Source organism: Methylobacterium sp. Leaf125, assembly GCF_001423085.1.
Classification (GTDB): domain Bacteria; phylum Pseudomonadota; class Alphaproteobacteria; order Rhizobiales; family Beijerinckiaceae; genus Methylobacterium.
Window position 1 is genome coordinate 452,970 of the sequence record NZ_LMNU01000001.1, and the last position, 447,999, is coordinate 900,968.

Here is a 447,999-nt window from a genome sequence, read left to right on the forward strand (position 1 = left end):
ACGCCCTCAGCGGAGGCCGCGACCATGCCGGCCTCGAATCCGCGGCGCGCAGTCTCGCCGGCCGGTCCGCGACGAAGCTCTGAGCGATCGTCGCGCCGGTCCGGCGTCGGCATCGTCCGGCGCATCGACCTCCTGGTCGATGCGAGACGGCCAAGCCTGATCGTTCCCTCGTCCAGCATTTTCCGAGGGTCTGAAGGAAACATCCAAGGCGATTTCGTCAGCGTTCAGACGAACCGTGCCATAGGCCTGTTGTATAGAAGCCCTATACTCCAGTGGCACCTGCTCTGTGCTGACCTCTGACGTCGAGACGCCGATGGCCCGCCTGTTCCAGACACTGATGTTCCTCGTCGCCCTACCGGCCGGGATCGCTCCGATCTCGGTTCTGGCGGAGGAGACTGCGCAGAAACCGACCTCGGCCCCCGCCGTCGGTGCCACGCCCCTGACACCCGGCAAGGCAGCCCGGGTCCCCTACCTGTCCGACGCGCAGGCGCCCGACACCGTGGCGATCCTCGGGGCCCCGCCACGGGGTCAGTCGGCAGCCGAGGCGGCGGACAAGGCCGCGTTCGTCGCCACCCGGTCCCTCAAGGGAACGCCGCGCTGGACCCTAGCTACCACCGATGTCGCCGATGGTGCCTCGGCGATCCTCGACGATTTCGCCTGCGTCATCGGCCAGCGCATCGAGCAATCTCGGGCGCCTGCCCTGATGACCCTTCTGGAACGCGCGCGTCTCGACATTGCTCAGGCCACGCGCGGTCCGAAGCTGCATTACCGCCGCTTGCGTCCCTTCGTCGGCAACGATGCGGAGATCTGCGTCGTGCGGACCTCTGAGCTGGGCAATGCCTTCAGCTTCCCCTCGAGCCATGCGACCCAGGCCTGGACCTACGCAGCGATCATGGCGGCGCTGATGCCGGAGAAGACGACGCAGTTCTTCGTCCGTGCCCGCTCGTACGGCGAGAGCCGTGTCGTCTGCGGTTTGCATTGGGCCAGCGATATCGAGGCCGGGCGCACGGCCGCCAGCGCCGTCTTTGCCGCCTTGCAGGGCGATGCCGGCTTCCGAGCCGACCTCGACAAAGCGCGCATCGAGCTCGGCAAGCTCAGGACGGCCGGTGGTCAGGCTCCCGACCAAGCCGTCTGCGCCCGTGAGGAGGCCGCAGCCCGCGAGCCGATCCTGTAGGCAGTCCCTTCGCCAGCCCGTTCAATCTCCCACCGGACGGGTCGGCCGCACGTTGTCCTGCGCTAACTCCGACCCTACGCTGGCCCCGACATCGAGGGAGGAGACTTGGTCTCCTGGGAGAAGCGTGTGATCCGCCTTTGAGGAATGGCCATTTCGGCGACCCGCGGAACGCCTGCGACAACGAAGTAGCTGCGGCCCGGCCGATCGCCCGGTCGGACCGCGTCGAGAGTTTTCCCGTGAAACGTTAACGATGTTTCCTCAGGATTTCGTCACCGTTCCGGTCTGGGTACGCCTCCGGCGCCCGGCCAGCATGTTCAGCCCCTCGACGCCCGCCGAGAAAGCCATGGCGGTGTAGATGTAGCCCTTCGGCACGTGAGCACCGAAGCCCTCGGCGATCAGTGTCATGCCGATCATGATGAGGAAGCCCAGCGCCAGCATCACCACCGTTGGGTTGACGGCGATGAACCGCGACAGTGGATCGGCGGCCAGCAGCATCACGGTCACGGCGGTGACGACGGCGATCACCATGATGGGCACGTGCTCCGTCATGCCGACCGCCGTGATGATGCTGTCGATGGAGAAGACGAGGTCGAGGACGAGGATCTGGCCGATAGCCGCGGCGAAGCCGAGCCGCACGGCGCTGCTCCCGGGCGTTTCCGGCTCCGGATCGACGGTGTGGTGGATCTCCTTCGTAGCCTTCCACAACAGGAAGAGGCCACCGGCGATGAGAATGAGATCGCGCCAGGAGAAGCCCTTGCCGAACACCTCGAAGACCGGCTGCGTCAGGGCGACGATGTACGCGATGGTGGCGAGCAGGCCGAGGCGCAGGATCAGCGCGAGGCCGATGCCGATGCGTCGCGCCTTCTGCTGGTGCTCGGGCGGAAGCTTGTTGGTCAGGATCGAGATGAAGATGAGGTTGTCGATGCCGAGCACGACCTCCATCACCACCAGGGTGGCGAGGGCCGCCCAGGCGGTCGGGTCGCTGGCGAGTTGAAGCAGGCTGTCCACAGTGGCCTCGTCGAGTCAGTCAGGGCCGCTCCCCCCGAACGGCGTCGCGCCGGGAGCAGGGATGAAGAGGGACGGGGCCGGTCCGGCCCCGGATTCGGCTCGGTCAGGCCGTCAGGCCAGGGCTGCTCGCGGCAACACCCGGCCGGTCGGCCGGCGCCGGGCTGAAGATCCGCACCGCCTTCGGCACCACCTTGAAATGGGCCGGCGTGTAGGTCGACAATTCGCCGTCGGTGTTCACGGGGCGCGGCTTCTTGGTCTTCACCACGATCTCGGTGGTGCTGAAGGCTCGCACGTCGGCCGCCTTGCCCTGGGTGCCTCTGCGCAGGGACGGCAGGAGCATCAGCAGCCGCCACCAATGGGCGACCTCCAGGCTGTAGAAGTCGAGCTTGCCGTCGTCGACGGTGGCCGTCTCCTCCACGGTCATGCCACCGCCGTAGTGACGCCCATTGCCCACCGACACCTGGATGGTGCGTACCGTTTCGGTCTGACCATCATGCTCGATGTAGACGGTGAAGGGCCGCATTCGCCGCAGCACGCGAACCGCTGCGATGCCGTAGCCGAGGGTGCCCCAGGTCTTCTTCGATTCTGCCGTGAGGTCACCGGCCAGATCCGCCGAGAAGCCGATGCTGGCGACGTTGAAGTAGTAGTGTCCGTTGACACAGCCGAGATCGGCCGGACGCGCCTCCGCGCTGGTGATGAGGCGAGCGGCCTCCACCGGGTCGACCGGGAGACCGAGGGAGCGGGCGAGGTCGTTCGCCGTGCCGAGGGGCAGGATGCCCAGGGGCAATCCTGTCTCGACCAGAGCAGGAGCGGCTGCGTTGAGGGTGCCGTCGCCGCCGCCGAGGATGACGAGATCGCAACCCTGCGCGTGGCGCTTGATGACGGCAGTGCAGTCGGCGTCACCTGGCGGCTCGAAGGGTTCGATCCCCCCGGCACGCAGGACGTCACGAACTTCGTCGAGGGAGAAGCTGCCGTTGCGGGCCTTCGGATTGACGAGGAGGAGCGCCTTGCGGGAATGCGTGCTCATCGGAAGCCTCCGATTCGGCGCGCATCAGGCTGGCGATGAGAGAACGGGAGACAACGAGGGACCATGAGGTTCGACACCCTCCGGTGCGTTCGCGCCGCGTCAGCGCAAAAGCATGGAAGGGTCCGACATCACGGTCAACGCCTCGACCGCCAGAGGGGCCCGGACCCGATCCACAAGGTGGGTTCAGGCTTGGCAATGACAAGAGCCGTTCGGCACAAGAGTCCGTGCTGCGGCCCATGCGTCCGTGCCGTGGTGCGTCCCCGCAATCCTCGCACTCGTCCACACTTCGGAATCCGCGCCGAACCGTTGCGCGCGTATTCAGGGAAACTTAGCGGGCACGCCCGACGTTTCACTCCGGTCGATCGGTCCCGCACGTGCTTTTCCGAAACCCCGGCCGCGACCCCGGTGATGATGCCATGCACCACGGTCCAAGCTCCAACGGAACCGGTCTTGTCCGACTTGGCTTCGCGTCGTCCGTCGCGTTGATGAGCGTTGCTCTGTCCCTCGGAACGGCGCAGGCTCAGACACGCCCGGGGTGGGTCGACCCGCCGGCTCGACAGACCCTGAAGCCCGGCACGGACAAGGTCGTCGGCGAGACGCCGTCGCTCGAGAAATCCGCCTCTGAGAAGCCGGAGGCCGAGAAGCCCATGGCGGAGACGCCCGCGACGGCCAAGGCGCAGGCGGACGGTCAGGCGGCTCAGGACGCGGCGCGTGCCGAGCGGACGCCGATGGCCTCGCACCGGCGTCGCGTGGCGGGATCCGGCGACGGCCGCCGTCCGGCGACCCGCGAGGGACGCGCTGCACCGGAGCGCCTGCATATCCGCCCACGCCTGGCCGACACCCCGATGGCCTCACCGGCGGCAGCGGACGCTCGCTTTCCCGAATGGGCCGCCGCCGCAACGCGCCTGACCGACCGCTACCTCGACACGGTCTCGGCCTCCGGGGAGGCGATGGTGGCTGCCGCGCCGCGGTTCTATGCCGAGCGGGTACGTTTCCACGGTCGCATCCTGTCACTGGCGGCCCTCATCGCCGAGAAACGCCGCTTCGTCCGGCGCTGGCCCGAGCGGCGCTACGAAGCGCAGGGTGGAGCGACCCGAACGGCCTGCAATGCGGTCAGCGCAACCTGCATCGTCCACACCACCTTCGACTTCCGCGCCGACAATCCGGCGCGTGGCGTGCGTTCGCAGGGCGTGTCCGAACTCACCCTCACCATCAGCTTCGCCGGAGAGCGCCCGCTGATCGTCGCCGAGTCGAGCCGCGTGCTGCGCCGCTATGGTGCAGGGCCGCAGAGCGCTATAGCGAATGCGCAGCGCGGTGCCTGAGGTCGGCCCGTCGCGATCGGTGCGTCATACCCGGAGTTGTGCGCGTCTTGGATGATCGAAATCCACCCTCGCCGGTACCGGGTGACGCGCGACGGGACGGGACGGCCTCGGAGCGTGAGGCCTTGCGCCTGCGCATCGCTCAAGCGGTCGCGCAGGCGGGTACCTACCCGGTGGCCGAGCGCACGCTCGCCCTCCTGGCGGAGGCGGCCCTCGTGCCGAGCGCGGAGTCTCCTGGGTACCGTGTCATCGACCGGACGGGCGCACCACGTCACGTCAGCGAGGCGGACGGGACCCTCGTCCCGATGGATCTGTCGGCCTTGCTCGCGGAATTCCGCGACCGGCACCCCGCCCTGTTCCGGCCGATCCCTGAACCGGACCCTGCGCCCGCGCCGGAACCCGTTCCAGCGGAGGATTTCCGAACGGCAACGGCACGATTCGTCGAGTCGCAGTCGGTCCTGGCGCGGTCCCTGGTCGCGCGCTCGGCCACCCGCAGCCGTGCCCTCGCCACCGCCCTGTCCGGCCGCCTCGCGACACTCCGGCGCAACGGCGTCGCGTCTTCGTTGCCAGAGCCGCCCGCGCCGGGGTCCGCGGCCGCCCCTGCCGAGCCGAGCCGGGCCGGTCTCGTCGCGGGCCGCGTCCGAGAGGGAGCGCAACGCGTCGGCGGTTATGCCCGCGGCCGCCTCGCCGACAGCGCCTCGCGGCTCGGCGAAGTCGCCCGTGATCGCAATGTGATGCGCGATGCCCTATCCCGGCGCGCCCTCCCGATCGGGCTCGGAGCCGCGGCACTCGTGGCTCTCCTCGCCGTCTTCGGAGGGCGGACGCCGCAGGAGGCCGCTTCGCCGGACGCCGGGGGAGCGGCTCAATCCCCGTCGCAGGCCGCGTCCACCGCGGCGCCGCCGAGCGCACCCGACATGAGTCCGGCCCCGCCGGAGGAAGCGCCACCGAAACAGGCCGTGGCCAACGAGATCAGCGGTCCGGTGGAGGTCATCGACACCGCGACCCTGCGTGTCGGCGGCAAGCTGATACGTCTCTTCGGTGTGGAGTGGGTGCGCGGCGGACAGGCCGACGAACTCACCCGCTACCTCGCCGGCCGTACCGTCACCTGCCAGCCGGTGGCCGGCAGCGAGGCCCGCCTGTGCGCGGTGGATGGGCGCGATCTCTCCGAGGTGGTGCTGTTCAACGGCGGAGGCCGCGCCTCACCCGAGGCGACGCCCGACCTCGTGGCCGCCGAGGACCATGCCCGCGCCGAGCGCCTCGGGGTCTGGGCACGCTGATACCCTGAGCTCGGTCATTTCGGCGCCGCAGGAGGCACCGAACACCCTTGCGTCGCATCATCCGGCCGGTCTCAATGCCGGCGGGATCGCCGGGGGAACGAGGCATGGATTTCTCTGTGGGCGTGAGCGTCGCGGCGGTGGTGCTCGTGGTACTCGTCGTCGTGACCCTCGGGATCGGCATCAACATCGTGCCGCAGGGGCACGTCTACACCGTGGAGCGGTTCGGCAAGTATCACCGCAGCCTGGAATCCGGCCTGGGCCTCATCGCTCCCTATGTCGAGCGCATCGGCCGGCGGGTGAACGTGATGGAACAGGTCATCGACGTTCCGAGCCAGGAGGCCTTCACCCGCGACAATGCCGGTGTGCGGATCGATGCCGTTGTCTTCTACCAGGTCCTCGATGCGGCTAGGGCTTCCTACGAGGTCTCCGACCTCGAGGTCGCGATGATGACCCTGACCATGACCAACATCCGCACGGTGGTCGGCTCCATGGACCTCGACCAACTCCTGTCGCACCGCGACGAGATCAATGAGCGCCTGCTGCGGGTGATGGATGCCGCGGCCTCGCCCTGGGGCGTGAAGATGACGCGTATCGAGATCAAGGACATCGTGCCGCCCGCCGACCTCGCCGGCGCGATGGCGCGCCAGATGAAGGCCGAGCGCGAGAAGCGCGCCTCCGTGCTGGAGGCGGAGGGGCACCGGCAGGCCGAGATCCTGCGCGCGGAGGGGCGCAAGCAATCGGCGATCCTGGAGGCGGAAGGGCGCAAGGAGGCAGCCTTTCGCGACGCGGAGGCGCGCGAGCGCGGGGCGGAGGCCGAGGCGCGGGCGACCCGACTCGTCAGCGAAGCCATCGCCAAGGGCGACCTTGCGGCAGCGAATTTCCTCGTGGCGGAGAAGTATGTCGATGCGGTGAAGGCCATTGCCACCGCGCCGAACCAGCGCGTGGTGGTGGTGCCGATCGAGGCGGCAGCCCTGGCCGGCACCCTGGGCGGCATCGCCGAGATCACCCGCAGCGTCTTCGGCGAGGGGGCTCCTGCCCGGAAGAGCGGGGGCCTGCCCCCGAATGTCGACGGGTCGGGGCGATGATCGCATCGTTCGTCGACGCGATCGGCCCGGCCTGGACCTGGATCCTCGTCGGCCTCGTGCTGATGGGAACCGAACTCGTCGCCTCGGGGGTGTTCCTGCTCTGGCTCGGTCTCGCAGCCGTGGTCACGGGGCTTCAGATTCTCCTCGTCCCAATGCCCTGGCAGGGACAGCTGCTGCTGTTCGCCGTCCTATCGGTCACCTTCGCGGTGGTCGCGAGCCGCCGGGCCAAGGCCGGTCCGAACGCCCTGAATCAGGGCGCACGGGGTCTTGTCGGGCGGGACTATCCCCTGGTGGCACCGATCGTCGCCGGGGAGGGACGTATCCGCGTCAACGACACCCTCTGGCGCGTCACCGGCCCCGATGCGCCGCTGGGTGCCCGGGTGCGGGTGACGGGTGTGGAGGGCACGCTGCTCACGGTCGTGTCGGTATAGGCACCGTCCGCCCCAAGGGGATCGCACTGCTGGCCTTCACGAATCGGCGCGCAATTGAGACAGGGAACCGCTTCTCCGAGAAGCAGCTCTGCTGTCTTGCCGGTGCTGCGCCGCAAGCCTGTAATCGGAGCTTTCATGAGTAACTTGAAGTTTGGGACGAGCGGATTGCGGGGGCTGGTCACCGACCTGGTGGGCTGGCCGAGCTACGCCTATGCGAGCGCCTTCTTCCGCTCCGTCGCCGAGACGACCAGCACCGATCGCACCGTCCTGATCGGGCGGGACCTGCGCGACAGCAGCCCCGGCATCGCGGCCACGGTGGCGGCCGCCGCGGCGGGCGCGGGCTTCACGGCCATCGACTGCGACGCGCTACCGACCCCGGCCCTGGCTCTGGAAGCGCTTCGGCGCGGCGTCTGTGCCGTGATGGTCACCGGCAGCCACATTCCGGAGGACCGGAACGGCCTGAAATTCTATCGGCCCGACGGTGAAATCACCAAGACCGATGAGGCTGCGATCCTGGCGGCCCTCGGCGACATCTCGACGGAAGGCACCATGGCGGCGGCCGATCCCGCTGTGCCGGAGTCCGGCGCGGTGGACCACTACCGGCGGCGTTATTGCGAGGCCTTCGCAACCGACATCCTGGCTGGCCTCAGGATCGCGGTCTACCAGCAGAGTTCCGTGGCGCGCGACCTGCTCGTCGAACTGCTGACGGCGCTGGGCGCGGACGTCACCCCGATCGGGCGCGCGGACCGCTTCGTTCCGATCGACACGGAGGCCCATCGACCAGAAGATATCGCCTTCATCCGCGATGCCATGGCGTCCGGCGACTTCGACGCCCTGGTGACGACCGATGGCGACGCGGACCGGCCGCTGGTCGCGGATGCCGCCGGACGAATCCTGCGGGGGGATGTCCTCGGGCTGATCACGGCGCGATATCTCGGCGTCGACACCGTCGTCGTGCCCGTCACGGCCGGCTCGGCCATCGAGCACGCAGGCGGATTCCGGCGGGTGCTGCGCACCAGGGTCGGCTCGCCCTACGTCATCGCCGGTATGGCCCAAGCGGAGACGGAGGGCGCCGACGCCGTCGTCGGCTTCGAGGCCAATGGCGGCTTCCTGCTCGGTTCGGACGTGACCCTCGATGGCCGAACCCTGCCCGCGCTGCCGACACGTGATGCGATGCTGCCGATCCTGGCAACTCTGGCGGCGGCGCGCAAAGCCGGGATGTCGCTCGCGGACCTCGTCGTGTCCCTCTGCGTGGGCGAGACGGCGAGCGACCGCCTGCCCAACACGCCGGCCGAGAAGAGCGGTGCCTTCCTGCAGCAGCTCAGCGAAGCGGCGTATCGGCGGGAGTTCGTCCGGCCGATCGGTGAGCCGCGCGCCATCGACGCTCAGGATGGCGTCAGGATGGAGCTGGATGGTGGACGGACCATCCACTTCCGCGCGTCCGGCAATGCGCCTGAGCTGCGCTGCTACGCCGAGGCGGGAACGGCCGGAGAGGCTGAGGATCTGGTCCGCTGGGGATTGGCGGCTGCGGCGGCCGCGATGAAGATGGACGTGCCGGGCTCGGATCCAACGTCGCCCTGAGCGGCGTTCGGACCCTGAAGGTGAGGAGCCGCCGGTGCGACCCGACGGCGTCGGTGCGCCGGGGCCGCGAGCCTCGGCCTCATCCGAACGCGCCCACCTCGTGCTGGATCATGCCCGAGATCTCGCGCACCCGCTGGAAGCTGCGCCGGATCGGCTCGAACAGCGTCTTGTGCTCGGCCTCGTAGGTGCCGACGTCGCGCGGCCCTGCCGGCTCGCCGAAGTTCAGGCCGAGGGTCGGATCCGGGGTGATCGGGAAGATGTCCTCCAGCAGCGTGAGGCAGCCGTCGATATCGAGGCGCAGGAAGCGCTCGATCAGCGCCTCGCGGCTCACGCCCGATTGCGGGCGGAAACCCGGGATGTGCACGGCCAGGAACCAGATCCGGTGGATCAGCGCGAGGCGGATCGCGTGCAGCAGGGTCAAGCGGGCGGACATCCGGCCGAGGTCGGGAGCGGCGACCTGCAGGTTGAGCCAGTCGCAGGTGAAGCGGCCGAAGAGGTGGCGCAGGTCGGGGGCGAGCCGCAGCCGATCGAGGGCGTTGGCGATCACCACGAGTTCCTCGCGCCGGCCGTCGCGCTGGGTGCGCCGGGCCCGCTCCAGCCACACCGCCGGGTCGAGCGTGTCGATATACGCGCGCAACACGTCGAGGTCGGAGACGCTGGCTGCGTGCTGCACCAGGCGGAAGGCCCGGGAGAAGCGCACGGAATCCCGGCGCATGTCGCGGAACAGGTCTGGGGTCCGGCCCGCCGCACGGCCGACGCCGTGCAGGGAATTGGCCAGGAAGCCGAGCTGCTGCAGGATCGCGTTGTTGGGGATCGCCCGCATCTGGCGCGGGTGGGTGATCATGGTCGGGCCGCCGCCGTCGGTCTGGCGGGCGACGGGCCGGGAGCCCGTGCGGTCGAGGAGGCTCGGGCCGAAGGTCCCGAGCAGGGCGGCGTAGCCGGGATCGTCGACCAGTGCCTCCATGTCCTGGCGCACCACGGTGAAGAACTCGGCGGCGAAATCCGCTTCGGCGTAGATCGGGTCGTCGGTCTCGTCGGCCCCGCTGGCGGGATCGGAGAGGACATAGTCGGCGAAGCTGTCGTCGTCGGCGACATCGAAGGCGAAGACGTGCTCGGCGATGCGCTCCACCGTGGCCTCGGCCAGGGGCAGGGTCCCGAACATCAGGTAGCCGTCCGAGCCCTGGAAGCTCGATTCGAGGCGGACCCGGATCCCGGCATTCCGGTTGCGTCGACGCGAATCCTCCGGGGCGAGATAGGCCAAGCGGTCGCGCAGAGAGCTGGGATGCGCGCCCCGGCCGATGGATTCGCCGTGTGTGTCGAAGATCGCGAGCTCCACGCCCGTGAGATCGTTCTGCACCATCAGCTCGGTGATGCGCAGGCGCAGGCGCTCGATCCAGAAGCTCGCCGCGAGCTGACCGACATAGCGCCCGGAATCGGAGTACCCGAACTGCACGGTCAGGCGTCCGATGCGCTTGAGATATTGCCGCCAATGCGGGTTGCGGAGCGCATCGTCGAGGACCCGGATGCCCTGTTCGAGGGCGCTGGCCGTCTCGAACAGCGGCGTGATCTCGACCCTGTCGGCGATGCCGTAGTGGCGCGCCAGCCAGAGGGCGGCGAGCAGGGTGTAGCCGGTCTCGGTCTCGGCGATCAGGAAGCGGACCGGGTGGGTGCCGTCCACGTGCTTGAGAATCTGGGTGATCGTCATCATCAGCCGGGCGGCCGAGGCCCGCTCGGCGGCGAGCGCACCGAAATCCACGTCCACCGCCTGCACGTCGTTGAGCAACGCGTGGATGGTGGCGAGGTGCGAACGGCGCTGGGCGGCGTCCGTGGGCTCGCCCTCGAGATCGATGACGCGCCGCACCGCGTTGTGGATCTGGCTGGCGTTCAGCCGGAAATGCGGCAGGGCGTTCGAGAGACCGTGGGTGGCGATGCCGGACCGCAGCAGGGCGATGCTGCGCTGGTCCGCCTCGGATTCGGTCGCCCCGAGGGCCCCCGCGAGCCCGGCCAGGATCGCGCTGGAATCGGTCTGAGCCCGTTCGCGCTCGATGATCAGGGCGAGGGCGAAGCGGTGCACCGCTTCCAGGGACGGCTTGGTTCCGAGTCGGGGCGCGACGGCGAGCTGGCGGTTCACGGCGGCGAGGGCACTCCCAGTGAGGTCGCGCACCACCTGGGTCGCGGGAACCTGAGGTAGGTGCCGCATGACCCGGTCGAGCTGCATCCGCTTCGATTCCAGGCGATAGCGCAGGGTGTCCCACCAGCCGATATCGGTGCGCCCGTCGGTGTCGCACCCGACCCAGCTCGCGATCGCGAAGGGTTTCGGGACGAGCTCCGTCCAGCGGTCGGGCCAGCGCGCCCGTGCCGCATCGAGGAGTGCGGCGTTGAAGCCGTCGACGGCGGTACGGCCGTGATTGGCCGCGATGCAGGCCTGTTCGAATTCGTCGTCGAGGCTGATGTTCGGGTCGGGGCGGGTCGAAAGGGCGGCCGCGCGCGCGAGCAGCGGCTCGCGGGCGGTGCCCTCGGCCTGACTCGCCGCCTGTGCGATCAGGGCGGCGACGGCGCGCGGCATCCCGAAGGTCGGATGGGCGGTGAAGACCACGGCGAAGCCCGTGCGGCCGACGAGGTCCCGGAAGGTCTCGAAATCACCCTGGCGCGCGGGCACCGCCGCCACGAGACGGGCGGCCATCCGGCTGTCGGGCGCCGACACCGCATCCCGGTCCAGACCCACATAGGCGCGCAGGCGCTCGGCGCGGGACGCCAGGGACTGGGATCGCAGCCGCGGAAACAGCGCGTCGAGGTCGTCCTCGCCGATCTCGCCCCGGTCGAAGCGCCGGGTGATGGCGAGCGTCACCGCGAGCACGGGATTGCGGAACGGATCCTCCGCCGCCTGCTCGCGGGATTCCTCGATCAGCCGCAGCAGGTCGCGCTCCAGGCTCTCCGCCCCCTGCTGATCATGGCCGGGGTCGTGGGCGGCATCGGCCGGATTGAGGTCATGCATGCGCATTGATCGACCTTGTGGTTCGGGAGCGGGCTATGGCGTCATAAGCTATGCGGACGACGCCGATGCGTCGGACTTGCGCGGAATCCCCGGCCATCGACACGGAAAGAGGGCCATGCCCGGAGTCACATGGTCCATCTCTGCACCGGTCATGCCTCCACCGGTCATGCCTGAACAGGTCACGCCTGCCCGGCTCATGTCTGACCTCCCCGGCCCTGGGGATATCCCGCCGCGTTCGAGCCGTTACTTCTGACATCGTCCCTCGACGACGCAAGGACCGTTCCGACGCGGCGTGGCGGTTCGCGAAAGCGCCGGGGGAGGATGCAACGCGGCGCGTCCTGGGCTAACGCTGGACCCGGCATGGAAACACTCCTGATCCTGGGGGCCCTGGGCGTCCTCCTGTTCTCCGGCTTCCTCGTGGCCCTTCAGCTCAGGCGGGGGCGCCGGCCCGAACTGCGCATGGCGCGCGAGGAAGACCTCGTGGACGAGGCTGACGGCGAGGATCTGCTGATCCGCAGCCTCGAGCCGCTGCGCCCCAGTCCCATCGACCGCAGCGCGACCGTCCTGGACATCGAGCCGGAGCGGCCGCTCGCGGTTTCGGATGAGGATCCGGCCCGTGGGTTGCCGTCGCCCGCCCGTCCAGATCCGCATCGAGAACGAGAGCTCCGCTGATGGTGTGCTCCCGCACGCGCCGCTGGCAGACCCTGCAGCCCATGGCGTCCCTGTCCCTCCTGGCGCTGATCGTCGCCGGCCCGGTTCAGGCTCAGGTGTCCGAGGTGGCTCCTGAGTCCGAGGAACCGGCCGGAGTGCCGTCCCCGCGCCGGGTCGCCCCGAAGCCCAAGCCCAGATCTGAGCTCAAGCCTCGATCTGAGCCCAAGTCCAAGCCAAAACTTAAGGCCAGTCCCGAGCCCACACCTGCGGCGCAACCGGCGGCCGAGGCGCCCACGACCGTTCCCACCGCTCCGGAGCCTGCCCCCGTCGCCGCTCCGATGCCGGCCGCTAACCTGCCCGGCCTGACCGTACAGTGCGAGGTTCGGGCGGCGGTCTACGAGGGACCGAAGGACTTCGTGGTCTGGGTGACCCGCACGGGGGCGGTCGTCGTCGAGAATCCGCTCCGCCCGCTCACGCCGGAGACGACCCGGGTCCTCGAGGTCGTCATCGCCGGCAAGGCCGCCACGGCGTACGGCCCCGACCTGTTCGCCCTGCGGCGCGGCGGCAGCCCGGCGGCTCTGGGGGCCCTGCTCGGCGCCCCGGTCCGCTGGGATCCCGCGCCGGCGCCCCTGCCCGACACGCTCAACATCGTCTCGGACGCCGGAAAGAGCTTGGCGCAACTCGGGTTTCGGGAGTGCGGGGAAGCCCCTGCCGTGAAGAGCGCGCCGGTGTCCGCCGGGACCGAGGCGGCCAAGCCGGGCAAGGCCGCGGCGAAGCCGAAGGCCCGTCCGAAGGTGACCAAGGAGTCGGGAAGCGGATCATCGGGCGCCAAGGCGCCTCCCGGCCTCAGCCTGCCGCAGGGGGCCATCGAGTGACGCCATCTGCAGGAGTGCGCCCATGAGTGCCGGATCCCAGGGACCGACCGCCGCCGAAGTGATCGCCCGCCTCGGCCTCGCGCCGCACCCGGAAGGCGGCCATTACCGCGAGACCTTCCGGGACCCCCGCAGCATCGACGGGCGCTCGGTGGGCAGCGCGATCTACTACCTCCTCGATCTCGGGGAGGTCTCCGAGTGGCACCGGGTGGATGCGGCCGAGATCTGGCACTGGCACGCGGGCGCCCCCCTCGTCCTGACGATGAGCCCCAATGGTCACGATGCCAGTGCGGCCTATCTCGGTCCCGACCTCGCGCGGGGGCAGCAGCCGCAGATCGTCGTCCCGGCCGGGCATTGGCAGACGGCCACCAGTCTCGGCGCCTGGACGCTGGTGGGCTGCACGGTCTCACCGGCCTTCGAATTCGCCGGCTTCGAGATGGCGCCGCCGGACTGGCGCCCGATGCCCAGATCCTGATGTCTGGTCCGTGAGGGTTCGGACGCGATGCGCGGGCGCTAGGACGCCCCGGCGCGGGATGCCCGCACCGCAACCCCGGCGCCGAGGACGATGAGAAGGCAGGCGAGCGCCAGGGCCGGACTCGGCTCGGCATAGCCGGCCAGCACCAGGGTCAGGGTCGACAGGATCGGGGCCGCGTAGGCCGCGACCCCGAGAAGGCGCAGGTCGCCCCGCTTCACGCCGATGTCCCAGAGATAGAACGCGGCGCCCACCGGCCCCAGGCCGAGCGCGACGACTGCCCCCCACTGCCCCGCGCCCGCCGGCCACAGCGTCGTCTCGAAGGCGCGGTGGCAGGCGAGGCTGAGGGCGGCGGTGGCGAGGCAGAAGCCCGCCACCGCATCGGTCGGCACCGCGCCGACCCGGGACGAGAGCACGGAATAGCCCGACCAGACGAAGGCGGCCGCCAGGGCCGCCAGGTAGCCGGGCAGGGCTCCGGCGGCGAAGTCGATCCGGCCGCGGCCGGCGAACAGCACCACGACGCCGGCGAGCCCGAGGGCAGCCCCGCCGAGATGGCCGGCGCGCAGGCCCGCCGCTCCGGGAAGCCGGGCCGACAGCAGCACGATGAGGAGTGGCCAGAGATAATTGAGCAGGCCCGCCTCCGCCGGAGGGGCGAGGCGCAGGGCTGCGAAGTACAGGGCGTGATATCCGAACAGTCCGCCGACGCCGAGGAGCCAGACCGGCCAGGGCTGGCGCAGGGCCCGGATACCCGCGGGGCGTACGATCCAGCTGGCGCAGCCGACGAGCCCGCCGAGCGCGAAGGTCATCGCGGCGAGCTGGAACGGTGGTACCGCCCCCGACAGGGCCGTGAGCAGGGCGAGCAGCGACCAGAGCAGGATGGCGCCGAAGCCGAGCAGGGTCGCGGAGGGCATGGGAAACCGGAGGTCCGAGGCGGGAGGCGCCGCTGTCCCATGCCGGGGCCGCCCCGGGCAAGGCGAAGATGGTCCGGGGACGCTGCCTTCATCGACGGGTCACGGGCAGGCTCTACCTCCGTGGAGGCGGCGATCGGCGCGGAGGCGGAGCTATGGGCACGGCATCTCTTGGATCGGGTTGGGCCCGGGGCACGCGGGTCGTGGGGATAGCCCTCGTCCTCGCCGCAGGCCCGGCAGGCGCCGGGGAACGGGCTCAGCTTGGGCCGCGACCCTTCTACCTCGTGGACAGCATGAAGCCCGGCCCCCTGAAGGAGCGCCTGCAGGCCTGCGGGGCGGACAGGCCCTACACCGCCCGCCGCTTCTCGATCTCGCACCGGGGCGCGCCGCTGCAGTTTCCCGAGCACACGCGGGAGGGGGTGCTGGCGGCCGCCCGCATGGGCGCCGGCGTGATCGAGTGCGATGTCGCCTTCACGCGGGACCGGCAGCTGGTCTGCCGGCACGCGCAGTGCGACCTGCACGCCACCACCGACATCCTCGCCCGCCCGGACCTGGCGGCCAAGTGCAGCCAAGACTTCCAGCCCGCCGATCCGGCCACCGGGCGCAAGGCCTCGGCCCGCTGCTGCACCAGCGACCTGACCCTGGCCGAGTTCATGAGCCTCAACGGCAAGATGGACGCGAGCGACCCCCAGGCCACGACCCGGGAAGCCTACGCGCATGCGACTCCGCGCTGGCGCACCGATCTCTACGCCACCACCGGCACGCTGATGACCCATGACGCGTACATCGCCCTGGTCAAAACTCTGGGACGCCGCTTCACCCCCGAGCTGAAAGCCCCCGAAGTGCCGATGCCCTTCCAGGGCTACAGCCAGGACCAGTATACCCAGGCGATGATCGAGGCCTACAAGCGGGCGGGCATCCCGGCCTCCGAGGTCCGTCCGCAGAGCTTCCAGCTTCGGGACATCCTGTACTGGCTGAAGGCGGAGCCCGAATTCGGGCGGCAGGCCCTGTGGCTCGACAACCGCGACGAGACCGATCCGGGCTTCGATCCCGAGAAACCGGAGAGCTGGAAGCCCGGCATGGCGGAGCTGGCTGCCCTGGGCCTGCGCACCCTGGCGCCGCCCCTCTGGATGCTGGTCCGCGTCGGGCCGAACGGGACGATCGTACCCTCGGCTTACGCGCGCGCGGCGCGGTCCGCCGGCCTCGACCTGATCACCTGGTCGCTCGAGCGCTCGGGGCCGCTGAAGGATGGGGGAGGGTACTACTACAAATCGATCCGTCCGCTGATCGACCGGGACGGGGACACCTTCGCGCTCCTCGACGTGCTGTACCGCGACGTCGGGGTGAAGGGGGTCTTCTCGGACTGGCCGGCGACGGCGACGTTCTATGCCAATTGCATGGACATCGAGTGAGGGGCGCGGCTCCCGCGAAGGGAGCCGCGCGAACGACTATCCGGCGATGTACTGGGCGCCGTTGATGGTCAGGGTCGAGCCGGTGATGAAGCCGGAATCGTCGGCGGCGAGGTACTCCACCGCGCGGGCGATCTCCTCGGCCTCGCCGAGGCGGCCCACCGGGATCGTCGAGATGATCTTGTTGCGCACGTCCTCCGGCACCGCCATGACCATGTCGGTGGCGATGTAGCCCGGCGCGATCACGTTGACGGTGATGCCCTTCGAGGCGCTTTCCTGGGCCAGGGCCTTGGCGAAGCCGATCACGCCGGCCTTGGCGGCCGAGTAGTTGGCCTGGCCGATCTGGCCCTTCTGTCCGTTGATCGAGGAAATCAGGATGATGCGACCAAAGCCCCGGTTGCGCATGCCCTCGATCACCGGGCGGGTCACCGTGAAGGCGGAGTCGAGGTTGGTCTTGATGACCGCCTGCCACTTCTCGAAGGTCATCTTGTGGAACAGGCCGTCACGGGTGATGCCGGCATTGTTGACCAGGATGTCGACCGGGCCGACCTCGGCCTCGACCGCCTTGATGCCGGCCTCGCAGGCCGCGTAGTCGCCGACGTCGAACTTGAAGACCGGAATGCCGGTCTCGTTCTTGAAGGCGTTGGCCGCCTCGTCGTTGCCGCCGTAATTGGCCGCGACCTTGTAGCCCTTGGCCTTCAGGCCCTTCGAGATGGCGGCGCCGATGCCGCGGGTACCGCCGGTGACGAGTGCGACGCGTTCCTGAGCCATGGTTTCCTCCGAAAGCTGGTTTCTTGTGATTATGTTTGGCCGGTCGCGCTTTAGCGGAGGGTCCACGTCGAGCGCGACCGATTTAAATTTGCGGCGCCGTCAAGAATTCATGCGGCGCCGGTCGGAGCGCGGGCTCAGACGCGCTCGACGCAGAGGGCGACGCCCATGCCGCCGCCGATGCAGAGGGTGGCGAGGCCGCGCTTGGCGTCCCGGCGCTTCAGCTCGTGCAGCAGGGTGACGAGGACGCGGGCACCGGAGGCTCCGATCGGGTGGCCGATGGCGATGGCGCCGCCATTGACGTTCACCTTGTCGGTGTCCCAGCCCATGTCCTTGTTCACGGCGAGCGCCTGGGCGGCGAAGGCCTCGTTGGCCTCGATCAGGTCGAGGTCGGAGGCCTTCCAGCCGGCCTTGTCCAGGGCCTTGCGCGAGGCCGGGATCGGGCCGGTGCCCATCACCTTCGGGTCGACGCCGGCCGTGGCCCAGGAGACGATCCGGGCCAGGGGCTTGATGCCCCGGCGTTCGGCCTCGGAGGCCGACATCAGCACGATGGCGGCCGCGCCGTCGTTGAGCCCCGAGGCGTTGGCGGCGGTGACGGTACCGTCCTTGGTGAAGGCCGGCTTGAGCTTCGCCATGGCCTCGACGGTCGCGCCGTCGCGGATGTACTCGTCGGTGTCGACCACGACGTCGCCCTTGCGGCCCGGCACGGTGACGGGGGCGATCTCCTCCTTGAAGCGCCCCTCCTTGCGGGCGGCTTCGGCCTTGTTCTGCGAGGCGGTGGCGAACTGGTCCTGCTGCTCGCGGGTCAGCTGGAAGGCCTGCGCCACGTTCTCGGCCGTCTGGCCCATGTGGTAGCCGTTGAAGGCGTCCCAGAGGCCGTCCTTGATCATGGTGTCGACGAGCTTGACGTCGCCCATCTTCTGGCCGCCGCGCAGGTACTGCGCGTGCGGGGAGAGCGACATCGATTCCTGGCCGCCAGCCACGATCACGGTGGCGTCGCCGTTGGCGATCTGCTGCATGCCGATGGCGACCGTGCGCAGGCCCGAGCCACAGACCTGATTGACACCCCAGGCGGTGGCCTTCTCGGGGATGCCGGCCTTGATGGCGGCCTGGCGGGCGGGGTTCTGACCGGCGCCGGCGGTGAGCACCTGGCCGAAGATCACCTCGTCCACGTCGTCGGCCGGGACGCCGGCGCGCTCGAGGGCGGCCTTGATCGCCACGGCGCCGAGGTCGTGCGCGGGGACGGTGTTGAAGACGCCGCCGAACGAGCCCACCGCGGTGCGCGCCGCGCCGACGATGACGATTTCTTCTGCTGCCATGGTGACGTTCTCCTCATCCCGGCGGGCGCTCCCTTGACGCTCTGAATGCAATCGAGCGTGGGCGCCTTTGTGCCGTTCTCTCGGATGAAAGCCGTCGACCCTGCGAAGTCAAGGCATCCGAAGGTTGTTTGCAGCTCCGCCCGTGACAGGAAACGCTTCGTTGCGTGGTATTCCGCGGGATGGGCGATAAATTGCTGTTTTCGTCGGCACGGGAACGTCTTAAGGTGCACTTGTGCGGCGCGGGATCGAGCAGCGGTCCTCGGCGCCGCCGTAAGAAGATCGCGCGGCTACGAACGCGCCGGGAGAGGCCCCCAGAAATGGCGGATAACGGTAAGTCCACCCACACCGTCATCAAGAAATACGCTAACCGGCGCCTCTATCACACCGGGACGTCGACCTACGTCACCCTCGAGGACTTGGCGACGATGGTGCAGAACGGCGAGGACTTCCTCGTCTACGATGCACGCTCGGGCGACGACATCACCCGGTCGGTGCTGACGCAGATCATCTTCGAGCAGGAGAACAAGGCCGGCGAGGACAACCTGCTGCCGGTGGCCTTCCTGCGGCAGTTGATCCGCTTCTACGGCGACAGCATGCGCACCATGGTTCCGAGCTTCCTGGAATTCTCCATGGCGAATTTCGCCCGGGACCAGGAGGGTTTGCGCGAGAAGATGGCGCAGAGCTTCGCGCCCACCGCGTTCCAGAGTGCGATGGAGGAGCAGGTCCGGGCGAATATGAGCTTCTTCGGCGACGCAATGAAGATGTTCACCACCTTCGGCACCGGCCCGCTCTCCGGCATGGGCGCCCATCCCTCCTCGGCAGGCAAGTCCGCGGGCGTTCCCGCCCCGACCCAGCACGGCTCGGCCGGGAACGACCTCGACGACCTCAAACGCCAGATGGCCGAGATGCAGTCCCGTCTCGAGGACCTCGCCAAGAAGTGAGCGCGGGCCGCAGGAGTCGCGGGTCGCAGGAATCGTCCGAGACCCTCAACCGGTAACCTTGCTGCGCGGCAGGCGCCGGATCAAAGGTTGACGAACCGTTAACGCGGGCCAATTCTGTTCCCACGGGCCATGCGGGCCCGGGGAGCGAGGGCCATGGCGCGTACCGAGACGGCGCGGGACGACCTGGCAGGCGCGCTGCCCGAATCGGACTCCCTCCCGCGTCGTGACCTCGTGGTGATCTCCGGCGGCGCGGCGCCCGGGTTTCGACCGATCCCGGCTCGTCCCCTGTCGGGCTTCTTGGCCCAGCTCATCGTCAGCGTCGAGCCGACCCTGAGGCCGTCCCGCCTCGAGCGCACACGCTCGGCCGCCGCGCGCTACGCAGAGGCGGCGCGCCGCGCCTGACAGACCCTGACGTCGCCCCCGGCGGTAGGGATCGGCCAACGAAAAAAAGCCGGGCCCTTGCGGGGCCACGGCTCGGGAATCTCGGATCTGCGGTGCAGTCCGGGGCAGCCGTACGGCGCCCCCGCGAGGCTCAAGCCTCGGTCGACTTCACCTTGAGGACCTGGCGGCCCCGGTACATGCCGGTCTTGAGATCGATGTGGTGGGGACGACGCAGCTCGCCCGAATCCTTGTCGGTGACGTAGGTCGGGGCCTTGAGGGCGTCGGCGGAGCGGCGCATGCCGCGACGCGAGGGAGAGGTCTTTCGCTTCGGAACGGCCATCGGAAGAGTCCTGTTACGGCAAAAAAGGCACCGTGGGCGCGACTTCCAGGGGAAGGCCGCCTCGGTACCGTGGTCAAACGGAGATTCGCTGGCGGCTCTATAACGCCACCCGCAGGTTCTGGCTAGAGTGTCCCGCGCAGGAGGCCGGAACAGACGGTGCCGCCAGGTGCGGCGCGGATCGGACCGCCACGCGGCGAAGGTCCCTGCGGAGGATTTCCTCCACCGCCGCGCTGGAAAGACCTCCGCTCTGAACCCGCAGAGGATTCGCCCGCGTGATACGCCGAAGATCCCGGCGAAGATCCTGGCACGGAAACGTGCGAGGACTTTAATCTGCGGTTCAAGTTGGAGCTTCTACTCAGGGGACAGGCTCGCTGCCGCATCGCGCGGAGGGCGATGCTTTCGGGAGACATCCATGTCCTCATCCCTGCTGCGTACCCTCGCCGTTCTGACCTGCCTCACCGCGGGGCCCGCCCTGGCCCAGGCGCCGAGCCCGGCCACCCCCATGCCCACGACGGCTCCCAAGACCGTGGCGCCCACCGCGCCTGCGGCGCCCAAGGTGCCGACGGTCGAGCCGACCGCGAAGACGACCCTGGTCGACATCAATAGCGCCACCGCTGCCGAGCTCGACGCGCTGCCGGGCATCGGCGCCGCCCGCTCCGCCGCGATCATCAAGGGGCGCCCCTATCGTGGCAAGGACGAGCTTCTGTCCAAGAAGATCATCCCCCAGAACGCCTATGACGGCATCAAGGACAAGGTCATCGCGAAGCAGAAATGAGGCTGGTCAAACAGACCCAGGGCCTGATGCGGCGCGCGGGGTGCTCCCGCGCGCCGCGCAGTCCGCCACCCTTGCGGGGGTCGGGGCCCGATGATAGGCGCCGGGGATCACACGAGAAACGCCGTTCGTGGCCCGTCGTCGATCCCAGCGCGGAAATTCCCCGTCCATGCCGCCGCATCCTGCCATTCGCCTGCATCGCGGCGACCTGCCTGCCGATTACGTCGCCGGCCCGGCCATTGCCATCGACACCGAGACCCTCGGGCTCAACCCGCATCGCGACCGGCTCTGCGTCGTACAGATCTCGCGCGGCGACGGCACGGCTGACGTGGTCCAGATCATCCCCGGCGGTCCGGCGCCCGAGACGCTGATGCGCGTGCTGGCCGATCCGGCCACCCTGAAGATCTTCCACTTCGCACGCTTCGATCTCGCGGTGCTGTTCCGGGGCCTCGGGGTCATGCCGGCGCCGGTCTACTGCACCAAAGTGGCCTCGAAGCTGGCTCGCACCTATACCGACCGGCATGGGCTGAAGGACGTGGTCCGCGAACTCGTGGGCGTCGACCTGTCCAAGCAGCAGCAATCCTCGGATTGGGGCGCCGATACCCTGAGCCAGGCCCAGGTCGATTACGCCGCCTCCGACGTCCTCTACCTGCACGCCGCGCGCGCGCGCCTCGACGCGATGCTGGAGCGGGAGGGCCGCACGGATCTCGCGCGGAACTGCTTCGACTTCCTGCCGACCCGCGCCCGCCTCGATCTCGCCGGCTGGCCGGACACCGACATCTTCGCGCATACCTGACGGCGGCCTCCGCCGCACAGGCGCCGTCGCGCCGACGTCCCTGCGCGCCCGTCTCCGTGCGCCGTCGCACATCCCCGCCCGCGCGCCTGCGCCATTCCGCCCTCGGGTGAACCGGAGGCTTGATGCTTTCTAAAGCTTCCCGTCATAACTTCGCCACTGCCCCCGGTCATCCGGCGGTCGACCCAGCCGTGGCGCGCTCCTCGCGCGTGCCGACGCCGCCGGGGCACGATGTTGGAAAGATCATGCACCTGGGCGCGGCGATCGAGACGGGGCAGACGAGCGACGGCCGCGTCGATGCGCGCCGGACCCGCGCCCATGCGCGGGCGCGCAACCACAGCAGCCACGTGCGCGCCCTGCGCCGGCTGATTCCCCTCGCCGCCGGAACCGCCGTCCTCGCGCTCGCGGTCGTCACCTTGTTCAATCCCTTCGGGGCCGGCCTGCCCGATGTGTCGGTCGGCCAGCTCAGCCTGTCGGGCAGCAAGGTGAAGATGGAGAATCCTCGCCTGTCCGGCTTCCGGAAGGGCGACCGGGGCTACGAGGTCACCGCCACCGCCGCTTTCCAGGACGTTCGCAAGCCGAGCGTGATCGAATTGCAGGCGATGAAGGGCCAGCTCAACACCGACGACAAGGGCGGCCTCGTGCACCTCGAAGCGGCCTCCGGCGTGTTCGATTCCACGCGCGAATCCCTGAACCTCGACCGGGACATCCGGCTCTGGACGGACAAGGGCGAGGAGGTCCGCCTGAAGACGGCGGCCGTCGACTTCAAGGCCGGCAGCGTGCGGTCGAGCGAGACCGTCGCCGTCTCGATGCCCAGCGGCACCATCGTGGCCGACACCCTGGAGGTGATCGACAGTGGCCACGTCATCTCTTTCGTCGGCAACGTCCATACGGTCCTGCACGGTCGGGATCCGCAGGACAAGTCCGAAGCCCAGGCCGACAAGGCTCAGGTCGCCGGTCTGACCGACAAGCCGGCGCGTATCCGGACCACGGCGGCCGAGCCCGAGGACGGGGAGCGCCGCCCGTGACGCGGCCCACGGGGATGGACATCGGTCCGCATCGGCTCCGGACGGCCCTTGCGCTCGCGCTGGTGGCCGTGATCGCGGCCGGACCCGTCGCGGCACAGACGGCGCCTGCGGCCCCGCGCAAGGAGAAGTCCGCTTCGCCCCTGGGCAACCTCGGGGGCAGCGGCAAGGAACCGATCAAGATCGACGCCGACCGTCTCGACGTGTTCGACCGCGAGAACAAGGCGATCTTCGCCGGCAACGTCGTCGCCGTGCAGGGCGACAGCACGATCCGCTGCTCCAGCATGACGGTGCGCTACAAGCGCGGCAAGGACAAGAAGGAAGCGACGGCGCCGGGCGGCGAGCCGGCCAGCCAGGCCGAGCGGGCCGCCGGCCTGAACGAGAACGGCATCCAGCGCGTAGAATGCGCCGGCCCGGTCACCGTGGTGCAGAAGGACCAGATCGCCACCGGCGACAACGCCGTGTTCGATCAGGAGGCCAAGCGCATCGTGGTCACCGGCAACGTCATCCTGAGCCAGTGCCAGAACGTCACCCGCGGCTCCCGCCTCGTCTACGACATGAACACCGGCCGGGCCAATATGGACCCGGTGGCAGGCGGGCGCGTCTCCGCCCTCCTGGTGCCGCAGAAGGAGGACGGGGCCAAGGGCAAGGGCTGCACGCCGGCCCCCATCGCCGGACGCGCGACCAGGCCGCCGGCCGACAAGCCCGCGGCCGACAAGCCCACCGAAGCCTCCGCCGAGAAGCCTGCCGGCAAGACCCGGGCCCAGACGAATTGAGTGCCGCGGCGCCGGCGCCCGCCCTGGCGGAGCGCTCCTCCGACCGTGCCGGCGCGCCGCCGGCACCCTCCCTGCTCCGGCGGTTGTTCGGCGGTCGCGCCCGTCGTCGCGCGGCCGAGGCGGCTGCCATCGTCGAGGAGGGCGGCGGACCGGGCATCCTCTGCGTGCGTGGCCTGCGCAAGAGCTATGGCGCCCGCACCGTGGTGCACGAGGCCGGTCTTACCGTGCGCAACGGCGAGGCGGTCGGACTGCTCGGCCCCAACGGCGCCGGCAAGACCACCATCTTCTACATGATCACCGGCCTCGTCACGGCCGATCGCGGGACCATCACCCTGGACGGCCTGCCGATCACCCAATTGCCGATGTACCAGCGGGCCCGCCTCGGCATCGGCTACCTGCCGCAGGAAGCCTCGATCTTCCGCGGCTTGACCGTGGAGGACAACATCCGCGCGGTGCTCGAGGTGGCCGAGCCCGACCGGAAAGAGCGCGCCCGCAAGCTCGAATCGCTGCTCGAGGAGTTCGATATCGCGCGCCTGCGCAAGTCGCCGTCGATCGCCCTCTCCGGAGGCGAGCGCCGCCGCTGCGAAATCGCCCGGGCGCTCGCGTCCTCGCCGAGCTTCATGCTGCTCGACGAGCCCTTCGCGGGTATCGACCCCATCGCGGTCGGCGATATCCAGGACTTGGTGAAGCACCTGAAGCAGCGTGGGATCGGCGTGCTCATCACCGACCACAACGTGCGCGAGACCCTTGGGCTGATCGATCGGGCCTACATCGCCCATTCGGGCCGTATCCTCACCGAGGGGACGCCCGAGGAGATCGTGGCCAATCCGGAGGCCCGCCGCCTCTATCTCGGCGAGGATTTCCGCCTGTAGGGGCCAGTCCCGTCCGGATGCTACAGGGGCCGCCCTGCATCCGGATCGCAGCCCGCAGGTTTTTCAGCCGGCGTCCGACAGGCCTCAAGCCGCCCATCCTCGGTGCAGTGCGGGAATTTCCATTGATCTCACAAGCTATTGTTAGCGTCGGCGATGCGAGGCTCAGACTTCCACGAGCGCGCGTATCCCCATGCCGTTTTCATAGCCTGCCCAATTTGCGTGCAAATCTAATCCGCCACGCTTTGACGTGGGATCGGGTTGGCGCTAGACCTGGGAACAGACGACAGGAAGCAAGATTTGTGCCGAGGTTCGGCTCACGGCGACGTGTGCCGCCGATCTGAGGTGCGACTCACCCGGGGCGACAACGATGAGTCTGCTGCAACGGCTGGAAATGCGCCAGGGCCAAGCCCTGGTGATGACGCCTCAGCTTCTCCAGGCGATCAAGCTGCTCCAACTCTCCCAGCTCGACCTTGCCGCCTACGTCGATGCCGAACTCGAGCGCAATCCCTTGCTGGAGCGCGCCGACGGTGAGAGCGAGGGCGAACGCCCGCCGGCCGAGACACCCTCCGAATCCTCGGTCGATCGCGACGGGGACGGTGAGGGCGGCGACTATGACGGAGGCGACGAGCCCTGGATCGCCACCACGCTGACGGCGAGCGGCGCCGACATGGAGAGCGCCCTCGACACCCGCCTCGACAACGTGTTCTCGGACGAGAACCCGACCCATGCCCGTGAAGCGGCGTCCGGCGACATGCTCTCCCTGACGCCGGCGCCCTACGGCAATACCGGCGGCAGCTTCGACGGCGAGGCCCCGGATTTCGAGGCGAGCCTCACCGCCGAAATCTCCCTGCGCGAGCATCTCGGCGCCCAGCTCGACCTTGCCACCCGCGATCCCATGGACCGGTTGATCGGCGGCTTCCTGATCGATGCCGTCGACGATGCCGGTTACCTGCGCGAATCCATCGATGCGGTGGCCGAGCGCCTTGGCGCGTCCCTCGACCGGGTCGCCCGGGTGCTGAAGCTCGTCCAGAGTTTCGAGCCTGCCGGCATCGCCGCGCGCGACCTCGCCGAGTGCCTCGCCCTGCAACTGCGCGACCGCGACCGGTTCGATCCGGCCATGCAGGCCCTGGTGTCGCGCCTCGACCTCGTGGCGAAGCGCGACTTCGCGGCGCTTCGTCGGCTCTGCGGCGTCGACGACGAGGACCTCGTCGACATGCTGGCCGAGCTGCGCCGGCTCGATCCGAAGCCCGGTCGCGCCTTCGGAAGCCGGGCCGTCGAGGTGTTGATCCCCGACGTGTTCGTGCGTGCCGCGCCCGACGGCTCCTGGCTGGTGGAGCTCAACGCCGAGGCCCTGCCGCGGGTGCTGGTCAACCAGAGTTACTATGCCCGGGTCTCGCGCGGTGCAGCGGCCGAGGGTGACAAGGCCTTCCTGTCGGAATGCCTGCAGACCGCCAACTGGCTCACCCGCAGCCTGGAGCAGCGGGCCCGCACCATCCTCAAGGTCGCCTCCGAGATCGTGCGCCAGCAGGACGCGTTCTTCCTGCACGGCGTCGCGCACCTGCGCCCGCTCAACCTGAAGACGGTGGCCGAGGCGATCGGCATGCACGAATCCACCGTCTCGCGGGTCACCTCGAACAAGTCGATCGGCACCAGCCGCGGCACGCTGGAGATGAAATACTTCTTCACCGCCGCGATCCCGGGCGCCGCCGGCACCGCCGCGCATTCGTCCGAGGCCGTCCGCCACCGCATCAAGCAGCTCGTCGACGGCGAGGCGCCGAGCGACGTGCTCTCCGACGACGCCCTGGTGCAGCGCCTGCGTGACGAGGGCATCGACATCGCCCGCCGCACCGTCGCCAAGTACCGGGAATCCCTGCGCATCCCCTCCTCGATCGAGCGCCGCCGCGAGCATTTCGCTTACGCGGGGCGGTGAAGCGACCGCCGCGGCATCCCCTTCGGCGACGGACGGATCGGATCGGCGAGGTCCGCCTTGCGCGGGCCCGACGGCTCGCGCACGGCCGAGGCCCGGGCCGCGAATGACGGATCGAAGGCCGGCACAAGGCCCGGGCCCGACCTCGCGTTGACTTCTCCGAGAGAGGCTCCTTAACTCAGGTTGCGCCTCACCCAGGGCGTGTCCACAACGAAAATCGGAGGGATCATGGGGTCATTGCGCGTGACGGGCCACGGCCTGGACCTTGGCGAAGCCCTTCGGGGGCGGGTCGAGGAGCGAATGGCTGCCACCCTCTCGAAGTATCTCGACAGCCACATGAGCGGGACCTGCTCCGGCCACGTCACCCTGCGGCGGGACGGAACCGCCTACCGCACCGATTGCGTGCTCCACCTCGTTTCCGGCCTGACCCTGGAAGCCTCCGGCGCCGCCCACGACGCCCATGCGAGCTTCGAGCAGACGGCGGACCGCCTGGAAAAGCGCCTGCGGCGCTACAAGCACAAGCTGAAGGACCATGGCGCGGCCGGCCATGACGGCGCGACCGTGCAGGCGGCCTACGCGGTGTTCGCGGCTCCGAGCGAAGCCGAGGCCATCGACCTCGACGAGGATGGCGACGACGGGGAAGCGGCGCACCCGCCCGTGGTGGCGGAGAGCACCAAGACCCTGAAGCGCCACTCGGTCAGCGAGGCGGTCACCGCCCTCGACCTCACGGGCGCGCCGGTGATCGTGTTCGTTCACGCTGGCACCGGACGCATCAACGTCGTATACCGCCGCACGGACGGGGCCATCGGCTGGGTCGATCCGGCCGAGGCAGCCTCGTAGGCGCGGGTCGGGAACAGAGCCTGAACCCGTTCGATTGAGTCCAAGGGCCGCCCCGGGCGGCCCGACCTTTCATGGAGTGGCGGCCGGGTCTCGGCCGCCGCCGACGGGGCGACGGTCCTTCATGCCAGTGCTGGAATTCCTCTCTCCGGATTCCGTGGTGCCGTCCCTGCGCGTCCGCGCCAAGAAGTCGATGCTGCAGGAGCTCAGCGCTCACGCGGTCCGTCAGCTTCCGGCCCTGGACGAGCGCGAGGTGTTCGAGACCCTGCTGCAGCGCGAGCGCCTGGGCTCCACCGGCATCGGCGACGGCGTCGCCATCCCGCACGGCAAGCTGCCCGGCCTCGACCGGCTGTTCGGCCTCGTCGCCCGGCTGGAGAAGCCGGTGGATTTCGATGCCCTCGACGGCCAGCCCGTCGACATCGCCTTCCTGCTCCTGGCTCCCGAGGGGGCCGGCGCCGACCACCTGAAGGCTCTGGCCCAGGTCGCCCGCCTCCTGCGCGAGCCGGGTATCCTCGAGCGCATCCGCGCCGCCCGCGACGCCAGTGCCCTCTACGCGCTGCTCACCCACACCTCGGCCTCGCAGGCCGCTTGATCATGCGGATCCTGCCCTGCGGGCCAACTCTGGTTGCCCTCCTGCTCGTCGCCGCGCCGGCCCACGCGCAGCAGCGCGGCGTCACCGATACCGCCTGCGCCCGCGACGTCCTCGTGGCGAACTCGATGCAGCGCCAGGCGATCGACCAGCTCGAACAGGCCGGCAGCGAGGCGGCCGACCAGTGTCGCGTCTGGCGTCGGCACGTGGAGACCATGCGCCGGGTGGCGAGCGTCTATGGCCGCTGCCTCTCGGGGGTCGAGCGCACCGACCGCCTGAACCAAGTCCAGACGTCCGAGAAGGAATTCGCCGGGATGATCCGGAGCCAGTGCAAGGGGCTGTGAAGCCTCGGGCTCCGAGCGGGATTCGGCCTATTCCTGCCCGCGCAGCAGCAGCGGTTCGGCGACCATCTTGATCGGCTTGCCGCGTCCGATCAGGATAGCGGCCCGTGAGCGCTCCGGATCATGCTCGAAGCGGGTCCGGACCCAGGCCACGAGGAATTTCAGGTATTCCGAAGCCAGCAACTTGGCGGAGGCGGGGTGATGCCACCAACGGTCGGCATCGAAGCCCTCCGCGATCACCGGATGGGGCACGACGCGATCGGCTCCCACCAGTGCGTGGTCGAGTTCCACCATGGTGCGGGGCATGTGGTAGTTCGAGGTCACCACCGTCACGGTGCTGAAACGGTGCTGGCGCATCCAGCGACGGGTCTCGATGGCGTTGCCGATGGTGTTGCGCGCCCGATAGTCGAGGTCGACGCAGCAATCGATCCAATGCCGCTGCGTCGGGTTGAGACGGGCGATCTCATCGCGACTGGTGCGCTCGTTGACACCCGTGATCAGCAGGCGTCGGCCGTAGCCGTTGGCGAGAAGGTCGATGGCGTCGCCGATCCGCTGCGCCCCGCCCGTGAGCGCCACGATGCCGTCGGCCCGGCCCTGCGGCACGCGCTCGTCCCGCTCCAGGCAGGCCACGAAGGTCAGGAAGCCGCAGAAGAGCGCGACGGCACCGGTGGCCGCGAGGCCGAGGGTGGCCTTGGCGGTCGGCCCGAGACCACTTCGCGCCGTGGATCCAGGGCCGGACGCATCCGGTTGCCGGCGCGCCGGGGCAGGCGCGCGGGATGCGGCGTCGGTCCAGGCCCATCCGAAAGCCTCGGAGGGCCTCATGGTGCCGCTGGCTGACATCCGCCTCGTCATTCCCCCAGAAAGTAGCCCCGATTGGGGCGTTCACGAGGCAAGTATCTCCGCCCCGAAAGGTTCATGAAGGGTTAACGGGATCGCCCGCTTCCGTGACAGGGCGCGCGCCGCTGTCGCGGGCCCCCGTTCCTCAGGCCAGGAACCGTCGCACGGTGAGGCGCGAGACGATGCCGGTGACCACCGACGCGATCACGCCGATGAGGAGCACGGCGGCGTAGCCGCGCCAGCCGATGTGGAAGGTGCCGAACAGGGCCTCGATTTCCTCCCCGGCCGGGCCGGAGCGCCAGTTGCGCGACACCAGCCCGGCCAGCGCGAAGGCCGCGATGGCCGCGCCCGAGCCGATGATGCCGCCGCGCAGGCCGAGGCCGAAGAACCGGCGCTGGAAGGCCCGGGCGATGAAGTCGTCGTTGGCGCCGACGAAGTGCAGGACCTCCACCACCTCCCGGTTGCCCGCCATGGCGCCGCGGGTCGCGAAGACCACCGCGAGGCCCGTCGCCACCAGCACCAGAAGGACGATGCCGACCCCGACGCCCACGAAGGTGTTGGCCGCCGTGGAGAGCCGACGCAGCCAGAGGGCGTGGTCGTCGAGGCTCGCCACCCCGGGCAGCGCCTCGCTGAGGGAACTGCGCAGGGGCTTGAGGTCCGGGGCCGTCTCGGCGAGCTTCAGGGTCACGAGCCGCGGCACCGGCAGGTCCGAGAGGTCGAGGCCGCTGCCGAGCCAGGGCTCGAGCAGGCGCTCGGCCTCGGCCTTCGAGAACACCCGCACGGCGGCGATGCCGGGTGTGGCCTTGGCCAGGCCCTCGGCCCGGGCGACGTCGGCATCGATGTCGCGGCCGGGGCTCGGACGCACCTGGATCGTCACTTCCTGGGCCACCGTGTCCTGCCACTGAACGGCGCTGGAGGCCACGATCTCGGCCGCGCCCGCGCAGAGCGCGGCGAGGAAGGTCAGGATCGCGATGACGGCGGCCAGGGCCCGGCTGGCCGCCGAGTCGGTCGGGACCAGGGGGGCGTTGCGGCGCAGGGTCGGGGGCAGCGGGGCCGCGCGCGACTCCGGCGGCGCCGGAGGCTTCACCGGTGGCCGGTCGTCGGTGCGGGGCGGCGGATGGTGTGCCGGCGCGGCGGATGGCGTGTCGGTCTCGTCCATCATGCCTCGACCGTCAGGCGTCCATCGCCGAGGACGAAGCGCCGGGCATCGACGAGGTCCATCAGGGCGAAGTCGTGGGTGGCGATGAGGACCGAGGTGCCCAGCCGGTTGAGTTCGATGAACAGGCGCAGCAGGCGGCGGCCGAGGCCGGGGTCGACATTGCCGGTGGGTTCGTCGGCCAGGAGCAGTTCCGGCCGGGCGATGAGCGCCCGGGCGATGGCGGCGCGCTGCTTCTCTCCGCCCGAGAGAAGGGGCGGCAGCACGTGCATGCGCTCGCCGAGGCCGACCCAGCGCAGGAGTTCGACGACCTCGGCCCGGTAGCTCGTTTCCGACCGCCCCTGGACACGCAGGGGCAGCGCGACGTTCTCGTAGGTGGTGAGGTGGTCGAGCAGGCGGAAATCCTGGAAGACCACGCCCATGCGCCGCCGCAGGCCGGTCAGCGCTTCGCTGGAGATGTCACTGACTTCCTCGCCGAAGACCGACACGAGGCCGCGGGTGGGGCGCACCGACAGCAGAATCAGGCGCAGCAGGGTGGTCTTGCCCGCACCGGACGGTCCCGTGAGGAACTGGAACGAGCGCGGTGCGATCTGGAAGCTGACATCGCTCAGCACCTCCGGCCCGAGACCGTAGCGCATGCCGACGCTCTCGAACTGGACCACCGGCTCCTCGGCTCCGGAGAGGAGCGACTGCGTGTTCACCCGATCCGCCACGATCCCCCCAAGGTCCTGCCCAACCACGCCTGCCCGACCAAGACTGCTCTACCAGGACTGCCCTCGTGCGACGGCCCTCGTGCGACGGTCCCGCGCATCCCGGTTATAGGCCGCCCGCTTCACGGACGGTTAACCGTGTTGGCGGAGAACCGTTTGAGTCTTTTTGCCCCCGTCGGCAACCGTCCATCGAGATCCGAGGTCCACGGACGCCATGCTGATCGTCTGCCCGTCCTGTACCAGCGCGTACGAGATCGACGTGGACCGCGTCGGCGCGGACGGGCGCTCGGTGCGCTGCGCGGCCTGCCGCGAGACCTGGTTCATCTCCCCCGACGACGTCTCCGCCGCCCTTGAGGCCGAGATGACCGCGGCCATGATGGCCGCCTCCGAGCTCGGTCCCGACGCGGCGCAGAGCCGCGCCTCGGCCCAGGCCGATCTCGATGCCTGGGAGTCGGCCCTGGCCGCCGAACCCGAGCCCGATCCTTCGCCCCCAGAGACACCGCGTCCGCGGGCCCGGACCAAGCCCGCGAAGCCGAAGCGCAACGGCTTCTCCCTGGCCTCGCCCGGGGCCGCCCTCGGGCTCGCCGTGCTCGGCGGGCTCGGTCTCGCCGTTCTCGGACGGGCCACGGTGGTGCGGGCGATGCCGCAGAGCGCCGGCCTCTATACCCGGGTCGGATTTCCGGTGAACCTGCGTGGCGTCGAGTTCCGCGACGTCGTGGCATTCCAGAGCCCGGGGGAGGGCGCGCAGGGCCAGCTCGTGGTGGAGGGGGATCTCGTCGGCGTCGCCGCTGAGGCCGCGGTACCGCCGATCGAGGTGGAGGTCCGGGACGGGCGCGACCAGGCGCTCTATCGCTGGCGCATCGCGCCCCCGCGCGCCGCCCTCGAGAAGAGCGAGACCGCGCGCTTCCGCGCGAGCCTGTCGGCGCCGCCGGCGCAGGGCCGCTCGGTCCGCGTGCATTTTGCCGCCGCCGAGGCGGGCGAGACCATGCCGAAGGCCGATGCCAGCGCCCCGGCCCCGTGATAAGGAACGCGGATGACCAGTGCTTCCCGACGCGTCCGCGTCCTCTTCGACGAAACCGCCATCGCCCGGCGCACCGAGGAACTCGCAGCGGCCATCGCCGCCGCCAATCCCGAGAACCTGCTCGTGGTGGCGGTGCTCAAGGGCAGCTTCATGTTCGCCGCCGACCTCCTGCGCGCCCTGCACCGGGTCGGGCTGGAGCCGCAGGCCGAGTTCGTCCACCTATCGAGCTACCGCACCGCCACGGTCTCCTCGGGGCAGGTCGAGATCCTGCGCGACGTGGAGAGCGAGGTGCGCGGACGCGACGTCCTCCTGGTGGACGACATCCTCGAATCCGGCCGCACCATCGTGTTCGCCAAGGACCTGCTGATGGCGCGGGGCGCCAAGCGGGTGCTCACCGCCGTGCTCCTGGAAAAGCCCGGCAAGCGCGCCGTGACCATCGATGCGGATTTCGTCGGCTTCACCTGCCCGGACGTGTTCGTGGTCGGCTACGGCATGGATGTCGCCCATGCCTACCGCCAGCTGCCCTTCGTCGGCCTCGTCGATTACGAGAGCCGGGAGCCCGACCTGTTCGGCGGCACCTGAGACGCACCCGCTCACGATCCGCAGAATTTGCCGCGCGCGCGGAATTCGTCGTGCGTGCCGGAGAATATGAAACGATCTGGCTCTTAAAGAGCTTGCTGTGTCCGACGATCCCTTGACAGGGCGCGTCGGCGCTTGCGTGACTGAGCGCTCGGATCCGAGAGAGATACAGACGCACGATGGCCCGCATCCTCCTGGTGGATGACGAAGAGACGGTGCGGGGCTTCCTCAAGCGGGGCCTCGAGATCGACGGTCACGCCGTGGTCACGGCCACGGACGGCAGCGACGGCCTCGACCGGCTGACCGAGGCGGACGGCGCGTTCGACCTCATGCTCACCGACATCCGCATGCCGCTGATGGATGGGATCGCCCTGGCGCTCGCGGCCAAGCGCGACTTTCCCAATCTCACCATCCTGCTGATGACCGGCTTCGCCGACCAGCGCGAGCGCGCGCGGGGCCTCGATGCCATCGTGACCGACGTCCTGACGAAGCCGTTCTCCCTGGCCGACCTGCGCTCCACGGTGAATCGGGCGCTCGCCGCCTGAGACGCGCCGGGTCCGCCGCCTCGTACCCGGAATCCCGCGCATGATCCTCCATTCCGACCGTCACCTGCCCGACCGTCCTCTGCCCGACATCCTCTCGGCCATCGGCGCCACGCCCCTGATCCGCCTGGCGCGCGCCTCCGAGGAGACCGGCTGCACCATCCTGGGCAAGGCAGAATTCCTGAATCCCGGCCTCTCGGTGAAGGACCGGGCGGCGCTCTCCATCGTGCGCGACGCCGAGGCAAGGGGCGCCATCCGGCCCGGCGGCACCATCGTGGAGGGCACGGCCGGCAATACCGGCATCGGTCTGGCACTCGTGGCCTCGGTGCGCGGCTACCGCACGGTCATCGTGATCCCGGAGACGCAGTCGGCCGAGAAAAAGGAAACCCTGCGCCTGGCCGGCGCCCGCCTGGTGGAAGTGCCGGCGGTGCCGTTCGCCAACCCCAACAACTACGTTCACGCCGCCCGCCGGCTCGCCGAGCGCTTGGCCGAGACCGAACCGGCCGGAGCCTTCTTCGCCGACCAGTTCGACAACGTCGCCAACCGGCAGGCCCACGTGGAGACGACGGGTCCGGAGATCCTGGCGGCGACCGGTGGGGCGGTCGACGGCTTCATCTGTGCGGCCGGAACCGGCGGCACCCTCGCGGGGACCGCCGAGGCCCTGCGCGCCGCGCGCCCCGACGTGCGGATCGGCCTCGCCGACCCGGAGGGGTCCGCGCTGTACGCCCACTACACCACCGGCACCCTGAAGGCGGAGGGCTCGTCGATCACGGAGGGCATCGGCCAGGGACGGATCACCCGCAACCTCGCGGGCTTCGCCCCGGACGTCTCCTTTCGGATTCCCGATGCCGAGGCCCTCGAGATCGTCTTCCGGCTGATGCGGGAGGAGGGCCTGAGCCTCGGCGGCTCGTCGGGCATCAACGTCGCCGGGGCGATCCGGCTCGCCCGGGAACTCGGGCCGGGCCACACCGTCGTGACCATCCTGTGCGACGGCGCGGCGCGCTACGCCTCGAAGCTGTTCAACCCCGCTTTCCTGGCCGAGCGGGGCTTGCCGGTGCCGGATTGGCTGGGACCCGCATCGAATTCGCTGCCCGATTGGCGGGCCTGAAGTCGATCGGAGGAAAAACTCTGCCTTTGTGGGATTATGCCGCACGGACCGTTGAACGGAATCGCCACGGCGACGTTTGTACGGTCAAGCTCAAGCAATTCTGGTTGGGCGCGTGACGGAGTTCCCATCCATGACCCTGACGACCATTCTCCTCATCCTCCTGATCCTGATCGTGCTTGGCGGCGGTAACTTCCTCGGCGGCGGTGCTTACCGTGGACCGAGCTTCGGACTTGGCGGCCTGCTCGTCATCATCCTGATCGTCCTCCTCGTCACCGGGCGCATCTGACGATTCCGCTCACGGCTGGCACGTGACGGCCACCACCGCGCCCGCCAGGGCTGCGGCGGCTGCGCCCAGCGTGCCGGCCTCTTGGGGGCCGGCCCCGCTCGCGCCGGTTTCGCGCGGCGACGGGCCCCCGACGCCAGCTGCACCGAGAAAGGTCGCCAGCGCGGCCCCGGTCACGAGGCCGTAGCGCGCCGGCGGCACCACGCCCGCCACCTGCCGAGGCTGTGCCGAGACCGTCTGGACGAGGCCGACCACTGCGCCCGCGCGATCCAGGATCGGAGCGCCCCCCGCACCGGGTTGGAGCGGTGCCGTGATCCGTGCGCTCCCCACCGCCCCTCCTGTTCCCGCCTGATCCATGCCTGCCTGTCCCGGCGCCACCGCGACGCCGCCCTCGCCATCGATGACGAGGGCCGCCACGGCCTCGCCCTCGGTCAGGCCGCGTCCGCGGACCGGCGGTGTGATCGCGGTCCGGCCCGCGAGGGGCCCCGTTTCCAAGAGGATCAGATCGGCCGTGGCGCCGGCGCCGACGCGCGCCGCTTGGCCCGCGACCAGGGGCACCCGGCATCCGGCCAGGGCTACCGCGCTCGTCAGCACGTGCCCTGGCGCCACGAGGAGGCCGGTCGCAAGCGGCGCCGGACGGGTCCCGGGCAGGGGCGGCGGCGCGGGAGCCGGAACGGCGGTTGCCACCGGCGCCGCGACGGCGGCCGGAGCCGCATCGGGGAAGGGCACGAAGCTGTTGGCGATGGCGATGGCGAGGCGGTCGACCTCGCCGGCCAGGGCCTTGTCGTAGCCGAGGGTGAGGCCGCGCAGGCCCGCTTCGCCGGCGGCGTAGCGGATGTAGGACTTCCCCGTCGCGGTCTCGGCGGTTACCACCAGGAAGTCGGGACGCAGGAGCTTGTAGGTCACTCGCCGGTCGGGGCTCGGCGCCGTAACGCGTGCGAAGACCGCCTCGAGCCCTGTCTCGCCGGCGGGAGAGGACTTCGTCTCCAGGGTGATTCGTCCGTCGGCGCTCTGCCAGCGGGTGCCGCCCGGCTGCGCCGCGCGCTTCGGCAGCACGCGTTCGGGCACGCCGAGCACCACGCCGCTGGCCGGGTCCGGCTTGACGACGAAGCGGGCGGCTGCGCGCGCCGCCGCGCCCTCCCTCAGCAGCGCGGCGCGTCCGGTCGCGTCCGGCAGGCCGGTCCCGCCGCTGCGCTTCGCATAGGCCTGGAGCGCCTCGAAGCTGCGCCGCCCGAAGGTGCCGTTGACCACGCTGTTGTAGTCGCCGGTCCAGACCAGGGCGTCCTGCAGGCCCTTGCGCTCGCCTTCCGGCAAGGCCTCGAACGCGGTCCGCGCCGCCTCGAAGGCCGGATCGGGCGTGGCCGGCTTCGTCCGCCCGGGGGCGGGTGCGGAGGGCGGGGGAGTGGATGGCGGGGGAGCGGCGGGCCCCTGGGCCGAAGCGACCCCCGCCATCATCCCCAGCATGAAACCGGTTGCGCTCCAGATGGACCGATCGCGTCGCGTCATGGTCGGGTCGCGCCTCTCCGCGAGAACCTGTCCGGTGTGGCAGAGCCCGTGCCCGAATTCCAGGCCGTTGCGGGCCATGCGCGAAGTGCTACGGTTCCATCGGGCGCGCCGCATCGGCGTCCGGACGACGGGGTGGAAGCATGTCGGGATCAACCGGACACGGGCGCTCGCCCCGATCCGCGATCGGCGTCTCGGGCATTCTGCAGGCCCTCGCGCTCGCCGGGCTGCTGGCGTTCCCCGCCTCCGTCCAGGCGCAGGCTCCCGCCCCCCGTGCCGCGGCCAAGGTTGTGCCTACGCCCTCCGCTTCCAAGGCGGGCGCTCCTAAGACGTCCGCTCCCAAGACCTTCGTGCGCGAGGACCTCGCCAGCGACGGCGTGCGCCTCGAGGCCACTCTGAAGAGCGAGGCCGGCGCGGCGAAGCCCGACGCGAAAGTCGCCGCCAAGGCCCGCGCCGAGGGCGAGGCCTTGATCGAGGCCGAGAAGCCGGCCGACGCCCTCAAGCCCCTCGGCCTCGCCGTGGCGGGCGAGCCCGGCGAGCCGGCCAACTGGCTCGCCTATGCCCGGGCGGCGAATACGGTCGGCAACGACGGTCGGACGGGCGACTATGCCAACCGCCTGCGCCTGCGCCTGCGCCGCAACGCCCGGGCCGCCGCCTACCAAGGCTACCTGCGGGCGGGCGCTGCGGCGGCCGAGGCCGCGGCGCTCGCCGTCCTCGGCGAAGTCTATGCGGCCGAGTCGGAGTGGCGCCCGTCGCTGGAGGCCTACCGCGCCAGCCTCGCCCTGGCCGACGACACGGAGGTGCGCGAGACCTATGAATCCCTGCGGGCCGAGCACGGCTTCCGCATCCTCAACTACACCGTCGATTCGGATGCCGCGGCCCCGCGCATCTGCTTCCAGTTCTCCGAAGGCATCGCGGCCAAGACCGATTTCACGCCCTACATCGCGGTCTCGGGTGCGGCCAACGCCGCCGTCACCGCCACCGGCCAGCAGGTCTGCGTCGATGGCCTCAAGCACGGTGAGCGCTATGCCTTCGTGGTGCGCTCCGGCCTCCCCTCGGCGGCCGGCGAGGGCCTGCTGAAATCGGCCGATTACGAGGTCTACGTCCGGGACCGCTCCCCCCAGGTCCGCTTCACGGGGCGCAACTACGTCCTGCCCCGCACGGGCCAAGCCGGCGTGCCCCTGGTCTCGGTGAACGCGGCCAAGATCGACGTCGAGGTGCTTCGGGTCGGCGACCGCGGCCTCCTGCCGTCCCTGCGGGCCGAGGACTTCCTGTCCCAGCTCACCGGCGCCACCGCCCGCACCATCGCCGACCAGAAAGGCCAGCGCGTCTGGAAGGGCGTGCTCGACACGGCCAAGGCCGAGCTGAACCAGGAGGCCGTCACCGCCTTCCCGGTCCTTCAGGCGGTCGGCAGGCTCGAACCCGGCATCTACATCATGCTGGCCCAGGCCAGCGGGGCTTCCGCCGCGTCCGCCGACGAGGAGGGCGGCTACGAGACCCAGGCCACGCAATGGTTCGTGGTCTCGGATCTCGGCCTCACCGCCTTCAAGGGCCGCGACGGCGTCCACGTCTTCGCCCGCTCCCTGGCCTCGGCCGAGACCGTGCCCGGCGCCGAGATTCGGCTTGTGGCGCGCAACAACGAGGTCCTGGCCACGGCAAAGACCGACGGCCAAGGCCACGCCGCCTTCGCGTCGGGCCTCGCCCGCGGGGAGGGGGGCGCCGCACCGGGCCTCGTGGTGGCGCAGATCGGCGACGATTACGGCTTTCTCGATCTCGGCCAATCGGCCTTCGACCTCACGGATCGCGGCGTGAGGGGCCGGCCCCAGCCCGGGGCCGTCGAGGCCTACGTGTTTCCCGAGCGCGGGGTCTACCGCTCGGGCGAGACCGTGAACCTCACCGGGCTCCTGCGCGACGCCACCGGCCTCGCGGTGCCGGAGATTCCGCTCACCCTGGTGGTGAAGCGCCCGGACGGCGTCGAGTACCGGCGCGCCCAGCTGCCCGATGCGGGCCTCGGCGGGCGCGCCCTGGCGCTCCCCCTCCTGACCGGCGCGCAGCACGGCACCTGGCGGGTGGCGGCCTATACCGACCCCAAGGCGCCCGCCATCGGCGAAGCGAGCTTCCTCGTGGAGGACTACGTCCCCGAGCGCCTGGAGGTGACCCTGGAGAGTGCGACGCCGAGCCTGACCCGGGGCGCGCCCGCCACCATCGACGTGGCCGCGCGCTACCTCTACGGCGCGCCGGGAGCCGGGCTCGAGGTCTCCGGCACCGTCCTGGTGCAGCAGGCCTCCGGCAGCGGCATCAAGGGGCTCGCGGGCTACTCCGTCGGCCTCGACGACGAGCGGGTGGAGGCCGCCTCGGCGGAGATCGACGCCCGTGCCACCACCGATGCGGCCGGCAAGGCCCGGCTCGTGGTGCCCATGCAGGCGCTCGCCGCCCCGCGCCCCACCGAGGCGAAGATCACCCTGCAGGTCGGCGAGCCCGGCGGGCGGGCGCTGAGCCGCAGCCTGACCCTGCCGATCCTGCCCGAAGGGCCGGTGCTCGCCATCCGCAAGGGGTTCGGCGGCGATCTGACCGAGGGCAGCGTCGCCGGCTTCGACGTGGTCATGGCCGCGCCCGACGGCCGACGCCTGTCGCAGGGGAACGTCGCCTGGACGCTCCAGCGCGTCGAGAAGACCTATCAATGGTACCGCGAGGGTGGGCGCTGGTCCTACGAGCCGGTCACCAGCACCCGCCGCATCGCCGACGGCCGCCTCGACCTGACGCCCGACGCGCCGGGCCGCGTCAGCGCCACGGTCAGCTACGGCACCTACCGGCTGGAGGCGAGCGTGCCGGGCCGCCCGGCCGCTACGGCGAGCGTGACCTTCACGGTGGGCTGGAGCGGTGGCGAGACCGCGGACGTGCCCGATCTCCTCGACCTGCGCCTGGACAAGGCGGCCTACGCCACCGGCGAGACCCTGCACGCGCGCCTGCAGCCGAAGTTCAAGGGACAGGCGACGCTGGCCGTCGTCAGCGACAAGCTGCACGCGCTCCTCACCGTCGACGTGCCGGCGGCCGGCGCCACCGTCGACATTCCGGTGAAGGCCGAGTGGGGCTCCGGCGCCTACCTCGTGGCCACCGCCTACCGGCCCCTGGACCAGGCGGCCAAGCGTCTGCCGGGCCGGGCGCTCGGCGTCGCATGGTTCGGGGTCGACCGGGACAGCCGCACCCTCGGGGTCACCCTGGAGGCGCCGGCCAAGACCCGCCCGCGCGAGACCCTGACCCTGCCGATCCAGCTCGCCGGCCTCAAATCCGGCGAGGAGGCCCGGGTCAGCGTGGCCCTCGTCGATGTCGGCATCCTCAACCTGACCCGCTACGAGGCGCCCAACCCCTTCGGCTACTTCTTCGGCCAGAAGGCGCTCGGCCCCGAGATCCGCGACCTCTACGGATACCTGATCGACGGCATGCAGGGGACGCTCGGCGCCATCCGCTCCGGCGGCGACGGCGGCGCGGCCGAACTCGCCGATTCGCCCCCGACCCAGGCACCGCTGGCGCTCTATTCCGGACCCGTCACGGTGGGCCGCGACGGCCGGGCCAGCGTCAGCTTTCCCCTGCCGGCCTTCAACGGCACGGCCCGGGTGATGGTGACCGCCTGGAGCCGTGCGAAGGTGGGGGCGGCCCAGGCCGACGTCGTCATCCGCGATCCCGTCGTGCTCACCGGCACCCTGCCGCGCTTCCTCAATGTCGGCGACCGCTCGCGCGTCCACGTCGCCCTCGACAACGTCGAGGGACAGGCGGGCGATTACACGGTGGACCTCGACCTGGCCGGTTCCGTCCTGGTCGGCGCCGAGGCGATGCACCGGACCCTGCGGCTGGAGACCGGGGCCAAGAGCGCCCTCGTCATTCCCATCACCGCCGCCGGGCCGGGCCTGTCACGGATCGACCTGACCCTGCGGGGGCCCGGCCTGCCCGAGGGCGTCGGTCAGAGCTTTGCCCTCACCATCGGTCCCGGCACGGGGGCGCTCGCCCGCCGCTCCCTGCAGGCGCTGGGTCCCGGCGCGAGCCTGAAGCTCTCGGACGAACTCCTGGCCGACATCCTGCCCGGTACCGGCACGGTCTCGCTCTCCGCCTCGAATCTCGCCGGCATCGACGTCCCGGCGCTGCTCCAATCCCTCGACCGCTATCCCTACGGCTGCTCCGAGCAGACGGTGAGCCGGGCGATGCCGCTCCTCTACGTCAACCGCCTTGCCGCCCTCGACAAGCTGGGTCTCGACGACAAGGCCGACGAGCGCGTGCGGCAGGCCATCGAGCGGGTGCTCGGGCGCCAGAACGCGGCGGGCGATTTCGGCCTGTGGTCCACGGATTCCGCGAGCGACACCTGGCTCAACGCCTACGTGACCGACTTCCTGACCCGGGCCCGGGAGCGCGGGTTCGCCGTACCCCAGACCGCCTTCGCCAATGCTCTCGACCGCCTGCGCAACGCGGTCGCCAACACCACCGAGGTTGGTGAGGGCGGCATGGACATCGCCTACGCCGCCTACGTGCTCGCCCGGAACGGCCGGCCCGTGATGGGCGACCTGCGCTACCTCGCCGACACCAAGCTCGCGGCCTTCGCCACCCCGCTCGCGCGGGGCCAGATCGCGGCCGCCCTGGCGCTCCTCGGCGACCGTGGTCGGGCGGCGAAGGCCTTCGACGCTGCGATGGCCAGCGTCCGGGAGACGGCCGCGAGCCCGGCCTACCGGCCGGATTACGGCTCGCGCCTGCGCGACGGCGCGGGCCTCCTGGCGCTGGCCGCCGAGACGGGGCTCGCCCGCGACAGCATCCAGCCACTCGGCGCCCTCATCGCGGCCGAGCGGGCCGGCGGCCGGCCGACCAGCACCCAGGAAGAGGCCTGGATGGTGCTCGCCGCGGAGGGCCTGAGCGCGGACTCCGACAACCTCCGCTTCACCCTCGACGGCCAGCCCGTGAGCGGCGCCGTGGCGCGCAGCTACCGGGCTGGCGCCCTGGAGGCCCGGCCCGTCACCCTGGTCAATGCGGGCAGCCAGCCCGTGCAGGCCGTGGTCAGTGTCAGCGGCAATCCGATCGCGCCGGAGCCGGCCGAGGCGCGCGGCTACACGATCGAGCGGCGCTACCACCGCCTCGACGGCACCCCGGTCGACCTCGCACAAGGGGTCCGCCAGAACGATCGCCTCGTGGTGGTGCTCACGGTGACCGAGGCCAAGGCCAGCGCCGGGCGTCTCCTCCTCGTCGACCGCCTGCCCGCCGGCCTGGAGATCGACAACCCGAAGCTCCTCGACGCCGACGCGCTCAGCGGGCTCGCCTTCGCCAAGTCGGAGGTGGCCCCCGTCCATACCGAGTTCCGCGATGACCGCTTCGTGGCGGCCTACGAGCGCAGCCCCGAGCAGTCGGCTTTCTTCCGGGTCGCCTACACGGTGCGGGCGGTCTCCCCCGGCACCTACGTCCACCCGGCCGCCACCATCGAGGACATGTATCGGCCGGAGCGCTTCGGTCGCACCGGCTTCGGTTCGATGACGGTGAGCGCGAAGTAGGATGGATCGTCCACGCGCTTCGCTGCCCCCCTCGGCGGAAGCGGGCGACCCGCGTCGCGGGTCGGGCGAGGGGACAACTGCTCCGGAGCCGGCGCAGACCGCCCCGGCCCGCGCCGCAGGGACCCGCTGCCGCAGGTGGGGGAGGGGGCTTGCCGGCCTTGTCCTGCTCCTCCTCGCCGCCCCGGTCGTTGCCCTCTGGCGCTTCGTCGACGCCCTGCCACCCCTCGACCTCGCTCCGGCCGGGCTCCGCTCGACGGTGGTGCTGGACCGGGACGGGCGGCTGCTGCGCCCCTTCGCCACCGCCGACGGGCGCTGGCGCCTGCCGGTGACCGGGGCCCAGGTCGATCCGCGCTTCCGCGCCATGCTCATGGCCTACGAGGACCGGCGCTTCGCGCGTCATCCCGGCATCGATCCGGTGGCGACCCTTCGGGCCGCGGGGCAGTGGCTGGCGGCGGGCCGCATCGTCTCGGGCGGCTCGACCCTGTCGATGCAGGTGGCCCGCCTCGTCGAGCCGCGGGCCGAACGCTCGCTCGCCGCCAAGCTGCGCCAGATGGTGCGGGCAGTGCAGCTGGAGCAGCGGCTCGGCAAGGACGGTGTGCTCGACCTCTACCTGGCGCTCGCCCCCTATGGCGGCCCGGTGGAGGGTCTGCGGGCCGCCAGCCTTGCGTATTTCGGCCGCGAGCCGGCCCGGCTCTCCTTCGCCGAGAGCGCGCTCCTCGTAGCCTTGCCGCAGGCGCCGGAAGCCCGGCGGCCCGACCGCTTCCCCGAGACGGCCCGGCGCGCCCGCGACCGGGTCCTCGCCATCGCCACCGCACAGGGCGTCGTCACCGCGGCCGAAGCGGAGGCCGCCCGGACCGCGCCCGTGCCGTCGGCGCGAAAGCCCTTCCCGATGCTGGCCGCCCACGCGGCGGAGGCGGCCCACGCCGCCGACCCGGGCGCCCAGGCGATCCGCCTCACCCTCGACGGCCGCCTGCAGGCGAGTCTCGAAACCCTGGCCGCCGAGCGCGCGGCCGCCCAGGGCCCCGGGATCTCGGCCGCCCTCCTGGCACTCGACAACCGCACCGGCGCGGTTCTGGCCCAGGTCGGCAGCCCCGGCTACCTCGATGCGAGTCGCGCCGGCGCCATCGACATGACGGGCGCGATCCGCTCGCCGGGCTCCGCCCTCAAGCCCTTCATCTACGCGCTGGCCTTCGAGACCGGCCTCGCCCATCCCGAGACGCAGCTCGACGACCGGCCGGTGCGCTTTGCCGGAGCCTACGCCCCGGAGAATTTCGACCTGGGCTACCAGGGCAGCGTGACGGCGCGGCGCGCCCTCCAGCTCTCCCTGAACGTGCCGGCGGTGGATCTGCTGGAGGGGGTCGGCCCCGCCCGCCTCATCGCGCGCCTGCGGGCCGCCGGCGCCCGCATCGACCTGCCCCGCGACACCGCGCCGGGGCTGCCCGTGGCGCTGGGCGGCCTCGGGATCACCCTCACGGACCTCGCCCGCCTGTTCGCCGGCCTCGCCCGGCAAGGACTCGTGCCGAACCTCACCCGCCGCGTGGGCGAGGCGTCGGGCGGAGTATCGGGCGAGGGGACGGGCGCGCCGCCGCAGGAGGCCCGCATCACGGAGGCCGTCGCCGCCTGGTACGTCGCCGACATCCTTCGGGGAGCGCCGCCGCCCGAGAACGCCATGGCGGGCCGGATCGCCTACAAGACGGGCACCTCCTACGGCTACCGGGATGCCCTCGCGGTGGGGTTCGACCGGCGCGTCACCCTCGCGGTCTGGGTCGGGCGGCCGGACGGCAATGCGGTGCCGGGCCTCGTCGGTCGGGTGGTGGCGGCCCCGATCCTGTTCGATGCCTTCGCCCGCTTCGGCGGCGAGCCCGACCCCGTGCCGATGCCCCACGACGCCCTGGTGACCACCACGGCCGGCCTGCCGCCGCCCCTGCGCCATATCCGGCGCGACATCCCCAAGACCCTGTCGGCGGCACTGGGAGGCGCGCTCAAGATCGCCTACCCGCCCGACGGCGCCCGCATCGATCTGGGCCTGTCGGAGCCCGAACCCGCTCCGGCGCCGAGCCTCGCCCTGAAGGCGCTCGGCGGCGTGCCGCCCCTGACCTGGATGGTCGACGGACTGCCGGTGGCGGGGGGCGCGCGCCGGCAATCGGCCTGGGCTCCGGACGGTGCCGGCTTCGCGCGGATCTCCGTGATGGATGCCACGGGCGCCAGCGACAGCGTCATGGTACGCCTCGAGTGACGCCCCCGCCCGGGGTTCAAGCCGGAGAGCGGCCGGGCCCCTGGTCGGGCGGGCGGCCGCCCCTACCTGCGAGCGGCAGAGCGAACCTTTGCCGTTGTCGGAGAACCTGCCCGTGGTCCACGAGGAATCCCGTTCGGGACGGCCGGCCCTGCGCCCGGCGGTGATGCTGGGCGCCCTCGGTATCGTCTACGGTGATATCGGCACCTCGCCCCTCTACGCCTTCAAGGAGGCGGTCCGCGCCGCGAGCGCCGGCGCCCCGCCGACCCCGGTCGCCGTCACGGGCGCCGTCTCGCTCATCCTTTGGTCGCTGATCCTGATCGTCTCCATCAAGTACGCCGTGCTGATCCTGCGCGCCGACAACCGCGGCGAGGGCGGCATCGTCGCCATGCTGGCGCTGCTCGGAGCCCGGAACGCCAAGCCCGGCTCCTGGGCCGGCATTCTTCTCGTGGTCGGCCTCGTGGGCGCCGCCCTCCTCTACGGCGACGGCGCGATCACGCCGGCGATCTCGGTGCTCAGTGCCGTGGAGGGCCTGAAGGTCGAGGCACCGGCCCTGTCACGCTTCGTCGTGCCGATCACGGTGGTGATCCTGGTCGGGCTGTTCTTGGTCCAGAGCCGGGGTGTGGCCTTCATCGGCCGCATCTTCGGCCCGGTGATGTTCGTCTGGTTCATCGTGCTGGCGCTGCTCGGTCTCGGCGGCATCTGGCACGCGCCGCAGATTCTCGCTGCGCTCAACCCGCTCAAGGCCGTCGAATTCCTGACGCATGCCGGATGGCACGTCAGCTTCGCCATGCTGGGCGCGGCCTTCCTCGCGGTCACCGGCGGCGAGGCGATGTATGCCGATCTCGGGCATTTCGGGGCCGGGCCGATCCGCGCCTCCTGGTTCGGCCTCGTGCTGCCGGCCCTGGTGATCCACTATTTCGGACAGGGCGCGCTGCTGCTGGTCGAGCCCGACGCCATCGAGAACCCGTTCTATCGCCTGAGTCCCGACTGGGCGCATTATCCGCTGATCGGCCTCGCCACGGTCGCCACCGTGATCGCCTCGCAATCGATCATCTCGGGTGCGTTCTCGCTCACCCAGCAATCGATCCAGCTCGGCTTCCTGCCGCCGATGCGGGTGGTCCACACCGCCCGGCACGAGCGCGGACAGATCTACGTGCCGATGGTGAACTGGCTGCTCGCCGCCGCGACCCTGAGCGCCGTCCTGGTCTTCGGCTCCTCGGATGCCCTGGCCGGCGCCTACGGAATCGCCGTCGCCTCCCTGATGGCGATCACCACCCTGCTCGCCGCCCTGGTGGCGCTGAAATGGGGCTACAACCCCGTGGCCGTGCTGGCGGTGAACGGGTTCTTCCTCCTCATCGACTTCGTGTTCCTCGGCGCCAACACGGTGAAGCTGTTCGAGGGCGGCTGGTTTCCCCTCATGCTGGCAGCCCTCGTGGCGTTCCTGATGCTCACCTGGCGCAAGGGCAACCAGCTCGTCGAGTCGGCCCGGGTCGCCCTGCGCCAGCCCGAGGTCGAATTCCTCGAGCAGCTCCGGCGCGATCCGCCGATCGTCCTGCCGGGCAACGCCGCCTTCCTGTCCTCGGCCACCAGCGCCATTCCCCTGCACCTGTCCCGCTTCGTCGCGCGCAGCCATGCCCTCCACAAGCGCATCCTCATCGTCACCGCCCGCTACGAGGAGGAGCCGACCGTCACCCGCGACCAGCGCGCCGAGGTCATCGTGATCACGCCCGACATCACCCGCGTGATCCTGCGCTACGGCTTCATGGAGGATGCCTCGGTGCCCGACGGCCTGCGCTGCGCCGTGGAGGCCAAGCGCCTGCCGGCCGAATGCCTCGAGGATCTCACGATCTTCATCGGGCACGAGACCATCATCCCGAAGAGCGACCAGCGCGGCATGGCGACGTGGCGGGAGGAGATCTACGCGTTCCTCCTGCGCAACGCGGAGCGCACCGGCGCGCATTTCTGCGTGCCGACGCGGCAACTGGTCGAGGTCGGCACCGAGATCGAGATCTGAGCCGGGCGCCGGCCATCAACTCTCGCGCAGACCGTGCCGTATGGCCTTGCGGGCAGCGCTCCGGGTGTCGCACAAGGAGGCCACGCGGGCGGGCGGCCCGGCCGCGCCGAATCCGGGACGTGTAGCGTAGCGATGACCGAACTGGCGCCGAAGGCCCTGGCAATCCGCCTGCGGCAGCAGGCGATCCTCTCCGATTTCGGGGTCGAGGCCCTGCGGGCCACCGAGCTGCTGCCCCTGCTCCAGCGCGCCACCGAACTCTGCGCCGAGGGCATGGAGGCGCAGTTCTGCAAGGCCCTGGAATACAAGCCCCACCAGGACTGCCTCCTCGTCTGCGCCGGTGTGGGCTGGGCCGAGGACGCCGTGGGCACCACCATCATCGGCGCCGACCTCGCCTCGCCGGCGGGGTATGCCCTGAAGACCGGCCGGCCCGTGATCTCGAACCACCTCGAGAACGAGACGCGCTTCCGCACCCCGAAGCTGATGGCCGACCACGGCATCCGCCGGGCGATCAACGTGCTCATCGCCAACCGCGACGGCAATTACGGCGTGCTGGAGGTGGACGACACCCGCGAGGGCCAGTTCGAGGAGGCCGACATCGCCTTCATGCAGGGGTTCGCCAACCTCGTCGGCGGCGCCATCGAGCGCCAGCGGGCCGAAGCACGGCTGAAGGCAGCCCTGGAGCGCCAGGAGCTCCTGTCCCGGGAGATGAGCCACCGGGTGAAGAACAGCCTCGCGGTGGTGGCGGGCTTCCTGGGTCTGCAGGCCCGGGGCTCCGACAACGACGACGTGAAGAGTGCCCTCGCCGATGCCCGCACCCGGGTCGAGGCGGTGGCCCAGGTGCACGACCAGCTCTGGCGCCAGCCGAGCCTCGAAGCGATCGACGTCGCGGGCTTCCTCGAGGCTCTCTGCGCCAAGCTGCAGGAGAGCGCACCGCGCCACCGCCTCGTCTGCCGCGCGGCCCGGATGAACATCCCCGCCGACCTCGCGATCCCCCTCGGCCTCTTCGTCAACGAGCTCGTCACCAACGCGATCAAGTACGCCTACGCGGACGGTGAGGGCGAGATCCGGGTCGAGGCCCGTCCCGACGATGCGGGCGGCCTGATCCTCGCGGTGGAGGATGACGGTGCCGGGCTGCCGGACGGGTTCGATCCCACGGCGGCGCGCAGTGCCAGCCTCGGCATGCGCATCATCAACAGTCTCGCCCGCCAGCTCGGGGGCGCCCTCGCGGTCGCCCCGGATGTGCAGGGCGCGCACTTCTCCCTGCGGGTGGGACCCGTGGCGTGAGGCGGTGCGCCCGAGAAGGGACTTCCCCGTCCGCGCCTCAGGTCTCGGCCCGCGGCGTCGCGTTCATCTCGGCCCAGTCGAACTCCTCCTCCAGCACGTAGTAGGCGTCGTCGCCGATATCGCCCGAGCGGCGCAGGGCCAGCACCCGGTCGCGGGCCGCCTCGATGGCGCGCCGGCGGGCGGCATCGGCGGGCAGCGTCTCGGAGGCGAAGCCGGTGTCGCGGGCCTCGGCCTGCTCCAGAGCGATGCGGAACTCCTCGCGCAGGGCCTCGGAGGGGGCATCCTCGGCATCCTCCAGGGTCTTCAGGGCGGCCCGGTAGGCTTCGGTCCGGCCGTGCCCGACCTCGCGCCCAACGGGGTCGTTGTCCTCCAAGCCGAGCCGGCCGAGCAGCAGGCGCAGGGTCAGGCCCTGCACCGTCAGCGTGCCGATGATGACGCAGAAGGCGGTGAGCACGATGAGGTCGCGATAGGGAAAGCCCGGATCGCCATCGGGCAGGGCCAGGGCCGTCGCGATGGTGACGATTCCCCGCATGCCCGCCCAGGATACCGCGATTCCGGCCGAGAGGCCGCGGTCGCGGGTCTCGGTCCCGTCGGCTCCCAGGCGGGCGAGGTGGGCCGTGGGCAGGACCCAGAGGAAGCGCACCACCACCACGGTGAGGAACACCGCCGCGCCGACCAGCGCGTAGGAGATCTGCTGCTCCCGGGTCAGGCGCTCCAGGATCGGACCGATCTGCAGGCCGATCAGCACGAAGGCGAGCACGTTGAGCACGAACACCGCCGTATCCCAGACCGCGTAGGAGACGATGCGGGTCCGCGGTGGGGTGTGGCCCGGGGCGATCCGCGCCACCGTGATGGCAAAGGTGACCACGGTGAGCACCCCGGACAGGTGGACGTGCTCCGCCCCGATCCAGATGCCGAAGGCGGCCACGAACTGCAGCACGATGACGCTCGGCGCGTCGGCCACCGGGCGCGTCGCGGCGCTGTAGAGGAGGGCGAGGACCGGCCCGGCGACGAGGCTGCCGAGGATGCCGACGACGAAGGTCGGCCCGATCTCGGCGGCCGAGAAGGTGCCGGACACCGCGGCCGTGACCCCGAGGCGGTAGATCAGCAGGGAGCCCGCATCGTTGAGGAGGCTCTCGCCGCGCAGGATCGTGGTGAGGCGGTGCGGCAGGGAGACGTGGCGCAGCACCGAGAGGGCCGCCACGGCGTCGGGGGGCGCCACCACCGCGCCGAGGACGATACAGGCGGCCCAGGGCATGTCCGGCACGAGCCACTTCACCACCACGGCCACGGCTGCCGTGGTCGCCACCACCGCCCCGAAGGCGAGGCCGGCGATCGGGCGCCAGTGGGTCCGCAGGTCCCGCACCGAGGTGTCGTAGCCGGCATCGAGGAGGACGGGCGCCAGGAACAGGGCCAGCGCCAGCTCCGGGTCGAGCACGAGGTTCGGCACGGCCGGGATGAAGGCGAGGCCGATCCCACCCAGCGCCAGGAAGACCGGATAGGGGGCCCCCACCCGGCGGGCGAGCCCGGCCAGGAGCACGGCGCCGAGAAGGACGCCGACCGTCCATTGGAAGATCATCATGTCGAGGGGAACGCACCATCACGGCGCCGGGATCAATCGCCCCGGCACGAAACCCGGCGCAGCCGGTCAGCCCTGCGCGAGGGTGACGGCCAGCTCCGGCTTGTGGTTCAGGGTCTGGAACACGACGCAGTAGCGTTCGGTCAGCTTCAGGAGCTGGTCGAGCTTGTCCTGGGGGGCGTCGGTGTCGAGGGCGAAGGCGAGGCGGATCGCGCGGAAGCCTACGGGCGCCGCCTTGTCGACCCCCAGGGTGCCGCGGAAGTCCAGGTCGCCCTCGGCGCTCACCGTGCCGGACCGGAGCTCGACGCCGATCGCGGTGGCCACCGCCTTCAGGGTGACGCCGGCGCAGGCCACCAGGGCTTCGAGCAGCATGTCCCCCGAGCACAGCTCGGCGCCGGAGCCGCCGGTGGCCGGGTGCAGGCCCGCCACCGCCAGGGCGCGTCCGGTCTCGACCTTGCAGGCGATCGCCGTGTCGTCGAGGCTGCCCCGGGCCCGCAGGGTCACCACGGCCGAGTCCGGGGCGTTGCGGTAGCGGTCCTTGATCGGGGCCTGGAGCGAGCGCAGGGTATCGGCGTCCATGGGCGTTTCCTTCTCCCGTCTTCCGGTTCTTCTTCTCCGGTCCTATCTAGGGCGCCCCGTCTGCGCGGCGAATGCGGACGGGGGTGAACGAACCTCGCGCCGGTCCGCGGGGTGCCCTATCTGAGGGCGTCGGCCGGGCCCTCGTCCTCCGGCCCCGTCCTGTCAGGAGAGTCCATGCGTCGTCCCAGCGTGAGTGCAGCCGCCCTGAGGGCGCGGATGGCCTTCCCCGGCATCGCCGTCGGTCTCGTCCTGTTCGCGACCGGAGCGGGGGCCGCCACGCCGATCACCCTCGCCAACCACCGGGCCGTCTACGACCTCTCCCTCGCCGAGAGCAGCGGCACGCGGGCGGTGGAGAGCGCGCGGGGGCGCATCGTCATCGATTTCACCGGGGATGCCTGCAAGGGCTACACGATGCAGACCCGCCAGGTGACGGTGCTGGAGAGCGGCGAGACCGGCAGCCGCACCTCGGACCTGCGCAACAGCACCTTCGAGAGCGGGGACGGGCGCAGCTACCGCTTCAAGACCAGCACGGTGCTCAACGGCACGCCCGGCCAGGCGGTCGACGGCACCGCCGAGTCAGGCGCCGACCTGCTGAAGGTCAAGCTGAAGGAGCCCAAGCGCGACCAATTCCAGGACGCGGGCGATGTCCTCTTTCCCACGGTGCACATGCGGCGCCTGATCCAGGCGGCCCGCGACGGACAGACCACCGTCTCCGTCAAGGTGTTCGACGGCTCCGACGATGGGCACAAGGTTTATGACACCCTCGCGGTCATCGGCCGTCAGGTTCCGGCACCGGCGGCCTCCGACAAGGCGGCCGAGCGCGACAAGCCCCTGCGGGACGGGCCGATGGCGACCGTGCCGCGCTGGCCGGTCACATTGAGCTACTACATTCCCGGCGAGGGCGAGCGCACGCCGATCTACGTCCTCAGCTTCGACCTCTACGAGAACGGCGTCAGCGGCGCGCTGCGGCTCAACTACGGCGAATTCGCCGTGGTCGGCGACCTCACCCGCCTCGACACCCTGCCGTCGAGCACCGACTGCCATCCCTAGCCCATCCGACCGGGTCTGCGGCGGGTCCGCACCGATGCGGCGGGCAAGATGTCCGAGCACGGACTTCTGCACGGAAATTGTGCATCCCGGGCCTTCCGGGGAGCCGTTGAATCAAATTCTCGACGTTCGGGTAAAGGAATGTCGGGAAGCGCCCGGTTTTATGACATCCGCAACCTCAGGATGGTCATGGGCGAATCCCTCACAGCAACGCAGACGAGACTGATCCTGCCTGCGCTCTGCTGGAGCCGGTACCGCGCCGATTTCTATGCCGTCACCGCCGATCTCTCCGTCACGGGGCTTCGCTTCCGTTCGTCCGTTGTGCCGTCTCTGGGCGAAATCCTGTCCTGCAGCATTCGGCATGCGGGCTCGATGGAGGCCCAGGTCATCGAGGGCGGCAAGGAGCAGTTCGTCACGCGGGTGATCCGCGCCGAGGCCCCGCTGCCCGTCATCGTGCGTCGCCTGCTCGACCTCGCCGCCGAGCAGAACGGCGCCGAGGTGCCCCAGCGCGTCCATCCGCGCTTCGTGCCGGATTCGCCCGACATCCTCGTCACGATGTCCTGCGGCACCCGGATCCCGGCCCGCCTCCTCAACGTCTCGGCCTCGGGCGCGGCCGTGCGGATCGACATCCGCTTGGAGCCCGGCACGCAGATCACCCTGGGTCGAACGCCGGCAACGGTCGCGCGCTGCTTCGACGACGGCATCGGTGCGGCGTTCCTCCAGCCCCTGCCGGCGGAGGATCTCGGACCCCACGTCCTGTTGTGACGGGGTAGGTCGCTCGCGGGATGCGGGATCTCTCCGGTCTGTCCGAGGGCGGTCCGGTTCCTCCCGCGATCCGAGGAGGCGACGAGCTGGGCGGGGATATCCATAAGGCGCAATCGCGGCGGAACCGCCCGCAAGGCTACAATTAAGTTTCTATCAAATGATCAGGACTAGCCTACGGCCTCGCCCTCCAGTCGGAGACTTGACGATGCGGTACGCGGACGATGCGACCATCCCGGTTCCGTCGGGTCCTGTCCCATCGAGTCGATCCGGCAGGTTTCCACTGCTGGCGATATCCTGAAGATCGCCTCGCTGATGCCGCGTCCGCCCGATCCTGTCCTCGCCGGCCCTTCCCACCTGTCCGGATCGCGAGCGCCCGAAGCGACGTGGGGACGCCGGGCGGGGGATCGCGTGCGCGCCTCGGCACCGAGCAGCCCGGAGCCGGCGTCGGAGGGGGCGCCGGCCCACGCTGCCGGCCGCAACACGAACCGCTACGATCTGGAGGCCCGGGCCGGCCATCTCGACGAGGTGCTGCAATTCGCGCCCTACCTGGCCCTGACCCATACGCTGGTCGTCGGGGTCGTGCTGCTGCTCTTCTGGAGCGAGGCGCACCGAACCTACCTGCTGGTCCTGTTCGCCAGCGTCGCCGGTCCCATCACCCTCGCGGCCATCGGGGCGCAGCGCTACCGTCGCCGGCGCCTGGGAGCGCGCGAGATCGTCACCGGGCATCGGCTCGCGGCCTTGTTCTCGCTGATTCTGGGGTTGGCCTGGGCCAGCATGCCCCTGGCCATCCTCCCGCCCGCAGGCACCCAGGACCAGACCTTCGTGGTGGCCATCGGGGTCGGCCTGATGGCCACCACCTACACCTTCGGGTCGCTCGCGCATCTCGGTCTGGTCTATTCCGCGCCGATCGCCCTAGGCAGCCTCGCGGCCCTGTTCCTCGTCGGCGGCCCCGCCAACTGGTGGCTGGCGATGCTGATGGGCATCTATTCGGCCTTCGTCGCCTTCACCGCCGGGCGGATGGGCCGCCTCTCGGAACAGCGGATCATCGATCGCGTCCGGGTCGGCGAGCAGAACGAGACGATCAGCCTGCTGCTCCACGACTTCGAGGCGAGCACCAGCGACTGGCTCTGGGAGACCGACCCGCTGGGACGGCTCCAGCACGTCTCCGAGCGCATCGGCCAAGTGTCGGGAGAGGACCCGGCGGTCCTGCACGAGGCGCCGTTCGCGGCCCTCTTCCTCGGCGTTCGCAAGCCCCGTCCGATGACCCCGGAACTCGCCGAGATCCTGGCCCTCGTCGCCGAGCGCAAAGCTTTTCGCGAGCGCGTCGTCGAGGTCACCATCGACGGACTCACGCGCTGGTGGCGCCTCAGCGGCAGGCCCATCACCGACGGCGCCGAGACCTTCCTGGGCTTTCGCGGGGTCGGCTCGGACATCACCGATACCCGGCAGTCCGAAGCGCGGATCGCCTATCTGGCGAGCTACGACCCGCTGACGGGCCTGGCCAACCGAACCCAGTTCCAGGGCGTGGCGACCCAGCTCTGTGCCCGGGCACAGACCGGGGGCGAGGCCTGCGCGCTGCTCTACCTCGACCTCGACGGCTTCAAGTTCGTCAACGACACCTTCGGCCATGCCCTGGGCGATGTCCTGCTGGTCCGGGTGGCCCAGCGCCTGACCGGCACGGTCCCGCCCCAGGGGCTGGTCTCGCGCCTCGGCGGCGACGAGTTCGCCATTCTCCTGCCCGGCGGCGACGAGGACGCCCTGATCGGCCTGGCCCGGCGCCTCATCGCAGCCCTGAGCATACCCTACACCCTCGACGGGGTTCAGGTGGAGATCGGCGCCAGCGTCGGCCTCGCCCTGGCGCCGCGCGATGCCCACACCCCCGAAGGCCTCCTCAGCAAGGCCGATCTCGCCCTCTACCGGGCCAAGGCCACCGGCCGCGGCAACGTTCGGGTGTTCTCGCCCGACCTCGAGGCGACGATGCGCCTGCGGCGCGAACTCGAGGTCGATCTCAAGCGGGCGGTGGCGCAGGGCGAATTCAGCCTGCACTACCAACCCCTGGTGAGCCTGGAGGACGGTCGGGTCCGCACCTTCGAGGCCCTGCTGCGCTGGACCCGGGGCTCCGGCGGCCCGGTCTCCCCCGCGGATTTCGTCCCCGTCGCCGAGGCCTCGGGCCTGATCACCGAGATCGGCCGCTGGGTCCTGATGCAGGCCTGCCGAGAGGCCGCGCGCTGGCCCGACGACATCCGGCTGGCGGTGAACCTCTCGCCGATCCAGTTCCGGAACACCGACCTCGTCGCCGACGTGACCCAGGCGCTGGAGGCCAGCGGGCTGAGGCCGGAGAGGCTGGAGATCGAGGTCACCGAGTCGGTGTTCTTCGAGATGAATGCGACGACCATCGCCAATCTCAACGAGTTACGCGCCCTGGGCATCCGCGTGGCGCTCGACGATTTCGGCACCGGCTACTCGTCGCTGAGCTACCTGATCCGGTTCCCGGTGGACAAGATCAAGATCGACCGCTCCTTCATCAAGGACATGGGCAGCCGGCCCGAATGCCTGGCGATCATCGAGGCGATCCTGACCCTCGCGCGCAAGCTCTCGATCACCGTCACCGCGGAGGGCGTCGAGACGATGGAGCAGGCGCAGATGCTCAGGGCGAGCCGCTGCGACGACATCCAGGGCTTCCTCTTCAGCCCGGCCCGACCGGCCGACGAGATCCCCCGTCTCATCGCGTCCCTGCCGGTGCGCTTCGGCGAGATTTTCCCCCTCCTGCCGCTCACGTTCCGCCGCGCGCCGGCGTGACGAGGCCGTCCGAGCCGCACAGGCGCTCGGCCACCGCGGCGGCGGCCCGCGTACCCTCCTCGTAGGCGCCCCCCGCCGTGCCCCATTGCAGGCGCGACAGGGCCTCGCCGGCGAACCAGACCCGGTCTGCCACGGGCGCCTGCAGGCGGGCCCGGGCGCCGGCATGGCCCGGCGGCACCACGGCCCAGGATCCGCGCGCCCAGGGGTCGTGGCGCCACGCGCTCACCGCCGGGATGCTCAGGTCATGCAGGGCGCGGGCGCCGAAATGTGCGGCGAGCGCCGTCCGCACTAGGCGGCGGACCCCGTCCGGCCCGGCCCCGCGGGCGTCGAGGGCGGCGGCCATCGGCGCATCGAGCTCGAAGAAGTGAAACGGGGTGCCGTCGATCCGGGTGAGGAGGCCCGGACTCGGCTCGCGACCGCCGACCAGGCTCGCGAGCCGGTCCGCTCCGCGGAACGGGCAGGAAGGCCAGTGCAGCACCGCGTGCTCGTAGATGCCGGTGGCGAACCCCGTGATCGCGTCCGCGACCTCCGGGGGGAGGGCGGGGGTGAAGAGCGGCGCGGCGCGAAGCACCATGGTGGGAATCGTGACGATGACGGCCCGGGCCGTGAAGCTCCGGGGACCCGCCTGCACCCGCACGGCCGGGCCCGACCAGTCGATGCCGGTGACCGGCGTCCCGAGGGCGATGGGCAGCCCCTGGGCGAGGCGGGCGAGATAACCGCCGTAGCCACCGGCGATGAAGCGGTTGTCGCCGTACTCCATGCTCGGAAAATCCTGGAGCGAAACGCGGTCCAGCGACTGCCCGGAGACCAGGCCGTGGACGCGCTCGACCCGCCGGCCCCAGGGCCCGAGGCCCGGCGGCAGGGCGGTGGCGGCCGGCCGGTCGGGCCCCGCCCAGCCCGCCTGGGTGCTCATGGCCCGGTCGGCCACCGCGAAGGCCCGGCCGAGGGCCGCCGCCTCTGCCGGCCGGCCGCGCCGGCGCCCGACCCAGAGATGGCTCTCCTGCGCCGCCACCCGCAGGGGCTCCCCCCGCTGGGTGCCGAGCCGCACCAGCGGGTTGATCGGCCCCGCATGCAGCCAGTGCCCGCCGAGGTCGACGGGATGGCCCCGCAGGGCGACGGTGACGAGGCGGCCGCCGACCCGATCGCGCGCCTCCAGGACCGCCACCCGGACGCCCCGGGCCGCGAGGCCGCGCGCCGCCGCCACGCCGGCGGCGCCCGCCCCGACGACGATGACCTCCGGATCGTCGGGCAGGGGGGCCAGGCGCGGCGCGACGCTCGGGCGCCAGCGTTCGTGGTCGGGGCGGGACGTCCTCATGGATGACGGTCTCGTTCCTGTCGGCGAAGGGTGGCGACGGGCCTAGCAGAGGGCGGTGCCGGGCGACACCGCGCCTCCGGTCGCAATCCGGTCACACGCCAGAAAACTCCGGTGTCCAGGATCGGTGCCGCGAATCGCCCATCTGCCGCCCGGCGGGACGGGTGGTGCAGCGATGGTCCGCACTTGCGCCGGCGCATCGCCATAGCCAGAACCTCGGGACACGGCGCGCGCGGGGGCGACGCAGGCCGGGTCCTCGCGAACGGATCGATCCACGACCACGGGATTCCCAGGTATGCTCATCCAGGCCGCCTTCGCCGCCGTCCGGCAGGTGTTCTCAGCCCCCTTGCGCGCGATCCTGTGGAAGTCCCTCGGACTGACCGTGGGTATCCTCGTCGTCGTCTGGCTCGGGCTGACGCGAGCGATCAACTGGTTCCTGTCCCAGCACCATCTCTCCGTGGACTATCCCTTCCTCGATACCCTGGCGGTGTTCTTCGCCGGGGCCGGCCTGTTCGTGGGCCTCGCCTACGTCATGCCGGCCGTATCGATCCTGGTGGCTGGCTACTTCCTCGACGACGCGGCCGAGATCGTCGAGCGCACGGATTTTCCGGACGAGCCGCCCGGTCTCGCCCTGCCGCTCGGCACTGCGATGTTCTACGCCGTCCGCTTCGCCGGCCTCGCCCTGCTGGTGAACCTCGTGGCGCTGATCCTGTTCTTCGTGCCGGGGGTGAATCTGGTCGCGTTCTTCGGGGCCAATGCCTACCTGCTGTCGCGGGAGTATTTCGAACTGGCCGCCGGGCGCTTTCGGCCGATGGCGGAGGCCGGCGCCATGCGCCGCCACTACGGCGGCACCACGCTCCTCGCCGGCGTGCTCCTCGCCGGGCTGATGGTGGTGCCGGTGCTCAATCTCGTCACCCCGCTCTTCGGCATCGCCCTGATGGTGCACGTTCACAAGGGCCTCAGCCGGCGTACCCCGGTCGCCGGCCCGCAGCCCCAGCCGCGCCTGCGCTAAGGCCATCGGAACAGCCGGGTCCGAATTTCACCAGGCGGCCTCCCGTCTGGCCTGGAAGTGGTCTAGATACGCTGCACCTGGCTCAAGGACCGGCGCCGATCCATGCCCCGCAAGGGGCCGGACGGGCGCGGGCGCCGCTTTTCGAGACGCACGAGCGATGACCGGCTTCGAGACCCTCCCCCTGACCCGCCCCGCCGCGCAGCTCGTCACCGTGTTCGGCGGATCGGGCTTCCTCGGGCGCCACGTGGTGCGGGCGCTGGCCAAGCGCGGCTACCGGATCCGGGTGGCCGTGCGCCGGCCCGATCTCGCCCTGTTCCTGCAGCCCCTCGGCAAGGTCGGCCAGATCGTCGCCGTGCAGGCCAACCTGCGCTACCCGGAGTCCATCGCCCGCGCGGTCCAGGGGGCCGACATCGTCGTGAACCTCGTGGGCATCCTGCAGGAGACCGGCAAGCAGAGCTTCTCGCAGCTCCAGGCCGAGGGCGCGGGCGAGATCGCCCGGGCGGCGGCCGCCGTCGGCGCGCCCCTGGTCCATGTCTCGGCCATCGGCGCCGACGCGAACTCGCCCTCACACTACGCCCGCACCAAGGCCGTCGGCGAGGCCCGGGTTGCCGAGGCCGGCGGTCCGCACGTGATCCTGCGGCCCTCGCTGGTGTTCGGCCCCGGCGACAGCTTCTTCAACCGCTTCGCCGCCCTGGCCCGCGCCCTGCCGGTGCTGCCGCTGGCCGGCGCCGCGTCGCGCTTCCAGCCCGTCTACGTCGCCGACGTGGCCGAGGCGGTGGCTCGCGCCGTGGAGGGCCACGTGCCCGCCGGAAAGGTCTACGAGCTCGGCGGCCCCGAGGTGGAGACCCTCGAGGCGCTGGTGCGTTACATGCTCAAGGTGACGATGCGCAAGCGCGTGGTCCTGGGCCTGCCCCAGCCCGCGGCGCTGCTCCAGGCCCGCGCCCTGGAGGTGGTCGACACCCTCACGCTCGGCCTCCTGCCGGACAGCCTCAAGCTGACCCGCGACCAGGTCATCCTGCTCCAGAACGACAACGTCGTCTCCGAGGCGGCCAAGGCGGAGGGGCGCACCCTGGAGGGCATCGGCCTGCAGCCCACCGCCATGGAGGCCGTGGTGCCGGGTTACCTCTGGCGCTTCCGCAAGGCGGGCCAGTTCGCCAAGATGCAGGAGCACGAGAGCGCCATCCCCGAGACCTTGGCCCCGAAGCCCTTCGTGCCCCGCAGCGGCAGCGGTCCGGCCCTGGGGCCGGATTCCAACGCTCCGAGCCGGATGGGCGTCCGCTGGGGTACCCGGGGCTGACGCATCCGCGCGTCACCGGAGTCCTCAGGCCCGTCGAAATGGGCTAGAGGGCGACCATGACCCAAGCCTCTCCACCCGAAGTCGCGTCGCCTGAAGTCGCGTCGCCTGAAGCCGGCGCACCCCTGGTGCGCTTCGCGCCCTCGCCCACCGGCTACCTGCATATCGGCAATGCCCGGCCGGCGCTCCTCAACGCGCTCTTCGCCCGGGCGCGAGGCGGGCGCTTCCTGCTGCGCCTCGACGACACCGACCGGGAGCGCTCGACCGCGGAATTCGCCGCCGCCGTCTCCGAGGACCTCGCCTGGCTCGGGATCGTGCCGGACCTGTTCGCCCGGCAATCCGACCGGGTGGCGATCCACGACGCGGCCGCCGCCCGGCTGAAGGCGATGGGGCGTCTCTATCCCTGCTACGAGACGCCGGAGGAGTTGGAGCGTCGACGCCGACGCCAGCTCGGGCGCGGCCAGCCGCCGATCTACGACCGGGCCGCCCTGACCCTGACGGAGGCCGAGCGGGCCGCCCTGGAGGCGGAGGGGCGCAAGCCGCACTGGCGCTTCAAGCTCGAGGCCCGCACGGTGGCCTGGGACGACCTGGTGCGGGGCGAGGCCCACGTGGATTGCGCCTCGCTCTCCGATCCGGTGCTGATCCGCGCCGACGGCAGCTATCTCTACACCCTGCCCTCCGTGGTCGACGACGCCGAGATGGGCATCACCCATGTCATCCGCGGCGAGGACCACGTCACCAACACGGGCGTGCAGGTTCAGATCTTCGAAGCCCTGGGCAGCGCGATCCCGGTCTTCGGCCATCACAACCTCCTGACCACCGTGGACGGGGAGGGGCTCTCGAAGCGCCTCGGCCACCTCTCGCTCCGAGGGCTGCGCGAGGCCGGCTACGAGCCGGGGGCGGTGCGCTCCCTCGCCGTCCTCACCGGCTCGGCGGAATCCGTCCGGGCCGTGGCGGGTCTCGACGAACTCGCCGGCCTCGTGGATCTGGCGCAGATCTCGCGGGCGCCGGCGAAGTTCGATCCGCACGAGCTCGACGGGCTCAACGCCCGCCTCGTCCATGCCATGGAGTATGTCGAAGTCGCGGACCGCCTCGCGGCGCAAGGGGTCGCGTCCGAGCGCGCGGCGGCGTTCTGGGAGGCGGTGCGGCCCAACCTCGCCAAGGTGTCGGAGGCGGGAGACTGGTGGCGCGTGGTCACCGGGCCCGTGGCCCCGGTCATCGCCGATCCGGCCTTCACCGGGGCCGCCGCCGCGCTCCTCCCGGCCGAGCCCTGGGACGCAGAGACCTGGAAGGCCTGGACGGGCGCCGTGAAGGCGGCCACGGGTGCCAAGGGCAAGGCGCTGTTCATGCCGCTGCGCCTCGCGCTGACGGGCCTGGAGCACGGGCCGGACCTTGCCGGCCTGCTGCCGCTGATCGGGCGGGACGTCGTCCTGCGCCGGCTGGCGGGAGAGGGCTGACGCCGGGTCCCTGCGGTGCATGCAGGCCCGACCCACCGGCACGGGTGACTGTCCCTGGCCGGGTGGCACGCCTATATGCGGGCCCGACGCCGTTTTCATCCCGAGCCCCAGATCCGAATGAGCACCGATCCCGCCCCGGCGGCACCGGCCGTGGCCGCGCCGCCCGCGCGCCCCGGCCTCGTCGCCACCTATCGCCGCCTCTGGCCCTATCTCTGGCCCCACGGCCGGCCCGACCTGCAGCGGCGCGTCTTCCTCGCCTTCGGCCTGCTGATCGTCGCCAAGTTCGTGACGATGGTGACGCCCTTCACCTTCAAGTGGGCCACCGACGCCCTGGTGGCGATGACGGATCCCAAGGCGGCCAGCGGCGTGCCGGGCGCGGCCGTGCCCACCGGCCTGCTCGCCGCCCCGATGCTGCTCATCGGCCTCTACGGCCTCTCGCGCATCCTGATGGCGGGGCTGACGCAGGTGCGTGACGGGCTGTTCGCCAAGGTGGCGATGCATGCGGTGCGCCGCCTCGCGCTCCAGACCTTCGAGCACATGCACCGGCTCTCCCTGCGCTTCCACCTGGAGCGCAAGACCGGTGGCCTGACCCGCGTGCTGGAGCGTGGGCGCGGCGGCATCGAGGAGCTCTCGCGCCTGATGGTGCTCACCCTGGTGCCGACCATCGTCGAGTTCCTGCTCGTGATCGGCGTCCTCGCCTACGAGTTCGACTGGATCTACTCGGTGGTCGTGTTCGTGATGGTGGCGGCCTACCTCGCCTTCACCTGGAAGGCGACGCAGTGGCGCATCGAGATCCGCCGGCGGATGAACAATTCCGACACCGATGCGAACACCAAAGCGGTGGACTCGCTGCTGAACTTCGAAACGGTGAAGTATTTCGGTGCCGAGTTGCGCGAGGCCGAGCGCTACGACGTCTCGATGGCCAAGTACGAGAAGGCCTCGACGCAGACCTACGTCTCTCTCGCGGTCCTCAACGCCGGTCAGGCGGTGATCTTCACGATCGGCATGACCGTCGTGATGTGGTTGGCCGCGCGCGACATCATGGCCGGGCGCACCACCCTCGGGGGCTTCGTGCTGGTCAACACGATGCTGGTGCAGCTCTCCATGCCGCTCAACTTCATGGGCATGATCTACCGCGAGATCAAACAGGCGCTGATCGACATCGACGACATGTTCCAGATCCTGCACCGCAACCCCGAGATCGCCGACCGGCCGGATGCGCTGCCCCTCGCCGTCTCGGACGGCGTGGTGCGCTTCGAGGACGTACGCTTCGCCTACGACCCGGCCCGGCCCATCCTCAAGGGCGTCAGCTTCGAGGTCCCGGCGGGCAGGACGGTCGCCATCGTGGGGCCCTCGGGGGCGGGCAAGTCGACCCTGTCACGCCTCCTCTTCCGGTTCTACGAGCCGCAGGGCGGCCGTATCCTCATCGACGGCCAGGACATTTCGCGGGTCCGGCAGGCCAGTCTGCGGGCGGCCATCGGCATGGTTCCGCAGGATACGGTGCTGTTCAACGACACCATCGGCTACAACATCCGCTACGGCCGCTGGGACGCCACCCCGGCCGAGGTGCGCGCCGCCGCCGCCCTGGCGCAGATCGACCGCTTCATCTCCGCTTTGCCGGAGGGCTACGACACCCCCGTGGGCGAGCGTGGCCTGAAGCTCTCGGGCGGCGAGAAGCAGCGCGTCGCCATCGCCCGGACCATCCTGAAGGGACCGCCGATCCTCGTCCTCGACGAGGCGACCTCGGCCCTCGATTCCTTCACCGAGCGCGAGATCCAGGACGCCCTCGACACGGTGAGCCAGGGCCGCACCACCCTGGTCATCGCTCACCGCCTCTCCACGGTGGTCAATGCGGATGAGATCATCGTCCTCGACAAGGGCGTCATCGTCGAGCGCGGCGACCACGCCACCCTGCTGGAGCGAAACGGCGTCTATGCCTCCCTGTGGAGCCGTCAGCGCGAAGCCGATGCCGCTCTGGAGATCCTCCAGCGCAGCGAGGCGGCGCTGCCGTTGCCCAAGGAGCGACCGGCCCTCGTGCCGGAGCCGGTTCCCGCCGCGTAGGGGCCGCGCCGTCAGCCCCGCTTGTCGGGCTGCGGCACCGCCGCGGTCCCGTCGGTGGGCAGGACGAAGATCTGGCCCGGGTAGATCAGGTCGGGATTGCGGATCTGCGGCTGGTTGGCGTCGAAGATCACCGTGTAGCGCGTGCCCTTGCCGTAGATGCGCCGACTGATCTGCCACAGGCTGTCGCCCCGGATGATCGTCGCGGTCCCGATCTCCGGGACGAAGACCGTGGAGCTCCGCTCCGCCAGAGCCGGGGCCTGCATCCGGGCGGGTGTCTGGGCCGTCTCCGGACCAGGGCTTCGCGGCCCGGGCGCCTCGGCCTGGACGGGGGCGAGCGGCGTGATCGAAGCGGGGCGCGGTAGGGCCGGCGGCGTCGGCTGCTGCGACGAAGGCTGTCGCGAGGGAGATTCTCGTGAGGAAAGGGTTTGTGACGGAAGGTCTTGCGACGGAAGTCCTTGCGACGGAAGTCCTTGCGACGTCCGTGCTTGCTGCCCCGGCGTGAGGGTGGGGGCCGGCGTCGGGGCCTGTGGCAGTCCGGCCTCCGAATTCGCAGGGGGGAGCGCGGCTGGCGCCTTAGGGGCCGCTGCCCGGGGCCCGGCCGCCGGGGGCAGCGTGGCCGGGTTCTCCGGCGTTCCCAGGCGTGCGACCGGGCCCGGCACCGAGGCCGCCGGCGGTGGATTGCCTTGCTGTGCGACGGGGGCCGCGCCCTCGGACGACCGGCCCGTCCCCGATGCCGCCGGCTTGGTCACGGCCGCGGGCACGTTGAAGGCGACCTCGGAGCGGGTCTTCACCTTGCCGGAGACGGGATCGACCTGATCCACCCGGACCTTGTAGTCACCCGGCCGGACGCCGCGCCCGATGGTGAAGGCCACGCGCCCGTCCGCGCCGGCACTGCCGGGTGCCACCAGGGCGTCGTTCAGATAGAGCCGCACGGTGGCCCCGGGCGGGGCCTGACTCGTGACGTAGAGCCGTCCACCCTCTTCCGCCTCGACGCTGACGATCTTCACCGGCCCGGTGCGGTCCGCGTCGGCCTTGGCGGGGCCGGCCTCCGCCGTCGGGACCGGATTCTGGGGAGCGTGGTCGTCGGGCATGGTCGTTGCGAGGCCGCCATCGGCCTTGCCGGTCCGGCCGGCCTCGGCTGGGAGCTTCCTGCCCGAGACACCTTTGCTCGGGGCAACCTTGTCTGGATCGGTCTTGCTGGGGTCCGTCTTGCCGGCGTTCGTCTTGCCAGCGTCCGACTTGCCGGCTTCCGTCTTGCCGGGTTCGATGTTGCCTGAGGCGGGTTTTCCCGCCCCGCTCCTGCCCGCATCGGCAAGGGTGGTCCCGGGCGGCGTCGGAGTCGGATCCGGCTGCGACAGCACGATGGTGGGCTTGCCGGGGGAGGTCAGGGCGATGAGGGGCTTGGCATTGCGATGGGGCGAGACCACGACCGCCACGCTGTCGCGCGAGATCCGGGCCTGACCGTCGGCGCCGAGCACCCGCAGGGTGATCTCACTGTTGCCGGTGGGCAGGGCCGGCGGCACGATGGCGAACTGGCCGGAGGGATCGACGAGCGCACGGGCAATCGGCTCGTTGTCGCGCAGAAGCTCGACGGTGGTGTTGGGCGCGGCCCGCCCGGCGATCACCGCTTCGCCATTCGGCTCGATCCGGATGATGTCGAAGGTTGGCGCCTCGCTGACCGGCGGGGTGCCGGAGGCCTGCCCCGGCGGTTGGCCCGGCTCCAGGGCCGCCAGGGGCTTTCCCGTCGGCGCCGCCCCCTCCCCGGGGTTCGCATCCCGCCGCACCGGCGGATTTGGCTCGGCCGCGCCATCCGTCCGGGCGGGGGGCTTGCCGGCGGGAGCAGCGCTCTCCTCGGTGGCACCGGAGCCCGCCGGGGACCCGAGGCCGCGCTTGAACAGGGTGCCTGCGCCGTAGAGGGTGACCACGAGGGCAAAGCCCGCCAGAAGCCCCACGCAGGCGAGGAAGATGCTCCGTCGCAACTCCGCCCTCATGACACGCCACTCCTTCGTCCACCGGCACGGCGGCCGAAATTCCATCGCCGCGGGATCGGGCCCGTCGACAAACCGGCGATTGATGGCGACATATTAGCGAACATGACCGGATCACCAAATCACACCCGCCGGATCGCGGCCGGATCCTCCGTAAAATCAGCAGTTTGGCGCGTGGACCGCGGCGTACGGGTCCTGTCCGCGGCGCATCAGGGAGGTCCGGCATGGCTCCGGTAAGGACGGTCTGCGTCTATTGCGGCTCGGGCTTCGGCGGCGATCCGGCCTTCACGGCCGCGGCCGTGACCCTCGGCAAGGCCCTGGCGGAGGCCGGGATTGGCCTCGTCTATGGCGGCGGCAATGTCGGCCTGATGGGCACCGTCGCCCGGGCGGTCCTCGAGAACGGCGGCCACGTCACCGGCATCATCCCCGACTTCCTGAAATCGCGCGAGCGCATGCTCGACGAGATCCAGGAGACCATCGTGGTGGAGGACATGCACACCCGCAAGCGGCTGATGTTCGAGCGCTCCGACGCCTTCGTGGCCCTGCCCGGCGGCATCGGCACCCTGGAGGAGCTGGTGGAACAGCTCACCTGGGCGCAGCTCGGCCAGCACAACAAGCCGATCCTGCTGCTCTCGGTAGCGGATTTCTGGACGCCCCTCCTGACGCTCCTCGACCACATGCGGGGCCAGGGTTTCATCCGCGAAGGGCTCGACCTGAGCTACCTCGTGGCCAGCGAGGCGGCCGACGTGGTCGGCCTCCTGCGCGACGCGGCCGGATCGGTCGCGCCGGCGCCCGCCGCCGAGGCCCTGGTGGCGGAGCGGTTCTGACGCGGAGCCCGACCGGTGGCGGCCGCCCGATTCAGGTCGCCACGCTCCAGGTCGTCCCGTCCTTGCCGTCCTTCAGGGCGACGCCCATCGCCAGCAACTCGTCGCGGATCCGGTCCGAGGCGGCCCAGTCCTTGGCGGTCCGGGCCGCGCGCCGGTCCGCGATCAGCGCCTCCACCCGGGCGACGTCGACGCCGGCCGCCCGGATGGTACCCTGGTCGCGCGCCGACTTCGTCTGGGTGAGCAGGCCGAGGAGGTTCGCGCCCGCCTTCAGCGCTGCCGGCTCGTCGAGGCGGTGCAGCTCGGCGAGCGCCGCGGCGGTGTTGAGGTCGTCGAGGAGCGGCTCGCGCACGCCCTCCGGGATCGCCTCGGCCGCGGCCACGTCGCCAACGACCCCGTACCAGCGGTCGAGCATCCGGGCCGCCTCCTCGAGGCCACGCAGGGTCCAGTCGATCGGCTGGCGGTAATGGGTCTTCAGCATGGCGAGGCGTGCGACCTCGCCGGGCCAATCCTTCAGCACGTCCCGGATGGTGATGAAGTTGCCGAGCGACTTCGACATCTTCTCCCCCTCCACCTGGAGGAAGCCGTTGTGGAGCCAGACGTCGGCCATCACGTCGGTGCCGAAGCAGCAGCGTGACTGCGCGACCTCGTTCTCGTGGTGGGGGAAGATGAGGTCGATGCCGCCGGCATGGATGTCGAAGCGCTCGCCGAGATGCTTCCACGACATCGCCGAGCACTCGATGTGCCAGCCCGGCCGGCCCGGTTCCGCGATTCCGCAGGGGGAGGGCCAGGACGGCTCGCCGGCCTTCGAGGGTTTCCACAGCACGAAGTCGAGGGGCGAGCGCTTGTAGGGCGCGACCTCGACGCGAGCTCCGGCCTCCATCTCGTCGAGGGGGCGCTTCGAGAGGGCGCCGTAATCGGGCATCGACGGCACGTCGAACAGCACGTGGCCGTCCGCCACGTAGGCGTGGCCGCGCGTCACCAGGCCGGCGATGATGATGTGCATCTCGGCGATGTGGTCGGTGGCCCGCGGTTCGACGAAGCGCGGGCGCTCGCCCGGCACATTGACGTCTTCGGGCATCAGCACGCCGAGTTCGCGAATGTCGGCGTGGAAGGCTTTCAGGGTGCCGTCGGTGAGTTCGCGGATGCTGATGCCGCGCTCGGCGGCCCGGGCGTTGATCTTGTCGTCCACGTCCGTGACGTTGCGGGCATAGGTGACGTGGGGCGCGCCGTAGAGCTGGCGCAGCAGGCGGAACAGCAGGTCGAAGACGATGATCGGCCGGGCGTTACCGATATGGGCCGCGTCGTAGACGGTGGGGCCGCAGGCATACATCCGCACGTTCGTCGGATCGATCGGCGTGAAGGCGGCCTTCTCGCGGGTCAGCGTGTTGTAGAGCCGCAACATCGAGGCCATGAAACTTTCCTTACGTCCCGGGCCCCCATCCGGACCCGTCCGTCCCTGAAACACCGCAGCGCATTGGTTTCGCGCGGCTTTTGCCGCAGCGCACCCAACCGCCCGCCACACCGTCGCCGCGTTCCGCCCGGGGCCCTGTTGCGCGAAGGCGACGGCCGGGCCGCCCGTCCTGCGCTACCTCAAAACCATGAGCAATTCGAGAACGCCGCCAGACCGGCACGCCTCGGAAACGGCTGCCTCGAAAAGCACGACGCGGCGAAAGGGTTTGTTAACCCGGTGCCGTGAAATTTTCGCCCCATACGCTTCCGACATCAGCAAGGTTCTGCCCATGCGCCGCGCGGCCGCCAGTATCGGCGCTCTTCTCGCCCTCGCCCTCACCGCCCACGGCGTCCTGGCCTCCGACGGCGAGAGCCCGGCCAAGGCCCCCAGCACCGTCGAGAAGACGTTCCTGATCCCGTCGAGCGAGGGGTACGGCGTCGGCGACTGCCTCACCAACGGCGAGAGCGCCTGCGGCCAGGTTGTGGCCAATGCCTGGTGCGAGGCGCAGGGCTTCGCCTCCGCCGGCTCCTTCGGCGTCGCCGCGCAGGACGAATATACCGGCGCGATCCCGCCGGCCCCGGTGGCGAAGCCCGCCGAGCGCCCGATCCGAATCACCTGCCAGGACTGATCCGCAGGCCGGGCCGCCCCGTCGCACGACGACCCGGTCTTCCGGCCTACTTCTCCATGAACGCGTCGCAGCGCGGCGGCGCTTCGGTGCCCCAGGGCATCAGCGGCACGGCCGAGGTGGAGTTCTTGGGCGAACCCTGGATCACCTTGTCCGAATAGACCATGTAGATCAGCGTGTTGCGCTTGGTATCGCAGCCGCGCACGATCTGCATCGACTTGAAGATCAGCGACCGGCGCTCGCTGAAGACCACTTCGCCCTGCTTGAATTTCCCCTTGAACTGCACCGGGCCGACCTGGCGGCAGGCGAGGGAGATGTCGGAGACATCCTCCGCGAGGCCGAGGGTGCCCTTGATGCCGCCCTTCTCCGGCTGCGTGTACCAGCAGGCGACCCCTGCCACCGACGGGTCGTCGATCCCGTAGACCACGAGCTTGTCGTTGGGGGTCAGCGGCCGCCACACGGTCGACTTGTCGAAGATGCGGTCCGCATCGTCCGCCCGCGCCGGTTGTGCGGCAAGGCCGAGCCCCAGCGCCAGCGCACAGCCTGTGAGACCCCGAAGCCACATCATCGTATCATTCCCCTCAGTTTGTTCCGGCCGGATGTGGGAAGGGTGTCGCGGTCGTGCGAGGGGCGCTAATAAACTTGTGTTGAGCCCGTTCGCCTCCGCTTCGTTGACGTTCCCTTCGGGGGACCTCGCGCGGCGGCGTCCCGCCATCCATTGCAATCAGGCCATGCCGCTGATCCCCTCCCAGATCCGCACGCTCGTCCGAGGGCTCGCCGGCGTCCTCGCCGTCACCACCCTGACGGGTATCGCCGAGGCGCAGACCTCCGCCTGCCTGCGCTATCGCTCCGAACTCGCCGGCCTCAGCGACGGGGCCAGCACCGCGCGGGCTCTGCAGAACGAGATCGGCCGCCTCAATGCCTATTATCGAACCCTGAACTGCGAGGGGGGGCGTTTCCTCTTCTTCGATTCGCGCCCCCCGCAATGTGGCGCGGTGGAGCAGCGCATCCGCGCGCTCAACGCCGGCTACGGTGCCGAGAACGGTGAGGTGACCGCCGCTCGTCGGCAGCAGCTCACCGAGGCGATCGCCGCGGCCTGCACGGATCCGGCGAGCCGCAGCTTGATCAAGGCGGACGGGATTCCGGGCGAGGCGCGGGCGCGCGGCGGCGCGCAGGTGATCTGCGTGCGCAGCTGCGACGGCGCCTACTTCCCGATGACCAACCTGCCCGATGGCCGCGAGGGTGCCGACGAGCTCTGCCAGGCCCTCTGCCCCGGCGCGGAAGCGGCGGCCTATTCGATGCCGCACGGCGACGAAGCCCTGAAACAGGCCGCCACCGTGAAGGGAAGCCGCGCCTACACGGCCCTGCCGAACGCCTTCAAGTTCCGCACGTCCTTCACGCCGAACTGCTCGTGCAAGCGCGAGGGGCAGAGCTGGGCCCAGTCCCTGGTCAAGGCCGAGAGCATGCTGGTGCGGCACAAGGGCGACATCTTCGTCACGCCGATGCAGGCCGAGGCCCTGTCGCGCCCGCCGAAGGTCCGCCTGACCCTGGTGGGCCGGGCCGACAAGACGGCCGCGGGCCTCGCCGCCGACGCCGCCACGCGCCATGCCGCCGTCGCCTCCGATGCGCCTGCGCAGCCGGAGCCGGCCGTCGCCGCCGCAGCGCCGGGAGCGGGCGAAGAGCGCCAGCCGGTGCGCATCATCGCTCCGAACCTGTTCTCGACCGCCGCGCGGCCGGGGAATCCCTGAGCGGACAGCCGGCGTCGCGCGGCCGGAAACGGGAACCATCCCGCTCGCATTCTGTTCCGAAGGCCTCATCAACGACGTGAGTGACCTTCGATGCGGAGCATCCGCCACCTCCTCCTGACCGGCACGGTCCTGCCTGTCCTGATCCTCTCCGGCCCGAGCCTGGCCCGGCAGGATTCCGCGTCGGGCGGCACCATCCTGCTGGCCCAAGCCGGGCCCGGCGAGGGACCCCGGGGTGGAGGGGCCGAAGGTCCGCGGGGCGGGCCGCCCGGCGGCGGACGCGAGCGTCCCGAGCCGCGTCAGGAACGCCCCGAGCCCCGCCAGGAACGACCGGCACCCCGCCCCGAGCCACGTCAGGAGCGGCCGGAGCCGCGCCAGGAACGCCCCGAGCCCCGTCCGGAACGACCGGCACCCCGCCCCGAGCCGCGCCAGGAGCGGCCGGAGCCGCGTCAGGAGCGCCCAGAGCCGCGCCAGGAACGACCGGTCCCCCGCCCCGAGCCGCGCCAGGAGAGGCCGGAACCCCGTCAGGAGCCGCGTCAGGAGCGCCAGGAACGTGCGCCGGCCGCGCCGGCCGAGCGTCCTGCCGCTCGCCCGGAGCCGCGCCAAGAGCGTCCCGCCCGCGATGAGCGCCCCGCCCGCGAAGAGCGCGGCCCCGGTGCGGACCGGGATCAAGCGCCGCAGCGCCGCGCCCCCGGGGCCGATGCGCCCGGGGAGCGTCCGTCGCCTCCGCCGGCCGCACGCGAGCGTACCCCCGACCGGCCGAACACGCCCGAGCGCCCCGCCGCGCCCGAGCCAAGCCGTCCGGCGCCCGCGCTGCCACGCCAGGCGCCGGCTCCGGCGCAAGCTCCTGCTCCGGCGCAAGCCCCGACGCCGAACGCGCCCGAGATCCGCAATCCCGCCACCCCGAATGTGCCGGGCGCAGCCCAGCCAAGCCGTCCCAATGCCCCCGGCGAGCCGCGTGCCCCGGGCCAGCCGGCTCCGCCGGCTCCGCAGCCCGGCCAGCCCGGTGCCGCGGCACCCAATACCCGTCCCGGCGTCCCGGGACGTCCGTTCGTCCCCCCCGGCGCCCCGAATCCGGACACGCAGCGTTCCGACGGACGTCCGGGCGTGGGTCCCAACCCGGTCGATGCCCGGCCGGATCGGGATGGGCCGGTCCCGGGCGGCCGGGATCCGCGAGATCCGGCCGCCCGGGATTCCGGGACCCGGGACCTGCGGCGCGACGGACCCGATCGGAACGGACTCGATCGGAACGGCCCCGACCGGCCCGGCCTCGGCCGCGACGACGCGGGCCGGCCCGATCTCCGGCCCGGCGACGCCCGCCGCGACGATCGGAGCATCGATGATCGTCGCGAGGATCGCGAGCGGCGGGACGCTTTCGAGCGCCGCGACGCGCGCAGTGGCTTCAACGCGCCGGGGCGGCCGGGCTACGTGCCGGGCGGCTTCCGGGACGACGACGATGTGCGCGATTACGATCAGGTGCGCCGCGACCGGCGCGAGTTCTCGGAAGGGGGCCGGACCTATATCCGCGAGCCCGGCCGCATCATCGTGCGCGACCGCGACACCTACTTCATCCGCCACGACGAGAACGAGCGCTTCCGCGATCTCGACCGGCGCGCCTATCGCAGCGAGCGCCGCGGCGGCGATACCATCACGTATCTCGACCGGCCCGGTGGCGAGCAGATCGTCACCATCGTGGACGACGACGGCCGCCTCGTGCGCCGGTCCCGTCGCTTCCGCGACGGGCGCGAGGTCGTCATCATCGACAACAGCTTCGGTGGCGGCGTCGCGCGGCCGATCTACGAGGACGTCGTCGAGTTGCCGCCGCCGGATATCCGCATCCCGCGGGATCGCTACGTCGTCGACTACGACGGCGCCGACGAGCGCACCGTCTACGAGGCCCTGTCGGCCCCGCCGGTGGTGGCGGTGGACCGGCGCTACACCCTCGATCAGGTGCGCTACAGCCCGCAGCTGCGGGCGCGCATGCGGAGTGTGGACATCGATACGATCAACTTCGACACCGGGTCGTTCACGGTGACGCCGGATCAGGCCGCGCGCCTCTCGACCATCGCGGCAGCCATGAACCGGGCGATCAAGGCCAATCCGCAGGAGGTGTTCCTGATCGAGGGCTACACCGACGCCGTGGGCGCCGACATCGACAACCTCTCGCTCTCCGACCGCCGGGCGCAGTCGGTGGCCACCGTCCTGACCCAGAACTTCCAGGTGCCCCCCGAGAACCTGACCACCCAGGGCTACGGAGAGCAGAACCTGAAGGTGAACACCCAGAATGCTTCGCGCGAGAACCGCCGGGTCACCGTCCGGCGCATCACCCCGCTGATCCAGCAGCAGGCCGAAGCCCCGCCGCGCTGACGGCGCCGTCCGACGAACCGGATCCCGGTTCGTCGGACGCACGGCTCCCGGCCGGTGACGCAACGTAACACCGGTGCGCTCCTGCCCCCGCACAGGTGCGGAGACGGTTGGCGCGGGATCACACCCGTCTTCGGCCGATCACCCCGAACCTCGCACCGGACCACGATTCTCTTCAGAGCGGCGTTTATCGCTTTTTTAATCGCTGAGTCTATCAATATAGGCCGTCTCTCAAGGCCTGTTGTGCTCTGCCCGCAGCAGATATGACAGTATCTCTAGCGCGCCGACTTGACAATGAACATCAGGCTCAAGTGGATATTGATCGCAATAATTGGTTCGATCGTTGCAGCTCTCTGTCTACAAGGTGTCATTGCGGTCAGTGGTCTGAGAAACGTCCGATCTGCTGCGACGGATATTTCAGGATCTTGGCTTCCAAGCGTAAGGAGCTTGGGAGAGATCAGGTTTGCAATGACGAACTTGCAACTGCTCAATGCGCGCTACGCCCTTGGCAGGGAACCGCTCGCAGCGCTCGACATCCTGAACGCACAACGTTCGAAGGCGGTCGAAACCGCGCTCCAATCCTATCAACCCTTCGTCACGTCTCCTGAGGAACGGGTGCTCGCCGATGATATCCTCAGGCGCTTTTCGGCTTACAACGGGCTGCGCGCCGACTTCCGGAACCGGTTCACGACCGGGGATCAGGCCGCGCTGGTCGCGGGCTACGAGGCCGTCCGGTCCGATTACCAAGGCGTGATGAAGGTCATCGATGACGACGTCGCGCTGAACAATCGCGGGGCTGTCGCTGCGGACGTCGCCGCGCAGGCCAGCTACGACGAGGCCCTCCGGCTCACGGTCGCGGTCAGCCTCATCTCCGTCCTGATCGGCCTGGGTGGCGCGCTGTTCGTCCTCTCCGGCGTGACGCGCCCGATCACGCGGATCACCGGCGCGATGCAGGCCGTCGCGGCCGGAGACCTGGCGGTGGAGATCCCGTTCGCGGCCCGCCGCAACGAACTCGGCGCGATGGCGTCGGCCCTGTCGGTCTTCCGCGACAACCTGCGGGAGACCGCGCACCTGCGCGAGCAGCAACGGACGCGCGAACTCGCCGCGGAGGACCTGCGTCGGCAGGGAATGCACCGGATGGCGGACGGCTTCGAGACCGCCGTAAGCGATATCATCACCATGGTGACGTCGGCGGCGACGGAGCTTCACACGACGGCCCAGAGCATGTCGGGGACGGCCGCCGAGACCGCCAGCCAATCCACCACGGTGGCGGCGGCGGCGGAAGAGGCGGCCTCGAACGTCAGTACCGTGGCGGCGGCGGCCGACGAACTCGGCTCCTCCGTGCAGGAGATCGGGCGTCAGGTCGACGGCTCGGCCCAGCTCGCCCAGCGCGCCGTGGTCGAGGCGGAGCGCACGGTGACCCTGGTCCAGGATCTCAGCACCGCGGCGACCAAGATCGGCGACGTCGTCGCCATGATCTCCATGATCGCGGGGCAGACGAACCTCCTGGCCCTCAACGCGACGATCGAGGCGGCGCGCGCCGGCGAGGCGGGCCGCGGCTTTGCGGTCGTGGCGGCCGAGGTCAAGGAACTCGCCAACCAGACCGCCCGGGCCACGGAGGAGATCGGGACCCAGATCGGTCAGATCCAGGGCTCGACCGGACAGGCGGTCACCGCCATCGACAGCATCACCCACCGCATCCGGGAGATCAGCGGGGTGTCGACCACCATCGCGGCCGCGGTGGAGGAGCAGGGCGCCGCGACCCAGGAGATCGTGCGCAACGTCTCGCAGGCGGCGGTCGGCACCGAGCGGGTGACCGCCAACATCGCGGGGGTGGCGGGCACCGCCGAAGAGACCGGCGCCGCGGCCGCCCAGGTGCTGTCCTCCGCGAGCGAACTCTCGCGCCAGTCCGAGCATCTCGGTGCCGAGGTCGCCCGCTTCCTCGCCACCGTGCGGGCAGCCTGAGCGGCCCATCCGGCGCCGGACAGGCTCCGCGACATACGGCATTTCCCGTCACGGCGCGCGCCGATGCGGTTTCCCCGCCGTCGGCCCGGCCTATATACCCGGCTCGGCAGCGCAAACCCTTGGGGATCCGGTGCCGTCCGGCCCCGTTCGCGCGGGCCGGTGGCCGGGCGAGATCATCCGCTGCGGCGTGTCACGGCCTCCGGGCCGACTCCGCAGGAGCATCCATGGACGAGGCGAGCGAGCGGTTGATCGAGGCCGGAACCCCGGCCTTCCGCCGCACCGCCATCGCGCTGGGGGCCGCCGGGTTCTCGACCTTCGCGGTGCTCTACGGCGTGCAGCCGCTGCTGCCCGTCTTCGCCGACGACTTCGCAGTCTCTCCGGCCGAGAGCAGTCTCGCCCTGTCGCTGCCCTGCGCCATGCTGGCGATCGCGCTCCTCGTGGTCAGTCCCCTCTCGGAGGTCTGGGGCCGCAAGCCGATCATGGTGGCCTCGCTGTTCGCCTCGGCACTTCTCACCATCGTCGCGGTGCTGGTGCCGAGCTGGCACGGCTTCCTCGCCCTGCGCGCGCTCACGGGGCTCGCCGCCTCCGGCCTGCCGGCCGTGGCGATGGCCTATCTCGGCGAGGAGATGCACGGGCGCGCCATCGGCCTCTCGATGGGCCTGCTGATCGGCGGGAACGCGGCGGGCGGCATGGTCGGCCGCCTGCTCGCCGGCATCATCGCCGACCATGCCTCCTGGCGCTGGGGCCTCGGCACCATCGGCGTGCTGGCGCTCCTCGCCGCCATCGCCTTCGTCTACCTGCTGCCGGATTCGCGCCGCTTCCGGGCGAACCGGATGCGCTGGCGCGAGGTGCCGGGCACCTTCGGTCAGCACTTCCGCGATCCCGGTCTGCCCTGGCTGTTCGCGGAGGCGTTCCTGCTGATGGGCGGCTTCGTCTGCATCTACAACTACATCGGCTTTCGCCTGCTCGATCCGCCCTTCTCCCTCAGCCAGAGCGCCATCGGGGCGATCTTCGTCGTCTACCTGTTCGGGACCGTCTCCTCGGCGCTGACGGGCGAGATCGCGAGCCGGCTCGGGCGGCGCAAGGTGCTGTGGCTCGCCATCCTCCTGGGCCTCGCGGGCGTGACCCTGACGCTGTCCGCGCATCTCGGGCTGATCATCCTCGGCATCGTCCTCGTCACCGTAGGCTTCTTCGGCGCGCATTCCGTGGCCAGCAGCTGGGTCGGGCGCCGGGCCTTGCGCGACCGGGCCCAGGCCTCGTCGATCTACCTGTGCCTGTACTATCTCGGCTCCTCGGTGCTCGGCACCGCCGGCGGCTGGTTCTTCGCCCATTCGGGCTGGATCGGCGTGGTGACGTTCTTCGCGACCCTCTACGGCCTCGCGCTGGCGATCGCCCTGCGGCTGGCCCGCCTGCCGCCCCTCGTCCAGGCCGATGGCTGACCCCCATCCCCGGTCCCTTGGAGGGGCCTCGCGCGTCCACGTCCTGAAACCGCGCTGGGAGGCCTCGCGCGTCCCTGATCCGAAACCGCGCTGGGAGGCCTCGCGCGTCCCTGATCCGAAACCGCGCTGGGAGGCCTCGCCGTATGACGGACGCCGCTCCGTGCCTTATGAGGGGGCCCCTGCCCAGGGAGCCTTCCGGGGGCGCCCATCAGACGAAAGCAGTCCGAAACACCCATGACCGATCTCCTCGAGACGATTCGCCGGACGCTCGTGCCGATTCACAAGGAGGGCTATCCCTTCATCGTCATCGGCATCGTGCTGACGGTGATCGGCGCTTACTTCGCGCAGTTCCTCGGCTGGGTCTTCCTGATCCTGACCCTGTGGGTCTGCTACTTCTTCCGCGACCCCGAGCGCATCACTCCCGTGGGCGACGGCCTCGTGGTCTCGCCGGCGGACGGACGGGTGAACCTCATCTCGACGGTGCTGCCCCCGCCGGAGCTCGACCTGCCACAGGAGCCGATGCTGCGCATCTCGGTCTTCATGAACGTGTTCGACTGCCACGTGAACCGCGTGCCGGTGACGGGCCGGATCGGGCAGATCCACTACACGCCGGGCCTGTTCCTCAACGCCGAGCTCGACAAGGCCAGCGACGACAACGAGCGCAACGGCCTCGTCATGGAGACGACCCACAGGGGGCAGCCCCTGCGCATCGGCGTGGTGCAGATCGCCGGGCTGGTGGCGCGCCGCATCGTCGGCTGGGTCCACGCCAACGACACCCTGAACGTCGGCGAGCGCTTCGGCCTGATCCGCTTCGGCTCGCGGGTCGACGTCTACCTTCCGGTCGGCACCCGCGTGCTCGTCGGCCTCGGTCAGAAGGCGGTGGCGGGCGAGACCGTGCTCGCCGATCTCGGCGGCGGGCCCGAGCGCATGTTCCGGCGCATCTGAGGGGTTCCCATGGACGACCTGTTCCCCCCCTTCGCCCCCGACGCCAACGAGCCCCGGCCGCGCCGCTTCAAGCCGGTGCCGTTCCGGATGATCGCGCCGAACATGATCACCCTGATGGCGCTCTGCCTCGGGCTGACGGCGATCCGGCTGGCCTTCGAGGGCAAGTTCGAGCCCGCGGTGATCTCCATCGTGGCCGCCGCCTTCCTCGACGGCATCGACGGACGCGTGGCCCGGATGCTCAAGGGAACCTCGCGCTTCGGGGCGGAGCTCGACTCCCTGGCGGACTTCGTCAATTTTGGCTGTGCGCCGGCGTTGATCCTGTACGGGTTCGCCTTGAAGGAGTTGCGCTCGGTCGGCTGGATCGTCGCGCTGATCTTCGCCATCGCCATGGCCCTGCGGCTGGCCCGCTTCAACGCGATGCTGGACGATCCCAACCGCCCGGCCTGGAAGAAGGACTTCTTCGTCGGCATGCCGGCGCCCGCGGGCGCCCTGACGGCCATGCTGCCCCTCTACCTCAACTTCCTCGGGCTGCCGATGGAGCATTGGGCGGCCCCCGTGGTGCTCGGCTACATGCTCTGCATCGCCCTGCTGGTGGTCTCCACCGTGCCGACCTTCTCGGGCAAGACCATGGGCAAGCGCGTGCCTCGGGACTGGGTCCTGCCGATCTTCCTCGTGGTGGTGGCGGCCTTCGGCCTGTTCATCAGCTTTCCGTTCGAGGCGATGGTGGCGCTGGCGCTCGGCTACCTCATCACCCTGCCGATCGGGGCGGCGCAGTATCGCCGCCGGGCCAGGGCCGAGGGGCAGGGCTCCGCCGGGATCGGCGCGGCCGACGATCTCCCCGAACCGGCGCAGCCCGCCCACGATCGGGCCGTGGACATCTGACGCGCGGCGCTGTCGCTCGCTGGTTGTCTTCGTCTAAGCTGATCGCCGCCCGAGCGTTCCGTTCGGGCACGACGCATGCGGGGGCGGGTCGATGCTCGAGGAGTTCAAGAAGTTCGCGTTGCGCGGCAACGTCGTCGACCTCGCCGTCGGCGTGATCATCGGTGCTGCCTTCGGAGCCATCGTGACTTCGGCGGTGCAAGACCTGTTCATGCCGATGATCGGGGCGATCACTGGCGGGCTCGACTTCTCGAACTACTACATCGCGCTGTCGTCGAGCGTTCAGAAGGGCGCAGCCTATGCCGACGCGAAGAAGCAGGGCGCCGTGATCGGCTACGGTCAGTTCATCACCGTGGCGCTGAACTTCATCATCGTGGCCTTCGTGCTGTTCCTCGTGATCCGGGCGATGAACCGCCTCGTGAGCAAGGAGGAAGCCAAGCCCGAGGCCGTGGCCGAGGTGCCAGCCGACGTGAAGCTGCTTTCCGAGATCCGCGATATCCTGGCGACGAAGCCGACGGTCTAGCGGTTGTCCCGGATAAGCAGGACTCGGTTATCCCCAAACGACAAACGTCGAGACAGGAATGTATGGTCTGGCTGGCTCACGATGAGCCTGACAAGACCCTAGCTAGCGGGCTCCATCGGGCTTCGGGGCTGCCCCGAGGTCGCCCAGCAGGCCCTCCAGGGCCTGCTCCACCGCCACCGTGCCTTCCTCGTGGGTCTTCAGCCGCACCTCGAGCCGCTTGAGCTGGGGGGCGAAAGCCTCCGGCGCAGCCGGAGCGCCGAGATAGTCCGGGACCGTCTCACCGGTGGTGAACACCGTCCGCAACTGCTGGCCCAGGTGATCGCGGACCGGCTCGGGGAGGGCGGGGTCGAGCGGGAAATCGTCTGCCATTGTCTGGGTATCCCTCGCGTCCATCGACAAATTCGTACCCACGCAATGCGTGCCGGGAAGAGTAACGGCCGAGATCGTCAAGTGTTGCACCGTTCAGTGCCCGCAGGCTCCCCGGGGATCGAGGGGATGAACAGTTCCGGACAGAAAAAGGCCTCCGGCGAGGGCATCGCCGGAGGCCTCGATCCGTCACCGCGCCTGGGGCGCGGTGGGGCGTCTTAGTCGATCACTTCGACGATGCGGTGGCTGCGGTCGACCAGCACCGGGCGCTCGTTGACGATGGTGTAGCGGGCGCCGCGGGCGTTGTACTCGGCGGGGACATCGTAATAGCTCACGCCGGAGCTCGGCAGTACGGCGCCCACGCGGACGTCGCCGTTGTAGTCGTAGGACGAGCGACGCTCGCGGGTGACGTACTGACGGAAGCGGGGACGGTCATCGACGCCGAGGATGCCGCCGACCGTGCCGGTGGCTGCACCGACGGCGCCCCCGACGATCGCGCCGACCGGGCCGGCCGCGTCCGCACCCTCTTGGGCGCCACGCTCGGCACCGCGGACCAGGCCCTGCGCCTGGGCGGCCATGGGTAGGCTGAGGGCGATCGCGGAGGCGGCGAGAAGGGTCTTGAAGTTCATCGTGAAGCTCCTGAACGAGTATCCCGCGACGCTGTGAAGCGCTGCCGGGTTCAGGGCAGTAACGTCCAACTCCCGGAAGGGATGCGTCGAAACTTCCGGGACCGGAGAGAGCGGACGGCATCGTCCGCCGCGCCCGCGGGCGCGGCCGGACCCTTCACGGGCCGGCAGCCGCGGGCATGCGGGATCCGGCCTCCCGGGGTGGGATCAGGCGTCCTTGGGCATGGCCGACTGGATCAGCCGGTCCGAGCTCAGGTCCTCCTCGTCGTAGCCCAGGAGCTCGGCGAGGCGCCCGCGGGCCCGGCTGACGCGGCTCTTCACGGTGCCGACCTTGCAGCCCATGATGGCGGCCGCCTCCTCGTAGGAGACGCCCTCGGCGCCGACGAGCACCAGCGCCTCGCGCTGGTCCGGCGGCAGCTTGCCCAGGGCCGTCTGCAGGTCCTCGACGTCGAGGCGGTCACCCTGGTGCGGAGCGGTGGCGAGGCGGGCGGCGTAGGAGCCGTCCTGGTCCTCGACCTCGCGCACGCGCTTGCGGTGGTCCGAGTAGAAGATGTTGCGCAGGATCGTGAACAGCCAGGCGTTCAGGTTCGTGCCCGGCTGGAAGCGGGCGCGGTGCTGCCAGCCCTTCAGCAGGGTGTCCTGAACCAGGTCGTCGGAGCGGGCCGGGTTGCTCGTCAGCGACAGGGCGAAGGCCCTCAGGGACGGCACGGCGGCGAGCAGGCCGTTGCGGAACTCCGGCTCGATCGCCTCGCCGCGCGCTTTCAGGGCGGCTTCCAGCTGCGCGATGAGTTCGGCGAAGCGGGTGGGCTGCTCGTCCGGCGCCAGGCGCTCGTAGATCGTGCGCAGGTGCTCGCCGAGATGGCTGCGGATGTTCGAGGACAGGTTCGGCCGGCCGTCGGCGGAGGCCGACAGGGCGTCGAGGTCGGTGTCGGTCACGTCGCGTGTCATGGCTCGTCGTAATCTGGGGCGGTCAGGTTTCGTGTCGGCCCGAGGCGTCCGAGAGCACCCGCGTGGTCAACTGATATCGCGCGTTGTAGCGCATCTGGGCCGGCCACGCATCCCGCCGGACAACCGTGGCGGTTATGTGCCGTGCCGCATCAACAGCCGCAGGAGGACGGGACCCGGTCCGGGCGCGGGATCGCCGGAGCGGCGGCCGCTTTGGAGGGGCCTCCCCGGGCCTTGGCCGGCTTGAGGATGCGCACGGCGCCGTCGCGCAGGGAGAGCACGTGGCCGCGCTCCACGTCGATCCAGCACTCGTCGCGGGTGAGGGCCTTCGTCGCGATCACCGTGACGACATCCTGCGCGCCGGTCTCCTGCGCGAAATCGACCCGCCAGTCCTCGTCCACCAAGGTCGCGGTGCCGAAGGGGGCGCAGCGGGTCAGGTAGCACAGGCGCTTGCCGCAATGGGCGTAGAGGGTGCGGCTGTCCGACAGAAGCATGTTGAACACGCCGAGGCCGTGCAGCGCGGCGCAGAGGTCGGCCACGGCCCGGTCGATGCGCGCCGGGCTCGGCAGGTCGGGCCAGCGCTGCTGCAGCTGGTCGAGCATCCAGCAGAAGGCATGCTCGCTGTCGGTGGAGCCCACCGGCTTGAACCCCGTCAGCGGCCACTTCTTCACGCCCTTGAGCTGGCCGTTATGCGCGAAGGTCCAGCGCCGGCCCCACAATTCGCGGCTGAAGGGATGGGTGTTCTCGAGGTTCACCCGCCCCCGATTGGCCTTGCGCACGTGGGCGATGACGATGCGGCTCTTGATCGGCGTCCTGCGCAGGAGCTTGGCGAGCTCCGACTGCGCGCTCGGCTCCGGCTCGTGGAAGGCGCGGGCGCCGCGTCCCTCGTAGAAGCTGATGCCCCAGCCGTCGGCATGCGGGCCGGTCTCGCCCCCGCGCCGCGCCAGGGCGGCGAAGGAGAAGCGGATATCCGTGGGCACGTTCGCGCTCATGCCGAGCAGTTCGCACATGGAGGTTCGGGGGACTTCGCGTGGGACGGAGGGAGGACGGTGCGGGGCGGCGAACTCCTCCGAGGGCGCCGGGCGACTCACTCTAGAGGATTTTCCCGCCCGCGGGAGCCGCTAATCCGCCGGAAGCGCCCCGCTCCGCGCACGGGAGCCCCGGACGGCTCCCGAACCGCGTGCCGCCTCGAACCTCGCACGGGTCCCGATGCGCGAACGCCGCCGGACCCGTGGGGTCCGGCGGGGCGTGTTCCCGCGCCGGTGCGTCGGATCGGCTCAGAACCGATAGGTGAAGTTGCCCTTGACGGCGTGGTCCTGGGCGCGTGCGCCGACCTGGCCGGTATAGGCCACGCCCAGGGTGGTGTCGCGCGCCACCCGCAGGTCGAGCCCGGCCTCGGCCACCAGCGCGTCCCGGCTGATCGGCGTGCCGGCCACCAGGAAGCCCGGGCCCGTGCCGAAGCTCAGGAGCGCCTTGGGCACCACGTCCCCGTAGGCCCGGCGGTAGCCCACCAGCCCGTGCAGCGAGACCGGCGCGGCGACCCCCCAGTCCAGGCTCGCCTGCCCGCGCAGGCCCAGCGTCGAGGTCGCCACCGCATTGGTCTGCGCCGCCCCCGTCAGCGCCGCCGGCCCGCCCGTCTCGGCGAAGCGGTCGCGCCCGATCGACACGTAGGCCCCACCCACGAAGGGCTCGAGATAGGCCGGCTGCATCGGAACCGCGGCGAGCGCTCCGAGGGCCAGCGGCCCGGGCTGCTGCCCTCCCAGGACGATCCGGTAGCCGAGCTCGCCGAAGCCCTGCACGGTGGCGCCGCCATAGCGGGCCGCGGCGCTGTCGGCGAACCCGGCGAAGCGCACGGCCCGGCGCAGGCGGCTCGCCTGGTCGGCATAGACCGCGCCGAGGCGCAGGCTCACGGGCCCCTGCTCCAAGCCGCCGTAGACGCCCCCGAAACCGCTCTCGATCGTGCCCGAGGCGCGCTGCCCGGCGCTGTCGAGGCTGGTGGCGGTGTAGCCGCCCGCCACGCCCAGGCGAAAGCCCGTCTCCAGGCGCGCATCCGCCCCGAGCACGAAGCCGGAGGTCTGTCGCGCCAGGGACGCGGCGTTGCCGTCGCTCCGGGCCTGGCCGAAGCTGCCGAAGCCCTGGCCCCAGAGCCCGAACACCCGTGGGTCGAGGACCCGTACCGGCACCGGCGCGGCGGGGGCGGCCCGGCCGGGGAGGTCGGCGCTGTAGGCCACCGGCAGGGCGCCGTCATCGGCGCGCTCGGCCGCGCCCGGGCTGGCACCCCAGCGCAGGCGGTCGAGGACGGCCTCGCGCACGAAGAAGGCGGTCTCGAACTGGGCTCCGGCGGCGCTGGCGTGGATGTCGCCGGTGAGCGCCCCGAAGGCGGCGCGCGCCTCGGGCGTGGTCAAGCCGACGGTGCGCCCGTAGAGGGCGGCCCCCGCCCCGGCGGCCTGGACGGCGTCGGCGACGCTGGCCTGGTTGCGGCTCTGGGCGATGCTGGCGAAGGCGATGTCGTTGCGCGTGAGCGTCAGGTCGACGGCGCCGGGGGCGTAGCGCAGGGTGGGGGTGAGGAAGGCGAAGTTGGCGCTGACGCCGGCGAACCGGCCCTGCACGCCGCCGCCGGCGGTGAGGACGGTGTAGCGGGTGCGCGGATCATAGGTCCCGGCCGCAGCCTGGACCTGGACGGTGCCGCCGGTGAGAGTGGCGGTGCCGGCCACCGCGAGGCGGTCGGCCTGGCCGGCGGCGTCGGTCTCCACCTGGAAGGTCGCGCCCGGGGCGAAGCTGGCATTGCCCGCGACCGAGAGGGTGCCGATGGAGTTGCCCGGCGCCACCACCGCCCCGGACTGGGCCGCCAAGCCGCCCACCGTGCCGGTGCCGCCGAGGCTGGCGCCGGAACCGACCGTCACCACCGAGCCGGCGAGGCTGCCGTTCACGGCGAGACGGCCCTGCGCCACGCCCGTGGCGCCGCTGAAGCTGCTGGTGCCGGTCAGGCTGAGGCTGCCCGCGCCGGCCTTGGTCAGGAGCCCGCTGCCCGCGATGGGATTGGCCAGCGTACCGTCGCTGGCCTGGTCCAGGATCAGGCTGGCATTGTCGACGATGGCGCCCGAGCCGAGGCCGGCGGCGGAGGCCACGAGGGTGCCGCCCACGATCGTGGTGCCCCCCGAATAGGTGTTCGTGCCGGTGAGCCCCAGGGTGCCGCTGCCCGCCTTCGTCAGGGACCCCGTGCCGCCGATGTCGTTGCGCCACGCGTCGCTGGCGTCGTACCCGCCCTTCGCGGCATCCATCGTCACCGTGACGGCGCCGTTGAACGCGCCGTAGCCGTCCACACCCGAGACCAGGTTCAGGCGGCCCCAGCCGTCGTAGGTGTTGCCGCTGAGCAGCGGATAGCCCGCAGGCAGCCCCGTCGTCGCCAGGACCTCGCGGCGCTGCGCGTCGCTGAGGTAGGGGAAGCGGGTGAGGAGGAGCACCTGCGCCTGGATCGGGACCTCCGCGGCCGTGAGCGGCGTGCCGGGTCCGGTCGGCTGGAAGCCGTAGGTCATCCGGGCGGTGTAGTCCGCCTTGTTCTGCGCGGCCCTGCCGAAGGGATCGGCGGTCCCGTCGGGCGCGGTTCCGGCGAGGCAGCCCGCCACGGTTCCGGCCGCGCAACTCGCGGCGAGGTAGGCCTTCGTCTGCTGGTAGGCCTGATAGACCGCGTAGGCGCCCGCATTGGCCGGATTGGTCCAGTCGATCCGGTTGCCCGCGGCGTCGTAGAGGCTGGCGTAGATGTTGGTGGCGGCGATCGCCGTCGCCTGCATCCGGCCGCCCATCACGTCGAGGGGCGAGTGCATGCCGGCCAGGATGCGGTTGTTGCCGAGTTCGGAGGCGCGGGTCAGGAGCGCCTGCATCCGCTGCGGGACGAGGAAGCCGACGCCCAGGCTCTGCAGGTAGCCGGAATTGGTGTGGCCGCTCGGATAGCCGCCATCCGCGTAGGCGTTCGTGGTGTTCTTGCGCGGATTCAGCAGCGCCGGCGTGACGACGTCGGTGGTGACGCGGTAGGGGCGGGGCGCCGTCCCGATGCCCGGAACGTAGGCGCCGACCCCGAAGGTCGCCGCGGTGAAGACGCCGGCCGCGTTGTAGGACCCGACATCGGGCGCCGTCAGGGGGCGCCCGCCATTGGCGTCGATCATCGCCTGGGTGACGGTGAAGCCCTTCACCCAGCGCTCCGTCGTCCCGTAGACGGCCGGCGCAGGGAAGTTGGAGAGGTAGCTCGGGACGGCGAACGCCGCCGTGTCGGCGGCGGACAGCGCCGTCTTGTTCGTGGTGGCGCTGTAGTCGTTGAACCGCGCGGCCAGGGGATCGATGGCCGGATTCGGGCCCTGGTAGCGTCCGAAGACGCGCTTTGCCGGCTCCGTCGAGGCATTGCCCCGGACCGTGTCGTCGATGAAGCGGACGGCGGCCGCCAGGGGCGTCGCCGTGCCGTTGCTGAAGGTCGTGGCGCCCGCATTCGCGTTCGCGCCGGTGTTGAGGTTGGCGGCGTAGTCCGCGAGCGTCGTCGTGGCATAGGAGGTCGGCACCTGGCTCGCCGGCCGGGTGCCGGTGAACGAGGCCCCGGCCCCCGTGAGGTAGGCCGAGGTGAGGGACCCGAGCCCGTTGAGGATGCTGTAGGCCTGCCCGGTGCGGTCGTCATGGATCGCCGCGAGGGTCTGGTCCGCGGTCCGGCCCTGCGTCAGGCGCACCACCGTCTGGTAGTTCTGGGTCATGACGGCGGGATTGGCCGTCATCAGGCCGACGTAGCTGTCGAGGATGCGCGGGACGACCGTTCCGGGACTGACCGCGGTGCTGTTGTTGAACCCGACCCCTGGCGCGGTCGGGATCTGCTGCGCCGCCGCGCCGACAGGCAGGAGGCAGGTGGCGGCGAGCAGGGCGGTCTTGAGATGTCCGGACACGAATCCTCGCACGGAAGCAGGCAGGCGCGGTGTTGCGAGGCAGCGCTAGCTTGGCCGTAAGACGCGTCCGTGACGGATCCGGCTCCCGCGCCCTCTTCGGCGGGAGGGCCGGTTCGCGCGTGGCGGGTGTGGCCGGATTGCCGCAACCGGATCGCCGGTTGCCGCGCGGAAGCGGACCGATGGTCCGCCGAGGTGCGCCCCCGCGCTTTCGCCGCCGGAGACGATCCTCTAAGCCGCTCCCCGGGCCCCGTTCCGGGGCATCGTGGACAGGGTGCCGATGGACCGCGATCCGATCGCCTTCACCTGGCGGACCGCGCGGCGGGAGCATGCCGCGGCGATCGGGCTGGCGCTCGGTCTCGGCGGACCCCTCGCGCTGCTCGCGCTCCTGTGCCTGCGGGATCTCGTCGGCGTGCAGGTGCACGACACCGATCCCACGAGGCCGTTCCTGCGGATCGCCGCGGCCCTGCCCTGGCGTCCCGATGCCGAGGGGCCCTTCGTGGCCTTCGCCGGCTGGATCCTGCCACACGGCGAACTCGTGCGCGCGGCCTTCCTCGGCCTCGCGGCGGCGGCCCTCGCCTCGGCCGGGCTCGGCTGGGCCGTGGCGCGCCTCTGCTTCCATGCCCAGACCCGGACGGTGGCGGCCCTGCAGGGTCGGGTCACCGAGGCGATCCTGCGCGCGCCGCCCGGCGCCCGCGACGAGGCCCGCGCCCTGGCCCAGGCCATGGGAGACCTCCTCGCCCGCCTCGACACGCTGTTCGGCCTGGCGATCCTGGTGCCGGCGCTGGCGGTCGGCGGCACCGTCCTCGCCCTCGTCCTCGCCGGCCTCGCCGCGCCGCGCCTCGTGCCCACGGTCGCCGCCGGGCTCCTGGCCGCCGGCCTCGCCCGGGCGCTGATCCAGCGACGGATGCAGGATCGGGCCGCCCTGCGCCTCCGGGCCGGTGGCGCCGCCGGGCGGGCCCTGTCCGACCTGATCCGCCGCATGCCGGCGGTGCGGGCGCACGGGGCCGCGGCCTTCGAGCGAGGGCGTCTCGCGGCCAAGGGCGCCAGCACGCGCGACGCCCTCGCGGCCTCGGAATCCGCCCTGGCCTATGCCCGTGCGCCCTCCATGGCGCTGGCGATCCTGCTGCCCGCGATCGTCGTCGCGGTGGCGCTGTGGCGCGGCCATGACGGCACCACCGAGCCGGTGGAGCCCGGGGCGCTGCTGGCCGCCGCCGGTGGCTTCGCCCTCGCGGTGGTGGCCCTCACCGTGACCCTGCGGATGGCGAGCCTGCACCGCACCCTCGCCGGCCCGTTCCGCGACGTCGCCGTCGCGGTTCCGGCCCTGGAGGGCCGTGCCCCCGCCCGCCCCGGCACGGTGACGGCCCTGCCGGAGGCGGGCGCCCTGGTGGCGCAGGGGGTCGGAGCCTACGATCCCACCACCGGCGAGCGGCTGGCCGGCGTCGACGCCACCTTGCCGATGCCCGGCCACGTCGCCATCCTGGGCGAGCGCGGCAGCGGCAGCCGGGTGCTCGCCGCGATCCTGGCCGGGCAGCTCGAACCCTCCGCCGGCGCGGTCACCTATGGCGGCATCGACCTGCGGGCCTTCGAGCCGGAGGCGCGGGCCCGGCGCATCGCCCTGGCGGGGGCCGAGGCCATCCTCATCGAGGGATCCCTGCGCCAGAACATCCTCTACGGCGCCTCCGGGACGCCCGATCCCGACGACCTCATCGCCACCCTGCGGATCACCGGCCTCGATGCCTTCGCGTATGCGCGCGGCCTGGAGGGCACGGTCGACCCGGCGGCCGAGCCCGAGATCGCCCGCGCCGTGGTGGCCGCCCGCCACGCGGTCCGCGAGGCGCTCGCCGCCGACAAGGCCGGCCGCCTGGTCGAGCCCTTCGATCCGGCCCGCTACAACCACCAGGCCACGGTGGGCGAGAACATCCTGTTCGGCGAGGCGGTGGGGCCGGCCTTCGCCCCCGACCACATCGCCGCGCACCCGTATCTCCGCGCCGTGCTGGAGGCGGAGGGCCTCAGCCGTCCCCTCACGGAGATCGGGCTCCAGGTCGCCCGCAGCCTCGTCGAGATCTTCGCCGACCTGCCCGACGATCATCCCCTGTTCGAGACGTTCTCGCTGTTCCCGGCCGCCGAGCGGGGCTTCTTCGAGGATCTCGTCGGTCGCCAGCCCGAGGCCAAGGGCTGGCGCCGTGGTCCGGCCGGCCAGCGCGACCGCAAGCGCCTGATCGGCCTCGCCCTGCGCTACAGCGAGACGCGGCACCGCTTCGGCCTCATCGACGCCGCCTTCGAGGAGCGGCTGGTGGATGCCCGCCGCTCCTTCGCGCGCCTGATGCCGGCCAACCTGCGGGGAACGGTCGAGTTCTACGATCCGGACCGGCTCACCGCCGCCGCGAGCCTGGAGGAGAACATCCTGTTCGGCCGTATCAACGGCGAGGAGGCCGGCGCCGAGGCGCGGGTGCGGGCCCTGGTGCGTCGGGTGCTCGCCGACGAGGGCCTGGAGCCGGCCGTCTACCGCCTCGGCCTCGCGAGCCGGGTCGAGCCCGGCCTCGCGGGGGGCGGATCCAGCCTCGGCGAGAACGCCATCGGCCCGCGCGAGCGCATCGCCATCGACCTCGCCCGCTGCCTCGTGCGCCGGCCGGACATCGTCGTCATCGCCATCGCCCTGGAGGACCGGAAGGGCGACGAGATCCGCGCGCGCCTCGCGGCCCTGCGGGCCGCCCGGGCCGGCTGCGGCCTCATCGTCTGCCTGCCCGATGCGGAGGTTCTGGCCGGGGTCGCGCCCTTCGACGCGGTGCTGCGCATCGAGCGCAACACGGTGCTGGCCGCCTGATCGCGGGTGAGAACCGGGCCTTCCCCGGCTTTCGTGGGCCTTCCCCTATTGCCGCCCCATTGGGATGCGATAGGCAGAGCGGTGTGCATCGTGCACGGGCGTCCGCCCGCCAGCGGACGGGTCGCTCTTCAGGACCCCGCATGGTCTTCCTGTCCCGGGGTCCGCTCCGCCGCGCGGCGTCGGCCCTTCTCGCTCTCGCGACGCCGATCCTCGCCCTCGGCGCCGTGATCGCGGCGTCACCCGCCTCCGCCGAGCCGTCCAAGGCCTTCGCCCCGATTCCGGCCGCCACCCTGGCGCTGATGCAGGCCCGCGGTACCACTGCGGCGGCCCCGGTGCTGTTCCGGGCCTACAAGAAGGAATCCGAGATCGAGGTCTGGAAGCGGGCCGGCACCGGCCGCTTCGTCCACGTGAAGACCTTCCCGATCTGCCGCTGGTCGGGCCAGCTCGGCCCCAAGCGCAAGAGCGGCGACCGCCAGACCCCCGAGGGGTTCTACACGGTGCCCCAGCGCCAGATGAACCCGAACTCGCGCTACTATCTCTCCTTCGACGTCGGCTACCCCAATGCCTATGACCGGGCCCACGGCTCCACCGGCTCGGCCGTGATGGTGCACGGGGTCTGCTCGTCGATGGGCTGCTTTGCCATGACGGACCAGGTGGTGGGCGAGATCTACGCCATCGCCCGGGAGGCCTTCGCCGGCGGACAATCCGCCTTCCAGTTCCAGTCTTTCCCGTTCCGGATGACGGCCGCGAACATGGCCCGGCACCGGACCGATGCGAACATGGATTTCTGGCGCCAGCTCAAGGAGGGCGCCGACCGGTTCGACGCCATCGGCGAAGAGCCGGCCGTCACCGTGGCCGGCGGTCGCTACGCCTTCGCGCCCGCGAAGGATCCGGTCAAGGAGGCCCAGGTCGTGGCCTATCACCGGGCCGAGGAGGCGCGCATCGCCACCCTGGTGGAGGAGGGGAGTGCGGCCGTGCGCACCACCTATTCCGACGGGGCGCAACATCCGTTCTGGGCGGCGCTCGCGGCCAGGGGGACCTCCCTCGGCGACGTGAGCCGGCCGGAAGCCCTCGCGTATGCGGGCCAGGAGGTGGTGGTCATCGCGGCCCGGCCGCGCCCGGTCCAGGTGGCCGAAGCGGTCTGGTCGCGCTGGGTCGCGCCGGACTCGCCGCTCTCGCGCACCCGGATGCCCGGCTTCGTGCCCGCCTATGAGCGCAAGGCCATGCTCTTCGCGCCCCTGGCCACGGCCGCTCCCGGGGCGGAGGCCTATCCCGTCGCCTGGCCGCGCCTGGTGCGCCTCAGCCTCTCGGGCCACCTGCCGGCGCCCGGTCCGACCCGGGGCGCCATCGACGTCCTGGCGCAGCGGTGAGCGGGCCGGTGGCCGGGTCGACACAGTTCGCCGGTGAAGTTCCGGGCCGACGGGCTCCTCACCCAGCCATGTGCGGGCTCGCACATCGGGGGGGCAGGCGGCTTACTACCTCAGAGCAGTTCCACTTCGATCCCGGCACCCGCTTATCGCCGACCAGCGAGGATTGGATCGCGCCGGTGCGACGAAGGGCACCCGATCCGCGTTGGGATCGGGGCATATGGTAATCGAACGATGACCTTCTCCTCCCGTCCCTTCGCGGATGACGGCCTCACCCTGACCTTCTGGGGTGTACGCGGTTCGACGCCCGTCAGCGGCCCGGATTACATCGAGTTCGGCGGCAGCACGCCCTGTCTCGAGATCCGGTGCGGCGAGCGGCTGTTCCTGCTCGATGCGGGCTCGGGGCTGAACGCCTGCGGCCGCCATCACCGCGATGCGATGCCCAAGGAGATCGATCTCCTCTTCAGCCACCTGCACCTCGACCACACCGCCGGTCTGCCGTTCTTCAAGCCCGTCGTGCTCGACCCGGAGCGCACCCTCAACACCTATTGCGGCAATCTCGACGGAGAGAGCGCCGCCGTGGCCCTGGACCGGCTGTTCTCGCCGCCGCTGTTTCCCGTCACCCTCGACATCATTCCCTGTCGGCTGGCCCATCACGGCTTCAAGGCCGGCGAGCGGCTGACCTTCCCGGACGGCGCCACCGTCGACACGATCCTGCTCAACCATCCGCAGGGCTCGGTGGGCTACCGCTTCGAGCATGCGGGCCGGCGGCTCTGCGTAATCAGCGACATCGAGCACAGCGATCCGTGGCCGGACACGGCCCTGATGGACTTCGTGCGCGACGCCGACCTCGTGGTCTATGACGGCATGTTCACCGAGGGCGAATACCCGGTCTGCCGGGGCTGGGGCCACTCGACCTGGCAGAAGGGCGTGGAACTGGCGCAGGCCGCCGGGGTGAAGGCCCTCGCCATCATCCATCTGCATCCCTGCCACACCGACGCGATGCTGCGCAGCGTCGAGGCCGACATGCAGGCGGCGATGCCCACCGCCTTCATCGCCCGCGAGCGCCAGACCGTGGCGGTGGGCGAGCCGGTGCGCAGCGCACCCACCCTGGCCCTGGCGCGCACCGCCTGAGGCGCGCGGTCCCTCGCCCGGACGGGGAGGGACCTTTCGGCGCGATCAGGCCGCTTCCTCGCGCCCGATGCGGCTGTGGCGCCGGCTCCAGCCGAAGTAGATCACCAGCCCGATGGCGAGCCAGACGACCAGCCGCAGCCAGGTCTCCCCGTCGAGGGACACCATCATGGCGAAGCAGCTGACGATGCCGAGGATCGGCACCAGCGGCACCAGCGGCGCGCGGTAGTCGCGGCGCGCGTCCGGCTGGGTTCGGCGCAGGATGATGACGCCGACGCAGACCAGGATGAAGGCCAGGAGCGTGCCGATACTGGTCATGTGGCCGAGTTCGGAAATCGGCAGGAATCCGGCGAAGGCGCTGGTGAACACCATGAAGAACAGGTTCGAGCGGTAGGGCGTCTTCCAGGTCGGGTGGATCTTGGAGAAGAAGCCCGGCAGCAGGCCGTCCTGGCTCATGGAGTAGAACACCCGGCTCTGGCCGAGCAGCAGCACCAGGATCACGGTGGAGAAGCCCGCGATCACGCCGAGCGTCACGAGGCTGCGCAGCCATGGGAACGGCGTCTGGCCGATGGCGGTGTTCACCGGGGCGGCGTCGCCCTTCATCTGGTCGTAATGCACGAGGCCGGTGAGCACGCCCGCGAAGGCGATGTAGATCACCGTGCAGATGGCGAGCGACCCGAGGATGCCGATCATCATGTTGCGCTGGGGGTTCTTGGCCTCCTGCGCCGCCGTCGAGACCGCGTCGAAGCCCACATAGGCGAAGAACACCACGCCGGCGCCCCGCATGATCCCGCTCCAGCCGTACTCGCCGAAGGTGCCGGTGTTCTCGGGGATGAACGGCACGTAGTTCTGCGCCTTGATGTAGAACAGGCCGACCCCGATCACGACCGCCACCACCGCGAGCTTGATCAGCACCACCACGGCGTTGACCCGGGCCGATTCCCGGATGCCGATCATCAGGAGCGCCGAGGCCGCCACGATGATGAAGATCGCCGGCAGGTTGACGAGGCCGTGCGCCAGGGTGCCGTCGGGAAGCGCATAGGTCTCGAACGGGGAGCGGATCAGGCTCGGGGGCAGGTTGATGCCCAGGGTGTCGTGCAGGAAGCGCGTGACGTAGCTCGACCAGCTCACCGAGACGGTGGCGGCGCCCACCGCGTATTCCAGCACGAGGTCCCAGCCGATGATCCAGGCCACGAACTCGCCCATGGTGGCGTAGGAATAGGTGTAGGCCGAGCCCGCCACCGGGATCATACCGGCGAGTTCGCTGTAGCACATGCCGGCGAAGGCGCAGCCGATGGCGGCGATGGCGAAGGAGATCACCACCGCCGGGCCGGCATACTCGGCCGCCGCGATGCCGGTGAGCGAGAACAGTCCGGCCCCGATCACCGCGCCGATGCCGAGGGCGATCAGGCTCCAGGGACCGAGGGTGCGGGCGAGCTTGTTCTCGCCGCCTTCCGCGTCGCGGTTCAGCCGGTCCAGCGATTTCGTGCGGGTGAGGTCGCCCGCGAAGCCTGCCGCCATGGGTGTGTCCTATCCTGGTTGGGAGCGAAGATCCGCGCGAGGCCGCGCCGATCGGGAATGCGATGATCGGGTGGGAACCGTCTTGCGCGAGGCCTCCGTATGCCCGACTTCTGCGATCTCGGCGCCTGCCCGCCTGAGTGGTATGCGCCCGGGTCCGCACCTGCAGATTTCGGGCCGGACCCCCGTCACGGGCTCGCGGACATCGCCGCTGCCGCCGCGTCCGATCCGGCGATGAGCGGGCCGAGGATCGCCCGCGCCCGGTCGGTGATGGCCGGGCCGGCCGTCTCGGGCGTTCCGGCCGCGAACGGCGGCGCCGGGGCGTACTCGGCCACGAGCTGGCTCGTGCGGGCCGCATCCGCACCGGCGAGGCGCGCGGAGAGCGCCAGGGCGAAGTCGAGCCCCGCCGAGATGCCGGCCGCCGTCACGCGGTTGCGGTCGAAGACGACGCGCTCATTCACCGGGATGGCGCCGAGGCGCGGCAGCACCCGGTCCCGCACGCACCAGTGCGAGGTGGCGCGATAGCCCTGCAGGAGGCCGGCCGCCCCGAGGATCAGCGAGCCGGTGCAGACGCTGGTGATCCAGCCGGCCCGCGCCGCCCGGTCGCGCAGGAAGGCCAGGGTTTCGGGATCGCGCATCTGCGCGGGCGTGCCGTCGCCTCCCGGGACGAACAGCACGTCGAGGTCGCGCGGGCAGGTCTCGAAGCTGTCCCCGGCCAGGAGGGCCAGACCGGTATCCGACGCGACGGGGCCCGCCATGCGCGCCACGAGGTGCAGCCCGCCCCCGGCGATGCCGGCGAGGAAGGCCTGCGGGCCGACGAGATCGAGGGCGGTCATGCCCGGATAGAGCAGCATCGCGATGCGCAGCGTCGGGGCCTGCGCGGGCTCCGCATCGGACGCCCCGGCCGCGGACGCGCCGACGGCGGTCAGCGCGGCACCCGCGAGCCCGGCGACCGCGACCACGCGGCGGGTGGGACCGGGGGGCTGGCTCACGCGTTCGGCCTGACCTCGAAGGATTCGATGGCCTTGATCAGCGTCGCCGCCCGGTAGGGCTTGGTGAAGAACACGCTGCCCTCGATCAGGCGGGGCGGCGTCTGCGAGAATCCCGTCGCGTAGATGACCGGCAGGTCGGGACGCAGGGTCCGGGCGGCCTCGGCGAGCTGCCATCCGTCCATCAGGCCAGGCAGCCGGATATCGGTGAACAGGATGTCGACGGACGCTTCCACCTTGAGGATGTTCAGGGCGATCTCGGCGGTCGCCGCCTGGAAGACGGCGAAGCCGGCATCCTCGAGATCGGCCGTGATGACTTCCAGCAGCAGAGACTCGTCCTCCACCATGAGGATTCGTGGTTTGGCCGAGCCGCTCATCGTCGTGGCGTTCCGTCAGGCGTAGCCCAGGCGTGGTGCGCGACCGAGTCGGGACGCCTCACCACTCGGATAAGGGGACGATAACTCGGTTCGATCGCGAGGCAAGTAGATCCAGACTGTCGTGCCCCGGCCCGGTTCGCTTTGAATCTCGACATGCCCATCGGATTGCTTGGCAAAACCGAACACCTGGCTCAGGCCGAGGCCGGTGCCCTCACCCACCGCCTTGGTGGTGAAGAACGGCTCGAAGGCACGGGCGAGCACCTCCGGGCTCATGCCCTGGCCGCGATCCGCGATCTCGATGGCCACGTGATCGAGGGGGCGCAGGGCGGGAATCTGCTCGGCCTCCGCTGCGGGAACGTTGCGCGTGCGGATCACCACGCGCCCGCCCGTCTCGGTCGCATCCCGGGCGTTCACCGCGAGGTTCAGCAGCGCGTTCTCCAACTGATTGGCGTCGACGCATACGGGCCAGACCTGGGGCGCGAGGGTCATCTCCGGGCCCTCCACCGCGCCGAGGGCTCCGCGCAGGAGTTCGGACAGGTCGCGGATCAGCCGGTTCGGGTCGACCCGCGCCGGCTGGAGGGGCTGGCGCCGGGCGAAGGCGAGCATCTTCTGCACCAGGGCCGCGGCGCGCTCGGCGCCCGTGAGTGCGCCGTTCAGGGAGCGGCGGGCCCCGCTCTCCGGAGGCAGGAAGCGCTCGATCCGGTCGAGGTTGCTGATGACGACGCCGAGCAGGTTGTTGAAGTCGTGGGCGACGCCCCCCGTGAGGGCGCCGATGGCCTCCATCTTCTGGCTCTGGCGCAGCATCGCCTCGGCCCGGTCGCGCTCGGCATGAGCGTCCTGCAGGGCGGCCAGTGCCGCGTCGCGCTCGCCGATCCGCGCCAGCAGCTCGGCATTCGCCCTGCGCAACTGTTCGGGCGAGGGCAGGGCGAGGGCCCGCGGCAGCAGGACCCAGAGCAGGATCGCCGTCACGATCGAGGCGGCGGCCGTGACCGCCTTGATCGCGGCCTCGGCCGCGTAGTCCGGCACCCACAGGGTCCAGATGCCGAAGAGGTGGGTGGTGCCGCAGGCGAGGATGAACAGGGCGAAGGCCCAGAACATCCACCCGAAGGCGATGTCGCGCCGCCGGGTCACGAAGACCCCGAGCGCGACCGGGATGGTGAAGTAGGCGAAGGCGATGATCGCGTCCGAGACGACATGCGTCCAGATCAGCTCCGGGCGCCACAGCAGGCAGATCCCGTGCGGTGCCAGGCTGGTGCGGTCGAGGAAGCCGCTCAGGATCGTGAGCATGTCAGGTCTCGGAGGCTCCGGGTTCTGCCGCTTCCGACCGGGCAGGTTCGGTGGGCATGATCTGCGCCGGATTATAGCCTGAACGACGCTTGACGTCCCAGACAAAAGCGCATGTTGACTTTGAGCTATTAAGGGTCACGACTAGGGCGAGCGCTGATTTATTATGGCTCCGCGCATGGGAATTGCGGCGCTGCGCGGGTTTGGCACGAGGTCTTGGCCCGCGTGTGCTGGCCATCATGTCGCGTCGGCCTCTTGGCGTCTCGGTCGAGGCGGAGGATCCGATGGTCCGCGGCAGGCCGAAACTCCCGACAGGGGCACGGCGGGCGCCGGCGGCCGATCGCTCCACTGCGATGGCTGAGGCCCGAAGGCGGCGGGCGAAATCGGAGCGCGGAATCCTGCCCCGGAATCCTGCCCCGCACGGCCGGGCCCCGACCGGCGCCGTACTCCGATCGCCTCTCGCCGCGCCCGTCGCGCGGTGCACCTTTCGCCCGACGCGTCTATTCCACCACGACCTTGTAGGTCTGGCCCGTCCGCAGGGTGGCGCCGCGCTCCAGGCCGTTCAGCACGAGGAAGCGCTCCACCGGCTTGTCCGGAACCACCATGCGCTGTGGCAGGGACTCGACGGTCTCGCCGGCGCCGGCCGTCACCACCACGAGGCGCAGGGGCCGCAGGGTCCGGGCCTCGGCCGGATCGATCGCGGACAGGCTCTCGGTCCAGCGCCGGAAAGCGCCGTCCGGGTCGGTGCTGCCCTTGGCCGCCATGATCATCCGGAAGGTGGTCTCGCCGACCCGGATCACGGCGAGGCGGAAGGTCCAGTCCTTGCCGCGGGACAGGGCCGTGGCCGCCGGGTAGCCGGCGACCATCCGGTTCTCCAGGGAGCCCGGCTCGACGACATCGTTCCAGGTCGCCTTCAGCACCTCGTCGAGGCTCTGGCCCGGATTGCTCTCGACCTGATCGAAGAGCAGGCGCCGGCTGCCCTCTCCGGTGGTGCCCAGGACCGCGTTCCGGGTGTTCTCGATGGAGAAGCCCTCCGGCACCTCGAAGGCGATGCCGAGGGCGGGATGGAGGAACCTGCGCCCGCGCACGACGCCGTCGCCCGGATTGTCGCCGTAGGCGATGCCGTCGATGGCCGCGAGGTAGCGGGCGCGCTCGTCGACGCCGAGGCCGGGGGCACCGATCAGGCGGGCGGCGCGGGTCACCAGGGTGATGCGCTCGGTGGTGCCCGGATGGGTCGCCAGCATGTCGGGTTCTCCGGCCATGCCGGTGCCGGTCTTCAGGGCCGTGGTCCGGCTCAGGGCCGTGAGGAACCGGCCGGCGCCGAAGGGATCGTAGCCGGCGCGTGCCAGGGTGCGCACCCCGACGCTGTCGGCCTCCAGTTCCTGGTCGCGGGAGAACCGCGCCAGGGCGAACTTCGACTGGCTCTGGAGCTGGGCGCCCGTCACGGGATCGTTGAGCACGTCGGCCACGACCTTGCTGACCAGCTGCGAGCGCAGCGCCAGCTCGGTGCGCGCCGTGGCGTGGCGCAGGGTGACGTGGGCGATCTCGTGGGCGAGGACGGCGGCCACCTCCGAGGTGTCGCTCGCCAGCGCCAGCAGCCCGCGGGTGACGTAGAGCCGGCCGCTCGGCAGCGCGAAGGCGTTGATGACGGGCGAATCGAGCAGGGTGACCGCGTAGGTCTCCTCCGGGCGCTCGGTCGCCTTGACGAGGCGGTCGGTCACGTCGCTGACGAGACGGAGCGTCGCCGGGGACCGGTACTCGCCGCCGAAGGAGGCCACGAGCTTGGCGTGGTCGGCGTCCGAGGCGGTGCGCTCGCGCCCCGTCGTGCGCGGAGCCTCGCGGGGCACGGCCAGCGCCGCCTTCTGCACGACGGCCCCGGTCTGGTCGCCGATGCAGCCCGTGAGCAGCAGCCCGAGGAGCGGCCAGGCTGCGGCCTGCCGGCCGAGCCGGAGCCGGGCCGCCGGCGAAGGAGCGGCCATCGCGCGCATCGTGAGGCGGAGGATCGAACCCATGCCGTTCAGCGCCGCTGCGCCTGCTCCCCGTCCAGAATTTCGATCATGTCGGCACTCGCGATGTCGAGGGTCGGGCCGCGCCACGCCTCGACCATCCCCCGGACCCGGACCTGCCGCCCGCGCAGGGAGGCCGCACTCAAACCACGTTCCTGCAAGACGCGCCAAGTGCGTTTCGACACGGTCACGGTCAGCCCCTCCTCGCCTCGGCTTGCGAAGTCGAGATAGGTCCGGCGCGGGCGCTCGCCGACCCACCGCACCGCCCCCTGCAGCACGAGGAAGTGACCCAGTCTGGCGCGCAGGGCCGGGCCGTCCTGGACGTCCGGACCGGCCTGGCGCCAGAGGCCGATGCCGCGTCGTCGCGCCCCGGCCTCGACCGCCAGGAGGGCCGGCCGGCACAGGGTGTCCCGCTCGCCCGCATCGACCGCCACGAGGCCGAGGGCCACCAGCCCGGCCGCGAGGTCGGGCGTCGCCGCCTCGGGGTCGGTCTCGGCCACCGTGGCGTCGACGTGGGACCGGCCCCAGCGATCGCTCTCGCCCCGGGCGACCAGCGTCAGGGAGCGCCCGTTCCGGGCAAGCAGCCAGGCACGGGCCTCCGACGCCAGAGCCGCGTCTTCAGGCCAGCGCACACCGTCCAGCACGGCCCGCTGGCCCGAGGCGAGGATCAGCTCGCCCCGCGCGTCGAGACCGGCGAGACGCTCCGCCCGAGCCGGCGCCTCACGGCACTCGGGCGCCACCGCGCCGGCCGGGCTCGGCAGCGCGAGGACCGCGCCGACGGCCAGGCCGAGACGCCGTGCTTCCCGCAGGCGGGGCGATCGTCGCTGTGCGATCGTCACGAAAACCGACTCCCCGGCGATGGTGTCCGACGATGGTGCGAATCCCTCGCCATTGTCGCCCCGTACGGGGCGGAGACAAGGAAGAGCGTCGGGGCAGAGGACGGTTCATGCCGCATTGCGGCAAGATGGCCACAGCGCCATGACCGCAGCGGGAAGGTCCCAGGGGGCAGGACGGTCTGCCGGGGAGGGGCCGATGGGCCGAGCCTCGCGGCGGACTGGTGACGGCATGCATCCCCGGTTGGCGGGTCCGGACGATGATGCTAGGAACGCCCCCGGTGAGTCTCCGTAGCTCAGCTGGACAGAGCACAGGTTTCCTAGATCACAATTGGGCGTCGCGAGGGGAAACCGCGCGGCGGATCCGCTCAAATTCGGGGAACGCTCAACGTGTGCTCCTGGCGCACGCAGCCAATCCCGAGCCAAGCCCGGTACCCGCATCCGCGGGTTTCGGGACGGTGTAGAGACTAGACGGGCGGCACCTAAGGGGTTCGGCGACGAAGCCTACGGTGAAGGGATAGTCCAGACCACGAACGGGCGTCTCCGGGCGCGCGGCGGCGGAAGCCGAAGTGGGATGAAACCTGGGGTCGCAGGTTCGAGACCTGCCGGGGACGCCACCACATACGCGCCGTGTCCGACTTGCGGAGGCGGTGACGCCACGCAAGAACTCGAAGGCCGCGCGAAGGCCTGGGCCGCTGCGCCGCCCTCACCCATCTCCGCCATGGCAAGACCCGACCCGTACGGGTCCGCCTGTCGGGGAGCGCGCCAGCGAAACGCGCGTTGAACCGGCGAACAAGGTGGGCGGGCGGGAAAGCTTCGGCCCGATCTCCTGAGGCGCGATCTCTTGAGGGACGCGCGGTTCGGAGGGGCTGCCCTAGGGCTTGCGGCTTCGCGCGTCTTCCTCGATGGCCGCCTGATGATACCAGCTGTCGTGGTAGGCCACCGGCGACGGGCGCTGCCCCTTGGTCGCGCCGTCCGTCTTGCCGATCGCGGGTACGCCCTGTGCCGCGGAGACCCGTGGGTTGCGGAAGGGCAGGATCGTGGCCGTCTGTTGATGATGTCCCATAGTCATGGAGGGAGAGGTCCTTTCATGCGCTGCCTTCGCAGCGCCGTTGGACGAGAGTATAGGTCTGTCTGATACGTTTTGCATCACAAGGACCCGGTGAAATCCTTCAGATGCGAGAAATATAGGCTTGCCGCATATTCTTTCAGGATTGGTCAAGGTCTCTGACCGTTCGCGGCGCGAAATCGGGCATGACCGCTTCTTGACCTGGCGTTTCTTCACGCGCCGCACCAAAGGGTGCGATCGTGCCGTCTACCCCGGGGCTCGACCGCGCCTCTTGCCTGGGCGTGGTCGCGGTGCGGGAAATGTGGGGTCTGCGGCTTGTCCACATGATCGCTCGGCCGCCCGGTCCCCGGGGTGGCGGTTCGGTTTGACGCCTGCGGGAGGGGGCCATACCGTCCCGCCGGGCGAACGGAAGGCAGGTCGTCTCCGCAGCGAAGCCTGCGCTGAGGGCGACGGATCCGGACGTGGTCAGGCCCTGGCGCTGCAAGGGCTCGCAGCAGAGCGTGGGACGGGCGAGATGGCTGGGCAGAAGACCGACGCACGGGATGTTCATGTGGGGCAGCGCATCGCGGAGCAGCGCAAGAGGGCGTCCCTGACCCAGAAGCGCGTCGCCCAGAGCTTCGGGATGTCGGCCGCCCAGTTGCAGAAGTACGAGAAGGGCACCAACCGCATCAGCGCCCTCCATCTCGACACCTTCAGCCGGCTGACCGGGGTGCCGATCGCCTACTTCTTCGACGGGCTGGAGCACGAGGGCGCGGTGCCGTCCGGCGGCGAAGCGGGGCCCGGGTTCTCCGAGGCGTCCCAGCAGGCCTACGCGGCCGACAATCCCTGGCTGGGCCTGACGGATGTCGTGGTGCAGCACGTGAACGCCCATTTTCCCGAACCCGAGCGCCGGCGATTCGCCGCGATCCTGCAGGCCATCGGGCGCAAGCTCGACGGCTGATCTATCGTCCGATTCGTTCGCTTTGGCGGATTTATCCGCTCTTCCGGCTTGACCCTGCGGGGCCGTCCTGCCAGACACTCGCGCCTGATCAATCGGGAACGGCGCCGCGACAGCCTGGGCGCCCGGAGCATCGGGGGCCTCAATGCCGCGTTCAAACTACCTGTTCACGAGCGAGTCCGTCTCGGAAGGCCATCCCGACAAGGTCTGCGACCGGATCTCCGACACCGTCGTGGACGCCTATCTCGCGGCCATGCCGGAGGCCCGCCTCGGCGTCGAGACCCTGGCCACCACCAACCGCATCGTCATCGCGGGCGAGGTGCGCGGTCCCGATTCCGTGACCTTCGACCATCTCACCGAGCTGACCCGCGCAGCGGTCAAGGACATCGGCTACGAGCAGTCGGGCTTCCACTGGAAGAACAACGACATCGCCATCTACCTGCATGCCCAGTCCGCCGACATCGCCCAGGGCGTGGACTCGTCCGGTAATAAGGACGAGGGCGCGGGAGACCAGGGCATCATGTTCGGCTACGCCTCCGACGAGACGCCCGAGCTGATGCCGGCGCCGATCTACTACGCCCACAAGATCCTCAAGGACCTCGCCGACGCCCGCAAGGCCCGCCAGGGCGACGCCGCCAAGCTCGGCCCCGACGCCAAGAGCCAGGTCACCGTCCGCTACGAGAATGGCCGTCCGGTCGGCGTCACGCAGATCGTGCTCTCGACCCAGCACCTCGACGAGTCGCTCGACTCCGCCGACGTGCGCGCCATCGTCGAGCCCTACATCCTGGCCGCCCTGCCGCAGAACTGGGTCTCCGAGGAGACCGCCTGGCACGTGAACCCGACCGGCAAGTTCGTGATCGGCGGCCCCGACGGCGATGCCGGCCTCACCGGCCGCAAGATCATCGTCGACACCTACGGCGGCGCGGCGCCCCACGGCGGCGGCGCCTTCTCGGGCAAGGATCCGACGAAGGTCGACCGCTCGGCCGCCTACGCGGCGCGCTACCTCGCCAAGAACGTGGTGGCGGCCGGTCTCGCCACCCGCGCGACGATCCAGCTCGCCTACGCCATCGGCGTCGCCAAGCCGCTGTCGATCTATGTCGACCTCCACGGGACCGGCCAGGTCGACGAGGCCCGGCTCGAGGACGTGCTGATGAACGCCTTCGACCTGTCGCCCCGCGGCATCCGGACGAAGCTCGGCCTTAACAAGCCGATCTACGCCCGCACCTCCGCCTATGGCCATTTCGGCCGTGCCCCGGAGGCCGATGGCGGCTTCTCGTGGGAGCGCACCGACCTGGCCGACAGCCTCAAGTCGGCCCTGGCCTGACCCCATGAACCTGGGGCGGGACCAATTCCCGCCCCAGACGGGCGGGCACGAGCCACCGGAGGGCGCCGACCGGGCCTTCTACGGCCGTCGCAAGGGCAAGCGCCTGCGGGCCGGCCAGGAGCAGCGCCTGTCGGAGCTGCTGCCGACCCTTCGGCTGACCCTGCCACCGGCCGGCGAACGGCTCGATCCGCCGCGCCTGTTTCCCGTCCCGGTGGACGAGGTCTGGCTCGAGATCGGCTTCGGCGGCGGCGAGCATCTCGCCGCCCAGGCGGCCGCCTACCCCCGCACCGGCATCATCGGCGCCGAGCCCTTCGTCAACGGCGTGGTCAAGCTCCTGCGCGCGGTGGACGAGGCGGCCCTCCGCAACGTCCGGATCTGGGACGAGGACGCGACCGCCCTGCTGGCGGCCCTGCCCGATGCCAGCCTGGCCCGGGTCTACCTGCTCTATCCCGATCCCTGGCCCAAGCGCCGGCAGCGCAAGCGCCGCTTCGTCTCGGACGGCGCCCTCGCGGAGATCGCCCGCGTGCTCCGGCCCGACGGCGTGTTCCGCTTTGCCAGCGACATCGACGACTACGCCGGCTGGACCCTGGTGCGCGCCGCGCGCTGTCCGGATCTCGCCTGGACCGCCGAGGCGGCCCGGGACTGGACGCAGCCCTGGTCGGGTTGGCCGGGCACCCGCTACGAGGCCAAGGCCCTCGCCGCCGGCCGGCCGCCGAGCTACCTCGAGTTCCGCCGGGTCGGACCGGCCTGAGCGCGCGGGACTGAGCGCGCGGGACTGAGCGCGCGGGACTGAGCGCGTCGGCGTAACCCGGTTTGCCGACATCCTTGTGATGGGGTTGTTCGGGAAACACGCATCCCCATCTCAGCCCGGCCTTGTTCCGCCCGGTCTTCGGTTGTCTGATAGGCACCGATGACGCGCGAGCCTTCCGGTGGAGCGCGGCCGCGCGTCGGTGACATGAGGCCGGACGCGCCGAGCGAGGATCTGGCGTGCACGACGCTTCGGACAAGTCTTCCATGGGCACGTCTTCCATCGCGGGCGCCGGGACGGACTTGGCCCCGAATCCCGCTCCGGGACCGGAGGCCGGGCCAGGGCCCGACCTGCACGGGACGGCCTTCGCGCAGGCGCCGATCGGCATCCTGGTGGTCGATGGGGCCGGCCTCATCCGCGACGCCAACCCCCATCTCTGCGAACTCCTCGGCTATGAGCCGGGGACGCTCAACGGGCGGGCCCTCTCGGTCCTCGGCGCCGTGGCGCAGCGCGCCTGCATCCGGCGCTGGCTCCGGGCGGACGGCACCGGCCTCGACATGCGCATCCGTCCGTCGAAGCGGCGCGACGACCTGCAGATCCTCGTGGTCGAGGCCGTCGATCCCGACGAGGTCGTGCGGGCCGAGGAAAACCGCGCCGCCCTGACGGCGGCGGGCCTGGGCGAGTGGCGCTACGACTTCGCCGACGGCCGGGTCGTCCTGTCGCGCCGGGCCGCGCATCTCCTCGGCTATGCCGCCGACGATCCGGTCACCTGGGACCGCCTGCAGGCCGCGATGGACGGCGGCGAGGTCGTCCGCATCCGCGCCCAGGTCCGCGCCTCCTTGCGGGACGGCGCGCCCTTCGCCTTCGAATGCCGCCTGCGCCGTGCGCCGGACGGCACCACGATCGACGTCGGTGTCCGGGGCCAGGCCATCCCGGCGGGGGAGGGCGGCCGGCCCACGGCCCTGGTCGGCGTGGTCGAGGACGTGACCACCCACGTGGAGGCCCGCAATGCCCTGCGGGACGGCGAGCAGCGCCTGCGCATCGCCACCTCCCTGGCGGCCCTGGGGATCTTCGAGTGGCACATGCTCGACGACCAGGCCATCTGGGAGAACGAGCGCATGTTCGCGATCTTCGGGCGCAGCGCCTCCGACGGCGCCCTGGGCAAGCGCGAATTCCTCGAGACCGTGCTGCACCCGGACGACCGCCCGGCCTTCCGCGCCGCCATCACGCAGGCCCTGCGCGAGGACAGCACCCTGGCGGTCTCGGGGCGCATCCGCCGCCGCAGCGACGGGGCGTGGCGCACCCTCGACTTCGCCGGGCGCTTCGAGCGCGACGCGCCCGACCGCCTGCCCCGGCGCCTGATCGGGGTCGTGGCCGACGTGACCGAGCGCCGGCTCGCCGAGGAGCGCCAGACGCTCCTGATCCGCGAGCTGCACCACCGGGTGAAGAACACCCTGGCCACGGTCCAGGCCATCGTCGGATCGACCGCCCGCACCGCCTCCAGCATCGAGAACTTCTACGAAGCCTTCGTCGGCCGGATCATGTCGCTGGCCCACACCCACTCGGTCCTGACCGAGGACACTTGGCAGACGGCGTCCCTGCGCACCCTGCTGGCCAACGAGCTGAAGCCCTACGCGGAGGGCTCCCTGAACGGCGCGGAGGAGCGGGACGCCCGCATTCAGCTCTCCGGGCCCCCCGTCGACATGGCGTCCGAGGTCGCGGTGCCGATCGGCATGGCGATCCACGAGCTCACCACGAACGCCGCCAAGTACGGGGCCCTGTCGACCCGGGACGGCCGGGTGGCGATCACCTGGGCGCTCGAGCCCGGCGGTCCGGCCGGGACGCTGCACTTCACCTGGGTCGAGAGCGGCGGTCCACCGGTCGCGCCGCCCAAGCGGCAGGGCTTCGGCTCGCGCCTGCTGCAGCGGGTGTTGACGGCCCAGGTGCGGGCCGAGGTCTCCATGGATTATCCGCCGAAGGGGTTCACCCTGACGATGCGGGCCCCCCTGCCGGTCCGCAACGCGGCGCTGAATCCCCTGGCCTGAGGGCGCGCCCGCGCCCGGGGCCTGCGATCAGGCGGCGCCGCGGCTGTCGGTCTCCCCGCCCGCCTCGACGAAGGCCTTGAGTTCGTCGAGGGAGCCGAAGGTGAAGCGGCCGCGCGGCGTGTCCGCCTCGATCACGCCGGTGGAATACATCACGTAGGTGTTCCCCCCCGAGGCATAGGTGCCGACCACCAGCGGTTCCTCCGCGGCGGGAGGCGTGGGCTCGGGGGCCGGCGGCTCCGGGGACGCTTCGGGCTTGTCCTCGGGAGCCACGAACCCGGCCGTCTCGACGGGGGACGGGGGCGGGGGAACGAGGTCGGGCACGCTGTGGGGCACCGCCTCGGCCTCCACGAAGCGAGGGGCGCTCTCGGGGGCGGGCGCCGGCTCGGGCTCGGCTGCCCGCGCGCGAACGGATCCGTCGAACAGGTCGTCGGCCGTGACCCGGATCTCGGGCTCCGGCGCAGCGTCGGCGATGGGCGGCTCCGGACGGTCGTGGGGCGCGTCGGCCGGCAGCAGGTTCGGCAGCAGAGGCTCGGCGGCCGAGGGCTCCGGGGATGGCGGGGCAGGATCGAAGAAGCTCGGTTCCAGGCCGGGGCGGGTGGAGGCGGCGCCTCCCAGGCCGGCGCCGGTGCCCACGCCCGCGCCCAAGCCCGTGTCCAAGCCCGCCCCGAGGCTTGCGGCGGTGGCGGCGAGGCTCGGCCGGGCCCGCTGGGAGGCGCTCAGGTCTGCTGGCCCGCCGGGGGCCAACTCGGTGTCCGCCAGAGAAGGCTGGATTGCCGGCCGCGCCTCGCGAAAGGCGCGCTCCAGGCCGCGCAGGCGGCCTGCCACGACGGCCAATCCCAGCACCACGGCCCCGGCCGACGCCGTGGTGGCGCCCGCGATGGTCATGGCGAGACCGCTCTCCAGCCGGACGAAGGGGAAACCCTGGATGACCGATACGATTCCGCCGACGATCATGACGGCGGCCAGCGCGAACAGCGCGATATTCATGGATGTCTCGACAAACGCCTGCACCTTCAGGTGCGGCGCGCACACTAAAGGCCTGGGGGGCATTTGCAAAACGCACAATCGTGCGTCGGGCGCGGCCGCACACCGCGCGGGCGCCCGGATCGTCGCCACCCGGGGCATGAAGGTCCCCCGGGCATCGACTTCACCCGGGCATCGACTTACGTAACGGCACGTTGGTGACAGTGTCGCGCGCCGGTCGCGCGATGCCTTGCGTCCAATGTCTCACGAGCCGGAGAGTTGCCCATGACCTTCACCCTGCCCGAACTGCCCTACGCCTACGACGCGCTCGGCCCCTACATGTCGAAGGAAACCCTCGAGTTTCATCACGACAAGCACCACAAGGCCTATGTCGACACGGGCAACAAGCTGCTCGAGGGCACGGGGCTCGAGGGCAAGAGCGTCGAGGAGGTCCTGACCTCGGCCTACGGCAACAACCAGCCGCTCTTCAACAATGCCGGCCAGCACTACAACCACATCCACTTCTGGCAGTGGATGAAGCCCAATGGCGGTGGTGCTGCCCCGGGCGCGCTCGCCAAGAAGATCGACGAGGATCTCGGCGGCTTCGAGAAGTTCAAGGCCGACTTCATCCAGGCCGGTGTCGGCCAGTTCGGCTCGGGCTGGGCCTGGCTCGCGGTCAAGGACGGCAAGCTCGCGATCATGAAGACCCCGAACGGTGAGAATCCGCTCGTGCACGGCGCCAAGCCGATCCTCGGCGTCGACGTCTGGGAGCACTCCTACTACATCGACTACCGCAATCGCCGCCCCGACTACCTCAAGGCGTTCATCGAGAACCTGGTGAACTGGGAGCACGTCGAGAAGATGTACGGCGAGGCCACCGCGTAAGGCCCCACGATCTTACGACCGCGTCGCGAGGCTCGGGACAGGCTCTTCCGCGCGAAGGACAGGCTCTTCCGCACGAAGGACAGGGGCTGTCGCTGACGGAGACCGGCCGACCGGGGTTCGCCAGCGGCCCGCCGTCATCGCGGAGCCGCGCAGCGGCGTCCGGGATCCAGGAACGCAGGGGGTGCGAGGGTTCGCACGATCGGCGGCCCTGGATTCCGGGCTCGCCTCCGGCGACCCGGAATGACGGCGTGATGTCCTGGGCGATGGCCCCGTCGAAGGCGCGGGGACCCGCTTCGCAGGGGCGGATCGGCCCGGTCCGGCGAGCGCCGACCGCGGACCGTTCGTCGCGGCGAGGCGCAAGGTGGCAGTCCATCGAACGGTTCCGCGTTTGCGCCACGCGCGGCGGCATGGTCTAGGGCTCGCCCGACACTCCCAGCCCCCCGTCCCGGCAGTCCTGATCCATGATCCGCAGCATCCTCTCCGTCGGCGGCTGGACGCTGGTCTCCCGCGTCACCGGCTTCGCCCGCGACGTGGTGATGGCGGCGATCCTGGGGGCCGGTCCACTCGCCGACGCCTTCGTGGTGGCGTTCCGCCTGCCGAACCACTTCCGGGCGATCTTCGGCGAGGGCGCCTTCAACACCGCCTTCGTGCCGAGCTATGCGGGCCTGTCGGAAACGGAGAAGGCCGCGGCGGGCGCGGCGCGGCGCTTCGCCGATCGCATCTTCACCCTGATGCTCCTCGTGCAGATCGCCTTCCTGGCGCTCGCCATGCCGGCGATGCCCTGGGTCGTGCGCGCCCTGGCGCCAGGGTTCTCGGAGGACCCGGAGCGGTTCGCGCTGGCCGTCTCGCTGACCCGGATCACCTTCCCCTACCTCCTGTTCATGACGCTGGTGACCCTGTTCTCCGGCATCCTCAACGCCCATCGGCGCTTCGCGGTGGCGGCCGGCGCACCGGTGCTGCTCAACCTGTCGATGCTGGTCGCCCTGAGCCTCGCCGCGCTCTTCCCCAACGCCGCCTACGCCGCCGCCTGGGGCGTCACCGTCTCGGGCGTGCTGCAATTCGCCCTGGTCTGGTGGGCGTGTCGGCGGGCGGGCATCGCCCCGACCCTGACGACCCCGACCCTGGGCGACCCGGCCATGCGGCGATTCTTCAAGGTGCTGGGGCCGGCGGTGATCGGCTCGGCCGGCTTCCAGATCGCCTCCTTCGCCGACACCATCATCGCGAGCTTCCTGCCGACGGGCGCGGTCTCGGCCCTCTATTACGCCGACCGGCTCTATCAGCTGCCCTTCGGCGTCATCGCCATCGCGGCGGGCACGGTGCTCCTGCCGGAGATGAGCCGGCGCATCGCCGCCGGCGACGTCGCCGGGGCGCACGCGGCCCAGAACCGGGCGGCGGGCTTCTCCCTCGCCCTGTCGGCGCCCTTCACGGTGGCCTTCCTCACCCTGCCGGCCCTGATCATGACGGCGCTGTTCCAGCGCGGCGCCTTCGGGGCCGAGGATGCGGCGCGCGCGGCCTCGGTGCTCGCCGCCTACGGCCTGGCGCTGCCCGCCGTGGTGCTCCTGCGCAGCGCCCTGGCGAGCTTCTATGCCCGGCAGGACACGCTGACCCCGCTCATCGCCTCCCTCACCGCCATCGCCATCAACGTCGCCCTCAAGGTGGTGCTGACCGGGCCCTACGGCGTCACCGGCCTCGCGATGGCCACCGCCATCGGCCAGTGGGTCAACCTCGGCATCCTCGTGGCCCTGGCCTGGCGACGGGGCTGGATGGCGCCGGGGCGCACCCTCGGGGCCACCGTCGTCGGGGTGGTGGTGGCCTGCATCGCCCTCGCGGCCACCGCCCGTTACGGCCTGCCCCTGGCCGACGCCCTGGTGCCGGCCCTGCCGCGCCTGCGCGAGATGGCGGTGCTGGGCCTGCTCGGGATCGCCGGAACGCTGGTCTACGCCGTGCTGTTGTTGGGGACGCTGCGCCTGTTCGGGCTTCGCCTGCGGCGCGCCTGATCCCGCCGCCCGACCGCAGCGGCGCGGGATCCGCCGCGCCGGCGCGGCGCGGCGCCCGCTTCCGCCGTCCCGGAGGGGTCGACCGGATCCGACACGAGGAGCCCGCATGTCCGAATCCCCCCGCATCGCCGTCTTCGACGCCTACGGCACCCTGTTCGATGTCCACGCGGCGGTGGCGCGCCACGCGGACGCGATCGGGCCGGACGCGGCGGCCCTGTCCGAGACCTGGCGCGCCAAGCAGCTCGAATATTCCTGGGTGCTCGGCCTGATGGGGCGCCATGCCCCGTTCTGGGGCCTGACCGAGCAGGCCCTGGATTATGCCCTGGCCCGGTACCCGGCGGTGGACCGGGCGCTGCGGCCCCGGCTCCTCGACGCCTATCGCGACCTCGACGCCTATCCGGAGGTGCCGGGCACGCTCCGAGCCCTGCGCGCCGCGGGATGGCGGACCGCGATCCTCTCCAACGGCGACGCGGCGATGCTGGAGCGCGCGGTGGCCTCGGCGGGGCTGGCGGACCACCTCGACGCGGTGCTCTCGGTGGAGGCCGCGCGAACCTTCAAGACCGCGCCGGCCGCCTACCGCATCGCCACGGACCGCTTCGGCGTCGGACCCGAGGCGGTGCTGTTCTGCTCCTCGAACCGCTGGGACGTGGCCGGGGCGGCCGCGTTCGGCTTCCGGTCCGTCTGGGTCAACCGCAAGGGGCTGCCGGACGAGTATGCCGATCAGCCCCCCGAGCGGGTGATCGAGAGCCTCGACGCCCTGCTCTGAGGGCGGGGCTCGGGCTACCTGACCAGCGAAGCCTCAGGCCGCGCCCGCGATGCGGCGGTCAGGCCGCCCGGGATGCGGCGGTCAGGCCGCCCGGATGGTGGCGAGGAACTGCGAGACCTGACCGCCGAGATGCTCGGACTGGCGCGACAGCGCCGAGGCCGAGGCCAGCACCTGGGCGGCGGCCGCACCGGTCTCCTCGGCGGCGCCCGCGACGCCCGAGACGTTCTGCGTGACTTCGCCGGTGCCGATCGAGGCCTGGGCCACGTTGCGCACGATCTCCTGGGTCGCCGCCCCCTGCTCCTCCACCGCCGCCGCGATCGAGGCCGCGACGTCGCTGATCTCGCGGATGCGCCCCGTGATGGCGCCGATCGCCGCCACCGCCTGGCCCGTCGAGCCCTGGATGCGGGCGATCTGGCCGGTGATCTCGTCCGTGGCCCGGGCGGTCTGGTTGGCGAGTTCCTTGACCTCGGCGGCCACCACCGCGAAGCCCCGACCCGCCTCGCCGGCCCGCGCCGCCTCGATCGTCGCGTTGAGGGCGAGAAGGTTGGTCTGGCCCGCGATGGTCGAGATCATCGCCACCACGTCGCCGATGCGCTGGGCCGCCTCGCTGAGGTCGCGCACGAAGGTGGCGGTCTGGCCGGCCTCCGTCACCGCCTCGCGGGAGAGCTGGGCGGAGCCCTGGACCTGACGGCCGATCTCGTCGACCGAGGAGCCGAGCTCCTCGGCCGCGGCCGCCACCGTGGTGACGTTCGCCGAGGCCTGGTCGGCAGCGGCGGCCACGGAGACGGAGCGCTGCGCCGTCTCGCTGGCATTGGCCGACATGCTGCGGGCCGTGTCCTGCAGCTGCGCCGCGGCCGTGCCGACCTGCGCCACGACGCCGCCCACCGCGGCCTCGAACTGATCGGCCAGGCCCCGCAGGGTCTCCCGGCGCAGGGCCTCGGCCCCGGCCCGGGCCGCCTCGGTCTCGGCCTCCAGGGCGCGGGTGCGAAGGATGTTGTCCTTGAAGACCAGGACGGCGTCCGCCATCGCGCCGATCTCGTCCCGCCGCTCGGCGCCCGGCACGGCGACGGCCGTGTCGCCGGTGGCGAGCCGCCGCATCGCCTCGGTCATCCGGTGCAGGGGGCGGCTGACGCCGAGGGCGAGGGCGACGGCCGCGCCCGCCGCGATCAGCATCCCGAGGCCCACGAGGAGGGCGGTGGTCAGGACGGCGGTGTCGTAGGTGTCCTGGGCGAGGGCGCCGCTGGCGCGGGCGCTGCCCTCCTCGAGGTCGACGAGCTTTTGCAGGGCGCCGAGGACGGCGTTGATGCGCGTCGACATGTCGGTGTTGTAGGTGCGCTGGGCGCCCGCGAGGTCTCCGGCCTGCGCCTGGGTGACGATCCCCTCCTGCAGGGTCCGGTAGGCGGACCATTCCGTCTCGAACGTGCGGTAGAGGGCCTGCGACTCCGGGCTGGCTCGCAGCGCCGCGTAGGCGGCCTGCGCGGCGCGCATCTCGGCCTCCCGCTTGGCCAGGGCGGCCGAGACGTCGGTGCGGGCCGCCGCCGTATCGGCGGTGATCAGGCGACCGCCATTGACCCGCTGGCGCAGGACCAGGACCTGGATCTTGCCCAGGAGCTGCACGTTCGGGAGGCGCTCGTCGCGCATCTCCCGCGCCACCGCGTTGACGGCGCGCAGCTGCATCAGGGCCGACCCGCCGATCACCGCCATGAGACCGAAGACGAGACCGAAGCCGAGAAACAGCTTGGTGCGGATCGACAGGGCGGGAAAGGACATGCAGCGAGGAGCCCAATGGGAGGGGAGGCCCCGCATCATTCGCGACAGGCGTTAAAAATTCCCACGGGTCTTCATGTCGAGGGACGAAGCTTGTCGCGGATGATCATCATCTATCGTCGCCCGTGATTGAATAATCAGGGTGAGAGCTTCCAGTTCGACTGGTGAATGACCAGCGTCATTCCGCGCCCGTCCGGGCTCTTCACCGACTGGCTCGTATAATCCGCCGTGCCCGACATCCCGGCGTATTTGCCGGTTCCGCCGACGAAGACATGCGTGCCCTTGGCGCCCTTGGCCTCGTAGGTGGAAAAGATCTGGTCGCCATCGGCGTCGCTGTCGATGCAGGAGCCGCGGTTGAGCGCCTCGCCGCCGACGACCTCGCGCATCCCGAGGCAGCGCGTGCCCATGTTGTTGAACATCGGGCCGCCGGACTCGTTGCGGGTGATTCCGGAGCTGTCGTAGGTCGTCACGGTGCGCTCCCCGAGCTTCATCGTGACGAAGGCGGCGGTGACGTAGGTGGTGGAGTAGCTGTCGGTGCCGCTGCGGGGCAGTTCGGCGGCCCGCGCAAGGGGCGCGGCCAGAACGGCCGCCGAGAGAAAGACCCAACGTCGTGACATGATGATCAGGCCTCCGTCTGAGAACAGGCGCAGAGACATTCGCATCGATTCGATGTCGATCGATCATGAGCGCGACGCGCCTGCCTGACAACTGTCGGGTCTGCCATTTCCACTAACGAAAAGGTTTATCTCCCTGTCGGTGACTGCAAATGACCGTGCGGCGGGTGTTCTGTCCTAGCGGCAATCCTGGCGCGATCCGCCCGGGGGGGCGGTTCCCCGCGCGGGTCAGGATCGCCCGAGGGCGGCCGCGATCAGCCTAACGCCGTCGGGGCTGTCCCACTCGGCCGGTCCCTTCATCACCCCGAGGGTGCAGCCGGCGCCGTCGACCAGCAGGGTGGTGGGCAGGCCGAGGGAGCCGGTGGCCTTCTGGATCGCCGGCAGGACCCGGCCGCCCGGATCGGCATAGTAGGCCAGCCGCGCGATGCCGTTCTGCTTGAGCCAGGCGGGCGGCGCCTCGAGGTTGCGGGTGTCGACGTTGATCGCCACGACGCGGAAATCCGGGCCCCCGAGCCGGGCCTGGAGCCGGTCGAGGGCCGGCATCTCGGCCTTGCAGGGCGCGCACCAGGTCGCCCACAGGTTCACGAGGCGCAGGCCCGTCACGCCGTCCAGGGTGGCGTCGGTTCCCTCCGGCCGCTTGAAGGCCAGGGCCGGCGCGGGCACCGGCGCGGTCGCGACCTGGAGGGCGGCGACCTCGCCCCGGGCCAGGGGGGCGATGCGGGCCGCCGCCGCGGCCGAGCCGGCGCAGGGGCCGGCGGAGTTGCCGCCGGTCGAGCCCGTCCCGTATACGGCAAGCCCCGCACCGAGTGCGGCGACGAGGACGGCCCCGGCGATCAGCGCAGATCTGCGGCCGGGCATCATCGTTGCGTCCGGGGGCGGGCGGGCAGGGCGGCTGGAAGGACGATTGAGAACATGAGCAACCGGATGTGGGGCGGGCGCTTCGCGAGCGGCCCCGCCGAGATCATGGAGGAGATCAACGCCTCCATCGGGTTCGACAAGCGCCTCGCGCCCCAGGACATCCGCGGCTCGCTGGCGCATGTGGCGATGCTGGGTGCGGCCGGCATCCTGCCATCCGCCGATGTGGCCGCGATTCAAGACGGCCTCAAGGCCGTGCGCGACGAAATCGAGGCGGGCGGCTTCGTGTTCAAGCGCGAGCTCGAAGACATACACATGTCCGTCGAGAGCCGGCTCACCGAGATCGTCGGCCCGGCGGCCGGGCGCCTGCACACCGCGCGCTCGCGCAACGACCAGGTCGCCACCGACATGAAGCTGTGGGTGCGCGACACCCTGGACAGCCTCGACGGGCAGGCCGCCGACCTGCAGCGGGCGCTGGCCGAGAAGGCGCTCGCCCATGCCGGCACGGTGATGCCGGGCTTCACCCACCTGCAATCGGCCCAGCCCGTCACCTTCGGGCACCATTGCCTCGCCTACGTGGAGATGCTGGCCCGCGACCGGGGCCGGTTCCGCGATGCCCGGGCGCGCCTGAACGAGTGCCCCCTCGGCGCCGCGGCGCTCGCCGGCACCTCCTTCCCCATCGACCGGCACGCCACGGCCGCGGCGCTCGGCTTCGACCGGCCGACGGCGAACTCCCTCGACTCGGTGGCCGATCGCGACTTCGCCCTGGAGTCGCTCGCCGCCGCCTCGATCTGCGCGGTCCACCTCTCGCGCTTCGCCGAGGAGCTGGTGGTCTGGACCTCGGCGCAGTTCAACTTCGTCCGGCTGTCCGACGGCTACACCACCGGCTCGTCGATCATGCCGCAGAAGCGCAACCCGGACGCGGCGGAGCTGGTGCGCGCCAAGTCCGGCCGCGTCATCGGTGCCCTCACGGGCCTGCTCATCGTGATGAAGGGCCTGCCGCTCGCCTATTCGAAGGACATGCAGGAGGACAAGGAGGGCACCTTCGACGCCCTCCAGGCGCTCTCCCTGTGCCTGGCCGCCATGACCGGGATGGTGCGCGACCTCGAGCCCAACGCCCCGGTCCTGGCCCGTGCCGCCGGCTCCGGCTACGCCACCGCGACCGACCTCGCCGACTGGCTGGTGCGCGAGCTCGGCCTGCCGTTCCGCGAGGCCCACCACGTCACCGGGCGCCTCGTCGGCGCCGCCTCCGCCCGCAACGTCGGGCTGGAGGAGCTCTCCCTGGCCGAGATGCAGGCCGCCGAGCCGCGGATCACGCAAGCGGTCTACGCCGTGCTCGGCGTCGAGAACTCGGTTTCGAGCCGCACCAGCTACGGGGGGACCGCGCCGGACAACGTACGGTCGCAGGCGAACCGCTGGCTCGCGGCACTCGCGCAGGCGTGAGGCGAAAAGAACCGGACTCGGGGCAGGTGCGTTCACGGCTCAGCTATGTGATGCTGTGTAGGACCCTGTCCCGAGCCCCTCGGAGATCTTCTCATGCCCGCTGAAAGCTGGATTGCGCCGGATGACGTCCCCGCCCTCGCGGTTGAGGCCACAGCGCTGATCGACGCCACCTTGCGCCGCCTGCCCGAGGCCGACCGGGTCGCCTTCTGGGCCTCGGTGCGCAAGTGCTACAACACGCCCTACAACGATCCGAAGCCCCGCGCGCTGCCGCGCGTGCGGATGCCCGAGTCCTCCAAGTTCTCCGAGTCCTCCGAGCCCTCCGAGGCGACGGGCCCGGCCCCCACGGAATCCACCACCCTGTCGGCCCTGGCCGCGCCCGCCCTCGCGAGCGTGATGGCGGCGCTGCCGGGCGTGTTCTCCGCCGAGCCCCACGCCGCCTGAGGGCTGCGGGACGCGCACTCCTGAAACCGGCGCCACGCGGCGCCGCATATCCGGACGGTCGGCCGGGTCTTCCGGTCCGGCGACGTCCCGAAGGGTCTTCCATGGTTCCTGTTCTGCGACGCGGCCTCCGGCTCGGGGCCGCCATCCTCGTCCTGTCCGTTCCCGCCGCCCTGGTCGGCATCTCCCATCCCCTGGCGGTCGGCCCCGCTCAGGCCCAGGAGGCCGCCCCCGAGGAGGCGGAGGCCCCGAGCCGCAAGAGGTCCCGCCGCGGACGCGAGCGGGCCCCGAAGGCCGCCATGACGGCCCCCGGCATGCAGCAGGCCACCCCGGTGGCGATCTTCGGCGACTGGAACGTCTTCGCCAACGGCCAGGGCAAGACCCGTGTCTGCTACGCCATCGCCCAGCCGCAGGCGCGCTCGCCCAAGACCCTGAAGCGCGACACGGCCTACCTCTTCGTCACCGTGCGCAAGGCCGAGAACGTGGCCAACGAGGTCGCGGTGATGCTCGGCTTCCCGGCCAAGCCCGCGAGCAGCCAGGCCAAGGCCAATGCCGGCCCGGCGCCCACCGACCCGACCCTGAATCTCGGGGCCACGCGCTACGGTCTCGTCACCAAGGACAACAACGCCTGGCTCCAGAACCCGGCGGAGGAGACCCGGGTGGTCACCGAGATGGCCCGCACCCCGAAGCTGCAGATCAAGACCACCTCGCTGCGCGGCAATCCCACCAGCGACGATTACGCCCTGGCGGGGTTCGGCGACGCGATGAAGCGCGCCCGCGAGGAGTGCAAGTAAAGGAACCAGTAGGGGAAGCGGGGGGCCAGGGCTACGTCACCGCCCGGGCCGCCTCTGCCCGGATCGCCGCCAGGGTGAGATGGGCCGCCGGACCGTCGCCCGTGAGGTTGAGCCCGTCGGCGCCGGTGGCGAGCAGGAGGGCCAGGGCCTCCCGCAGGGACGCCCCGGCCGCGATCGCGGGGGCGTCCGGCAGGGGTCCGGGGCTCGCCAGGCGCTCGGCGGCGATCAGGGCGAGGCGGCGCAGCGCCCGGTCCTGCCCGACGAAACTCGCGACGAAGGGATCGGCCGGCGCGGCCAGGAGGCGCTCGGGCGGATCGGCCTGGACGATGCGGCCGTCCCGCATCAGCACGACGCGGTCGCCCATCCGCATCGCCTCGTCGATGTCGTGGGTGACAATGAGCACGGTCTTGCCCAGGCGCCGGAGAATGGCGCCGATCTCGGCCTGCAGGCGGTCGCGGGCGACGGGGTCCACCGCGCCGAAGGGCTCGTCCATGAGCAGCACCGGGGGATCGGCGGCCAGGGCCCGGGCGACGCCGACGCGCTGGCGCTGGCCGCCGGAGAGCTCGTGCGGGCGGCGCGCCCGGTACTGCACCGGGTCGAGGCCGACGAGGTCGAGCATCGCGTCGACCCGGTCGGCGATCCGGGCCCGCGTCCAGCCCAGCAGGCCCGGCACGGTGCCGATGTTGTCGGCCACGCTGCGGTGGGGAAACAGGCCGACGCCCTGGAGCACGTAGCCGATGCGCCGGCGCAGGGCGACGGGATCGGTCCGCATCACGTCCGTGCCGGCCACCAGCACGCGGCCGGCATCCGGCTCGACCAGGCGGTTGACCATGCGCAGCGTGGTGGACTTGCCGCAGCCGGACGGGCCGATCAGGGCGCAGACGCTGCCCTCGGCGACGACGAGGTCGAGGGCATCGACGGCCGGGCGTTCGGCCCCGGGGAACCGCTTGCCGACGCCTTCCAGGCGGATCATGGGGCCCGGGCCGGCGCGCGGTTTGGCCGCCTGCGCCTCAGCAGCCCTTGCAGATCGAGCCCATGGTGGTGCGCATCTTGGTGTCCCAGGCCTTGTCGCGGGCGGCCGAGGCGCGCTGGGCCTTGGCCATGTCGGCCTCGGTGGAGGCGCGGGTATAGGGCGCCTTGCCCGCATCCGCGCGGCCCGGCGGCTTGGTCACCCCGGTGGGAGCGACGTTGCGCGGGGGGGCGCCCGAGGACGGCTGCGCCAGGACCGGCGCGGCGCCGAGGAGGAGGGCCAGGGTGGAGGCGGCGGCGAGGCGGGACAGGAGGGCGCGGGACATGAGGACGACGGATCCCTGACAGGTGACGAGGCGTCGGGACGATCGGACGTGAACGACGTCGCGCCCCGATGATCCCGTTCATCTACGATGGGGACCGTTCAGGATTATGGCACCTCGGCCGGATGGCGCGAAGGTGGCGGGCGGCAGGGCGTGCGAAATGGCACCCGGTTCGGCGCGCGCGGCTCCGAACCGCCTTCAGGGCCCGCTGAGGAAGCCGATCCGCTCCCGCGCCGGCTGTCCGAGCCAGAGCAGGACGGCCCCGATCACGAGCCCGATCAGGGCGGCGGGCGCCAGGGTCAGGGGCAGGACCAGGATCTTCCACAGCCAGGGGGCGATGCTCTCCACCGTGCCCTGGAGGGCGTTCGCCCGGTCCTTGAACAGGGTGAAGGCGAGGTCGCTGACGCTGGTGACACGCAGGGTGTTGTTCGCGACGGAGCGGGCCCCGTCGTAGACGAGGCAGACGAAGCCCGCCGCCAGGAAGACGAGGCCGAGGAAGCGGCTGAGGAAACGGACCATCGCACCCGATCGCACCCGCCGGCATCCGCGCCGGCCCTGAGGCTGAGTAGGAGGGCGCGCCGACGGGCGCAAGCCACCGATGCCGCGGCCGCGGGCGCCCCGGGACCCGCGCAGGCGGGCCGCGCGGTTTGCGCCGGATCGCGTTCGCGCCATATGCGGGCTGGGGCCGCGCGGCAGGCGGGGCCCGGCCGCAACCCGAGACCCGACCCAAACCCATGCGCGACGCCTCCCCCCTCCTCCCCCCGGTGCCCGCGCCCGGCGAGACGGCCCCACCCCTCGCGCTGGTGATCTTCGATTGCGACGGGGTGCTCGTGGACAGCGAGCCGATCAGCCTGGCGCGCCTCACCGCCGGGCTCAACCGCATCGGCGTGCCCATCGACGTCGAGACCGTGCGGGCGCGCTTCGCCGGCACCTCGATGGTCTCGATCATGGGTCACATCGCGCAGGATTACGGGATCACGGCGCCGGAGGGCTTCGTCGAGGCCGTGAAGGCGGACACGCTGCGCGCCTTCGACACGGAGTTGCGGGCGGTCGCGGGCGTCGCCGCGGCGGTCGCCGCCCTCGGGCTGCCGTCCTGCGTCGCGTCCAGCAGCGACCCCGTGCGCCTGCGCCACTCCCTGGGTCTGACGGGGCTGCTGCCGCTGTTCGAGGGGCGGATCTTCTCCTCGACCCTGGTGGCGCGGGGCAAGCCGGCGCCGGACCTGTTCCTCCACGCCGCCGCCGCGATGGGCTTCGCCCCCGAGGCCTGCCTCGTCATCGAGGACAGCGTGCCCGGCGTCACGGCGGCCCGCGCCGCCGGCATGCGCGTCGTCGGCTTCAGCGGCGGCGGGCACTGGCACCACGACCCGGCGGCGGCGGACCTGACCCGCGCCGGCGCGTCCCGGATCTTCCGCGATTACCGGGACCTCGCCGCCGTCATCGCCGCCGCCTGACCCGGGCTTGCGGAGGCAGCGCGCGCGCCGGGCACCGGGCGGGGCCGTTTCTGCCACGGAGTGTGTTGCATTCGGAAGATCGATCCGTTGACGAACCGCAACGGGATGAGCATCTTCGAGAGGTTCGGCGACGCCCCTGGGTGTCGTCGCACCGCGGTGATTTGAAGTGTGTAGCTTGCGCCGCGTCACCAAACGCTAAAGCACCGCGATGCGCTCGCGCCTCGTGGTCCTTCTTGGAAAGGATGACTTGCCGTGACTGTCTGCTTCCAGCGGGGCGATGCCCCGAGTCTCCGGTCCCAACACGGCTGCTGTCGACGCTGACCATCCCGTCGCGTCCCACCGTTCGTCTTGTGCCGGCCCAGCGCCGGCCCCCGGAGTCCTTGTCATGCCACTTCTTCAGATCGAGGCCGAGCGGGCGCTGAATCGCCTGCCCGCGGCTCCCAGCCTCGCGGAGCATCGGGCGGAGCGCGCCCGCAACCCCCTCCAGGCCGAGCCCGCCCCGCCGCGGATCATCGAGATCGGCGAGATCACCGCCGGCATCGCCGTTCCGGAACCCGGCGGCGTGCGCTTCTTCGCGTCGAGCCGCGACTTCGCCCCCCTCGACGGGACGGTCTACCGCAGCGTCGAGCAGGCGGCCCGCGCCGCCCGGGACCGGTTCCGCAACCGGACCCGTCCCGGCACCGGCGCGCGGGCGCCCCGGCTTCAGGCGATCTGACGGGTTCGGTCCCTCCCTCAGACCGGCCAGGCCGCCCCGCGATAGGCCCCGTCCCAGAACAGGTATTCGAGGCGGGTGGCCTGGGTGTAGGCGCGGTGCATCCGGGCCCGGACCTCCGGCGAGGCGCCCTGGGCCGCCTCGTCGGTCGCCGCGATCATGGCGGCGACCGCCTGCGCGAAGTCCTCGCCCGCATAGGTGTCGATCCAGGCCCGGTAGGGATTGTCGGCCTGCGCCCGGGAAAAGATGTCCCGGCCGATCTCGGCATAGATCCAGAAGCAGGGCAGCAGCGCGCCGAGCACCACCTCGTAGGGCTCCGCATAAGCGGTGGAGACGAGGTAGGAGACGTAGTGGTCGCAGGGCGGCGAGAGCGGGGTCCCGGCGAAGGTCGCGGCGTCGATGCCGTAATCGCGGAAGAAGCCGCCGTGGAGGGAGCGCTCCACCACGATGGCGGTCTCGGCCGCCCGGGCGAACTGCACCATCCGGTCGGGGTTCGGCGCCTTGGCGGCGGCCAGCGCCAGGGCGCGGCCGAAGCCCACGAGGTAGTGGGCGTCCTGCACGATGTAGTGGATGAAGCGCGCCTGCGCGAGACTGCCGGCGGCGAGCTCGGCATTGAACGGCATGGTGCGGATGGCCTCGTAGGCCTCCGCGTTGCGCGCCCAGGCCTGTACCGAGAAAGCCTCCACCGAAAAAGCCTCCGTCATGCCCGGCTCTCCCGCTCGAACGACAGGGTGACCCCGTGGCGCGCGCGGCCCCCCGGTGCCAGCAGGCGCTGGGAATCCCGGTCCGTGAGGTCGCCCGCGAAGCCGGCCCAGTCGGCGTGGCCGGTCCAGCACTCCAGCGACAGGAAGGGGGCCGTCGGCTTGGTCCAGACCGCGAGGTGGGGGAAGTCCGACACCGCCAGGCGGATCGCCGCGCCGTCGGGCCCGGTGAAGCGCATCCAGCGGCTCGCCGCATCCCGGAAGACCAGGGCCTCGGTGAACAGGTCCGGATCGAGGGGGAGGGTGTCGCCCTCCAGGGGAATCGGCCGCTCGTCGCGCAGGAGCAGGCCGCCCGCCCCGACCTCGGGGGCGAAGGGGCGCTCCGGGTGCGCGAACCGGACGGCGTAGCCGCCCCCGGCCGCGCGGGTGCCGCCCGCGAAGGGCCAGGGGAAGGCCGGGTGGAAGCCGAGTCCGTAGGGCAGGGGCACGGTGTCGGTGTTCTCGATCCAGATCTCGAGATCGAGGCGTCCGGGGCCGACCCGGGCGGTGATGTCGAGGCGGAAGGCGTAGGGGTAGTGCACCCGCGTCTCGGCGCTGTCGGCGAGGCGCAGCGCGACGCTGTCGCCGGACCGCTCGATCACGGTGAACGGCAGGTCGCGGGCAAAGCCGTGCTGCGGCATCGGGTAGGCCGCGTCGCCGACATGGACCGTGCCGTCGGTGGAGGCGCCGACCACCGGGAAGAGCCACGGGGCGTGCCGGTTCCAGTGCGCGGGATCGCCGCTCCAGAGATACTCGCGTCCGCCCACCTGCCAGGAGACGGGCTCCGCCCCGTCGGCGTCGATGACCGCCTGCGTGCCGTCGCCGGCCGTGATCGTGATCCGTTCGCCCATCGGTGTCCTGTCGTCCGGCTGGCCGCCCCCGCGGTGGGGGCGGCGGGAGAGGTCCTCAGCGCGCCTTCAGCACCGCCCGGCAGGCGGCGGGAAGGGCCGCCATCGTCATCGGCGGCTTCGGGCGCGGCGGCTTCGTCGCGGGCTTCGGATTCATGATCGCGTCGCTGAACCAGTAGGCCAGCTCCTCGCCGCAGCCGTCGCCGGCGGGCGGGGGGGCCTGGTCGCCGCACTGGTCCTGGCCCGCCGGGCAGGAGAGCCGGATGTGATAGTGATAGTTGTGCCCGTACATCGGCCGCACCTTCGAGAGCCAGGCGCGGTCGCCGCCGGCCTCGCGGCACAGGGCCTTCTTGATCGCCGGGTTGACGAAGATGCGCGCCACCTCGCGCTCCTGCGCCGTCATCCGGATCAGCTTGAGGTGCTCGGGGGTCCAGACCTGCGGGTCGATGTCGAGGCGGTCGGGGCGGACCACGTTGGTGGCGGAGGTCTCCTCGCGCTCGACCCGGCTCATGCGGTGGTCCGGCATCGGGGTCAGCCAGATGTCGGCGTCGAGGCCGAGCTGGTGCGAGGCGTGGCCGGTGAGCATCGGGCCGCCGCGGGGCTGGGACATGTCGCCGACGAGGAGGCCGTTCCAGCCGATGCGGGGCGCCTTGGCGGCCAGGCGCTCCAGGAACTCGACGAGGGGCGGGGTGCCCCACATCCGGTTGCGCGACAGGCGCATCACCTGCCAGTTCGGCCCGTCGACGGCCAGCGCCTCGCCGCCCGAGAAGCAGCCCTTGGCATAGGAGCCGTAGGCATGGGCGGGGCCGGAGGCCGGGGTGGTGGCACGGCCGAACAGGGCTTTCGCCGGCGTGTCCGGCGCGTCCGGGTTGGCCAGCGGCGGCAGGGGCTTCGGGTTGACGGTGCCCCGGTCCTGGGCCGCAGCGGGCAGGCCGAGACAGGAGCCGAGGAGCAGGAACGTCGCGAGGCGGAGGCGAAGGGTCAGCGGAGGGCTCCCGGGATCGCGTCCCCGCCGGGCGGGGCGCCGAGGATCGTCTGAGGCGAAGGTTCTGGGTCTCGCGCCCACGCTAGTCCATCGGGGATCGCCCCGTCGAGGGTCCGCGGTGCCGCCCTATTCCACCGGCGCCACGGCGATCCGGATCGTGTCGGCGGGCGCACCGCTGACCAGGAGGGTGATCGGCGCGGTGCCGAGCTGGAACCGCACGCTCTTGGCGAGCATCGGGCAACCGGAGCGCATCGTGCTGGCGGTCGGTGGCCGCGGGGTCTTGCCGTCCTGGCTCACGTCGATCCAGGCCCGGTCCGACAGGGTGACCTGGTAGGCGCCCGGGGCCAGGGGCGCCTCGAGGTGCAGCACGCCGCCATAGGAGCCGGGCTTCGGCTCCCGCGAGGGCGCGAAGGGCGGGGCGACCGCGTCCTGCAGCTTCAGGACGAGGATCGCGGCCGGCATCGCGGCCGCGAGGGTGCCGCCAGAGTCCAGCCGCGGCAGGCTCGCGGCCGAGAACCAGGCCTGCTCGCGCAGGAGCGACCAGTCGAACTGCGTGCAGGCCGCCGGGTCCGCGGCCGGCGACGCGCCGGACTCGCGGGCGGGCTGCGCCTGCCCCCCTTCGGCGGACAGCGCCAGGAGAGAGGCGGAGAGCGCGATCGCGGCGAGCCGGCGCATCGTCCTCAATCCACCGCGACCAGGACGTCGGAAGACTTCACCACGGCATAAGCCTCGCCGCCCACGGTCAACTTCAGGCTGTCGACGGATTCGTTGGTGATCGAGGCGGTGACCAGCTGGCCGCCGGCGATCTCGATCTTCACGTGGGCCGTGGTGGCCCCCTTCTCGACCGAGACGACCTTGCCCTTGAGGACGTTGCGTGCGCTGATCTTCATGACGATGGGTTCCCTCCACTTGGCCCGGCCCGGACGAATGAGCCGGCGCGGCGGGACGATGCCGTTCGCGCCGGCGCGGTGCAACCCGTCCGGATGCAACCCAGTACCCGAGCCCACGCGACCGTGATCGGGCTCACGGGGCTTCGTCCGCCTCCTCCTCGTCCGGCGCGGTCTCCTCCTCCGAGACCCGGCGGCGCGAGCCCCACGCCGCGAGGGCGGCGTTGAGGTCGTCGCGGATGAAGTGGCGGGCGCTGTCGCGGTCGTAGCCGTCCGCCAGCAGGTCGTCGTACTCGGTGAAGACGTGGCGGGCATAGGCCACGAGGGCGAGCCAGGCCGCGTTGTCCGGGCGCGCGTTGCGCAGGCCCGGGCTCGCCAGGGCGCGATCGATCACCGCCTCGGTCTCGAATTCGGGCAGGCGCGGAGCCACCTGCGCCAGGGCCGCCGCCACCGCCTCGCGCCGGTTCATCGCCCGTCCTCCGTCATCGCCGCCCTCCGCCCGCATCCGAGTCGGGCCGGCACGAGGTGCGCGACCGCGGCGCAAAAGTCCACGACCGACGCCCGGCCGCCGGCGCGCCGGCGATCCACCCGCCCCACGTCGTCGCAGGCGCCAACGGTCGCATGAACCTCCGCCCGGGGCGACGGCATCGAGAGGTTGACAAGCTCTCGGTGCGCTCGCGTTGCCTGATCTGTGCCGGAATGGGATTTTGTCTGCGCCGACACCGGTCGCTCATCCGCAGAGACCACGTAGAGGAAGCGCCACGACTGCCTGATGCTTTGTCGTGAATTGTTCGATAATGTTTTGCTGTCAAATGTTGAGGGTCGGGCTCGGATGCCGGACCGCGCACCAGGTTGACGGACCCGCTCGTGACCCAGGACAATTCCGTTCTCATCGTTTCGGACAGGCCGCAGCTGGCGGCCCTGCTCTGCCGCGCGGTCGAGAACGTGGTCACCTGCCGCTGCATCGAGCCCCGCGAGGCCCTGCCGGCGGTGCTGCCCCTCGTCGCCGTGGTCGACATCAGCGGCGACGCGCGCTTGGCCGCCGCCTGGATCGCCCGGCTCCACGGCTCCCGGGTCGCGAGCCTGCAGCTCACCAACCAGCCCCCCGCCGCGCGCGGCCGGTCCGCCGTCGCCACCCGAACCCTGCCGGCGGATGCGCCCCGCACGGCGGTCCTCGCCACCCTCTTCGCCCTCGTGGACACCTGGCAGGCCGCCCGCCGGAGCGCCGTCGCCGCTCCCGCCCGCAAGGTCCGGGACATCGCGGAGCGGGCGCGGGCCGCCGTCAGCCTGGTGGCGGGCGCCTTCGAGGCGGCCGAGGCCGGCCGTCCCGTGAGTGCGGAGGGCGTCGACGCCGGCACCGAGCTGATCCTGGCGGCCGTCTCCGAGTCCGGCATCCGCACCTGGCTCGAGATCATCCAGAGCCACGACCAGCAGCTCTACCAGCACTCCCTCAGCGTCGCCGGCTACGCCGCCGCCTTCGGGGCCGGCCTGCGGCTCGCCCGCGCCGACCAGAAGCGCCTGGCGCGCGCCGCCCTCCTGCACGATGTCGGCAAGGCGAAGATCCCCCTGGCGATCCTGAACAAGCCCGGCCGCCTCACCGCGGAAGAGATGGCGGTGATGCGCACCCATCCGGCCATCGGCGCCGACCTCCTCGCCGCCCAGGGCGGGTTCGACGCCGCGACCCTCGCGGTGGTGCGCTCGCACCACGAGATGCTCGACGGCAGCGGCTATCCCGACCGCCTCGCGGGGGCGGCGATCCCGGACCTCGTGCGCCTCGTGACCATCTGCGACATCCACTCGGCCCTGACCGAGCGGCGCCCCTATCGCGATCCGCTGCCCCACGGGGACGCCCATGCCCTGATGCAGGGCATGCTGCCCAAGCTCGATGCCGACCTCCTGGCGGCGTTCCGCCGGGTCGTGCTGCAGGGCACGCTCGACGACGCGGTCGTCTGAGGCGCGAGCCCGGGCGCCGTCCGGCCGGACGAGGCCCGGCGGCGTCCGGCACGCGGAATCGCGGCACGATAATGCCTGTCGAACGGGATCATCTCCCGGCGGCGCGCACCCCGGAGAGATCCTCTCCGCGGTGACGCGCATTCAAAAGAACGTTTCATTGATTCCCGTGCGGGCAACGGGCACGTTTTCGTCAGAACGACGTCACGGAAAACCCGTGGCAACGCCCGTTTACCAGAGCAAAGATCTCTAGAACTGCCAGTGTTGACCGACGCTCGTCTTGGGCGATGGCGCAGTCACGTCTGGAGATCTTGGCGCATACGAAAGTCACCCTATGTCGCTGCCCCGCATCGTCGGTTTCACCGCCAATCTCCAGCGCCCCTCGAAGACCCGGGCGCTGGCCGAGTCCCTGGCCGAGGCGGTGGGCACGCACCTGCGGGCCGAGATCCGCCTGTTCGACATGGTGGATGCCGGCCCGGGGCTCGGCGCCGCCTGGTCGCGGGACCTGCTGCCGCTGCCGGCCCGCCGCATCGTCGAGGCCATCGAGGGCGCCGACGCGCTCATCGTCGGCTCGCCGGTCTACAAGGGGGCCTATACGGGCCTGTTCAAGCACCTGTTCGACTTCGTCGATCCGGCGGCCCTCGTGGGCAAGCCCGTGATCCTCTCGGCCACCGGCGGCGGCCCGCGCCACGCCCTGGTGGTCGAGCATGCCCTGCGTCCGCTCTTCGGGTTCTTCAGCGCCCACACCATCCCCAGCGCGGTCTACGGCTCGGACGGGGATTTTCGCGACGGCGTCCTCGTCGACCCGGGCGTGAAGGCGCGCATCGCCGACGCGGCGAGCCAGCTCGCGGAGCTGCTCCAGGCCCGGGCCGCCCGGATCGCCGCACCGGAGGTCGCGGCTCCGGTCGCCGCCTTCGCCAGCGCCGGCTGAGGGCGCCCCGCCGATGCTGTCCCGACGCACCCTCCTGGCCGGCGCCCTGGCGGCCGGCCTGCCCATCCCAATCCTGCCCGGAAAGGCCCTGGCCGGGGAGGCCGGCACCTTCCGGATCGGCTACCAGAAGAACGGCATCCTCGTCGTCGCCAAGCAGCAGGGCACCATCGAGCGGGCGCTGAAGCCCCTGGGCGTGGCCGTGCGCTGGACCGAGTTCTCGTTCGGTCCCCCCGTCCTCGAAGCCCTCGGCGTCGGCGCCATCGATTTCGGCCAGACCGGCGCGCCGCCCCCCGTCTTCGCCCAGGCCGCCGGCAACACCCTGCTCTACGTGGCGGCCCAGGATGCGGGGGGCTCCGGCGAGGCGATCCTCGTGCCGCAGGGCTCGCCCCTGACGACGCTCGCCGACCTCAAGGGCAAGCGCGTCGCCTTCGCCAAGGGATCGAGCGCCCATTACCTCGTCGTCCGCGCCCTGGAGAAGGCGGGGCTGGCCTATACGGACATCGAGCCCGTGACCCTGGCGCCCGCCGATGCGGCGGCGGCCTTCGCGCGGGGCGCCGTCGACGCCTGGGCGATCTGGGACCCGTACTTCGCCATCGCCGAGCGCCAGCCCGGCACCCGCATCCTGGCCAGCGCCGTCGAGATCGAGAAACCCACCAACTTCTTCCTCGGCAACCGCGACTTCACGAACGCCAACGCCCCCGTGGTGCAGGCGGCGATCGGCGCCCTGGCCGAGGTGGCCGCCTGGTGCGAGGCCCATCGCCCGGAGGTGGCCGCCCTGCTCGCGAAGGGCACCGGCGTGCCCCTCGACGCGACCCGGCGCGCCGTCGACCGCAGCGTCTACGTCATCGCGCCGCTCACCGAGGCGGTCATCGCCGGCCAGCAGCGCGTGGCCGACCGCTTCCAGGCGCTGGGCCTGATCGCCAACCCCATCCGCATCCGCGAGGCCGTGTGGACGCCGCCCGCGCCGCCGGCGAGCAAGGGCTGACACCCGATGATCCCATCCGTCCGCACCCGCATCCTCGAGCGCCTGACGCCCTGGCTCGTGCCCGCCGCGATCCTGCTCGGCTGGCAGGCCGCCGCGTCGACGGGCCTCGTCTCCACCCGGTTCATGCCCGCCCCCTCGGGGGTCGTCGCGGCCGGCTGGCAGGCGGCCCGCAGCGGCGAGCTCTGGAGCAACCTCTCGATCAGCTTCGCCCGGGCGGCCGTCGGCTTCCTGATCGGCGGCGGCATCGGCTTCGCCCTCGGCCTCGCCAACGGCCTGTCGCGGCTCTCCGAGCGCCTCACCGACACCACGCTGCAGATGATCCGCAACATCCCGCACCTGTCGCTGATCCCCCTGGTGATCCTGTGGTTCGGCATCGACGAGGGGGCCAAGCTCTTCCTCGTGGCCATCGGGGTGTTCTTCCCCGTCTACGCCAACACGCTGCACGGCATCCGCTCGGTGGACCCGCAGCTCGTCGAGATGGGCCGGGTCTACGGCATGTCGCCCGCCACCCTGTTCCGGCGCGTGGTCCTGCCGGGTGCGCTGCCCTCGATCTTCGTGGGCCTGCGCTACGCCCTCGGCATCATGTGGCTGACGCTCATCGTGGCCGAGACGATCTCGGCCTCCTCCGGCCTCGGCTACATGGCGATGCAGGCCCGCGAGTTCATGCTGGTGGACGTCGTGGTGCTGGCGATCGTGATCTATGCCGGCCTTGGCAAGGCCGCCGACGCCGTGACCCGGCTGCTGGAGCGCCGGTTCCTGGCCTGGAACCCGGCCTACCGGAACGCCTGACGCCGCCCTTCGACGGGCGCCGGCACGGGGCCAGCCCGGCGGCGCTCGCACCGATTCCCCTCTTCCCTCCGACGGTCCGTCCCATGCTCGCCACCGCCCTTCGCGTCCCCGAGGACGCCCAGACCCGCGACCCGAAACCGCGCGAGGTCGCCGCCCCCAGGGCACAGGCCCGCGCCGCGCCGCCCTCCGCCACGGGCATCGGCGTCACCCTGCGCGACCTGCGCAAGGACTTCGACGGCCACACGGTGATCGAGGGCCTCGACCTGCACATCCCGGCCGGGCAGTTCGTGGCCGTGGTCGGGCGCTCGGGCTGCGGCAAGAGCACCCTGCTGCGCCTGATCCTTGGCCTGGAGCAGGCGAGCGCCGGCCGGATCGCCCTCGAAACCCGGGCGGTGCGGACCCCGCCGAAGCGGATCATGTTCCAGGAGCCGCGCCTGCTGCCCTGGGCCCGGGTCGTCGACAACGTGGCGGTGGGCCTCGGCGAGGGCGGCTCCCGGGCGGAGCGCCGCGCCCGGGCCGAGGCGGCGCTGGCCGAGGTCGGCCTCTCCGAGAAGGCCGGAAACTGGCCCGCGACCCTGTCGGGCGGCCAGCGCCAGCGGGTGGCGCTGGCCCGCGCCCTCGTCAGCCGCCCCGGGCTGCTCGCCCTCGACGAGCCGCTCGGCGCCCTCGACGCCCTGACCCGCATCGACATGCAGGCGATGATCGAGCGGATCTGGCGGGCGCAGGGGTTCACCGCGATCCTCGTCACCCACGACGTCGCCGAAGCCGTGGCGATGGCCGACCGCATCCTCGTGGTGGAGGCCGGCCGCATCGCCCTCGACGTCGCCGTGGACGTGCCGCGCCCGCGCCGGCGGGGCGATGCCGACCTCGCGGCCCTGGAAGGCCGCATCCTCGACCACCTGTTGTCCGAGCGCGCGCCGTCCTGAGCGCCGCTTGCCACTTCAAGAAAGAGTTCCCATGACCGGACAGACCGACGTTCTCTGGTTCCTCCCCACCCACGGCGACGGCCGCTACCTCGGCGCCCAGGACGGCGCCCGCGACGTCTCGCTCGCCTATCTGCGCCAGATCGCCCAGGCCGCGGACGCGCTCGGCTACTACGGCGTGCTCCTGCCCACGGGACGCTCCTGCGAGGATTCCTGGGTGGTGGCCTCGGCGCTGGCGCCCCTGACGAAGCGCCTGCGCTTCCTCGTGGCCGTCCGCCCCGGCCTGCAGGAGCCCGCCGTGGCGGCCCGCATGGCCGCGACCCTCGACCGGATCTCGGACGGGCGCCTGCTCATCAACGTCGTCACGGGCGGCGACCCGGTGGAGCTGCGCGGCGACGGCGTCTTCCTCGACCACGACGAGCGCTACGTCGTGACGGACGAGTTCCTGCACATCTGGCGCGGGCTGATGTCGGGCGAGACGGTCAGCTACGAAGGCAAGCACCTCCGGGTGGAGGAGGGCCGGGTGATCTTCCCGCCCGTGCAGGCCCCCTATCCGCCGCTGTATTTCGGCGGCTCCTCGCCGGCCGGCATCGACGTCGCCGCCGAGCATTGCGAGGTCTACCTGACCTGGGGCGAGCCCCCGGCCGGGGTCGCCGAGAAGATCGCGCGCGCCAGGGAAGCCGCCGACCGCAAGGGCAAGACGTTCTCCTACGGCATCCGCCTGCACGTCATCGTGCGCGAGACGGAAGGGGAGGCCTGGGCGGCCGCCGAGTCCCTGATCTCGCGCCTCGACGACGCGACCATCGCCAAGGCGCAGGCCACCCTGAAGCGCCAGGATTCCGTCGGCCAGAGCCGCATGATGGCCCTGCACGGGGGCGACCGCACCAAGCTCGAGGTCTCGCCGAACCTCTGGGCCGGGGTCGGCCTGGTGCGCGGCGGCGCCGGCACCGCCCTGGTCGGCTCGGCAGACCAGGTTGCCGACCGGATGAAGGAGTACATCGACCTCGGCATCGACCGCTTCATCCTCTCGGGCTACCCGCACCTGGAGGAGGCCTACCGCTTCGCCGAGCTGGTCTTCCCCAAGCTCCCCTTGCGCGCCACCACCGGCGTGGCGGCCACGAACGCCCGCAACGACGGCCCGTTCGGCGAGGTCATCGCCAACGACATCGTCCCGAGCCGCCGCATCGCGGCGCATTGAGGGGGCGACGTCCCCGGGCGACGAGAGCCCGGCGGACACGAGAGCCACCGTGATTCCGGGGCGCCGCGGGCGAGCCCGGACCCGAAGGGGCGCGCCGGAGGCGTGCAATCCAGAGCCGCGACAGCGTCGAATGCTGCGCCATCCGTGTTTCTCGATCCCGGGCTCCGCTGGGCGGCCCCGGGATGACGGGGCGCGGAGGGACGCCGAGCGGCTGGGTTCATTCATCGAAGATCGCGCCAGAGCATCCCCGCCCGAAGGAGTCCCCCATGCCCGCCGCCACCCGCGCCCACGCCCTCCGCACCGACGCCACCCGCCGCGCCTGGGTCCTGCTCAGCGCCGCCCTGGCGCTGCTGACCTTCGGCATCCTGCACGCCCGCGCGGACGAGCGGGTGATCCGGATCGGCTACCAGAAATACGGCACCCTGGTCCTCCTCAAGGGCAAGGGCCTGCTGGAGCAGCGCCTGAAGCCCCTGGGCTACCGCGTCGCCTGGGCCGAGTTCCCCTCGGGGCCGCCCCTGATGGAGGCGCTGAACGCCGGGGCGGTCGATCTCGGCTCGGCCGGCGAGGCCCCCCCGATCTTCGCCCAGGCCGCCAACCCGGACCTGCTCTATGTCGGCCACGAGCCGGCCGCGCCGAAGGGCGAGGCGATCCTGGTGGCCGAGGACGGCCCGATTCGCACGGTCGCGGACCTGCGCGGCAGGAAGATCGCCCTGAACAAGGGCTCGAACGTCCACTACTTCCTGGTCCGGGCCCTGGAGCAGGCGGGCGTGCCCTACGCGGCGGTGACGCCGACCTTCCTGGCGCCGGCCGACGGCGCCGCCGCCTTCGCGCGGGGCGCCGTGGACGCCTGGGCGATCTGGGACCCCTACCTCGCCTCGGGCGAGCGCAGCACCGGCGGCCGCATCCTCGTCGACGGCACCGACCTCGTGCCCAACCGCCAGTTCTACCTCTCGACCCGCGCCTTCGCCGCCGCCAACGGCCCCGCCCTCGACGCGACGCTGGCGGCGATCGGCGCGATCGACGCTTGGGCCAAGGACAACACCGACGCGGTGGCAGCCGAACTCGCCCCCTCCGTCGGCATCCCGGCGCCGATCCTCACGGTGGCCCTGCGCCGCCTCACCTACGGGGTCACGCCCCTGAACGCCGAGACCACCGCCGACCAGCAGCGAGTCGCCGACACCTTCCACCGCCTCGGCCTGCTGCCGAAGCCCGTGGACGTGGCCGCGGCGGTGCGCAAGCCCGGCAGCTGAGGCCGAGTCAGCCCGGCAAGGGTCAGCCCGGCAAGGGTCAGCCCGGCAAGGGTCAGCCCAACAAGGGTCAGCCCGGCAGCACCGGCGCCTTGACCCCCGGCAGGCGGTCGAGATCCGCCGCGCTGAGATGGGTGTGCGCGGCCACCAGGGCGTGCGGGGTGAGGGCGAGCCACTGGCGCAGGGAGATGTCGGCGTAGGTCGGGCTGCGGAACATCTCCAGGAAGCTCAGGGGCGTCGTGCCGGTGTTCTCGATGTAGTGGCCCATGGCGAAGGGCACGTAGCCGACGTCGCCGGCCTGGTAGTCGAAGGTGCGGGCCTTCGATTCCGAGCCGAACACCGTCATGCGGCCCTGGCCCGCGATGTAGAACTGCCACTCGTCGCCGTTCGGGTGCCAGTGCAGCTCGCGGATGGCCCCGGGCTGCAGCTCCACCAGGGCGGCCGCGATGGTCTTCGAGGCCTTGAACACCGAGGAATCGGTGATGCGCACGGTGCCGCCCGGCAGGCTCAGGGGGGCCTGGGCCAGCATCCGGTGGCTGAAGGGCTCCGGCACCGGGCCGGCGCCGCCCATCCGGTCCGCGTCCAGGGGGCCGGGCGTCGGCCCCGGGAAAATGTAGAGCTCCTTCTCCGGCACGCCCGCGAAGGCGCTCTCCGGCAGGCCGAAGTTCTTGGCCAGGATCTCCTTGGGCGTATGCGCCAGCCAGTCGGTGAGCAGGAAGGTGGAATCCTCCGAGAATCCGCCGTCGTCGAAGACCAGCAGGAACTCGCAGCCGTCGACGCCGTCGGCGGACAGGCCCTGGATCGCGTGCGGGATGCCCGAGGGGAAGTACCAGAGGTCGCCCTCGCCGACATCGTCCGCGAAGGTCCGCCCCTGCGCATCCACCGCGGTGATCCGGGCCCGGCCCTTCAGCATGTAGGCCCACTCGGCCTCCTTGTGCCAATGCATCTCGCGCACCACCCCGGCGCCGAGCCGCATGTTCACCCCCGCCATCGCCTTCGACACCGGGAGTTCGCGGATCGTCGTCTGCCGGGCCCAGCCGCCCTCCTCGAGGCGCATGTGGCTGTCGGCGAAGGACCATTTCAGGTTCGGCATCGTGCCGTGGTCGGTCCGGGGCGGGCGCAGGGTGAAGGGGTCCTCCGCCTCCCGGGCCGGGTTGCGGGGCCCCAGGATCGAAGCGCCGTCCTTGCCCCGGATCGGGCTCTGCGCCGCGGGCGCCGCGGGCTGGCCCTGCGCGCCCGCCACGGTGAGGAGGGATCCCCCGGCGGCCGTGGCGGCCAGGAGGCTTCGGCGGGACAGGTCGGTCATGGGCAGCGGGTCTCGGGCATTCAGGTCTCGGGTGGCATCCGGGGGCGCCGCTGGGCGCCCCCTTGCCTCCGGTCAATCGGCCCCCGGCGACGGCCGTTCCGTGCCTCACGCCCTCGTGCGCGCGCTTCTCAGGCCGCCGCGGCCGTAACGGCCGGCGCCGGTCGCTCGCCCTGCGCCCGAAGCCGCTCCAGGAAGGCGGCGGCGAGGCGCCCGCGCGTCGCCGGATCCTCGCTGCCCTGGCGCAGGAGCACGCGGTTGTCCTTGCGCACGATGTGGGCATGGACCGGAACCTGCAGCGGCGGCGCGCTCGGCCGCAGGTCGGCGGCCAGCCCCTGCGGTCCGCCGCTGAGGCGGTGGATGCCCAGCCCCAGGCAGCCGACCCGGAGCCGGGCCAGGGCGATCAGGTCCTCGAACGGGGCGGGCGGCGGGCCGAAGCGGTCCACCACCTCGCTGCGCAGGGCCTCCACCTCCTCGGGGTTCGTGAGGCGCAGGAGACGGGTGTAGAGGCTGAGCCGCACCTCGGGCTCGGGCACGTAGTCGGCCGGCACGGCACCCGAGAGGCCGAGGCGGATCTCCGGGTTCCAGTCCTCGGCCGGCTCGCCCTTGGCCGCGCGCAGGGCCAGGTGCAGCAGGTGCTGGTAGAGCCCGAGCCCGATGAGCTTGACGTGGCCGGCCTGGTTCTCGCCGACGAGATCGCCGGCCCCGCGCAGGTCGAGGTCCCGGGCGCTGATCGCGAAGCCCGCGCCGAGGCGGTCGAGGGCTTCCAGCGTCCGCAGGCGCTTCTCGGTGGCGGGCGTCAGCGGCCGGTCGGGGCGGCTGAGGAGGTAGACCACGCCGCGGCGCTGGCCGCGCCCGACCCGGCCGCGCAGCTGGTGCAGCTGCGACAGGCCGAAGCGCTCCGCATCCCAGACCAGCATGGTGTTGGCGCGCGGCACGTCGAGCCCGCTCTCGATGATGCTGGTGGCCAGCAGCACGTCGCCCTCGCCGTCGGCGAAGCGCACCATCACGTCGTCCATCTCGGCGGCGTTGAGCTCGCCATGGGCCACCCGGGTCTGCAGGTCCGGCACCAGCTTGGCGAGGCGCGCGGCCATCGGGGCGATGTCCTCGATGCGCGGGCAGACGACGAAGCTCTGGCCGCCGCGCCGGTGCTCGCGCAGCAGGGCGTCGCGCATCGCCTCGTCCTCGAAGGGCGCGATCACGGTGCGGATGGGCTGGCGCACGGACGGCGGCGTGGCGATGACGCTGAGGCTCTGGAGCCCCACCAGCGCGCTCTGCAGGGTGCGGGGGATCGGGGTCGCCGTGAGCGTGAGCACGTGGCCGTCGCCCGCCGCCTCCCGCAGCCCCTGCTTGATCCGGGCGCCGAAGCGCTGCTCCTCGTCGATGACCATCAGGCCGAGATCGGCGAAGCCCACGCCCTTGGCCGCGAGGCAGTGCGTGCCGACCACCAGGCGGATCGTGCCATCGGCCAGCCCCGCCTTCACCCGCTTGGCCTCGGCGGCCGAGACGAGGCGGGACAGGTGGGCGACCGCGATGCCGAAGCGGGCGAAGCGCCGGGTGAAGGTCTGCACGTGCTGGCGCGCCAGCACCGTGGTCGGGGCGACGATCGCCACCTGCTTGCCGGCGAACACCGCGGCGGCCGCGGCGCGCAGGGCCACCTCGGTCTTGCCGAAGCCGACATCGCCGCAGACGAGGCGGTCCATCGGCCGGCCCGAGGCGAGGTCGGCGGCCACGCCGCTCACCGCCGCCGCCTGGTCGGCGGTCAGGGCGAAGCCGAAGCCGGCGGCGAAGCGCTCCAACTCCCGGTCCGGCGGCACCAGCACCGGCGCCCGGATTTCCCGGCGCTTCTCGGCATCCGCCAGCATCACCCGGGCGGCCCGGGCCATGCAGGCCTCCGCCTCCAAGCGACGGCGTCCCCAGGATCCTTTGGCCCAGCTTCCGCCCTCCAGCTTGTCGAGGGTCACGGCCTCGGCCTCGGAGCCGTAGCGCCAGATCCGGTCGGCCTGCGAGACCGGCACCATCAGGATGCCGTCGCCGGCAAAGCGCAGGCGCAGGGCGTCCTCGCTTCCGCCGTCGCCGGTGCTCACCGCCTCCAGGCCCTCGAACACGCAGAGCCCGTTGTCGCGGTCGACGGCGACGTCGCCGATGCGCAGCTCGACCTCGCCGATGGGCAGGATGGCGCTCGGGCCCCCGGCCGCGACCGTTGCGGCGCGGGCGCCGAACAGGTCGGCGGCGGCCACCACCGCCATCCCCGCGCCGGGCACCCGGAAGCCCGCCTCGATCGGGGCCTCCAGGCTGAGGAGCGCGCCGGGCTTGGCCGCGACGGCCTCGGCCCAGTCCCGCACCGTCCGGGCCTTGCGGCCCAGCGCCCGCTCGGCGATGCGCACCAGCCGCGCCAGGGGCTCGGCCGGCCCCGTGAGGAGGATGCGGTCGCCCGCCTTCAGGCGCTCGCGCAGGGTCTCGGCCAAGGCCGTGTTCGGCCGGGCCTTGCGCACGAAGGCCGGCATCGTGAGATCCTCGGCCCCCTGAGCCCCTTGAGTCTCTTGGGCCTCGGCGACCCGGCGTGCCGCGAGCTGGGCCGCCCAGTCCTCGGGACCGAGGTAGAGGCCGCCGTCATCGGCCCCGCCGCGCCGGGACCGGGCCGCGGCCTCGCGGCCCTCGGCGATCTGCTCGAAGAAGGCCTGCGCCCGCTCCTCAGCCCCGTCCTCGACCACGAGGCGCGCCTCGGGCACCTGGTCGAGGACGGTGACGAGGGACGGGTAGAACCGGGCGAGGCCGTGTTCCTGGCCGGTGAAGGGCGCGAGCCGGCTCTCCGAGCCCTCGGGCAGGACGATCTCCGTGGCGGGGTCGATCACGAGCAGGTCGGCATCGGCCAGCGAGCGCTGCGAGACCGGATCGTAGGAGCGGATCGCGGTGACCCGGCCCGCCTCGTACTCGATGCGGCAGGGGCGGTCGGCGGCGGCCGGGAAGACGTCCACGGTCCGGCCCCAGACCGCGACCTCGCCGGGCTCGTCGACCCGGTCGTCCAGGATGTAGCCGAGGCGCTGCAGGAAGGCCGAGACGGCGCACGGATCGAGGGCATCGCCGACCCGGACCTCCAGGCGCGCCTGCGCCCAGGTCTCGGCCGGGGGCACGCGCTGGATCAGGGCGGGAGCGGTGGTGAGGACGATGTCGGGCAGGGCGGCCGTGTCGGTGAGCCAGCGCAGCACGCCGGTGCGCGCGCCCATCACCCCGCGCGAGGGCGATGCCCGGTCGTAGGGCAGGCAGTCCCATTCCGGGTAGATCGCGACGCTGCGCTCCGGCGACAGCGCCCGCAGGATCTTCGCGATGACGTCGAGCCGGTGGCTCTCGCGGGCCATGTGGACCAGGGGCTTGCCCGTCCGGGTCAGGTCTAGGAGGGCGACGGCCAGGGCGCCGGTGGGCACCAGCGGAGCCACGATCTCGGGGCCGGCCGGGGCGGCCTGGGCGGCTGCCGGGCGGTCCGTTCCGGGTTCCTTGCCGGCGGCTTTGCCCGGTGCCTTGCTGGTTTCCGGGCTCGAGTCCGGGCCGGATGCCTCCCGGGACACCGGCTCGGCCGCCGTCCCCGCAGCCTTGCGGGAGGCGGATTTCGGGGCCGCCTTGGCGCGGGGCGCCCTGGTCGCCGCTCTGCTCGGTACTTGGCTCGATTCCCGGCTCGGTACTTGGCTTGATTCCTGGCTCGGTACTTGGCCCGATTCCTGGCTCGGTTCCTGGGAAGTCACGGTCGAAGCGGGAGACGACGCGGTCCTGCGTTTTGCCATCTGGGGTGTGCGCTGCCCGGCTCGAGGAGAGGTCTCGGGAAACGCGTCCGGAGGGCCCCCGGCTCCGTGCTTTCGCCCGCCGTCCCCAGTTTGTCGCAGGCCTGTGGATTACATCTCCGGGTCGGGGGCTGCCTCCAGGCGGCCCTGCGCGATGGCCGCCTGGAAGGCGGCGAAGTCGGCCTCGTTCTGGTCGCCATAGGCGAAGGCCCAGTCGGCCAGGGCCTCGCGCAGGTCGCAGTGCCGGTCCCGTCCGCAATAGCCCGCGATGGCGGCGGCATCCCCCGTGCGGGCATGCGCCCGCGCCAGCAGGGCGCCGTAGGCCCAGGAGAAGTAGATCAGCGGCTGGCCGGTGAGGCCGGCCACGGGGATGTCGCCCTTCATGTTCTTCATCTGGCGCACGTAGAACGGCCGGCCCTCGATCGTGGTCCAGCCCAGCAGCGGGTCGCCCACGGCCTGGAGCAGGCGCTGGCCGTAGATCACCCGCTCGCCCTCGTGGTCGCCATAGGCGTCCGGCATGCCCGCGAGGTAGGGGGCATGGGCCGGCGTCACCGCCTCCTTGACCTGGAGGAAGAGGACGTCCTGGTCGGAATTGCCGCACAGGAGGGCGACGTAGGCCCGGGTGCCGACGCTGCCGACCCCGACGACCCGGTGGGCCACGTCCACCACGTGGTAGCGGCTCAGCATGAACCGGCGTTCCCGCGGCAGGGTCTCGGCATAGTGCTCCAGCCCGCCGATCACCGCCTCGCGCGTCTCCGCATCGACGCCCGTGAGGATCGGGGGCTCCTCCTTGAAGCGCCAGCCGCCGTCGGTGCGGCGCTCGCCGACCCGGGCGAGCAGGCTCTTGTTGTGCTTCTTGCGCGCCTTCTCCACCGCCTTGGTGATCACCGCCTCGGAATGGGCGTCGATGGTGAGGCCGGCGAAGTCGAGCTGGTCGGCCCGGGCCGCCTGGTGCCAGACGTCGAGGGGCCCCTGCGGCGCCAGCTCGGTCATGGTGTGCTGGTAGCCCGCCACCGCCGCGAGGGTGGCCTCGCGGCGCTCGGCCTTCGCGACTCCGTCGGTGCGCGCCGCCACCTCGATGCTGGCGACGAGGCGCTTCAGGTCCCATTCCCAGGGGCCGATCGTGACCTCGTCGAAGTCGTTGAGGTCGAGGACGATATCGCGCTGGGGCGTGCCGAACAGGCCGAAATTCGCCAGGTGGGCGTCGCCGTTCATCACCACCGCGATGCCGCTGCGCGGGGTGTGGGCGAGGTCCCAGGCCATGACGTGGGCGGCCCCGCGCAGGAACGCGAAGGGCGAACTCGCCATGCGGGCGACCCGCAGGGGAATCAGGTGCTCCTGGCGGCCGCGATGGGCGGTCTCGATCAGCGAGACGGGGTCCGGCCGGTTGTCCGGCGGGGTCCAGGTCGCGTGGGCGGCATGGGGCACGACCTCGCGCAGGGCCTTGCCGGCGTGCCGGCGCTTGTCCCACGGCTCGCCGGCCTCGCGCAGGTTGATGCGGGGGATGTCGGCCAGGGGCGCCAGCAGGATGTCCTCGGCCTCCTGCTGGATCGCCTCCTGCTGCAGGCCCTCTCGCTGGAGGCCCTCTCGCTGCAGGCCCTCTTGCGGGAGACCGGTCGCGCTCGACCCGTCAGCGCGGAGGCTGACATCCTGGGGGCATTCCATACACGGTCCTCACACGCGACTTCGTGAAGGACAAATCTTGACCGTTTGCGATCGTTCCCGGGGCAACACGTCTCAGGACCGGGATTCATCCCGGGGCGGAGGCACGGCCGGGACGACCGCCGGGACGATGGGATGCAGGTGAGCGTTGCGCCGGCCTGCGTTCGAGCCCGGTCGTCCGCCCGGATCGGGAGGATGAGGATCGACGACGCGCCGTCACGGCGCGGACGTGCAGGCTGGAGGCCGGGGTCCGGATTTGAACCGGACGTACGAATCCTTGCGGGGATCCTGGCTCGACACTCACCCACCTGGCCGAGATCCAAGAAGCATGGATTTCGCGGCGCGACAAGTCGAATGTGCTTTGAGGAGAGCGGCGTTGTTAGCGAATTCTTAAGAGCATCCCGGTCTTCGCCGGTTCCTTCATCTTGCCTGTCCGCCCGCCATCGGCGCGATGCTTGCCTGGACGGCCGGCGCCCCTGCGAGCCCGCGCCGATTGACCCGCAGCGGCAAACCGCGTTCTTGAGCGCGGCGATTCAGGAGTGCTTGAACGATGTCCGTAACGTCCGTCCCGACGACGCCCTATGACGACCAGAAGCCGGGCACGTCCGGCCTGCGCAAGAAGGTCCCGGTCTTCCAGCAGGCGCACTACGTCGAGAACTTCGTCCAGGCGATCATCGACTGCATTCCCGACCGGGCGGGCGCGACCCTGGTGCTCGGCGGCGACGGGCGCTTCCTGAACCGCCAGGTGGTGCAGACCACCCTGAAGATCGCGGCCGCCAACGGCTTCGCCCGCGTGCTGGTGGGCCAGGGCGGCCTGCTCTCGACCCCGGCCGCGTCCTGCGTCATCCGCAAGCACGGCGCCATCGGCGGCATCATCCTGTCGGCGAGCCACAACCCGGGCGGGCCCGACGGCGATTTCGGCATCAAGTTCAACACCGCCAACGGCGGCCCGGCCCCCGAGACCGTCACGGCGGCGATCCACGCGCGCACCCAGGCGCTGAGCGCGTACCGCATCGTCGAGGGACCCGACCTCGACCTCGACACGATCGGCGAGACCCGGCTCGGCGACATGACCGTCGCGGTGATCGACCCCGTCGCCGACTACCTCGCGCTGATGCGCGAACTCATCGACTTCGACGCGATCACGCGCCTGTTCGCCGGCGGCTTCCGCATGCGCTTCGACGCCATGAGCGCGGTCACGGGCCCCTACGCCCACGCCATCCTGGAGGGCGTGTTCGGGGCCGAGCCCGGCACCGTCCTCAACGGTACGCCGCGGGAGGATTTCGGCGGCCACCATCCGGACCCGAACCCCGTCCACGCCCACGACCTCTACGCGCTGATGCTGAGCCCCGCGGCGCCGAACCTCGGCGCGGCCTCGGACGGCGACGGCGACCGCAACATGATCGTGGCCCCGGGCCTGTTCGTGACGCCGAGCGACAGCCTGGCGATCCTGGCCGCCCAGGCCCACCTCGCCCCCGGCTACGCGCGAGGCCTGGCGGGCGTCGCCCGCTCCATGCCGACGAGCCGGGCCCTCGACCGGGTCGCGGCGTCGCTGGGCATCCCCGCCTACGAGACCCCCACCGGCTGGAAGTTCTTCGGCAACCTGCTCGATGCCGGCCTGATCACCCTTTGCGGCGAGGAGAGCGCCGGCACCGGCTCGAACCACGTCCGCGAGAAGGACGGGCTCTGGGCCGTGCTGATCTGGCTCAACATCCTGGCGGTGACGGGCAAGCCGGCCCAGGACGTGGTGCGGGGCCACTGGGCCCGGTTCGGGCGCGACTACTACACCCGGCACGATTACGAGGAGATCGATTCCGAGGCCGCCAAGCGCCTGATGGAGGGCCTGCGCGCCAAGCTCGCCACCCTGCCGGGCACGACGTTCGGCACCCTCACGGTCGCGGCGGCGGACGACTTCCGCTACGTCGATCCCGTCGACGGCTCGGTCACCGCGCAGCAGGGCGTGCGCGTCACCTTCGCGGAGGATGCCCGGGTGGTCTACCGCCTCTCCGGCACCGGCACGGCGGGGGCGACCCTGCGGGTCTACATCGAGCGCTACGAATCCGCCCCCGACCGGCTCGAATTGCCGGTGGCGGAGGTGCTGGCCCCGGTGGTGGCGGTGGCCAACGAGCTCGCCGACATCGCCGCGCTCACCGGCCGCTCCGAGCCGAGCGTCATCACCTGAGGCCCAGGGTCTCCCATCGGGGCCCGTGATCCGGCGTCGCGGGCCGGAACAGGTCCGGGCGCCGGTCCCTTGTCCCCGCATCGATTCGAACGGTGCGAGGAGACGGGCTGACATGACGCTGCAAGGCAAACGCGCGCTGATCACGGGCGCGGATTCGGGCATCGGGCAGGCGACGGCCGAGCTGTTCGCCCGCCAGGGCGCCGACGTGGCGATCACCTACAACACCGACGCGGACGGTGCCCGCGAGACCGCGCGCCGGGTCGAGGCGGCGGGCCGCCGCTGCCTCGTGATCCAGAACGACGTCGGCGACCCGGCCTCGGTGGAGGCGACCTTCGCGCAGGTGGCCCAAGAGCTCGGCGTCCTCGACATCCTGGTGAACAATGCCGGCCAGGCCATGAGCGGCATGCCGGTGGCCGAGATGGACGACGGCAAGCTGGAGCAGATCCTGCGCGTCAACCTGATGGCCCCGGTCTTCTGCGCCCGGGCCTTCATCAAGGTTCGCCGGGCCCAGGGCGGGCGCGGCAAGATCGTCATCGTCTCCTCGGTGGCCCAGCACCTGCCCACCCCGGAGAGCGCCCCCTACGGCATGTCCAAGGCGGGCGTCGGCTCCCTCTGCCGCAGCCTGGCGCGGGAGCTGGCCGAGGACCGGATCAACGTCAACAACGTGGCACCCGGCCTGATCGAGACGCCGATGACCCGCGACCGCTTCGAGAACCCGGACAAGCTCGCCCAGTCCCTGGAGCGCATCCCGTGGCACCGGGCCGGCCAGCCGGACGAGATCGCCAAGGCGATCCTCTACCTCGCCTCGGACGATGCCGACTACGTCACCGGCCACACCCTGGTGGTCGATGGCGGCCTGACCATGCAGTGGGGCGGCGCCTGAGGCGCCCGGCGCGGCGGCCGGGCGCAGGCCACGCGGCGCGTCAGGCGGCCGCGATCGCGGCCGCACGGTCGCGATAGGTCCGCAGGGGGCGGCCCAGGAGCGCGGTGAGGCGCGCGACGTCGCCGGGCTCCGGGACCATGCCGTCGGTGAGGAAGCGCTCGGCCATCAGGCGCATGTCGTAGGCCATCCAGCCCGGCATGAACGCCTGCAGGGTCCGCTCGAACCCGACGGTGTCGTCGCCGCCATAGGCGACCGGGCGGCCCAGCACCTCCGACCAGATCCTGGCCACCGCCTCGCCCGTCAGGGTCTCGGGGCCGACGACGTTGATCCGCTCGCACGGAATTGGACCCTCGGCCTGCGCGCGGCGCAGCAGCGCCAGGGCGGCCACCTCGGCGAGGTCGCGCTCGTCGACCATGGCGAGTCCCTTGGCGCCGATCGGCATCGGGTAGATGCCGTGCTGGAGGACGACGTCCTTGATCGTGTGCTCGTTGCTCATGAAGTAGGCGGGCCGCAGGATGGTAGCCTCGAAGCCCATCGCCTCGATCATCCGCTCGACTCCGAACTTGCCCGCGAAGTGCGGGACGTTCACGTAGACGTCGCTGTGGATCACCGACAGGTAGACCACCCGCCGGATCCCGGCCTCCTTCGCGACGTTGAGCGCGATCAGCGCCTGGGTGACTTCGTCCGCCGCCACCGCGTTGAGCAGGAACAGGGTGGAGGCGCCCGCGAAGGCGCGGCGCAGGGACTCCACGTCGAGCAGGTCGCCCGGGACGACGGCGACGCCGGCCGGGAGGGCGGCCTTGGCCGGATCGCGCACCAGGGCGCGCACGTCGGCGCCCCGTCGAACGAGCTGGTCGACGACCGCGCGACCGATGGTGCCGGTGGCGCCTGTGACGAGGATGGTGCCTGTGGTGCGGTTGGGCATGGGGATTCTCCGGCTTGCCGTGGTGACGGTCCCAGAGATGCGTGATCCACACAGACGCCGAAAGCCGCTCAATCTAGACGGTCCGTCTCGCATGTGGAACGCTGGGTCGGGGAACACGGGGCGGGGGAACACAGGTGGCGGACCGCATGGATCTCCTCGCCCTCGCCGACTTCAATCTCGTCGCCCGCCACGGCGGGTTCGGGCGCGCCGCCCGGGCGGCCGGACGTCCGAAGGCGACCCTGTCGCGCCGGGTCTCGGAGCTGGAGGCCGCCCTCGACCTGCGCCTGTTCGAGCGCGGCGGCCGCACGCTGACGCTCACCGAGGAAGGGCGCGCCCTCCACGCGCGGACGGGGGTGTTGCTGGCCGAGCTCGACGAGACCGCGGCGGCCATCGCCTCGGGCAGCGCGACGCCGCGTGGCCGTCTGCGGATCAGTGCGCCGCTCCTGTTCTCCCAGGTCGCCATGGGGAAGCTGGCGGCTGCGTTCGCGATGACCCACCCGGAGGTCCGGCTCGAAGTCACCACGGAGGACCGGGCCGTCGACATGGTCGAGGAGGGCTACGACCTCGCCATCCGGGTCGATCCCGAGGCCGATGCGAGCTTGGTCGGGCGCATCGTCCTGCGCGACCACCTGGTCGTCGTGGCGAGCCCGAACCTCGCCCGGCCAACCGGCGACCGGCCCGTGCCGGCCGTGGTTCGCGGCTCGGGCGGCGGCGATGCCTGGTCCATGCGCACCCCCGGCGGACCGTCGCCCCTCGCCTTCGAGCCCGTGCTGCGCCTGTCGTCGCTCATCATGGTGCGCGATGCGATCCGGGCCGGCATCGGCGCGGGCCGGCTGCCGATCTCGCTGGTCAGCCGAGACCTGGCTGCCGGCACCCTGGTGCGGTGGGGCGACATCGACGGCCCCGACATCGCGCTCTGGGCGCTCTATCCCTCGCGCCGGCTGCTCAGCGCGCGGGTCGCGGCCTTCCTCGATCACCTGAAGCGGGCCTTTCCCCACGGCACGCCGGAGGAGCTGGCCGCCTATGTGGGGCCTGAGTCAGAGGTGTGAGGTCGGGGGCGTGAGGTCGGGGCGCGGCTGCCGCCGTGCCCGTCCGTGAATCGCCCCGCGACCGACCGGGCGCGCAGGGCCCGCCGCTGCGGACGCGGCTAGCGCGGGTTCTGCCAGGTGGTCGCGGCGGGCGCGATGAGGACCGGGGTCAGGCTGCCGGTGGCGGCCGGGGCAGCGGGGCGGACCGGCGCGGCGCGCTCCTCGGCCACCCGCAGCTTGCGCGGGGCGACCGCGGCCCGCCGGGCGGCGCGCACCCGGCGACGGCGCGGGCGGGGGCTCTCGGAGGTCGCGCCGATATAGCCGCCGACGATGCCGCCCACGACCGCACCCACCGGTCCGCCGACCAGGGCGCCCGCCACCGCGCCGGTGCCCACGCCCACCGTGGTCTTGCTCGCGGCCATCGCGGCCTGCGGCGCCGCGAGGGCGCCGATGAGCAGCAGTGCGGAGGTCAATGCCTTCATGGTCCCCGTAACCCCTTGAATCCGGCTGCGGTCCCTGGCGGGCCACCGTGACCAAATCGGGGCCGCACCGTGCCGGGGCGCGGTTTCGGCCCCTCGACGCCGACGCCCGGCCGGGCCTGTGCTTTCCGCACATCAGTCGTCGCGGCCGGCGCCCGCGGTCTCGGTCGGGAGAAGGGCGAGAAGATCGGAGAACGCCGGGCGCGCGCCGAGATCGGGCCCCGTGCAGGCCCGCTCCAGATCGCGCCAGGGGCCGGATTCGAGGCCCGCAAGGGTGAGGAGTTCGCCCAGGAGCAGTCCCCAGGCCCGGACTTCGATCCGGCGCAGGGCCGTGCCGGCGGGGCCCTCGGGCAGGGTCGAGGCGGCGCCGAAATCGCTGACCACGGCGGCGCCGTCCGTGCCGTCCCACAGGATGTTGTGGCCGTAGAGGTCGCCGTGCAGGATCCGGCGGGCGTGGAGATGGGCGCAGGCCTCCGCCGCGCCCCGGGCGATGCGCAGGGCCACCGCCGGCGTCAGAGCGAAGCCGGGCGCGTAGACGTCGCGGCTGCAGCTCTCCAGGCTCGGGGGCCCGGCGAGCACCCGCCACGCCGCCGGCAGCAGCGGCATCAGCAGCCCCTCCGCCCCCGCCGGGTGATCGACGATGCGCCCCAGGGCGCCGGTAAGGTGCGGGTGCGCGCCGGCTGCGAGGCAGGCCGCCATCTCGCGCTCGGGCAGGCCGTCGCTGGTCATGGTGCCCTTGAACAGCTTCAGCGCGACGGCCTCGGCCGGGGCTCCGTCGCGGCGCCAGAGCGCCCGGTAGACGCGGCCCGAGGCGCCCTCGCCGAGGAGGTCGCCGGGTTCGAGCGCGTGCCAGGGCACGCCCGGCACGTCGCGGCACCCGGGCGCGTCGTCGACGGGATTGCCCGCGAAGGAGGTCCAGGCCAGGGCCGGCAGGGTGGTCAGCCAGGGCGGCAGCGCCTCCAGGCGGTTGGCGGCCAGGCGCACCAGTTCGAGGTTCGGCGCCCCCGCCAGGCTCTCGGGCAGCGCCGTCAGGGCATTGCCCGAGAGCATGAGCTTCTGCAGCCGCGGGCGCTGCCCGAGGGCGTCCGGCAGGGTGGCGATCCGGTTGTCCGTGAGGGTGAGCCAGCGCAGGGCGGGGGGCAGGGCCTCGCCCGGCACCTCCACCAGCCCGGTGCCGCGAAAGCCGACCTGGCTCAGGGCCGGGCATTCCCCCAGGACCGGCGGCAGGCGGGTGAAGCGGCTGCCCGAGCAGAACAGCACGCGCAGGTGCCGCAGGCGGCCGAACTCCGCCGGCAGCGCCGCGAGGTGGCTGCCGCTGAGATCCAGCAGCTCGAGGGTGTCGGCGAGCCCGAAGATCTCGGGCGGGAATTCGGTGAGGCCGGGGGGGAAGCGCAGGGCCCGGGCCCCGGCGCAGTCGCCCCGGCGCAGGGCCGTCAGCAGATCCTGGGTCATGTCGGGGACGCGGGGAGGGGGAGCCGGATCATGCCCCCGGTTCTAGCGCGGGCGCGGGGCCGGGCGCACGGCTTTTCACGCGCAGGGCCGCGGCCCGGCCGGCACCGGCGCGCGGATGGGCGGCGTCGAAGGCCTCCATCAGGCGGGCGGCGTCGATCTTGGTGTAGAGCTGCGTCGTGGCGAGCGAGGCGTGGCCGAGCAGCTCCTGGATCGCCCGCAGCTCGCCCTGGCGCGCCAGGAGGTGGGTGGCGAAGGAGTGGCGCAGGGCGTGCGGCGTCGCGCTCGGGGGCAGGCCGAGCCCGCCGCGCATCGCCGCCACGGCGTACTGGATGACCCGCGGCGAGAGCGGGCCGCCCTTGGCGCCGACGAAGAGCGGGCCGTCCGGCGCCAGGGCGTAGGGGCAGGCCGCGACATAGGCCGCCACCGCCGCGGCGACCACCGGCAGCACCGGCACCATCCGCATCTTGCCGCCCTTGCCCAGCACCGTGACGGCGTCGACCCCCGGCACCTGCGCGTCCCGGGCGGTCAGCCCGAGGGCTTCCGAGATGCGCAGGCCCGAGCCGTAGAGCAGGGCCAGCACGGCCGCGTCGCGGGCCAGGATCCAGGGCTCGCGGGTCTCGCCGGCCCGCAGTTCCGGCCCGGTCATCGCCCGGGCGGCGTCGATGGGGATCGGGCGCGGCAGGCGCCGCTCCACCTTGGGCGAGCGCACGGCGCCCAGAGCCGCCACGGTGCCGTGGCCCTGGCGCTCGAGGTGGCGGGCGAAGGAGCGCAGGCCCGCCAGCGCCCGCATCAGCGAGCGTCCGCCGACCCCGTCCGCCCGGCGCGCGGCCATGAAGGCGCGCACGTCCCGGGGCTTGAGCGCGACGAGCTGGGCGATGCCGGGGCGGCCGTGCCGCCCGGCGCAATGGGCCAGGAACTGGCGCAGGTCCCTTGCATAGGCCTCGACGGTGTTGGGCGACAGGCGGCGCTCGCGGGCGAGCTCGTCCTGCCAGGCCCGGGCCTCGGCGAGCAGGCCCGCATCCCCCGGAAACGCCAGGGCGTCGGCGGGCAGGGGGGACGGGTCGGGTGCGGAGGAGGCCATCCCGCCACTGAAGCCCGAGAGGCGTTGACGCTCCGTTGCCGAAGGGCCGCGCGGGCGGGGCGGGACGGACCGTCCGGGAGACCGGGCGGGCGATCGCACGGCGTTACGCCGCTCCCCGCAAGGCCTCCGGTGCCGGCTCCGCGATCGCACCGGATTGCAGGACGGTGGCCAGCAGACTGCCCATCTCGGCGAGGGGGCGAGGCTTGCTGAAAAGGTAGCCCTGCAGCTCGTCGCAGCCCTCGACGCGCAGCATCTCCCTCTGCTCGTTCGTCTCGACACCTTCCGCGAGGACTTTGATGTTGAGCGCTCGACCCAGACCGATGACCGCGCGGATGATCTCGATACTGCCTTCGTCCTTCGCCATGCCCTGGACGAAGGAGCGATCGATCTTGATCTTGTCGAAGGGAAACAGGCGAAGGTAGCTCAGGGACGAGTACCCCGTCCCGAAGTCGTCCATCGAGATCCGGATGCCACGGGCGCGCATCGTGTGCAGGGTGTCGAGCGTGGCCTCACCGTCCTGCATCAGCACGGACTCGGTGATTTCGAGCTCCAGCCGCTGGGCGGCGAGACCGGAGGCATCGAGGGCGCTCCAGACATGGTCGAGAAGGGTGCTTCGGGTGAACTGGACCGGCGAGAGATTCACCGCCACCCTGAGCTCCGGCGCCCAGCCCATGGCATCCGTACACGCCTGCTTCAACACCCAGGCGCCGATCTCGTGGATGAGGCCGATTTCCTCGGCGATCGGGATGAAGGCGGCCGGTGGCACCATCCCCCGCACGGGATGTTTCCAGCGCAGGAGCGCCTCGAAGCCCACCAGGCCGCCCGCACCGGCCTCGAGGAGGGGCTGATAGAAGACCTCGAATTGCTGCTTGGCGAGCCCCGCGCGAAGATCGCGCTCCAAGGCCAGGCGCGCGAGGCGCTCGCCATCCATCTCCGGGCTGAACAGCTCCCAGGTTCCACGCTGGCGGACTTTGGCGCGGTAGAGCGCGATGTCGGCGTTGTGCAGCAGCGTCTCCGCGCTTTCTTCGGCATCGGTCGTCAGCGCGATGCCGATGCTGGCGCCCACGTGAACGGTCCGGCCCTCCAGCTCGAAAGGGTGCTGCAGGGTGGCGATCAGCCGCTCCGCGAGAGCCGCGGCGTGTTCCGGTCGTTCGCCGCCGCAGGCGACGACGGCAAACTCATCGCCGCTGAGCCGCGCCGCGAAGATCGACGCGCCGGCGGCGGCCGAGAGCCTTTTTCCGACGCCCTTGAGCAACGCGTCGCCGCAGGCATGACCGAAGCTGTCGTTCACGGCTTTGAAGCCGTCCAGATCGAGGTACAGCAGCGCGACGGCGCCGGGCCGATGGCTCCGCTCCAGGACCTGTCGGAGATGCTTGCCGAACATCAGCCGGTTCGGAAGTCCGGTGAGCAGATCGCGCTCGGCCAGGAACAAGGCGTGCCGGCGCTCGTCGTCGAGTTCGCGGGTCCGCTCGGTGACGCGCTGCTCCAGGTTCGCGTTCAGCTGCGCCAGGGAGCGGTTCAGCTCATGAAGCGCCAGGCTCTTGCTCTCCAGCAGGGTCTCCGCCTGCTCCCGGGCACTCGTCTGACGCGCGAGGCGTCGTTCCAGGCGTCGGACTTGATCGAGCAGGACCGCCGTCGGCGCGTCGGTGGCGAGGGACATGTCAGGAGTCCAGGAGGGTGATCGTGATGCGCGTGTAGGCGCCGCGGGCGTTGGTTGCGGGCTCGCACGCCATGTGGACCGGCTGCTGGACGTGAGCGGCCGCGCCCTTGATCACGCCGACGGCGAGCGCCGACAGCGGCTTGCAGCTGTAATAGCCCAGGGTGAGCTGACGTTCGGTCCGCTGCTCCGACAGGAAAGAGGGGAGCTCAGCGTCTGGATAGAGCTTCCGCACCTCCGTTTCGTGGAAGTCGTCGATGCCCTCGAGGATGTCGAACAGCCCGCGCTGCTGCGTGAAGAAGTGCGGAGCGTAGTTGACCCAGCGCTCGAAGCAGTGGGTGCCAAAGGCGTCGAGGGTGTCTGGCAGCGATTTGCCCGTGGCGCGCGTCAGCGCCACCAGCAGCGCCACCGCCTCCTGGAAGGGATAGCTTCCGATGCTGGTATAGCCGCCATCATGCGGCAGCTGGGCGGCCTCGATGATGTCATCCACCATGTTGGCGCCATGCAGGGCTTCGACATGGCGGAACAACTCCGTGAAGACCAAGCCCTTCATATGCCTAACCCGTATTGACGTTCTCGTTTCCGCTTTGCATAGACGCGAGACTCTTAACGTCGTGTAATGACGGTATTCATCGCGGCTCTTGGCAAGTTCGGCGCCGGCGAAAGCGTCGTTAATAAATTGAGATCGGGTTCAGTCGGGTGACGACGCGGCGCGTATCCCGGGTCAATGCTGCATATCCACCGGCATGCGCCGCCGCGACGTCCCGGAACCCCGCGTCTCGGCGCAGCGCCAGGCCCCGCCAGGCCCCGCCAAGCCCCGCCGACCCTCGTCGAGGCCTCAGCGTCAGCGGCACGCCCCGGACGGAAACGGACGGGCCGAAAGCCCCCTTCCCGGACGGACAGGCCCGGGCCCGGCTCCTCTCCGAAGCGACGCCCCGCAGCGCCTCCGAGCCGCACGGAGGCTGGCGGCGCTGGGTCCGGAGCGCGCCCCGCTCCCGGGCCTTCACCCCCGCCCCATCCGCGCTGCCAGAAATTCCCAGATCCGCGCCTCGGCCCGGCGGGATTCCGGCAGGCCGAGGAGGGGGTAGACGTGCATCAGGCCGGGCTCCTCGTGATAGGCGAGGGGGACCTCCTCCGCCCGGGCGCGGGCGGCGAGGCGGCGGGCATCGGCCACCAGGATGTCGTGGGTGCCGCAGACGAGTGCGATCGGCGGCAGGCCCCGCAGGGTGCCGAAGAGGGGGCTGACCCGCTCGTCCGTGGGGTCCCAGGCGCCCGCGTACCAGCGCCCGAGGGTCCGCACGCCCGGGCGCATCAGCATCACGTCCCGGGGTTCGATCCGGGCCTGGGACGGGTCCGAGGTGGTGACGTCGAGCCAGGGCGCGATCAGCACGAGGCCGGCGGGGCCGGGGAGACCGGCGGGGCCGGCCTCACGGACCTGCATCGCCAGGGACAGGGCGAGGCCGCCCCCGGCGGAATCGCCCATCAGGACGATCGGCGCCTCGGGGTCGGCCTCGGCGCAGGCCCGGTAGACCGCCATCACGAAGGCGCTCGCCTACGCGCAGGCATGCTCCGGCGTCAGCGGGTAGAGCGGCACCGTGACGGTGAGGCCCGTGGCCGAGACCAGCCGGGCGATGAAGCGCCAGTGGATGCGGGTGATCGGGCTCGTATAGGCGCCCCCGTGCAGGTAGATCACCCGGCCCGCGCGGGCTCCCGGGCTGGGGCCCCCCGTGCGCGGCGCCCGCGCCCCCGTGCGCGGCGCCCGTGCCCCCGTGCGCGGCGCGAGGGTGTAGACCTCGAAGCCGTCGCGGGTCTCCCAGGTCACCGCCAGGGTTCGGCGCATGGCCGGCGTCGGCCGGGCCGGGCGCGGGCGCCGGGCCACCGCCGCCTCGGGGTCGCGGTCCGCCTCGGCGAGGTCGCGCCGTCGCCCGGTGAAGCGGATCGCCAGGGCCAGCAGGCGCGCGGCGAGGCTGGTCACAGCCGGGCCGCGATGGTGTCGCCCACCCGCAGGGCGTTGGCGATGATCGTCAGGGTCGGGTTCACGGCCCCGATCGAGGGGAAGAAGCTCGCATCGGTGACGTAGAGGTTGTCGAGGCCGTGGGCCCGGCAGTCGAGGTCGAGCACGGAGGTGGCCGGGTCCGCGCCGAAGCGCAGCGTCCCGGCCTGGTGCGCGGTGCCGCCGATGGGCGTGTCCTTGCCGAGGTAGAGCGAACGGTCGAACAGGTGCGGGTGCACGTCGAGCTTGCCGCAGAGGTCGCGCAGCTTCGCCTTGAGGCGGAGATGCCCTTCCATGTTGCTCTCGGTGAGGTCGAGGCGGACCCGTCCGCCTTCGTAGAAGATCCGGTTCTCCGGCCGGGGCAGGTCTTCCGAGGTCAGCCAGAAGTCGAGGGAATGCTTCGCGATCCAGTCGAAGGGCTTCTCGGGAAACCATTGCAGGAAGCCCGGCAGGCCCTCGCCGTGGATCTGCGTGCCGTCGGACTTGCCGACCATCTGGATGTGGCCCAGCGGGAAGTCCCAGTCGTCCGAGCCGAAGTAGAAGTCGTTCAGCCCGAGGGTCTTCTGGAACTTCGTCGGGTTCGGGGTGCGCGAGACCGCCAGCACGGTGGCGTTGTTGTGGCGCATGTAGTTGCGCCCGACCTGGCCGGAGGCGTTGGCGAGCCCCTGCGGGTGCGCGTCGTTGGCCGAGCGCAGCATCAGCAGCGCCGAGGAGAGGGCGCCGCAGGCGACCACCACGACGTCGCCCGTCACCGTGCGGCGCTGCCCCGCGCGCACGAGCTCGACCCCGGTGATCGCACGCCCGCTCGGGCCGGTGAGGAGGCGCTCCACGTAGGCGCCGGTCCAGAGGGTCAGGTTCGGGTACTGGGCGAGCGCCGGGTCGACGCAGATGATCTGCGCATCGGCCTTGCCGTTGGTCAGGCAGGGATAGCCGTCGAAGGCGTCGCAGCGGATGCAGGCCGAGTGCGGTAGGGCCTGGCCGTCGCGCTCGTCGAGCAGCACGCCCACCGGCAGGTGGAAGGGCCGGTGGCCCTCGCGCTTCAGCCCGTCGAAGAGCTCCTGGATGCGCGGCTCGTGGGAGACCGGCGGGTAGGCGTAGGGCTTGGCCGCCGGGGGCTCGGTGGGGTCCTCGCCGCGCAGGCCGTGCACGTGGAAGAGCTCCTCCGCGGCCTGGTAGTAGGGCGCGAAGGTATCGTACTTCACCGGCCATTCGGGTGCGTCGCCGTCGGGGTGGTGCACCACATCGAAGTCCTGGCTTCGCAGGCGGAGCAGCACCGAGCCGTAGACCTTGCTGTTGCCGCCCACGTAGTAGTGCAGGCCCGGGTGGAAGCTGCGCCCGTCGGCGCCGTACCAGGTCTCGGGCGCCTGGTAGCGCGCATCCACGAACACGGCCTGGCTGTCCCAGTTCTCGCGCTCGCGCGGCAGGTAGCCGCCGCGCTCCAGCAGCAGCACGCGCTTGCCGGTCTGGGCGAGGCGCCAGGCCATGGTGCCGCCGCCGGGGCCCGAGCCCACGATGACCACGTCGTAATGCTCGTCGCTCATGGGTGTCCTTCGCTCATGGGGAGGCCTTCCGCTCGTTGGGTCCTTCGCGGGGCTGAGCCTCGGGCGGATCGGGCCATCGATGCCAGCGCCGTGCCGGCCCGCCGGCGGGGTCGCGCCGACGTGAGGCATCCGACGCTTCGAACGTTTGAACCGGGGCGCGGGTGCCGCGTTCAACCGCCGATGGCATCACGTTCGCTTGGGGACGCCGGCGCTCGGAGCCGGCGTCCGCCCCGGGGCGTCGTCGCCGTCGCCGGGGCCATCCCGGCATCGCCCGGGGTTCGCGCGCGCGCCCGTCACAGGTCTGGACCGCTCCTTGCTCACCCTCAGCCTCGTCGTCGCCTTCGCGGTCCGGCTCCTCCTGGTGCTGCTGTTCCTGCCCTTCAGCGCCCTGGACAAGGTCCTGAACTTCCGGGGCGCGGTGGGCCAGGCCCGCGAGCGGGTCTCCAGCACCGGCCTCGCCCGCGCGCTCATCCTCGCGGGGCTGTTCGTCGAGGTGGTGATGTCGGCGGGCATCCTCACCGGCATCGCCGACCGGGCCGCGGCCTTCGTGCTCGCCGGCTATTGCGGCGTCACCGCCCTCCTGTGGAAGCAGTTCTGGCGCCCGGGCGATTTCTGGGCCGGCAGCGACAGCAAGGGCCGGGGCCTGTTCTGGGATTTCCTGAAGAACTTCGCCCTGGCCGGCGGGTTTCTGCTCATCACCTTCGGCACCGGGGCGGACACCGTGCGGCTCTTCCTCGCCGATCCGCTGGCCTCGTCGCAGCCCTACCGCACCACCCCCGTCTCCGAGCCCGCCCGGGCGATTCCCTGAGAGATTCTGGAGGAAGTCCATGAGCGACGCGACCGCCCCCGAGAAGCCCCGCGTGCCGTACTGGCACCTCTGGACCGACGCGGAGGGCGTCAGCCACCAGACCCGCTGCGCGCTGACCGATTTCGACATGAAGTCGATGCAGCCGCCCGCCGATCCGCAATGGCAGGGCAGCAAGACCCATGACGGCGCCACCGTGATGGTCACGGTGCAGCCGGTGGGCTGGACCGGCGCCTGGCACGAGAACCCGAAGCCGCAATGGATCATCCCGCTCTCCGGCCGCTGGTTCGTCGAATCCATGGACGGCACCCGGGTCGAGATGGGACCTGGCGAGATCTCCTTCGGGGAGGACCAGAACACCAAGGCCGTCGACGGGCGCCAGGGGCATCTCTCCGGCACCGTCGGGCCTGAGCCCGCCGTGCTGATGGTGGTGCAGTTCGATCGCCCGCCGACCGTCGCCACCCCGTGCCGGTTCCGGTAGCCCCGTGGCCGGTTCCGTTGGCCCCATGACCGGTTCCGGTAGCCCCGTGGCGTCCAGGCGCGAAAACCCGGGCTTCGAGGTCGTCGATCCGCGCTTTGCCGGGTACATGCTCGGCAATGCCGAACTCGAGGAGATCGCCACGGGCTTCCGCTGGATCGAGGGGCCGGTCTGGTTCGGGGATGCCGACTGCCTGCTGTTCCAGGACCTGCCCCGCGACCGCACCATGCGCTGGAGCGAGGCCGAGGGCCTGTCGGTCTACCGGTCGCCCTCGCACTTCGCCAACGGCCAGACCCGCGACCGCCAGGGCCGCCTGATCGCCTGCTCGCACCGGAACCGCTGCCTGACCCGGACCGAGTACGACGGCGCCGTCACCACCCTGGTCACCCACCATGCCGGGCGCCGCCTCAACGCCCCCAACGACGTCGTGGTGGCCTCCGACGGCGGGATCTGGTTCACCGACCCGGTCTACGGCATCGCCAACGACTACGAGGGCGGCCGCCAGACCTCCGAGCAGCCGCCGGCGCTCTACCGCCTGGATCCGGGCTCGGGCGAGGTCCGCGCCATGGCCACCGATTTCGACGGCCCGAACGGGCTCGCCTTCTCCCCCGACGAGCGCCGGCTCTACGTGGCCGAGACCGGCGACCAGAGCCGGCCGAACCCGCGCCAGGTCATCCGCGTCTTCGACGTCGGGCCGGACTTCGCCCTTTCGGGCGGCGGGGACTTCCACACCGTCTCGCCGGGCTACTGCGACGGGATGCGGGTCGACGAGGACGGCAACGTCTGGAGCAGCGCCGCCGACGGCGTCCACTGCATCGACCCGGCCGGCCACCTCTTGGGCAAGATCTTCGTGCCCCACCGGGTCTCGAACCTCACCTTCGGCGGCCGGATGAAGAACCGCCTGTTCATCGGCGGCTCGCACACCCTCTACGCGATCTTCCTCAACCGGCGCGGCGCGCAGACGCCGTGAGCGCCGATCCGCTCCGCCTCAGCCGCATCCGCCTTGTCAGTGCCGATCCCGAGGCCCTGGCGGTGTTCTTCACCACGGCACTCGGGTTTTCCCGCGTGACCTCGACACGACCTCTGGTCGACCAGCGAACCACTTCGGGTGAAACGCGCGTGTCCCTCCGGCTCGGCGCGCAGGCCGTCGACCTCGTGGGATTCGCCCGGGCGGGCCGGCCCTATCCCGACGCTGTGCCGGGCTGGAGCCCCCTGTTCCAGCACATCGCCCTCGTGGTCTCGGACATGGCCGCCGCCTATGCACGCCTCGTCGCCTGCCCGGGCTGGTGCCCGATCTCCACGGCCGGGCCGGAGCGCCTGCCCGCGGCCTCGGGCGGGGTGACCGCCTTCAAGTTCCGCGACCCCGAGGGGCATCCCCTTGAATTCCTTGCGTTTCCCCCCGGTGGTATACCCGCGGCCTGGCGCCGGGCGGGGCCGGAACCCTGCCTCGGCATCGACCACTCGGCGCTGTCGGTGGCGGAGACCGCGGCCAGCCTCGCCTTCTACGCGGGTCTCGGCTTCTCGGTGGCGTCGCGCTCCACCAATGTCGGCCCGGCGCAGGCCCGCCTCGATGGCGTGCCCGACCCGCACGTCACCGTGACGGGCCTGAGCCCGCCGGGAGCCCCGACGCCGCACGTCGAACTCCTTGCCTATGCAGGCGAATTTCCCCGGGGTGGGTACGTCTGCGGTGACCATGACATCGCCGCCACCGTGCTGGTCTTCGCCGGCGCCGAGGGCGCGCCCCGCCGGCTCCGCGACCCCGACGGCCATCGGCTCTGGCTGACCTGAGACCCGCGCCCGGAACAGCCCGCCCGCAGGTCCGGTTGGCGAATCCGACGCCGTCGCGCGCGCTAGCTGGACCGCTGTCCCGCCTGCGTGGTGATCCAAGCCAGCGCGTCCGTCAGATCGAGGAAAGGCGCAGGCCTCGGATAACCAAGGTTGCCGAAACCCACCTCGAGGAACCAGTGTCCGGCCTCCGCGCCATGGTCTGCCGAGAGTTGGATCAGGATCGCCACGAGGAGGCCCTCGGCCATGACCAGCTGGCCTTCCTCATCGCTGCTCTCTGTCCGGATCCGGACGGGCTGGAGGCTCAGAGTCATGGGCCGGGTGGCCTCTTCTGATGCAAGTAGGCGGGATCGAATTCCGCACGGTTCGTGAGCGCATCCCAGTCGTGGATGACGAGGCGCTGCCCCTGGAGGGTCAGCAGCCCCTGACCGCGCAATTCCTGCAGCACACGGTTGACGTGAACGTTCGAGACGCCGATCGCGTCGGCGATGTCACCCTGGGTGAGGGGCATCTCGCAGCCGAAGTCCCGCGCCAGTCCCATGGCGTGCAGCTTCAGGTAGATCTCGCAGAACAGGTGGGTGATCCGGCCGAGCGTCGAGCGCCGTCCGATATTGGTCATCCACTCCCGGAAGATCGCCGCATCCACGAGGGTATCCCGCCAAAGGGCGGCCGTGATGCCGGGATGGTTGCGGGTGAGGTCGAGCATCGCCTCGTGCGGGATGAAGGCCAGGGTGCAGGCCGTCAGGGTGCTGAGGCTATGGTCCATCACCGGCAGGTGCAGGCTCTGCAGATCGGGGATGTCGCCCGGGATGTGAACCGACAGGATCTGGCGCTTGCCCTCGTCGAGGAGCTTGTAGCGGAAGGCCCACCCTTCGAGCAGGAGGCAGCACTGCTTGGGATGGTCGCCGTCGCGCACGATGTCCTGATGGGCGCTCAATTGACGGCGCGTGACCGGCAGGCGTTCGATCGCCTGACGCTCGACGTCCGAGACGGTAATGATCGTCTCCAGTTTTCGAATGAGCAGGCTAAGATCGGTGCCGGCGGCAAGGCTCATTGCGAAAGTGCCTTTCTCGGGCAGGTTTGGCGTGGGCAGAAATGACGCATCGGAACTCCGTGAATCGACCGGTCCGCGTAATCCTTACCTCTTAACATGGAAGCAGGACGGGGAGGTGCGCGCCTTGGCTGAGTCTGCCCGTCTGGATCGACCCCCGCGTCCTGCGAGGAGGTCAGTTCCCCAATGGGCCTGCATTAACAATGCGGAAACGTGCGCATTAACAAATGGCAGTGACAGAGCCGCCTCTACGGGGCAGTCTGAAATTATCACGCGGATGTGAATTGGTTTTTGGCCAATGGAAGTGATCCCCGATCTTATCGGAGAACGGGGCCGGAGCATGGAAAACCTCCGACAGGACTTGGTACGCAACCATCTCCTGGCGACAATGAAACCCGGTGATTTCGCTCGCCTCCAGCCCGATCTCGTCCGGGTTCGGACGCACCTGGACCAGACCCTCATCGTCCCGAACGAACCGGTGCTGCGGGCGTATTTTCCCGAAACTGGCTATGCCTCGGTCGTCGCTGGTACGGATCGGAGCCGGATCGAAGTCGGCGTCATCGGACCCGAGGGGCTGATCGGCGCCACGCCGGTCCTGCTGGGAAGCGACCGAACCCCACACCGCACCTTCGTCCAGGTCCCGGGGGAAATGCTGGCGGTCGACACCGCTCGTCTCGGGGCCGCAGTGGAGGTGTCGTTCTCGCTCCGCACGTGCCTGCTCCGCTTCGTTCAGACCCATCTTATCCAGATCGGCCAGACCGCCTATGGGCATGCGATGCTGCCCCTTCAAATCCGGCTGGCCCGTTGGATTCTCATGTCGCATGACCGGGTGGGCGGGGATGAGATGCCCGTCACCCACGCGTTTCTGGCCCAGACCCTGGGATCCCAACGTTCCGGCGCGACCCTCAGTGTGCAGGCGCTCGAGGCACGGCGACTGATCACGGCCCGGCGCGGTCGGATCACGGTTCGGGATCGCAAGGCACTCGAGGCGCTCGCCGCCAGCAGCTACGGACTGCCCGAGGACGAATATCATCGGCTCATTCCGCAGGGGCCAGACCCAGAGCGCGGCGCAGGAATCTGACCCACTGTGTCCCCTCGGATGTGCGTGGCCCTTCCGGGTCCCAAAGGTGGGGTTTGGGGGCGGCTGTGGAGGCTCGAGCCGTCCCGCCCCTATCGGAGCGCTGAACTTCCGAAGAAGCCCTTCGATCGGAAGATGGAGAATCTGTCTCCTCACTCACCGGGATCATCCATGATTGCGGCGCGCCGGGTAATGTCCACGGGACGAATCCTGAAATTCCGAGCCAACCCAGGCGCCTTCAGCCAGACATTCAGCATCTCGGTCTGATGGGCAGGATTCGAGTGCTTCGAAGTTCTTTCGGGAGGACCGGACTTTTCCCGAAATTCAGCTCTCATTGATGGCGAAGTCCGATGTAAATTCTCTGATTTCTGTCAATCTGACGGTTGATGATGATGAATATTATCATAGTATTAAGAAAATATAGAAAGATTGCTAGATAGTCTGTCGAGGGTGAGTTCGAGCAATCCCGGGCCAGGACGCGACCCGCATGCGGTTTGTCGTGAGAAATCCCTGTGGACTTGGTCGACCACGCCACCGTACAACTATTCCAAAGACGGAGCCGCCGCCGCGGACATCTGGCGGAGCACGACTCACGACTGGGCAACACGGCAGGAAACGCATGATCCGTTTGAATGTGAACGGTGCCATCCGAGAGGTCGAGGCTGAGCCCGATACGCCGCTCCTATGGGTCATCCGCGAGCAGGCCGGCCTCACCGGCACCAAGTACGGCTGCGGCATTGCGCAGTGCGGCGCCTGCACGGTGCATATCGACGGCACGGCGGTGCGCTCCTGTTCGATGCCGGTCTCCAGCGTCACGCCTGACCAGAAAATCGTGACGATCGAGGGCCTGTCCAAGGATCGCTCGCACCCGGTGCAGAAGGCATGGGCCGAACTCGACGTGCCGCAATGCGGCTTCTGTCAGTCCGGAATGATCATGGCGTCGGCGGCGCTGCTGGCGCAGAACCCGCACCCGAGCGAGGCGCAGATCCGATCCGAGATCACAAACATTTGCCGCTGCGGCACCTACAACCGCGTCTTGGCCGGCATCAAGCTCGCCGCCGATGGCGGCCAGGCCGGTTGAGGAGAGAGCCATGAACGCCCTCGCGAACAAGCCTTCTCGACGTGCCTTCGTAGCCGGCGCGGTTGCCGCCGCCGGAGGCCTCAGCCTCGGATTCCATGTGCCCTTCCCCGGGGCCACCGCGCAGGGGGCTTCGCCGACTCTGGCGCCCGAGGTCAATGCCTGGGTGGTGATCAAGCCGGACGAGACCGTGGTGATCCGCATCGCCCGATCCGAGATGGGCCAGGGCACTCTCACGGGCCTCGCCCAGCTCGTCGCCGAGGAACTCGGCTGCGACTGGAGCAAGGTCGTCACCGAGTATCCTACGCCGGGCCAGAACGTCGCCCGCGGCCGGGTCTGGGGTGATTTCGGCACTGGTGGCAGCCGCGGCATTCGCGAGTCCCAGGACTACGTCCGCAAAGGGGGAGCCGCCGCCCGCATCATGCTGGTCGAAGCGGCGGCCCAGGGTTGGGGCGTCGCTCCCTCGGAGTGCCGGGTCGAGAAGGGTGTGATCAGCCATGTCGGCTCCAGCCGCACCACCACCTTCGGTGCGGTGGCCATGGCGGCGGCCAAGGTGACGCCTCCCAAGGACATCATCCTCAAGGATCCTCAGGACTGGACCATCGCCGGCAAGCCGGTGAAGCGCCTGGATACCGTCGAGAAGACCGACGGCAGCCAGGTCTACGGCATCGACCTCAACATGCCCGGCCTGCTGAACGCGGCGATCCGCGACTGCCCCGTCTTCGGCGGTACCGTGAAGAGTTTCGACGCCAAGGCCGTCGAAGGCATGCCCGGGGTCAAGAAGGTCGTCGCGATGGGCGATTCCGGCGTGGCAGTCATCGCCGACACGTTCTGGCGTGCCAAGACCGCTGTGGAGGCCCTGCCGATCATCTGGGATGAGGGGCCGAACGGGCTGGTTTCCAGCGAGACCATCGCGGCAACCCTGCGCGAGGGCCTCGAGGCCGAGGACGCCTATGTGGGCAACAAGGGCGGCGACGTCGCGGCCGCCCTGAAGGGCGCGGCCCGGGTCGTGGAGGCGACCTACGGCGTGCCGTTCCAGAACCACGCCACCATGGAGCCAATGAACGCTACGGTGCGCTGGACCCCGGAGCGTTGCGAGGCCTGGGCACCGACCCAGAACGGAGAGGCGGCGCTCGCTGCCGTGGCCGAGGCTGCCGGCCTCTCGGCGAAACAGTGCGACGTCTACAAGCTCCCGCTCGGCGGCGGCTTCGGCCGGCGTGGTGCGACCCACGACTGGCTGCGTCAGGCCGTCCTCATCGCGAAGGAGATGCCCGGGACCCCGATCAAGCTGATCTGGACCCGCGAGGAGGACATGACCCACGGGCGCTACCACCCGATCACCCAGTGTCGGATGCGCGCCGGGCTGGACGAAGCCGGCAATGTCACCGGGCTGCACATGCGCATCTCGGGGCAGTCGATCCTGGTCTCGGTGGCGCCAAACCGGATGGTGGACGGCAAGGATCCGGTGGTGTTCCAGGGGCTCAATGCCGGGGGCGCGGAGGCTGCGATCGGCTACGCGATCCCGAACATCCTGGTCGACCACGCCATGCGCAACCCGCACATCCCGCCGGGCTTCTGGCGCGGCGTGAACATGAACCCGAATGCCATCTATCTCGAATGCTTCATGGACGAGCTTGCTCACGCGGCCGGACAGGATCCCTTGGCCTTCCGGCTGAAGCTGATGGAGAAGCACCCGAAGCATCGGGCGGTGCTGCAGGCGGTGGCGGACAAGGCCGGCTGGGGCTCGAAGCCTCCCGCTGGCGTCCACCGGGGCCTCGCCCAGATGATGGGGTTCGGCTCCTACGTGGCAGCGGTGGCCGAGGTCTCCGTCGACGACGACGGGACGGTCAAGGTCCACCGCATTGTCGCAGCCACCGATCCGGGCCATGCCCTCAATCCGCAGCAGATCGACGCCCAGATCGCGGGCTCCTTCGTCTATGGCCTGTCCGCAGCCCTTTACCAGGAATGCACCGTCAAGGATGGTCGCATCGAGCAGACGAATTTCGACACCTACCCGGTGATGCGGCTCCAGGAAATGCCGGTGGTCGAGACGATCGTGATGCCGTCGGGCGGCTTCTGGGGCGGGGTCGGCGAGCCCACCATCGCGGTGGCAGCCCCCGCTGTGTTGAATGCCATCTATGCGGCCACCGGCAAGCGCGTGCGCCAGATGCCGGTGAAGAACACGGACCTGCGCCGGGCGTGATGCGCTTGGCTGTGGTCTCGGCCTGGTTGCTTGCTGGACCGGTCGGGCTTGCCCTGGCGACGGAGCGCCCGCCGCCGGGGGCGTCCTCCTGCGCCGGGTGTCACGTCGAGGGGGCCGCGATGGGGGCGATCGACGGTCGTCCGGCGGCCGAGATCGCGGCGGCGTTGGCCGAGTATCGTTCGGGTGTGCGCCCCGCGAGCGTGATGAGCCGCATCGCCAAGGGGTTCTCCGAGGAGGAATCCCGGGCGATCGCCGCCTACCTGTCGCGGCAGCGTCCGCCCGGTCCCGAGCCGAGCCAGGAGCGACCATGAGCCCGACCCGCCGCGCGCTCCTCGCCACTGGGGCAGCCTTCGCTTGGGCGCGGCCGGCTCCGGCTCGGGCCGCAGCGAAGGTCGTGGTGATCGGCGGCGGCTTCGGTGGCGCCACCGCCGCGCGCGCGCTCCACTCGGGCGGCCTCGATGTGACCCTGGTCGAGGTAAATTCGACTTACGTCTCCTGTCCGTTCAGCAACGAAGTCATCGCGGGGCTCCAGCCAATGGCGGCCCAGCGGTTCGGCTACGAGGGCCTCGCCCGTGCCGGCATCCGCCTCGTACACGCCGCTGCCATCGGCATCGACGCGGATGCCCGACGGGTGACGCTCTCAGACGGGACTGCTCTCGCCTATGACCGTCTCGTGCTCTCGCCGGGGATCGATCTGCGCTTCGACGCCATTCCTGGCTACGACGCGGCGGCGGCCGAGCGCATGCCCCATGCTTGGAAGGCGGGCGAGCAGACGCTGCTCCTCGCCAGGCAACTCGCCGCGATGCCCGAGGGCGGTACCGTGGTGCTGGCGGTGCCGGGCAATCCCTATCGCTGCCCGCCCGGCCCGTACGAGCGGGCGAGCCTGATCGCCCATGTGCTCAAGACCACCAAGCCCCGCGCGAAGCTGATCCTCCTCGACGCCAAGGACACGTTCTCGAAACAGCGCCTGTTCCAGTCGGCCTGGAAGGCACTCTACCCGACGCAACTCGAATACGTCCCTCTGGCAGAGGGCGGACAGGTCAGTGCCGTCGACACGGACGCCATGATCGTCCGTACCGACTTCTCGGACTACAAGGCGGACGTGGCGTGTATCATCCCGCCCCAGCGGGCGGGGCGGATCGCCGCCGTCGCTGGCGTCGCCGATCGCAGCGGCTGGTGCCCGATCGATCCCATGACCTTCGAATCCCGGCTGGTGCCCGGCATCCATGTCATCGGCGACGCGGCCATCGCCGGGGCGATGCCGAAATCCGCGTTCTCGGCCAACGCCCAGGCCAAGGTCTGCGCCGATGCGGTGATCGACCTCCTGGCCGGGCGCGCGCCCGGGACGCCGAAGCTGATCAACACCTGCTACAGCCTGGTGGCGCCCGGCTACGGCATTTCGATCGCGGGCGTCTACCACCCGGCGGGTGGCGTCCTCGCCGACGTGGAGGGCGCCGGCGGCATCAGCCCCGTCGACGCGCCGATGGCCCTGCGCGAGCAGGAAGCCCTCTACGCTGCCGACTGGTACCGCACGATCACCCGGCAGGTCTTCGGATGAGGCGGGTGCCCGGATGGGTGTGGATCGGCTGCACGATCCTGGCCGCTCGGGCGGAGGCAGGGGCAGAACCGGGTGCGGAGCCCCTGCGGCCCGTCGCCGTCGTCGACCGCGAAATCCCCGCGAGCCTGACCGGAGTGCCCGGCGATCCCGTGCGGGGCCGGGCCCTCGTGGTCGACCGCACCAAGGGGCTCTGCCTGCTCTGCCACGCAGGTCCATTTCCCGAAGAACGCTTCCCCGGCAATCTCGGTCCCGACCTCGCGGGCGTCGGTGATCGGCTCGCGCCCGGTGCCCTGCGCCTGCGCCTCGTGGACGGTCGGGTCTTGAACCCGGACACCATCATGCCTTCCTATTACAGCCTTGCAGGCACCAGGCGGGTCGGCGCGGCCTGGCGCGACCGGCCGGTGCTGGCACCTCAAGAGATCGAGGACGTCGTCGCCTTCCTGGCGACGCTACGCGAAACCCCTTCGGAGAGGCCGGCGCCGTGAGCCCGCAGACCCCCCACCGCCCGAGCCGACGCGGCCTCCTCGCCCTCGGGCCCGGCCTCGCCGCGAGCGTGGCCCTGCGCCCGGTGGCGGCCGGGGCCGCGATCCGCACCGAGAGCACGGCCGAGGCCATCCGGCGCTTCGCGGGCGAGGCCGAGATCCACCCGGGGCGCGTCCGCCTCGACCTGCCGCCGCTGGTCGAGAACGGCAATGCGGTGACGATCACCGTGACGGTGGACAGCCCGATGACGCCGGAGGATCACGTCCGCCGCATCGCGGTGTTCAACGACAAGAATCCGCAGCCGAACGTCATCACCGTATACCTAGGGTCGTGTCGAGGTCGCGCCACGATCGCGACCCGGATCCGCCTCGCCGACACGCAACGCATCACCGCCATCGCGGAGACCAGCGACGGCCGCTACTGGTCGACCACGGCCGACGCCATCGTCACCCTCGCCGCCTGCCTGGAGGGCTGAGCCGCCATGGCCCGCACCCTGATCAACGTGCCCAAGACCGCCCAGGCCGGCGAGGTCGTCACGATCAAGACCCTGATCTCGCACCCGATGGAGACCGGCTTCCGGCCGGGGGCCGACGGGCGCATCCGCCCCCGGGACATCATCACGGAGTTCACCTGCCTGTACGACGGCGAGACGGTGTTCCGGGCCGAGCTGTTTCCGGCGACGGCCGCCAACCCCTACCTGACCTTCACCCTGCGGGCGACGCAGACGGGCACGCTCACCTTCACCTGGCGCGGCGACAACGGTTTTTCGCAGACCGAGACCGCGACCCTGACGGTGACGTGAGGCGGCTCGCGCTCCTGATGCTCGCAGCCCTGGCGGCGGGGCCGGTGTGGGCGGAGGGGATCCCCGCGGCCGAGCGGCGCTCGGGCTTCGACACCATGAGCCCCGACATCCAGGCGATGCAGCGCGACGGGATGGCCAACCCGGCCCTGCTCTGGCTCGCGGACGGCGCCGAGCTCTGGGGCCGGGCGCCGGCCCCGGGCCGACCCGCCTGCGCCGGCTGCCACGGCGAGGCCGGGACCACGATGCGGGGCGTCGCCGCCCGCTATCCGGCCTGGGATGCCGAGACCGCGGCCCCCATCGATCTCGCGGGCCGGATCCAGGCCTGCCGGCGCCGCCACCAGGGCGCGGAGCCCTATGCCGACGAGAGCCGCGAGCTCCTCGGCCTCGCCACCTACGTCGCCGCCCAGTCCGCGGGCTTGCCGATCACGGTCCCGGACGATCCCCGCCTCGGCCCTGCCCGGGCGGCCGGCAAGGCGCTGTTCACGCAGCGCATGGGCCAGCTCGGCCTGTCCTGCGCCGCCTGCCACGACGACAACCACGGGCGCCGCCTCGGCGCGGCCCTGATCCCGCAGGGCCACCCCACCGGCTATCCGCTCTACCGCCTCGAATGGCAGGGGGTCGGCTCGGTGCAGCGGCGCCTGCGCAACTGCATGACGGGGATGCGGGCCGAGCCCTTCGCCTACGGCGCACCGGAGTTCGTCGCCCTGGAGCGCTACCTCATGGATCGGGCCGCGCCCCTGCCGGTGGAGACCCCGGCGGTGCGCCCGTGAGGGTCAGCGGAGTGAAGGTCAGCGGAGCTGGGCCAGCACGAGCCCGCCGGCCGCGGTGAGGAGGACGACGATCCAGGGGGGCGCCCGCCCCGCGGTGAGCAGCACGAAGGCCAGGACCGCGAGGGCGAAGTCGCGGGCATCGCCCACCGCGCTGACCCAGACGGGATCGTAGAGGGCGGCACCCAGGATGCCGACCACGGCGGCGTTGGTGCCGCGCATCGCCGCCTGGGCGCGGGGGCGGGCGCGCAGGCCGTCCCAGTAGGGCAGGGCGCCGTAGACCAGGAGCAGGCCCGGCAGGAAGATCGCCACCAGGGCGATGGCCGCCCCGGGCAGGCCGTTCGGCACCGGGCCGACCGCCGCGCCGAGATAGGCGGCCACGGTGAAGAGCGGCCCCGGCACGGCCTGGGCGGCGCCGTAGCCGGCGAGGAACCGGGCCGGATCGATCCAGCCGGGGCCGACCACCTCCGCCTGCAGCAGCGGCAGCACGACGTGGCCGCCGCCGAACACCAGGGCACCCGCGCGGTAGAAGGCATCGAACAGGGCGAGCCCCTGGCCCGCCGGACCCGCGCCGCCGCTCGGTGCGGGCAGGGCCGGTGCCAGGAAGGTCGGCCCCACCAGCAGCCCCGCGAACAGGATCAGCGCCACCGCGCCGGCCCGGCGCGAGACCGGCACCGCGAGGCGGCCGCCGGTGGCGGCGGGCGCATCCCGGCACAGGAGCAGCCCGGCCGCGGCCCCGAAGGCGATCGCCAGCACCTGTCCGACGGCGCCGGGCAGGAAGACGACCCCCATCAGCGCCGCGACGGCGATCCCGGCGCGGGGCCGGTCGGGGGTGAGCGCGCGGGCCATGCCCCAGACGGCCTGGGCCACCACCGCCACGGCCACGAGCTTGAGGCCGTGCAGCACGGCCTCCGCCCAGGGGCCCGTCAGGGCGCCCGCCCCGAGGGCGAAGGCGAGGAGGACCAGCGCGGAGGGCAGCGTGAAGGCCGTCCAGGCGGCGAGCCCGCCGAGGAGCCCGCCGGCCCGCAGCAGCCCGAGGGAGAAGCCGACCTGGCTGGAAGCCGGTCCGGGCAGGAACTGGCACAGGGCGACGAGGTCGGCGTAGCCCGCCTCGTCGATCCAGCGCCGGCGATGCACCAGCTCGTCCCGGAAGTAGCCGAGATGCGCGATCGGACCGCCGAAGGAGGTCAGGCCGAGCTTGAGGAACACCCCGAACACCTCGGCGGTCCGGCCGGCGGTCGGGCCGGGCCGGATGGCCGATGTCGGGGACTGAGCCTGTGGATTCACCCGTCGCTCCTGGTTGGCGGTCCGTCGAGCGGACGCCGTGCTGCGGGCCCTACATGCACCGGATCGGAGGCCGGAGGCCATCGCGGACACGGCTCGCGGGCCGCGGGTCGGCGAGGGCTCGGGCGCAGCGTCTCGGCCGGGATGCGCCGCCGGTGCGCCGATGCGGGCCCGACGTCCCCGGCGGAGGGCCGGAACGCCGGAGCGGAGCCGCGGTTGACGCGGCGCGGGACGTCGCGGGCGCGCCAGCGAAACCGGCGCGTCCGGGGCGGACACCCCACCCGGTGTGTGATGAAGACGGATCGAGGCCGAGCCCGTTCCCGGCAGAACGAAGAAGGGCCTCGGATGACAGCGCCAGGACAGAACTGGATCGAGACGCTCCGGGCGTTCGACGCCCGCATTCTCGCCGCGGAGGCGGCGGTCAGGGAGCAGGCCACGCGCGTCATGGAGGCCCTCGAAGAGCGCCACGACATCGCGGCGGCGAAGGCGCGCTTCACGGTTCTCCGGGAGGCCCTCGGCCAGCTCCGGCGGGAGCGGGATGCCTGGCGCGACGCGCTGGCGCCCCAGGACTGAGCGGCGCTTCGCTCGCGAGGCCCGCGCGATTCCAAGACCTGCGCGCTTTCAAGACCTGCGCGCTTCCAAGGCCCGCGCGATGCCATGGGGGCCTCGATGCCATGGCCCGCTTCGCCTCGGACGCCCGGGACGCGGCGTGCGGCGCAGTCTCAGGACGATCGTGGACGGATCGGCCGCCGGCGGGCCGGTGCTCCCTTCGGATGAGAGCGAAGACGCACGAAAGCAGAATTTCGAAAAACGGATTCATACATTGTGAATTGCTGGCCCGTATGCCGGTAGCACGTAAGCTTTCAAAAGCGGACCGTATGCAACGCCTAGGCTATAGAGTTCGTATCACAGAAAATTGTCCCGATGCGGTTCGATCAGAAAATCTCTCAAAAGATGGTTTTGAATCGTACAGGGCAAGTCCGCCAGCCTGAGACGACAAGGAAAGCCCTCGGCCTTCGGACCTCCCGTCCCTTCAGGTTGGTCGATCGATTCCGCTCGGACAGTCGCGGCGCGACGGCGGTCGAATTCGGGCTGGTCGCAATTCCGTTTTTCACGATGCTTGCGGCGATCATACAGATATCGTTCCAGGTCTGGGCAGCGCAGAACCTCGACTATGCCGTTCAGAAGGCGAGCCGATCGATTCTGACCGGATCGTTTCAGGTGGCCAATAGCGGGCAGCGGGACCCGGCCATTCTCCTGGGACGTCTGCGGGACAATCTCTGCAATTCCGGCGCGCTGATGCCGGCCTTCGACTGCCAGTCGATCAAGCTCGACGTCACGCTCAGCGCCTCCTACGGCAACGGCAGCGTGCCGAGCCCCTTCGACTCGAGCGCGGGCGGCTGGTCCCGCACGGCCGGGACGCAGTTCAACTGTCCGCAGCCGGGCTCCATCGTCATCGTTTCCGCGGCGGCCAAGTTTCCGGTGTTCTTCTCCTTCCTGAAGTTGAGCCCGAATACCTTCGCCGATGGATCCCAGCTGATGCAGTCGACGGCCGTGTTCCGGACGGAGCCCTACCAGACGACGTCAACCACCGGTTGCAACACCTGAGATGGGTTCGCCAGGCTCCTTCGCGTCACCCGCCCGGGTCGTCCACGCCATCCGGATCCGTGTCCGTTCGTTCGGGCGCGCGACCGGCGGCGTCTCGGCGGTGGAGTTCGCGCTGATCTTCCCGATCATGCTCCTGCTGCTGGTCGGCATCATCGAATTGTCGAATGGGGTCGACAACTGGCGCAAGGTGACCCTCCTGTCGCGCGCCGTCGCGGATCTCACGTCGCAGGGGGACAAGCAGAACCCGATGACGGATGCGGCGATGGCCGACATCCTGCGGTCGGCGAAGCTCATTCTGCGTCCCTTCGACACCACGAACGTCAAGATCGTGGTGAGCGCGCTGGGGGTCGACCTGAAGGGCTTCTCCCTGAGGCCCGTCGTCTGTTCGAGCGCCGCCACGGACAACGCCCAGGCGCGCGCCACCGGGCCCGCCTCCGACCTGAGCGTTCCGCAGGGATTCCAGGTCACCGGCACCCGCTACATCCTCGCGGAGGTGACGATGCCCTACGCGCCGATGCTGGGCAGCGCCCTGGTGAACCAGCTCGGCGGGACCAACGGTCGGATCACCCTGACCGTCAACACGCCCTGGCCGACCCGCGGCGGCCAGCCCTACGGGGTGAACCCCTACAGCGAGGTGGTCCTGCCCAAGGGAGCGCCATGCCCCGCCCCGGTGACCTGAATGCGACGGGCTGAGGAGATGATCGTGCGTCGTCCCGGATGGATCCAACGCTTCCTCGTCGATCGCCGCGGGAACGTCGCGGTGATCTTCGCGCTCGCGAGCCTGCCCCTGCTCGCCTTCGCGGGGGCCGCCCTCGATTACGGGACCGCCACGCGGATGCAGGCCAAGCTCCAGGCGGCCACCGACGCGACGGCCCTGAGCCTGTGCCAGACCCCGAGCACGACGACCACGGCGCAGATGCAGACCCAGGCGCAGGTCATGATGGCCGGCTACATGGGAGCCGCCGGCTTGACGGTCGACCCCATCAGCGTGACCACGAACCCGCGCAAGATCGTCCTGGCGACCCATATGAGCTCGCCGGCCCTGTTCGGCCAGCTCACCAAGACGCTGGACCTGAACCCCATCGCCTCCGCGCAATGCGCGACGCCGCTTCCGAAGACGTTCGAGATCGCCCTCGTGCTGGACACCACCGGCTCGATGAGTTCGAGCGGCGGCAGCATGACGAAGATGCAGGCCGCCCAGCAGGCGGCGAACAACTTCATCGACTACGTCCACAACAACCCCGCCTTCACGTCGGATACGCGGATCTCGATCGTTCCCTTCGCGGCGTCCGTCGCGGTCAACCCGGTCACGTACCGGAATGCGACCTGGATCGATAAGCTCGGCAAATCCTCCTACCACTGGACCAACGTGAGCGGCGCCACGGCGGCCGGGTTCACCAGTCGGTTCGGGATCTTCGATTCCCTCAAGACCGTCTCGTCCAGCTGGGGCTGGGGCGGCTGCCTGGAAACCCTGCCCTACCCGCTGAACGTCCAGGACGGGCAACCGGGGGCGAGCGCCGATTCCCTCTACGTCCCGATGTTCGCCCCCGATGAGCCGGGCCAGGGGACGACGTCCTACACGACGTATGCGGGGAACTACACGTTCAACAGCTACCTGAACGACGCGACGGGATCGAATTCCTGCAAAGCGGACAGCAGCCTGAGCTTCGCCGCGACCGAGTCGCGGGCGTGCAAGTACGTCAATCCCCAGGGGGCGGCGCCCACCGACAGCTCCTACCTCGCGTTGCCGAACGGCCCCAATTTCGGCTGCACCAGTCAGCCCCTGCAGCGGCTGACCAACGATGTCACGATCCTCAAGTCCCTGGTCTCGAGCCTGAAGCCGCAGGGCGCGACCAACATCCTCGAAGGCCTGATGTGGGGATGGCGCACGGTGTCGCCCAACAGCGTCTTCGGCGATGGCGGCTCCTACGCCTCGGCGAGCGTCAACAAGATCATCATCCTGATGACGGACGGGGCGAACAGCTGGAGCGACAACCCGTACGCGAACTACAACCAGACGTTCTTCTTCTCGATGGGGTATTTCAAGAACGCGGACGGCTCGACGCCGAACGGGCGCCTGCCGCCCAGCTATCAGAATCTCACGAGCACGACCCAGGCGCGCAACGCCCTGGACGCCCTGACCCAGACGGCCTGCACCAATGCCAAGACGGCCGGCATCCAGCTCTACACGATCGGCTTCAGCACCTCGGGGGATCCGATCGACAGCCAGGGCCTGAGCCTGCTGAACGGCTGCGCGAGTTCGCAGAGCCAGGCCTTCATCGCCAACACCTCGGACGCCCTGATCGCGGCCTTCGACCAGATCGGGAAGAGCATCGGAACGCTGCGCCTGACCCAGTGAGGACAGGCCGCCCGGGCCTCACGGACGGGGGGCCTTCGTCCCAGCTCTGTACTCTCACAGGCCCGCGCCGTTCGCGCCCCGGCGGCTCAGCAGGTCCTTGCGGAACTTGGCGTCAAGGCGCTGCATGAAGTGCTCGGCGCAGCACATGTGGTCGTGCATCTCGCGCCGGACGGCCTCGGCATCCTCGGCGCGGTAGGCGGCCACGAGGGCGCGGTGGCTGGCGAGGTTGTGGGCGCCGAAGGCCTCGTGCTCGGTGAGGCTGTCGCTGCGGAACTCCACGAGGTCGCGCAGCAGGCTGTTGAGGAACCGGCACATGAAGGCGAGGAGCGGGTTGTCGCTGGCGTCACACAGGATGTCGTGGAAATCGACCTCGACCACCCGGCCGACCCCGCGCTGGTCGCCGGCATTGGCGGCCTCGCAGGCGGCCATGTTCTCCTCCAGGCGGCGGAACTCCGCCGCGCCGAGGCGGCCGACCACGCTGACGCCGAGCGTCACCTCCAGGCTGCGGCGCAGGGCGTAGACCTGGGCGAAATCGAGCTCCTGGAAGTGCAGGAAGCGGCGCAGCTGCTGGGCGGCGGCGTCCACCGAGATGGGCCGGATCTCGGGGCCGCCGTTGGGGCCGGACTGCATCGTCACCAGACCCTGGACCTCCAGGGCCTTCAGGGCCTCGCGGATCGTGCCCTTGGCGCAGCCGTAATGCTGCATCAGGGCGCGCTCGTTCGGCAGGCGGTCGCCGGGGGCCAGGCGTTCGCGGGCGATCCGGTTGCAGAGATCCTCCGCGATCTGGTCCGACAGCTTGATCCGCCGCAGGGGCGCGGGCGGGCCGTCCGCCTCGGGCGTGGTCATCGCGGGATCCGGCTCATCGCGGGACCCGGCTCATCGGGGCGGCCAGGCCGCGTCGGCGTCGAGGGGGAAGATCGGACGGGCGAGCTTGGCGAACGGGAACAGCCCGTAATCGGAGCTGGTGACGCCCCGGCTCGCGCATTCCACCACCGCCCGGGCGATGGGCTCGAAGACCGGCCGGCAATACATCCGCGACTTCAGGATCAGCACCCGGGCCGCGGCCGGGTCGAGGCCCGAGCCCGTGAACACGCCGAGGTCCCAGGGCTCGTGCGGCTCCTCCGTGACGAGGATGCGGGCCGCACCCGTGTCGAGCACGGCCGCCCGGCCCATGCGGCAGCTCTGGCCCGTATAGGTCGGTCCGGTGATCACGTATTCCCCGGTGCCCAGGGCCGCCACCGTCCCGCTGACGGGGAGGGGGGCCTGGCGCGGGAAGCCCGGCAGGGGCACGCGGTTGCCGAGGCCGCATGCCACCGATGCGCCGACGCCCGCGGCGTGCAGGGCCGCCACGGCCTCCGGATCGCAGATCGGGCCGGCGAGGATGCCGTCCATCCCGGCCGCTAGGGCGGCGGCGAGGACGTCCATCACGTCGCAGGTGCCGCCCGACATGCAGTTGTCGCCGTGGTCGAGGAGGAGCACCGGGCCCTCCCCGGGGCCGGCCAGCGCCGCCTGCGCCGCCGCGATGGAGTCCGCCAGCGGGGCCTCCGCGTAGACGAAGTCCTCCCGGGCTTTCCAGAGCCCGGCCGCGAGGTCGCGGGCCGCCGCGTCGGCGGCAGCTTGCGTCTCCGCCGTGACCGTGACGGAGACGCCGGCCTCGGACAGGTCGGCCAGGGAGAAGCCGCCGAAGATCGTGGCGGCGAGGACGCCGGGACGGGCCTCCGCCGCCCGGGCGGCGGCGACGGCCGCCTGCATCGGGCCGGGCACGCGGGTGTCCATGCGCAGGGTGTGGGCGAGCATCGGCGGGTGCACCCAGGCCCGGCACGGGGCCAGGCCCCCGTCGAGCATCCGCCCGACGATGTCGGCGACGCGGGCGCCCGTCTCGGCCATGTCCACGTGCGGATAGGTCTTGAAGCCGGCGATCGCGTCGCAGTTGTCCACCATGCGGCCGGTGATGTTGCCGTGGAGGTCGAGGGCGACGCCGAGCGGGACGCCGGGCGCCAGGGCGCGGATCCGGGCCAGGAGCTCGCCCTCGCCGTCGTCGTGGCTCTCCGTCACCATCGCCCCGTGCAGGTCGAGCAGGATGGCGTCGCAGCCGGGGCGGACCGCGTCGAGGATCGCCGCGGCGAGCGCCGCGAAGGCCGCGTCCGCCACCGGCCCGCTCGGGTTGGCATGGGCCGAGACCGGCACCACGACGGTGGCGCCCCGCGCCTCCCCGAAGCGGATGAAGGCGCCCAGCGCCGTGGTGCTGTCGCGCCCCGCCGCCAGGGCGGCGTCGCCCCAGAGCGGGTTGAACGCCGCCAGCGGCGTCGCCAGCGGCGAGAAGGTGTTGGTCTCGTGGTTCACCCGGGCGGTGACGATACGCATCAGGGTCGCGCCTTGCTGGACATCGGGAATCAGGCCACGGGGGCGTGACGGGCGTCGTAGTCGAGCACCGCGTCGAGCAGGACCTGCGCGCCGGCGGCGCACTCGGACGGGGCGGTGGATTCGGCCGGGTTGTGGCTGAGGCCGCCGGCGCTCGGCACGAACACCATGGTGGTGGGCACCAGCCCGGCGACGTGAGCGGCGTCGTGGCCGGCGCCCGAGACCATGTCGCGGGTGGCGTGGCCGCCCTTCTCCGCCGCGCGCCGGACGCAGGCGATGCAGTCGGGGTCGAAGGCGACGGGGGCCGTCCGGGCGATGACCTGCAGGCGGGTCTCGAGGCCGACCGCCTCGGCGATGCGGGCCACGGCCGCTTCCAGGGCCGCCTCCATGGCGTCGAGCACCGCGTCCTGCGGGTGGCGCAGGTCCACGGTGAGGAAGACGTGGCCCGGAATGACGTTGTTGGAGTTCGGCGTCACCGTGAGGTGGCCGACGGTGCCCACCGCGTCGGGGGCATGCGCCTGGGCGACGGCGTCCACCGCCTCCACCAGACGGGCGGCGCCCAGGAGGGCGTTGCGCCGCATCGGCATCGGGGTCGAGCCCGTATGGGCGGACCGGCCCTCCAGGGTGACCTCGTACCAGCGCATGCCCTGCACGCCCTGCACCACGCCGATGGTGGCCCCCTGCGCCTCCAGGATCGGGCCCTGCTCGATGTGCAGCTCGAACATCGCGCCGAATGGCACGGAGCCCGCGGGCGCGGCGCCACGGTAGCCGATGGCGTCGAGGGCCGCGCCGAAGCGGGTGCCGGCGCTGTCCTGGCGGGCCTCGGCCCAGTCGCCGGCATAGATGCCCGCATAGACGCCGGAGCCCAGCATGGCGGGGGCGAAGCGCGCGCCCTCCTCGTTGGTCCAGTTCACCAGCAGCAGCGGCGCCTCGGTGACGTAGCCGGCCCCATCCAGGGTGCGCAGCACCTCGAGCCCGGCCAGCACGCCCAGCACCCCGTCGAACTTGCCGCCGGTGGGCTGGGTGTCGAGGTGGCTGCCCAGGGCGATGGGCTTCAGGTCGGGGTTCCGGCCGGGGCGCAGGGCGAACATGTTGCCCACCGCGTCCACCGTCAGGGTGCAGCCCAGGGCCTCGACCTGGGTCCGCAGCCAGTCGCGCACCCGGCGGTCCTCGTCGCTCAGGGTCAGGCGGGCGATGCCGCCGTCGGGGGTGGCGCCGATGGCGGCGGTCTCGGTCAGGGTGTCCCAGAGACGCTCGGCGTTGATGGTGAGGTTCGACATGGGTGTCCCGGAGTCCCTTCTGCTCACGCCGCCTTCACGCCGAGGAAGCGGTCGCGCGCCGCCTCGTCGGCGACGAAGTCGGCATTGCCGGCCGCGTAGGCGACGCGGCCGAGTTCGAGGATGTAGTGGCGGTCGGCCAGGCTCGTGCAGACCGCCAGGTTCTGCTCCACCAGCAGGATCGGGACCCCGGCGTCGCGGATGGCCCGGATCTGGGCGACGATCTCCTCGACGATGACGGGGGCGAGGCCCTCCACCGGCTCGTCGAGCATGAGGAGCTTCGGCCCGGAGAGGAGGGCGCGGGCGATCGAGAGCATCTGCTGCTCGCCGCCCGAGAGCTGCGCGCCCCCGTTGCGGCGGCGCTCCTCCAGGCGCGGGAACATCGCGTAGATGTCCCGCAGGCCCCAGGGCGAACCCTTGCGCACGGCGATGGCGAGGTTCTCCGCGACGCTGAGCAGGCTGAAGATGCCCCGGTCCTCCGGCACGAGGGTGAGGCCGGCCCGGGCGATGCGGTGGGCGGGCCAGCCCGCCACGTCGGTGCCGTGGAAGTGCACCCGGCCGCCGCGGGGGGGCAGGAGGCCGCTGATCGCCTTGAGCGTCGAGGTCTTGCCGGCGCCGTTGCGCCCGAGGAGGCAGACGATCTCGCCGTCGCGCACCTCCAGGCTGACGCCCTGGAGGATGTGGCTCTTGCCGTAGAAGCCCTGGACCCCGTCCAGGCTGAGGGCGACGGGGCCGCTCACGAGACGTGCGCCCGGGCCGGCGTGAGGTCGCCCGTGATCATGTTGCCGAGATAGGCCCGCCGCACCTCCGGGTCGTCGCGGACCCGGGCCGGCGGACCCTCCACCAGCACGCGGCCGGCGCGCATCACCGTCACGGTGTCGGAGATGTTCATGACGATGCCCATGTTGTGCTCGATGAACAGGACGGTGTGGTCGCGGCCGAGATCGCGGATCAGCGCCGTCATGGCGGCGATGTCGTCGATGCCCATGCCGGAGGTCGGCTCGTCGAGGAGGATGACCTTCGGCGCCGCCGCCATCGCCATCCCGACCTCCAGGCGCCGCTGCTGGCCGTGCGAGAGCGCGCCGGCGGCGCGCAGGGCCACCCGGGTGAGGTCGAGGCGCTCCAGCATCGTCTCGGCCATGGCCAGCGCCGGCCGGTTGGCCTCGGCTCGGCGCCAGGGGGCGAGGGCCTGCCAGGGCGTCTTGCCCTGCGCGGCCAGCCGCAGGTTTTCGCGGACGCTGAGCGTCGGGAAGAGGCTGGTGACCTGAAACGAGCGGGCGAGGCCGAGGCGCACGCGCTCGTGGTCGGCCGTGCGGGTGATGTCCCGGCCCGCCAGGGCGATGCGCCCGGCCGAGGGCGCGATCCGGCCGGTCAGCGCGTGGAACAGGGTCGTCTTGCCGGCGCCGTTCGGGCCGATGATCGAGTGGACGCTGTTCTCGGCGATGCGCAGGGTCACGTCCTGGAGGGCGACGAAGCTGCCGTAGCGGACGCCCAGGGCGTCGGTGGCGAGGATCGGTGCGCTCATCGGGCGACCTCCGGTGCCCGGCCGGCGTCGGACGCGGGGAGAGCCTCCGCCACGGGAGCGACCGCGGGATCGGTCACCACGGGCCGGTCCGGCGCCGGGCCGTCGGGCGGCGGCGCCCGCGTCACGAGGGCGACGGCGTGCTCGATCAGGCCCCAGAGGCCGCGCTGCAGGAACAGCGTGATGACGATGAGGAGGAGCCCCAGGAGGAGGAGCCAGCGTGGCCAGATCGCCGAGAGGGCATCGGCGGCGAGCAGGTAGGCGCCGGCCCCGAGGAGCGAGGCGAACAGGTTCGCGCTGCCGCCGACGATCGTCATGATCAGCAGGGTCTCGCTGGTGTGGTAGTCGATGTTCGAGAGGGGCGCGACGCCGATCAGCATGGCGTGGAGCGCGCCCGCGAAGGCCGTCACCGCCCCGGAGATCGCGAAGGCCGCGACCTTGAAGGCCCGAACCGGATAGCCGATCGCCCCGGCCCGGCCCTCGTTGTCGCGGATGGCGAGCAGGGTGCGCCCGAAGGTCGAGAGCGCGACCCGCTGCAGGGCGGCGAAGAGTCCGAGGAAGAGCACGGCCACGAAGGCGTAGTAGGTCCAGGGATCGGACAGGACCGTGCCGGCGAGGCGCGGGCGCGGGATGTCGAGCAGGCCGTTGTCGCCGCCCGTGAGGCCGCTGAAGGTGTAGGCCAGGAAGTAGAACATCTGCGAGAAGGCCAGGGTCAGCATCACGAAGTAGACGCCCTGGCGCCGGATCGAGACCCAGCCCACGGCGGCCGCCACCAGCGCCCCCAGGGCCAGCGACAGCAGCAGCATGACGGGGGCGGGCAGGCCGGCCCGGACGAGGCCGAGCCCGGCGACGTAGCTGCCGAGGCCGAAGAAGATGCCCTGGCCGAAGGAGAGCAGGCCGGTATAGCCCAGCAGCAGATTGCAGGCGGCGACCGCCAGCCCGTAGATCAGGATCTCGCTGGCCAGCGTGCCGGAGCGCATCACGAGGGGCAGGATCAGCACGGCGGCCAGCGCGAGGCCGAACTGCACCAGGGGCCTGTCGAGCAGGGGAATCATCGCGAGCGCCTCCTCAGGCCCGGCCGAACAGGCCGCGCGGCATCGCCATGATGATGCCGGCCATGCCGAGATAGATGACGAGGCGCGCCCCCTCCGGCCACAGGGTGGCCATCAGGCTCTGGGCGATGCCGACGAGGATGCCGGCGGCGAGCGCCCCGGCGTAGCTGCCCATTCCGCCGATCACCACCACCACGAAGGCGATGCCCAGGGCCTCGACGCCCATGAAGGGCTCGACGCCGCGGATGGGGGCGGCCAGCGCCCCGGCCAGGCCCGCCAGCCCGGCGCCCAGGGCGAAGACGGCGGTGTTGATGCGCAGGGTATCGTAGCCGAGGAGCGCCATGTTGGCGGGCGATTCCGACCCGGCCCGCACGATGGCGCCGAGCCGCGTCCGGTCGAGGAGCCACCACAGGCCGGCCGCCAGGATCGCCGTGAAGCCGATCACGAAGAGCCGGTACTCCGGATAGACGAAATCCCCGAGGATCATCACGCCGCTCAGCGCCTCCGGCGGAGCGACATTCCCGCCGATGGGCCCCCAGATGATGATGACGAGCTCCTGCACCACCAGGGCGAGGCCGACGGTGACGAGGATGTGGAAGGTGTGGGGCAGCTTGTAGACCCGGCGCAGGAGCAGCCGCTCGGTCAGGGCGGCCAGCCCCGCGACGACGAGGGCGGCCAGCGGCATCGCCACCCAGAAGCTCAGACCCCGCTCGACGCCCTCGTAGGCGAGGTAGGCCCCCAGCAGGTAGAACGCCCCGTGGGCGAAGTTCACGAACTGCAGCAGCCCGAAGATGATGCTCAGGCCCACCGCCAGCAGGAAGTAGAGCATCCCGAGTCCGAGGCCGTTCAGGATCTGGAACAGGTAGGTCACGGGGTCTCCAGGATCAGGTCAAGCCTTGGATCACGTCAAACCTCGGCTGGCGTCGAACCTCGACTGGCGGGCCACGCCGATCCGAGCGCGACCCGTGATTCCGGGGCCGCGACGCGGAAGCCGGACTCCGGAAAGACAGGGGGCGCCTTGCCCGGCTCTGGATCCCGGGCTCGCCCGCGGCGCCCCGGAACGACGCAGCGCTCGAGCGACGACCGATCCCGCGTGGAACCTCGGCGCCGCTTCGCCCTTACGCCAACCTTCGTCACGCCATCTTCGTCACGTCATCTTGCAGCCGGCGGCCTCGGGCGAGAGGAACGACTTGCCGGACTGGATCACCTCGGCGAAGTCGTCCTTGTCCTTCATGGCGGACTTCGCCTTGCCCTTGAGCAGGTAGTAATCCTTGATGACCTGGTGGTCGGCGGCGCGGATCTCCTCCTCGCCGGTCAGGCCGGAATAGCGCATCCCTTCGAGCGCCTTGATCACGGCGGGGCCGTCCGCACGGCCGGCCTTGGCGGCGGCGTCGAGGAGCAGCTTGGTGATCTGGTACGAGCCGGCGAAGGAGTAGTTCGGCGTCATCTTGGCGGTCTCGCGGACCTTGGTCACCAGCGCCTTGTTCAGGGGCGAGTCGATGCCGTGCCAGTACTGCGCGCCGAAGTAGACGCCCTCGCAGAGGTCGGCGCCTAGGGCCTCGAACTGCTCCAGGCCCGAGGCCCAGGCGAGCACGATGGTCATGCGCTTCTTGAGGCCGAAGCTCACCGCCTGGCGCAGCGCATCCGAGGATTGCGAGCCGAAGTTGAGGAGCAGCAGCACGTCGGGCTTGGCCGCGATCGCGTTGGTCAGGTAGCCGCTGAACTCCTTCTCGGCCAGCGAGTGGTAGCTGTTGCCGACATGCTCGATGCCCTTCTCCTGGAAGACCGCCTTGGCGGCACTGAGGAGGCCCTCGCCGAACACGTATTGCGGGGTGATCGTGTACCAGCGCTTGGCGTTGGGCATCTGCGCGATGAGGGGACGGACCGTCTGCGCGATGGCGCCGAAGGTCGGCACCGTCCAGCGGAAGGTGCCGCGGTTGCAGTCCGAGCCGGTGATCTCGTCCGCCCCCGCCGTGGTGATGAAGACGCCGTCGGATTTCGCCGCTTCCTTGCCCATCACCAGGGCCTCGGAGGAGAGGATGCCGCCGGCGAAGAGCCGCGTGCCCTGCGCCATCGCCTCCTGCACCTTGCGGGCGGCCGGTGCCGGCTTGCCCTCGGTGTCGATGTCCGCGACCGTGACGGTGCGGCCGAGGATCTTGCCGGCCTCCTGCGCCGCGAAGGCGGCGCCGAGCGACGCATACTTGCCGTTGGCCGCGAAGGCGCCGGAGATCGGCAGCGGGGCGCCGATGACGAGGGGCCCGTCCGCCGCACGGGCACCGCGCAGGATGCCGGACAGCGGGAGACCGGAGGCCCCCAGGGCGGCCGCCGTCAGCGAGGTTTTCAGAAATGCACGACGATCACGCATGGCACCGCTCCTCGCGCTCGCACCGGGCGAACTATCCAAACTATACGCATAGAATATGCGCGTGTTCGTTCCGTCAAGCGCTCGTCGATGTTGCACTGCACTTGCGCAATTGCTGGCCGTAAGCCGCGAATTCAGGCAGCCGATGCCCGTTATCGCTGCAGGATCGGCAGGGCATTGGCGCGCTTGACCTGGCCAAGGGCGAAGCTCGATTCGATCGAGGCGACGCCGTCGAGGCGGGTGAGCTTGTCCTTGAGGAAGCGTTCATAGGCTTCGAGGTCCTCGACCACGATCCGGAGCAGGTAATCCCGCTGCCCCGTCATCAGGTAGCAGTCGACCACCTCGGGCCAGCGGGTGACGGCCACGGCGAAGCGGTCGAGTTCCTCCTCCCGCTGGCGCTCGAGTTTCACCGAGGCGAAGACGCTGACCGGCAGGCCGACCGCGACCTGGTCGACGACGGCGACGTAGCCCTTGATCACCCCCGCCGCCTCCAGCAGGCGCACCCGCCGGGCGCAGGGCGAGGCGGAGAGGCCGACCCGGTCGCCGATCTGCTGCACCGTCAGGCGGGCATCCTCCTGCAGCGCGGCGAGGATCCGGCGATCGATGGCGTCGAGAACAGGTTTTGGCACGAAATGATCTCGCGAGGCATCCGACAGCGCATCTGAGCCAAGGACTTGCCGCACCACAAGGTCGTTTGGCCAGTTTTGCTGGTCCGGCGCGGCTAGGATCATGTCATGAGCGATCCGCGACTGCCCTACCTCGCCGCCCTGGCCCGGAAGAGCCTCTGGCTCTCGACCTGGACCATCCACAACGCCAACCACCTGCGCCCGTCGGCCGACGGGCTGAAGGTGGGCGGGCACCAGGCCTCGTCGGCCTCCCTCTGCGCGATCATGACGGCGCTCTACGGCGCGGTGCTGCGCCCCGAGGACCGGGTCGCGGTGAAGCCCCATGCGAGCCCGATCTTCCACGCGCTGCAATACCTGTTCGGTCACCAGACCTGCGAGAAGCTGGCGGCCTTCCGCGCCTTCGGCGGCGCCCAGTCCTATCCCTCGCGGACCAAGGACACCGACGACGTCGATTTCTCCACGGGCTCGGTCGGGCTCGGCGTGGCGCAGACGCTGTTCGCGTCGCTGACCCAGGACTACGTGCGGGCGAAGGGCTGGGGCGGCGACCGGCCCGAGGGCAAGATGGTGGCGCTCATCGGCGACGCCGAGATGGACGAGGGCAACATCTTCGAGGCCCTGCTGGAGGGCTGGAAGCACGGCCTGCGCAACACCTGGTGGATCGTCGACTACAACCGCCAGAGCCTCGACGCGGTGGTGCGCGAGGGGCTGTGGGCGAAGTTCGAAGCGATGTTCCGCAACTTCGGCTGGGACGTGGTCGTGCTGCGCCACGGCACGCTCCAGCGTGCCGCCTTCGCGGAACCGGGCGGGGCGCGCCTCAAGGCCTGGATCGAGGCCTGCCCGAACCAGACCTACTCGGCGCTGGCCTTCCAGGGCGGCGCGGCCTGGCGCCGGCGCCTGACGGAGGAGCTCGGCGATCAGGGCGACGTCTCGGCCCTGATCGACCGGCGCTCCGATGCGGAGCTCGCCGCCCTGATGGGCAATCTCGGCGGCCACGACCTGCCGATGCTGCTGGAGGCCTTCGAGGCGGCCCGCGCCCACGACCGCCCGGTCTGCTTCATCGCCTACACGATCAAGGGCCACGGCCTGCCGCTCGCCGGCCACAAGGACAACCATGCGGGCCTGCTGACGCCGACCCAGGTCGAGGCCTTCCGGGCCGAGATGGCGATCCGGCCGGGTCACGAGTGGGAGCCCTTCGAGGGGCTCGAGGTCGCCCCCGACGCGATGCGCCGCTTCCTCGCCGCAGTGCCCTTCGTGCAGCGCGGGCGCCGCCGCTACACGGCGCCGGCGATCCCGGTCCCCGAGCGCTTCGCGGCCCCGACCCAGGCCACGCTCTCGACGCAGGCCGGGTTCGGGCTGCTGATGCACGAGATCGCCAAGTCCGACTCGGCCTTCGCCGATCGCATCGTCACCACCTCGCCCGACGTCACCGTCTCCACCAACCTCGGCGCCTGGGTGAACCGGCGCGGCCTCTTCGCCAAGGAGGCGATGGCCGACGTCTTCCGCAAGGAGCGGATTCCCTCAACCTTCAACTGGACCTTCGCGCCCTCCGGCCAGCACCTCGAGCTCGGCATCGCCGAGTCGAACCTCTTCACCGCGCTCGCGGCCCTCGGCCTGTCGCATGCGATCTTCGGCGAGCGCCTGCTGCCGGTGGGCACGCTCTACGATCCCTTCATCGAGCGCGGCCTCGATGCCCTGAACTACGCCTGCTACCAGGATGCGCGCTTCCTCCTGGTGGCGACGCCGGCGGGCGTCACCCTCGCGCCGGAGGGCGGGGCGCACCAGTCGATCAAGACGCCGCTGATCGGCCTGGGCCAGGACGGGCTCGCCGCCTTCGAGCCGGCCTTCGTCGACGAGCTCGCGGTGCTGCTGCGCTTCGCCTTCGCGCACCTGCAGGGCAGCGGCCCGTCCGAACCGGACCCGGTGACCTGCCTGGCCGATGCGGCGGGCGGCTCCGCCTATTTCCGGCTCTCGACCCGCAGCCTGGAGCAGCCGGTGCGGGCGATCGGCCCGGCGCTGGCCGCCGACATGGTCGCGGGCGCCTACTGGCTGCGCCGGCCCGGTCCGAACGCCGAGGTGGTGGTCGCCTACCAGGGGGCCGTCGCCCCCGAGGCGATCGCCGCCATCGGGCTGATGGCCGAGGACCGGCGCGACGTCGGCCTCCTCGCGGTCACCTCGGCGGATCGACTGCAGGCCGGCTGGACGGCGGCGCAGGGCCTGCGCGAGCAGGGCCGTCCGGAGGCGTCGAGCCATGTCGAACGCCTGCTCGCCGACGTGCCCGCCCAGTGCGGCCTCGTCACCGTCCTCGACGGCCATCCGGCCACCCTCGGCTGGCTCGGATCGGTGCACGGGCATCGCACCCGCGCGCTGGGTGTCGCGCAGTTCGGTCAGACCGGCACGATCGCCGACCTCTACCGTCACTTCGGCATCGACGCGCGCGGCATCGCCACGGCGGCCCAGGCGATCGCCCCCGGCCGGGGGATCCGCCACCTGCGCCTTGCCTGACTCAGCACGGCCGCGAGACCGATCCGCGGGACCGCGTCCCGGAATGTGTCGCCCACGGAGCCCGGATCGCCGATCCGACCCGCAGGGGAGGCCGGATCAGACCCCGATCGCGCCGTTGTGCAGGGCGCGCAGCTCGACGTAGCTCATGGTCTCGCTGCTCCAGCTCGGGCCGTCGCAATCGTGCAGCCGCTTGGGGAGGGGCTTGTGCTTGTCGCCCTGGTAGAACCCCATCACGACGGTCTGGCCGTCGGTATCGTCGCGCTCGATCCGGTAGGCCGGCTGAACGCCCGATCCGAGACGGCTGATCCGAACCCGCAAGCTCGGATTGCGGGCCTGGTCGGGGACCATGTTGCGGTAGACGCCCCTCAGGTATTCGAGGCGGTCGGCGTTCCGGCCCGCGAGATCAGCGATGGAGACGTTCTCGGCGAGCATGGCGGTGGAAGTCATAGATGTCGGCTTTCGGTTAGAGGCAGGGGCGCTTGGCAGCGCCGGTCAGGCGACGGCCGGGGCTTCCTCGGTCGTCACCACGAATCGGGTCAGGGTGTTGGGCCCGAAAGTCAGCGTGAGCGGCACGTCGGCCGCATCCCGGCCGTAGGCGATCAGGATGCGGCCGATCCGCGACGCGTTGTTGCGCGGATCGAAGGTGTGCCAGCGGCCATCGAGGAAAACCTCCATCCAGGCCGCGAAGTCGCCCGGCGCGTGCGGGAGCGGCAGGCCGATGTCGCTGACGTAGCCGTTGCAGTAGCGCGTCGGGATGTTGAGGCAGCGGCAGAAGGCGATGGCGAGGTGCGCGTAGTCGCGACAGACGCCGCGCTGCTCCTCGAACACCTCGAAGGCGGTCCGGGTAGCGCGGGCATGCTCGTAGCCGAAGGTGATCCGGTCGTGGACGTAGTCGCAGATCGCCTGGACGCGGCTCCAGCCCGGCGGCAGGTGGCCGAACAGGTCCCAGGCGATCTGCGAGAGGCGGTCGGTCTCGCAGTAGCGGCTGCCCAGGAGGAACAGGAGGCTGTCGGTCGGGAGCGTTGCGATGGGCGTCTCCGCCGCCGTCGGGTGCGGATGGTCCCCGCGGCCCGCGTCGCGCACGATCGTCTCGGTCTTCAGCGTGAACGTGCCGGCCGGGGCCGTCATCCGCTGGCACCAGTTGCCGAAGCTGTCGCGATAGCCCTCCAGCGGCACCGCGGGGTGCGTGACGAGGTGGTCCGGGCGCTCCAGGTCCGAGACCCGCGAGGCATGGACGTTGAGGGTCGCGATGACCGGGGTGGGCTGGGGGAAGGTGTAGGTCATCTCGCAGCCGACGAGGATGCGCATGGGGCTCTCCGGAATTGTCGTCGCGCGCGGGATGGGGCCGCCGGGCCGAGAGGGGATGTTTTCGAGGGCCGGGGGCGGGGGCCGCCTCAGTGCAGGGTCGGCGGCGGCTCCAGGAACGCGCGCATGCCGCCACCCGCCTCGACGGCCTCCGTGAACGCGTCGAGGGCGTCCTCGTCGCAAGCGAAGGTGGTGTCCCAGAGGGTCGACCATCCCGCCGGATCGATGACCTCCAGGATCCAGGGATCCTGGGAGCCGGCGAATCGGTAGACGTTCACCGTGACCGTGATGCCGTCCTGGGTCGCCTGTCCGGTCAGGTCCGAGAACTCCATCATCGGTTTCTCGTAGGGCATGCGGTGTCTTTCTCGATGGACGAGGTCACCGCAGGAACCCGGACGGGTCCCCATCACATGAGCCGAATGACAGGTCTTAGCAGAGTTCGGGCCGTCGCGGTTCGAAAATCGCGATCCACCGCAACGACGTGTCGTCCCTCCGATCTTGCGCGCTTGGATTCTGTACTTGTCGAGGCGGGACGGAGCGACCCTTTCGATCCCCGGAAAGTCTGATCCGCTCGCAGGGCTGCATCGGGAAACCGATGCGTCTCCGAACGCGGGGCGGCGTGGTCCGGGCCTCGGGTTCCCGGCACGCAAGGCACGGTTCCGAGGCGTCGACCCGAGACACGGGGCCCGACCCGGTCTGGGCCGAAAGCGATCTGGGTTTGGCCGAGCCTTATCCGGTCTCGGCCAGCGATTAGCCGGTCTTGGCCAGCAGAAAGAGCGCGGTGCCGATGGCCAGCAGGGTGCGGGAGACCCAGGAGAAGGCGAGGGCGCCCACGCCGTCCTCCAGGGTTCGCAGATGGGCGACCTGGGCGAACAGCGCGGCCCAATAGGCGGCCCAGAGACCCAGGACGGCGATCACCCGGAGCGCCCCGGTGGGCTAGATGTCCACCCGGCGCTCGTGCCGCCACAGCGCGATGGCGTGCCGGCGCGCCTCGTAGGCCCGCCGCATGGGTGTGTCGGCGGCACCTTGCGCCTCGGGGCGGTAGCCGAAGCGGAGAACGCCGTCCGAGCCGTAGAGACGCGTCATCTCGGAACGCCACACCTGATCCGTGCGGGTGAGAACCGCCTCGGTCTCGGCCAATCGGTTCATGGGCATCGGAGCTCGCTGATGTGACGGGATCTTCACCATAACGCGCGCCGACGCCAGAGGCTCCGGAACGCGTTCAGGGCTTTCGCGCGCCATCCCGCTCCCTGGCCGGCCGTCGAACGCCCCGCCGGCCGCCTGGCGCCGTGCTCAGGCGTCAGGCCTCGCCTTCGGAAAGGGGGCGCGCGGCGTGGATGAAGGCCCTGCCACGGACCACGTCGGCCCCGTGCCGACGACGGCCGGGACCTCTCCGGACCCTCCCGCCCGGAGCGGCACCGGCGCGGCCCGAGATCACCCGGAACCGAGCCGGGCGTAGCCATTGTCAGGTATCCGACCTGGCCCCTGGAGGTAATCCCCTTGGCGGAATTACTTTATCCGATCCACAGAGTATGGTTCGTGACATCAGGGTTTCGTTAACAATCTGACAGTTGTCGCCGTCGTCACGATTGCTGTGGGATGACGTCATCAAATCCTTGAGCCGCTCTATCCGGGGCGTAAAAGCCTGAGGGATTTACCCTCTCGGCGCCAGACCGACCTTCTACTCTTGCGAGGGGACTCTTTGTCATGCCTACGGTTGATGGCAACCTGAACGATTGGACATCGTCGGCTCGGCTCAATCCCGCAGGCACGACAACGGCCGGATACGGTTTGTATGGCGACCTGTCGGGCGGTGTCCTGACCTTCGCCCTCCAGGCGCCGACGGGGACGTCGATCGGGACGTACACGACGCTCTGGCTGAACACGGACAAGAACGCCACCACCGGCTACAGCATCTGGGGCCTGTACGGCGGCTACGACTACAACATCAATATCGCCGCCGACGGCAAGCCGTACCTCTATCGCGGGGGCGACGGGCAGACGCTCGTCTCGGCGACGCCGCTGACCTTCGCCTACAATGCCGATCACACGGTCCTGGAGGTCAGCGTCGCGGCGGCGCAGATCGGAACCCCGAAGAGCCTCAACGTCCTGGCCGACGTCAACAACAGCGTCTTCCTGCCGGGCGATTACGGGGCCGGCCCCTACACGGTCTCGGATGCGAGCACGCTGCCGGCCCGGACCTATACGGGGCACAAGGTCGGCATCGTCTACTCGGAATCGACGGCGGCGAACTACTTCAGCCCGATGGCGTATTCGCAGCTCTACATGGCGGCGCAGAACCAGGCCGCCGCCGCGGGCGTGCCCTACGACCTCCTGTCGGAATCGGATCTCACCGATCTGGCGAAGCTGTCGAACTACGACACGCTGATCTTTCCCTCGTTCCGCAACGTCGCCGCCGCGAAGGCCGCCGCGATCACCGACACCCTGACGAGCCTGGAGAAGAACTACCACGTCGGCATCATCACCGCCGGCGACTTCATGACGAACGACGAGAAGAACGCTCCGCTCCCCGGCGATTCCTACGCGCGCATGAAGGCGCTCCTGGATGTCAGCCGCGTCGACGGGGTCAACGGCGCGAATGTCGAGGTCAAGGCGGCGGCCACGACCAATCCGGTCATGGCGGGGTACGCGGCCGGCGAGTCGATCCACCAGTACACGAACATCAGCACCTCGTACTTCACCAGTACGGACGGGCTCGGAACGACGCTCGCCAATCAGATCGTCAACGGGCAGTCCAACATCGCCGTGATGGCGACGCAGACCGGGGGCAAGAACGTCCACTTCGCCACGGACGGCATGCTGGCCGACAACAACATGCTGGGCCACGCCCTGGATTGGACCATGGCGCCGGCGCCGGGGCCGGATGTCAGCCTCCACATGAGCCGGAACAAGGCGATCGTGGCCGCCCGCGTGGACATGGATCAGGCCATGTACACCGACGACGTCCGACCGGCCTCCGGAGCGGGCATCTACGACAAGCTCCTGCCGATCCTGACGCAGTGGAAGCAGGCCTACAACTTCGTCGGTTCCTACTACATCGACGTCGGCAACAATCCGGCCGCGGGCGAGACTACGGACTGGACCTACTCGAAGACGTATTACAACCCGATGCTGGCGATGGGGAACGAGATCGGCTCGCATTCCCTGACCCATCCCGAGGACACCAACGTCCTCACCGCGGCCCAATTCCAGACCGAGTTCCAGCAATCCCGCGCGATCATCGAGCAGCAGCTCGGACTGACCAATATCGGCGCCGCCGTTCCCGGGGCGGGAGAAAATCTCGCGACCGCGCGGCAGATCGCGCAGTACTATCCCTACATCTCCGGCGGCGCCTCCCTGATCGGGGCCGGGTATCCCGGAGCGATCGGCTATCTCAGCCCGACGGCCACCGATCTGAAATCGGTCTACATCGCGCCCAATACCTCCTTCGACTTCACCCTCGTGGGCTATCAGCACCTCACCGCCGCGCAGGCCTCCGCGGCATGGGCCAAGGAGTGGGCGACGCTGACGGCGCATTCCGACCTGCCGGTCGTGGTCTGGCCCTGGCACGATTACGGTCCGACGGATTGGCTGACCGATACGACGGATGCCGGCTACACCCAGCAGATGTTCACGGACTTCATCGCACGGGCCGCGCAGGCGGGCTCGGAGTTCGTGACCCTGAACGATCTGGCGCAGCGCACCGCGACCCTGGAGAAGTCCGACGTCAGCTACAGCTTCGATGCGGCGTCGAACGTCCTCACCGCGTCGGCGACCACCGCGGCCGGCGATCTCGGCAAGTTCGCCCTCGACGTCGGCGCCGGCCACACGATCAAGAACGTCGCCGGCTGGTACGCCTACGACAGCAACAGCGTCTTCGTGCCGAAGGCCGGCGGGACCTTCAAGATCGCCCTCGACGGGACCCCGGACGACGTCACCCACCTGACCGCCCTCGCGGACCGGTCCGACCTCCTCAGCGTGACCGGCGACGGCAGCAACCTCAGCTACGCGGTCGTCGGTGAGGGCCACGACCTCATCCAGCTGAAATCCCATGCCGGGCAGATGGTGCAGGTCACCGGGGCGGATGGCGCGAGCCTGTCCGGCAACAGCCTGGACCTGACCCTGAACGGGTTGGGCCAGCACACCGTCTCCGTCGTCCTGGCGTCGGCGCCGGTCGGAACGACGGTGAGCGACTGGATCTTCGGAACGGACGGCGCGGATACGATCAATGGCGGGGGCGGAGCGGACACGCTGCAGGGCCTCAGCGGCAACGACACCTACATCGTCGACAACACCGGCGACAGGATCTTCGAGGCCGTGAATGCCGGGATCGACACCGTTCAAAGCGCGGTGACCTACACGCTGGCGGCCAATCTCGAGAAACTCGTCCTGACGGGGACGAATGCCGTCAACGGAACGGGCAATGCCCTGGCGAACGTCCTCACCGGCAACGGCGCGGCGAACACGCTCGCCGGCGGCGACGGCGCCGATCTCCTGGAGGGCAAGGCCGGCAACGATATCCTGACGGGCGGGCTCGGCGCCGACGCCTTCCTCTTCAACAAGGCGGGTCAGGGCATCGACCTCGTGCGCGACTTCTCGCGGGCGCAGGGCGACAAGCTCCAGGTGCACGCCTCCGACTACGGCCTCGCGGTCGGCACGCTCGCGAGCGACTGGTTCGAGACGAGCGCCAGCGGTCTCGCCACCAAGGCGCACGCGGAGTTCGTCTTCAACTCGGGATCGCACACGCTGAGCTGGGACGCGGACGGCATCGGCAGTGCCGCCGCCATCCAGGTCGCCACCTTCTCCAACAACCCGCTGCTCCAGTACCAGGATTTCGCGATCGTGGTTTGATCGGGCGCGGCCTCCCCGGAGGCTTCGCGAACGCGCTTCGCTCGGCACCGCGGGCGATGCCGCGCGCAGGGGGGGCGCCGCCGGAGGGCCGCCGCGCCGTTCAACGACCGATACGGCCGGCCCCGCTCGACACGGTCAGGCCAGGAAGAGCTCGGTCCGGTCGGAGGGGATCGCGCGCCCCGAAGCACCGGGCGGTCCGTCGATCGATGCGCCGGCGCCCGAGGCCCGGTGTTCGATGACCTCACCCGATCGCCACGTGATCGCGTTCCGTCGTTCGATCAAGCCCAGCAGGGCGGCGGCGGTCTGCCGAACGCGAACCTGAGTCTGCGTGATCTCGTTGTCGAGCGTGGCATTCAGCGCCTCGAAGACCAGCTCTTCCTTGAAGGCGTATTCTTCGAGGATCTCCTCGATCTCCTGCCGGACGGGATCCAGAAACTCGACGCCGAACCCATCGGCCTCCTGCCGGGCGATCCTGCAGGCGCGCGGCAGATTGCTCCCGCCGATCGTCAGATCGAAATGCGCCGGGACAGCCCGGCCCGTGTTGGGCTTCAGGAAAGCACCGAGCGATGAGATGTCCGTGATGGCGCAACCGATCGCGCTGCTGACTTTTGGAACGAAGATCCGTCCGTCGAGCGAGCAGGACTGCCGATAAACTCTTCGTCTGTCTAGCATCATACAAACCCACTGCCGAATTCGTTGGCACTCTCTCGATTTAAATTCGATAGGTTTCCAAAATTCTAACCGAAAAATATTTCGCTTCCTGTTATTGACGCGCTAAATCTAGCAATCCGTATCAATGTAAATCCAATTGTTGCGCATAGATTGCGGTTCTGTATCCGAATAATTCAGCAATCAGGCGTGATACTGTGGGTTCGGATGATCTTGATAAGGGAGGTGAGCGCCTTCGGCTCGGTCGCATCAATGTCCGCATCATCCAAACCTGCCACATGCGTCGCGAACGCGGATCATTCGGCTGGACAGGGGTGAACCGGAGACCGCGTTACGCAGTCACGAAGGGTATCGACGACCCACGGAGAAGCCGCGATAGGCCAGACAGATTGCAGCGGCGAAATCCGGCCGGCGGCCAATCGCGGCTCCCTCGGTGTTGCGCTTTTGTTCTAGGCCGCGACGAGCCGGGCGGCCATACTCCGCCCATGTCGATGACCCTGCGCTCCGCCCTCCTGCTGTTCAGCCTCGTGCCGCAGGCGGCGACGGCGCAGGTGACGGGCCGGCCCGAGGACGGGCTCGCCGCCCTCGAGCAGGCCTGGCACGCCTGCGTGCGGGATGCGTTCGCCCAGCAGCCGCGGATGCAGAGCCGCGCCGCCTCCCAGCGCAACGCCCTCGATACCTGCCAGGCCCAGGAAGATGCCTTCGTGGCCGCGACGATGACGGCGGTGGAGGCCCGGTCGCGCGAGGCGCGCGCGGGCGAGCCGGCCCGGCGGCCCGCGCTGACCGAGCGGGCGCGCGCCTGGGCCGCCTCCATCGCCAGCGACGTCCTCGATCCGGTCTCGTCCTGGTTCAGCGCCCTGCGCCGGTGAGCGGACGGCCCATCCGGGCCGCCCGAAAGGCCAGGAGGATCCCGGGGACGCCCACGAGGCCGTACAGCACCATCAGGGCCCGGCCGAGGTACTCGGCGCCGAAGACGGTGTCGGCCAGGAGCCCCAGGAGGGGCGGCCCGGTGCCCGAGGCCGTCAGGGTCACGGCGGCGACGAAGAGGGCGCTGACCCGCCCGCGCAGGCTGACCGGCGTCAGGAGCTGCACCCCCGCCACCGCGGGCGGCGCGGTGAACCCGATCACGGCCGTGAGGAGGGTGAAGGCGGCGAGCGAGAGGGTCCGGTCGGAGGCCACCGCCATCACGATCGCGGGCGGCAGGGCCGCCATCAGGCCGAAGCCGAGCAGGCGCGAGGCGGCGGCGCGCCGGCGCGCCCGCGCCACGCGGTCCAGCAACAGGCCCGCGGACAGATGGCCGAGCGGACCGCCGATCAGCAGCAGCCCGCCCAGAACCATGCCGCTCTCCGCGGGGCTCATGCCGTGGTCTCGCACGTAGAGGGTCGGCCCCCAGGCGGCCAGGGTCCGACCCATCAGGACGGCGCAGGCCGCGGCCGCGAAGTGGGGCAGGTAGATCCGCCGCCGGCGCAGGATCCACGTCCAGGCGGGCTTCAGCCCCGCCCTGGCGGCGGGCGGGGCCCGTGGCAGCCGGACCGCGACCGCGCCGAGGATCAGCGCGAGGTTGGGCAGGCAGGCGAGGAGGAACAGGGCACGCCAGGGCGGCAGCGGGCCGAGGCCGGGACACGCCAGGCCGCCCCGCAGGACGAGCCAGGCCAGGATCGCGCCGCCGGCGAGCAGGGCGAAGCTCTGCCCGAGGCTGCCGCCCGCCGTGAACAGCGACACGTTCCGGGCCATGCGGCCCTGCGCGGAGCCGTGGGCGATGAGCGAGAGCGAGGCCGGCACGAGTCCGGCCTGCCCCAGTCCGAGGGCGAGCCGGCTGAGGAACAGCACCGCGAAGGAGCCGGCCAGACCGAACCCGAGGGTCGCCAGGGTCCAGAGGCCGATGCTGGCCAGCAGGATCTGCCGGTGGTGCCCCCGATCCGCGAGGCTGCCGATGAGCGGCATGGTCAGCGCGTACAGGATGACGAAGGCCGAGCCGTGGAGCAGGCCGAGCTGGGCGTCGCTGAGGCCGAGCGCCTGCTTGACCGGAGTCGTCACGAGGGTGATCAGGAAGCGGTCGCTGGCCGCCGAGAGCTGCGCGAGGATGAGCAGGGCCAGGGGGCCGAACCCCAGGACCGTGCGGGCCGGAGCCGTGAGTGGGAGCCTTCCGGAGGTCTCGCTCATACGGTCCGCGACGCGCGAAGGGGCCGCCGCACGCCGGGAACGCGGGGCATCAGTAGAGTTCGCTGTGCCAGGCTGCGAGGGGCCAGGACCGATCGCCCCGGGCATGCACGTCGCTGCGCAGCTGCTCGATGGAGGTCCGGAACTGCCCGGGCGGGCGGCCGAAAGCCGTCCGGAAGGCCCGATTGAAATGCTGCTCGCTGGCAAAGCCGTAGGCGTAGGCGAGGGTGGCGATCGAGCGCGTTTCGCCCTGGCGCCGGAGGGCGTCGCGCGCCCGTTCCAGGCGGCGCTGCTGCACGAAGCGGGCGACCCCGCCGTCCCGCAGGAAGGCCCGGTAGAGGAGGCTCCGCGAAATCCCGAGTTCCGCCGCGATGGTCTCGGCGCTGAGGGCGCGGTTCGCGAGGTGCCGCTCCACGTGGGCCTCGGCCTCGCGGCGGCGGCGGCCGGTGTCGTCGGGCCCATCGTGGACCGCGGCCCAGACGATGGCTTCGGTGGGGGCGGCATGGCCGCGAAGCGCGGCCGCCAGGAGCATGCCGAGCACGGCGCTCGACCGCGAGACCACCGCGCTGTCGAGGGTCTCCGAGCGACGGGTCAGGGACACGATGAAATCGGCCACGAGGCCGCCCACGCACTCCGGAAGGATCGCCCCGTGGAATGTGCGCAGGTCGGGGACCAGGGGCTCGATCAGCTCGCGCGCCACCGGCGTCGAGATCTGCCGCACGCGGTGCGCCCGGCTCAGGTGCGGCAGGGTGTTGTCGCAGACCAGGATCTCCCCCGGTCGGACGCGGCGCTCGTGCCCGGGCGGCCCGGCCAGCAGCTCGCCCTCGAGGAGCAGGTGAAGCGTGATATGGTCGAATCCGTCCTGTCGCACCCGCTGCGGGGATCGGCTGTGCTGAAGCCCGTTCAGACGGCGTTTGAACAGGATCATCCGATCCAGCCGGTAGGCCTGCACCTGGGCGTAGAAGTCCGGTCCGATCCGTGCGACATCGGCGCCGCCGGCATAGAGGTCACGATACGCCTCGAACGCGAACTCCGGGCCGACCTCCTGGGTGGAAAAGGCGAACGACGGAAGCGACACGTCTGGCTGAACCCACCCGATCGATCAGAGGGCCCATCGGACAAATCCCAATCGACCAGTTCCAACACCCCCGGGATAGGGTGTTCCGAACGCGTGAGACAACTCACGGTTTCGTGACCGATGCAAGCGCTAAGTATGAGGCGGTGACATCCGAATTCAGCGCGATGCCGACCCGGCACCAGAGGCGTGTTGGCTCCGGCGCCTCAGACCCCTCGACAATAAAGCGTTCCGCCTCTGTTTCGATGCGGGCGGATCAAGACAGGCCGTCGTCGATGGCCGTGGACGCAGCCCCGGCGCACAACACACACGCCATCGGACGCGCCGGGATCGGCGACCGGGCCTATACCTTCCCCGGGGCGGTCGCCCGCGCACGGCAACGCCTCGGTAACCGTTACGCCCTAAATCTCACGCACCCCGCCGCTCACCAAACTCCGCGATCCGCACGATGACCAGAGACCAGCTTGCCGCCGAGTTGCTTCGTATTTCCAAGCTGCAACTCAGCGATATTACCCGTGCCGTCAAGAATGGAGAGAAATCGATTGCCTTGAACGAGGTCATTGATCTTGGCCGACGCCTGAACCGCCTCGCGGATGCGGTCGCGGGACGTCCGGCCCCGGTCGCCACGCCCGCGGCCACCGACGACAGCCTCGTCCAGGCGTGAGCGCCGCTTCGGAGTGGCGGACCGAGCGGAACGTCGCCGCCCGCGCGCGCCTCGACCGTGCCCTGCCCGGCATCTTCCCGGCCCCCGTCCTGCGGCACGCCCTGTCGCGCCCGCTGATTCCGCCAACGCCGCGCCTCGCGGTGGAGAGCTACTGGCGCGCCCATCTCCTGCGTGCCGACCGGCTGGCGCGGGCCCTCGCGACGCGCTCGGGCCATCCCGAGGGCTGGACCTGGCGTCTCGGCACCGAGAAGGGATCCGGCCTCGCCGCCAGCTTCCGGATGCCGCCCTCGCCCTTCCGGGAGCCGGCCCATGCGCGCGGCAAGGGCCATTGCTGCATCTGCGGGCAGCCGGTCTACCGCTTCGGCTGGCATCGGGATCTCTGGGGTGCGGGCGTCCCGAACAAGAACGCGCGCTGGCACGCGGCCTGTGTCGCCGCCTGGAAGCTCTGGGTGGCGCCCAGCGACCAGGTGAAGGTTCTGAAAGCGCATCAGCGCCACCGCTGTGCGGCCTCGGGCAAGCGGTTGTTCAAGACCGCCGAGGTCGACCATCGCGTGCCCCTCTACCGCGTCTGGCGGGAACATCGGGACGATCCCTGGCCGACGCTGCTGGGCTTCTGGGGCTCTCCGAACCTCCAGGTCGTCAACCGCGTGGTCCACGTGGAGAAATGTGGCCGCGAGGCCGGCGAGCGGGCGCTGAGCCGGCAGGTCGCGCTCCTGCGCACCGCTTTCCCGGAGGATCGCGCGGAGGAGGCCGCATGGGAGCCCCTGCCGGTCGACGGGGCGGGCTGACGGGCCGGGCGGCCCGCGCGCTCAGAGGATTCCCTCGATCAGGCCGAGTTCCTGCGCCTCGCCCGCCTCGATGTACCAGTTCTCGGGCGCCCGCTGCAGCACCGTGTCCAGGGTCACCTGCGAGCCCCGGATGAGGTTCGCGAAGCCTTCGTTCTGGATCTCGATGGAGCACTCGATCTCGTGCAGCGCCGCCTTCACGCTGGCGATGCAGGTCGTGAGCGGTCCGTTGAGCACCACGTGCTTGTCGAGCTTGCGCTCGTGGATCATCAGCCGCGTGCCCCGGGTGAGATAACGGTTCGACCGGGCGAAGAAGCTCATGAAGGTGGTCCCGGCCGAGTAGATCGCGGCCTTGCCGAGGAAGACGAACCGGCGATCCGTCTGGAGGCCGGTCTTGAAGCGGATGTCCTCGCCCATCATCCGGGCGACCTCGGGATCGCCGCCGAGCGTCGTCAGCTCGACCACCACGAGGTTCCGGTCGCCGACCGCGTCGAGCTGGCGGCGAAAATCCCGATACATGTCCTGGTCGACCGTCCCGGACAGGAGGATGGCGGGGGCGTCGAAGGCAGCGGGGGACAAGGGGCTGGTATCCATGGGGGTCCTCCTGTCGGCCGGGACTCGGCCGTCGCAGCGAGAACGCAAGTTCCCGGCCCGGGATCGCTTGCGCCTGCCGTGGACTGAATGGGAGGCGCCTTGCGCGGAGCGTGCGGGCGGAGCTCCGGCGCTTCCGTTCCCGCCGGGGCATGCCGTGCCGCCCAAGCGAAACCGTCCGATGAGGCTCACGGATGTGGCGTCGGACTGTGGCTGGTGCCCGCCTGGGGAGGCGAGGGTGGGCGCGAGCGATCAGCGCCTCGCAGTCAAAGCGGACGAGCGCCTGCCGACGAGTCTCCGCTTCGGTCGAACCGGGGACACGGAGCAGGAGAATCGAGGACTGCCGCCCCTCATCCGGTCGGAGCGTCCGGACGAGGTTCCTCGGATCCGGGTTGCCCGGAACGGACTTCGTCGGGCGCCCTCGGCACCGCTGCCTCGGCACCGGTCGACCGGACGCGCGGTCTCAGTACGGGGTGCCGTAATAGGGCTGCCGGCTCGGGCGGTAGCGCTCGCGCACCGGCCGATCGTAGCGGCCCTCGTAGGCGCCCAGATACGGATCGAGGGCGGGATCGCGGTAGTTGCCGTTGTTCACGCCGGCCGAGCGGTCGTTGCCGCTCAGGGCGGCGTAGGGCGACAGGCCATCGCCGCCGCCGCTGCCGCCCCGCGCCAGCGCATGGCCGCCGAGACCCAGGACGAGGGTGCCCGAGACGAGGGCGCCCAGAACGAGGGTGGCGGAGAGCGCGGTGCGTCGGTTGGATGTCGATGTCATCGGAGCATTCGCCATGGAGACCTCCTGTCTCGTGGAGAACGGCCGCGCGGCACGGAAGTTCGGGATGGGGCCGCCCGTCCGGAGGATCAGCGCTCGGCTCTCAGGCCCTTGAGGAAGCGGCGTGCGACCTCGCGCACGGCCTCGTCGTCCCGGGTGTCGTCGTCGGCCTTGTCCCAGAGGTGGTCGACGCTGGCCTCCAGGCTCTTGAGCAGGTCCGGATGCTCCTGGGCCAGGAACCGGATCGTTCCGAACAGGAGGTGCTCGGTCGCGAGTTCGCGGTGGCGCGCGTCCGCGATCTGGGACTCGGCGGTGGAGGGGGCGGTTGCGTCATGGCTCATGCCGACACAACGAACGGCCCCGCCGGCGGTTCAGGCGCTCGGACGGTGTTCGCAAGGTTTCTCGTCGTCGTGGCAGGTTCTTTTTCGACGTGGCAGGTTTCTCGTCGACGTGGAACACGCGCGTCCGGTTCAGGGATGATCCCGGGTCGAAGATTTCGGCTTCAGGGTCTCGGACCAAAGATTGCGCACCCCGGATCACGGCCCGGTCACGCACGCCGATGCTTCCGTTTCGCCGCGGGTTCGGCGAGAACCAGGCGGCGCATGGGGGATCGGCCGATTCGACATCCCTCGACCCAGGATCCTCAGCAGACGCACCGGATGGCACCGATCTCTTCTTCCCGCGCGCACGGATCAGGCCGCGGCCGCATCGACACGGACCTCGCCGCCGGAACCGGTCTCGCGTTCGTGGCCGGCTTCGTCGACGCGGCCGCCTTCATCGCCCTGACCGGCCTGTTCACCGCCCACGTCACCGGCAACTTCGTGCTGCTGGGAGCCGAACTCGTCTCGACCTCGACCGGCGTCGTGGCCAAGCTCCTGGCCCTGCCGGCCTTCGTGGGAGCGGTCGCGGCCACCCGCCTGCTCGCCCTGGCCCTGGAGCGCCGCGGGCTGGCACCCCTGCGCTGGCTGCTGGCCCTCGAGATCGCCCTGCTGGCCACCTTCTGCGTCGCCGGCCTCGCCCTGTCCCCCCTCGGCTCTCCCGACGGCGTCGCGGCGGTGACGGTCGGGATGCTGGGCGTCGCGGCGATGGGGGTCCAGAACGCCATCGGGCGCCTCGGCCTCGCGCATCTCGCCGCCACGACGGTGATGACGGTCAACGTCACCCAGGCGGTGATCGATCTCGTCGACTGGGCGCGGGGCGCGGTGCCGCCGGACGGGGCGGCGCGGGACCGGATGCGCCGGATGCTGCCCGCGGTGCTGGCCTTCGCCGTCGGTGCCCTCGCGGGGGCCTTCGGCATCGCCGCACTCTCGTTCGGATGCCTCGTCATCCCGATCGCGGTGCTCACGGTGCTCGCGTTCCTCCGCGGGGATTGAGGCGCGTCGCGGAACCGGCCCTCAGGGGCCGCAGGTGAGCAGCCCGTAGGCGGTCAGGCGCTGCCAGGTCATGCCCTCGACCGTCGCCATCGGTCTCACGTAGGGGTCTGCGAGCGGAAAGACGCGCGCCCCGTCCGGCGGCGCCTGGCCCTCCCGCAGAGGCACCACGATCCAGGCGGGCCCGTCCGGAGCCGCGCAGAGCGTCGCGACCGCACCGGCAGGCAGGTCGTCGGCCCGCGGGGGGACCGGGGGGGCAAACGGCCTGCGCTGGGCCTCGGTGGCGAGGCCGAGGGCGATCAGCCGGTCGATCCGCTCGGACCACAGCATCGCCAGGGGGCGCGAGAAGACGATGCTGGCCCCCTGCAGGTTGGTGATCCAGCTCGGCCGACCCAGCGCCAGCCAGGTCTCGGCCCGCCCGTCCAGCCAGAGCACCGCGCCCGGCCGGCGCGCGATGGCCTCGACGAGGCCGGGCAGCAGGGTGCGGTCCTCGATCCGCCGGAACGCGCGCGAGCGCTCGTCCCAGAGGCCCAGGAGCGTCAGGATCAGCGCCACGGCGAGGACCGGCTTGGCGATCCGGGACCGCTCGGCGGCGAGCCACGCGAGGCCGGCCCCGAAGGCAAGCGACGGCACGATCGGGAAGCTGCGGATCAGGCTCAGGCCCAGATGGGCGCCCTCGGGCCGGTTCGCGGCGAGCCAGCCGAGGGCGAGCGCCTCGAGGACGAGGCGGCCGGCGACGAGGAGACCGACCAGGCCGAGCGTCGCGCGCATCAGGCCGCGCGACGGCGCCAGCCGATCCCGGCGGAGCGCCGCGTGGACGCCGACGGCGAGGAGGCCGGCGGCCGCCGCGATGCGGACGTCCGTGGCGAACACCCAGGCGAGCCCCAGGAGGGCGAGGGTGATCCGGTCGCCCGGCGTCCCGCGCGAGAGGAGGGTGGCGCACAGGCCCAGGGCGGCGGCCCCGAGGACGGAGGTCACCCAGAGGAAGCGCCAGGGCTGGACCTGGATCACCAGGAGCGACGACCATTGCTCCTCGAACACCGCGGTGGCCGCCACCCCGCCGACGCCCGCCAGGAGCCCGGCCAGGAGGAGCCTGCGCGCCCGGATCGGAACGCGGGTCGCGGCGACGAGGATCGTGGCGGCCTGGACGAGGGGCGGGCCCCAGGCCTGGCTCGGCCAGAGCGTGGGGAAGAGGTCGGCGCAGCGCTGGCGCAGGATCTCGAGGAAGGCGGGATCGACGGGCTGCAGCAGGCGCGCGAACAGCGGTACGCCGAGGTGGGCGGCCCCCAGGACCGCGAGGAGGCCGGGAAGCAGGACCAGCAGCCAGCGCCGGTTCTCCGCCACCAGGGCGAGGACGAGCACCGCCAGGCCGGCCAGGCCCATGATCGGGTGGACGAGGCTTCCCACGACCATGAAGGCCAGGGCCCATGCGCGGCGGCCGGACAGGCTCGCCGCGAGGCCGGCGAGGACCGCCGCCTCCGCGAGGGTCCGGGGCGTCGCCAGCGCCTCGCCGATGCGGAAGATGCCCGGATAACCGTAGGAGGCGGGCAGGACCGCCATCGCCGCGAGGACGACCCAGCGCCGCCGGCCGGCGCCCAGGGCCGCCGCGAGGGCCGCCGCGGCGCAGAACCAGGTGATCAGCCCGACGAGGCTGACGGCCAGGGCGGCCGGACCGGGGCCGAGCGTCCCCACCAGCGCCCGCAGAACGACGGGGAACAGGCTGAAGCGCGACTGCCCGTCATGGGTGAACATGAGGTCGCGTCCGACCCCGTCCGGATCGAGGTCCGCCAGGGCCCGCCCCACGTAGATGCGGGCATCGCCGTCGATCCCCTCGTAGGGATGCAGCAGGAGGGTGAGACCCGCCATCCCGAGCACCGGCCAGGCCGCGCGGCGCAGGACCGACGCCCAGCGCGGAACCGCGCCGGTCACGGCGACGGATTCCGGGACGGCCACCGGGCCGTCGGAGGTCCCGGCCGTCGCGCGCATCGTCAGGCCGCCCGGCGCGGCACCATGCGCTCGCTCGTCAGGGCGTCCTGTGCGCCCGAGACGCCCGCCTCGGTGTATTCCGCATCCTCGTTCACGCACCACGGATCGTAGCGGCGCTCTCCGGCGAGGATGTTCTCCACCGTGAGCATCGCGGTCATCATCGCGTGGTCCTGGTTGTTGTACTTGTGCATGCCGTTGCGCCCGACGAGGTGCAGGCTCGGATAGGCGTGTTCGAGGTCCCGCCGGATGGTGGCGACGTGTGCCTTGTAGTCCTCGTCGTAGACCGGATAGGCCTTGGGCTGGCGCACGACGCAGGCGTCGACCACGTCCTCGGAGCGGATCAGCCCGATCTGTCCGATCTCGCGCTTGGCGAGGGCGATCAGGTCGGCATCGGACTGCGCCCAGAGTCCGTCGCCCTCGAAGCAGAAATACTCCAGGCCGAGGCAGGTATGCGCCGCGTCGGGCACCATCTCGGGTGACCACGAGCGAAAGTTCTGCACGCGCCCGACCTGCACGGAGGGATCGTGGATGTAGATCCAGTTGTCGGGGAAATTCCGGTCCGAGCGCGCGATCAGCGCCACGGTGAGGAAGTCGCGGTACTGCAGGGCGCGGGCCTGGAAGGTGCTGATCGGTGCCGGCGACAGCGATCCGACGAGTTCGCGCAGCGGCGCGGAGGAGATGACGTTGCGCGCCGTGAAGGTCTCGCGCGTGCCGTCGGCGGCCTTGGCCGTCACGGTCCAGAGGCCGGTCCGGGCCTCGTAATGCAGGCCGTCCACGCCCCGGTCGAGGCGCAGCGTTCCACCCTGGGCCACCACCTTCGCGGCGGCCGCCTCCCACATCATGCCCGGCCCCTTGCGGGGATAGCGGAAGGACTCGATCAGCGTCTTGATCACGGGCTCGCCGGCGCGCGGCGCCTTGCGCAGGCCGAGGGAGCGAACCAGCGCGTCGCGGATCGCGGCCCCGAGATCGAGCCCGTTGATGCGCTGGGCCGCCCAGTCCGCCGAGATGGCGTCGCAGGACATGCCCCAGACCTTCTCCGTGTAGGTCTTGAAGAAGATCGAGAACAGGCGCTCGCCGAAGCGGTTGCGGACCCAGTCGTGGAAGCTCTTGGGCTCCGCGATGGGACGGGCGCGCGCGTAGAGGTAGGAGGCGACGCAGGCCGTACTCTCGAGGATGCCGAGGTTGCGCAGGGCCTCGAAGGCCTTGAGCGGATAGGCGTAGTACTTGCCCTTGTAGAAGATCCGCGACAGGCGCGGCCGCTCGATGAAATCGTCCGGCAGGAGCTCGTCCCAGAGCTCGACCACGGCCTTCGACTTCGAGAAGAAGCGGTGGCCGCCGATGTCGAACAGGTAGCCGTTATGCGCGACCGTGCGGCTGATGCCGCCGACCTGGGCCGGATCCTTCTCCAGGACCGTCACCGAGCGCCCGGCCTTCGACAGCAGATACGCGGCGGTCAGGCCGGCGGGTCCCGCCCCGATCACGAGCGTTTCCGAGTGGTGGCTCATCGGGCAGGACCGTCAAGTTAACCGAAGGACGAAACACCCCCGAGGTAGCGCGGGAGTGGTTAAGGAAGCCCTGTCCGCGCCGGTGGCCGAGGCGTCCCGCCCGCCGGCCCAGGGCCCTCGGGATCCGACGCGCCGTCGCCGTCCCGCAGCGTGCGGCGGCCCTCCCGCCCGTCGACCCGGCGCCCCATATGCGGTGGGTCCTCCCGCCGCTCGGAACCGCCTTGCTCAAGATCGCCGCCCTCGCCTTCGTCCTCCTCTACCTCGCGCCCATCGCGATCTCCGCCGCCCTCTACGCCAGCCAGACCCGCGGGGACTGGCGCTCCGCCGACCGGTCCAGCACCGGCCTCCTGCCGCCGGCCGCGACCCACCCGGGGGCGATCGTCCGGATCTTCTCGGCCCGGACGGTGAGCTGGCGCGGCATCATCGCCACCCATAGCTGGATCGTGGTCAAGGATGCGGGGGCGTCCGCCTACCAGCGCTTCGACTACACGGCCTGGGGCCAGCCCATCTGGATCGACCGCTTCGTGCCCGACGGGCGCTGGTTCGGGAGCGTGCCCGACACCATCGTGGCGGCCGACGGTGCGGCCGCGGAAGCCATGATCCCGCGTATCCGGGAGACGATCCGAACCTACCGCTACGCGCAGCCAGGGGATTACACGGTGTGGCCGGGCCCGAACTCGAACACCTTCGTGGCCGCCGTGATGAGCGCGGTGCCGGAGATGGCGGCGAGCCTGCCGGCCACCGCGATCGGCAAGGACTTTCCCTACGATGGCCGCTGGATCGGCCTGACCCCATCGCGAACCGGCCTGCGGCTTAACCTCGGCGGCTATGTCGGGCTGACGGTGGGTTGGGTCGAAGGCCTCGAGGTGAACCTGCTCGGTGCCGTGGCGGGCCTCGATCTGCGGCGTCCGGCTCTCAAGCTCCCCGCCCTCGGGCGCTTGGGGTGGTGACGGGCTCGGCCCCCACCGTCCTGCATCGAACCATCCGCCCGATCGACCGTTTCCTGGCAGCAGGAGGTGCGCTCATGACCGTCGTGGCTTCGAACAAGATCTGGCTGGAGGGCAGTACCGCGCGGACCGATGGGCTACCGGTCTCCGCCAATCCCTATCCGGCCGGATCGCAGGAGAGCGCGGACTGGCTGGAGGGCTACACCACCGTCGAGGCCGAGCAACTCGTCGCCAGTCCGGATGCCGGGGAGAACCTGTAGGCCGGGCTGGGACGGGTGATCCGCGCTAGTGCATGCGGCTCGCCTTGACCGTTCCGGTCGTCACCGGCTCCGCCAGGGCGGCGGCGAAGGGGTTCAGCCCCCGCTGGTCGACCACGCTGGCCGAGTACAACGACAGCGCCGCCAACAAACCAATCCCCAGCGTGGCCTTCAGAACCGTCCAGAGGCGGCCGGTAGCGGAGTGCATGGTTTCATCCCTAACGTGGCGTCCAGGCTGCTTCGGCCGGGTTCGTGGCACCATGATGGCCGGCTACGGGAAAGCGCCGTTCCTACGGGGAGACGGTGGCCGAGGACGCAGTCGGTTTCGGGTGTCGCGGATGGCCGTGGTGGCCGTGGGACACCATCCCGATCAGTCCCAGTACGGCGACGGCGGCGAGGATGCGAGGCATCCCGATCAACGTGCATCGCCGGAACCGGATCCATGGCGGCGCCGCTGGCTGCTCCGGGCACGGTCGCTCTTGCCAGGCTCGGTCGCTCTCGCGAGCGACGTTCGCGCCTGGGCACGCGTGCACCGACGGCGATCCGGTCCCGTCCCTGCGCCATGCGGCCGGTTCGAGCCATACGGGGCAAGGACGGGCCGAGTTCAAGACCCGGGAACGGGCCGAACCCTGCGACTCCTTGCTTGGCATCGGCAAGGAACGCCCGTGGCTGCGAGGCATTCTCTGCTCACATCCAGACAGCCGTGGCATACCAACGGGTTCCCCGAATGCGCAACCATATCACGCCGGACCATTGTGCCCTGCCGGGGCCATCGATCGAGGCGGGTCCGGGCTCCAGTGCCGCCCTCCGCACTCAGCGGCTCGAGCGACTTCACGACGAGCGGGGCGGGGATGTGACCGGCCCACCGCCCAGGCCGCCCGGTGCCGGCGTTTCGCCGACCTCGGACTTCGAAGGCTTCGGCTCGTTCTCCTGAGCCACCCCATCCCAGACCGCGTTCCCGACGTGATCGCTTTCCCCTGACAGGATTTTCCGATGACCACCCTGACCCATCTCGACGCCACGCCGCTCCAGACTACGAACGATGTCCGCAAGGCCGACGCCAATCGGACCGGGCTGGACAGCACGTCGATGAACCGCGAACACCGTGTCGGAAACACCGTCGACCAGGTGGATCAGGTCAGCAGCGTGACCCTGCTCGGCTTCGCGGTGGCCGGTTCGATCGTGATGCTCGCCGCCCATTGGCTGGTGGGCTGAACCTCCGGGGCGACCGGCGGTCGTCGATCGCTCGTAGCCCCATGGTGAGTACCGATGACATGGACGGACCGATGACCCGCACCTTTCTCACCCGCGCCGCCCTGGCGCTCGCCCTGTCGGCCTCGCCTCTGGCGGGCGCCGCCCGAGCGGAGTCGCTCGCACCCACCGGTGGCGCGGGAAACACCGGGGTGACCACCCCGTCCATGGCGCCGGGCGCCGCGCCGCGGGCCAGCGACGCCGGGGGTCGCCCTGCGCCGAACGTCGTGGGCAATCCGAGCCCGAATTCCATTCCCGGAAGCAGCCCGGGCCTGAACATCGGTGGCACGCCGACCAGCGGTCCGCCCGGGACCGGTGGCGCAGCAGGCGGCCCGTCGATCGGAAACCAGTAGCGGGGCAAGCCGCCGGTCCGGGGGCGGTGCCCCCGACGCCAACCCCCGGCTGCCGGCGATCGGAGAGGTCGTGAGGAAGGCACCGGGGCGGTCAGTCTAATGGGAGAGCCACCATCCGGCCTGCGGCGTTCGCACAACCGCCGGATGAACCCGGCTCCGCCGTTCGTCTACCTCAGGCCTCCCGAGATCCGGGGGCCGCAGCCTTGACACCCGCGCGGTTCACGCCGTGGCGGGTGTTTTTTGCGGCGCCTCCTGCGACACCGCCACGAATCGTCCCGTGCGACGGGTTTTGGCCGGATCGACCGACCGGACAGGGCGTCCGCGCGGCGCAGGAGTGGCGCGCTGTGCTTCGATAAACGCGACAACGCCGATCGCGATCCAGCGACCGGTCTTGTCTGCAAGACCTGCGATGCCCAGCACAGGGCTGTCTTCCGACGGCTCTCCGGGTCTCGTCGCGAAGGGCCGATGCAAACGTGGGAAGATCTTCATGGGCCACCGCGAAGATCTTTTCTGCGGAGGCCGATCCGAACGGCCAGTCGCCCACAGGCGCGTCCGCACCGGAGATGCCGCCGGCGCGACGCACGTCCTCTCCTGTGCTGGCAGCCGCTGACGCGATGTGTCGAAGGCCTTCCGCGGCCTTGCGAAAACTCCGAGGCGTTTTTCGCGCTCTGTTGCCGGATTGTTGCTGCGAATCGCCTGCTCTTCGTGTCGTGTTCCTGCGTTGAGGTCGACGCCCGATCAACCGTTAGGCTTCATCGCGCCCGCCCGGCTCCGGCCGCGGCGGGTTTTCCTTTGCGGGTTTTCCTCGGCAAGTTTTCCTCGCCAAGTTTTCCTGGGCGGGTCTCGATGGGAACGACGGAGCGGGCGGACTGTTGCCCTGGTGACCTCGCAACCAGGACCTCCCATGATCAGAACTGCCGCCCTCGCTCTCGGCGCCTCCCTCTTCAGCTTGTCCGCCCTGGCCCAGCCCGCCACGGCCCCCGGGGCCGCCCCCGGTCAACCGCGCGGCGCCGTGGTTCAGGGCCAGCCGAACACCACCGGCAACGACCCCAGCGTGTCCGTCTCACGGGGTGCGACCGGGGCCGAGACGGCGACCACGGACTCGGCCGCGGGCGGAAATGCCGGCAAGCCCGAGCAGGCCGTTCCCAACAGCAGCGCCGGTGGCCGCTGACACCTGACGGTCTTCAGCAGGAGCCGTCTTCAGCAAGACGTGCTCCTGGCAAGATCTGCTCTTGGCAAGATCTGCTCCTGGCAAGACTAGAACGAGCGACCCGCCCGGCTCACGCCGCGGCGGGTTCTTCTTGTCCGCGGGCAAGGCTTTGACGCCAAGCTCATTCATCGTCGATGGCCAAGCTCACCCATCGTCGATGGCCAAGTTCACCCATCGTCGATGGCGATGTCGAACGCCATGCCGCGACCGGGTCCCTGGTCGGCGTAGTCGACGAGGACGTAGCCGCGCTCGCGCAGGGCGGCGTCGAGAGCGTCCCGGTGCTTTCGGAACGTCTGACCGATCGCCAGCGGCGTCAGGCGCGGATTGCCCTGACGAAGCTGGTCGACGCCGATGCTCAAGGGCGCGCCCTCGCGATCGGCGATGCGGATGAGGGCGGATGCCAGATCCGCGGCCTTGGTCTCGGCTGCCGATTTCGCCTTGAATGCCATGATGGGATCCTCGTCTCGTCTCGTCGCGATGGGGCTGGCCCGAGCGGGTCCCGCCGCGTCCCAGCCTCTCCATCACCCGAGTCATCGATCGGGGCCCTGCGCCCTTCGGACCCTCTTGCATGGGAGGCGGACCACGCCGAGCGCCCGTATCGGCGCCGGGCCGCATCCCGTCTCAGATTGTGTTCCGTATTCGTTCTAGCAGATGCGCGGTCGGGATGCACGGGCGAACCGGTCTTCCTGGCAGGTTCGGCGCACCGGACAGAGCCACCTCCGCGGCGGCGGCAGAGCCGAACGAGGATCAGGGAGCGCGAAGATCGTCGGCCCACTACAACCAGGCTATAGTATCTGGATCACAAGGACGTGTTTCGCGCCAGCGAACTTAACGCATGATAAGATCTGCGTTCGATCAGGGTCACCTCAAGCAGAGGTAACGCGGCGTTCACTGAAGCTTTTGACGAAGACCTAAGGCCTTCTGGGCTTAATGCGATGCATGATGCTTACCCTCGTCGCGCTTCTGGAAAGCCAGGCTATCCTCTCCGTCCTGGCCGCAGCGACGATCTGCACCCTGAGCGCCTGGCTGACGCTTCACCTGCTCCGGAACGCCGAAGCCGCGCCGGCGATCCGGCGCGGGCGATGGCTGGCGGGCACGGCCCTCGCGGCCGGTCTCGGAGTCTGGACCACGCATTTCCTCGGCATGCTCGGATACCGGACCGACGTCATCCTGGGTTTCCACTCCGGTACCACCATCGCGTCCGCCCTGATCGCGGTGGTGGCGGTGGGCGTGCCCTTCGCGCTCTCTGCCCTGCCGAAGGGCCGCCTGGCCCGGGGCCTCCTGGGTGCGGTGGCGGGGCTGGGCATCGGCGCGATGCACATCACCGGTATGTCCGCCCTCGAAGGCTGCATACAGAGCCAGTCGGGCACGGCCAACGCCTTGGCGTACCTGCTGGGGGCGGTGGTGATGGCGGGGGTTCGCCTCCTGCCGGGGCGACGGCCCTTCGCTGCGATCGCCTGCGCGCTCATCGTCCTGGCGGTGTGCGGAACACACTTCACCTCCCTGGCCGGGACGGTGCTGGAGGGGCAGCCCACCGCGGCGCTCGGCCCGAACATCCAGGTCGCGCTGAGCATCCTGACCGCTGCCGGCGCGGCGATCCTGATCACCGGTGCCTTCATCGCCCTGGCGGCGACCCGCCGCTTCGAGGCCCAGGAACAGGCCCATCTGAACGTCCTGGCGACGGCGCTCCAGAACATGTCCAACGGCATCCTGAAGATCTCGTCCGGGGGAACCATCGAGCTCTACAACCAGCGCCTGCTCGCCATGCTCGGCCTCGCTCCGGACGCCGTCAGGGTCGGGATGCCTCTCGCGGACTTTCTCCAGGCCACGGGGAATGCCAACGGATGGGATGCGGAGCGCATCGCCCGTGTGGTGGGCAACCACTGGCTCTGGATGGGCAGCGACGGGGAGACCCGGGTCGAGCACCTCTTCGACGACGGCCGGATCCTGTCGATCGCCTGCCAGCCCGTCGCCGACGGGGCCGTCCTGACCTACGACGACGTGACCCGGGACCGGCGCGCCCAGGCGGAGATCTCGCAACTGGCCTATCACGACCCCCTCACGGGTCTGTGCAACCGGCGCGCGCTCAACGAACGGATGGGCGCCGCGTATCAGGCCGAGGCCCGATCCACCCTGCTCCTGCTCGATCTCGACCGGTTCAAATTCGTCAACGACACCTTCGGCCACGCGATCGGGGACCAGTTGCTCGTCGCGGTGGCGGGCCGGCTGCGCGCGCTGATCGGCGAGGCGGACATCATTGCCCGGCACGGCGGCGACGAGCTCGCGATCCTCACGCCAGGCGATGCGACCACGGCCAAGGCCCTGGCGGACCGGATCGTGGCGGAGATCGAGAGGCCCTACACCCTCGCGAGCATGACCGTGGTCGTCGGCTGCAGCATCGGCGTGTGCAGCGTCGACGACAGCACCAGCCCCAGCGACCTGATGCAGCGGGCCGACATCGCCTTGTACGAAGCCAAGCGCCGGGGCCGCGGGCTAGCGGTCGGCTACCAGCCCGGGATGATCGAGGCGATCGCCGCCCGCGGGCATCTCGAGAACGACCTGCGCGGCGCGCTCGCCCTGCGGCAGTTCTACCTCGTCTATCAGCCGATCCTGTCGCTCACGAGCGACCGGATCGTCTCCTGCGAAGCCTTGATCCGCTGGAACCATCCGCACCGCGGACTGGTCTCGCCGGATGAGTTCATCCCCCTCGCCGAGGAGAACGGGCTGATCGTCTCGATCGGGCAATGGGTGCTGGACCAGGCCTGCCGGGAAGCCGCGACCTGGCCGGACGAGCGGCATCTGGCCGTCAACGTGTCCGCGGTCCAGCTCCGTTCGCCCCTCCTGCTGGCGCATGTCTCCGAGGCTCTGGCCCGGAGCGGCCTGCCCGCGAGCCGGCTCGAGCTCGAGCTGACGGAGACGGCGCTCGTCGAGGACGGGCCGCAGATCGCCCATACCCTGGACGCCCTGCGCCGGCTCGGCATCAAGATCGCGATGGACGATTTCGGGACGGGCTACTCCTCCCTCGCCCACCTGCGCGATCTTCCCCTCGACCGGATCAAGATTGATCGCAGCTTCGTCGCCGCGGCCCTGAACGACCGCCAATCCCTGGCGGTGATCAAGGCGGTGACGCAGATGGGCCGGGACATGAACATCCCGACCCTGGCGGAGGGCGTGGAAAGCCGCGAGCAGCTCGATCTCCTCCGGGCGATCGGCTGCGACGCGGTCCAGGGCTACCTGATCGGCCGGCCCGCCCGTCCCCAGGCGCTCGCCTACCCGGAGAGCGGCATCCGGGCGGCGTAGGCGCCGGCCCGCCCGGCAGCCCGCCTCGGCCGGCCGCCGGTGAAGGCGGTGCAACCGCCCGGGGGCTGAACCTCCGGGCGTCCGGTGGTGTGAATGTTAACCCAATTTGGGTGATCGATCGGGTGGCGGCGCGCGGTCGGGACCTGTCCGGATCATCACGCGTTCGGGGGCGTCTTCCGCCCGTTCAGGTAGAGCGATGCAGAACGATTCACGGCTGTTCAGCCTGCCCCGCTGGCGCGTGACACGGTGGCTGACCGATGCGGGCCACGACGTCCCCGACGAGATCCGCAAGGCCCTCGTGGCGAGCCTGTTCGGGACGCTGCCGATCTTCGCCGGGGGTGTCCTGAACACCCTCGCGGTCTCGGCGCTCGTGGCGTGGCGTATGCCGCAGAAGCCGTTCCTGCTCTGGTGTGTGCTGGAGTGCGGCATCTGCCTCACCCGCCTCCTGGTGCTCGTCATCGCGCAGCGGGCCGCCGCCGCGCGCCGCAGGACCCCGACCGACCTCTACATCCTGCTCGGCCTCGCCTGGGCCGCGAGCGTCGGCTACGGCACCTTCATCAGCCTGACCAGCGGCGACTGGGTCGTGGCGACTCTGGCCTGCCTCTCCGCGGCGGCCATGGTCGGGGGCATCTCGTTCCGCAACTTCGGTGCGCCGCGCCTTGCGGGGGCGATGATTGTCCTGACGCTCGGCTCCTGCTGCCTCGCCGCGCCCTTCACCGGGGAGCCGCTCCTCCTCATCACATTCCTGCAGATCCCGTTCTACCTCGCCAGCATGAGCGCGGCCGGGTTTCGCCTGAACCGGATGCTGGTGGCCACCATGCAGGCCGAGCGCGACCATGCGTTCCGGGCCCGGCACGACAGCCTGACCGGCCTTCTGAACCGCGCCGGACTGGCGGACGCGATCGCGGCGCGGCGCGATGATCTCGCAGCCCTGCTGTATCTCGACCTCGATGGCTTCAAGGCCATCAACGACACGCATGGCCACGCCGCGGGGGATCAGCTGCTCCAGGCCGTCGCGGAGCGCCTGCGGACCAGCGCGCGGCCGCAGGATGTGGTCGCGCGCATCGGAGGCGACGAGTTCGTCGTCCTCACCGACGTCCTGGCGCCCGCGGCGCTGATCGCGTTCAGCGACCGGATCGTGGCGCAGATCTCCGTTCCCTTCGCCCTGGATCGCGCCCGGACGGTGCAGGTCGGGGTCAGTATCGGGATCGCGCTGGCGCCCGAGCATGGCACCGACCTGGCGGGCCTGCTCTCCGCAGCCGACGCGGCGCTCTATGCCGCCAAGGCCCTGGGCAAGAGCCGCAGCGCCCTCGCACCCCTGCGCGCGGCGGCCTGACCCGACGTGCAAGCAAGCGGTCGGGTCGGTCCGACTGCAGGGCCCGGCGACAATCCCTCGGGGCCGCGTGGCAAAGACCCAGTGACAAGGGCCGGGTGAGCCCGGCGCCGGAGCGGGCGGGGCGCATCCGTGTCGGTGACCGCGCCCGGCGCGGCGTCGCTGGGCCGGCCGCGGATCGGTTTCCGCCGAGCTTGCGTTACCGTCCATCGCGACGGACCGGGCGGCACTGGCCTGATTCCCCGATGGCGGCACCTGGGAAAGAGAACGAACCATGGGAACGATCGCGGCAACGCTGGCGACCATCGCGGCGTCCACCTATTCCGACACCCTCGCCGGACTTCCCGCGGGCTTCTCGCCCCTCACGGCCCCAGGGCTCACGAACGGCGCTTACGCCAACCAGAACGCGTACGGCGCGGCGGTGACCGGCACGTTCGGCAATCAAGCCGTCGTCGTCCTGAGCTTCCGCGGGAGCGACGACCGGCAGGATTGGATCAACAACCTGCGCGATATCAACGCCGACTACATCAAGTTCTCCCCGCTGATATCCGCCGTCGACAGCTATGCGTCGCAGCACGACGCCACGGTGATCGTCACGGGACACAGTCTCGGCGGCGCCTTGACCCAGGTCTTCATGGCCAATCATCCGGACACCGGAGACGTGGTCTATCAGGCCGCGACCTTCGGCTCTCCCGGCGCCCTGATCGCATCCGCCGCGGATGACCGCATCGTGAACTACCAGATCGCCGACGACCCGGTGCCATATCTGGGGATGTACCGGGCCGAGATCGGGCAGACGGCCAGCGCCGACCCGATCTATGCCGGCACCGTGTCCGTGGGACTGTCCACCGCGATCGGGGACGGGGTCACGCCCCAGGACGTGGCGGCCTCCATCCCGAGCCTGACCGCCGACTACGTCAATCGCGGCACCACGGACTACCTCCCGGGGATCAACGGGACGCAGACCACCCTGACATCGTCGCAGTTCCTTGATGCGGGCAAGTTCCTGAACACCTTCGTGACCTACGGCGCCGAGCACGACGTCTCAGTGTATGTCGCCCGGAGCGGCACCGCGTCCGTGCCCGATCCGGTGATCCGGAGCGCCGCGGCCACGACCGACCAGCCCGATCCGGTGTATCGCTTCTACGACACCAAGACCGGCGATCATTTCTACACCACCAGCGCGGCGGAGAAGGCACAGATCCAGGCCACGCTCCCGGGCTTCACCTTCGAGGGTACGCCGTGGTCCGTCCCGGACGAGAGCGCCGCCACCCACGACGTCTTCCGCTTCTACGATACGAAGACGGGGACCCACTTCTTCACCGACAGCGTGAACGAGCGCGACACCATCCGGGCGAGTCTCCCGAACTACACCTACGAGGGCGTCGCGTTCGAGGCCTACAACGATGCGAACGGCGCGGGGCACATCACCCTGGAGCGCTTCTACAACACGCAGACCGGCCTGCATCACTTTGCGGGCAATGCCGAGGAAGCCGCCGGCATCGTTCAGGGGGCTGCGGGCCCGGGCTGGGTCGACGAGGGCAAGGCCTTCACCGTGCACGTCCCGACGGACGGCCTGCTGCACGCCTGAGCCATCGCCCGTTCCGGCATCCTCGGTCCCGACCGACGCGATGCCGGCGCTCTGGCAGGCCGCAGGGGCGGCGTGACGGTCATCGGGAAGCCCCGGCCTACCTTTATCCGGCGGCTCACGTACGAAGGCCGTGGATCTCGATCGCCTGACGATCGCGGGGCGAGCGGGTGGCTTTGCGCCGCTCGGCTCTGCTGATCTGATGACGACCGCTGGCGCAAGCGCTTGGCGGCCCGATGACGGGGGCGGCCGGAGGCCGTCGGCGTATGTCTGCCCGTGTTCGATCACGACAGGGGCGTGATCGAGCGTGGGGAATACCACGCCGTTGCGAAACGCGTTTCGCCACGTCCCGTCGCGGCACCCGCAGGCGCCTTTTGCCGAGGACGGCCCGGCGCGGTGGAGCGGGTCTCCGAGCCGACCGCCGCCATCGCGGCACGGACGGATCCGGCGATCGACGCGGGCCGACCACCTGTCCGGGACAGGGCTCGACGGGTCCGGGGCGGGGCACGACGCCACGCCGAGCCTGGCCCGGATGGGCGAGCGCAAGACGATCCTCCCGCCGCCGGATCGGAACGCCGCGGCGGACAGGGTCGGCCATGAGCGTGTCGATCACGCGACCCTGTCCGCCTCGAGGATGGCGTCCCGACTTCGACGTTCGCCGGTCGTTCGGGTCTCCATCCGGAACACTTGCGCGCCGCCGATCGAAGAAGCCCGGGACATTCTCGGGCTCCGGCTGCGCCATCATCCGCTCGACTCACTTACGTAATCGGACCGCTCGCATGCGGGGTGGGCGCGTGTTGCAATATCCAGTAAGGATAATTCATGTTCCGCGCGGAAGGGGATTGATAATTCTACTGCCTTCGGTAGCTTCGATTTGATCAGAGACTCAAATTCAATCGGCGCCGGCCGGCGAACCATCCCATCCGAGCTTCAGAACATGAACGAGAACGTCAGCGGTCCCAACAGTCCGGCCGTAACTTCCCCCGCGATCGAAGATCTATTTGTCGCAAAAATTATCGCCTGCTTCGAGTCCTTGGCGGGCTTTTTTGCTCTGATGACGTCTTCAGGCGAGTGGAAGGACGTGACGTCTTATTCGCCGAGGCTGTTGATCGACGGCACGACATCTGATGCGGGCGAAGCGCTGATGCGCCGTCGGGATGGGGCGGCTTGGCAGTACAGGCGCCAAACCGAGGACGAGGCTTTGGAGATCATGAGCCGCGATGCTTGGTAGCGGATCGCTCTCAGGTCACGTCAACGCCCGCATCTGCACTTCCAAGACCGCGCCATGGCCGTTCTCCGATGATCGCCTTCGGCCATCTGCCTGATGCGTCGCGGACGGAGCCCAGGCTCTCGCTCGCGGAGCCGATCGCGGACGCGCGCGCTTCGGGGAGGCTGGCCCGGGCGCCGGCAATCGTTGCGGGCCGGCAATCGTTGCGGGCCGGCAATCGTTGCGGGCCGGCAATCGATGCGGGCCAGGCGTGGCAGGCGAGCGAGGGGGAGGGCGGCGATGGCTCGGACGGCACTTCTCAGCACGCCCGTGAACACCCTCGCACGTCGCTTTCGTAAGCCGAGTTGAAACGGGACTTGAGCGTTTCAACCCGGCTCAGAAAAGTGGTGCCGGTTGCGGGACTTGAACTCGCGACCTACCGCTTACAAGGCGGTTGCTCTACCAGCTGAGCTAAACCGGCGTGCCGTCTTGCGCTACCAGTGCCGTTGGCCCCGCGCAAGCCCGCGTGGCGTTCCGGTGCCGGATCGTCGGGCGTCAGGCGGCGCGATCGTCGAGGCGGCGGGTATCGGCGAAGATGCGGCCGTCCGGGAAGCGGTAGCGGATGGTCTCCGTGAGGCGTCCCTGGGCGCGGACATCGATGGCGGCCGGGCAGGTGAGCTGGTCCTGCACCGCCATGGCTTCGACCGCCGTAATCGGGACGTCGCGATCCCCGCCGAGCTGGCGCCACCACTGGACCGCCTTCTCGCGCGGGTAACCGACCTGCCCGAGGCCGACCACGATCCGGTGGTGCCGGCCGTCGCGGAGGTGGAACGTGACCGCGAGGTCTTCCGCGGAACCGGAGCCGGCGCGGCTGGCGAAGGTCCAGCCGGCGACGGCCTGCCAGGCCGATTCGGCGCGGACGGGCATCGGCCGGGAGAGGATCGGATGGGCGTCGTCGGCGGAGGCCTCGTGGCTCGGGTCACCCATGTCCGCCTCGGGCTCGACCCAGCAGGCCTCGCAGGTGCTGGCATTGAGGGCAATCAGCGCGCCGCAGCCCGGGCAGGGCTTCGCCCGGATCTCGCCCTCGCGGCCACGAATCGCGGCGGCGCTGCGCGCGGTGACGATGTCAACCGGGCCGTGCATGCGGACGAGGCCGGCATAGTCGAGGATCAGGGCATCCGCCTTGTCCGGGGCCCGGCGCAGGGCGCGACCGACCTGCTGCACGTAGAGCCCGGTGCTCTGGGTCGGCCGCAGCAGGGCGACGAGGTCGACCTCCGGCACGTTGAAGCCGGTGGCGAGGACGCCGACGGAGGTCAGGCAGCGGATCCGGCCCTCGCGGAACGCCCGGACGATGCGGTCCCGCGCCCGCTTGGGCGTCTCGCCCGAGAGGGTCTCGCAGGTGTGGCCCTCGGCCCGGATGGCGTCGCGCACCGCCGTGGCGTGGGCGACGCCGGCGCAGAAGGCGAGCCAGGCCCGGCGGCCCTGCCCGTAGCCGACCATCTCCTCCACCGCCGCGCGGGTGATCCAGTCCTGGTTGACGGCCGCCTCCAGGGCGCTCGGGATGTAGTCGCCCCCGCGCCGCGGCACGCCCGTGACGTCGAGGGTCGTGGCGGTGGCCTTGGAGATGAGCGGCGCGAGGTAGCCCTGATGGATCAGGTCGCCGACATTGGCCTCGTAGACGATGGCTTCGAAGAGCCGGCCCGGGCCCTCGTCCAGGCGCCCGCTGTCGAGGCGGTAGGGCGTGGCGGTCAGGCCGACCACGCGCAGGTCCGGACGCTCGGCGCGCAGGGCGGCCAGGAAGCGGCCGTAGCGGGTCTCGGCGTCGCGGGGGATGAGATGGGCTTCGTCCACGACCACGAGGTCGAAGGCGTCGAGGTCGCGGGTCCGGTTCCAGATCGACTGGATCCCGCAGAACAGCACCTGCGCGCCGGCATCGCGTCGGCCGAGGCCGGCGGAGTAGATGCCCGCCGGTGCCGCCGGCCAGAGCGCCAGGAGTTCGCGGTGGTTCTGCGCGATGAGTTCGCGGCTGTGGGTGACGACGACGATGCGATGGCGGGGCGCGCGATCGAGCATCTCCCGCACCAGGGCGGCGATCACCAGCGACTTGCCGGCACCGGTGGGCAGGACGATGAGGCCGGGGCCTTCTTGCCGAGCCCAGGACGCGTAGAGGGCGTCGAGGCTGGCGCGCTGATAGGGGCGAAGATCCATTGGCGGCGCTTCTAGCGCCTGTCGCCTCCGGCGTCCGTGGCCAATCTGCCGCGCGCCCGGGCCGTCGCGGCTCCGAGGCCCCCATGGCGCGCCCGGGCCACCCCGCTCCCCCACGGCCACGCCCGCCGAGGGGTGTCGCTCGGGTGGGGGGACCGTTGGGTGGGGGGATGTCCCGGTCCGGACCGGGGACGATTCCGACGGTCGGATCGAACCGTGTCGGCGCCGTCGGCCGTCACGCGGGGCGAGTCCGGCGAAGAGGCTCCGCCGGACTCGCCCCTGGGATCGCAGGCCGGACTCAGGCGGCCGCGAGGGCCGCCGCCATCTTCTGCGCGAAGGCGACGGGATCCCGCGGCGTGTCGCCGTCCTGGACCCGGGCGAGGTCGAGGAGCGTCCCGGCCGCCTCGGTGATCGCTTCCTGCGCCTCGACCTTGGCGCTGAGCGCGCGGATCAGGGGATGGCGCGGATTGATCTCCAGGACCGGCATGCCGCCACCGCCCCGGCCAGCCCGGCGCAGGAGCCGCTGCATCTGCAGGTCCGGGCCGTGGCCCGAGGCGGAGAGCACCACGGCACTCTCGACCAGACGGTCGGTGGCACGCACGTCGGAGACGTCGGGGCCGAGGGCCTCCTTGAGGGCCGCGACCAGGGCCTCGACGGGGGCCGGAGCCTCTTCGCCCTCGGGCGTTTCGCCCGCGAACTTCGAGAGGTCGACGGCGCCCTGGGTGACCGAGCGCAGGGGCTTGTCGTCGAAGCGGGCCATGGCCTCGGGCCAGAAGGCGTCGACGTGGTCGGAGAGCAGCAGCACCTCGATGCCGCGGGCGCGGAAGCCCTCGAGCTGGGGCGAGCGCTTCAGGGCGTCGGCATCGTCGGCGACGAGGTAGTAGATCGCTTCCTGCCCGTCCTTCATCCGCGAGACGTACTCGGGCAGGGAGGTCCAGCCCTCGACGGCGGAGGAGTGGAAGCGCAGGAGCGGCGCGATCTCGGCGCGGCGCTCGTGATCCTCGTAGATGCCTTCCTTGAGGACGGGGCCGAAATTCTCCCAGAACGGGCGGTAGCCCTCGGCGTCCTTGGCCCGGGTGGTCAGCTCGGAGAGCACGCGGCCGGTGACGGCGCGGCGGATCTTGGTGAGCACCGGCGTCGCCTGCAGCATCTCGCGGGAGACGTTGAGGGGGAGGTCCTCGGTGTCGACCACGCCCTGGACGAAGCGCAGCCAGGAGGGGAGGAGCTCCGCCTCGTCGGTGATGAACATGCGCCGGACGTGCAGGCGCACCTTGCTGGCGCGATCGCCCTCCACCGCCTGGAACGGCTTCATGCCGGGCACGAACAGCAGGGCGGAGAATTCCAGCGCGCCTTCCGCGCGCCAGTGCAGCGTCGCCCAGGGCTCGTCGAAGTTCATGCCGACGTGGCGGTAGAACGCGGTGTACTGCTCCGGCGTGACCTCGGATTTGGCCTTGCGCCACAGGGCCGTGCCCTGGTTGGCGTTCTCCTCCTGGCCGTCCTCGCCGCGGATCGCGATCGGCACGGTGATGTGGTCGGCCCATTTGCGCACGACGTGGTCGAGCCGGTAGCTCTCCAGGTACTCGTCGGCATCCGCCTTGAGGTGCAGGACGATGTCGGTGCCGGGCTCCGCACGGGTGGCGGGCTCGAGGGTGTAGCTGCCCTGGCCCTCGGAGGCCCAGGTCCAGGCCTCCTCGGAGCCGGCCCGGCGCGAGGTCACGGTGACCCGGTCGGCGACCATGAAGGCGGAGTAGAAGCCGACGCCGAACTGGCCGATCAGGCTCGGCTTGTCCTCGGGCTTGATGTCGGCGGCATTCTTGGCGTCGCCGAGGGCCTGGCTGAAGGCGCGGGTGCCCGAGCGGGCGATGGTGCCGAGGTTCTGGGCCAGCTCCGACTTCGTCATGCCGAGGCCGGCATCGCTGATGGTCAGGGTGCGGGCCGCCTTGTCCGGGACGAGGCGGACCTTGGCATCGGCGGGCAGCGCGGAGGCCTGATCGGTCAGCGCCTCAAAGCGGCGCCGGTCCATGGCGTCGGCGGCGTTGGCCACCAGCTCGCGCAGGAAGATCTCGCGGTCGGAATAGAGGGCATGGACCACGAGGTCCAACAGACGCCCGACCTCGGCACCGAATTCGTGCCGTTCCACGGTGTCGCTCAAGGGAACGCCTCCTGATGTCGAAGAAAGAATGAAGCGTGGGCGATATGCCGTCGCGTTCCGGCGAATTCAATGGCGGCCAAGGTTCGGAGGCGACGGGGCGGGCCGGCCATTCGGGGCGGAGGGGAAGAGGCATGCGCGGCGCGCAAGCCCGATTTCCCGCTGCCGGCGCGCAACCTTCGCGGGTCTCGGGCGTAGCCGTGCCTTCACGACACGAGACGTCCACCCCCCACGATCGCCGGGAGGCCCGAGATGGAACCGATGAAGCCGATGGAACCGATGAAGCCCATGGAACCCATGAAGCCCATGGAGCCGATGAAGGGATCCGATCCCTGGTGGCCACAGGAACTGGGGCAGCCCTCCACCAGCGGCGGCCAGAACGACATGCGCTACGCGTTCTTCCCCGACAAGCACCGCCTGCTGATCGAGCGGGACGGCAAGCGGACGACCTATGACAGCGGCGATCACCGGATCAGCGGCGTCTCGCAGTCGAACGGACGCGCGCCGACCTTCTCGAGCCAGAACGGCGACGTCGCCGTGGACGACCTCAAGGTCGTCGACTGATCCGGGCTCGCCGCCGGGGCTCGGCCGACGGGCGCGGGACCCGGCGGCCGCGCCGCGCGGGACGCCGGCTTCAGGCCACCGCCCGGGCGGTCTCGCTGTTGCCGCGCGACCAGCGCTCGATCGCCCTGGGGACTTCGGAGGCCGGGCTCGGCTTGGCGAAGAAGTAGCCCTGGCCCTCGTCGCAGCCCTCGCTACGCAGACGATCGAACTGCGCCTCCGTCTCGATTCCCTCGGCGGTGGTGCGCATGCCGAGGCTGAGGCCGAGGCCGATCACGGCCCGGACGATGAGCCCGGAATCCGTCTTGTTGGTGATGTCGCGGACGAAGGACTGGTCGATCTTGATCTTGTCGAAGGGGAAGCTGCGCAGGTAGCTCAGGGACGAGTAGCCGGTGCCGAAATCGTCCATGGCGATCCGCACGCCCAGGCGGCGCAGGGCATAGAGCGTCGCCAGGGTCGCGAGGTTGTCCTTGAGGAGCACCGATTCGGTGATCTCGAGTTCGAGCCGTCCCGGCGGCAGGCGGCTCTGCGTCAGGGCTTGGCGGACGGCCTCGACGATGACTTCGTCGCGGAACTGCACCGCCGAGACGTTCACCGCGACCTTCAGGCCATCGGGCCAGCGCATCGCCTCGGTGCAGGCGGTGGTGAGGCACCAGGCGCCGAGCGGCACGATGAGACCGATCTCCTCGGCGACCGCGATGAATTCGCCCGGCGGAACGAGGCCGCGCACGGGGTGGCGCCAGCGTACCAGGGCCTCGAAGCCGCCGATGCGCCGAGCGCGGAAGTCGTAGATCGGCTGGTAGTGCAGCTCGAATTCCTGGCGCGCCAGGGCTTCGCGCAGGTCGAGTTCGAGGGCGCGACGGGCCTGGAGGCTGACATCCATCTCCGCCTCGAAGAAGCGCCAGGTTCCGCGCCCGTCCGCCTTGGCGCGGTAGAGCGCGACGTCGGCATTCTTGAGGAGCTTGTCGCAGGTGGTGCCGTCGCCGGGCGCGAAGCAGATGCCGATGCTGACGCCGACGCTCGCGCGGTGGCCGTCGAGGTCGTAGGGCGCGCTGACCACCTCGACGATCCGCCGGGCCAGCACGGCGGCTTCCTGGGGCTGCTCGGCCTGTGACAGGATGATCGCGAACTCGTCGCCGCCGAGGCGGGCGACGGTGTCGACCTCGCGGACGCAGGCACGCAGGCGGTCCGCGACCGCGCGCAGCAAGGCGTCGCCGACGGGGTGGCCGAGGGTGTCGTTGACTTCCTTGAAGCGGTCGAGGTCGAGGCAGAGCACCGCGAACGGGCTGCCGCGTCCGAGATGGGCGACCGCTTCCTCGATCCGCTCGCCGAACATCGCCCGGTTCGGCAGGCCCGTGAGCACGTCGTGCCGGGCCATGAAGGCGATGCGGGCATCCGCTTCGCGGCGCTCGGTGACGTCCTCGTAGGTCGCCACGAGGCCGCCGCCCCGCACCGCCTTGTGCGAGACCGCGACCACGCGCCCGTCGCCGAGGTGGAGGAAGTCGGAATCGACCGCGCCGCCGCTGGCGGTCTCGGCCTGGGCCAGCGCGAAGGCATCGGGCTCGGGCTGCGGGTAGTCGCCGCGCGCGGCGCTGAGCCCCGCGACGTCGCGATAGGACAGGCCGAGGGGAAGCTGCCCGGGCGCGAGGCCGAAGATCTCGCAGTAGCGCCGGTTCACGACGGTGAGGCAGCCGTCGGCGTCAAAGAGGCAGAGGCCCTGGGACATGTTGTCGAGGGCGGTGTCGAGGCGCAGGTTGGTGGCCTGCAGGATGGATTCCTGCTCCTTCAGCAGCGTGATGTCGCTGCAGACCGCGATGAAGCCGCCCGTGCGCGTGGCGCTCCGGCTGATCCGAAGCCAGCGGCCGTCGCCGAGGCGCAGCTCGCTGCGCTCGTCGGTCGTGGCGAGGAGCGCCTGGGCCAGGCTGCCCGGACCGGTCTCGCCCGCCGCGAGGGCGGCGATCGTGGCGCCCGCGGGCCGGGCGCCGGCGGCGAATCCGAGGTAGTCTTCGGCCTGGCTGTTGGTGAGGCTGATCCGCCCGGCCTCGTCGACGACCACGATTCCCTCCCGGGAGGTCTCCAGGGCATCGGCGAGGCGGTCCTCGGCGGAGATCCGCTGCGCGACCTCCTTCTCCATCGCGTGGCGGATGTTGTCGCGCATGGTGCCCATGGCCGACAGAAGCGTGCCGACCTCATCGGCCCCGCCGGCCGGCATCGTGCCGCTGAGGTCGCCGCCCGCGATGCGGGTGGCGGCCTGCGAGGCATCGGCGAGCGGCCCCATGATGCGGCGCGCCAGGCAGAAGGCGACGGTGCCGGAGAGCAGCACGGCGATCAGGGTGCCAAGGAGGTTGAGCCGGGTCTCGCGGGCCACGATGGCGCGGGCCTGCTGGCGATAGATGAAGCCGTCGCCGGCCGTATAGTTGATGAACAGATCGAAGTTTTCCTCCGCCACCGCCGCGTGCCGGTCGAGCTCCGCATAGGCGGCCTCGCTCCGGCCGAAATCGGTGATCCTGGCACGGGCCTCCGTCCACGCGGAGACCGCGCGCTCGGCCGCCTGCGCCGCGCGGGTCGCCCGCTCCGACTGGGCGCGCTCCACGGCGATCTCGAGATCCTCGGCGAGGAGGCGCTGCAGGCTGGCGAGGCGCTCGTCGAGGCTGGTGCGGGCCGACGGATCGGTGACCATCCAGCGTCGCGCCTCGGCCGTGCGCATGCCGGCGAAGTCGGTGGCGGCGGCCCGGGCATAATTGATGGACATCAGCGACCGGTCGAAGGTCTGGCTGACGAGTTCGTCGGCGCGGCGGATGCTCGACGCCGCGGAAAGCCCGAGCGCCCCCGTGATGGCGCTCATCACGAGGAACGCGATCACGATCCGCCCCCGGATCGTGCCGAGCATCGCGGCGACGGCGTCCATCAGGCGCCGGCCGGGACGCGCCCGCGATGTCATCGGGTCTTCGGGCGATGTCATTCAGCCTTGTCCCGTCCCACCACCGCAGCAGGATGGCCGAAAGACGTTAAGGCTATCTTGAGATCGGGCCGGCAGGTTATCCGCTTAACCGGACTTTCACCGAGGCATGTTATGGTTGCGCAGGTTGAGAGTCTCCTAAGCATCGAGACTGTTCGTCGTGATTCGGCAGCAGCTCGTTTCGATCCTGATCGTCGTTGGACACACGGAATACGGATGCGGCCCTCGACAATTGCTTGCGTGGCCTTCGGGCTCGTCGGTGCCGTGAGCGGTGGGCTCGCCTGGGCCACCGGCGGTGCGCCCAGCCTGCACGTGTCCCAGAAGGGGCGCGCCTTTCAGCCCAACGCCCTCACGGTTCCGCGCGGCGCCAGCGTGGAGATCGTCAACGACGATGGCGATCTGCTTCACCACGTCTACATCGACGCGCCGAACTTCACCTTCGATTCCGGAGACCTGAAGCCCGGAAGCCGGACCCAGGTCGTCTTCGACGTGCCCGGGACCTTCGCCGTCCTGTGCGGAATCCATCCGAAGATGAAGCTCACCGTCCGGGTCGACGGCCGCTGACATCCGGCGTGATCGACCGTCTTCCGATTCGTGGGCCGCACGGGCTCGCGTCGGGGCCGCCCGCTGCGCGTCCCGTCGTCCCCGCGCGGCGCGCCGGCGACCCTCAGAGCAGGGTCGACCCCTGCAGCACGGCGTGGGCGCCGTAGTAGAGGCCGATGAAGGCCGCCAGGGCCGCCCCGTAGCCCACGGGCGTGAGGGCGAGGTTGCGGAGGCGATAGGGCGATGCGGCGTTGTCGGCCGCGAGGGCCACCATCGCGACGATGATCGGCGCGTGGCCGATGGCGTCGACCTTGCCGAACTCGAAGACCGCCGAGATGAAGGTGGCGGCCAGCAGGATCGCGGCGACCCGGCGGACCAGCGGCGTGCAGACCAGTGCGAACGCCAGGGCGAATTCCACCGCGCCGGCCGCCTTCATGAAGTACTCGCCCGTGAAGCCGAGCGTCATCGCCGGATGCTCGATGAAGAGCGGGAACGACCATTGCGGATAGGCCCACTTCTCGACGGAGGCCCACATCAGCGTGATGGCGGCGGTGTAGCGCACGATGTCGAGGGGGCGGAGGCCGCCGGGCAGGGAGCGGCCGAGGCCGGTCAGCGCGCAATAGGCCGCGACCCCGAGGAAGACCGGGTAATCCGCGAGGTGGAAGGCGCCGTACTGGACCAGGGCGGTCGTGAACAGGACGACGATGCCGAGGGCCGAGAGCGGCATGGTTCGCCGCCACAGGAAGCCGGCCGCGATGGCGAGCTGGAACCACGGGAGCGCGGTGCTGGTCGTCTTCAGCTCGGGCGTCAGGATGATGCCGCCGAGCGTCCAGAGCGCGACGAAGAATCCGCCCAGAACCGCACGGAACAGGAGTTCGGTGTTCTCGCGTGCCCAGGCCGTGGTCCGGTCGAGGGATCGGATGAGTGCTGCCCCCAGCACCGTTCCCTCGAGAAGACCGCCCACCATCAGGGCCAACACGGAGAGGCCGACCAGCTTCTCGAAATCCGAGCACAGGACCTCGCCGAGGTCGCGGGGCGCGCCGACGAGGTCGTAGGCGCAGAACCATTTCACATGCGCCAGCGCGGAACTGGAGCCCGCGACCGTGAGGACAGCCGTCATCACCATGACTGCGGCGCGGGGCAGCCAACGTCTTCCGGGGAGCATGGAGGGAAGCCCTGTTCACGACACCGGCGCGGGGGCTTGCCGGCGCGATGAAAACTACGCGCCTTCGCTGGTTTGCGGAAGGAACTTGTTAACAGACCTTTCCAAATGGTTAACCTGTTGCTTGCGGGCATCGGCCGTGATCCCGGTCTGACCGGTCGAATGCACGATGGCCGTGTAACCGTTCGGTGACGATGCCGTCGGAAAGCCTGCGCACGGACATGGTCCGCTCATCCGCTCAGGGCTAAGTCGGGGAACGCCCCGCTTCGACCCGAAGAGCCCGATGATCGCGACCCTGAGCCTGTCGAGCCTGATGGTGGGGACCGGCCTGTCCTACGCGGCGACGCGCGCGCCGAGCCGGGCGGACGCCCTCGAACGCTGGTCCGGGCGGCTTCTCCTCGGCGGGCTCGGCCTCCTCGGGGCCGGTCTGCCGCTCTTCCGCTGACGCGCGTATCCACCCCGGGAGCGTCCCTGGCGAAGGCCGATCCTTCAGTTGAGACGGGGCGGACCCTTGAGGCTGGCCGTACTGTCGGCGCTCAGGGTCTTCAGGAACGCGATCAGGTCGCGCTTCTCGGCGTCGGTCAGCCCCAGCGGCTTGATCGCGGGCGAGCGGCTCGGCCGGGCGATCCCGCCGCGATCGTAGAGGTCGATCACCTCGCGCAGGGAGGCCAGCGAGCCGTCATGCATGTAGGGTCCGCGCTCCGCGACGTCCCGCAGGGTCGGAGTCTTGAACGCGTAGCGCAGCTGCACCGAATCCGGGAAGAATGCGGCCCGTCCCACATCCGCCCCGGTGCCGACGCCGATGTCGTGGAAGGATCCGTCCGTGAACGTCCAGCCCGAATGGCAGCCGGCGCACTGCGCCTTGCCGTTGAAGAGTGCGAACCCGGCCTTCGCATTCGGGCCGATGGCGCGAGCGTCGCCCGCGACCCAGCGATCGAACGGCGCCTCGCCGGAGACGATGGAGCGCTCGAAGGTCGCCAGCGCCAGCTCGACGGTCCGCCGACTGATCGCCTCCTCCGGGCCGCCCGCCGCGGAGCGTTCGGGGAACGCCGCCACGAAGGCGCGGACGTAGCCGGGATCGGCTCTCAGCCGTGCGAGCAAGGTCGCCTCCGGCAGGTTCATCGCGCTGGCGCTGGTGATCGGCGTGAAGGCGACGTTCTCGAGGTCGTGGAATTTGCCGTCCCAGCCGAGGATCGGGTTCTGGGCCACGTCGAGCAGGGTCGGCGTGCGCACCTTCATCGTCGCGCCGGTCTCGCCGATGCCGCGGGGGCGGCCGTCGCTCCACGACTGGGTCGGAAGGTGGCAGCTGGCGCAGCTCATGGTGCGCTCGCCCGAGAGGAGCGTATCGAAGAACAGGCGCTCTCCGAGGGCGGCCTTGGCCGGGCTGTAGGGATTTTCGGGTGGGTGGACCACCTCGTCGACGCGCCGATAGGCCTCGCGCAGCGCCGACAGCTCGGCCTGCAGCGTGCTGACATCCGCCTGTTCCGGCTCGCCGGCACCCGAGGTGCGTAATCCGAGCCCCGATGCCGCGAGGGCAATCAGGGCAACGCCGGCAAGCGCGGCGCTCACCCGTCTGCGCATCGCGATCTCCTGATCCGCTCAGCGCTAGTGCGGATCCGTTAACGAAGTCTCACGCGAGGCCGCCCCGGCCCATATGCCGCAGGCGCGAACCGGCACTGATTGGCGCGAACGTTGCTTAGGCCGCTCCAGCCAGCAATGGCTGCGAATCCCGTCAGGTGTCCTGGGATGTCGCATCGCTTCAGGACGAGAGGCTCGGAATGACGAAATACAAACTCGAGTATATTTGGCTCGACGGCTACACTCCGGTGCCGAACCTTCGCGGTAAGACCCAGATCAAGGAATTCGACGCGTTCCCGACCCTTGAACAGCTTCCGCTTTGGGGCTTCGATGGCAGCTCGACGATGCAGGCCGAAGGCGGCAGCTCCGATTGCATGTTGAAGCCCGTGCGCCACTTCCCCGATTCCACGCGCAAGAACGGCGTGCTGGTGATGTGCGAAGTCATGATGCCGGATGGCGTCACCCCGCACGCCTCCAACAAGCGCGCCACCATCCTGGACGACGATGGCGCCTGGTTCGGCTTCGAGCAGGAGTACTTCTTCTACAAGGACGGCCGTCCCCTCGGCTTCCCCGCCTCCGGCTACCCCGCTCCGCAGGGGCCGTATTACTGCGGTGTCGGCTACAAGGAAGTCGGCAGCATCGCGCGCAAGATCGTCGAGCAGCATCTCGATCTCTGCCTCGATGCCGGCATCAACCACGAGGGCATCAACGCCGAGGTGGCCAAGGGCCAGTGGGAGTTCCAGATCTTCGGCAAGGGCTCCAAGAAGGCCGCCGACGAGATGTGGGTCGCCCGCTACCTGCTGCAGCGCCTGTGCGAGACCTACGAGATCGACGTCGAGTACCATTGCAAGCCGCTCGGCGCGACGGACTGGAACGGCTCGGGCATGCACGCCAACTTCTCGACCGAGCACATGCGCACGGTCGGCGGCAAGGCGTATTTCGAAGCCCTGATGGCGGCCTTCAAGGAGAACCTCGACGACCACATCGCCGTCTACGGCCCCGACAACCACATGCGCCTGACGGGCAAGCACGAGACGGCGGCGATCGACCAGTTCAGCTACGGCGTCGCCGATCGCGGCGCCTCGATCCGCGTGCCGCACAGCTTCGTCAACAATGCGTACAAGGGCTACCTGGAAGATCGCCGTCCCAACAGCCAGGGGGACCCCTACCAGATCGCCTCGCAGATCCTGAAGACCATCTCCTCGGTTCCGACCGAGACCAGCCAGCAGGCGGCCGCCTAAGTTCTAGGCAGTTTTCCGTCTCATTTGCCGAGAGACTAGGCAGGGCCCGCCGCGTTCCGCGCGGCGGGCCCTTCTTTTTGCCTGTTCGGATGGCAGGGCGATCCAGGCCGCGAGGCTCGCGGCCATCAGGCCCCGAAGATCGACCAGCCCAGCCGCTTGGTCAGCATCTCCAGGGCGATCCGTCCGAGATGGGAATTGCCCGAGGCGTCGAGGCCGGGCGACCACACGGCGATCGAGGCCTTGCCCGGCGCGATCGCCAGGATGCCGCCGCCGACGCCGCTCTTGCCCGGAAGTCCCACCCGATAGGCGAACTCCCCCGAGCCGTCGTAGTGCCCGCAGGTCAGCATCACCGCGTTGATGCGGCGCGCCCGCTCGGGTGACACCACGGACAACCCCGTCAGGGGGTTGCGCCCCGAATGTGCGAGGAAGCGGCCCGCCTGGGCGAGCTGTCGGCAGGACATGCTGATGGCGCAGTGATGGAAGTAGACGCCCAGGGTGAAGTCGACCGGATTGTCGAGCACCCCGAAGGATTTCATGTAGTGGGCGAGGGCCATGTTGCGGAAACCCGTCCGCAACTCGGAGGCGGCCACCGCCTCGTCGATGGCGATGCTGGAATCCTGCGCCAGGAACTGCATGAAGCGAAGGATCTCGCCGATGGCCTCACGCGGCTGGTGTCCGGACAGGATCAGGTCCGTGACCGCGATCGCCCCGGCATTGATGAACGGATTGCGCGGGATGCCGCGCTCGCGCTCCAACTGGACGATGGAGTTGAAGGGGCTGCCCGAAGGTTCGCGCCCGACGCGCCGCCAGAGCCGGTCGCCGGCCATGCCGAGGGCCAGGGTCAGGGTGAAGACCTTGGAGATGCTCTGGATCGAGAAGGGTTCGTCGCTGTCGCCGCCGGCCGCGATCCGCCCCTCGGCATCGATCACCACCAGGCCGAAGGCCCTGGCATCGGCGCCGGCGAGTTCGGGGATGTAGGTCGCCACCTCGCCCCGGTCCGGCCGCGCCCGCATCTCGTCGGCGATCTCGCGAACGACACGGTCGAGATCGGGCACGTCGAGGCTCATGGGCGCTTCCGGCTGGCTGGAACGAGGGTTCGGCGACGCGCGCAAACCCCGGGCCATGCCGGTATCAGGCCTCGGTCGGAAGGGCACGGCGGGGCTGGGCCCCGAGGCTCGACGCTGTCGCCGTATTGTTCAGCTTGGCGACAGGATTGTGCGACTATAGAACCATAACGGCGAAGCTTCGTTGATGTATCGCATTTGTTTCTGACTGTTTCTATTTAATGCTCTTGGTCTTTCGCCTGCATTCGGCAGCTTAAGATCAGATGAATGCTTTTTTCAGAGGTCGTTAAATCGCGCAGCCGTAGCACGGCCGCCGAAATGACGGCGCTCCGGACTCTCCGGCCGCGGCCGTCGAGCGATGAGCAGCAATGAGCATTGATTCGAGCGACCCGCATCGCAGCACAGATCCCGGCGATCTCTCCCTCGCCACGCCGTCGGTGGCGTCCCGCGGGGCCGCGGAGACATCGGAAACGATGACGGTTGCGTGCGCCGAGGCCGGCGCATCCGCGGTCGCACGCGCGCACGTTTCGGACATCGCGCCGACCCCGTCGTTCCGGGCCCGCGAAGGCGAGGTCCGCATGACCGTGGAGGCCCGCCGGCGCATCGGACGAAACCTGCGCCTCCTCTATGCCGAGGTGCTGGATCAGCCGCTCCCCGACCGCTTCGACGCCCTCCTCGCCGATCTGGCCGCCCGCAGCACCACGCGAGGATCCTCATGACCAACGCGATGTCCCTTCCGGTCGGCACGCCGCAGGGCGCCGATGACGAGATGCGCGAACTCCTGCTCGGTGCGATTCCGGCCCTGCGGGCCTTCGCGTTCTCGCTGACCTACGATCTCGACCGCAGCGACGACCTCGTCCAGGACACCCTGGTGCGGGCCTGGACCAAGGCCGACAGTTTCACCCGGGGCACCAACCTGACGGCCTGGCTGTTCACCATCCTGCGCAACCTGTTCTATTCCGAGCAGCGCAAGCGCAAGCGCGAGGTGGAGGATGCCGACGGGGCGCTGGCCGGGCGCCTGACGAGCCTGCCCGAGCAGGAGATCCGGGTGGAGATGCGCGAGTTCCAGGAGGCCCTGAACGACTTGCCGTTCAGCCAACGCGAGGCCCTGGTGCTCGTGGGGGCGCAGAACTTCACCTACGAGGAGGCGGCGGAGATCTGCGGCGTCGCCGTGGGCACCATGAAGAGCCGTGTCAGCCGCGCGCGCGGACGGCTCATCGAGAGCCTCGGGATGAACGGCACCGACGAGATCGGCGCCGATGCGTTCACGCGGGCGGCCCTGGGGCCGCCGCCCGGTTGAGCGGCATCGCCGCTCGGGGGCATCAGCGTGAGCCGGACGCCTCGGGCGCCCGGCTCGGGTTCAGATCAGGGCGGCTCGCACCGCGCGGGCGATCTCGGCGGGCGGGGTATCGTTCCGGTCGCCCAGGAGGCGCCGGCCCGAGGCGATCACCTGCAGGGCTTCGCGGCTGCTGCCGTCGCGCAGGGCCACCGCTTCGAGGTCACGCAGATACTCGATCACGCCCTCTCGGGCCTTGCTGTCGCGGGTCAGCACCGGCTCGACCCGCGACGTGACGTCGTTCGCCACCGAGGCCCAGAATGCGGCCGGTCCGGCGGAATTCTCGTGCATCGTCTCGCTTCCCTGACGTGTGTGGTCGCGCAGGGGTCGACGACCCATTGCCGATGCGGGGCAATCCGCCCCAACGCGCACCGGCATCGGTCCGGCCCCGCACTGGGTTAGCAAGACGGAAGCGGAGCCTTAAATAACTTGGATCAAGACGGCGTCAAAAAGACCATTGGCTGATGATTTTGTAATTTCGAAGTTTTTCACCTGCGATCTATAAGTTGTAATGCAGTCTTCGCCGGATCTCGGTCTCGGGAACACCGGGCGCGGCTAGCGGGTTCTCGGGTCATGCTCGGATGGTCCCGTAGCGGCCGGTGGCGATCGCGAGGTGCACCCCTCGGATCCCGATCGTCCGGCGGAACGCGGCCGGGCCGGGGTCGCCCCCAGAGGCAGACCCCTTCGATTTCGCACGAAACGCCAAGGGAGGCATCCATGGGCCTGTTCACCCGCGATATCAAAACCCTCGACGACCTCTTCGTCCACACGCTCCAAGATATCTATTACGCGGAGAACCAGATCACGAAGGCGCTGCCCAAGATGATCGCCAAGGCGACGCATCCGGAACTGAAGCAGGGCTTCGAGACCCACCTGCGCCAGACCGAGAACCAGATCCTGCGCCTGGAGAAGGTCTTCCAGATGCACGGCCACAGCCCCAAGGCGGTGACCTGTCCGGCGATCAACGGCATCATCGAGGAGGCGAACGAAGTGGCCGGCGAGATCGCCGACAAGGATGTGCTGGACGCGGCCCTCGTGGCCTCGGCCCAGGCGGTGGAGCACTACGAGATCACCCGCTACGGCACGCTGATCGCCTGGGCCAAGCGCCTCGGACGGGACGATTGTGCCGGCGTGCTCCAGCAGAACCTCGACGAGGAGAAGGCCACCGACCACCTGCTCACCGCCATGGCGGAGCGTCAGATCAACCAGCGCGCCGCCTGAGTCCGACTGCGCGGCGCACGGAGGGCCTTGCGCTGATCGGAGCCGTTGCTTTTTGGGTCGCGTCCCGCGCACCCTGATGCGGCCCGGTCGTCCGTCCGCGGCGGATCGAGATTCCCCGACGAGAGGCCCATGGCCCGCAAGCGTGCGCGACCGACCAACGAGATTCTGCTGGAGGCGGCGGTCCGTCTCGGCCTGCCGCCCCGGAGCGTCGAGGTGGAGGCCCTGCGCCTTCATCTCGGCCTGCCGGATTACGGCGGTCTCGTCGAGGATTCGGTGGTCGCCAAGGCCCTGCGCGAACTGAAGGCGCGGCGCGCCTTCGCGGAGGGCGGCGTCGCGGCTGTCAGGAAGGCGATTCCCAGCCTGCGCGCCGCGGTGATGCGGGACGGCAGCATCGCCTGGACCATCCGGACCGTGATCCCTGTCCTCGATGGCGGGCGCCTCGACCTGCGGATCGACGCGAAGCCCGAGACGGGCGTCGCCGGCATCCTGTCCGGCATGGCCCATCGCAACGATCCGAACTGGCGCCTCGAGGATCTCCGGGCTGCCGTCGCCGAGGCGGGGCTGCAGACGGCCAAGTCCCTGCGGCGCGCCGTGGAGCGCCTGCGTGATCAGGTCGCCGAGGACCTGCGCGCGGTGGGCGCCGATGCCGCCACCTATATCGACCATCTCGACCGTTCGCTGCGCTCGCGCGCCTTCCTCCTCTCGCCCAACCTGAACCAGTCGCTCACCGACACCCTGAAGGGGGTCCGCGCCCGCGCCCGCACCGTGGCGCGGGAGGATTCCCGCCTGCGCCGCCTGCGCGACCAGGTCGGCTTCGGCGCCTACATCGAGAAGTTCACCGCGGCCCGGCGCCTCGGCCGGCGCCTCATCTTCCACATGGGCCCGACCAATTCCGGCAAGACCTACGCGGCCCTTGAGATGCTGCGGGCGGCCGAGACCGGCACCTACCTCGCACCCCTGCGTCTCCTCGCGCTGGAGAACTACGAGGCCCTGGCCGAGCGCGGCCTGCGCGCCGGCATGGTCACGGGCGAGGAGACGCTGGGCGACCTCAACCCGACCCACACCGCCCGCACCATCGAGACCGCCGACCTCACGCGGCCCGTCGACGTCGCGGTGATCGACGAGATCCAGATGATCGCCGATCCCGATCGGGGCTGGGCCTGGACCAACGCCCTGTTCGGCGTCGCCGCCCGCACCGTGGTGGTCTGCGGCTCGGACGATGCGCTGGCCGCGGTGCGCCGCGCCGCGGAGGCGGCCAACGAGTCCCTCGAAGTGATCACCTTCGTGCGCAAGACGCCGCTGGTGCTGCAGGATACGCCCGTTCCCATCGAGAAGGTGATGCCGGGCGATGCGGTGGTCGCCTTCTCGCGCCGGGCCGTCCATGAGAACCGCGAGATCCTGGTGGCGGCCGGGCACCGGGTGGCCACGATCTACGGGGCGCTCTCGCCCGAGGTGCGGCGCGCGGAGGCCGCGCGCTTCCGGGCCGGCGAGGCCGACGTCCTCGTCACCACCGACGCCATTGGCATGGGCCTCAACCTCGGCCCGCTGAAGCGGATCGTCTTCTCGGCGGTGCGCAAGTGGGACGGGGTCGGCGAACGGGCGCTGACCAATTCGGAGATCCGCCAGATCGCGGGCCGCGCGGGCCGGTTCGGGCACCAGGACGAGGGCTACGTCGCCGCCGTCGACGAGACCGGGTTGGAGCCGATCCGGGCGGCGTTGGCCGGTGCGCCCACGGCGCCGGCCGCCGACACGCGCTTCTACGTGCGCCCCGACCTCATCGCGATCAATTCCGTGGCGGAGGAGATGCGGACCGACAGCCTGCGCGAGGTGCTGGCGCATTTCGCCCGCGCCACCTTCTACGCCGGCTCGCCGTTCCAACCCTCGGCCCTGGAGGAAATCCTGGAGATTGCCCGCGTGGTCGACAAGGCGCGGCTGCCCATCGCCGAGAAGTTCGCGTTCTCGGTCTGCCCGGTGGACCGGCGCGACCCGGTCTCCCTCGGCATGCTGGAGCGCTGGACCCAGGCCCGGGCGGCAGGCACGACGGTTCCGGCCCTGCGGGCGAACCTCGCGGGCGAACTGGATTATCAGGAACGGACGGTGAAGCTCGCCAGCGCCTATCTCTGGCTGTCGCGGCGCTTTCCCGAGACCTTCGACGATGCCGAGGCCATGCGCACGATGCGGGCCCGGGCCAACGGCGAGATCGAGCGTCATCTCCGAGAGACGGCGACCCGCAAGGTCGAGCGCCGGACGCGCCGGGCGGGCGCGCGGGGCTGAACCCGGTCGCCTTCGGGCCATGAAGGCCGGTCGGCCAGGGGAGGGGGCACCCCCTCCCCGACGCCGATCCGGGATGGTGCGTTCAGACCTCTGGGCTCAGGCCGACTTGAGGTGCGCGGCCAAGTGCTTGTTCATCTCGAACATGGTGCACTTGTCCTTGCCGAAGACCTTCTTCAGCTTGTCGTCGGCCAGGATCTCGCGCTTGTTCTCGGGATTCTGGAGGTTGTGCTTCTTGATGTATTCCCAGACCTTGCTGACCACCTCGCCGCGCGGCAGGGCGGCGTCGCCGACGACGGCGGCGAGCTCGGAGGAGGGCTTCAGCGGCTGCTGCAGGGCGTTCGGCTTGGCGCCATCACCCTTCGGCGCGGCGACCTTCTTGCCCTTGGCGGCAGGCTTCTCGGCGTCCTTCGGGGCAGCCTTGGGGGCGGCCTTCTCGGCGGTCTTGGTGGTGCTCTTTGCCATGGGGTGTTCCTCCGGATGTCGACGGTGAGCGCCGGTACGCCCACGGCCGGTGGCCTCGCAGCGCATAGCTGCAACAACTAAGCGGTGCCGCGAGCGTTCCAAGGGAAAACCGCCCTCGGCGCGCCCGTCATCCACAGGCGCGGCGGCTCAGATCCGGTCGAGGCCGCTCCCTGCCGAGGTGAGATCGCCGCGACTGGGATGAGAACTTCAGCGGCGTCGCCCTGTACTTTGGCCTGAAGTCGAAGCGAGCCCTGGTCACGGCGGTCGGGGGCTGTCCGCGGAAAGTCATGGCTCTGCAGTGCTTTAAGGGAATTCCGGCGGCGCCGCGCCGGTGCGCCCTCCGGCACGGACCCCCATCGCGGACACGGCTCGGGCGACGTACGACGACGCGAAGCCGGCCTGAGCCGGGCCGACTGCCCAGGGGCGCCGGCCCGGGCGCAAGAATTTCCCGCCACGATCAACAATTTCCCGCCACGATGAAGATTTCACCGGACGAACGGGAGCGCACGACGGAAACTTCGGTGTCGGGACCCGTTGCGGGGCCACTTCGGCCGATTTCGGGACGGGGCGGCGGCCGGGGGATCACCGAACCTTAAGGGCGATCGACGAAACCGGGAGCATGATCCTCCTGGCCTTCACGCTCTCGCTCGGCGCCGCCGTCGCGCTCATCATCGGCCTCGGCACGCTGGTCTCCATCGAGGCCCAGGCGGGTCCCGACGGCCGCGCGGATGCCGGTCTGATCTGACGGACGCCCCCGAACCGGCCGCGTCCTCGAACGTTGCGCCAGGGTTCCGTCCCGGTCGCGATCACCCCTTCATGTTCGACAACTCCGTCGCCGCGTCCCTCGACAGCACGGCCCACATCATCCAGATCGCCCTGACGCCCGTCTTCCTGCTGTCGGGCATCGCGACGCTCCTCAACGTCTTCGGCACGCGCCTCGCTCGGGTGGCCGATCAGGCGGAGCGCATCTCGCAAGCGATCGACGGCGCCTCGGGTCTCGAGCAGGTCCGCCTCGCGCGACGCATGAACGCCCTGCGCCGGCGCTCCCTCGCCCTCGATGCCGCCGTGATCCTCGGAGCTCTGGGCGGAGTTGCCACCTGCGGAGCCGTTCTGACGCTGTTCGTCGGAGCCCTCCGGGACGCCACCGTCGCGGACATCCTGTTCGTGCTGTTCGGCCTCGCCATCCTCTGCACCTTGAGCGCCCTGATGGTCTTCGGGTTCGAGATGCTGCTGGCGAGCCGCGGGATGCGCCAGCGGGTGGCCGTGCGCCAGATCGAGGTGGCCGAGGAGACCGGCGTGCCGGTGGACGAGCGGCCCTGAGTCCGGAACCCCCGCGCGGGTGGCGGCTTGTCCGGTCGAGCGCCGCATCCGGCGCCCTCGCCCCGAGACGCCACTCTGCAAGAGGAATGCGCATGCCGACGGACCTCCCGAACGAGCGCAGCATCCGCCCGACCGGCTCGATGGAACTCGATCCCTCGGCCGAGGGTGTCGCGATCGACGAGACCCGGCGCCTGATCGCCTCGAACAAGGTCGAGGGCACCGCCGCCTACAGCCGCGCGGGCGAGCATATCGGGACCGTCTACAACTTCATGGTCGACAAGGTTTCCGGCCAGGTTGCCTACGCCGTCATCTCGTTCGGCGGCTTCCTCGGGCTCGGCGAGAGCTATCATCCCGTGCCCTGGCGGGCGCTGACCTACAGCGTCGATCTCGGCGGCTACATCGTGGACATCGACCAGGACACCCTCGCGGGCGCGCCAAGCCACGGCCCCGGCGAGGATCCCTTCACCGACCCGGCCTTCGGCGAGCGCGTCGATGGTCATTACGGCGGTTCCAAGGTGCCCACGGCCTGAACGGGCCCGCCGCCCGCGGGCTCGCGCCGGACCGGTCAGCCCTCCGGCGACGCCAGGATCCGGTCGAAGTCGAGGAGCGCCGTCTCGATCACGATCTGCGTGCGGCTGATGACGTCGAGCTTGCGCAGGATCTCGGAGACATGCGCCTTCACGGTGGAATCCCCGACCTGGAGTTCGTGCGCGATCTGCTTGTTGAGCTTGCCCTGGCGGATCATCGCCAGCACCCGCACCTGCTGCGGCGTGAGGCTCGCGACCCGCTCGGCGATCGGCGCCTTGCGGGCGGATGACGCGGGCAGCGTCGCGTTCGGCAGATTCGCCGGGACCGAGAGGCCGCCGGCCAGGACGTCGGCAATGGCCCGCGTCAGCGTCGCCTTGTCGACCGCCTTGGGCACGAAGCCGGCAGCGCCGTGATCCAGCGCCTCCCGGATGATGCGCGGATCCTCGAGGCCGGAGACGACGAGGATCGGGACCCGCGGCGCCTGCGCCCGGATCGCCAGCAGGCCTTCAAAGCCCGTCACGCCCTGCATCGATAGGTCCAAGAGAATGATTTCGATGGCGGGGTGCGCTGCCAGTACGGCGCAGGCGCTGGCGATGCCGTCGGCCTCGTGCCGCGTCGCATCCGGGTAGGCGAGACCCACGGCGCTGGCGAGGGCGTCGCGGAAGAGCGGGTGATCGTCGACGATGAGGAGGTGCATGCCCGTTCCACCCGGTGCGTGCGCCCCTGTTCCGGAGCTGTTCGGTGCCGCATTGCGCGGGAACCGGCCGCCCGACATACTCGTGTCACCGCGGAGAACCGGGCGTCAAGTCCGGCACGCGTCGCGCAAGCGGGGGGATGGAACGTGGCAGAGGGGACGCAGGTGCGCACGCATCTGTGCGGCATCACGACGGCCTGGACGGACGCCGCCGCGGCCGACGGGGCCGTCGCCGAGATCGGCGCCGCCATCGGCCCGCATCCCGTCGCCCAGATCGTGGTGTTCTTCTCGGCCGACTACGACGTCGAGACCCTGAATCGCGCGCTCTGCGCGCGCTTTCCGGGGGCGGGCATCGCGGGCTGCACCATGTCGGGCGGCATCTCGCCGGCCGGCGGCCTCGATCGCGGCCTCGTCGCCATCGCCTTCCCGAAGGCGGGCTTTCGCATCGTCTCCACGCTCCTGGACGCCATCGATCACCTCGACGTGGAGCGGACCGCCTCCAGCGTGCGGGCCCTGCGCCGAAGCCTCGACGGCGCCGGCGCGGATCCGGCCTCCGGCGGCTGCTTCGCCCTCTCGCTGATCGACGGGCTCACCAACGCCGAGGAGACGGTGGTCTCGGCCATCGCCTGGGCCCTGGACGGCATCCCCCTCGTGGGTGGCTCGGCGGGCGACGACCTCACCTTCCGCGAGACGGTGCTGCTCCATGACGGCCGCATCCATCGGCGCGCCGCCGTGCTGCTCCTCGTGGAGTCCGATTTCCCGATCCAGATCTTCAAGAGCGACAATTTCGAGCCGACCGGGACCAAGTTCGTGGTCACCGCCTCCGACGACGAGCAGCGTACCGTCCACGAGCTCAATGCCGAGCCGGCGGCGCGCGAATACGCCATGGCGGTGGGGCTCGATCCCGAGCGCTTGTCGCCGATGAGCTTTGCCGCCTATCCACTCGCCGTGAAGGTCGGGGGCGAATATTTCTGCCGATCGATCCGGCGCATGAACGCGGACGGCTCGCTCAGCTTCTTCTGCGCCCTCGACGAGGGCGTGGTGCTCACCCTGGCGCGCCCGCGCGACATCGTGGCGGCCACGGCGGCCGAACTCGCCCGCCTCGACGCGGCGCTGGGGGGCATCGATCTCGTCATCGGCTTCGAGTGCGTGCTGCGCCGCCTCGATGCCGAGAGCCGGCAGGTGCGGCACGGTATCGTCGACCTCTACCGGCGCTACGCCATCGTCGGCTTCGACACCTACGGCGAGCAGTACCGGTCGATGCACCTCAACCAGACCTTCACGGGCATCGCCATCGGGCGTGGCGCGCCGGGCGCGGTCGAGCCATGATCCGGCTGCCGCCCGAGACCGCGTGCCCCGCCCCGGGGGAGGACGCGAACCTGCGGCGCATCGCCAAGCTCGAGCGCATCAACGCGGCCCTGATGGCCCATGTCGAGCGCAGCATGGACCAGCAGGGCGGGGCCTACTCCCTGTTCCAGACCGCCACCATGCTGGAGGGGCGCGTCCGCACCCGCACCGAGGAACTGACCGGGCTGATGCACCGCCTGGAGCGCTCCAACGCGGCCCTGGTGGCGGCCAAGGAGGAGGCCGAGAACGCCAACCGCTCGAAGACCCGCTTCCTCGCCGCCGCGAGTCACGACCTGCTGCAGCCGCTGAACGCGGCCCGGCTCTCGGCCTCGGCCCTGGCCGACCTCGGCCTCGGTCCGGAGGCCGCGGCGATCTCGGGACAGATCGAGCGCGGGCTCCAGATCATCGAGGACCTGATCAAGACCCTCCTCGACATCTCGAAGCTCGATGCCGGCGTGGTGCGCCCGGCGATCAAGCCGGTGGCCCTCGGCGAGCTTCTCGCCGGCATCGCCGCGAGCTTCCGGCCCTTCGCCGAGCGCAAGGGACTGCGCCTCACCGTGCGCGGGCCCCACCTCGCGGTGGCGAGCGACCCGATGCTGCTCCAGCGCATCCTGCAGAATCTCGTCTCGAACGCCATCCGCTACACCCGACGGGGCGGCGTGCTGGTGGCGATCCGCCGCCGCGGGGAGGCCTGCCGCATCGAGGTGCTCGACACCGGCTGCGGCATCGCACCGGCGGAGCAGAGCCTCGTCTTCGAGGAATTCTTCCGGGGCGGCGTCGAGGGGGAGGGGGGCGAGCCGGGCCTCGGCCTCGGCCTCTCGATCGTGCGCCGCATGGCCCAGGCCCTCGATCATCCCCTCGATCTCGCTTCCCGGGTCGGGCACGGCACCCGCATGGCCCTGACCGTCCCCGTGAGCCTGACGCCGCCGGAGCGCGCGGTTCCGGTCAGCCCCGTGACGACCCGGCTCACCGGCGCGCGGGTGCTCGTGGTGGAGAACGATCCGCCCACCGCCGATGCCCTGGAGCGCCTCCTGCGCACCTGGGACGCCGAGGTCCGCGTCCATCGCGACCTGGCCGGAGTGGAGGCGTCGCTGGCGGCGGGGATGCGCCTGCCGGACCTGCTCATCCTCGACTACCATCTCGACAACGGTGCCTGCGGCCTCGACGTGGCGACCCATCTCCAGGCCCGCACCGGATCGCGCTTGCCGGTGATCGTCACCACCGCCAACCACTCCCCCGAGATCGAGGCGCAGGTCGCCGGGCACGGGGCGCAACTCGTCCATAAGCCGGTGCGCCCGGCCGCGTTGCGGGCGCTGCTGACCTACCTGCTGGCCTGAGAGGGCCCGCGAAGGAGGCGCACCCCAAGAGTATTTTGAATAATCTTGGCCGTATCGGAGGCATCGTTCCGTCTTGGTGCGGTCGGGCCGCAGGAACGTGAAATCTTTTGCAGCCTCGCTTTCAGTTCAGTTTGATGCTCGATTGAAAAATTTGCATTGCACCAAGATCAAATTGCGCTGCAACGACAGTTGAAGCGCCCTTGCGAAGCTTCCTGGGGATCTTTACGCTCGCGCGCCAGAATAAGACTTCCCCGTGCGCGTCCTGCTGCAGGTCCTGACCTGTCGCCCGTCGCCGGCCTGGGGTGTGGAGGACGGCCCGGTTCATGAAGAAAAACAAGGTCATCACGGCTGGCGAGGCGATCGCGCTGATCCGGCACAACGACGTGGTCACCACGACGGGGTTCGTCCAGAGCTGCATCCCGGAAGCGCTGCATGCCGCCCTGGAGAAGCGCTTCGTCGACACCGGCGCGCCCCGCGACCTCACCCTGATCATGACGGCGGGGGCGGGCGACAGCAAAGGCCTCGGTACCGGGCGCCTGCACCACGAGGGCCTGCTGAAGCGCGTCATCGCCGCCAATTTCGGCCGCATGCCGAAGGTCGCCAAGGCCGCGCAGGCGAACAAGATCCTCGGCTACAACCTGCCCCAGGGCGTGATCTCGCAGCTCTACCGGGCCTGCGCCGCCGGCCAGCCGGGACTGTTCTCCAAGGTGGGCCTGCACACCTACGTCGATCCGCGCCACGGCGGCGCCCGGGTCAACACCGTAACCCAGGACGAGATCGTCAAGCTGGTCGAGGTCGATGGCGAGGAGTGGCTGTTCTACACGGCCACCAAGATCGACGTCGCCTTCATCCGCGGCACCTCGGCCGACCCGTCGGGCAACATCTCCTTCGAGAAGGAGGCGCTGACCCTGGACTGCCTCGCCCAGGCCATGGCCGCGCGCAACAACGGCGGCATCGTCATCGCTCAGGTCGAGCGCATCGTCGATGACGGCTTCCTGCTGCCCAAGGACGTCCGCGTCCCCGGCATCCTGGTGGATTGCGTCGTCCTGGCCGAGCCCGAGATGCACCGCATGAACTACGGCGTGCAGCACGATGCGGCGCTGGCCGGCCAGATCCGCGTGCCCGTGAGCGGCATGAAGAAGATGCCCCTCGACGCCCGCAAGGTCATCGCCCGGCGCGCGGCCTTCGAGCTGCCGCCCAACGGCGTCGTCAATCTCGGCGTCGGCGCCCCCGAGGGCATCTCGGCGGTGGCCAACGAGGAGAAGGTCACCCCCTACATCACCCTGACCACCGAGGCCGGTGCGGTGGGCGGCGTCCTGGCCTCCGGGTCGAGCTTCGGCGCGGCGACGAACGCCGACTGCGTCATCGATCAGAACCAGATGTTCGACTTCTACGATGGCGGCGGCCTCGACATGACCTGCCTCGGCCTCGCCGAGTGCGACCAGCACGGCAACGTCAACACCAGCATGTTCGGTGGCCGCCTCAACGGCTGCGGCGGCTTCATCAACATCAGCCAGAACGCCCGCTCCGTGGTCTTCGCCGGCACCTTCACGGTGGGCGGGCTGGAGACCGTGATCGAGGACGGCAAGCTCCGCATCGTCACGGAAGGCCGCTCGCAGAAATTCCTGCCGCAGGTGGAGCAGATCACCTTCAGCGGGCACTATGCGCAGATGCGCGCCCAGCCGGTGATCTACGTCACCGAGCGTTGCGTCTTCCAGCTCACCGACGAGGGGCTGGAACTCATCGAGGTCGCGCCCGGCATCGAGATCGAGCGGGACATCCTGCCCCATATGGGCTTCCGGCCGATCATCAAGCAGCCGATGCCGATGGATGCCCGCCTGTTCCGCGACGAGCCGATGGAACTGCTGGCCGACCTGTTGAACCTCAACCTCGCCGAGCGGGTGAGCTACGACACCGAGCGCAACATCCTGTTCGTGAACCTGGAGGGCTGGCACGCCCGTGCCAAGAGCGACCTCGATGATCTGCGCATGGTGCTGGTGGGCGCCTGCAAAAAGGCCGGCCAGCGGGTCAACACGGTCGTCAACCATGACGGGTTCCGCATCAACGAGAACCTGTACGACGATTATGCGCACATGATCCAATACCTGCAGGCGAACTACTATCTCACCACCACCCGCTACGCGACCAGCGCCTTCCTGCGCCTCAAGATGGAGGAGGCCCTCAACCGCCGCGGCCTCGCCCCCCACGTCTTCGAGCGCAAGGAGGACGCCCACGCCTTCCTCGAAGGCGCCGGCAAGGTCCGCCGCGCCTCCACGGCGATCGCCTCGGCGGCCTGAGGCCAAGCGCATTGTCGCCCCGGCTCCCAGTGCCGCGTGAGAATGAGGCGCGCTCATGGTCCTTGCGTCGGCGTCTGCGCGCCGGCACAACCGTTCCGTGCCGCCCCCTCGTCCCAGTCTGCCGGCCCTCGGGGCCTTCCTGGCGATCGCGAAGCATCGCAGCTTCCGGCGTGCGGGCCTGGAACTCGGCGTCAGCGCCTCGGCCCTGAGCCATGCCCTCAAGGGCCTGGAGACGCAGCTCGGCGTCCGGCTTCTCAACCGAACCAACCGGAGCGTCACCCTCACCGCCGCCGGCGAGGAGTTCTTCGCGTCGCTCGACGGGCCTTTCCTGGCGATCGGGCAGGCCGTCGAGGCGCTGAACCGCCATCGCGGCGCGCCGGCCGGGCATGTGCGCCTCAACGTTCCGGAGCATGCGAGCGAACTCCTTCTCGCACCGGTCCTTCCCGTCTTCCTCGCCCGCTACCCGGACATCGCGATCGATGTGCGCGTGGCGAACAGCCTGCTCGACGTGGTCGACGCGGGCGCCGATGCGGGGATCCGCTACGGCGACACGGTCCCGGAGGATATGGTCGCCCAGCGCCTTTCCGCCGACATCCGCTGGGTCGTGGTGGGCGCGCCCGTTTACCTGGACCGCTTCGGGGTCCCGGCGCATCCCCACGACCTTCTCGCCCATCGCGGCCTGCGCGTCCGGCTCGGCGACGACCGGATCTACCATTGGGAGTTCGAGCGGCAGGGCGAGGCCATCGCCGTCGATGTGCCGGGGGCGCTGACGCTCGACCAGACCGGCCTCGCGGTCGCCCTCGCCCGGGCCGGAGCGGGCCTCGCCTACCTGCCCGAGCCCTGCGTGACGCCGCTGATCCGGGAGGGCGCGCTCCGGTGCGTCCTCGGCGACTGGTCCCCGGCCGGCGCCGCCTTCCACCTCTATTATCCGGGACGCCGCCAGCTGCCGACGGGCCTGCGCCTGCTCACGGCCCTCATCCGCGAGATGCGCCCCCTCGGCTTCTAGGCCCCGTCGCGTCCGCCCGCCACGATGAGCGGTGTTCATCGCTCCGGTGAGGCGCTGCCGGCTCACGCCTCCGGGTCTCGCCGCCTACATCGAGGCGGACGCTCCGGGTCGCGGGGCCGATGGCGACGCCGTCATCGGCCCCTCACCCATCCGGGGTGCCGCGCTCTCCGAACTCGCGAGGTCCCGCCATGTCCCGTCCCGATCGATTCACCGGCCGTGTCGCCCTCGTCACCGGAGCCGCCAGCGGCATCGGGCAGGCCACGGCCGTCGCCTTCGCCCGGGAAGGCGCCCGGGTCGCCATCCTCGATCGGACCGCGGACGCGCTGCAGCCGACCGCGGAGGCGGTTCGGGCGGCCGGCGGCGAGGGACTGGTCCTCGCCTGCGACATCGCGCGGCCCGAGCAGGTGGAGGCGGCGATCGCCGAGACGGTGGCGACCTTCGGCCGGCTCGACATCGCCTTCAACAATGCCGGCATCGAGAACGTCGCGGCACCGGTGGCGGAGATCGCCCTGGCGGACTGGGACCGCATCCTCGACATCAACCTGCGCGGCACCTTCGTCTGCATGAAGCACGAGATCGCGCAGATGCTGCGCCAGGGCGGTGGCGTGATCGTGAACACCGCGTCGGGTGCCGGTATCCGGGGCGTCGCGGGGGGCGCCAGCTACGCGGCCTCGAAGCATGCCGTCATCGGCCTCACCAAGTCGGCCGCCCTCGACTACGCCACCGCCAACATCCGGGTGAACGCCGTCCTGCCGGGCAACATCGCGACGCCGATGATGGACCGCTTCACCGGGGGCGACATCCAGAAGGCGATCGACCTGGAGCCGGTCGGCCGCCTGGGCCGGCCCGAGGAGATCGCCGAGGCGGTCCTCTGGATGAGCGCCGACCTCGGCGCCTTCGTCACAGGCGCCGCGATCTCGGTCGATGGCGGCTGGTCGCTCTGATCCGCCCGTCCGCCACGCGGGCCGTGCCCGGCTGAGATGGCGGCGGTTGCGGGACGCGCCGCGGCCTGAGAAGACGGTGGAATGATCGTCCGTTCGCGCCCGAGCCTCCTCGACATCCTGTTCACCCTGCGCGGCTCGATCCTGCCGCAGGTCGCCCTCAAGGTCGTGGGCATCACCCTCGTGGCGGTGGTCGTGGTGGCGGTGGAGCGGCGCTGGCCCGAGGCGTTCCCGATCACGGCCGGCGTCGGGCCCTTCACCCTGATCGGCATCGCCCTGTCGATCTTCCTGAGCTTCCGCAACAGCGCCTGCTACGACCGCTGGTGGGAAGGCCGCCGCGCCTGGGGCAGCCTCGTGGTCGAGACCCGGGGGGTCGCGCGGCTCGTGACCGCCCTCCTGCCGGGGGAGTCCGTCGAGCCCCTGCGGGCCCGCACCCTGCGACGGCTCTCGGCCTTCGCCCACGCCCTGCATGCGCAGCTTCGCGGCGGCGATCCGCACACGGCGGCCGCGCCCTGGCTTCCGGAGGCGGAGGTCGCGCCGCTGGCCCGGCATCCGACCGCGGCGGATGCGGTGCTGGCCGGGCTCACCGCCGATCTCGCCAACGCCTATCGCCGGGGCGTCCTCACCGACGTGCTGTTGGCCGCCCTGGAGCACAAGATCGCCGCCCTGGCCCAGGTCCAGGTGGTCTGCGAGCGCATCCAGAACACGCCGCTGCCCTTCGCCTACACCCTGCTTCTCTACCGCACCGCATGGATCTACTGCCTCCTGCTGCCCTTCGGCCTCGCGGCCTCCCTCGGCTGGGCGACGCCGGTGGCGACGGCCCTGGTCGCCTACACCTTCTTCGGCCTCGATGCCCTGGGCGACGAGCTCGAGGAGCCCTTCGGCCTCGCGCCGAACGACCTGCCCCTCGACGCGCTGCTGCACACCGTCGACGGCATCGTCCTCGACGCCCTCGGCGAGACCGCGCCGCCGCCCCTGGTGCCGAAGCGCTACCTGCTGACCTGAGGGCGCCGTGCCGTGCGACCGACGGTGCCGGCCCGGTGCCTCGGCCGAGGTCTGGGACGGGTGGATCTCTGCCGGTCGGCGTCGGTGTGTCTCAACCGGTCTCGAAGAAGCGGTTCGACGGGTCCGGGAGGCCGAGACGGGCGCGTCGGGTCGAGCCCGCCGACGCGCGGCGGAACGGGCCCCGCCGCTGAAGCTCCGGCACCGAGGACAACCGTGACACGCGCCCGCAGCGTGGCGGGGTCGATGGCGGACACGTCCCGAGGCGTCCGCCTTCGACCCGCGGCGCTCAGTATTCCCAGAAGATCCGCTGCAGCTCCTTGGCGTCCTGCGTCTTCGTCAGGGCGACGGCGGCGAGGATCTTGGCCTTCTGGGGGTTGAGATCGTGGGCGACCACCCAATCGTACTTGTCGTCGGGCTGCTCGGCGTTGCGCAGGACGAAGCCGTCGCCGACGCGGGAGGAGCGGATGATCTGCACGCCCTTGGACCGGATGTCCTTCAGCGTGTCGACGAGGTAGCCCGCCACCGAGCCGTTGCCGGTGCCCGCGTGGATGATCGCCTTGGCGCCGCCCGCCACCGCGCTGGTGTAGGCCTCGGGGTGCATGTTGCCCGAGCCGTACACGATGGCGACCTCGGGCAGGCTGTCGATGCCGTCGATGTTGAACTCGGAGGTGGTGCCGTGACGCTTCACCGGCGCGCGGAACCAGTAGGTCTTGCCCTCCACGACCATGCCGAGCGGTCCCCACTGGCTGAAGAAGGCCGAGGGCTTGATGTTGACGCGCTTGGTGGTGTCGCGCCCGGCCTGAATCTCGTCGTTCATGGTCAGGAGCACGCCCTTCGCACGCGCATCCTTGGCGCCCGCCACGGTGACGGCGTCGAGGAGGTTGAGAGCGCCGTCCGCCGAGATCGCGGTCGAGGGACGCATCGAGGCCACCATCACGATGGGCTTGTCGGTCTTCACCACGAGGTCGAGGAAGAAGGCCGTCTCCTCCACGGTGTCGGTGCCGTGGGTGATGACGACGCCGTCGACGTCGTCGCGCTTGACCAGGGCCGAGACCTTCTTGGCGAGCTCGATGAGCTGGGCGTTGGTGAAGCTCTCCGAGGCGATCTGGAAGGCCTGCTCGCCGCGCACCTCCGCCACCCCGGCGATGGCCGGCACGGCGGCGATGAGCTTGTCCACCGGCACCTTGGCGGCCTGGTAGGTGGCGCTGTTGGCGGCATCTGCGCCGGCTCCCGCGATGGTGCCGCCCGTGGCGACGATGACGACGCGGGGCTTGCCCGAGGCGGCGGTGGCGGGGGCCGTCTCGCCGGGCTTGGCCGGGATCGGTCCTTCCAGCGCGATCGCGGGGAGGGCAGTTCCGACCATCAGGGCCATCAGGGCGATCGGCAGGGTACGGCGCATGGGGATTCTCGGGTCGTTTCGGGAGCGGCATTGTGGCGCCCCGCACGGGCGAGGCCCAGCCGAAAAACGCGCCCGTGACGGATCAATCCCGAGGCATCGGGAAAACTGTCAGGGGGAGGTCGGATCGCGCGCGCCGCCGGGCTGCCTTCGGGGGGCATTCCGTCGGGATCAACCCGCGGAGGCCTTGCGCACCCGCCCGTCCGGGGCGAAGAGGCTGAGCGCTGCTGCGGAGATCGAGCGGAACGAACCGATCATGACCATCGATCACATCGATCTGTCCCGGGTCGACCTCAACCTCCTGGTCGCCCTCGACGCGCTCCTGGCCGAGCGCAGCGTCACCCGGGCCGCCGCCCGCATCGGCATCGGCCAGTCGGCGATGAGCAGCAGCCTGGCGCGCCTGCGCACCTTGTTCTCCGACGAGCTCCTGACGCGCGCGCCCGAGGGCATGCGTCCGACGCCCCGAGCCCTGGCCCTGGCCGAGCCGGTGCGGACCCTGCTGCGGCAGGTCCAGGCGCTGGTGCGCCGCGACGCCGAGTTCGATCCGCGTACGGTGACCCGCACCTTCACCATCGGCCTGCCCGACAGCGCGGAGGTGCTGATCGGCCCCCGCCTCCTCGCCCACTTGCGGAGGGAGGCGCCGGGCATCAGCCTGCTGCTGCGCTCCATCGACCGCATCCGCATCCTGCAGGAGCTCGATGCGGACCGGGTCGACCTCGGCATCGGCTTCTTCTCGGAAGGGCAGACCCACCACAAGCAGCGCCTGCTCTACCGCGACAGCTATCTCTGCATGTTCAATGCCGAGCTCGTCGGCCTGGCGCCGCCGATCTCGCTCGACGACTACCTCCGCTTTCCCCACGTGCTCACCAGCCTCAAGGAGACCGCTCACGGGGTGGTCGACGATGCCCTGGCGCGGCTCGGGCGCCGGCGCACGCTCGCGGTGACGACGCCGCGATTCCTCGCCGTACCCTTCCTGGTGCGCAGTGCACCCGTGCTGACCACGATGCATGCCCGGCTCGCGACCTTCTTCGCGGGTGCGCTGGGTCTCACCGTGAGTCCGGCCCCGGTCGCCCTGGAGGATGTCGCGATCTCGATGCTCTGGCACGCCTCCTACGACGACGATCCCGCCCATCGCTGGCTGCGCCGGACCCTCCTCGCCCTGGTGGACGAGCCCACCGGAACGATCTGACCCTCGGAGGCGGGAGCCAGCCACGGAAGCGGCACAATCCTGCGTAATTTCCGCGGCGCGTGAGGATTCGCACGGATGTGATTCGCTGGAAGGCGGGGTTCGTTACCGTTCATCAACCGTTCGGTGATTCCCTCCCACAGTGACGCTTCTGGATTTGCACAGGCTCTTCGGGATCAAAGGAACGGAGCTATGAAGAACTCGCTGGTCGCGGCCCTCGTGGCCACCACGGTCGCCGTCGCGGCGATCCCGAGCGCCCAGGCGCGCGATGGCATCAGCCCGGGCGGCGCGGCCGCTCTCGGCGTGCTCGGCGGCCTCGCCGTCGGCGGCGCCATCGCCTCGTCGCAGAACGACGGCGGCTACTACCCCGGCCGCCCGGTCTACCGGGCCCCGCGCCCGGTCTACGTCGAGGAAGAGGTCTGCCACATGGAACGCCGCGGCTACGTCGACGCCTACGGCTACGAGCACATCCGCCGCGTCCGCGTCTGCGAATAAGGCAGACCGCGGGGCGGGCGGCCGCCCCGGCGCGGCCCCGCCACGATCCGGTTCGATGACAACCCAGACGGCCCCGCCCCCACGGCGGGGCCGTTCTCGTTCCGGCTGCGCCCTGGCTGAGCCCTTGGCTGCGCCCTGGCTGAGCCCTTGGCTGCGCCCCTGCGCCGGAACCGCTCGCCAGCGTTGTCTCCCTCTCGCCGATCCGTGGGCAGCACCGCGCCAGCGACCCGGCGCCAAGAATGTAATTGTATTAGTTCTAAAATGTTGCCTTGCGATCACGTCGCGTAGTTGATTGGTTTTATCCCCTGACCCGCTCGTTGACCGCCCGAAATTTTTGTTTCAATTGGCCACAATACATTTGGTCATAGGTCAAACCGTGCCGCTTTTCTTTGTGATTCCATCAGCACAACCGAAGGGCGCAGGATTCAACTTAGGGATGGCCCTAGCCAGTTCGGTGGCTGCTCTGGTTGCGAGTGCGGTTACTCCGGCAACTGCGCAGCAATCCAGCCCGCCGAGCGCGTCGAGCGTGACCCTGGATACCCTGGAGGTCGTCGGCGACCGTCGCGGGGGGACGGCGATCGCCGCGGCGGAGGATCCGCGTGGACCCGTCGCCGGCTATGTCGCGACCCGTTCCGTCTCCAGCACCAAGACCGACACCGCGATCATCCGGACGCCTCAGGCGATCTCCGTGGTGGGACGTCAGCAGATCGACGACCAGAAGCCGGCCTCGCTCGCCGAGGCGACGCGCTATGCGCCGGGTGTCCGCGGCGAGACCTTCGGCGCCGACCCGCGCAACGACTGGTTCCTGATCCGCGGCTTCACGGCCCAGGAATCCGGCTACTTCCTCGACGGCCTGCAACTGTTCACCTCGGCCTTCGCCACCTGGAAGCTGGAGCCCTTCGGCCTCGAGCGGCTTGAGATCCTGCGCGGGCCGAATTCCGGCCTCTACGGCGGCGCCAGCCCCGGCGGCATCATCAACGCCGTGAGCAAGCGACCCCCGATCGTGCCGATCCGCTACGTGGAGACCGGGGTCGACAATTACGGCAATGCCTATGCGGGCTTCGACATCGGCGGTCCGGTGGACGCGCCGGGCACCGAGGGCAAGCTGTTCTACCGCCTCGTCGGCCTCGGCCGGGCCGGCGGCACGCAGGTCGACTACGTCAACAACGACCGGTTCTTCTTCGCGCCCTCGATCACCTGGAAGCCCGACGCCGACACTTCGCTCACCGTCCTCGCCCAGGTGCAGCGCGACCGCGCCGGCACCCAGAACTTCCTGCCCTACGAGGGCACGGTGACGCCGGCGCCCTTCGGCTTCATCAAGACGAGCCGCTTCACCGGCGATCCGGCGACCGACCGACTGACCCGGTCCCAGGACATGATCGGCTACGAGTTCGAGCACCGCTTCGACAACGACATCAAGTTCCGCCAGAACGCGCGCCACGGCACCGTCACCGTCAATCTCTTCAACCGGTACGGCGGCGGCTACGCCACGACGCCGGCGGCGGGCGACCTCAGCCGGTTCGACTTCTTCACCCGCGGCGCCGCGGTGCAGAGCGACATCGACAACCAGCTGGTCATCCCGTTCCGCACGGGAGATTTCGGGCACACGGTGCTCGCCGGCTTCGAGTATCGCCGCTACCAGATCGACGATTACCAATCCTTCGGCTTCGGCCCTTCGCTGAACCTGATTCGGCCGATCTACCCCAACACACCACTCAACCTGGGCGCGCCCTACCAGAACGCACTGATCACCCAGAACCAGTTCGCGGCCTACCTGCAGGACGAGATCACCTTCGGGAACTTCTCCCTGGTGCTCAGCGGCCGGCACGATTGGGTGGCCACCGACAACGACAATCGCATCGGCGCCAGCACCAGCCGCGACACCAGCGCCTTCAGCGGCCGCGTCGCCCTGATCTACAACGACGAATCCGGGCTCGCCCCCTACGTCTCCTATGCGCAGGGCTTCAACCCGACCGTCGGCCTCAACGGCGTGACCGGCCAGCTCCTGCTGCCCGAGCGGAGCGAGCAGACCGAGGTCGGCCTGAAGTACAAGCCCCCGGGCTTCGACGGCTACTTCGCCGCCGCCCTGTTCGACCTGACCCGCTCGAACGTCGTGACCACCAATCCGCTCAACATCCAGCAGGTGGTGCAGACCGGCGCGGTGAACTCGCGCGGCGCCGAAATCGAGATGGTGGCCAATCTCGCCCCCGGCCTGCGGGCCATCGCTTCCTACACGGCCTACGACCTCTCGGTGACCCGCGACCTCAACAGCGCGCTCCTGGGCCGGACGCCGACCAACACTCCCGAGCAGTACGGCTCGCTGTTCATGGACTACACCTTCCAGAGCGGCGTCCTGCGGGGCTTCGGTTTCGGCGGTGGCGTACGCGGCGTCGGACGCTCCTTCGCGGACCAGGCCAACGAATTCCGCGTGCCGGGCTACGTCGTCGGCGACCTCGTCGCCCACTACGATTGGGAAGGCTGGCGCTTCGCCCTCAACGTCTCGAACGTCTCGGACGAGCGGATCGTCAACAGCTGCAGCACCGTCACGGCCTGCTACTACGGCGAGCGCCGCCGGGTGCTCGGCAGCATCGGCTATCGCTGGTAGCCGGGAGGGGCCGGTCCCGCGGGATCAGCCCGCGGCGACCGGCTCACAGCGGCTGATACGTGTGCTCCTCGGCCGGGAAGGTGCCGGAGCGGACCTCGTCCGCGTAGTCCTTGACGGCGGCCTCGATCTGGCCCCGCAGGGTGCCGAAGCGCTTCACGAATTTCGGTACGCGGTCGCTGAGGCCCAGCATGTCCTCGAGAACGAGGATCTGCCCGTCGCAGGCCATGGTGGCGCCGATGCCGATCGTGGGCGTGGTGATGTCGGGGGAGGTGGCGATGGCCCGGGCCACCGGCTCGACGATGCCTTCCATCACAATGGCGAAGGCGCCCGCGTCGTTGATGGCGCGGGCATCGGCCATCAGGCGGCGCTCGCCGTCGGCCTCGCGACCCTGCACCTTGAAGCCCCCCATGGTGTTCACCGACTGGGGCGTCAGGCCGATATGGCCCATCACCGGGACCCCACGCTCCACCAGGAAGGCCACGGTCTCGGCGAAGCGTGCCCCGCCCTCCATCTTGATCGCCCCTGCGCCCGTCTCCTTGAGCACGCGGGCGGCGTTGAGAAAGGCCTGCTGCGGACTCGCCTCGTAGGAGCCGAACGGCATGTCCACGACCACGAGGGCCCGCGAAGTCCCGCGGATCACCGCCTGCGCCTGGACGATCATCATCTCCAGGGTGACGGGCAGGGTCGATTCCATGCCGTGCATCAGCATGCCGAGGGAATCGCCCACGAGGATGAAGTCGCAGTACGGATCGAGGATGCCGGCGGTGTGGGCATGGTAGGCGGTCAGCGCGATGATCTTGCGCCCCTCGGCCTTGCGCTTGGCCAGGTCGATCGCGCGGATGCGGCGGGACTGAACGGCTTGCGACATGGGACTCCACCCGGCTGGTGCGGATCGCCGGAACGCGGCGGACCGTCTGCTGGTGGGGTCTCTATACACGGCCTCGCCCGCGCGCGCGCGGGCCGAAGTAACGGTCTCCCGGCATTGTCGCCGGGCGTCCGATACGCTTCTTCTGTAAGTGGTATACCAGATATCATGTCGCCGGACACAGGTCATCCCGGCGAAGGTCCGTGCGTCCCAAGTCTTGCCCGGGGGCGTCGATAGCAGCGATGGCGTCGCTGCTCCGTGCTCTCTCCGGGCGTTTCCTCCCTAGACTTGCGGGCGCCTGTGGGTGCCTTTATTCCGCCACAACGGAACCGCTGTCAACTGCGCGGGCGCTGGTATGTCGGCGGAGGGGTGCAGATAATTTAAGCGTTGCCGGAGAACTCGAAAACATCGTGCCCGATCAAGGGGTTCGTTTTGCGCTGCCACCATCCGGCAGATCTTCCGCGCGACAGGTTTTCAGCCGCGGCCGGCCCGTCTGGCCCGGAGGCTCGCGCCCGGGTCCTTGATCTAGCGCTGGACCTCACCCCCGGCCGGGGCATTCCAGGCGGCATCCTGTGGCACGACCGTGGTCGGATGGCGCTCCTGCCACCCCTCGATGCCCTCGGGGAACCAGTGCACGCGGGTATAGCCCTGGAGCACCAGCCGCTTCGCCGCATTCCAGCTGCCCCAGCACTCCGGATGGCAGAAGGCGACGATGGCCCGGCCCTTGTCGCCGTCGGTCAGCGCCGCGACGCGCCGCAGGAACAGGGCTTCGCGCGCCGGATCGAGGGGCGCGGCGCCGGCACTGGCCATCCAGACCGCACCGGGGATCGAGCGATGGGCGGGCAGCCAGGGCCGGTCGTCCGGGAAACCCGCCGGGCGCCGGTCGGCCAGGGACACGTCGAGCAGGACCGGCTTGTCGCGGGCGATCAGGGCATCGAGGGCGTCGATGTCGATGACCGTGGCACCCGACAGGGTGGCGGGGGTGTAGCCCCGTTGCGGCCCGGTCCAGATCCCGTCCGGCTCCGGCACGTTCAAAGGGGAATCCGCCGGGCTGGCCGCCGCCAGGACGAGCATGGCGGTTCCCGCGACCGCGAGCCGGACGAGCGGCTGCATCATGGCGGACCCGCTCAGTTCGTGGCGCTCGGCGCCGCGAAGCTGTGCTCCCAGCGGCCATTCTGATTGTCCGTGGCCACGACCTTGATCGGCCCCCGGCCCTCCGGCTGCAGGCCGAAATTGATCACCGGGTTCGAGGCGATGGAGATGTCGCCGTCGAGGGTCAGGATGGTCTGGTCGCCGCGGGTGATCGCGACTTTGTTGATGTAGCGGGCCGGCGTGTAGTCGCGGGTGATCTGGTTCATCTGCATGCCGCTGAAGTTCGGGTGACGGATCATCAGCGTCGCCTCCACGGGGCGCCCGGGCTGGGCCTCCGCGAATTTCAGCTTCATGTCGCCCATCCCCTTCATCGCCTCCTCGTCGCTCATCCCCATGGGCGCCGAGCATCCGCCGGAGGCTTTCACGAACTTCGTCGTCTCGAAGAGCTGTCCGTCCTTGGTCTCCACCACCGCGTGGATGTTGGTGTAGTTGTTCACCCGCACCCGGAGCTTGATCTCCCCGGCATCCGCTCCCGGGCCGAAGGCGATGTGGGCGGCGTAGGGCGAGGGGTTGTCGTCGATGACGAGGTGGACCCCGGCGATCCGGTCCTTCTCGGGCATCGTCAGGGTGATGGGCACCAGGGCGGCGTCCATCGCCCGCACCGGGGCGTCGACCTTCACGAGGCTGTCGGTGGCTGCGATCTGACGATCCCCGAAGATCGACTTCTGGATCTCCTTCCAGCGCGCGAGGCGCTCGGCCTCGTCGTCGCTCGCGCCGGCGGCGTGAGCCATGATCGGGCGCAGCACCGAGCCGGCGGTGGCCAGGGGCAGGGCGAGGGTCAGCGCCGCGAGGACGGAGCGGACGAGGACGGGTTTGGCTGAGCGCGTCACGGCGTTTCTCCTGGTCAACGATCGATGTCGGATCTGTGCATCATCATGTGGCGTGGGCGATGCCCGGCTCAAGTTGCCGGCTCACTCCCACTCCAGTTCCTTGAAGGCCTGGGTGACGTTGCGGCCGTTATAGGTGTCGAACAGGACCCACCGGTCGCGCTCGGACTGACCGACCGTCTGCACCGCCTTCTCGATCGGCACATCCGCCGCGATGGCCTTCCGGGTCTCGTCCCGGAGGGTCGTGAGGTAGCGGGTGAGGTCGTCGAGGGCAGGCGCGAGATCGACCAGTCTCGGGCCGTGCCCGGGAACGGCCTGGGTCGCGCCCATCGCGCGCAGACGGTCCGCCTCCTTGAGCCAGCCCACGAGGCTGCCGTCGAGGGAGGGGATGCGGGTCACGAACAGGAGGTCTGCGGGAAACAGGACGCCGCTCGCCGAATCGCGCATGGAGAGGTCGCAGGTCGTATGCGCGGCGCCGTGGGCGGTGAAGCGCAGGATGCGCCCGCCGAGATCCACCTCGGCACCGTCCGCCACCTCCAGGGTGGGATAGACCACGCTGCCGGCCCGGTCGGCACCCAGGATCTCCGCGAGGCGCCCGCGATAATAGTCGCCCCGGGCATCCAGGGCGGCGCGCAGGGCATGGTGCCCCACATAGACCGGCTTGTCCTCGGCGAAGGCCGCCGCCCCGAAGCAATGGTCGGGGTGGACGTGGGTCAGCACCACGTGGCTGATCAGCTTGTCCGTACGCTTGCGGATCTCCGCGCGCAGCCAGGCTCCGTCGGCGAGGCTGCCACCGGATTCGGTGACGAGCACGGACCGGTCGCCGACGATGAAGCCGATATTGGCGATGGCATCGTGGTTCTCGGGAGTCGCCTCCGCGTCTGGACCGCGCCGGATGAAGATGCCGGGACTGACTTCCTGCAGGTCGAAGCCCTCGGCCGACCGTCCAAGGGTCGGCAGGCAGCACAGGCACAGGCCGCCGAACAGGGCGCCGCGCCGCGTCGTGCTCCAGCGTGAGCGGCCGGCATTCGCCCGCATGATCGTCCTCCGTTTTGTTGTTCTACCAATTAGTCGGTAGATTTCCCCCGGCGTCAACGGCATAACGCGGAAGGCCGGGTGCCAGGCGATCACGGACCCGCGTGCGGGCACCGACCGATGCGGGCGGCCGCCCAGAAGGAGACCATGGGACGATGAGGGATACCCGCGCCGCGCTGTTGCTACAGGCCGAGACCCTGGTGCGGCGCCGGGGCTATGCCGGCTTCAGCTATGCCGACCTGGCCGAGACGGTTGGGATCCGGAAGGCGAGCATCCATCACCACTTCGCCACCAAGTCCGATCTCGCCCATGCCCTGGTGGCCGCCTACGACGCCCGCTACGACGCCGCCCTGGCCGGGATTCGCGCCGACGAGCCGGACGCGATCGGTCGAATCGCCGCCTACGGCGCGCTCTACCTCGGCGGCGTCGAGGCGGGCCTCGGCTGTCTCTGCGCCGTCCTGGCCATCGAGGGGGAAGCCTTGCCGGCCTCCCTGCGCGCCGACATCGTCGGCTTCTTCGAGAAACACATCGCCTGGCTCGAGGGCGTGCTCGCCGAGGGGATCGCAGCCGGCTGTGTCCGCGCGTCCGTCGAGCCTGGACCCACGGCCCGCATGGTGATCGCCGCCCTCGAAGGGGCGCTGCTCATGGAGCGCCTGCTGGCAGGGCCGGCGGGCTTTCGCGGCACGCTCACGGCGCTCTGCGATGGGCTGCGGGCCGCGGGGTCCGTTCCGACCGGGGTTTCATCCCACCGGATTGATACAATATAACAGGCCGCAGCGACGCCTCCCGCGCCATCGACGAAGAGCCTCCATGTCCGACAGCCCGAACACCGCCTCCACGAAGATCCCCGTCACCGTGCTCACCGGCTACCTGGGCGCGGGCAAGACCACGCTCCTCAACCGCATCCTCACCGAGAACCACGGCAAGCGCTACGCCGTGATCGTCAACGAGTTCGGCGAGATCGGCATCGACAACGACCTCATCATCGGCGCCGACGAGGAGGTGTTCGAGATGAACAACGGCTGCGTCTGCTGCACCGTGCGCGGCGACCTCATCCGCATCATGGACGGCCTGGTGAAGCGGCGCGGCAAGTTCGATGCGATCATCGTCGAGACCACCGGCCTCGCGGATCCCGCCCCCGTCGCCCAGACCTTCTTCATCGACGAGGATGTCGGTGCGGCCGCGCGCCTCGACGCGGTGGTGACGGTGGCCGACGCCAAGTGGCTCTCGGATCGGCTGAAGGACGCCCCGGAGGCCAAGAACCAGATCGCCTTCGCGGACGTGATCCTGCTGAACAAGGCCGATTTGGTGGAGGAGGCCGACCTCGCCCGGGTCGAGGGTCAGATCCGGGCGATCAACCCCTACGCCAAGGTCCACCGCACCGAGCGCTGCGCGGTGCCCCTCGAGGCGGTGCTGGAACGCAACGCCTTCGACCTGGGCCGCATCCTCGACATCGAGCCCGACTTCCTGGAGGAGGGGCATCACCATCACCACGACGACGACATGCAGTCGGTTTCGGCGAAGATCGACGGCCCGGTCGACCCCGAAAAGTTCATGCCCTGGATCTCGACCCTGACCCAGGTTCAGGGGCCGGACATCCTGCGCTGCAAGGGCATCGTCGCCTTCCCGAACGAGCCGCAGCGCTTCGTCTTCCAGGGCGTCCACCAGATCCTCGACGGCGACCTTCAGGGGCCGTGGAAGGACGACGAGCCGCGTGTCTCCCGCGTGGTCTTCATCGGCCGCAAGCTCGATCCGGAGGCGATCCGCGCCGGCTTCGAGGATTGCAAGGCCGCCTGACAGCCAGCCGGCTGGCCCGGCACCGGCGCGACGGGGGCCAGGCGTCCGCCCGGGCCGTTACGCGGCCTTCACACCGGCCAGGAATTGCGACACCTCCTGGCCGAGGTTTTCGGAGTGGCGCGACAGCGCCCTGGCGGCACTCAGGACCTGGCTGGCGGCGGCCCCCGTCGATCCCGCGCCGGCGCGGACCTGCGCGATGTTGCTGGTCACCTCCTGGGTGCCCTGCGCGGCTTCCTGGACGTTCCGGGCGATTTCCCGGGTGGCGGCGCCCTGCTGTTCCATCGCGGCGGCGATGCCGTTCGCATAGGTGGACATGTCGGCGATGGTCCGGCCGATGCGAGTGATGTCGGACACCACCTCGCCGGTGGCCCCCTGGATCTCGCCGATCTTGGCGCGGATCTCCTCGGTGGCCCGCGCGGTCTGCCCGGCCAGTTCCTTCACTTCGGTCGCCACCACGGCAAAGCCCCGGCCGGCCTCACCGGCCCGGGCCGCCTCGATGGTGGCGTTCAGCGCCAGCAGGTTGGTCTGGCCGGCGATGTTGGTGATCATGGCGACGACGTCGGTGATGCTGGTCGCAACCTCCGTCAGCCGCTGCACGGTCGCCTCGGTGCGGTGCGTGTCGTCCACCGCTTGATTGGCCAGGCTGGAGGATTGGCTGACCTGAGTCACGATCTCCTGGATCGAGGCCGACATCTCCTCGCTGGCGGCCGCGACCGTGTGCACGTTGGCGGAGGTTTCTTCCGCCGCGCTCGCCACCGTCGTTGCCTGCCGGATCGACTGATCCGCCGTGGACGCCATCGATTGGGCGGTGGCTTCCATCTCGGTGGCCGCCCCCGCCAGTCCGTGCGTCAGGTTGGCGACGTTGGCCTCGAAGCGCTTTGTCAGCCCGTCGAGCACTTCGGCCCGGCGGACCTTCGCCTGGTTCTCGGCGTCCTGCTCGGCCGCCAATCGACGGCCGTCGATCGCGTTGCGCTTGAACACTTCCAGGGAGCGCGCCAGCAGGCCGATCTCATCCTTGCGGTCGGTGCCGTCGACGGTGACCGTCAGGTCGCCGCTCGCGAGACGGCCCATCGCAGCGCCCATGGCGTTCACCGGACGGGCGATCGCGAAGATCACGATCAGGCCGGCACTGCCCAGGGCGGCCAGCAGCCCGACGGCGGCCGAGGACAACAGCATGGTCGTGGTGCTCCTGACGATCTCGTCGGCGTGAGCGGCGCTTGCCTTCAACTCAGACTTGACCAGGTTAATCCGCTGAGTGGCCTGATCGCGCAGCTTGACCCGCAACGGTGCCGCCTCGGCCTGCGCGATCGTGTTTCCCGCCACCGGATCGTTGTTCAGAGCGGCCTCGGAGGAGCGGTTCAGAACGGCGAAGTAGACCTCCAGCCCACGCCGAAGGTCGGCGTTCGCCGCAACGCGATCGGGCGTATCGGCGAGGGCGGCAAGTTTGGCCTGCGCCTCATAGGTCGCCTCGATGGCGGCGGCTTGCCGGGCCCTGAAGTCCTTGCTCCTCTGCCCGGTCGAATGGATGAGGATGTTGCGGTTCTGGAGTGCGGCTTCGGTCATGGCGATCTGCAGGTTGAGCGCATGGCCCTGACGTGCCGTCTGCACCTGGACGATCTCCCGCGTCTGATCCGCAAGCTGGGACAGGGCGTGGCGGGCGTAGATCACCAGACCGAGGGCGACCAGGGTCGTCATGACCAGCGGGATGATGATCTTCACCAGAAGACTGAAATTCTTGAGCGTCTTCATCGAAAGTTCCGCCTTGCAGATCGGGGATTGAAGTTACGTTCTCCGGAATAGCCTTTTTCGATGAAATAGATGTTAAATTTAGGCCTTCTACTCGGTCAAACGAAGCGTCGATCTGCATATAATATCGGCATCACAGCTCCATTGGACGTTATGGACCAGTTGATACGGTATAATATTGACTCTATTCGATGAGTATTTATACTGCTCGGTTACGAGATAGAAGAAGAGAAAGAGGGATCTTCCGCGTGCTGCCGCCTCCAGGATCCAGGGAATCGATCGGCGTTCCTCGCTCGGCAAGGGGGCCATTGCTGCAGACCGTTTTTGCGAATGCGCTTGAGCCCTCGTGAAACCTCTTCAAAACGAGCCCTCTTCGAACGGCCTGATCCTCGGGGCAGGCGAGACTTCGACACTGGATCGCAACACTTGGTTTACCATTCCGGCACAGGATCGAATCCGTGCCGGCGTGATGCTGCCGGCCGCGATCGGCTGCCCTGTCCGGGCGCCGTGAGGCTCCGGAGAGCGCTGATTCCATGATGTCCCGCGCCGAACGCACGCCCCTGACGGACTGGTGGTGGACCGTCGACCGCGGCCTGCTCGCCGGGCTCGGGGCGCTCATGGTGGCGGGCCTCGTCTTCCTCATGGGCGGCGGGCCGCCCGTGGCCGAGAAGATCGGCCTGCCGACCTTCCACTTCCTCAACCGGCAGGCCCTCTACCTCGCCCCCACGATCCTCATCATCGTCGGCGTCTCGTTCCTGTCCCTGCGCCACATCCGGCGCGTTGCGCTCTTCACCTGGATGATGGGCGTCGCGCTCTGCATCCTGGCGAGCAAGTTCGGCCCGGAGATCAAGGGGGCCCATCGCTGGATCCAGTTCGGCGCCATCGGCATCCAGCCCTCGGAATTCGTGAAGCCCGCCTTCGTGGTGGTGGCGGCCTGGGCCTTCTCGGAAGGCGCCCAGCGGCGCGACATGCCCGGCGGCCTGCTGGCGATCCTGCTCCTGCCGGTCACCATCGTGCCCCTCGTGCTGCAGCCCGATTTCGGCCAGACCATGCTCATCACCATCGTCTGGTGCGCCTTGTTCTTCGTGGCCGGCCTGCACTGGTTCTGGGTGGCGGGTCTCGGCGTCGGCGGCCTGATCGGCGTCGCCACGGCCTACCGCTTCCTGCACCACGTCCGCGAGCGCATCGACCGCTTCCTCGACAGCGATTCCGGCGACAACTTCCAGGGCTACTGGGCCCGGCAATCGTTCAACTCCGGCGGCTGGTTCGGTACCGGCCCGGGGGAGGGCGTCGCCAAGCGCCACCTGCCCGATGCGCACACCGACTTCATCTTCTCGGTGACGGGCGAGGAGTTCGGTACCATCGTGTGTCTCGGCCTCGTCCTGCTGTTCGCCTACATCGTCATGCGGGGCCTGAAGCTGGCGCGCCGCACGGACGACACCTTCTCGCGCCTGGCCATCACGGGCCTGACCACCCTGTTCGGTCTCCAGGCCTGCATCAACATGGCGGTGAACGTCCGGCTGATGCCCGCCAAGGGCATGACGCTGCCCTTCGTCTCCTACGGCGGCTCGTCGTTGATCTCGCTGGCTCTCGGCATGGGCTTCCTCGTGGCCTTGACCCGCAAGCGCCCGCGGACCACCACCCTGAGCCAGAAGCCGCCGGGCACCGCCCCGGCGACGATCGCCGGAGTGATGCGTTGACCGTTGCGACTGCCACGATCCTGCTCTGTGCCGGTGGCACGGGCGGGCACCTGTTCCCCGCCGAGAGCCTGGCGCACGCCCTGCGCGCCCGGGGCGTGCGGGTCGTGCTGGCCACCGATGCCCGCGTGGATTCCATCGCCGCCGGCTTCCCGGCCTCCGAGATCGTCACCATCGCGGCGGCAACGCCCTCCGGCCGCTCCCTGATCAAGCGCGGCGCCGCGCTCCTCACCCTCGGACGGGGCTTCGGCGTCGCCGCCCGGCAGATCAAGCGCATCAACCCGGCCGCCATCGTGGGCTTCGGCGGCTACCCGACGGTGCCGCCGATGCTGGCCGGCCAGATCCTGCGCGTGCCCACCGTCCTGCACGAGCAGAACGCCGTGATGGGACGGGCCAATGCCTTCCTGGCGCGCGGCGCGCGGGCCATCGCCACCGGCTTCCGGGAGGTCCGGGGCGTCCCGGCCAAGGCCCTGGCCCCCCGGACCCACACCGGCAATCCGTTGCGGCCGGCGGTGCTCGAGGCCGCGAAGCTCGCCTATCCGCCCGTCGGCGCCGGCGCCCCCCTCCACCTCCTCGTCTTCGGCGGCAGCCAGGGCGCCCGGGTGATGGGCGAGGTGGTGCCCAGCGCCATCGCCAACCTGCCCGCCGACCTGCGCGCCCGGCTCCATCTCGTGCAGCAGGTCCGGGCCGAGGACCTGACGCAGGTCCAGAATCTCTATCTCGGCCTGGGCCTGGCCGGCTTCGAGGCCGCACCCTTCTTCAAGGACCTGCCCGCCCGCATGGCGGCGGCGCATCTCGTCATCGGCCGCTCGGGCGCCTCGACGGTCTCGGAACTCGCCGCCATCGGCCGGCCCGCCATCCTGGTGCCGCTGCCCGGCGCCCTCGACCAGGACCAGGCGGCCAACGCCGCGACGCTCGCCGCCATCGGCGCCGCGCAGGCGATCCCGCAATCCGCCTTCACGCCGGACCGGCTGACGGCGGAGCTCGTCGACCTCTTCACCAATCCCGAGAAATTGACCGCGGCGGCCTCAGCCGCCAAAAGCGCTGGAATTCACGACGCCGCCGAGCGGCTCGCCGACATCGTCATCGCGACGGCGGCGCGTCCCTGAGCCCTTCCGCCTGGTAGATCCCGTCGGCGCCGATCCGTCCGCGTCCGACGCCCCTGAGACTGGTCCTTCCCATGAAGCTGCCCGACAAGCTCGGTCCCATCCACTTCATCGGCATCGGCGGCATCGGCATGTCCGGCATCGCCGAGGTGATGCACAACCTCGGCTATACCGTGCAGGGGTCGGATGCCAACGACAACGCCAACGTCCGGCGCCTGGCCGAAAAGGGCATGCGCACCTTCATCGGTCACGAGGCCGGCAACGTCGAGGAGGCGGCCCTCGTGGTGGTCTCCACCGCGATCCGCCGCGACAATCCGGAGCTGGTCGCCGCCCGCGAGCGCCGCCTGCCGGTGGTGCGCCGGGCCGAGATGCTGGCCGAGCTGATGCGCTTCAAGTCCTGCGTCGCCATCGCGGGCACCCACGGCAAGACCACGACGACCTCCCTCGTCGCCACCCTGCTGGATGCCGGCAACCTCGACCCCACCGTGATCAACGGCGGCATCATCAACGCCTACGGCACCAATGCCCGCATGGGCGAGGGCGAGTGGATGGTGGTGGAGGCCGACGAATCCGACGGCACCTTCCTGAAGCTGCCGGCGGACGTCGCCATCGTCACCAACATCGACCCCGAGCATCTCGATCATTTCGGTTCGTTCGACGCGGTGAAGGACGCCTTCCGGCGCTTCATCGACAACATCCCGTTCTACGGCTTCGCCGTGATGTGCATCGACCATCCGATCGTGCAGGACCTCGTCGGACACATCGAGGACCGCCGCATCATCACCTACGGCGAGAATCCGCAGGCCGATGTCCGCCTCATCGACGTGGACCTGCGTGGCGGCCAGAGCCGCTTCCGCGTGATGATCCGCGATCGCCGCCCGGGCTTCCGCATGGAGATGGAGGACCTCGTCCTGCCGATGCCGGGCAAGCACAACGCCCTGAATGCCACCGCGGCGCTCGCCGTCGCGCACGAGCTCGGCGTCGAGCCGGAGGCGATCCGCAAGGCGCTCGCCGGCTTCGGCGGCGTCAAGCGCCGCTTCACCCGGACCGGCACCTGGAACGGCGCCCTGATCTTCGACGATTACGGACACCATCCGGTGGAGATCAAGGCGGTGCTGAAGGCGGCCCGTGCCTCCACCGAGGGCAACGTCATCGCCATCGTGCAGCCGCACCGCTACACGCGCCTCGCCTCGCTGTTCGACGATTTCTGCACCTGCTTCAACGATGCCGACACGGTCATCGTCGCCCCCGTCTACGCGGCGGGCGAGGCGCCGATCGAGGGCATGGACCGCGACGGGCTCGTCTCGGGCCTGAAATCGCGGGGCCATCGCGATGCGATCGCGCTACAGCGCTCCGAGGACCTCGCCGGCATCGTGGCCGGCCGCGCCAAGCCCGGCGACTACGTCGTGTGCCTCGGCGCCGGCAACATCACGCAATGGGCCTACGCCCTCCCGGGCGAACTCGCGGCCCTGGACGGCGTGACGGCGTGAGCCGCCGATGCGTGCCGCTTCGAGGGCGCGCACGCGCTTCCGTTGGATCTTGCAGGGCAACGAAACGGGGTCCGGGCCTCGCCACCGTTCGCATCTGAGGGACCGGCGCTCCGCCGGCTTCCCGTTCGTCCGGCCGCAGCCGGTCGGCGGTTCCATCGCCGACATCGTCTGTCGCGCGCTGCGGTTCATCGTCGGCGCGGACGGCAGCCAGCAGGCCGGGAACAGGCGCGATCACGTCAGGGATGCCTGGCTGGCCGCGGGCGGCGATCGCGGCCTGCGCTTTTGGAACATCGACATCATGCAACAGACCGAGTGCGTCAGCGCGACGATCCTCGCTGCCCTCCCAGCCTCTCCCCGTCTGCGGGGCAAGGCCCTCTCCTCGCAGGCGACGAGAGGGGAGGGGCGCTCATGACCGCATTCCCGGACATCACCCCCGACATCCGTGCGAAGGCGCCGGCCCTGCGCGGGCGGCTCATCGCCAACCAGCCGCTCTCGGACCTGACCTGGTTCCGGGTCGGCGGCCCGGCGCAGGTGCTGTTCACCCCGGCCGACGCGGAAGACCTCGGTCTTCTGCTCTCGGTCCTCGATCCGGACATGCCCGTGACGGTGATCGGCCTCGGCTCGAACCTCATCGTGCGCGACGGTGGCGTACCCGGCGTCGTGGTGCGCCTCGGCGGCCGGGCCTTCGGCACGGTGGAGATCGACGGCGAGACCCTGCGGGTCGGGACCGCGGTGCCGGACATGCGCCTTGCCAAGGCAGCAGCCGAGGCCGGACTCGACGGGCTCGCGTTCTTTCGCGGCATTCCCGGTTCGGTCGGCGGCGCGCTGCGCATGAATGCCGGCGCCCATGGCGGCGAGACCACCGACGTGCTGGTGGAGGCCCACGGTGTCGACCGCCGGGGCGAGGCGCGTCGCTTCACCCATGCGGAGATGGGCTTCACCTATCGGCACAGCGGTGCCCCCGACGACGTGATCTTCACGCATGCGGTGTTCCGCGGGCGGCCCGGCGAGCGGGCGGCCATCGAGGCCGAGATGGACCGGGTGACGGCGGCGCGCGAGGCGGCCCAGCCGATCCGCGAGCGCACCGGCGGCTCGACCTTCAAGAACCCGCCCGGAGCCAAGGCCTGGCAACTCGTCGACGCGGCCGGCTGCCGTGGCCTGACGGTCGGCGGCGCGCAGGTCTCCGAGATGCACTGCAACTTCCTGATCAACCGCGACAATGCCACGGCGGCCGACATCGAGGGGCTCGGCGAAGAGGTCCGCCGACGCGTGCGCGAGACCTCCGGCGTCGAACTCCACTGGGAGATCAAGCGCATCGGAATGTCGACACCTGCGGGGTAAGGCGGTAAGACGTAAGGCTGCTGACGGGAGAGGCCGGTGACTGGGCGGGACGTTCTGACGGCCTATTCGAAGGTCTCCGTGAAGAGCCAGACCGTGCTACCCGCCGAAGTTCGGGCGCGCCTCGGCGTCGGCCCGGGTGATCGTCTTCGCTACGTGATCACGCCGGACGGCATCCGCATCGAAAAGGCGCGGCCCGAGGGTGAAGATCCCTTCGTGACCTTCACGGAATGGGCCGGTGCCGCCGACGAAGAAGCCTATGGCAATCTCTAGGGACCCCGACGGACGCATGGTGTCCGCGGGCGCCGTGGTGGTTGTCCCGTTTCCCTATTCCGACCGTCTCGCCGAGAAGCGTCGCCCGGCCGTCGTGGTCTCGGGACAGGCGGTCGCCGAGGCGGGATTCGTCTGGATCGCCATGATCACCAGTGCGAACAACCCCGCCATGGGGGGCGATCAGGCGATCGACGATCTTGTCGCTGCCGGGCTTGATGCGCCGTCCGTCGTCAGGCCCCTCAAGCTGGCCTGCATCGAACCCGCTCTCATCCTCAGGCGGATCGGGACACTGCCGCCGCTGGCGGCCGGCGCGGTTTTCGAGGCGGTCCGCGACAGGATCGGGCCCGGAAGGCCGGCGTGACGACGCAATCCATGTTCGTGCAAACCCCAGGAGTCCCCATGTCCAAGCACGTCGCCGTCCTGATGGGCGGGTGGTCCTCCGAGCGGCCGGTCTCGCTGAATTCGGGCCATGCCTGCGCCGATGCCCTGGAGGGCCAGGGTTTCCGCGTCACGCGGGTCGACGTCCAGCCGGACATCGCCACGGTGCTCACCGAGCTGCGGCCCGACGTGGCCTTCAACGCGCTGCACGGTCCGGCGGGCGAGGACGGCACCATCCAGGGGCTGCTGGAGCTGCTGCGCATCCCCTACACGCATTCCGGCGTGCTCGCCTCGGCGCTGGCGATGCATAAGGAACGTGCCAAAGTGATCATGCGGGCGGCCGGCGTCAGCGTCCCGGAGGGCCGCGTCGTTAACCGTCATGAGGCCGCAAAGTCACACGTGCTGACGCCGCCCTACGTGCTCAAGCCGGTGGCCGAGGGCTCCTCCATGGGGGTCATCATCGTGCGGGACGGACGCTCCCATCCGCCCCAGGAAGTGGGCCGGGAGGATTGGGGCTATGGCGATGAAATCCTTGCGGAAACCTACGTCGCCGGGCGCGAGCTGACCTGCGCCGTGATGGGCGACAGGGCCCTCGGGGTGATCGAGATCAAGCCGGCTTCGGGGGAGTGGTACGACTTCGACGCGAAGTACGCCGAGGGGGGGTCGATCCACGTCCTCCCGGCAGAAATTAAACCAAATCTTTACCAGCGTGTCCAAGAGTTGTCGTTAACGGCGCATCAAGCACTCGGGTGCCGGGGCATCAGCCGTGCGGACCTTCGCTACGACGACACACCGGGGGGAACCGGTGCCCTCGTCGTGCTGGAGGTCAACACGCAACCCGGCATGACGAAGACGAGCTTGGTCCCGGAGATGGCAGCCCATGCGGGCTATAGTTTCGGTGAGCTCGTCCAATGGATGGTGGGGGACGCAACGTTGGGCCGGTAGGGGCCGAAGGCCCGTTCGGCGGCCAGGGTCCGCTCGGGCCCGCCGCCGGCACGGTCGCCTCCGTTCGTGCGTCGCTGGCCGCCCGCCTGCGCCGCATCACGCCTCCCGGTCGCCGCTCGCGCCTCGCCAACCCGATCGAACGGCGCATCCCGCGCCACCTCGGCACGGCGGGCTTCTCCCTCTCCTTCGCGGCCCTCGCCCTCGCCGGCTTCGTCGGCAGCGGCGCCTATGATCGCTTCGTGGCCGAGCACGGCCGCCCCCTCGACATCGCGGCGCGGCTCGCCGGCTTCGGCGTCGAGCGCGTCACCATCTCGGGGATCGCCCGCCTCTACGAGCGCGAGGTCTTGCAGGCCGCCGGCATCGACGGGCACTCCTCGGTGGTCTTCCTCGATGTGGCGGAGGCCCGCGAGCGCCTCTTGGCGGTCCCGCTGATCGCCAGCGCCTCCGTGCGCAAGGTCTACCCGAACGAGATCGTCATCACCCAGGTCGAGCGCGAGCCCGCCGCCCTGTGGCAGCGCAACGGCGAGATTGCCGTGATCGCCGCCGACGGCACGGTGATCGACCAGATGCGCGACGACCGCTACGCCGCGCTTCCCCTCGTGGTCGGCGACGACGCCAACCTCAAGCTCAAGGACTACCTCGCCCTGATCGAAGCGGCCGGCTCCCTGGCCGAGCGGGTCAAGGCCGGGACCTACGTCTCCGGCCGTCGCTGGACCCTCAAGCTCGACGGCGTCGACATCCGCCTGCCCGAGACGGGCGCCACCGAGGCCCTGGCTCGGTTGGTCAAGCTCGAGCGCGACAACCGCATTCTCGAGAAGGACATCATCGCGGTGGACCTGCGCATGCCCGACCGGGTGGTGGTGCGGCTCACCGAGGAAGCGGCCGCGGCCCGCGCCGAATCCCAGAAGAAGTCCAAGCCCAAGGGGACCAGCACATGAGCCGCACGATCCGTCCGGCGCATCCCGCGTCCCGTCCCCGTTTCACCGCCTCCGCCCGGTAGCCCGATGCACGACCCGCACGGCCTCACCCCACGCCTGAAGCCCCTCTCCGCCCGGCGCAGCACCACCCTCTCGGTGCTCGACATCGGAACGAGCAAGGTCGTCTGCCTCATCGCCGAGCTCCAGCCGGCCGAGGCCCTCACCACCCTGCGCGGGCGCACCCACTTCGCCCGCGTCATCGGCATCGGCCACCAGCGTTCGCAGGGTCTCAAGGGCGGCGTCATCGTCGACCTCGAGGCGGCCGAGAGCGCGATCCGCCAGGCGGTCCACGCCGCCGAGCGGATGGCGAAGGTCGAGGTGCAGTCGGTCATCGTCAACATGTCCGGCGGCCGGATCGGATCGCAGCACTTCGAGGCCCGCGTCGGCACCCGCACCGGCACCGTCACGGGTTCCGACGTGGAGCGCGTGCTGGAAACCGCCTCGGCCCACGGCGTCAGCCCCGGCCGTGCCGTGCTCCATGCCCTGCCCACCGGCTACGCCATCGACGGCCAGGGCACGGTCATCGATCCCTCGGGCATGATGGGCGACGCCCTCGGGGTCGACCTCCACGTCGTCACCGGCGAGGCGGCCGCCGCCCGCAACCTCATGCTCGCCGTCGAGCACTGCCACCTCGGCGTCGAGGCGGTGATCGCCACGCCCTACGCCGCCGGCCTCTCGGCCCTGGTGGACGACGAAGCCGAGATGGGCGTCGCCGTGGTCGACATGGGCGGCGGCACCACCAGCGTCGGCGTGTTCTCCGGCGGCCACCTCGTCCACGTGGACGCGGTCGCGGTCGGCGGCCACCACGTCACCATGGATATCGCGCGCGGCCTCTCCACCCGGGTCGCCGCGGCCGAGCGCCTCAAGACCCTCTACGGCTCGGCCATCGCCACCGCCTCCGACGAGCGCGACATGATCGCGGTCCACGGGGTGGGCGAGGACGAGGGCGATGCCCCCAACCACGTGCCGCGCTCGCAGCTCGTGCGGATCATCCGCCCGCGCGTCGAGGAGGTGGTGGAACTGGTGCGCGACCGTCTGCGCGCCGCCGGCTTCTCGGCCCAGGCCGGGCGCCGGGTGGTGCTGACGGGGGGCGCGAGCCAGCTCGTCGGCCTGCCGGAGGTCGCCCGCCGGGTGATGGAGGGCCAGGTCCGCATCGGCCGGCCCCTCGGCATCCGCGGCCTGCCGGAGGCCGCCAAGGGACCCGCCTTCTCCGCCGCGGTGGGCCTCCTGGTCTACCCGCAGGTGGCGCATGCGGAGCATTTCGAGCCGCGGGGCCACGGGGCCTTCGCCGGTACGGGAACGGACGGCTACCTCTCGCGCGTCGGACGCTGGATCCGCGAGAGCTTCTGAGACGACCGCCGGCACGCCCGAAACCCCGCGGGGTGGGCGTGCATGGCCAGACCCAAATCGGCGCCCTGACTTCAAGGCGGGCGTCAAACGAAACGTGAAAGGCACGAGAGGCTCGACACCATGGCCATCAGTCTGCAGGCGCCGGATATCCGGGAACTCAAGCCCCGCATCACCGTCTTCGGTGTCGGCGGAGCCGGCGGCAACGCCGTCAACAACATGATCGAATCCGGCCTGCTGGGCTGCGAATTCGTGGTCGCCAACACCGACGCCCAGGCGCTGACCTCCTCGAAGGCCGAGCGCGTGATCCAGATGGGCCTCGGCGTGACGCAGGGCCTCGGCGCCGGCTCGCACCCCGAGGTCGGCTCTGCCGCCGCCGACGAGGTCATCGACGAGATCCGTGACCAGCTCTCCGGCGCCCACATGTGCTTCATCACCGCCGGCATGGGCGGCGGCACCGGCACCGGCGCGGCGCCCGTCATCGCCCGCGCCGCCCGCGACATGGGTATCCTGACCGTCGGTGTGGTCACGAAGCCGTTCCAGTTCGAGGGCGTGCGCCGGATGCGCACGGCCGAGGCCGGCATCCAAGAGCTCCAGGCCGCCGTCGACACCCTGATCGTGATCCCGAACCAGAACCTGTTCCGGGTCGCCAACGAGAAGACCACCTTCGCCGACGCCTTCGCGATGGCCGACCAGGTGCTCTACTCGGGCGTTGCCTGCATCACCGACCTGATGGTCAAGGAAGGCCTGATCAACCTCGACTTCGCCGACGTCCGCGCGATCATGCGCGGCATGGGCAAGGCCATGATGGGGACCGGCGAGGCCTCGGGCGAGAACCGCGCCAACCGCGCCGCGGAAGCCGCCATCGCCAACCCGCTCCTCGACGACGTCTCGATGAAGGGCGCCCGCGGCCTGCTGATCTCGATCACCGGCGGCAACGACCTCACCCTCTACGAGCTCGACGAGGCTGCCACCCGCATCCGCGAGGAGGTCGACTCGGACGCCAACATCATCCTGGGCGCCACCTTCGACGAGAGCCTCGACGGCATCATCCGGGTTTCCGTGGTCGCCACCGGCATCGAGCCGGCGCTGATCGCCGCCAACTCCCAGAACAACCCCGACATCGTCCAGACCGAGCAGCGCATCGCCGAGGTCGCCGAGCGTCTCCGTGCGGAAGCGAGGGCGCGGGCCGCACAGCCCGCGTCGACCTTTCGCCCCCTCGGACAGGACGGAGCCGTAGCGACCCCGGCCGCGCAGCCCGCTGCTCCGGCATCGCTGCAGGCCGCCCCGATCCAGGCCGCTCCGGTCCAGGCTCCGGTGCAGCAGATCCTGCGCGCCCCCGAGCCGGTGGCCCTCGCCCCCGAGCCCATGCGGGTCGAGCTGCCCCAGTCCCCGGTGATGCGCGACGAGGTGATGCTGACGCAGACCCAGCCGCGCGCCGCCATGTCCTACGAGCCCGCGCCGATGCCGGCTCCCGAGCCCGCGCCCCAGCATGCCGCCGGCCCCTTCGTGCCGCCCCGGCCGGCCGTGGCCGTGGCCCGCGCCCCCCGCATGCCGCAGATCCAGGACCTGCCGCTTCCCGCCCAGGCCCAGCTCCGGGCCCGCGAGGAGCAGCCGGCCGAGCCGGCCGGCGATTCCAAGCGCATGACGCTGCTGCGCCGTCTCGCGACGGTGGGCTTCGGCGGACGCCGTGAGGACGTCGAGGCTGCGTCGCCTGCGCCGATGCGGGCGCCCGCCGCACCGATCCCGCAGGCCGCCGCGCCCGCGGACTACGCCAAGCGCGCTCCCGTGCAGGCTACCCCGGCCTACCGTCCGGCCCAGGGCAACCTCGATCCCCAGGGTCGCGTCGCCCCCCAGGCCCGCATGATGGACGACGACCAGCTCGAGATCCCGGCCTTCCTGCGCCGCCAGGCGAACTGAACCCGGGGTCCGGCGGACCCTCAACGCCCAGGCTGAGATATTTCAGCCACAGGCCCGGAGCCTCGCGGCTCCGGGCTATGCCTATTGTTAAACCGTTGTTCCAAAACGAGATTCAGATTCGCTGGTGGAAACCGCGGCTGTAACACAGCGTAAGAATCCGTGATTTGGCCTGCCTTTGAGGCGCGGCTATACGAATTTTGGAACGACAAGGCGCGGTGGTTTCGACCATCAGACGCCGGCAGGGGCTTCAAGCAGCGGACGGATCGCAAGGGGCGCAGGGCCCATCCCGACGGGATGGGCGCGCCCGATCACGGCCGAGGGCTATGGAATGCGAACGAACCAACAGACGACACTCAAAGCCCCCGCCACCCTGAGCGGCATCGGCGTCCACTCCGGGAACCCGGTCGTGATCACGCTGCATCCGGCGCCCGCCAATCACGGCATCGCCTTCCTCCGCACCGGAATGCCCACCGGCAACGACCGGCTCATCAAGGCCCATCACGCCTGCGTCTCCGCCACCGAGCTCTGCACCGTCATCGGTGACGTCGAGAGCGGCGCGGTCGCCACCATCGAGCACCTGATGTCGGCGCTCTACGGTCTCGGGATCGACAACGTCCTCGTCGAGATCGACGGCCCCGAGATGCCCATCCTCGACGGCAGCGCGCTCCCCTACGTACAGGCCATCGACGCGGTCGGGACCGCGAGCTGCGGCGCCGCCAAGCGCTGGATCAAGGTCCTTCGCTCCGTCCGCATCGAGGTCGGCCGGGCCTTCGCCGAACTCCGCCCCATCGACCGGGGCTTCCGCCTCGACGTCGAGATCGACTTCGAAAACCCGGTGATCGGCCGCAGCCGCAAGGCGATGGACCTCACCCCCTCCGCCTACCGCCGCGAGATCGCCGGAGCCCGCACCTTCGGCATGATGCGGGACGTGGAGCGCTACTGGAAGGCGGGCTTCGCCCTGGGCGCCTCCCTCGAGAACACCGTCGCGGTCGGCGAGACCGCCGTCGTGAACCCCGAAGGCCTGCGCTACGCCGACGAGTTCGTCCGGCACAAGTTTCTCGACGCCGTGGGCGACCTTGCCCTCGCGGGTCTCCCGATCCAGGGCGGCTACCGCTCCTACTGCGGCGGACACCGCATGAATGTCGGCGTCCTCACCGCCCTGTTCTCCGATCGCGCCAACTACGCCATCGTCGAGGGGCCCAGCGCCCGCCGCGAGACCAGCCTGACCGAGTTCGGCGCCAGCCTCGGCATCGCCGCCTTCGTGGGCGATCTGTAGCGCCACCGACACACAGCCTTCGTTTCTGTCCAGGGCGTGGCCCGCCCGCCGCTTTCGCGCCCAAATCGCGCTCCACGGTGAATCGAGCGTGAAACGGGACGTCCGTCCGGTGTGCAGCGCACCCGGATCGTGGCATGAGGCCGTCAGCCACGCGACCGACCTTTGTGATGGCTTGACGACGCGAGTCCGGGAACGGACCCGTCTGTTGGGGGAACACCGGAATGCGCCTTACTCATCCCAACCGCGGTGCGATGGCGGCCGTGCTGGTGTCCGTCATCGGCTTCGGCCTCGGCGGATGCGACGCCCTCGACTCGATCAATCCCTTCGCCGAGAAGTACAAGCCGGAAGTCGTTCCGGATGTTCCCGCCGACAAGCTCTACAGCGAGGGCTTGGCGCGCATGGAGGACAAGGACTACGAGGGCGCCTCGAAGAAGTTCGGCGAGCTCGACAAGGCCTACAGCTATTCCGACTGGTCGCGCAAAGCGCTGCTGATGACGGCCTACGCGAATTACGAGGGTGCGAAGTACGACGACGCGATCAACGCCTCGAAGCGCTACCTGCAGCGCCATCCGGCGAGCAAGGATGCGGCCTACGCCCAGTACCTGATGGCGATGTCGCACTATAAGCAGATTCCGGACGTGACCCGCGACCAGGACCGCTCCGAGAAGGCGCTCGCCGGCCTGCAGGAGCTTGTCCAGAAGTATCCGACCTCCGAATACGCGGCCGACGCCAAGGCCAAGATCCAGATCACCCGCGACCAACTCGCCGGTAAGGAGATGGAGGTTGGGCGCTTCTACCTCGAGCGCCGGAACTTCCCGGCCGCGATCAACCGGTTCCGTGACGTGGTCAGCAAGTACCAGACGACCCGTCACGCCGAGGAGGCCCTGGAGCGCCTGACCGAGGCCTACATGGCTCTCGGCCTGACCCAGGAAGCCCAGACCTCCGCCGCCGTGCTCGGCCACAACTTCCCCGACAGCCCCTGGTACAAGGATGCGCACGCGCTCCTGCAGAACGGGGGCCTCGAGCCGCGCGAGGAGAAGACCTCCTGGCTCAGCAAGGTCTATCGCGGCGTCATCGGACGCACCGCCGAGGCCCAGTAGGCCCCGGGCCCGCCCCCGCATCGAGGGCCGCTTTGCCGCTCCCCCAGGGGGGCGGCATCTTTTTGCGTGAAGCCGGCGGCACTTCGCCGTAAACACGGCGCCAGCATCCACAACGGGACCCCAGACGCGGCATGCTGAGCCAGCTCGCGATCCGCGACATCGTTCTCATCGACAAGCTCGTCCTGACCTTTCGCGAGGGCCTCAGCGTCCTCACCGGCGAGACGGGCGCGGGCAAGTCGATCCTGCTCGATGCCTTTGCCCTGGCGCTCGGCGGCCGCGGCGACGGCCGGCTCGTGCGCCACGGGGAAGGGCAGGGCGCCGTCACGGCCGTCTTCGACGTGCCCCTCGATCATCCGGCCCGGGCGCTCGCCGCCGAGGCGGAGATCGACACCGAGGGCGATCTCATCCTCCGTCGCGTGCAGATGGCGGACGGACGCACGCGCGCCTTCGTCAACGATCAGGCCGTGGGCGTCCAGGTCCTGCGTGCCATCGGCGCGGCGCTTGTGGAGATCCACGGGCAGCACGACGACCGGGCGCTGGCCGATCCCACTACCCACCGTGCCATCCTGGACGCCTTCGGGGGCCTGCAGGGCCCGCTGGCCCAGGTCGCCGAGGCCGCCAAGCGCGTGAAGGGCGCCCGCTCCGCCCTGTCCGAGCACCGGGCCCGGGTGGAGGCCGCCGCCAAGGAATCCGACTTCCTGCGCCATGCCGTGGCGGAGCTCGAAACCCTCGCGCCGGAACCGGGCGAGGAGACCACCCTGGCCGAGCGCCGCACGGTGATGCAGCAGAGCGAGAAGGTCGCGCGCGAGCTGAACGAGGCGATCGAGGCCTCGGGCGGCCCCATCGTATCCCATCTCTCCTCCGCCCTGCGCAAACTGGAGCGCCGGGCGGCGCAGCTGCCGGCCCTGGTCGAACCCTGCGTCGCCGCCCTCGACACGGCCCTGACCGCTCTCGACGAGGCCCACACCATCCTCGACGTGGCCCTGCGCGAGGCGGAGTTCGATCCGCGCGAGCTGGAGCGGGTGGAGGAGCGACTGTTCGCCCTTCGGGCCGCCGCGCGGAAATACCAGGTGCCGGTCGACGATCTTGCCGCCCTGCGCGTACGCTACGCCGCGGACGTCGCTGCGATCGACGCCGGCGAGGAAGCCCTCGGCGGTCTGGAGGCCACGCTGGCTGCGGCGGAGGCCGCCTACGCGAAGGCCGCCGCCAAGCTCACCGACGGGCGCAAGCGCGCGGCCAAGGCCCTCGACGCGGCGGTGAAGGCCGAGCTGCCGCCACTCAAGCTGGAGCGCGCCCGCTTCATCACCGAGATCGCCACCGATCCGGACTCCCGCGATCCGTCCGGCTACGACCGCGTGGAGTTCTGGGCCCAGACCAATCCGGGTACGCGCCCGGGGCCGATGATGAAGGTGGCCTCGGGCGGCGAGCTCTCGCGCTTCATGCTGGCCCTGAAGGTGGTGCTCGCCGACAAGGGCTCCGCGCCGACCCTGATCTTCGACGAGATCGACACCGGCGTCGGCGGGGCGGTGGCCGATGCCATCGGCGCCCGGCTCGGGCGCCTGGCCACGCAGGTCCAGGTGGTGGCCGTGACCCACGCGCCCCAGGTGGCGGCGCGGGCGGAAACGCATTTCCTGATCGCCAAGGATCCCGTGAAGGGCAGCGACCGGGTCGCCACGCGGGTCGCCTCCCTGGAAGCGCCGGCGCGCCGGGAGGAAATCGCCCGGATGCTGGCCGGTGCCACGGTGACCGACGAGGCCCGGGCCGCGGCGGCACGCCTGCTTCAGGCGGCCGACGCCTGAGCGCTGTAGGACGGCTCGGCCTTTAACGTTTCCTTAACCATGTTGGACGACACTCGTTAAACGGCGAGTGCGCTCCATTTCGGCGCCGGCGTTGGATCGCTCGAACGAGGGACTGAGACGTTGGACCAGAGAGTTTGCGACGGCGAGATGCGGGAGGACGCGACGCATGCGTGTCAGCCCAACCTGCCCGACGACACGCGGTACCGTCTCGGAACCGCGCTGCGTTCGATCTACGAAGAGACCTGCGACACCCTGCCGATCCCGGACAGCCAGATCGATCTCCTGCTGCGCCTGCGGCACAAGGAGCGGGATCTGCGGCGGCTCGACTAGGACCCGCTACCAGCGCCGCGCATTCGGCTGCCGCTTGTACTCGGCGGCGCGGATCTGGGTCATGACCCGGTCGAGGCTGAGAAGCAGCGCCTTCTCGTCGTCGGCGGCCTGGTCCACGGCCTCCTGGCCGGGGCCGAACTGCCGGCGCAGCTGCACCAGCGACAATTGACGTTCCAGATCCTCGCGCTGCGCATGCAGGTCGAGGAACGCGGCCTCGTTGCCGTCGATCGTGGTCGTTCGCTCCGTCACGGCTCGTCACCTTCTCTCGCCGGTCCGAAACCGGCGACGGTGATCAACGCGCGAAGTCTCCAAACCGTGCCGCGCCCGTGCGCAGCGGATCAGCGAAAGCCGCCGACGCGCCGGTCCCGCTTGCGCTCGGCCGCCGGCTGGTAGGCAATCTGCGCGTGGGCGGTGCAGTAGGGCAGACCCGTGATCGACCGGTCGCCGCAATAGTGGAAGTCGGGCGAAGTCGGATCGCCGATGGGCCAGCGGCACATCGATTCCCGCAGGTCCATGATCGTCACGCGACGCGAGAGCGTCAGGGCGACCGGGGCCACCACGACCGGTGCGGCCGCGGGAGCCTCGAAGGCAACCGCGGCGTCGTCGAGGTCAGGGGCCACGATCGCGGGCGCCACGACCTCGAGTTCCGGCTCGCGCACGACCTTACGCGGCGACACGCCGGGCGTCTCGGCCGACTTGACGCGGCCCGAGAGGCCGAGCCGATGGACCTTGCCGATGACTGCGTTGCGCGTCACGCCGCCGAGCTGCGTCGCGATCTGGCTGGCGCTCAGGCCATCCTCCCACAGCCGGCGCAGGAGATCGACCCGCTCGTCCGACCAACCCGGGACCGTTTCCGCCATAGCCCCCTCCGAAATCGCCCGCTTCCGTCCGTTCGACTCACGTGACGCCCCTGCACCGGGCCTGCGGCGCCGAGATCAAGACCGTCATCGGGTGAAGGACAGCGGCCCCCCGGCCGTCGATGTGAGAACCGTACAGGACGCCGAGACGCCGAGGCAAGTGCGGCCGGGATGATGCCGCGGCACCCCTGTCACCTGTCCACCGGCAAAGGCCGGGCGGCCCCGTGCCCAACGATCTCGCCCGTGCAGCCCGGATGGGCTAGAGCGGCGGCTCCGTGCCCTCCCGTCCGCCCCCTGATCCTGCGAGTGTCCATGACCGCCCTGCCGCCCATCGCCGTCTTCGATCTCGACGGGACCCTGGCCGAGACCGCCGGCGACCTGATCGGCACCCTGAACGTGATCCTGCGTCGCGAGGGCCTCCAGGCCCTGCCCCTCGAGCAGGCCCGCGACATGATCGGCGCGGGGGCCAAGGCGCTGATCCAGCGCGGCTTCACGACGGCCGGCGAGCCGTTGTCGACCGAACGGCTGGAGGCGCTGTTCTCTGACTTCATCGCCCATTACGGCGATCATCTCTGCGAGCAGTCGCACCTGTTCCCCGGCGTCGTCGAGGCCCTGGACGCCCTGCGGGGCCGCGGCTTCCTCCTCGCCGTCTGCACCAACAAGTACGAGGGCCAGGCCGTGCGCCTGCTCGAACTCCTGGGCGCGGCCGACCGCTTCGCGACGATCTGCGGCCGCGAGACCTTCCCGTACTTCAAGCCGGATCCGCGCCACATCACCCTGACCATCGAGCGCGCCGGTGGCGACCCGGCCCGCGCCGTGATGGTGGGGGATTCCCGCGCCGACATCGATGCCGCCAAGGCCGCCGGCATTCCAGTCGTGGCGGTGCCCTTCGGCTACACCGACCTGCCCGTGACCGCGCTCGGACCGGACCGGGTCATCGCCCATTTCGACGAGCTCGGCGCTGCCGTGGCGGCGCTCGTCCCGAACGCGTGAAGCGGGCGACGGGACCGGGCCACGAAAAAAGGGCCGCCCCACGGGGCGACCCTTTCGCATTTGGATCGAAGACGACCGCTCAGTTGATGCGGTCGGCGAGGTTGGCCGAGTGGGCGTGCTCGCCGGCGATGTAGGGCAGCGCCTGGTTGGCGAACTCACGACCCTGCACGCTGTCGCCGTTGCGAGCGTAGGAGGCGTAGAGGCCGAGGGTGCGGGCGTCCGAGTTGGCCTGCTGGTCGACGTAGGTGCGGTCGAAGTCACGGCCCGTGCGGGCGGACTTCAGGCGATCGAGCCGGCCCTGACCCTCGGCCCCGATGGCGACGCGGCGGCCCGGCTCGGCGGGGCTGTTGTCCACGAGGCCGACGCCGCCGAGGACGCCACCGACGACGCGCTGGGCGATGGTGGCCGAGATCGTCACCGGGGCGAGGACGACGCCAACCGGGTTGTCGAGGCGGGTCTCGAAGGGCTGAGTGTCGGAAACCACGGTGCCGCCAGCGGTCAGCGAGGTGCCCTCGGGCAGCAGCGCCTGGGTGGTGGCCTTACGCTCGACCAGGACGTTGTGGGCGTACTGACGGACGCGCGGGTTGCGCGAGCGCTCCAGGGCGATGCGGCTCGACTCGATGCTAACGGCGTCCGAGCGAAGGGCAGCGGCGCGGAAGTCAGAGGTGTCGGTCACGGTCGGCTGGTTGCCGTCGAACTGCGGGGCGACGCGGAAGGACAGCGGCTCCTGGGCCAGGGCCGGGGTGGCGAGGGTAGCGACCGACAGGCCGAGGGCGGCGAGGAGGGACTTGGTCATGGCGAGTTCTCTTTCCAGAGCGCCTGAACGGCGCCGTTCTTGATGATCGTTTGCGGTGCGGCAACACGTGGCCCGACCGGGCGTTCCACCCTGCGTCGCATTGGAGCATTGCGTTCGCGGGGGTGTTATTCGGCGCCTTCGACTCCAGAGCGGGTCGGTTCCTGGGAGGGGATTCCGGCGTCAGGATCGGATGTCGGATCAGCAAGCGCGCGGGTCCCTGCGTGAAGTTCGACCGCTCCTCGACAGCCTGACCCGCTTGCCCGCGTACGCCCGAAGTCGGACGCCGTGGCTCATCCCTCGGGGCCGGTGAGGGTGGCGCGGTACAATGCGTCGCCCTCCGCAATCGTGAGCGGCAACCCGGTCGCACGGCTTCGCCACCGGTGCGGGGAGCCGACCGTTGCACCGCTGTTCCGGCGGGACGGGTGGGCCGGTCCGGCGCGCGAGGCGCTTCTCAGTGCGCCTCTTCCCAGTTCAGGGCAGCGCGGGCCTCGACCACCAGCGGGACCTTCAAGGTCAGAGCGGGGGCGGGGGCGTCGACCATGATGCGGGTGATCACCGGCAGGGCCTTCTCGACCTCGTCCTCGGGTGCCTCGAACACGAGTTCGTCGTGCACCTGCAGGAGCATGCGCACGTTCAGGCGCTCGGCCCGCAGCGCTTCCTCCATGCGGATCATCGCCCGGCGGATGATGTCGGCGGCCGAGCCCTGGATCGGTGCGTTGATGGCCTGACGCTCGACGGAGGCGCGCTCGTTGGGGTTGTTCGAGCGGATCTGCGGATAATGGCAGACCCGGCCGAACAGGGTGGTGACGTAGCCGAGATCCCGGCAGCGCCGCTTGGTGTCGTCGATATAGGCGCGGATGCCGGGAAAGCGCTCGAAATACTGCTTGATGAAGGCGCCCGCCTCCTCGCGGCCGATGCCGAGGCGGTCGGCGAGGCCGAAAGCCGAGATGCCGTAGATGATGCCGAAGTTGATGGTCTTGGCCCGCCGGCGCAGGTCCGGCGTCATCTCGGCGAGCGGCACGCCGAACATCGCGCTGGCGGTGGCCGCGTGGATGTCGATGCCGTCCGCGAAAGCCTGGCGCAGCTGCGGGATGTCGGCGATGTGGGCGAGAAGGCGCAGTTCGATCTGGCTGTAATCGGCCGAGATCAGGCGGTTGCCCTCCGCCGCCACGAAGGCCCGGCGGATGCGGCGGCCTTCCTCGGTGCGGATCGGGATGTTCTGCAGGTTCGGCTCGGAGGAGGAGAGCCGGCCGGTGGTGGTGGCGGCCAGCGAGAACGAGGTGTGGACCCGGTCGGTCTCCCGGTCCGCATGCTGCTGCAGCGAATCCGTGTAGGTGGATTTCAGCTTGGCGAGCTGGCGCCATTCGAGGATCTTCTTCGGCAGCGGATGCCCGGCCTGGGCGAGCTCCTCCAGCAGGGTCGCGGGCGTCGCCCACTGGCCCGAGGGCGTCTTCTTGGCGCCGGGCAGGCCCATCTTGCCGAACAGGATGTCGCCGATCTGCTTCGGCGAGGAGACCTGGAATTTCTCGCCCGCATCCTCCTGGATCTCCTCTTCCAGACGCACCAGGATCTGCGAGAAGTCGCCGGACAGCCGGCTGAGCATGTTGCGGTCGACGCGGATGCCCTCCGCCTCCATCCGGGCGATCACCGGCACCAGCGGACGCTCCAGGGTCTCGTAGACGGCGACGCGCTTCTCGGCCACGAGCCGAGGCTTCATCATCCGCCACAGGCGCAGGGTGACGTCGGCATCCTCGGCCGCGTAGGCGGTGGCCTTGTCCAGCGCGACCCGGTCGAAGGTGACCTTGGCCCGGCCCGTGCCGGCCACGTCCGAGAAGGTGATGGGCTGGTGCCCGAGATGGCGGCGGGCGAGCTCGTCCATGCCGTGCCCGCCCTTGCCGGCATCGAGCACGTAGGAGATCAGCATGGTGTCGTCGAAGGGCGCCACCCGGATGCCGTAGCGCGACAGGACGGCAAAGTCGTATTTCAGGTTCTGGCCGACCTTCAGGACGCCCGGATTCTCGAGAAGCGGCTTCAGCCGCGCGATCGCCGCCTTGAGGGGAATCTGGCCGGGCAGCAGGCCGTCGCCGAACAGGTCGTCGCCCCCGCTATGCGCGAGGGGGATGTAGGCCGCCCGGCCCGGCGCCACGCAGAGGGAGACGCCCACGAGGTTGGCGTGGTTGGAATCCAGCGAATCCGTCTCGGTGTCGACGGCGATGACACCGGCCTCCTCGGCCTCGGCGATCCAGGCGTCGAGCTGCTCGACGGACCCGATCGTCTCGTAGGCGGCCGTGTCGAAGGGCTTCACCGACTCCGCCGCCCGCGCCGCCACGAGGCCGGCGGGCGTCGGCTCGGAGGGGCCGCGGGGCTTGGGCGCGACATCGGGCAGGCCGAGGTCGGCGAAGGGATCGACCTCGCCGCTCGGGGCGCCGGACGCGGTCTCGGGATCGACGGGCACCGGGTCGCCGTGGGCGTCCGGGAAGAACGGGGCGTCGGGCGCGGGTTCGCGGTTCGGCAGCAATGCCGGGTCGGGCTGCACCGCCTCCGGGTCGACGTGGAGCATCTGGGCGATGCGCCGGGTCAGGGTGTTGAACTCCATCGCCTTGAGGAAGCCGACGAGTTTCTGCGGATCGGGCTTGGGCAGGCGCAGGTCGTCCAGCGGCACCGGAAGGGGCACGTTCTCCTCAAGCGCCACCAGCCTTCGCGAGAGGCGGGCCTGGTCGATGCTGGCGAGCAGGGTCTCGCGGCGTTTGGGCTGCTTGATCTCGGCGGCGCGCTCCAGAAGCGCGTCGAGGCTGCCGTATTCCTTGATCAGGGCCGCGGCGGTCTTCAGGCCGATGCCGGGCACGCCCGGCACGTTGTCCGAGGTGTCGCCGATCAGCGCCAGGGCGTCTCCGATCTGCTCAGGCTGCAGGCCCTCCCACTTGGCGATGATCGCTTCGCGGTCGAGGTTGCGCTCGGGCCGGTAGCCGGGCTTGCCCTTGGCGCCGGACTCGAAGTCGTAGAACCGCACCAGGGGGCCGACGAGCTGCATCAGGTCCTTGTCGGACGAGACGATGATGACGCCGGCCCCGCGCGCCTCGGCCTGGCGCGAATAGGTGGCGATGAGGTCGTCGGCCTCGTAGCGGATCAACTCGATCGGCTGCAGGCCGAAGGCCCGCACGGCGTCGCGCATCAGCGGCATCTGCCGCTTGAGGTCGTCCGGCGCGTCCGGACGGTGGCCCTTGTAGTCGGGGAAGAGCTCCTTGCGGAACGAGCCCTCCGACTTGTCGAACACGATGGCGAGGTGCGTCGGCATCACCCCGGCCGCACCCTCCTGCACGAACTGGGCGATCTTGGTGCAGAACAGCCGCACCGCGCCGGTGGGCAGGCCATCCGACGGCCGCGTGTTGTACTTCTGGTCCTGGTTGATCGACTGGAAATACGCGCGAAAGATGAACGACGACCCGTCGACCAGGATGATCTGATCGCCGGGGCCGACGGGAGCGGAAGCGGGAGACGTCATCGGGCGCGGGATCTCGTGAAGGGGATCGGGACGGCCGCGCTCAGGGAGCCGGCGGTCGGCTCAGTTCGGCACGGCAGACCGCGATGATCGAGGTCAGAGGGTCGTGGACGGTCTTCCAAACGATGTCCAGCGCCACCCGCTGATCGGCGTGACGGTCGAGATTCCCGGCATCCGCGATGTCGCGCCACGGAATCTCGGGGTGGCGCGCCTGTCTGTCGGGCCCGAAACGCCGGCTCGCTTCCGGGATGATCTCGAGGCCGCGCATGACGGCACCATCGGTGCGCTGGTCGGACTCGAAGGTCGCGGAGGTCATGCCGGCGACGACTTGCACGGCCGCCTCAGCGTTGACGATGATGTCCTTACAGGCATCGGGCTCGCGTTCAGCCGGCAGGAACGGCATCACGCTCGATCCGTGTCCTGATCCGCTTCTTCAAGCTCTGCCGATCGCCCACCTCGACCGCCACCGGGAACAGATCCCCGATGACGTGGCAGGGACCGACTGAGCCGTAGACGTCGCGCTTCAGGTCCTTGCCCAGGTCGATCAGGGTATCGACGTCACATCCGGCCTGCACTTGCCCGAGCGCCGTCGAGTCGAACAGCGTCGCATGCCAGATGCCACACTGCTGCAAGGCGCGCTCACGCGTTCGCAGGATCTCAATGGTGGCGTCGCGTTCCATGAAGGGAGCCTACCGCAACGCGGGCGGTGGCCGGAAGACCCCTCACGTCGCAGCCCCCACCGTATCGGCCATCCGGGCGTCGCGGGTTCCGAGCGGCTGCTCCGGGCCGCGCGTGGTGTCGGCCTCGGTCTGATGCTCCATCTCGGCGTTGACCTCGGCGCCGATGAGCACGATCGTGGTGGAAATCCAGATCCAGGTCATGAAGCCGATCACGGCGCCCAGCGAGCCGTAAGTCTCGTTGTACTTGCCGAAATTGGAGACGTACCAGGAGAAGCCCAGCGAGGTGACGAGCCAGGCCACGGCGGCCAGGGCGCTGCCCCAGGTCACCCAGCGCCAGCGCGGGGCGTCGCGGCTCGGGCCGTAGCGGTAGAGCAGGGCAAGGCCGCCGAGCACGGCGGCGAGGAGCACTGGCCAGCGCAGCAGGGCGATGTACCAGGCTTCCGAACTCAGCCCGATGATGTTGATCGCCGCCGGAACCACCACGATCCCGACCAGTGCCAGGATGATGAACAGCAGCGCGCCGGCGGTGAACGCCAGCGAGCGCAGGTTGAGCCAGATGAAGCTCCGCGTCTCGCGCTCCTCGTAGACGATGTTCAGGGCGGAAAAGACCGCCTTCATGCCGCCGTTCGCGCTCCACAGCGACAGGACGATGCCGGTGAAGAAGGTCAGGCCGAGGGTGGTGTCCCCCTTGGCGGCGATGCGCTTGACCTGCTCGCCGATGATGTCGAGGGCCCCGGAGGGGATGACGCCCTGCAGGCTCTGCAGGTGCTCGTTGATGGTGGCCACGTCCGCCACGAGCCCGTAGCACGAGACCAGGGCGGCGATGGCGGGGAAGATCGCCAGGAGCACGTAGAAGGTCACGCCGGCGGCGACCGAGACGATGTTGTTCTCCGAGACGTCGTGGAACACCCGCATCCCGATATCCTTCCAGCCCTTCGCCGGAATCTCGGAGGGCGTGCGCGCCCCGCGGCCGCGCTCGGGCTCGGCCCTGGCCACCCGACGGGCGTCGGTGCCGGCATGCGAGGGGGAGGGTCGGCGGGTCGGATCCTTCGGCATCGCCCGGGCTGGTGCCGTCCCGCCGGTCCTACGCGGAAGGGCGACGAAGCCGAGAAGCGCGGTGGCGAGGGCGACGGTCCAGAGGGTCGAGTTTCGGGTTTCAACTGCATTGGGCGCAGTCGAATGCTCGTTCGGTGAGGTCATCGATCGTCCGTTCCGCCGAAGGGATCGTCATTGCAAGGTGATGCTGGCGTTGCTCGACGCAACAAACGTTGCTTCGACAACGGGATGCGACGGCCAAGAGTTTCCTTGCGGTTCACGGAAAAGCGAGCAGGGGCGATGCGGCGGCCCGTCCGGATTTATTCCGCGAAACACCGGTCCGAGGGCCGACATTGTGCGTCGGGGCACGTGAAGGGACGCGCGGCGCGGAATTTCGGGCGCAGCCTGCACGTGGGGGCCGTTCGCGGCTTGCTCTCGCGGGCGCCACGCGGCACGGCCCCAGGAGCCCCAGACCTCGACCCGGAGACGTCCGCCCCGTGCCGCACGCGACAGAGCTGATCGCCATCATCGCCCTCGGCCTCGTCCTGGCCTTCGTGTGCGGAATGCTGGCGCAGCGCCTGCGCCTTCCGCCCCTCGTGGGCTACCTCCTCGCGGGCGTCCTCGTCGGCCCCTATACGCCGGGCTTCGTGGGCAACAGCCAGCTCGCCGGGCAGCTGGCCGAGATCGGCGTGATCCTGCTGATGTTCGGCGTCGGCCTGCACTTCTCGATCAAGGACCTGATGGCGGTGCGTGCCATCGCCCTGCCGGGCGCCATCGTGCAGATCCTGGCGGCCACCGCCATGGGCGGCGCCCTGGCGCTGGCCTGGGGCTGGGGCCTCGGCGCGGGTCTCGTCTTCGGCCTCGCCCTGTCGGTGGCGAGTACGGTGGTGCTGCTGCGGGCGCTGGAGGAGCGCCGGCTGCTCGACAGCGACAAGGGCCGCATCGCGGTGGGCTGGCTCATCGTCGAGGACCTGGCGATGGTGCTGGCCCTCGTGCTGCTTCCGGCGCTGGCCCCTTCCCTCGGGGGCGACGGAGCGGGTGCCGCGCACCATGCCGGGGACGGCAACCTCTGGCTGACCCTCGGACTGACGCTGGCCAAGGTCGCGGTCTTCGCCGCCGTGATGCTGGTGGGCGGCCGGCGCTTCGTGCCCTGGCTCCTCGACCAGGCGGCCCGCACGGGCTCGCGCGAACTCTTCACCCTGGCGGTGCTGGCCCTGGCGCTCGGCATCGCCTTCGGCTCCGCGGAGCTCTTCGGCGTCTCGTTCGCCCTCGGGGCGTTCTTCGCCGGCATGGTGCTCGCCGAATCCGACCTCAGCCATCAGGCCGCGGCCGATTCCCTGCCGCTGCAGGACGCCTTCGCGGTGCTGTTCTTCGTCTCGGTCGGCATGCTGTTCGACCCCGGCATCCTGGTCCGCGAGCCGCTCTCGGTGCTGGCGGTGCTCGGCGTCATCCTCATCGGCAAGTCCCTGGCGGCGGTGGCGATCGTGCTGGCCTTCCGGCATCCCCTCGGCACCGCGCTCACCATCGCGGCGAGCCTTGCCCAGATCGGCGAGTTCTCGTTCATCCTCGTCAGCCTCGGCCTGTCCCTGAAGCTCCTGCCGGAGGAGGGGCGCGACCTCATCCTCGGGGGCGCCATCCTGTCCATCACCCTGAACCCGCTGTTCTTCGCGCTCACCGACTGGATCGGACGCAAGGTCGCCGAGCGCCCGACCCTCGCCGCCCGCTTCGAGCGCAAGGGCGCCGCAGCCCTGGCGGTCACCAGCGAGAGCCCGCCGCATCGGGGCCACGCGATCATCATCGGCTATGGCCGGGTCGGCAGCACCATCGGCAAGGCGCTGAAGGCCTGGGACCTGCCCTACATCGTCCTCGACCGCGACCGCCGCCGGGTGCTGGAGCTGCGGCAGGAGGGCATCGAGGCGGTCTTCGGCGACGCCACGGCGCCGGGCATCCTGCAGGCCGCCGACATCGCCCAGGCCCGCCTGATCGTGGTCGCGACACCGGAGGCCCACACGACACGGCGCATCGTCGAGCTCGCCCGCGAGATCCATCCGGACATCGACACCCTGGTGCGCACCCACAACGACGGCGAGCGCCGCCACTTCGAGGAGCAGGGCGTCGGCCTCGTGCTGATGGCCGAGCGCGAACTGGCCTTCGGCATGACCCTCTATGCTCTGCGCAGCCTCGGCCTGAAGGAGGGCGAGGCCCGGATCTTCGTCGACAGCACCCGGGTCGAGAGCCGCTCGGCGCCCATCGAGACCGCGGTCGACCAGGTCACGCCGGAGCTGCGTCCCCACAAGGAGGAGGGGACATAGCCCTCAGGCCGCCAGCGACTGTCCGAGTGCGTGGACCCGGCGCAGGTCGGCGACGAAAGCCGCGTAGGCTTCCGCCTTCGCCTCGTCCGGCAGGCGCAGCAGGTAGGATGGGTGCACGGTGATGAAGCCCGCATAGGGCTTCTCGAACTGCGCCGGCCCCCGGGCCCGGGTGATCGGGATGGCCTTGCCCGTCAGGGCCAGGACGGCGGTGGCGCCGAGCGCCACCACGAGCTTCGGCGCGACGAAATCGAGCTCCCGGTCGAGCCACCAACGGTAGTGGCTGACCTCGCCGGCGGTGGGTTTCTGGTGGATGCGGCGCTTGCCCCGCTCCTCGAACTTGAAGTGCTTGACCGCATTGGTGAGGTAGGCCTCGCCCCGGTCGATTCCGGCCTCGGCCATCGCCCGCGAGAGCAGTTGCCCGGCGGGGCCGATGAAGGGGCGCCCCTGGCGGTCCTCCTGGTCACCCGGCTGCTCGCCCACGAAGGCGATGGAGGCGCCCACCGGCCCCTCGCCGAGGACCGCCTGGGTCGCGCCGGGGACCAGCGGCTCCGAGCGCCGGATGATGGCGTTGAGCGCCTCCAGCGAATCCGGGGCCTGATCCGCCATGGCCGCGACGGCCCGGGCGGGATTGCGCTTGACCGGCATTTGCGGCTCCCTCTCGATCATGGCGCCGGTCCGCGCCGCCGCCTGCCGGACGAGGCCCGGAATGGCGGCGGTTTCGGGCATGTTGCGCCAGTACTTCTTCGGCATCTCCGCCCGCATCGCGGCGAGGTTCGTCCGGGCGGGGTTGAACGTGCTCTCGTAGTAATCGCGCCAGCCGGACTCGAAGCCATCCTGGGCCGGTGCGTCCTCGCGTCGCCCCGGCGGCCCGAACGCCAGGGTCTCGCGGTCCCAGCGGGCGGAACCCTCCGGCGTCAGGATCGTCCAGTCGAGCCCGCGGAAGCGATCGACGAAGAACGGAGCGGCCGCCCCGAGGATGTGGTGGTCCGGCTCGAACCAGGCGACGAAGCGCTCGGGCCCATCCCCCGCGACGCGGCGGAAACGCAGGAAGGCGTGCATCTTGTGCAGGTCGCGGGCGATGGCCTTGCGCATCCGCTCCAGGCGGTGGACCAGCGGGTCGCTGGAGATCTCCAGCAAGCGGCGCTCGCCCTGCAGGATGCGCCAGATCAGGTCGTAGAGCAGGGCGTAGCGCTCGGGATCGCGGTGGAGCACCACCCGGGCGACCATCTCGCCCACCCCGCGCGGCAGGCTCAAGGGAGCCTCGCCGGAGGGCGCAGGCGCCGGCGCCCCGAACAGCCCGGACGCTTCGCCGATGGACCACAGCACCCGCTCCGGGGGGATGCCCCGGCCGGCGAGGCGACGGGCCGCAGCCCGGAATCCGTCGAGGTCCGCGCCGGGCGAGAGGGCGACGGCTTCGAGCGCGCCGCGCCCGAACCCTTCCCCCTCCGCCGGGGAGGGCGGGGCGGATCGGTGCGCGCCCGCCATCCTAGAACAGGCTCAGTTGCTTGGGCGGATCGGCGAGACGCGCCCGCAGGTCGAGCCGGTCGGTGAGGCCGCCCGCCGGGTGGTAATCGGCGGCGATGAGGAAGGGCCGGGCCCGCTTCAGGGCCGAGGTCAGCCGCGCGACGTCGTCGAGACGCAGGCGGGTGTGCCGGCGGGCCCGGATAATCTTGTCCACCGCCCGGGCGCCGAGGCCCGGCACCCGCAGCAGCATCTCGCGGTCGGCGGCGTTCACGTCGACCGGGAAGCGCGCCCGATGCTTCAGGGCCCAGGCCAGCTTCGGGTCAATGTCGAGGGAGAGCATCCCGTCCTCGGTGGCGTCGGCCACGTCGTCGGGCGTGAACGCGTAGTACCGCAGGAGCCAGTCGCCCTGGTACAGGCGGTGCTCGCGCTGGAGCGGCGGCGCTGTCAGCGGCAGGATGGTCGAGCCGTCGGGAATGGGGCTGAAGGCCGAGTAGTAGACCCGCTTGAGGTTGTACGAGCCGTACAGGAGCGCGCTCTTCCGGATCAGCGCCTCGTCCGTGGTGGCGTCGGCCCCGACGATGACCTGCGTCGACTGGCCGGCCGGGGAGAACCGGCGCTTCTCGGCCTTGGCCTCGACGATGCGTTCGCCGATCTGCGCGATGGCGTGCTGGATGACCGCGCCGTCCTTCTCGGGAGCCAGGCGCTCCAGGCTCGCCTCGGTGGGCAACTCGACGTTGATCGAGAGTCGGTCGGCGTAGAGGCCAGCCTCCTCGATCAGCCAGGGGCTCGCTTCCGGGATCGACTTCAGGTGGATGTAGCCGCGAAAGCCGTGGTCGCGTCGCAGCGACTTGGCCACCCGGGTCAGCAACTCCATGGTGTGGTCCGGCGACTTGATGATGCCGGAAGAGAGGAACAGCCCCTCGATGTAGTTGCGCTTGTAGAATTCCACCGTGAGGGTGACGACCTCCTCGACGGAGAACTTTGCGCGCTGCACGTTGGAGGAACGCCGGTTCACGCAGTAGGCGCAGTCGAACAGGCAGTAGTTCGTCAGCAGGATCTTCAGGAGCGAGATGCAGCGCCCGTCCGGCGTATAGGCATGGCAGATGCCGGCGCCGGTGGTCGAGCCGAGCTCGCCCTTGCCGGCCGTGCGCTTGGGCGCCCCGGAGGACGAGCACGAGGCGTCGTACTTGGCGGCATCGGCGAGGATGCGCAGCTTCTTCGCGAGCGTTTCGTCCATCGAAGAGAGATGCGCCTCGTTCGTGGTTCGTTCAAGTTTTCGCGGGGGAATTCGCGCTTTCTCCGCCGCCGCGATGTCGCAGCGCGCTTCGTGGAACTCAAGCGCGGACGCGGGTTCCGCAGTTAAGCTTCGGGGTCGGCGATTTCGGCATCGAGATCCGCCTCGATCACTTGTCGTCCGAGGCCATACGGGAAGCCGGCACGCGCCATGGCGGCGAGGTCCCGGTCGCGGTGGGCCTCGCGGGTCCCGGGACGGCGCCAGGGTCCGAGGCGCCGCCGCTTGGCATAGGCCCGGGCCGCTTCCGCCTCGAGATCGACATCCGCGTCCGCCGTCTCCCGCTCCGCCTCCATCGCGCTGGCCACTTGCTCGCGCGACACGCCCTTGGCGGCGAGCTTGGCGGACAAGGCCCGGGCGGAAGCGCCGCGCCGGCGCAGGGCCGCCAAGCGCCCGGCGGTGAAGCGGGCGTCGTCGACGAGGCCGGCGCTGACGGCCCGGGCCACCGTGGCCTCGATCGCCTCCGCGAAGGCGCCCGCCTCCTCGCCGCGCAGGCGGCAGCGCTTGTCCACCCGCCGCTTCAGCGTCTGCCGCAGCATTGCCACGGAGGCGCTGTAGCGCTCGAGGTAATGCAGGGCCGCCCGCTCGAGATAGGCGGGGGTGACGGGCGGGGGCGGTTTGACCTCGGCCCGGCCATCCGGTGCGGCTCCGGTGGGGCGGCGGGACGCAACGTTTCGCGGTGTCATCGGTTCTTCACGATCCGGACGGGTTTCGGGTGTCGGTCTCGCAGATATGGTGATCACGCTGGACAAAGGCTCGTTCCTGCCATGCCGGCATTTCTCGTGAGACGCGAGTGGCTTCTCGTCCTCCTGGCGCTCGGCTTCGCCGTGGTGGCGGGGATGCTGGTCTACCTGTCGCGCCCCACCACCCTGACCGTGGCGGTCGGCCCCCGGGACGGCGCCGAGGCGACCCTGCTGCAGACCTACGCCCAGGCCCTGGCCCGTGGCCGCGAGGATGTCCGCCTCAAGCTGAACTTCTACGATGACGTGCGCGACAGCGCCGAGGCGCTCCAGAACAACAAGGCCGACCTCGCCGTGGTCCGGCCGGACGTACTCCTGCCCGAGAACGGCCTCACCCTGGCGATCCTGCACGACGAGGCGCTGCTGATCGCCGCCCCCGAGGCGGCCGGCATCGAGAACTTCCCCGACCTCGCGCGCAAGCGCCTCGGCGTGGTCGAGCGGCACGCCGCCGACATGCCGTTCGTGACGAACCTCCTCGCCTTCTACGACTTCTCGGCCCAGCCGGCCTCCGAGCCGGTTCCCGAGGGTGGCCTCGGCCCGACCCGGGTCGCCCTCGTGCCGCTCACGCCCCAGGAAGTCACCAGCGCCATCGCGGAGGGGCGCGTCGACGCGGTGGCGGTCATCGCCGCCCCGGCCTCGAAGGCGGCGATCTCGACGGTGCGCGCCGTCGAGGCGGCCTCGGCCGAGAAGAAGATCAACTTCGTCTCCGTCCCGGACGGCGGGGCGATCATCCAGCGGATGCCCGAGCTGCAATCCGTGACGATCCCGGCCGGCACCTTCGGCGGCCGTCCCAAGCGCCCGGACGAGGACGTGAAGACGGTGGGCGCGTCCTACCGGCTGATGGCGCGCGGCGGCGTCAGCCGTTTCACGGTCGCCTCGGTGACCCAGCACCTGTTCGAGTGGCGCTCCAAGCTGGCGCCCCTGGCACCCATCGCCAACCTGATGAAGGCGCCGGACTTCGATTCCACCGTCGCGGCCACGAGCGCGCGCCTGCCGAACCATCCCGGCGCGGTGGATTACTTCGAGCGCGAACAGCAGACGGTGTTCGAGCGCTACGAGGACTACATCTACCTGCTGGCGTTCTTCGGCGGCACCGTCGGATCGGGCGTCGCCTGGATCGCCCAGCGCCTCGCCCGCAAGCGCCGCGAGCGCATCGACATCGTCCTCGACCGGCTCCTCGACATCCTGCGCGAGGTGCGCGCCGCCACCTGCAAGGCCGACCTCGACGGCCTCGTGCGCGAGACCGACGACCTCGTGGCCGACGTCGTCCAGCACGCTCGCGAGCGCAACATCGACAACCGTACCGTGAGCGCCCTCATCCTGGCCATCGATGCCGTCCACGCGGCGATCAACGACGAGCGGCGCAATCTCGGCGCAGGCGGTATCGAGAGCGGGCGCGCGGTGGACCATGCCCGCACGGCCCGTCTGCTCTCGCTCCACGCGCCGGCGGCAGAGTAGCCGGCGGGACGCGATCGCGCCCCGGCGGCAGCCCGGGGGCCGGAATCACCCGGCCGTGTCGAGTTCCGGTCCGCGGGTGACGTCGAGTCCGCTCGGCGCGCCCTGCGGCGGGCCGACCGTGACGGGCCGGCCGGTGCGCGCCGCCTCGTAGATCGCCTCCATCAGAACCTGGTCCTGCAGGCCCTCCTCGCCGGGAGTGCGCGGGCGCCGATCCTCCTGGATGCAGCGGGCCATGTGGTCGATCTCCAGGGCGAACTGGTTCTTCTGCGTCAGGATGCGGGTGTCCTGCGATTCCGCCTGCCCGTCCGGCCGCGCGATGACGAGGCGCTGTCCGCGATACGCGAAGGCGTTCTGCAGATCGATGGCGGCTCGGTCGGTGTGAACCTGGAGCCGGCGCGACTCGTGCACCCCGTAGCTCGTCATGCACTGCGCGATGACCTGCGAGGGGAAGCGCAGAGTGAAGGAGACCGATTCCTCGACCTCGGCGAATTTCGGATCCCCCTCGGGCGCGTGGATCTGCGCCTCCACGGAGACCGGCTCCTCGCCGGTGAGGGCGCGCACGCCGTTCAGGCAATAGAGCCCGATATCCGGCAGGGCGCCGCCGCCGGCCAGAGCCTTCTTCAGGCGCCATTGCTGCGGCAGACCGGTGGTCTGGCCGTTGAAGGCCTGGATCAATCGGGTCCGGCCGACTTCGCCGGACCGGGCGAGGCGCACCACCTCGCGGTTGTAGGGCTCGTACTGGCAGCGATAGGCGATCATCAGCTTGACCTTGGCCGCCGCGCAGGCCGCGATCATGTCCCGGGCCTCGGCCGAGGAGGCCGCCATCGGCTTTTCGCAGAGCACGTGCTTGCCGGCCTTGGCCGCGGCCAGCACGTCGCCGCGATGCACGGCGTTCGGCGTCACCACGTAGACCGCCTGGATCGCGGGGTTCTGCGCCAGGCGATCCCACTCGTCGTAGCCGTAGACCGCTTCCGGTGCGATCCCGTACTGCTCGGCCACGAGCTTCGCCTTGGCGGGGGTGCCCGACATCAGCGCGACCACGCGGGAGCGCTTCGTCTCGCCGAAGGCCGGCAGGATCTCCTCCAGGCTGAGGCGTCCGAGGCCCACGATGGCGAAGCCCACGCGCTTGCCCGGCGGCATTGGGGCCGGCGGCGGCGGGGGCGCCCGGTCTCCGGGGCCGCGCCAGTTCGGGAACATCACCTTGCCGCCCTGCACCGCGCCGGTATCGGCCGGGACCGAGGGGCCCGGCGGGCCCGATTGCGCGCTGGCGCCCGTCGCCCCGAGGGCGAGGCCGGTTAGCGTCGCACTGCCCGCGCGGAGGACGTTGCGGCGGGAGAGGGGGATTTCATCCGTCATGAAGCTCGCTGTCGGTTCCGGCGGGACAGGGGCCGCGGCGGGTGAACCGGCGGCCTACTCCCTCGGGAACGTCACGGCGAGAAACGCGGTTCCGGCGATCCGCAGGCCTGCGCCACCGGAGCGCTGCCGCTCTCAGGCCTCGTCGCCCCGCGCGGCCAGGCGGGCCTGCAGGGACGCGATCTCCGCGCGCGCGGCCCGAAGGTCGCGCATCAGGCCGATGGGGATCGGCACCGCGGCGGGCGGGTCCGGGACGAACTGGACGCCGACGCAATCGTCGCCGCGCCAGATCAGGCGCACCGGCCGCGTCTGCCGGGTCTTGCGAATGTGGAGGTCGAAGATCTCCGGCAGGGGCACGCCGTCGCTGAGCGCGAGGCGCAGGCCGTCCGGACCGCAGTCGCGGACCGGGCAGGCCGTGTCGGAGGCATGCGGGGCGATGCGGATATCGGCGCCGAGGAGGCTCCGCAGTCGGTTTCCGTGTCGACGCTCGCCGGTGATCGGACCCATGTGACCCTCTCCAGAAGTGGCATCCGGGATAACGGGATTGTGAGGTCTTCGTGCCGGTAAACACAAGCGCCGGGGTGGTTTATCATCCGGTAGGGTTAAGGCGTGCGCTCGGGCTCTCCGTGCTGGGTCGGGGCCTCGACCTCGCCGCGCTGTTGCAGAACCAGGGCGACGAACCAGCAGAGGGCCGCCCAGGCCGCCCCGACGCACCAGCCGGCGACCACGTCGCTCGGCCAGTGCACCCCGAGATAGATCCGGCTGAGGCCCACCAGCAGCGTCATCGACACCCCGACGATCAGCACCAGGATCTTCACCCCGCGCTGCCGGTCCACCCGGGCGATCAGACTCGCCAGGGTCAGGTAGGCGATGGCCGACATCATCGCGTGGCCGCTGGGAAAGCTCGCGGTGAACACCTCCATCCCGTGGGGCACGAGGTCCGGACGGGGGCGGTGGTAGAACAGCTTGAGCACCGTCGAGGCAATCTCGCCGCCGCCGATCGCCGCGATCACGAAGACGGCGATGCGCCGGCGCCCGGTCATCGCCAGGTAGGCGCAGGCTGCTGCCGTCACGAACACGATGGTGAAGACGCTGCCGAGCCCGGTGATGTCGCGCATGGTCTCTTCGAGCCAGCGCGGCCCGATCGGGTCGGAGAGATCGGCCGGATTGCGCAGGGCAAGGAGGACCTTGCGGTCGAGGGCGGCGGTCGAGCCCTCGCCGACCTCGTTGGCCAGGGCGAAGAAGCCGTAGCCGAGCAGGCTCACCGCCAGCAGCGCCAGGACCGGGCCGACCTCGTTCAGGCGCAGGGCCAGGCGCAGGGCGTTCGCCCGGGTGAGGAGCGGATTGTTGCGGTAGCCGGAGGGCAAGGCTTTCATGCGGGCGTCTTCGCGAACTCGTCGATGAGGGGCTGGAGCTCCCGGCATAGCGGATCGGCGGCCTGGCCTCCATCCGGGCGAATGCGGCGCTATCCGAACGTGAAGGTGCCGCGACGCTCCCAGGGACCGCCGAGGTAGCGCCAGAGCAGAAGGCCCGGCGCGGTGAAGTGGAACGGCTTGAACTCCGCCTCCAGTTCCGCGTGCAGCGCCCGGGCGGTGCCGGGATCGACCTTGTTCTGGACCGTGACGTGCGGGCGCCAGCCCTGCCGGTCCTGCGCGGTCAGACCCTCGCTCAAGCTCTCGAACTGATCGGCGAGCCGCGCCCGGAAGGCCGACAGGGCGTCCGAGGCCAGCACGTAGGCGACGCCGCGCCCGGTGAAGCGCAGGCCGGTCACCGACACCTCGGGCGGCGCCTGGGTTCGGGTCATCGCCGCCAGGGTCTCGACGATGCCTGGCTCACTCGGACCTGGCAGGTGGTGGAACAGGGTCGCGTGGGCGGGAATGTGGTTGAGCGCCTGCGGGAAGTGCCGGCGGCGCAGGCCGTCGAACCGCGCGAAGGTGTCGGGATCCATCCCCAGGGAGAGAATCAGCGGGTCGGGCGTGGGCGTGTGGTCTGTCATGGTCCGATCCGGCGTGAGGCAGGGAGATGGCGCGGGCAGGGGTCGCGTCCAGGGGCAGGGGCCGCGTCCAGGCGAATGGTCACGGGGCGGCCCGAGGCGCCGCCACCGCCGCGCGGCCTGTTCAGGGCGGTCCGGGCCGGCTAGAGAGCCCGGATGCGGCGCAAACACCGGGAAATCGTCCATGTGGGGCGCGAGGGCTGGCTCTTCCTGATCGGAGGCACGAACGGTGTCCTCGAGCAGTATCGCGCCACCCTGTCCCGGTGGTGGCGCCTGCGCGGCTGGGTCAAGCTCATCGAGGCGCGGGCTGCCCGGGCCCGGGCGCTGGGCATCCGCTACGTGCACGTCGTCGTGCCCGAGAAGCTGTCGGTCTACGACGACCGGACCCAGGATCTGCGCTTCGATCCACGCCAGGCGCCCACCCGCCTGCTGGCCCGGCGCCTGATCAACAATCCCCACTACGTCGACCTCCTGGCGCCGATGCGTGCGGCGCGGGACGGCGCGGTGCCCCTCTACTACCGCACCGACACGCACTGGAACTACGAGGGCTGCCGGCTGGCCTACGGGGTGCTGATGCGGGCCTGCGGCGCCGTGCCCCCGGCCGATCTCGACGCCCGCGAGCGCTACGAGACCACCCGGGTGCGCGATCTGGGCGAGAAGATCCCGGAGCAGCCGATCGAGACCGCGAGCCATGCGGTGCTCGACCGGGACGCCCACCGGACCTACGCGAGCCCGCTCGTGGCCGCCTACGAGGCCGCCGGTCGCGCCCCGGACCTCCACGTCGGCGCCCATGTCTGCTTCCGGAACGACCGGCCGGACGTCGATCCGCGCACCCTGGTGCTGTTCGGCGATTCCTACGCGCATTTCGCGCCGATCATGCTCACCGGCATCCTGGCCGAGAGCTTTCGCGAGGTGCACTTCGTCTGGTCGTCGAGCATCGACTGGGGCTACGTGGCGCGGGTGCGGCCCGATCTCCTGGTGTTCGAGATGGCCGAGCGCTTCGTCACCCGCCTGCCCGACGACACCTTCGACATCGCGACCTACCAGAAAGGCGAGCACCTCGCGGCCGCCACGCCCGCCGCCGCGCCGCCCCCAGCCGCGGCCTCCGCGTCGGAGGGGCTGTCCGCCGAGGCCTGAGCGCCCATCTTTCCGCGAACACGCAAGCGCGGGAAGGACGGATCATGGGGCTGCTCGTCGACGGCGTCTGGCAGGATACCTGGTACGACACCAAGGAGACCGGCGGCCGCTTCAAGCGCACCGACGCCAAGTTCCGGAACTGGATCACCGCCGACGGATCCCCCGGTCCCAGCGGGGAGGGCGGGTTCCCGGCGGAGGCGGGGCGCTACCACCTCTACGTCTCCCTCGCCTGCCCCTGGGCCCACCGCACCCTGATCGTGCGGGCCCTGAAGGGTCTGGAGGCGGCGATCTCGGTCTCGGTGGTCGACCCGCATATGGGCCGGGAGGGCTGGGTCTTCGGCGACTCGCCCGGCGCCACGCCCGACACCGGCACCGGCGCCACCCGCCTCTACGAGGTCTACCTGAGGAACGATCCCGGCTTCACCGGCCGCGTCACCGTGCCGGTGCTGTGGGACAAGCAGCGTGCCGCCATCGTGTCGAACGAATCGGCCGAGATCATCCGGATGCTGAACGGCGCCTTCGCGGGCACCGGGCCAGACCTCTACCCAGCCGACCTCGCGGAGGCGATCGACGCGGTCAACGCCCGGGTCTACGACGCCGTGAACAACGGGGTGTACAAGGCGGGCTTCGCCACCGAACACTCCGCCTACGCGGAGGCCTTCACCGCGCTGTTTGCCGAACTCGACGCCCTGGAGGCCCGCCTCGATACGGCGCGCTACCTCTGCGGCGGCCGGCTGACCGAGGCGGATATCCGCCTGTTCACGACCCTGGTGCGGTTCGACGCGGTCTATGTCGGGCACTTCAAGTGCAACCGGCAGCGCATCGCCGATTATCCCAACCTGTCGAACTACCTGCGCGATCTCTACGCCCTGCCGGGGGTCGCCGGCACGGTGAACCTCACCCATATCAAGCGGCACTATTACGAGAGCCATCCGACCATCAATCCGACCCGGATCGTGCCCCTCGGACCGGCCCTCCACTTCGACGCCCCGAACGACCGCGCCGCCCGCTTTCCCACCTGAGCCCGGAGCCCTGCGCGCCCGCAGCCCCTCGACGAACCGACCCGCAGCCTTACATCGGACCCATGATGCGCCTCTCGACCACCTGCCTCGTCCTTCTCGCTGCGCCGCTGCTCACGGCCGCACCCGCGTTCGCCCAGGCGGCCGTCAAGCTCGAGGGCCGCTGCGAGAAGCTCGTGATCGCCGGACAGGACGTCTCGGCCACCTGCAAGAACACCCTCATGAACACGGTCTCGCGCAACCGCACGAGCTTCGACTTCGCTGCCGAAGGCCGGTCCCTGAGCTTCAGCGGCAACGGCGCCCAGCAGGAGCGGACGGAGGAGACCGATCCGCTCCAGCCGGTCAACCTCGTGATCCCGAGCGAGACGACCAAGGACGGCGTGGTCCAGGGGCCCCTGGTCGCCGTCGGCTCCTGCACCTTCAGTACCCCGGAGCCGGGCAAGACCGCGATCACCTGCGAGGCGAACGCTGCCAAGGGCACTTACCAGGGCGTGTTCGTGACCGATGCCAAGGCACCGGAGGCGGGCAAGACCGGCGGGAGCGCCCCCCGCTAGGCGGGCGGGTCCTCATCCGGAGGGAGATCTTGCCGAGAGCGGATCGTGTCGAGGGCGGATCGTGCCGAGACGGGATCCGGGGACATTGCGTGTGGACGTCCGCTCTGGTCCGAGCGCGCGGAGTTCCCATCTCTTGACGCAGGGCGGACCGGGCGGACAGACCCGGACCCTCTGACGGATCCAAACGAAGGCCTCGAGGACGTTATGCTGAACGATGCGCCGGTGCCGGGCGGCCCCACCCCCACCAAGGATGTGACCACGGCGAGCTTCCGCCAGGATGTCATCGCCGAGTCGATGCAGCAGCCCGTGCTCGTCGACTTCTGGGCCCCGTGGTGCGGCCCGTGCAAGCAACTCGCCCCCGTGCTGGAGAAGGTGGTCGCGGGCTCCGCCGGCGCGGTGAAGCTCGTCAAGATGAACATCGACGAGCATCCCTCCATCGCGGGCCAGCTCGGCATCCAGTCGATCCCCGCCGTGATCGCCTTCGACAAGGGGCAGCCGGTGGACGGGTTCATGGGCGCTGTGCCCGAGGCCCAGATCAAGGACTTCATCGCACGCCTCGCCGGCCCCGCCGGCCCGACGCCGATCGAGGAGGCCATGTCGGAGGCCGAGGCCCTCCTCGGGGTCGGCGACGTGGCGCAGGCCGCGCAGCTCTACGCCGCCGTGCTCGCCGAAGAGCCGGAGAACGTCGACGCGATCGCGGCCCTGGCCAAGATCCAGCTCGACCTCGGCGATCTCGAGAACGCCAAGCAGCTCGTCGCGATGGCGCCGCCCGAGAAGGCGTCCCATGCGGGCCTCGCCAGCGTACGCGCGGCGATCGAGCTCGCCGAGCAGGCGGCGGCCCTGGGAGACCTCGGCACCTTCCAGGCCCGCATCGAGGCCGACCCGAGCGATTTCCAGGCTCGCTTCGACCTCGCGCTCGGCCTCAACGGCCGCAACATGCGCGACGAGGCCGTGGACCAGCTGATCGAGATCGAGCGGCGGGACCGGACCTGGAACGAGGGCGCGGCGCGCAAGCAGCTCCTCACCTTCTTCGAGGCCTGGGGCCTTATGGACAAGGCCTCGATCCGCGGGCGGCGACGCCTGTCGACGCTGGTCTTCGCGTGAGGCCGCGAACGAACCGCAGGGGAACACGATGAGCACGCATGCGGGCTACAAGGGACCGGCCGACTGCCCCGGAGTGATTCCGGTCTTCCCGCTGCCCGGTGCGCTGCTGTTGCCGCGCGGACAGATGCCGCTGAACATCTTCGAGCCGCGCTACCTCGCCATGATCGACGATGCCCTGCGCACGGACCGGATCATCGGCATGATCCAGCCCGACGTGGAAGCGGGGTCGTCGCCGATGACGCCGAAGCTCTTCCGCGTCGGATGCGCCGGGCGGATCACCCAGTTCGCCGAGACCGGTGACGGGCGCTACCTCATCTCGCTCACTGGCATCGCCCGGTTCCGGGTGGAGAGCGAACTCGCCACCACCACCCGCTACCGCCGCTGCCAGGTCTCCTACGACGACTTCGCCTCGGATTTCGAGGCGCGCGCGGGCGAGGAGGCGGTGGACCGCGAGGGCGTGCTCAAGGCCCTGCGCGACTTCGTCGAGGTCAACGACCTGAAGGTCGATTGGGCCGGCATCGAAGAGGCGCCCAACGAAGCGCTGGTCAACGCCCTCTGCATGATGAGTCCCTTCGGCGCCCGCGAGAAGCAGGCCATGCTGGAGGCGCCGGACCTCAAGACGCGGGCAGAGGTCTTGATTGCGGTGACCGAAATGGAGTTGGTGCGCGGGTCGGGCTCCGAGCCCACGCTGCAGTAGTTTTCTCCCGCGAAGGATACGCCCCAGATGGCCGATGACACCCCGAGCCCCGTCGAGGCCACCCGCGTCGACCCCAAGCTCCTCGAGCTCCTCGTCTGCCCGCTGACGAAGAACACCCTCGAGTACGATGCCGGCCGCCAGGAGCTGGTGAGCCGGTCCGCCCGACTCGCCTACCCGATCCGCGACGGCATCCCGATCATGCTGCCCGAAGAGGCGCGCGCGCTCACCGACTGATCGGCCCCGCCGGCATGACCGACCGCCCGACCGTCGCCATCGTCGCCACCGGCGGCACCATCGCGATGACGCACGATCCCGTCACGGGGGCCCCGGTCCCCGCCCTGACGGGGGCCGACCTCGCCGCCGCGGTGCCGCGGCTGTCGGACCTCGCGCGGATCGAGGTCGTGGAATTCGCCAACCTGCCGAGCGCCTATATGGGCCCCGACCTCTGGCCCGGCCTCAGCCGCACGGTCGCGGACCTGCTGGCGCGCTCGGACATCGCGGGTGCCATCGTCCTGCACGGCACCGACACCCTCGATCAGACCGCCTACTTCCTCGACCTGACGCTGGCGAGCGACAAGCCTGTGGTGATGGTGGGCGCCCAGCGCAACGCCTCCGAGGCGGATGCCGACGGTGCGCGCAACCTCCTGAACGCGGTCCGGCAGATCCTGGCCCAGGGCGCGCGCGAAGATCTGCAGGGGCTGGGCGTGACGGTGACGCTCAACCACAACATCAACGCCGCCCGCGAGGTGCGGAAGTCCCACACCAACAACGTCGAGACCTTCAATTCCGGCGAGGCCGGCTTCCTCGGCCAGGTGGACGAGGACCGGGTCGTGTTCGCCCGCAAGTCCCTGCGGCGCCAGACCCTGCCGCTCCCCGCGCGGCTCGCCCGGGTCGAGCTCGTGGCGATGGCGGCCGGCACCGACGGGCGCCAGCTCCGTCACGCGGTGGCGGACGGGGCCGAGGGCGTGGTGATCGCCGCCTACGGCTTCGGCAACGTCAATGAGGCCCTCTACGACGCGGTGGTCGAGGCGATCGCCGCCGGCGTCACCATCGTGGTGGCGAGCCAGGTTCCGCATGGCCGGGCGCTGCCCGTCTACGGCTTCAAGGGCGGCGGCAGCACGCTGCGGGCGGCCGGGGCGGTCTTCGCCGACGACCTCTCGCCGGACAAGGCCCGGGTCCTGGCGCTGCTCGCCCTGCCGATCACGCGGGACCGCCAAGCATTGCAGGCGTATTACGACCGGTAACGCCAAGCTCCGGCATGGTCGTTCCCCATGGTCAGGGCCTGTTCAGACACGCTCGGCAATAAGTCTCATCAGTCGATTGCGGCGCTTGTCACAATCCTGCCGCTTCGGTGGGTATGCTCAGCGCACTCTCACTTGATCGTCTGCTTGAAAAGTCGGTGCGCCATCCTGTGGCCGCGGCGCGGGCGGACGCGATTTTGCCGAAGGATGATGCATGTCCAAACTTGCGGTGGTTCTGGCGCTCGGAGCCGGCCTGTCCTCGCCCGCGATGATCCCGGCCGCCGCCCGTGACGGCGGAAACTTCAACGGGACTTGGTCGGTGGAACTCGTGACCGAGAGCGGCATGGTCTGCGACAGCCGCTACACCTACGGGGTCTCGGTGCAGGAGGGGCACGTGCGCCTCACCTCCGCGGCGGCCGGCGCCACCCTGAACGGCCGCGTCGGGCCGGACGGGACGGTCGGCCTCAACGTCTCGAACGGCACGGCTTCGGGTGCGGTCTCGGGTCGCCTCCAGGCCCAGAGCGGCGGCGGCACCTGGAAGGTGTCCTCGCTGTGCTCGGGCCGCTGGACGGCCCGGCGTCACACCACCCGGACCGCGCAGGCGGACTAGCTTTCACAGGGCTGGTCGGCCCCCGGGCTCGGAAACCCCAGGGGTACGCAACCACGCTGCCACGCCTCACCCCTCCCCGCAGGGGGAGAGGGACGGGCCGGCCGGATGCGTGTTCCGGCCGCCGGTTCAGGGCCTCAGGCGGCCGCGAGCCACTGGCGCGCTTCCTCGATATGGGCCCGGTCGAAGGTCTTGATCTGGGCCGGCGAGACCTTGCCGAAGGTGTCGGCGATCATCCGCAGCCAGGAGGCGTCGGTCACCAGGGCGACGTGGCTGACGCCCTTCATCATGGCGAGGCCGAAGCGCGGGTCCTTGAAGAACGCGGCCGGCTCCATGCCCTTGAAGTCGCGTACGTCTTCCAGGAGCTTGATCTTGCCGCCCTTGTCGAGGTCGGCCTGCATGGCGGAGATCACGGTGTTCATGTCGGCATCGGTGATCTGGCCGTCGACCACGATCTCGGCGACGCTCGAATCCGGCTTCTTGGTGTAGGTCAGCACGTGTGGCACTCCTCAGGGGGTCGAACGCTACCCAAGCGAACGTCGAGCCAGCGTTATAGGAAACTCTGCGGGTCCACGTCGATGGCGACCTTCACGTTGCCGCGAACCTTCGGGCCGCGCGCCAGCCACGCGCGCAGGTAGGTCTGCAGGTCGACGGTGCGCTCGGTCTTCACCAGCAGCCGGAAGCGGTAGCGACCGCGGATCAGCGCGAGCGGCGCCTCGGCCGGGCCGAGCACCATCACGCCCTCCGGCGGCTCGGCGGCCCGGGCCAGCGCCTGCCCGTGGGCCTCGGCCACCTCGCGCTCGTTCGCCGAGACGATGAGGGCGGCCAGACGCCCGAACGGCGGCAGGCCGGCGGCCTCGCGGGCGCCGATCTCCTCCTCGTAGAAGCGCTCGGAATCCCCCGAGAGCAGGGCCGCGATCACCGGGTGCTCCGGCTGGTAGGTCTGCAGCAGGGCGCGGCCCGGCTTCTCGCCGCGGCCGGCGCGGCCGGTGACCTGCTGCAGCAGCTGGAAGGTGCGCTCGGCCGCCCGCGGGTCGCCGGAGGTCAGGCCGATATCGGCGTCGAGGACGCCCACCAGGGTGAGGTGCGGGAAGTTGTGCCCCTTGGCCACGAGCTGCGTGCCGATGACGATGTCGCAGCCGCCCTCCGCCACGGTCTGGAGCTCGGCCCGCAGGCGCTCGGCCCCGCCGGGGAAGTCGCTCGACAGGACGATGACGCGCTTCTCCGGGAAGAGCTCGGCCACCTCCTCGGCGATGCGCTCCACCCCGGGGCCGCAGGGGGTGAGGTTGTCGAAGGTGCCGCATTCCGAGCAGGAATCCGGGCGCCGCTCGGCATAGCCGCACTGGTGGCAGACCAGCGCCCGGCGGAAGCGGTGCTCCACCAGCCAGGTCGAGCAGTTGCGGCACTGGTAGCGGTGGCCGCAGGCCCGGCACAGGGTCAGGGGCGCGTAGCCCCGCCGGTTGAGGAAGAGCAGGGCCTGGTCGCCCGAATCCACGGTCTCCCGCACGGCCGCGACCAGGGCCGGGGCGATGAAGCGCCCGCGCTCGGGCTTGTCGGCGCGCATGTCGATGGCGGCGATGTCGGGCAGGCGCCGGCCGCCGAAGCGCTCGGGCAGGGCGATGCGGCGGTAGCGGCCGCGCTCGGCATTGACCCGGGTCTCGATGGAGGGCGTCGCGGAGGCCAGCACCACCGGGCAGTTCTCGATCCGCCCGCGCACCACTGCCATGTCGCGGGCGTGGTAGTGCACCCCGTCCTCCTGCTTGTAGGCGGCCTCGTGCTCCTCATCGACGACGATGAGGCCGAGATCGGCGAACGGCAGGAACAGGGCCGAGCGCGCGCCCACCACCACGGCGATCGCGCCGGCCGTGACCCCGGCCCGGATGCGCTCGCGGCGCTTGCCGCCCACCCCCGAGTGCCAGGCCGCCGGGCGGGCGCCGAAGCGCTCGGCGAAGCGATCGAGGAACTGCGCCGTGAGCGCGATTTCCGGCATCAGGATCAGGGCCTGGTGGCCGCGGCGGACGCAATCGGCCACCGCCTCGAAATACACCTCCGTCTTGCCCGAGCCGGTGACGCCCTCCAGCAACACGGTGGGGGCCTTCGCCTCGGCGCCCGGCGGCGCCACCTTGCCGTCCGCGCCGGCGGGCATCGGCAGGGGATCGCCGATGGCGTCCGTGGCCGGTGGCGCGTCGGGCGCGGGGTTCATCAGGGCGACGAGCTCCCGCACTGCCGCCTCCTGCGCCTCCGAGAGGGGCACGCGGGCGTGGTCCGGGTCCGGCGGTACGGCGACGGGCTCGGGGGCCAGGGCCATCGCCTCGAGGGCACCGTCGTCGATGAGGCCGTCGACGACGCTGAGGGAGACGCCGGCCTCCTTGGCCAGCGCGCTCTTGCCCCGCATCGCCCCGTCGGCCGCCACCGCCAGCACCTTGGTGCGCGCCGCGGTCGGCCGGGAGGGGGCCTTGCCGGAGGCCCGGACACCGACCCGCACCGTCTCGGTCAGCGCCGCCTCGTCGGGCAGCCGCAGGGCCATGGCCAGCGCCGAGCCCTTCGGCGCCAGGGTGTAGCGGGCGAGCCAGTCGACGAGTTCGCGCAGCGCATCCGGCAGGGCCGGCACGTCGATCCGGCCCGTCACCGGTCGCAGGTTCGAGCCGCCCGGGCTCTGGCGCACGCCCCAGACCACCCCGACCGTCTCCCGCGGCCCGAGGGGGATCTGCACGACCTCGCCGACCGCGAGGTCGAGCCCGGCCGGCACGGCGTAGCTGTAGGCGCTGTCCAGCGCCAGCGGGATCAGGATCTCGGCGACGCAGGGCATCGGGCGGGGCTTTGACGGAACATAACCGGAATATAAGCATGCCGGAGGCAATGCGCGACCGCCGCGCAGTCGATCATCGCCCGGAGGCGCTCCAGCATGGACCGACCCGAACCCCAGGCCTCCGGCATGGCCGGCGATCCGGCCCCCGAGGGCGTCCTGCTCCTGCACGGCCTCGCCCGGCGGGCCGCCTCCCTGGCCCGGATGGAGCATGCCCTCCGGGCCGGCGGGTTCGCGACGCTCAACCTCGATTATCCCTCCCGCAAGGCGGGACTCGGCGAACTGGCGGGCATCATCGGACCGCCCGCCGCCGCCTTCGCCGCCCGGACGCGGACCCTCCACGTGGTCACCCACTCGATGGGCGGGCTCCTCGCCCGGGCCTGGCTCAACGGAGGCCGGCCGGCCAATCTCGGACGGGTGGTGATGTTGGGGCCGCCGAACGGGGGCAGCGAGGTCGCCGACCGGCTCCACGCCCTGCGCGCCTACCGGCGCATCTTCGGCCCGGCCGGCGCCCAGTTGACCACCCGGCCGGACGAAAGCCTGCGCGGCCTCCTCGGCCCCGTCGACTATCCCCTCGGGATCATCGCGGGCGATCGCACGCTCTATCCCCTGGAATCCTGGCTGATGCTGCCGGGACCCGATGACGGCCGGGTCACCGTCGCACGCACGCGGGTCGCCGGGATGGCCGACCACATCACCTTGCACACCAGCCACGGCCTGATGATGCGCAACCCCGCCGTCATCGGCGAGACCCTGCGCTTCCTGCGCACCGGAGGGTTTTCGCCGCCCGATCGCGGTGACACAAGGCGCGCATGAGCCTCGACGCGCCCCAGCCCGATCCCGTGCCGCCGCGCCTCGACCTGCGCGGGATCGGCCTGCGCTTCGGCGCGGTGCGGGCGCTCGCCGACGTCACGCTCCAGGTCCGGCCCGGCGAAATCCTGGCCCTGCTCGGCGATTCCGGTTGCGGCAAGAGCACGCTCCTGCGGGCCATCGCCGGGCTGGAGCAGCCGGAGACCGGCACGATCCGGCTCGATGGCGCCCTGGTGAGCGCGGACGGCCGCGGCGTCGCCCCCGAGGCGCGGGGCGTCGGGCTGATGTTCCAGGACTACGCGCTGTTCCCCCACCTGACCGTGGCGGAGAACGTCCGCTTCGGCCTGCACGGCAAGAGCTTCCGGGACAGACGCTTCCGAGACAAGAGCCTTCGCGGCAGGCCCACCGCCGAGGCCCGAACCCTGGCGCAGGCCCGGCTGGAGCAGGTCGGCCTCGCCGACCGGGCCGAGAGCTATCCCGGCACCCTCTCGGGCGGCGAGAGCCAGCGCGTCGCTCTGGCCCGTGCCCTGGCCCCGGGGCCGCGCGTCCTCCTCCTCGACGAGCCGTTCTCGAACCTCGACCGCCGCACCCGCGACCGGGTCCGCGACGACACCCTCGCGGTCCTGCGCGCCAGCGGCGCCACCGCGCTCCTCGTCACCCACGACCCCGAGGAGGCCCTGGGCTTCGCCGACCGCATCGCCCTGATGCGGCGGGGGCGCATCGTGCAGATCGGCACCGGGCCGGACCTGTATGGCCGCCCCGCGACGCGCTTTGCCGCCCGCTTCTTCGGCGACCTCGTCGAGATCGGCGGGACCTGCCGCGGCGGCAGCGTGGCGACGCCGTTCGGCCCGGTCCCCGCACCGGGCCACGCCGAGGGCGCCGCCGTCACCCTGTGCCTGCGCCCCGAGGCCATCCGCCTCGGCGCGCCGGAAGCGTCCCTCCGGGCCGTCGTGCGTGAGCGCCGCTTCCTCGGAGCGAGCGCCCTCCTGACCCTGTCGGCGGAGGGGCTGCCCGAGCCCCTGCGCCTACCCGTACCGGCGGACGACCCGCACGGGCCGGGGGATTCGGTCGGCCTGAGCCTGGACCGGGATCGCGGCTTTATTTTTGCCGACGAGACGGATTAAAACACAGGGCCGGGTCGAACCTGAGTTCGGTTCAGGGCAATAGTTTCGAATTGTTTTAAGTCCAAAACATCGTGCTTGTCTTTTTCGCGCCGATGCTTCTGAACACCCGCCACGTTTCGACGGAAGGGTTTCGACTATGGCGGGTGGGATCAAGGCAATCGGATTCGCGGGCTTCGCGCTGGCGGCCCTGATCGGCACGGCGTCAGCGGTGGAGGTCAACCTCTACACCACCCGCGAGCCCGGCCTGATCCGGCCCCTGCTCGACGCCTTCACGGCCAAGAGCGGCGTCACCGTCAACACGGTGTTCGTCGAGAAGGGGCTCGCCGAGCGCGTGGCGGCCGAGGGCGCCCGCGCCAAGGCCGACGTGCTGATGACCGTGGATGTCGGCAACCTCATCGACCTCGTCGACCGCGACCTCGCCCAGCCGGTGCGCTCGGGCGTGCTGGAGGCGGCGGTGCCCGCCACCCTGCGCGATGCGGAGGGGCGCTGGTTCGCCCTCTCCATGCGGGCCCGGGTGCTCTACGCCGACAAGGACCTCGCCGACCTCAAGGCCATCACCTACGAGGGGCTGGCCGACCCGACCTGGAAGGGCGGTCTCTGCCTGCGCTCGGGCCAGCACCCCTACAACACGGCCCTCGTCGCCCATTATCTCGTCAAGCACGGCCCGGAGAAGACCGAGGCCTGGCTGCGGGCGCTGAAGGCCAACCTCGCCCGCAAGCCCGCCGGCGGCGACCGGGACGTCGCCCGCGACATCCTGGCCGAGACCTGCAAGATCGGCCTCGGCAATTCCTACTATGTCGGACTGATGCGCTCCGGCCGCGGCGGCCCCGAGCAGCAGAAGTGGGGCGAGGGCATCAAGGTGGTGATGCCGACCTTCGCGGGCGGCGGCACCCACGTGAACATCTCCGGCGCGGTGGTGGCCAGGAACGCCCCCAACCGCGACGCGGCGGTCAAGCTCCTCGAGTACCTCGTCTCCGACGAGGCCCAGGCACTCTACGCCAAGGCCGATTACGAGTACCCGGTGAAGGCCGGCGCGCCGATCGACCCGCTTCTCACCGCCCTCGGGCCCCTGACCCTCGATTCCGTGCCGCTCGTCGAGATCGCCCGCAACCGCAAGGCGGCGAGCCTGCTCCTCGACACCGTCGGCTTCGACAACTGAGGGGAAGGCTCTCTTCTCCGCAGCCCGTGCGCCACCGCCTGGCCTCCTTGCAGAGGTCAGGATGGCGTCGGGGGTTCGCCGAGAGATCCGCCGCACTCCCATCGAGCCGGACGAAGCCCGAGGCCACAGGATCCGCATGACCGGGGCCGCCCCCGCCCTCCCGCTCACCGGCCGACCCCGCGGCCTCGCCTGGGGCGCCGCTGCCCTGGTGCTCTGCGCCGTGGTGCTGAGCCCGGTCCTCGCCCTCGTGATCGCGGCGGGCGAAGGGACCGGAGCGGGGGCGGGCGGGGCCGCGCTCTGGCCGCACCTCGTCGCCCACGTGCTGCCGCAGGCCCTGCGCGACACCGCCCTGCTGCTCGCCGGGGTCGGCGTCCTGGTGGTGGTGCTCGGGGTGGGCTCCGCCTGGCTCGTGGCGGCCTACGACTTTCCCGGCCGGCGCCTGCTGGAGGCCGGGCTGCTCCTTCCGATGGCGGTGCCGACCTACATCGTCGCCTTCGCGTATCTCGACCTGATGCACCCGATCGGCCCGGTGCAGACGACCCTGCGTGGCCTCCTCGGCTATGCCCGCCCGCGCGATTTCGTGCTGCCGGAGATCCGCTCGCTGCCCGGCTGCATCCTGCTCCTCGGCTTCGTGCTCTATCCCTACGTCTACCTGCCGACCCGGGCGCTGTTCCTGATGCAGGCCGCCAACCTGATCGAGGCGGCGCGGATGCTCGGGCGCCGGCCCTCCGCCGCCTTCCTGCGGGTCGCCCTGCCGATGGCGCGCCCGGCCGTCGCCCTGGGCGCGAGCCTCGCCCTGATGGAAGCCCTGAACGACATCGGTGCGGCCGAATTCCTCGGGGTGCGCACCCTCACGGTCCAGGTCTACGCCACCTGGGTGAACCGCTCGGATCTCGCCGGCGCGGCCCAGATCGCCCTCGTCATGCTGGTGGCGGTCGTCGCCCTGGTGGCCCTGGAGCGCTGGGCCCGGGCCGGGCGCGGGTTCTCGAGCGGCGCTCAGCGCCCGCGCCATTTCGCCCGGCAGCGGCTGAGGGGCCTGCATGCCGCGGCTGCCCTGGCCCTCGGCCTCGTGCCCGTGGCCGTCGGCTTCGCGATTCCCGCGACCTACCTCGTGCAAGCCGCCCTGCGTCGGGTGTGGCGCAGCGGCCTGCCGGAGACGATCCTGCCGGAGATCGGCCATACCCTGCTGTATGCCGGCGCCGCGACCGTGATCGCCGCCGCCCTCGGCTTCGTGGTGGCGGCGGGGCCGCGCCTCGTCGCCCGCCGCTGGGGCGAGGCGCTGATCCGGGTGGCGAGCCTCGGCTACGCGCTCCCCGGCGCGATCCTGGCCATCGGCCTCCTCGGCCCCCTGGCCTGGGCCGACGCCACCCTGTCGGCGGGGACGATGCAGCTCTTCGGGGTCGCCCCGGCCCTGATCGGCCTCGGCACCGGCGGCGCGCTCGTCACCGCCTACCTCGTGCGTTTCCTGGCGGTCAGCATCGGCACCTGCGAGGCCGGGCTCGGCCGGGTGCCCCGCAGCCTGCCGGATGCCGGGCGGATGCTGGGGCGGGGACCGGGCGCGACCCTGTGGCGGATCCAGCTGCCCCTGGCCTGGCCGGCGGTGCTCAGCGGCGCGCTGCTGGTCTTCGTGGACTGCGTTAAGGAACTGCCCGCGACCCTGCTGCTGCGTCCCCTCAACGTCGAGACCCTGGCGACCCACCTCTATGGTGAGGCCGCGCGCGGCACCTACGAGGACGGGACGGTGGCGGCCCTCCTCATCGTCGCCGTCGGGCTCGTGCCGGTGGTGATCCTGCTCCGGCTCGGAACCCCGCGCAGCGAAGCCGGCGCAGAACCTGCCGATCAGCGCTTGACGGGGCCGCGCCCCTCGCCCTAGAAGGCCCTCGGTCCGGGTGCGTAGCTCAGCGGGAGAGCATTCGCTTCACACGCGAAGGGTCACAGGTTCGATCCCTGTCGCGCCCACCATTTCCCTCGAAGCCGCCCCGCCGCTTCGACGACCTTCCTCAAGACAGCACGACGAGCACGAGGCCGCCGACCATCGGAGGCAGCCGACGATGCGCCCGAGTCCCGCCCTGTGCTGGGCGAAGCCGAGCCATCCCTGATGGTCGAGCAGCGTCGAGGTCACGATGGGCCCGGCAGGTCGAGTGCCGGGTTGGCGCCCGTCACCGCGCAAGCTGCGAGTGTCGTGGCGCGACAGGCCGCGGATCGGCCCTGGTCCGGGGACGACAACCGAGGCGGGGAACGACGCTTTCAGCGCCCGCTACGGTCCTGCGCAGGCACGCGGTCCGGGTCTGGTCCGGGCCTCTCAGGCGATCGCGGCGGCCTCGGCCTTCGGAGCCCCCACCGGGCGGCGGGGCGCGACCAGCAGGACGAGGGCGCCGGCCGCCATGCAGACGATCGATCCGGCCAGCACGCCGACCTTGGTCTCGGCCTCGAGTTCGGGGCTGCTGGCAAAGGCCAGGAGGCCGATGAACAGGCTCATGGTGAAGCCGATGCCGCAGAGCAGCGAGACGCCGTAGACCTGCATCCAGCCGGCCCCTGCCGGCCGTTGGGCGAGCCCGAGCTTCACCGCCGCCAGGACGAAGCCGAACACGCCGAGTTGCTTGCCGACGACCAGACCGAGGGCGACCCCGAGGGTCACGGGGTCGAGCAGCATCGTGGGCGTGAAGCCCGCCAGCGACACGCCCGCATTGGCGAAACCGAAGATCGGCAGGATCAGGTAGGCCGACCAGGGATGGAGCGCGTGTTCCAGCCGGTGCAGGGGCGAGGTCGGATCGTCCGGCCGGCCGATGCTGAGCCGCAGGGGAATCGTCAGCGCCAGGAGTACGCCCGCCACCGTGGCGTGTACCCCGGATTTCAGGACGAAGACCCACAGCACCACGCCGAGGACGAGGTAGGGGGCGAGGCGGCTGATGCCGGCGCGGTTCAGGCCGTAGAGCACCGCCAGGGTCGCGGCCGCTCCGCCCAGCATCGGCAGGGACAGGTCCGCGGTGTAGAACAACGCGATGATGAGCACGGCGCCGAGGTCGTCGATGATCGCCAGGGCGGTGAGGAACACCTTGAGGGAGACCGGCACCCGGGAGCCCAGTAGGGCCAGGATGCCGAGGGCGAAGGCAATGTCGGTGGCGGCGGGAATCGCCCAGCCACGGACGGTCTCCGGCGAGTGCCGGTTCACCGCCACGTAGACCAGGGCCGACGCCGCCATGCCGCCGAGGGCCGCGAGGCCGGGCAGGATCCGGTCCGGCCAGGTCCGCAGGCGTCCATCCAGCATCTCGCGCTTGATCTCGAGACCAACGAGCAGGAAGAACAGCGCCATCAGGGCGTCGTTGATCCAGTGCAGCACGCTCAAGCCGCCGACCTTGGTCTGCAGAACCGCGAAGTAGCGCTCCGCCAGGGGAGAATTCGCCACCACGAGGGCGAGCATCGCGCTCGCCATCAGGACGAGGCCGCCGCCGGCCTCGGAGGTGAGCATCGACCGGAAGGCCGAGAGCGGCCGGCGGAGCGGGGCAGGGGCTTGCATGGGCCTTCCCTTACAAGACCTGCGCGGGGACACAACTTTTGGGTGGGAACCCAGCGCGAGGCGTGTCACGCCTTCCCAGCGGGGAGGCATCGGCGCCCCGGTCCCATGCGTCGGGGTTCATGCCGCGCGGACACGCCGGATTCCCGATCCATCGCTCGAGCCACGTTCCTCCGCGCCAGGCGTCCCGGGCCACGTCTCCGGGGAAACGGGTATCGACATGTCGATCCCCGGCGCTTGTCTTGGTCCCGGTGCCCGAAGACAGGTCCGCTCGGAACGCGCGTCGCTGGTCCGCAATCCTTCGGACGTGGAACCCTGCCAAGTCGCGCCACGGCGTTTACCACGGGGCGCGAAGAACCTTGTCGAACCGGGTATCACCTGCAATCCCTGCAGGGCCCTCGATGGTCGGGGCGCAACACCGACTGTCGCCATGCGCCGCCTGCACAGCATCGACTCGATCCGTGGTCTGGCCGCCCTGGCGGTGATCTACGCCCATACGGTCGAGTTCGGCCTGAAGACGCAACTCGGTCCGTTTCCCCTCGAGCGCGCCGTCCTGTCGGGGCTGACCGAGTACGTCGATGTCGGGAAGATCGCCGTGACGTTGTTCTTCGCGGTGTCGGGCTTCGTGGTGCCCTTCTCGCTGTTCAAGGCCGGAGACCGGCCGATCCTGGCCTTCGCCGTGTCGCGGTTCTTCCGCCTGTATCCCGCCTACTGGCTCTCGATCCCCTGCGGGCTGCTGGTCCTGTTCGTCTGGGCGGGCCGTGACATTCCCGCCGTCCTCGTGCCCGCCAACATCACGATGCTGCAGCAGTTCCTCGGCGTGGAGAACATCATCGCCCTGTACTGGACCCTGCAGATCGAGCTGATCTTCTACGGCCTCTGCGTCGGGCTCTTCGTCCTCGGGCGTCTCGACGATGCCGTCGGCGTGGTGCTGTCGGCCCTGGCCCTGATCGCGGCCGCCCTCGGCCTCGCCGCCCTGCGCTTCGGTCTCGAGCGGAAATTCCCGGTGGCCGTTCCCCTGTCCCTGGCGGTGATGTTCTGGGGCCTGTGCCTGCGCTACCACGTCCTCGAGCGCCGGCCGGGCTGGGGCGTCGCGCTCACCGTCGTCACCGGGGCGCTCGTCTGTGCGATCCCGCTGGTGTCCGTGCTCGCCTATGGGCGCGACATGGGCTTTCACGAGAACTGGCTGAAGTACCTCGTCACCTATTGGGCCGCGATGGCGCTGTTCGCCCTGCTGTCCCAGCGGCTGCGCATCGAGGGGCGGCTGTTCACCTACCTGGGCGCCATCAGTTACTCGATCTACCTGTTCGGGCCGGTGGTCCAGGGGGTGCTCGAGCACGCGCTGGCCGGGTACGCGTCGGTCGTTCCGATCCACCTGTTCGCGGCCGCCACGGCGCTCGCGACCGTCGCGGTCGCGGCGCTGGTCTATAGCTGGATCGAGGCGCCGGCCATCGCCCTGGGCCGCCACGTCATCCGTCGCCACCTCCTGCCGGTCTCCGGCGCAGGGCGGGACGCGCACGCCCCGGCCGCCCCGATGGTCGGCCGCTCCGAGATCTGAGCCGGCCGCCGGGGCGACGCGGCAAGGCCCTCGGCCCTGTCCGCTAGAGGGGCGATCCCTCAGCCTTCGGGGAAACGTTCGCGTCGGGGAGCCATGCCCTTCGCCATGGCGTCCGGCCGGTCCGACGCGCCATCTCAGGCATGCGAATACCGTTGTAAGGTCTGGCCGCGGGACGGTCTGATGCTCTGTCCTCAGTCGCTCGCCGTCGTAAGACAGTTCCGGTTCAAAGCGATTGGCCCAACCCTCGGCCTAGAAGCATCGTCCGACGACCGCGAATGTGTCCAGGTAGCCGTGAGAGTTCATGGTACCTCAGTTCACCTGGCAGAATCACGATACCGCTACGGCGGCTTGATCCCGGGCGACCATGAACCCGTCCGCGAACTCGTACAACCTGTGTCGGGCCCTCGAGCATCGTGCAATCCCAAGGGTTGCGTGAGCGATGGGTGCCTTGGCTCGAAAACCGGGTCCCCTCATGCGTCCGGATCGGCGTGGGCCGCAGAGAGAGGCTTCCGGATCTTGTCCGTCCGCTCCGGTCCTGTCATGGACCCCGCGACCGCATGACGGGCGGTCTCCCGTCCATCCCGCCGCCGTCAGGACCGAATCGCCATGCCGCACGTGACCGTGAAGATGTACCCGGGCAAGACCGACGCGCAGAAGGCGGAGATGGCCGAGGCCATCGCGGCGGCGCTGATGGCCAGTGCCGGCACCGCCGAGCGGGCGATCTCGGTGTCGATCGAGGACGTGGCCCAGGCGGACTGGGAGGCGCAGGTCTACCGGCCCGAGATCGTCGGCCGGCCGGAGACCCTGTTCAAGAAGCCGGGCTATACCCTGCCCTGAGCCCCGGTCCTCAGCCCTTCAATCCCTGGAAGGGGCGCAGCAGCCAGGCGAGGCGGCCGGCATCGTCGTCCTGGACGTCCGGCGCAGGCCGGTCGTCCGACGGCTCGGGCGCCTTCGGCGCACTGGCATCCTGCATGATCTGATCGAGGGGGGAGGGCAACTCGGCGCCGTACTCGTTCAGGAGCAGGGCCGCGTCGAGCAGGAAGCGGATCTGGTCGTCCGGGACGGGACGGCCCTGGATCTGGGCGTCGAGCACGGTCCGCGCGAAGAGGGCGGCCAGCCGTGACAGCTCGGGCAGCCGGTCGGTGGGCGCCGCGGCCCGGATCGATGACGCTGAAGCGGCACTCACCCGCAATCTCCCTGTCTGGATCGCGCGACCTCGGCGCGCCTCGCGTATGTCGGACCCTGTATACCGTGCGTTTCTCACCAGTTCGTTGAGTTCCGACGGCGGCATTGCCGCGGATTCCGGCGACGAAGCTCCGGGCGCGGACCGGTGCCGAGGCCGAGACCCAGTTGAAACGGGGCCGGGCCGTGTCAGGTCTCGCCGATCATCTCGCGCAAAGTTGCACCGAGACTGGCCGGTACGTTCGGCTTGAGCACGAATGCCGCGCCCTCCGGCAGCGGGCCGGAGCTGGGATCCGAATGGCCCGAAATCAGGATCACCGCGAGGCCGGGTCTCCGCGCGCGGGCGCGCTGCGCCAGTTCCCAGCCGTCGATCCCGCCGGGCACGTGCGCGTCGGTGACGAGTCCGGCCGCGTCCGGGGTCGCCTCCAGCAGGCGGAGGGCCTCGTCGGTCGTCTCAGTGGCCCTGACGGCGAAGCCCGCCGCGTCGAGGAGCCCCGCGATGACCCGGCGCTGGTCCTGCTCCTCCTCCACCAGGATGATGATGGCGCGATGATCGCCGGTGTGCATCGTCGAGTCTCCAGGCCGCGGGTCCTGGCTCAACGCCGCGGGCGCGGGCCTTGTTCAGGGCCGTGCAGCGCCCGGCCGGGCCCGCGACCGGAGACGCGTTCTAGCCGCCGCCGGGATCGGTCTCGCCGTCCGGCTGAGCACCGCCCTTCGGCCCCTGGCCGGGCTTGCCGTCGGTCTTCTCGTTGGGATCCATCACCGCGTCGGGCGCCGTGTTGGCTGGCTTGTCCTTGGGCGGATCCTTGTCGTCGGAGCCTGTCATCGCATCATTCCTTGGGATTGGCCTTGGAGCTGGCCTTGGGGCTGGCTTGGGGCGAACGGGGCCAGTCGGACTGTCCGTCGGAGGAGCCGCCGGCCGGGGTGGGATTGCGTCCCTTCGGCGCGCCGTCCCAGGCGGCGTTGCGGGCCGTATCGGTCTCGCCGCCGGGACCTTGCCGGGTGATCGCGGCCTGATCGGCCGACTGACCCCCGCCGGCGACGGCCGGGTCGCCCGGCTTGCCGACATCGGAATCGGGCTTGCGCGTGCCCACGATGGGAATGTGATCGTTCGGCATGTCTACTCCCCCGCATCCTGGCCGTTGGGCGCGGTGGCGCGGTCGAGGGCTTCGCGGGTCGCACCCGAAGCTTCGGTCTTCCGCGCGGCCGCGCCGATCGCCTTCAGGCTCGCGGGCTGCGTTTCCCCGCCCTGCGCCGCCTGTCCGGATCCGGAGGCCGCGCCCTGCGCGGGCGTCCCGCCGTTGCGGTCGGCGTCGCTCTCCTTCGGCGCACTGGCGGCGCGCGGCTCGTCGGTCATGATGTCCTCCTGATGTTGGAGGCTCAACCCGGCGCCGGCCCCGAGGTTGCTTCGCTCCAGGTGGCCCGGGCCTCGCGAAGGCGAGCCCGATCGGTGGCGAGGGGCAGCGCCGCCTCGGCGCGCAGGAGCGCCAAGTCGGCCTGGGCGCCGGCAGCCGCCCGGACAGCCGGACTTCCGAGATCCGCGAGGGCGGCGAGGGCCTTCTGCAGCCGCAGGCCGATCGTCACGTCCGACGCGCCGTCGCGGGCAATGGGATCGAAGGCATCCGCCAGAAGGTCGTCGGCGCTGAGGCCGGGCACGCGCAGGTGCGGATAGATCCGCGCCTCGGGCGCGGCGGCGCGGCGCGCGTCCCAGAGGCCGAGCACGCGGACCAGGGTGCCGATGACATCGACGGCGGTTCCGGGATCGTTCACCGCCGGAGACAGCGCGCGCTGGGCCACCTCGGCGAGGACGATGAGGCCGAAGCGCGGATCGTCGTCGAAGCTGCGCCGGTCGCCGACGACGAAGGCCGCGGCGATCCGGTCCCGCAGGGCGGCGTCGACGGATCCGTCGACCTCCACCAGGAGTCGCTTGGGGTGGACGAACGTGCCCGGCAGGGCCGCAAGGTGGAGGGTGAGGCCGTGCGTCTCGGCCAGGGCGTCGAGGCGGGCGGCATCGACGTGCTGGACGTAGCCCGTCCCCGCGGCGGCGATCCGGGCCGCGCCGGGCGGCGCCGGCTGCCAGGGCAGACCGCCGAGATAGGGGGCCTCGGCGCGCCGCCGCACGGCCTCGCCGGCCGCCGCCGCGATGGCGTCGATGGTCTCGCCGACCCGGCCGAGATGCGACAGGGTGTCGATCCAGCGAACCAGCGTCGCCACCACGCTGACGAGAACCAGCAGGGTCAGGCCGAACAGGATCACCCGTCCCTGGCTGCCGTAGAAATGGGTCTTGAGGGCGATCAGGCCGACGACGCTGTAGACGAAGGCGCCGATGAAGCTGGCGACGGCCGTCTGCGCACGGGTGTCGCGCATCAGCAGGGTCACGGCGCGGGGCGTCACGGTGTTGGTGGCCCCGCCATAGGCCTGCACGATGGTGGAGAGCGAGAACGTCGCCACCGGCAGCATGCTGGTCGCCAGGACGGAGAGGATCTGGTCGACGGCGTCGGCCCCGATCGAGGCGCCGAGGTCCGCCGGCACCATTGGCGCCAGGACGGCCGAAACCAGGGCGGCCGCGACGCCGCCGACGCTGAAGGCGCCGACGCGGATGACGGGGCGCCGCCCCCAGCGGCGGAGGGCGTAGAGGGCGGTGGACATGATGGCGGCTCTCGGGCCGAGCCTCGCGGGTCAGGGCTCGCGAGCCGGATACGCGACGTTCGGGCGATCCGGGAGCGAGGCCCGGACCGCCCGCGCGGGTCTCAGAGGCCGTCGAAGAGGGCCGAGGAGATGTAGCGCTCGGCGAAGGAGCAGGCGACGGTGACGATGCGCTTGCCGCGGAAATCGGGGCGTGCGGCGAGCTTCAGGGCCGCGGCCACGTTGCCGCCGGTGGAGATGCCGCCCGGAATGCCCTCGAGGCGCGAGAGCTGACGCGAGGTGTCGAAGGCCTCCTGGTTCGAGACCGTGATGACCTCGTCGATGATCGCCTTGTCGAGGTTGTCGGGGATGAAGCCGGCACCGATGCCCTGGATCTTGTGGGGGCCGGGCTGGCCGCCGGAGATGACCGGCGAGTCGGTCGGCTCGACGGCGACGATCTTCAGGCCGGGCAGGCGCGGCTTCAGCACCGAGCCGACACCCGTGATGGTGCCGCCCGTGCCGACGCCGGCCACGAAGGCGTCGAGGTGGCCCTGGGTGTCGTTCCAGATCTCCTCGGCCGTCGTCCTGCGGTGGATCTCGGGGTTGGCGGGGTTCGAGAACTGCTGGGGCATGATCGCGCCCGGGATCTCGTTGAGGAGTTCCTCGGCCTTGGCGATCGCGCCCTTCATGCCCTGCGGGCCGGGGGTCAGGGCGAGCTCGGCGCCGAGGAAGGCCAGCATCTTGCGGCGCTCCAGGGACATGGTCTCGGGCATCACCAGGATGAGGCGGTAGCCGCGCGCGGCCGCCACGAAGGCGAGGGCGATGCCGGTGTTGCCGGAGGTCGGCTCCACCAGCGTGCCGCCGGGCTTCAGCTTGCCGGAGGCCTCGAGGGCGTCGATCATGTTGACGCCGATGCGGTCCTTCACGCTCGCGATCGGGTTGAAGAACTCGAGCTTGAGCAGGATCTCGGCGTCGACGCCGTGTTCCTTGGTGATCCGGTTGAGACGGACCAGGGGCGTGTTGCCGATGGTCTCGGTGATCGAGCCGAAGATGTGGCCGTGGCCCGGCGTGCGGGTCGAGGCGGGGCTCTGGGACTCGGCCATAGGTCTCTCCTGAACAGCGTGAGGATTGCGTCCCGGAGGCCGGCGCAACGGCGCGCCGAAGTTTGCCTGGAACGAACTCAGGGCCGGGAGATATCGTGTCGTTTCTGTCGAGGCAATCGACAAAGACCCGAGGTCAAAGACAATCCTTCTCCGTCGGCAACGAAGCTGCCGACTTGGAGTAGTCTTCACCTGCGGCGGTGCGGAAATGGAGAACTTATTTCTTCCGCCGACGGTCCAGCGGCCTCTGCCGGGATCAGTGCGTCAACAGGGCGGCGCAGAGCATCACCATGGTGGCGACGACCGGGCTGGCGGTGGCGATCATCGCGGCGCCCGCATGGAGCCCCTGGGGCCACGTGTAGCGGGTCTCCTCGCGCAGGCCGGGCCGGAGGCCGTTGCTGCCGGTGGTCCATTCCACCCTGGTGCCCATCGCGTTCTCCCCACCCGCCGAACCACTCGGCGGCCGGGATCAGGAGGCACGGTGCGGCTTGAAGGGCGGGTAAATCCGCGGTCGCGACCGCGGATCGTCGTCAATGGAAGCTTAAAACCGACGGAGGGGTCACCGTGGCAAGGCTCAGAGCGCGCGGTCGAAGCGCAGCTCGCCCTTCTGGCTCTTGATCACCAGCTGGGACCCGACCAGGTCCCACTGCCCGGCGGTGCGCAGGGCGATGAAGAAGTCCTGCTCGCTGGCGCCGAGGCCCTTGTCGCAGGGCTTCTTCGTCAGGGCGAGCGGGCCGACCGCGAGGTGCTGCTCCTTGAGCGGGAAGGCGGTGGCCGCGAAGGTGTTGCAGCCGCCGTAGCCGCGGGCCCGGTACTGCTTGTCGATGGTGAAGCTCGGCCGGTCGTTGCCGCCGAAGGGCTTGCCGTTCAGGCTCACCGCCGTCCAGGTGGCGTCGAGGGGAAAGATCTTTTCCTGGGGCTTGGCCGCCGGAACGTACTGTTTCTTCTCGGGCTTCTCGCGGCCCTCGCGGCCGAAGCCCGTGACGTTGTTCCCCATCTGGGCGGTCGCCGCCGTGGTCATGGCTCCCGTCACGGTCCCGGCCGCGATGGCGCCGGCCACCATGGCGATTCGGATCGCTCTCATCGTCTGGCCCCCTTTCAAGCGCGCTTCGCGTCGCGTCGAACGTTGCAACCCGGCCGGCCCGTCTCGGCGCTCGGCGCGGGTGATGCGCACGGAACCGCTCGGAACAGGACGGGCCCTGCGGCCTATCGGATAAGATTCCAGCACAAATATGGTCAAGACCGCCTGCACGGGATTCGACGGGATGCCGCCGCGATCCCCCGTTAACCGCCCCCGGACCGGTTTCCATTGAACGAACCGCCCGTGGTCCCGTTGTCCGGCAGAGCGTAAAGCAGGGAGTTGATGCGGTGACGGGATCTGACGAGGGAACCCCAAGCGGCCTGCAGCCCGAGGCCTCGGGCCCGAACACCATCACCCCGGCGCAGTCGCGGGCGGCCCGCGCCCTCTTGAACTGGTCGGAGGCCGATCTCGCGGGCCGGCTCGGGCTCGGGGCGGATTTCGTGCGCGACTTCGAATCGGGCGGCCGGGAGCAGCCGTCCGGACAGATCGAGGCCCTGCGCAGCGCGCTGATGACCCACGGCGTGGTGTTCAGCCGGGACGGTGGGTCGGACGGGGTCCGCCTGAGCGGGCAGGGGCGCGACGAGGGCACGCGGCTGGGCGCCCTCAACACCGAGAACGACCGCTAGGCCTCAGCCCCCTGCGGTCGCCGGGCCGGAGGCTAGCTGCCCTTGGCGAGCGCCTTCAGGTCCCGGGCCGGATCGGCGGCGGCCTCCGGCGTCAGCGGCACCCCGAGGCTCAGGATGCGCCGGGCCGCCATGTGGTCGGCCGGCCGGTCCACCGTCTCTACGCCGCTCAGGCGGCCGTCGCGGAAGCGGAACACGGACAGGCCGCCCGCGGTGGGACGGACGACGCTGGCATCGTCGGGCCGGGTCAGGCCGGCGATCTGCAGCTTGTGCGGGCCCTGGTCGCTCCAGAACCAGGGCACGGCCGCGTAGGCGGTCGGGCGCCCGGTGAGCCGGGCGGCGAGGCACCGGCCCTGATCCACGGCGTTCTGCACCGATTCGATGCGTAGCGCCTGCCCGTCCGCGAAGCGGCTCGGCACGCGGGCGCAGTCGCCCAGGGCCGAGATCGCCGGATCGGAGGTCGCCAGGAAGGGGTCGGCGTGGATGCCGTCGCCGACGGCGAGGCCCGCGGCTTCGGCGAGGTCCTGGTTCGGGACGACGCCGATGCCGACGAGGACGAGATCGGCGTCGATCGCCGATCCGTCGGCGAGCCGGACCCGCGCCACGCGGCCCGCCTCGCCCTCCAGCGCCTGCACCCCGGCCCCGAACGCGAAGCGGACACCGGCGCCTTGGTGCGCCTGCGTGAAGAAGGCGGCGGTCTCGGCCGAGACCGCCCGCGCCATGGGCCGGTCCGCGGCCTCGATCACCGTCACGGGGAGGCCGGACCCGGCGCAGATGCCGGCAAATTCCAGCCCGATGAAGCCGGCGCCCACGATGGCGATGGCGCGCGCCGCCCCGCGGGCCGCCTTCAGCGCGTCGGCGTCGGCCAGCGAGCGCAGCTGGTACACCCCTGCGAGGTCGTGGCCCGGCACCGGCAGCGTCCGGTTGCGTGCGCCGGTGGCCAGGACGAGATGGTCGTAGGCGAGGCTGCCGCCGTCGCTGAGGCGCACCTGCCGGGCCGCCCGGTCGATCGCCGTGGCGGCGACGCCGGATCGCCGCGCGATGCGATGTTCGTCGAAGTAGGAAGCGGGCCGCAGGCAGAGGCCGACCGCATCGGTCTTGCCGGCGAGGTAGGCCTTCGACAGGGGCGGCCGCTGATAGGGCAGGCCCTCGTCGCCCAGGAGCGTGACGGGATCGGCGAAGCCCGCCTCGCGCAGGGAGGCCGCGACCTGGAAGCCGGCCTGGCCGGCGCCGACGATGACGACACCGGCCGCGCTCATGCCTCGAACTCCGCGGTGACGGGGGAGGGGTTCGGCGACAGCCGGAGCTGGGGCAGCCAGCGCCCGCCATCCTTGGCGATGTAGTCCCAGAACGCCGCGGCCGCCGGCCCCAGCACCTTGTCGGCCCGGCGCACCGCGTACCAGTCGCGCCGGATCGGCAGGCCCTGGACGTCGAGGACCGCGAGGCGCCCGCTCTCGAGCTCGGCCGCCACCGTGTGGGCGGAGATCAGGGCGATGCCGAGCCCGGCCATTACCGCCTGCTTGATGGTCTCGTTCGAGCCGGAATCGATGCCGAGCCGCGCGCGCTTGATCATGACTCCCGCCATGAACTCCTCGAACACCGTGCGCGTGCCCGAGCCCTCCTCGCGGACCAGGAAGGATTCCTGGGCGAGCTCGGCCCGGGTCAGGCCGGTGCGGCCCACGAGGGGGTGATGCGGGCCGGCGATGATCACGATGGGGTGCGGACCGAAGATTTCGGCCTCGATGGCGAAATCGCGGGGCGGACGTCCCATGATGGCGAAATCGATCTCGTAGTTGCGCAGCGCCTCGACCATGTTGCCCCGGTTTCCCACCGTGAGGTTGATCTCCACCGCCGGATGCAGCCCGACGAAGCCGGCGATCACGCCCGGGGCGAAGTACTTGGCCGTGGAGACCACGCCCATCGCCACGCGACCGCTGCTGCCGCCCTTCAGGGTTTCCAGGCGGTCGGCACAGGTCTCCAGCACCGTGTTGATGCTGTTGATCGCCCAGAGCATTTCGCGGCCCGCATCCGTGGGTTTCAACCCGGTGGGCGTCCGGTCGAACAGCATGAGGCCCGCCTCCTCCTCCAATTGGCGGATCCGGGCGTAGAGCGCGGCCGAGGTGACGTTGAGCTCCTGCGCGGCGCGCGTCATGGTGCCGAGGCGGGCGACGGCGGCGACCGCCTGGAGCTGCTTGAGAGAGAGGTTGCGCATCAGGCTTTTCTAGTTTTTTTGGAATCGCTCGCAAGTTTTTTCAGAATTCTTTCGGTGATACCATAGGGACCTGCGCGGCATGGATGCGCCGGGGGCACTGGTGCCCGCGGGGGCACTCGTGCCAAGGGCAGGAAGCGATGGCGCGCCGATCCTGCACGGCGCCCTGACCCGAGCCGTCGAGGTCGGGCAGGGCGAACCGTCGGGACGGCAAGGCAGCCGGGGCGGCCGGCGGCCGAGACAACCGAGCCGGCCGGGCAACCAAGTCGGCCGGGCAACCGAGTCGGCCGGATTCCCGGCCAGGAATGGAAGAAGGACGGACATTCATGTCGACGGTGTCTCTGGAGTTCGGGTCCACCCTCGCGGACTGCCTCGCGAAGACGGTCGCGGCCGATGGGCGGCTCGCCGACGCGGCGGCCGTGATCGCGGCCTGCGCCGAGGCGGCGGTCGATGTCAGCGAGGTGATCGGCCGGGGCATGCTCGGCGGTGCCGACCTCGCCGCCACCGGCGACCACAACAGCGACGGCGACGTCCAGAAGGCCCTCGACGTCCTCGCGCACGAGCGCTTCACGGAAGCCCTGCGCGGCGCGCCCGTGGCGGTGGTGGCCTCCGAGGAGGCCGAGGGCATGATGCAGCTCAATCCGGGCGCGCCCCTGGCCGTGGCGATCGATCCCCTCGACGGCTCGTCGAACATCGGCGTGAACATGGCGGTGGGCTCGATCTTCGGCATCCGTCCCGTCGTGGCCGGCGCGGCGGACTCGATCGCCTCCTTCACCAGCCCCGGCTCCGAGCAGATCGCCGCCGGCTTCGTCACCTACGGGCCCGCCACCTCCCTGGTGGTCACCCTCGGCCACGGCACCCAGATCTACACCCTGGACCGGGCCGAGCGGACCTTCCGCCTCACGCATCCGCGCATCGAGGTGGTGGCCACGGCCAAGGAATACGCGATCAACGCCTCGAATGCCCGGAACTGGGACGGCCCGGTGAAGGCCTATATCGAGGATTGCCTGCGCGGCTCGGAGGGCCCCCTCGACAAGGACTTCAACATGCGCTGGCTCGGCTCGCTGGTGGCGGACGCCCAGCGCGTGCTCCTGCGCGGCGGCGTGTTCCTCTATCCCGGCGACAATCGGAAGGGCTACGCGCAGGGCCGCCTGCGCCTGCTCTACGAGGCCGCGCCCATCGCCATGCTGATGGAGCAGGCGGGGGCCGGGGCCATCGACGGCGAGCGTCGGATCCTCGACATCGGCGCCACCGGCATCCACGAGCGCGTACCGCTGATCTTCGGCTCGCTCGACGAGGTCGCCTGCGTGGCCAAGTACTACGATGGCCGCAACGCCGCCGCCGGCCGCTCGCCCCTGTTCGGGCAGCGCGGCCTGATGCGCAGCTAGCGCGCCCGCACGGGACAGCACGCACACAGATGTCGGCGCGTCACCCCATCATCTCGGTCACCGGCTCCTCGGGGGCCGGGACCACCTCGGTCCGCAACACCTTCGAGCAGATCTTCCGCCGCGAGGATGTCAGCGCGGTCTACATCGAGGGCGATGCGTTTCACGCCTACGATCGCGACACCATGCGCCGCATGATGGTCGAGGAGCCGAATCTCAGCCACTTCGCGCCGCGCGCCAATCTCCTGCCGGAGCTGGAGGAGGTCTTCCGCACCTACGGCGAGTCCGGGGGCGGGCGCACCCGGCACTACGCCCACGATGCGGCGGACGCGGCGCTCTACGGCACCGAGCCGGGCACCTTCACCCCCTGGGAGGCGTTCCCGCCGGGATCCGACCTGCTGTTCTACGAGGGCCTGCACGGCTGCGTCGTCGACGACAACGTCGACATGGCCCGCTACGCCGACCTGAAGATCGGCGTGGTGCCGGTGATCAACCTCGAGTGGATCCAGAAGCTGCACCGGGACCGCTCGTTCCGGGGCTACTCCACCGAGGCCGTGACCGACGTGATCCTGCGGCGGATGCCCGACTACGTGCAGACCATCTGCCCGCAATTCACCTGGACCGACATCAACTTCCAGCGCGTGCCGACGGTGGACACCTCGAATCCCTTCATCGCCCGCTGGATCCCGACGGCCGACGAATCGATGGTGGTGATCCGCTTCAAGGACCCCAAGGGCATCGACTTCTCCTACCTGATCTCGATGATCCAGGGCTCCTTCATGAGCCGCGCCAATTCCATCGTCATCCCGGGGGGCAAGCTCGACCTTGCCATGCAGCTCATCCTGACCCCGATCATCATGCAGCTCGTCGAGCGCAAGCGCCGCATGGCCTGAGCGCGGCCACGAGGCTCCAGAGGAACTCCCTATGAACGGCCCGATCATCTCGCCCTCGATCCTCTCGGCGGATTTCGCCAAGCTCGGCGAGGAGGTGCGCGCGGTGTCCGAGGCCGGGGCCGACTGGATCCACCTCGACGTGATGGACGGACACTTCGTGCCGAACCTCACCTTCGGCCCGGCGGTGATCAAGGCCCTGCGGCCGCACTCGACCAAGCCCTTCGACGTGCACCTGATGATCGCCCCGGCCGACCCCTACCTCGCGGCCTTCGCGGAGGCCGGCGCCGATGCGATCTCGGTCCATGTCGAGGCCGGCCCGCACATCCACCGCTCGCTCCAGGCGATCCGCGACCTCGGCAAGCGCGCCGGCATCGCCCTCAATCCGGGGACGCCGGCCTCGGCGATCGAGCCGCTCCTCGACCTCGTCGACCTCGTCCTGGTGATGACGGTCAATCCGGGCTTCGGCGGCCAGAGCTTCATTCCCTCGACCCTGGAAACCATCCGGCGGATCCGGGCGATGACCGCCGGCCGCGACATCGACATCGAGGTCGACGGCGGCATCGGCCCCGAGACCGTGGCGCTGGCCGCCCGCGCGGGCGCCAACGCCTTCGTGGCCGGCAATGCCGTGTTCAAGGGTGGGCCGTCCGGCTACGGGGACCGGATCGCGGCGATCCGCGCGGGTGCCGCGGAGGTCGGAGGCGGTCCCCTCTCATGCTGAGGGCGCTGATCTTCGACGTCGACGGGACGCTCGCCGAGACGGAGGACCTCCACCGGCAGGCCTTCAACGGCGCCTTCGCGGATCTCGGCCTGCCCTGGTCCTGGTCTCCGGCGCGCTACGCCGATCTGCTGACGGTGATGGGCGGCAAGGAACGCCTGCGCCACTACGTCGAGACCGAGCACGCCGACGCGGTCGAGACCCTGCGCCCGCGCATGGGCGAGATCCACGACCGCAAGACCCGCCGCTACGGCGACCTCGTGGAGGGCGGCAGCCTCGGCCTGCGCCCCGGGGTGGGCCGCCTGATCGCGGAGGCGCGGGCGGCCGGGCTCAAGCTCGCGGTGGCCAGCACGACGAGCCGACCCAACGTCGACACCCTGCTGCGGATCAACTTCCCCGCGGGCGACATCCCGTTCGACGTCATCGCCTGCGGCGACGAGGCGCCGCGCAAGAAGCCGGCCCCGGACGTCTTCGAGCTCGCGCTCGCGCGCCTCGACGTCCCGGCCGCGGAGGCCGTCGCCTTCGAGGATTCCGCCGCCGGCATCCGTTCGGCCCTGGATGCCGGGTTGCCGGTGATCGCCACGCGCAGCCGCTACACCGAGAGCCACCGCCTCGACGGGGCGTTCTCGGCCGTCTCCGATCTCGGCGAGCCCGGCGCCCCCCATCGGCACCTGTCCGGATATGCCTGGCCGGACGGCGTCGTCACGGTCGGCGCCCTGCGCGACTGGCACGCGCAGGTTACCGGCTGAGGGTCACCGGCTGAGGGTCGGCGTCAGGGCCTCGGACGCCGCGGCTCGCCGCGTCCGCGCGGTGCGCCCTCGGCGCGGGTCGGACGCGGTGCGCCCTCGGCGCGGGTCGGGAACAGCATCGCGCCGGCGACGATCCCGAGCGCACCCGTCAGCGCGAGCCTGAGCCATCGCGGCGACCCCGCGTCGGTGCGGGGCCGGGTCCGGAGATCCCTGCCGCTGCTTTCGGGCCGTGCCCGATCGATCGCCTGCTGTGTCATCGCCCCAGGATAGTCCCTGTCCGCCGGATAGCCATGGGGGATCGCGCCCGACGCCGCGCACGCTGCGGCGCAGCGTTGTCAGGGGCGCGGCCCGCGGCCTATAAGCCGGCCAACCCCGTTCCGTCCGGCATCGCGGACCCGCCGCCCCGGCACAGGCTCCTGGCATATGGCCTAGGTAGATGGCCTCGGCAGATGGCCCCCGCGATCCGGTCTCGTTCCTACCAGTCTAGGGTCACGTCATGGCCGGCCATTCCCAGTTCAAGAACATCATGCACCGGAAGGGCCGCGTCGACGCGGTCCGGTCGAAGCTGTTCGGCAAGCTCGCCCGCGAGATCACGGTCGCGGCCAAGCTCGGGCTGCCGGACCCGGCGATGAATGCCCGTCTGCGCGCCGCCATCATCGCCGCCCGCGCCGAGAACGTGCCCAAGGACAACATCGAGCGCGCGATCAAGAAGGCGCAGGGGGCCGATGCGGAGAGCTACGACGAGATCCGCTACGAGGGCTACGGCCCCGGGGGCGCCGCCCTGATCGTCGAGGCGCAGACCGACAACCGCAACCGCACGGCCAGCGACGTGCGCTCGGCCTTCACGAAGTCCGGCGGCAGCCTGGCGGAGACGGGCGCCGTCTCCTTCATGTTCGACCATGTCGGCGTGGTGGAGTTCGAGGCCAAGGTCGCGGATGCCGACACCATGCTGGAGGCCGCCATCGAGGCCGGTGCCGACGACGTGCGCTCGGACGAGTCCGGCCACGAGATCACCTGCGCGCAGGAGGCCTACGGCGAGGTCTCGAAGGCCCTGGAAGCCCGCTTCGGCGAGCCGCGCCGCACGGCCCTGGTCTGGAAGGCGCAGAACACCATCGAGGTCGACGACGAGACCGGCGAGAAGCTGATCCGCCTCGTGGAGGTGATCGAGGACCAGGACGACGTCCAGAACGTCTTCGTCAACTTCGCCCTGTCGGACGCCCTGATGGAGAAGCTCCAGGGCTGAGCGAAGGCCCCCGCCTCAGGCGGCTTTCACGGTCTCGAGGAAGCGGTTCACCTCGCTGCCGAGCTGGTCGGCCTCCTGCGCCAGCGCGGAGGCCGAGACCAGCACCTGGGCGGCCGCGGCGCCCGTCGCCTCGGCCGACTGGGCGACGCCCCCGATGGTGCCGGTGATCGCCCCCGTGCCGGTCGCCGCCTCGGCCACGTTGCGGATGATCTCCCGGGTCGCGGATCCCTGCTGGTCCACCGCCGCCGCGATGGCGTCCGCGGTCTGGCTCATGGTGCGGATCTGCGCGGCGATCGCCTCGATGGCCGTCACCGCCTCGCCGGTCGTGCCCTGGATCGCGTTGATCTGCTGGGTGATCTCGTCCGTGGCGCGGGCGGTCTGGTTGGCGAGTTCCTTGACCTCCGCCGCGACCACGGCGAAGCCCCGGCCCGCCTCGCCGGCGCGCGCCGCCTCGATTGTCGCGTTGAGGGCCAGCAGGTTGGTCTGGCCGGCGATGCCGGAGATCATGCCGACGACGTCCCCGATCCGGGCCGCGCCCGTGCTGAGGGCATGAACCAGGCGGCCGGTGGCGTCGGCCTGCCCCACCGCGCCCTGGGCCATCCGGGCCGAATCCGCGACCTGCCGGCCGATCTCCGCGACGGAGGCGCCGAGTTCCTCGGCGGCGCCGGCGACGCGACCGACGTTCTGCGCGGCCATCTCGGCGGCGCCGACCACGGATCCGGCGCGTCCCGCCGTACCCTCTGCGGTTCCGGTCATGGCCTGGGCCGTGCCCTGCATCGCCGCTGCCGCCCGCGTGACCCGGCCCAGGATGTCGCTCACCGTCGTCTCGAAGTAGTGGGCGGTCTGCTGCATGGCGGCCTTGCGCTGCGCATCGGCGCCCGCCCGCGCCAGCGCGCTCTCTGATTCGAGGGCCCGCATGCGGTCCATCTGCGCCTGCATCGCTCCCTCGGAGGCCGCCTGCGCCGCGACGGTCGTCGCGATGGTGCGGGCGACCCAGGCCAGCACGCCGGTTTCGAGGAGCAGGATGACCGCGTGCAGCATCACGCGGGCGAGGTCCGAACTCCTGGCGCCGCCGGGGAAGATCAGGGCCGGCATCACGAGGTTCAGGGTGAGGTGGTGGCCGGCGATGGCGGCGGCGCAGGCCACCAGGATGGTCCAGTCGCACCAGGCGACGATCACCGCCATGCAGGCGAAGAAGTACATGTGCAGGTCGACCTGCCACGGATGTCCGGCCAGGGCCGAGAGCAGGATCGCCGCCATGCCGATCAGGGACAGGCTGCTCACCAGCCGGGTTGCCAGGCCGATGGCGGAGCGCCGCCACATCAGCGTGCTGAGGCCCGCCAGGGCGCCGGCGACCGACAACGGCACCAGGGTCGGATTGCCGGCGAGCCAGGCCGCGAGCGCGACGATCGGCAGGTGCAGCCAGAGGATGCCGATCAGGAAGCGGCCAAAATGCTGCCGAAGGGTGTCGAGGTTGGTCATCGGCGGCTCGGATCCGGAGGGGAGCGTCGGGGTCGTCGGGTCTGGTCGAGGTCGTCGGGTCTGGTTGGAGCGATCACGTCTGTGCGGTGGGCGTGCAGCCCGTTGCGAACCGGGCGTCGAGCCGGGCGACGAGGTCGGCGGATCCGGCCCGCACCACCAGGACGTGGGTCCCGCCGCCCGGGCGCAGGATGGTGCCGCCCGCGCGGGCGACGATGGCGGCGACGTCCTGGCCGGGGGAACCGATCACCGCCACGGTCCCGGAGGCGGTCGGCGCCACCAGCCTGGCCGGCAGGACCGGGGTCGCGCGGATCGCCAGGGGCCCGAGGAGCCGGTTCGGGCGATGGGCCGGGGAGTCGTTCACGAGGAAACCCGTCCGCCTGGAAGGTGTCCTGTGTTAATACAAGGCCATAGTCTAAGAAGCAGTTACAGAGCCGTATTGGAGCATGGTCAGCCCGGGGCTGATCTGACTTTCGCGGCCTCCGGGATGGGTCCGCAGGGCGCGCCGGTGCGCTCCGGCGCGCCACCGATCGCGGCACCGATCGCGCCACCGCGCGGGCACGGATTGGCATAACGTTCCGTTCACGGTATGTCCCTAACGCTCGCACGGCGCGATGTTCGCGCCCGGAGCCGCGCCAGCCATGACCCTGTCCGCATGACCGTTCCCGTTCGCATCCTCGGCATCGATCCGGGCCTGCGGCGCACCGGCTGGGGCGTCGTCACGGCCACGGGGACCAAGCTCGCCTACGTCGATTGCGGCGTCGTCACCTCGGACGGGGACCTGCCCCTCGCCCTGCGCCTGCGCGAGCTCTACGAGGGCATCACCCGCATCGTCGGGGCCTTCCAGCCGGACGAGGTGTCGGTGGAGGAGACCTTCGTCAACAAGGACGCGCAGGCGACGCTGAAGCTCGGCCATGCCCGCGCGGTGGCGCTGCTGGTCCCGGCGCTGGCCGGCATGCCGGTGTTCGAGTACTCCGCCAACCTGATCAAGAAGACGGTCTCGGGCTCGGGACACGCCGACAAGGTCCAGATCCAGGCCATGGTGAAGTTCCTGCTGCCGAAGGCCGAGTTCAAGGTGGCCGACGCCGCCGATGCGCTCGCCATCGCCATCACCCACAACAGCCATCGGGGCGCCCACGCCCTCAAGCGCCAGCACGTCCCGGTGGCCGGGACGAGCAGCCTGGCGGCGGCCCGCATCGCGGCGGCCCTGGCCCGCAACTGAGCGCAGCCGCGCCCTGGACTCTGCCCGGGCGCTTGTGCAGTGCCTCTGGGCGCAACGCGCGCTGGGCGGAGATCGAACGGAATGGCCGACCACGGAACGATGCGGCCGGCGCTGCCGGTCGGCGAGACGCTGCGGGACGGCGTGACGTCCGCGCTCCCGGCGATCCGCGCCCTCGGCTCGGCCACCACCGTGGCGTTCCTCATCGTCCTGGCCAAGGAGGCCGCCCACACGCTGATGGGCGACCCGACCCGGCCCGCGCGCTTCCAGGACGACCTCTTCCTCGTCGACGGCCTCTGCACGATCCTGCTCGCCCCCTACTGGATGGCGATGTTCCGGCTCATCCTGGGCGCCGACGGCTCCGTGCGCGCCGTCGTCGAGGGCCGGGCGGGCCCGTTCCAGGACTTCCTCGCCCTCGAGCTGTTCTGGCTCCTGGTCAGCGGGGTGCTGGACCGAAGCCTCTCGCCGGAGAGGCTCGGTCCGGTCACGCTGATCGTCGGCCTGCTCGCCTGGATCGCCCTCCTGCTCCTGCAGATCCGGACCAGCATGCTCGCGCCGGCCCTGGCGGTCGGCGCCCCCGACGCGACCCTGCGCGGCACGCTCGCGATGACCCGCGGATCGACCGCCCGGATCGGCGTGATCCTGGTGGCCACGATCCTGCCCCTGGGTCTCGTGGACCGGATGCTGCACGCGCCCGAGCGCGCCGGCGTCGACCTGCCCCCCGTCGTCCTGGCCGTCCGGATCCTCGCCTCCAGCCTCATCGACATGGCCTTGCTCGTCCTGGTGACGGCCCTCCTGGCGGGGATCTACCGACGCCTGCGGCCGTCGGAGCGCGGCCTCACTCCACGGCCTTGAACTCGCCCTCGAGCCGCAGCGACACCTCGTCGCCGAGGAGCGGCAGGAAGGCGTTGATGCCGAAATCCGAGCGCTTGATCACCGCCCGTCCGTCGAACCCGACCGTGTAGGCCTTGTTCACCGGGTTGATCCCGGCTTGGTTGAAGGTGGCGTCGAAGGCGACCGGCCTCGTCACCCCCTTCAGGGTCAGGTCGCCGTTGACCCGCGCGGTGGTGGGGCTCGTCGGCTCGATGCCGGTCGCCGTGAACGTGGCCTTGGGGAACTTCGCGGTGTCGAAGAAGTCCGGCGCCTTGAGGTGCTGGTTGAGCCGGTCGTCGAGGCCGTTGACGCTGTCGGTGCCGATGGTGACCGTGAGGGTCGATTTCGCCGGCTCCTTCGGGTCGAGCACCGCCTGCGCGGTCACGTCGGTGATCTGGCCGTAATAGGTCGAGAAGCCGAGGTGGCTCACCGACCAGGTGATCTTGCCATGGGCGGAATCGAGCGCGTAGGCGCCCGGACGGACCTGGGTCGGATCGCTGGACGGCGCGGCCGGCGTCACCGCGGCCGGCGTCTCGGCCGCCCGGGTCGCGCCGGCGGTGAACAGGAGCCCGAAGGCGAGGAGCAGCGCGGTCTGGCGCATCGAGGCGGTCATCCGTGTGTGGCGGGTAGGGCGCCTTTGATTTCACGAACGCCGCGCCGCCTCAAGGCAGGCCGGCCGCCGTCGCGCGGGAGCACAGGGTTCCGGACCCCAAGGCGTTCCGGACCCCATGACGTTGGCGATTATATCGTTGGCACATACAGGCTGACGGCATAGCTTCTGGATCAAGGAGTTAGCCCTATGTCCGCCCTTTCCGCCGCCTTCTTCCACGACGAAGCCGCCGCTTTCGCGAAGCTGGAAAGCCTTCTGTGGTCGGACGGCCCCGTATGCGCGGACTGCGGCGGGATGGGTCGGATCACTGCCGTTAAGGGCGGCCGGATGGGTCTGCGTCGCTGCGGCGACTGCAAGAAGCAGTTCACGGTTACGGTCGGCACGGTGTTTGAGTCCAGCCATGTGAAGCTGCACCTGTGGCTCCAGGCTGCACATCTGATGTGCTCCAGCAAGAAGGGTTTCTCGGCCCACCAGCTGCACCGCACGCTCGGCGTCACCTACAAGACGGCTTGGTTCATGGCTCACCGTCTGCGCGAGGCCATGCGTGATGGCTCCCTCGCTCCCATGGGCGGCATCAACGGCATGCCGGGCGCTGGCGGCATCGTGGAAGCTGACGAGACCTTCATCGGCCGAGAGCCCGGCGTGCCCAAGGCCCGCGCCTATCATCACAAGATGAAGGTGCTGTCCCTGCTCGACCGCGATGCTGGCAAGGTCCGCTCCGTGGTCGTGGATAACATCCGGCCTGAGACGCTTCGCCCGATCATCGAAGCGAACATCCTCAAGGAAGCCAGCCTCTTCACCGACGAGTCCAGCATCTACACCAAGGTCGGCGCGTCCTTCGCCGACCACCAGATGACCACGCACGGCGCCAAGGAGTACGTTCGCGGCATCGTTCACACGAACACCGTCGAGGGCTACTTCTCCGTGTTCGAACGCGGCATGAAGGGCGTCTATCAGCACCGCGGCAAGCAGCACCTGCATCGCTACCTCGCCGAGTTCGATTTTCGGTACAACAACCGCGTCAAGCTTGGGTGCGGGGATTTGGAGCGGGCGGATAGGGCCTTGTGGGGCGTGGTAGGTAAGCGGCTGACGTACCGATTAGCTCAATCTGATTAAACCTAGGCGAAAAACCAGCGAACCAGACGCCGACTAGATTGCCGAGAGCAAGCGATTGCGCTTAAAAGCGTTTTTACGCCAAGTCTGCACCTAGTCGGCAAGGGGACCCCGCTGTGTCTGGCAACCAGCTCACGTTTGATTTCAGTGTGCCGCTGGACGAGCTGCCACAGCTTTGGACGCCAGACGACATCTTCAACGATTTGGATCAACACACGATTCAACGTTTTAAGGAAGACAGTCGAATAGAGCGAAAAAAGGCCAGGATCTCCCAAAAGGACTTAGCCGACAATCTTTCAATGTGGACAAATTCACAGCCTGCAGGTGGTATTATATTTATTGGAGTGGATGATGATGGAGGCGTCTCAGGTTGCAAGCGCGTTGAGCAGGAGCACATAAATCAACTTGAAACCGTGCGCCGGCTTTGTCCGGATGCAAGGTTCGAACTTAAGCGTGTTGGTGTAGCCAATAAGAAAAACGAACCTGATTTCATTATCGCAGTCCGCGTCCATTACCGTGATGACAAGCTCGTCGAGACGACTGATGGGAGCGCGTTTGTTCGAGAAGGCGATCAGAAGCGGAAGCTGACAGAAGCCGAGAAGAGGGAAATCAGGCTCAACCGCGGCGAACTTGATGTAGAGTCTGAGCGCATTGCAGGGCTAAAATATCCGGACGATTTCGATCCGATACTTTTAGATCAATTTCGCCTAAATTACATATCCAAGAGGCGGCTTACGCAAAGTTATTCGATTTCGGACATACTATGCCTGACGAAACTAGGGAAGAAGAACAAGCTCGGATTTGAACCCAATCTCGCATGCGCGCTACTGTTTGCTAAAGATCCTAGGATAGTAGCGCCTGGAGCATTCATCCGAATAATTCGCTACGATGGCATTGAAGAGAAATTTGGAGGAAAGCTCAATAACGTTGCTGATAGACTTATCGAAGGTCCATTATCACGCCAAATTGCTCAAGCTGACGAGTTCATCGCTTCACAAATAAGAAATTTTACCCGTTTAGGTCCCGACGGAAAATTTTCGACAAATCCTGAATATCCACGCTCGGTCTGGCTTGAAGCACTCGTTAACGCCGCGGTTCATAGATCATACAATCTTAAGAACATGAATATCTTCGTAAAAATGTTTGAGGACAAACTCATCATTGAAAGTCCGGGCGCATTTATGCCGCCGACGACTGCGGGTACAGTCTTTGACGCTCATAATCCGCGCAATCCAAATTTAATGTGGGCTCTCTACTACTTCGATTACGTTCAGTGTGCTTTCGAAGGCACCAGGCGCATGCGTCAAGAGATGCGTGACGCCAATCTACCTGATCCGCGATTTGCCCAGAAACAGGTCGGAACTTTCCAAGTTTCCGTAACGCTTGAAAACGACCAAGAGCATCGCAAGCAGTATGTAAGGACCGAAGCAGCAGCGTCAATCAATCCTGATCTATATGCCTCGTTGACTGAAAGCGAGAAAATACTCGTGAACTATTTAGCAGATCAGGATAAGGTAAATGTAACGGATGCGGGATTGGTGATTGGTCGCGATTGGCGGGCTGCAAAGAAGGTGCTCGACAGCTTGCATGGTAAAAAAATTATCTCTCAATCTGCTGGGAAGGCTCGAAGCCGCCACCGTTTCTATTATCTTCGAAGAGACAAATTAGGTCTCAGAAGAGGCGTGGACTGACATGAGACCACCAAATACAACAGATCAAACTGTCGCCAAGCCCCCAAGCTCGGCGCGGAGAAGCTGACGCCCGAGGAGCAGAAGCGCCGCTTTATTGAAGCCGCACGCGAAGCCGGGGCTAGCGAGGATGAGAGGGACTTCGATTTGGCGTTGAAAAGGATCGCGAAGCCGAGGTCGTCAAGGGACTAAGCAGCTAATACTGCGAAAGATGGTGTGGGCAGAGGGATTCGAACCCTCCTAGGCGTCGTCTAGATCAGGTCTAAACTATCTCAAAGCTCGATACGACAATCATTGCAGGAGTGGCTGTCACCGACTGTACCCACACGTACGCCCGCCACACCGTGCATTTTGAACGTTGCATTTATGACCATGCTGAACTCCACGTCTGTTACGAACGTGAACACAGCGACGACCACCACTCCGGCCATGACGGCCGACACGAGACTTCTCCACAGCGCCCTGATCAAGCTGATGTACCATCAATGGGGTCGAACGAAGCCTAGCGCAAGCCCGTATGTGCCAACGATATAATCGCCATGACGTTTGAGACCCTATGGCGTTCCGGACCACATGACGGTCCGGACCGCATGGCGCTCGGGCGTTCCGGCCTGTAGGCAATCCGCCGGCGGATGGGCATCCGGCGGCGCGAGGGATGGGCGAGGCGATGATCGGCAAGCTGAAGGGCGTGGTGGATTCCTATGGCGAGGATTTCGTGATCCTCGACGTGCAGGGCGTCGGCTACGTGGTCCACTGCTCGGCCCGGACGCTCCAGCGCCTGCCCGGCATCGGCGAGGCCACGGACCTCGCCATCGAGACCCATGTCCGGGAGGACATGATCCGGCTCTACGGCTTCCGCTCGGATGCCGAGCGCGAGTGGTTCCGCCTGCTTCAGACCGTGCAGGGTGTCGGCAGCAAGGTCGCCCTCGGACTGCTCTCGGTGCTCGAACCCTCGGCCCTCGCCTCGGCCATCGCCATGGGGGACAAGGGCGCGGTGGCGCGGGCTCCCGGCGTCGGTCCGCGCCTCGCCGCCCGCCTCGTGGCGGAGCTGAAGGACAAGGCGCCGGCCTTCGCGCCCATCGATCCCGCGGTGATCGCCCTGTCCGGTGCGGTGGAAGCCCGCACGGCGCCGCAGCCCGTCGCCGACGCCATCTCGGCCCTCGTCAATCTCGGCTACGCGCCGGTCCAGGCCTCCGCGGCGATCGCCGAGGCCCTCAAGAACGCGGGCGAGGGGGCCGAGGCCAAGACCCTGATCCGGCTCGGATTGCGCGAGCTCGCCCGCTGAGGGCGGCGGGATCGTTGGGGCGCGACGGAATTGTGCCCTTGACGATCGCCGTTTCCGTTGCCAGTTTGGGCGCAAGCAGCTAACCTGCTGAAAGTAAAGCAGTTTTCAATTATTCTAATCTACGCGCCAATCCGATGCGGGGGCTCAGCTTCTGCGCTCTGGCGTCAGCACCGCCTCAGATTCGACGAAGTGGCCGGGTGAAAACCTCAACCGGCGGCCTCACCCGACACGCGAGCCACGCACGAGTTACGGTCCCGCATGATCGTCTGTTCCTGCAACGTCCTGTCCGATCGCGCCGTGCGCGCCTGCCTGCATCGCGGCCCGGATTGTCCGCGCACGCCGGCCCAGGTCCAGGCCTGCCTCGGGTGCAGCCCGAAATGCGGGCGCTGCGCCCGGACCATCCGCAACATCCTACAAAACGCCCTCGATGAGGCCGGGCATGCATGCACGGCGACTTGCGCGAGCTCCTGTAGTTTGGTCAAGGTCCAGCCTGCGGAGGAGGGGATCGCCGCCTGAGCGCCCATTCCGGGTGCTGAAGCTCCCCTCCGGCGACACGTGCCTCAAGGGAGATTGGGCGGATGAAGGGTGATGCGAAGGTCGTCGAGTACCTCAATCGGGGACTGCGCAGCGAGCTCACGGCGGTCAGCCAGTACTGGCTTCATTTCCGCATGCTCAACGACTGGGGTTACATCGATCTCGCCAAGTTCTGGCGCAAGGAATCCATCGAGGAGATGAACCACGCGGACCGGTTCGTCGACCGGATCCTGTTTCTCGACGGCTTCCCCAACCTGCAGGAACTCGATCCGCTGCGGATCGGTCAGAACGTCCAGGAAATCATCGAGTGCGATCTCGCCGCCGAGAACGAGGCGCGGGCCCTCTATCTCGAGGCGGCCAAGTACTGTGATTCGATCAACGACCGGGTGTCGAAGCGCCTGTTCGAGGATCTGGCCGAGGACGAGGAGGGCCATATCGACTTCCTCGAGACGCAGCTGGAGCTGATCGGCCAGATCGGCCTGCCGCTCTATGCCCAGAAGCATATCGGCGGCCTGGAGCCGATCGCTCCGGAAGCCGAGTAAGAGCCGGACCGCGCCGGGCTCGCGAGCCCGGCGCTCAGTCTGCCACCGCGCCGGGCTTGCGAGCCCGGCGCTCAGTCTGCCACCGCGCCGGGCTTGCGAGCCCGGCGCTCAGTCTGACAGGACTCGCTGATAGATCTCGCGCAGGGACAGGGTGACGCCGATCGCCGGCAGATCGAGCGTGCCGTCGAGACCCTCGATCACCTGGAAGCCCCGCCAGACGCCGTCCACCCGATCGTAGACTTCCAGATGCGGTCGGTCCCGGGCGACCAGCACGTAATGCTGAAGTGCGGGCAGCCGCTGAGAGACCTGCCACTTTTCGAAGCGGTCGCGGGCCTCCGGGCCCGGGGAAAGGACCTCGAACAGCACACGGGGGTTGTCGACCGAGGTCGCCCCCGGCGCGATCTCGCCGCAAACCACGATCACGTCGGGCAGCATGGCCGCCTCCAGGGCGCGGCTCTTCATGAAGAAGGTTTCCGTGAAGACCTGGCAGCTGCCGCCCGCCGCGTCGAACTGGTTTCCCAGGCGCCGCGCGATGTTCTGGACGATCCGCGCATGCTCCCAGCGCGCGCCGACCATCATCCGGACCACGCGCCCGCCGATCAGTTCCCAGCGCTCGTTCCGGGGCTTGTCCGCGAGAAGCTCCTCGAAGTCGTCGAGGGCCATCCATTCGAATTCCTGCGACGCACCGTCCACGGCGAATCCCCCGCCTCGCGGCGGCCCTTGGCCGCGCGGAGAATGTAGCGCGAACGGCGCCTTTATGCGACATCCAGCCAGAGAACAGATGATGGACACAGGGCGCCGCCGCCCCCACCGAGAGTCCGTGTGAGCAAACCTGCGAGACCCACCGCGAAGGCGTCGGCGCCCAAATCGCCGACCCTCCAGCCGCTTCCCGAATCGCTCCTCACGCCCGAGCGGCGCGAGGACGACCTGGAACAGTCGATCCGGCCCTTGAGCCTGTCCGAATTCATCGGGCAGCGGGCCGCGCGCGCCAACATGAGCATCTTCATCGAGTCGGCCAAGAAGACCGGTTCGGCCCTGGACCACGTCCTGTTCGTCGGGCCGCCGGGCCTCGGCAAGACGACGCTGGCGCAGATCGTGGCCCGCGAACTCGGGGTGAACTTCCGCTCCACCTCCGGCCCGGTCATCGCCAAGGCGGGCGACCTCGCCGCCCAGCTGACCAACCTGGAAGAGCGCGACGTGCTCTTCATCGACGAGATCCACCGGCTCAATCCGGCGGTGGAGGAGATCCTCTATCCGGCGATGGAGGATTACCAGCTCGACCTCATCATCGGCGAGGGGCCGGCGGCCCGCTCGGTGAAGATCGAGCTGCCCAAGTTCACCCTGGTCGGGGCCACCACCCGCGCCGGCCTGCTGACCACGCCCCTGCGCGACCGGTTCGGCATCCCGATCCGGCTGGAATTCTACGACGTCGACGAGCTCGAGCTCATCGTCAGCCGGGGCGCCCGGGTGCTCGGTCTCGGCATGTCGCCGGAGGGCGCCAACGAGATCGCCAAGCGCGCCCGGGGGACGCCCCGCATCGCCGGGCGCCTGCTGCGCCGGGTGCGCGACTTCGCCATCGTGGCCGATGCGCCGACGGTCACCCGCGCCATCGCCGACCGGGCGCTGCAACTCCTCGACGTCGATCCGGCCGGCCTCGACGTGATGGACCGCAAGTACCTGACGATGATCGCGAGCTCCTTCAACGGCGGGCCGGTCGGGATCGAGACCATCGCGGCCGCGCTGTCGGAGCCCCGCGACGCGATCGAGGACATCATCGAGCCGTTCCTGATCCAGAAGGGCTTCGTCCAGCGCACGCCGCGCGGGCGCATGCTCACGCCCCACGCCTTCCGCCACATGGGCTTTCCCGAGCCCCGGCGCGAACCGAGCGGGCAGTTCGGCCTGTTCAACGCCGACGACCCCGACGCCTGAGCGGCGCGCGGCCGGGGATCAGGCCGCGTCGCGATGCTGCGTCCGGTTGGAACGCGGGTCCGCCCGATCCGGCAGGGCGAAGGTCCGGTGGGTCAGGATGTCCGTGAGGTCGGGCGCCGGCAGGGCACGGCTGAAGAGGAAGCCCTGCAACTCGTCGCAGCCCTCCGCCTCGAGGATGGCGGCCTGCTCGGCCGTCTCGACGCCCTCGGCGACGACGCCCATGTTGCAGGCCTTGCCGAGGCCCACCAGGGCCCGGACGATGGCGATGCTGCCCCCGTCCTGCCCGAGGGTGCGGACGAAGGATTGGTCGATCTTGAGCTTGTCGAAGGGAAAACGGCGCAGGTAGCTGACGCTCGAGTAGCCCGTGCCGAAATCGTCCATGGCGATCCGGAGGCCGAGGGCCTGCAGCCGATGCAGGATCCGGAAGGTGTCGGCATGGTCGCGCAGCAGGACCGATTCGGTGATCTCCAGTTCCAGCCGGCTCGCCATGAGGCCGGCGCCGATCAGCGCCCGCGTCACGTCCTCGACGAGGTCGCCGCGGACGAACTGCACGGAGGAGAGATTGACGGCGATCTTGAGCGTGTCCGGCCAGGTCGCCGCTTCGCGGCAGGCCTGGGCGAGGACCCAGGCGCCGATCGACCGGATCAGGCCCATCTCCTCGGCCAGCGGGATGAAGGTCGCCGGACCGATCAGGCCCTCCCGGGGGTGACGCCAGCGCAGCAGCGCCTCGAAGCCGTTGAGGGTCCGTGTCCCGGCCGCGACGAGGGGCTGGTAGTGCAGTTCGAACTGCCCGCCCGCCAGGGCGCGCCGCAGCTCGGTCCCGAGCTGATGCCGGCGCTGGAGATCCACATCCATGTCGGTCTCGAAGAAGCGCCAGGTGCCCCGGCCCGCCGCCTTGGCCTGGTACAGGGCCACGTCGGCCCGGCGCAGGACGGCGTCGCTCTCGGTGTCCGTCGGCTCCACCAGGGCGATGCCGATGCTGGTGCCGATGACGATCTCTTGGTCCTGGACCGCGAAGGGCGTCTGGAGCATCGCGACGAGGCGTGCGGCGAGATCGGCGGCGTCCCCGGGCGCGACGATCCCGGACTGGACGATGGCGAATTCGTCGCCGCCCAGGCGCGCGACGAATTCGGACGCCCGCAGGCACTCCCGCAGGCGCTGCCCCGTCAGGCACAGGAGGGCGTCGCCGGCCGGGTGACCCAGCGTGTCGTTGACGCCCTTGAAGCCGTCGAGGTCGAGATAGAGCACCGCCGTCCGCCCGGCGCCGCCGCGGCCGGCCAGCACGCCCGCCATGTGCTCGCGCAGGAAGGCCCGGTTGGGCAATCCGGTCAGCGCATCGTGGCGCGCCATCCGGACGATCTGCGCCTCGCTCTGGCGGCGCTCGGTGACGTCCTCGTGGGTGCATTGCCAGCCGCCCCGGATCGGAACGTGCTTGATGGCGATGGCCCGCCCGTCGGCGAGATCCCAGGTGAAGGAGGCCGGCGACCGCGAGGCCTCCTCCGGGGCGGGCCAGGGCGGAGCCCGGTCGCCGTTGCTCGCCGTGAGATAGGACCGGATCGCCGCCAGCGTCGTGCCGGGCTGGCGCAGGTCCGGCGGAACGCCGTGCAGCGCGACGTAGCGCGCGTTCATCACGATCAGCCGGTTGTCCTGGTCGAACAGGCAGAGGCCCTGGGCCATGGTGTCGAGGGCGACCCCGAAGCGGGCATATTGCGTGCGGAGCGCGTGCTCGCTGCGGGCCCTCTCCTCGGCGCGCAGGAGGCGTTCCTGGCCGCTGGCCTGGCGCCAGCCGAGCACGAAGAGCCCGACGAGCCCGAGGTCGAGGAGCCCGGCGGCCGCGCCCAGCACCGTGGCCTGGCGGCGCCAGGGCGCCAGGGCCTCGGCGGTGGTTCGGCTGACGCTCAGGATCGCCGGATAGTTCGAGAGGGTCCGGGTCGCGACGAACCGGTCCTGCCGGTCGATCGGACTGACGGTCCGGGTGACGCCGCCGGCCTTGTTCTGCAGGGCGATCAGGGCGGCGCCGGTCGTGGCATAGCCGCGCCCGATCGTATCCTCCCGGTGGGGATGACGCACCAGCAGCACGCCGTCGGTGCGGAACAGCGAGATCACGTAGTCCGGCTGCGGTGCGATCTCGCCGTAGAGGCCGGCGAAGTACTGCAGTTCCACCGCGCCGAGCACGAGCCCGAGGAAGCTCCCGTCCGGGGCGGAGATCTTGCGGGCGATGTAGAGGGTCCAGCTTCCGTTGCCGCGGTTCTGCACCGGCTCGCTGATGAAGCGCTGCAGCAGCGGGTCCGAGGCCAGGGCCTTGAAGTAGTCCCGGTCGGCGATGTTCACGTCCGGGATGGGCCAGAACCGGGTGAAGTTGCGCAGGGTCCCGGTGTGATCCACCACCGTGACGGCGTTGACCTGGGGCAGGGCCGCCGTGCGGGCCCTGAGGGAGTCGTGCATGGCCCGCGAGGAGACCTGGACCGCGAAGGCCGCGGGCGTGGTGACCTCGGCGGCCCGGATCTCGTCGATGAGGGAGTCCTGCACGAGCTCGATCGCCTGCAGGGCCCGGTCGGCCTGGTCCGCCAGGACGGTGGTGAGGCTGACGAGGTTCTGCTCGGTATCGGCGACGGCCCGGCCGTGCAGGTCCGCGATGAACAGCGCCGCACCCGCGGCGATCGCCAGACCGAGAACACCACCCGCGGTCGCAAGCAAGATGAAGGAGCCGGCGTAAAGGTTTCTCGCCACGGCCATCAGGTGAGCCGATCGTCTCCGAACGCTGGCCGTAAGCATGATCCTATCCTTGTACCGCCACGGCGGCACAGACATCGACCCTGAGCGTCTCGACGTTGCTTTCCAGGAGCGCCAAGGGCTCGGCGCACGAGCGCCTTATGGGTGATCAACGTGGGAACGCCTTAATTTTTCGTCCGAGCTTTCGGGCGGAATGTTCGCACTGTCGGCGCGGAAACCTGCGCCGGCGACCCGCACCGGTGGGCACCGACGCGCGGCGTCCCGTGACCCCGCGTTGCTCGCCCCCCGGAATCTGCTAGAGCGGCCAACCGCTCAGGGGTGATGGCCACCCCGGCGCGAGGGCCTTCGCGCGGCCAGGGGGCGGCGTGGCGCCCCAGGCCCGGGCCGCGGGGGTCGTCATCACAAATCCGGGAGACGCGACGTTGACCCAGCCCGAACCCGGCGTTCACGCCCTCGCGGTGCGCGTCTATTACGAGGACACCGACTTCTCGGGCTTCGTCTATCACGCGAGCTACCTGCGCTTCATGGAGCGGGGACGCACCGAGCTCCTGCGCGGTCTCGCGGGCGACCAGTCCGACCTGCACCGGGACGCGGCCGGCCTGCACTTCGTCGTGCGCCGCATGGTGATCGACTATGCCAAGCCGGCGCGGATGGACGACCTTCTCGACGTCCGGACCTGGACGGCCACGATGAAGGGCGCCTCGATGCACCTCGCGCAGGAGGTTCGGCGGGGCGGCGAGGTGCTGGTGAAGGCCGAGGTCGTCGTCGCCTGCGTCCGCGACGGCCGCGCGATCCGCCTTCCCGACAGCCTGCGGCGGGTGCTCGCGCCGGAGCGCGGCGACCGCGAACCGGGCTCCGGGACGTGACCTGCGAAGGTCGGTCTGCGGGTTTCGATCCGGTTTCGACGGAGAACTTCCTCGAAGCACAGTCAATCGGTTCGTGTGCCGTCGCCGAGCCCAAGTCGTGCAGGGGCGGCCGCGCCGCCGAGGCGTGGTGCAGAACGCGATTCGTCGGACGCATCCGGGGCTGCGCCCGCGCGGGTCGCAAGGGAATGTTAACCCTGCCGGGTGCTTAACTGCCGTCAGGCCGGGCGGGTGCGATGCACAAGGCCGGCCCATACTTTCGACAGATTCGCGGGCCATTGAGCCTTGAAATCGCTCAAGGTTCCGGTTGAAGCGCGCAGGACGGACCGCCGGTTCCGTGACGGCTCCGCGCGGGGTTTTTCGAGGATCATGTCATGAACCCAGCCGATGCCATGCAGGCGATGCCGGCCCCCGACATGACGCTGCTCGGCCTGTTCCTGCAGGCGCATTTCGTCGTCAAGATCGTGATGCTCGGGCTGATCGGCGCCTCGATCTGGTGCTGGTCGATCATCGTCGACAAGACCCTGCTGTTCCGCCGCACCAAGGCCGAGATGGACGCCTTCGAGGAGGCGTTCTGGTCCGGCCGCTCCCTGGAGGAGCTGTATCGCTCGTTCAACGACCGGCAGCCGGTGGGGCAGGGCGCCCTGTTCGTGGCCGCGATGCGCGAGTGGAAGCGCTCCTTCGAGGGCTCCGGCCGCCAGATCCAGAGCCTGTCCCAGCGCATCGACAAGGTGCTGGACGTGACGATTCAGCGCGAGGTCGAGCGCCTCGAGTCGCGCCTGCTCTTCCTCGCCTCCATCGGGTCGGCCGGTCCCTATATCGGCCTGTTCGGCACGGTCTGGGGCATCATGACCGCCTTCACGTCGATCGCGGCTTCCAAGAACACCTCGCTGGCCGTGGTGGCGCCGGGCATCGCCGAGGCGCTGTTCGCCACCGCCATCGGCCTCTTCGCCGCCATCCCGGCGGTGCTCGCCTACAACAAGCTGCAGGCCACGGTGGCCAAGAACCAGTCGCGGCTCGAGGGCTTCGCCGACGAGTTCTCCGCCATTCTGTCCCGGCAGATCGACGAGCGCCTCTCGCTCGTCGCCTGACCCCACCCCCACACCCGAGGAACGATCATGGGCATGGCCCACGGAGCAGCGCAGGGTGGCGGCGGACGGCGTCGGCGGGGACGCCGGCACGCGGCCATCAACGAGATCAACATGACGCCGTTCATCGACGTCGTGCTCGTGCTGCTGATCGTCTTCATGGTCGCGGCACCGATGATGACGGTGGGCGTGCCGCTCGACCTGCCGCAATCGAAGGCGAGCCCGCTCAACTCCGACACCAAGCCCGTGACCCTGTCGATCCGGCAGTCGGGCCAGGTCTTCCTCGGCGAGAGCGAACTCTCCGACGACACCATCGTCCCGAAGCTCACCGAGACGGCCAAGTCCGGGTTTGAGGAGCGCGTCTTCGTGCGCGGCGACAAGCGGGTCGATTACGGCCGCGTCGCCCAGGTGATGGCGATCGTGACCGCCGGCGGCTTCAAGAAGGTCGCCCTGGTCACCGAGCCGGACCAGAAGTAGCGGGCCCGGCGGTGCGGATTCCCTTCAAGCGCAGTGAACCGGGCGTCTGGGTCTCGGCGGTGACGCATGTCGGCCTGCTGACGGTCGCCCTGCTGTCGGTGGCCGCCCCCGTCCTGCCGGATGCGCAGGAGGGCGTGCCCGTCGAGGTGATGACCGAACAGCAATATTCGGAGCTGACGAAGGGTGAGCGCAACGCCGATGCGCCCCAGCCCAACGCCAAGCCGCGCGCCGACCGCGTCGCCGAGAAGTTCGAGGAGCGCGAGCCCGAGAACGCCAAGGTCGATGCCCCGGCGCCCCCGAAGCGCCCCGCCGACATGAAGGTGGCGAGCGCCGAGGAGATGCCCCTGCGCTCCAGCGAGCCCGACCCGCAGGAAGCCAAGGCCGAAGCGGCCAAGGAAGCCGCGAAGGAGGCCGCCAAGGACGCCGCGAAGGCGGCCAAGGCCGAGGCTGCCAAGGCGGCCGCCGCCGCCGAGGCCAAAGCCGCTGCCGCCGCGGAAGCCAAGGCCGCCGCCGCGGCCGAGGCCAAGGCGGCCGCGGCGGAAGCCAAGGCTGTGGCCGCCGCCAAGGCGAAGGCCGAGGCGGTCAAGCGCGAGCAGCTCGCCGAGTTGATCGAGAAGCAGGAAGCGGAGGCTGAGGCCAAGGCCGAGGCGGCCGCCAAGGCCGAAGCTGCGAAGGCCGAAGCTGCGAAGGCCGCCGCCAAGGCGAGAGCCGAGGCCAAGGCCAAGGCCGACGCGCAAGCCAAGGCCGAGAAGGACGCGGAGGCCAAGGCCGAGAAAGAGGCGGAAGCCAAGGCGAAGGCCGTGGCGGAGGCGAAGGCCAAGGCGGACGCGGAGCGCCAGAAGGAGCTCGCCGAGGCGAAGGCCGAGGCAGAGGCCGAAGCGAAGGCCGAAGCGGCGGCGAAAGCCAAGGCCGATGCCGCCGCCAAGGCGAAGGCCAAGGCGATGGCCGATGCCAAGGCGAAGGCCGACGGGGAGGCCAAGGCCAAGAAGCAGGCCGAGCTCGCCGACAAGTTCAGCGCCGGCGACATCCGCTCCCTGCTCGCCTCGAAGGCGCCGTCGCAATCCACCGGCGCCACCGGGCGCGAGGTGCAGCGCACCGCCTCCCTGGGCGCGGCCTCCGGCACTGCCCAGCGCCTGTCGCCGTCCCTGCGCGATGCCTTGGTGGGCATGCTGCAGCAGCAGATCGAGCGCTGCTACGTGGCACCGCCCGGCGCCACCCAGGGCGTGGTGCTGCCGATGCTGGACATCCGGCTGAACCCGGACGGCACGCTCACCTCCGAGCCCCGCATCATGCGCGGCGGGGCGAACGCCGTGGATCGCTCCATCGCCGAGGCGGCGCAGCGCGCGGTGCGCCGCTGTGCGCCCTACAAGATCCCGACCCAGTACGCGCCCTACTACAACGACTGGAAAGCCATCAACGCGGAGTTCGAGTTCTCGCGGGTGTGAGGCGGCAGCCCCGTCCGGGCCGCGCCTGCACGCGCCGCGCACCCGCGCGGTCGGTGACGGCGTTCTGGACGGCGGTCTTGGACGAAGCCTTGGGCGACGTCTTGGACGACGTCCGCGTCGGCGTCCCGGCTTCCCCGCGCGGCGGGGCCGACCGTTCACCCGCACCGTCCGGACCCATCCCCGATCCTCGCATGCCCACGACCACGGAATCGATCATGCATCGCAGTCTTCTCGAGAGCCCGGTGTCCAAGGGCCTGACGTCGCTCCTCGCGCTCCTGGCCCTGGTCCTGTTCGGCCTGACCCCGGCGGCGGCCCAGCTCAACCTGCGCATCGGCGGAGGCTCGTTCCAGCCGATGCCGATCGCGGTCACGGATTTCACCGGCGACCCGAGCCTGGGCCTCCTCGTCTCCAGCGTGGTGACGAACAACCTGCGGCGCTCGGGCTACTTCACCCCGGTGGAGAAGGCGAAATTTCCCGAGGCGCCGGCCTTCGATGCGGTGCCCGGCTTCGAGAAGTGGCGGGCGGCCGGAGTCCAGGCCCTGATCACGGGACGCGTCGCCCGCGACGCCGCCGGCAAGCTCAAGGTCGAGTTCCGCCTCTGGGACGTCACCTCGGGCCAGCAGATGACGGGCCAGCAATACGGCACCGATCCGGCCAATGCCCGCCGCACCGGCCACTTGATCTCGGACGCGGTCTACACCAAGATCACCGGCCTCGGGCCGTGGTTCGACAGCCGCATCGCCTTCGTGGACGAATCCGGTTCGAAGGAACATCGGCGCAAGCGCCTGATGGTGATGGACCAGGACGGCGCCAACGTGCGGGCGCTGACGAACGGTGAGAACGCGGTGGTCGCCCCCCGCTACTCCCCGGCGACCCAGGACATCGCCTTCATGACCCAGACCACCGGCCAGCAGCCACGCATCCAGGTCATCAACCTGGAGACCGGCAGCCGGCAGGCGCTCGGCAAGGCCGACTCGATGAGCACCAGCCCGCGCTTCTCGCCCGACGGCCGCCGCCTGGTGATGAGCGTGCAGCAGGGCGGCAACGCCGACATCGTGGTCATGGATCTGGCCTCGAAGGCCCAGACGCCGATCACCAACGGCAACGCCATCGACACCTCGCCGACCTTCTCGCCGGACGGCAGCCAGATCGTGTTCGAGTCCGACCGCGGCGGCTCGCAGCAGATCTACGTCATGAGCGCCTCGGGCGGCACGCCCACCCGCCTCTCCTTCGGCGAGGGCTCGGCCTCCCAGCCGGCCTGGTCGCCGCGCGGCGACCTCATCGCCTTCACCCGCCAGCGCAAGGGCGGCTTCGCCATCTGCGTGATGAAGCCGGACGGCTCGGGCGAGCGCGTGCTCACGGAAGGCTTCCACAACGAGGGCCCGACCTTCGCGCCGAACGGCCAGTACGTGCTGTTCTTCCGCGATCCGGGCGGCCAGGGCGGCGGCAAGCTCTACATGGTCGACATCACCGGCAAGGTGGAACAGCCGGTCCCGACCCCGTCCTACGCGTCGGACCCGACCTGGTCGCCGCTGCTGTCGGGGAAGTAGGGCGCGCCGCGCGCGGCGGCCGGATCAGCCGCGCTCGGAGCCGACGGTCCGGCGCATGAAGCCCAAGGCGGAGCTCAGCGACGCGCCGGCGGCGCCGGTCACGGCCTGGACCGCGCCGACGGCCGCCTGGGCCGCCTCGCTCGCCGTCGTCGCCAGGGACGCATCCGCGTGTCCCGGTCCATCGACCGACGGGGCCACCCGCTGCGCGGCCCGCGCAAACCCCCGTCGCAGCACCTCCCGATCGTTGCCGATCAGCGCCGGAAGCCGCGGGTCGGCCAGGGCGATCAGCAGGCCTCCGTCCTCAAACGTGATTTCCAGCAGCGTCTGAGGCTGGGATTCGTCGGCCGACACCGCGGTCAGGGCGGTCGCGGCGAGCAGCGCCGTGCCGCTCAGGTCGATGTTCGAGGCCAGGGCGAGGCTTCCCCTGAGGCCGTCGAGAACCTGCCCGCCCCAGTTCCGGGCGCCCGCGATCGCGCCGTGCGCCTCGACGGTGCGAAGGCTCTCGACGGAGCGCTCGACCCCGTCCGGGCCGGTCAGAACACCCGCCTCGTAGGTGCCTCTGCCCTTCCCGCAATTTCCGGCAACCACCTTGATGTCGGCCATCGCACCCTCCCGCAGGATTTCTACCCCTGCGTGTGGGCCGCTGTCATGTCGAAAAGCTCGGCCGTGCCGGCGCGACGGATCGGCGACGGGGCGGCGGAGGGAGCATCCCCCCTCACTCCGCCGGAACGAGCCGGTCCCGGGCCCGCAGGGCCGGGAACACCCGGCCCCACAGGGCCGCGACCAGGAGGGTGGCGAGGCCGCCCGCCACCACGGCCGGGACGGCGCCGATCAGGGCCGCCAGGGTGCCGGATTCGAACTCGCCGAGTTCGTTCGAGGCGCCGATGAAGACCGAGTTCACCGCCGAGACCCGGCCCCGCATGGCGTCGGGTGTCTCGCCCTGGACGAAGGTCTGGCGCACGAACACGCTGATCATGTCGGCCGCCCCCGTCACGAACAGGCAGGCCATGGAGAGGGGCAGGGAGGTCGAGAGGCCGAAGCCCACCGTGGCCAGGCCGAAGATCGCCACGGCCTGGAGCATGCGCAGCCCAGCTTGGCGCTGCAGCGGCCGGTAGGCGAGGGCGATTGCCGTGAGCACGGCGCCGGCCGCCGGCATGCTGCGCAGGACGCCGAGGCCGAGGGGGCCGACATGCAGCACCTCGGCGGCGAAGATCGGCAGGAGGGCGGTGGCGCCGCCGAGGAGCACCGCCACGAGGTCGAGGCTGATGGCGCCGAGCACCACCGGATGGGTGCGGATGTAGGTCAGGCCGGCCGAGAGGGTCTCCCAGGTCACGGGCGGGCGCTCGGCGAGGGCGGCGGGCCGGAACCGGATCGCCAGGATGAGGGCGCTGGCCAGGGCGAAGCTCGCCGCCGCGGCGCCGAACACCACCGCCGGCCCGAGGGCGTAGAGGAAGCCGCCGGTGGCCGGGCCGAGGATCGAGGCGCTCTGCCAGAGCGAGGCGTTCCAGGCGATGGCCGAGCCGAACAGGGGGCGGGGCACCAGGGTCGGCAGCAGGGCCTGGAGCGCCGGGTTGGCGAAGGCGCGACAGGTGCCGATCACGACGACGAGCCCGTAGATCGGCCACAGGGTCGTGGTGCCGAGCCAGGCCGCCAGGAGCAGACCGAGATCCGCCAGCGCCAGGGTCGCGTAGGCCAGGGCCGCCACCAGGCGCCGGTCGTAGGTGTCGGCGACGTGGCCCGTCACCAGGGCCGACAGCATGGCGGGCAGGAAGCTCGCCAGGCCCACGAGACCGAGGGCCAGGGCCGAGCGGGTGATGTCGTAGACGAACCACCCCACCGCCACCGCCTGCATCTGGAAGGCGAGGCCGGTGAGGAAGCGGGCCGCTCCGAAGAGGCGGAAATCGCCGTTGCGGAAGACGGTCCAGCGCGGCGCGGCATCGGTGCTCATCCCGCCGTGCTGGGGCAGGGCGGTTTCTGCGTCAAGCGCCAGGATTAGGCGACGGACTCAACCGTGCCGCCGCAGGCCGCGACCGTCCGGACCGGGACCGGCCCGCCGGCGGCGAAGTCTTTCAGGGCCGCCCGTCCGTCAGGGCGGCACTTCGGTCCGCGGCCGCGAGGGGCACCGCCTGCAGCGCCTCCAGCACCAGGCCGGGCGTGAGGATCTGCGGCAGCACCGCGGGCTCGCCCGGACCGGCATAGAGCAGGTAGAGCGGGACGCCGCTGCGGCCGTGGCGCTCCAGCAGGCGGGTGATCTCGGGGTTCTGGTTGGTCCAGTCGCCCTTGAGATAGGTGATGCCCCGCGCCTTCAGGCCGGCCTGGACCGCCTCGGCGCGCAGGGCCACGCGCTCGTTGACCTGGCAGGTGATGCACCAGGCCGCCGTCATGTTGACGAAGACCGGCTTGCCCTGGGCCAGGAGCCCGTCGAGGCGCGCCTGGGTGAAGGCGCCCGCAGCGGCCTGCGCGGTCTCGGGCCCGGCCCGGTCCCGGTCGAGGCCGACGGTGAGGATCGCGAGGGCGGCGAGCGCCGCCACGGCGGTGCCGCGCGCGATCCAGCTGCCGGCCGGGCCGGCCCCGTGCCCGCGCTCCCAGGCCCAGGCGGCGAGGCCCACCAGGACGAGGCCGACCAGGGCGGCCAGGAGCCCGGCCGAGCCGACCTGCTGCGACAGCACCCAGACCAGCCAGGCGACGGTGGCGTAGATCGGGAAGGCCAGCGCCCCCTTCAGGGTGTCCATCCAGGCCCCGGGGCGGGGCAGCCGCCGCAGGGCCGCGGGCCAGAGCGTCAGGACGAGGAAGGGCAGGGCGAGGCCGAGGCCGAGGCTCGCGAAGACCGCGAGGCTCACGGCGGCCTCCTGCGTCAGCGCGAAGCCCACCGCCGCGCCCATGAAGGGGGCGGTGCAGGGGGTCGCCACCACCGTGGCGAGGACGCCGGTGAAGAACGAGCCTTCCAGGCCGGCCCGCCGGGTCAGGCCGTCCCCGAGGCCCGCGATGCCGGCGCCGAGATGCACGACGCCGGACAGGCTGAGCCCCATGGCGAACAGCAAGTAGGCGAGGCCCGCCACCACCAGGGGCGATTGCAGCTGGAAGCCCCAGCCGATGCCGGCGCCCGCCCCCTTCAGGGCGACCAGCAGGCCCGCCAGCGCCAGGAAGGACGCCAGCACGCCCACCGTATAGGCCAGCCCGTGCAGCCGGACCCGGCCGGCCGGCTCGCCGGAATGCGACACCAGGCTCAGGACCTTGATCGACAGGACCGGGAAGACGCAGGGCATCAGGTTGAGGAGGAGGCCGCCCAGGAAGGCGAGGCCGGCCGCGCTCCAGAGGGTCAGGCTCTCGTCCGGCGCCGGCACCGGGGTGGCAGCGCCCGACGCGTTCGTGGCCGCGGTCGCGGCCGTCGCCTCGGCCGTCGCGCTCGGGGCCTCCCCGATGGCATAGGCGCGGTGCACCGGGCCGTCCGGCGTCGCCTCCTCGAAGGTGAGCACCCCCGGCAGGGTCGTGGGAGCCGCCACGGTGCTGTCGCCGCGGGCCAGGTCGATGTGCAGCCCGTCCGCGTCGCTGCGCGCCTCCTGGGGCGCGGCGTTCTCGATGGCGATCTCCGCATAGGGGAAGTAGGCGACGGAGGACGCCGCCAGCCCGGGGGGCGCGGCGAGGTGCACCTGCAGGCGCCCGTTCTCGGCGCCGTAGCGCACCGGCCAGGGCGCGGGCGCGGGCAGGGCCGCGCGGGCGGCCTCGAACAGCATCATCGAACCGGGCGCGACGCCCGTGCTGGTGCCGCCCGGCGCCACCGGCAGGGTCAGGCGCAGCTCGGCCGAGCCCGGCACGCATTCGCGCTCGCAGACGAGGTAGGTCAGCCTGGCCTGGAGCGTCACCGGCTTGCCGGGCGCCAGCGTGGCCGGCGGGGTGAGCTCGGCGAGGAAGACGGCCTCGTCCTCGTAGCCGAAGTTCATGAGGTGAGCGACCGGGATGCGGCTCGGGCTCGGCCACTGGATCGGCCCCGCCGAGAACCCGGCCGGCAGCGTCCAGGCGACCTCCGGAGCCAGGCCCGAATCGCCGGGATTGCGCCAGTAGACGTGCCAGTGCGGCCGCATCACCATGCGGATGCCCACCGTGAAGGGCACGCCGGGTCGGATCGCGGAGGGCTCCCCGACGAGGCTCGCCTTCACCAGGTCGGCCGGCACCTTGAAGCCCTGCGCGGACGCGGCGGGCAGAGCGAGGCCGAACAGCGCGAGCGCCAGGGCGAGAAGCCGGATCATAGAGTCCTGTTCGGAGAGGGAAGCGTGCAGGTTACGTCCGTTCGCCACGGGCGCAAAATCCCGAAGCCGCGAGAACCCTTGTTCCCGCCTTTTCGCTCCGCCGGAAGGCGTGGGATGGTCGCAAGCGCCGTCCGGCGCCGCGGCCGAGCCGGGTCAGGCCGCCGCCATCGGGCGGGTCGCCGCCTCCAGCCAGGCCCGCGTCGCCGCGTCGAGGTTCGGCCCCAGCGCCTCCCGCACCCGGGCGTGATAGGCGTCGATCCAGGCCGTCTCCTCCGGGCTCAGGAGGTCCGGGCGGATCAGGCGGCGGTCGAAGGGGGCGAGCGTCAGGGTCTCGAAGCCGAGCATCGGGCGCTCCCCGCCGGGCACGTCGCGGGCCTCGACCAGGACGAGGTTCTCCAGGCGGATGCCGTAGGCGCCGGGCTTGTAGTAGCCGGGCTCGTTCGAGAGGATCATGCCCGGCTCGAGGGCGACCGTCCCGGTCTTGGCGATGCGCTGCGGCCCCTCGTGCACCGACAGGAAGGCCCCGACGCCGTGGCCGGTGCCGTGGTCGAAGTCGAGGCCGGCCTCCCAGAGCGGCAGGCGCGCGAAGGCATCGATCTGCGCGCCCGTCGTGCCCTTGGGAAACACCGCCCGGGCGATGCCGATATGACCCCGGAGCACGCGGGTGAAGTGCGCGCGCATCGCCTCGGACGGCGTGCCGATCGCCACCGTGCGGGTGATGTCGGTGGTGCCATCCTGGTATTGCGCCCCGGAATCCACCAGGAACAGCTCCCCGGGTTGGATGCGCCGGTCGGTCTCGTGGCTGACCCGGTAGTGGACGATGGCGCCGTTCGGGCCGCTGCCCGAGATCGTCGGGAACGAGACGTCGCGCAGCAGTCCGCCCGCGGCGCGGAAATCCTCCAGGGCCTCCACCGCGGCGATCTCCGTCAGCGTCTCGCCCTGCGCATCGAGCCAGGCCAGGAACCGGGTCACCGCAAGGCCATCGCGCAGATGGGCCGCGCGGGTGCCGGCGATCTCCGCCGGGTTCTTCACCGCCTTCATGGCCGTGATCGGGTCGGGGCCGAGATCGGCGACGCCGCCGGCCGCCTCGACCCGCTGCTTGAGGGCGTCGGCGGCGGTGGCGGCATCGAGGCGGATGCGCGCGGCGTTCGCCGCCTGCGCCGCGAGGGCGTCCGCGAAGGCGGCGCGCGGGTGGAGGTCGGCCAGGGGCGCGAGGGCGGCGCGCAGTTCCGGGCTCACGCGCGGCGAGGTCAGGTAGAGGGCGGCCCGGCCCGTGCGCGGCACCAGGGCGTAGCCCAGCGCCAGGGGGGTGTGGGCCACGTCGCCGCCGCGCAGGTTGAAGGCCCAGGCGAGGTTGTGCGGATCGGAGATCACCAGGGCGGCATCGTCCGCCTCGGCCAGGGCCGTCCGGATCCGGGCGAGCTTGTCCTCGGCGGACGCGCCGGCCAGTTCCGGCGGATGGGCGACGATGGCGCCCGCCGGCGGCCCCGGCCGGTCGGTCCAGACCGCGTCGACGGGGTTCTGGTCCACCGCCTGCAGGCGCGCGCCGGCCTTAGCCACGGCGCTCTCCAGGCGTGCCACGCTGTCGGGGGTGTGCAGCCAGGGATCGTAGGCCAGCACCTGGCCGGCCTTGATGTGGGCGCCGATCCAGGCCGCGACGCTGGTCTCGGCCAGGGGCACCGGGGTGATGTGGGTGGTGTCGACCTGGGCCGGCGCCTGCAGGGTGTAGCGCCCGTCGACGACGAGGGCCGCTGCCTCGGACAGGATCACGGCGGTGCCGGCCGAGCCGGTGAAGCCCGTGAGCCAGGCCAGGCGCTCGGCCTGGGGCGGCACGTACTCGGACTGGTGCTCGTCGGCGCGGGGCACCACGAAACCGTCGAGCCCGGCGCTTCGCAGGGCCTCGCGCAGGGCCTGGATACGGGCGGCCCCGTGGCGGTGGCTGGGATCGTCGAAGGTCTGGAAGCGGAGGCGCGTCATGGCGCCCAGGGTTACGCCGGGCTCAGAAGGGCCGCAACCGCGTCCGGCGCGGGCGCGCCGCCGCGCCGCCGCGCGTCAGCACCAGCGTCGCCCAGCCCTCGATCAGCCCGTGCCGGGCGAGGTGGAAGCCGCGGTGCCGATAGGTCGAGAGGACGCCCGGCACGTCGCGCTCGATCAGGCCGGAGAGGATCAGCACGCCGTGGTCGGCCACGACCGCCGTCAGGGAAGGCGCCAGCCCCTTCAGGGGACGCGCCAGGATGTTGGCGAAGACCACGTCGAAGCGGCGTGGCCGGTCGGCGAGGGGGTGGCGCACGCCCGGGCCCTGGAAGAGCCGGAGGACCGGCCCGAGGCCGTTGAGGCGGGCATTGCCGATGGCGGTGGTCACCGCCTCCGGGTCGAGGTCGCCGGCGATCACCGGCGTGTGCAGGGCCTTGGCCGCCGCGAAGGCGAGGATGCCGGTGCCGGTGCCGACGTCGAGCACATGGGCCGGGCGCCCGCGCTTGAGGATGTCGGCGAAGGCCCGGAGGCAGCCCAGGGTGGTGCCGTGATGGCCGGTGCCGAAGGCGAGCGCCGCCTCGATCTCGATGGCGAGGTCGTTGACCCGGACCGTGTCGCGGTCGTGGCTGCCATGGACGAGGAAGCGGCCGGCCCGAACGGGCTTCAGGCCCTCCAGGGAGGCGCGCACCCAATCCTTCTGATCGATGGTCTCGAAGCTGGCGACGTCCGCCTGCGCCCCGACCACGGGGCGGATCAGGTCGCGAATCATCGCCTCGTCCGGCGCGTCGGCGAAGTAGGCCTCGAGCCGCCAGGTCCGGCCGTCCTCGGCCTCGAAGGCGGCGACCGCCGTCTGCGTCGGGTCGAACATCTCACCGAGGAGATCGGTCATCGCGCGCGCCGACCCCTCGTCGGTGAGGAGGCGCAGCACGTGGGTCGGACGGTGGGGAGGCAGGCCTTCGAGCATGAGCGGGGCTCTACCACCCGCGACGTCCCGCCGCCACCTCGCGCGCAAGCTTGGCCGGAACGGAACCGCCGGATCCGCGTTTGTTGTGGCTTCTCCAGGCTCGCGTCGATGTCGGAGCGTGCGTTGTGCGTATGAAAATCAGAAGAGCCGGCGGGCGAACGCCGGTCGTTCTCGCCGAAAAGTCCAAGGCCCGCCGTCGCCTCGTGCGCGAGCGCGGGGGGTTCACGGATGCGGAGACCCTGACGGGACCGCTGCCCGGGCCGATGCTGGTCCTCCTGAGCCGCCTGCACCGCTCGGAGCGCTCGCCCGCCGAGGACGAGGAGCGGGGCGCCTGACGCGCCACGCCCGGATCCCTGCCCCGGATTCATGCTATGGCGCCTTGGCTATTGCGGGTTGGCTATGACGGCCTCCCCGGGGTCGTGCCGGCCGAAGACGAAGGGCTGATCGATGATGCAGACGCGGCGGACGTGGCTCGGGGCGGCGCTGGGCCTGGCGATCTGGGCCGGCGCGACGCCCGTCCGGGCCGAAACGCCCGTGGTGGTCTTCGCCGCCGCCAGTCTGAAGAACGCCCTCGACGAGGCCGCCGCCGCCTGGACGCGGGAAACGGGAAAGACCACCCGGATCTCCTACGCGGCCTCCAGCGCGCTGGCCAAGCAGATCGAGGCCGGGGCTCCGGCCGACCTGTTCCTCTCGGCCGATCTCGCCTGGATGGACGACGTGGCCGGCAAGGACGGGCTCAAGCCGGGCACCCGGTCGAACCTCCTGCGCAACGCCCTCGTGCTGATCGCCCCCAAGGATTCACCGGTGGCCCTGGAACTCGATCCGGGCCCCGGCCTCGCCGCCAGCTTCGCCCGGGTGCTGGGCGACGGCCGCCTCGCCATGGGCAACGTCGCGGCGGTGCCGGCCGGCAAGTACGGCAGGGCGGCGCTGGAGAGCCTCGGCGCCTGGGAGGGCGTGAAGGGCCGGGTCGCCCAGGCCGAGAACGTTCGGGCGGCCCTCCTCCTCGTGGCCCGCGGCGAGGCGCCGCTCGGCATCGTCTACGCCACCGACGCGGTCTCCGACCCCAGCGTCCGGGTGGTCGCCACCTTCCCGGCCGCGAGCCACCCGCCGGTGATCTATCCCGTCGCCCTAACGAAGGAGTCGACCAACCCGGATGCGGCCGCGTTCCTCGCCCACCTCCGCAGCCCCGCCGCCCGGGTGTTCTTCGAGCGCCAGGGCTTCTCGGTGATCGGCGCCGAGAACCGGACCTGATCGTCCGGCCTTGAGTCCCGCAATCCTGGACCGGCTCGGCCTGTCGCCGGAGGAATGGTCCGCCATCACCTTGAGCCTGCGCGTGGCCGGCGTCGCCACCCTGGCGAGCCTCGGCCCCGGCCTGGCCGTCGCCTGGCTCCTGGCGCGTCGGCGGTTTCCGGGGCGGGCGCTCCTCGACGGGCTGGTCCATCTGCCGCTGATCCTGCCGCCAGTGGTGACCGGCTACCTCCTGCTCCTGGCCTTCGGACGGCGCGGGACCTTCGGGGCCCTCCTGGCCGATCTCGGCATCGTCCTCTCGTTCCGCTGGACCGGGGCGGCGCTCGCCTGCGCGGTGATGGGCTTTCCCCTGATGGTGCGGGCGATGCGCCTGTCGCTGGAGGCGGTCGATGCCCGCGTCGAGCAGGCCGCCGCCACCCTCGGCGCCGGACCCCCCGCGGTCTTCCTCACCGTGACGCTGCCCCTCGCCCTGCCGGGGGTCCTCGCCGGCGCGGTGCTGGCCTTTGCCAAGGCGATGGGCGAGTTCGGCGCCACCATCACGTTCGTGTCGAACATCCCCGGCGAGACCCAGACCCTGCCCTCGGCGATCTACACGCTGACCCAGGTGCCCGGCGGCGAGGCGGGGGCCCTGCGCCTGACCCTGGTCTCCGTGGCGATTTCGCTGGCGGCCCTGCTGATCTCCGAAGTCCTGGCCCGCCGGGTCGGCCGCCGGATCGGGGCGGGGTGAGCCGATGACGCTCGCGGTCGAACTCGCCCTGGCGCGCGGCGCCTTCCATCTCGACGTGGCCTTCACCGCCCCGCCGGGCCTCACCGCCCTGTTCGGCCGCTCGGGCTCGGGCAAGAGCACGGTGATCGCTTGCCTCGCCGGCCTGGCCCGGCCCGACCGGGGCCGGATCACCCTCGACGGCGAGACCCTGCTCGACACGCCTCGCGGCCGCGCGGTGCCCGCCCATCGCCGCCGCATCGGCACCGTCTTCCAGGAGGCGCGGCTGATGCCCCACCTCTCGGTCCGGCAGAACCTCGCCTATGGGCGCTGGTTCGCCCGCGGACGCCGGGACACCGCCGGCCTGGAGCCGGAGGCGGTCATCGCGCTCCTGGGCATCGGGCACCTCCTCAACCGGCGACCGGCCGGACTCTCCGGCGGCGAGGGACAGCGCGTGGCGATCGGCCGGGCGCTGCTGTCGCGGCCCCGCCTCCTGCTCCTGGACGAGCCGCTCGCCGCCCTCGATGCCGAGCGCAAGTCCGAGATCCTGCCGCTGATCGAGCGCCTGCGTGACGTGTCCGCGATCCCCCTGGTATACGTCAGCCATGCGGTGTCCGAGGTGGCGCGCCTCGCCGACACCATCGTGGTGCTCGAAGGCGGCCGCGTCGCCGCAGCCGGACCCGCCGAGGGCATCCTGCGCCGGGGCGATCTCGGCGCCTTCCACGCGGCCGAGGCCGGCGCCCTCCTCGACATGGTGGTGGAGGCCGACGCCCCCAATTCCGGATTGACGCTCCTCTCGGGGCGGGCCGGGCGCCTCCTCGTCCCGCGCCTTGCGCAGGCCGTCGGCACCGGGCTCCGCGTCCACGTCCCCGCCCGCGACGTCCTGCTCTCCCTCGACGAGCCCATCGGCCTGAGCGCCCGAAATCGCCTGAGCGGGCAAGTACTTGCCCTGCATCCTCAGGTGGACGGCACGGTGCTGGTGGAGGTGGATTGCGGGGGCGCCGTGCTCTCGGCCCGGCTGACCCGCGCCTCCGTGCACGAACTCGGCCTCGGACCCGGCCGCGCCGTCTTTGCCATCGTCAAGAGCGTCGCCTTCGATCCCCACGGGATGGGACGGGCCGCCGGCGCCGTCGAGATCTGAGGACTCGTTAAAATTCGATGCGCCGTCTTGGCATCGGCTTGAGCATGCGACCCAAGAAAGGCCCTGCAGAACCAATTCCTTAAGATCCCATTCACGCCGCCGGTCTTGTCTGGAGGGACAGTTCATAAGCCGCAAGCAGGAGCGTGCCATGTCGATCACAAGCCTCGGCGCCGTGCTGCCGGCCCGCCTCACCGGCGCCACGCCGGCGCCCATTGCCCCGGTCCAGCCCGTGCAGGCGCCGGCTCCCCTCGCGCCAGCGGTGCGGGTCGACATCCGCAGCCAGGACCAGGGTACGGATCCCCAGGCCGGTCGAACCCGGACACCAGCGCCCGGCGAAGACGCGAAGGCGGCGCCGACTGCGATGGAGCCGCGTATCCGCATCGACCAGGACACCAAGGCGGTGGTCTACCAGGAGGTGGATCCGAATTCCGGCGACATCGTCGTGCAACTGCCGGACCCGGTCGTGCTTAAGGCCCGCGCCTATGCCGAGGCCGCCGAGGCCCGCGCCAAGCCCACTGCCCGCCCCCTCGACCGTACCGCCTGAAGCCTCACGCTCATCGAAACGAAGAAAAGGCCGGGGCGCTGAGCCCCGGCCTTCTTTTTCTGCCGTCCGGTAGAACCAAGAAACCGCCGGCCCGAGGGCCGGCGGCGGGCTCGCCCTTAGCGGAGGAGCTGCAGGATGCCCTGCTGCGCCGTGTTGGCGAGCGAGAGGGCCGAGATGCCGATCGACTGACGGGTCGACAGGGCCTGCGAGTTGGTGTCGAGGATGTTGATCAGGTTCTTCGAGAAGTCCTGACGGTTCTGCACGATCGACAGGTTCGATCCGAAGGTCGAGGACTGGGCGCGAAGCTGGCTGGTGGCGGTCGTGATTGCCGTCAGCGTTTTGTTGATCTCGTCATCGGTCTGGAAGCCGCCGGTAACAGCCGTGAGGCCGAGACCGTCGGAGTCGAGCTTGGCGCCCGAGATGCTCAGGCTGGACGTGCCCGTCTCGTTAAAGGTTACCTTCAGAGAGTTCTCGCTCGGGTCATCACCGCTCCGGTAGAGCAGGTTGATGCCGTTGTAGCTGGAGTCCTTGGCCTGCTGAGTGATCTGGTTCAAGATCTCGTTGAACTGCTTGGACAAGGTGGTGCGGGTCGAGTTGGTCGAACCGGAGCTGTCCTTGCCGGTCGAGGTGATCGGAGTTGCGGTGTTGGTCGCCGTGCCGTTCACCGTGGAGGTCTGCGTTCCGAGGCCGATATTGATATTGTTGGCGACCGTCGTGCCCTGAGCTGCCGTTACGGTGATCTTCTGTGTCGATCCGGCATTAGTGGAGCTCAGAACCAGCTTGTTGTTGGCATCGAAGCTCGCAGAGACGTTGCCAGCCAAACCGGTATCAGCAGCGATCTGCGTGTTGATCGCCGCAGCGATGCTGTCTCTGCTAGCGAAAGCAGCTGTACCGCCGGCCGCCACGATCTTGGCTGCATCGACCGTGATCGTCTTCGCCTGGCCGGAACCGAGCTGGATCGAGAACGAACCGTTCTTGGTACCGGAAAGATCGATGCCGCCGGCGGTTGCGGGCGGTCCACCCGTCGCATCGGCAATCGCAACCGATCCGTTGATGACAGCCTTAGCCGAACCGTCCGTGGCATCGGAGCCCGTGGAAGACAGACCGGTGGCGGCTGTGCCGGTGCCGGCCGTGAAGGTACCGGAGCTGGCACCCGTTGTCGTGCCGAAACCAGCCGTGACTTGCGTGCTGCCCGAGGGCGGAGCCGCGACGCTCACGGTCACAACGCCGGTCGGACCCACGTCTTGAGCGCGGAACTCGATGGTGCCGGCGTTGTTGAAGGCCGAGACCGTCGAACCGCCGGCCTTGAGCTGCACATTGTAGGCATCGACGACGTCATCCGCGCTCGGGGCGACACCGACAGCAGTACCGTCCGCCTTGAGAGTGGTCGAATTGACCGCGAGCGAAGTCGTGACGTTGCCGTCACCGACACTGAGGAACGAACCGGCAGTTGCACTGAAAGTCGGCGTGCCGAAGGCCGCGCTAGCCGCGACTTTCGCGTTAGTCGTGGAGCTCGCCTTTCCGAACCCGATGTCGAGAGTGGAGCTCGTCGCACCGCTCACGGAAAGCTGCTGGGTCGCGCCGGAGCTAGTCGTAGCAAAGTTGATACGGCCGTCGCCGCCAACCGAAGCGGAGACCTTGCCCTTCAATGCAGAGCTGTTGGAGATCTGGCTGTTGATCGCTGTTACCAGCTGGCCAGCTGAGACTTTGGTCAGGTCCGAACTGTTGTTGGCAAGGGTCGAAGAATCGAGCCGGATCGTGGTCTTGGTCTTGCCGCCATCGAGCGAGATGTCCAGCGAGCCATCCTTGGCAACGCTGGAGAAATCCTGCGTGCCGTCGGCGGTGCCGGCGAGACCCTGGAAGCTCTTGCTACCGCTCACGGTGGCGGCGGTGGCAGCCAGACCGCTGGTGACAGCGCTCTTGTCAGCCAAGGCTTGGTTGGCGGTGGACTTGGCCGAGTCGACCAGCTTCTGGATCGAGGTGATGCCCTGGTTGGCGGCCTGGATGGTCTGGACGCCGTTGGAAATGCCGTTGAGGAGCGAGCCGAGATCACCCGAGCGGCCGGTCAGCGACTGCGAGGTGAAGAAGCTCGTCGGGTCGTCGAGGGCCGAGTTGACCTTCTTGCCGGTGGAGAGGCGGTTCTGAGTCTGCGTGAGGAGGTCGGCCGTACCCTGCAGCGAGAGCAGGTTCTGACGGGTGGCGGCGGTAAGAGTGATGCCTGAGGACATGGTGTTCGATCCATTCTGATCGGTGCGCCTCCGTTTTTGGAGGCCCGTGCACATGACCACCCATGCATTGCGATCGACTTAACAGGCACGCCGAACGAAAACTTATGGAGATCGGTCGATTGCAGCAGTTCTAGAAAAAGCTCTTGCCAATCAGAGTGTTGCGGATTCGTAGCGGGGCCGTTGTTGAGGTCTTGTTAACCAAGATCGGGGAATGTGCTGGTGAGTCCAGAACGAGTGTCGTCATGCCCCTGAAGATCGAACTCAAGCCGTTCGAGCGCCTGCTGATCGGTGGCACGGCGATCCGCAACGGGTCCCGCCGCTCCAGCTTCGTCATCGAGACCGTGACGAAGTTCCTGCGCGAGAGCGACATCATCCTGGAGAGCGAGGCCGATACCGCCTGCAAGCGCCTCTATGTAACGCTGACGGTGATGTACCTCGCCGAAGTCACCCCGGAGGCGGAAGACCTGTTCATCACCCAGGCCAACGCGCTCATCGCAGCAGCGCCGAGCATGGCGCCCTACCTGCGCGACATCCATGACTTCATCGCGGAGCGTGAGCTCTACCGCGCGCTGAAGCGCTGCAAGGAGTTGATCCAGTACGAGCAATCGCTGGCGGAGCGGCTGGCGCCCCCCGCCGCATCCGAAGGGTGATGCGTCCGGAGGGTGATGAATCAAGAGAGCCCGCCGCTGGGAAGCTGCGGGCTCTCTTGATTTCGGCCCTGCCGTGGCGCGCCTTACATGCGCAGGCCGGCGGCAATGTTCTGATTGATGCTGATGAGGGCGGAGAGCTTCTCGGCGCTCGGCTCGATCAGCGTATCGATCATCCGCTTGAAGACGAAGGTCGAGAGCTCGGCGATGTTATTCTTGATCTCGATCGGCAGCGGGCTCTCGGGCGCGGTGGCGGCCCCGGCGATGATGGTCCAGACCTTCTGATTGAAGTTGAGGGCTTCGTTCAGGGCGGGCGCTTGATTGGTCCAGTCGGTCTGGATCGCCTGGAGGCGGGTCGCAGCCTTGATCAAGACGGCAGCTTCTGCTTCGCGCGGCGACAGCGCAGTTTGTGCAACCCGGGCATAGGCGCTGGCCCCGTACGACATCGCTCGATCCTCCCTCAAGGTGCGCCAGCCCAATTCGGGGCGCGGGCCGACCTTAGACACCCGATTGTTAAGGGACCGTAATATCACTCCGTGCCGTAATCATGCCCGGATATGCGACGACGGAGAGCGCGCGCCCGCGCGGATCACGCGTAGGGTGTTGGATTCCGCCACCATGATGAATTTCATTCTGGGCACTGTCGCGGGCGGACTGTTGGTCGGGCTCGTCACGATTTCCGCCGTGCGCCAGCCCGTCGTGCAGGCCAAGCTCGGACTCTTTCCCGTTTCCAACGCGCTGTTGATGCCAGCCGCGAAGACGCCGGAGGCGCCTCGCTCTGATCCACCATGCCGTCAGGCCGCGTCGGTGGGACAACCGGACATGTTGTTCTCGAAGCGTCGATTCTGGTTCGTCGCTCCTTGAGCGAACAATCCGTGCGGCTCAGAGGCTGCTGATCAGGAACATCACCATCGTGGTCGCCACGGTGGTGCTGACGAACCCGCAAAGGGCGGCCGCGAAGGACGGACCAGTGGAGAAGCTGCGATCCATGGTCTTCAGGTCGAGGGCGGCGGTGGTGTTCATGATAGCTGACCTTAGCGGCGAATCATCGGCCGCGTGTGAGTTGACTGTGAAACGAAGTGTGTCGGGCGGGCGTGCGGGCCCGCACTCGATCAATCGCAACGATTGACGCGCTTGGCTGCTCGAAGCTCCCGCGACTCACTGCGCAGATCGATGGCCACGACGCCGGCGCCGCAATCCTCGAAGGCGTCGCGTGCATCGGCATAACGATCGCCAATTTCATCCAGTGTGTCGCAGGCGCGGTCATGGTTGCCGATGCGAGCCTCCTGGCGGAACTGGTAGCGAAGCGCATTGGCCTCATCGATCTTGCGCTGCGCATCGAGACAGACGGGTGCGGCAAGCGCCGGTGCGGCGAGAGCCAGCATGAGACCAGCGGTGAACGGCAGTCTAAGGGATTGACGCATAGGAACACCTGAGGTGGGGACACCTGGACGTACGGCCGGTGAACAGAATTCATCGAGCGTTTGAACGCGTCCGCAAGATCAGTTCTGGCTTCTCCAATATTGCACCAGAGCAGCGACACTCATCTCGCGTTCAGGCTCCAGAAACGGCAAACCTGTCGCTAAGGTTCCACGCTTACCCACGGCGTCGTTCGCCGGCGCCGGGAAACCAGGATGTCGGCCAGGGAGATCGGGGCAGGGCCCTGCGCATCAACACCGACATCATACTGCCGAGGAATCGGTTTCAACTTGTTGTGCGAGTGACCGTGCAAGTTGATGGCACCGCGGCCAATCCCGTTCCAGGTGCGGAACGCGTAATGACACAGCACCAGGCGCCGAGCATCGACGCTTATCTCCGCATAGTGGGCGATCGAAGCCCATCCGTGCGCTTGCAGCGTTCCGGCCCCGTCATTGTTGCCTATGATGAGGTGCTTGGTGCCCGACAGGCCCCTCAAAATCTCGGCAATGCGTTCGGCGGAGGGACCGAGGGCGAAATCACCGAGGTGCCAGACGTTGTCCTCGGGCCTGACGACGGCATTCCAGGCGGCGATGAGCGCGGCGTCGTGCGTCGCGAGATCAGGGTAGGGGCGCTTGTCGATCCGCAGGATGCGCGGATCGCCGAAATGCGTGTCGCTGGTGAACCACACGGCCACGGCCGTCTCTCCCTGCCGCGATCAGCGCCCAGGGCTGAAGCGCAGCGGCACGGTAACGGCCAGGCTGCTCAGGCTGATCCCGGCGGGTGCTGCCGGGAGTGAGCCACGAACGGTCGCCAAGGCGGCGCTATCGATGGCGCCGATACCGCTGCTGCTGGCGAGCCCCGAACTCAGTACCTGACCTGAGCGGGACACTGTGAACCGGACGACGGCCACGCCGCCGCTGGTCCCGGCGGCCGCATTCGCATTCATCCGCCCCCGAATCGCCGAACTCAGCATACCTTGCCACGCCCTCAGCGCGTTCGGATCATTCCCGCCGGCGGCTGAGCCTGCACTGCTCTGCCGCGACGCGGAAGCCGAGTTCTGCTGGGCGCGTCCATCGCTTGCCGCAGCCGCGGCCCGGCGCGCGGCTTCCTTGGCAGCCTTCGCCTTGGCTTCCTTGGCAGCTTCGCGACGGGCCTCGGCGATGGCCTCGCGGCGCTCCTCCTGCTCCGCTTTCAGTCGTGCTTCGCGATCCGCCTTACGCTTCGCCTCACGCTTGGCTTCGAGAATCTTGGCCATGTCCGGCTTCGGCTTCTCCACCTCCACGGGCTTCGGAACCTCCGCGATCGTGGGTGGGGGTGGTGCAAGGGCAGGCGCGTCCTCCCCCGTGGAGGTGATGACCTGATCCTCGGGCGGCGGCTCGACGACGGCTTCGGTCGGAGGAGTGACCGGTGCCTCTGGCGGCTCGGCCATGGTCGTGGCTTCGGGTGCGACCGGTGTCGCGTCCGGGGGCGGCGGGACGGTGGCTTCGGGCGGTGCCACCTCGGTCGTCTCGAGTGGCTTCGTGACCGGGACCGCCTCGGGCGTTTCCACCGGGTTCGCTTCAGGCGGAGCGGGTGCCTGGGCTGCCTGCTCGGCTGGGGCCTGGGTGTTCGCCTCCGTCATCTGCGGGGCGAGATCGACCGTTACGATATTCTCGCCGGGAGGCGCAGTGGGCGTCGTGCCGAACAGTACCATACCGACGAGCGCTGCGACGTGCAGCGCTAGCGCCACAAGGAACGCTGCGGTGAGCCCAGACGGACCGCGCTGCTCCGGTTCGGCCGTGGTCGCGAAGGCGCTGTTGGGATGCAGGGCGTTCATGAATTACTGCGGCGTTCCGCTGACAGGGGCCGGGGCGGCGGTCGGCGATGTGGGCAGCGCACCGCCCGGCGACTGGGCGATCAACGAGACTTTCGTGAAGCCGGCTTGGCCGACGAGGCCCATCACCTCCATGATCTTGCCGTAGGGCACGTCGCGGTCGCCGCGCACCAGCATCACCTGGGTTGGGTCCTGGGCCGCCAATGCGCGCAGGCGCGGCAGGATCGAATTTGGCGTGAGTTCTTCCTTGGCCAGATAAGGCCTTCCGTCCTTGTCGATGGAAATCTCGAGCGGCTTCTTGGCCTGGGCGACCTTCTGGGCGGTGGTCTTGGGCAACTGCACGGGCACGCCCGTGGTCATGAGGGGAGCGGCGACCATGAAGATGATCAGCAGCACGAGCATGACGTCGACCATTGGGGTGACGTTGATCTCGGACATCGGCGCTGCGTCGAGACCATCGTCGTCATCGCCGCCGCCGGCGCGGATCGAACCCATTGCCATCGTGAAGCGGCCCTCCGGGGCCAGGGCGAAGGGCGATTAGGCCGGTCCGCCGCACAGGTTGCTGTCAAGGATCGGCGCTCGCGCGAAGCAGGAGCGTGTCTCGGTCAAGTGGCCGTGATCACTCGGCAGCGGCACGACCATGCACGGCTCGATCTCGGGCGAGGCGATTGCCGAGAATGCCGATGCTGGAGACGAAGCTGGATTGGATCCGACTGACATCGTTGATGAGCTTGTTGTAGGCCATCACGGCCGGGATCGCGACGATGAGGCCGATGGCCGTGGCGAACAGGGCTTCGGCAATGCCGGGAGCGACGACCGCCAGCGAAGTGTCTTGGCTCTTCGCGATCGACGAGAAGGAATTCATGATTCCCCAGACCGTCCCGAACAGCCCGATAAAGGGCGCCGTCGAGCCGGCGGTGGCCAGGAGCGGCAAGCCGGTTTGCAGGCGCTTGATCCGGCTGGTCAGGGCTGCGCGCATTGCGCGTTCAATGCGGTCGCGCCGCTCTGCCCGGGTCTCGCTGGAATCTTGATCTCGCCAAGCCTCCGCTGCCGCTCCCATGATCTGAGCGTCCATGCCGCCGCCGGATGATTCAAGCGCTCCGCCGGACCGCACCAGTACGTCGAACGCCTTGGCTTGGCGCTTGGCGGCGGCAATCCGGATGATCTTCTCGAAGACGACCGTCCAGCACGCGATCGAGGCGATCACGAGAAGGATCATCACGCCCTTCACGATCGGATCCGCCTGCAGGAACAGTCCGATGAAGGAAAAGTCGTGCGTGACTTCGGCCTGCGCTGCAGTCGGGTCCATGATGGTTTCTCTCAATGCGTGCGGTGTGCGGGCTTCGCTATTGGATCGCGAATGCGCTGATCAGCGCACGAAGGTCGCGGAGGTCTTACTGTCTGTCTCGATGCGGTCGAGACAGATCTCACGACTAGCCTCGCCGCCCTCGCAGGCCAGGACGTCGTTGAGGAGAAGGCGGCCGATCTTCGCGCAGGCGATCCCCGGGAAGTCGAAGAGGCGGACCATCGTCTTGCGGTCCTGCACTGGTCCCAGTTCCACGGACAGGCGCTTCTGGGCGATGCCCTCGGTATCAAAGGCGAACAGGTCGACCTTAAGGGATTTCAGCGCGGGGCCGCGGCTGTTGTCCACGAGAAGATAGGTGCGGCAGGCATCGCCCGCCGGTTCCAGGCGATTGAGTTCCAGCCTGATTGGCGCAGCCTTACCGTCCTGCGCGGTACCTGGTGCTACCAAGCTCGTGAGCACCGCCAGGGACGCGAGGCCGGAAACGACACACTTCGCCACGAAGGTCTTATTCCTCCTCCAGGACCGGTCTTTGCTCACGCCGTAAACTCCCGCTCAAGTATCGTCGCTCGGTGCGACGCGACCGGATACTCATGCGCTTCCCATCTCGACACGATGTCTCGACAGTCCTGCTTGGTCCGGGTTCGATTCAGTGAACGCCCAGAGGCGCGAGCTACAAGCCGCGATCTAGGACACCATCCTACGCGTGGTGGGCATATCCGAGGACCCAACCTCAGATCAAGCGCAGGGCAGAATATCAGAGGAATTCCAAACTGTTACTCGAAACGCAGGTGCGGCTCGGCTTTCAATCGGCCAAGCCTTCCCGCAGCCAGCTACCTAAAACGCCTGGATCGTCAGGGGTTAACAGGCATTCAGCGGGTCATGGGGCAATGTGTCGGGGCGGCCGCGCCCTTGATGCGTTCCGAACGCGCCTCCATATCGCAATGACCGGCGAGCAATCACCGGAAGGGGTGCTGCAAAAGTGGGCCCCGATCACCGAAGTGCCTCGTGAGACGTTGTTTCGGGCTTCGCTGGAAGGATATGCGTTCGTGACGACTCGGCCCTCACCGTTCGGACATCCATTTCTTCTCGGATTTGATGAAATCGAACAGGCCCTCGACCGGGTGTCGAAGGCTGCCAACGATGGGTATCCGCCCTATAACATCGAACGTTTGACCCGGACCGAGCATCAACCGGAGCGCCTTCGCATCACCCTGGCTGTCGCAGGTTTTACCCGCGATCAACTCGATGTGATGTTGGAGGAGAGCCAGCTGGTCGTGCGTGGCCGGCAGGTAGACGACAAGACCCGGCAGTTCCTGCACCGCGGTATCGCTGCGCGTCAGTTCCAGCGTGCATTCCTGCTTGCGGACGGCATGGAAGTGATGGGCGCCGATCTCTCGAACGGTCTGTTGTCGATCGATCTCACGCGGCCGGAGCCGGACAGGATCGTCCGCAAGATCGCCATCGCGTCCCGAGACGAGGACTAAAGTAGGGGCTTCGGCTCACATCGACCGCCGGGTCCTTTCCCGGTGTACCGCTCTGCCAAGAAGGAGGGCAGTGTATGACCGAGTTCAATACCAACCCGCTCACCCAGGCCGATCTCGACCCGGCCGAGTTCAACGTGGCCGATCTCGCCGCGCTCGGCGAAGGACATATCGCCTATGTGCGCGCGATTCGCTCTGACGAGGTGAAGCGCATTTTTCCGCAGGCGCCAGACCTGACGCCGGGCCTCGACCTGTTCGCGCTCCTTTCGGCCAGTGGTGCACCCATCCTGCTCGCCGACTCTCGGGATGCCGTGGTGGCCAATGCAGCCGCCAATGACCTCTACACGGTCAGTCTGCACTGATCGGGAATTCGGCGACCGTCGTCAGAAGCCGTTGCAAATCCTGTGGCCGTGACAGGCGATGGTCGCCGTCGGCGATGAGGGTGAGGAGAGTGCCGGTTTTCGGCAGCCTCTCCACCACGCGCAGGGCGTGCGTATAGGGGACGTCTGAGTCGTCCATGCCTTGCAGGATATGAACCGGGCAGCCTGGATCAAAGTTTGCTCCAAGAAGGCAATGACGTTGACCATCTTGGATGAGCGCGTGAGTGATGGGTACTGGTATCGGATCATAGGCGCTCGGCCGGAACCAGGCGCCGTCCCGTTCGATCTGCGATCGGATCTCCGGCGGGAAGCGATCCCAAAGGAGACTTTGGGTGAAATCCAAGGCCGGGGCGATGAGGACGAGGCCTGATGGGGCTTTGTGATCCTTGAAGGTCCGCGCAAGAGCCACCAGGCACGCAATCCAGCCGCCCATTGAGGAGCCCACCAAGATTGGGTTCTCTGGCGCGTAGGTTTCGACGACTGCCTGTGCGTCCGCAAGCCAAGTCGAAATCGTAGCTTCGGCAAAAACGCCTGTCGATTCGCCGTGGCCTGTGTAGTCGAAGCGAACTAACGGGCGCCCCTGCCGCTCAGCCCAGGCATCAAGCGTCATCGCCTTCGTGGCGCCCATATCCGAGCGGAAGCCTCCAAGCCAGACCAGTGCTGGGCCTTCGCCTGCCCTCCGCCGCACCGCGATCCGCCGTGCTGCCGATCCACTTCCGACTTCGAGGAATTCTGGCGCCTCATCCTGTGCAGACGTCATTCGTTAACCCTCGCCCTGGGATGCATCGAACTGAACGCATCGCCTTCGCATTTCATTTACCGGACCGTAAAGCGCGGCGTTCAAGCTCATGGCCATGATCGACACGCAAGACGGCCTCTGTTTGCCTAGGGAACCCGACTCGAGCCTCTATCTTGGGCCGTGGTCCATTCCCGCTTGCCCGTCATGAACAGCGACGTGCGTGGCAGTTTCCCGAGCGAGCGTGCGCCGCTTGCCGGGGCGACCATCCTGCAGATTATTCCCGAACTCGATGCCGGTGGCGCAGAGCGGACCACTGTCGATGTCGCCGCCGCCTTGGCTGCGGCCGGCGCCCGGGCGCTGGTTGCTACAGAGGGAGGGCGCCTGATCGGCGAACTGCAGGCCAAGGGCGGGATATGGCTCCCGTTTCCGGCGGCTTCAAAGAATCCGCTCGTCATGGCCGTGAACGTGGGACGCCTCGCGCGCCTGTGCCGGCGTGAGGGTGTTCAGATCGTCCACGCACGCTCGCGGGCTCCAGCCTGGGTCGCCCTGGGGGCCGCGCGCCGCGTGAAGCTGCCGTTCGTGACAACGTATCACGGCAGCTATTCGGGTCGCACGGGCGTGAAGGTTCTTTACAACTCCGTGATGGCTCGCGGTGACATCGTCATCGCCAATTCTCACTACACCGCCGATTTGATTCACACCTTGCACCTGGACCAGGCGGGTGACCGAGTCCGGGTGATTCATCGCGGCACCGATCTGACTCAGTTCACTCCCGCGGCCGTGCTCCCATCGCGGGTCGAGGCCCTTCGTCGTGCCTGGGGCGTTGCTCCGCATGAGCGTGTGGTGCTGCTGGCCGCACGCCTCACGGGCTGGAAGGGACAGCGTGTTCTGATCGAGGCGGCTTCTTTGATGCGCGATCGTGGGGTCACGGACATCGCAATCGTGCTCGCTGGTGATCCGCAGGGGCGCATTGCCTATGAGCGCGAACTTGACGCTCTGATCGCGGCGCGCGGTCTGCAGGCGATCGTGCATCGAGTCGGACACTGCGCCGATATGCCAGCGGCTTTCCGGGCTGCCTCCGTCGTGGCGGTACCCTCCGTGGAACCCGAGGCTTTCGGCCGGTCCGCCGTGGAGGCGCAAGCCCTAGGGACTCCGGTGGTCGTGTCGGATCTCGGCGCCGTACCGGAAACGGTCTTGGCGCCGCCCGAGGTTCCGCCGTCCCAACGAACTGGTTGGCGGGTACCGCCTGGTGACGCTGTAGCCCTGGCCGATGCCCTCACGGAAGCTCTTTCGCTTGGCGCGAGCGCCCGGGATGCAATGACTCGTCGTGGCCGGGCGCACGTAGAGGCTCATTTCTCACTGGAAGGTATGGTTGGCGACACGCTCGCGGTCTACGCAGACCTCATAGCCCGGCAACTCGCTAGCGGCGAAGGGGTGACCTAGTTTCCGCCGATGAACCAAACTGCGGCGACCGTGTTGACTTGCACGAGAGTTCAGCCAAGGTATCGCACCGAATTTCGCGAGCGATGGGTGGCCAGGATCGACCCCAAACGGGGATTGAATTCGTGGGCTGCCGTTCCGTCGTTTCACTAGGAGATTAAAGCCATTCGTAGACCTATGAGAGCTATGCCGGCCCCGCAGAAGGACGGGCCGCGCGCCAACCGGGACATCCGTGGCGTCCGCGAAGTGCAGCTCATCGACGACACCGGACAGAACCGTGGCGTCGTCGCCTTCTTCGACGCCATCGCCATGGCCGAGGAAGCAGGTCTCGACCTTGTCGAGATCGCGCCGAACTCCGTTCCTCCCGTCTGTAAACTTCTTGATTATGGCCGCTTCCGCTTCAACGAGCAGAAGAAGCAGAATGAAGCGCGCAAGAAGCAGAAGACGGTGGAGGTCAAGGAGATCAAGCTCCGCCCCGGCATCGATAAGCACGACTACGACACCAAGATGAAGGCTGTGATCCGGTTCTTCGAGGAAGGCGATAAGGTCAAGGTGACCCTGCGCTTTCGTGGTCGTGAGATGGCGCACCAGGATATTGGCCTGCGTCTGCTCGAGCGCGTGAAGAACGAAACTCAAGAGATTGCCAAGGTCGAGAGCGAGCCGATGCTTGAAGGTCGGCAGATGATTATGATCTTGGCGCCGCGCTGATTCGCTTTCTCGATCGCGCTCGGTTTTGAAAAATACCGCCTCCTTAAGAGGCGGTATTTTTCGTGGCGGAGACAGCGTTTGGCAGGGATGCTTAGTAGACGAGGATCCAAGGAACGCCTCTCGGAAGAGAGGTGGACGAATGTCTTGAAGGAACACAAACTGTGGGGGACGCCCGTAACGGAGCGTCACCCCGTTCTTGGTCCTACTTCAGCAGGGAGATCTGCGCGTCGCCCGTTCGTCTCAGGACATTAACCGTGACGTCCTCCCCGTAGCGCTGGAGTCGAAGGTCTACCCTTGAGGTGCCAATCTTCAGATTGAAGATTGAGACACCATCGAGGAAGGGCGGCAGTGTCGGATTGCGGAACCGAACGCGATTGCGATCGTGGTCGATCTCAAGCCCGAGGCAGGCTGCCAAGAAGGCGAAGGGCGCCGCTGCGGCCCAGGCTTGCGGTGAGCAGGCCACGGGATACGAGACGGGACCGCGCTGATGACGCCGCATGAAACCGCAGAACAGCTCGGGCAAGCGCTTCTGATCCTGGTAGAGGGCTGTGTCGAACATACCCTCGAAGATCCGCGAGGCTTCCGGCTTCAAGTCATAACGCGCTAGTCCGAGGGCGATAAGGGCATTGTCGTGAGGCCAGATCGAACCGTTGTGGTACGACATCGGATTGTAGCGCGCTTCGCCGCGCGCGATCGTGCGCACGCCCCAACCGTTGAAACCGTCCTTTGACAGGAGGTTTGCGGCGACGCTCGCTGCTCGCTCCGGCCGTGCGATGCCGGTGAAGAGCGCGTGGCCGGCGTTGGACGAGCGCACGGCGCATTGTCGCTTTTCGCCGTCCAGGGCAAGGGCGTAGGTCCCGATCGCCTCGCACCAGAATGCCTTGTCAAAATTCTCCCGTAGGACGTGTGCCTCCTCGCCGAGACGCTGTGCGAGGTCATCGTGGCCCAGCAGCGAGGCGAGTTTGGCAGCCCCGTTTTTGGCAGCATAAACGTACCCCTGGACCTCGCAGAGGGCGATCGGCCCCTTCGCAAGATTGCCATCGGTGTGGAAGATGGAGTCGTGGCTGTCCTTCCAGCCCTGGTTCTCGAGGCCTTTGTCGGTGTCGCGGGCATATTCCACGAACCCATCACCGTCCCGGTCCCCATACTCGTCCATCCAGGTCAGGGCGAGCTCAAGGGCGGGCCAGATCGCCGAGATGGTCTCTAGGTCGCCTGTGACGGCGTAGTACTCCCAGGCCAGCATCACGAAGAGTGGCGTGCCGTCGATGGTGCCGTAGTAGTGGCGGAACGGTACCTCGCCGAGCATGGCCATCTCACCACGCCGGGTCTCGTGCAGGACTTTGCCGGGCTGCGCATCGGCGGCCGGGTCGACAGCCTTGGCTTGAGTGGAGGCGAGGTAGCGCAGGACGCCCTTGCCGAAGTTCGGATCGATCCAGAGCGCCATCATCGCGGTGATGATACCGTCGCGCCCGAAGACCGTGGAGTACCAGGGGATACCGGCGAAGGGATAGATTCCCTCCGGTGTCCGGCTCGCCAGCATGTAGAGGTCGGCAGTGGCGCGGCAGGCCGCTTCGTTGAATTGATCGTTCGATGAGATAATCGTGGTGATGCCGGCTGTAAGCTGGCGCAGATCGCGCCGGGAGTCACGATAAGCTCGGGCGAAGATGACACCCTCGGCCAGCCCCTTCGGGTGGCGCGGAGCGGCGGAGCTGCCTGCGGCGCGCGACAAGCCGGCTGCCGCATCCTCACCGACCCGCTCGGCTGCGGGAGCGCTCGTGAAGGCGCGGTGCGATTCAAAGACCGCTCTCAGAAACAGCGAGGCGCGTCCGCCCGGAGGCAGGGAGACAATGAACTCGGCTCGACCCGGCTCGATATGCTCCGGCTTCGGCCCGAAATGCAGGCTCGTAGTGCGCACGACCTCATCGAGGCCGGCATAGCGGAATTGAACCTCGGCTTCGCTCGCCACCTGGACGCTGCGCTTGCCGCGCACCGGGCGGTCCATACCACGCACCTCGAAGAGATCGCGGAAATCTGCGTCGAAGGTGACGGCGACCTTCAGGTGCCAATGCCGGGAATCGTAGTTGCGCAGGCCGATCCGGTCGTAGCAGGCGCCCTTGAACAGGAACTTGGTGCGCTCAATCGCGATCAACTCGCGGGGAATCGTGGTTTCGTCGTGGGCGTCGATGCGGATATCGGGCGTCGTCATGTCGACGCTGAGGGCACCGTTGTCGTCCTGCATCACGGAGGACAGCAGCAGGGGACGCTGATCCTCAATGGTGACATGCAGACGCGAGAGGTAGCGCGTATCCTGAAAGTAGAGTCCCTCGGGACCGGGCAGGACGCCGATGTCACCGTAGCTGTCGAGGACCGCGAAAGCCTCGCCGTACTTCAAAGAGCGCAGCGGACGCTCGACCAGGGAAGTCTGGGCCTCGATATGGTATTGCGGCAGGACCTCGTCGGCATCCTGGAAGCCCCGGGGAATCCGTGTCTCAGTTGCGGGCTCGGAGGTCGCCTTCAGTGTATCCGCTGCCATGCCTGAGCGTCTCCGAATTAGGGTCGAATCAAAAGGGCCGCCGGTCGCATGATGCGGCGCGGCGGCCCTCAGTGGCAGAGGTAGTGCGGCAATCTTGCGGCGCCAGCCTATCCGGCGACGGGCAAATTCGATGCCGGGCCTAGCCCCGCTCGGGCATGATTAAGCGGGCATAGCAGCAACAGAGATCTGGGGCAGACCGGAGCCGTTCATTTCGCCATAATGCGACGAGAAGGCGCCGGCATGCGGCAGCTTGATCACTGGGTTCGCGCCGGCGAGCAGCCGTTCGTAGGCCGACACGTACTTGCGCACCATGCACTCAGCGGTGAAGTTGCCTTCGAAGTGCTTGCGCACACCGGTACGACTCATTGATTTCACCGTGTGGACCGCTGCCACCGCGTCATCCATCGAGTCGCACAGAACGCCCGAGATGCCGTCGGCAATCACCTCTGGTACGGAACCATTGCGGAAAGCGATCACTGGTGTGCCGGCCGACATTGCCTCGATCATTACGAGGCCGAAGGGCTCTGGCCAATCGATCGGGAAAGCGAGAGCGAGAGCGTTTCCCAGGAAATCCTTCTTCTGTTCCTCGTTGATTTCCCCGATGAACTCGACGAGGGGATGGTGGATCATGGGCTCGATGACTTCATCCCAGTAGTCCTGGTCAGCCTTGTCGACCTTCGCGGCAATCTTCAGCGGAACGCCGGAGCGGATCGCCATCTCGATCGCTCGGTCAGGGCGCTTCTCCGGAGAGATACGGCCGAGGAAAGCGAGGTAGCCACCCTTCGACTCTGGATAAAACGGGCAGTTCTGAGCCGGCAGTCCGTGATGGATGGTCGAGAGCCAGTTGACGTTCTCGGGCATGGGATCGCGCTGATTGTCCGAGATCGACACCAGGGGCATGCCCGTAAACGTACGGTAGACTGGCATGAAGTCCGGCACGTCGAGGCGCCCGTGCATCGTTGTGAGGCACTTGTGATTGAGATCCTCGAACATCGGGTACTGCAGCAGGTCGATATGAAAGTGCAGAATGTCGAACTCGTGCGCTCGCTTGTGCACGTGATGCAACATCGCGAGGTGGCTCGCGGTATGATCACGATAACCGAGAAGACGGAGACCTTCCGGCGTGCAGGCTGCCAGCTTGGCTGAAGTCTCCGAATCGCCGCTGGCGAACAGGGTCACATCGTGGCCCTGACGGACCAACTCCTCGGTGATCCACGACACCACGCGCTCGGTACCACCATAGAACTTCGGGGGTACGGCCTCCGACAGCGGAGCAATCTGAGCAATACGCACGAAGCGTCTCCTATGAGGTCGAATGTTGCGCAGACCTAACGCGATCCGGCCTGAGTGGGACATGAACGAAACGGACGGCCAAGGTTATGGTTCCCGCTGTGTGACCATCGCCAGCGCTGTCTGACAGAAGGTCGAGGATGTCCCCGATATCCCCGTGCTGCCGGCCATCCGGCATGCCGCACAAGCCGATGACAGGGCCTGCAAGAACGCGGCCGTAAACCTCCCTGCGCGCATCCGTCGTGTTGTGAGGAACGGGAGAAGAACTACCTCAGGCTCACGGCCGATTTTGTGCGACGCACGATGCCCTTGTTTCACTCCGGGGGGTCGTCTAAGCCTCGCGCCTGCGCAGTCTGGCATTGGAGCAGTTCCACGTGGCCGACGGCGCCGAAGGCGTCGCAACCGTCTGCGAACACGAGAGGTCCCGCATGTCCGGCCTGATGGCAGACTATCTGCCCCTCATCGTTTTTATCGGCGTCTCGGTGTTCATTGCCGCGGCCTTGCTGGTTGCGCCTTTCTTGGTCGCTTACAACAGCCCCGACCCCGAAAAGCTGTCGGCCTACGAGTGCGGCTTCAATGCCTTTGACGATGCACGCATGAAGTTCGATGTGCGCTTCTACCTCGTCGCAATCCTGTTCATCATCTTCGATCTTGAAGTCGCGTTCCTGTTCCCGTGGGCAATCTCTTTCGGCGAACTCGGATGGTTCGGCATGTGGTCGATGATGGCTTTCCTTGGCGTTCTGACCGTCGGCTTCGTCTATGAGTGGCGTAAGGGCGCCCTTGAATGGGACTAGTCCTCCCGAATCGCGTCGCCCCAGATGTCCTTCCGTCCGAAGCCTGATCCCGAGAAACCGATGGCCTTCAGCTCCGACCTCTCCCGCGCCCCGGCGATCGCACCCGACCCAAAAGGGATCATCGATCCCAACACGGGCCTTCCGATTGGGGCCAATGATCCGACTTTCCTGTCGATCAATGACGAGCTTGCGGATCGGGGCTTCCTCGTCACGTCGACGGATGACCTCATCAACTGGGCCCGCACCGGATCACTGATGTGGATGACCTTCGGCCTCGCGTGCTGCGCCGTCGAGATGATGCAGATGTCGATGCCGCGGTATGATTGCGAGCGCTTTGGATTCGCGCCGCGTGGCAGCCCGCGGCAGTCCGATGTGATGATCGTCGCCGGCACGCTGACCAACAAGATGGCCCCGGCGTTGCGCAAGGTCTACGACCAGATGCCGGAGCCTCGCTACGTCATTTCGATGGGGTCCTGCGCCAACGGTGGCGGGTACTATCACTACTCCTACTCGGTGGTCCGCGGCTGCGACCGGGTGGTGCCGGTGGACATTTACGTTCCGGGCTGCCCGCCCACCGCCGAGGCGCTGCTGTACGGCGTACTCCTGCTCCAGAAGAAGATCCGCCGCACCGGTACGATCGAGCGCTGAAAAAGGACGCCCGGCATGACCAATGGCATCAGCATCCTCGCCCACACCGCGCCGGAATCCGGCGTCGACGCCTTGCGGCAGATCAGCGACCATGTCGCCGGAGCGCTCGGGCCCGCGGTCGTCTCTCGCACCATCGCGTTCGGCGAGCTGACCCTCGTGGTGCAGGCCAGCGACATTGTCTACGTGCTGACCTATCTGCGCGATGACCCGACCTGCGCTTTTCGCTGCTTCATCGACATCTGCGGGGCCGATTACCCCTCCCGTGAGAAGCGCTTTGATGTGGTCTACCACCTGCTGTCGCTGCGCCATAACTCCCGTATCCGCGTGAAGGTGCAGACCGACGATCAGACACCGGTGCCCTCCGTAATCGAGGTCTTTCCAGCTGCGAACTGGTTCGAGCGCGAGACCTACGACCTCTACGGGATCCTGTTTTCAGGCCATCCGGACCTGCGACGGCTCCTCACCGATTATGGCTTCGAGGGACACCCCCTGCGGAAGGACTTTCCGCTCACCGGCTTCGTTGAGGTTCGCTACGATCAGGACGAGGCCCGCGTGGTCTACGAGCCGGTGAAGCTCACCCAGGAATTCCGCAACTTCGACTTCCTCTCGCCGTGGGAGGGCACCGAATACGTGCTTCCGGGCGATGAGAAGACGTCGGCTTGAGCGGCGGAGCAAGGCCATGACCGAGCACAACATCCGCAACTTCGCGATCAATTTTGGACCTCAGCACCCGGCGGCGCACGGCGTGCTGCGCCTCGTGCTGGAACTCGACGGCGAGATCGTGGAGCGCGTCGATCCGCATATTGGTCTCCTTCACCGCGGCACCGAGAAGCTTATCGAGCATAAGACCTATCTGCAGGCAACGCCCTACTTCGACCGCCTCGACTACGTCTCGCCGATGAATCAGGAGCACGCTTTCTGCCTCGGCATCGAGAAGCTGCTTGGGCTTGAAGTTCCCAGGCGGGCGCAACTGATCCGCACGCTGTTCTGCGAGATAGGTCGCATTCTCTCCCACCTCCTCAACGTCACCACGCAGGCCATGGATGTCGGTGCCCTGACTCCGCCGCTCTGGGGCTTCGAAGAGCGTGAGAAACTCATGATTTTCTACGAGCGCGCGTCGGGCGCTCGCCTACACGCCAACTACTTCCGACCCGGTGGCGTCCACCAGGATCTGCCACCGGCGCTGATCGACGACATCGAAGCCTTCATCGACCCGTTCCTGCAGGTGGTCGACGACCTCGATAACCTCGTGATGGGCAATCGTATCTTTAAGCAGCGCAACGTCGACATCGGCATCGTCACCGTGGACGAGGCGATGGCCTGGGGCTTCTCCGGCGTGATGGTTCGCGGCTCCGGCATCCCTTGGGACCTGCGTAAGTCGCAGCCCTACGAAGCCTACGAAGAGATGGATTTCGACATCCCGGTGGGAAAGAACGGCGACACCTACGATCGCCAGGTCATCCGCATGGAAGAGATGCGCGAATCGGCCAAGATCATGAAGCAGTGCTGCCGCAAGCTGCGGGAGCCGGCCGGGCAAGGCCCGATCTCGGCCACTGACGGCAAGATCGCGCCTCCGCCGCGGCGCGAGATGAAGCGCTCGATGGAAGCGTTGATCCACCACTTCAAGCTCTACACCGAAGGTTTCCATGTGCCGGCCGGCGAAGTTTACGCCGCCGTCGAGGCGCCCAAGGGCGAGTTCGGTGTCTATCTCGTCGCCGACGGTACCAACAAGCCCTACCGCTGTAAGATCCGCGCTCCGGGTTTCGCCCACCTTCAGGCGATGGACTGGATGTGCCGCGGCCACATGCTGGCCGACGTGTCCTGCGTGCTTGGCACCCTGGACATCGTGTTCGGCGAGGTGGACCGGTGATCGGTCGAGTCGTGTTGGCCACGGCCATGGTTACGGGCGCCAACGCGTCGACGGCTATCGCTTCAGGCTGCGAGAATTACATACGTTTAAGCCGACTTCCGGATCGATTTCAGATGATCTCCAGCGCTGACCTTCCAGGCTTTGAAGTTTTCGTGATGTCAGATGGTGCCTGTGTCTGCGAGAACACACCGGGACTTCGGCGTAAGCAAGGTCAATCAATACCATCCGATTTGAAGTGGGCTTGCCGCGTAGCCGGTCCAGAAGACCAGCTGAATACGGACCAGGACGTAAACTGATCATGGCGAACCGCAGACTCGCCCCCGCCGCCGAGCAGCCCGCCTCCTTCGCGTTCTCGCCCGAGAACGCCGACTGGGCCAAGGGCCAAATCGAGAAGTACCCCGAGGGTCGTCAGGCCTCCGCCGTGATCCCGCTCCTGTGGAAGGCGCAAGAGCAGAACGGCGGCTGGCTGCCGCAGAAGGCGATCGAGGCGGTGGCCGACGAACTCGGCATGCCGCATATCCGCGTGCTCGAGGTCGCCACCTTCTACACGATGTTCGCCCTCGAACCGGTGGGCCGGTTCTGGATCCAGCTCTGCGGCACGGTGCCGTGCGATTCCTGCGGCGCGCGCGAGCTGAAGGACTACCTGCACCACCGCCTTGGAGCGCCGGGGCACGTAAGTGCGGACGGTAACTTCTCCTGGCTTGAGGTTGAGTGCTTGGGGGCTTGCTGCAACGCTCCGATGGCGCAGATCAACCAAGACTATTATGAGGATCTGACGCCTGATCTCCTTGGGAAACTGATGGACGATCTTGCCGCTGGTCGGCCCGTGAAGATCGGCTCGCAGGTTGGACGCACCTCGTCCGAGCCGCTGGGCGGCGCAGACACCCTTGCCGACACGAGCCTGTTCGACGGATCGCGCGTAGGCGCTTGGCGCAAGCGCTTCGAGGAGAAAGAGGCCGAAGGCGACAGCGAGCAGGGAAAGGCTGAGGCGGCCTCGTCCGAGCAGCGTGCCGCTGCCGAGCCGAAACCGGCGCGCCCCGATGCGGGTCGGGCCGTCGAGACGCCAGCGACCGATGCACCTGCCCAGCGAACTGCAGTCGGGGAATCGCCCATAAAGGCGAGCGACAAGGTGGATGCCGCCGACGGAACGAAGTCGACCACAGCGCCTGCGTCGCCGACCGCTCCGGCGCCGGTGACGATCGCGAAGTCCGAAGCCGCCGGTGCGGAAGCGGGTACGCAGTCGAGCCTGCCGCGCAATGAGCCGCCGCCTCAGCCGGTGGCTTCGGGTATCAGCGCGGACGTTGACGACGCGCAGCCGGTCGACACGAAAGACTCGGCTTCAAAGACATTGACGGCGAAACCGTCGACATCCCGGTCTTCCATCCCAAGGAAGGGGAACTGACATGCTCGCCGATCAGGATCGCATCTTCACGAACCTCTACGGCCTGCACTCCCCGGGGCTGGAAGCCGCGAGGCAGCGCGGTGCCTGGGACGGCACCAAGTTTCTCTTGGAAATGGGCCGCGACTGGATCATCGACGAGATGAAGCAGTCTGGCCTGCGCGGCCGTGGCGGCGCCGGCTTTCCCACCGGCCTCAAGTGGTCGTTTATGCCCAAGAAGTCCGACGGGCGCCCCCACTACCTTGTCGTCAACGCTGATGAGTCAGAGCCGGGCACCTGCAAGGACCGGGAGATCATGCGGCACGATCCGCACCTCTTGATCGAGGGTTGCATGCTGGCCTCCTTCGCGATGGCCGCGCATGCCTGCTACATCTACATTCGCGGCGAGTACGTCGCGGAGAAGCACGCCCTTCAACGGGCGGTGGACGAAGCCTACGAGGCCCGCCTCGTCGGCAAGGACAATGTCCATGGCTACCCCTTCGATATCTACGTCCACCACGGGGCCGGCGCCTACATCTGCGGCGAAGAGACTGCGCTGCTGGAGAGCCTCGAAGGCAAGAAGGGCATGCCGCGCCTGAAGCCTCCGTTCCCTGCCAATATGGGCCTCTACGGTTGCCCAACGACGGTCAACAACGTCGAATCGATCGCGGTGGCTGGTACCATCCTACGCCGCGGCGGCGCTTGGTTTGCCGGTCTTGGCGGCAAGAACAACACCGGTACCAAGCTGTTCTGCGTCTCGGGCCACGTCAACAAGCCCTGCAACGTCGAGGAGGAGCTCGGGATCACCTTCCGCGAACTCATCGACAAGCATTGCGGCGGCATGCGCGGTGGCTGGGACAACCTGCTCTGCTCCATCCCGGGCGGTTCCTCGGTTCCCCTGGTGCCGGCCGAGCAGATCATCGATGCGAAGATGGACTTCGACACCCTGAAGAACCTCGGCTCCGGCCTCGGCACGGCGGCGGTGATCGTGCTCGACAAGTCCACCGATATCGTCTCGGCCATCGCGCGCATCGCCTACTTCTACAAGCACGAGTCCTGCGGCCAGTGCACCCCGTGTCGCGAGGGTACGGGCTGGATGTGGCGCGTGATGCTGCGGATGGCGGAAGGCCGGGCCCAACGCCGCGAGATCGACATGCTTCTCGACGTCACAAAGCAGATCGAAGGCCACACCATCTGCGCGCTCGGCGACGCGGCGGCCTGGCCGATCCAGGGCCTGATCCGGCACTTCCGTCCCGAAATCGAGAAGCGCATCGACCGCTACAGCGCCAATCCGCATTCCGATCCGGTGCCGATGGCGGCGGAGTGATCCGCCCTTCGCGCCGCCCCTAAGTTTCGAGACCGAGACCCACGCATGACCAAGATCGTCGTCGACGGCACCGAGGTCGATGTTCCGGCTGAGTACACGCTGCTCCAGGCCTGCGAGGCTGCAGGCGCGGAAATCCCGCGCTTCTGCTTCCACGAACGGCTGTCCATCGCGGGCAATTGCCGGATGTGCCTCGTGGAACTCAAGGGCGCGCCGAAGCCGGTGGCCTCCTGTGCCTATGCGGTGAAGGACTGCCGACCCGGACCCAACGGCGAGCCGCCGGAGGTGCTGACACGCTCGGGCCAGACAAAGAAGGCCCGCGAGGGGGTGATGGAGTTCCTCCTCATCAATCACCCGCTCGATTGCCCCATCTGCGACCAGGGCGGCCATTGCGACCTGCAGGACCAGGCGATGGCCTATGGCGTCGACTCCACGCGCTACGGGGAGAACAAGCGCGCCGTCGAGGAGAAGTATATCGGCCCGCTGGTGCGGACCGCCATGAACCGCTGCATCCATTGCACCCGCTGCGTCCGCTTCCTGGCGGAGGTCGCCGGCGTGCCGGATCTCGGCGCCATCGGGCGCGGCGAGGACATGGAGATCACGAGCTACCTCGAATCCGCCATGGGCTCGGAGCTTCAGGGCAACGTCGCCGACCTCTGCCCCGTGGGCGCCCTCGTCCACAAGCCGCAGAGCTACGAGGTGCGGCCCTGGGAGCTCTCGAAGACCGAATCCGTCGACGTGATGGACGCCGTCGGTTGCGCCATCCGGGTCGATGCCCGCGGTCGCGAAGTCATGCAGATCGAGCCGCGCGTGCACGAGGGCATCAACGAGGAGTGGATCTCCGACAAGACCCGCCACGCGGTGGACGGCCTGCGCACCCAGCGCCTCGACCGGCCCTACCTGCGGGAGAACGGTCGCCTGCGCCCTGCCTCCTGGGGTGAGGCGTTCACCGCCATCGCCGCGCGGGTGAAGAGTGCCGATCCGACGCGCATCGGCGCGGTGGTGGGCGATCTCGCGGGTGTCGAAGAGATCTATGCGCTCAAGGCCTTGATGACCTCCCTCGGGGTGACCAGCCTCGACTGCCGCCAGGCCGGCGAGGCGATCGACCCGGCCTGGGGCCGGGTCGCCTACACGCTCGGGACCGGCATTGCCGGGATCGAGGAGGCGGACGCGATCCTCCTCATCGGCACCAATCCGCGCCTCGAGGCGTCCCTCCTCAACGTGCGCATTCGCAAGCGCTGGCGCATGGGTCCCCTGGCGGTCGGCCTCATCGGCGAGCCGGTCGACCTGACCTATCCGCACACCTATCTGGGCGCCGGACCGGAGACCCTGGCCGACCTCGCCTCCGGCCAGCACAGCTTCGCCGAGGCGCTGAAGGCGGCGAGCCGGCCCCTCATCATCGTCGGCACCGGCCCGCTCGCGCGGCCCGACGGCGCGGCGATCTTCGCCGCCGCGGCGACGCTCGCCCGGGATCTCGGCGCGGTCACCCCGGACTGGAGCGGCTTCGGCGTGCTCCAGACCGCGGCGGCACGGGTCGGCGCCCTGGATCTCGGCTTCGTGCCGGGGGCGGGCGGGCTCGACTTCGCCGGGATCGCGAACGGCGCAAATCTCGACGTGGTATACAACCTCGGTGCCGACGAGGTCGCGGTGGGACCGGGTGCGTTCGTGATCTACCAGGGCACCCACGGCGACCTGGGCGCCACGCGGGCCGACGTCGTCCTGCCGGGGGCCGCCTATACCGAGAAGAGCGCGACCTACGTCAACCTCGAGGGCCGGGTCCAGACCACGAATCGCGCCGGTTTCCCGCCGGGGGATGCCCGCGAGGATTGGGCGATCCTGCGCGCCCTGTCCGACGTCCTGGGCAAGCGCCTGCCGTTCGATTCGCTCGCGGCCCTGCGCCGGGCACTCTACGCCGAGCATCCGCACTTCGCGGCCCTCGACGCCATCGCCCCGAGCGATGCGGTGGCCACGGTGGAGACGCTGTCGGGTCTCGGCGGCGAGCCGACCCGCACGGCCTTCGTCTCGGCGGTGCCGGACTTCTACCTCAGCAACGCGATCGCCCGCGCCTCGCGCGTGCTCGCCGAGTGTTCGAGCCTCGCCCGGGTGCGCGGCCTCGAAGCGGCCGAATAAGGATCTCCTGCGATGACCTTCTGGGAAGTCCTCGGCACCGTCCTGCTGCTAGCGTTCAAGAGCTTCGTGCTCCTGGCGCTGCTGCTGGTCTTCATCGCCTACGCGCTCCTGGCCGATCGCAAGATCTGGGCAGCGGTGCAGCTCCGGCGCGGCCCCAACGTGGTCGGGCCCTGGGGCCTGTTCCAGTCCTTCGCCGATCTCCTGAAGTTCGTCCTGAAGGAGCCGGTGATCCCGGCCGGCGCGAACAAGGCGCTGTTCCTGCTGGCCCCCCTGGTCTTCGCCACCCTGGCCCTGGCCGCCTGGGCGGTGATTCCCCTGGCCGAGGGCTGGGCCATCGCCGACCTCAACGTCGGCATCACCTACATCTTCGCGATCTCGTCGCTGGGCGTGTACGGCGTCCTGATGGGCGGCTGGGCCTCGAACTCGAAATACGCCTTCCTGGGCGCCTTGCGCTCGGCCGCACAGATGATCTCCTACGAAGTCTCCCTCGGCTTCGTCATCATCTGCGTCCTGCTCTGCGCCGGCTCCCTGAACCTGTCGCGCATCGTCATGGCGCAGGACACCGCGCTCGGCATCCTGGGCTGGTACTGGCTCTGGCTGTTCCCGATGTTCGTGGTGTTCTTCGTCTCGGCGCTGGCCGAGACGAACCGCCCGCCCTTCGACCTGCCGGAGGCCGAGTCCGAGCTCGTGGCCGGCTACATGGTCGAGTATTCCTCGACCCCGTACCTGCTCTTCATGCTGGGCGAGTACGTGGCCATCATGACCATGTGCGCCCTCGGGACGGTGCTGTTCCTCGGCGGCTGGCTCTCGCCGATCCCCTTCGCGCCCTTCACCTGGGTGCCGGGCCTGATCTGGTTCGCCCTCAAGGCGAGCTTCCTCTTCTTCATGATCGCCATGGTGAAGGCCATGGTGCCGCGCTACCGCTATGACCAGCTCATGCGCCTCGGCTGGAAGGTGTTCCTGCCGCTCTCGCTCGTCTCGGTCATCGTCGTCGCCTTTGTCCTCAAGCTCACCGGCCTCGCGCCGGGCGCCTGACAACCCCTCACGGAGATCCGGGCCATGAAGCTCGATCAGGTCGCTAAGGGTCTGCTGCTCAAGGAGTTCGCGTCCGGGTTCGTCCTGGCGATGAAGTACTTCTTCAAGCCGAAGGCCACGATCAACTACCCCTTCGAGATGGGCCATCGCGGCCCGCGCTTCCGGGGCGAGCACGCCCTGCGCCGCTATCCCAACGGCGAGGAACGCTGCATCGCCTGCAAGCTGTGCGAGGCGATCTGCCCCGCCCAGGCCATCACCATCGAAGCGGGCCCGCGCCGCAACGACGGCACCCGCCGCACGACCCGCTACGATCTCGACATGGTCAAGTGCATCTATTGCGGCATGTGCCAGGAGGCTTGCCCGGTGGACGCGATCGTGGAAGGCCCGAACTTCGAGTTCTCGGTCGAGACCCGCGAGGAGCTGCTCTACGACAAGGAGAAGCTGCTCCTGAACGGCGACCGCTGGGAGCGCGAGATCGCCCGCAACCTCGCGGTGGACGCGCCCTACCGCTGAGCGCGACCGGGCACCGGACGCGCGTCTACGCCATCCGCGGACAGCGCGACCGGGCGCCGGACGCGCGTTTGCCCATCCGCGGACCGCGCGTCCGAGCGCCGGACGCGCCCGGGCGCAGCCGCGGGATGAGACAGAGGGGCGATTCCGTGCCCACGGAGTCGACCGGAACCCGCCGAGGCGGTTGTGCACCGCAGGGGCGGGTTCTATAGACGGGCGGCCGGTGGGCCGTGGCACAATTTCGGCAGAAGGGGCCGTCCTCGGGACGGCTGATCTCTAGAATCGCATGAGCGCAGCCGCTGCCTTCTTCTACCTGTTCGCAGGTGTGACCATCGCCTCGGGCTTCATGGTGATCGCCTCGCGCAATCCCGTGGCCTCCGTGCTCTTCCTCATCCTGGCCTTCGTGAACGCCGCCGGCCTGTTCGTGATGATGGGCGCCGAGTTCCTCGCGATGATCCTCGTGGTCGTCTATGTCGGCGCGGTGGCGGTGCTGTTCCTGTTCGTCGTGATGATGCTCGACGTGGATTTCGCGCAGCTGCGCCAGGGCTTCCAGCAATACCTGCCCATCGGCGCGCTGATCGGCGCGGTCTTCCTGATCGAGCTGCTGCTCGTGGTCGGCTCCTGGACCATCGATCCGGGCCTCGTGCAGGCGCCCCTCGGTCCCGTGGCCAGCGCCGAGGCCGTCACCAACACCCAGGCTCTCGGCCGGGTGCTGTACACGGACTACGTCTTCTTCTTCCAGCTCGCCGGCCTGATCCTGCTCGTCGCGATGATCGGCGCCATCGTGCTGACCCTGCGCGACCGTCCGGGCGTCAAGCGCCAGAACATCTCCGTGCAGAACGCGCGCACCCAGACCATGGCGGTGGAAACCCGCAAGGTGCCGTCGCGCCAGGGCGTGGAAGTCTGATGGCCGGCGGACCTCGAACGGCAGAGACCGGGAGCCACATCCGATGATCGGCCTGAGCCATTACCTGACGGTCGCCGCGATCCTGTTCACGCTGGGCGTGCTCGGCATCTTCGTGAACCGCAAGAACGTCATCGTCATCCTGATGTCCGTCGAGCTGATCCTGCTCGCGGTGAACATCAACCTCGTCGCCTTCTCCACCCACCTCAACGACATCACCGGTCAGGTCTTCGCCCTGTTCGTGCTGACGGTCGCGGCGGCGGAGGCGGCCATCGGCCTCGCCATCCTCGTCGTGTTCTTCCGAAACCGCGGTTCGATCGCGGTCGAGGACGTCAACATGATGAAGGGCTGAGCGGAACCGAGGCGACACTCGATTTGACGCCCGGCAGCGCGGTGACCGCGCCGCCGGGGCGGTGACACGAACCCCACAGGTCGCCGCTCGGGCTCCTCGCGCATCGCGCGGGGACCGGGCGCACCCAGGAGGCCGGACAAGCCAGCGATGTATCACGCGATCGTCTTCCTCCCGCTCGTCGGCGCGCTGCTCGCCGGCCTGTTCGGCCGCCAGCTCGGCGCCAAGCTCAGCGAGGGCATCACCACCGGCCTCCTCGCCTTCTCGGCGCTGCTGTCCTGGGGCGCCTTCCTCGAGGTCCCGGGCACCGAGCACGCCACCCGCGTGCAGGTCGCGACCTGGTTCACCGCCGGCGACCTGGTGGTCGACTGGGCCTTCCGCATCGACACCCTGACGGTGATCATGCTGGTGGTCGTGACCTCGGTCTCGACCCTCGTGCACCTCTACTCCATCGGCTACATGGAGGAGGATCCGCACCGGCCGCGCTTCTTCGCCTACCTGTCGCTCTTCACCTTCGCCATGCTGATGTTGGTGACGGCCGACAACCTCGTGCAGATGTTCTTCGGCTGGGAGGGCGTCGGCCTCGCCTCCTACCTGCTGATCGGGTTCTGGTACGAGAAGCCCTCGGCCAACGCCGCGGCCATGAAGGCCTTCATCGTCAACCGCGTCGGCGATTTCGGCTTCTCGCTGGGCATCTTCCTCGTCTTCGTGCTCACCGGCTCGATCGCCTTCGACGGCATCTTCGCCCGTGCGCCCGAGATCAAGGACGCCACCTTCCACTTCCTGGGCTACGACTGGAGCGCCCTGACGCTCGCCTGCCTGCTGCTGTTCATGGGCGCCATGGGCAAGTCGGCCCAGTTCCTGCTGCACACCTGGCTGCCGGACGCGATGGAGGGGCCGACCCCCGTCTCGGCGCTGATCCACGCCGCCACCATGGTGACGGCCGGCGTGTTCATGGTGGCGCGCCTGTCGCCGCTGTTCGAGCTCGCCCCCAACGCCCTCATCGTGGTCACGGTCATCGGCGGCATCACGGCGTTCTTCGCGGCCACGATCGGCCTCGTCCAGAACGACATCAAGCGCGTGATCGCCTACTCGACCTGCTCGCAGCTCGGCTACATGTTCGTGGCCCTCGGCGTCGGCGCCTACTCGGCCGCCGTCTTCCACCTCTTCACCCACGCCTTCTTCAAGGCGCTGCTGTTCCTCGGGGCCGGCTCGGTCATCCACGCGATGCACCACGAGCAGGACATGCGGAACATGGGGAATCTCCGCCGCTACATCCCCTTCACCTCGGCGATGATGACCATCGGCACCCTGGCGCTGATCGGCTTCCCCTTCACCGCCGGCTACTACTCCAAGGACGCGATCATCGAGGCGGCCTACGCCTCGACCCGGCCCGGGCACACGCTCGCCTTCCTGTGCACCGTCGTCGCCGCGCTGATGACCTCGTTCTACTCCTGGCGCCTGTTCTTCATGACCTTCGAGGGACCGGCCCGCTGGGCCGGCCACGGGGCGCACCACGACGACGACCACGCGGTGGCGCAGGCCGCTCATGCACCGACTTCGGCCCATGCGGCCACCTCGGTCCATGCCGCGACCTCCGCGGAGGCCGACGGCGCGCCGGGCCATCACGAGGGCGTCGCCCACGATGACAAGGGCCACGACCTGGAGCCGGCCTCGCACAGCGCCATCGAGCACCACGACCATGCGCAGACCCCGCATGAGAGCCCGCTGGTGATGACGGTCCCCCTCGCGCTCCTGGCCTTCGGCGCGCTCTTCGCCGGCCTGATCTTCAAGAACCGCTTCATCGGCGAGGGCATGGACGCGTTCTGGGGCCATGCCCTGGGCCACGGTCCCGACAATCACATCATGCACGACATCCACGCGGTGCCGGCCCTGGTCTCCTACGCGCCCTTCATCATGATGCTGATCGGCTTCGTGCTGGCCTACTGGATGTATATCCGCCGGCCCGAGCTGCCGGGCCAGCTCGCCGCCCAGCAGCCGAGCCTGTACCGGTTCCTGCTCAACAAGTGGTACTTCGACGAGCTCTACGACCGGATCTTCGTCCGTCCCGCCAAGGACTTCGGCAAGTTCCTCTGGAAGGAGGCCGATGGCCGCGTCATCGACGGCATGGGCCCCGACGGGATCGCCACGCGCGTGCTGGACGTGACCCGCGGCGTGGTCCGCTTCCAGACCGGCTACGTCTACCACTACGCCTTCGTCATGCTCGTCGGCGTCGCCGCCCTCATCAGCTGGTACATGCTGACCGGCTTGCCCAAGGTCGCCCATTGATGGCCGCTGTCACGTATCGGAGCGCCCGCTAATGTTCGGCCTCGGAATCCTCTCCGGCCTCCTCATCGTGCCGCTCTGCGGCGCGGCCTTCATCCTCACCCTCGGCGAGGAGACGGAGGCCTCGAAGCGCAACGCCCGCTGGGCCGCGCTCATCACCACGCTGGCCACCTTCCTGCTCTCGCTGGTGGCCTGGGGCCGCTACGACGCGACCACGGCGAATTTCCAGCTGGTCGAGACCCATGCCTGGCTGAGCGAGGCCACCCGCTTCAAGCTCGGCGTCGACGGCTTCTCGATGCCGCTGATCCTGCTGACCACCTTCCTGATGCCGTTCTGCATCGGCGCCTCGTGGCTCTCGGTGAACACCCGGGTGAAGGAGTATTTCGTCGCCTTCCTCGTCCTCGAGACGACGATGATCGGCGTGTTCTGCGCCCTCGATCTGGTGCTGTTCTACCTGTTCTTCGAGGCCGGCCTGATCCCGATGTTCCTCATCATCGGCATCTGGGGTGGCAAGCGGCGCATCTACGCCAGCTTCAAGTTCTTCCTCTACACCCTGCTCGGCTCGGTGCTGATGCTGCTCGCCATCATGGCGATGTACTGGCACGCCGGCACCACCGACATCCCGACCCTGCTGCACACCCGCTTCCCGGTGGAGCTCCAGACCTGGCTCTGGCTGGCCTTCTTCGCCTCCTTCGCGGTGAAGATGCCGATGTGGCCGGTCCATACCTGGCTGCCCGACGCGCACGTGGAGGCGCCCACCGCCGGCTCGGTGATCCTGGCGGGCATCCTCCTGAAGATGGGCGGCTACGGCTTCATCCGGATCTCGCTGCCGATGTTCCCGGACGCGAGCCACGCCTTCGCCCCGATGGTGTTCGCGCTCTCGGTGATCGCGATCATCTTCACCTCGCTGATCGCGCTGATGCAGACCGACATCAAGAAGCTCATCGCCTATTCCTCGGTGGCGCATATGGGCTTCGTGACGCTGGGCCTCTTCACCATGAACGAGCAGGGCATCCAGGGCGCCCTGTTCCTGATGATCTCGCACGGCATCGTCTCCGGCGCGCTCTTCGTCTGCGTCGGCGTGGTCTACGACCGGATGCACACCCGCGAGATCGCCGCCTATGGCGGCCTCGTGAAGCGGATGCCGCTCTACGCGGCGGCCATGATGGTCTTCACCATGGCCAATGTCGGCCTGCCCGGCACCTCCGGCTTCGTCGGCGAGTTCCTGGCCATGATGGGGGCCTTCCGGGCCAACCCGACGGTGGCGTTCTTCTCGGTCTTCGGCATCATCCTGTCGGCCGGCTACGCCCTCTGGCTCTACGCCCGGGTGATCTACGGCAAGCTCGAGAAGCCCAACCTGCAGGGCATCCTCGACCTGGACCTGCGCGAGAAGATGATCATCGCGCCGCTCGTCGCCCTGACGATCTACTACGGCGTCCACCCGGCCCCCGTGCTCGACACCTTCGCGCCCTCGACGGAAGCGTTGATGCAGAGCATGCGGACCGCGCTCTCGAACACGCAGACCGCCGCGGCCACCCTGCCGCCCGCGTCGCGCTGAAGGCTTTGACCCGATGAACGCCGCTCAGATCGTCCTGCCCGCGCTCGGGCCCGCCCTGCCGGAGCTGATCCTCAGCATCGGCGTGCTGGTGCTGATCCTCTACGGTGCGTTCCGGGGCGAACGCTCCGCCGAGGGCGTCAATGTCGGGGCGCTCATCCTGCTGGTGGTCGCGCTGTTCGCGGTCATGTCCCAGTCGGGCGCCAAGATCACGACCCTGAACGGCTCCTTCATCGTCGACAACTTCTCCAAGGTGATGAAGGCCCTGATCCTGCTGGGCTCGGCGGCCACGATCCTGCTCTCGCGCGACTACTTCCAGCGCGAGCGCATCGACCGGTTCGAGTTTCCGATCCTGCTGATCCTCTGCACCATCGGCATGATGGTGATGGCCTCGGCCAACGACCTGATCTCGCTCTATCTCGGCCTCGAGCTGCAATCGCTCGCCGCCTACGTCATCGCGGCCTTCCATCGCGACAACCTGAAGTCGACGGAAGCCGGGCTGAAGTACTTCGTCCTCGGCGCGCTCTCCTCGGGCATGCTCCTGTACGGCGCCTCCCTGGTCTACGGCTTCACCGGCACGGTCTCGTTCCCCGGCATCGTCGCGGCCCTGGACGGCACCGCCGGCTTCGGCATCGTGCTCGGCATCGTCTTCGTCTCGGCCGGCGTCGCCTTCAAGCTCGCGGCCGTGCCGTTCCACATGTGGACGCCCGACGTCTACGAGGGCTCGCCGACGCCCGTCACCGCCTTCTTCGCCTCGGCGCCCAAGATGGCTGCCATGGCGATGACGGTGCGGCTGTTCATCGGCGCCTTCCCGGACGTGACCGCGGTCTGGCAGCAGATCATCGTCTTCGTGGCGATCGCCTCGATGGCGTTGGGCTCCTTCGCCGCCATCGGCCAGCGCTCGCTGAAGCGCCTGATGGCCTATTCCTCCATCGGCAATGTCGGCTACGCGCTGGTGGGCCTCGCCGCCGGCTCGCAGGAGGGCGTCAGCGGCGTCGTCGTCTACATGATGATCTACCTGGCGATGACCCTGGGGGCCTTCGCGGTGCTGCTGTCGCTGCGGCGCGGCGGCCAGATGTTCGAGACCGTCGACGACCTCGCGGGCCTGTCGCGCACCCATCCGGTCATGGCCTTCTGCCTCGCCGCGATGATGTTCTCGCTGGCCGGCATCCCGCCGCTGGCCGGCTTCTTCGCGAAGTACTACGTCTTCCTCGCCGCCATCAAATCCGGCCTCGTGGCCCTGGCGATCATCGGCGTGGTCACCAGCGTGGTCGGCGCGTTCTACTACCTGCGCCTCGTCAAGGTGATGTACTTCGACGAGCCGGTGGCCGCCTACGAGCCGATGCCGCCGGGCGCCCGCATCGTCCTCGGCCTCGCCAGCGTGGTCGTGGTCCTGCTCGGGATCGTGCCGGGTCCCATCGTCGGGGCCGCGAGCGCCGCCGCCAAGTCGCTGTTCTAGGTCCTTGAGCGGATACGCCCTCGGTGCCCTGGCGCGGGGGGAGGGGCACCGCCTCCACGTCCACGACCGCCTCGGCTCCACCAACACCGAGGCGCTGGACCGGTTTCGCGCGGGCGAGGCGGGACCGCTCTGGGTGGTGGCGCACCGGCAGGAGGCCGGACGGGGCCGGCGCGGCAACGCCTGGGTCTCCGAGCCCGGGAACCTGACCGCGAGCCTGCTCTGGCCCTTGGACGACGTCGATCCCCACCAGGTCCCGACCCTCGGCTTCGTCGCCGGCACCGCCCTGGCCTCCGCCCTCGCGGCGGCCGGCATCACCGGGTGCCGCCTGAAATGGCCGAACGACGTCCTGGCCTCCGGCGCCAAGCTGGCGGGGCTGCTGCTGGAGGCGGAGAGCCGGCCCGGCGGGCGCCGCGCGGTGGTGATGGGCTTCGGTGTCAATGTCGCTGCGACGCCGCAGGGCTTGCCTTATCGCGCGACGTGCCTCAGGCAGATGCAGTACGACACGCGCGCCGAGGACCTGTTCGTCCACCTGACGGACGGACTCGTCGACGCCGCGCGACGTTGGGAGTGTGGCCGCGGATTCTCGAGGATCCGCGAGCGCTGGATCGCTGACGCGGCCGGGATCGGCGCGCCGGTTTCGGTGCGCACGGGCGACACCCTCGTACACGGAATTTTCGAGACGATCGACGAGGCGGGGCGGCTCGTGGTCCGATCGGAGGATGGGACGCGACGGACCGTGACGGCGGGCGAGGTGCATCTGGGAACGGCCGCGACGGCGGCTTGAGGTTTGGACGGACAATGACGACAGGGCAAGACGAACTCGTCTTCGTGCCGCTCGGCGGCGTGGGCGAGATCGGCATGAACGCGGCGCTCTACGGCTTCGGCCCCCCGAAGCGGCGCAAATGGATCATGGTCGATTGCGGCATGGGCTTCGCCGGCGAGGAGGGATTTCCCGGCATCGACCTGATGTTCCCGGATCTCAGCTTCATCGAGGAGCGCAAGGACGACCTCCTGGGCATCTTCATCACCCACGCGCACGAGGACCATATCGGCGCGATCGGTGAGCTCTGGCCCAAGCTCAAGGCGCCCGTCTACGCGACGCGCTTCGCCAAGAACCTGCTGGAGGCCCGCCGCCTGAGCGAGCCGGGCGCGCCCAAGGTCATCCTGAAGGAGATCCAGGCCGGCCGCCGGGTCCAGATCGGCCCCTTCGAGATCGAGTACGTGCCCGTCTCGCACTCGATCCCCGAGTCGAACGCGGTGGCCATCCGGACGCCGCACGGCCTGCTGCTGCACACCGGCGACTGGAAGCTCGACCCGACCCCGATCCTCGGCGACGTGACCTCGGAGGCCGCCTTCCGGGCCCTCGGCGACGAGGGCATCCTGGCGATGATCAGCGATTCCACCAACGTCGTGCGCGAGGGGCGTTCCCCGAGCGAGGCCGAGGTCGCCGCCACCCTGCGCGAGCTCATCGCCGACGCCCCCCACCGGGTCGCGGTGACGACCTTCGCCTCCAACGTCGCCCGCATGCGCGCGGTGGCGGAAGCGGCCCAGGCCTGCGGCCGCGAGGTGATCGCGGTCGGTCGGGCCATGGACCGGGTCATCGGGGTCGCCCGGGAATGCGGCTTCCTCGACGGCCTGCCGGACTTCCGCTCGTCGGACAGCTACGGCTACCTGCCCCGCGACAAGGTCGTGGCCCTGCTCACGGGCTCGCAGGGCGAGGAGCGCGCCGCGCTCGCCCGCGTCTCGCGCGACGACCATCCCGACATCACCCTGGCGGCGGGCGACCGCGTCATCTTCTCGTCGCGGGCCATTCCCGGCAACGAGCGGGCGGTGGGCGCGATCATCAACGACCTCGTCAATGCGGGCATCGAGGTGGTCACCGACCGCACCAAGCTCGTCCACGTCTCGGGCCATCCCCGGCGCGACGAGATGGCGGAGATGTATGCCTGGACCCGGCCGCAGACGGCGATCCCCGTCCACGGCGAGGCTCTGCATCTCGACGAGCACGCGCGCTTCGCCCGGGCCCAGGGCGTGCCGAACATCGTCAAGGCCCGCAACGGCAGCGTCGTGCGCCTGGCGCCCGGCACGCCGGAGATCGTCGACCACGTCAAGGCCGGGCGCCTGTTCAAGGACGGCAACGTCCTGATCGACGCCAAGGACCGGGCCATCCCCGAGCGCCGCAAGCTCTCGCAGGCCGGTCTGGTCTCGGTGGCCATCGCCATCGACGAGCAGGGCGAGATCCTGGGCGAGCCCGCGATCGACATCATCGGCCTGCCCAATCGCGGCCGGAACGGCCAGGCGATGCTCGACGTCGTGGTGGAGTGCGTGTCGCGCACGCTCTCGGGCCTGTCGAAGCAGAAGCGCCGGGATGCCGAGGGCGTCGAGAAGGCCGTCGACCGCGCGATCCGCTCCGCGGTGAACGAGGTCTGGGGCAAGAAGCCCGCCTGCCACGTGCAGGTGGTCGAGGTCTGATGCGCGAACCCTCCCCCCCGGCGGGGGAGGGGCGTCGCCGATGGGGCGTGTTGCGCGGGACGCCCGCGCAACCCATCGTCATCCCGGGGCCGCCCACGGCGACCCGCGAGGACACCGCGGTGCCATCGCGAATCGCCCCGCTCGACGGGGAGGGGTGGCGGCACCGTTTCGGAGGGAAGGGGAGCAAACCATGATCGGACGCCTGAACCATATCGCCATCGCGGTCCGCGATCTCGACGCCGCCTGCGCCATCTACCGGGACACCCTCGGGGCCACCGTGACGGAGCCGCTGCCGCAGCCCGAGCACGGCGTGACCGTGGTGTTCGTCAACCTGCCCAACAGCAAGGTCGAGCTGATGTCGCCCCTGGGCGAGGGCTCGCCCATCGCGAGCTTCGTCGAACGCAACCCCCAGGGCGGCGTCCATCACGTCTGCTACGAGGTCGACGACATCATCGCCGCCCGCGACACGCTCAAGGCCCAGGGCGCCCGCGTCCTCGGCACCGGCGAGCCGAAGATCGGGGCCCACGGCAAGCCCGTTCTCTTCCTCCATCCGAAGGACTTCCTCGGCACCCTCGTCGAGTTGGAGCAGGTCTGAGCCGGATGAACGGCATCCTGCAGACCCTGGCGGCCTCCACCCTGCGCACCCTGGCGGTGATGGGCGTGGTGCTGGTCGCGGTGGTCCTCCTCGCGGTGGGCCTGTTCAAGCTCACCGTGTTCGGCGCCCTGGCCCTCTACTTCGTGGTCTGGTGGACCCTGCTCTTCGTCATCCTGCCCCTGCGCAACCAGGTCGAGACCGACCCGGAGCGGATCGTGCCCGGCCAGGACCCGGGGGCGCCCGCCGCTCCGCGCCTGCGCGAGAAGGCGATCCTCACCTCCGTCCTGGCGAGCGTCGTCTTCCTGGCGGCGATCCAGGTCTTCGAGCTGGCCGGCCTGTAAGGACGCCGGGGACATCCGGTCGAACCGGATGGGATCCCGCCCGCGGACGAAGCTCACGCTGTCGGCGTGGTCCAGACTGGGCGCGTCGCTGCCCCCGCGAAGAACCGACAGCGTACGCGGGACATCGAGCCACGGCCGCAGAGACAGCACCGCGTCGTTCCGGGGCCCCGCAGGCGAGCCCGGAATCCAGAGCCGACGACGGTGCAAAGTCTTGCGCACCCTGGGTTTCGGGAGCCCGGGTTCCGCGGCGCGGCCCCGGGACGACGGCGCCTCGACGCGGGATGGCGCTGATTACGCGGGAGCGGCCACAGCCTCGCGCAAGCCTTCAGGCATAAAAGCAAGCCTTCAGGCATAAAAAAAGCAAGGCCTAAGCCTTGCTTTTGTAAAGATGGTCGTTTGCTCAGCCTCGATTGTCTCACGCATTGCTGACGGCGTGGCGGCTGAAATTCCTCCCGAGACTCGGACCGTGTGGCGCCACTGCTTGGCGGCGCGATCATCACGGAGGCGCTTATAGGAACAACAATTCTCATTGTCACCTGTCTCGTGAGACATTCCTGCGCTTTTCTACCGGAATGGCGGGCAAGGCATGCCCGGCGACCGGTAACGCTTGTCTAACGGCCGGCCAGGCTTGCCCGACGGCCCGCGAGGCTTGCGGTTTGGCGGACCGGCCTTGACGGGAATGGACCTCGGCCGCGGGGGCGAAACGCCACGCTGCGGACCAGTGTCACCCCTCCGCGCTTGTGTTTTCCCAATGCAATGTGTTGTGTGCCGGGGCGTGCCGCCGACCCGCTGGCACGCTGTTTCCAGGGCCTTTCATGCGTCTCTCCCGCTACTTCCTGCCGACCTTGCGCGAGACGCCCAAGGAGGCCGAGATCGTCTCTCACCGCCTCATGCTGCGCGCCGGGCTCGTGCGCCAGGAGGCCGCCGGCATCTATGCGTGGCTGCCGCTGGGCCTGCGCGTCCTGAACAAGGTCTGCGCGGTGATCCGCGAGGAGCAGGACCGGGCGGGGGCCATCGAGATCCTGATGCCGACGATCCAGTCGGCCGAGCTCTGGCGGGAATCCGGCCGCTACGAGGCCTACGGCAAGGAGATGCTCCGCATCTCGGACCGTCACGACCGCGAGATGCTGTTCGGCCCCACCGCCGAGGAGGTCGTCACCGAGATCTTCCGCGGCAGCGTGCGCTCCTACAAGGACCTGCCGAAGAACCTCTACCAGATCTCCTGGAAGTTCCGCGACGAGGTCCGGCCGCGCTTCGGCACCATGCGCTCGCGCGAGTTCCTGATGAAGGACGCCTATTCCTTCGACATCGACCAGGCCGCCGCCCGCCACGCCTACAACCGGATGTTCGTGGCCTACCTGCGCACCTTCGCGGGCCTCGGCCTGAAGGCGATCCCGATGCGGGCCGATACGGGTCCGATCGGCGGCGACCTCAGCCACGAGTTCATCATCCTGGCCCAGACCGGCGAGAGCGAGGTCTACTGCGACAGCCAGTACCTCGACTTCGAGGTCCCGCCGATCACCACCGATTTCGAGGACGTCGCGGCGCTGCAGGGCACCGTCGACCGCTGGACCTCGCTCTACGCCGCCACCTCCGAGATGCACGAGCCGGCCGCCTTCGCCGAGGTGCAGGGCGACAAGCAGATGGCCGCGCGCGGCATCGAGGTCGGGCACATCTTCTACTTCGGCACCAAGTATTCCGAGCCGATGGGCGCCAAGGTCACCGGCCCCGACGGCGTCGAGCGCCCGGTCCATATGGGCTCCTACGGCATCGGACCGAGTCGCCTCGTGGCGGCGATCATCGAGGCGAGCCACGACGAGGCCGGCATCATCTGGCCCGACGCGGTGGCGCCCTTCGACGTGGCGCTGATCAACCTCAAGACCGGCGATGCCGCCACCGACGCCGCCTGCGGCGAGATCCAGGCCACCCTGGAGGCGGCCGGCCTCAGCGTGCTCTACGACGACCGCGACGAGCGCCCGGGCGCCAAGTTCGCCACGGCCGACCTCATCGGCCTGCCCTGGCAGGTCATCGTCGGCCCCCGCGGCCTCGCCGAGGGCAAGGTCGAGCTGAAGCGCCGGGCCGGCGGCGAGCGCGAGAGCATCGCCCCGATCGATCTGCTCGCCCGCCTGAAGCGGCTCTGAGGCACCCCATGGCGGCGACCCTGACGGACAGGCTTGCGGGCCTACGCGCCCGGTTCCGGCGCGGGAGCACGCCACCCTTCGCCGGGTTCGAGTGGATCATCGCCGGGCGCTACCTGCGGGCCCGGCGCCGGGGCGGCGGCGTCTCCGTGGTGGCGTTCTTCTCGCTCCTCGGCATCGCCCTCGGCGTCGCCACGCTGATCATCGTGCTGTCGGTGATGAACGGCTTCCGCACCGAGCTGCTGTCGAAGATCGTGGGCATCAACGGCCACGTCTTCGTCGCGCCGATCGACAAGCTCTTCACCGACTATGCCGACCTCTCCGAGCGCCTGTCGAAGGTCGCCGGGGTCCGGGCGGCGATTCCCCTGGTGGAGGGGCAGGCCTTCGCCTCGTCGCCCTATGGCGGCGCCGGCAGCGGCGTGCTGGTCCGCGGCATCCGGGGCGAGGACCTCGACAAGATCGGCGCCATCGCGAGCAACATCAAGGGCGGCAGCCTGGAGGGCTTCGACGACGGCTCGGGCGTCGCCATCGGCCGGCGCCTGGCCGAATCCCTCGGCGTCCAGGCCGGCGACCAGATCAACCTGCTGACCCCCAAGGGGGCCTCGACGCCGTTCGGCACGGCGCCGCGCACCAAGGGCTACACCATCAAGGCGATCTTCGAGATCGGCATGACCGAGTTCGACTCGACCTTCGTGTTCATGCCGCTCACCGAGTCCCAGGCCTTCTTCAACCGGGACGCCGATGTCAGCCTGATCGAGATCTACCTCGACAATGCCGAGGCGGTGGGCGCGATGCGGCCCGACCTCGAGATGGCGGCCGAGCGCCCGGTGCTCCTCACCGACTGGCGCCAGCGCAACCGAACCTTCTTCGGGGCGCTGGAGGTGGAGCGGAACGTCATGTTCCTGATCCTCAGCCTGATCGTCGTGGTGGCGACCCTGAACATCATCTCGGGGCTGATCCTGCTGGTGCGCGACAAGTCGAGCGACATCGCCATCCTGCGCACCATGGGGGCGACCCCCGGCACCATCATGCGGGTGTTCCTCATCAACGGGGCGCTGATCGGCGTGGTCGGGACCCTGAGCGGCCTGGGGCTGGGCATCCTGATCACGATGAACATCAAGGGGATCCAGCGGGTGCTGTTCCCCTCCGCCTGGGACCCCACGGTGCGCTTCCTGGCCGAGATCCCGGCCGAGATGAACGCCAACGAGATCACCGTGGTGGTCGTCACCTCCATCGCCCTGTCGCTGATCGCGACGCTGTATCCCTCGTGGCGCGCCGCCCGGCTCGATCCGGTGCAGGCCCTGCGCTACGGCTGAGGCCCGAACATCCATGACCACGAAAGCCGAGGCGCCCGGCGCGCAGCCGGTCCCGGCCCTGTTCTTCGCCAAGGTGGAGCGGCGCTACACCCAAGGGGCCGGCGACGGGGCCGGCGCCCTCGAAATCCTGCGCCAGGCGGATTTCGCGATCTGGCCGGGCGAACTCGTCGCCCTGGTGGCGCCCTCGGGGGCCGGCAAGAGCACCCTGCTGCACCTCGCCGGCCTGCTGGAGCGCCCCGACGGCGGCGAGATCTATATCGGCGGCAGTCCGACGGCCGCGATGGGGGATGCCGAGCGCACCCGCCTGCGGCGCGAGGAGATGGGCTTCGTCTACCAGTTCCACCACCTCCTGCCGGAATTCTCGGCCCTGGAGAACGTGGTGATGCCGCAGCTCATCCGCGGGCTGTCCCAGCGCGAGGCCCGCGAACGGGCGAGCGAGCTGCTGAGCTTCCTCGGCCTGAAGGAGCGCCTCCTGCACCGGCCGGCCGAGCTCTCGGGCGGCGAGCAGCAGCGCGTCGCCATCGCGCGGGCGGTGGCCAACGGCCCGCGCCTGCTGCTCGCCGACGAGCCCACCGGCAACCTCGATCCGCACACCGCCGCCCACGTCTTCGGCATCCTGGTCTCGCTGGTCCGCGCCTCCGGCCTCGCCGCCCTGGTGGCCACCCACAACATGGATCTCGCCGCCCGCATGGACCGGCGCGTGACGATCCGGGACGGACTGATCGAGCAGCTGCCCTGAGGGCGGGTGGGGGGGACTCTGCGCGGGCCATCCCTGTACTGGAGGGGCCGACGCCTCGCTTGAGCCCTCCCGGCCGATCCGCGACCCCGGGCCGGGTCGATGGAATTTACGCGACGTTAACGACGATCCGTCAGCGCGGAGACTTTCGCTTTACATAGAACAAAACAAGAACAAAACTCGGAGCGTCAACGAAAGGCGATGCCCATGTTCAAGCGGATGATCCTGACGGGTGCGGTCGAGTTCATGGCCTTCGGGCTCCTGGCGATGTCCTTCGCCGCCTGGGCTGTCGCATTGGCGCCCTTGCGATAGCGTTGCGGCGGAGTCACAGGGGGCGCGCGGTCCACAGGGAAACGCGTCCGGGCGCCGGTTTCTCATGGATTGGAAACCACGACTCGGGCTGTTGGTCTCATGGCGCGCATCCTCCAGAATCCCCTGCTCAAAGACCCGGCTTACGTCCACCTCCACGTTCACTCGTCGTTCTCCCTGCTGGAAGGGGCTCTGAAGGTCGGCGACATCGTGAAGGCCGCCCTGGCCGACCGGCAGCCGGCCCTCGCGCTCACCGACACCAACAACCTGTTCGGGGCGCTCGAATTCTCCGAGAAGGCCGCCGGCGCCGGCATCCAGCCGATCCCCGGCCTCCAGCTCACCGTGGCCTTCGAGGCGCCCGATCCGATGGCGCGCGTCGGGCAGGGCCAGGCCGGCTGCGCCAACATCGTCGTGCTGGCGCAGGACGAGACCGGCTACGGCAACCTGCTGCGGCTGGCCAGCCGCGCCTATTTCGACGTCGCCCTGGGCGATGCCCCCCGCGTCAGCGTCGAGGCCCTGGCCGAGTCGAGCGCCGGCCTGATCGCCCTGACGGGCGGCTCCACCGGTCCCCTCGACAGCGCCCTGCGGCAGGGCCGGGCCGAGCTCGCCGCCGTTCGCCTGGCGCAGCTGCGCGGGGCCTTCGGCGAGGACAGGCTCTACGTCGAGATCCTGCGCCACGGCCTCGCCGACGAGCGCATGGTCGAGCGGGAATTGCTGCGCCTGGCGGACACGAACGGCCTCTCGGTGGTGGCCGCCAACGAGCCGTTCTTCGCCCGCGAGGGCGACTACGACGCCCACGACGCGCTCCTGGCGATCGCGGATGGCCGCCTCGTCTCGGACGACCGCCGCCGCAAGCTGACCCCCCGCCACGGCTTCAAGACCCGCGCCGAGATGGCCGCGCTCTTCGCCGACCTGCCGGACGCCCTGAGCGCCACCGTCGAGATCGCCATGCGCTGCGCCTATCGCGTGCGCACCCGCAAGCCGATCCTGCCGAATTTCGGCGTCGTCGCCGCCCGCGACGCCACCGACCCCGCGGCCACCCCCGACGTCGCGGCCGCGCCGCCCCTCGACGAGCCGGCGGAGCTGCGCCGGCAGGCGGAGGCCGGCCTCGAACTGCGCCTCGCCCAGCACGGCACCGCGCCCGGCATGTCCGAGCAGGTCTACCGCGACCGCCTCGCCTTCGAGCTCGACGTCATCGTGGGCATGAAGTTTCCCGGCTACTTCCTGATCGTGTCGGACTTCATCAAGTGGGCCAAGGACCACGACATCCCGGTGGGTCCGGGCCGCGGCTCCGGCGCCGGCTCCCTGGTGGCCTGGTCGCTCCTCATCACCGACCTCGACCCGCTCCGCTTCGGCCTGCTGTTCGAGCGCTTCCTGAACCCCGAGCGCGTCTCGATGCCGGATTTCGACATCGACTTCTGCGTCGAGGGCCGCGAGCGCGTGATCCAGTACGTGCAGCAGCGCTACGGCGAGCGTCAGGTGGCGCAGATCATCACCTTCGGCACGCTGCTCGCCCGCGGCGTGCTGCGCGACGTCGGCCGCGTGCTGGAGATGCCCTACGGGCAGGTCGACAAGCTGACCAAGCTCGTGCCGCAGAACCCGGCCAACCCCGTCACCCTGGTCCAGGCCATCGAGGGCGAGCCGAAGCTCCAGCAGGCGATCGAGGAGGAGCCGATCGTCGCCCGCCTCATGGAGATCTCGAAGAAGCTCGAGGGCCTGCACCGGCACGCCTCGACCCACGCCGCCGGCGTCGTCATCGGCGACCGTCCCCTCGAACAGCTGGTGCCGCTCTACCGCGATCCGAAGACCGGGATGCGGGTGACCCAGTTCAACATGAAGTGGGTCGAGGCCGCGGGCCTGGTGAAGTTCGACTTCCTCGGCCTGAAGACGCTGACGCTGCTGCGCTGCTGCACGGACTTCCTGGCCCAGCGCGGCATCATCGTCGATCTCGCCTCCCTGCCCCTCGACGATGCGGCGACCTACGCGCCGATGAAGCGCGGCGAGACGGTGGGCGTGTTCCAGGTGGAATCCGCCGGCATGCGCAAGGCACTGGTCGAGATGCAGGCCGACCGCTTCGAGGACATCATCGCCCTGGTGGCGCTCTACCGCCCGGGCCCCATGGCCAACATCCCGGTCTATTGCGAGCGCAAGCTCGGCCGCGATGCCGGCAACGAGGCGAGCTGGTACCCGCACGAGAAGCTGGAGCCGATCCTCAAGGAGACCTTCGGCATCATCGTCTACCAGGAGCAGGTGATGGAGGTGGCCAAGGTCCTGGCAGGCTACTCCCTGGGCGAGGCCGACATGCTCCGCCGCGCCATGGGCAAGAAGATCAAGGCCGAGATGGACGCCCAGCGCGACCGTTTCGTGAAGGGCTGCGTCGAGCGCGACCTCACCAAGGCCAAGGCCAACGAGATCTTCGACCTGCTCGCCAAGTTCGCCGATTACGGCTTCAACAAGTCACACGCCGCCGCCTACGCCCTGCTCACCTACCAGACCGCCTACCTGAAGGCGAACCATCCGGTGGAGTTCCTGGCCGCCGCGATGCAGCTCGACATCGACGTGACCGACAAGCTGGCCGAGTTTCGCCAGGACGCCCAGCGCCTGAAGATCACGGTGGAGCCGCCCTCGATCAACACCTCGGGTGTCGGCTTCGAGGTGCGCGAGGGCTGCATCCACTACGCCCTCGCGGCGATCAAGGGGGTGGGGCGGGGCGCGGTCGAGGCCCTGATCGAGGCCCGCGGCGACAGGCCCTTCAAGGATCTCGCCTGTCTCGCGCGCCGGCTCAACCCGCGCATGCTGAACAAGCGCACCCTGGAGAGCCTCGTGGCGGCCGGGGCCATGGACACCATCGAGCCGGATCGCGCCCGGGCCTGCGCCGCCATCGAGCCGATGATGAAGCTGGCTCAAGGGGCCGCGGAGGCGGCGAGCACCGGCATCGACGACATGTTCGGCGGGATCACGGCCGCCAACGTCACCCTGCGGGTGCCGCCCTATGACCCCTGGCCGATGGCCGACAAGCTGAAGAAGGAATACGACGCGGTCGGCTTCTTCCTGTCGGGCCATCCCCTGGACGAGTACGGCGACCTCCTCGGCAAGCTCCGGGTCCAGACCTGGGCCGAGTTCTGCCGGGCGGTCCGGGCCGGCACCACCAGCGTGGGCCGCGTGGCGGCCTCGGTCCTCGATCGTTCCGAGCGCCGGACCAAGACCGGCAACAAGCTCGGCATCGTCATCCTCTCGGACCAGACCGGGCATTTCGAGGCGATCATCTTCTCCGAAGGTCTCGGCCAGTACCGCGAGATCCTCGAGCCGGGCCGGCCGCTGGTGCTCCAGCTCCAGGCCAACCTCGAGGGCGAGGACGTGCGCGCCCGCATCATGACCGCCGAGCCCCTCGACGTGGCGGTGGCCCGCCACCAGAAGGGCATGCGCGTCTACCTGCAGGACGAGCGCCCGATCCAGAGCGTGCAGCAGCGCCTCCAGGTGCGCGGGGAGGGCGAGGTCTCCCTGATCCTCCTCCTCGACGGCGCCCGCGAGGTCGAGGTCAAGCTGCCGGGCCGCTACCAGGCCACGCCGCAGATCGCCGGGGCGCTCCGGGCGGTCCCGGGGGTGGTGCAGGTCGAGGTGAACTGAGCGGAGGCCCGACGCGGGCCGACCGCCTGGGGGGAGCGACGTCGGCCGGGCCGTGAGCCCGACCGACGCTGCGTCTCACGCCGCGCGGATGGCGGCGAGGAAGCCCTCGACCTCCTGGCGCACGTTCACCGACTGGACCGAGAGTTCGCCCGCCGCCATCAGCACCTGCTGGGCCGCGGAGCCGGTGTCGCCGGAGGAGGTGAGAACCTGGGCGACGTTCCGCGAGACGTCCTGGGTTCCGCGTGCCGCTTCGGCCGCGTTGCGGGAGATCTCGCCGGTGGCCGCCGTCTGTTCCACCACCGTCGCGGCGATGCTCTCGGTGATCGCGTTCACCGACACGATGGTCTGGCCGATCTGGCGGATGGCCGCGACGGCCTGGGCGGTCGCCTGCTGGATCGCCGTGATCTGACCGCCGATCTGGTCGGTGGCCCGGGCGGTCTGGCCGGCGAGCTCCTTGACCTCGGCGGCCACCACCGCGAAGCCGCGTCCCGCTTCGCCGGCGCGGGCGGCCTCGATGGTGGCGTTGAGCGCCAGCAGGTTGGTCTGGCTGGCGATGCCGGAGATCATCGTCACGGCCTCGCCGATCCGGTCGGCGGCCTGGATCAGGCTGCCCATGGTGACGTCCGTGGCTTCCGCCTCGCGGGCCGCGGCACCCGCGGCGGCGTTCGATTGCTGAACCTGGCGTTCGATCTCCTGCAGGGACGCGACCATCTCCTCGGCGGCCGCCGCCACGGTCTGCACGTTCGCGGCGGTTTCCTGCGCGGCCGCGTTCGAGGCCAGCGCCTGCCCGCTGGTGCTCTCCGCCACATGGGTCATCGAGCGGGCCGTGGCGTCGAGTTCGGTCGCCGCGGAGGTGACGATGCCGATGGCGCCCGAAATGGTCTGTTCGAAGCTCTGGACCAGGCCGTCGACCCGGTCCGCCCGGCGCTGGCGGGCCGACTGCGCGGCGACCTGCTGCGCCTCCAACTCGCCGCGCGCGATGGCGTTCTGGCGAAACACGTCGACGGCCTTGGCCATCTCGCCCATCTCGTCCCGGGCCTCCTGCGAGGGCACGGTGATGGCCGTCTCGCCGGCGGCCAGGCGGCTCATGGCTTCGGTCATGCCGGAGATCGGCCTGATGATGCTGCGCGCGATCAGGAAGGCGAGGGCGCCGCCGAGCGCCAGCGCCAGGGCGATGAGGCCGAGCTGCAGGACCCGCGCCCGGTCGACGCTCGCCTCGGTGGCGGCGGAGATCTCGCCGACCGCCGCCTCGATCTTCGTCCGGACCTCGTGGCCCGCCTGCATCAGCGCCGCCATGTGCGGCTTGAGCGCGTCGTCATGGGCGGCCCGCGTCGCCTCGATCGCGGCGGCGGCGGCGTTGAACGCGCCGATATAGGCGTCGATCGTGTCCTGCAGCTGCTTGATCGAGCGCGTGAACGTACCGTCCGTGTCGAGGTCGCGCAGCGCCTTCAGCGCGGCGCCCGCCTTCAGGCTGTTCGCCGCGAAGGTCGCGGGACCCTTCGGATCGCGGGTGGCCAGGAACCGCCAGTTCGCGACCCGCATCAGCAGCACCGCGCTGTCGATCTGCGCCGCCTGGCTGACCTCGGCGGCGGAGCCGTTCTGGCGGATCTCCGTGGCGAGGAGGCCGCTCACGCGGGTCAAGGCATCGCCGGTCTTGAACAGCGCCGCCTTGCTGTCCGTGAGCGTGATTCCGGCTTGGCCGAGGCGCTGGAGATCGTCCTTCAGGGTCGCGGACTGATCCTGCATGCGGGTGTAGAGCGCGCGCCGCTCGTCGGAGAGGGCGATGTCGATCTGGCGCTGGAGCACGGTGGTGATGGCCTGGCGCGTCTGCTCGACCTGGTTGATCTGATCGGGAGTCTGGCTCGCCTGCAGTTCCAGGGCCTGGCCGGAGAGGCGCTCCGCAAGGCCGTTCAGCGAGAAGACGTTGCGTGCTCCTTCCTCGAGGCGAGCGACTCGCGCGTATTCAGCCACGATGGAGCCGAGCTGATACTGCGCGGTCAGGCCAATCCCGCCGGTGATCAGGATCAGGCTCCCAAATCCGGCGTAGAGGCGGGCGCGGATACCGTATGTCATCGATAGGCCTGATCAGTCGTGTAGCGTCTCCGCTTGTCTTAGGGGGCGGCCAATAAAAATGTATTAAATCACATCCTCTGTTGGCTTCGTCAGATCTAAGTGGACTTATTCGGATCATCTATACGATCGCGCCGGGCCCGTTCCGGTCCAGAACGCCGCGCGCGTCACCGATCGGGGTTCTGTCGGGGCCGCGGGGGTTGCACGATCCGACCGCCCGACACCGCATCCCGTGCCGGCGGACCGATCCCGCCGCGGCTCCGGACTGGCGCGTCAGGCGCCGGCCGCCGAGGGACCGTCGCGCCCGGCCCCAAGCCGCGCCTGCAGGCGTTCCGCCACCATCGCCTGCAGGGTCAGCAGGTGCGGGCAGCGGATGCCCGCCTCGAGGCAGGCGGCCACCGTGCGGAACAGGTACTCCGCACTCGGCCCGAGGTGCCCGGCCCCGGCGGCGATCCGGTCCGCGATCGCTTCGTCCGAGATCGGCCCGGTGTAGCGGTCGCTCTCGGGGTTCACCAGGAAGGTCAGCGCCTGGATCGTGCCGGCGGCCGTCTCCACCGGGACCCAGCGCCCGAGATAGCCGTTGCCGCGCATCTCCCGGCGCCAGACCGGCAGCAGGGTCTCGGCGGCCTCCGCGCCGGTCAGCCGGAAGGCGACCCCCTCGCAGGCGCCTCCCGTATCCAGGGCCAGGACGAGGCCGGGATTGTCGACGCTGCCGCGGAACCGGCGCTGGAGCAGGCAGAAGCGCCGATGATAGCCGTGCACCGTGCCGACCCGGCGCTCGGAATAGGCGAATTCCGGCTGCCAGATCAGGGATCCGTAGCCGAACACCCAGAGGCCGTCCGCCGGGGCGGGGCGCGCCGCCAGGGCGGCGGCGAGGCCCGGCGCCAGTTCGGCGTCGGTCATCAGCGCCAGGGCGGTGGCATCGTCGGCCACCGGCACCGGATGGGCACGGGCGATGAGGTCGAGGCTGAGGGCGATGGAGGGGTCCGGCATGGCGCCACCGAATCATCCGACGCGCCGCGGCGCAAGCGTCGCGACCTCGGGACGACGCCTCGGCGCAGGCTCCTCCGGGTCAGCGCTCTGCTCTCAGGGCATGGTTTTCAGGGTTTGGCCATCAGGGTTTGGCCCTCAGGGTTTGGCGACGGCCATCGTCTCGAGTTCGGGCAGGGGCTCGGTGCGGTGGAAGTCGCAGGTCTCTTTGTCCTCGTCGATGACGCGCAGGACCCCGGCCTTCTCCTCGATGACGACCTTGGCCCGCTCGGCCCGGCCGAAGGTGCGCCCCCGCATCCGACTCGACACGCAGTAGAGCGTGCGTCCCTCGTCGAGGAAGGGCCCGGTGGCCCGGCTCTCCGCGAACCGGACCGGAATCAGCGAGAGCGATCCGAATTCCGGCCGGCTCAAGGCCAGGGCGGCGAGGCGCTCGTGCAGCGGCGCGGTGGCGGGCGGAATTGGGATCGACGGGCGGGCGCTGCAGCCGGCGAGGGCCGAGCCCGCGGCGCTCGCGAGGAGGACGCCGAGGCGCAGCAGGGGGCAGGCGCGTGACATGGCGGGGCGGCCTCGATTCGGATCCCGCCGAGCCTACCAGGGTTCGCGTCTTGCGCGAGTCCGATGATTGATGCAACTTGCGCCGTCCCGAGGCATTTGCAAGGGCGGGACATCGCCGTAAGACGGCCCATGCAATGGACCGACGAGGCCCTGGTGCTCGGCCTGCGCCGCCAGGGCGAGACCAGCGTCATCCTCGAACTCATGACCCGGAACCACGGCCGCCACCTCGGGCTCGTGCATGGCGGCCGCTCGCGCCGGATGCAGCCGGTGCTGCAGGCCGGCAACCGGGTGCAGGCCACCTGGCGGGCGCGCCTCGACGAGAGCCTGGGCGCCTTCGTGGTGGAGCCCATCGAATCCGTCGCCGCCCGGCTGATGGGGTCGGGGCTCGCCCTCTACGGCATGAGTCATCTCGCGGGCCTGCTCCGGCTGTTGCCCGAGCGCGACCCCCATCCCGAGCTGTTCGCGGCGGCCGGACTGCTGGTGGCGCACCTGGACGACCCGGACATCGCCCCGCCGCTGATGGTGCGCTTCGAGCTCGCCCTCCTGGCCGAGCTCGGCTTCGGGCTCGACCTGGCGGCCTGCGCCGCCACGGGAGGCAACGACGCGCTGATCTACGTCTCGCCCCGCAGCGGGCGGGCGGTGAGCGCCTCGGCCGGCGAGCCCTATCGCGACAAGCTGCTGGCGCTGCCGGACTTCCTGCGCGAGCGCGTCCCCGGCGCGGGACTGCCGATGACGCCGGACGCCCGAGACGTTACCGAGGGGTTTACCTTGACGGGGTACTTCCTCGACCAGCACATCTGGGGACCGCGTGCGATCCCCGTGCCCGAGGAGCGGACGCGCTTCGTTGCATTGGGCACGGGAAACGCCTAAATTCCGTTCGTGCTTTGTTCTGATTTGGGTCGTGTGCGGCCCGGGAGTTCGTGATGGGCCAGCCCTTCGAGCCGCCATCGAATCCCGATGGCATCGAGAGCGTCGAGCTGAAGACCGCGCTGGAGGATCGCTACCTCGCCTACGCGCTCTCGACGATCATGCACCGGGCGCTGCCCGATGCCCGCGACGGGCTGAAGCCGGTCCATCGCCGCATCCTGTTCGCCATGCGGCTGCTGAAGCTCGACCCCAGCTCGGCCTTCAAGAAATGCGCCCGCATCGTCGGCGACGTCATCGGCAAGTACCATCCGCACGGCGACACGGCGGCCTACGACGCCCTGGTGCGGATGGCGCAGGACTTCGCGCAGCGCTACCCGCTGGTCGACGGCCAGGGCAACTTCGGCAACATCGACGGCGATAACGCCGCCGCCCAGCGCTACACCGAGGCGCGGATGACGGAGGTGGCGCGCCTCCTCCTCGAGGGCCTCGACGACGATTCGGTGGATTTCCGCCCGAACTACGACGGGCAGGAGGAGGAGCCGGTGGTGCTCCCCGCCGCCTTCCCGAACCTGCTCGCCAACGGCAGCCAGGGCATCGCCGTGGGCATGGCGACCTCGATCCCGCCCCACAACGCGGCCGAGCTCTGCGACGCGGCGCTCTACCTCATCACCCATCCGGAGGCGACCTCCGCCCAGCTCCTGACCTTCGTGAAGGGGCCGGACTTCCCCACCGGCGGCATCCTGATCGACAGCGCCGAATCGATCACCGAGGCCTACCGCACCGGGCGCGGCGGCTTCCGCGTGCGCGCCCGCTGGGCCAAGGAGGATCTGGGCCGCGGCACCTGGACCATCGTGGTCACGGAGATCCCCTACGGCGTGCAGAAGGCGCGCCTGATCGAGAAGCTCGCGGAGCTGCTGCAGGAGCGCAAGCTGCCGCTGCTGGCCGACGTGCGCGACGAATCGGCCGAGGACGTGCGCATCGTGCTGGAGCCGCGCGCCCGCAACGTCGATCCCGTCATCCTGATGGAATCGCTGTTCCGGCTCACCGAGCTCGAATCGCGCATCTCGCTCAACATGAACGTGCTGGTGGGCGGCCTCGTGCCCCGCGTCATCGGCCTCGCCGAGGCCCTGCGCGAGTGGCTCGACCACCGCCGCGTCGTGCTCCAGCGCCGCTCGCGCCACCGCCTCGGCCAGATCGACCGCCGCCTGGAGATCCTGGGCGGCCTGCTCATCGTCTATCTCGACCTCGACGAGGTCATCCGGATCATCCGCGAGGAGGACGAGCCGAAACCCGCCCTGATGAAGCGGTTCGAGCTCACCGAGGTCCAGGCCAACGCCATCCTCGACACGCGCCTGCGCTCCCTGCGCAAGCTCGAGGAGATGGAGATGAAGCGCGAGCTCGACGCGCTGACGCAGGAGAAGGAGGGGATCGAGGGCCTGCTCGGCTCCGACAAGCTGCAATGGGCCGACATCACCAAGCAGATCCGCGCGGTGAAGAAGACCTTCGGCCCCGAGACCAAGATCGGAGCCCGCCGCACCACCCTGGAGAACCCGCCCGACACCGCCGGCATCGACTTCGCGGCCGCCATGGTGGAGCGCGAGCCGATCACCGTGATCGTCTCCAACAAGGGCTGGATCCGGGCGCTCAAGGGCCACGTCGCCGACCTGTCCGCCGTCGCCTTCAAGGGCGATGACGGCCTCAAGCTCGCCTTCCCGAGCGAGACCACGGCCAAGATCCTGGTGCTCGCCTCGAACGGCAAGGTCTTCACCCTGGAGGCGGCCAAGCTGCCGGGCGGGCGCGGCTTCGGCGACCCGATCCGCCTGATGGTGGATTTCGACGACGGCACCGAGATCGTCGCGGCCATCCCCTATCAGCCGGGCGCCAAGGTCCTGGTCGCGGCCACGGACGGGCGCGGCTTCCTGGCGCCGGCCGATGCGCTCGTCGCCAACACCCGCAAGGGCAAGGGCATCATGGGCCTCGACGCGCCGGCGACGGCCGCCGTGCTGGTGCCGGCGACCGGCGACCACGTGGCGGTGTGCAGTGCCGACCGGCTGATGCTGGTCTTCCCCTTGAGCGAATTGCCCGAGATGGTGCGCGGCAAGGGCGTGCGCCTGCAGCGCTGCCGCCAGACCACCCTCACCGACGCCCATGTCTTCACCCTGGCCGAGGGCCTGCCCTGGCGCGAGGCGGGCGGCGAGGCGCGCCTCGCCCATGCGGGGATCCTGGAGAAGTGGCTGGGCCACCGCTCGGACGCCGGTGCCCTGATGACCCGGAGCTTCCCCAAATTCGAGCGGTTCGGGAAGTAGGTCCGGGACCGGCAGGGACCGGGTCCTGCGCATTGCGCCGATGCGGCGCGTCGGTCGGCAGGGGCCGAAAAGGCCGCCTCTGCGTGCGGGCGAGGTTGGGAACGGGGGACGTGCCCCTGCGGTTCGGTCGCGAGCTCCGCCCTGTTCCCGCGCCTTCCCGGAGAGGGGACGCGCCCGAGAGACGCCGGACGGGTGGAGCGAAGTCGGTCCAACACCTTCGCCCGGTTTGCTGAACCACGCACCGTGGCGTCCAAAACAGCGATGCCTCCCAGGGGGAGGCATCGGCGGGACGCTTGGACGATCAGCGGCGGCGGAACTGGCCGCGCATCGGCGGGCGCGGACCGGCGGAGCGCTCGTCCTTGTGTCGGAACACGAGGCGGCCCTTCTCCAGGTCGTAGGGGGACATCTCGACGGTGACGCGGTCGCCGGCCAGAGTCTTGATGCGGTTCTTCTTCATCTTGCCGGCCGTGTAGGCCACGATCTCGTGCCCCTGGTCGAGCTGCACGCGGTAGCGCGCGTCCGGCAGGATCTCGATCACGAGACCGTCGAACTGCATCAACTCTTCTTTTGCCATCCACACTCTCCAGCCGGACGGCCTGAATGGGGCGACCCGGGACACAAAACGAAGCCGTTCGGCAAAACGCGGCGGGCGGCGGGTCCGATCCCATCGGATGCGCAACACCGGCGAGCGTTGCCCCGACATAATGTCCGCACCGGCTGGAAGCAAGCTTTTCCCGATGCAGCCCGGTGGTGAACCCGGAACAATCCTCACGAGGATTCTAGAAAATCAAGATTCGACGCGGGATTTCACGCTTTGCGGCCGGTGATGTCGAGGCGTCGCGCGCGTGGCCGGATCGCGTGCTCCGCCGGGGGCGGCCGGTCATGCGTCAGGGCGTGACGTCGTTGCCGGAAAAGTCGATCCGCCCGTCCGGCATCCGCTTCCAGGCCTGCAGGATGGTGGCGGGGCGACGGGGATCGGGCTTGAGGTCGCCCCTGGCATCGTAGGCGAGGTCGCCGAGGATCGTCCGCAGGGTCCGGCCCTGATGCAGGTAGGCCGCCACCGCCCGGCCGTCCGCCGATCCGGCGCCGAGGACCCCCTGGCGCAGGACCTCGACGGCCGCGTAGGCCTGGGCGGCCACGGCGTTCGCCTCCGGGCTGCGCGGCCCCTTGGCCGTCTTCATGTCGGAGGCCTTGGCGTCGGGCGCCTTCGCGTCGGGCGCCTTGGGCTCGGGCAGCCGGGGCGGGTCGGCCGGGAGGGTCATCACCGTGCCCTCGGCAGCCGGCCCGGCGGCCTGGGGAAAGGCCGGATCGAGGAGTCCGTCGCTGCCCACCAGGGGCGCGGTCACACCGGCGTCGCGCAGGCCGCGCAGGAGCACGGCCGCGTCCGGCGCGAGCCCCCCGAAATACACCACCTCGACACGCGCCCGCTTCAGGCGCGCCACCAGTCCGGAGACGTCGCGTTCGCCGCGGCTCAGGGTCTCGAAGGCCGCCTCCGGCTGGTCGGCCGCCTTGAGGACGCGGCTCACGCCCTCCGCGAGGCTGCGTCCGAACGGGCTCTTGTCGTGCACGAGGGCGATGCGCTGGCCGCCGTGATGGCCGAGGAGGTAGGCGCCGGCGAGCCGCGCCTGCTCGGCCTCGTTCGGCACGGTGCGGAAGACGTTCCAGAGGCCCTTGGCCGTCAGGGCGGCGGAGCCGGTACCCGGCGTCACCGCGACGATGCCGGCCTCCTCGTAGACCGGCATCGCCAGGCCCGCGACACCGGCATTGAAGGGGCCGACCACGAGGCCGACCCGCTCGGCGGCGAACCGCCGGGCGACGGCGAGGCCCTGCTTGCCCTCGCCCGCATCGTCGGCCACCACCAGGACGAGGCGCTGCCCGTTGACGCCGCCGGCCCGGTTGAGGTCGGCCACCGCCTGTTCGGCCCCGAGCCGCAGGCCCTGTCCGAAGGCGGCGTCCGGGCCGGTCAGCGGCGCCGACAGGCCGATCCGGACCTGCGCCTCGGCGGAGCCGGTCGCCGAACCCATCAGAAGGCCGGCGACGGCGAGGGCGCAGGCGGTGGCGCGGAGGCTGGGCATCGGGGCACGGGTCCATCGAGGCGGGTGGGCGTGGCCGCACGATAGGGCTGCCCGGTCGGTGCGGGAAGTCACGCCCCGATGCCCGCGCCGCAGGGCTCGCATTGCCACGGCGGCGCGGGACCTTACCTCCTTTTCTCGGGTTTCCCTCCATGTCCCCGGGTTTCCATCCATGTTTCACGTGGCGGGTGCGATCCCGCGCCGGAGTTCGTCAGGACCATGCTTTCCACCGACAACGACATCCTCGGCGCGGCCGAAGCCTGGCGGCGCGAGGGTCGCGCGGTGGCGCTCGCCACCGTCATCGAGACCTGGGGCTCGGCGCCCCGTCCGGTGGGAAGCCACCTCGTCGTCGACGGCGAGGGCAACTTCCTCGGCTCGGTCTCGGGCGGCTGCGTCGAGGGCGCGGTGATCACCGAAGGCCTGGAGGCGATCGCCGACGGGCAGGCGCGGGTCATCGCGTTCGGGGTGGCCGACGAGACCGCCTGGCGGGTCGGCCTGTCCTGCGGCGGGCGCATCCGCGTCTTCGTCGAGCCCGTGGCCTGAGGCGCCGGCATGCAGCTCGAGACCCTCGCGATCCTCAACGCCGAGCGCGCCGCGCGCCGCGCCGCCATCCTGGTGACCGACCTCGACGGTGGGGCCCAGCGGGTGGTGCGCGAGGCCGAGATCGCCGGCGATCCCCTGGCCGACCTCCTCGCCCGCCACCTCGCCGCCGGCAAGAGCGGCCTCGCCGAGGCGGACGGCCGCTCCGTCTTCCTCACCGTGCAGGCGCCCCCGGTGCGCCTGGTGGTGATCGGCGCCGTGCATATCAGCCAGGCCCTCTGCCCGATGGCCCGCGCCCTCGACCTCGCCGTCACCGTCATCGATCCGCGCACCGCCTTCGCCACGCCGGAGCGCTTCCCCGGCATCGACCTCGTGGCCGAATGGCCGGACGACGCCCTGGCCGGGCCGGTCCCACCCCTCGACCGCTACTGCGCCGTGGCGGCCCTGACCCACGACCCGAAGATCGATGACCCGGCCCTGGCCGCCGCGCTCCGGGCGGGGTGTTTCTATGTCGGGGCCCTCGGCTCCCGCAAAACCCACGCGGCCCGCGTGGCCCGGCTGGCCCAGGCCGGGTTCTCGGAGACCGAGATCGGCCGGATCGCGGCGCCGATCGGCCTTTCCATCCAGGCGGTCAGCCCGGCTGAGATCGCGGTCTCGATCCTGGCGCAGATCATCGCGGCGCAGCGCACCCCCCGCAGCGGAGCCGCCGCGTGAAGTTCGGATCCGTCCCGACGCGCGAGGCCGCCGGGCTGATCGCCGCCCATACGGTGCGGTCCCACGACGTGACCCTGCGCAAGGGCCGGGTGATCCCGGCCGAGGACGCCGCGCGCCTCGCGGCCGCCGGGCTGTCCGAGCTCGTGGCCGTCACCCTCGAGCCGGGCGACGTGGCCGAGGATCTGGCGGCCGAACGCCTCGCCGCCCATCTCGCCGGTCCGCACCTGGACCGCGAACGGCCCTTCACCGGCCGCTGCAACCTGCACGCGGCGACCGCCGGGCTCCTGCACATCGACCGGGCCGCCATCGACGCCGTCAACGGTGTCGACGAGGCGATCACGGTGGCGACGCTCGCGCCCTACAAGCCGGTGGTGGCCGGCGAGATGGTCGCCACGGTGAAGATCATTCCCTACGCGGTCCCGGGCGCGGCCCTCGACCGGGCCTGTGGCGCCGCGCCCGCCGGGGCGCTCGCGGTGGCGCCCTACCGGTTGACCCGGGTCGCCGTGGTCTCGACCCTGCTGCCCGGCCTGAAGCCGGCGACCATCGACAAGACGCTGGCCAGCCTGCGCCACCGCCTCGCCCCGACGGGGGCCGACCTCGTCACCGACGCCCGGGTGCCCCATCGGCGCGAGGCCGTGTCCGAGGCGATCCGGGCGGCCGTCACCGAGGATCGCGCCGAGCTGGTCGTGGTGTTCGGCGCCTCGGCCATCGCCGACCGGCGCGACGTGATTCCCGCCGGGATCGAGGCGGCGGGCGGGCACGTCGAGCATCTCGGGATGCCGGTGGACCCGGGCAACCTCCTCCTGGTCGGACGGGTCGCCGACGTGCCGGTCATCGGCGCGCCGGGCTGCGCGCGATCGCCCAAGGAGAACGGCTTCGACTGGGTGTTGCACCGGCTGCTCGCCGGCCTCGCCGTGACCCGGGCCGACATCGTCACCCTCGGCGTCGGCGGGCTCCTCATGGAGATCGTGTCGCGGCCCCAGCCCCGTTCCGGCGGCGACCCGGCCGAAGACGATGCGTGAGGACGATGCCTGAACTCGATGCCTGAATTGGGACTCATCCTGCTGGCGGCCGGGCGCGGGACGCGCTTCGGCGCGGAGCCGAAGCTGCTGCAGCCGCTCGCCGGGCGGCCGCTCGTGCGCCACGCCGCGGAGGCCGCGCTCGCCTCCGGGCTCGGCCCGGTGGTGGCGGTGCTCGGCGCCCATGCCGACCGGGTCGGCGACGCCCTCGACGGGCTCGCTCTCGCCCGGGTCGTGAACCCGGCCTATGCGGACGGCCTCGCCACCTCGCTCCAGGCCGGCCTCGCGGCCCTGCCGGCGGGGCTCGGCGGCGCGATCGTGCTCCTTGGCGACATGCCGCGCGTGACCGCCCGCCACCTCACCGACCTGGCCGACGCCTTCCGCCGGGCGGACCCGGCCCCATCGGCCGTCGTGCCGGTCCATGCCGGCCGGCGCGGCAACCCGGTGCTCCTGAACCTGGATCGCCTGGCCCCGGCCCTCGCCGGCCTCTCGGGCGACCAGGGCGCCGGGCGCCTGCTCGCCGGACGCGCCGACGTGCTCGAATGCCCGATGGATGCGGGCGTCGGCCTCGACGTCGATACGCCGGACGGTCTCGCGGCCCTCCGGTGAGGTCTCAGTCCTGCGCCGCCCGCACCGGCGCGCGCTTGGCCTCGGCCCGGCAGCGGTCCGAGCAGTAGCGGACCTCGTCCCAGACCCGCTCCCACTTCTTGCGCCACGCGAACGGCTTGCCGCACTGGACGCAGATTTTGGTGGGCAGGTCGGCCTTCTTGCGCATCCGCGCCATGGGATCTGCTCGATCGCTCTCGTGGGGGTGTCGCTTCGATGGAGGGCGGTCTACCGCCCCAGCTGTCCGGCCTCGCTGGCCGGGACCGGGCTCCAGCGGTTGAGCTGGATGTAGCCGTCGCGGGCGGCGATGACGACGTGGCGGCGGTAGCGCTGCACCACCGTCCCGGGCGCATGGCGATGCGCCTCGCGCCAGCCCTCGGCCGCCGCCACGTAGACCCGGGATTCGCCGACCCGGGCGATCGTCTCGATCGTGCCGAAGGCCCGGACCCGGCGCAGGATCGCCTCGACCTCGGAGCGGAAATCCAGGGTGCGGTCCGCATCCGTCACCCGCGGCCAGTACGAGCCGGTGCCCTGGGGGGCGGGCGTGCGCCAGAGGGCGGGCAGGTCCCGGGCGATGGGGCCGGCGGCGATGCGGCGCGCCGCCATCTGGCACTTGGCGAGCAGGGTCTCGTGCGATTCCAGGGCTGCAAGCGGGAAGCGCTCCTGGGCCAGGATGTCGCCGGTGTCGAAGCCGTCCTCGGCGAGGACGTGGGCGGTGACGCCCCAGTCCGGCTGCCCGTCGCTGATCGCCTTGAACAGCGGGTAGGGCCCGCGGCCCAGGGGAAGCGGGGAGGGGTGGAAGTTCAGCGCGTAGGCGGCTTGGCCCCGCCAGCCCCGGATCAGCCAGGGATAGCCGGCCACCACCAGGGCCCAGTCCCGGCCCTGCGTCTCCGCGAGCCCGGTGAGGTCCTCCGGCCGCATCCGCGAGATCTGGATCGGCACGCGGTGGCGGCGGGCCTGGGCCACCACCGCCTCGTTGTGGTCGTAGATCCCGTCGCAGGGCCGGGTGAACAGCTTGATCGGCGTCCAGCCCGCCCCGATCAGGGCCTCGAACACGCCGCCGAGGAAATCGATTCCGGCAAAGGCGAACTTCATGCGGCTCCCGACGGTCCTGCGACGTCACGGATCGGTCGATCCCGCGCAAGGACGGCTCCCCGTCCCCGGCACCCGCCATACCTAACCGATCGGGAGCGAATTGGGAGCGGGCATGACGGCGGAGCGGACATGAGGCGGGAGCGGCGATGAGGCGGGACTTCGTCACCGACGAGGCGAGGCTGCCCGTGCCCGGCCGGTGCGCGCCGCAGGACGCCCGGCTGCGCCGTGGGCAGGCCGAGGGCTGATCCCCATCCGCACGCTCCGCTTCCTCCTCGGCGACCAGCTCACCCGCCGCATCGCCACCCTCACCGATCTCGATCCGGATCACGACGTGGTCCTGATGGTCGAGGTGCGCGCCGAGGCCACCTACGTGCGCCATCACAAGCAGAAGATCGCCTTCCTGTTCTCGGCGATGCGGCACTTCGCGGCGGAGCTGGAGGCGGAGGGCATCGCCGTCGACTATGTCCGCCTCGACGCGCCGGGCAACACCGGCAGCTTCACCGGCGAGCTGGAACGCGCGGTCGCGCGCCACGCCGTCGACCGCGTCGTCGTCACCGAGCCCGGCGAGTGGCGGGTCTGGGAGATGATGCAGGGCTGGCGCGCCGATCTCGGCCCGCCCGTGGAGATCCGCGACGACAACCGCTTCCTCTGCCCCCGCGCCGACTTCGCCGCCTGGGCCGGCGACCGGCGGAGCCTGCGCATGGAGACGTTCTACCGCGGCATGCGCCGCCGCACCGGCCTGCTTATGGAGGGAAGCGAGCCGACCGGCGGCCGCTGGAACTTCGACCCCGAGAATCGCAAGGGTCTGCCGAAGGGCCACGTCGTGCCCGAGCGCGTCGGCTTCCCGCCCGATGCCGTGACCGCGGAGGTCATCGCCCTGGTCGAGCACGCGTTCGCCGACCATTTCGGCGAGACCGACGCCTTCGCCTGGCCGGTCACCCGGGCCGAGGCCATCACCGCCTTCAAGCACTTCCTCGCCGTCGGCCTGCCGACCTTCGGCGACTATCAGGACGCGATGCGCGCGGACGCGCCGTTCCTGTACCACGCGCTGATCGCGCCGGCGCTGAATGCCGGGCTCCTCACGCCCGAGGAGGTCTGCCGGGCGGCGGAGCGGGCCTACCGCGCGGGCGCGGCGCCGCTTCACTGCGTCGAGGGCTTCATCCGCCAGATCCTCGGCTGGCGCGAATACGTGCGCGGCCTGTACTGGGCCCGGATGCCGGACTACGCGGCGTCGAACGCCCTCGCGGCCACCCGCGACCTGCCGTGGTTCTACTGGTCGGGCGAGACCGCGATGAACTGCCTGGCGCAGTGCATCGGCGCCACCCGCACCCATGCCTACGCCCACCACATCCAGCGCCTGATGGTGACGGGCAACTTCGCGCTCCTTGCCGGGATCGCGCCGGCGCAGGTCGAGGAATGGTACCTCGTCGTCTATGCCGATGCCTACGAGTGGGTCGAACTGCCCAACGTCCACGGCATGGTGCTCTGGGCCGATGGCGGCGTGATGGGCTCGAAGCCCTATGCGGCCTCGGGCGCCTATATCAACCGCATGTCGGATTACTGCCGGGGCTGCGCCTACGACGTGGCCAAGAAGTCGGGTCCCTCGGCCTGCCCGTTCAACTATCTCTACTGGAACTTCCTCATCCGGCACGCGGAACGCCTGGCGGACAATCCGCGCCTCGCCATGCCCTACCGCACCCTGGCGCGCATGGATCCGACGAAGCGGGCCGCGATCCTCGACGATGCGGCGCGCTTCCTCGACGGGCTCGACGCCGCGCCCTCGGCCGCCCCGGCCGACCAGGGCAGCCTCGCCCTGGCCGCGCCCCGGTCCGACCCCGCCCGCCGGCCGGCCCGGGATACGGCTACCACGGCGTCCAGACGGAAAGGGTGAGGTAGGGGCCGGAATCCTGATCGCCGGCGATTTGCAGACCCGCGGAGACGCGCACGTGGAAGCGACCGAGGGCGAAATCCGTCGCGTGCAGACCGACCGTCCATTTCCGGTAGCCGGTCTCGTCCCCGTAGAAGGCGAATTCCGGTCCGAGATAGGCGTCCCAGTGCCGATAGCCCCAGGCGAGGCGGCCCCAGGCGCTCATGCGGGTGGTGCCGGTGACCAGCGTGGCGGTGAACAGTGTCGCGTCGGTGGGATGGGCCCAGACCTCGCCGTGGAGGCGCAGGCCGAAGCGGGGTGGCAGGGCCCGGGCGCAGCCGCAGCCCGACACCGCCTCCATCGACCCTTCCGGGCCCGCGTAGGCGGCCACGACGCCCCAACCGGGAAACCACTGATAGCCGAGCACGACCGCACCGACCGCGGTGTCGCGCGTGAGGGCGCCCTCGCGGCGGCGCTGGCCGCCGAGGCTCCCCAGGGCCACGAAGCCTTCCCGGTCGACCCGGTCCAGCGCCAGCTTCGCCCCGGTGGTCACGAAGACGGCGGGGCTCGCCTCCAGGCTGCCGAACAGGAGGGTCGAGGCTGGCGAAGATTCCGAGGCCTGTGAGGTTTCCGAGGCCTGTGACGATGCCAAGGTCTGCGAGGATGCCAAGGTCTGCGAGGATGCCGAGACCGGCGTGCCAAGAAGGAAGGCGGCGCAGGCGGCCGGTCCGGCGAACCGCCCGCGCTTCCGCTTGTTCTCGGACAGGGCTGTGGCCGTCGCTCGCACAGGCGTCCCACGTTCGACTCCGATGACGGCCTGATTGTCATGGCGTCGAACATCAATAGCAATCTAAAATATAAAGACTATAATAGTTATCTAGCAGCAGTTGCATTTATCACAGCTCTTCGAGAACAAAACCCGATCAAAATACCTTAGAGAAAGCAGTCCGAACTTTAACAACCTGAAATTGATTGGTGGCGCGTGGGCCGTCGTCTCCGGTACGGCGAACCGTGCAACGGCCGCATTTCACTGCCCTCCCGGCGCGCGGAAGCGCCGCTTGGCCTTGGCGCCCATCTCGGCTACAGCCCGGCTCAGGACCGTCGCCAATGGCCGAGCTTTCTTGTCACCAGCTGCCAGAACTTCCGAGGTTCTCACCGTGCTCGCCGAGCAGGAAGGGGAACGGCTGACCGTCGGCGAGATCGTCGCCGTCCTGAAGGATCGCGCCTTCGCGCTCCTCATCGTGATCCTCGGCCTGCCCAATTGCCTGCCGATGCCGCCGCCGATCCCCCTGGTCTGCGGCCTGCTGCTGCTGCTGGTGGCGATCCAGATCACGGCCGGCATGGCCTCCCCCTGGCTGCCCCGCGCGCTGCTGCGCCGGTCCGTCGCCCGCAGCGACGTCGAGCGGGCCGCCAACCGGGCCGTGCCGCTGCTGCGCCGACTCGAGCACTGGTCGCGCCCACGCATGAGCCTGTTCGAGACCGCCCTCGGCATGCGCGGCGTCGGCCTCATCCTGCTGACCCTGTCGCTGGCCCTGATCGTGGCCGCGCCGATCGTGGGGCAGATCCCCCTCGGCCTCGCCATCTGCCTCGTCGGCCTCGGCCTCGTCGAGCGGGACGGCGTCGTGGTCCTGGGCGGCCTCGCCATCGGGGCGGTGGGCGTCCTGCTCAATGCCGGCTTCGTCTACGCCATCATCTCCGGCCTCATGAGCCTGTTCAACCTCTGACGGCGTGCCGCGCTGCGGGCCGACGCGCCCCGAGCGACCCTTCGCGGGTCAGGCCTCGAGATGGCGCGCCCGCACCAGCCGGCGGACCAGGCCGCCCCGGCGCCCGATCAGCATCGACACCAGGTAGAAGCCGCCCGCCGCGAGCACGATCGCGGGCCCGGTCGGGAGATCGGCCTGGTAGGACACGCTGAGACCGACCACGCTCGACAACATCGCGATCAGGATCGAGACCGGGATCATGCCCGAGAGGTCCGCCGCCCAAAACCGTGCCGTGATCGCCGGCAGCAGCATCAGCCCCACCGCCAGCAGCGTGCCGAGGGCCTGGAAGCCGCCGACGAGGTTCATCACCACGAGGCCGAGGAAGGCGTAGTGCACCGGGCCGCCGGCCCGGCTCACCGTGCGCAGGAACAGCGGGTCGACGCATTCCATCACCAGGGGCCGGTAGATCGCCGCCAGCCCGAACAGCGTCACGGTGGCGATGCCGCCCAGGAGCCAGAGGGCCGGATCGTCGAGGGCGAGGACGCTGCCGAACAGGATGTGCAGCAGGTCGATCTGCGAGCCGCGCAGGGAGACCAGCAGGACGCCGCCGGCCAGCGAGATCAGGTAGAAGGCCGCGAGGCTCGCATCCTCCTTGATCACGGTGGAGCGGGTGACGAGCCCCGCCATCAGCGCCACCGCGAGGCCGGCCACGAGGCCGCCCAGGGTCATGGCCGGCAGGGACAGCCCCGCAACCAGGAAGCCCACCGCCGCCCCGGGCAGGATCGCGTGGCTCATGGCGTCGCTCATCAGGCTCATGCGTCGCAGCATCAGGAACACGCCGACGGGCGGGGCCGAGAGCGACAGGGCGAGGCAGCCGACCAGGGCCCGGCGCATGAAGCCGAATTCGAGGAAGGGACCGAACAGGAGGTCGATCACGCGGCATGCCCCCGGTCGCGCGCCACCCCGTGGCCGTGGTCGCGCGGATGCGCGGGGCGCCGGTCGGCGCCGTGGTCATGACCCTGACCGTGGTCATGACCGTGATCATGGCTGTGGTCGTGATCATGGTCGTGGTCATGACCATGCCCGTGGGATGGGCCCGGCGCTTCGTGCCGGCCGCAGACCGCGGCATCCTCGTCCCAGGCCTCCGACAGGCTCTGGGCACGGGCGAGGTTCTGGGGCGTGAGCACCCGCTCGGTCGGTCCCCAGGCCACGCTCTCCCGCGCGAGCAGGAGCGTGTGCGGGAAGTGGCTCCGCACCTGTCCGAGATCGTGAAGGGCGGCCACGATGGTGCGTCCCTGCCCGTGCCAGGCGCGGACCAGGGCCAGGAGGTCGGCCGTGGTGCGTCCGTCGACCCCCGTGAAGGGCTCGTCGAGGAGGAGGACGCGGGCCTCCTGCACGATCAGGCGCGCGAACAGGGCGCGCTGGAACTGGCCGCCCGACAGGGTGCCGATCAGGCGCGTCTCGAATCCGGCGAGGCCGACGGCGGCGAGGGCGTCCAGCAGCGTCGCCCGATGCCGACGCGCGCTCCGCCAGGGACCGAGGCGCCGCCACAGGCCCATGGCCACGAGATCCAGGACGCTGAGGGGAAAGCTGCGGTCGATCTCCGCCGCCTGCGGCAGGTAGGCGATGGCCTCATCCAGGCCCGGACGGGCGATCCGGCCCTCGAGACAGGGGATCTCGCCGACGATGCCCTTCAGGAGGGTCGACTTGCCGGCCCCGTTCGGCCCGACCAACGCGAGGAGGGCCCCGGGTGGAATGACTCCGTCGAGGTGATGCACCGCCGGGTGGCGGTCGTAGCCCAGGGTCAGCCCATGGAGCGTGATGGCGCCGGGCAGATCACAACTCATGATCAGGACTCATCGGGAAGCCCACAGGATGGCGGCCCAGAGCAAGAGGGTCAGGACCAGCGCCACCGCGAAGCGCAGGGACGCGCCGGCCTGGAACAGCGAGCGGCGGAGGGAGGCGGGGGGGCGCGGGTCTCGAGTCACGGAGGGATCATTTGCCCGAACGGGAGCGCCGGCTTATGTTGGCGGTGATACACTGTAACACTCGGGCAGTTCAACGGGCCGGGTTCACGGGGCAGATCATGCACGACCATGCGGCGACGCATGACCACGGCTGCGGCGGGGCGGAGGAAGCGATCGCCCGGGCGGAGCGCTTGTGTCGCGAGCGCGACCTGCAATTCACCCGCCTGCGTCGCGACGTGCTGGCGGCCGTGGCGGGGCAGACGCGGCCGATGGGCGCCTACGACATCGCCGAGGCCCTGAGCGAGCCGGGACGGCGCGTGGCCGCGGTCTCGGTCTACCGCGCCCTGGATTTCCTCACCGAGCACGGGCTGGTACACCGGATCGCCAGCCGCAACGCCTTCGTGTCCTGCGGGCATTCCCACACCGACGGCGCCGGCCTCGTCTTCCTGATCTGCCGGAACTGCGGCACCATCGACGAGACCACCTCTCCGGAAGTGGAGGATCAGCTCGGCCGCACCCTGGCCAAGGCCGGCTTCAAGCCGACGAGCCGCATCCTCGAGGTCGAGGGCGAGTGCGGCGCCTGCCTCGGCCGGTCCAGCACGGACTGAGCGGACGCGTCCGCTGCCCCGGCCCGAGCCGCCCTCCGGCTCGGGCCGGGGTGCTCAGCACGCGTTCTTGTAGGCGCGCGGTGAGACCACGGTCATGAGCATGATCCGCAGGTCGAACCAGATCGACCAGTTGTCGATGTAGTGCAGGTCGTGCTGGACTCGCCGCTCCATGTCGAGATCGGTGAGGGTTTCGCCCCGGAGGCCGTTCACCTGCGCCCAGCCGGTGATGCCCGGCATCACGTTGTGACGTCGCGCGTAGAGGGCGATACGGTTCTCGAAGCTGCGATCATGCGCCAGGGCATGGGGGCGCGGCCCCACCAGGGACATCTCGCCGAGCACCACGTTGATGAGCTGAGGCAACTCGTCGATGTTCGAGCGCCGCAGCACGCGGCCGATCGGCGTGATGCGGCTGTCGTTGCGGGTCGCCTGCTTGAAGACCGCTTCCTGCTCGGCCTTCATGCTGCGGAACTTGAAGACGCCGAAGGGCTGCTGGTTGAAGCCGTAGCGCCTCTGCCGGAAGAACACCGGACCCGGGCTGTCGAGCTTGATCAGCGCCGCCACCACGAGGAAGAGCGGGCTCAGCAGCACCAGGGCGACCAGGGCCAGGGTGAGGTCCAGGCTGCGCTTCAGGAACAGCTCGCCGGCCTGCAGCGGGCGACGCCCGATATTGATGCCCGACAGGCGGCCGACCCGGGCGAGGGTGAGGTCCGGAAAGCGGTCCATCACCGCGCCGGGACGCAGGTGAAGCGCCGCCGGCACCCTCAGGAAGGCGTCGATGCAGCGCTCGATGTCCGAGGCGTCCGACCAGGGCAGGAGGATGAAGACGTCGTCCGGGCGCAGGAAGCGCACCACCGAGACCGCAAGATCGAGATCCTCCGACATCTGGGCCTGCCGGGCGGCCGCGTCGCCGGTCGGGTCGAGCCGGCGCAGATAGCTCGTGCCGATCACCCGCAGGCCGAGGGCCTCGGGGTCGTTATGGGCCTCGAACCGCGCGATATCCTCCTCGTAGCCGACGAGATGGATCCGGTTGGTGTTGCCCGATGTCGGTGTCGCCGCGCTGCGGACGAGGCGCAGCATCGTCGCGCGGGCCAGCAGCATCGCCGGGAGTCCGCCGGCGAACATCCCCAGGGACACGAGGCGCGAATACTCATGGGTGGTCTTCGTCGCGAAGCCGATCAGCAGCACGATGGCCCAGGCCCCGATCCAGACCGTCGTCGCCCGCCGCAGGTGCGGCCTGCGGGTGAGCAGCGTCTCGATGTTGTAGTCCTCGCGGACGAGGTTCGTCAGCAGCACGAACAGGGCGACCAGGGCGGCAAGCTCGAAGCTGCCACTGTGGCCCGCGAACGGCTCGCTGCCCGCGAAGGCCGTCCGGTAGGCGAGATCGATGCCCGCGGCGACGCTGAAGATGACGAGGATGTCGGCGATGGCGGTCGCGGCCGAGAGCCCGACCCGAAAGGCGGTGCGGCTGCGTCGTGGGAGAAGCGCTGCCCAGACGCCGTGACGCGCACGAAACACCGGAAGCTTCTCGAGAGCGGCTGGGATTCGGTCATGAAACATCTGGAGCGCTCTGTCCCGTCCTGATGCAAAGACTGTCCGACACTGAACCAAATCACGAATCGGGCATGGATGCCGAGGGTATCGGTGCAAGACGTGGGCCTGAAGACACCGGGCTGACGACGCGGGCCTGACGTCCGTTGCTCGGGTCCGACGGCGCGGCACGGGTCCGTAACCGCGACGGGGCCGCGCCGTCGACGACGTGTTTCGAAAGGGAGCGCGTCTTGCTGGCCCTTGAGATGCCGTCCCGCGATCGTTCCGATCCGTTCGGTCGCGCACACCGCCCCACAACGTCGGTTCGGCCGATAGGGTTGCGTCCGGAGTTCCGTTCGACCGGGAGCGATCGAGCGCACGGGGTCGCTCGTCTCGATCCCGGCTCCGGACTGGCCCGGCTCCGGACTGGCCCGGCTCCGGACGGGTCCCGACGGAACGATGGCTGCCGCGACGGCCGCGGCATCACGCACGGCGCGGCGTTCCAGCCGCGCCTCGGCAGGGTCTGTGACGTCTCGGCCCGGGCCACATCACGCCGGGTCGGCGCGAATCAAGCGGCGGCGTTCGAATCGGGCCGTGCGACGGTCTGGATCGTCTCGAAACCCTCGAATTGCGGATGGCCCAGGTAGAGGGGCTTGGTCGACGGCACGCGGCCATGCGCTTTCCGGAACTGCTCCGACCGGGTCCAGGCCTCGAAATCCGCCTTGGACGACCAGATGGTGTGGGAGGCATACAGGACGTGGTCCTCGGCTTCAGGACCGCGCAGGAGATGGAACTCGACGAAGCCCGGCATCTCTCCGAGATGACTGTCGCGGCCGAGCCAAACCTGTTCGAAGTCTTCCGTCGCGTCCTTGACGACTTTGAAGCGATTCATTGCGATATACATGATCCACCTGGGTTTTTCGGCGTCTCGGACGATCCCGTGCGACACCTTAAACCTGGGACGTCGGGACACGAAAGCCATCCGGTGCGGCGGATGCGCCGCGCCCCGCCTGGCACGCAGCGCCCGAGGAAAGCCGGGCTGCCTCATGGTTCATCCGGCATTCGGACCCGTCGGCGCGTTCGCAGTGCAGCGAAACTCGTGAGGGACGGTTACAACGTCACGCTTGCAATCCGTGCCAGCTTTGTGGTCAAGCTGTCAGAACGGTCACCTCCGATGCTCATGCGGAGTAAACATCTAGTGGCGTTTGACTGCAGACAAGGATAGTCTCTATCGCCACGTTCAATCCTTGATCGACTGCCTTGGTTTCCTGGCGAATGAACTTAAGGAATCCTGCACGCCTTCGTACGAAAGCGCTCCAACCTCATCGTCCCCGGGTCTGGTCCGGGCGGGGGCCGAAAATTTCTATAGGGACTGAATCGAGAGATGATGCCTAAGCAGACTACCGACGTCGATCGCCTCGTCGGATTGAGGATCACCGCTTTGCGCAAGGCGCGCGGCCTGAGCCAGACCGCGCTCGGAACCGCCGTGGGCGTGACCTTCCAGCAGGTTCAGAAGTACGAGAAGGGGCAGAACCGCGTCGGGGCCGGGCGCCTGCGCGAGATCGCCCGTCTCCTCGAGGTCCCGGTCTCGGCCTTCTTCGAGGAAGACGAGGTCGGCGGGACCCAGTCCGACGTCTTCGGCTTCCTCAGCGCGCAGGGCGCCATCGAGCTGCTGCGGGCCTACGCGCTGATCGAGGACGACCAGCTGCGCCGCGACGTGCTCGCCATCGTGCGCACGGCCGCCAAGATGGGCAAGCAGGCACCCGCCGAGCCCGCCGCCGCCAGCTAGGGGCTCGCCGGGCCCCTAACCGATCCAGTGGAAGAAGCTGCCGGTCACCGGGCCGCGCCGGTGTCCGGCGAGGCCGAGGGGCACCCCTTCCGCATCGGTCACCGCCGCGAGCCCCGTCTCGGGCGTCGGCGGCGCACTCGTCTCGCTGGCATAGTGGAACTCGTGCCCGACGAGCCGTGCGCCCGTGCCCCCGAGGGGGCCCTCGGCCAGCAACGTCGCGACGCGGTAGCCCAGGTGCAGGCGGCGGGTCCTGTAGGAGGTCGCCACCGGCAACAGGCCGGCCATGGCATGGGTGACGCCCTCCGCATCCTCCAGGCTCTCGCCCAGGACCATGTAGCCGCCGCACTCCCCGTGCACCGGCTTCGCCCGCGCGAAATCCCGTAATCCGTCGAGGAAGCGCCGCGCCTGCGACAGGGCGCCGGCATGGAGCTCGGGGTAGCCGCCGGGCAGCCAGCCGGCATCGCAATCGGCCGGGGGCGGCTCGTCGGCCAGGGGCGAGAACGGCACGAGTTCGGCCCCCGCCGCCTGCCAGCCCGCCGCCATGTGCGGGTACAGGAACGAGAAGGCCGCATCCGACGCGATGGCGATGCGCTGGCCCGGCGGCCGGGGCAGGATGCCGGCGCCCGGGGCGGGCGCCGCGCCCGCCGCGACGGCTAGGATCGCGTCGAGGTCGAGGCCGGCCTCGGCGAGGTCGGCGAGCCGGTCGAGGCGGGCCTCGAGGTCGTTGGTCTCGCGGGCCTGGACGAGGCCGAGATGGCGCTCCGGCAGGACGAGGGTCGCATCCCGCATCAGCGCCCCGAGCACCGGCATGCCGATGCGGCTCAGGCCCGTCTCCACGAGGCGGCGGTGGCGGGCACTCGCGACCTTGTTGAGGATCACCCCGGCGATGCGGATGCGCGGATCGTAGGCCCGACACCCCAGGGCGAGGGCGGCGGCCGATTGCGCGGCGCCGGAAACGTCGAGGACGAGGATCACCGGCCAGCCGTAGCGCGCGGCGATGTCGGCATTGGCGCCCGTGCGCCCCTCCGGCGCCACGATGCCGTCGAACAGCCCCATCGAGCCCTCCGCGACCACCAGGTCGGCGCCCGTGGCCGAGAGGGCCGCCACGGCGTCGAGCATCGGCTCCGGCATGGCGAAGCTGTCGAGGTTGAAGCTCGGATGGCCGGTGGCCGCCTGGTGGAAGGCCGGATCGATGTAGTCCGGCCCGCACTTGGCGCCGCGCACGGCCAGGCCCCGCCGGGCGAGCGCCCGCATCAGCGCCAGGGTCACGGTGGTCTTGCCCGAGCTGGAACGCGGCGCGGCAACGAGGAGACCGGGTACGCTCACGATCGGTCTCCGTTCGCCCGCGCGGTCCGCACGGTCTCGCCCGTCGGCCGGAAGCGCCGGTCGTAATCGGTGGAGTAGAGGGCGCTCTCCCGGAACTCGGCGGGATCGAGGGCGGGGCCGACCAGGATCAGAGCCGTGCGCTCCAGGCCGGCCTCGGCCACCTGGCCCGCGATCGTCGCCAGGGTTCCGCTGAGCACCCGCTCGTCGGGCCAGGTGGCGCGGAACACCACCGCGACGGGGCAGTCCGCGCCGTAGAACGGCGTCAGCTCCGTGACCACCGCGTCGATGACGTGGATCGACAGGTGGAGGGCGAGGGTGGCGCCGGTGCCCGCGAAGGCCGCCAGGGTCTCGCGCTCCGGCATGGCGCTGGCGCGCCCGGAGGTCCGGGTCAGGACCACGGACTGGGCGAGGCCCGGCACGGTGAGTTCGCGCTGCAGGAGCGCGGCGGCGGCGGCGAAGGACGGCACGCCCGGCGTCACCGTGAAGGGGATGCCCGCCTGCGTGAGGCGGCGGGTCTGCTCGGCCAGCGCGCTCCAGATCGAGAGGTCGCCCGAGTGCAGGCGCGCCACGTCCTGGCCCGCCGCGTGGGCGGTCGCGCATTCGGCCACGATAGCCTCGAGGTCGAGGGGCGCCGTGTCGACGATGCGGGCGCCCGGCGGGCACCAGCCCAGGATCTCGGGCGCGACGAGGGACCCGGCATGCAGGCAGACGGGGCAGCGCGCGATGAGGTCGCGGCCGCGGACGGTGATGAGGTCGGCGGCGCCCGGACCGGCGCCGATGAAGTGGACTGTCATGGATCCTGCGTGACGGATTGTGCGCGAAGCGCAAGGGCGCAGGTCGCCCCGGCGCTGGCGATTCGCCGCAGCAGCAGCGTCGCACCCGGGCCGGCGGCGGCCAGGGCCGCGGCCTCCGCCACCGAGCCGATCCGGCGCGAGGCCTCGATCCGGTGCGAGCGGGTCGGCACGTCGGCGTCCACGGCGATCAGCGCCTCGGGCGGGACGGCGTCCAGGGGACATCCGAGCGTCTCGGCGGCGGCGCGGATCGCCGGCTCGCCGGCGCGGTCGCCGGCGGTGGCGAGGCGGGCGAGGCGGGCGCGCGGCAGGCCGGCCGCGTCGCAGGCCTGCGCGACCAGGGCGAGGATCTCGGCCGGCGGTGTCGCGTGGCGAAACCCGATTCCGGCGACGATGTCGGCGCCGCCGGGCCCGGCCGGAACCGGCCCATCCGGCCTCATGCCTTCACCCAGGCCCACTGCGTCACCGGCATCGCCCCGCGCCAGCCGTGCAGGTGCCCGACCGGATCCGCATGGGCGACCGTCAGGCGCTTGAGGCTCCCGCCCCGCTGCGCGAAGGCGGCGAGCAGCACGGCCTCGCCCTCCAGGGTCACCACGTTGGCGACGAGGCGCCCGCCCGGGGACAGGGCCGCGACGGCCGCGTCGAGGAGGCCCGGCGCGGTGACGCCGCCGCCGATGAAGACGGTGTCGGGGGCCGGCAGGCCGGCCAGCGCCGCGGGGGCCGGGCCCTCCACCACGCGCAGGTCCGGTACGCCGAGGCGGGCCGCGTTGCGGGCGATGCGGGCGGCCCGGGCCGGGTTGCCCTCGACGGCGATGGCCCGGAGGCTCGGGTGGCGCAGCATCCACTCGATGGAGATCGAGCCGGCCCCGGCGCCGATGTCCCACAGGGTCTGGCCGGCGCGGGGGCGCAGGGCCGCCAGCGTCACCGCCCGGATGTCGGCCTTGGTCAGCTGGCCGTCATGGTCGAACCAGGCATCGTCGAGGCCGGGGCTCAAGCTGACGACCTGCGCCGCGGCCGTCCCGACGACCGCGATTCCGAGGGTGTTGAGCGGGTCGATCCCGGCGAGGTCGAAGCTCTCGGCCGTCGCGCTGCGCCGGCGCTCGCGCGGGCCCCCCATGGCTTCCAGCACGGTGAGGCGGGACGCGCCGAGGCCGCGCTCGACCAGGAGCGCGGCGACCGCGGCCGGCGTGGTCTCGTCCCAGGTCAGGACCAGGAGGCGGGCACCGGGCTGCAGATGCGGGATCAGGCGGGGCAGCGCCCGGCCGTGCAGGGTGAGGCAGCCTGTCTCCGCCAGGGGCCAGCCGAGGCGGGCGCAGGCGAGGCTGAAGGCGGAGGGCTGGGCGAAGACCCGCAGCTCCGCGGCCGGGACGAGGCGGGCGATCTCGGCGCCGATGCCGTAGTGGAAGGGATCGCCGGTCGCCAGGATGCAGGTGGGGGTCCCGCGCCGGGCGAGGAGGCCCGGATAGGCGTCCGCGATCGGGCTCGGCCAGATCCGCGTCTCGGCCGCCAGCGGCCCGGCCAGCGCCAGGTGACGGCGTCCGCCATAGACGAGGCGCGCGCCGTCCAGGGCGGCGGCGGCGGCGGGGCTCAGGCCGGCGCGTCCGTCCTCGCCGATGCCCACGATGGTGAGCCAGGGGGCGGGGGCCGCCGCGGTGGACACGGTGTCACCGGTCATGGAGAACGGCCCCGAGGGTGGGGGGAGCATGCGGATACTGATCCTGGGCGGCACCGGCGAGGCGAGCGCCCTGGTGCGCGGGCTCCTGGCCATGGGCCGGCGCGACGCCGTCACCCTGTCGCTCGCCGGCCGCACCCGCCAGCCGAAGGCGGAGCCCGTGCCGACGCGGATCGGCGGCTTCGGCGGCGCCGAGGGCCTCGCCGCGTGGCTGGGCCAGGACCGCACCGATCTCGTGATCGACGCGACGCATCCCTTCGCGGCCCGGATGAGCGCCAACGCCGCCGAGGCCTGCGCCCGGACGGGGACGCGGCTGCTGGCGATCCGCCGTCCGGCCTGGACGCCGGTGCCCGGCGACCGCTGGACGGAGGTGCCCGACATGGAAGCCGCCGTCCGGGCCCTCGGCCGCGCGCCGCGCCGGGTCTTCCTCACCATCGGCCGGCAGGAGGTCGCGGCCTTCGCCGGCGCGCCGCAGCACGACTACGTCGTGCGGGCCATCGAGGACATCGCCCTGGCGGTGCCGCGCCTCACCGCGATCCAGGCCCGGGGCCCCTTCGACGCGGCGGCCGAGGCGGCGTTCCTGGCCGAGGGGGCGATCGAGATCCTGGTCAGCAAGAATTCCGGAGGCGGCGCCACCTACGGCAAGATCGCCGCCGCGCGGGCCCTGGGCCTGCCGGTCGTGATGGTCGCCCGTCCGGAGAAGCCGGACGTGCCGAGCGTGCCGGACGTCGCGGCCGCCCTCGCGGGGATCGCCGCCCTCTGATCGTCGATCCGGCGGATCGCGGGGGTTGATGGGGCCGGAACGGCCCCCCTTCCCCGCGTGGGAGAGGGCCGGGGTCAGGGGCGTGCCCCATCCGGACACGTCCCAGACCTCACCCTGTCCCTCTCCTGCGAGGAAAGAGGACCCGCGCGCGTCCGAATCCGAAGGGATCGAGCGGCGACGATCCAAGGCCTGCGCCGACCCGCGCATCACGCCGCCGGGACGCTGCGCGGCGTGTAGACGAAGGGTGTCGCGTCGCCGCGCGGAATCAGGCGGGTGGCCGAGGCGCCGATGATCACCATCGTGGCCATGTCGGCCGTCGTCGTGCGCGCCTCGTCGAGGGTGAGGACGCGGATCGCCTCGTCCGGCCGCGAGACGGCGCGGGCGAAGATCACCGGCGTGTCGCCGCGCCGGATCTCGGCGGCCAGGTCGAGAGCCTTGCCGAGCTGCCAGGGCCGGGCGGAGGAGATCGGATTGTAGAGGGAGATCACGAAATCCGCCCGCAGCACCGCCTCCAGCCGGGCGGTGATGACCTCCCAGGGCTTGAGGTTGTCCGAGAGGGACATCGCGCAGAAATCGCCGCCCAGCGGTGCGCCGAGGCGGGCCGCGGCCGCCAGCATCGCGGTGATGCCGGGCTCCACCGTGATGGGGAGCCGGGCCCAGGCCGGATCGCCGGCCTCCACCGCCTCGAACACCGCCGCCGCCATGGCGAACACGCCGGGATCGCCGCCGGAGACCACCGCGACGCGCCGGCCGGAGGCGGCGAGTTCGAGGGCGTGGCGCGCGCGGTCGACCTCGACCCGGTTGTCGCTGGCGTGGCGGACGAGCCCCGGCCGCTCGGGGACGCGGGCGACGTAGGGAATGTAGCCGATGAGGTCCTGCGCCTGGGCCAGGGCCTCCTGGGCAGCCGTCGTCAGCAGGCGCGGATCGCCGGGGCCGAGACCGATGATCGCGACGGACCCGGAATCCGGGGTGGGGCCGCTCACGGCCGGCGTCCCTCGCCGGGCAGCAGCACCATCGAGAAGTAGGGCGCGTCGTCGTCGGGCTTGTCCTTGAGGGCGATCACCCGCTCGCCCGCCATGGTGCCGCGCTCCACATAGACCGCGCGCTCCAGCACGCCGGCCTCGGCCAGCGCCGCCCGCACCTTCGGCAGGTGGCGGCCGAGCTTCATCAGCACGGCGGCGTCGGTGGCACGCAGGCGCTCCACTAGGGCGGCGTGCGACAGGGTGGCGGGCAGCACGGTCAGCACGTCGTCGCCCCAGGTGATGGGGGTGCCGGCCCGGGTCCAGCAGCCGGACATCCCGGTGACGCCGGGCACGACCTCCACGGGGAAGCGGTCCTTCAGGCGCCGCCACAGATGCATGAACGAGCCGTAGAAGAACGGGTCGCCCTCCGACAGGATGGCGACGTCCCGGCCCGCGCCGAGATGGTCGGCGAGGCGACCGGCCGCGTCGTCGTAGAAGGCGGCGAGCGCCGCGACGTAGTCCGGGTGCTCGGGGTGGAGCTCGGTGGTGTAGGGGTAGACCAGGGGGCATTCGCGCCCCGGCTCGGCCGCCAGCACCGCATCCGCGATGGTGCGGGCGTTGCCCCGTCGGCCCTTCTTGCAGAAATGCACCAGCACCGGAGCCCGCTCCAGCACCCGCATGGCGCGGACGGTGAGATAGTCCGGCTCGCCCGGGCCCATGCCGACGCCGTACAGGGTGCCGGTGGTCACCGCCCGCGGGGTCTCGGTCCGCTCCGCCGCATCGGGGGGAAGGCGCTCGCCCGAATCCATCACTCGATCACTCACTCGATCTCTTGCGCGAGCGCGTTGATGGCCGCAGCCGTCATGGCGCTGCCGCCGCGCCGACCATGGACCACGATGAAGGGCACGCGGCCGTCGCGGGCGAGCGCTTCCTTCGACTCGGCGGCGCCGACGAATCCGACAGGAATGCCGATGACGGCGGCGGGGGGCGGCACGCCCTCGTCGAGGAGTTCGAGGAGGCGGAACAGCGAGGTCGGGGCGTTGCCCACCGCCACGACGCTGCCGGGCAGGTGCTCGCGCCAGAGCTCCATCGCGGCGGCCGACCGGGTGGTGTTCATGGCAGCGGCGAGGTCCGGCACGCGCGGATCGCTCAAGGTGCAGATCACCCGGTTGTCGGCGGGCAGCCGAGCCCGCGTGACGCCGTCGGCGACCATGCGGACGTCGCACAGGATCGGCGCGCCGGCCTTCAGGGCCGCCTCGCCGGCTTGGGCGAAGTCGGGCGAGGCCTCCACGTCGCGCGGCAGGTCGGTCATGCCGCAGGCGTGGATCATCCGCACCACGACCCGCTCGGCGGTGCCCTGGAAGCGCGCGAGGTCGGCCTCGGCCCGGATCATCGCGAAGGAGCGGGCATAGATCGCCCCACCGTCACGCAGGTAGTCGAGGCGGGAACTCATGACGGTCGTGGTCCTGGCGGGTGTTCTGGGAAGATCTGGGCGAGGGAATGGGCCGAATCCGCCTTCCTTACGCGCTCCAGCGCGGCCTCGAAAGGGAGGCGCATCGCCGGCAACGCATCGGGCCGCCCGGACAGCACCACGTCGTACTGCCCCTCCCGCCCGACGAGGGTGAGGTCGGCGGCACCCGGATGGGCACAGCCCTTGAGGCAGCCCGAGACATGGGCGCGCAGGCCCTGCGCCGCGAAGGGCCGGAAGACTTCGGCCAACCGAGCGGCGTCGAGCAAGGTCGGTGTCGAGCCGGACGCGCAGGCCGGTGCCCCGGGGCAGGCCGCCACCGCGCCGCGCGGATCGTCGGCCCGCGTCAGGAATCCGGCCGCGGCCAGGGTTTCGCGCGCGATTTCGGCGGCTGCGGCATCGGGGCAGACGAGGAGGAAGCCGCGGGTCGGCGAGAGGCGCAGGTCGGCTGCACCGACGGCGTCCGCCGTCTCGGCGAGACTGTCGAGGGCGTCGGCCGTGCAGCGCCCGAAGGGGGCGTCGACCAGGAGGGCGACGGGGCCATCCGCCCTCGGCGGTGAGGATCGCGGGGCCTCCCGCTCCTGGAAGGAGAGGGGTGGGGTGCGGTGTGCGATCGCTCCGGACAACCCACATACCTCACCCTGTCTCTCTCCCTCTGGAAGAGGGAACCCGCGTTCGGGTCCGATGGGAGTCGGCAGGGCGAGCACGCCCGGGCTCAGGACGGACGCCGCGGCCGGGGCCGGGATGCGCGACAGGGCGAAGCGAGCCGGGATCTCCGCGCGCGCCACGTCGGGGACATCGCGCATCCGGCGTTGTCCGCTCGCCGCCAGCAGGTGCAGGGCCGCCGCCACGACGGTCTCCGCGTCATCGTCGGGCAGGCGCCACCAGGCCGCATCGCCCGCGAGATGCAGGGCCAGGCCGTCCCGGGTGACGACGCCGTGAAGGTCTGCTTCCGCGGTGCCGAGGGTGATGCCCTGGGTGGCCGCCTCGACGGCGACCAGCGCCTTCGGCGGCAGGCCGGGGATTGCCAGCCCGAGCGCCTCGATCCGGCGCGCCAGGGCCGGGACATCGACCGGCCCCGCGGGTTCGAGCCCGGCCAGCGGCGTGGTCAGGGTCAGGCGCTGCGGGCCTCCGTCGTGGCGGACATCCCCGAGTCCGACGGCCGCCAGGGCTTCGGCCAGACCGCAGCGGGTCGCCTCGGTGACGCCGCGGATCTGCAGGTTGGCCCGGGCGGTGACGTCGACATGGCCGTTGCCGAAGCCGCGCGCGCCCGACGCCACCGCCCGGGCCTGGGCCGGGGTGAGGCGCCCGAGGGGCGGGTGGACGCGGGCGAGCAGGCCGTCGCCGGTGGGCATCGGCCGGGCGAGGCTCGGGCACCAGCCGCGCCGGCTCGGCGCCTCGGGGGCGACGCGGCGGGGCGCGTTCATTCCGCCGCCTCGCGCAGCAACGCGTCGGCCGCCCTCTCGTCGGCCGCCATCTCGTCGGCCGCCATGGCGTTGCGCCGGGTGGTCCAGAGGCCGCGTCGGCGGGCTTCGTCGAACCGTTCGAGGATGGCGCGGGCCGCCTCGGGATTGGCTGCCCGCAGGGTTTCGAAGGTCTCGAGATCGGCGATCATCGCGCCGTAGAGCCGATCGAGGTCGGCGTTGGAGACCGCATCCGTCGTGGCGGCGAGGACGAACACCGCGTCGATTCCCTGGGCCAGCTCCTGGGCGCCGCGATAGCCGTGCCGGAGCTGCGCCGCGATCCAGCGCGGATGGGCGAGGCGGCCCCGGATCAGGCGGGCGGCATCCTCGCGGGCGGTGCGGGCCTTCGGGGTCTCGGGCGTGGCGACGTCGAGGCTGTAGAGGGCGGGGCGGGCCCCCGTCAGGGCGGCGGCGGCCGAGAAGCCGCCCATCGCCTCCACGGCGGCGTCGCCGTCGAGGAGATCGCGCTCGGCGACGTCGAAGGCGTGCACGTAGGCATCGGCGCCGGCCACCCGGGCGGCGAAGCCGGCATCCGCCGCCTCGGCCGCGCCGGCATAGGCATGGGAGGTGGCGTCGAGATAGGCCCGCCCGAGGTCGTCGCGGCTGTCCCAGGCGCCGTCGAGGGCGAGCCCGCCCGCCCCGGCACCGTAGCGCCCCGGCGCGGCGCCGTAGACGCGGGCCGGCGCCTCGCCCCGGCGGCGGGCCGCGGCGAGGGGATTCTCGTCGTCCTCCTCCTCGCGGGCGGCCACCGCCTCGGCGGCCCGGGCGAGGAGCGACAGGGTCTCCGGGAAGGTGTCGCGAAAGGCACCCGAGACCCGCACCGTCACGTCGATGCGCGGCCGGTCGAGGAGGGCCAGCGGCAGCACCTCGAAGCCGGTGACCCGGGTCGAGGCATGGTCCCAGACCGGGCGCACGCCCATCAGCGCCAGGGCATGGGCGATGTCCTCGCCGCCGGTGCGCAGGGTCGGCGAGGCCCAGAGGTCCATGACGATCCGGGCCGGGTACTCGCCCTCGTCCTGCAGGTAGCGCAGGACTACGGCGTCGGCGGCCTTGGCCCCGAGGGTGGTGGCGGCCCGGGTCGGCAGGCTGCGCGGGTCGAGGGTGGCGAGGTTGCGCCCCGTCGGCATCACGTCGGTGCGGCCGCGCGACGGCGAGCCGGCGGGACCGGGCGCCACGAAGCGCCCGTCGAGGGCGCGCAGCAGGCCGAGGCGCTCGCCCTCGGCACAGGCCCCTACGGCGGCGGGCGCCTCGGGGGCGGCGCGGCCGAAGACGTGCAGCCCGTCGCGCGCGGTCACCTCCCCGAGGTCGCAGAGATGCGCGTCGAGGGCCGCGAGCGCGTCCGGCATCGGCGTCCCGGCGTCGATCCCGGCGCCGGCGAGCAGCCCGGCCGACAGCGCCTCGTCCAGGATGGTGCGCGCCAGGATCGCGGCGCGGCGCGGGTCGAGGACGCTGGCGGCGGAGTACTCCTCCACGAGTTCGCGCAGGCGTGCCGCGTCGGGGTCGAGCCCCGTCACGCCGGTCTGCGGCGTCAGGTGCCCGAGGGCGACGCCCCCGAGGCGGCGCTTCAGGGGCGCGGCCTCGCCCGGATCGTCGACGATGAAGGGATAGACCACCGGGAGCGCCCCGACGGCGCGGGCCGGCCAGCAATCCGGCGACAGGGCGACGGCCTTGCCCGGCAGCCACTCGGTGGTGCCGTGGGTGCCGAGGTGGATGAGCGCGTCGAATCGGCTGCGCAGGCCGAGATGGAAGGCCAGATAGGCGTGGGTCGGCACCGCGTCGGGGTCGTGATAGGCGGCCTTCCGGTCCTTCGACCGCCCGCGATCCGGCTGCAGGAAGACCGCGAGGCGGCCGCCCTGCGGGGCCACGCTCGCGAAGCGGAAGGCGCCGTTCCGGCAGGCCGGGTCGGCCTCGGGCGGACCCCACTCGGCGTCGAGGGCCGCGCGGGCGGTCTCCGGCAGCGTGCCGAGCCACGCCCGGTAGGCGTCGAGGGCGACCGCGAAGTCCCGGGGACCGCGCGTCAGCGCCCGCATCAGCGCCTCGGGCTCGGGCAGCGCGCCGACGCCGTAGCCGGCCTGCCGCAGGTCCGCGACGATCGCGCGCGCGCTTTCGGGCGTATCGAGCCCGACGGCGAATCCCGCGCGGCCGCCGCGGGCGGGGTAATCCGAGAGCACCAGGGCGAGGCGGCGCTCGGCCCGGGGCAGCCGGGCGAGGCGGATCCAGGCGGCGGCGCGCTCGGCCAGGGCCGCGATGCCCTCCGCGTGCGGCACGGCCCGTCGCTCGGCGAAGCCCTCGGTTTCCGGACCCTCCTCCTTGAACGAGATCGGAAAGCCCGAGAGCCGGCCGTCGAATTCCGGCAGGGCGACCTGCATGGCGAGGTCGGCTGCACCCATGCCTCGGGTGGAGGCGGTCCAGGCGTCCCGCGCCGCACCGATGCTGAAGGCCTGGAGGACCGGGCAATCGGCGGTATCGAGGACGAAACCTGCATCCTCCCGGGCCGAGAAGGCGGTGGCGGCGATGACGATGGCGGGCCGGTGCGCGGCGATGGCGGCCCGCAAGGGCGCGGTCGCGGCGGGGTCCTTCAGGCTCGACACCGCCACGGCCAGCACCGCGAGGCCGCGCGCCTGGAGCGCGGCGCCCAACGCGGCGATCGGCGCGGTATCACCGGAGAGCACGCTGGACCGGTAGACCACCAGCAGCGCCAGGGGCGCCTCCGCCGGGGCGGTCCGGAACGGCCGTCCGGCGGCGAGCGCCTGGTCGTCCGCGACGGGGCCGCAGCCCGGGCAGCAGACGAAGCCGCGGGGCAGGGGCAGCGGCGGTTCGACCGGCCCGGCATAGCCGATCGCGACGGCCAGGCGTCCGATCAGGCGGCGTAGGTTTGCCGCGCCCCCGGCGCGGAAATAGGCGTCGAAGTCGGAGGCGAGCTCCGGCTTCGTGGAATAGGCGTCGAGGCGTGGGTCGGGCCGGTCGTCGCCCGGCAGCACCACGAGGGCGACCCCGGCGGCGCGGGCGGCCGCGCTGGCGCGCTCGATCCCGTAGCGCCAGTAATCGAGCCCGCCGAGGCAGCGGATCACCACGATCCGCGCCCGGGCGATCACCGACTCGACGTAGAGGTCGACCGACATCGGGTGGCGGAGCTTGGCGAGCTTGGCGAGCCGCAGGGTCGGGGCCGCGTCCGAGGCTGCCGGAAACACCGCCGCGTAGGCCCCGGCCATGCCGAACAGGTCGGAATCCGTGAAGGAGAGGAAGACGATGTCGCCCGGCGCCTGACCGAGATCGATCGCGGCTTCGCCCTCGTCGAGGGAGACCGTATCGATGCGGATCAGGTGCATGGCGGGCGCTTATCCCGCCAGGGCGGCGGCGACGGCGCCCTGGTCGAAGCCCTTGAGGCCGATCACCACGAGGCGGCCGTCGCGGGGCTCGCTGGACTTCCAGGGGCGGTCGTAATGGTGGGCGATGCGGGCGCCGACGCCCTGGACCACGAGGCGCATCGGCTTGCCGGTGACCTCGGCGAAGCCCTTGATGCGCAGCACGCCCTCGGTCTCGGCGGCGCGGGCGACGCGAAGCGCCAGGTCCTCGGCGGAGGCCGTGGCCGCCACGGGCAGCGCCACCGAATCGAAGTCGTCGTGGTCGTGGTCCTCGCCGTCGCCGTGGTGGGAGGGACGCGCGTCGAGGTCGTCCTCGGCCGCCGCCTGGATTCCCAGAATCACGCGCGGGTCGAGGCGGCCGTGCTCGGCCTCCACCATCTTCACCGCGCGGGGCAGGTGTTCGGTGACCTCGGCGCGGACCTTGGCGCGCCCGGCCTCGTCGAGGAGGTCGGCCTTGTTCATCACCACGAGGTCGGCGCAGAGGAGCTGGTCCTCGAACACTTCTTCCAGCGGATTGTCGTGGTCGACGCTGGCGTCGTCCGCGCGCTGGGCGGCCAGCGCCGCCGGGTCGTCGGCGAAGAAGCCCGCGGCCACGGCGGGGCCGTCGATGACCGCGACCACGCCGTCCACCGTCACCCGCGAGCGGATCGCCGGCCACTGGAAGGCCTGGACTAGGGGCTTCGGCAGGGCGAGGCCCGAGGTCTCGATCAGGATGTGCTCGGGCGGATCGGCCCGGTCGAGGAGCTTGTTCAGGGCCGGCACGAAGTCGTCGGCCACGGTGCAGCAGATGCAGCCGTTGGCGAGCTCGACGATGTCCTCGTCGCCGCAGCCCTCAATGCCGCAGGCGGCCAGGAACGAGCCGTCGAAGCCGATGTCGCCGAACTCGTTGACGATGATGGCGAGGCGCCGGCCGCCGGCGTTCTCCACGAGGTGGCGCACCAGGGTGGTCTTGCCGGCCCCGAGGAAGCCCGTGACGATGGTGCAGGGGATCTTGGCGACGAGGGTCATTCGGCGGCGTCCGTGATGCGGGGCGCCGCGAGCGGCGGCAGAGGAGCGGGGAACGGCGGGATGCGGGCGACGACGCCCTTGCGGAATTCCTGGGGCCGCGCCTTCCACGGCACGATGCCGTCGGCTGTCTCGGCGTAGAGCGCGACGCCGTCCAGGATGGTGCCGGCGGAGGCGACCGGGTCGAGGTCGCCGTAGACGTAGGTCCAGCGGCCTTGCGAGGCGACCGCCACGGTGCAGGGGCGCTTGCAGACCGAGAGGCATTCGACGCTCTCGACCGTGATGCCAGGGTGGGCCCCGGTGCTCACGGCCTCCTGGAGCGCCGCCAGCAGGCGGGCGCCGGCGCGGGGCTCCGCCGTATCGCCGGCCGCCCGGCAGGTGGCGCAGACGTAGAGGGTGACGGGCGCAGCCTCAGGCATGGGTCGGCCGGGTTCGGCCGAAGAGGCCCCAGGCCCAGCCATAGGCCAGCCCGATCACCGCCCAGAACACGAAGGCGATGCCGAGCGAGCGCGCGGCGAACTGCGCGGCGTACGAGGCCGGCAGGTTCGAGGCGGCGTGGCTCGCCTCCGGCGCCCCGGCAAGATGGGGCGCCACGAGGAGCACGAGGCCGCCCGCGATGGTGATCGGCGCCCGCCGGATCGCGATGAGGTAGAGGCCCATGGCGGTGGCCGCGGCGGTCATCACCCACCAGAACTGGCGGTCGGCCAACGGCGCGGCCTCCATGCCGGGGAGTTCCGGGGCCAGGCCGAGGGCCGGGGCCAGCGCCACGGCGAGGAAGCCCCCGATGGCGAAGCGCAGGCCGGCCTCGGGGCTGGGCTCGCGGTGGCAGGCGAGGAGCACGGCGCCGAGCAGGAGCGCGTAGCCGACGCCGCCCACCAGGGTGGCCAGGGCCGTGAAGGCCATGCGCGGCAGGCCGGGGCCCGGCTGCCAGTCGGGCGCGACTTCGCCGCCCGCCACCGAGGGATCCTTGGTGCCGTGATCGTGACCGCCGTGGACGCGGACGATCAGGGCGGCGGGGGTCGGCCGGACGGGGGTGGCGGAGGCCTGCGTCTCGTAGCGCTCGGCCGCGATGATGAGCGGCGAGGTGAGCGCGAGCTGCAGGCCCGTCGCGACGACAGCCGCGAGGAAGCCGGCGACCAGGGCCGCCGACACGAGCCGGATGATCATGGGCGGTTCTGCCTTAAGCGGAGGCGCTCAGTGGCAGGGGAAGTTCTGGCTGTGCCGGAAGTCGTGCGCCGCGTTGTGCAGCGCCATCGCCGGGGCGAAGCCGGCCATGAACACGAGGCCGAGGCCGAGGAAGGCGGCCACGAGTACGGCGCCGAGGCGCTCGTTGGTGCGGGTGCCGGTCAGGACGAGGGTGTTGGTCGACATCGGGTACATCTCCTGGCCACCCCGCCGGCGGCCGTCAAGGATGGGGCGTGGACGGCAGGTCCACTTTCGACGGCAGGTCTCCTGGCTCGCGGGTCGCTGGTCCTGCCGCCTTCCCGGATCGCTCCAGTGGCTGATGGCAGTCCCGTCTCCGCTCACAGTTGCGGGGGCAGCCGCGGTTTCAGGGTCGCCCCCTCACCGCATTCCCTTTTCACCCCGTCGCCGGGGCACCGTCCGATCCTCGCTTCTACGCGGTTGCCGATCCGCTGACAACGCGGCCCGGGCGGGTTTCCCGCCTTTGACCTCGGACCTCGATATCGGGCACAGCATGCCCCATGCCGCATCCTCCACCCCGAATGATCCTCGTGCTCGGCGGCGCGCGCTCGGGCAAGAGCGCCCATGCCGAGGCGCTGATCGAGGCCCAGCCTCGACCCTGGCTCTACCTCGCCACCGCCCAGGCCTGGGACGACGAGATGCGGGAGCGCATCGCGCTCCACCGCGCCCGCCGCCCGGAGGGCTGGATCACGCAGGACGTGCCGATCGCCCTGGCCGAGGCGGTCGCCGCCGCGACTGGGCCGGTGCTGGTCGATTGCCTCACCCTCTGGCTCACCAACCTCATCCTGGCCGAGGCCGACCTCGAGGCTGCCACCGCCGCGCTGCTCGCGGCCTGTGCGGCGGCCCCCGGCCCGGTGGTCCTGGTCGGCAACGAGGTCGGCCTCGGGATCGTGCCGGACAACGCCCTCGCGCGCCGCTTCCGCGACGCCGCCGGGCGCCTGCACCAGCGCCTCGCGGCCCAGGCGGACCGCGTCGTCCTCACGGTGGCGGGTCTGCCGATGATCGTGAAACCCCAACCCGGAGCCACCCCATGACGGACGCCGAGACCGAGGCCGCGCGGCACCGCGAGAAGATGGAGAAGCGCAAGGCCGTCCAGGACGCCGAGGTGGCGGAGAAGACTATCGAGAAGGGGCTCCTCATCGTCAATACCGGTCCCGGAAAGGGCAAGACCACGGCGGCCCTCGGGCTGATGCTGCGGGCCCTCGGCCATGGCTGGCGCGTCGGCGTGGTGCAGTTCATCAAGGGCGCCTGGGACACCGGCGAGAAGCACGCCCTCAAGGCTTTCGGCGATCGGATCGATTGGCACACGCTCGGCGAGGGCTTCACCTGGGAGACCCAGGACAAGGCCCGCGACATCGCCGCCGCCGAGCATGCCTGGGCCAAGGCTCTCGACCTCATGGCCGATCCGACGATCCGCCTCGTTGTGCTGGACGAGCTCAACATCGCGCTGCGCTACGACTACCTCGATCTCGACGCCGTGGTGGCGGCCTTCCGGGCGCGCCGACCGGATCTCCACGTCATCGTCACCGGCCGCAACGCCAAGCCGGCCCTGATCGAGGCCGCCGACCTCGTCACCGAGATGGGCAGCGTGAAGCACCACTTCGCCGCCGGGGTGAAGGCGCAGGCGGGGATCGAGTTCTGATGCGGGCGGCCATCGTGGCGGTCGCGCTGTCCACTGTCATGGGAGCGCCCGGACTCCGGGCCGACCCGGCCGGGCCGTGGCCCGCCACCTATCTGGGCCGCGTCGAGGCCCTGGCCGTGGTGGAGGGGCTGAACGCCCGGCTGCTCGCCAGCCGCTCCGCCACCGCGATCCTCGAAGGCTGGTGCGCCGAGCACGGCATGGCCGCGACCCCCCGGCTCGCGGCGAACCTGCAGCGCGGCGCGGACAAGCCGGCCTCGGAGGAGACGCGCCGGCGCCTGAATGCCGGGCCCGACACGCTCCTGCGCTACCGTCAGGTGAAGCTCGCCTGCGGCGACCACGTCCTGTCCGAGGCGGACAACTGGTACGTGCCCGAGCGCCTGACCCCGGAGATGAACCGCCTTCTCGAGACCACGGACACGCCGTTCGGCCGGGCGGTCCAGGCCCTCGGCACGACGCGGCAGACCATCGGTGCCGAGCTCCTGTGGCAGCCCCTGCCGCACGGGTGGGACCAGGCGCCGCCCCCGGCGGCGACCTGCGGCGACCTCGCTATCCCGGACCATCTGTTCCGGCATCGGGCCGTGCTGTTCACGGCGGAGCGCGTACCCTTCGCGGAGGTGGTCGAGACCTACGGGGCCGCCATCCTGGCCTTTCATCGCGCCGGGCGCCCCGTCGATCCGGCCTGCGCGACGTCCCCGTCGGGGCGGCCACAGCCATGACCCGCGCCCTCATGATCCAGGGCACCGGCTCGGATGTCGGCAAGTCGCTGATCGTCGCCGGGCTGTGCCGGGTCTTCGCCCGGCGCGGGCTCGCCGTGCGGCCGTTCAAGCCGCAGAACATGTCGAACAACGCCGCCGTCACGGCCGATGGCGGCGAGATCGGGCGGGCCCAGGCCTTGCAGGCGCGGGCGGCCGGCGTGGCGCTCTCGGTGCACATGAACCCGGTGCTGCTGAAGCCTCAGAGCGAGACCGGCAGCCAGGTCGTGGTCCAGGGCCGCATGGTCGGCACCGCCAAGGCGCGGGACTACCAGGCCTGGAAACCGCGCCTCCTCGCCTCGGTCCTGGAGAGCTTCGCGTATCTGAAGGCCGAGGCCGACCTCGTGGTGGTCGAGGGGGCGGGCTCGGCCTCCGAGGTCAACCTGCGGGCCGGCGACATCGCCAATATGGGGTTTGCCCGCGCCACCGGCACGCCGGTGATCCTGCTCGGCGACATCGACCGGGGCGGCGTCATCGCCAGCCTCGTCGGCACCAAGGCGGTGATCGATCCGGCCGATGCCGCGATGATCCGGGGCTTTCTCGTCAACCGCTTCCGCGGCGATCCCAGCCTGTTCGCCGACGGCATGGCCACCATCGCGCAGGCGACCGGCTGGCCGAGCTTCGGGCTGATCCCGCACTTTCCCGAGGCGGCTCGCCTGCCGGCGGAGGATGCCCTCGGGCTCGCGGGCTCGGGCGCCGGATCGACCGGGCGCAAGGTCGTGGCCGTGCCGGTGCTGCCGCGCATCGCCAACTTCGACGACCTCGACCCGCTCCGGGCCGAGCCCGACGTGGCGGTGGTGCTCGTGCGCCCGGGCGAGCCGATCCCGGTGGCCGACCTCGTGCTGCTGCCCGGCTCGAAGACCACCATCGACGACCTCGAAGCCTTTCGCGCGGAGGGCTGGGACATCGACCTGCGCGCCCATGTCCGGCGCGGCGGGCGGGTGCTCGGGCTGTGCGGCGGCTACCAGATGCTCGGCCGGCGCATCGACGACCCGCACGGCATCGAGGGCGCGCCCCGCTCGGTGCCGGGCCTCGGGCTCCTCGACATCGCGACCGTGATGACGCCGGAGAAGCACCTAGCCGCCGTCACCGGCACCAGCCAGCCGGACGGCGTACCGTTCTCGGGCTACGAGATGCATGTGGGGGACACCACCGGGCCCGACACCGCGCGCCCGGCGATCCAACTGGCGGACGGACGCTTCGACGGCGCGGTCTCGGCCGACGGCCGCGTGACCGGCACCTACGTGCACGGCCTGTTCGCCGACGACCGCCAGCGCGGCGCCTGGCTCGCCCGCCTCGGCGCGGCCCCGGGCGGGCTGGCCTACGAGGCCGGCATCGAGGCGGTGCTCGACCGGCTCGCCGATCATTGCGAGGCGCATGTCGCCTGCGACGCGCTCCTCGCCCTGGCGTCGTAGCGGCCGGACGGATTAGGCTCCGCGCCGGAACGCCCGAGTCGAAGCGGGCGCGGCGAGGAAGCTCCCGATGACCCCGTCCCCGCCCCAAGTCGACGCCCGGGTCGCCGAGGCGACGATCCGCACCGTGACGCTGCGGCTGATGCCGCTCCTCGGGCTGATGTACCTGATCGCCTATATCGACCGGCAGAACATCTCCTACGCCAAGCTGCAGATGGTGGGCGATCTCGGCCTCAGCGAGAGCGTCTACGGGCTCGGGGCATCGCTGTTCTTCCTCGGCTACTTCCTGTTCGAGGTGCCCAGCAACGTCATCCTGGAGCGGGTCGGCGCCCGGCGCTGGTTCGCCCGGATCATGCTCACCTGGGGGCTGATCACTCTCCTGCTCGGCTTCACCCAGAACACGACGATGTTCTACGTTCTCCGCTTCCTCCTGGGCGTCGCGGAGGCGGGCTTCTTCCCCGGCGTCCTGTTCGCCCTGACCCTGTGGTTTCCGCAATCGCACCGGGCGCGGATGATCGGCTGGTTCATGATCGCGAGCGCGCTGGCCAACGCCGTCGGCGCGGCCATCGGCGGCGCGCTCCTCGACCTCGACGGCACCCTCGGCCTCAAGGGCTGGCAATGGGTGTTCGTGGCCACCGGAATCCCCGCCCTGGCCCTGGCGGTCATCGTCCTGCGCATCCTGCCCGACGGGCCAGAACAGGCGCCCTGGCTCAGCCGGGACGGACGCGACTGGCTGAGCCGCACCCTCGCGGCCGAGCGCGAATCCGGCGGGAAGGTCGAGCACGGCAATCCGTTCGCGGCCCTCCTCGACCGTCGGGTCTGGATGCTCGCCTCCGTCTACATCGCCTTCCCGCTGGCCGCCTACGGCCTGAGCTACTGGCTTCCGACGGTGGTACGCACCTTCGACGTCTCGAACACCGTCAACGGCTTCATCAACATCATCCCGTGGCTGATCACGGCGTTGGCGCTGTGGTGGGTGCCGCGGCGGGCGGCGCGCACGGGCGACCAGGTCTGGCACGTGGTGGTGCCGGGCCTCGTGGCGGCCCTGGCCCTGGTGCTCAGCGTCCTGCTGCCCGGATCGGTGGTGAAGTTCGCCTGCCTCTGCGTGGCCGCGGCCGGCGTGTTCTCGGCGCAGCCCGTGTTCTGGTCCCTGCCGGCGACCTTCCTCAAGGGCGCGAGCGCCGCCGCCGGCATCGCCGCCATCAATTCGGTGGGCAACCTCGGCGGCCTCATCGCGCAGAACGCCGTGCCGTTCATCCGCGACCAGACCGGCAGCAACCTCGCGCCGATGTACTTCCTGGCGGCCTGCCTCGGGCTCGGTGCGAGCCTGATGTTCGTCGTCCTCTCGGCGCTCCGCCGTGACGCCGCCCGCCGGGTCGCGGCGGATGCCGGCCCCGGGCCTCAGGGTGGCGTCGGCGCGTCGATCTCGGGGATCGGCACCGCGTAGGCGTGTGGCGCCCCGTTCCGGAGGCTGTCGAACAGGACGAGCACCTGGCCCGGCCCGAGCGGGACCACGGCCTCGGCCTTGCCGTCGATGACCTTGCCCTTCTCGCTCTCGCCCCGGACCGGCGCGAGGGTGGCGACGGCGGTGAGGGTGCCGGAGGGTAACGCGGCGAGGGACAGTCGAGAGGGCACGGGCAGGCCGTTGCGGGACGAGCCGGTGAGCACCAGCATCCGTCCGTCGGGCAGGATCGTGAGGTCGCGGATGCCGGCATCGGGTCCGGCCTCCAGGGCGATCGTGGTGACCTCGGCCGACAGGGCGGCGTTTCCGTCCGCGAACAGTGCCTCGACCGGGACGGAGACGAGGAAGGCCTTGCCGTCGAGGCTCGGTGCCCGCAGGCCCGCGTAGAGCCGGTCGCCCACGACGGCGAGCCCCTCGACGTTCAGGCCGTTCGGCTGGGGCGTGCCCTCCGGCGGCAAGGCGTTCCAGTCGAATTCCAGGTCGCGCAGCACGTAGTCGCGGACGGGCGCAGCGGCCATCAGGGCGTCGAACAGCCGGTATGTGCTCACCGTCTCCGTGGCGGCGGTGCCGTCGGCGTTCGGCCGCAGGCGCGTCAGGATCATCGACGACAGCTTGTACTTGCGCTTGCCCCGGGTGCAGCCATGCGAGCCGGTGACGTAGAAGTAGGGCGCGGCATAGGCCACGGCCTCGCCGTCGAGCTGATCGAACTTTCCGTTGCCGCCGCTGCACTGGGACTGCGCGGGGCGCATCCCGCGGATGTCCCGCGCGGGCGCCGTGCCGAGGTCGTAGGCAACGGCGCCGGGCGTCAGCGTGGTCCCGCCGAGGCGGGCGAACTGCGCGCCGCGGTTCTCATCGTTGACCACGACGCAGAGGCGGCTGCCGTCCGCGTCCGCCGGGCGGCAGGCCATGCCGCTGAGGTCGTAGGCCCTGTCGTCCTTCGTCTCGCCGTCGAAGTCGCCGATCACGGTGTAGGGCGTCGGCACGGCCTCGCCGGTGCGGCCGGGCGTCGGAGCGACGAGGGCGGCCAGCGCCAAAGCTCCGCATCGCCCGAGGCGCGTCGTCTTCGACCGGATCATGCGAGGGCAACCTTGAGGAGGACGAGGGCGAGGAGGGCGAGCCCGAACAGGAATCCGCACGCCGTGCGGTAGAGTGCAAGCGCCCGCTCCACGTCGGCCGGGGTCGCCGCGGCGCGCCCGTCGCCCATCCAGCCATCCTCGACGCGGGTGGCGCCGTAGGTGCGGGGGCCTGCGAGGCGAAGGCCGAGGGCGCCGGCCATGGCGGCTTCCGGCCAGCCGGCATTGGGCGAGCGGTGGCGGCCCGCATCCCGCCGCACCGCCCGCCAGGCATGGCCGGGCGACGCGCCGGCATGGACGGCCGCGGCCGCGATGAGAAGCAGGGCGGTCAGCCGCGAAGCCGGAAGGTTCACGAGATCGTCGAGGCGGGCGGCGGCCCAGCCATAGGCCGCGTGGCGCGGGGTGCGGTGGCCGATCATGCTGTCGGCCGTGTTGATCGCCTTGTAGAGCGCGCCGCCGGGCAGGCCGCCGACCCCGATCCAGAAGGCCGGCGCCACGATGCCGTCGGAGAAGTTCTCGGAGAGGCTCTCGATGGCGGCCCGGCAGATGCCGGCCTCGTCCAGGGTCTCGGGATCGCGCCCGACGATCATCGACACGGCGAGACGCCCGCCCGCGAGGCCGTCGCGCCGCAGATCGGCCGCCACGCGGGCGACGTGGCTGTGGAGGCTGCGCTGGGCCGGCAGGCTCGCCGCCAGCAGGGCGAGGACGATGAGCGCGGGCAGGAGGCCGGCGGCCCCGGCCAGCGCGGTGAGGACCAGGGCGAGGCCGCCGACGACTCCCAAGAGCACGAGGAGCCCGGCCACGCCCGCGAGCCGGCGACGGATGGGCGCCCCCCGGTTCCAATGGCGGTCGAGGGCCGCGATCAGCGCGCCGATCCAGGTGACAGGATGGCCGAGCGCCCTGTAGAGCCGGTCCGGATAGCCGACCGCCGCCTCGACGGCGAGGGCGAGCACCAGGACGATGAGCGTATCGGGCGGATGGGTGAAGGCGGTCCAGGACATGCGGTCTCGGTGATGGCGCGCGGCCCGGGGACCGGGGAGGGAATCGCCCATGGCGGCGACCTCGATGCCGCCCGGCGCCTCTTCCCGCAAGCGCCCGAGCCCTGGCTCGATCTCTCCACGGGGATCAATCCGGTGCCCTATCCGTGTCCGGCCCTCGACGCCAGCGCCTTCCAGCGCCTGCCCTCGGCCGCCGACCTCGCTGCCCTGCGCGCGGCCGCCGCCGAGGCTTACGGAGTGGCCGATCTCGAGCGCATCGTCGCCGCGCCCGGAACCCAGATCCTGATCGAGACCCTGCCGCGCCTGCAGCCCCGTGGCCGGGTCGCCGTGCTGGGACCGACCTATGCCGAGCACGCCGCCGCCTGGACCCGGGCCGGCCACGCCGTCGCGACCGTGCCGGGACTCGCGGCGGCCCGGGACGCGGACGTGGTCGTCGTCGTGAACCCCAACAACCCGGACGGACGGACCTGGGAGGCCGCAACGCTGCGGGCGCTCGCCAGCGACCTCGCGGGCCGTGGCGGCCTGCTCGTCGTCGATGAGGCCTTCGCCGACCTGGAGCCGCTCGAGACCCTGGGGGCCTCCCTCGGCCCGGGCCTCGTGGTCCTGCGCTCCTTCGGAAAGACCTACGGTCTCGCCGGCATCCGGCTCGGCTTCGCCCTCGGCGAACCGGGTCGCGCCGCCGCCCTCGCGGAGGCGCTCGGGCCCTGGGCGGTCTCCGGCCCCGCCCTCGCCATCGGGCGCACCGCCCTGTCCGATGCGTCCTGGCGGCGGGAGGCCGTCATCGCCCGGGCCGCGGATGCCGCGCGCCTCGACCGGATGATCCGGCGGGCCGGCGGAACGCCCATCGGCGGCACCTGCCTGTTCCGCACCGCCGACTTTCCCGACGCGCCCGGCCTCTACGACCGCCTCGGTGCGGCCGGGATCTATGTCCGGCGCTTCGCCGAGGCCCCCGCGCGCCTGCGCTTCGGCCTGCCGCCGGACAAGGCGGCCTGGTGCCGGCTGTCCCGGATCCTCCGGTAAGGGGGAATCAGGCGCGTCTCGGCTCCAGCAGGTTCACGAGGAAGCCCGCGCCCGCCAGGAGGATGCCGACGGCGCAGACGCCGGACCACCCGGCCATGAGGAAGGCCTGGGAGCCGGCGAAGGCCCCGAGCGCCCCGAACACGAACATCACCGTGAACAGCACGGTGTTGATCCGCCCGCGCGCGGTGGGAACGAGGGCGTAGACCCGTGTCTGGGTGGCGATGAGGGCGGCGTTCAGCCCGATGTCGATCAGGAGGACGCCGAGGCCCACCGCGATCAGGGACCCGGCGCCGCCCGCCCACAGCACCGCGAAGGCCGCGACCACGAAGAGGGCGCCGGCCACCACCATCGGGCGCGGGCCGCGCCGGTCGGTGAAGCGGCCCGAGAGCGGGGCCACGAAGGCGCCCGCGACGCCGATGACGCCGAACATCCCGGCGCCGGCCGCGGTCAGGTTGAAGGGCGGCGCCTCCACCAGCAGGGCCAGGGTCGCCCAGAAGGCGTTGAAGCTGGCGAACAGCAGTCCCTGCGACAGGCTCGACCGGCGCAGCACCGGCTGGCTGCGCACCAGGTGGAGGATCGACAGCATCAGGGCGCGGTAGCGCAGGGGGCGGGTCTGGGGAATCTTCGGCAGCGTGGCGGCGGCGATGCCGGCCATCCCCAGCGCCACGACCGCGGCGGCGAAGAACACCGCCCGCCAGCCGTACTGGGCGCCGACGAGGCCGCTGGCCGTACGCGCCAGCAGGATGCCGGTGAGGAGGCCGGTCATGACCTGGCCCACCACGCTGCCGCGGGTGGCGTCCGGCGCCAGCTCGGCGGCGAAGGGGACCGCCTGCTGCGCCGCCGAGGCGAGGATGCCGATGACGAGGCTGGACAGCGCGAGGCAGGCGAGGTTCGGGCTCAGCGCCGCGGCCAGGAGCGCCACGGCGAGGCCGAGGGTCTGGCCGATGATCAGGCTGCGGCGGGACAGGCTGTCCCCCAGCGGGACCAGGCCGAGGATGCCGAGACCGTAGCCGACGAGGGAGGCGGTCGGGACCCAGAGGGCGGCACGCTCGCCGAACTCCCCGACGAGGAGCCCGAGCAGGGGCTGGTTGTAGTAGATGTTGGCGACGGCCCCGCCCGCGATCAGGGTCAGTCCGATCCGGGCCCGCAGCGTGAACCCGTGGCGTCCGGCCGTCTCGCTCTGTGCTCCGCCGCTCATGCCGGGCGGCCCCCGGCGACTCCGCGCGCGTGCAGACAGGGCGACGAACAGGCTTCGATGGTCATGCGTGGAATCTCGGGGAGCGGCGGAGCCGGAGCCGCGATGGGACCAGGGCCCCGGGCGGGGCAGCCGCTGTCCGGTTAGGCCCGCGCATCGACTTCGGCAACCCGGAACGGTCCGGCGAGGGGGACCGGTCGTGCGCCGCCGTCCTGCTCCTCCGGCCGATTGGGGCCCGACTCGTCCGCACACGAGGGTTTCCCCCGCACACGAGGGCTTTGCCCTGGTGCCGCCCGCTCGGCAAGCTGTGTCGGCCAAGCTGTGTCGGCCAAGCCGTCGCGGCCAAGCTGTCTGGCCACGTCGTCGCGGGGCGTTCTCGCAGGATTTCAGTCTTCCCATATACCGGTTGTTATGGGCGACCTGTGTTGCGGGGAGCCGCCGTGCAGCCTGCACTTGGAATTCCTCGCAACTTGCGCTCTGATTGAAATCGGAAACGGTGAGTCGCGGCGTTCGCTGAGGCCAAGTCGGCGTTCCGGCGAGGCAGCACTCATCGTCCGGGGAGTTTCGAATGGCGACGTACCGCGTCAACTTTGCCAAGCAGATCCTGGGAGTGCCGTTCACGGTCGGCTCGGTAGACATTGCCCGCGCCCGTGACCCGATGCGCGCCCTGCGGGCCGCCGAGCTGCGCTTCGCGCGCCAGCACGGAGTGGTGGACTGGCGCGAGCGGGCGGATCAGGCGGAGATCGCCCCCGCTTCCGGCGAAGATTAAGGCCGGATCCGCGCCCTGCGCGTCTTTACGGCCACGGTCTCTGGTCCTGCGCGCGGAGCCGCCTTAAGGTAGCGGCCAAGCCGGGACCCCACGACGCGCGGGGCCACCGGTGCGCCCAGGTCGGGCGCCAGTAAGGGGCAGGCGGCGTGCCATGGCGGCGATCTCTTTCTTCGGCGATCTGCTTCAGACGATCAGCGACCGGGGCCGGGATCTCATCGGCATCGGGCGCGGCGACCTCGCGGCCCGCGCCAACGCGCAGGAACTGGTCAAGCTCTGCGAGGACCTGATCTCCCGCCGGGGCGAGGCCTCCGGCGTCGCCCTGGCCCGGCTGATCCTCGAGCGCTACACCACCCTGGCGCGGCCCGAGCGCGCCAGTTTCCTGCGCCTGGTCGCCACCGAGTTCACCGCCGACCATGCTGCCGTGGACGAGGCGATCGCGGCCTACCGGGCCGATCCGACCCGTGCGGCCCTGGGCGCCCTCCACGACGCGGCCGAGCCGCGGAGCCAGGAACTCATCCGCCGCCTGAACCTCGCCAAGGACGGGACCCGCGCCCTGGTCCGGATGCGCGAGGACCTGTTCGGGCTGCGCCGCGAACTCCGTCAGGAGGAAGCCGACCCCGATCTCATCGATGCCGCCGACAGCCTCGACAGCGATTTCGAGCACCTGTTCGCCTCGTGGTTCAACCGCGGCTTCCTGGTCCTGCGCCACATCGACTGGACGACCCCGGCCCACATCCTCGAGAAGATCATCCGCTACGAGGCGGTGCACGAGATCACCGGCTGGGACGACCTGCGCCGGCGGATCGAGCCGACGGATCGGCGCTGCTTCGCGTTCTTCCATCCCGCCCTGGTCGACGAGCCGCTGATCTTCGTCGAGGTCGCGCTCACCGCCAGCATCGCCCCCGCCATCGCGCCGATCCTGGCCCATGAGCGCGAGCCCCTGCCGCTGAAGGCCGCCACCACGGCGATCTTCTACTCGATCTCGAACTGCCAGAAGGGCCTCGCCGGCGTCACCTTCGGCAACTTCCTGATCAAGCAGGTGGTCGAGGATCTCGCCCGGGAGATCCCGAGCCTGAAGACCTTCGTCACCCTCTCGCCGGTCCCGGGCTTCTCGGCCTGGCTCGACCGCGAGCGCCGCTCCGATGCCCCGCAGGGGCTGACCCGCGAGGACGTCGAGGCCCTGCGCATCATCGACGAGCCGGATTGGCAGGCCGACAAGGCCAAGTGCGAGGCCGTGCGCAAGGCGATGATTCCGGCGGCGGCCGCCTACTTCCTGCGCGCCAAGAACGAACGGGGACGGCCCCTCGATCCCGTCGCCCGGTTCCATCTCGGCAACGGTGCCCGGCTCGAGCGCCTCAACTTCCTCGGCGACGTCTCGGCCAAGGGCCTCGCCCAATCCCGCGGGTTGATGGTCAACTACCTCTACGACCTCTCGGCCATCGAGAAGAACCACGAGACCTACGCCAATCTCGGCACCGTCGCCGCCTCCAGTGCGGTGAGCCGCGAACTCCGGACCAACCTGCCGCCGATGCGGGCCGTGGCCCTGGCCGAGGCCTGAGCCGTCCGACCACGCCGCTCTTGAGCGACGTCGCATTTCCCGCCACCGCGATGGAACGAACCGACGATCGTAGGAAATCGACGATCGACAGCGTATCCGTCCCTGCCATGTTCGCCCCGTCATGTCCGAAACGCCGATGACCAATCACCTCTTCGACCTCGTTCGCCACAGCCTGCCGGCCGATCCCGCCGCCAAGCTGTTCCTGGAGACCGGCGAGGGTGCCCGCTACTCCTACGCGGACCTCATCGTGCGCTCGGGCGCCTACGCGGCGGCCCTGGCGGCCGCGGGGGTGAAGCCCGGGGACCGGGTGGCGGTTCAGGCCGAGAAGAGCCCGGAATTCCTGTTCCTGTATCTCGGTGCGGTTCGCGCCGGGGCGGTGTTCCTGCCCCTGAATACCGCCTACACCCCCACCGAGATCGCCTACTTCCTGGGCGATGCCGAGCCGGCGCTGTTCGTCTGCGATCCGGCCAAGCACGAGGCCCTCGCGCCCGTGGCGCGGGAGGCCGGCGTGCCGGTGGTGCACACCCTCGACGCGCGGGGCCACGGCACCCTGGCCGAGGCCGCCGACGCCGAGACCGAGGCGTTCACCGACGTGGCGCGCGGCCCGGACGACCTCGCGGCCATCCTCTACACCTCGGGCACCACCGGGCGCTCGAAGGGCGCGATGCTGAGCCACGAGAACCTCGCCTCGAACGCCCGCACCCTCGTGCAGGCCTGGCGCTTCACGGCGGAGGACGTGCTGCTGCACGCGCTGCCGGTGTTCCACACCCACGGCCTGTTCGTGGCCACCAACACGGTGCTGGCCAGCGGCGGCACGCTGCTGTTCCTCGGCCGGTTCGATCCCGCCCAGGTCCTGGCGCTGCTCCCGCGCGCCAGCGCCATGATGGGCGTCCCGACCTTCTACACCCGCCTGCTGAAGGAGGCCGGCCTGACGCCGGCGGCCACGGCCGGGATCCGCCTGTTCGTGTCGGGCTCGGCGCCGCTGCTGGCCGAGACGCACCGCGACTGGCAGGCCCGCACGGGCCACGCCATCCTCGAACGCTACGGCATGACCGAGACCAACATGAACACCTCGAACCCCTATGCGGGTGCGCGGGTGGCGGGCACCGTCGGCCCGGCCCTGCCGGGCGTGGCCGTGCGGGTGGTCGACCCGGAGACCGGGGCGGCCTTGGCGGCCGATGCCGTCGGCATGATCGAGGTGAAGGGCCCGAACGTCTTCCAGGGCTACTGGCGGATGCCGGAAAAGACGGCGGCCGAGTTCAAGGCCGACGGCTTCTTCATCACCGGCGACCTCGGCAAGATCGACCCGGACGGCTACGTCCACATCGTCGGGCGCGGCAAGGACCTGATCATCACGGGGGGCTACAACGTCTACCCAAAGGAGATCGAGAACGAGATCGATGCCCTGCCGGGCGTGGTCGAATCCGCGGTGATCGGCCTGCCTCATGCCGATTTCGGCGAGGGTGTCACGGCGGTGGTGGTGGGCCGGGCCGACGTGCCGGACGAGGCCGCGATCCTACGGACCCTCGAAGGGCGGCTCGCCCGCTACAAGTGCCCCAAGCGCGTCCTCTTCGTCGAGGAGTTGCCGCGCAACACCATGGGCAAGGTCCAGAAGAACCTGCTGCGGGAAACCCATGCGGGCCTCTACGGGGCCGGGCGCCCCTGAACGCCGGGGCAAGAGGGCAGACCCGCCGGACATCGTGTCCGATGGTCCCGCGGCGCCCGGATGGGGCCGCACGGTCCGGACGGGCCGCGCGGCGTCCGGAGGCTAAGCGGCGCGAACGGTGCCGAGGAAGCGCTGCACCTCGGCACTGAGATGCTCCGACTGGCGGGACAGTTCGCCCGCGGCGCCCAGCACCTGGCTTGCGGCGGCACCGGTCTCCTCGGCCGCTTGGGCGACGCCCGAGATGGTGCTCGTGACGTCCGCGGTCCCTACCGAGGCCTGGGCCACGTTGCGGACGATTTCCTGCGTCGCGGCGCTCTGCTGCTCCACCGCTGCCGCGATCGCCGTCGCCACCGCGTTGATGTCGCGGATACGCGTCGTGATCGAGCCGATCGCCGAGACGGCCTGGCCCGTGGCTCCCTGGATATGGCCGATCTGGCTTCCGATCTCCTCGGTGGCCCGGGCGGTCTGGTTGGCGAGTTCCTTCACTTCCGCCGCCACCACGGCGAAGCCGCGTCCCGCCTCGCCGGCGCGGGCCGCCTCGATGGTGGCGTTGAGGGCGAGCAGATTGGTCTGGCCCGCGATGGTCGAGATCAGGCTCACCACGTCGCCGATCCGCGATACGGCGCCGCTGAGTTCCTGGACCAGGACCGAGGTGGTGTCCGCCTCGGTCACGGCGGACTGCGCCATCTGGGAGGAGTTCGAGACCTGCCGGCCGATCTCCTGCACCGAGTTGCCGAGTTCCTCGGCCGCTGCCGCCACGGTGCCCACGTTGACGGAGGCCTCCTCGGCCGCCGCCGCCACGGTGATGGATTGCGAGGCGGTCTCGCTGGCGGTGGTGGTCAGGGTCCCCGCCGTCGCCTGCAGTTCGGTGGAGGACGCGGAGACCATGCCGATGATGCCGCCCACGGCACCCTCGAAGCTGTCCGCAAGTTCGATCATCGTTGCGCGGCGTGCGGCGACCGCGGCCTGATCGGCGATGCGGCGGATCTCGGCTTCCTCCGCGCCCTTCCGGGCGACCATCGCCTTGATGCCCTCCACTGCCTTGCCCACGGCGCCGATCTCATCGCCGCGACGCGCCTCCGGAATATCGGCATCGATCTCACCCTGGGCCATGCGCGTCAGGATCGAGACCAGGCGGCTCAGAGGCCGGGTGATTCCGAACACCACGATGGCGCCGCACAGGAGGGCGGCGAGAACCAGACCGATGGCGGTGGCGATGACCAGCCGTTCGACCGCGGTGGCGATGCCCGCATCGAGCGCCTGCTTTCCGGAGTTCATCTCCTCGGTGACACGCTGCAGGCGCTGATCCATGAACGTGTTCAGATGGGACCGGGCAGGTTGCGCTTCGCGCTGGACGGTCTGCATCGCGATCCTATTCTCGTTCCGGAGCCCATACTCCATGGCTCGGGCCGCGGCCGCGAAATAGGCCTCCGCCAAGCTTCGCAGCGTCTCACCGATCTTGCGACGTTCCGGCGTTTCGGTCGCCGCAATCAGACGATCGATGATTTCAAGCGCCGCTGATTGCGACGACACATACTCTGCCTTGTATCGCGCCATCGGGGCCTCCTCGGTTTCCTGGATGATGTTCCGGACCGACACGGCCGCTTCCGCGATGTTCAGCTGAATCTTGAGGTACGATTCCCGCCGCATGCCGAGGATTTCGATCACCTGCTTCGACTGCTCCGCCATGTGGTTCATCGACGTGCGGGCGTAGAGGACGAGCCCGATGGCGAGGGTGCCCAGGGCGAACAGGGGGAGGGCGATCTTCGCCAGGACGCTGACCCGATTGACGAAATGCACGTGCTTGGCTCCTCAATTTGAAAAGCTTTCGCTCGTGAAAGCTTTCGTGATGCGGTAGACTGATATGTTTTGTTTAAAACACCCTTTATGTCTTTCGAAATTTACGTCTATAGTATATATTCTCGCCTATATGAAGTCGTCGTCGTGAGACTGTCGTCTTTCGAGCTTTGCTTCGATTGATCGTGCGGTGCCTGAGGCGTGGTTGCATCCGGTCGAGGTGCCTGGAAGGTTCAAGGCGATGCGCTGACGCCGTCGGAGACGGGAACAGCTCGCCCCCGGGCATGTCCGCCGGCATTTCGTCTATGCCGAGATCAGCCAAGGAGACGAAAAGCTTGCGACATCGGGCGCGATGCGGAAGCCCGGGGACGAGCGGTTGAAGCCGGAACGGTCAAGCCTGCGTCACGTTGATCTGGGGCGCCGAGACGACGAGGCGCCGAAGCGCCGTCCATCCCGTTCCGGTCCTGACATGCCATCTCCCCTCCGCCGCAGTCCCGCACCCGATGGCGAGGCGGCGAATCCCGTTCTGTGGACGCTGCTGCTCGGGACCGCGCTGATCACGCTCGCTGCCGCATCCGGGCGTGCGACCCGGCCACGTCCCGCAGTCGCGCCCGCCCCTCCCTCGACGGAGCAGGGCGCCCGCTCGCACGAGGGGGCGGCGGCGGCATACGTCGCGGCGACGCAGGTCGCGCGCGGGCGTGCCGCGGGCTCGCCCACCGAGATCACCGCCGCGGGCTGGAAGGATATCCTCTACCGGGTCTATCTCGAGTTCAACCAGGACCGGGTCCTGTCGGTGGCGGCGGGCGTGACCTTCTACTCGCTGCTCTCGCTGTTCCCGGCCATCGCCGCGCTCGTCTCCTGCTACGGCCTCGTGGCGGATGTCGGCTCGATCAACGAGCACCTCGCGAGCATGCGGGGTGTGCTGCCCTCCGGGGCCATCGAGATCATCGGCGACCAGGTCAAGCGCATCGCCGCCAAGGGCAACGGCACCCTCGGCCTGACCTTCTTCACCAGCCTTCTGCTCTCCCTCTGGAGCGCCAATGCCGCCATGAAGGCGATGTTCGACGCCCTGAACGTGGTCTACGAGGAGGAGGAGAAGCGCTCCTTCGTGATGCTGAACCTGCGCTCGCTCACCTTCACCATCGGGGCGCTGGTCTTCACCATCCTGGCCCTCACGGGCATCGTCGTTCTGCCGGTGGTGTTCAAGTTCGTCGGCCTGAGCGACACCGCCTGGCTCGTCGCCCTGCTGCGCTGGCCGGCGCTCCTGGTCGTCCTCCTTGGCGGCCTGTCCCTGCTCTACCGCTACGGTCCGAGCCGCCAGCGGCCGCGCTGGCGCTGGGTCGGCGTCGGCGGTGCGATCGCGGGCCTGCTGTGGCTCTTCGCCTCGATCCTGTTCTCCTGGTACGTCTCCAGCTTCGGCAACTACAACGAGACCTACGGTTCCCTCGGCGCCGCCATCGGTTTCATGACGTGGATCTGGATCTCCACGACGATCGTCCTCCTCGGCGGCGAGATCAACGCCGAGATGGAGCACCAGACCGCGCGCGACACCACCACCGGCCCCGAGCTGCCCATGGGGGCCCGCCGGGCGCGCATGGCCGACACCCTCGGCGCCGTCGCCTGAGGCCGGCCTCCCCACGGAGGCACCGAGCGCCTATCTAGGAGACATCTTCCCCACGTCTCAGGAGCACCGGCCCGATGTCCTCACCTCCCACATCTTCTTCGCCTCCCACATCTTCTTCGCTGACGTCTTCGGCTGCCGCGGACGCGGTCCAGACCCGCAGCGACGCCGAATGGCGCGAGATCCTCACCCCGGACCAGTATCGTGTGCTGCGCGAGCACGGCACCGAGCGGGCCGGGACCAGCTGCCTCAACGCTGAGAAGCGCCCGGGCGTGTTCCACTGCGCCGGATGCGATGCGCCGCTCTTCGTGACCGGCACCAAGTTCGAGAGCGGGACCGGCTGGCCGAGCTTCTTCGACCCCCTCGACGACGCCGTGGAGACGACGGTCGACCGCAGCCACTGGATGACCCGCACCGAGGTGCATTGTGCCCACTGCAAGGGCCATCTCGGCCACGTCTTCGATGACGGGCCGCCGCCCACCGGACTGCGCTACTGCATGAACGGCCTCTCCCTGCGCTTCGAGCCGGAGGCCTGAGAGGCGTCGGGCCCGGGGAGCCGGGCGGGTTTCGATGGGGACGGATCGGCGGATGACGGGGAGCGACGGCGGGGATGGTCTTGATTTCGCCGTCGTTTTGCTTAGTCCGGAACGAGAATTATTTACCGATCTGTCCCGGCTACGCGGGGCGTGAACACAGATCATATCCTATGTCATCGTTCCACGTGGAGGGCCGACGGGCTCGGCGCGGGGAGCCACCTGAAAGCCGGTCTGTCCACCTCGCGTCACGGGAGGTCGGCGGCCCTGACGTCAGCGTCCGCCCGGACCTCTACCGCCGGGTCGACCGACCTCGCGGAGAATGTCGATGAGCCTCGTACGCCGGTTTCTCGTGGCCCCCTCCCTGGTCCGCCTCATCCGCAAGGAACGCGGGGGCTCCCGGATCACCGAGGGCTACTTCGCCCCCCAGGCCGGCCGTGTCTCCTACGTCCGGGTCGACGGGCAGGCCTGCCACCTCGTCCTGGTGACCGCGGCCCCGGACGGGACCTCCAGCGAAGAGCGCACCGACGTGCCGCGGGCGCACGGCGATGCCCTGATGGATGTTTGCTCGGGCAAGGCCGCCTACGACCGCACCGCGCTCGCCCTCGGCGGCGGCCGCGAGGCGCTGATCGACCGCTACGTGGCGCCGGGCGAGTTCGACCTCGTCAGCGTGACCTTCGACGGCGGCGACGAGGCCCAGGGTTTCTCGGTGCCGGCCTGGTTCGGTCCCGAAGTCACCGGCGATCCGAGCTACGACCGGCACGCGGTGGCCCTGCAGGGTGTCCCGCATCCCGCTGAGATCGGCCTGTCCAATGGTGCCCTCGACGCGGTTCTCGATCTGATCGAGCCGCGCTTCGGCTTCGGTCGCTACGGCGCTCCGAAGACCAATGGCGGCGACGGCGACGGGATGATGAAGGCGTTGCGCCGGGTCGCGGGCGGCAGCGCAGCGGCGGCACCGGCCGCCGCCGAGGCCGCACCCGCGCCCGCTCCTCCGGCCGAGGAGCCTGCTCCGGTCGAGGCGCAGGCGGCCGCCGGCCCCGAGGTGGGGGAGGCGCACGCTCAGCCGGACGCCGCGAGCGAGCCTGCCGCCGAGAGCACACCCGCCATCGACTCCCGCATCGACGACGTGATCGAGAGCCTGTCGCAGGCGCTCGGCAACCCGCAGCCGCAGCCGAAGGGGGCCGCGCGCGGCGAGGACGACATCGCGGCCGAGTTCGAGCGCTGGACCGTTCGGCCCCGTCGTACGCAGCAGACCTGAGCGAACGCCGCCGGCCGGAGAAGTTCGCCCGGTGCTCCGGGTGATCCGGGCCGGCACGGAGGCCGGCGCGGCCTGACTGGATCGAGCGGCCGGTGACGCCGGGGACGGGGTCTGCCCACCGCCACGCGCTGGCAGCCACCTGTCCCGCGGATCCGCATCCCCGCCGAGCGCCGAAGCAGGCGACCATTCGGCGCCATTCTACGTGCTCGCTGCGGGGACCTTTTCCGGCGAAGGGCATGTAGGCGTTCGTGGTTTGTCATTGCAGCCCACCGCCTGCGATTGAGCGACGCGAATAAACTGGCTAGCGTCGGGATTAACAATCGGCGGGTTGCGCAGAGCGCAGCGGGAGGAATCATGGCCCAAGCGACGACGTATGGAACGGCACCGGCTGCGGTCCCACGTCCGGCCAAGGAGCCCTGGTACAAGGTGCTCTACATCCAGGTGCTGATCGCGATCGTGCTCGGCGTGCTTCTCGGCTGGCTGCAGCCCGAATGGGGCAAGTCGGTCAAATGGCTGGGTGACGCCTTCATCGCCCTGATCAAGATGATGATCGCGCCCATCATCTTCTGCACCATCGTGCACGGCATCGCCTCGATCGGAGACCTGAAGAAGGTCGGTCGCGTCGGGCTGAAGGCGCTCGTCTACTTCGAGGTGGTCTCCACCATCGCGCTGCTCATCGGCGTCCTCGTGGGCGAGGTGGTCAGGCCGGGCGCCGGCTTCAATGCCGATGTCACGAAGCTCGATGCCAAGGCGGTGGAGAAATACGCCAAGTTGGCCGCCGACGATTCGGTGACCGGCCACATCATGGCGTTGATCCCGAAGAGCTTCTTCGACGCCTTCGCCACCGGCGACCTGCTGCAGGTGTTGCTGATCTCGATCCTCACCGGCGTCGTCGTGACCGGCATGGGCCAGCGCGGCGAGGCCATCACCCATGCCATCGACACGGCCGGGCAGATCTTCTTCCGCATCATCGGCCTCGTGGTGAAGCTCGCCCCCATCGGCGCCTTCGGTGCCATGGCCTTCACCATCGGCCAGTACGGCATCGGCAAGGTGATCGACCTCGCCTGGCTCGTCGGCACCTTCTACGTCACCGCGTTCCTGTTCGTGATCCTGGTGCTTGGTGGCATCGCCCGGATCGCCGGATTCTCGATCTTCAAGTTCCTCGCCTACATCAAGGACGAACTCCTGATCGTCCTCGGTACGTCGTCCTCCGAGACCGTGCTGCCGCACATGATGACGAAGATGCGCCGCCTCGGGGCGTCGGATTCCGTGGTGGGCCTCGTGATCCCGACGGGCTACTCGTTCAACCTCGACGGCACCAACATCTACATGACCCTGGCCTCGCTGTTCCTGGCTCAGGCGGTGGGGGCGGACCTGTCCTTCGGCCAGTACGCCACCATCATCCTGGTGGCGATGCTGACCTCGAAGGGCGCCTCGGGCGTTACCGGCGCGGGCTTCATCACCCTGGCGGCCACGCTCAGCGCCATTCCCAACAACCCCGTGCCGGTGGCGGCCATGACCCTGATCCTCGGCGTCGACAAGTTCATGTCGGAGTGCCGGGCCATCACCAACCTCATCGGCAACGGCGTCGCGACTGTGGTGGTCAGCCGCTGGGAGGGCGAACTCGACACGGAGAAGCTGCGTCAGGTCATGGCGCACCCGGTCTCCATCGGCACCGACATCTCCGACCACGCCCCGGAGATGGAGCCGAGCGCCACCGTCGCTGCGGCGTCCCCGATCCCCGCCGCAGCGCGTTGACGAGACCCGGACCTGTCCGAAACCCTGCGCATCGGCATCGATCTCGGCGGCACCAAGATCGCCGGGATCGCCCTCGCGTCCGATGGCGCGACGCGGGCTGAGCAGCGGATCGCCACGCCGCGGGACGATTACGCCGCGACGGTGACGGCCATCGCGGGCCTGGTCGGCGACCTGGAGGCGCGAGCGGGTGTTCCCGGCACGGTGGGCATCGGCATGCCCGGTGCGATCTCGCCGCGAACCGGCCTCGTCAAGAACGCGAATTCGGTCTGGCTGAACGGCCGGCCCTTCGCGCAGGATCTCGAGCGCATCCTCGCCCGCCCGGTCCGTCTCGAGAACGATGCCAACTGCCTCGCGGTGTCCGAGGCGGTCGACGGCGCCGGCGCCGGCCTGCCCGTCGTCTGGGCCATCATCCTGGGGACGGGGGTCGGCTCGGGGATCGCGCTCCACGGCCGCGCGCTCTCGGGACGTGACCGGATCGCCGGAGAGTGGGGCCACAACCCCTTGCCATCGGCCCGCGACGACGAGCGCCCCGGTCCCGCCTGCTATTGCGGCCGGCACGGATGCCTCGAAACCTGGGTCTCCGGTCCGGCGCTGGCTGCCGACCACGCGCGCTGCACCGGCACGGCGATCCGCGGCGAGGGCGTGATCGCGGCCCTGCGGGCCGGCGACGCGGCGGCCCGGGCGACCCTCGATCGCTACCTCGATCGCCTCGGGCGCGGCATCGCCCAGGGGGTCAACCTGATCGATCCGGACGTCATCGTCATCGGCGGCGGCCTCTCGCGGGTGTCGGAGATTTTGGCGGGCCTCCCCGAACGCGTGGCGCCGCACGTCTTCTCGGATGCGTTCGACACGCCGATCCGCCCGAGCCGGCACGGCGATGCCTCCGGTGTCCGCGGTGCGGCCTGGCTCTGGAACGAGCCCTGAGACGTCCGCGCGATCCATGCCGAAGGTGACCTCCGGGGCGCTTGTCAGGGCTTCCGTTTTCACATAAAGATATCTTTATGTCTAACGCGGGACCTTCCCCAGCCACGGCTCTACCGTTCCCGGACGCCCTCGCCATCCTGCGGGCAGCGGCCGAGGAGACGCGTCTGCGCATCCTCGCACTCCTGGCCGCCGGCGAGCTCTCGGTTTCCGATCTGACCGATATCCTGGGCCAGTCGCAGCCGCGCATCTCGCGGCATCTCAAGCTGCTGGTGGAGGCTGGGCTGGTGGAGCGGCACCGCGAGGGGGCCTGGGCGTTCTTCCGCCTCGTGGAGGATCGCGCCGCGCTGGTCGAGCCGTTGGTGGCCGGGCTCGATGCCGCCCGCGCGCCGCTCTCGGAAGATTTCGCCCGCCTGGAGGCCGTGCGCGCCCAGCGGGCCGAGGCGGCCCAGGCCTTCTTCGCCCGTCTCGCGCCCAAGTGGGACCACCTGCGTTCGCTGCACGTGCCCGAGGCCACCGTCGAGGCCGCGGTGCTCGACGTGCTCGGCGACCGGCCGATCCAGAGCCTCGTCGATCTCGGCACCGGCACCGGGCGCATGCTCGGGCTCCTGGCGGGGCGCGCCGCCCGGGCGGTCGGGCTCGATTCCAACCACGCCATGCTCTCGGTGGCGCGGGCGAACCTGGAGCGCCTCGGCCTGTCGCGGGTCGATCTGCGCCAGGGCGACATTCACGCGCCGCCCTTCGGGCGTGGCGGGTTCGACCTCGTCGTCGTCCACCAGGTGCTGCACTACCTCGACGACCCGGCCCGGGCCCTGCGCGAGGCCGCGCGTCTCGTCGCCCCCGGCGGTCGCCTGCTGGTCGTGGATTTCGCCCCCCACGACCTCGAATTCCTGCGCGAGGCCCAGGCGCATCGCCGCCTCGGCTTCGCACCCGAGCAGGTGACGGGCTGGCTCAACGATGCGGGCCTGCCCAGCGTCACCACCCGGGACCTCGCCCCGACCGGCGAGGTCGAGAACCAGTTGACCGTGACGCTCTGGCTCGCCACCGATGCGGCCGAGAGGGCGGTGCCCGCGGCCGAACGGATCCCGGAGCGGGCCGTCGCCTGAGGGCGGCAGTCCGCTTCGACTCGAACCCTGCATCCGAACCCGGATCGACGCGAACCCAGATCGACGACCGTCTGAACCGACCGACATAGAGGACGACCCCGATGCCAACCGCTTCCCAACATCGCGCCAGCCGCGACAGCTATCGTCCGATCCGGGTCTCCATCGAGTTTTTCCCGCCGAAGACCGACGAGATGGAGAAGATCCTCTGGTCGTCGATCGAGCGCCTCGCGCCGCTGCAGCCGAAATTCGTCTCCGTGACTTATGGCGCCGGCGGCTCCACCCGGGAGCGGACGCACAATACCGTCGCGCGGATGATCAAGGAAACCAGCCTGCAGCCGGCTGCGCACCTCACCTGCGTCGACGCCACCCGCGAGGAGATCGACGCGGTCGTCCAATCCTACTGGGATGCGGGCGTCCGCCACATCGTAGCCCTGCGCGGCGACCCGCAGGACGGCGTCGGCACCGCCTATCGGCCCCATCCCGGCGGCTACGCCCAGACCTCCGATCTCGTGGCCGGCATCAAGCGTATCGGCGACTTCAAGGTCTCGGTCTCGGCCTATCCCGAGAAGCACCCCGAGGCTCCCACCCTCGACGCCGACATCGATGCCCTGAAGGCCAAGGTCGATGCCGGCGCCGACCAGGCGATCACGCAGTTCTTCTTCGAGAACGACATCTACCTGCGCTACGTCGACAAGGTGCGGGCCGCCGGCATCGACATCCCCATCATCCCCGGCATCCTGCCGGTGCAGAATTTCAAGCAGGCAGCGAATTTCGCCCGCCGCACCGGCGCCTCGGTACCCTACTGGCTCGCCGCCCGGTTCGAGGGCCTCGACAACGATGTCGACACCCGGCGCCTCGTGGCGGCGGCGGTGGCGGCCGAGCAGGTGCTCGACTTGGTCGACCACGGCGTCAACGACTTCCACTTCTACTCGATGAACCGCTCCGACCTCGTCTACGCCATCTGCCACGTGCTCGGCCTGCGGGCCCAGGCCCCGAAGGTCGCCGCCAAGGCGGCCTGACCGCACCACATCCCGGGGCGCGAAGGCGGCCCCGGGATCCGACACGCCTATCCTGTCGAACTTCACTGTCCGGGCCCGTCGCGGTTCCGGGTTCCGGGTGCCGCGCCGCGGTCCCGGAACGACGCGTGAGAACCCCATGACCGACCTGCGCCCCGTCGACGGAAAAGAGATCGAAGCCGCCCTGCGCCAGCGCGCGGGCGAGAAAATCCTCGTCCTCGACGGGGCGATGGGGACCGTGATCCAGCGCCTGGGCTACGGCGAGGCGGACTTTCGCGGCAACCGCTTCGGCGACCATGCGCACGACCAGAAGGGCAACAACGACCTCCTGATCCTGACCCAACCCGACGCGATCCGGCAGATCCACCTCGACTACTTCCTGGCCGGGGCCGACGTCTGCGAGACCAACACCTTCTCGGGCACGACGATCGCCCAGGCCGATTACGGCATGGAAACGATCATCCACGAGTTGAACGCGGAGGGCGCGCGCCTCGCCCGCGAGGCGGCCCAGCTCGCCGAGGCGCAGGACGGCCGCCGCCGCTTCGTGGCCGGCGCCATCGGCCCGACGAACCGCACCCTGTCGATCTCGCCGGACGTCAACAACCCCGGCTACCGGGCCGTGACCTTCGATCAGGTCAAGCAGGCCTACGAGGAGCAGGTGCGCGGCCTGATGGATGGCGGCGCCGAGCTCATCCTGATCGAGACCATCTTCGACACGCTGAACGCCAAGGCCGCGGTCGCTGCCGCCTGGGCGGTGTTCGAGGAGCGGGGCATGGCCCTGCCGATCATGATCTCCGGGACGATCACCGACCTGTCCGGCCGCACCCTCTCGGGCCAGACCCCGGAGGCGTTCTGGAATGCGCTCCGCCACGCCAGCCCGCTCACGATCGGGCTGAACTGCGCCCTGGGCGCCAAGGAGATGCGCGGCCACATCTCGGAGCTGTCGCGCATCGCCGACACCCTGGTCTGCGCCTACCCGAATGCCGGCCTGCCCAATGAGTTCGGCCTCTACGACGAGAGCCCCGAGGCCATGGGCAAGCTGGTGGGCGAGTTCGCCACTGCCGGCCTCGTCAACATGGTCGGCGGCTGCTGCGGCACGACGCCGGACCACATCCGCGCCATCGCGCAGGCCGTCGCGGGTGTGAAGCCGCGCGCGATCCCGCAAGTGCCGCGCCTGATGCGCCTGTCGGGCCTGGAGCCCTTCACGCTGACGAAGGAGATCCCCTTCGTGAACGTGGGCGAGCGCACCAACGTCACCGGCTCGGCCAAGTTCAGGAAGCTCATCACCGCTGGCGACTACGCCGCCGCCCTCGATGTCGCCCGCGACCAGGTCGCGGCGGGGGCCAGCATCATCGACGTCAACATGGACGAGGGCCTGCTCGATTCCGAGAAGGCGATGGTCGAGTTCCTCAACCTCGTCGCCGCCGAGCCCGACATCGCCCGCGTACCGGTGATGATCGATTCCTCGAAGTTCCACGTCATCGAAGCCGGGCTCAAGTGCGTCCAGGGCAAGGCGATCGTGAACTCCATCTCCATGAAGGAGGGCGTCGAGAAGTTCATCGCCGACGCCCGGGTGTGCCGTTCCTACGGCGCGGCCGTGGTGGTGATGGCCTTCGACGAGCAGGGCCAGGCCGATACGCTGGAGCGCAAGGTCGAGATCTGCACCAAGGCCTACCGCGTCCTGACCGAGGAGATCGGCTTCCCGCCGGAAGACATCATCTTCGATCCGAATGTCTTCGCCGTCGCCACCGGCATCGAGGAGCACAACGGCTACGGCGTCGCCTTCATCGAGGCGACCAAGACCATCCGCGAGACCCTGCCGCACGCCCACATCTCGGGCGGCATCTCGAATCTCAGCTTCGCCTTCCGGGGCAACGAGCCGGTGCGCGAGGCCATGCACGCGGTGTTCCTGTA

At 70.3% G+C, this 447,999-nt stretch carries 413 protein-coding genes, 4 tRNA genes, 1 pseudogene and 1 riboswitch (2 of these 419 running past the window's edge); of the genes and pseudogenes, 240 read left to right on the forward strand and 178 right to left on the reverse strand.

Annotated elements, in window-relative coordinates; translation table 11 throughout:
• Positions 1–83 carry the final stretch of an anti-sigma factor gene (locus ASF58_RS02060; protein ID WP_244477157.1) on the forward strand. Its footprint begins 712 nt before the window's first position, so the window shows 83 of its 795 coding nt (coding positions 713–795); its start codon lies beyond the left edge, outside the window; its stop codon occupies positions 81–83.
• Positions 84–313: 230 nt separating this feature from the next.
• Positions 314–1,174, forward strand: a complete 861-nt coding sequence (locus ASF58_RS02065; protein ID WP_055946795.1) for a phosphatase PAP2 family protein — start codon at positions 314–316, stop codon at positions 1,172–1,174.
• 258 nt (positions 1,175–1,432) lie between these two features.
• Here the strand turns inward: ASF58_RS02065 and ASF58_RS02070 are convergent, their stop codons facing one another.
• A complete protein-coding gene (locus ASF58_RS02070) occupies positions 1,433–2,182 on the reverse strand; it encodes a TerC family protein (protein ID WP_055946797.1) in 750 nt (249 codons plus the stop codon).
• Between the two features lie 103 nt (positions 2,183–2,285).
• The gene (locus ASF58_RS02075; RefSeq protein ID WP_055946800.1) at positions 2,286–3,209 is read right to left on the reverse strand and encodes a lipid kinase; all 924 of its coding nucleotides are present in this window, start codon (positions 3,207–3,209) and stop codon (positions 2,286–2,288) included.
• Between the two features lie 485 nt (positions 3,210–3,694).
• Here ASF58_RS02075 and ASF58_RS02080 point away from each other — a divergent pair, with 485 nt between their 5' ends.
• From ASF58_RS02080 to ASF58_RS02100, 5 genes are all read left to right on the forward strand, one after another.
• The gene (locus ASF58_RS02080) at positions 3,695–4,531 is read left to right on the forward strand and encodes a hypothetical protein (protein WP_244477158.1); all 837 of its coding nucleotides are present in this window, start codon (positions 3,695–3,697) and stop codon (positions 4,529–4,531) included.
• 122 nt (positions 4,532–4,653) lie between these two features.
• Positions 4,654–5,805, forward strand: coding sequence for a hypothetical protein (locus ASF58_RS02085; RefSeq protein ID WP_055946805.1), 1,152 nt, complete (start codon positions 4,654–4,656; stop codon positions 5,803–5,805).
• Positions 5,806–5,909: 104 nt separating this feature from the next.
• Positions 5,910–6,890: an SPFH domain-containing protein gene (locus ASF58_RS02090; protein WP_055946808.1), complete on the forward strand. Its 981-nt coding sequence runs from the start codon at positions 5,910–5,912 to the stop codon at positions 6,888–6,890.
• Positions 6,887–7,321 carry an NfeD family protein gene (locus ASF58_RS02095; protein WP_055946811.1) on the forward strand — a complete coding sequence of 145 codons (435 nt, stop codon included), beginning with the start codon at positions 6,887–6,889 and terminating at the stop codon, positions 7,319–7,321. The genes ASF58_RS02090 and ASF58_RS02095 overlap by 4 nt, the downstream gene beginning before the upstream one ends.
• A gap of 135 nt (positions 7,322–7,456) precedes the next feature.
• Positions 7,457–8,902 (forward strand): phosphomannomutase, encoded by a 1,446-nt coding sequence (locus ASF58_RS02100; RefSeq protein ID WP_055946814.1) that lies wholly within the window; start codon positions 7,457–7,459, stop codon positions 8,900–8,902.
• 79 nt (positions 8,903–8,981) lie between these two features.
• On the opposite strand, the gene ASF58_RS02105 is transcribed toward ASF58_RS02100, so the two are convergent.
• The gene (locus ASF58_RS02105) at positions 8,982–11,897 is read right to left on the reverse strand and encodes a phosphoenolpyruvate carboxylase (RefSeq protein ID WP_055948617.1); all 2,916 of its coding nucleotides are present in this window, start codon (positions 11,895–11,897) and stop codon (positions 8,982–8,984) included.
• A gap of 360 nt (positions 11,898–12,257) precedes the next feature.
• Here ASF58_RS02105 and ASF58_RS02110 point away from each other — a divergent pair, with 360 nt between their 5' ends.
• Genes ASF58_RS02110 through ASF58_RS02120 form a run of 3 tightly spaced genes read left to right on the forward strand, consistent with a single transcriptional unit; the run spans position 12,258 to position 13,895 of the window.
• Positions 12,258–12,569, forward strand: a complete 312-nt coding sequence (locus ASF58_RS02110; RefSeq protein ID WP_055946817.1) for a hypothetical protein — start codon at positions 12,258–12,260, stop codon at positions 12,567–12,569.
• Complete coding sequence (locus tag ASF58_RS02115; RefSeq protein ID WP_156375506.1) at positions 12,569–13,423, forward strand: hypothetical protein; 855 nt, start codon at positions 12,569–12,571, stop codon at positions 13,421–13,423. Before ASF58_RS02110 ends, ASF58_RS02115 begins: the two co-directional genes overlap by 1 nt.
• 22 nt (positions 13,424–13,445) lie before the next feature.
• Entirely contained in the window at positions 13,446–13,895 is a 450-nt protein-coding gene (locus ASF58_RS02120; RefSeq protein ID WP_055946820.1) for a cupin domain-containing protein, read from the forward strand.
• A 38-nt stretch (positions 13,896–13,933) separates the two neighbouring features.
• Here ASF58_RS02120 and ASF58_RS02125 read toward each other — a convergent pair whose 3' ends face one another.
• Entirely contained in the window at positions 13,934–14,803 is an 870-nt protein-coding gene (locus ASF58_RS02125) for a DMT family transporter (RefSeq protein WP_055946823.1), read from the reverse strand.
• A gap of 152 nt (positions 14,804–14,955) precedes the next feature.
• Between ASF58_RS02125 and ASF58_RS02130 the strand changes: the two genes are divergently transcribed.
• Entirely contained in the window at positions 14,956–16,212 is a 1,257-nt protein-coding gene (locus tag ASF58_RS02130; RefSeq protein WP_055946826.1) for a glycerophosphodiester phosphodiesterase family protein, read from the forward strand.
• A 36-nt stretch (positions 16,213–16,248) separates the two neighbouring features.
• Here ASF58_RS02130 and phbB read toward each other — a convergent pair whose 3' ends face one another.
• Positions 16,249–16,980 (reverse strand): acetoacetyl-CoA reductase, encoded by a 732-nt coding sequence (gene phbB, locus ASF58_RS02135; RefSeq protein ID WP_055946829.1) that lies wholly within the window; start codon positions 16,978–16,980, stop codon positions 16,249–16,251.
• A 134-nt stretch (positions 16,981–17,114) separates the two neighbouring features.
• Positions 17,115–18,296 (reverse strand): acetyl-CoA C-acetyltransferase, encoded by a 1,182-nt coding sequence (locus tag ASF58_RS02140; RefSeq protein ID WP_055946832.1) that lies wholly within the window; start codon positions 18,294–18,296, stop codon positions 17,115–17,117.
• Between the two features lie 317 nt (positions 18,297–18,613).
• Between ASF58_RS02140 and phaR the strand changes: the two genes are divergently transcribed.
• Both phaR and ASF58_RS02150 read left to right on the forward strand, forming a co-directional pair.
• Positions 18,614–19,237 (forward strand): polyhydroxyalkanoate synthesis repressor PhaR, encoded by a 624-nt coding sequence (gene phaR, locus ASF58_RS02145; RefSeq protein WP_055946836.1) that lies wholly within the window; start codon positions 18,614–18,616, stop codon positions 19,235–19,237.
• 153 nt (positions 19,238–19,390) lie between these two features.
• Positions 19,391–19,639, forward strand: coding sequence for a hypothetical protein (locus tag ASF58_RS02150; RefSeq protein ID WP_055946838.1), 249 nt, complete (start codon positions 19,391–19,393; stop codon positions 19,637–19,639).
• A 130-nt stretch (positions 19,640–19,769) separates the two neighbouring features.
• Here ASF58_RS02150 and rpmF read toward each other — a convergent pair whose 3' ends face one another.
• Positions 19,770–19,958, reverse strand: coding sequence for a 50S ribosomal protein L32 (gene rpmF, locus ASF58_RS02155; protein WP_055946842.1), 189 nt, complete (start codon positions 19,956–19,958; stop codon positions 19,770–19,772).
• 412 nt (positions 19,959–20,370) lie between these two features.
• On the opposite strand from rpmF, the gene ASF58_RS02160 reads away from it, so the two are divergent.
• From ASF58_RS02160 to ASF58_RS02200, 9 genes are all read left to right on the forward strand, one after another.
• The gene (locus ASF58_RS02160; RefSeq protein ID WP_055946844.1) at positions 20,371–20,733 is read left to right on the forward strand and encodes a helix-hairpin-helix domain-containing protein; all 363 of its coding nucleotides are present in this window, start codon (positions 20,371–20,373) and stop codon (positions 20,731–20,733) included.
• 166 nt (positions 20,734–20,899) lie between these two features.
• Complete coding sequence (locus tag ASF58_RS02165) at positions 20,900–21,526, forward strand: ribonuclease D (RefSeq protein ID WP_055946847.1); 627 nt, start codon at positions 20,900–20,902, stop codon at positions 21,524–21,526.
• 242 nt (positions 21,527–21,768) lie between these two features.
• Positions 21,769–22,551 carry a hypothetical protein gene (locus ASF58_RS02170; RefSeq protein ID WP_055946849.1) on the forward strand — a complete coding sequence of 261 codons (783 nt, stop codon included), beginning with the start codon at positions 21,769–21,771 and terminating at the stop codon, positions 22,549–22,551.
• Positions 22,552–22,571: 20 nt separating this feature from the next.
• Complete coding sequence (locus tag ASF58_RS02175) at positions 22,572–23,324, forward strand: LptA/OstA family protein (RefSeq protein ID WP_055948622.1); 753 nt, start codon at positions 22,572–22,574, stop codon at positions 23,322–23,324.
• An 83-nt stretch (positions 23,325–23,407) separates the two neighbouring features.
• The gene (lptB, locus tag ASF58_RS02180; protein WP_243214809.1) at positions 23,408–24,196 is read left to right on the forward strand and encodes an LPS export ABC transporter ATP-binding protein; all 789 of its coding nucleotides are present in this window, start codon (positions 23,408–23,410) and stop codon (positions 24,194–24,196) included.
• 367 nt (positions 24,197–24,563) lie between these two features.
• Positions 24,564–26,126, forward strand: coding sequence for an RNA polymerase factor sigma-54 (gene rpoN / locus ASF58_RS02185; RefSeq protein ID WP_082512775.1), 1,563 nt, complete (start codon positions 24,564–24,566; stop codon positions 26,124–26,126).
• 225 nt (positions 26,127–26,351) lie between these two features.
• Positions 26,352–26,963 (forward strand): ribosome-associated translation inhibitor RaiA, encoded by a 612-nt coding sequence (gene raiA / locus ASF58_RS02190; RefSeq protein ID WP_055946853.1) that lies wholly within the window; start codon positions 26,352–26,354, stop codon positions 26,961–26,963.
• Between the two features lie 121 nt (positions 26,964–27,084).
• Positions 27,085–27,552, forward strand: coding sequence for a PTS IIA-like nitrogen regulatory protein PtsN (gene ptsN / locus ASF58_RS02195; RefSeq protein WP_055946855.1), 468 nt, complete (start codon positions 27,085–27,087; stop codon positions 27,550–27,552).
• Between the two features lie 2 nt (positions 27,553–27,554).
• Entirely contained in the window at positions 27,555–27,893 is a 339-nt protein-coding gene (locus ASF58_RS02200) for a hypothetical protein (RefSeq protein ID WP_055946857.1), read from the forward strand.
• 27 nt (positions 27,894–27,920) lie between these two features.
• Here ASF58_RS02200 and ASF58_RS02205 read toward each other — a convergent pair whose 3' ends face one another.
• From ASF58_RS02205 to ftsE, 3 genes are all read right to left on the reverse strand, one after another.
• Positions 27,921–28,730, reverse strand: a complete 810-nt coding sequence (locus ASF58_RS02205; RefSeq protein ID WP_055946859.1) for a YdcF family protein — start codon at positions 28,728–28,730, stop codon at positions 27,921–27,923.
• A gap of 142 nt (positions 28,731–28,872) precedes the next feature.
• The gene (locus tag ASF58_RS02210; RefSeq protein WP_244477159.1) at positions 28,873–29,889 is read right to left on the reverse strand and encodes an ABC transporter permease; all 1,017 of its coding nucleotides are present in this window, start codon (positions 29,887–29,889) and stop codon (positions 28,873–28,875) included.
• Positions 29,886–30,584, reverse strand: a complete 699-nt coding sequence (gene ftsE / locus ASF58_RS02215; protein ID WP_181259686.1) for a cell division ATP-binding protein FtsE — start codon at positions 30,582–30,584, stop codon at positions 29,886–29,888. The genes ASF58_RS02210 and ftsE overlap by 4 nt, the downstream gene beginning before the upstream one ends.
• Before the next feature lie 223 nt (positions 30,585–30,807).
• Between ftsE and ASF58_RS02220 the strand changes: the two genes are divergently transcribed.
• The 5 genes from ASF58_RS02220 to ASF58_RS25535 all read left to right on the forward strand — a co-directional run bounded on the left by ASF58_RS02220 (position 30,808) and on the right by ASF58_RS25535 (position 34,129).
• Positions 30,808–31,614, forward strand: a complete 807-nt coding sequence (locus ASF58_RS02220; protein WP_055946863.1) for a zinc-ribbon domain-containing protein — start codon at positions 30,808–30,810, stop codon at positions 31,612–31,614.
• Positions 31,615–31,626: 12 nt separating this feature from the next.
• The gene (gene hpt, locus ASF58_RS02225) at positions 31,627–32,196 is read left to right on the forward strand and encodes a hypoxanthine phosphoribosyltransferase (protein WP_055946865.1); all 570 of its coding nucleotides are present in this window, start codon (positions 31,627–31,629) and stop codon (positions 32,194–32,196) included.
• Positions 32,197–32,372: 176 nt separating this feature from the next.
• Positions 32,373–32,738, forward strand: a complete 366-nt coding sequence (locus tag ASF58_RS02230) for a response regulator (RefSeq protein WP_055946868.1) — start codon at positions 32,373–32,375, stop codon at positions 32,736–32,738.
• A gap of 40 nt (positions 32,739–32,778) precedes the next feature.
• Complete coding sequence (locus ASF58_RS02235; protein ID WP_055946870.1) at positions 32,779–33,843, forward strand: cysteine synthase A; 1,065 nt, start codon at positions 32,779–32,781, stop codon at positions 33,841–33,843.
• A 130-nt stretch (positions 33,844–33,973) separates the two neighbouring features.
• Entirely contained in the window at positions 33,974–34,129 is a 156-nt protein-coding gene (locus ASF58_RS25535; RefSeq protein WP_103708171.1) for a DUF3309 domain-containing protein, read from the forward strand.
• A 9-nt stretch (positions 34,130–34,138) separates the two neighbouring features.
• On the opposite strand, the gene ASF58_RS02240 is transcribed toward ASF58_RS25535, so the two are convergent.
• Entirely contained in the window at positions 34,139–35,710 is a 1,572-nt protein-coding gene (locus ASF58_RS02240) for a serine protease (protein ID WP_244477160.1), read from the reverse strand.
• 62 nt (positions 35,711–35,772) lie between these two features.
• On the opposite strand from ASF58_RS02240, the gene ASF58_RS02245 reads away from it, so the two are divergent.
• From ASF58_RS02245 to ASF58_RS02260, 4 genes are all read left to right on the forward strand, one after another.
• Complete coding sequence (locus ASF58_RS02245; RefSeq protein WP_244477161.1) at positions 35,773–41,154, forward strand: alpha-2-macroglobulin; 5,382 nt, start codon at positions 35,773–35,775, stop codon at positions 41,152–41,154.
• Position 41,155: 1 nt separating this feature from the next.
• Complete coding sequence (gene pbpC / locus ASF58_RS02250) at positions 41,156–43,390, forward strand: penicillin-binding protein 1C (RefSeq protein ID WP_156375507.1); 2,235 nt, start codon at positions 41,156–41,158, stop codon at positions 43,388–43,390.
• Between the two features lie 163 nt (positions 43,391–43,553).
• Entirely contained in the window at positions 43,554–45,404 is a 1,851-nt protein-coding gene (locus ASF58_RS02255; RefSeq protein WP_082512850.1) for a KUP/HAK/KT family potassium transporter, read from the forward strand.
• A 132-nt stretch (positions 45,405–45,536) separates the two neighbouring features.
• A complete protein-coding gene (locus ASF58_RS02260; RefSeq protein WP_055946872.1) occupies positions 45,537–46,688 on the forward strand; it encodes a histidine kinase dimerization/phosphoacceptor domain -containing protein in 1,152 nt (383 codons plus the stop codon).
• A 37-nt stretch (positions 46,689–46,725) separates the two neighbouring features.
• Here ASF58_RS02260 and ASF58_RS02265 read toward each other — a convergent pair whose 3' ends face one another.
• A complete protein-coding gene (locus ASF58_RS02265) occupies positions 46,726–48,270 on the reverse strand; it encodes a sodium:proton antiporter (RefSeq protein WP_055946874.1) in 1,545 nt (514 codons plus the stop codon).
• Between the two features lie 66 nt (positions 48,271–48,336).
• The gene (locus tag ASF58_RS02270; protein ID WP_055946876.1) at positions 48,337–48,846 is read right to left on the reverse strand and encodes an OsmC family protein; all 510 of its coding nucleotides are present in this window, start codon (positions 48,844–48,846) and stop codon (positions 48,337–48,339) included.
• Positions 48,847–49,020: 174 nt separating this feature from the next.
• Between ASF58_RS02270 and ASF58_RS02275 the strand changes: the two genes are divergently transcribed.
• The 3 genes from ASF58_RS02275 (at position 49,021) to ASF58_RS02285 (ending at position 53,457) form a co-directional block, all read left to right on the forward strand.
• Entirely contained in the window at positions 49,021–49,896 is an 876-nt protein-coding gene (locus tag ASF58_RS02275; RefSeq protein ID WP_082512776.1) for a cell envelope integrity EipB family protein, read from the forward strand.
• A gap of 186 nt (positions 49,897–50,082) precedes the next feature.
• Positions 50,083–50,658, forward strand: coding sequence for a PilZ domain-containing protein (locus ASF58_RS02280; protein ID WP_055946879.1), 576 nt, complete (start codon positions 50,083–50,085; stop codon positions 50,656–50,658).
• A gap of 408 nt (positions 50,659–51,066) precedes the next feature.
• The gene (locus ASF58_RS02285) at positions 51,067–53,457 is read left to right on the forward strand and encodes an EAL domain-containing protein (protein WP_055946881.1); all 2,391 of its coding nucleotides are present in this window, start codon (positions 51,067–51,069) and stop codon (positions 53,455–53,457) included.
• Here ASF58_RS02285 and ASF58_RS02290 read toward each other — a convergent pair.
• A complete protein-coding gene (locus tag ASF58_RS02290) occupies positions 53,432–54,772 on the reverse strand; it encodes an NAD(P)/FAD-dependent oxidoreductase (RefSeq protein ID WP_055946882.1) in 1,341 nt (446 codons plus the stop codon). The two genes, ASF58_RS02285 and ASF58_RS02290, sit on opposite strands and share 26 nt — an antisense overlap.
• A gap of 292 nt (positions 54,773–55,064) precedes the next feature.
• Between ASF58_RS02290 and ASF58_RS02295 the strand changes: the two genes are divergently transcribed.
• From ASF58_RS02295 to ASF58_RS02310, 4 genes are all read left to right on the forward strand, one after another.
• The gene (locus ASF58_RS02295) at positions 55,065–55,781 is read left to right on the forward strand and encodes a sulfate transporter family protein (protein WP_055946884.1); all 717 of its coding nucleotides are present in this window, start codon (positions 55,065–55,067) and stop codon (positions 55,779–55,781) included.
• A gap of 157 nt (positions 55,782–55,938) precedes the next feature.
• The gene (locus ASF58_RS02300; RefSeq protein ID WP_055946886.1) at positions 55,939–57,078 is read left to right on the forward strand and encodes a complex I NDUFA9 subunit family protein; all 1,140 of its coding nucleotides are present in this window, start codon (positions 55,939–55,941) and stop codon (positions 57,076–57,078) included.
• A 56-nt stretch (positions 57,079–57,134) separates the two neighbouring features.
• Positions 57,135–58,532, forward strand: coding sequence for a glutamate--tRNA ligase (gene gltX, locus ASF58_RS02305; RefSeq protein ID WP_055946888.1), 1,398 nt, complete (start codon positions 57,135–57,137; stop codon positions 58,530–58,532).
• A gap of 117 nt (positions 58,533–58,649) precedes the next feature.
• Positions 58,650–60,593 (forward strand): ABC transporter ATP-binding protein/permease, encoded by a 1,944-nt coding sequence (locus tag ASF58_RS02310; protein WP_055946890.1) that lies wholly within the window; start codon positions 58,650–58,652, stop codon positions 60,591–60,593.
• An 11-nt stretch (positions 60,594–60,604) separates the two neighbouring features.
• On the opposite strand, the gene ASF58_RS26940 is transcribed toward ASF58_RS02310, so the two are convergent.
• Positions 60,605–62,584 carry a LysM peptidoglycan-binding domain-containing protein gene (locus ASF58_RS26940; protein WP_055946892.1) on the reverse strand — a complete coding sequence of 660 codons (1,980 nt, stop codon included), beginning with the start codon at positions 62,582–62,584 and terminating at the stop codon, positions 60,605–60,607.
• 221 nt (positions 62,585–62,805) lie between these two features.
• Here ASF58_RS26940 and ASF58_RS02320 point away from each other — a divergent pair, with 221 nt between their 5' ends.
• Entirely contained in the window at positions 62,806–63,408 is a 603-nt protein-coding gene (locus ASF58_RS02320) for a TIGR00730 family Rossman fold protein (RefSeq protein WP_055946893.1), read from the forward strand.
• 31 nt (positions 63,409–63,439) lie between these two features.
• Here the strand turns inward: ASF58_RS02320 and cysS are convergent, their stop codons facing one another.
• Entirely contained in the window at positions 63,440–64,819 is a 1,380-nt protein-coding gene (cysS, locus tag ASF58_RS02325) for a cysteine--tRNA ligase (protein ID WP_055946895.1), read from the reverse strand.
• A 328-nt stretch (positions 64,820–65,147) separates the two neighbouring features.
• Here cysS and ASF58_RS02330 point away from each other — a divergent pair, with 328 nt between their 5' ends.
• Positions 65,148–65,486 carry a hypothetical protein gene (locus ASF58_RS02330; protein WP_055946897.1) on the forward strand — a complete coding sequence of 113 codons (339 nt, stop codon included), beginning with the start codon at positions 65,148–65,150 and terminating at the stop codon, positions 65,484–65,486.
• Positions 65,487–65,532: 46 nt separating this feature from the next.
• On the opposite strand, the gene ASF58_RS02335 is transcribed toward ASF58_RS02330, so the two are convergent.
• Positions 65,533–66,048 carry a CreA family protein gene (locus ASF58_RS02335; RefSeq protein WP_103708182.1) on the reverse strand — a complete coding sequence of 172 codons (516 nt, stop codon included), beginning with the start codon at positions 66,046–66,048 and terminating at the stop codon, positions 65,533–65,535.
• Between the two features lie 166 nt (positions 66,049–66,214).
• Between ASF58_RS02335 and ASF58_RS02340 the strand changes: the two genes are divergently transcribed.
• The 7 genes from ASF58_RS02340 (at position 66,215) to mscL (ending at position 75,343) form a co-directional block, all read left to right on the forward strand.
• A complete protein-coding gene (locus ASF58_RS02340; RefSeq protein WP_055946900.1) occupies positions 66,215–67,231 on the forward strand; it encodes a DUF2865 domain-containing protein in 1,017 nt (338 codons plus the stop codon).
• Positions 67,232–67,321: 90 nt separating this feature from the next.
• Positions 67,322–69,595, forward strand: coding sequence for an OmpA family protein (locus ASF58_RS02345; protein WP_055946902.1), 2,274 nt, complete (start codon positions 67,322–67,324; stop codon positions 69,593–69,595).
• 291 nt (positions 69,596–69,886) lie between these two features.
• On the forward strand, positions 69,887–71,557 hold the full coding sequence (locus ASF58_RS02350; protein WP_055946903.1) for a methyl-accepting chemotaxis protein: 1,671 nt from the start codon (positions 69,887–69,889) through the stop codon (positions 71,555–71,557).
• Between the two features lie 224 nt (positions 71,558–71,781).
• Positions 71,782–72,996, forward strand: a complete 1,215-nt coding sequence (locus tag ASF58_RS02355; RefSeq protein ID WP_055946905.1) for an MFS transporter — start codon at positions 71,782–71,784, stop codon at positions 72,994–72,996.
• A gap of 234 nt (positions 72,997–73,230) precedes the next feature.
• A complete protein-coding gene (locus tag ASF58_RS02360) occupies positions 73,231–73,941 on the forward strand; it encodes a phosphatidylserine decarboxylase (protein WP_055946907.1) in 711 nt (236 codons plus the stop codon).
• A gap of 9 nt (positions 73,942–73,950) precedes the next feature.
• Positions 73,951–74,823, forward strand: a complete 873-nt coding sequence (locus ASF58_RS02365) for a phosphatidylcholine/phosphatidylserine synthase (protein WP_055946909.1) — start codon at positions 73,951–73,953, stop codon at positions 74,821–74,823.
• Positions 74,824–74,914: 91 nt separating this feature from the next.
• Positions 74,915–75,343: a large conductance mechanosensitive channel protein MscL gene (gene mscL, locus ASF58_RS02370; RefSeq protein WP_055946911.1), complete on the forward strand. Its 429-nt coding sequence runs from the start codon at positions 74,915–74,917 to the stop codon at positions 75,341–75,343.
• A 102-nt stretch (positions 75,344–75,445) separates the two neighbouring features.
• On the opposite strand, the gene ASF58_RS02375 is transcribed toward mscL, so the two are convergent.
• From ASF58_RS02375 to ASF58_RS02395, 5 genes are all read right to left on the reverse strand, one after another.
• Complete coding sequence (locus tag ASF58_RS02375) at positions 75,446–75,712, reverse strand: hypothetical protein (protein ID WP_200930159.1); 267 nt, start codon at positions 75,710–75,712, stop codon at positions 75,446–75,448.
• A gap of 215 nt (positions 75,713–75,927) precedes the next feature.
• Complete coding sequence (locus ASF58_RS02380; protein ID WP_055946915.1) at positions 75,928–76,338, reverse strand: DUF1236 domain-containing protein; 411 nt, start codon at positions 76,336–76,338, stop codon at positions 75,928–75,930.
• Positions 76,339–76,542: 204 nt separating this feature from the next.
• Positions 76,543–77,283 carry a sigma-70 family RNA polymerase sigma factor gene (locus ASF58_RS02385; RefSeq protein ID WP_055946916.1) on the reverse strand — a complete coding sequence of 247 codons (741 nt, stop codon included), beginning with the start codon at positions 77,281–77,283 and terminating at the stop codon, positions 76,543–76,545.
• Positions 77,284–77,432: 149 nt separating this feature from the next.
• The gene (locus tag ASF58_RS02390; RefSeq protein WP_082512778.1) at positions 77,433–78,290 is read right to left on the reverse strand and encodes a class II glutamine amidotransferase; all 858 of its coding nucleotides are present in this window, start codon (positions 78,288–78,290) and stop codon (positions 77,433–77,435) included.
• 267 nt (positions 78,291–78,557) lie between these two features.
• Positions 78,558–82,202: an autotransporter domain-containing protein gene (locus ASF58_RS02395; protein ID WP_055946918.1), complete on the reverse strand. Its 3,645-nt coding sequence runs from the start codon at positions 82,200–82,202 to the stop codon at positions 78,558–78,560.
• A gap of 277 nt (positions 82,203–82,479) precedes the next feature.
• Here ASF58_RS02395 and ASF58_RS02400 point away from each other — a divergent pair, with 277 nt between their 5' ends.
• The 3 genes from ASF58_RS02400 to ASF58_RS02410 all read left to right on the forward strand — a co-directional run bounded on the left by ASF58_RS02400 (position 82,480) and on the right by ASF58_RS02410 (position 87,527).
• The gene (locus ASF58_RS02400) at positions 82,480–85,026 is read left to right on the forward strand and encodes an ABC transporter ATP-binding protein (protein WP_055946920.1); all 2,547 of its coding nucleotides are present in this window, start codon (positions 82,480–82,482) and stop codon (positions 85,024–85,026) included.
• 140 nt (positions 85,027–85,166) lie between these two features.
• On the forward strand, positions 85,167–86,396 hold the full coding sequence (locus ASF58_RS02405) for a murein L,D-transpeptidase family protein (RefSeq protein WP_082512779.1): 1,230 nt from the start codon (positions 85,167–85,169) through the stop codon (positions 86,394–86,396).
• A gap of 231 nt (positions 86,397–86,627) precedes the next feature.
• Entirely contained in the window at positions 86,628–87,527 is a 900-nt protein-coding gene (locus ASF58_RS02410; RefSeq protein WP_055946922.1) for an MBL fold metallo-hydrolase, read from the forward strand.
• 45 nt (positions 87,528–87,572) lie between these two features.
• On the opposite strand, the gene ASF58_RS02415 is transcribed toward ASF58_RS02410, so the two are convergent.
• The 7 genes from ASF58_RS02415 to ASF58_RS02445 form a co-directional block, all read right to left on the reverse strand.
• Entirely contained in the window at positions 87,573–89,045 is a 1,473-nt protein-coding gene (locus tag ASF58_RS02415; RefSeq protein WP_055946923.1) for an amino acid permease, read from the reverse strand.
• Between the two features lie 185 nt (positions 89,046–89,230).
• Complete coding sequence (locus ASF58_RS02420) at positions 89,231–89,896, reverse strand: DJ-1/PfpI family protein (protein WP_055948642.1); 666 nt, start codon at positions 89,894–89,896, stop codon at positions 89,231–89,233.
• A 134-nt stretch (positions 89,897–90,030) separates the two neighbouring features.
• A complete protein-coding gene (locus tag ASF58_RS02425) occupies positions 90,031–90,408 on the reverse strand; it encodes a response regulator (protein WP_055946925.1) in 378 nt (125 codons plus the stop codon).
• A 15-nt stretch (positions 90,409–90,423) separates the two neighbouring features.
• A complete protein-coding gene (locus ASF58_RS02430) occupies positions 90,424–91,695 on the reverse strand; it encodes an ATP-binding protein (RefSeq protein WP_055946927.1) in 1,272 nt (423 codons plus the stop codon).
• A gap of 497 nt (positions 91,696–92,192) precedes the next feature.
• Entirely contained in the window at positions 92,193–93,671 is a 1,479-nt protein-coding gene (locus ASF58_RS02435; protein WP_200930160.1) for a M48 family metalloprotease, read from the reverse strand.
• Between the two features lie 38 nt (positions 93,672–93,709).
• On the reverse strand, positions 93,710–94,537 hold the full coding sequence (locus ASF58_RS02440; RefSeq protein WP_055946931.1) for a hypothetical protein: 828 nt from the start codon (positions 94,535–94,537) through the stop codon (positions 93,710–93,712).
• A gap of 868 nt (positions 94,538–95,405) precedes the next feature.
• On the reverse strand, positions 95,406–95,603 hold the full coding sequence (locus tag ASF58_RS02445; RefSeq protein ID WP_146056303.1) for a DUF2735 domain-containing protein: 198 nt from the start codon (positions 95,601–95,603) through the stop codon (positions 95,406–95,408).
• Positions 95,604–96,114: 511 nt separating this feature from the next.
• On the opposite strand from ASF58_RS02445, the gene ASF58_RS02450 reads away from it, so the two are divergent.
• The 4 genes from ASF58_RS02450 to ASF58_RS02465 all read left to right on the forward strand — a co-directional run bounded on the left by ASF58_RS02450 (position 96,115) and on the right by ASF58_RS02465 (position 100,654).
• A complete protein-coding gene (locus ASF58_RS02450) occupies positions 96,115–96,540 on the forward strand; it encodes a helix-turn-helix transcriptional regulator (RefSeq protein ID WP_055946934.1) in 426 nt (141 codons plus the stop codon).
• 142 nt (positions 96,541–96,682) lie between these two features.
• Positions 96,683–97,861 (forward strand): methionine adenosyltransferase, encoded by a 1,179-nt coding sequence (metK, locus tag ASF58_RS02455; protein ID WP_055946935.1) that lies wholly within the window; start codon positions 96,683–96,685, stop codon positions 97,859–97,861.
• Between the two features lie 4 nt (positions 97,862–97,865).
• Entirely contained in the window at positions 97,866–98,612 is a 747-nt protein-coding gene (locus tag ASF58_RS02460; RefSeq protein ID WP_082512780.1) for a tRNA (guanine(46)-N(7))-methyltransferase TrmB, read from the forward strand.
• A gap of 263 nt (positions 98,613–98,875) precedes the next feature.
• Positions 98,876–100,654, forward strand: coding sequence for an HWE histidine kinase domain-containing protein (locus tag ASF58_RS02465; RefSeq protein WP_082512781.1), 1,779 nt, complete (start codon positions 98,876–98,878; stop codon positions 100,652–100,654).
• A gap of 27 nt (positions 100,655–100,681) precedes the next feature.
• Here the strand turns inward: ASF58_RS02465 and ASF58_RS02470 are convergent, their stop codons facing one another.
• Positions 100,682–101,641, reverse strand: a complete 960-nt coding sequence (locus ASF58_RS02470; protein WP_055946937.1) for a hypothetical protein — start codon at positions 101,639–101,641, stop codon at positions 100,682–100,684.
• A 261-nt stretch (positions 101,642–101,902) separates the two neighbouring features.
• Here ASF58_RS02470 and ASF58_RS02475 point away from each other — a divergent pair, with 261 nt between their 5' ends.
• The 3 genes from ASF58_RS02475 to ASF58_RS02485 all read left to right on the forward strand — a co-directional run bounded on the left by ASF58_RS02475 (position 101,903) and on the right by ASF58_RS02485 (position 105,265).
• Positions 101,903–102,502: a superoxide dismutase gene (locus ASF58_RS02475; RefSeq protein ID WP_055946939.1), complete on the forward strand. Its 600-nt coding sequence runs from the start codon at positions 101,903–101,905 to the stop codon at positions 102,500–102,502.
• A 461-nt stretch (positions 102,503–102,963) separates the two neighbouring features.
• Positions 102,964–104,499 (forward strand): murein biosynthesis integral membrane protein MurJ, encoded by a 1,536-nt coding sequence (murJ, locus tag ASF58_RS02480; RefSeq protein WP_055946940.1) that lies wholly within the window; start codon positions 102,964–102,966, stop codon positions 104,497–104,499.
• 106 nt (positions 104,500–104,605) lie between these two features.
• Complete coding sequence (locus ASF58_RS02485) at positions 104,606–105,265, forward strand: haloacid dehalogenase type II (protein ID WP_055946942.1); 660 nt, start codon at positions 104,606–104,608, stop codon at positions 105,263–105,265.
• 81 nt (positions 105,266–105,346) lie between these two features.
• On the opposite strand, the gene ASF58_RS02490 is transcribed toward ASF58_RS02485, so the two are convergent.
• The 3 genes from ASF58_RS02490 to ASF58_RS02500 all read right to left on the reverse strand — a co-directional run bounded on the left by ASF58_RS02490 (position 105,347) and on the right by ASF58_RS02500 (position 108,504).
• The gene (locus ASF58_RS02490) at positions 105,347–107,035 is read right to left on the reverse strand and encodes a methyl-accepting chemotaxis protein (protein ID WP_055946944.1); all 1,689 of its coding nucleotides are present in this window, start codon (positions 107,033–107,035) and stop codon (positions 105,347–105,349) included.
• A gap of 134 nt (positions 107,036–107,169) precedes the next feature.
• A complete protein-coding gene (locus tag ASF58_RS02495; protein WP_146056304.1) occupies positions 107,170–107,649 on the reverse strand; it encodes a hypothetical protein in 480 nt (159 codons plus the stop codon).
• Between the two features lie 225 nt (positions 107,650–107,874).
• Positions 107,875–108,504 carry a TlpA disulfide reductase family protein gene (locus ASF58_RS02500; RefSeq protein ID WP_055948650.1) on the reverse strand — a complete coding sequence of 210 codons (630 nt, stop codon included), beginning with the start codon at positions 108,502–108,504 and terminating at the stop codon, positions 107,875–107,877.
• 54 nt (positions 108,505–108,558) lie between these two features.
• Here ASF58_RS02500 and argH point away from each other — a divergent pair, with 54 nt between their 5' ends.
• The 3 genes from argH (at position 108,559) to ASF58_RS02515 (ending at position 111,176) form a co-directional block, all read left to right on the forward strand.
• Positions 108,559–109,944, forward strand: a complete 1,386-nt coding sequence (argH, locus tag ASF58_RS02505) for an argininosuccinate lyase (protein WP_055946947.1) — start codon at positions 108,559–108,561, stop codon at positions 109,942–109,944.
• Between the two features lie 93 nt (positions 109,945–110,037).
• Positions 110,038–110,385: a hypothetical protein gene (locus tag ASF58_RS25545; protein WP_055946949.1), complete on the forward strand. Its 348-nt coding sequence runs from the start codon at positions 110,038–110,040 to the stop codon at positions 110,383–110,385.
• A 101-nt stretch (positions 110,386–110,486) separates the two neighbouring features.
• Positions 110,487–111,176 (forward strand): hypothetical protein, encoded by a 690-nt coding sequence (locus ASF58_RS02515; protein ID WP_055946951.1) that lies wholly within the window; start codon positions 110,487–110,489, stop codon positions 111,174–111,176.
• A 31-nt stretch (positions 111,177–111,207) separates the two neighbouring features.
• Here ASF58_RS02515 and ASF58_RS02520 read toward each other — a convergent pair whose 3' ends face one another.
• The 3 genes from ASF58_RS02520 to ASF58_RS02530 all read right to left on the reverse strand — a co-directional run bounded on the left by ASF58_RS02520 (position 111,208) and on the right by ASF58_RS02530 (position 112,987).
• On the reverse strand, positions 111,208–112,149 hold the full coding sequence (locus ASF58_RS02520; protein WP_055946953.1) for an ATP-binding cassette domain-containing protein: 942 nt from the start codon (positions 112,147–112,149) through the stop codon (positions 111,208–111,210).
• 37 nt (positions 112,150–112,186) lie between these two features.
• Entirely contained in the window at positions 112,187–112,471 is a 285-nt protein-coding gene (locus ASF58_RS02525; RefSeq protein ID WP_055946955.1) for a hypothetical protein, read from the reverse strand.
• A 195-nt stretch (positions 112,472–112,666) separates the two neighbouring features.
• Entirely contained in the window at positions 112,667–112,987 is a 321-nt protein-coding gene (locus ASF58_RS02530) for a hypothetical protein (RefSeq protein WP_055946958.1), read from the reverse strand.
• Positions 112,988–113,202: 215 nt separating this feature from the next.
• Between ASF58_RS02530 and ASF58_RS02535 the strand changes: the two genes are divergently transcribed.
• Positions 113,203–113,919 carry an HAD family hydrolase gene (locus ASF58_RS02535; protein ID WP_055946960.1) on the forward strand — a complete coding sequence of 239 codons (717 nt, stop codon included), beginning with the start codon at positions 113,203–113,205 and terminating at the stop codon, positions 113,917–113,919.
• 385 nt (positions 113,920–114,304) lie between these two features.
• On the forward strand, positions 114,305–114,634 hold the full coding sequence (locus ASF58_RS02540) for a hypothetical protein (protein WP_156375508.1): 330 nt from the start codon (positions 114,305–114,307) through the stop codon (positions 114,632–114,634).
• Positions 114,635–114,651: 17 nt separating this feature from the next.
• Here ASF58_RS02540 and ASF58_RS02545 read toward each other — a convergent pair whose 3' ends face one another.
• The 6 genes from ASF58_RS02545 to ASF58_RS02570 all read right to left on the reverse strand — a co-directional run bounded on the left by ASF58_RS02545 (position 114,652) and on the right by ASF58_RS02570 (position 118,560).
• A complete protein-coding gene (locus tag ASF58_RS02545) occupies positions 114,652–115,335 on the reverse strand; it encodes a TenA family protein (protein WP_055946963.1) in 684 nt (227 codons plus the stop codon).
• Positions 115,332–116,222, reverse strand: a complete 891-nt coding sequence (locus ASF58_RS02550) for an aldose 1-epimerase family protein (protein WP_055946965.1) — start codon at positions 116,220–116,222, stop codon at positions 115,332–115,334. The genes ASF58_RS02545 and ASF58_RS02550 overlap by 4 nt, the downstream gene beginning before the upstream one ends.
• 55 nt (positions 116,223–116,277) lie before the next feature.
• Entirely contained in the window at positions 116,278–117,204 is a 927-nt protein-coding gene (gene mepA / locus ASF58_RS02555) for a penicillin-insensitive murein endopeptidase (protein WP_055948657.1), read from the reverse strand.
• A gap of 126 nt (positions 117,205–117,330) precedes the next feature.
• Positions 117,331–117,879, reverse strand: coding sequence for a hypothetical protein (locus tag ASF58_RS02560; RefSeq protein ID WP_055946967.1), 549 nt, complete (start codon positions 117,877–117,879; stop codon positions 117,331–117,333).
• A 5-nt stretch (positions 117,880–117,884) separates the two neighbouring features.
• A complete protein-coding gene (locus tag ASF58_RS02565; protein ID WP_055948660.1) occupies positions 117,885–118,094 on the reverse strand; it encodes a TOBE domain-containing protein in 210 nt (69 codons plus the stop codon).
• A gap of 133 nt (positions 118,095–118,227) precedes the next feature.
• Positions 118,228–118,560, reverse strand: coding sequence for a DUF2293 domain-containing protein (locus tag ASF58_RS02570; protein ID WP_082512782.1), 333 nt, complete (start codon positions 118,558–118,560; stop codon positions 118,228–118,230).
• A gap of 398 nt (positions 118,561–118,958) precedes the next feature.
• On the opposite strand from ASF58_RS02570, the gene ASF58_RS02575 reads away from it, so the two are divergent.
• The 7 genes from ASF58_RS02575 to ASF58_RS02605 all read left to right on the forward strand — a co-directional run bounded on the left by ASF58_RS02575 (position 118,959) and on the right by ASF58_RS02605 (position 126,117).
• Positions 118,959–120,044 (forward strand): HD domain-containing phosphohydrolase, encoded by a 1,086-nt coding sequence (locus ASF58_RS02575; protein ID WP_055948663.1) that lies wholly within the window; start codon positions 118,959–118,961, stop codon positions 120,042–120,044.
• A gap of 331 nt (positions 120,045–120,375) precedes the next feature.
• A complete protein-coding gene (msuE, locus tag ASF58_RS02580; protein WP_055946971.1) occupies positions 120,376–120,972 on the forward strand; it encodes an FMN reductase in 597 nt (198 codons plus the stop codon).
• A gap of 13 nt (positions 120,973–120,985) precedes the next feature.
• On the forward strand, positions 120,986–121,957 hold the full coding sequence (locus ASF58_RS02585; protein WP_055946972.1) for an aliphatic sulfonate ABC transporter substrate-binding protein: 972 nt from the start codon (positions 120,986–120,988) through the stop codon (positions 121,955–121,957).
• Between the two features lie 6 nt (positions 121,958–121,963).
• Positions 121,964–122,746, forward strand: coding sequence for an aliphatic sulfonate ABC transporter permease SsuC (gene ssuC / locus ASF58_RS02590; RefSeq protein WP_055946974.1), 783 nt, complete (start codon positions 121,964–121,966; stop codon positions 122,744–122,746).
• Positions 122,747–122,829: 83 nt separating this feature from the next.
• Positions 122,830–123,672: an ATP-binding cassette domain-containing protein gene (locus ASF58_RS02595; RefSeq protein WP_055946976.1), complete on the forward strand. Its 843-nt coding sequence runs from the start codon at positions 122,830–122,832 to the stop codon at positions 123,670–123,672.
• A gap of 31 nt (positions 123,673–123,703) precedes the next feature.
• Entirely contained in the window at positions 123,704–124,867 is a 1,164-nt protein-coding gene (gene ssuD / locus ASF58_RS02600) for an FMNH2-dependent alkanesulfonate monooxygenase (protein WP_055946977.1), read from the forward strand.
• A 266-nt stretch (positions 124,868–125,133) separates the two neighbouring features.
• Entirely contained in the window at positions 125,134–126,117 is a 984-nt protein-coding gene (locus ASF58_RS02605) for a sulfonate ABC transporter substrate-binding protein (RefSeq protein ID WP_055946978.1), read from the forward strand.
• Positions 126,118–126,184: 67 nt separating this feature from the next.
• Here ASF58_RS02605 and ASF58_RS02610 read toward each other — a convergent pair whose 3' ends face one another.
• The 4 genes from ASF58_RS02610 to ASF58_RS25550 form a co-directional block, all read right to left on the reverse strand.
• A complete protein-coding gene (locus tag ASF58_RS02610) occupies positions 126,185–127,420 on the reverse strand; it encodes an oxalate decarboxylase family bicupin (protein WP_055946980.1) in 1,236 nt (411 codons plus the stop codon).
• 128 nt (positions 127,421–127,548) lie between these two features.
• The gene (locus tag ASF58_RS02615) at positions 127,549–130,776 is read right to left on the reverse strand and encodes a helicase-related protein (RefSeq protein ID WP_244477197.1); all 3,228 of its coding nucleotides are present in this window, start codon (positions 130,774–130,776) and stop codon (positions 127,549–127,551) included.
• Positions 130,777–131,304: 528 nt separating this feature from the next.
• Complete coding sequence (locus ASF58_RS02620) at positions 131,305–132,858, reverse strand: DUF2252 domain-containing protein (RefSeq protein ID WP_082512785.1); 1,554 nt, start codon at positions 132,856–132,858, stop codon at positions 131,305–131,307.
• 234 nt (positions 132,859–133,092) lie between these two features.
• Positions 133,093–133,169, reverse strand: a tRNA-OTHER gene (locus ASF58_RS25550).
• Between the two features lie 236 nt (positions 133,170–133,405).
• Here ASF58_RS25550 and ASF58_RS02625 point away from each other — a divergent pair.
• Complete coding sequence (locus ASF58_RS02625; protein WP_055946981.1) at positions 133,406–135,037, forward strand: alpha-D-glucose phosphate-specific phosphoglucomutase; 1,632 nt, start codon at positions 133,406–133,408, stop codon at positions 135,035–135,037.
• 112 nt (positions 135,038–135,149) lie between these two features.
• On the forward strand, positions 135,150–135,920 hold the full coding sequence (locus tag ASF58_RS02630) for a glucose 1-dehydrogenase (RefSeq protein ID WP_055946983.1): 771 nt from the start codon (positions 135,150–135,152) through the stop codon (positions 135,918–135,920).
• Positions 135,921–135,960: 40 nt separating this feature from the next.
• Here ASF58_RS02630 and ASF58_RS02635 read toward each other — a convergent pair whose 3' ends face one another.
• The gene (locus ASF58_RS02635; RefSeq protein WP_055946985.1) at positions 135,961–136,845 is read right to left on the reverse strand and encodes an NmrA family NAD(P)-binding protein; all 885 of its coding nucleotides are present in this window, start codon (positions 136,843–136,845) and stop codon (positions 135,961–135,963) included.
• Positions 136,846–136,991: 146 nt separating this feature from the next.
• Between ASF58_RS02635 and ASF58_RS02640 the strand changes: the two genes are divergently transcribed.
• Entirely contained in the window at positions 136,992–137,894 is a 903-nt protein-coding gene (locus ASF58_RS02640) for a LysR family transcriptional regulator (RefSeq protein WP_055946987.1), read from the forward strand.
• 98 nt (positions 137,895–137,992) lie between these two features.
• Here the strand turns inward: ASF58_RS02640 and ASF58_RS02645 are convergent, their stop codons facing one another.
• The 7 genes and pseudogenes from ASF58_RS02645 to ASF58_RS02680 form a co-directional block, all read right to left on the reverse strand.
• Positions 137,993–138,355 carry a hypothetical protein gene (locus tag ASF58_RS02645; protein ID WP_055946989.1) on the reverse strand — a complete coding sequence of 121 codons (363 nt, stop codon included), beginning with the start codon at positions 138,353–138,355 and terminating at the stop codon, positions 137,993–137,995.
• Positions 138,356–138,487: 132 nt separating this feature from the next.
• Positions 138,488–139,804 (reverse strand): leucine-rich repeat-containing protein kinase family protein, encoded by a 1,317-nt coding sequence (locus ASF58_RS02650; protein WP_055946991.1) that lies wholly within the window; start codon positions 139,802–139,804, stop codon positions 138,488–138,490.
• Positions 139,805–139,832: 28 nt separating this feature from the next.
• Positions 139,833–140,885 carry a tyrosine recombinase XerC gene (locus ASF58_RS02655; protein WP_082512786.1) on the reverse strand — a complete coding sequence of 351 codons (1,053 nt, stop codon included), beginning with the start codon at positions 140,883–140,885 and terminating at the stop codon, positions 139,833–139,835.
• Positions 140,886–140,988: 103 nt separating this feature from the next.
• Complete coding sequence (locus tag ASF58_RS02660; protein WP_055946993.1) at positions 140,989–142,545, reverse strand: EAL domain-containing protein; 1,557 nt, start codon at positions 142,543–142,545, stop codon at positions 140,989–140,991.
• Between the two features lies 1 nt (position 142,546).
• Positions 142,547–143,095, reverse strand: coding sequence for a heme NO-binding domain-containing protein (locus tag ASF58_RS02665; protein WP_055946995.1), 549 nt, complete (start codon positions 143,093–143,095; stop codon positions 142,547–142,549).
• A gap of 450 nt (positions 143,096–143,545) precedes the next feature.
• Positions 143,546–144,382: pseudogene (locus ASF58_RS26945) on the reverse strand (alpha/beta hydrolase).
• A 131-nt stretch (positions 144,383–144,513) separates the two neighbouring features.
• On the reverse strand, positions 144,514–146,076 hold the full coding sequence (locus ASF58_RS02680) for a GMC family oxidoreductase (protein WP_055947000.1): 1,563 nt from the start codon (positions 146,074–146,076) through the stop codon (positions 144,514–144,516).
• A 313-nt stretch (positions 146,077–146,389) separates the two neighbouring features.
• On the opposite strand from ASF58_RS02680, the gene ASF58_RS02685 reads away from it, so the two are divergent.
• The 4 genes from ASF58_RS02685 to ASF58_RS02700 are packed head-to-tail and all read left to right on the forward strand — an operon-like array spanning position 146,390 to position 149,147.
• On the forward strand, positions 146,390–146,884 hold the full coding sequence (locus ASF58_RS02685; RefSeq protein WP_055947001.1) for a DoxX family membrane protein: 495 nt from the start codon (positions 146,390–146,392) through the stop codon (positions 146,882–146,884).
• Positions 146,885–146,903: 19 nt separating this feature from the next.
• Entirely contained in the window at positions 146,904–147,362 is a 459-nt protein-coding gene (locus ASF58_RS02690) for a hypothetical protein (RefSeq protein ID WP_055947003.1), read from the forward strand.
• Positions 147,363–147,387: 25 nt separating this feature from the next.
• Complete coding sequence (locus ASF58_RS02695) at positions 147,388–148,329, forward strand: SMP-30/gluconolactonase/LRE family protein (protein WP_055948675.1); 942 nt, start codon at positions 147,388–147,390, stop codon at positions 148,327–148,329.
• Positions 148,326–149,147, forward strand: a complete 822-nt coding sequence (locus ASF58_RS02700) for a VOC family protein (protein ID WP_055947005.1) — start codon at positions 148,326–148,328, stop codon at positions 149,145–149,147. The genes ASF58_RS02695 and ASF58_RS02700 overlap by 4 nt, the downstream gene beginning before the upstream one ends.
• A gap of 62 nt (positions 149,148–149,209) precedes the next feature.
• On the opposite strand, the gene ASF58_RS02705 is transcribed toward ASF58_RS02700, so the two are convergent.
• Together ASF58_RS02705 and ASF58_RS02710 are read right to left on the reverse strand one after the other, a co-directional pair.
• Positions 149,210–149,458: a hypothetical protein gene (locus ASF58_RS02705; RefSeq protein ID WP_055947007.1), complete on the reverse strand. Its 249-nt coding sequence runs from the start codon at positions 149,456–149,458 to the stop codon at positions 149,210–149,212.
• Positions 149,455–150,198, reverse strand: a complete 744-nt coding sequence (locus ASF58_RS02710) for a Crp/Fnr family transcriptional regulator (protein WP_055947008.1) — start codon at positions 150,196–150,198, stop codon at positions 149,455–149,457. The genes ASF58_RS02705 and ASF58_RS02710 overlap by 4 nt, the downstream gene beginning before the upstream one ends.
• Positions 150,199–150,493: 295 nt before the next feature.
• Between ASF58_RS02710 and ASF58_RS02715 the strand changes: the two genes are divergently transcribed.
• The 9 genes from ASF58_RS02715 (at position 150,494) to soxA (ending at position 158,167) form a co-directional block, all read left to right on the forward strand.
• Positions 150,494–151,276, forward strand: coding sequence for a Crp/Fnr family transcriptional regulator (locus ASF58_RS02715; protein WP_348271564.1), 783 nt, complete (start codon positions 150,494–150,496; stop codon positions 151,274–151,276).
• A gap of 616 nt (positions 151,277–151,892) precedes the next feature.
• On the forward strand, positions 151,893–152,354 hold the full coding sequence (locus ASF58_RS02720) for a (2Fe-2S)-binding protein (protein WP_055947009.1): 462 nt from the start codon (positions 151,893–151,895) through the stop codon (positions 152,352–152,354).
• A gap of 10 nt (positions 152,355–152,364) precedes the next feature.
• Positions 152,365–154,554, forward strand: coding sequence for a molybdopterin cofactor-binding domain-containing protein (locus ASF58_RS02725; protein WP_055947012.1), 2,190 nt, complete (start codon positions 152,365–152,367; stop codon positions 154,552–154,554).
• Positions 154,554–154,865 carry a cytochrome c gene (locus tag ASF58_RS02730; protein WP_055947014.1) on the forward strand — a complete coding sequence of 104 codons (312 nt, stop codon included), beginning with the start codon at positions 154,554–154,556 and terminating at the stop codon, positions 154,863–154,865. The genes ASF58_RS02725 and ASF58_RS02730 overlap by 1 nt, the downstream gene beginning before the upstream one ends.
• Positions 154,862–156,112 (forward strand): NAD(P)/FAD-dependent oxidoreductase, encoded by a 1,251-nt coding sequence (locus tag ASF58_RS02735; protein WP_055947016.1) that lies wholly within the window; start codon positions 154,862–154,864, stop codon positions 156,110–156,112. The genes ASF58_RS02730 and ASF58_RS02735 overlap by 4 nt, the downstream gene beginning before the upstream one ends.
• An 83-nt stretch (positions 156,113–156,195) precedes the next feature.
• The gene (soxX, locus tag ASF58_RS02740; RefSeq protein ID WP_244477198.1) at positions 156,196–156,597 is read left to right on the forward strand and encodes a sulfur oxidation c-type cytochrome SoxX; all 402 of its coding nucleotides are present in this window, start codon (positions 156,196–156,198) and stop codon (positions 156,595–156,597) included.
• Positions 156,594–157,070, forward strand: coding sequence for a SoxY-related AACIE arm protein (locus ASF58_RS02745; RefSeq protein WP_055947020.1), 477 nt, complete (start codon positions 156,594–156,596; stop codon positions 157,068–157,070). The genes soxX and ASF58_RS02745 overlap by 4 nt, the downstream gene beginning before the upstream one ends.
• 6 nt (positions 157,071–157,076) lie before the next feature.
• On the forward strand, positions 157,077–157,397 hold the full coding sequence (gene soxZ, locus ASF58_RS02750) for a thiosulfate oxidation carrier complex protein SoxZ (protein ID WP_055947022.1): 321 nt from the start codon (positions 157,077–157,079) through the stop codon (positions 157,395–157,397).
• A gap of 17 nt (positions 157,398–157,414) precedes the next feature.
• Positions 157,415–158,167, forward strand: coding sequence for a sulfur oxidation c-type cytochrome SoxA (gene soxA / locus ASF58_RS02755; RefSeq protein ID WP_055948681.1), 753 nt, complete (start codon positions 157,415–157,417; stop codon positions 158,165–158,167).
• A gap of 18 nt (positions 158,168–158,185) precedes the next feature.
• Here soxA and chrA read toward each other — a convergent pair whose 3' ends face one another.
• Positions 158,186–159,451, reverse strand: a complete 1,266-nt coding sequence (gene chrA, locus ASF58_RS02760; protein WP_244477162.1) for a chromate efflux transporter — start codon at positions 159,449–159,451, stop codon at positions 158,186–158,188.
• Positions 159,452–159,793: 342 nt separating this feature from the next.
• Between chrA and ASF58_RS02765 the strand changes: the two genes are divergently transcribed.
• The 4 genes from ASF58_RS02765 to ASF58_RS02780 all read left to right on the forward strand — a co-directional run bounded on the left by ASF58_RS02765 (position 159,794) and on the right by ASF58_RS02780 (position 163,415).
• Positions 159,794–160,021, forward strand: coding sequence for a hypothetical protein (locus ASF58_RS02765; protein WP_055947024.1), 228 nt, complete (start codon positions 159,794–159,796; stop codon positions 160,019–160,021).
• Positions 160,022–160,372: 351 nt separating this feature from the next.
• Positions 160,373–161,056, forward strand: coding sequence for a TadE/TadG family type IV pilus assembly protein (locus tag ASF58_RS02770; protein ID WP_244477163.1), 684 nt, complete (start codon positions 160,373–160,375; stop codon positions 161,054–161,056).
• A 1-nt stretch (position 161,057) separates the two neighbouring features.
• The gene (locus ASF58_RS02775; RefSeq protein ID WP_082512789.1) at positions 161,058–161,735 is read left to right on the forward strand and encodes a TadE/TadG family type IV pilus assembly protein; all 678 of its coding nucleotides are present in this window, start codon (positions 161,058–161,060) and stop codon (positions 161,733–161,735) included.
• A gap of 24 nt (positions 161,736–161,759) precedes the next feature.
• A complete protein-coding gene (locus tag ASF58_RS02780) occupies positions 161,760–163,415 on the forward strand; it encodes a pilus assembly protein (protein ID WP_244477164.1) in 1,656 nt (551 codons plus the stop codon).
• 54 nt (positions 163,416–163,469) lie between these two features.
• Here the strand turns inward: ASF58_RS02780 and ASF58_RS02785 are convergent, their stop codons facing one another.
• The 9 genes from ASF58_RS02785 to ASF58_RS02825 all read right to left on the reverse strand — a co-directional run bounded on the left by ASF58_RS02785 (position 163,470) and on the right by ASF58_RS02825 (position 172,618).
• A complete protein-coding gene (locus ASF58_RS02785; protein ID WP_055947030.1) occupies positions 163,470–164,261 on the reverse strand; it encodes an FCD domain-containing protein in 792 nt (263 codons plus the stop codon).
• 30 nt (positions 164,262–164,291) lie between these two features.
• Complete coding sequence (locus tag ASF58_RS02790; RefSeq protein WP_055947032.1) at positions 164,292–165,779, reverse strand: M81 family metallopeptidase; 1,488 nt, start codon at positions 165,777–165,779, stop codon at positions 164,292–164,294.
• Positions 165,780–165,808: 29 nt separating this feature from the next.
• Positions 165,809–167,056, reverse strand: coding sequence for a M20 family metallo-hydrolase (locus ASF58_RS02795; protein ID WP_055947034.1), 1,248 nt, complete (start codon positions 167,054–167,056; stop codon positions 165,809–165,811).
• Between the two features lie 23 nt (positions 167,057–167,079).
• Positions 167,080–167,793 (reverse strand): ABC transporter ATP-binding protein, encoded by a 714-nt coding sequence (locus ASF58_RS02800; RefSeq protein WP_055947036.1) that lies wholly within the window; start codon positions 167,791–167,793, stop codon positions 167,080–167,082.
• Positions 167,790–168,578: an ABC transporter ATP-binding protein gene (locus ASF58_RS02805; RefSeq protein WP_055947038.1), complete on the reverse strand. Its 789-nt coding sequence runs from the start codon at positions 168,576–168,578 to the stop codon at positions 167,790–167,792. The genes ASF58_RS02800 and ASF58_RS02805 overlap by 4 nt, the downstream gene beginning before the upstream one ends.
• On the reverse strand, positions 168,575–169,630 hold the full coding sequence (locus ASF58_RS02810) for a branched-chain amino acid ABC transporter permease (RefSeq protein ID WP_082512790.1): 1,056 nt from the start codon (positions 169,628–169,630) through the stop codon (positions 168,575–168,577). The genes ASF58_RS02805 and ASF58_RS02810 overlap by 4 nt, the downstream gene beginning before the upstream one ends.
• A 13-nt stretch (positions 169,631–169,643) precedes the next feature.
• Positions 169,644–170,498, reverse strand: a complete 855-nt coding sequence (locus ASF58_RS02815) for a branched-chain amino acid ABC transporter permease (RefSeq protein ID WP_082512791.1) — start codon at positions 170,496–170,498, stop codon at positions 169,644–169,646.
• Between the two features lie 276 nt (positions 170,499–170,774).
• The gene (locus ASF58_RS02820) at positions 170,775–171,992 is read right to left on the reverse strand and encodes an ABC transporter substrate-binding protein (RefSeq protein ID WP_082512792.1); all 1,218 of its coding nucleotides are present in this window, start codon (positions 171,990–171,992) and stop codon (positions 170,775–170,777) included.
• 149 nt (positions 171,993–172,141) lie between these two features.
• Complete coding sequence (locus tag ASF58_RS02825; RefSeq protein WP_055947040.1) at positions 172,142–172,618, reverse strand: Lrp/AsnC family transcriptional regulator; 477 nt, start codon at positions 172,616–172,618, stop codon at positions 172,142–172,144.
• A 105-nt stretch (positions 172,619–172,723) separates the two neighbouring features.
• Here ASF58_RS02825 and ASF58_RS02830 point away from each other — a divergent pair, with 105 nt between their 5' ends.
• Positions 172,724–175,117: a transketolase gene (locus ASF58_RS02830; RefSeq protein WP_055947041.1), complete on the forward strand. Its 2,394-nt coding sequence runs from the start codon at positions 172,724–172,726 to the stop codon at positions 175,115–175,117.
• Between the two features lie 96 nt (positions 175,118–175,213).
• On the opposite strand, the gene ASF58_RS02835 is transcribed toward ASF58_RS02830, so the two are convergent.
• The 5 genes from ASF58_RS02835 to ASF58_RS02850 form a co-directional block, all read right to left on the reverse strand.
• Positions 175,214–175,564 (reverse strand): hypothetical protein, encoded by a 351-nt coding sequence (locus ASF58_RS02835; protein ID WP_055947043.1) that lies wholly within the window; start codon positions 175,562–175,564, stop codon positions 175,214–175,216.
• 45 nt (positions 175,565–175,609) lie between these two features.
• Positions 175,610–176,425 (reverse strand): transglutaminase family protein, encoded by an 816-nt coding sequence (locus ASF58_RS02840; RefSeq protein WP_055947045.1) that lies wholly within the window; start codon positions 176,423–176,425, stop codon positions 175,610–175,612.
• A gap of 86 nt (positions 176,426–176,511) precedes the next feature.
• Positions 176,512–176,775: a hypothetical protein gene (locus ASF58_RS02845; RefSeq protein WP_244477165.1), complete on the reverse strand. Its 264-nt coding sequence runs from the start codon at positions 176,773–176,775 to the stop codon at positions 176,512–176,514.
• Positions 176,776–177,172: 397 nt separating this feature from the next.
• Positions 177,173–177,340: a hypothetical protein gene (locus tag ASF58_RS26630; RefSeq protein WP_200930162.1), complete on the reverse strand. Its 168-nt coding sequence runs from the start codon at positions 177,338–177,340 to the stop codon at positions 177,173–177,175.
• A gap of 18 nt (positions 177,341–177,358) precedes the next feature.
• The gene (locus ASF58_RS02850) at positions 177,359–177,571 is read right to left on the reverse strand and encodes a hypothetical protein (RefSeq protein WP_244477166.1); all 213 of its coding nucleotides are present in this window, start codon (positions 177,569–177,571) and stop codon (positions 177,359–177,361) included.
• 558 nt (positions 177,572–178,129) lie between these two features.
• Between ASF58_RS02850 and ASF58_RS25555 the strand changes: the two genes are divergently transcribed.
• From ASF58_RS25555 to ASF58_RS02865, 3 genes are all read left to right on the forward strand, one after another.
• Positions 178,130–181,273 carry a polysaccharide deacetylase family protein gene (locus ASF58_RS25555; RefSeq protein WP_156375510.1) on the forward strand — a complete coding sequence of 1,048 codons (3,144 nt, stop codon included), beginning with the start codon at positions 178,130–178,132 and terminating at the stop codon, positions 181,271–181,273.
• A gap of 228 nt (positions 181,274–181,501) precedes the next feature.
• Positions 181,502–181,843, forward strand: coding sequence for a hypothetical protein (locus tag ASF58_RS26950; protein WP_244477167.1), 342 nt, complete (start codon positions 181,502–181,504; stop codon positions 181,841–181,843).
• A 584-nt stretch (positions 181,844–182,427) separates the two neighbouring features.
• Entirely contained in the window at positions 182,428–182,811 is a 384-nt protein-coding gene (locus ASF58_RS02865; protein ID WP_055947051.1) for a hypothetical protein, read from the forward strand.
• On the opposite strand, the gene ASF58_RS02870 is transcribed toward ASF58_RS02865, so the two are convergent.
• Both ASF58_RS02870 and ASF58_RS02875 read right to left on the reverse strand, forming a co-directional pair.
• Positions 182,792–184,105 (reverse strand): MFS transporter, encoded by a 1,314-nt coding sequence (locus tag ASF58_RS02870; RefSeq protein ID WP_055947052.1) that lies wholly within the window; start codon positions 184,103–184,105, stop codon positions 182,792–182,794. The genes ASF58_RS02865 and ASF58_RS02870 overlap by 20 nt on opposite strands.
• A gap of 49 nt (positions 184,106–184,154) precedes the next feature.
• Positions 184,155–185,180, reverse strand: coding sequence for a helix-turn-helix domain-containing protein (locus tag ASF58_RS02875; protein WP_055947056.1), 1,026 nt, complete (start codon positions 185,178–185,180; stop codon positions 184,155–184,157).
• Positions 185,181–185,625: 445 nt separating this feature from the next.
• Between ASF58_RS02875 and ASF58_RS24695 the strand changes: the two genes are divergently transcribed.
• Both ASF58_RS24695 and ASF58_RS02880 read left to right on the forward strand, forming a co-directional pair.
• The gene (locus ASF58_RS24695; protein ID WP_082512793.1) at positions 185,626–185,841 is read left to right on the forward strand and encodes a hypothetical protein; all 216 of its coding nucleotides are present in this window, start codon (positions 185,626–185,628) and stop codon (positions 185,839–185,841) included.
• On the forward strand, positions 185,838–186,629 hold the full coding sequence (locus tag ASF58_RS02880) for a hypothetical protein (RefSeq protein WP_055947058.1): 792 nt from the start codon (positions 185,838–185,840) through the stop codon (positions 186,627–186,629). The genes ASF58_RS24695 and ASF58_RS02880 overlap by 4 nt, the downstream gene beginning before the upstream one ends.
• Positions 186,630–186,650: 21 nt before the next feature.
• Here ASF58_RS02880 and ASF58_RS02885 read toward each other — a convergent pair whose 3' ends face one another.
• The 3 genes from ASF58_RS02885 to ASF58_RS02895 form a co-directional block, all read right to left on the reverse strand.
• Positions 186,651–187,220: a hypothetical protein gene (locus tag ASF58_RS02885; RefSeq protein WP_055947059.1), complete on the reverse strand. Its 570-nt coding sequence runs from the start codon at positions 187,218–187,220 to the stop codon at positions 186,651–186,653.
• Positions 187,221–187,680: 460 nt separating this feature from the next.
• On the reverse strand, positions 187,681–187,986 hold the full coding sequence (locus ASF58_RS02890) for a hypothetical protein (protein WP_055948702.1): 306 nt from the start codon (positions 187,984–187,986) through the stop codon (positions 187,681–187,683).
• A gap of 86 nt (positions 187,987–188,072) precedes the next feature.
• Positions 188,073–188,324, reverse strand: coding sequence for a hypothetical protein (locus ASF58_RS02895; protein ID WP_055947060.1), 252 nt, complete (start codon positions 188,322–188,324; stop codon positions 188,073–188,075).
• Positions 188,325–188,642: 318 nt separating this feature from the next.
• Between ASF58_RS02895 and ASF58_RS02900 the strand changes: the two genes are divergently transcribed.
• Positions 188,643–189,356 (forward strand): YoaK family protein, encoded by a 714-nt coding sequence (locus tag ASF58_RS02900; RefSeq protein WP_055947061.1) that lies wholly within the window; start codon positions 188,643–188,645, stop codon positions 189,354–189,356.
• Between the two features lie 21 nt (positions 189,357–189,377).
• Here the strand turns inward: ASF58_RS02900 and ASF58_RS25560 are convergent, their stop codons facing one another.
• The gene (locus tag ASF58_RS25560; protein ID WP_055947063.1) at positions 189,378–191,339 is read right to left on the reverse strand and encodes a hypothetical protein; all 1,962 of its coding nucleotides are present in this window, start codon (positions 191,337–191,339) and stop codon (positions 189,378–189,380) included.
• A gap of 2 nt (positions 191,340–191,341) precedes the next feature.
• Positions 191,342–192,844 carry an NAD(P)/FAD-dependent oxidoreductase gene (locus tag ASF58_RS02910; RefSeq protein WP_055947064.1) on the reverse strand — a complete coding sequence of 501 codons (1,503 nt, stop codon included), beginning with the start codon at positions 192,842–192,844 and terminating at the stop codon, positions 191,342–191,344.
• 188 nt (positions 192,845–193,032) lie between these two features.
• Here ASF58_RS02910 and ASF58_RS02915 point away from each other — a divergent pair, with 188 nt between their 5' ends.
• The gene (locus tag ASF58_RS02915; protein ID WP_055947065.1) at positions 193,033–193,794 is read left to right on the forward strand and encodes a DUF3750 domain-containing protein; all 762 of its coding nucleotides are present in this window, start codon (positions 193,033–193,035) and stop codon (positions 193,792–193,794) included.
• A 74-nt stretch (positions 193,795–193,868) separates the two neighbouring features.
• Positions 193,869–194,051, forward strand: a complete 183-nt coding sequence (locus tag ASF58_RS02920) for a hypothetical protein (RefSeq protein WP_055947067.1) — start codon at positions 193,869–193,871, stop codon at positions 194,049–194,051.
• A gap of 25 nt (positions 194,052–194,076) precedes the next feature.
• Here the strand turns inward: ASF58_RS02920 and ASF58_RS02925 are convergent, their stop codons facing one another.
• Complete coding sequence (locus tag ASF58_RS02925) at positions 194,077–194,256, reverse strand: hypothetical protein (protein WP_055947068.1); 180 nt, start codon at positions 194,254–194,256, stop codon at positions 194,077–194,079.
• Between the two features lie 785 nt (positions 194,257–195,041).
• Here ASF58_RS02925 and ASF58_RS02930 point away from each other — a divergent pair.
• Entirely contained in the window at positions 195,042–195,263 is a 222-nt protein-coding gene (locus tag ASF58_RS02930; protein ID WP_055947070.1) for a hypothetical protein, read from the forward strand.
• Positions 195,264–195,334: 71 nt separating this feature from the next.
• Positions 195,335–195,652 (forward strand): hypothetical protein, encoded by a 318-nt coding sequence (locus ASF58_RS02935; RefSeq protein WP_055948705.1) that lies wholly within the window; start codon positions 195,335–195,337, stop codon positions 195,650–195,652.
• A gap of 219 nt (positions 195,653–195,871) precedes the next feature.
• Here ASF58_RS02935 and ASF58_RS25565 read toward each other — a convergent pair whose 3' ends face one another.
• Entirely contained in the window at positions 195,872–196,141 is a 270-nt protein-coding gene (locus ASF58_RS25565; protein ID WP_156375511.1) for a hypothetical protein, read from the reverse strand.
• Between the two features lie 415 nt (positions 196,142–196,556).
• On the opposite strand from ASF58_RS25565, the gene ASF58_RS02940 reads away from it, so the two are divergent.
• On the forward strand, positions 196,557–196,823 hold the full coding sequence (locus ASF58_RS02940; protein ID WP_103708241.1) for a hypothetical protein: 267 nt from the start codon (positions 196,557–196,559) through the stop codon (positions 196,821–196,823).
• Between the two features lie 206 nt (positions 196,824–197,029).
• On the opposite strand, the gene ASF58_RS02945 is transcribed toward ASF58_RS02940, so the two are convergent.
• Positions 197,030–197,311 (reverse strand): hypothetical protein, encoded by a 282-nt coding sequence (locus tag ASF58_RS02945; protein WP_055947072.1) that lies wholly within the window; start codon positions 197,309–197,311, stop codon positions 197,030–197,032.
• A 490-nt stretch (positions 197,312–197,801) separates the two neighbouring features.
• On the opposite strand from ASF58_RS02945, the gene ASF58_RS02950 reads away from it, so the two are divergent.
• The 4 genes from ASF58_RS02950 (at position 197,802) to ASF58_RS02970 (ending at position 204,314) form a co-directional block, all read left to right on the forward strand.
• The gene (locus ASF58_RS02950) at positions 197,802–200,162 is read left to right on the forward strand and encodes an EAL domain-containing protein (RefSeq protein WP_162242026.1); all 2,361 of its coding nucleotides are present in this window, start codon (positions 197,802–197,804) and stop codon (positions 200,160–200,162) included.
• 196 nt (positions 200,163–200,358) lie between these two features.
• The gene (locus tag ASF58_RS02955; protein ID WP_055947074.1) at positions 200,359–201,498 is read left to right on the forward strand and encodes a GGDEF domain-containing protein; all 1,140 of its coding nucleotides are present in this window, start codon (positions 200,359–200,361) and stop codon (positions 201,496–201,498) included.
• 271 nt (positions 201,499–201,769) lie between these two features.
• Entirely contained in the window at positions 201,770–203,086 is a 1,317-nt protein-coding gene (locus tag ASF58_RS02960) for a hypothetical protein (RefSeq protein ID WP_055947076.1), read from the forward strand.
• Positions 203,087–204,020: 934 nt separating this feature from the next.
• The gene (locus tag ASF58_RS02970) at positions 204,021–204,314 is read left to right on the forward strand and encodes a hypothetical protein (RefSeq protein ID WP_055947080.1); all 294 of its coding nucleotides are present in this window, start codon (positions 204,021–204,023) and stop codon (positions 204,312–204,314) included.
• A 381-nt stretch (positions 204,315–204,695) separates the two neighbouring features.
• Here ASF58_RS02970 and ASF58_RS02975 read toward each other — a convergent pair.
• From ASF58_RS02975 to htpG, 3 genes are all read right to left on the reverse strand, one after another.
• Positions 204,696–204,771: transfer RNA gene (locus ASF58_RS02975), tRNA-Thr, on the reverse strand.
• Between the two features lie 74 nt (positions 204,772–204,845).
• Entirely contained in the window at positions 204,846–206,498 is a 1,653-nt protein-coding gene (locus ASF58_RS02980; RefSeq protein ID WP_055947082.1) for a DEAD/DEAH box helicase, read from the reverse strand.
• Positions 206,499–206,793: 295 nt separating this feature from the next.
• Positions 206,794–208,647, reverse strand: coding sequence for a molecular chaperone HtpG (htpG, locus tag ASF58_RS02985; protein ID WP_055947084.1), 1,854 nt, complete (start codon positions 208,645–208,647; stop codon positions 206,794–206,796).
• Positions 208,648–208,896: 249 nt separating this feature from the next.
• Between htpG and ASF58_RS02990 the strand changes: the two genes are divergently transcribed.
• A complete protein-coding gene (locus ASF58_RS02990) occupies positions 208,897–209,208 on the forward strand; it encodes a hypothetical protein (RefSeq protein WP_244477168.1) in 312 nt (103 codons plus the stop codon).
• Positions 209,209–209,278: 70 nt separating this feature from the next.
• On the opposite strand, the gene ASF58_RS02995 is transcribed toward ASF58_RS02990, so the two are convergent.
• Complete coding sequence (locus tag ASF58_RS02995; protein ID WP_244477169.1) at positions 209,279–212,167, reverse strand: EAL domain-containing protein; 2,889 nt, start codon at positions 212,165–212,167, stop codon at positions 209,279–209,281.
• A gap of 213 nt (positions 212,168–212,380) precedes the next feature.
• Here ASF58_RS02995 and ASF58_RS03000 point away from each other — a divergent pair, with 213 nt between their 5' ends.
• A complete protein-coding gene (locus ASF58_RS03000) occupies positions 212,381–212,728 on the forward strand; it encodes a cupredoxin domain-containing protein (protein ID WP_055947087.1) in 348 nt (115 codons plus the stop codon).
• Between the two features lie 103 nt (positions 212,729–212,831).
• On the opposite strand, the gene ASF58_RS03005 is transcribed toward ASF58_RS03000, so the two are convergent.
• Entirely contained in the window at positions 212,832–213,827 is a 996-nt protein-coding gene (locus ASF58_RS03005; protein WP_055948715.1) for a hypothetical protein, read from the reverse strand.
• A 325-nt stretch (positions 213,828–214,152) separates the two neighbouring features.
• On the opposite strand from ASF58_RS03005, the gene ASF58_RS26635 reads away from it, so the two are divergent.
• Entirely contained in the window at positions 214,153–214,314 is a 162-nt protein-coding gene (locus ASF58_RS26635; RefSeq protein ID WP_181017223.1) for a hypothetical protein, read from the forward strand.
• Between the two features lie 44 nt (positions 214,315–214,358).
• Here ASF58_RS26635 and ASF58_RS03010 read toward each other — a convergent pair whose 3' ends face one another.
• On the reverse strand, positions 214,359–215,450 hold the full coding sequence (locus tag ASF58_RS03010; protein ID WP_055947090.1) for a cytochrome c peroxidase: 1,092 nt from the start codon (positions 215,448–215,450) through the stop codon (positions 214,359–214,361).
• Positions 215,451–215,647: 197 nt separating this feature from the next.
• On the opposite strand from ASF58_RS03010, the gene ASF58_RS03015 reads away from it, so the two are divergent.
• Positions 215,648–216,688 (forward strand): glutamine synthetase beta-grasp domain-containing protein, encoded by a 1,041-nt coding sequence (locus ASF58_RS03015; protein ID WP_055947091.1) that lies wholly within the window; start codon positions 215,648–215,650, stop codon positions 216,686–216,688.
• A 125-nt stretch (positions 216,689–216,813) separates the two neighbouring features.
• On the opposite strand, the gene ASF58_RS03020 is transcribed toward ASF58_RS03015, so the two are convergent.
• On the reverse strand, positions 216,814–217,743 hold the full coding sequence (locus ASF58_RS03020) for a glutaminase (protein ID WP_055948718.1): 930 nt from the start codon (positions 217,741–217,743) through the stop codon (positions 216,814–216,816).
• 377 nt (positions 217,744–218,120) lie between these two features.
• Here ASF58_RS03020 and ASF58_RS03025 point away from each other — a divergent pair, with 377 nt between their 5' ends.
• On the forward strand, positions 218,121–218,471 hold the full coding sequence (locus ASF58_RS03025; protein WP_156375513.1) for a NepR family anti-sigma factor: 351 nt from the start codon (positions 218,121–218,123) through the stop codon (positions 218,469–218,471).
• Positions 218,468–219,052, forward strand: coding sequence for a sigma-70 family RNA polymerase sigma factor (locus ASF58_RS03030; RefSeq protein ID WP_082512794.1), 585 nt, complete (start codon positions 218,468–218,470; stop codon positions 219,050–219,052). The genes ASF58_RS03025 and ASF58_RS03030 overlap by 4 nt, the downstream gene beginning before the upstream one ends.
• A gap of 60 nt (positions 219,053–219,112) precedes the next feature.
• On the opposite strand, the gene ASF58_RS25570 is transcribed toward ASF58_RS03030, so the two are convergent.
• A complete protein-coding gene (locus ASF58_RS25570; protein WP_055947093.1) occupies positions 219,113–219,379 on the reverse strand; it encodes a hypothetical protein in 267 nt (88 codons plus the stop codon).
• Positions 219,380–219,805: 426 nt separating this feature from the next.
• Between ASF58_RS25570 and ASF58_RS03040 the strand changes: the two genes are divergently transcribed.
• The gene (locus ASF58_RS03040) at positions 219,806–220,309 is read left to right on the forward strand and encodes a ferritin-like domain-containing protein (RefSeq protein WP_055947094.1); all 504 of its coding nucleotides are present in this window, start codon (positions 219,806–219,808) and stop codon (positions 220,307–220,309) included.
• Positions 220,310–220,438: 129 nt separating this feature from the next.
• The gene (locus tag ASF58_RS03045; RefSeq protein WP_055947096.1) at positions 220,439–222,583 is read left to right on the forward strand and encodes a helicase-related protein; all 2,145 of its coding nucleotides are present in this window, start codon (positions 220,439–220,441) and stop codon (positions 222,581–222,583) included.
• 96 nt (positions 222,584–222,679) lie between these two features.
• Here the strand turns inward: ASF58_RS03045 and ASF58_RS03050 are convergent, their stop codons facing one another.
• A complete protein-coding gene (locus ASF58_RS03050; protein ID WP_055947098.1) occupies positions 222,680–223,045 on the reverse strand; it encodes an SWIB/MDM2 domain-containing protein in 366 nt (121 codons plus the stop codon).
• Between the two features lie 619 nt (positions 223,046–223,664).
• Between ASF58_RS03050 and ASF58_RS27415 the strand changes: the two genes are divergently transcribed.
• From ASF58_RS27415 to ASF58_RS03060, 3 genes are all read left to right on the forward strand, one after another.
• Positions 223,665–223,790, forward strand: coding sequence for a hypothetical protein (locus ASF58_RS27415; protein WP_280137520.1), 126 nt, complete (start codon positions 223,665–223,667; stop codon positions 223,788–223,790).
• A 71-nt stretch (positions 223,791–223,861) separates the two neighbouring features.
• On the forward strand, positions 223,862–224,365 hold the full coding sequence (locus ASF58_RS03055; RefSeq protein ID WP_055947100.1) for a DUF2721 domain-containing protein: 504 nt from the start codon (positions 223,862–223,864) through the stop codon (positions 224,363–224,365).
• Between the two features lie 92 nt (positions 224,366–224,457).
• Positions 224,458–224,895: a PRC-barrel domain-containing protein gene (locus tag ASF58_RS03060; protein ID WP_055948728.1), complete on the forward strand. Its 438-nt coding sequence runs from the start codon at positions 224,458–224,460 to the stop codon at positions 224,893–224,895.
• A 35-nt stretch (positions 224,896–224,930) separates the two neighbouring features.
• Here ASF58_RS03060 and ASF58_RS03065 read toward each other — a convergent pair whose 3' ends face one another.
• Positions 224,931–225,590: a response regulator transcription factor gene (locus tag ASF58_RS03065; protein WP_082512796.1), complete on the reverse strand. Its 660-nt coding sequence runs from the start codon at positions 225,588–225,590 to the stop codon at positions 224,931–224,933.
• 144 nt (positions 225,591–225,734) lie between these two features.
• On the opposite strand from ASF58_RS03065, the gene ASF58_RS03070 reads away from it, so the two are divergent.
• The 6 genes from ASF58_RS03070 to ASF58_RS03095 all read left to right on the forward strand — a co-directional run bounded on the left by ASF58_RS03070 (position 225,735) and on the right by ASF58_RS03095 (position 233,520).
• On the forward strand, positions 225,735–226,916 hold the full coding sequence (locus ASF58_RS03070) for an FIST N-terminal domain-containing protein (protein WP_055947104.1): 1,182 nt from the start codon (positions 225,735–225,737) through the stop codon (positions 226,914–226,916).
• Complete coding sequence (locus ASF58_RS03075; RefSeq protein WP_055947107.1) at positions 226,913–228,271, forward strand: ATP-binding protein; 1,359 nt, start codon at positions 226,913–226,915, stop codon at positions 228,269–228,271. Before ASF58_RS03070 ends, ASF58_RS03075 begins: the two co-directional genes overlap by 4 nt.
• Before the next feature lie 323 nt (positions 228,272–228,594).
• Positions 228,595–230,568 (forward strand): CoA-transferase, encoded by a 1,974-nt coding sequence (locus tag ASF58_RS03080; protein ID WP_055947109.1) that lies wholly within the window; start codon positions 228,595–228,597, stop codon positions 230,566–230,568.
• Between the two features lie 55 nt (positions 230,569–230,623).
• The gene (locus tag ASF58_RS03085; protein ID WP_082512797.1) at positions 230,624–231,574 is read left to right on the forward strand and encodes a LysR family transcriptional regulator; all 951 of its coding nucleotides are present in this window, start codon (positions 230,624–230,626) and stop codon (positions 231,572–231,574) included.
• 188 nt (positions 231,575–231,762) lie between these two features.
• Positions 231,763–232,518, forward strand: coding sequence for a glucose 1-dehydrogenase (locus ASF58_RS03090; protein WP_055947110.1), 756 nt, complete (start codon positions 231,763–231,765; stop codon positions 232,516–232,518).
• An 81-nt stretch (positions 232,519–232,599) separates the two neighbouring features.
• Positions 232,600–233,520, forward strand: a complete 921-nt coding sequence (locus ASF58_RS03095) for a bestrophin family protein (RefSeq protein WP_055947112.1) — start codon at positions 232,600–232,602, stop codon at positions 233,518–233,520.
• A 286-nt stretch (positions 233,521–233,806) separates the two neighbouring features.
• On the opposite strand, the gene ASF58_RS03100 is transcribed toward ASF58_RS03095, so the two are convergent.
• A complete protein-coding gene (locus ASF58_RS03100; RefSeq protein ID WP_082512798.1) occupies positions 233,807–234,919 on the reverse strand; it encodes an asparaginase in 1,113 nt (370 codons plus the stop codon).
• Between the two features lie 253 nt (positions 234,920–235,172).
• On the opposite strand from ASF58_RS03100, the gene ASF58_RS03105 reads away from it, so the two are divergent.
• From ASF58_RS03105 to ASF58_RS03115, 3 genes are all read left to right on the forward strand, one after another.
• Positions 235,173–236,105, forward strand: a complete 933-nt coding sequence (locus ASF58_RS03105) for a LysR family transcriptional regulator (protein WP_055947115.1) — start codon at positions 235,173–235,175, stop codon at positions 236,103–236,105.
• 189 nt (positions 236,106–236,294) lie between these two features.
• Positions 236,295–236,597: a hypothetical protein gene (locus tag ASF58_RS03110; RefSeq protein ID WP_055947116.1), complete on the forward strand. Its 303-nt coding sequence runs from the start codon at positions 236,295–236,297 to the stop codon at positions 236,595–236,597.
• A 526-nt stretch (positions 236,598–237,123) separates the two neighbouring features.
• Entirely contained in the window at positions 237,124–239,202 is a 2,079-nt protein-coding gene (locus ASF58_RS03115; RefSeq protein ID WP_055947118.1) for a TonB-dependent siderophore receptor, read from the forward strand.
• A 43-nt stretch (positions 239,203–239,245) separates the two neighbouring features.
• Here ASF58_RS03115 and panB read toward each other — a convergent pair whose 3' ends face one another.
• The 4 genes from panB to ASF58_RS03135 all read right to left on the reverse strand — a co-directional run bounded on the left by panB (position 239,246) and on the right by ASF58_RS03135 (position 243,084).
• A complete protein-coding gene (panB, locus tag ASF58_RS03120) occupies positions 239,246–240,070 on the reverse strand; it encodes a 3-methyl-2-oxobutanoate hydroxymethyltransferase (RefSeq protein ID WP_055947120.1) in 825 nt (274 codons plus the stop codon).
• Positions 240,071–240,592: 522 nt separating this feature from the next.
• Positions 240,593–241,180 (reverse strand): rhodanese-like domain-containing protein, encoded by a 588-nt coding sequence (locus ASF58_RS03125; protein ID WP_055948737.1) that lies wholly within the window; start codon positions 241,178–241,180, stop codon positions 240,593–240,595.
• A 14-nt stretch (positions 241,181–241,194) separates the two neighbouring features.
• On the reverse strand, positions 241,195–241,950 hold the full coding sequence (locus ASF58_RS03130) for a quinoprotein dehydrogenase-associated SoxYZ-like carrier (protein ID WP_055948740.1): 756 nt from the start codon (positions 241,948–241,950) through the stop codon (positions 241,195–241,197).
• A 180-nt stretch (positions 241,951–242,130) separates the two neighbouring features.
• Positions 242,131–243,084 (reverse strand): quinoprotein relay system zinc metallohydrolase 2, encoded by a 954-nt coding sequence (locus tag ASF58_RS03135; RefSeq protein ID WP_055947121.1) that lies wholly within the window; start codon positions 243,082–243,084, stop codon positions 242,131–242,133.
• A gap of 152 nt (positions 243,085–243,236) precedes the next feature.
• Here ASF58_RS03135 and ASF58_RS03140 point away from each other — a divergent pair, with 152 nt between their 5' ends.
• Both ASF58_RS03140 and ASF58_RS03145 read left to right on the forward strand, forming a co-directional pair.
• Positions 243,237–243,848, forward strand: coding sequence for a TetR/AcrR family transcriptional regulator (locus tag ASF58_RS03140; RefSeq protein ID WP_055947123.1), 612 nt, complete (start codon positions 243,237–243,239; stop codon positions 243,846–243,848).
• A 43-nt stretch (positions 243,849–243,891) separates the two neighbouring features.
• On the forward strand, positions 243,892–244,878 hold the full coding sequence (locus tag ASF58_RS03145; protein WP_055947126.1) for a GTP-binding protein: 987 nt from the start codon (positions 243,892–243,894) through the stop codon (positions 244,876–244,878).
• Positions 244,879–244,935: 57 nt separating this feature from the next.
• Here the strand turns inward: ASF58_RS03145 and ASF58_RS03150 are convergent, their stop codons facing one another.
• Complete coding sequence (locus ASF58_RS03150; RefSeq protein WP_055947128.1) at positions 244,936–246,627, reverse strand: methyl-accepting chemotaxis protein; 1,692 nt, start codon at positions 246,625–246,627, stop codon at positions 244,936–244,938.
• Between the two features lie 530 nt (positions 246,628–247,157).
• Between ASF58_RS03150 and ASF58_RS03155 the strand changes: the two genes are divergently transcribed.
• The 15 genes from ASF58_RS03155 to ASF58_RS03225 all read left to right on the forward strand — a co-directional run bounded on the left by ASF58_RS03155 (position 247,158) and on the right by ASF58_RS03225 (position 262,600).
• Positions 247,158–248,324 (forward strand): putative peptidoglycan glycosyltransferase FtsW, encoded by a 1,167-nt coding sequence (locus ASF58_RS03155; RefSeq protein WP_055947130.1) that lies wholly within the window; start codon positions 247,158–247,160, stop codon positions 248,322–248,324.
• A complete protein-coding gene (gene murG / locus ASF58_RS03160) occupies positions 248,321–249,430 on the forward strand; it encodes an undecaprenyldiphospho-muramoylpentapeptide beta-N-acetylglucosaminyltransferase (protein WP_055947131.1) in 1,110 nt (369 codons plus the stop codon). The genes ASF58_RS03155 and murG overlap by 4 nt, the downstream gene beginning before the upstream one ends.
• Before the next feature lie 71 nt (positions 249,431–249,501).
• A complete protein-coding gene (murC, locus tag ASF58_RS03165; RefSeq protein WP_055947133.1) occupies positions 249,502–250,917 on the forward strand; it encodes a UDP-N-acetylmuramate--L-alanine ligase in 1,416 nt (471 codons plus the stop codon).
• A 7-nt stretch (positions 250,918–250,924) separates the two neighbouring features.
• A complete protein-coding gene (locus ASF58_RS03170) occupies positions 250,925–251,329 on the forward strand; it encodes a DUF559 domain-containing protein (RefSeq protein ID WP_055947136.1) in 405 nt (134 codons plus the stop codon).
• On the forward strand, positions 251,326–252,258 hold the full coding sequence (gene murB / locus ASF58_RS03175) for a UDP-N-acetylmuramate dehydrogenase (RefSeq protein ID WP_055947138.1): 933 nt from the start codon (positions 251,326–251,328) through the stop codon (positions 252,256–252,258). Before ASF58_RS03170 ends, murB begins: the two co-directional genes overlap by 4 nt.
• 78 nt (positions 252,259–252,336) lie before the next feature.
• Positions 252,337–252,528 (forward strand): AbrB/MazE/SpoVT family DNA-binding domain-containing protein, encoded by a 192-nt coding sequence (locus ASF58_RS03180; protein WP_244477170.1) that lies wholly within the window; start codon positions 252,337–252,339, stop codon positions 252,526–252,528.
• Between the two features lie 19 nt (positions 252,529–252,547).
• Positions 252,548–252,889, forward strand: coding sequence for a type II toxin-antitoxin system PemK/MazF family toxin (locus tag ASF58_RS03185; RefSeq protein ID WP_244477171.1), 342 nt, complete (start codon positions 252,548–252,550; stop codon positions 252,887–252,889).
• Between the two features lie 38 nt (positions 252,890–252,927).
• On the forward strand, positions 252,928–253,851 hold the full coding sequence (locus ASF58_RS03190) for a D-alanine--D-alanine ligase (protein ID WP_055947143.1): 924 nt from the start codon (positions 252,928–252,930) through the stop codon (positions 253,849–253,851).
• Positions 253,818–254,789, forward strand: coding sequence for a cell division protein FtsQ/DivIB (locus ASF58_RS03195; RefSeq protein WP_055947145.1), 972 nt, complete (start codon positions 253,818–253,820; stop codon positions 254,787–254,789). The genes ASF58_RS03190 and ASF58_RS03195 overlap by 34 nt, the downstream gene beginning before the upstream one ends.
• 66 nt (positions 254,790–254,855) lie before the next feature.
• Positions 254,856–256,178, forward strand: coding sequence for a cell division protein FtsA (ftsA, locus tag ASF58_RS03200; protein WP_055947147.1), 1,323 nt, complete (start codon positions 254,856–254,858; stop codon positions 256,176–256,178).
• Positions 256,179–256,298: 120 nt separating this feature from the next.
• Entirely contained in the window at positions 256,299–258,095 is a 1,797-nt protein-coding gene (gene ftsZ / locus ASF58_RS03205; RefSeq protein ID WP_055947148.1) for a cell division protein FtsZ, read from the forward strand.
• Positions 258,096–258,423: 328 nt separating this feature from the next.
• On the forward strand, positions 258,424–259,371 hold the full coding sequence (gene lpxC / locus ASF58_RS03210) for a UDP-3-O-acyl-N-acetylglucosamine deacetylase (RefSeq protein WP_055947150.1): 948 nt from the start codon (positions 258,424–258,426) through the stop codon (positions 259,369–259,371).
• A gap of 221 nt (positions 259,372–259,592) precedes the next feature.
• A complete protein-coding gene (locus ASF58_RS03215; protein ID WP_055947152.1) occupies positions 259,593–260,471 on the forward strand; it encodes an outer membrane protein assembly factor BamD in 879 nt (292 codons plus the stop codon).
• Positions 260,472–260,602: 131 nt separating this feature from the next.
• Positions 260,603–262,270: a DNA repair protein RecN gene (gene recN, locus ASF58_RS03220; RefSeq protein ID WP_055947153.1), complete on the forward strand. Its 1,668-nt coding sequence runs from the start codon at positions 260,603–260,605 to the stop codon at positions 262,268–262,270.
• Positions 262,271–262,390: 120 nt separating this feature from the next.
• Complete coding sequence (locus ASF58_RS03225) at positions 262,391–262,600, forward strand: hypothetical protein (protein WP_146056308.1); 210 nt, start codon at positions 262,391–262,393, stop codon at positions 262,598–262,600.
• A 6-nt stretch (positions 262,601–262,606) separates the two neighbouring features.
• On the opposite strand, the gene ASF58_RS03230 is transcribed toward ASF58_RS03225, so the two are convergent.
• Both ASF58_RS03230 and ASF58_RS03235 read right to left on the reverse strand, forming a co-directional pair.
• A complete protein-coding gene (locus ASF58_RS03230) occupies positions 262,607–262,849 on the reverse strand; it encodes a hypothetical protein (RefSeq protein WP_055947157.1) in 243 nt (80 codons plus the stop codon).
• Positions 262,850–262,938: 89 nt separating this feature from the next.
• The gene (locus ASF58_RS03235; protein WP_055947159.1) at positions 262,939–263,460 is read right to left on the reverse strand and encodes a GcrA family cell cycle regulator; all 522 of its coding nucleotides are present in this window, start codon (positions 263,458–263,460) and stop codon (positions 262,939–262,941) included.
• Between the two features lie 309 nt (positions 263,461–263,769).
• On the opposite strand from ASF58_RS03235, the gene ASF58_RS03240 reads away from it, so the two are divergent.
• Positions 263,770–264,450 (forward strand): HAD family hydrolase, encoded by a 681-nt coding sequence (locus tag ASF58_RS03240; protein WP_055947160.1) that lies wholly within the window; start codon positions 263,770–263,772, stop codon positions 264,448–264,450.
• A 79-nt stretch (positions 264,451–264,529) separates the two neighbouring features.
• Here the strand turns inward: ASF58_RS03240 and ASF58_RS03245 are convergent, their stop codons facing one another.
• The 5 genes from ASF58_RS03245 to ASF58_RS03265 form a co-directional block, all read right to left on the reverse strand.
• A complete protein-coding gene (locus tag ASF58_RS03245; RefSeq protein WP_055947162.1) occupies positions 264,530–265,246 on the reverse strand; it encodes a DUF4142 domain-containing protein in 717 nt (238 codons plus the stop codon).
• Positions 265,247–265,697: 451 nt separating this feature from the next.
• The gene (gene polA, locus ASF58_RS03250; protein WP_055947164.1) at positions 265,698–268,748 is read right to left on the reverse strand and encodes a DNA polymerase I; all 3,051 of its coding nucleotides are present in this window, start codon (positions 268,746–268,748) and stop codon (positions 265,698–265,700) included.
• A gap of 40 nt (positions 268,749–268,788) precedes the next feature.
• Positions 268,789–269,148, reverse strand: coding sequence for a HepT-like ribonuclease domain-containing protein (locus tag ASF58_RS03255; RefSeq protein ID WP_055947166.1), 360 nt, complete (start codon positions 269,146–269,148; stop codon positions 268,789–268,791).
• Positions 269,129–269,425 (reverse strand): hypothetical protein, encoded by a 297-nt coding sequence (locus ASF58_RS03260; protein ID WP_055947167.1) that lies wholly within the window; start codon positions 269,423–269,425, stop codon positions 269,129–269,131. Before ASF58_RS03260 ends, ASF58_RS03255 begins: the two co-directional genes overlap by 20 nt.
• A 42-nt stretch (positions 269,426–269,467) precedes the next feature.
• Positions 269,468–270,625, reverse strand: coding sequence for a YihY/virulence factor BrkB family protein (locus ASF58_RS03265; RefSeq protein WP_055947169.1), 1,158 nt, complete (start codon positions 270,623–270,625; stop codon positions 269,468–269,470).
• A gap of 332 nt (positions 270,626–270,957) precedes the next feature.
• On the opposite strand from ASF58_RS03265, the gene ybaL reads away from it, so the two are divergent.
• Positions 270,958–272,772 carry a YbaL family putative K(+) efflux transporter gene (gene ybaL, locus ASF58_RS03270; protein WP_055947173.1) on the forward strand — a complete coding sequence of 605 codons (1,815 nt, stop codon included), beginning with the start codon at positions 270,958–270,960 and terminating at the stop codon, positions 272,770–272,772.
• Between the two features lie 3 nt (positions 272,773–272,775).
• On the opposite strand, the gene ASF58_RS03275 is transcribed toward ybaL, so the two are convergent.
• From ASF58_RS03275 to ASF58_RS03285, 3 genes are all read right to left on the reverse strand, one after another.
• On the reverse strand, positions 272,776–274,257 hold the full coding sequence (locus ASF58_RS03275) for a UdgX family uracil-DNA binding protein (RefSeq protein ID WP_055947174.1): 1,482 nt from the start codon (positions 274,255–274,257) through the stop codon (positions 272,776–272,778).
• Position 274,258: 1 nt separating this feature from the next.
• A complete protein-coding gene (locus tag ASF58_RS03280; RefSeq protein ID WP_055947176.1) occupies positions 274,259–275,473 on the reverse strand; it encodes a putative DNA modification/repair radical SAM protein in 1,215 nt (404 codons plus the stop codon).
• 122 nt (positions 275,474–275,595) lie between these two features.
• Positions 275,596–276,213 (reverse strand): RecX family transcriptional regulator, encoded by a 618-nt coding sequence (locus ASF58_RS03285; protein ID WP_055947178.1) that lies wholly within the window; start codon positions 276,211–276,213, stop codon positions 275,596–275,598.
• A gap of 81 nt (positions 276,214–276,294) precedes the next feature.
• On the opposite strand from ASF58_RS03285, the gene ASF58_RS03290 reads away from it, so the two are divergent.
• Positions 276,295–277,725, forward strand: coding sequence for a TAXI family TRAP transporter solute-binding subunit (locus ASF58_RS03290; RefSeq protein WP_055947180.1), 1,431 nt, complete (start codon positions 276,295–276,297; stop codon positions 277,723–277,725).
• A 45-nt stretch (positions 277,726–277,770) separates the two neighbouring features.
• Here ASF58_RS03290 and ASF58_RS03295 read toward each other — a convergent pair whose 3' ends face one another.
• The 4 genes from ASF58_RS03295 to ASF58_RS03310 all read right to left on the reverse strand — a co-directional run bounded on the left by ASF58_RS03295 (position 277,771) and on the right by ASF58_RS03310 (position 281,074).
• Positions 277,771–279,081 (reverse strand): Gfo/Idh/MocA family oxidoreductase, encoded by a 1,311-nt coding sequence (locus ASF58_RS03295; protein ID WP_055947182.1) that lies wholly within the window; start codon positions 279,079–279,081, stop codon positions 277,771–277,773.
• 132 nt (positions 279,082–279,213) lie between these two features.
• Complete coding sequence (locus ASF58_RS03300; protein ID WP_055947183.1) at positions 279,214–279,585, reverse strand: hypothetical protein; 372 nt, start codon at positions 279,583–279,585, stop codon at positions 279,214–279,216.
• A 95-nt stretch (positions 279,586–279,680) separates the two neighbouring features.
• The gene (locus ASF58_RS03305) at positions 279,681–280,454 is read right to left on the reverse strand and encodes a phosphatase PAP2 family protein (RefSeq protein ID WP_055947185.1); all 774 of its coding nucleotides are present in this window, start codon (positions 280,452–280,454) and stop codon (positions 279,681–279,683) included.
• Between the two features lie 89 nt (positions 280,455–280,543).
• Complete coding sequence (locus tag ASF58_RS03310) at positions 280,544–281,074, reverse strand: 2'-5' RNA ligase family protein (protein ID WP_055947187.1); 531 nt, start codon at positions 281,072–281,074, stop codon at positions 280,544–280,546.
• A 153-nt stretch (positions 281,075–281,227) separates the two neighbouring features.
• Here ASF58_RS03310 and ASF58_RS03315 point away from each other — a divergent pair, with 153 nt between their 5' ends.
• The 8 genes from ASF58_RS03315 (at position 281,228) to ASF58_RS03350 (ending at position 287,433) form a co-directional block, all read left to right on the forward strand.
• Entirely contained in the window at positions 281,228–282,208 is a 981-nt protein-coding gene (locus ASF58_RS03315; RefSeq protein WP_082512800.1) for a hypothetical protein, read from the forward strand.
• Between the two features lie 44 nt (positions 282,209–282,252).
• Complete coding sequence (locus ASF58_RS03320) at positions 282,253–283,230, forward strand: glutathione S-transferase family protein (RefSeq protein WP_055947189.1); 978 nt, start codon at positions 282,253–282,255, stop codon at positions 283,228–283,230.
• Positions 283,231–283,295: 65 nt separating this feature from the next.
• Complete coding sequence (locus ASF58_RS03325) at positions 283,296–283,781, forward strand: hypothetical protein (protein WP_055948743.1); 486 nt, start codon at positions 283,296–283,298, stop codon at positions 283,779–283,781.
• Between the two features lie 204 nt (positions 283,782–283,985).
• A complete protein-coding gene (trxA, locus tag ASF58_RS03330; protein WP_055947191.1) occupies positions 283,986–284,885 on the forward strand; it encodes a thioredoxin in 900 nt (299 codons plus the stop codon).
• Between the two features lie 28 nt (positions 284,886–284,913).
• Positions 284,914–285,582: an LON peptidase substrate-binding domain-containing protein gene (locus tag ASF58_RS03335; RefSeq protein ID WP_055947193.1), complete on the forward strand. Its 669-nt coding sequence runs from the start codon at positions 284,914–284,916 to the stop codon at positions 285,580–285,582.
• 27 nt (positions 285,583–285,609) lie between these two features.
• Complete coding sequence (locus ASF58_RS03340) at positions 285,610–285,816, forward strand: Trm112 family protein (protein WP_055947195.1); 207 nt, start codon at positions 285,610–285,612, stop codon at positions 285,814–285,816.
• A gap of 14 nt (positions 285,817–285,830) precedes the next feature.
• On the forward strand, positions 285,831–286,826 hold the full coding sequence (locus tag ASF58_RS03345; protein ID WP_055947196.1) for an asparaginase: 996 nt from the start codon (positions 285,831–285,833) through the stop codon (positions 286,824–286,826).
• A 211-nt stretch (positions 286,827–287,037) separates the two neighbouring features.
• The gene (locus ASF58_RS03350; RefSeq protein ID WP_055947198.1) at positions 287,038–287,433 is read left to right on the forward strand and encodes a hypothetical protein; all 396 of its coding nucleotides are present in this window, start codon (positions 287,038–287,040) and stop codon (positions 287,431–287,433) included.
• A gap of 134 nt (positions 287,434–287,567) precedes the next feature.
• Here ASF58_RS03350 and ASF58_RS03355 read toward each other — a convergent pair whose 3' ends face one another.
• The gene (locus ASF58_RS03355) at positions 287,568–287,927 is read right to left on the reverse strand and encodes an STAS/SEC14 domain-containing protein (protein ID WP_055947200.1); all 360 of its coding nucleotides are present in this window, start codon (positions 287,925–287,927) and stop codon (positions 287,568–287,570) included.
• Between the two features lie 53 nt (positions 287,928–287,980).
• A complete protein-coding gene (locus tag ASF58_RS03360; RefSeq protein WP_055947201.1) occupies positions 287,981–290,239 on the reverse strand; it encodes a primosomal protein N' in 2,259 nt (752 codons plus the stop codon).
• 96 nt (positions 290,240–290,335) lie between these two features.
• Here ASF58_RS03360 and ASF58_RS03365 point away from each other — a divergent pair, with 96 nt between their 5' ends.
• The 5 genes from ASF58_RS03365 to ASF58_RS03385 all read left to right on the forward strand — a co-directional run bounded on the left by ASF58_RS03365 (position 290,336) and on the right by ASF58_RS03385 (position 295,291).
• Entirely contained in the window at positions 290,336–291,052 is a 717-nt protein-coding gene (locus ASF58_RS03365) for an alpha/beta hydrolase (protein ID WP_055947204.1), read from the forward strand.
• Positions 291,049–292,170 carry an ABC transporter ATP-binding protein gene (locus ASF58_RS03370; protein WP_055947206.1) on the forward strand — a complete coding sequence of 374 codons (1,122 nt, stop codon included), beginning with the start codon at positions 291,049–291,051 and terminating at the stop codon, positions 292,168–292,170. The genes ASF58_RS03365 and ASF58_RS03370 overlap by 4 nt, the downstream gene beginning before the upstream one ends.
• 136 nt (positions 292,171–292,306) lie before the next feature.
• The gene (locus ASF58_RS03375; protein ID WP_055947208.1) at positions 292,307–293,329 is read left to right on the forward strand and encodes an extracellular solute-binding protein; all 1,023 of its coding nucleotides are present in this window, start codon (positions 292,307–292,309) and stop codon (positions 293,327–293,329) included.
• A gap of 136 nt (positions 293,330–293,465) precedes the next feature.
• On the forward strand, positions 293,466–295,202 hold the full coding sequence (locus ASF58_RS03380) for an iron ABC transporter permease (RefSeq protein WP_055947210.1): 1,737 nt from the start codon (positions 293,466–293,468) through the stop codon (positions 295,200–295,202).
• 14 nt (positions 295,203–295,216) lie between these two features.
• Positions 295,217–295,291 (forward strand) — tRNA-Val (locus tag ASF58_RS03385).
• 340 nt (positions 295,292–295,631) lie between these two features.
• Here the strand turns inward: ASF58_RS03385 and nhaA are convergent.
• Entirely contained in the window at positions 295,632–296,846 is a 1,215-nt protein-coding gene (gene nhaA / locus ASF58_RS03390) for a Na+/H+ antiporter NhaA (protein WP_055947213.1), read from the reverse strand.
• A 427-nt stretch (positions 296,847–297,273) separates the two neighbouring features.
• Between nhaA and ASF58_RS03395 the strand changes: the two genes are divergently transcribed.
• Positions 297,274–298,401 (forward strand): acyltransferase, encoded by a 1,128-nt coding sequence (locus ASF58_RS03395; RefSeq protein WP_055947214.1) that lies wholly within the window; start codon positions 297,274–297,276, stop codon positions 298,399–298,401.
• A gap of 606 nt (positions 298,402–299,007) precedes the next feature.
• Positions 299,008–299,238, forward strand: coding sequence for a tautomerase family protein (locus ASF58_RS03400; protein WP_055947216.1), 231 nt, complete (start codon positions 299,008–299,010; stop codon positions 299,236–299,238).
• A gap of 10 nt (positions 299,239–299,248) precedes the next feature.
• On the opposite strand, the gene ASF58_RS03405 is transcribed toward ASF58_RS03400, so the two are convergent.
• The 9 genes from ASF58_RS03405 to ASF58_RS03435 form a co-directional block, all read right to left on the reverse strand.
• Positions 299,249–299,587 carry a hypothetical protein gene (locus tag ASF58_RS03405; protein ID WP_244477172.1) on the reverse strand — a complete coding sequence of 113 codons (339 nt, stop codon included), beginning with the start codon at positions 299,585–299,587 and terminating at the stop codon, positions 299,249–299,251.
• Between the two features lie 185 nt (positions 299,588–299,772).
• Complete coding sequence (locus ASF58_RS03410) at positions 299,773–300,150, reverse strand: response regulator (RefSeq protein ID WP_055947218.1); 378 nt, start codon at positions 300,148–300,150, stop codon at positions 299,773–299,775.
• Between the two features lie 100 nt (positions 300,151–300,250).
• Positions 300,251–300,409, reverse strand: a complete 159-nt coding sequence (locus ASF58_RS26640) for a hypothetical protein (protein WP_181017225.1) — start codon at positions 300,407–300,409, stop codon at positions 300,251–300,253.
• A 4-nt stretch (positions 300,410–300,413) separates the two neighbouring features.
• Complete coding sequence (locus ASF58_RS03415) at positions 300,414–300,701, reverse strand: hypothetical protein (RefSeq protein ID WP_055947220.1); 288 nt, start codon at positions 300,699–300,701, stop codon at positions 300,414–300,416.
• A 2-nt stretch (positions 300,702–300,703) separates the two neighbouring features.
• A complete protein-coding gene (locus ASF58_RS03420; RefSeq protein ID WP_055947222.1) occupies positions 300,704–300,940 on the reverse strand; it encodes a hypothetical protein in 237 nt (78 codons plus the stop codon).
• Between the two features lie 23 nt (positions 300,941–300,963).
• Positions 300,964–302,232, reverse strand: a complete 1,269-nt coding sequence (locus tag ASF58_RS03425; RefSeq protein WP_244477173.1) for a DUF2254 domain-containing protein — start codon at positions 302,230–302,232, stop codon at positions 300,964–300,966.
• Positions 302,233–302,333: 101 nt separating this feature from the next.
• Complete coding sequence (gene cysK, locus ASF58_RS03430; protein WP_055947225.1) at positions 302,334–303,311, reverse strand: cysteine synthase A; 978 nt, start codon at positions 303,309–303,311, stop codon at positions 302,334–302,336.
• A gap of 253 nt (positions 303,312–303,564) precedes the next feature.
• On the reverse strand, positions 303,565–303,738 hold the full coding sequence (locus tag ASF58_RS25575) for a hypothetical protein (RefSeq protein ID WP_156375514.1): 174 nt from the start codon (positions 303,736–303,738) through the stop codon (positions 303,565–303,567).
• Positions 303,739–303,882: 144 nt separating this feature from the next.
• Positions 303,883–304,392, reverse strand: coding sequence for an META domain-containing protein (locus ASF58_RS03435; protein ID WP_055947227.1), 510 nt, complete (start codon positions 304,390–304,392; stop codon positions 303,883–303,885).
• A 347-nt stretch (positions 304,393–304,739) separates the two neighbouring features.
• Here ASF58_RS03435 and ASF58_RS03440 point away from each other — a divergent pair, with 347 nt between their 5' ends.
• Positions 304,740–305,015, forward strand: coding sequence for an XRE family transcriptional regulator (locus ASF58_RS03440; RefSeq protein ID WP_156375544.1), 276 nt, complete (start codon positions 304,740–304,742; stop codon positions 305,013–305,015).
• A 32-nt stretch (positions 305,016–305,047) separates the two neighbouring features.
• Here ASF58_RS03440 and ASF58_RS03445 read toward each other — a convergent pair whose 3' ends face one another.
• Both ASF58_RS03445 and ASF58_RS03450 read right to left on the reverse strand, forming a co-directional pair.
• The gene (locus tag ASF58_RS03445) at positions 305,048–306,271 is read right to left on the reverse strand and encodes an FAD-dependent oxidoreductase (protein WP_055947231.1); all 1,224 of its coding nucleotides are present in this window, start codon (positions 306,269–306,271) and stop codon (positions 305,048–305,050) included.
• A complete protein-coding gene (locus ASF58_RS03450) occupies positions 306,268–307,224 on the reverse strand; it encodes a LysR family transcriptional regulator (RefSeq protein WP_055947232.1) in 957 nt (318 codons plus the stop codon). Before ASF58_RS03450 ends, ASF58_RS03445 begins: the two co-directional genes overlap by 4 nt.
• Before the next feature lie 323 nt (positions 307,225–307,547).
• Here ASF58_RS03450 and ASF58_RS03455 point away from each other — a divergent pair, with 323 nt between their 5' ends.
• The 5 genes from ASF58_RS03455 (at position 307,548) to ASF58_RS03480 (ending at position 312,206) form a co-directional block, all read left to right on the forward strand.
• A complete protein-coding gene (locus ASF58_RS03455) occupies positions 307,548–308,609 on the forward strand; it encodes a class 1 fructose-bisphosphatase (protein WP_181017226.1) in 1,062 nt (353 codons plus the stop codon).
• Between the two features lie 29 nt (positions 308,610–308,638).
• A complete protein-coding gene (locus tag ASF58_RS03460) occupies positions 308,639–309,499 on the forward strand; it encodes a phosphoribulokinase (RefSeq protein WP_055947234.1) in 861 nt (286 codons plus the stop codon).
• A gap of 31 nt (positions 309,500–309,530) precedes the next feature.
• Positions 309,531–310,217, forward strand: a complete 687-nt coding sequence (gene rpe / locus ASF58_RS03465) for a ribulose-phosphate 3-epimerase (RefSeq protein WP_055947237.1) — start codon at positions 309,531–309,533, stop codon at positions 310,215–310,217.
• Entirely contained in the window at positions 310,211–310,963 is a 753-nt protein-coding gene (locus ASF58_RS03470; RefSeq protein WP_055947241.1) for an HAD-IA family hydrolase, read from the forward strand. Before rpe ends, ASF58_RS03470 begins: the two co-directional genes overlap by 7 nt.
• A gap of 496 nt (positions 310,964–311,459) precedes the next feature.
• Entirely contained in the window at positions 311,460–312,206 is a 747-nt protein-coding gene (locus tag ASF58_RS03480; RefSeq protein ID WP_055947248.1) for a YebC/PmpR family DNA-binding transcriptional regulator, read from the forward strand.
• A 15-nt stretch (positions 312,207–312,221) separates the two neighbouring features.
• Here ASF58_RS03480 and ASF58_RS03485 read toward each other — a convergent pair whose 3' ends face one another.
• Positions 312,222–313,688 (reverse strand): methyl-accepting chemotaxis protein, encoded by a 1,467-nt coding sequence (locus tag ASF58_RS03485; protein WP_055947250.1) that lies wholly within the window; start codon positions 313,686–313,688, stop codon positions 312,222–312,224.
• Positions 313,689–313,761: 73 nt separating this feature from the next.
• A complete protein-coding gene (locus ASF58_RS03490; protein WP_055947253.1) occupies positions 313,762–314,049 on the reverse strand; it encodes a hypothetical protein in 288 nt (95 codons plus the stop codon).
• A 291-nt stretch (positions 314,050–314,340) separates the two neighbouring features.
• On the opposite strand from ASF58_RS03490, the gene ruvC reads away from it, so the two are divergent.
• Both ruvC and ASF58_RS03500 read left to right on the forward strand, forming a co-directional pair.
• Positions 314,341–314,907 (forward strand): crossover junction endodeoxyribonuclease RuvC, encoded by a 567-nt coding sequence (gene ruvC, locus ASF58_RS03495; RefSeq protein ID WP_055947256.1) that lies wholly within the window; start codon positions 314,341–314,343, stop codon positions 314,905–314,907.
• 81 nt (positions 314,908–314,988) lie between these two features.
• Positions 314,989–315,759, forward strand: coding sequence for a hypothetical protein (locus tag ASF58_RS03500; protein ID WP_055947259.1), 771 nt, complete (start codon positions 314,989–314,991; stop codon positions 315,757–315,759).
• On the opposite strand, the gene ASF58_RS03505 is transcribed toward ASF58_RS03500, so the two are convergent.
• The gene (locus ASF58_RS03505) at positions 315,743–316,378 is read right to left on the reverse strand and encodes a YceI family protein (protein WP_055948751.1); all 636 of its coding nucleotides are present in this window, start codon (positions 316,376–316,378) and stop codon (positions 315,743–315,745) included. The two genes, ASF58_RS03500 and ASF58_RS03505, sit on opposite strands and share 17 nt — an antisense overlap.
• Before the next feature lie 198 nt (positions 316,379–316,576).
• Between ASF58_RS03505 and ASF58_RS03510 the strand changes: the two genes are divergently transcribed.
• Positions 316,577–317,503, forward strand: coding sequence for an IS1595 family transposase (locus ASF58_RS03510; protein WP_055947261.1), 927 nt, complete (start codon positions 316,577–316,579; stop codon positions 317,501–317,503).
• Between the two features lie 113 nt (positions 317,504–317,616).
• A complete protein-coding gene (locus ASF58_RS24705) occupies positions 317,617–319,191 on the forward strand; it encodes an RNA-binding domain-containing protein (protein ID WP_082512802.1) in 1,575 nt (524 codons plus the stop codon).
• A 209-nt stretch (positions 319,192–319,400) separates the two neighbouring features.
• On the opposite strand, the gene ASF58_RS25580 is transcribed toward ASF58_RS24705, so the two are convergent.
• Positions 319,401–319,526, reverse strand: a tRNA-OTHER gene (locus ASF58_RS25580).
• Positions 319,527–319,855: 329 nt separating this feature from the next.
• Here ASF58_RS25580 and ruvA point away from each other — a divergent pair.
• From ruvA to bfr, 3 genes are all read left to right on the forward strand, one after another.
• A complete protein-coding gene (gene ruvA / locus ASF58_RS03515) occupies positions 319,856–320,473 on the forward strand; it encodes a Holliday junction branch migration protein RuvA (protein ID WP_055948754.1) in 618 nt (205 codons plus the stop codon).
• A 258-nt stretch (positions 320,474–320,731) separates the two neighbouring features.
• The gene (locus tag ASF58_RS24710) at positions 320,732–320,989 is read left to right on the forward strand and encodes a (2Fe-2S)-binding protein (protein WP_082512803.1); all 258 of its coding nucleotides are present in this window, start codon (positions 320,732–320,734) and stop codon (positions 320,987–320,989) included.
• Positions 320,990–321,051: 62 nt separating this feature from the next.
• The gene (bfr, locus tag ASF58_RS03520; protein ID WP_055947262.1) at positions 321,052–321,549 is read left to right on the forward strand and encodes a bacterioferritin; all 498 of its coding nucleotides are present in this window, start codon (positions 321,052–321,054) and stop codon (positions 321,547–321,549) included.
• Between the two features lie 108 nt (positions 321,550–321,657).
• On the opposite strand, the gene ASF58_RS03525 is transcribed toward bfr, so the two are convergent.
• On the reverse strand, positions 321,658–322,212 hold the full coding sequence (locus ASF58_RS03525) for a Uma2 family endonuclease (RefSeq protein ID WP_055948757.1): 555 nt from the start codon (positions 322,210–322,212) through the stop codon (positions 321,658–321,660).
• A 264-nt stretch (positions 322,213–322,476) separates the two neighbouring features.
• Between ASF58_RS03525 and ruvB the strand changes: the two genes are divergently transcribed.
• On the forward strand, positions 322,477–323,478 hold the full coding sequence (ruvB, locus tag ASF58_RS03530) for a Holliday junction branch migration DNA helicase RuvB (RefSeq protein WP_162242028.1): 1,002 nt from the start codon (positions 322,477–322,479) through the stop codon (positions 323,476–323,478).
• Between the two features lie 18 nt (positions 323,479–323,496).
• Here ruvB and ASF58_RS03535 read toward each other — a convergent pair whose 3' ends face one another.
• Positions 323,497–326,175 carry an EAL domain-containing protein gene (locus tag ASF58_RS03535; protein WP_244477174.1) on the reverse strand — a complete coding sequence of 893 codons (2,679 nt, stop codon included), beginning with the start codon at positions 326,173–326,175 and terminating at the stop codon, positions 323,497–323,499.
• A 458-nt stretch (positions 326,176–326,633) separates the two neighbouring features.
• Between ASF58_RS03535 and ybgC the strand changes: the two genes are divergently transcribed.
• The 5 genes from ybgC (at position 326,634) to tolB (ending at position 331,634) form a co-directional block, all read left to right on the forward strand.
• Positions 326,634–327,077: a tol-pal system-associated acyl-CoA thioesterase gene (ybgC, locus tag ASF58_RS03540; RefSeq protein WP_055947268.1), complete on the forward strand. Its 444-nt coding sequence runs from the start codon at positions 326,634–326,636 to the stop codon at positions 327,075–327,077.
• 371 nt (positions 327,078–327,448) lie between these two features.
• On the forward strand, positions 327,449–328,165 hold the full coding sequence (tolQ, locus tag ASF58_RS03545; RefSeq protein ID WP_055947271.1) for a protein TolQ: 717 nt from the start codon (positions 327,449–327,451) through the stop codon (positions 328,163–328,165).
• A 27-nt stretch (positions 328,166–328,192) separates the two neighbouring features.
• Entirely contained in the window at positions 328,193–328,639 is a 447-nt protein-coding gene (locus tag ASF58_RS03550; RefSeq protein ID WP_055947274.1) for a biopolymer transporter ExbD, read from the forward strand.
• A gap of 11 nt (positions 328,640–328,650) precedes the next feature.
• Positions 328,651–330,084: a cell envelope integrity protein TolA gene (tolA, locus tag ASF58_RS03555; RefSeq protein ID WP_055947277.1), complete on the forward strand. Its 1,434-nt coding sequence runs from the start codon at positions 328,651–328,653 to the stop codon at positions 330,082–330,084.
• A gap of 191 nt (positions 330,085–330,275) precedes the next feature.
• Positions 330,276–331,634: a Tol-Pal system beta propeller repeat protein TolB gene (gene tolB, locus ASF58_RS03560; protein ID WP_055947280.1), complete on the forward strand. Its 1,359-nt coding sequence runs from the start codon at positions 330,276–330,278 to the stop codon at positions 331,632–331,634.
• 24 nt (positions 331,635–331,658) lie between these two features.
• On the opposite strand, the gene ASF58_RS03565 is transcribed toward tolB, so the two are convergent.
• From ASF58_RS03565 to ASF58_RS03585, 5 genes are all read right to left on the reverse strand, one after another.
• Positions 331,659–332,237, reverse strand: a complete 579-nt coding sequence (locus tag ASF58_RS03565; RefSeq protein ID WP_055947282.1) for a hypothetical protein — start codon at positions 332,235–332,237, stop codon at positions 331,659–331,661.
• A 112-nt stretch (positions 332,238–332,349) separates the two neighbouring features.
• A complete protein-coding gene (locus ASF58_RS03570) occupies positions 332,350–333,582 on the reverse strand; it encodes an MFS transporter (RefSeq protein ID WP_055947285.1) in 1,233 nt (410 codons plus the stop codon).
• A gap of 121 nt (positions 333,583–333,703) precedes the next feature.
• Entirely contained in the window at positions 333,704–335,881 is a 2,178-nt protein-coding gene (locus tag ASF58_RS03575; protein WP_055947288.1) for a protein-disulfide reductase DsbD domain-containing protein, read from the reverse strand.
• Between the two features lie 153 nt (positions 335,882–336,034).
• Positions 336,035–337,858 carry an aminopeptidase P family protein gene (locus tag ASF58_RS03580; RefSeq protein ID WP_055947290.1) on the reverse strand — a complete coding sequence of 608 codons (1,824 nt, stop codon included), beginning with the start codon at positions 337,856–337,858 and terminating at the stop codon, positions 336,035–336,037.
• Between the two features lie 22 nt (positions 337,859–337,880).
• Positions 337,881–338,819, reverse strand: coding sequence for a 50S ribosomal protein L11 methyltransferase (locus ASF58_RS03585; protein ID WP_055947293.1), 939 nt, complete (start codon positions 338,817–338,819; stop codon positions 337,881–337,883).
• 131 nt (positions 338,820–338,950) lie between these two features.
• Between ASF58_RS03585 and ASF58_RS24715 the strand changes: the two genes are divergently transcribed.
• The 5 genes from ASF58_RS24715 (at position 338,951) to ASF58_RS03605 (ending at position 342,455) form a co-directional block, all read left to right on the forward strand.
• On the forward strand, positions 338,951–339,154 hold the full coding sequence (locus ASF58_RS24715; protein ID WP_103708317.1) for a hypothetical protein: 204 nt from the start codon (positions 338,951–338,953) through the stop codon (positions 339,152–339,154).
• Positions 339,155–339,266: 112 nt separating this feature from the next.
• Positions 339,267–340,070 (forward strand): molybdate ABC transporter substrate-binding protein, encoded by an 804-nt coding sequence (gene modA / locus ASF58_RS03590; protein ID WP_055947296.1) that lies wholly within the window; start codon positions 339,267–339,269, stop codon positions 340,068–340,070.
• A 22-nt stretch (positions 340,071–340,092) separates the two neighbouring features.
• Positions 340,093–340,794, forward strand: coding sequence for a molybdate ABC transporter permease subunit (gene modB / locus ASF58_RS03595; protein WP_200930178.1), 702 nt, complete (start codon positions 340,093–340,095; stop codon positions 340,792–340,794).
• Positions 340,795–340,798: 4 nt separating this feature from the next.
• Complete coding sequence (gene modC, locus ASF58_RS03600) at positions 340,799–341,911, forward strand: molybdenum ABC transporter ATP-binding protein (RefSeq protein ID WP_055947299.1); 1,113 nt, start codon at positions 340,799–340,801, stop codon at positions 341,909–341,911.
• 148 nt (positions 341,912–342,059) lie between these two features.
• Entirely contained in the window at positions 342,060–342,455 is a 396-nt protein-coding gene (locus ASF58_RS03605) for a hypothetical protein (protein WP_055947302.1), read from the forward strand.
• Positions 342,456–342,571: 116 nt separating this feature from the next.
• Here ASF58_RS03605 and ASF58_RS03610 read toward each other — a convergent pair whose 3' ends face one another.
• On the reverse strand, positions 342,572–344,683 hold the full coding sequence (locus tag ASF58_RS03610; RefSeq protein ID WP_055947304.1) for a hypothetical protein: 2,112 nt from the start codon (positions 344,681–344,683) through the stop codon (positions 342,572–342,574).
• A gap of 242 nt (positions 344,684–344,925) precedes the next feature.
• Here ASF58_RS03610 and ASF58_RS03615 point away from each other — a divergent pair, with 242 nt between their 5' ends.
• Positions 344,926–345,333 (forward strand): flagellar biosynthesis repressor FlbT, encoded by a 408-nt coding sequence (locus ASF58_RS03615; RefSeq protein ID WP_055947307.1) that lies wholly within the window; start codon positions 344,926–344,928, stop codon positions 345,331–345,333.
• Positions 345,334–345,416: 83 nt separating this feature from the next.
• Here the strand turns inward: ASF58_RS03615 and flaF are convergent, their stop codons facing one another.
• The gene (gene flaF, locus ASF58_RS03620) at positions 345,417–345,776 is read right to left on the reverse strand and encodes a flagellar biosynthesis regulator FlaF (RefSeq protein ID WP_055947312.1); all 360 of its coding nucleotides are present in this window, start codon (positions 345,774–345,776) and stop codon (positions 345,417–345,419) included.
• Between the two features lie 172 nt (positions 345,777–345,948).
• Between flaF and ASF58_RS03625 the strand changes: the two genes are divergently transcribed.
• Entirely contained in the window at positions 345,949–346,194 is a 246-nt protein-coding gene (locus ASF58_RS03625) for a hypothetical protein (protein WP_055948763.1), read from the forward strand.
• A gap of 18 nt (positions 346,195–346,212) precedes the next feature.
• Here ASF58_RS03625 and ASF58_RS26645 read toward each other — a convergent pair whose 3' ends face one another.
• The 7 genes from ASF58_RS26645 to ASF58_RS03655 all read right to left on the reverse strand — a co-directional run bounded on the left by ASF58_RS26645 (position 346,213) and on the right by ASF58_RS03655 (position 350,333).
• Complete coding sequence (locus ASF58_RS26645) at positions 346,213–346,353, reverse strand: hypothetical protein (RefSeq protein ID WP_181017244.1); 141 nt, start codon at positions 346,351–346,353, stop codon at positions 346,213–346,215.
• Positions 346,354–346,442: 89 nt separating this feature from the next.
• Positions 346,443–346,754: a hypothetical protein gene (locus tag ASF58_RS03630; RefSeq protein WP_055947314.1), complete on the reverse strand. Its 312-nt coding sequence runs from the start codon at positions 346,752–346,754 to the stop codon at positions 346,443–346,445.
• Between the two features lie 158 nt (positions 346,755–346,912).
• Entirely contained in the window at positions 346,913–347,443 is a 531-nt protein-coding gene (locus tag ASF58_RS03635; protein WP_055947317.1) for a metallophosphoesterase family protein, read from the reverse strand.
• 21 nt (positions 347,444–347,464) lie between these two features.
• Positions 347,465–348,565 (reverse strand): TonB family protein, encoded by a 1,101-nt coding sequence (locus tag ASF58_RS03640; RefSeq protein WP_055947320.1) that lies wholly within the window; start codon positions 348,563–348,565, stop codon positions 347,465–347,467.
• Between the two features lie 3 nt (positions 348,566–348,568).
• Positions 348,569–349,063 carry a protein TolR gene (gene tolR / locus ASF58_RS03645; RefSeq protein ID WP_055947322.1) on the reverse strand — a complete coding sequence of 165 codons (495 nt, stop codon included), beginning with the start codon at positions 349,061–349,063 and terminating at the stop codon, positions 348,569–348,571.
• A 118-nt stretch (positions 349,064–349,181) separates the two neighbouring features.
• Complete coding sequence (locus ASF58_RS03650) at positions 349,182–349,871, reverse strand: MotA/TolQ/ExbB proton channel family protein (protein WP_055947324.1); 690 nt, start codon at positions 349,869–349,871, stop codon at positions 349,182–349,184.
• 60 nt (positions 349,872–349,931) lie between these two features.
• Positions 349,932–350,333 carry a Tat pathway signal protein gene (locus ASF58_RS03655; protein WP_244477199.1) on the reverse strand — a complete coding sequence of 134 codons (402 nt, stop codon included), beginning with the start codon at positions 350,331–350,333 and terminating at the stop codon, positions 349,932–349,934.
• 581 nt (positions 350,334–350,914) lie between these two features.
• Between ASF58_RS03655 and ASF58_RS03660 the strand changes: the two genes are divergently transcribed.
• Positions 350,915–351,352 carry an Hsp20 family protein gene (locus ASF58_RS03660; RefSeq protein ID WP_055948766.1) on the forward strand — a complete coding sequence of 146 codons (438 nt, stop codon included), beginning with the start codon at positions 350,915–350,917 and terminating at the stop codon, positions 351,350–351,352.
• A 74-nt stretch (positions 351,353–351,426) separates the two neighbouring features.
• Positions 351,427–351,711 (forward strand): DUF1150 domain-containing protein, encoded by a 285-nt coding sequence (locus tag ASF58_RS03665; protein WP_055947330.1) that lies wholly within the window; start codon positions 351,427–351,429, stop codon positions 351,709–351,711.
• On the opposite strand, the gene ASF58_RS03670 is transcribed toward ASF58_RS03665, so the two are convergent.
• Positions 351,698–352,489 carry an alpha/beta hydrolase gene (locus tag ASF58_RS03670; RefSeq protein WP_055947331.1) on the reverse strand — a complete coding sequence of 264 codons (792 nt, stop codon included), beginning with the start codon at positions 352,487–352,489 and terminating at the stop codon, positions 351,698–351,700. The two genes, ASF58_RS03665 and ASF58_RS03670, sit on opposite strands and share 14 nt — an antisense overlap.
• A 183-nt stretch (positions 352,490–352,672) precedes the next feature.
• Between ASF58_RS03670 and ASF58_RS03675 the strand changes: the two genes are divergently transcribed.
• Complete coding sequence (locus tag ASF58_RS03675; RefSeq protein WP_055948768.1) at positions 352,673–353,911, forward strand: glycosyltransferase family 4 protein; 1,239 nt, start codon at positions 352,673–352,675, stop codon at positions 353,909–353,911.
• Positions 353,912–354,094: 183 nt separating this feature from the next.
• Positions 354,095–354,616 (forward strand): translation initiation factor IF-3, encoded by a 522-nt coding sequence (gene infC, locus ASF58_RS03680; RefSeq protein WP_238280755.1) that lies wholly within the window; start codon positions 354,095–354,097, stop codon positions 354,614–354,616.
• Between the two features lie 202 nt (positions 354,617–354,818).
• Here infC and ASF58_RS03685 read toward each other — a convergent pair whose 3' ends face one another.
• Together ASF58_RS03685 and ASF58_RS03690 are read right to left on the reverse strand one after the other, a co-directional pair.
• On the reverse strand, positions 354,819–357,149 hold the full coding sequence (locus ASF58_RS03685; RefSeq protein WP_055947337.1) for a glycogen debranching N-terminal domain-containing protein: 2,331 nt from the start codon (positions 357,147–357,149) through the stop codon (positions 354,819–354,821).
• 159 nt (positions 357,150–357,308) lie between these two features.
• On the reverse strand, positions 357,309–358,442 hold the full coding sequence (locus tag ASF58_RS03690; protein ID WP_055947340.1) for a glycosyltransferase family 4 protein: 1,134 nt from the start codon (positions 358,440–358,442) through the stop codon (positions 357,309–357,311).
• A 425-nt stretch (positions 358,443–358,867) separates the two neighbouring features.
• Here ASF58_RS03690 and ASF58_RS03695 point away from each other — a divergent pair, with 425 nt between their 5' ends.
• The 22 genes from ASF58_RS03695 (at position 358,868) to dnaE (ending at position 386,215) form a co-directional block, all read left to right on the forward strand.
• Positions 358,868–359,233: an NADH-quinone oxidoreductase subunit A gene (locus tag ASF58_RS03695; RefSeq protein ID WP_055948771.1), complete on the forward strand. Its 366-nt coding sequence runs from the start codon at positions 358,868–358,870 to the stop codon at positions 359,231–359,233.
• 60 nt (positions 359,234–359,293) lie between these two features.
• Positions 359,294–359,881: an NADH-quinone oxidoreductase subunit B gene (locus tag ASF58_RS03700; RefSeq protein WP_055947343.1), complete on the forward strand. Its 588-nt coding sequence runs from the start codon at positions 359,294–359,296 to the stop codon at positions 359,879–359,881.
• A 15-nt stretch (positions 359,882–359,896) separates the two neighbouring features.
• Positions 359,897–360,544, forward strand: a complete 648-nt coding sequence (locus tag ASF58_RS03705; protein WP_055947344.1) for an NADH-quinone oxidoreductase subunit C — start codon at positions 359,897–359,899, stop codon at positions 360,542–360,544.
• Between the two features lie 16 nt (positions 360,545–360,560).
• Complete coding sequence (locus tag ASF58_RS03710) at positions 360,561–361,751, forward strand: NADH-quinone oxidoreductase subunit D (protein WP_055947347.1); 1,191 nt, start codon at positions 360,561–360,563, stop codon at positions 361,749–361,751.
• A 298-nt stretch (positions 361,752–362,049) separates the two neighbouring features.
• Entirely contained in the window at positions 362,050–363,153 is a 1,104-nt protein-coding gene (nuoE, locus tag ASF58_RS03715) for an NADH-quinone oxidoreductase subunit NuoE (protein ID WP_055947349.1), read from the forward strand.
• A gap of 1 nt (position 363,154) precedes the next feature.
• Positions 363,155–364,456 (forward strand): NADH-quinone oxidoreductase subunit NuoF, encoded by a 1,302-nt coding sequence (gene nuoF / locus ASF58_RS03720; protein ID WP_055947352.1) that lies wholly within the window; start codon positions 363,155–363,157, stop codon positions 364,454–364,456.
• 45 nt (positions 364,457–364,501) lie between these two features.
• Positions 364,502–366,583 (forward strand): NADH-quinone oxidoreductase subunit NuoG, encoded by a 2,082-nt coding sequence (nuoG, locus tag ASF58_RS03725; RefSeq protein WP_055947355.1) that lies wholly within the window; start codon positions 364,502–364,504, stop codon positions 366,581–366,583.
• 12 nt (positions 366,584–366,595) lie between these two features.
• On the forward strand, positions 366,596–367,618 hold the full coding sequence (gene nuoH, locus ASF58_RS03730) for an NADH-quinone oxidoreductase subunit NuoH (protein WP_055947358.1): 1,023 nt from the start codon (positions 366,596–366,598) through the stop codon (positions 367,616–367,618).
• Between the two features lie 24 nt (positions 367,619–367,642).
• Positions 367,643–368,131 (forward strand): NADH-quinone oxidoreductase subunit NuoI, encoded by a 489-nt coding sequence (gene nuoI, locus ASF58_RS03735; protein ID WP_055947361.1) that lies wholly within the window; start codon positions 367,643–367,645, stop codon positions 368,129–368,131.
• Between the two features lie 283 nt (positions 368,132–368,414).
• Entirely contained in the window at positions 368,415–369,035 is a 621-nt protein-coding gene (locus ASF58_RS03740) for an NADH-quinone oxidoreductase subunit J (protein WP_055947364.1), read from the forward strand.
• Positions 369,036–369,078: 43 nt separating this feature from the next.
• Positions 369,079–369,384, forward strand: coding sequence for an NADH-quinone oxidoreductase subunit NuoK (nuoK, locus tag ASF58_RS03745; RefSeq protein ID WP_055947368.1), 306 nt, complete (start codon positions 369,079–369,081; stop codon positions 369,382–369,384).
• A gap of 147 nt (positions 369,385–369,531) precedes the next feature.
• Positions 369,532–371,670 carry an NADH-quinone oxidoreductase subunit L gene (gene nuoL / locus ASF58_RS03750; RefSeq protein ID WP_055947371.1) on the forward strand — a complete coding sequence of 713 codons (2,139 nt, stop codon included), beginning with the start codon at positions 369,532–369,534 and terminating at the stop codon, positions 371,668–371,670.
• A gap of 31 nt (positions 371,671–371,701) precedes the next feature.
• Positions 371,702–373,225 (forward strand): NADH-quinone oxidoreductase subunit M, encoded by a 1,524-nt coding sequence (locus ASF58_RS03755; RefSeq protein ID WP_055947375.1) that lies wholly within the window; start codon positions 371,702–371,704, stop codon positions 373,223–373,225.
• Between the two features lie 13 nt (positions 373,226–373,238).
• A complete protein-coding gene (gene nuoN, locus ASF58_RS03760) occupies positions 373,239–374,681 on the forward strand; it encodes an NADH-quinone oxidoreductase subunit NuoN (protein WP_055947378.1) in 1,443 nt (480 codons plus the stop codon).
• Between the two features lie 4 nt (positions 374,682–374,685).
• Positions 374,686–375,465, forward strand: coding sequence for a biotin--[acetyl-CoA-carboxylase] ligase (locus ASF58_RS03765; protein WP_055947381.1), 780 nt, complete (start codon positions 374,686–374,688; stop codon positions 375,463–375,465).
• A 14-nt stretch (positions 375,466–375,479) separates the two neighbouring features.
• On the forward strand, positions 375,480–377,153 hold the full coding sequence (locus ASF58_RS03770) for a ribonuclease J (RefSeq protein WP_055947383.1): 1,674 nt from the start codon (positions 375,480–375,482) through the stop codon (positions 377,151–377,153).
• Positions 377,154–377,343: 190 nt separating this feature from the next.
• Positions 377,344–377,748 carry a methylmalonyl-CoA epimerase gene (gene mce / locus ASF58_RS03775; protein ID WP_055947386.1) on the forward strand — a complete coding sequence of 135 codons (405 nt, stop codon included), beginning with the start codon at positions 377,344–377,346 and terminating at the stop codon, positions 377,746–377,748.
• Positions 377,745–378,089 carry a DUF1467 family protein gene (locus ASF58_RS03780; RefSeq protein WP_055947388.1) on the forward strand — a complete coding sequence of 115 codons (345 nt, stop codon included), beginning with the start codon at positions 377,745–377,747 and terminating at the stop codon, positions 378,087–378,089. Before mce ends, ASF58_RS03780 begins: the two co-directional genes overlap by 4 nt.
• A gap of 815 nt (positions 378,090–378,904) precedes the next feature.
• A complete protein-coding gene (proS, locus tag ASF58_RS03785) occupies positions 378,905–380,230 on the forward strand; it encodes a proline--tRNA ligase (RefSeq protein WP_055947390.1) in 1,326 nt (441 codons plus the stop codon).
• 8 nt (positions 380,231–380,238) lie between these two features.
• The gene (locus ASF58_RS03790; protein ID WP_055947392.1) at positions 380,239–381,543 is read left to right on the forward strand and encodes a lipoprotein-releasing ABC transporter permease subunit; all 1,305 of its coding nucleotides are present in this window, start codon (positions 380,239–380,241) and stop codon (positions 381,541–381,543) included.
• 13 nt (positions 381,544–381,556) lie between these two features.
• On the forward strand, positions 381,557–382,282 hold the full coding sequence (locus ASF58_RS03795; RefSeq protein WP_055947395.1) for an ABC transporter ATP-binding protein: 726 nt from the start codon (positions 381,557–381,559) through the stop codon (positions 382,280–382,282).
• A 408-nt stretch (positions 382,283–382,690) separates the two neighbouring features.
• A complete protein-coding gene (gene dnaE / locus ASF58_RS03800; RefSeq protein ID WP_055947399.1) occupies positions 382,691–386,215 on the forward strand; it encodes a DNA polymerase III subunit alpha in 3,525 nt (1,174 codons plus the stop codon).
• 75 nt (positions 386,216–386,290) lie between these two features.
• On the opposite strand, the gene ASF58_RS03805 is transcribed toward dnaE, so the two are convergent.
• From ASF58_RS03805 to ASF58_RS03815, 3 genes are all read right to left on the reverse strand, one after another.
• A complete protein-coding gene (locus ASF58_RS03805; RefSeq protein ID WP_055947402.1) occupies positions 386,291–388,288 on the reverse strand; it encodes a HAMP domain-containing methyl-accepting chemotaxis protein in 1,998 nt (665 codons plus the stop codon).
• 270 nt (positions 388,289–388,558) lie between these two features.
• Complete coding sequence (locus ASF58_RS03810; protein WP_055947405.1) at positions 388,559–389,278, reverse strand: gamma-glutamylcyclotransferase; 720 nt, start codon at positions 389,276–389,278, stop codon at positions 388,559–388,561.
• Between the two features lie 135 nt (positions 389,279–389,413).
• Positions 389,414–389,830, reverse strand: a complete 417-nt coding sequence (locus tag ASF58_RS03815) for a hypothetical protein (protein WP_055947408.1) — start codon at positions 389,828–389,830, stop codon at positions 389,414–389,416.
• A 129-nt stretch (positions 389,831–389,959) separates the two neighbouring features.
• On the opposite strand from ASF58_RS03815, the gene recO reads away from it, so the two are divergent.
• Together recO and parC are read left to right on the forward strand one after the other, a co-directional pair.
• Complete coding sequence (gene recO, locus ASF58_RS03820) at positions 389,960–390,700, forward strand: DNA repair protein RecO (protein ID WP_055947411.1); 741 nt, start codon at positions 389,960–389,962, stop codon at positions 390,698–390,700.
• 53 nt (positions 390,701–390,753) lie between these two features.
• Positions 390,754–393,003 (forward strand): DNA topoisomerase IV subunit A, encoded by a 2,250-nt coding sequence (gene parC, locus ASF58_RS03825; RefSeq protein WP_055947414.1) that lies wholly within the window; start codon positions 390,754–390,756, stop codon positions 393,001–393,003.
• Positions 393,004–393,304: 301 nt separating this feature from the next.
• Here the strand turns inward: parC and infA are convergent, their stop codons facing one another.
• Together infA and ASF58_RS03835 are read right to left on the reverse strand one after the other, a co-directional pair.
• Positions 393,305–393,577, reverse strand: a complete 273-nt coding sequence (gene infA / locus ASF58_RS03830; protein WP_055947419.1) for a translation initiation factor IF-1 — start codon at positions 393,575–393,577, stop codon at positions 393,305–393,307.
• A 313-nt stretch (positions 393,578–393,890) separates the two neighbouring features.
• Positions 393,891–395,027, reverse strand: a complete 1,137-nt coding sequence (locus ASF58_RS03835; RefSeq protein ID WP_156375547.1) for a branched-chain amino acid ABC transporter substrate-binding protein — start codon at positions 395,025–395,027, stop codon at positions 393,891–393,893.
• 267 nt (positions 395,028–395,294) lie between these two features.
• Between ASF58_RS03835 and ASF58_RS03840 the strand changes: the two genes are divergently transcribed.
• From ASF58_RS03840 to ASF58_RS03855, 4 genes are read left to right on the forward strand one after another with little or no spacing between them, the layout of a single operon-like run.
• Positions 395,295–395,618: an XdhC family protein gene (locus ASF58_RS03840; protein WP_055947423.1), complete on the forward strand. Its 324-nt coding sequence runs from the start codon at positions 395,295–395,297 to the stop codon at positions 395,616–395,618.
• 9 nt (positions 395,619–395,627) lie between these two features.
• The gene (locus ASF58_RS03845; protein WP_055947426.1) at positions 395,628–396,329 is read left to right on the forward strand and encodes an XdhC family protein; all 702 of its coding nucleotides are present in this window, start codon (positions 395,628–395,630) and stop codon (positions 396,327–396,329) included.
• Positions 396,326–397,351, forward strand: a complete 1,026-nt coding sequence (locus tag ASF58_RS03850) for a molybdopterin-binding protein (protein WP_055947429.1) — start codon at positions 396,326–396,328, stop codon at positions 397,349–397,351. Before ASF58_RS03845 ends, ASF58_RS03850 begins: the two co-directional genes overlap by 4 nt.
• Positions 397,352–397,369: 18 nt before the next feature.
• Positions 397,370–397,957 (forward strand): nucleotidyltransferase family protein, encoded by a 588-nt coding sequence (locus ASF58_RS03855; protein ID WP_055947432.1) that lies wholly within the window; start codon positions 397,370–397,372, stop codon positions 397,955–397,957.
• A 4-nt stretch (positions 397,958–397,961) separates the two neighbouring features.
• Here the strand turns inward: ASF58_RS03855 and ASF58_RS24720 are convergent, their stop codons facing one another.
• Together ASF58_RS24720 and ASF58_RS03860 are read right to left on the reverse strand one after the other, a co-directional pair.
• Positions 397,962–398,132, reverse strand: coding sequence for a DUF2256 domain-containing protein (locus ASF58_RS24720; RefSeq protein WP_200930163.1), 171 nt, complete (start codon positions 398,130–398,132; stop codon positions 397,962–397,964).
• 50 nt (positions 398,133–398,182) lie between these two features.
• Positions 398,183–399,049, reverse strand: coding sequence for a formyltransferase family protein (locus ASF58_RS03860; RefSeq protein WP_055947435.1), 867 nt, complete (start codon positions 399,047–399,049; stop codon positions 398,183–398,185).
• Positions 399,050–399,299: 250 nt separating this feature from the next.
• Here ASF58_RS03860 and ASF58_RS03865 point away from each other — a divergent pair, with 250 nt between their 5' ends.
• Positions 399,300–400,940 (forward strand): cryptochrome/photolyase family protein, encoded by a 1,641-nt coding sequence (locus ASF58_RS03865; RefSeq protein ID WP_082512859.1) that lies wholly within the window; start codon positions 399,300–399,302, stop codon positions 400,938–400,940.
• Here the strand turns inward: ASF58_RS03865 and bcsS are convergent.
• Positions 400,912–401,703 (reverse strand): cellulose biosynthesis protein BcsS, encoded by a 792-nt coding sequence (bcsS, locus tag ASF58_RS03870; RefSeq protein WP_244477175.1) that lies wholly within the window; start codon positions 401,701–401,703, stop codon positions 400,912–400,914. The genes ASF58_RS03865 and bcsS overlap by 29 nt on opposite strands.
• A gap of 334 nt (positions 401,704–402,037) precedes the next feature.
• Here bcsS and ASF58_RS03875 point away from each other — a divergent pair, with 334 nt between their 5' ends.
• The gene (locus ASF58_RS03875; protein WP_280137521.1) at positions 402,038–402,640 is read left to right on the forward strand and encodes an exopolysaccharide biosynthesis protein; all 603 of its coding nucleotides are present in this window, start codon (positions 402,038–402,040) and stop codon (positions 402,638–402,640) included.
• 48 nt (positions 402,641–402,688) lie between these two features.
• On the opposite strand, the gene ASF58_RS03880 is transcribed toward ASF58_RS03875, so the two are convergent.
• From ASF58_RS03880 to ASF58_RS27420, 3 genes are read right to left on the reverse strand one after another with little or no spacing between them, the layout of a single operon-like run.
• Positions 402,689–403,513, reverse strand: coding sequence for a metal ABC transporter permease (locus ASF58_RS03880; protein ID WP_103708557.1), 825 nt, complete (start codon positions 403,511–403,513; stop codon positions 402,689–402,691).
• A 38-nt stretch (positions 403,514–403,551) separates the two neighbouring features.
• Positions 403,552–404,466, reverse strand: coding sequence for an ABC transporter ATP-binding protein (locus ASF58_RS03885; protein WP_055947445.1), 915 nt, complete (start codon positions 404,464–404,466; stop codon positions 403,552–403,554).
• Positions 404,467–404,475: 9 nt separating this feature from the next.
• A complete protein-coding gene (locus ASF58_RS27420) occupies positions 404,476–404,607 on the reverse strand; it encodes a hypothetical protein (RefSeq protein ID WP_280137522.1) in 132 nt (43 codons plus the stop codon).
• A gap of 98 nt (positions 404,608–404,705) precedes the next feature.
• Here ASF58_RS27420 and ASF58_RS03890 point away from each other — a divergent pair, with 98 nt between their 5' ends.
• On the forward strand, positions 404,706–405,194 hold the full coding sequence (locus ASF58_RS03890) for a Fur family transcriptional regulator (RefSeq protein WP_055947448.1): 489 nt from the start codon (positions 404,706–404,708) through the stop codon (positions 405,192–405,194).
• A 54-nt stretch (positions 405,195–405,248) separates the two neighbouring features.
• Here ASF58_RS03890 and ASF58_RS03895 read toward each other — a convergent pair whose 3' ends face one another.
• Both ASF58_RS03895 and ASF58_RS03900 read right to left on the reverse strand, forming a co-directional pair.
• A complete protein-coding gene (locus ASF58_RS03895; protein WP_055947453.1) occupies positions 405,249–406,751 on the reverse strand; it encodes an exopolysaccharide biosynthesis polyprenyl glycosylphosphotransferase in 1,503 nt (500 codons plus the stop codon).
• Between the two features lie 538 nt (positions 406,752–407,289).
• A complete protein-coding gene (locus ASF58_RS03900) occupies positions 407,290–407,625 on the reverse strand; it encodes an antibiotic biosynthesis monooxygenase (protein ID WP_055947455.1) in 336 nt (111 codons plus the stop codon).
• Positions 407,626–408,105: 480 nt separating this feature from the next.
• Between ASF58_RS03900 and ASF58_RS03905 the strand changes: the two genes are divergently transcribed.
• The gene (locus ASF58_RS03905) at positions 408,106–408,510 is read left to right on the forward strand and encodes a helix-turn-helix transcriptional regulator (protein ID WP_055947458.1); all 405 of its coding nucleotides are present in this window, start codon (positions 408,106–408,108) and stop codon (positions 408,508–408,510) included.
• Positions 408,511–408,525: 15 nt separating this feature from the next.
• Here the strand turns inward: ASF58_RS03905 and ASF58_RS03910 are convergent, their stop codons facing one another.
• Genes ASF58_RS03910 through ASF58_RS03925 form a run of 4 tightly spaced genes read right to left on the reverse strand, consistent with a single transcriptional unit; the run spans position 408,526 to position 412,302 of the window.
• Positions 408,526–409,839, reverse strand: a complete 1,314-nt coding sequence (locus ASF58_RS03910; protein WP_156375548.1) for a cobyrinate a,c-diamide synthase — start codon at positions 409,837–409,839, stop codon at positions 408,526–408,528.
• Complete coding sequence (cobM, locus tag ASF58_RS03915) at positions 409,833–410,630, reverse strand: precorrin-4 C(11)-methyltransferase (protein WP_055947463.1); 798 nt, start codon at positions 410,628–410,630, stop codon at positions 409,833–409,835. Before cobM ends, ASF58_RS03910 begins: the two co-directional genes overlap by 7 nt.
• Positions 410,627–411,067: a cobalamin biosynthesis protein gene (locus ASF58_RS03920; RefSeq protein WP_055947466.1), complete on the reverse strand. Its 441-nt coding sequence runs from the start codon at positions 411,065–411,067 to the stop codon at positions 410,627–410,629. Before ASF58_RS03920 ends, cobM begins: the two co-directional genes overlap by 4 nt.
• Positions 411,064–412,302: a bifunctional cobalt-precorrin-7 (C(5))-methyltransferase/cobalt-precorrin-6B (C(15))-methyltransferase gene (locus ASF58_RS03925; RefSeq protein ID WP_055948784.1), complete on the reverse strand. Its 1,239-nt coding sequence runs from the start codon at positions 412,300–412,302 to the stop codon at positions 411,064–411,066. The genes ASF58_RS03920 and ASF58_RS03925 overlap by 4 nt, the downstream gene beginning before the upstream one ends.
• A 28-nt stretch (positions 412,303–412,330) precedes the next feature.
• Between ASF58_RS03925 and ASF58_RS03930 the strand changes: the two genes are divergently transcribed.
• Complete coding sequence (locus ASF58_RS03930) at positions 412,331–413,062, forward strand: cobalt-precorrin-6A reductase (protein ID WP_156375516.1); 732 nt, start codon at positions 412,331–412,333, stop codon at positions 413,060–413,062.
• 206 nt (positions 413,063–413,268) lie between these two features.
• Here ASF58_RS03930 and cobJ read toward each other — a convergent pair whose 3' ends face one another.
• From cobJ to ASF58_RS03975, 9 genes are read right to left on the reverse strand one after another with little or no spacing between them, the layout of a single operon-like run.
• Positions 413,269–414,045, reverse strand: a complete 777-nt coding sequence (gene cobJ, locus ASF58_RS03935) for a precorrin-3B C(17)-methyltransferase (protein WP_055947470.1) — start codon at positions 414,043–414,045, stop codon at positions 413,269–413,271.
• A complete protein-coding gene (locus ASF58_RS03940; protein ID WP_055947473.1) occupies positions 414,042–414,833 on the reverse strand; it encodes a precorrin-2 C(20)-methyltransferase in 792 nt (263 codons plus the stop codon). Before ASF58_RS03940 ends, cobJ begins: the two co-directional genes overlap by 4 nt.
• 11 nt (positions 414,834–414,844) lie before the next feature.
• A complete protein-coding gene (locus ASF58_RS03945) occupies positions 414,845–415,477 on the reverse strand; it encodes a precorrin-8X methylmutase (protein WP_055947476.1) in 633 nt (210 codons plus the stop codon).
• On the reverse strand, positions 415,474–416,919 hold the full coding sequence (gene cobG, locus ASF58_RS03950; protein ID WP_055947479.1) for a precorrin-3B synthase: 1,446 nt from the start codon (positions 416,917–416,919) through the stop codon (positions 415,474–415,476). Before cobG ends, ASF58_RS03945 begins: the two co-directional genes overlap by 4 nt.
• Entirely contained in the window at positions 416,916–420,284 is a 3,369-nt protein-coding gene (gene cobN, locus ASF58_RS03955) for a cobaltochelatase subunit CobN (protein WP_055947482.1), read from the reverse strand. The genes cobG and cobN overlap by 4 nt, the downstream gene beginning before the upstream one ends.
• Positions 420,285–420,293: 9 nt before the next feature.
• Positions 420,294–421,328, reverse strand: coding sequence for a cobalamin biosynthesis protein CobW (gene cobW / locus ASF58_RS03960; protein ID WP_055947483.1), 1,035 nt, complete (start codon positions 421,326–421,328; stop codon positions 420,294–420,296).
• Positions 421,325–421,744: a DUF1636 domain-containing protein gene (locus ASF58_RS03965; RefSeq protein WP_055947486.1), complete on the reverse strand. Its 420-nt coding sequence runs from the start codon at positions 421,742–421,744 to the stop codon at positions 421,325–421,327. Before ASF58_RS03965 ends, cobW begins: the two co-directional genes overlap by 4 nt.
• Entirely contained in the window at positions 421,737–422,492 is a 756-nt protein-coding gene (locus ASF58_RS03970) for a CbtA family protein (protein WP_055947490.1), read from the reverse strand. Before ASF58_RS03970 ends, ASF58_RS03965 begins: the two co-directional genes overlap by 8 nt.
• A gap of 27 nt (positions 422,493–422,519) precedes the next feature.
• Positions 422,520–422,696: a CbtB-domain containing protein gene (locus tag ASF58_RS03975; protein ID WP_055947494.1), complete on the reverse strand. Its 177-nt coding sequence runs from the start codon at positions 422,694–422,696 to the stop codon at positions 422,520–422,522.
• A gap of 53 nt (positions 422,697–422,749) precedes the next feature.
• Positions 422,750–422,943, reverse strand: a riboswitch (cobalamin riboswitch).
• Positions 422,944–423,049: 106 nt separating this feature from the next.
• On the opposite strand from ASF58_RS03975, the gene cobU reads away from it, so the two are divergent.
• The 5 genes from cobU to ASF58_RS04000 all read left to right on the forward strand — a co-directional run bounded on the left by cobU (position 423,050) and on the right by ASF58_RS04000 (position 427,781).
• On the forward strand, positions 423,050–423,562 hold the full coding sequence (gene cobU, locus ASF58_RS03980) for a bifunctional adenosylcobinamide kinase/adenosylcobinamide-phosphate guanylyltransferase (protein WP_055947497.1): 513 nt from the start codon (positions 423,050–423,052) through the stop codon (positions 423,560–423,562).
• A complete protein-coding gene (gene cobO / locus ASF58_RS03985; RefSeq protein ID WP_055947502.1) occupies positions 423,559–424,170 on the forward strand; it encodes a cob(I)yrinic acid a,c-diamide adenosyltransferase in 612 nt (203 codons plus the stop codon). Before cobU ends, cobO begins: the two co-directional genes overlap by 4 nt.
• Positions 424,171–424,208: 38 nt before the next feature.
• Positions 424,209–424,886 (forward strand): hypothetical protein, encoded by a 678-nt coding sequence (locus ASF58_RS03990; RefSeq protein ID WP_055948786.1) that lies wholly within the window; start codon positions 424,209–424,211, stop codon positions 424,884–424,886.
• A complete protein-coding gene (locus ASF58_RS03995) occupies positions 424,883–426,337 on the forward strand; it encodes a cobyric acid synthase (protein ID WP_200930164.1) in 1,455 nt (484 codons plus the stop codon). The genes ASF58_RS03990 and ASF58_RS03995 overlap by 4 nt, the downstream gene beginning before the upstream one ends.
• Before the next feature lie 67 nt (positions 426,338–426,404).
• A complete protein-coding gene (locus ASF58_RS04000; RefSeq protein WP_055947504.1) occupies positions 426,405–427,781 on the forward strand; it encodes an MFS transporter in 1,377 nt (458 codons plus the stop codon).
• Here ASF58_RS04000 and ASF58_RS04005 read toward each other — a convergent pair.
• The gene (locus tag ASF58_RS04005; RefSeq protein WP_082512806.1) at positions 427,736–428,872 is read right to left on the reverse strand and encodes a DUF3616 domain-containing protein; all 1,137 of its coding nucleotides are present in this window, start codon (positions 428,870–428,872) and stop codon (positions 427,736–427,738) included. The genes ASF58_RS04000 and ASF58_RS04005 overlap by 46 nt on opposite strands.
• Positions 428,869–429,870: an adenosylcobinamide-phosphate synthase CbiB gene (cbiB, locus tag ASF58_RS04010; protein WP_055948792.1), complete on the reverse strand. Its 1,002-nt coding sequence runs from the start codon at positions 429,868–429,870 to the stop codon at positions 428,869–428,871. The genes ASF58_RS04005 and cbiB overlap by 4 nt, the downstream gene beginning before the upstream one ends.
• Positions 429,871–429,882: 12 nt before the next feature.
• Here cbiB and cobD point away from each other — a divergent pair, with 12 nt between their 5' ends.
• A complete protein-coding gene (gene cobD, locus ASF58_RS04015) occupies positions 429,883–430,887 on the forward strand; it encodes a threonine-phosphate decarboxylase CobD (protein WP_055947508.1) in 1,005 nt (334 codons plus the stop codon).
• A 7-nt stretch (positions 430,888–430,894) separates the two neighbouring features.
• Here the strand turns inward: cobD and ASF58_RS04020 are convergent, their stop codons facing one another.
• Complete coding sequence (locus ASF58_RS04020; protein ID WP_055947511.1) at positions 430,895–432,085, reverse strand: MFS transporter; 1,191 nt, start codon at positions 432,083–432,085, stop codon at positions 430,895–430,897.
• 565 nt (positions 432,086–432,650) lie between these two features.
• Between ASF58_RS04020 and ASF58_RS04025 the strand changes: the two genes are divergently transcribed.
• The 3 genes from ASF58_RS04025 (at position 432,651) to ASF58_RS04035 (ending at position 436,075) form a co-directional block, all read left to right on the forward strand.
• Complete coding sequence (locus tag ASF58_RS04025; RefSeq protein ID WP_055947514.1) at positions 432,651–432,851, forward strand: hypothetical protein; 201 nt, start codon at positions 432,651–432,653, stop codon at positions 432,849–432,851.
• 151 nt (positions 432,852–433,002) lie between these two features.
• Positions 433,003–434,409 (forward strand): malonyl-CoA decarboxylase, encoded by a 1,407-nt coding sequence (locus tag ASF58_RS04030; protein ID WP_055947515.1) that lies wholly within the window; start codon positions 433,003–433,005, stop codon positions 434,407–434,409.
• A gap of 136 nt (positions 434,410–434,545) precedes the next feature.
• Positions 434,546–436,075 carry a malonyl-CoA synthase gene (locus ASF58_RS04035; protein WP_244477176.1) on the forward strand — a complete coding sequence of 510 codons (1,530 nt, stop codon included), beginning with the start codon at positions 434,546–434,548 and terminating at the stop codon, positions 436,073–436,075.
• A gap of 102 nt (positions 436,076–436,177) precedes the next feature.
• Here the strand turns inward: ASF58_RS04035 and ASF58_RS04040 are convergent, their stop codons facing one another.
• Positions 436,178–437,875 (reverse strand): methyl-accepting chemotaxis protein, encoded by a 1,698-nt coding sequence (locus tag ASF58_RS04040; protein ID WP_055947521.1) that lies wholly within the window; start codon positions 437,873–437,875, stop codon positions 436,178–436,180.
• 466 nt (positions 437,876–438,341) lie between these two features.
• Here ASF58_RS04040 and ASF58_RS04045 point away from each other — a divergent pair, with 466 nt between their 5' ends.
• From ASF58_RS04045 to metH, 8 genes are all read left to right on the forward strand, one after another.
• Positions 438,342–439,496 (forward strand): YihY/virulence factor BrkB family protein, encoded by a 1,155-nt coding sequence (locus tag ASF58_RS04045; RefSeq protein ID WP_055947524.1) that lies wholly within the window; start codon positions 438,342–438,344, stop codon positions 439,494–439,496.
• 74 nt (positions 439,497–439,570) lie between these two features.
• Positions 439,571–440,029, forward strand: a complete 459-nt coding sequence (gene msrB, locus ASF58_RS04050; RefSeq protein ID WP_082512808.1) for a peptide-methionine (R)-S-oxide reductase MsrB — start codon at positions 439,571–439,573, stop codon at positions 440,027–440,029.
• 325 nt (positions 440,030–440,354) lie between these two features.
• The gene (locus ASF58_RS04055) at positions 440,355–441,284 is read left to right on the forward strand and encodes a hypothetical protein (RefSeq protein ID WP_055947528.1); all 930 of its coding nucleotides are present in this window, start codon (positions 440,355–440,357) and stop codon (positions 441,282–441,284) included.
• 354 nt (positions 441,285–441,638) lie between these two features.
• A complete protein-coding gene (locus ASF58_RS04060) occupies positions 441,639–443,042 on the forward strand; it encodes a dicarboxylate/amino acid:cation symporter (RefSeq protein ID WP_055947530.1) in 1,404 nt (467 codons plus the stop codon).
• A 24-nt stretch (positions 443,043–443,066) separates the two neighbouring features.
• Positions 443,067–443,966, forward strand: coding sequence for an ROK family protein (locus ASF58_RS04065; RefSeq protein WP_055947532.1), 900 nt, complete (start codon positions 443,067–443,069; stop codon positions 443,964–443,966).
• A 77-nt stretch (positions 443,967–444,043) separates the two neighbouring features.
• Positions 444,044–445,069: a metalloregulator ArsR/SmtB family transcription factor gene (locus ASF58_RS04070; protein WP_055947535.1), complete on the forward strand. Its 1,026-nt coding sequence runs from the start codon at positions 444,044–444,046 to the stop codon at positions 445,067–445,069.
• Between the two features lie 101 nt (positions 445,070–445,170).
• Entirely contained in the window at positions 445,171–446,088 is a 918-nt protein-coding gene (gene metF / locus ASF58_RS04075) for a methylenetetrahydrofolate reductase [NAD(P)H] (RefSeq protein ID WP_055947538.1), read from the forward strand.
• A gap of 136 nt (positions 446,089–446,224) precedes the next feature.
• Positions 446,225–447,999: the 5' portion of a methionine synthase gene (gene metH, locus ASF58_RS04080; protein WP_055947541.1), read on the forward strand. The gene runs 1,978 nt beyond the window's last position; the window shows 1,775 of its 3,753 coding nt (coding positions 1–1,775); the start codon lies at positions 446,225–446,227; the stop codon falls past the right edge of the window.

What these genes read in the sequence shown, in the direction of transcription:
- ASF58_RS03930 (WP_156375516.1), top strand. Translation starts at nt 412,331, where the DNA reads ATGCGGATACTGATCCTGGGCGGCACCGGCGAGGCGAGCGCCCTGGTG.
- ASF58_RS03335 (WP_055947193.1), top strand. Translation starts at nt 284,914, where the DNA reads ATGAGCACGCATGCGGGCTACAAGGGACCGGCCGACTGCCCCGGAGTG.
- ASF58_RS03365 (WP_055947204.1), top strand. Translation starts at nt 290,336, where the DNA reads ATGGACCGACCCGAACCCCAGGCCTCCGGCATGGCCGGCGATCCGGCC.
- ASF58_RS03640 (WP_055947320.1), bottom strand. Translation starts at nt 348,565, where the DNA reads ATGAACGCCCTGCATCCCAACAGCGCCTTCGCGACCACGGCCGAACCG.
- ASF58_RS03190 (WP_055947143.1), top strand. Translation starts at nt 252,928, where the DNA reads ATGTCCAAGCACGTCGCCGTCCTGATGGGCGGGTGGTCCTCCGAGCGG.
- cobG (WP_055947479.1), bottom strand. Translation starts at nt 416,919, where the DNA reads ATGAACGCGCCCCGCCGCGTCGCCCCCGAGGCGCCGAGCCGGCGCGGC.
- ASF58_RS03900 (WP_055947455.1), bottom strand. Translation starts at nt 407,625, where the DNA reads ATGTATATCGCAATGAATCGCTTCAAAGTCGTCAAGGACGCGACGGAA.
- ASF58_RS03090 (WP_055947110.1), top strand. Translation starts at nt 231,763, where the DNA reads ATGTCCCGTCCCGATCGATTCACCGGCCGTGTCGCCCTCGTCACCGGA.
- ASF58_RS02705 (WP_055947007.1), bottom strand. Translation starts at nt 149,458, where the DNA reads ATGACTCTGAGCCTCCAGCCCGTCCGGATCCGGACAGAGAGCAGCGAT.
- ASF58_RS02345 (WP_055946902.1), top strand. Translation starts at nt 67,322, where the DNA reads ATGCGGAGCATCCGCCACCTCCTCCTGACCGGCACGGTCCTGCCTGTC.
- ASF58_RS04060 (WP_055947530.1), top strand. Translation starts at nt 441,639, where the DNA reads ATGGCCCAAGCGACGACGTATGGAACGGCACCGGCTGCGGTCCCACGT.
- ASF58_RS24695 (WP_082512793.1), top strand. Translation starts at nt 185,626, where the DNA reads ATGACCAGAGACCAGCTTGCCGCCGAGTTGCTTCGTATTTCCAAGCTG.
- ASF58_RS03325 (WP_055948743.1), top strand. Translation starts at nt 283,296, where the DNA reads ATGCGCCTCTCGACCACCTGCCTCGTCCTTCTCGCTGCGCCGCTGCTC.
- ASF58_RS02420 (WP_055948642.1), bottom strand. Translation starts at nt 89,896, where the DNA reads ATGCTGCTCTATCCGGGCATGACCGCCCTCGATCTCGTCGGCCCGCAG.
- ASF58_RS02380 (WP_055946915.1), bottom strand. Translation starts at nt 76,338, where the DNA reads ATGAACTTCAAGACCCTTCTCGCCGCCTCCGCGATCGCCCTCAGCCTA.
- ASF58_RS02340 (WP_055946900.1), top strand. Translation starts at nt 66,215, where the DNA reads ATGCCGCTGATCCCCTCCCAGATCCGCACGCTCGTCCGAGGGCTCGCC.
- ASF58_RS03050 (WP_055947098.1), bottom strand. Translation starts at nt 223,045, where the DNA reads ATGGCAAAGAGCACCACCAAGACCGCCGAGAAGGCCGCCCCCAAGGCT.
- ASF58_RS02650 (WP_055946991.1), bottom strand. Translation starts at nt 139,804, where the DNA reads ATGACCCAGGATCTGCTGACGGCCCTGCGCCGGGGCGACTGCGCCGGG.
- ASF58_RS02810 (WP_082512790.1), bottom strand. Translation starts at nt 169,630, where the DNA reads ATGATTCCCCTGCTCGACAGGCCCCTGGTGCAGTTCGGCCTCGCGCTG.
- ASF58_RS03510 (WP_055947261.1), top strand. Translation starts at nt 316,577, where the DNA reads ATGTCCGCCCTTTCCGCCGCCTTCTTCCACGACGAAGCCGCCGCTTTC.
- ASF58_RS02990 (WP_244477168.1), top strand. Translation starts at nt 208,897, where the DNA reads ATGGAACCGATGAAGCCGATGGAACCGATGAAGCCCATGGAACCCATG.
- ASF58_RS02830 (WP_055947041.1), top strand. Translation starts at nt 172,724, where the DNA reads ATGAGCGATCCGCGACTGCCCTACCTCGCCGCCCTGGCCCGGAAGAGC.
- ASF58_RS02295 (WP_055946884.1), top strand. Translation starts at nt 55,065, where the DNA reads ATGCTCATCCAGGCCGCCTTCGCCGCCGTCCGGCAGGTGTTCTCAGCC.
- ASF58_RS03300 (WP_055947183.1), bottom strand. Translation starts at nt 279,585, where the DNA reads ATGGGTCCGATCACCGGCGAGCGTCGACACGGAAACCGACTGCGGAGC.
- ASF58_RS03485 (WP_055947250.1), bottom strand. Translation starts at nt 313,688, where the DNA reads ATGACCAACCTCGACACCCTTCGGCAGCATTTTGGCCGCTTCCTGATC.
- ASF58_RS02785 (WP_055947030.1), bottom strand. Translation starts at nt 164,261, where the DNA reads ATGACCACGCCCGAGGCGGACGGCCCGCCCGCGCCCCTGCGGCGGATC.
- ASF58_RS26635 (WP_181017223.1), top strand. Translation starts at nt 214,153, where the DNA reads ATGATCGCGACCCTGAGCCTGTCGAGCCTGATGGTGGGGACCGGCCTG.
- ASF58_RS03045 (WP_055947096.1), top strand. Translation starts at nt 220,439, where the DNA reads ATGGCCCGCAAGCGTGCGCGACCGACCAACGAGATTCTGCTGGAGGCG.
- ASF58_RS26940 (WP_055946892.1), bottom strand. Translation starts at nt 62,584, where the DNA reads ATGAGGGCGGAGTTGCGACGGAGCATCTTCCTCGCCTGCGTGGGGCTT.
- parC (WP_055947414.1), top strand. Translation starts at nt 390,754, where the DNA reads ATGGGCCAGCCCTTCGAGCCGCCATCGAATCCCGATGGCATCGAGAGC.
- ASF58_RS02530 (WP_055946958.1), bottom strand. Translation starts at nt 112,987, where the DNA reads ATGGTCCGTTTCCTCAGCCGCTTCCTCGGCCTCGTCTTCCTGGCGGCG.
- infA (WP_055947419.1), bottom strand. Translation starts at nt 393,577, where the DNA reads ATGGCAAAAGAAGAGTTGATGCAGTTCGACGGTCTCGTGATCGAGATC.
- ASF58_RS03615 (WP_055947307.1), top strand. Translation starts at nt 344,926, where the DNA reads ATGCCCCTGAAGATCGAACTCAAGCCGTTCGAGCGCCTGCTGATCGGT.
- ASF58_RS03755 (WP_055947375.1), top strand. Translation starts at nt 371,702, where the DNA reads ATGTTCGGCCTCGGAATCCTCTCCGGCCTCCTCATCGTGCCGCTCTGC.
- ASF58_RS03140 (WP_055947123.1), top strand. Translation starts at nt 243,237, where the DNA reads ATGAGGGATACCCGCGCCGCGCTGTTGCTACAGGCCGAGACCCTGGTG.
- ASF58_RS03455 (WP_181017226.1), top strand. Translation starts at nt 307,548, where the DNA reads ATGTCGACGGTGTCTCTGGAGTTCGGGTCCACCCTCGCGGACTGCCTC.
- ASF58_RS02515 (WP_055946951.1), top strand. Translation starts at nt 110,487, where the DNA reads ATGGTTCCTGTTCTGCGACGCGGCCTCCGGCTCGGGGCCGCCATCCTC.
- modC (WP_055947299.1), top strand. Translation starts at nt 340,799, where the DNA reads ATGACGCTCGCGGTCGAACTCGCCCTGGCGCGCGGCGCCTTCCATCTC.
- ASF58_RS02500 (WP_055948650.1), bottom strand. Translation starts at nt 108,504, where the DNA reads ATGCCCGGCCGCAGATCTGCGCTGATCGCCGGGGCCGTCCTCGTCGCC.
- ASF58_RS03350 (WP_055947198.1), top strand. Translation starts at nt 287,038, where the DNA reads ATGTCCAAACTTGCGGTGGTTCTGGCGCTCGGAGCCGGCCTGTCCTCG.
- ASF58_RS03000 (WP_055947087.1), top strand. Translation starts at nt 212,381, where the DNA reads ATGCGGCCCTCGACAATTGCTTGCGTGGCCTTCGGGCTCGTCGGTGCC.
- cobW (WP_055947483.1), bottom strand. Translation starts at nt 421,328, where the DNA reads ATGACCCTCGTCGCCAAGATCCCCTGCACCATCGTCACGGGCTTCCTC.
- ASF58_RS02165 (WP_055946847.1), top strand. Translation starts at nt 20,900, where the DNA reads ATGCCGCCGCATCCTGCCATTCGCCTGCATCGCGGCGACCTGCCTGCC.
- ASF58_RS03665 (WP_055947330.1), top strand. Translation starts at nt 351,427, where the DNA reads ATGACCGAGTTCAATACCAACCCGCTCACCCAGGCCGATCTCGACCCG.
- cobM (WP_055947463.1), bottom strand. Translation starts at nt 410,630, where the DNA reads ATGACAGTCCACTTCATCGGCGCCGGTCCGGGCGCCGCCGACCTCATC.
- ASF58_RS02260 (WP_055946872.1), top strand. Translation starts at nt 45,537, where the DNA reads ATGACCGAACTGGCGCCGAAGGCCCTGGCAATCCGCCTGCGGCAGCAG.
- ASF58_RS02245 (WP_244477161.1), top strand. Translation starts at nt 35,773, where the DNA reads ATGTCGGGATCAACCGGACACGGGCGCTCGCCCCGATCCGCGATCGGC.
- rpmF (WP_055946842.1), bottom strand. Translation starts at nt 19,958, where the DNA reads ATGGCCGTTCCGAAGCGAAAGACCTCTCCCTCGCGTCGCGGCATGCGC.
- ASF58_RS02615 (WP_244477197.1), bottom strand. Translation starts at nt 130,776, where the DNA reads ATGGCCCGCGAGAGCCACCGGCTCGACGTCATCGCGAAGATCCTGCGG.
- nuoL (WP_055947371.1), top strand. Translation starts at nt 369,532, where the DNA reads ATGTATCACGCGATCGTCTTCCTCCCGCTCGTCGGCGCGCTGCTCGCC.
- modA (WP_055947296.1), top strand. Translation starts at nt 339,267, where the DNA reads ATGATGCAGACGCGGCGGACGTGGCTCGGGGCGGCGCTGGGCCTGGCG.
- ASF58_RS02240 (WP_244477160.1), bottom strand. Translation starts at nt 35,710, where the DNA reads ATGGCCCGCAACGGCCTGGAATTCGGGCACGGGCTCTGCCACACCGGA.
- ASF58_RS03700 (WP_055947343.1), top strand. Translation starts at nt 359,294, where the DNA reads ATGGCCTTCAGCTCCGACCTCTCCCGCGCCCCGGCGATCGCACCCGAC.
- ssuD (WP_055946977.1), top strand. Translation starts at nt 123,704, where the DNA reads ATGACCGGACAGACCGACGTTCTCTGGTTCCTCCCCACCCACGGCGAC.
- ASF58_RS03275 (WP_055947174.1), bottom strand. Translation starts at nt 274,257, where the DNA reads ATGGCGGGCGCGCACCGATCCGCCCCGCCCTCCCCGGCGGAGGGGGAA.
- ASF58_RS03015 (WP_055947091.1), top strand. Translation starts at nt 215,648, where the DNA reads ATGACGAAATACAAACTCGAGTATATTTGGCTCGACGGCTACACTCCG.
- ASF58_RS03100 (WP_082512798.1), bottom strand. Translation starts at nt 234,919, where the DNA reads ATGCGCCGTACCCTGCCGATCGCCCTGATGGCCCTGATGGTCGGAACT.
- proS (WP_055947390.1), top strand. Translation starts at nt 378,905, where the DNA reads ATGCGTCTCTCCCGCTACTTCCTGCCGACCTTGCGCGAGACGCCCAAG.
- ASF58_RS02660 (WP_055946993.1), bottom strand. Translation starts at nt 142,545, where the DNA reads ATGTCCCTCGCCACCGACGCGCCGACGGCGGTCCTGCTCGATCAAGTC.
- ASF58_RS02805 (WP_055947038.1), bottom strand. Translation starts at nt 168,578, where the DNA reads ATGAGCGCACCGATCCTCGCCACCGACGCCCTGGGCGTCCGCTACGGC.
- ASF58_RS02275 (WP_082512776.1), top strand. Translation starts at nt 49,021, where the DNA reads ATGCGTCGTCCCAGCGTGAGTGCAGCCGCCCTGAGGGCGCGGATGGCC.
- ASF58_RS02940 (WP_103708241.1), top strand. Translation starts at nt 196,557, where the DNA reads ATGATCAGAACTGCCGCCCTCGCTCTCGGCGCCTCCCTCTTCAGCTTG.
- ASF58_RS02150 (WP_055946838.1), top strand. Translation starts at nt 19,391, where the DNA reads ATGGCGCGTACCGAGACGGCGCGGGACGACCTGGCAGGCGCGCTGCCC.
- cysK (WP_055947225.1), bottom strand. Translation starts at nt 303,311, where the DNA reads ATGGCCGAGTCCCAGAGCCCCGCCTCGACCCGCACGCCGGGCCACGGC.
- infC (WP_238280755.1), top strand. Translation starts at nt 354,095, where the DNA reads ATGCCGGCCCCGCAGAAGGACGGGCCGCGCGCCAACCGGGACATCCGT.
- ASF58_RS03580 (WP_055947290.1), bottom strand. Translation starts at nt 337,858, where the DNA reads ATGACGCGCCTCCGCTTCCAGACCTTCGACGATCCCAGCCACCGCCAC.
- ASF58_RS02865 (WP_055947051.1), top strand. Translation starts at nt 182,428, where the DNA reads ATGTCGATGACCCTGCGCTCCGCCCTCCTGCTGTTCAGCCTCGTGCCG.
- argH (WP_055946947.1), top strand. Translation starts at nt 108,559, where the DNA reads ATGAGCAACCGGATGTGGGGCGGGCGCTTCGCGAGCGGCCCCGCCGAG.
- lpxC (WP_055947150.1), top strand. Translation starts at nt 258,424, where the DNA reads ATGCGAACGAACCAACAGACGACACTCAAAGCCCCCGCCACCCTGAGC.
- ASF58_RS02540 (WP_156375508.1), top strand. Translation starts at nt 114,305, where the DNA reads ATGCCACTTCTTCAGATCGAGGCCGAGCGGGCGCTGAATCGCCTGCCC.
- ASF58_RS02710 (WP_055947008.1), bottom strand. Translation starts at nt 150,198, where the DNA reads ATGAGCCTTGCCGCCGGCACCGATCTTAGCCTGCTCATTCGAAAACTG.
- ASF58_RS03710 (WP_055947347.1), top strand. Translation starts at nt 360,561, where the DNA reads ATGACCGAGCACAACATCCGCAACTTCGCGATCAATTTTGGACCTCAG.
- ASF58_RS03260 (WP_055947167.1), bottom strand. Translation starts at nt 269,425, where the DNA reads ATGGAACGCGACGCCACCATTGAGATCCTGCGAACGCGTGAGCGCGCC.
- ASF58_RS03630 (WP_055947314.1), bottom strand. Translation starts at nt 346,754, where the DNA reads ATGCGTCAATCCCTTAGACTGCCGTTCACCGCTGGTCTCATGCTGGCT.
- ASF58_RS02790 (WP_055947032.1), bottom strand. Translation starts at nt 165,779, where the DNA reads ATGCGTATCGTCACCGCCCGGGTGAACCACGAGACCAACACCTTCTCG.
- ASF58_RS03505 (WP_055948751.1), bottom strand. Translation starts at nt 316,378, where the DNA reads ATGCGCCAGACCGCGCTGCTCCTCGCCTTCGGGCTCCTGTTCACCGCC.
- ASF58_RS03285 (WP_055947178.1), bottom strand. Translation starts at nt 276,213, where the DNA reads ATGACACCGCGAAACGTTGCGTCCCGCCGCCCCACCGGAGCCGCACCG.
- ASF58_RS02110 (WP_055946817.1), top strand. Translation starts at nt 12,258, where the DNA reads ATGGAAACACTCCTGATCCTGGGGGCCCTGGGCGTCCTCCTGTTCTCC.
- ASF58_RS02170 (WP_055946849.1), top strand. Translation starts at nt 21,769, where the DNA reads ATGCACCTGGGCGCGGCGATCGAGACGGGGCAGACGAGCGACGGCCGC.
- ASF58_RS25535 (WP_103708171.1), top strand. Translation starts at nt 33,974, where the DNA reads ATGACCCTGACGACCATTCTCCTCATCCTCCTGATCCTGATCGTGCTT.
- ASF58_RS02525 (WP_055946955.1), bottom strand. Translation starts at nt 112,471, where the DNA reads ATGTCCCGCGCCCTCCTGTCCCGCCTCGCCGCCGCCTCCACCCTGGCC.
- ASF58_RS02450 (WP_055946934.1), top strand. Translation starts at nt 96,115, where the DNA reads ATGGCTGGGCAGAAGACCGACGCACGGGATGTTCATGTGGGGCAGCGC.
- nuoF (WP_055947352.1), top strand. Translation starts at nt 363,155, where the DNA reads ATGCTCGCCGATCAGGATCGCATCTTCACGAACCTCTACGGCCTGCAC.
- ASF58_RS03670 (WP_055947331.1), bottom strand. Translation starts at nt 352,489, where the DNA reads ATGACGTCTGCACAGGATGAGGCGCCAGAATTCCTCGAAGTCGGAAGT.
- ASF58_RS03135 (WP_055947121.1), bottom strand. Translation starts at nt 243,084, where the DNA reads ATGCGGGCGAATGCCGGCCGCTCACGCTGGAGCACGACGCGGCGCGGC.
- cobN (WP_055947482.1), bottom strand. Translation starts at nt 420,284, where the DNA reads ATGCACCTGATCCGCATCGATACGGTCTCCCTCGACGAGGGCGAAGCC.
- ASF58_RS03810 (WP_055947405.1), bottom strand. Translation starts at nt 389,278, where the DNA reads ATGCCGGACCCCTCCATCGCCCTCAGCCTCGACCTCATCGCCCGTGCC.
- ASF58_RS02900 (WP_055947061.1), top strand. Translation starts at nt 188,643, where the DNA reads ATGGCACCGATCTCTTCTTCCCGCGCGCACGGATCAGGCCGCGGCCGC.
- ASF58_RS02390 (WP_082512778.1), bottom strand. Translation starts at nt 78,290, where the DNA reads ATGTGCGAACTGCTCGGCATGAGCGCGAACGTGCCCACGGATATCCGC.
- ASF58_RS03110 (WP_055947116.1), top strand. Translation starts at nt 236,295, where the DNA reads ATGAAGAACTCGCTGGTCGCGGCCCTCGTGGCCACCACGGTCGCCGTC.
- ASF58_RS03685 (WP_055947337.1), bottom strand. Translation starts at nt 357,149, where the DNA reads ATGGCAGCGGATACACTGAAGGCGACCTCCGAGCCCGCAACTGAGACA.
- ASF58_RS03075 (WP_055947107.1), top strand. Translation starts at nt 226,913, where the DNA reads ATGATCCGGCTGCCGCCCGAGACCGCGTGCCCCGCCCCGGGGGAGGAC.
- murC (WP_055947133.1), top strand. Translation starts at nt 249,502, where the DNA reads ATGAAGCTGCCCGACAAGCTCGGTCCCATCCACTTCATCGGCATCGGC.
- ASF58_RS02955 (WP_055947074.1), top strand. Translation starts at nt 200,359, where the DNA reads ATGCAGAACGATTCACGGCTGTTCAGCCTGCCCCGCTGGCGCGTGACA.
- ASF58_RS03840 (WP_055947423.1), top strand. Translation starts at nt 395,295, where the DNA reads ATGCTTTCCACCGACAACGACATCCTCGGCGCGGCCGAAGCCTGGCGG.
- ASF58_RS25545 (WP_055946949.1), top strand. Translation starts at nt 110,038, where the DNA reads ATGCCCGCTGAAAGCTGGATTGCGCCGGATGACGTCCCCGCCCTCGCG.
- cysS (WP_055946895.1), bottom strand. Translation starts at nt 64,819, where the DNA reads ATGGCCTCGATGTTGCGGCTCTACAACACGCTGACCCGCGAGAAGGCC.
- nhaA (WP_055947213.1), bottom strand. Translation starts at nt 296,846, where the DNA reads ATGCAAGCCCCTGCCCCGCTCCGCCGGCCGCTCTCGGCCTTCCGGTCG.
- ASF58_RS03195 (WP_055947145.1), top strand. Translation starts at nt 253,818, where the DNA reads ATGGATGGTGGGGGACGCAACGTTGGGCCGGTAGGGGCCGAAGGCCCG.
- ASF58_RS02560 (WP_055946967.1), bottom strand. Translation starts at nt 117,879, where the DNA reads ATGCGCCGGCTCGCCGCGATCGCGCTCTCCGCCTCTCTCCTGGCGCTG.
- msuE (WP_055946971.1), top strand. Translation starts at nt 120,376, where the DNA reads ATGTCGCTGCCCCGCATCGTCGGTTTCACCGCCAATCTCCAGCGCCCC.
- ASF58_RS02820 (WP_082512792.1), bottom strand. Translation starts at nt 171,992, where the DNA reads ATGCGTGATCGTCGTGCATTTCTGAAAACCTCGCTGACGGCGGCCGCC.
- tolQ (WP_055947271.1), top strand. Translation starts at nt 327,449, where the DNA reads ATGAACCCAGCCGATGCCATGCAGGCGATGCCGGCCCCCGACATGACG.
- metF (WP_055947538.1), top strand. Translation starts at nt 445,171, where the DNA reads ATGCCAACCGCTTCCCAACATCGCGCCAGCCGCGACAGCTATCGTCCG.
- ASF58_RS03625 (WP_055948763.1), top strand. Translation starts at nt 345,949, where the DNA reads ATGATGAATTTCATTCTGGGCACTGTCGCGGGCGGACTGTTGGTCGGG.
- ASF58_RS02475 (WP_055946939.1), top strand. Translation starts at nt 101,903, where the DNA reads ATGACCTTCACCCTGCCCGAACTGCCCTACGCCTACGACGCGCTCGGC.
- nuoI (WP_055947361.1), top strand. Translation starts at nt 367,643, where the DNA reads ATGAAGCTCGATCAGGTCGCTAAGGGTCTGCTGCTCAAGGAGTTCGCG.
- ASF58_RS03905 (WP_055947458.1), top strand. Translation starts at nt 408,106, where the DNA reads ATGATGCCTAAGCAGACTACCGACGTCGATCGCCTCGTCGGATTGAGG.
- ASF58_RS03265 (WP_055947169.1), bottom strand. Translation starts at nt 270,625, where the DNA reads ATGACCTCACCGAACGAGCATTCGACTGCGCCCAATGCAGTTGAAACC.
- ASF58_RS02920 (WP_055947067.1), top strand. Translation starts at nt 193,869, where the DNA reads ATGACCGTCGTGGCTTCGAACAAGATCTGGCTGGAGGGCAGTACCGCG.
- tolB (WP_055947280.1), top strand. Translation starts at nt 330,276, where the DNA reads ATGCCCACGACCACGGAATCGATCATGCATCGCAGTCTTCTCGAGAGC.
- ASF58_RS02550 (WP_055946965.1), bottom strand. Translation starts at nt 116,222, where the DNA reads ATGGGCGAACGGATCACGATCACGGCCGGCGACGGCACGCAGGCGGTC.
- ASF58_RS02735 (WP_055947016.1), top strand. Translation starts at nt 154,862, where the DNA reads ATGAGCCCGACCCGCCGCGCGCTCCTCGCCACTGGGGCAGCCTTCGCT.
- ASF58_RS03435 (WP_055947227.1), bottom strand. Translation starts at nt 304,392, where the DNA reads ATGAGAGCGATCCGAATCGCCATGGTGGCCGGCGCCATCGCGGCCGGG.
- ASF58_RS02115 (WP_156375506.1), top strand. Translation starts at nt 12,569, where the DNA reads ATGGTGTGCTCCCGCACGCGCCGCTGGCAGACCCTGCAGCCCATGGCG.
- ASF58_RS02490 (WP_055946944.1), bottom strand. Translation starts at nt 107,035, where the DNA reads ATGTCCTTTCCCGCCCTGTCGATCCGCACCAAGCTGTTTCTCGGCTTC.
- ASF58_RS25565 (WP_156375511.1), bottom strand. Translation starts at nt 196,141, where the DNA reads ATGAAGATCTTCCCACGTTTGCATCGGCCCTTCGCGACGAGACCCGGA.
- ASF58_RS02130 (WP_055946826.1), top strand. Translation starts at nt 14,956, where the DNA reads ATGGGCACGGCATCTCTTGGATCGGGTTGGGCCCGGGGCACGCGGGTC.
- murB (WP_055947138.1), top strand. Translation starts at nt 251,326, where the DNA reads ATGACCGCATTCCCGGACATCACCCCCGACATCCGTGCGAAGGCGCCG.
- ASF58_RS02495 (WP_146056304.1), bottom strand. Translation starts at nt 107,649, where the DNA reads ATGTCACGACGTTGGGTCTTTCTCTCGGCGGCCGTTCTGGCCGCGCCC.
- ASF58_RS03130 (WP_055948740.1), bottom strand. Translation starts at nt 241,950, where the DNA reads ATGGCTCACGCCGCCGGCGCGAGCGACGACGAGGCCGAGCGCCTCGCG.
- ASF58_RS02405 (WP_082512779.1), top strand. Translation starts at nt 85,167, where the DNA reads ATGGTCTTCCTGTCCCGGGGTCCGCTCCGCCGCGCGGCGTCGGCCCTT.
- ASF58_RS03970 (WP_055947490.1), bottom strand. Translation starts at nt 422,492, where the DNA reads ATGATCATCCGGCTCGTGTCGGCGGCCCTGGTCGCCGGCTTCCTCGCG.
- ASF58_RS03450 (WP_055947232.1), bottom strand. Translation starts at nt 307,224, where the DNA reads ATGCGCAACCTCTCTCTCAAGCAGCTCCAGGCGGTCGCCGCCGTCGCC.
- ASF58_RS03425 (WP_244477173.1), bottom strand. Translation starts at nt 302,232, where the DNA reads ATGTCCACCGCCCTCTACGCCCTCCGCCGCTGGGGGCGGCGCCCCGTC.
- ASF58_RS03675 (WP_055948768.1), top strand. Translation starts at nt 352,673, where the DNA reads ATGAACAGCGACGTGCGTGGCAGTTTCCCGAGCGAGCGTGCGCCGCTT.
- ASF58_RS02730 (WP_055947014.1), top strand. Translation starts at nt 154,554, where the DNA reads ATGCGCTTGGCTGTGGTCTCGGCCTGGTTGCTTGCTGGACCGGTCGGG.
- ASF58_RS03010 (WP_055947090.1), bottom strand. Translation starts at nt 215,450, where the DNA reads ATGCGCAGACGGGTGAGCGCCGCGCTTGCCGGCGTTGCCCTGATTGCC.
- nuoN (WP_055947378.1), top strand. Translation starts at nt 373,239, where the DNA reads ATGAACGCCGCTCAGATCGTCCTGCCCGCGCTCGGGCCCGCCCTGCCG.
- ASF58_RS03770 (WP_055947383.1), top strand. Translation starts at nt 375,480, where the DNA reads ATGACGACAGGGCAAGACGAACTCGTCTTCGTGCCGCTCGGCGGCGTG.
- ASF58_RS03395 (WP_055947214.1), top strand. Translation starts at nt 297,274, where the DNA reads ATGCGCCGCCTGCACAGCATCGACTCGATCCGTGGTCTGGCCGCCCTG.
- nuoK (WP_055947368.1), top strand. Translation starts at nt 369,079, where the DNA reads ATGATCGGCCTGAGCCATTACCTGACGGTCGCCGCGATCCTGTTCACG.
- ASF58_RS03280 (WP_055947176.1), bottom strand. Translation starts at nt 275,473, where the DNA reads ATGGACGAAACGCTCGCGAAGAAGCTGCGCATCCTCGCCGATGCCGCC.
- ASF58_RS04070 (WP_055947535.1), top strand. Translation starts at nt 444,044, where the DNA reads ATGTCTAACGCGGGACCTTCCCCAGCCACGGCTCTACCGTTCCCGGAC.
- ASF58_RS02230 (WP_055946868.1), top strand. Translation starts at nt 32,373, where the DNA reads ATGGCCCGCATCCTCCTGGTGGATGACGAAGAGACGGTGCGGGGCTTC.
- ASF58_RS25555 (WP_156375510.1), top strand. Translation starts at nt 178,130, where the DNA reads ATGCCTACGGTTGATGGCAACCTGAACGATTGGACATCGTCGGCTCGG.
- ASF58_RS03065 (WP_082512796.1), bottom strand. Translation starts at nt 225,590, where the DNA reads ATGCACCTCCTCATCGTCGACGATCACCCGCTCTTCCGCGACGCCCTC.
- mscL (WP_055946911.1), top strand. Translation starts at nt 74,915, where the DNA reads ATGCTCGAGGAGTTCAAGAAGTTCGCGTTGCGCGGCAACGTCGTCGAC.
- ASF58_RS03880 (WP_103708557.1), bottom strand. Translation starts at nt 403,513, where the DNA reads ATGCGCCGGGCCCTGGTCGGCTGCCTCGCCCTGTCGCTCTCGGCCCCG.
- ftsA (WP_055947147.1), top strand. Translation starts at nt 254,856, where the DNA reads ATGCACGACCCGCACGGCCTCACCCCACGCCTGAAGCCCCTCTCCGCC.
- ASF58_RS02895 (WP_055947060.1), bottom strand. Translation starts at nt 188,324, where the DNA reads ATGAGCCATGACGCAACCGCCCCCTCCACCGCCGAGTCCCAGATCGCG.
- ASF58_RS02485 (WP_055946942.1), top strand. Translation starts at nt 104,606, where the DNA reads ATGTCCGAATCCCCCCGCATCGCCGTCTTCGACGCCTACGGCACCCTG.
- ASF58_RS03080 (WP_055947109.1), top strand. Translation starts at nt 228,595, where the DNA reads ATGAAGAAAAACAAGGTCATCACGGCTGGCGAGGCGATCGCGCTGATC.
- ASF58_RS02655 (WP_082512786.1), bottom strand. Translation starts at nt 140,885, where the DNA reads ATGGCCTCCTCCGCACCCGACCCGTCCCCCCTGCCCGCCGACGCCCTG.
- ASF58_RS03055 (WP_055947100.1), top strand. Translation starts at nt 223,862, where the DNA reads ATGTTCGACAACTCCGTCGCCGCGTCCCTCGACAGCACGGCCCACATC.
- ASF58_RS03790 (WP_055947392.1), top strand. Translation starts at nt 380,239, where the DNA reads ATGGCGGCGACCCTGACGGACAGGCTTGCGGGCCTACGCGCCCGGTTC.
- ASF58_RS04020 (WP_055947511.1), bottom strand. Translation starts at nt 432,085, where the DNA reads ATGAGCGGCGGAGCACAGAGCGAGACGGCCGGACGCCACGGGTTCACG.
- ASF58_RS03990 (WP_055948786.1), top strand. Translation starts at nt 424,209, where the DNA reads ATGGGAGCGCCCGGACTCCGGGCCGACCCGGCCGGGCCGTGGCCCGCC.
- ASF58_RS04035 (WP_244477176.1), top strand. Translation starts at nt 434,546, where the DNA reads ATGACCAATCACCTCTTCGACCTCGTTCGCCACAGCCTGCCGGCCGAT.
- ASF58_RS03375 (WP_055947208.1), top strand. Translation starts at nt 292,307, where the DNA reads ATGGCGGGTGGGATCAAGGCAATCGGATTCGCGGGCTTCGCGCTGGCG.
- ASF58_RS02645 (WP_055946989.1), bottom strand. Translation starts at nt 138,355, where the DNA reads ATGAAGGCATTGACCTCCGCACTGCTGCTCATCGGCGCCCTCGCGGCG.
- ASF58_RS02770 (WP_244477163.1), top strand. Translation starts at nt 160,373, where the DNA reads ATGCGGTTCGATCAGAAAATCTCTCAAAAGATGGTTTTGAATCGTACA.
- ASF58_RS03155 (WP_055947130.1), top strand. Translation starts at nt 247,158, where the DNA reads ATGATGTCCCGCGCCGAACGCACGCCCCTGACGGACTGGTGGTGGACC.
- ASF58_RS03845 (WP_055947426.1), top strand. Translation starts at nt 395,628, where the DNA reads ATGCAGCTCGAGACCCTCGCGATCCTCAACGCCGAGCGCGCCGCGCGC.
- ASF58_RS02585 (WP_055946972.1), top strand. Translation starts at nt 120,986, where the DNA reads ATGCTGTCCCGACGCACCCTCCTGGCCGGCGCCCTGGCGGCCGGCCTG.
- ASF58_RS02850 (WP_244477166.1), bottom strand. Translation starts at nt 177,571, where the DNA reads ATGAACCGATTGGCCGAGACCGAGGCGGTTCTCACCCGCACGGATCAG.
- ASF58_RS02065 (WP_055946795.1), top strand. Translation starts at nt 314, where the DNA reads ATGGCCCGCCTGTTCCAGACACTGATGTTCCTCGTCGCCCTACCGGCC.
- ASF58_RS02570 (WP_082512782.1), bottom strand. Translation starts at nt 118,560, where the DNA reads ATGAACCGGCGCGAGGCGGTGGCGGCGGCCCTGGCGCAGGTGGCTCCG.
- ASF58_RS25570 (WP_055947093.1), bottom strand. Translation starts at nt 219,379, where the DNA reads ATGCACGAGAATTCCGCCGGACCGGCCGCATTCTGGGCCTCGGTGGCG.
- cobD (WP_055947508.1), top strand. Translation starts at nt 429,883, where the DNA reads ATGGCGCGCGGCCCGGGGACCGGGGAGGGAATCGCCCATGGCGGCGAC.
- ASF58_RS02765 (WP_055947024.1), top strand. Translation starts at nt 159,794, where the DNA reads ATGACAGCGCCAGGACAGAACTGGATCGAGACGCTCCGGGCGTTCGAC.
- flaF (WP_055947312.1), bottom strand. Translation starts at nt 345,776, where the DNA reads ATGTCGTACGGGGCCAGCGCCTATGCCCGGGTTGCACAAACTGCGCTG.
- ASF58_RS03145 (WP_055947126.1), top strand. Translation starts at nt 243,892, where the DNA reads ATGTCCGACAGCCCGAACACCGCCTCCACGAAGATCCCCGTCACCGTG.
- ASF58_RS04030 (WP_055947515.1), top strand. Translation starts at nt 433,003, where the DNA reads ATGGCGGCGATCTCTTTCTTCGGCGATCTGCTTCAGACGATCAGCGAC.
- ASF58_RS02210 (WP_244477159.1), bottom strand. Translation starts at nt 29,889, where the DNA reads ATGATGGACGAGACCGACACGCCATCCGCCGCGCCGGCACACCATCCG.
- ASF58_RS03415 (WP_055947220.1), bottom strand. Translation starts at nt 300,701, where the DNA reads ATGCCGAACGATCACATTCCCATCGTGGGCACGCGCAAGCCCGATTCC.
- ssuC (WP_055946974.1), top strand. Translation starts at nt 121,964, where the DNA reads ATGATCCCATCCGTCCGCACCCGCATCCTCGAGCGCCTGACGCCCTGG.
- ASF58_RS03885 (WP_055947445.1), bottom strand. Translation starts at nt 404,466, where the DNA reads ATGAGTTGTGATCTGCCCGGCGCCATCACGCTCCATGGGCTGACCCTG.
- ASF58_RS02320 (WP_055946893.1), top strand. Translation starts at nt 62,806, where the DNA reads ATGGCTCCGGTAAGGACGGTCTGCGTCTATTGCGGCTCGGGCTTCGGC.
- phbB (WP_055946829.1), bottom strand. Translation starts at nt 16,980, where the DNA reads ATGGCTCAGGAACGCGTCGCACTCGTCACCGGCGGTACCCGCGGCATC.
- ASF58_RS02100 (WP_055946814.1), top strand. Translation starts at nt 7,457, where the DNA reads ATGAGTAACTTGAAGTTTGGGACGAGCGGATTGCGGGGGCTGGTCACC.
- ASF58_RS02835 (WP_055947043.1), bottom strand. Translation starts at nt 175,564, where the DNA reads ATGACTTCCACCGCCATGCTCGCCGAGAACGTCTCCATCGCTGATCTC.
- ASF58_RS03105 (WP_055947115.1), top strand. Translation starts at nt 235,173, where the DNA reads ATGACCATCGATCACATCGATCTGTCCCGGGTCGACCTCAACCTCCTG.
- mce (WP_055947386.1), top strand. Translation starts at nt 377,344, where the DNA reads ATGATCGGACGCCTGAACCATATCGCCATCGCGGTCCGCGATCTCGAC.
- ASF58_RS02605 (WP_055946978.1), top strand. Translation starts at nt 125,134, where the DNA reads ATGCCCGCCGCCACCCGCGCCCACGCCCTCCGCACCGACGCCACCCGC.
- ASF58_RS03150 (WP_055947128.1), bottom strand. Translation starts at nt 246,627, where the DNA reads ATGAAGACGCTCAAGAATTTCAGTCTTCTGGTGAAGATCATCATCCCG.
- phaR (WP_055946836.1), top strand. Translation starts at nt 18,614, where the DNA reads ATGGCGGATAACGGTAAGTCCACCCACACCGTCATCAAGAAATACGCT.
- ASF58_RS25575 (WP_156375514.1), bottom strand. Translation starts at nt 303,738, where the DNA reads ATGGGCACCAGGGTGGAATGGACCACCGGCAGCAACGGCCTCCGGCCC.
- ASF58_RS03805 (WP_055947402.1), bottom strand. Translation starts at nt 388,288, where the DNA reads ATGACATACGGTATCCGCGCCCGCCTCTACGCCGGATTTGGGAGCCTG.
- ASF58_RS02610 (WP_055946980.1), bottom strand. Translation starts at nt 127,420, where the DNA reads ATGACCGACCTGTCCCGCCGAAGCCTCCTGGCCGCCACGGCCGCCGGG.
- ASF58_RS24710 (WP_082512803.1), top strand. Translation starts at nt 320,732, where the DNA reads ATGATCGTCTGTTCCTGCAACGTCCTGTCCGATCGCGCCGTGCGCGCC.
- recO (WP_055947411.1), top strand. Translation starts at nt 389,960, where the DNA reads ATGCAATGGACCGACGAGGCCCTGGTGCTCGGCCTGCGCCGCCAGGGC.
- dnaE (WP_055947399.1), top strand. Translation starts at nt 382,691, where the DNA reads ATGGCGCGCATCCTCCAGAATCCCCTGCTCAAAGACCCGGCTTACGTC.
- trxA (WP_055947191.1), top strand. Translation starts at nt 283,986, where the DNA reads ATGCTGAACGATGCGCCGGTGCCGGGCGGCCCCACCCCCACCAAGGAT.
- tolR (WP_055947322.1), bottom strand. Translation starts at nt 349,063, where the DNA reads ATGGCAATGGGTTCGATCCGCGCCGGCGGCGGCGATGACGACGATGGT.
- ASF58_RS02105 (WP_055948617.1), bottom strand. Translation starts at nt 11,897, where the DNA reads ATGCATGACCTCAATCCGGCCGATGCCGCCCACGACCCCGGCCATGAT.
- ASF58_RS03795 (WP_055947395.1), top strand. Translation starts at nt 381,557, where the DNA reads ATGACCACGAAAGCCGAGGCGCCCGGCGCGCAGCCGGTCCCGGCCCTG.
- ASF58_RS03525 (WP_055948757.1), bottom strand. Translation starts at nt 322,212, where the DNA reads ATGGCCCTCGACGACTTCGAGGAGCTTCTCGCGGACAAGCCCCGGAAC.
- ASF58_RS03170 (WP_055947136.1), top strand. Translation starts at nt 250,925, where the DNA reads ATGCGTGCCGCTTCGAGGGCGCGCACGCGCTTCCGTTGGATCTTGCAG.
- ASF58_RS03500 (WP_055947259.1), top strand. Translation starts at nt 314,989, where the DNA reads ATGGCCGACCACGGAACGATGCGGCCGGCGCTGCCGGTCGGCGAGACG.
- ASF58_RS03550 (WP_055947274.1), top strand. Translation starts at nt 328,193, where the DNA reads ATGGGCATGGCCCACGGAGCAGCGCAGGGTGGCGGCGGACGGCGTCGG.
- ASF58_RS03650 (WP_055947324.1), bottom strand. Translation starts at nt 349,871, where the DNA reads ATGGACCCGACTGCAGCGCAGGCCGAAGTCACGCACGACTTTTCCTTC.
- ASF58_RS04000 (WP_055947504.1), top strand. Translation starts at nt 426,405, where the DNA reads ATGACCCCGTCCCCGCCCCAAGTCGACGCCCGGGTCGCCGAGGCGACG.
- soxZ (WP_055947022.1), top strand. Translation starts at nt 157,077, where the DNA reads ATGGCCCGCACCCTGATCAACGTGCCCAAGACCGCCCAGGCCGGCGAG.
- ASF58_RS03575 (WP_055947288.1), bottom strand. Translation starts at nt 335,881, where the DNA reads ATGATCCGGCTTCTCGCCCTGGCGCTCGCGCTGTTCGGCCTCGCTCTG.
- ASF58_RS02935 (WP_055948705.1), top strand. Translation starts at nt 195,335, where the DNA reads ATGACCCGCACCTTTCTCACCCGCGCCGCCCTGGCGCTCGCCCTGTCG.
- ASF58_RS03320 (WP_055947189.1), top strand. Translation starts at nt 282,253, where the DNA reads ATGGGGCTGCTCGTCGACGGCGTCTGGCAGGATACCTGGTACGACACC.
- gltX (WP_055946888.1), top strand. Translation starts at nt 57,135, where the DNA reads ATGACCCAAGCCTCTCCACCCGAAGTCGCGTCGCCTGAAGTCGCGTCG.
- pbpC (WP_156375507.1), top strand. Translation starts at nt 41,156, where the DNA reads ATGGATCGTCCACGCGCTTCGCTGCCCCCCTCGGCGGAAGCGGGCGAC.
- ASF58_RS02520 (WP_055946953.1), bottom strand. Translation starts at nt 112,149, where the DNA reads ATGATCCGCCTGGAAGGCGTCGGCAAGCGGTTCCCCGGGGCCGAACGC.
- polA (WP_055947164.1), bottom strand. Translation starts at nt 268,748, where the DNA reads ATGACGTCTCCCGCTTCCGCTCCCGTCGGCCCCGGCGATCAGATCATC.
- ASF58_RS03360 (WP_055947201.1), bottom strand. Translation starts at nt 290,239, where the DNA reads ATGCCCTGCGTCGCCGAGATCCTGATCCCGCTGGCGCTGGACAGCGCC.
- ASF58_RS02630 (WP_055946983.1), top strand. Translation starts at nt 135,150, where the DNA reads ATGACGCTGCAAGGCAAACGCGCGCTGATCACGGGCGCGGATTCGGGC.
- ASF58_RS02415 (WP_055946923.1), bottom strand. Translation starts at nt 89,045, where the DNA reads ATGGCGGCAGGCTTCGCGGGCGACCTCACCCGCACGAAATCGCTGGAC.
- ASF58_RS02470 (WP_055946937.1), bottom strand. Translation starts at nt 101,641, where the DNA reads ATGAATATCGCGCTGTTCGCGCTGGCCGCCGTCATGATCGTCGGCGGA.
- ASF58_RS02125 (WP_055946823.1), bottom strand. Translation starts at nt 14,803, where the DNA reads ATGCCCTCCGCGACCCTGCTCGGCTTCGGCGCCATCCTGCTCTGGTCG.
- ASF58_RS03295 (WP_055947182.1), bottom strand. Translation starts at nt 279,081, where the DNA reads ATGACGGATGAAATCCCCCTCTCCCGCCGCAACGTCCTCCGCGCGGGC.
- ASF58_RS03855 (WP_055947432.1), top strand. Translation starts at nt 397,370, where the DNA reads ATGCCTGAATTGGGACTCATCCTGCTGGCGGCCGGGCGCGGGACGCGC.
- ASF58_RS02910 (WP_055947064.1), bottom strand. Translation starts at nt 192,844, where the DNA reads ATGAGCCACCACTCGGAAACGCTCGTGATCGGGGCGGGACCCGCCGGC.
- ASF58_RS02445 (WP_146056303.1), bottom strand. Translation starts at nt 95,603, where the DNA reads ATGACTATGGGACATCATCAACAGACGGCCACGATCCTGCCCTTCCGC.
- ASF58_RS03815 (WP_055947408.1), bottom strand. Translation starts at nt 389,830, where the DNA reads ATGTCACGCGCCTGCCCCCTGCTGCGCCTCGGCGTCCTCCTCGCGAGC.
- ASF58_RS03925 (WP_055948784.1), bottom strand. Translation starts at nt 412,302, where the DNA reads ATGACCGGTGACACCGTGTCCACCGCGGCGGCCCCCGCCCCCTGGCTC.
- ASF58_RS04045 (WP_055947524.1), top strand. Translation starts at nt 438,342, where the DNA reads ATGCCATCTCCCCTCCGCCGCAGTCCCGCACCCGATGGCGAGGCGGCG.
- ASF58_RS03345 (WP_055947196.1), top strand. Translation starts at nt 285,831, where the DNA reads ATGACCGACCGCCCGACCGTCGCCATCGTCGCCACCGGCGGCACCATC.
- ASF58_RS02915 (WP_055947065.1), top strand. Translation starts at nt 193,033, where the DNA reads ATGCGGTGGGTCCTCCCGCCGCTCGGAACCGCCTTGCTCAAGATCGCC.
- ASF58_RS03085 (WP_082512797.1), top strand. Translation starts at nt 230,624, where the DNA reads ATGGTCCTTGCGTCGGCGTCTGCGCGCCGGCACAACCGTTCCGTGCCG.
- ASF58_RS02595 (WP_055946976.1), top strand. Translation starts at nt 122,830, where the DNA reads ATGCTCGCCACCGCCCTTCGCGTCCCCGAGGACGCCCAGACCCGCGAC.
- ASF58_RS02310 (WP_055946890.1), top strand. Translation starts at nt 58,650, where the DNA reads ATGAGCACCGATCCCGCCCCGGCGGCACCGGCCGTGGCCGCGCCGCCC.
- ASF58_RS26645 (WP_181017244.1), bottom strand. Translation starts at nt 346,353, where the DNA reads ATGAACACCACCGCCGCCCTCGACCTGAAGACCATGGATCGCAGCTTC.
- ASF58_RS02430 (WP_055946927.1), bottom strand. Translation starts at nt 91,695, where the DNA reads ATGCTCACGATCCTGAGCGGCTTCCTCGACCGCACCAGCCTGGCACCG.
- ASF58_RS02950 (WP_162242026.1), top strand. Translation starts at nt 197,802, where the DNA reads ATGATGCTTACCCTCGTCGCGCTTCTGGAAAGCCAGGCTATCCTCTCC.
- ruvA (WP_055948754.1), top strand. Translation starts at nt 319,856, where the DNA reads ATGATCGGCAAGCTGAAGGGCGTGGTGGATTCCTATGGCGAGGATTTC.
- ASF58_RS02290 (WP_055946882.1), bottom strand. Translation starts at nt 54,772, where the DNA reads ATGAGGACGTCCCGCCCCGACCACGAACGCTGGCGCCCGAGCGTCGCG.
- ASF58_RS03005 (WP_055948715.1), bottom strand. Translation starts at nt 213,827, where the DNA reads ATGACGGCTGTCCTCACGGTCGCGGGCTCCAGTTCCGCGCTGGCGCAT.
- ASF58_RS03095 (WP_055947112.1), top strand. Translation starts at nt 232,600, where the DNA reads ATGATCGTCCGTTCGCGCCCGAGCCTCCTCGACATCCTGTTCACCCTG.
- rpoN (WP_082512775.1), top strand. Translation starts at nt 24,564, where the DNA reads ATGAGTCTGCTGCAACGGCTGGAAATGCGCCAGGGCCAAGCCCTGGTG.
- ASF58_RS02960 (WP_055947076.1), top strand. Translation starts at nt 201,770, where the DNA reads ATGGGAACGATCGCGGCAACGCTGGCGACCATCGCGGCGTCCACCTAT.
- ASF58_RS02535 (WP_055946960.1), top strand. Translation starts at nt 113,203, where the DNA reads ATGCGCGACGCCTCCCCCCTCCTCCCCCCGGTGCCCGCGCCCGGCGAG.
- ASF58_RS02930 (WP_055947070.1), top strand. Translation starts at nt 195,042, where the DNA reads ATGACCACCCTGACCCATCTCGACGCCACGCCGCTCCAGACTACGAAC.
- ASF58_RS03895 (WP_055947453.1), bottom strand. Translation starts at nt 406,751, where the DNA reads ATGTTTCATGACCGAATCCCAGCCGCTCTCGAGAAGCTTCCGGTGTTT.
- ASF58_RS03740 (WP_055947364.1), top strand. Translation starts at nt 368,415, where the DNA reads ATGAGCGCAGCCGCTGCCTTCTTCTACCTGTTCGCAGGTGTGACCATC.
- panB (WP_055947120.1), bottom strand. Translation starts at nt 240,070, where the DNA reads ATGTCGCAAGCCGTTCAGTCCCGCCGCATCCGCGCGATCGACCTGGCC.
- ASF58_RS03610 (WP_055947304.1), bottom strand. Translation starts at nt 344,683, where the DNA reads ATGTCCTCAGGCATCACTCTTACCGCCGCCACCCGTCAGAACCTGCTC.
- nuoH (WP_055947358.1), top strand. Translation starts at nt 366,596, where the DNA reads ATGACCTTCTGGGAAGTCCTCGGCACCGTCCTGCTGCTAGCGTTCAAG.
- ASF58_RS02890 (WP_055948702.1), bottom strand. Translation starts at nt 187,986, where the DNA reads ATGACATCGACATCCAACCGACGCACCGCGCTCTCCGCCACCCTCGTT.
- cbiB (WP_055948792.1), bottom strand. Translation starts at nt 429,870, where the DNA reads ATGTCCTGGACCGCCTTCACCCATCCGCCCGATACGCTCATCGTCCTG.
- ASF58_RS02435 (WP_200930160.1), bottom strand. Translation starts at nt 93,671, where the DNA reads ATGGCCGCTCCTTCGCCGGCGGCCCGGCTCCGGCTCGGCCGGCAGGCC.
- ASF58_RS26640 (WP_181017225.1), bottom strand. Translation starts at nt 300,409, where the DNA reads ATGACAGGCTCCGACGACAAGGATCCGCCCAAGGACAAGCCAGCCAAC.
- ASF58_RS02385 (WP_055946916.1), bottom strand. Translation starts at nt 77,283, where the DNA reads ATGACACGCGACGTGACCGACACCGACCTCGACGCCCTGTCGGCCTCC.
- ASF58_RS02075 (WP_055946800.1), bottom strand. Translation starts at nt 3,209, where the DNA reads ATGAGCACGCATTCCCGCAAGGCGCTCCTCCTCGTCAATCCGAAGGCC.
- ASF58_RS02090 (WP_055946808.1), top strand. Translation starts at nt 5,910, where the DNA reads ATGGATTTCTCTGTGGGCGTGAGCGTCGCGGCGGTGGTGCTCGTGGTA.
- ASF58_RS02995 (WP_244477169.1), bottom strand. Translation starts at nt 212,167, where the DNA reads ATGACATCGCCCGAAGACCCGATGACATCGCGGGCGCGTCCCGGCCGG.
- ASF58_RS02425 (WP_055946925.1), bottom strand. Translation starts at nt 90,408, where the DNA reads ATGAGCGGCTCGGCCAAACCACGAATCCTCATGGTGGAGGACGAGTCT.
- ASF58_RS02200 (WP_055946857.1), top strand. Translation starts at nt 27,555, where the DNA reads ATGCGGATCCTGCCCTGCGGGCCAACTCTGGTTGCCCTCCTGCTCGTC.
- ASF58_RS03585 (WP_055947293.1), bottom strand. Translation starts at nt 338,819, where the DNA reads ATGCTCGAAGGCCTGCCTCCCCACCGTCCGACCCACGTGCTGCGCCTC.
- ASF58_RS03420 (WP_055947222.1), bottom strand. Translation starts at nt 300,940, where the DNA reads ATGACCGACGAGCCGCGCGCCGCCAGTGCGCCGAAGGAGAGCGACGCC.
- ASF58_RS03570 (WP_055947285.1), bottom strand. Translation starts at nt 333,582, where the DNA reads ATGAGCACCGATGCCGCGCCGCGCTGGACCGTCTTCCGCAACGGCGAT.
- hpt (WP_055946865.1), top strand. Translation starts at nt 31,627, where the DNA reads ATGACCAGTGCTTCCCGACGCGTCCGCGTCCTCTTCGACGAAACCGCC.
- msrB (WP_082512808.1), top strand. Translation starts at nt 439,571, where the DNA reads ATGTCCTCACCTCCCACATCTTCTTCGCCTCCCACATCTTCTTCGCTG.
- ASF58_RS03235 (WP_055947159.1), bottom strand. Translation starts at nt 263,460, where the DNA reads ATGGCGGAAACGGTCCCGGGTTGGTCGGACGAGCGGGTCGATCTCCTG.
- ASF58_RS03380 (WP_055947210.1), top strand. Translation starts at nt 293,466, where the DNA reads ATGACCGGGGCCGCCCCCGCCCTCCCGCTCACCGGCCGACCCCGCGGC.
- ASF58_RS02545 (WP_055946963.1), bottom strand. Translation starts at nt 115,335, where the DNA reads ATGACGGAGGCTTTTTCGGTGGAGGCTTTCTCGGTACAGGCCTGGGCG.
- ASF58_RS03965 (WP_055947486.1), bottom strand. Translation starts at nt 421,744, where the DNA reads ATGCCTGAGGCTGCGCCCGTCACCCTCTACGTCTGCGCCACCTGCCGG.
- ASF58_RS03695 (WP_055948771.1), top strand. Translation starts at nt 358,868, where the DNA reads ATGTCCGGCCTGATGGCAGACTATCTGCCCCTCATCGTTTTTATCGGC.
- ASF58_RS02720 (WP_055947009.1), top strand. Translation starts at nt 151,893, where the DNA reads ATGATCCGTTTGAATGTGAACGGTGCCATCCGAGAGGTCGAGGCTGAG.
- ASF58_RS03305 (WP_055947185.1), bottom strand. Translation starts at nt 280,454, where the DNA reads ATGAAAGCCTTGCCCTCCGGCTACCGCAACAATCCGCTCCTCACCCGG.
- ASF58_RS03040 (WP_055947094.1), top strand. Translation starts at nt 219,806, where the DNA reads ATGGGCCTGTTCACCCGCGATATCAAAACCCTCGACGACCTCTTCGTC.
- ASF58_RS03290 (WP_055947180.1), top strand. Translation starts at nt 276,295, where the DNA reads ATGCCGGCATTTCTCGTGAGACGCGAGTGGCTTCTCGTCCTCCTGGCG.
- ASF58_RS27415 (WP_280137520.1), top strand. Translation starts at nt 223,665, where the DNA reads ATGATCCTCCTGGCCTTCACGCTCTCGCTCGGCGCCGCCGTCGCGCTC.
- ASF58_RS03975 (WP_055947494.1), bottom strand. Translation starts at nt 422,696, where the DNA reads ATGTCGACCAACACCCTCGTCCTGACCGGCACCCGCACCAACGAGCGC.
- ASF58_RS03995 (WP_200930164.1), top strand. Translation starts at nt 424,883, where the DNA reads ATGACCCGCGCCCTCATGATCCAGGGCACCGGCTCGGATGTCGGCAAG.
- ASF58_RS02300 (WP_055946886.1), top strand. Translation starts at nt 55,939, where the DNA reads ATGACCGGCTTCGAGACCCTCCCCCTGACCCGCCCCGCCGCGCAGCTC.
- nuoE (WP_055947349.1), top strand. Translation starts at nt 362,050, where the DNA reads ATGGCGAACCGCAGACTCGCCCCCGCCGCCGAGCAGCCCGCCTCCTTC.
- ASF58_RS02365 (WP_055946909.1), top strand. Translation starts at nt 73,951, where the DNA reads ATGGACGACCTGTTCCCCCCCTTCGCCCCCGACGCCAACGAGCCCCGG.
- ASF58_RS02775 (WP_082512789.1), top strand. Translation starts at nt 161,058, where the DNA reads ATGGGTTCGCCAGGCTCCTTCGCGTCACCCGCCCGGGTCGTCCACGCC.
- ASF58_RS02360 (WP_055946907.1), top strand. Translation starts at nt 73,231, where the DNA reads ATGACCGATCTCCTCGAGACGATTCGCCGGACGCTCGTGCCGATTCAC.
- ASF58_RS02235 (WP_055946870.1), top strand. Translation starts at nt 32,779, where the DNA reads ATGATCCTCCATTCCGACCGTCACCTGCCCGACCGTCCTCTGCCCGAC.
- cobU (WP_055947497.1), top strand. Translation starts at nt 423,050, where the DNA reads ATGATCCTCGTGCTCGGCGGCGCGCGCTCGGGCAAGAGCGCCCATGCC.
- ASF58_RS03445 (WP_055947231.1), bottom strand. Translation starts at nt 306,271, where the DNA reads ATGAGCGCGGCCGGTGTCGTCATCGTCGGCGCCGGCCAGGCCGGCTTC.
- ASF58_RS03215 (WP_055947152.1), top strand. Translation starts at nt 259,593, where the DNA reads ATGCGCCTTACTCATCCCAACCGCGGTGCGATGGCGGCCGTGCTGGTG.
- ASF58_RS02270 (WP_055946876.1), bottom strand. Translation starts at nt 48,846, where the DNA reads ATGGACGCCGATACCCTGCGCTCGCTCCAGGCCCCGATCAAGGACCGC.
- ASF58_RS02255 (WP_082512850.1), top strand. Translation starts at nt 43,554, where the DNA reads ATGCTGGGCGCCCTCGGTATCGTCTACGGTGATATCGGCACCTCGCCC.
- nuoG (WP_055947355.1), top strand. Translation starts at nt 364,502, where the DNA reads ATGACCAAGATCGTCGTCGACGGCACCGAGGTCGATGTTCCGGCTGAG.
- ASF58_RS02845 (WP_244477165.1), bottom strand. Translation starts at nt 176,775, where the DNA reads ATGCCCTACGAGAAACCGATGATGGAGTTCTCGGACCTGACCGGACAG.
- recN (WP_055947153.1), top strand. Translation starts at nt 260,603, where the DNA reads ATGCTGAGCCAGCTCGCGATCCGCGACATCGTTCTCATCGACAAGCTC.
- ASF58_RS03480 (WP_055947248.1), top strand. Translation starts at nt 311,460, where the DNA reads ATGGCCGGCCATTCCCAGTTCAAGAACATCATGCACCGGAAGGGCCGC.
- soxA (WP_055948681.1), top strand. Translation starts at nt 157,415, where the DNA reads ATGCTCGCAGCCCTGGCGGCGGGGCCGGTGTGGGCGGAGGGGATCCCC.
- ruvC (WP_055947256.1), top strand. Translation starts at nt 314,341, where the DNA reads ATGACCGTTCCCGTTCGCATCCTCGGCATCGATCCGGGCCTGCGGCGC.
- ASF58_RS02945 (WP_055947072.1), bottom strand. Translation starts at nt 197,311, where the DNA reads ATGGCATTCAAGGCGAAATCGGCAGCCGAGACCAAGGCCGCGGATCTG.
- ASF58_RS04055 (WP_055947528.1), top strand. Translation starts at nt 440,355, where the DNA reads ATGAGCCTCGTACGCCGGTTTCTCGTGGCCCCCTCCCTGGTCCGCCTC.
- ASF58_RS03400 (WP_055947216.1), top strand. Translation starts at nt 299,008, where the DNA reads ATGCCGCACGTGACCGTGAAGATGTACCCGGGCAAGACCGACGCGCAG.
- ASF58_RS02160 (WP_055946844.1), top strand. Translation starts at nt 20,371, where the DNA reads ATGTCCTCATCCCTGCTGCGTACCCTCGCCGTTCTGACCTGCCTCACC.
- ASF58_RS02665 (WP_055946995.1), bottom strand. Translation starts at nt 143,095, where the DNA reads ATGAAGGGCTTGGTCTTCACGGAGTTGTTCCGCCATGTCGAAGCCCTG.
- ASF58_RS02465 (WP_082512781.1), top strand. Translation starts at nt 98,876, where the DNA reads ATGGGCACGTCTTCCATCGCGGGCGCCGGGACGGACTTGGCCCCGAAT.
- ASF58_RS02220 (WP_055946863.1), top strand. Translation starts at nt 30,808, where the DNA reads ATGCTGATCGTCTGCCCGTCCTGTACCAGCGCGTACGAGATCGACGTG.
- ASF58_RS02095 (WP_055946811.1), top strand. Translation starts at nt 6,887, where the DNA reads ATGATCGCATCGTTCGTCGACGCGATCGGCCCGGCCTGGACCTGGATC.
- ASF58_RS02140 (WP_055946832.1), bottom strand. Translation starts at nt 18,296, where the DNA reads ATGGCAGCAGAAGAAATCGTCATCGTCGGCGCGGCGCGCACCGCGGTG.
- ASF58_RS03945 (WP_055947476.1), bottom strand. Translation starts at nt 415,477, where the DNA reads ATGAGTTCCCGCCTCGACTACCTGCGTGACGGTGGGGCGATCTATGCC.
- ASF58_RS02980 (WP_055947082.1), bottom strand. Translation starts at nt 206,498, where the DNA reads ATGGATCTTCGCCCCTATCAGCGCGCCAGCCTCGACGCCCTCTACGCG.
- ASF58_RS02725 (WP_055947012.1), top strand. Translation starts at nt 152,365, where the DNA reads ATGAACGCCCTCGCGAACAAGCCTTCTCGACGTGCCTTCGTAGCCGGC.
- ASF58_RS02840 (WP_055947045.1), bottom strand. Translation starts at nt 176,425, where the DNA reads ATGCGCATCCTCGTCGGCTGCGAGATGACCTACACCTTCCCCCAGCCC.
- ASF58_RS03460 (WP_055947234.1), top strand. Translation starts at nt 308,639, where the DNA reads ATGTCGGCGCGTCACCCCATCATCTCGGTCACCGGCTCCTCGGGGGCC.
- ASF58_RS03240 (WP_055947160.1), top strand. Translation starts at nt 263,770, where the DNA reads ATGACCGCCCTGCCGCCCATCGCCGTCTTCGATCTCGACGGGACCCTG.
- ASF58_RS02715 (WP_348271564.1), top strand. Translation starts at nt 150,494, where the DNA reads ATGGAAGTGATCCCCGATCTTATCGGAGAACGGGGCCGGAGCATGGAA.
- ASF58_RS02120 (WP_055946820.1), top strand. Translation starts at nt 13,446, where the DNA reads ATGAGTGCCGGATCCCAGGGACCGACCGCCGCCGAAGTGATCGCCCGC.
- ASF58_RS02690 (WP_055947003.1), top strand. Translation starts at nt 146,904, where the DNA reads ATGAGCGACGCGACCGCCCCCGAGAAGCCCCGCGTGCCGTACTGGCAC.
- ASF58_RS03025 (WP_156375513.1), top strand. Translation starts at nt 218,121, where the DNA reads ATGAGCATTGATTCGAGCGACCCGCATCGCAGCACAGATCCCGGCGAT.
- ftsZ (WP_055947148.1), top strand. Translation starts at nt 256,299, where the DNA reads ATGGCCATCAGTCTGCAGGCGCCGGATATCCGGGAACTCAAGCCCCGC.
- ASF58_RS03890 (WP_055947448.1), top strand. Translation starts at nt 404,706, where the DNA reads ATGCACGACCATGCGGCGACGCATGACCACGGCTGCGGCGGGGCGGAG.
- ASF58_RS24720 (WP_200930163.1), bottom strand. Translation starts at nt 398,132, where the DNA reads ATGGCGCGGATGCGCAAGAAGGCCGACCTGCCCACCAAAATCTGCGTC.
- ASF58_RS25560 (WP_055947063.1), bottom strand. Translation starts at nt 191,339, where the DNA reads ATGCGCGCGACGGCCGGGACCTCCGACGGCCCGGTGGCCGTCCCGGAA.
- ASF58_RS03030 (WP_082512794.1), top strand. Translation starts at nt 218,468, where the DNA reads ATGACCAACGCGATGTCCCTTCCGGTCGGCACGCCGCAGGGCGCCGAT.
- ASF58_RS02870 (WP_055947052.1), bottom strand. Translation starts at nt 184,105, where the DNA reads ATGAGCGAGACCTCCGGAAGGCTCCCACTCACGGCTCCGGCCCGCACG.
- ASF58_RS03860 (WP_055947435.1), bottom strand. Translation starts at nt 399,049, where the DNA reads ATGAAGTTCGCCTTTGCCGGAATCGATTTCCTCGGCGGCGTGTTCGAG.
- ASF58_RS02565 (WP_055948660.1), bottom strand. Translation starts at nt 118,094, where the DNA reads ATGAAGATCAGCGCACGCAACGTCCTCAAGGGCAAGGTCGTCTCGGTC.
- ASF58_RS03565 (WP_055947282.1), bottom strand. Translation starts at nt 332,237, where the DNA reads ATGGCCGACATCAAGGTGGTTGCCGGAAATTGCGGGAAGGGCAGAGGC.
- ASF58_RS02795 (WP_055947034.1), bottom strand. Translation starts at nt 167,056, where the DNA reads ATGTCGAACCTCACCATCAACGCCGAGCGTCTCTGGGACACCCTGACC.
- ASF58_RS02640 (WP_055946987.1), top strand. Translation starts at nt 136,992, where the DNA reads ATGGATCTCCTCGCCCTCGCCGACTTCAATCTCGTCGCCCGCCACGGC.
- bfr (WP_055947262.1), top strand. Translation starts at nt 321,052, where the DNA reads ATGAAGGGTGATGCGAAGGTCGTCGAGTACCTCAATCGGGGACTGCGC.
- ASF58_RS02460 (WP_082512780.1), top strand. Translation starts at nt 97,866, where the DNA reads ATGAACCTGGGGCGGGACCAATTCCCGCCCCAGACGGGCGGGCACGAG.
- ASF58_RS03920 (WP_055947466.1), bottom strand. Translation starts at nt 411,067, where the DNA reads ATGAGGCCGGATGGGCCGGTTCCGGCCGGGCCCGGCGGCGCCGACATC.
- ASF58_RS02375 (WP_200930159.1), bottom strand. Translation starts at nt 75,712, where the DNA reads ATGGCAGACGATTTCCCGCTCGACCCCGCCCTCCCCGAGCCGGTCCGC.
- ASF58_RS02410 (WP_055946922.1), top strand. Translation starts at nt 86,628, where the DNA reads ATGACCTTCTCCTCCCGTCCCTTCGCGGATGACGGCCTCACCCTGACC.
- ASF58_RS02350 (WP_055946903.1), top strand. Translation starts at nt 69,887, where the DNA reads ATGAACATCAGGCTCAAGTGGATATTGATCGCAATAATTGGTTCGATC.
- metK (WP_055946935.1), top strand. Translation starts at nt 96,683, where the DNA reads ATGCCGCGTTCAAACTACCTGTTCACGAGCGAGTCCGTCTCGGAAGGC.
- ASF58_RS03255 (WP_055947166.1), bottom strand. Translation starts at nt 269,148, where the DNA reads ATGCCGTTCCTGCCGGCTGAACGCGAGCCCGATGCCTGTAAGGACATC.
- ASF58_RS03835 (WP_156375547.1), bottom strand. Translation starts at nt 395,027, where the DNA reads ATGGGTTCGGCGACCGGCTCCGCCGAGGCGCAGGTCCGGATCGGCCTG.
- ASF58_RS02885 (WP_055947059.1), bottom strand. Translation starts at nt 187,220, where the DNA reads ATGGATACCAGCCCCTTGTCCCCCGCTGCCTTCGACGCCCCCGCCATC.
- cobO (WP_055947502.1), top strand. Translation starts at nt 423,559, where the DNA reads ATGACGGACGCCGAGACCGAGGCCGCGCGGCACCGCGAGAAGATGGAG.
- ptsN (WP_055946855.1), top strand. Translation starts at nt 27,085, where the DNA reads ATGCCAGTGCTGGAATTCCTCTCTCCGGATTCCGTGGTGCCGTCCCTG.
- raiA (WP_055946853.1), top strand. Translation starts at nt 26,352, where the DNA reads ATGGGGTCATTGCGCGTGACGGGCCACGGCCTGGACCTTGGCGAAGCC.
- murJ (WP_055946940.1), top strand. Translation starts at nt 102,964, where the DNA reads ATGATCCGCAGCATCCTCTCCGTCGGCGGCTGGACGCTGGTCTCCCGC.
- rpe (WP_055947237.1), top strand. Translation starts at nt 309,531, where the DNA reads ATGAACGGCCCGATCATCTCGCCCTCGATCCTCTCGGCGGATTTCGCC.
- ASF58_RS03940 (WP_055947473.1), bottom strand. Translation starts at nt 414,833, where the DNA reads ATGGATTCGGGCGAGCGCCTTCCCCCCGATGCGGCGGAGCGGACCGAG.
- ASF58_RS02680 (WP_055947000.1), bottom strand. Translation starts at nt 146,076, where the DNA reads ATGAGCGACGAGCATTACGACGTGGTCATCGTGGGCTCGGGCCCCGGC.
- ASF58_RS04005 (WP_082512806.1), bottom strand. Translation starts at nt 428,872, where the DNA reads ATGATCCGGTCGAAGACGACGCGCCTCGGGCGATGCGGAGCTTTGGCG.
- ASF58_RS02335 (WP_103708182.1), bottom strand. Translation starts at nt 66,048, where the DNA reads ATGTGGCTTCGGGGTCTCACAGGCTGTGCGCTGGCGCTGGGGCTCGGC.
- ASF58_RS02205 (WP_055946859.1), bottom strand. Translation starts at nt 28,730, where the DNA reads ATGTCAGCCAGCGGCACCATGAGGCCCTCCGAGGCTTTCGGATGGGCC.
- ASF58_RS03340 (WP_055947195.1), top strand. Translation starts at nt 285,610, where the DNA reads ATGGCCGATGACACCCCGAGCCCCGTCGAGGCCACCCGCGTCGACCCC.
- ASF58_RS03705 (WP_055947344.1), top strand. Translation starts at nt 359,897, where the DNA reads ATGACCAATGGCATCAGCATCCTCGCCCACACCGCGCCGGAATCCGGC.
- ASF58_RS03315 (WP_082512800.1), top strand. Translation starts at nt 281,228, where the DNA reads ATGCGGCGCAAACACCGGGAAATCGTCCATGTGGGGCGCGAGGGCTGG.
- ASF58_RS02280 (WP_055946879.1), top strand. Translation starts at nt 50,083, where the DNA reads ATGGGCGAATCCCTCACAGCAACGCAGACGAGACTGATCCTGCCTGCG.
- ASF58_RS02355 (WP_055946905.1), top strand. Translation starts at nt 71,782, where the DNA reads ATGGACGAGGCGAGCGAGCGGTTGATCGAGGCCGGAACCCCGGCCTTC.
- ASF58_RS02265 (WP_055946874.1), bottom strand. Translation starts at nt 48,270, where the DNA reads ATGATGATCTTCCAATGGACGGTCGGCGTCCTTCTCGGCGCCGTGCTC.
- ASF58_RS04025 (WP_055947514.1), top strand. Translation starts at nt 432,651, where the DNA reads ATGGCGACGTACCGCGTCAACTTTGCCAAGCAGATCCTGGGAGTGCCG.
- ASF58_RS02925 (WP_055947068.1), bottom strand. Translation starts at nt 194,256, where the DNA reads ATGCACTCCGCTACCGGCCGCCTCTGGACGGTTCTGAAGGCCACGCTG.
- ASF58_RS02080 (WP_244477158.1), top strand. Translation starts at nt 3,695, where the DNA reads ATGAGCGTTGCTCTGTCCCTCGGAACGGCGCAGGCTCAGACACGCCCG.
- ASF58_RS03245 (WP_055947162.1), bottom strand. Translation starts at nt 265,246, where the DNA reads ATGACCAAGTCCCTCCTCGCCGCCCTCGGCCTGTCGGTCGCTACCCTC.
- ASF58_RS03310 (WP_055947187.1), bottom strand. Translation starts at nt 281,074, where the DNA reads ATGACAGACCACACGCCCACGCCCGACCCGCTGATTCTCTCCCTGGGG.
- ASF58_RS02970 (WP_055947080.1), top strand. Translation starts at nt 204,021, where the DNA reads ATGAACGAGAACGTCAGCGGTCCCAACAGTCCGGCCGTAACTTCCCCC.
- ASF58_RS02695 (WP_055948675.1), top strand. Translation starts at nt 147,388, where the DNA reads ATGACCGGTTCCGGTAGCCCCGTGGCGTCCAGGCGCGAAAACCCGGGC.
- ASF58_RS03060 (WP_055948728.1), top strand. Translation starts at nt 224,458, where the DNA reads ATGCCGACGGACCTCCCGAACGAGCGCAGCATCCGCCCGACCGGCTCG.
- ASF58_RS02635 (WP_055946985.1), bottom strand. Translation starts at nt 136,845, where the DNA reads ATGCCCAACCGCACCACAGGCACCATCCTCGTCACAGGCGCCACCGGC.
- ASF58_RS02400 (WP_055946920.1), top strand. Translation starts at nt 82,480, where the DNA reads ATGGACCGCGATCCGATCGCCTTCACCTGGCGGACCGCGCGGCGGGAG.
- ASF58_RS03470 (WP_055947241.1), top strand. Translation starts at nt 310,211, where the DNA reads ATGCTGAGGGCGCTGATCTTCGACGTCGACGGGACGCTCGCCGAGACG.
- ASF58_RS03410 (WP_055947218.1), bottom strand. Translation starts at nt 300,150, where the DNA reads ATGCACACCGGCGATCATCGCGCCATCATCATCCTGGTGGAGGAGGAG.
- ASF58_RS03605 (WP_055947302.1), top strand. Translation starts at nt 342,060, where the DNA reads ATGTCGATCACAAGCCTCGGCGCCGTGCTGCCGGCCCGCCTCACCGGC.
- ASF58_RS02330 (WP_055946897.1), top strand. Translation starts at nt 65,148, where the DNA reads ATGCGCCGCGCGGCCGCCAGTATCGGCGCTCTTCTCGCCCTCGCCCTC.
- ASF58_RS03370 (WP_055947206.1), top strand. Translation starts at nt 291,049, where the DNA reads ATGAGCCTCGACGCGCCCCAGCCCGATCCCGTGCCGCCGCGCCTCGAC.
- ASF58_RS02620 (WP_082512785.1), bottom strand. Translation starts at nt 132,858, where the DNA reads ATGGAATGCCCCCAGGATGTCAGCCTCCGCGCTGACGGGTCGAGCGCG.
- ASF58_RS24715 (WP_103708317.1), top strand. Translation starts at nt 338,951, where the DNA reads ATGAAAATCAGAAGAGCCGGCGGGCGAACGCCGGTCGTTCTCGCCGAA.
- ASF58_RS03125 (WP_055948737.1), bottom strand. Translation starts at nt 241,180, where the DNA reads ATGCAGCCGCTCGTCCGGCTCGCGGTCGCGGGAACCGCCATGCTCGTC.
- ASF58_RS02625 (WP_055946981.1), top strand. Translation starts at nt 133,406, where the DNA reads ATGTCCGTAACGTCCGTCCCGACGACGCCCTATGACGACCAGAAGCCG.